381 protein-coding genes, 7 tRNA genes, 2 other RNA genes, 5 pseudogenes and 1 riboswitch (2 of these 396 only partly in view) are annotated in these 461373 nt (G+C 56.6%); of the genes and pseudogenes, 153 read left to right on the forward strand and 242 right to left on the reverse strand.

The genetic code is table 11. The features are described from left to right. The 6 genes from tatB to QWU00_RS05430 form a co-directional block, all read right to left on the reverse strand. Window positions 1-227: the beginning of a Sec-independent protein translocase protein TatB gene (gene tatB / locus QWU00_RS05405; RefSeq protein ID WP_081938998.1), read on the reverse strand. It extends 592 nt beyond the left edge of the window; the window shows 227 of its 819 coding nt (coding positions 1-227); it begins with the start codon at window positions 225-227; its stop codon lies off the left edge, out of view. 138 nt (window positions 228-365) lie between these two features. Beyond that, window positions 366-1916, reverse strand: a complete 1551-nt coding sequence (gene scpB / locus QWU00_RS16900) for an SMC-Scp complex subunit ScpB (RefSeq protein WP_408860584.1) — start codon at window positions 1914-1916, stop codon at window positions 366-368. Continuing rightward, window positions 1913-2983, reverse strand: coding sequence for a segregation and condensation protein A (locus QWU00_RS05415; protein WP_035381250.1), 1071 nt, complete (start codon window positions 2981-2983; stop codon window positions 1913-1915). Before QWU00_RS05415 ends, scpB begins: the two co-directional genes overlap by 4 nt. Before the next feature lie 325 nt (window positions 2984-3308). Then, window positions 3309-4388 (reverse strand): SPOR domain-containing protein, encoded by a 1080-nt coding sequence (locus QWU00_RS05420; protein ID WP_035381254.1) that lies wholly within the window; start codon window positions 4386-4388, stop codon window positions 3309-3311. Further along, window positions 4388-6175 (reverse strand): arginine--tRNA ligase, encoded by a 1788-nt coding sequence (argS, locus tag QWU00_RS05425; protein WP_035381256.1) that lies wholly within the window; start codon window positions 6173-6175, stop codon window positions 4388-4390. Before argS ends, QWU00_RS05420 begins: the two co-directional genes overlap by 1 nt. Before the next feature lie 41 nt (window positions 6176-6216). Continuing rightward, window positions 6217-7410 carry a deoxyguanosinetriphosphate triphosphohydrolase gene (locus QWU00_RS05430; RefSeq protein WP_035381258.1) on the reverse strand — a complete coding sequence of 398 codons (1194 nt, stop codon included), beginning with the start codon at window positions 7408-7410 and terminating at the stop codon, window positions 6217-6219. 190 nt (window positions 7411-7600) lie between these two features. On the opposite strand from QWU00_RS05430, the gene QWU00_RS05435 reads away from it, so the two are divergent. Continuing rightward, complete coding sequence (locus tag QWU00_RS05435; RefSeq protein WP_035381260.1) at window positions 7601-7972, forward strand: HesB/IscA family protein; 372 nt, start codon at window positions 7601-7603, stop codon at window positions 7970-7972. Further along, complete coding sequence (locus QWU00_RS05440; protein ID WP_035381262.1) at window positions 7969-8754, forward strand: exodeoxyribonuclease III; 786 nt, start codon at window positions 7969-7971, stop codon at window positions 8752-8754. Before QWU00_RS05435 ends, QWU00_RS05440 begins: the two co-directional genes overlap by 4 nt. On the opposite strand, the gene QWU00_RS05445 is transcribed toward QWU00_RS05440, so the two are convergent. Next, entirely contained in the window at window positions 8739-10217 is a 1479-nt protein-coding gene (locus QWU00_RS05445; protein WP_035381264.1) for a sugar porter family MFS transporter, read from the reverse strand. The two genes, QWU00_RS05440 and QWU00_RS05445, sit on opposite strands and share 16 nt — an antisense overlap. 140 nt (window positions 10218-10357) lie before the next feature. On the opposite strand from QWU00_RS05445, the gene QWU00_RS05450 reads away from it, so the two are divergent. From QWU00_RS05450 to QWU00_RS05465, 4 genes are all read left to right on the forward strand, one after another. Next, the gene (locus tag QWU00_RS05450; protein WP_035381266.1) at window positions 10358-11728 is read left to right on the forward strand and encodes an amidase; all 1371 of its coding nucleotides are present in this window, start codon (window positions 10358-10360) and stop codon (window positions 11726-11728) included. Between the two features lie 111 nt (window positions 11729-11839). Beyond that, window positions 11840-13222 carry a S41 family peptidase gene (locus QWU00_RS05455; RefSeq protein WP_052051438.1) on the forward strand — a complete coding sequence of 461 codons (1383 nt, stop codon included), beginning with the start codon at window positions 11840-11842 and terminating at the stop codon, window positions 13220-13222. A gap of 262 nt (window positions 13223-13484) precedes the next feature. Next, entirely contained in the window at window positions 13485-14051 is a 567-nt protein-coding gene (locus QWU00_RS05460) for a ferritin-like domain-containing protein (RefSeq protein ID WP_035381268.1), read from the forward strand. Between the two features lie 218 nt (window positions 14052-14269). Next, on the forward strand, window positions 14270-15034 hold the full coding sequence (locus QWU00_RS05465) for an SDR family NAD(P)-dependent oxidoreductase (RefSeq protein WP_035381269.1): 765 nt from the start codon (window positions 14270-14272) through the stop codon (window positions 15032-15034). Window positions 15035-15166: 132 nt separating this feature from the next. On the opposite strand, the gene QWU00_RS05470 is transcribed toward QWU00_RS05465, so the two are convergent. The 11 genes from QWU00_RS05470 to QWU00_RS05520 form a co-directional block, all read right to left on the reverse strand. Further along, window positions 15167-16099 (reverse strand): serine hydrolase, encoded by a 933-nt coding sequence (locus QWU00_RS05470; RefSeq protein ID WP_231551814.1) that lies wholly within the window; start codon window positions 16097-16099, stop codon window positions 15167-15169. 100 nt (window positions 16100-16199) lie between these two features. Then, window positions 16200-18275: a S9 family peptidase gene (locus tag QWU00_RS05475; protein WP_035381272.1), complete on the reverse strand. Its 2076-nt coding sequence runs from the start codon at window positions 18273-18275 to the stop codon at window positions 16200-16202. Continuing rightward, window positions 18272-19537, reverse strand: a complete 1266-nt coding sequence (locus QWU00_RS05480; protein WP_035381274.1) for a serine hydrolase domain-containing protein — start codon at window positions 19535-19537, stop codon at window positions 18272-18274. The genes QWU00_RS05475 and QWU00_RS05480 overlap by 4 nt, the downstream gene beginning before the upstream one ends. Beyond that, window positions 19534-21978: a penicillin acylase family protein gene (locus tag QWU00_RS05485; RefSeq protein ID WP_052051439.1), complete on the reverse strand. Its 2445-nt coding sequence runs from the start codon at window positions 21976-21978 to the stop codon at window positions 19534-19536. Before QWU00_RS05485 ends, QWU00_RS05480 begins: the two co-directional genes overlap by 4 nt. 1 nt (window position 21979) lies before the next feature. Next, complete coding sequence (locus QWU00_RS05490; protein ID WP_231551815.1) at window positions 21980-23245, reverse strand: FAD-dependent oxidoreductase; 1266 nt, start codon at window positions 23243-23245, stop codon at window positions 21980-21982. A gap of 108 nt (window positions 23246-23353) precedes the next feature. After that, entirely contained in the window at window positions 23354-24535 is a 1182-nt protein-coding gene (locus QWU00_RS05495) for a serine hydrolase domain-containing protein (RefSeq protein ID WP_035381276.1), read from the reverse strand. Continuing rightward, window positions 24532-26145 carry a serine hydrolase gene (locus QWU00_RS05500; RefSeq protein ID WP_231551816.1) on the reverse strand — a complete coding sequence of 538 codons (1614 nt, stop codon included), beginning with the start codon at window positions 26143-26145 and terminating at the stop codon, window positions 24532-24534. The genes QWU00_RS05495 and QWU00_RS05500 overlap by 4 nt, the downstream gene beginning before the upstream one ends. A gap of 232 nt (window positions 26146-26377) precedes the next feature. Further along, window positions 26378-29266, reverse strand: coding sequence for a TonB-dependent receptor plug domain-containing protein (locus QWU00_RS05505; RefSeq protein ID WP_035381278.1), 2889 nt, complete (start codon window positions 29264-29266; stop codon window positions 26378-26380). 508 nt (window positions 29267-29774) lie between these two features. Then, a complete protein-coding gene (locus QWU00_RS05510) occupies window positions 29775-30980 on the reverse strand; it encodes an acyltransferase family protein (RefSeq protein WP_316248917.1) in 1206 nt (401 codons plus the stop codon). After that, on the reverse strand, window positions 30973-33831 hold the full coding sequence (locus QWU00_RS05515; protein ID WP_035381283.1) for a TonB-dependent receptor domain-containing protein: 2859 nt from the start codon (window positions 33829-33831) through the stop codon (window positions 30973-30975). Before QWU00_RS05515 ends, QWU00_RS05510 begins: the two co-directional genes overlap by 8 nt. A 152-nt stretch (window positions 33832-33983) precedes the next feature. Beyond that, a complete protein-coding gene (locus tag QWU00_RS05520; protein WP_035381285.1) occupies window positions 33984-34877 on the reverse strand; it encodes a LysR family transcriptional regulator in 894 nt (297 codons plus the stop codon). A gap of 249 nt (window positions 34878-35126) precedes the next feature. Here QWU00_RS05520 and QWU00_RS05525 point away from each other — a divergent pair, with 249 nt between their 5' ends. From QWU00_RS05525 to QWU00_RS05545, 5 genes are read left to right on the forward strand one after another with little or no spacing between them, the layout of a single operon-like run. Then, window positions 35127-36614, forward strand: coding sequence for a sodium:solute symporter (locus QWU00_RS05525; RefSeq protein WP_035381287.1), 1488 nt, complete (start codon window positions 35127-35129; stop codon window positions 36612-36614). Further along, complete coding sequence (locus QWU00_RS05530; protein WP_052051441.1) at window positions 36611-37930, forward strand: exo-beta-N-acetylmuramidase NamZ family protein; 1320 nt, start codon at window positions 36611-36613, stop codon at window positions 37928-37930. Before QWU00_RS05525 ends, QWU00_RS05530 begins: the two co-directional genes overlap by 4 nt. Window positions 37931-37950: 20 nt before the next feature. Then, window positions 37951-38871 carry an N-acetylmuramic acid 6-phosphate etherase gene (locus QWU00_RS05535; RefSeq protein ID WP_035381289.1) on the forward strand — a complete coding sequence of 307 codons (921 nt, stop codon included), beginning with the start codon at window positions 37951-37953 and terminating at the stop codon, window positions 38869-38871. A 58-nt stretch (window positions 38872-38929) separates the two neighbouring features. Continuing rightward, window positions 38930-39730 (forward strand): glucosamine-6-phosphate deaminase, encoded by an 801-nt coding sequence (gene nagB / locus QWU00_RS05540; RefSeq protein WP_035381291.1) that lies wholly within the window; start codon window positions 38930-38932, stop codon window positions 39728-39730. Between the two features lie 22 nt (window positions 39731-39752). Further along, window positions 39753-41975 (forward strand): beta-N-acetylhexosaminidase, encoded by a 2223-nt coding sequence (locus tag QWU00_RS05545; RefSeq protein WP_231551817.1) that lies wholly within the window; start codon window positions 39753-39755, stop codon window positions 41973-41975. A 205-nt stretch (window positions 41976-42180) separates the two neighbouring features. Here the strand turns inward: QWU00_RS05545 and gcvP are convergent, their stop codons facing one another. From gcvP to QWU00_RS05575, 6 genes are all read right to left on the reverse strand, one after another. Beyond that, window positions 42181-45099 (reverse strand): aminomethyl-transferring glycine dehydrogenase, encoded by a 2919-nt coding sequence (gene gcvP, locus QWU00_RS05550; RefSeq protein WP_187668609.1) that lies wholly within the window; start codon window positions 45097-45099, stop codon window positions 42181-42183. 154 nt (window positions 45100-45253) lie between these two features. Next, window positions 45254-45619, reverse strand: coding sequence for a glycine cleavage system protein GcvH (gene gcvH / locus QWU00_RS05555; RefSeq protein ID WP_006557690.1), 366 nt, complete (start codon window positions 45617-45619; stop codon window positions 45254-45256). A gap of 50 nt (window positions 45620-45669) precedes the next feature. Further along, window positions 45670-46803: a glycine cleavage system aminomethyltransferase GcvT gene (gcvT, locus tag QWU00_RS05560; protein ID WP_035381341.1), complete on the reverse strand. Its 1134-nt coding sequence runs from the start codon at window positions 46801-46803 to the stop codon at window positions 45670-45672. Between the two features lie 172 nt (window positions 46804-46975). Continuing rightward, window positions 46976-47065: riboswitch (glycine riboswitch) on the reverse strand. A gap of 70 nt (window positions 47066-47135) precedes the next feature. Further along, complete coding sequence (gene speE, locus QWU00_RS05565; protein WP_035381293.1) at window positions 47136-48008, reverse strand: polyamine aminopropyltransferase; 873 nt, start codon at window positions 48006-48008, stop codon at window positions 47136-47138. A gap of 96 nt (window positions 48009-48104) precedes the next feature. After that, window positions 48105-48569 (reverse strand): adenosylmethionine decarboxylase, encoded by a 465-nt coding sequence (gene speD, locus QWU00_RS05570; RefSeq protein WP_035381295.1) that lies wholly within the window; start codon window positions 48567-48569, stop codon window positions 48105-48107. Between the two features lie 154 nt (window positions 48570-48723). Further along, entirely contained in the window at window positions 48724-51285 is a 2562-nt protein-coding gene (locus tag QWU00_RS05575) for a hypothetical protein (protein ID WP_052051442.1), read from the reverse strand. Between the two features lie 255 nt (window positions 51286-51540). Between QWU00_RS05575 and QWU00_RS05580 the strand changes: the two genes are divergently transcribed. Together QWU00_RS05580 and QWU00_RS05585 are read left to right on the forward strand one after the other, a co-directional pair. After that, window positions 51541-51711, forward strand: coding sequence for a hypothetical protein (locus QWU00_RS05580; protein WP_156105424.1), 171 nt, complete (start codon window positions 51541-51543; stop codon window positions 51709-51711). A 142-nt stretch (window positions 51712-51853) separates the two neighbouring features. Next, window positions 51854-52774, forward strand: a complete 921-nt coding sequence (locus QWU00_RS05585) for a LysR family transcriptional regulator (RefSeq protein WP_035381297.1) — start codon at window positions 51854-51856, stop codon at window positions 52772-52774. A gap of 285 nt (window positions 52775-53059) precedes the next feature. Here QWU00_RS05585 and QWU00_RS05590 read toward each other — a convergent pair. The 4 genes from QWU00_RS05590 to gyrA all read right to left on the reverse strand — a co-directional run bounded on the left by QWU00_RS05590 (window position 53060) and on the right by gyrA (window position 57237). Further along, window positions 53060-53135: transfer RNA gene (locus tag QWU00_RS05590), tRNA-Lys, on the reverse strand. A 252-nt stretch (window positions 53136-53387) separates the two neighbouring features. Then, a complete protein-coding gene (locus tag QWU00_RS05595; protein ID WP_006557681.1) occupies window positions 53388-53882 on the reverse strand; it encodes a peptidylprolyl isomerase in 495 nt (164 codons plus the stop codon). A 47-nt stretch (window positions 53883-53929) separates the two neighbouring features. Then, window positions 53930-54460 carry a pantetheine-phosphate adenylyltransferase gene (gene coaD, locus QWU00_RS05600; RefSeq protein ID WP_006557680.1) on the reverse strand — a complete coding sequence of 177 codons (531 nt, stop codon included), beginning with the start codon at window positions 54458-54460 and terminating at the stop codon, window positions 53930-53932. Further along, entirely contained in the window at window positions 54457-57237 is a 2781-nt protein-coding gene (gene gyrA, locus QWU00_RS05605) for a DNA gyrase subunit A (RefSeq protein ID WP_035381300.1), read from the reverse strand. Before gyrA ends, coaD begins: the two co-directional genes overlap by 4 nt. Before the next feature lie 266 nt (window positions 57238-57503). Between gyrA and QWU00_RS05610 the strand changes: the two genes are divergently transcribed. Further along, window positions 57504-57689: a YqaE/Pmp3 family membrane protein gene (locus QWU00_RS05610; RefSeq protein ID WP_035381345.1), complete on the forward strand. Its 186-nt coding sequence runs from the start codon at window positions 57504-57506 to the stop codon at window positions 57687-57689. A 234-nt stretch (window positions 57690-57923) separates the two neighbouring features. Here the strand turns inward: QWU00_RS05610 and QWU00_RS05615 are convergent, their stop codons facing one another. From QWU00_RS05615 to QWU00_RS05635, 5 genes are all read right to left on the reverse strand, one after another. Then, window positions 57924-59342: an NAD(P)H-dependent flavin oxidoreductase gene (locus tag QWU00_RS05615; protein ID WP_006557677.1), complete on the reverse strand. Its 1419-nt coding sequence runs from the start codon at window positions 59340-59342 to the stop codon at window positions 57924-57926. Window positions 59343-59401: 59 nt separating this feature from the next. Beyond that, the gene (pnp, locus tag QWU00_RS05620) at window positions 59402-61561 is read right to left on the reverse strand and encodes a polyribonucleotide nucleotidyltransferase (RefSeq protein WP_035381302.1); all 2160 of its coding nucleotides are present in this window, start codon (window positions 61559-61561) and stop codon (window positions 59402-59404) included. A 293-nt stretch (window positions 61562-61854) separates the two neighbouring features. Then, window positions 61855-62124, reverse strand: coding sequence for a 30S ribosomal protein S15 (gene rpsO, locus QWU00_RS05625; protein WP_006557675.1), 270 nt, complete (start codon window positions 62122-62124; stop codon window positions 61855-61857). 27 nt (window positions 62125-62151) lie between these two features. Further along, window positions 62152-63066 carry a tRNA pseudouridine(55) synthase TruB gene (gene truB / locus QWU00_RS05630; RefSeq protein WP_035381347.1) on the reverse strand — a complete coding sequence of 305 codons (915 nt, stop codon included), beginning with the start codon at window positions 63064-63066 and terminating at the stop codon, window positions 62152-62154. A gap of 104 nt (window positions 63067-63170) precedes the next feature. Then, on the reverse strand, window positions 63171-63371 hold the full coding sequence (locus QWU00_RS05635; protein WP_150395592.1) for a hypothetical protein: 201 nt from the start codon (window positions 63369-63371) through the stop codon (window positions 63171-63173). Between QWU00_RS05635 and QWU00_RS05640 the strand changes: the two genes are divergently transcribed. Genes QWU00_RS05640 through QWU00_RS05655 form a run of 4 tightly spaced genes read left to right on the forward strand, consistent with a single transcriptional unit; the run spans window position 63360 to window position 66863 of the window. Next, window positions 63360-64529 (forward strand): ABC transporter permease, encoded by a 1170-nt coding sequence (locus tag QWU00_RS05640; protein WP_035381349.1) that lies wholly within the window; start codon window positions 63360-63362, stop codon window positions 64527-64529. The two genes, QWU00_RS05635 and QWU00_RS05640, sit on opposite strands and share 12 nt — an antisense overlap. 1 nt (window position 64530) lies before the next feature. Beyond that, a complete protein-coding gene (locus QWU00_RS05645) occupies window positions 64531-65313 on the forward strand; it encodes an ABC transporter ATP-binding protein (protein ID WP_006557672.1) in 783 nt (260 codons plus the stop codon). 6 nt (window positions 65314-65319) lie between these two features. Further along, window positions 65320-66276 (forward strand): MlaD family protein, encoded by a 957-nt coding sequence (locus tag QWU00_RS05650; RefSeq protein ID WP_035381304.1) that lies wholly within the window; start codon window positions 65320-65322, stop codon window positions 66274-66276. Continuing rightward, on the forward strand, window positions 66273-66863 hold the full coding sequence (locus QWU00_RS05655; protein ID WP_035381306.1) for a PqiC family protein: 591 nt from the start codon (window positions 66273-66275) through the stop codon (window positions 66861-66863). The genes QWU00_RS05650 and QWU00_RS05655 overlap by 4 nt, the downstream gene beginning before the upstream one ends. A 111-nt stretch (window positions 66864-66974) precedes the next feature. Here QWU00_RS05655 and QWU00_RS05660 read toward each other — a convergent pair whose 3' ends face one another. The 7 genes from QWU00_RS05660 to QWU00_RS05690 form a co-directional block, all read right to left on the reverse strand. Then, window positions 66975-68462 carry a glycosyltransferase gene (locus QWU00_RS05660; protein ID WP_035381308.1) on the reverse strand — a complete coding sequence of 496 codons (1488 nt, stop codon included), beginning with the start codon at window positions 68460-68462 and terminating at the stop codon, window positions 66975-66977. Between the two features lie 75 nt (window positions 68463-68537). Continuing rightward, window positions 68538-69860 carry a hypothetical protein gene (locus tag QWU00_RS05665; RefSeq protein WP_035381310.1) on the reverse strand — a complete coding sequence of 441 codons (1323 nt, stop codon included), beginning with the start codon at window positions 69858-69860 and terminating at the stop codon, window positions 68538-68540. 100 nt (window positions 69861-69960) lie between these two features. After that, window positions 69961-73035, reverse strand: a complete 3075-nt coding sequence (locus QWU00_RS05670; RefSeq protein ID WP_150395591.1) for a glycosyltransferase — start codon at window positions 73033-73035, stop codon at window positions 69961-69963. Window positions 73036-73083: 48 nt separating this feature from the next. After that, a complete protein-coding gene (locus QWU00_RS05675; protein ID WP_035381312.1) occupies window positions 73084-74883 on the reverse strand; it encodes a tetratricopeptide repeat protein in 1800 nt (599 codons plus the stop codon). A 46-nt stretch (window positions 74884-74929) separates the two neighbouring features. Then, window positions 74930-76378: an HlyD family type I secretion periplasmic adaptor subunit gene (locus tag QWU00_RS05680; protein WP_035381313.1), complete on the reverse strand. Its 1449-nt coding sequence runs from the start codon at window positions 76376-76378 to the stop codon at window positions 74930-74932. Between the two features lie 3 nt (window positions 76379-76381). After that, a complete protein-coding gene (locus tag QWU00_RS05685; RefSeq protein WP_081939097.1) occupies window positions 76382-78643 on the reverse strand; it encodes a peptidase domain-containing ABC transporter in 2262 nt (753 codons plus the stop codon). A 139-nt stretch (window positions 78644-78782) separates the two neighbouring features. Next, on the reverse strand, window positions 78783-79286 hold the full coding sequence (locus QWU00_RS05690; protein ID WP_150395590.1) for a hypothetical protein: 504 nt from the start codon (window positions 79284-79286) through the stop codon (window positions 78783-78785). A 7-nt stretch (window positions 79287-79293) separates the two neighbouring features. Between QWU00_RS05690 and metH the strand changes: the two genes are divergently transcribed. The 5 genes and pseudogenes from metH (at window position 79294) to purF (ending at window position 87154) form a co-directional block, all read left to right on the forward strand. Continuing rightward, entirely contained in the window at window positions 79294-82800 is a 3507-nt protein-coding gene (metH, locus tag QWU00_RS05695; RefSeq protein WP_035381355.1) for a methionine synthase, read from the forward strand. Between the two features lie 73 nt (window positions 82801-82873). Next, window positions 82874-83782 (forward strand): annotated as a pseudogene (locus QWU00_RS16905) (Na/Pi cotransporter family protein); the annotation flags it as partial. Window positions 83783-84627: 845 nt separating this feature from the next. After that, window positions 84628-85053, forward strand: coding sequence for a phosphoribosyl-ATP pyrophosphatase (locus QWU00_RS05705; RefSeq protein ID WP_231551818.1), 426 nt, complete (start codon window positions 84628-84630; stop codon window positions 85051-85053). 46 nt (window positions 85054-85099) lie between these two features. Further along, entirely contained in the window at window positions 85100-85624 is a 525-nt protein-coding gene (locus QWU00_RS05710) for a CvpA family protein (RefSeq protein ID WP_035381317.1), read from the forward strand. 48 nt (window positions 85625-85672) lie between these two features. Then, on the forward strand, window positions 85673-87154 hold the full coding sequence (gene purF / locus QWU00_RS05715; RefSeq protein WP_035381319.1) for an amidophosphoribosyltransferase: 1482 nt from the start codon (window positions 85673-85675) through the stop codon (window positions 87152-87154). Between the two features lie 165 nt (window positions 87155-87319). Here purF and QWU00_RS05720 read toward each other — a convergent pair whose 3' ends face one another. Genes QWU00_RS05720 through QWU00_RS05730 form a run of 3 tightly spaced genes read right to left on the reverse strand, consistent with a single transcriptional unit; the run spans window position 87320 to window position 91222 of the window. Further along, window positions 87320-88027, reverse strand: a complete 708-nt coding sequence (locus QWU00_RS05720) for a PqiC family protein (RefSeq protein WP_035381321.1) — start codon at window positions 88025-88027, stop codon at window positions 87320-87322. A gap of 4 nt (window positions 88028-88031) precedes the next feature. After that, complete coding sequence (locus QWU00_RS05725) at window positions 88032-89687, reverse strand: PqiB family protein (RefSeq protein ID WP_045542648.1); 1656 nt, start codon at window positions 89685-89687, stop codon at window positions 88032-88034. A gap of 44 nt (window positions 89688-89731) precedes the next feature. Then, window positions 89732-91222 (reverse strand): paraquat-inducible protein A, encoded by a 1491-nt coding sequence (locus QWU00_RS05730; protein WP_035381325.1) that lies wholly within the window; start codon window positions 91220-91222, stop codon window positions 89732-89734. 172 nt (window positions 91223-91394) lie between these two features. Between QWU00_RS05730 and QWU00_RS05735 the strand changes: the two genes are divergently transcribed. After that, a tRNA-Thr gene (locus QWU00_RS05735) sits at window positions 91395-91470 on the forward strand. Window positions 91471-92032: 562 nt separating this feature from the next. On the opposite strand, the gene QWU00_RS05740 is transcribed toward QWU00_RS05735, so the two are convergent. The 11 genes from QWU00_RS05740 to QWU00_RS05790 all read right to left on the reverse strand — a co-directional run bounded on the left by QWU00_RS05740 (window position 92033) and on the right by QWU00_RS05790 (window position 99377). Continuing rightward, a complete protein-coding gene (locus tag QWU00_RS05740) occupies window positions 92033-92230 on the reverse strand; it encodes a hypothetical protein (RefSeq protein ID WP_150395589.1) in 198 nt (65 codons plus the stop codon). A gap of 38 nt (window positions 92231-92268) precedes the next feature. Then, window positions 92269-92838, reverse strand: coding sequence for a recombinase family protein (locus QWU00_RS05745; protein WP_187668611.1), 570 nt, complete (start codon window positions 92836-92838; stop codon window positions 92269-92271). A 225-nt stretch (window positions 92839-93063) separates the two neighbouring features. Further along, window positions 93064-95001 (reverse strand): DUF927 domain-containing protein, encoded by a 1938-nt coding sequence (locus QWU00_RS05750; protein ID WP_035382351.1) that lies wholly within the window; start codon window positions 94999-95001, stop codon window positions 93064-93066. Beyond that, window positions 94964-96022 (reverse strand): DUF7146 domain-containing protein, encoded by a 1059-nt coding sequence (locus tag QWU00_RS05755; protein ID WP_187668612.1) that lies wholly within the window; start codon window positions 96020-96022, stop codon window positions 94964-94966. The genes QWU00_RS05750 and QWU00_RS05755 overlap by 38 nt, the downstream gene beginning before the upstream one ends. Continuing rightward, window positions 96009-96665, reverse strand: a complete 657-nt coding sequence (locus QWU00_RS05760; RefSeq protein ID WP_035382350.1) for a hypothetical protein — start codon at window positions 96663-96665, stop codon at window positions 96009-96011. Before QWU00_RS05760 ends, QWU00_RS05755 begins: the two co-directional genes overlap by 14 nt. Then, the gene (locus QWU00_RS05765) at window positions 96662-97423 is read right to left on the reverse strand and encodes a phage antirepressor (protein WP_035382349.1); all 762 of its coding nucleotides are present in this window, start codon (window positions 97421-97423) and stop codon (window positions 96662-96664) included. Before QWU00_RS05765 ends, QWU00_RS05760 begins: the two co-directional genes overlap by 4 nt. Further along, the gene (locus QWU00_RS05770) at window positions 97420-97671 is read right to left on the reverse strand and encodes a helix-turn-helix transcriptional regulator (RefSeq protein WP_052051559.1); all 252 of its coding nucleotides are present in this window, start codon (window positions 97669-97671) and stop codon (window positions 97420-97422) included. Before QWU00_RS05770 ends, QWU00_RS05765 begins: the two co-directional genes overlap by 4 nt. A 59-nt stretch (window positions 97672-97730) precedes the next feature. Beyond that, the gene (locus QWU00_RS05775) at window positions 97731-98483 is read right to left on the reverse strand and encodes a hypothetical protein (RefSeq protein WP_035382348.1); all 753 of its coding nucleotides are present in this window, start codon (window positions 98481-98483) and stop codon (window positions 97731-97733) included. Between the two features lie 23 nt (window positions 98484-98506). Further along, window positions 98507-98692, reverse strand: coding sequence for a hypothetical protein (locus QWU00_RS05780; protein WP_035382347.1), 186 nt, complete (start codon window positions 98690-98692; stop codon window positions 98507-98509). Next, window positions 98689-99135: a hypothetical protein gene (locus QWU00_RS05785; RefSeq protein WP_052051558.1), complete on the reverse strand. Its 447-nt coding sequence runs from the start codon at window positions 99133-99135 to the stop codon at window positions 98689-98691. The genes QWU00_RS05780 and QWU00_RS05785 overlap by 4 nt, the downstream gene beginning before the upstream one ends. Beyond that, window positions 99132-99377: a hypothetical protein gene (locus QWU00_RS05790; RefSeq protein ID WP_035382346.1), complete on the reverse strand. Its 246-nt coding sequence runs from the start codon at window positions 99375-99377 to the stop codon at window positions 99132-99134. Before QWU00_RS05790 ends, QWU00_RS05785 begins: the two co-directional genes overlap by 4 nt. A 144-nt stretch (window positions 99378-99521) precedes the next feature. Between QWU00_RS05790 and QWU00_RS05795 the strand changes: the two genes are divergently transcribed. The 3 genes from QWU00_RS05795 (at window position 99522) to QWU00_RS05805 (ending at window position 100327) form a co-directional block, all read left to right on the forward strand. Next, complete coding sequence (locus tag QWU00_RS05795) at window positions 99522-99758, forward strand: helix-turn-helix domain-containing protein (protein ID WP_369424470.1); 237 nt, start codon at window positions 99522-99524, stop codon at window positions 99756-99758. Continuing rightward, window positions 99748-99927: a hypothetical protein gene (locus QWU00_RS05800; protein ID WP_035377189.1), complete on the forward strand. Its 180-nt coding sequence runs from the start codon at window positions 99748-99750 to the stop codon at window positions 99925-99927. The genes QWU00_RS05795 and QWU00_RS05800 overlap by 11 nt, the downstream gene beginning before the upstream one ends. 190 nt (window positions 99928-100117) lie before the next feature. Next, a complete protein-coding gene (locus tag QWU00_RS05805; RefSeq protein WP_035377187.1) occupies window positions 100118-100327 on the forward strand; it encodes a hypothetical protein in 210 nt (69 codons plus the stop codon). Between the two features lie 629 nt (window positions 100328-100956). Here QWU00_RS05805 and QWU00_RS05810 read toward each other — a convergent pair. The 15 genes from QWU00_RS05810 to QWU00_RS05875 all read right to left on the reverse strand — a co-directional run bounded on the left by QWU00_RS05810 (window position 100957) and on the right by QWU00_RS05875 (window position 113067). Beyond that, on the reverse strand, window positions 100957-101370 hold the full coding sequence (locus tag QWU00_RS05810) for a DUF5615 family PIN-like protein (RefSeq protein WP_035377185.1): 414 nt from the start codon (window positions 101368-101370) through the stop codon (window positions 100957-100959). Continuing rightward, window positions 101367-102053: a DUF433 domain-containing protein gene (locus QWU00_RS05815; RefSeq protein WP_035377340.1), complete on the reverse strand. Its 687-nt coding sequence runs from the start codon at window positions 102051-102053 to the stop codon at window positions 101367-101369. Before QWU00_RS05815 ends, QWU00_RS05810 begins: the two co-directional genes overlap by 4 nt. A 134-nt stretch (window positions 102054-102187) precedes the next feature. Beyond that, window positions 102188-103201: a tyrosine-type recombinase/integrase gene (locus QWU00_RS05820; RefSeq protein ID WP_316248915.1), complete on the reverse strand. Its 1014-nt coding sequence runs from the start codon at window positions 103199-103201 to the stop codon at window positions 102188-102190. Continuing rightward, a complete protein-coding gene (locus QWU00_RS16840; RefSeq protein WP_316248916.1) occupies window positions 103170-103499 on the reverse strand; it encodes an Arm DNA-binding domain-containing protein in 330 nt (109 codons plus the stop codon). The genes QWU00_RS05820 and QWU00_RS16840 overlap by 32 nt, the downstream gene beginning before the upstream one ends. Window positions 103500-104483: 984 nt before the next feature. Further along, window positions 104484-106166, reverse strand: coding sequence for an ArnT family glycosyltransferase (locus QWU00_RS05825; protein WP_035377337.1), 1683 nt, complete (start codon window positions 106164-106166; stop codon window positions 104484-104486). After that, window positions 106160-106915 carry a glycosyltransferase family 2 protein gene (locus QWU00_RS05830; protein WP_006559158.1) on the reverse strand — a complete coding sequence of 252 codons (756 nt, stop codon included), beginning with the start codon at window positions 106913-106915 and terminating at the stop codon, window positions 106160-106162. The genes QWU00_RS05825 and QWU00_RS05830 overlap by 7 nt, the downstream gene beginning before the upstream one ends. A gap of 27 nt (window positions 106916-106942) precedes the next feature. After that, on the reverse strand, window positions 106943-107437 hold the full coding sequence (atpF, locus tag QWU00_RS05835; protein WP_035377347.1) for a F0F1 ATP synthase subunit B: 495 nt from the start codon (window positions 107435-107437) through the stop codon (window positions 106943-106945). A gap of 33 nt (window positions 107438-107470) precedes the next feature. After that, on the reverse strand, window positions 107471-108061 hold the full coding sequence (locus QWU00_RS05840) for a F0F1 ATP synthase subunit B family protein (RefSeq protein WP_035377335.1): 591 nt from the start codon (window positions 108059-108061) through the stop codon (window positions 107471-107473). 38 nt (window positions 108062-108099) lie between these two features. Next, a complete protein-coding gene (locus QWU00_RS05845; protein WP_003624142.1) occupies window positions 108100-108324 on the reverse strand; it encodes an ATP synthase subunit C family protein in 225 nt (74 codons plus the stop codon). 52 nt (window positions 108325-108376) lie between these two features. Next, window positions 108377-109126, reverse strand: a complete 750-nt coding sequence (locus tag QWU00_RS05850) for a F0F1 ATP synthase subunit A (RefSeq protein WP_035377334.1) — start codon at window positions 109124-109126, stop codon at window positions 108377-108379. Window positions 109127-109181: 55 nt separating this feature from the next. Next, complete coding sequence (locus QWU00_RS05855) at window positions 109182-109481, reverse strand: AtpZ/AtpI family protein (RefSeq protein WP_006559154.1); 300 nt, start codon at window positions 109479-109481, stop codon at window positions 109182-109184. Between the two features lie 129 nt (window positions 109482-109610). Next, window positions 109611-110537: a signal recognition particle-docking protein FtsY gene (ftsY, locus tag QWU00_RS05860; RefSeq protein ID WP_035377333.1), complete on the reverse strand. Its 927-nt coding sequence runs from the start codon at window positions 110535-110537 to the stop codon at window positions 109611-109613. A gap of 1 nt (window position 110538) precedes the next feature. Continuing rightward, the gene (mtaB, locus tag QWU00_RS05865) at window positions 110539-111783 is read right to left on the reverse strand and encodes a tRNA (N(6)-L-threonylcarbamoyladenosine(37)-C(2))-methylthiotransferase MtaB (protein ID WP_035377331.1); all 1245 of its coding nucleotides are present in this window, start codon (window positions 111781-111783) and stop codon (window positions 110539-110541) included. Continuing rightward, a complete protein-coding gene (gene dapF / locus QWU00_RS05870) occupies window positions 111780-112592 on the reverse strand; it encodes a diaminopimelate epimerase (protein ID WP_006559150.1) in 813 nt (270 codons plus the stop codon). Before dapF ends, mtaB begins: the two co-directional genes overlap by 4 nt. Before the next feature lie 73 nt (window positions 112593-112665). Continuing rightward, window positions 112666-113067, reverse strand: coding sequence for a VOC family protein (locus QWU00_RS05875; RefSeq protein WP_035377345.1), 402 nt, complete (start codon window positions 113065-113067; stop codon window positions 112666-112668). A 155-nt stretch (window positions 113068-113222) separates the two neighbouring features. Here QWU00_RS05875 and QWU00_RS05880 point away from each other — a divergent pair, with 155 nt between their 5' ends. Beyond that, the gene (locus QWU00_RS05880) at window positions 113223-115154 is read left to right on the forward strand and encodes a hypothetical protein (RefSeq protein WP_035377328.1); all 1932 of its coding nucleotides are present in this window, start codon (window positions 113223-113225) and stop codon (window positions 115152-115154) included. A gap of 115 nt (window positions 115155-115269) precedes the next feature. Next, window positions 115270-117036: a DEAD/DEAH box helicase gene (locus QWU00_RS05885; RefSeq protein ID WP_035377326.1), complete on the forward strand. Its 1767-nt coding sequence runs from the start codon at window positions 115270-115272 to the stop codon at window positions 117034-117036. A gap of 85 nt (window positions 117037-117121) precedes the next feature. Here QWU00_RS05885 and QWU00_RS05890 read toward each other — a convergent pair whose 3' ends face one another. Further along, window positions 117122-117922: a hypothetical protein gene (locus tag QWU00_RS05890; protein ID WP_052051117.1), complete on the reverse strand. Its 801-nt coding sequence runs from the start codon at window positions 117920-117922 to the stop codon at window positions 117122-117124. Window positions 117923-118074: 152 nt separating this feature from the next. Between QWU00_RS05890 and QWU00_RS05895 the strand changes: the two genes are divergently transcribed. Next, the gene (locus QWU00_RS05895; protein ID WP_231551532.1) at window positions 118075-119649 is read left to right on the forward strand and encodes a S10 family peptidase; all 1575 of its coding nucleotides are present in this window, start codon (window positions 118075-118077) and stop codon (window positions 119647-119649) included. A 477-nt stretch (window positions 119650-120126) separates the two neighbouring features. On the opposite strand, the gene QWU00_RS05900 is transcribed toward QWU00_RS05895, so the two are convergent. Next, on the reverse strand, window positions 120127-121407 hold the full coding sequence (locus QWU00_RS05900) for an SGNH/GDSL hydrolase family protein (RefSeq protein ID WP_052051344.1): 1281 nt from the start codon (window positions 121405-121407) through the stop codon (window positions 120127-120129). A 101-nt stretch (window positions 121408-121508) separates the two neighbouring features. Between QWU00_RS05900 and QWU00_RS05905 the strand changes: the two genes are divergently transcribed. Then, window positions 121509-122006 carry a P-loop NTPase family protein gene (locus tag QWU00_RS05905; protein ID WP_035380104.1) on the forward strand — a complete coding sequence of 166 codons (498 nt, stop codon included), beginning with the start codon at window positions 121509-121511 and terminating at the stop codon, window positions 122004-122006. A 330-nt stretch (window positions 122007-122336) separates the two neighbouring features. Here QWU00_RS05905 and rpsI read toward each other — a convergent pair whose 3' ends face one another. Both rpsI and rplM read right to left on the reverse strand, forming a co-directional pair. Further along, window positions 122337-122822, reverse strand: coding sequence for a 30S ribosomal protein S9 (gene rpsI, locus QWU00_RS05910; protein ID WP_006560058.1), 486 nt, complete (start codon window positions 122820-122822; stop codon window positions 122337-122339). 5 nt (window positions 122823-122827) lie between these two features. Beyond that, window positions 122828-123304, reverse strand: coding sequence for a 50S ribosomal protein L13 (gene rplM, locus QWU00_RS05915; protein WP_006560057.1), 477 nt, complete (start codon window positions 123302-123304; stop codon window positions 122828-122830). Window positions 123305-123523: 219 nt separating this feature from the next. On the opposite strand from rplM, the gene QWU00_RS05920 reads away from it, so the two are divergent. Beyond that, window positions 123524-124873 (forward strand): hypothetical protein, encoded by a 1350-nt coding sequence (locus QWU00_RS05920; RefSeq protein WP_035380106.1) that lies wholly within the window; start codon window positions 123524-123526, stop codon window positions 124871-124873. A gap of 135 nt (window positions 124874-125008) precedes the next feature. Then, the gene (locus QWU00_RS05925) at window positions 125009-125851 is read left to right on the forward strand and encodes an SDR family oxidoreductase (protein ID WP_035380274.1); all 843 of its coding nucleotides are present in this window, start codon (window positions 125009-125011) and stop codon (window positions 125849-125851) included. Between the two features lie 529 nt (window positions 125852-126380). On the opposite strand, the gene QWU00_RS05930 is transcribed toward QWU00_RS05925, so the two are convergent. The 6 genes from QWU00_RS05930 to pstC form a co-directional block, all read right to left on the reverse strand. Then, window positions 126381-129467 (reverse strand): Hint domain-containing protein, encoded by a 3087-nt coding sequence (locus QWU00_RS05930; protein ID WP_081939045.1) that lies wholly within the window; start codon window positions 129465-129467, stop codon window positions 126381-126383. Between the two features lie 495 nt (window positions 129468-129962). Continuing rightward, entirely contained in the window at window positions 129963-130913 is a 951-nt protein-coding gene (locus tag QWU00_RS05935) for an aspartyl protease family protein (protein WP_052051345.1), read from the reverse strand. A gap of 47 nt (window positions 130914-130960) precedes the next feature. Continuing rightward, window positions 130961-131665 carry a phosphate signaling complex protein PhoU gene (gene phoU, locus QWU00_RS05940; RefSeq protein WP_035380108.1) on the reverse strand — a complete coding sequence of 235 codons (705 nt, stop codon included), beginning with the start codon at window positions 131663-131665 and terminating at the stop codon, window positions 130961-130963. A 17-nt stretch (window positions 131666-131682) separates the two neighbouring features. Beyond that, window positions 131683-132486, reverse strand: coding sequence for a phosphate ABC transporter ATP-binding protein PstB (pstB, locus tag QWU00_RS05945; RefSeq protein ID WP_373317175.1), 804 nt, complete (start codon window positions 132484-132486; stop codon window positions 131683-131685). A 23-nt stretch (window positions 132487-132509) separates the two neighbouring features. Continuing rightward, window positions 132510-133388, reverse strand: a complete 879-nt coding sequence (pstA, locus tag QWU00_RS05950) for a phosphate ABC transporter permease PstA (RefSeq protein WP_045542624.1) — start codon at window positions 133386-133388, stop codon at window positions 132510-132512. Beyond that, entirely contained in the window at window positions 133385-134374 is a 990-nt protein-coding gene (pstC, locus tag QWU00_RS05955) for a phosphate ABC transporter permease subunit PstC (RefSeq protein ID WP_035380113.1), read from the reverse strand. The genes pstA and pstC overlap by 4 nt, the downstream gene beginning before the upstream one ends. A gap of 284 nt (window positions 134375-134658) precedes the next feature. Between pstC and ilvD the strand changes: the two genes are divergently transcribed. Further along, window positions 134659-136527: a dihydroxy-acid dehydratase gene (gene ilvD / locus QWU00_RS05960; RefSeq protein ID WP_035380115.1), complete on the forward strand. Its 1869-nt coding sequence runs from the start codon at window positions 134659-134661 to the stop codon at window positions 136525-136527. 329 nt (window positions 136528-136856) lie between these two features. Here the strand turns inward: ilvD and QWU00_RS05965 are convergent, their stop codons facing one another. From QWU00_RS05965 to QWU00_RS06000, 8 genes are all read right to left on the reverse strand, one after another. After that, a complete protein-coding gene (locus QWU00_RS05965) occupies window positions 136857-137102 on the reverse strand; it encodes a hypothetical protein (protein WP_035380282.1) in 246 nt (81 codons plus the stop codon). 157 nt (window positions 137103-137259) lie between these two features. Then, a complete protein-coding gene (locus QWU00_RS05970) occupies window positions 137260-137982 on the reverse strand; it encodes a hypothetical protein (protein WP_035380117.1) in 723 nt (240 codons plus the stop codon). 250 nt (window positions 137983-138232) lie between these two features. Continuing rightward, complete coding sequence (locus QWU00_RS05975; protein WP_150395545.1) at window positions 138233-139480, reverse strand: autotransporter strand-loop-strand O-heptosyltransferase; 1248 nt, start codon at window positions 139478-139480, stop codon at window positions 138233-138235. A 520-nt stretch (window positions 139481-140000) separates the two neighbouring features. Continuing rightward, the gene (locus tag QWU00_RS05980; RefSeq protein ID WP_081939046.1) at window positions 140001-140990 is read right to left on the reverse strand and encodes a quinone oxidoreductase family protein; all 990 of its coding nucleotides are present in this window, start codon (window positions 140988-140990) and stop codon (window positions 140001-140003) included. Window positions 140991-141116: 126 nt separating this feature from the next. Next, window positions 141117-142142: an FUSC family protein gene (locus QWU00_RS05985; protein WP_006559577.1), complete on the reverse strand. Its 1026-nt coding sequence runs from the start codon at window positions 142140-142142 to the stop codon at window positions 141117-141119. A gap of 25 nt (window positions 142143-142167) precedes the next feature. Next, window positions 142168-143745: a DegQ family serine endoprotease gene (locus QWU00_RS05990; protein ID WP_035380119.1), complete on the reverse strand. Its 1578-nt coding sequence runs from the start codon at window positions 143743-143745 to the stop codon at window positions 142168-142170. A gap of 387 nt (window positions 143746-144132) precedes the next feature. Continuing rightward, window positions 144133-144999, reverse strand: coding sequence for an SGNH/GDSL hydrolase family protein (locus QWU00_RS05995; protein WP_081939047.1), 867 nt, complete (start codon window positions 144997-144999; stop codon window positions 144133-144135). 151 nt (window positions 145000-145150) lie between these two features. Then, entirely contained in the window at window positions 145151-146362 is a 1212-nt protein-coding gene (locus tag QWU00_RS06000; RefSeq protein WP_081939048.1) for an OpgC family protein, read from the reverse strand. A 162-nt stretch (window positions 146363-146524) separates the two neighbouring features. Between QWU00_RS06000 and QWU00_RS06005 the strand changes: the two genes are divergently transcribed. After that, entirely contained in the window at window positions 146525-147658 is a 1134-nt protein-coding gene (locus tag QWU00_RS06005; protein ID WP_035380121.1) for an Mrp/NBP35 family ATP-binding protein, read from the forward strand. 300 nt (window positions 147659-147958) lie between these two features. Here QWU00_RS06005 and QWU00_RS06010 read toward each other — a convergent pair whose 3' ends face one another. After that, the gene (locus QWU00_RS06010; RefSeq protein WP_045542618.1) at window positions 147959-148234 is read right to left on the reverse strand and encodes a hypothetical protein; all 276 of its coding nucleotides are present in this window, start codon (window positions 148232-148234) and stop codon (window positions 147959-147961) included. A 291-nt stretch (window positions 148235-148525) separates the two neighbouring features. On the opposite strand from QWU00_RS06010, the gene QWU00_RS06015 reads away from it, so the two are divergent. Genes QWU00_RS06015 through QWU00_RS06025 form a run of 3 tightly spaced genes read left to right on the forward strand, consistent with a single transcriptional unit; the run spans window position 148526 to window position 150976 of the window. Beyond that, window positions 148526-149338, forward strand: coding sequence for a MetQ/NlpA family ABC transporter substrate-binding protein (locus QWU00_RS06015; RefSeq protein ID WP_035380131.1), 813 nt, complete (start codon window positions 148526-148528; stop codon window positions 149336-149338). After that, a complete protein-coding gene (locus QWU00_RS06020; protein ID WP_035380133.1) occupies window positions 149335-150324 on the forward strand; it encodes a methionine ABC transporter ATP-binding protein in 990 nt (329 codons plus the stop codon). The genes QWU00_RS06015 and QWU00_RS06020 overlap by 4 nt, the downstream gene beginning before the upstream one ends. After that, window positions 150305-150976 (forward strand): methionine ABC transporter permease, encoded by a 672-nt coding sequence (locus QWU00_RS06025; RefSeq protein ID WP_035380135.1) that lies wholly within the window; start codon window positions 150305-150307, stop codon window positions 150974-150976. The genes QWU00_RS06020 and QWU00_RS06025 overlap by 20 nt, the downstream gene beginning before the upstream one ends. Before the next feature lie 193 nt (window positions 150977-151169). Here the strand turns inward: QWU00_RS06025 and QWU00_RS06030 are convergent, their stop codons facing one another. From QWU00_RS06030 to thyX, 3 genes are all read right to left on the reverse strand, one after another. Next, window positions 151170-151367, reverse strand: a complete 198-nt coding sequence (locus tag QWU00_RS06030; protein WP_150395541.1) for an AAA family ATPase — start codon at window positions 151365-151367, stop codon at window positions 151170-151172. Between the two features lie 142 nt (window positions 151368-151509). Beyond that, on the reverse strand, window positions 151510-151821 hold the full coding sequence (locus QWU00_RS06035; RefSeq protein ID WP_035380137.1) for a hypothetical protein: 312 nt from the start codon (window positions 151819-151821) through the stop codon (window positions 151510-151512). A 5-nt stretch (window positions 151822-151826) separates the two neighbouring features. Continuing rightward, window positions 151827-152735, reverse strand: coding sequence for an FAD-dependent thymidylate synthase (thyX, locus tag QWU00_RS06040; RefSeq protein WP_035380138.1), 909 nt, complete (start codon window positions 152733-152735; stop codon window positions 151827-151829). Window positions 152736-153002: 267 nt separating this feature from the next. On the opposite strand from thyX, the gene QWU00_RS06045 reads away from it, so the two are divergent. The 5 genes from QWU00_RS06045 to QWU00_RS06065 all read left to right on the forward strand — a co-directional run bounded on the left by QWU00_RS06045 (window position 153003) and on the right by QWU00_RS06065 (window position 157028). Beyond that, window positions 153003-153707 carry an HPP family protein gene (locus QWU00_RS06045; RefSeq protein WP_197056318.1) on the forward strand — a complete coding sequence of 235 codons (705 nt, stop codon included), beginning with the start codon at window positions 153003-153005 and terminating at the stop codon, window positions 153705-153707. Between the two features lie 98 nt (window positions 153708-153805). Next, window positions 153806-154139: a transfer-messenger RNA gene (gene ssrA / locus QWU00_RS06050) on the forward strand. Between the two features lie 184 nt (window positions 154140-154323). Continuing rightward, window positions 154324-154875 (forward strand): SspB family protein, encoded by a 552-nt coding sequence (locus tag QWU00_RS06055; protein WP_035380140.1) that lies wholly within the window; start codon window positions 154324-154326, stop codon window positions 154873-154875. A gap of 43 nt (window positions 154876-154918) precedes the next feature. Further along, entirely contained in the window at window positions 154919-156577 is a 1659-nt protein-coding gene (locus QWU00_RS06060; protein WP_035380293.1) for a fumarate hydratase, read from the forward strand. 58 nt (window positions 156578-156635) lie between these two features. Then, window positions 156636-157028, forward strand: coding sequence for a VOC family protein (locus QWU00_RS06065; RefSeq protein WP_006558909.1), 393 nt, complete (start codon window positions 156636-156638; stop codon window positions 157026-157028). A gap of 132 nt (window positions 157029-157160) precedes the next feature. On the opposite strand, the gene QWU00_RS06070 is transcribed toward QWU00_RS06065, so the two are convergent. From QWU00_RS06070 to alr, 3 genes are all read right to left on the reverse strand, one after another. Continuing rightward, window positions 157161-158861 carry a glucoamylase family protein gene (locus QWU00_RS06070; protein ID WP_222941903.1) on the reverse strand — a complete coding sequence of 567 codons (1701 nt, stop codon included), beginning with the start codon at window positions 158859-158861 and terminating at the stop codon, window positions 157161-157163. A 113-nt stretch (window positions 158862-158974) separates the two neighbouring features. After that, window positions 158975-160231, reverse strand: a complete 1257-nt coding sequence (locus QWU00_RS06075) for a D-amino acid dehydrogenase (RefSeq protein WP_035380144.1) — start codon at window positions 160229-160231, stop codon at window positions 158975-158977. Between the two features lie 41 nt (window positions 160232-160272). Then, window positions 160273-161406: an alanine racemase gene (gene alr / locus QWU00_RS06080; protein WP_035380146.1), complete on the reverse strand. Its 1134-nt coding sequence runs from the start codon at window positions 161404-161406 to the stop codon at window positions 160273-160275. A 138-nt stretch (window positions 161407-161544) separates the two neighbouring features. On the opposite strand from alr, the gene QWU00_RS06085 reads away from it, so the two are divergent. Continuing rightward, on the forward strand, window positions 161545-161997 hold the full coding sequence (locus QWU00_RS06085) for an Lrp/AsnC family transcriptional regulator (protein WP_006558905.1): 453 nt from the start codon (window positions 161545-161547) through the stop codon (window positions 161995-161997). 24 nt (window positions 161998-162021) lie between these two features. Here QWU00_RS06085 and rbfA read toward each other — a convergent pair whose 3' ends face one another. From rbfA to rimP, 5 genes are read right to left on the reverse strand one after another with little or no spacing between them, the layout of a single operon-like run. Beyond that, window positions 162022-162504, reverse strand: coding sequence for a 30S ribosome-binding factor RbfA (gene rbfA, locus QWU00_RS06090; protein ID WP_035380149.1), 483 nt, complete (start codon window positions 162502-162504; stop codon window positions 162022-162024). Then, window positions 162501-165185, reverse strand: a complete 2685-nt coding sequence (gene infB, locus QWU00_RS06095; RefSeq protein ID WP_006558903.1) for a translation initiation factor IF-2 — start codon at window positions 165183-165185, stop codon at window positions 162501-162503. The genes rbfA and infB overlap by 4 nt, the downstream gene beginning before the upstream one ends. Next, entirely contained in the window at window positions 165182-165838 is a 657-nt protein-coding gene (locus QWU00_RS06100) for an RNA-binding protein (RefSeq protein WP_006558902.1), read from the reverse strand. The genes infB and QWU00_RS06100 overlap by 4 nt, the downstream gene beginning before the upstream one ends. Before the next feature lie 34 nt (window positions 165839-165872). Then, window positions 165873-167399: a transcription termination factor NusA gene (gene nusA, locus QWU00_RS06105; protein WP_035380151.1), complete on the reverse strand. Its 1527-nt coding sequence runs from the start codon at window positions 167397-167399 to the stop codon at window positions 165873-165875. 30 nt (window positions 167400-167429) lie between these two features. Then, the gene (gene rimP, locus QWU00_RS06110; RefSeq protein ID WP_006558900.1) at window positions 167430-168017 is read right to left on the reverse strand and encodes a ribosome maturation factor RimP; all 588 of its coding nucleotides are present in this window, start codon (window positions 168015-168017) and stop codon (window positions 167430-167432) included. Between the two features lie 226 nt (window positions 168018-168243). On the opposite strand from rimP, the gene QWU00_RS06115 reads away from it, so the two are divergent. Genes QWU00_RS06115 through QWU00_RS06125 form a run of 3 tightly spaced genes read left to right on the forward strand, consistent with a single transcriptional unit; the run spans window position 168244 to window position 171148 of the window. Continuing rightward, complete coding sequence (locus tag QWU00_RS06115; RefSeq protein WP_052051347.1) at window positions 168244-168840, forward strand: hypothetical protein; 597 nt, start codon at window positions 168244-168246, stop codon at window positions 168838-168840. Beyond that, window positions 168837-170120 (forward strand): AAA family ATPase, encoded by a 1284-nt coding sequence (locus QWU00_RS06120; RefSeq protein WP_035380153.1) that lies wholly within the window; start codon window positions 168837-168839, stop codon window positions 170118-170120. Before QWU00_RS06115 ends, QWU00_RS06120 begins: the two co-directional genes overlap by 4 nt. Before the next feature lie 17 nt (window positions 170121-170137). After that, window positions 170138-171148, forward strand: coding sequence for a hypothetical protein (locus tag QWU00_RS06125; RefSeq protein WP_231551680.1), 1011 nt, complete (start codon window positions 170138-170140; stop codon window positions 171146-171148). Between the two features lie 512 nt (window positions 171149-171660). Here QWU00_RS06125 and QWU00_RS06130 read toward each other — a convergent pair. The 4 genes from QWU00_RS06130 to acnA all read right to left on the reverse strand — a co-directional run bounded on the left by QWU00_RS06130 (window position 171661) and on the right by acnA (window position 178110). Further along, entirely contained in the window at window positions 171661-172566 is a 906-nt protein-coding gene (locus QWU00_RS06130) for a LysR family transcriptional regulator (RefSeq protein ID WP_035380156.1), read from the reverse strand. A gap of 468 nt (window positions 172567-173034) precedes the next feature. Next, complete coding sequence (locus tag QWU00_RS06135) at window positions 173035-174552, reverse strand: ABC transporter substrate-binding protein/permease (RefSeq protein ID WP_052051366.1); 1518 nt, start codon at window positions 174550-174552, stop codon at window positions 173035-173037. Between the two features lie 35 nt (window positions 174553-174587). Continuing rightward, window positions 174588-175316 carry an amino acid ABC transporter ATP-binding protein gene (locus tag QWU00_RS06140; protein WP_269320086.1) on the reverse strand — a complete coding sequence of 243 codons (729 nt, stop codon included), beginning with the start codon at window positions 175314-175316 and terminating at the stop codon, window positions 174588-174590. A gap of 100 nt (window positions 175317-175416) precedes the next feature. Further along, window positions 175417-178110, reverse strand: a complete 2694-nt coding sequence (gene acnA, locus QWU00_RS06145; RefSeq protein ID WP_035380158.1) for an aconitate hydratase AcnA — start codon at window positions 178108-178110, stop codon at window positions 175417-175419. Window positions 178111-178402: 292 nt separating this feature from the next. Between acnA and ccmA the strand changes: the two genes are divergently transcribed. Together ccmA and ccmB are read left to right on the forward strand one after the other, a co-directional pair. Further along, complete coding sequence (gene ccmA, locus QWU00_RS06150; RefSeq protein ID WP_035380160.1) at window positions 178403-179083, forward strand: heme ABC exporter ATP-binding protein CcmA; 681 nt, start codon at window positions 178403-178405, stop codon at window positions 179081-179083. Next, a complete protein-coding gene (gene ccmB, locus QWU00_RS06155; protein ID WP_081939049.1) occupies window positions 179080-179748 on the forward strand; it encodes a heme exporter protein CcmB in 669 nt (222 codons plus the stop codon). Before ccmA ends, ccmB begins: the two co-directional genes overlap by 4 nt. A 323-nt stretch (window positions 179749-180071) precedes the next feature. On the opposite strand, the gene QWU00_RS06160 is transcribed toward ccmB, so the two are convergent. The 3 genes from QWU00_RS06160 to QWU00_RS06170 form a co-directional block, all read right to left on the reverse strand. Continuing rightward, a complete protein-coding gene (locus QWU00_RS06160) occupies window positions 180072-181118 on the reverse strand; it encodes an aldo/keto reductase (protein WP_035380162.1) in 1047 nt (348 codons plus the stop codon). A gap of 481 nt (window positions 181119-181599) precedes the next feature. Further along, entirely contained in the window at window positions 181600-182355 is a 756-nt protein-coding gene (locus tag QWU00_RS06165; RefSeq protein WP_231551681.1) for a YfdX family protein, read from the reverse strand. 181 nt (window positions 182356-182536) lie between these two features. Then, the gene (locus QWU00_RS06170) at window positions 182537-183667 is read right to left on the reverse strand and encodes a type III PLP-dependent enzyme (protein ID WP_006558878.1); all 1131 of its coding nucleotides are present in this window, start codon (window positions 183665-183667) and stop codon (window positions 182537-182539) included. 449 nt (window positions 183668-184116) lie between these two features. Between QWU00_RS06170 and QWU00_RS06175 the strand changes: the two genes are divergently transcribed. Further along, window positions 184117-185103: a YihY/virulence factor BrkB family protein gene (locus QWU00_RS06175; RefSeq protein WP_035380166.1), complete on the forward strand. Its 987-nt coding sequence runs from the start codon at window positions 184117-184119 to the stop codon at window positions 185101-185103. Window positions 185104-185548: 445 nt separating this feature from the next. Here QWU00_RS06175 and QWU00_RS06180 read toward each other — a convergent pair whose 3' ends face one another. Further along, window positions 185549-186148, reverse strand: a complete 600-nt coding sequence (locus QWU00_RS06180; RefSeq protein ID WP_035380300.1) for a septal ring lytic transglycosylase RlpA family protein — start codon at window positions 186146-186148, stop codon at window positions 185549-185551. Between the two features lie 301 nt (window positions 186149-186449). Between QWU00_RS06180 and aroQ the strand changes: the two genes are divergently transcribed. The 4 genes from aroQ (at window position 186450) to QWU00_RS06200 (ending at window position 189642) form a co-directional block, all read left to right on the forward strand. After that, a complete protein-coding gene (gene aroQ, locus QWU00_RS06185; RefSeq protein WP_006558884.1) occupies window positions 186450-186905 on the forward strand; it encodes a type II 3-dehydroquinate dehydratase in 456 nt (151 codons plus the stop codon). Beyond that, window positions 186902-187363, forward strand: coding sequence for an acetyl-CoA carboxylase biotin carboxyl carrier protein (gene accB / locus QWU00_RS06190; protein WP_035380168.1), 462 nt, complete (start codon window positions 186902-186904; stop codon window positions 187361-187363). Before aroQ ends, accB begins: the two co-directional genes overlap by 4 nt. Next, a complete protein-coding gene (accC, locus tag QWU00_RS06195; protein ID WP_006558886.1) occupies window positions 187363-188706 on the forward strand; it encodes an acetyl-CoA carboxylase biotin carboxylase subunit in 1344 nt (447 codons plus the stop codon). Before accB ends, accC begins: the two co-directional genes overlap by 1 nt. Window positions 188707-188862: 156 nt before the next feature. Next, a complete protein-coding gene (locus tag QWU00_RS06200; RefSeq protein WP_035380170.1) occupies window positions 188863-189642 on the forward strand; it encodes an acetoin reductase in 780 nt (259 codons plus the stop codon). A 96-nt stretch (window positions 189643-189738) separates the two neighbouring features. On the opposite strand, the gene QWU00_RS06205 is transcribed toward QWU00_RS06200, so the two are convergent. Continuing rightward, window positions 189739-191226, reverse strand: coding sequence for a sugar porter family MFS transporter (locus QWU00_RS06205; RefSeq protein WP_035380303.1), 1488 nt, complete (start codon window positions 191224-191226; stop codon window positions 189739-189741). Between the two features lie 405 nt (window positions 191227-191631). Here QWU00_RS06205 and thiC point away from each other — a divergent pair, with 405 nt between their 5' ends. Beyond that, complete coding sequence (gene thiC / locus QWU00_RS06210) at window positions 191632-193497, forward strand: phosphomethylpyrimidine synthase ThiC (RefSeq protein WP_052051351.1); 1866 nt, start codon at window positions 191632-191634, stop codon at window positions 193495-193497. A 106-nt stretch (window positions 193498-193603) separates the two neighbouring features. Here thiC and QWU00_RS06215 read toward each other — a convergent pair whose 3' ends face one another. The 6 genes from QWU00_RS06215 to QWU00_RS06240 form a co-directional block, all read right to left on the reverse strand. Then, window positions 193604-195508 carry a toll/interleukin-1 receptor domain-containing protein gene (locus QWU00_RS06215; protein ID WP_035380172.1) on the reverse strand — a complete coding sequence of 635 codons (1905 nt, stop codon included), beginning with the start codon at window positions 195506-195508 and terminating at the stop codon, window positions 193604-193606. Window positions 195509-195555: 47 nt separating this feature from the next. Continuing rightward, the gene (locus QWU00_RS06220; RefSeq protein ID WP_035380174.1) at window positions 195556-197484 is read right to left on the reverse strand and encodes a hypothetical protein; all 1929 of its coding nucleotides are present in this window, start codon (window positions 197482-197484) and stop codon (window positions 195556-195558) included. 373 nt (window positions 197485-197857) lie between these two features. Beyond that, window positions 197858-197948 (reverse strand) — tRNA-Ser (locus QWU00_RS06225). Window positions 197949-198013: 65 nt separating this feature from the next. Then, a complete protein-coding gene (locus tag QWU00_RS06230) occupies window positions 198014-198676 on the reverse strand; it encodes a phosphoribosylanthranilate isomerase (protein WP_052051352.1) in 663 nt (220 codons plus the stop codon). Beyond that, window positions 198676-199380 (reverse strand): orotidine-5'-phosphate decarboxylase, encoded by a 705-nt coding sequence (gene pyrF, locus QWU00_RS06235; RefSeq protein ID WP_006559656.1) that lies wholly within the window; start codon window positions 199378-199380, stop codon window positions 198676-198678. The genes QWU00_RS06230 and pyrF overlap by 1 nt, the downstream gene beginning before the upstream one ends. Continuing rightward, complete coding sequence (locus tag QWU00_RS06240) at window positions 199380-199727, reverse strand: lipopolysaccharide assembly protein LapA domain-containing protein (protein WP_035380176.1); 348 nt, start codon at window positions 199725-199727, stop codon at window positions 199380-199382. Before QWU00_RS06240 ends, pyrF begins: the two co-directional genes overlap by 1 nt. 206 nt (window positions 199728-199933) lie before the next feature. Here QWU00_RS06240 and QWU00_RS06245 point away from each other — a divergent pair, with 206 nt between their 5' ends. The 6 genes from QWU00_RS06245 (at window position 199934) to QWU00_RS06270 (ending at window position 205117) form a co-directional block, all read left to right on the forward strand. Beyond that, the gene (locus QWU00_RS06245; RefSeq protein WP_006559654.1) at window positions 199934-200440 is read left to right on the forward strand and encodes a protein-export chaperone SecB; all 507 of its coding nucleotides are present in this window, start codon (window positions 199934-199936) and stop codon (window positions 200438-200440) included. A 57-nt stretch (window positions 200441-200497) separates the two neighbouring features. Beyond that, a complete protein-coding gene (locus QWU00_RS06250) occupies window positions 200498-201160 on the forward strand; it encodes a hypothetical protein (RefSeq protein ID WP_035380179.1) in 663 nt (220 codons plus the stop codon). Between the two features lie 106 nt (window positions 201161-201266). Further along, on the forward strand, window positions 201267-202664 hold the full coding sequence (locus QWU00_RS06255; protein ID WP_035380181.1) for a dipeptidase: 1398 nt from the start codon (window positions 201267-201269) through the stop codon (window positions 202662-202664). Window positions 202665-202676: 12 nt separating this feature from the next. Further along, window positions 202677-203648, forward strand: coding sequence for a 4-hydroxythreonine-4-phosphate dehydrogenase PdxA (pdxA, locus tag QWU00_RS06260; protein ID WP_035380183.1), 972 nt, complete (start codon window positions 202677-202679; stop codon window positions 203646-203648). Further along, window positions 203645-204385, forward strand: coding sequence for a pyridoxine 5'-phosphate synthase (locus tag QWU00_RS06265; protein ID WP_035380185.1), 741 nt, complete (start codon window positions 203645-203647; stop codon window positions 204383-204385). The genes pdxA and QWU00_RS06265 overlap by 4 nt, the downstream gene beginning before the upstream one ends. A 165-nt stretch (window positions 204386-204550) precedes the next feature. Next, window positions 204551-205117: a cupin domain-containing protein gene (locus tag QWU00_RS06270; RefSeq protein ID WP_052051353.1), complete on the forward strand. Its 567-nt coding sequence runs from the start codon at window positions 204551-204553 to the stop codon at window positions 205115-205117. 72 nt (window positions 205118-205189) lie between these two features. Here QWU00_RS06270 and QWU00_RS06275 read toward each other — a convergent pair whose 3' ends face one another. Next, window positions 205190-205807 carry a DNA-3-methyladenine glycosylase I gene (locus tag QWU00_RS06275; RefSeq protein ID WP_035380312.1) on the reverse strand — a complete coding sequence of 206 codons (618 nt, stop codon included), beginning with the start codon at window positions 205805-205807 and terminating at the stop codon, window positions 205190-205192. Between the two features lie 220 nt (window positions 205808-206027). On the opposite strand from QWU00_RS06275, the gene QWU00_RS06280 reads away from it, so the two are divergent. The 5 genes from QWU00_RS06280 to QWU00_RS06300 all read left to right on the forward strand — a co-directional run bounded on the left by QWU00_RS06280 (window position 206028) and on the right by QWU00_RS06300 (window position 209927). Then, complete coding sequence (locus tag QWU00_RS06280; protein ID WP_231551682.1) at window positions 206028-206369, forward strand: hypothetical protein; 342 nt, start codon at window positions 206028-206030, stop codon at window positions 206367-206369. Then, complete coding sequence (locus QWU00_RS06285) at window positions 206366-207544, forward strand: anhydro-N-acetylmuramic acid kinase (protein ID WP_392388269.1); 1179 nt, start codon at window positions 206366-206368, stop codon at window positions 207542-207544. Before QWU00_RS06280 ends, QWU00_RS06285 begins: the two co-directional genes overlap by 4 nt. Window positions 207545-207612: 68 nt before the next feature. Further along, window positions 207613-208080, forward strand: a complete 468-nt coding sequence (locus QWU00_RS06290) for a hypothetical protein (RefSeq protein WP_035380187.1) — start codon at window positions 207613-207615, stop codon at window positions 208078-208080. Window positions 208081-208260: 180 nt separating this feature from the next. Further along, on the forward strand, window positions 208261-208440 hold the full coding sequence (locus QWU00_RS06295; protein WP_006559508.1) for a DUF3311 domain-containing protein: 180 nt from the start codon (window positions 208261-208263) through the stop codon (window positions 208438-208440). Then, window positions 208437-209927, forward strand: coding sequence for a sodium:solute symporter family protein (locus QWU00_RS06300; protein WP_035380189.1), 1491 nt, complete (start codon window positions 208437-208439; stop codon window positions 209925-209927). The genes QWU00_RS06295 and QWU00_RS06300 overlap by 4 nt, the downstream gene beginning before the upstream one ends. Before the next feature lie 316 nt (window positions 209928-210243). Here the strand turns inward: QWU00_RS06300 and QWU00_RS06305 are convergent, their stop codons facing one another. Continuing rightward, window positions 210244-210645, reverse strand: coding sequence for a hypothetical protein (locus QWU00_RS06305; protein ID WP_052051355.1), 402 nt, complete (start codon window positions 210643-210645; stop codon window positions 210244-210246). A 168-nt stretch (window positions 210646-210813) separates the two neighbouring features. On the opposite strand from QWU00_RS06305, the gene alkB reads away from it, so the two are divergent. Both alkB and QWU00_RS06315 read left to right on the forward strand, forming a co-directional pair. Beyond that, the gene (gene alkB, locus QWU00_RS06310) at window positions 210814-211494 is read left to right on the forward strand and encodes a DNA oxidative demethylase AlkB (RefSeq protein WP_035380191.1); all 681 of its coding nucleotides are present in this window, start codon (window positions 210814-210816) and stop codon (window positions 211492-211494) included. 84 nt (window positions 211495-211578) lie between these two features. After that, a complete protein-coding gene (locus QWU00_RS06315) occupies window positions 211579-212775 on the forward strand; it encodes a serine hydrolase domain-containing protein (RefSeq protein WP_035380193.1) in 1197 nt (398 codons plus the stop codon). Window positions 212776-212796: 21 nt separating this feature from the next. On the opposite strand, the gene QWU00_RS06320 is transcribed toward QWU00_RS06315, so the two are convergent. Continuing rightward, complete coding sequence (locus QWU00_RS06320; RefSeq protein WP_231551683.1) at window positions 212797-213456, reverse strand: YceI family protein; 660 nt, start codon at window positions 213454-213456, stop codon at window positions 212797-212799. 214 nt (window positions 213457-213670) lie between these two features. On the opposite strand from QWU00_RS06320, the gene QWU00_RS06325 reads away from it, so the two are divergent. Next, window positions 213671-215947 carry a TonB-dependent receptor gene (locus QWU00_RS06325; protein WP_081939052.1) on the forward strand — a complete coding sequence of 759 codons (2277 nt, stop codon included), beginning with the start codon at window positions 213671-213673 and terminating at the stop codon, window positions 215945-215947. A gap of 157 nt (window positions 215948-216104) precedes the next feature. On the opposite strand, the gene QWU00_RS06330 is transcribed toward QWU00_RS06325, so the two are convergent. Together QWU00_RS06330 and QWU00_RS06335 are read right to left on the reverse strand one after the other, a co-directional pair. Beyond that, window positions 216105-216569 (reverse strand): helix-turn-helix domain-containing protein, encoded by a 465-nt coding sequence (locus QWU00_RS06330; protein WP_231551684.1) that lies wholly within the window; start codon window positions 216567-216569, stop codon window positions 216105-216107. 314 nt (window positions 216570-216883) lie between these two features. Further along, window positions 216884-219223, reverse strand: a complete 2340-nt coding sequence (locus QWU00_RS06335) for a TonB-dependent receptor (protein ID WP_035380195.1) — start codon at window positions 219221-219223, stop codon at window positions 216884-216886. Between the two features lie 235 nt (window positions 219224-219458). Between QWU00_RS06335 and QWU00_RS06340 the strand changes: the two genes are divergently transcribed. The 3 genes from QWU00_RS06340 to QWU00_RS06350 all read left to right on the forward strand — a co-directional run bounded on the left by QWU00_RS06340 (window position 219459) and on the right by QWU00_RS06350 (window position 220168). Next, window positions 219459-219534, forward strand: a tRNA-Glu gene (locus tag QWU00_RS06340). Between the two features lie 133 nt (window positions 219535-219667). Next, on the forward strand, window positions 219668-219868 hold the full coding sequence (locus QWU00_RS06345) for an LIM domain-containing protein (protein WP_231551685.1): 201 nt from the start codon (window positions 219668-219670) through the stop codon (window positions 219866-219868). A 57-nt stretch (window positions 219869-219925) separates the two neighbouring features. After that, window positions 219926-220168: a hypothetical protein gene (locus QWU00_RS06350; RefSeq protein ID WP_231551686.1), complete on the forward strand. Its 243-nt coding sequence runs from the start codon at window positions 219926-219928 to the stop codon at window positions 220166-220168. Window positions 220169-220307: 139 nt separating this feature from the next. Here QWU00_RS06350 and QWU00_RS06355 read toward each other — a convergent pair. The 8 genes and pseudogenes from QWU00_RS06355 to QWU00_RS06390 form a co-directional block, all read right to left on the reverse strand. Further along, window positions 220308-220491: pseudogene (locus QWU00_RS06355) on the reverse strand (transposase); the annotation flags it as partial. Window positions 220492-220574: 83 nt separating this feature from the next. After that, complete coding sequence (gene hpaI, locus QWU00_RS06360) at window positions 220575-221348, reverse strand: 4-hydroxy-2-oxoheptanedioate aldolase (protein ID WP_035380197.1); 774 nt, start codon at window positions 221346-221348, stop codon at window positions 220575-220577. A gap of 11 nt (window positions 221349-221359) precedes the next feature. Next, entirely contained in the window at window positions 221360-222163 is an 804-nt protein-coding gene (gene hpaH, locus QWU00_RS06365) for a 2-oxo-hept-4-ene-1,7-dioate hydratase (RefSeq protein WP_035380199.1), read from the reverse strand. Beyond that, the gene (locus QWU00_RS06370) at window positions 222163-223032 is read right to left on the reverse strand and encodes a fumarylacetoacetate hydrolase family protein (protein WP_035380201.1); all 870 of its coding nucleotides are present in this window, start codon (window positions 223030-223032) and stop codon (window positions 222163-222165) included. The genes hpaH and QWU00_RS06370 overlap by 1 nt, the downstream gene beginning before the upstream one ends. 20 nt (window positions 223033-223052) lie before the next feature. Beyond that, window positions 223053-224507: an NAD-dependent succinate-semialdehyde dehydrogenase gene (locus QWU00_RS06375; protein WP_035380203.1), complete on the reverse strand. Its 1455-nt coding sequence runs from the start codon at window positions 224505-224507 to the stop codon at window positions 223053-223055. A 16-nt stretch (window positions 224508-224523) separates the two neighbouring features. Continuing rightward, window positions 224524-225504 (reverse strand): 3,4-dihydroxyphenylacetate 2,3-dioxygenase, encoded by a 981-nt coding sequence (hpaD, locus tag QWU00_RS06380; RefSeq protein WP_035380205.1) that lies wholly within the window; start codon window positions 225502-225504, stop codon window positions 224524-224526. Window positions 225505-225581: 77 nt separating this feature from the next. Continuing rightward, window positions 225582-227096: a 5-carboxymethyl-2-hydroxymuconate semialdehyde dehydrogenase gene (gene hpaE, locus QWU00_RS06385; protein ID WP_035380207.1), complete on the reverse strand. Its 1515-nt coding sequence runs from the start codon at window positions 227094-227096 to the stop codon at window positions 225582-225584. Window positions 227097-227148: 52 nt separating this feature from the next. Continuing rightward, complete coding sequence (locus QWU00_RS06390) at window positions 227149-227535, reverse strand: 5-carboxymethyl-2-hydroxymuconate Delta-isomerase (RefSeq protein WP_035380209.1); 387 nt, start codon at window positions 227533-227535, stop codon at window positions 227149-227151. A 151-nt stretch (window positions 227536-227686) separates the two neighbouring features. Here QWU00_RS06390 and hpaR point away from each other — a divergent pair, with 151 nt between their 5' ends. Continuing rightward, a complete protein-coding gene (gene hpaR, locus QWU00_RS06395; protein WP_231551687.1) occupies window positions 227687-228175 on the forward strand; it encodes a homoprotocatechuate degradation operon regulator HpaR in 489 nt (162 codons plus the stop codon). Between the two features lie 7 nt (window positions 228176-228182). Here the strand turns inward: hpaR and QWU00_RS06400 are convergent, their stop codons facing one another. Together QWU00_RS06400 and QWU00_RS06405 are read right to left on the reverse strand one after the other, a co-directional pair. Next, window positions 228183-228722: a flavin reductase gene (locus QWU00_RS06400; RefSeq protein ID WP_052051356.1), complete on the reverse strand. Its 540-nt coding sequence runs from the start codon at window positions 228720-228722 to the stop codon at window positions 228183-228185. 8 nt (window positions 228723-228730) lie between these two features. Next, window positions 228731-230296 carry a 4-hydroxyphenylacetate 3-hydroxylase N-terminal domain-containing protein gene (locus tag QWU00_RS06405; protein ID WP_052051357.1) on the reverse strand — a complete coding sequence of 522 codons (1566 nt, stop codon included), beginning with the start codon at window positions 230294-230296 and terminating at the stop codon, window positions 228731-228733. 97 nt (window positions 230297-230393) lie between these two features. On the opposite strand from QWU00_RS06405, the gene QWU00_RS06410 reads away from it, so the two are divergent. The 3 genes from QWU00_RS06410 to QWU00_RS06420 all read left to right on the forward strand — a co-directional run bounded on the left by QWU00_RS06410 (window position 230394) and on the right by QWU00_RS06420 (window position 233773). Continuing rightward, window positions 230394-231299, forward strand: a complete 906-nt coding sequence (locus QWU00_RS06410) for a helix-turn-helix domain-containing protein (protein ID WP_052051358.1) — start codon at window positions 230394-230396, stop codon at window positions 231297-231299. A gap of 166 nt (window positions 231300-231465) precedes the next feature. Beyond that, window positions 231466-232131, forward strand: a complete 666-nt coding sequence (locus QWU00_RS06415) for a hypothetical protein (RefSeq protein WP_035380211.1) — start codon at window positions 231466-231468, stop codon at window positions 232129-232131. Window positions 232132-232231: 100 nt separating this feature from the next. Further along, complete coding sequence (locus QWU00_RS06420) at window positions 232232-233773, forward strand: carbohydrate porin (RefSeq protein WP_081939054.1); 1542 nt, start codon at window positions 232232-232234, stop codon at window positions 233771-233773. A gap of 304 nt (window positions 233774-234077) precedes the next feature. Here the strand turns inward: QWU00_RS06420 and QWU00_RS06425 are convergent, their stop codons facing one another. From QWU00_RS06425 to pcaF, 3 genes are read right to left on the reverse strand one after another with little or no spacing between them, the layout of a single operon-like run. Beyond that, entirely contained in the window at window positions 234078-234914 is an 837-nt protein-coding gene (locus QWU00_RS06425) for an MBL fold metallo-hydrolase (RefSeq protein WP_035380213.1), read from the reverse strand. Next, window positions 234911-236992 carry a 3-hydroxyacyl-CoA dehydrogenase NAD-binding domain-containing protein gene (locus tag QWU00_RS06430; protein ID WP_052051360.1) on the reverse strand — a complete coding sequence of 694 codons (2082 nt, stop codon included), beginning with the start codon at window positions 236990-236992 and terminating at the stop codon, window positions 234911-234913. Before QWU00_RS06430 ends, QWU00_RS06425 begins: the two co-directional genes overlap by 4 nt. Window positions 236993-236996: 4 nt before the next feature. Further along, window positions 236997-238205, reverse strand: a complete 1209-nt coding sequence (gene pcaF / locus QWU00_RS06435; protein WP_035380215.1) for a 3-oxoadipyl-CoA thiolase — start codon at window positions 238203-238205, stop codon at window positions 236997-236999. Between the two features lie 330 nt (window positions 238206-238535). On the opposite strand from pcaF, the gene paaG reads away from it, so the two are divergent. The 4 genes from paaG to QWU00_RS06455 all read left to right on the forward strand — a co-directional run bounded on the left by paaG (window position 238536) and on the right by QWU00_RS06455 (window position 243679). Next, a complete protein-coding gene (gene paaG, locus QWU00_RS06440; RefSeq protein ID WP_035380216.1) occupies window positions 238536-239324 on the forward strand; it encodes a 2-(1,2-epoxy-1,2-dihydrophenyl)acetyl-CoA isomerase PaaG in 789 nt (262 codons plus the stop codon). A 257-nt stretch (window positions 239325-239581) separates the two neighbouring features. Continuing rightward, a complete protein-coding gene (gene paaK, locus QWU00_RS06445) occupies window positions 239582-240925 on the forward strand; it encodes a phenylacetate--CoA ligase PaaK (protein WP_035380217.1) in 1344 nt (447 codons plus the stop codon). Between the two features lie 19 nt (window positions 240926-240944). Continuing rightward, window positions 240945-242984, forward strand: a complete 2040-nt coding sequence (gene paaZ, locus QWU00_RS06450) for a phenylacetic acid degradation bifunctional protein PaaZ (protein WP_035380219.1) — start codon at window positions 240945-240947, stop codon at window positions 242982-242984. Between the two features lie 104 nt (window positions 242985-243088). Then, window positions 243089-243679, forward strand: a complete 591-nt coding sequence (locus QWU00_RS06455) for a TetR/AcrR family transcriptional regulator (RefSeq protein WP_035380221.1) — start codon at window positions 243089-243091, stop codon at window positions 243677-243679. 42 nt (window positions 243680-243721) lie between these two features. Here QWU00_RS06455 and paaE read toward each other — a convergent pair whose 3' ends face one another. The 6 genes from paaE to QWU00_RS06485 all read right to left on the reverse strand — a co-directional run bounded on the left by paaE (window position 243722) and on the right by QWU00_RS06485 (window position 248572). After that, window positions 243722-244846: a 1,2-phenylacetyl-CoA epoxidase subunit PaaE gene (gene paaE / locus QWU00_RS06460; RefSeq protein WP_052051361.1), complete on the reverse strand. Its 1125-nt coding sequence runs from the start codon at window positions 244844-244846 to the stop codon at window positions 243722-243724. A gap of 40 nt (window positions 244847-244886) precedes the next feature. Beyond that, window positions 244887-245384 carry a 1,2-phenylacetyl-CoA epoxidase subunit PaaD gene (gene paaD / locus QWU00_RS06465; RefSeq protein WP_150395543.1) on the reverse strand — a complete coding sequence of 166 codons (498 nt, stop codon included), beginning with the start codon at window positions 245382-245384 and terminating at the stop codon, window positions 244887-244889. Next, complete coding sequence (gene paaC, locus QWU00_RS06470) at window positions 245381-246172, reverse strand: 1,2-phenylacetyl-CoA epoxidase subunit PaaC (RefSeq protein ID WP_035380225.1); 792 nt, start codon at window positions 246170-246172, stop codon at window positions 245381-245383. The genes paaD and paaC overlap by 4 nt, the downstream gene beginning before the upstream one ends. A 52-nt stretch (window positions 246173-246224) precedes the next feature. Continuing rightward, entirely contained in the window at window positions 246225-246527 is a 303-nt protein-coding gene (gene paaB, locus QWU00_RS06475) for a 1,2-phenylacetyl-CoA epoxidase subunit PaaB (protein ID WP_035380227.1), read from the reverse strand. Window positions 246528-246539: 12 nt separating this feature from the next. Further along, window positions 246540-247520, reverse strand: a complete 981-nt coding sequence (paaA, locus tag QWU00_RS06480) for a 1,2-phenylacetyl-CoA epoxidase subunit PaaA (protein ID WP_035380229.1) — start codon at window positions 247518-247520, stop codon at window positions 246540-246542. 128 nt (window positions 247521-247648) lie between these two features. Continuing rightward, window positions 247649-248572 carry a PaaX family transcriptional regulator gene (locus tag QWU00_RS06485; protein WP_035380232.1) on the reverse strand — a complete coding sequence of 308 codons (924 nt, stop codon included), beginning with the start codon at window positions 248570-248572 and terminating at the stop codon, window positions 247649-247651. Window positions 248573-249370: 798 nt separating this feature from the next. Here QWU00_RS06485 and paaI point away from each other — a divergent pair. The 6 genes and pseudogenes from paaI (at window position 249371) to QWU00_RS06520 (ending at window position 257477) form a co-directional block, all read left to right on the forward strand. Further along, on the forward strand, window positions 249371-249802 hold the full coding sequence (paaI, locus tag QWU00_RS06490) for a hydroxyphenylacetyl-CoA thioesterase PaaI (RefSeq protein WP_035380234.1): 432 nt from the start codon (window positions 249371-249373) through the stop codon (window positions 249800-249802). A 99-nt stretch (window positions 249803-249901) separates the two neighbouring features. After that, window positions 249902-250957, forward strand: coding sequence for a SphA family protein (locus tag QWU00_RS06495; RefSeq protein WP_166443757.1), 1056 nt, complete (start codon window positions 249902-249904; stop codon window positions 250955-250957). A gap of 38 nt (window positions 250958-250995) precedes the next feature. After that, entirely contained in the window at window positions 250996-252489 is a 1494-nt protein-coding gene (locus tag QWU00_RS06500; RefSeq protein ID WP_035380238.1) for an aldehyde dehydrogenase family protein, read from the forward strand. An 88-nt stretch (window positions 252490-252577) separates the two neighbouring features. Next, window positions 252578-254725 carry a PQQ-dependent dehydrogenase, methanol/ethanol family gene (locus tag QWU00_RS06505; RefSeq protein ID WP_045542898.1) on the forward strand — a complete coding sequence of 716 codons (2148 nt, stop codon included), beginning with the start codon at window positions 252578-252580 and terminating at the stop codon, window positions 254723-254725. Between the two features lie 390 nt (window positions 254726-255115). Further along, window positions 255116-255809 (forward strand): annotated as a pseudogene (locus QWU00_RS06515) (hypothetical protein). A gap of 390 nt (window positions 255810-256199) precedes the next feature. After that, complete coding sequence (locus QWU00_RS06520; protein WP_035380240.1) at window positions 256200-257477, forward strand: MFS transporter; 1278 nt, start codon at window positions 256200-256202, stop codon at window positions 257475-257477. A gap of 43 nt (window positions 257478-257520) precedes the next feature. On the opposite strand, the gene QWU00_RS06525 is transcribed toward QWU00_RS06520, so the two are convergent. The 20 genes from QWU00_RS06525 to QWU00_RS06620 form a co-directional block, all read right to left on the reverse strand. Next, complete coding sequence (locus QWU00_RS06525; protein WP_222941913.1) at window positions 257521-257907, reverse strand: hypothetical protein; 387 nt, start codon at window positions 257905-257907, stop codon at window positions 257521-257523. Between the two features lie 38 nt (window positions 257908-257945). Further along, window positions 257946-258512, reverse strand: a complete 567-nt coding sequence (locus QWU00_RS06530; RefSeq protein WP_035380244.1) for a nuclear transport factor 2 family protein — start codon at window positions 258510-258512, stop codon at window positions 257946-257948. A gap of 43 nt (window positions 258513-258555) precedes the next feature. Continuing rightward, the gene (locus QWU00_RS06535; RefSeq protein WP_035380246.1) at window positions 258556-259791 is read right to left on the reverse strand and encodes an amidase; all 1236 of its coding nucleotides are present in this window, start codon (window positions 259789-259791) and stop codon (window positions 258556-258558) included. 29 nt (window positions 259792-259820) lie between these two features. Next, a complete protein-coding gene (locus QWU00_RS06540; RefSeq protein WP_035380248.1) occupies window positions 259821-260303 on the reverse strand; it encodes a flavin reductase family protein in 483 nt (160 codons plus the stop codon). After that, entirely contained in the window at window positions 260300-261058 is a 759-nt protein-coding gene (locus QWU00_RS06545) for a class II aldolase/adducin family protein (RefSeq protein WP_035380250.1), read from the reverse strand. Before QWU00_RS06545 ends, QWU00_RS06540 begins: the two co-directional genes overlap by 4 nt. A gap of 14 nt (window positions 261059-261072) precedes the next feature. After that, entirely contained in the window at window positions 261073-262047 is a 975-nt protein-coding gene (locus tag QWU00_RS06550; protein WP_035380252.1) for a ketopantoate reductase family protein, read from the reverse strand. Further along, a complete protein-coding gene (locus tag QWU00_RS06555; RefSeq protein ID WP_035380254.1) occupies window positions 262047-263003 on the reverse strand; it encodes a PDR/VanB family oxidoreductase in 957 nt (318 codons plus the stop codon). Before QWU00_RS06555 ends, QWU00_RS06550 begins: the two co-directional genes overlap by 1 nt. Beyond that, the gene (locus QWU00_RS06560; protein ID WP_035380256.1) at window positions 263000-263734 is read right to left on the reverse strand and encodes an SDR family NAD(P)-dependent oxidoreductase; all 735 of its coding nucleotides are present in this window, start codon (window positions 263732-263734) and stop codon (window positions 263000-263002) included. Before QWU00_RS06560 ends, QWU00_RS06555 begins: the two co-directional genes overlap by 4 nt. Beyond that, window positions 263731-264210 carry an aromatic-ring-hydroxylating dioxygenase subunit beta gene (locus QWU00_RS06565; RefSeq protein WP_035380258.1) on the reverse strand — a complete coding sequence of 160 codons (480 nt, stop codon included), beginning with the start codon at window positions 264208-264210 and terminating at the stop codon, window positions 263731-263733. The genes QWU00_RS06560 and QWU00_RS06565 overlap by 4 nt, the downstream gene beginning before the upstream one ends. After that, complete coding sequence (locus QWU00_RS06570) at window positions 264207-265487, reverse strand: aromatic ring-hydroxylating oxygenase subunit alpha (RefSeq protein ID WP_035380260.1); 1281 nt, start codon at window positions 265485-265487, stop codon at window positions 264207-264209. Before QWU00_RS06570 ends, QWU00_RS06565 begins: the two co-directional genes overlap by 4 nt. A gap of 58 nt (window positions 265488-265545) precedes the next feature. Then, complete coding sequence (locus tag QWU00_RS06575) at window positions 265546-266706, reverse strand: acyl-CoA dehydrogenase family protein (protein WP_304651031.1); 1161 nt, start codon at window positions 266704-266706, stop codon at window positions 265546-265548. A gap of 181 nt (window positions 266707-266887) precedes the next feature. Then, window positions 266888-269272 carry a TonB-dependent receptor gene (locus QWU00_RS06580; protein ID WP_231873678.1) on the reverse strand — a complete coding sequence of 795 codons (2385 nt, stop codon included), beginning with the start codon at window positions 269270-269272 and terminating at the stop codon, window positions 266888-266890. 193 nt (window positions 269273-269465) lie between these two features. Continuing rightward, the gene (locus tag QWU00_RS06585; RefSeq protein ID WP_035380262.1) at window positions 269466-271577 is read right to left on the reverse strand and encodes a PQQ-dependent dehydrogenase, methanol/ethanol family; all 2112 of its coding nucleotides are present in this window, start codon (window positions 271575-271577) and stop codon (window positions 269466-269468) included. Window positions 271578-271590: 13 nt separating this feature from the next. Then, on the reverse strand, window positions 271591-273084 hold the full coding sequence (locus QWU00_RS06590; protein WP_035380264.1) for an aldehyde dehydrogenase family protein: 1494 nt from the start codon (window positions 273082-273084) through the stop codon (window positions 271591-271593). A 48-nt stretch (window positions 273085-273132) separates the two neighbouring features. After that, window positions 273133-274275: an alpha-hydroxy acid oxidase gene (locus QWU00_RS06595; RefSeq protein ID WP_052051362.1), complete on the reverse strand. Its 1143-nt coding sequence runs from the start codon at window positions 274273-274275 to the stop codon at window positions 273133-273135. Window positions 274276-274380: 105 nt separating this feature from the next. Then, window positions 274381-274737 (reverse strand): MarR family winged helix-turn-helix transcriptional regulator, encoded by a 357-nt coding sequence (locus QWU00_RS06600; protein WP_231551694.1) that lies wholly within the window; start codon window positions 274735-274737, stop codon window positions 274381-274383. Window positions 274738-274988: 251 nt separating this feature from the next. Continuing rightward, entirely contained in the window at window positions 274989-276233 is a 1245-nt protein-coding gene (locus tag QWU00_RS06605) for an MFS transporter (RefSeq protein ID WP_052051363.1), read from the reverse strand. A 753-nt stretch (window positions 276234-276986) separates the two neighbouring features. Next, window positions 276987-279362 (reverse strand): TonB-dependent receptor, encoded by a 2376-nt coding sequence (locus tag QWU00_RS06610; protein WP_081939055.1) that lies wholly within the window; start codon window positions 279360-279362, stop codon window positions 276987-276989. A 602-nt stretch (window positions 279363-279964) separates the two neighbouring features. Next, window positions 279965-282526, reverse strand: a complete 2562-nt coding sequence (locus QWU00_RS06615) for a TonB-dependent receptor plug domain-containing protein (protein WP_238706705.1) — start codon at window positions 282524-282526, stop codon at window positions 279965-279967. Window positions 282527-282749: 223 nt separating this feature from the next. Further along, window positions 282750-284552 (reverse strand): ABC transporter ATP-binding protein, encoded by a 1803-nt coding sequence (locus tag QWU00_RS06620; protein ID WP_035380582.1) that lies wholly within the window; start codon window positions 284550-284552, stop codon window positions 282750-282752. Between the two features lie 156 nt (window positions 284553-284708). Here QWU00_RS06620 and nth point away from each other — a divergent pair, with 156 nt between their 5' ends. Beyond that, entirely contained in the window at window positions 284709-285530 is an 822-nt protein-coding gene (nth, locus tag QWU00_RS06625; RefSeq protein ID WP_052051386.1) for an endonuclease III, read from the forward strand. A gap of 301 nt (window positions 285531-285831) precedes the next feature. Here nth and hemH read toward each other — a convergent pair whose 3' ends face one another. Then, window positions 285832-286869: a ferrochelatase gene (gene hemH, locus QWU00_RS06630; protein ID WP_035380584.1), complete on the reverse strand. Its 1038-nt coding sequence runs from the start codon at window positions 286867-286869 to the stop codon at window positions 285832-285834. Window positions 286870-286953: 84 nt separating this feature from the next. Continuing rightward, window positions 286954-288018 (reverse strand): A/G-specific adenine glycosylase, encoded by a 1065-nt coding sequence (mutY, locus tag QWU00_RS06635; RefSeq protein ID WP_035380699.1) that lies wholly within the window; start codon window positions 288016-288018, stop codon window positions 286954-286956. A 220-nt stretch (window positions 288019-288238) separates the two neighbouring features. Between mutY and QWU00_RS06640 the strand changes: the two genes are divergently transcribed. The 7 genes from QWU00_RS06640 to holA all read left to right on the forward strand — a co-directional run bounded on the left by QWU00_RS06640 (window position 288239) and on the right by holA (window position 295662). Beyond that, a complete protein-coding gene (locus QWU00_RS06640) occupies window positions 288239-288673 on the forward strand; it encodes a DUF721 domain-containing protein (protein WP_035380586.1) in 435 nt (144 codons plus the stop codon). Window positions 288674-288738: 65 nt separating this feature from the next. Further along, a complete protein-coding gene (locus QWU00_RS06645) occupies window positions 288739-289029 on the forward strand; it encodes a hypothetical protein (RefSeq protein ID WP_006558057.1) in 291 nt (96 codons plus the stop codon). A gap of 122 nt (window positions 289030-289151) precedes the next feature. Further along, window positions 289152-290282 (forward strand): lytic transglycosylase domain-containing protein, encoded by a 1131-nt coding sequence (locus tag QWU00_RS06650; RefSeq protein ID WP_035380588.1) that lies wholly within the window; start codon window positions 289152-289154, stop codon window positions 290280-290282. Window positions 290283-290689: 407 nt separating this feature from the next. Then, window positions 290690-291229, forward strand: a complete 540-nt coding sequence (locus QWU00_RS06655; protein ID WP_035380590.1) for a DUF3576 domain-containing protein — start codon at window positions 290690-290692, stop codon at window positions 291227-291229. Window positions 291230-291283: 54 nt separating this feature from the next. Then, window positions 291284-293923 (forward strand): leucine--tRNA ligase, encoded by a 2640-nt coding sequence (gene leuS / locus QWU00_RS06660; protein WP_035380592.1) that lies wholly within the window; start codon window positions 291284-291286, stop codon window positions 293921-293923. Then, entirely contained in the window at window positions 293923-294621 is a 699-nt protein-coding gene (locus QWU00_RS06665) for an LPS assembly lipoprotein LptE (RefSeq protein ID WP_035380594.1), read from the forward strand. The genes leuS and QWU00_RS06665 overlap by 1 nt, the downstream gene beginning before the upstream one ends. Before the next feature lie 27 nt (window positions 294622-294648). Next, the gene (gene holA / locus QWU00_RS06670; RefSeq protein WP_035380598.1) at window positions 294649-295662 is read left to right on the forward strand and encodes a DNA polymerase III subunit delta; all 1014 of its coding nucleotides are present in this window, start codon (window positions 294649-294651) and stop codon (window positions 295660-295662) included. A gap of 1263 nt (window positions 295663-296925) precedes the next feature. On the opposite strand, the gene QWU00_RS06675 is transcribed toward holA, so the two are convergent. After that, on the reverse strand, window positions 296926-299166 hold the full coding sequence (locus tag QWU00_RS06675; protein ID WP_035380599.1) for a hypothetical protein: 2241 nt from the start codon (window positions 299164-299166) through the stop codon (window positions 296926-296928). 1248 nt (window positions 299167-300414) lie between these two features. Here QWU00_RS06675 and QWU00_RS06685 point away from each other — a divergent pair. Further along, the gene (locus QWU00_RS06685; protein WP_140329682.1) at window positions 300415-300645 is read left to right on the forward strand and encodes a hypothetical protein; all 231 of its coding nucleotides are present in this window, start codon (window positions 300415-300417) and stop codon (window positions 300643-300645) included. A gap of 156 nt (window positions 300646-300801) precedes the next feature. On the opposite strand, the gene QWU00_RS06690 is transcribed toward QWU00_RS06685, so the two are convergent. From QWU00_RS06690 to QWU00_RS06700, 3 genes are all read right to left on the reverse strand, one after another. Continuing rightward, window positions 300802-300975 (reverse strand): hypothetical protein, encoded by a 174-nt coding sequence (locus QWU00_RS06690; protein WP_166443758.1) that lies wholly within the window; start codon window positions 300973-300975, stop codon window positions 300802-300804. Window positions 300976-301118: 143 nt separating this feature from the next. Further along, window positions 301119-301535, reverse strand: a complete 417-nt coding sequence (locus QWU00_RS06695; protein WP_035380604.1) for an ArsR/SmtB family transcription factor — start codon at window positions 301533-301535, stop codon at window positions 301119-301121. Further along, entirely contained in the window at window positions 301532-302191 is a 660-nt protein-coding gene (locus QWU00_RS06700; RefSeq protein WP_045541287.1) for a peroxiredoxin, read from the reverse strand. Before QWU00_RS06700 ends, QWU00_RS06695 begins: the two co-directional genes overlap by 4 nt. Before the next feature lie 108 nt (window positions 302192-302299). Between QWU00_RS06700 and QWU00_RS06705 the strand changes: the two genes are divergently transcribed. Both QWU00_RS06705 and QWU00_RS06710 read left to right on the forward strand, forming a co-directional pair. Then, window positions 302300-303226: an MBL fold metallo-hydrolase gene (locus tag QWU00_RS06705; protein WP_035380606.1), complete on the forward strand. Its 927-nt coding sequence runs from the start codon at window positions 302300-302302 to the stop codon at window positions 303224-303226. A 47-nt stretch (window positions 303227-303273) separates the two neighbouring features. After that, window positions 303274-304056 (forward strand): sulfite exporter TauE/SafE family protein, encoded by a 783-nt coding sequence (locus QWU00_RS06710; protein ID WP_035380608.1) that lies wholly within the window; start codon window positions 303274-303276, stop codon window positions 304054-304056. 196 nt (window positions 304057-304252) lie between these two features. Here the strand turns inward: QWU00_RS06710 and QWU00_RS06715 are convergent, their stop codons facing one another. The 4 genes from QWU00_RS06715 to QWU00_RS06730 form a co-directional block, all read right to left on the reverse strand. Then, on the reverse strand, window positions 304253-305947 hold the full coding sequence (locus QWU00_RS06715; protein ID WP_035380610.1) for a SulP family inorganic anion transporter: 1695 nt from the start codon (window positions 305945-305947) through the stop codon (window positions 304253-304255). Between the two features lie 340 nt (window positions 305948-306287). Next, the gene (locus QWU00_RS06720; protein ID WP_045541284.1) at window positions 306288-306671 is read right to left on the reverse strand and encodes a YidB family protein; all 384 of its coding nucleotides are present in this window, start codon (window positions 306669-306671) and stop codon (window positions 306288-306290) included. A 222-nt stretch (window positions 306672-306893) separates the two neighbouring features. Continuing rightward, window positions 306894-307016 (reverse strand): hypothetical protein, encoded by a 123-nt coding sequence (locus QWU00_RS06725; protein WP_262411365.1) that lies wholly within the window; start codon window positions 307014-307016, stop codon window positions 306894-306896. A 4-nt stretch (window positions 307017-307020) separates the two neighbouring features. Then, on the reverse strand, window positions 307021-308490 hold the full coding sequence (locus tag QWU00_RS06730) for an aminotransferase class V-fold PLP-dependent enzyme (RefSeq protein WP_035380705.1): 1470 nt from the start codon (window positions 308488-308490) through the stop codon (window positions 307021-307023). A gap of 117 nt (window positions 308491-308607) precedes the next feature. On the opposite strand from QWU00_RS06730, the gene QWU00_RS06735 reads away from it, so the two are divergent. Then, entirely contained in the window at window positions 308608-309069 is a 462-nt protein-coding gene (locus tag QWU00_RS06735; RefSeq protein ID WP_035380612.1) for an Lrp/AsnC family transcriptional regulator, read from the forward strand. Between the two features lie 47 nt (window positions 309070-309116). Then, a complete protein-coding gene (gene arsC, locus QWU00_RS06740) occupies window positions 309117-309473 on the forward strand; it encodes an arsenate reductase (glutaredoxin) (RefSeq protein WP_035380614.1) in 357 nt (118 codons plus the stop codon). 203 nt (window positions 309474-309676) lie between these two features. Here the strand turns inward: arsC and QWU00_RS06745 are convergent, their stop codons facing one another. Next, complete coding sequence (locus tag QWU00_RS06745) at window positions 309677-310792, reverse strand: S-(hydroxymethyl)glutathione dehydrogenase/class III alcohol dehydrogenase (protein ID WP_035380616.1); 1116 nt, start codon at window positions 310790-310792, stop codon at window positions 309677-309679. Between the two features lie 200 nt (window positions 310793-310992). On the opposite strand from QWU00_RS06745, the gene QWU00_RS06750 reads away from it, so the two are divergent. Together QWU00_RS06750 and QWU00_RS06755 are read left to right on the forward strand one after the other, a co-directional pair. Beyond that, on the forward strand, window positions 310993-311889 hold the full coding sequence (locus QWU00_RS06750) for a delta(1)-pyrroline-2-carboxylate reductase family protein (protein WP_035380617.1): 897 nt from the start codon (window positions 310993-310995) through the stop codon (window positions 311887-311889). A gap of 168 nt (window positions 311890-312057) precedes the next feature. Then, a complete protein-coding gene (locus QWU00_RS06755) occupies window positions 312058-312666 on the forward strand; it encodes a GcrA family cell cycle regulator (RefSeq protein ID WP_035380618.1) in 609 nt (202 codons plus the stop codon). Window positions 312667-312778: 112 nt separating this feature from the next. Here QWU00_RS06755 and QWU00_RS06760 read toward each other — a convergent pair whose 3' ends face one another. Then, window positions 312779-313492 carry a bactofilin family protein gene (locus QWU00_RS06760; RefSeq protein WP_227004943.1) on the reverse strand — a complete coding sequence of 238 codons (714 nt, stop codon included), beginning with the start codon at window positions 313490-313492 and terminating at the stop codon, window positions 312779-312781. Window positions 313493-313691: 199 nt separating this feature from the next. On the opposite strand from QWU00_RS06760, the gene QWU00_RS06765 reads away from it, so the two are divergent. Continuing rightward, window positions 313692-314690 (forward strand): adenosine kinase, encoded by a 999-nt coding sequence (locus tag QWU00_RS06765; protein ID WP_035380620.1) that lies wholly within the window; start codon window positions 313692-313694, stop codon window positions 314688-314690. Window positions 314691-315068: 378 nt separating this feature from the next. Here QWU00_RS06765 and rnd read toward each other — a convergent pair whose 3' ends face one another. After that, window positions 315069-316271, reverse strand: a complete 1203-nt coding sequence (gene rnd / locus QWU00_RS06770; protein ID WP_035380707.1) for a ribonuclease D — start codon at window positions 316269-316271, stop codon at window positions 315069-315071. Window positions 316272-316397: 126 nt separating this feature from the next. Between rnd and queF the strand changes: the two genes are divergently transcribed. Then, complete coding sequence (gene queF / locus QWU00_RS06775) at window positions 316398-316868, forward strand: preQ(1) synthase (RefSeq protein ID WP_006557420.1); 471 nt, start codon at window positions 316398-316400, stop codon at window positions 316866-316868. Between the two features lie 361 nt (window positions 316869-317229). Here the strand turns inward: queF and atpC are convergent, their stop codons facing one another. The 6 genes from atpC to QWU00_RS06805 all read right to left on the reverse strand — a co-directional run bounded on the left by atpC (window position 317230) and on the right by QWU00_RS06805 (window position 322792). Further along, a complete protein-coding gene (gene atpC, locus QWU00_RS06780) occupies window positions 317230-317643 on the reverse strand; it encodes an ATP synthase F1 subunit epsilon (protein ID WP_006557419.1) in 414 nt (137 codons plus the stop codon). Between the two features lie 27 nt (window positions 317644-317670). Continuing rightward, window positions 317671-319143, reverse strand: coding sequence for a F0F1 ATP synthase subunit beta (gene atpD, locus QWU00_RS06785; RefSeq protein WP_006557418.1), 1473 nt, complete (start codon window positions 319141-319143; stop codon window positions 317671-317673). Window positions 319144-319174: 31 nt separating this feature from the next. Beyond that, the gene (locus tag QWU00_RS06790; protein ID WP_035380622.1) at window positions 319175-320071 is read right to left on the reverse strand and encodes a F0F1 ATP synthase subunit gamma; all 897 of its coding nucleotides are present in this window, start codon (window positions 320069-320071) and stop codon (window positions 319175-319177) included. Window positions 320072-320087: 16 nt separating this feature from the next. Then, window positions 320088-321620 (reverse strand): F0F1 ATP synthase subunit alpha, encoded by a 1533-nt coding sequence (gene atpA, locus QWU00_RS06795; RefSeq protein WP_035380624.1) that lies wholly within the window; start codon window positions 321618-321620, stop codon window positions 320088-320090. After that, a complete protein-coding gene (atpH, locus tag QWU00_RS06800; protein ID WP_006557415.1) occupies window positions 321620-322204 on the reverse strand; it encodes an ATP synthase F1 subunit delta in 585 nt (194 codons plus the stop codon). Before atpH ends, atpA begins: the two co-directional genes overlap by 1 nt. Window positions 322205-322718: 514 nt before the next feature. Then, window positions 322719-322792 (reverse strand) — tRNA-Gly (locus tag QWU00_RS06805). A gap of 222 nt (window positions 322793-323014) precedes the next feature. Between QWU00_RS06805 and QWU00_RS06810 the strand changes: the two genes are divergently transcribed. The 4 genes from QWU00_RS06810 (at window position 323015) to QWU00_RS06825 (ending at window position 325877) form a co-directional block, all read left to right on the forward strand. Further along, window positions 323015-323091 (forward strand) — tRNA-Trp (locus tag QWU00_RS06810). 121 nt (window positions 323092-323212) lie between these two features. Next, on the forward strand, window positions 323213-323407 hold the full coding sequence (gene secE, locus QWU00_RS06815; RefSeq protein ID WP_006557412.1) for a preprotein translocase subunit SecE: 195 nt from the start codon (window positions 323213-323215) through the stop codon (window positions 323405-323407). Window positions 323408-323416: 9 nt separating this feature from the next. After that, window positions 323417-323947, forward strand: a complete 531-nt coding sequence (nusG, locus tag QWU00_RS06820; protein ID WP_006557411.1) for a transcription termination/antitermination protein NusG — start codon at window positions 323417-323419, stop codon at window positions 323945-323947. Window positions 323948-324239: 292 nt separating this feature from the next. Then, entirely contained in the window at window positions 324240-325877 is a 1638-nt protein-coding gene (locus tag QWU00_RS06825; protein WP_035380626.1) for an NAD-dependent malic enzyme, read from the forward strand. Between the two features lie 158 nt (window positions 325878-326035). Here QWU00_RS06825 and QWU00_RS06830 read toward each other — a convergent pair whose 3' ends face one another. Further along, entirely contained in the window at window positions 326036-328057 is a 2022-nt protein-coding gene (locus tag QWU00_RS06830; protein WP_222941904.1) for a S9 family peptidase, read from the reverse strand. Between the two features lie 117 nt (window positions 328058-328174). On the opposite strand from QWU00_RS06830, the gene QWU00_RS06835 reads away from it, so the two are divergent. Genes QWU00_RS06835 through QWU00_RS06845 form a run of 3 tightly spaced genes read left to right on the forward strand, consistent with a single transcriptional unit; the run spans window position 328175 to window position 329894 of the window. Continuing rightward, a complete protein-coding gene (locus QWU00_RS06835; RefSeq protein ID WP_140385776.1) occupies window positions 328175-328363 on the forward strand; it encodes a hypothetical protein in 189 nt (62 codons plus the stop codon). Then, complete coding sequence (locus QWU00_RS06840; RefSeq protein WP_081473509.1) at window positions 328363-328947, forward strand: DedA family protein; 585 nt, start codon at window positions 328363-328365, stop codon at window positions 328945-328947. The genes QWU00_RS06835 and QWU00_RS06840 overlap by 1 nt, the downstream gene beginning before the upstream one ends. Continuing rightward, a complete protein-coding gene (locus QWU00_RS06845) occupies window positions 328944-329894 on the forward strand; it encodes an SDR family oxidoreductase (RefSeq protein ID WP_035380630.1) in 951 nt (316 codons plus the stop codon). Before QWU00_RS06840 ends, QWU00_RS06845 begins: the two co-directional genes overlap by 4 nt. Before the next feature lie 48 nt (window positions 329895-329942). Here QWU00_RS06845 and QWU00_RS06850 read toward each other — a convergent pair whose 3' ends face one another. Then, entirely contained in the window at window positions 329943-332303 is a 2361-nt protein-coding gene (locus QWU00_RS06850; RefSeq protein ID WP_035380632.1) for a helicase-related protein, read from the reverse strand. A gap of 499 nt (window positions 332304-332802) precedes the next feature. Here QWU00_RS06850 and QWU00_RS06855 point away from each other — a divergent pair, with 499 nt between their 5' ends. The 5 genes from QWU00_RS06855 to QWU00_RS06875 all read left to right on the forward strand — a co-directional run bounded on the left by QWU00_RS06855 (window position 332803) and on the right by QWU00_RS06875 (window position 339591). Then, on the forward strand, window positions 332803-333660 hold the full coding sequence (locus QWU00_RS06855) for a ferredoxin--NADP reductase (protein ID WP_373317145.1): 858 nt from the start codon (window positions 332803-332805) through the stop codon (window positions 333658-333660). Between the two features lie 50 nt (window positions 333661-333710). Continuing rightward, window positions 333711-335108, forward strand: a complete 1398-nt coding sequence (gorA, locus tag QWU00_RS06860; RefSeq protein ID WP_006557400.1) for a glutathione-disulfide reductase — start codon at window positions 333711-333713, stop codon at window positions 335106-335108. 165 nt (window positions 335109-335273) lie between these two features. Further along, entirely contained in the window at window positions 335274-336650 is a 1377-nt protein-coding gene (locus tag QWU00_RS06865; protein ID WP_052051388.1) for a dihydroorotase, read from the forward strand. 20 nt (window positions 336651-336670) lie between these two features. Then, window positions 336671-338035, forward strand: coding sequence for an Hsp70 family protein (locus tag QWU00_RS06870; RefSeq protein WP_231551723.1), 1365 nt, complete (start codon window positions 336671-336673; stop codon window positions 338033-338035). A gap of 401 nt (window positions 338036-338436) precedes the next feature. After that, a complete protein-coding gene (locus tag QWU00_RS06875; protein ID WP_035380634.1) occupies window positions 338437-339591 on the forward strand; it encodes an alpha-hydroxy acid oxidase in 1155 nt (384 codons plus the stop codon). 220 nt (window positions 339592-339811) lie between these two features. On the opposite strand, the pseudogene QWU00_RS06880 reads toward QWU00_RS06875, so the two are convergent. The 4 genes and pseudogenes from QWU00_RS06880 to QWU00_RS06895 all read right to left on the reverse strand — a co-directional run. Beyond that, window positions 339812-340134: pseudogene (locus QWU00_RS06880) on the reverse strand (TonB-dependent siderophore receptor); the annotation flags it as partial. Between the two features lie 199 nt (window positions 340135-340333). Continuing rightward, window positions 340334-340798, reverse strand: coding sequence for a hypothetical protein (locus QWU00_RS06885; protein ID WP_035380638.1), 465 nt, complete (start codon window positions 340796-340798; stop codon window positions 340334-340336). 13 nt (window positions 340799-340811) lie between these two features. Continuing rightward, window positions 340812-341948 carry a DegT/DnrJ/EryC1/StrS family aminotransferase gene (locus QWU00_RS06890; RefSeq protein ID WP_035380716.1) on the reverse strand — a complete coding sequence of 379 codons (1137 nt, stop codon included), beginning with the start codon at window positions 341946-341948 and terminating at the stop codon, window positions 340812-340814. Continuing rightward, window positions 341948-343957, reverse strand: a complete 2010-nt coding sequence (locus tag QWU00_RS06895; RefSeq protein ID WP_035380640.1) for a polysaccharide biosynthesis protein — start codon at window positions 343955-343957, stop codon at window positions 341948-341950. The genes QWU00_RS06890 and QWU00_RS06895 overlap by 1 nt, the downstream gene beginning before the upstream one ends. 56 nt (window positions 343958-344013) lie before the next feature. Here QWU00_RS06895 and QWU00_RS06900 point away from each other — a divergent pair, with 56 nt between their 5' ends. Next, on the forward strand, window positions 344014-345048 hold the full coding sequence (locus QWU00_RS06900) for an MraY family glycosyltransferase (protein WP_222941905.1): 1035 nt from the start codon (window positions 344014-344016) through the stop codon (window positions 345046-345048). Window positions 345049-345083: 35 nt separating this feature from the next. Here QWU00_RS06900 and QWU00_RS06905 read toward each other — a convergent pair whose 3' ends face one another. The 3 genes from QWU00_RS06905 to QWU00_RS06915 form a co-directional block, all read right to left on the reverse strand. After that, window positions 345084-345530, reverse strand: coding sequence for a hypothetical protein (locus QWU00_RS06905; protein WP_035380642.1), 447 nt, complete (start codon window positions 345528-345530; stop codon window positions 345084-345086). Between the two features lie 166 nt (window positions 345531-345696). Beyond that, entirely contained in the window at window positions 345697-346116 is a 420-nt protein-coding gene (locus QWU00_RS06910; protein ID WP_035380718.1) for a MarR family transcriptional regulator, read from the reverse strand. A 160-nt stretch (window positions 346117-346276) separates the two neighbouring features. After that, window positions 346277-347716: a leucyl aminopeptidase family protein gene (locus QWU00_RS06915; protein ID WP_035380644.1), complete on the reverse strand. Its 1440-nt coding sequence runs from the start codon at window positions 347714-347716 to the stop codon at window positions 346277-346279. 107 nt (window positions 347717-347823) lie between these two features. Between QWU00_RS06915 and QWU00_RS06920 the strand changes: the two genes are divergently transcribed. Together QWU00_RS06920 and fdxA are read left to right on the forward strand one after the other, a co-directional pair. Then, window positions 347824-350412, forward strand: coding sequence for a helicase-related protein (locus QWU00_RS06920; RefSeq protein WP_052051393.1), 2589 nt, complete (start codon window positions 347824-347826; stop codon window positions 350410-350412). A gap of 168 nt (window positions 350413-350580) precedes the next feature. After that, the gene (gene fdxA / locus QWU00_RS06925; protein WP_035380722.1) at window positions 350581-350913 is read left to right on the forward strand and encodes a ferredoxin FdxA; all 333 of its coding nucleotides are present in this window, start codon (window positions 350581-350583) and stop codon (window positions 350911-350913) included. A 543-nt stretch (window positions 350914-351456) separates the two neighbouring features. On the opposite strand, the gene cyoD is transcribed toward fdxA, so the two are convergent. From cyoD to QWU00_RS06950, 5 genes are all read right to left on the reverse strand, one after another. Next, window positions 351457-351789, reverse strand: a complete 333-nt coding sequence (gene cyoD / locus QWU00_RS06930) for a cytochrome o ubiquinol oxidase subunit IV (protein WP_006557382.1) — start codon at window positions 351787-351789, stop codon at window positions 351457-351459. Next, window positions 351789-352394, reverse strand: coding sequence for a cytochrome o ubiquinol oxidase subunit III (gene cyoC / locus QWU00_RS06935; protein ID WP_035380646.1), 606 nt, complete (start codon window positions 352392-352394; stop codon window positions 351789-351791). Before cyoC ends, cyoD begins: the two co-directional genes overlap by 1 nt. Then, window positions 352394-354385, reverse strand: coding sequence for a cytochrome o ubiquinol oxidase subunit I (gene cyoB / locus QWU00_RS06940; protein ID WP_035380648.1), 1992 nt, complete (start codon window positions 354383-354385; stop codon window positions 352394-352396). Before cyoB ends, cyoC begins: the two co-directional genes overlap by 1 nt. Window positions 354386-354390: 5 nt before the next feature. Then, window positions 354391-355314 carry a ubiquinol oxidase subunit II gene (cyoA, locus tag QWU00_RS06945; RefSeq protein WP_006559606.1) on the reverse strand — a complete coding sequence of 308 codons (924 nt, stop codon included), beginning with the start codon at window positions 355312-355314 and terminating at the stop codon, window positions 354391-354393. Between the two features lie 618 nt (window positions 355315-355932). Next, window positions 355933-356709, reverse strand: a complete 777-nt coding sequence (locus QWU00_RS06950) for a Bax inhibitor-1/YccA family protein (RefSeq protein ID WP_006559607.1) — start codon at window positions 356707-356709, stop codon at window positions 355933-355935. 183 nt (window positions 356710-356892) lie between these two features. Between QWU00_RS06950 and QWU00_RS06955 the strand changes: the two genes are divergently transcribed. From QWU00_RS06955 to QWU00_RS06975, 5 genes are all read left to right on the forward strand, one after another. Beyond that, a complete protein-coding gene (locus tag QWU00_RS06955) occupies window positions 356893-357444 on the forward strand; it encodes a 2'-5' RNA ligase family protein (protein WP_035380650.1) in 552 nt (183 codons plus the stop codon). A gap of 226 nt (window positions 357445-357670) precedes the next feature. Further along, a complete protein-coding gene (locus tag QWU00_RS06960; RefSeq protein WP_006559609.1) occupies window positions 357671-359899 on the forward strand; it encodes a PQQ-dependent dehydrogenase, methanol/ethanol family in 2229 nt (742 codons plus the stop codon). Between the two features lie 56 nt (window positions 359900-359955). Beyond that, window positions 359956-361371, forward strand: coding sequence for a c-type cytochrome (locus QWU00_RS06965; protein WP_035380652.1), 1416 nt, complete (start codon window positions 359956-359958; stop codon window positions 361369-361371). Between the two features lie 198 nt (window positions 361372-361569). Beyond that, on the forward strand, window positions 361570-362313 hold the full coding sequence (locus tag QWU00_RS06970; RefSeq protein WP_035380654.1) for an NAD-dependent deacylase: 744 nt from the start codon (window positions 361570-361572) through the stop codon (window positions 362311-362313). A 56-nt stretch (window positions 362314-362369) separates the two neighbouring features. After that, a complete protein-coding gene (locus QWU00_RS06975; RefSeq protein WP_231551750.1) occupies window positions 362370-362936 on the forward strand; it encodes a uracil-DNA glycosylase family protein in 567 nt (188 codons plus the stop codon). Window positions 362937-362945: 9 nt separating this feature from the next. On the opposite strand, the gene QWU00_RS06980 is transcribed toward QWU00_RS06975, so the two are convergent. The 8 genes from QWU00_RS06980 to QWU00_RS07015 all read right to left on the reverse strand — a co-directional run bounded on the left by QWU00_RS06980 (window position 362946) and on the right by QWU00_RS07015 (window position 374255). Then, on the reverse strand, window positions 362946-364196 hold the full coding sequence (locus QWU00_RS06980) for a glycerate kinase type-2 family protein (RefSeq protein WP_150395548.1): 1251 nt from the start codon (window positions 364194-364196) through the stop codon (window positions 362946-362948). Between the two features lie 296 nt (window positions 364197-364492). Continuing rightward, on the reverse strand, window positions 364493-365350 hold the full coding sequence (nadC, locus tag QWU00_RS06985) for a carboxylating nicotinate-nucleotide diphosphorylase (RefSeq protein WP_035380726.1): 858 nt from the start codon (window positions 365348-365350) through the stop codon (window positions 364493-364495). A gap of 32 nt (window positions 365351-365382) precedes the next feature. Next, window positions 365383-366375 carry a quinolinate synthase NadA gene (nadA, locus tag QWU00_RS06990; protein WP_052051389.1) on the reverse strand — a complete coding sequence of 331 codons (993 nt, stop codon included), beginning with the start codon at window positions 366373-366375 and terminating at the stop codon, window positions 365383-365385. A gap of 206 nt (window positions 366376-366581) precedes the next feature. After that, on the reverse strand, window positions 366582-368837 hold the full coding sequence (locus QWU00_RS06995; RefSeq protein WP_035380658.1) for an FUSC family protein: 2256 nt from the start codon (window positions 368835-368837) through the stop codon (window positions 366582-366584). Window positions 368838-368975: 138 nt separating this feature from the next. Then, a complete protein-coding gene (locus QWU00_RS07000) occupies window positions 368976-369509 on the reverse strand; it encodes an adenine phosphoribosyltransferase (RefSeq protein ID WP_035380661.1) in 534 nt (177 codons plus the stop codon). 167 nt (window positions 369510-369676) lie between these two features. Continuing rightward, entirely contained in the window at window positions 369677-371926 is a 2250-nt protein-coding gene (locus QWU00_RS07005; protein ID WP_035380663.1) for an ATP-binding protein, read from the reverse strand. A 111-nt stretch (window positions 371927-372037) separates the two neighbouring features. Then, window positions 372038-373327, reverse strand: a complete 1290-nt coding sequence (locus QWU00_RS07010) for a multidrug effflux MFS transporter (RefSeq protein WP_035380665.1) — start codon at window positions 373325-373327, stop codon at window positions 372038-372040. 133 nt (window positions 373328-373460) lie between these two features. Continuing rightward, window positions 373461-374255 carry a TVP38/TMEM64 family protein gene (locus tag QWU00_RS07015; RefSeq protein WP_231551738.1) on the reverse strand — a complete coding sequence of 265 codons (795 nt, stop codon included), beginning with the start codon at window positions 374253-374255 and terminating at the stop codon, window positions 373461-373463. Between the two features lie 39 nt (window positions 374256-374294). On the opposite strand from QWU00_RS07015, the gene QWU00_RS07020 reads away from it, so the two are divergent. The 11 genes from QWU00_RS07020 (at window position 374295) to QWU00_RS07070 (ending at window position 391204) form a co-directional block, all read left to right on the forward strand. Beyond that, on the forward strand, window positions 374295-375341 hold the full coding sequence (locus QWU00_RS07020; protein ID WP_086641884.1) for a COX15/CtaA family protein: 1047 nt from the start codon (window positions 374295-374297) through the stop codon (window positions 375339-375341). Window positions 375342-375661: 320 nt separating this feature from the next. Continuing rightward, entirely contained in the window at window positions 375662-377248 is a 1587-nt protein-coding gene (locus tag QWU00_RS07025; RefSeq protein WP_035380669.1) for a 2-isopropylmalate synthase, read from the forward strand. A gap of 422 nt (window positions 377249-377670) precedes the next feature. Next, complete coding sequence (locus tag QWU00_RS07030) at window positions 377671-378717, forward strand: rod shape-determining protein (protein WP_006558701.1); 1047 nt, start codon at window positions 377671-377673, stop codon at window positions 378715-378717. 172 nt (window positions 378718-378889) lie between these two features. Beyond that, window positions 378890-379795, forward strand: a complete 906-nt coding sequence (gene mreC / locus QWU00_RS07035; protein ID WP_035380673.1) for a rod shape-determining protein MreC — start codon at window positions 378890-378892, stop codon at window positions 379793-379795. 14 nt (window positions 379796-379809) lie between these two features. Further along, window positions 379810-380376: a rod shape-determining protein MreD gene (locus QWU00_RS07040; protein ID WP_006558699.1), complete on the forward strand. Its 567-nt coding sequence runs from the start codon at window positions 379810-379812 to the stop codon at window positions 380374-380376. Window positions 380377-380395: 19 nt separating this feature from the next. Then, window positions 380396-382315: a penicillin-binding protein 2 gene (gene mrdA / locus QWU00_RS07045; RefSeq protein WP_006558698.1), complete on the forward strand. Its 1920-nt coding sequence runs from the start codon at window positions 380396-380398 to the stop codon at window positions 382313-382315. Window positions 382316-382318: 3 nt separating this feature from the next. Beyond that, window positions 382319-383476 (forward strand): rod shape-determining protein RodA, encoded by a 1158-nt coding sequence (gene rodA, locus QWU00_RS07050; protein ID WP_006558697.1) that lies wholly within the window; start codon window positions 382319-382321, stop codon window positions 383474-383476. Between the two features lie 175 nt (window positions 383477-383651). Then, window positions 383652-385049, forward strand: coding sequence for a sugar porter family MFS transporter (locus QWU00_RS07055; protein WP_035380675.1), 1398 nt, complete (start codon window positions 383652-383654; stop codon window positions 385047-385049). A 263-nt stretch (window positions 385050-385312) separates the two neighbouring features. Then, window positions 385313-386494, forward strand: coding sequence for an efflux RND transporter periplasmic adaptor subunit (locus tag QWU00_RS07060; RefSeq protein WP_052051394.1), 1182 nt, complete (start codon window positions 385313-385315; stop codon window positions 386492-386494). A gap of 5 nt (window positions 386495-386499) precedes the next feature. Then, the gene (locus tag QWU00_RS07065; protein WP_035380677.1) at window positions 386500-389655 is read left to right on the forward strand and encodes an efflux RND transporter permease subunit; all 3156 of its coding nucleotides are present in this window, start codon (window positions 386500-386502) and stop codon (window positions 389653-389655) included. A 4-nt stretch (window positions 389656-389659) separates the two neighbouring features. After that, a complete protein-coding gene (locus QWU00_RS07070) occupies window positions 389660-391204 on the forward strand; it encodes an efflux transporter outer membrane subunit (RefSeq protein ID WP_035380678.1) in 1545 nt (514 codons plus the stop codon). A gap of 274 nt (window positions 391205-391478) precedes the next feature. Here QWU00_RS07070 and QWU00_RS07075 read toward each other — a convergent pair whose 3' ends face one another. From QWU00_RS07075 to hrcA, 9 genes are all read right to left on the reverse strand, one after another. Then, complete coding sequence (locus QWU00_RS07075; RefSeq protein ID WP_035380679.1) at window positions 391479-392006, reverse strand: GNAT family N-acetyltransferase; 528 nt, start codon at window positions 392004-392006, stop codon at window positions 391479-391481. Window positions 392007-392093: 87 nt separating this feature from the next. Beyond that, on the reverse strand, window positions 392094-393329 hold the full coding sequence (locus QWU00_RS07080; RefSeq protein WP_035380681.1) for a tetratricopeptide repeat protein: 1236 nt from the start codon (window positions 393327-393329) through the stop codon (window positions 392094-392096). Between the two features lie 4 nt (window positions 393330-393333). Next, entirely contained in the window at window positions 393334-393774 is a 441-nt protein-coding gene (locus QWU00_RS07085) for an ExbD/TolR family protein (protein ID WP_006560220.1), read from the reverse strand. Between the two features lie 122 nt (window positions 393775-393896). Then, on the reverse strand, window positions 393897-394322 hold the full coding sequence (locus QWU00_RS07090) for an ExbD/TolR family protein (protein ID WP_035380683.1): 426 nt from the start codon (window positions 394320-394322) through the stop codon (window positions 393897-393899). A 2-nt stretch (window positions 394323-394324) separates the two neighbouring features. Continuing rightward, window positions 394325-395389, reverse strand: coding sequence for a MotA/TolQ/ExbB proton channel family protein (locus QWU00_RS07095; RefSeq protein ID WP_081939074.1), 1065 nt, complete (start codon window positions 395387-395389; stop codon window positions 394325-394327). Between the two features lie 90 nt (window positions 395390-395479). Next, entirely contained in the window at window positions 395480-396187 is a 708-nt protein-coding gene (locus tag QWU00_RS07100; RefSeq protein ID WP_035380738.1) for an energy transducer TonB, read from the reverse strand. A 462-nt stretch (window positions 396188-396649) separates the two neighbouring features. Continuing rightward, window positions 396650-397781 (reverse strand): peptide chain release factor 2 gene (gene prfB, locus QWU00_RS07105; protein ID WP_097802352.1). Its coding sequence is split into 2 segments (ribosomal slippage): window positions 396650-397711 and window positions 397713-397781, totalling 1131 coding nucleotides; the frame shifts between segments, so codons are not numbered across the junction. Window positions 397782-397857: 76 nt separating this feature from the next. Then, window positions 397858-400632 carry a penicillin-binding protein 1A gene (locus QWU00_RS07110; protein WP_035380685.1) on the reverse strand — a complete coding sequence of 925 codons (2775 nt, stop codon included), beginning with the start codon at window positions 400630-400632 and terminating at the stop codon, window positions 397858-397860. Between the two features lie 154 nt (window positions 400633-400786). Next, window positions 400787-401860, reverse strand: a complete 1074-nt coding sequence (gene hrcA / locus QWU00_RS07115) for a heat-inducible transcriptional repressor HrcA (RefSeq protein WP_006559767.1) — start codon at window positions 401858-401860, stop codon at window positions 400787-400789. 269 nt (window positions 401861-402129) lie between these two features. On the opposite strand from hrcA, the pseudogene rph reads away from it, so the two are divergent. The 4 genes and pseudogenes from rph (at window position 402130) to acs (ending at window position 407378) form a co-directional block, all read left to right on the forward strand. After that, window positions 402130-402857: pseudogene (gene rph, locus QWU00_RS07120) on the forward strand (ribonuclease PH). 4 nt (window positions 402858-402861) lie between these two features. Beyond that, window positions 402862-403461: an RdgB/HAM1 family non-canonical purine NTP pyrophosphatase gene (rdgB, locus tag QWU00_RS07125; protein ID WP_035380687.1), complete on the forward strand. Its 600-nt coding sequence runs from the start codon at window positions 402862-402864 to the stop codon at window positions 403459-403461. A 96-nt stretch (window positions 403462-403557) separates the two neighbouring features. After that, window positions 403558-404787 (forward strand): S-methyl-5-thioribose kinase, encoded by a 1230-nt coding sequence (gene mtnK, locus QWU00_RS07130; RefSeq protein ID WP_035380689.1) that lies wholly within the window; start codon window positions 403558-403560, stop codon window positions 404785-404787. A 629-nt stretch (window positions 404788-405416) separates the two neighbouring features. After that, window positions 405417-407378, forward strand: coding sequence for an acetate--CoA ligase (gene acs, locus QWU00_RS07135; protein ID WP_035380691.1), 1962 nt, complete (start codon window positions 405417-405419; stop codon window positions 407376-407378). A 133-nt stretch (window positions 407379-407511) separates the two neighbouring features. Here the strand turns inward: acs and QWU00_RS07140 are convergent, their stop codons facing one another. Next, window positions 407512-408720 (reverse strand): L-dopachrome tautomerase-related protein, encoded by a 1209-nt coding sequence (locus QWU00_RS07140; RefSeq protein ID WP_035380693.1) that lies wholly within the window; start codon window positions 408718-408720, stop codon window positions 407512-407514. Between the two features lie 284 nt (window positions 408721-409004). Here QWU00_RS07140 and QWU00_RS07145 point away from each other — a divergent pair, with 284 nt between their 5' ends. After that, on the forward strand, window positions 409005-409307 hold the full coding sequence (locus QWU00_RS07145) for a hypothetical protein (protein ID WP_304651032.1): 303 nt from the start codon (window positions 409005-409007) through the stop codon (window positions 409305-409307). Between the two features lie 4 nt (window positions 409308-409311). Here the strand turns inward: QWU00_RS07145 and rpsA are convergent, their stop codons facing one another. The 3 genes from rpsA to aroA all read right to left on the reverse strand — a co-directional run bounded on the left by rpsA (window position 409312) and on the right by aroA (window position 413297). Then, window positions 409312-411024 (reverse strand): 30S ribosomal protein S1, encoded by a 1713-nt coding sequence (gene rpsA, locus QWU00_RS07150; RefSeq protein WP_035378973.1) that lies wholly within the window; start codon window positions 411022-411024, stop codon window positions 409312-409314. 279 nt (window positions 411025-411303) lie between these two features. Then, window positions 411304-411948, reverse strand: coding sequence for a (d)CMP kinase (locus tag QWU00_RS07155; protein WP_035378872.1), 645 nt, complete (start codon window positions 411946-411948; stop codon window positions 411304-411306). Next, complete coding sequence (gene aroA / locus QWU00_RS07160) at window positions 411945-413297, reverse strand: 3-phosphoshikimate 1-carboxyvinyltransferase (protein ID WP_035378874.1); 1353 nt, start codon at window positions 413295-413297, stop codon at window positions 411945-411947. The genes QWU00_RS07155 and aroA overlap by 4 nt, the downstream gene beginning before the upstream one ends. Window positions 413298-413533: 236 nt before the next feature. On the opposite strand from aroA, the gene QWU00_RS07165 reads away from it, so the two are divergent. Further along, window positions 413534-413866, forward strand: coding sequence for a TIGR02300 family protein (locus QWU00_RS07165; protein WP_035378876.1), 333 nt, complete (start codon window positions 413534-413536; stop codon window positions 413864-413866). Between the two features lie 428 nt (window positions 413867-414294). Here the strand turns inward: QWU00_RS07165 and folB are convergent, their stop codons facing one another. From folB to ffs, 6 genes are all read right to left on the reverse strand, one after another. After that, window positions 414295-414699 carry a dihydroneopterin aldolase gene (folB, locus tag QWU00_RS07170; RefSeq protein ID WP_035378878.1) on the reverse strand — a complete coding sequence of 135 codons (405 nt, stop codon included), beginning with the start codon at window positions 414697-414699 and terminating at the stop codon, window positions 414295-414297. A gap of 7 nt (window positions 414700-414706) precedes the next feature. Beyond that, window positions 414707-415507 (reverse strand): SDR family oxidoreductase, encoded by an 801-nt coding sequence (locus QWU00_RS07175; protein WP_035378880.1) that lies wholly within the window; start codon window positions 415505-415507, stop codon window positions 414707-414709. 36 nt (window positions 415508-415543) lie between these two features. Further along, window positions 415544-416140 carry a recombination mediator RecR gene (gene recR, locus QWU00_RS07180; protein WP_035378882.1) on the reverse strand — a complete coding sequence of 199 codons (597 nt, stop codon included), beginning with the start codon at window positions 416138-416140 and terminating at the stop codon, window positions 415544-415546. 76 nt (window positions 416141-416216) lie between these two features. Continuing rightward, complete coding sequence (locus QWU00_RS07185; RefSeq protein WP_006557590.1) at window positions 416217-416540, reverse strand: YbaB/EbfC family nucleoid-associated protein; 324 nt, start codon at window positions 416538-416540, stop codon at window positions 416217-416219. Between the two features lie 95 nt (window positions 416541-416635). Continuing rightward, on the reverse strand, window positions 416636-418798 hold the full coding sequence (locus QWU00_RS07190; protein WP_035378885.1) for a DNA polymerase III subunit gamma/tau: 2163 nt from the start codon (window positions 418796-418798) through the stop codon (window positions 416636-416638). 55 nt (window positions 418799-418853) lie between these two features. Continuing rightward, an RNA gene (gene ffs / locus QWU00_RS07195) (signal recognition particle sRNA small type) lies at window positions 418854-418951 on the reverse strand. Window positions 418952-419063: 112 nt separating this feature from the next. Here ffs and QWU00_RS07200 point away from each other — a divergent pair. The 5 genes from QWU00_RS07200 to QWU00_RS07220 all read left to right on the forward strand — a co-directional run bounded on the left by QWU00_RS07200 (window position 419064) and on the right by QWU00_RS07220 (window position 424745). Next, window positions 419064-419549, forward strand: coding sequence for a hypothetical protein (locus tag QWU00_RS07200; protein ID WP_035378889.1), 486 nt, complete (start codon window positions 419064-419066; stop codon window positions 419547-419549). 400 nt (window positions 419550-419949) lie between these two features. After that, window positions 419950-421008, forward strand: a complete 1059-nt coding sequence (locus tag QWU00_RS07205; RefSeq protein ID WP_052051240.1) for an N-acetylglucosamine kinase — start codon at window positions 419950-419952, stop codon at window positions 421006-421008. Beyond that, window positions 421008-422312, forward strand: coding sequence for a glucose/galactose MFS transporter (gluP, locus tag QWU00_RS07210; RefSeq protein WP_035378891.1), 1305 nt, complete (start codon window positions 421008-421010; stop codon window positions 422310-422312). Before QWU00_RS07205 ends, gluP begins: the two co-directional genes overlap by 1 nt. A gap of 37 nt (window positions 422313-422349) precedes the next feature. After that, window positions 422350-423453 (forward strand): N-acetylglucosamine-6-phosphate deacetylase, encoded by a 1104-nt coding sequence (gene nagA / locus QWU00_RS07215; protein ID WP_035378893.1) that lies wholly within the window; start codon window positions 422350-422352, stop codon window positions 423451-423453. A gap of 338 nt (window positions 423454-423791) precedes the next feature. Then, complete coding sequence (locus QWU00_RS07220) at window positions 423792-424745, forward strand: aldo/keto reductase (RefSeq protein ID WP_035378977.1); 954 nt, start codon at window positions 423792-423794, stop codon at window positions 424743-424745. Between the two features lie 88 nt (window positions 424746-424833). Here QWU00_RS07220 and ypfJ read toward each other — a convergent pair whose 3' ends face one another. The 4 genes from ypfJ to QWU00_RS07240 form a co-directional block, all read right to left on the reverse strand. Beyond that, window positions 424834-425703: a KPN_02809 family neutral zinc metallopeptidase gene (ypfJ, locus tag QWU00_RS07225; protein ID WP_035378895.1), complete on the reverse strand. Its 870-nt coding sequence runs from the start codon at window positions 425701-425703 to the stop codon at window positions 424834-424836. Between the two features lie 220 nt (window positions 425704-425923). After that, window positions 425924-428089: a glucans biosynthesis glucosyltransferase MdoH gene (gene mdoH / locus QWU00_RS07230; protein WP_052051241.1), complete on the reverse strand. Its 2166-nt coding sequence runs from the start codon at window positions 428087-428089 to the stop codon at window positions 425924-425926. Then, window positions 428065-429609, reverse strand: a complete 1545-nt coding sequence (locus QWU00_RS07235; protein WP_035378981.1) for a glucan biosynthesis protein — start codon at window positions 429607-429609, stop codon at window positions 428065-428067. Before QWU00_RS07235 ends, mdoH begins: the two co-directional genes overlap by 25 nt. Before the next feature lie 78 nt (window positions 429610-429687). Then, window positions 429688-430047, reverse strand: coding sequence for a winged helix-turn-helix domain-containing protein (locus QWU00_RS07240; RefSeq protein ID WP_035378897.1), 360 nt, complete (start codon window positions 430045-430047; stop codon window positions 429688-429690). A 92-nt stretch (window positions 430048-430139) separates the two neighbouring features. On the opposite strand from QWU00_RS07240, the gene QWU00_RS07245 reads away from it, so the two are divergent. After that, entirely contained in the window at window positions 430140-430658 is a 519-nt protein-coding gene (locus tag QWU00_RS07245) for a GNAT family N-acetyltransferase (RefSeq protein WP_035378899.1), read from the forward strand. A gap of 63 nt (window positions 430659-430721) precedes the next feature. Here the strand turns inward: QWU00_RS07245 and recA are convergent, their stop codons facing one another. Both recA and QWU00_RS07255 read right to left on the reverse strand, forming a co-directional pair. After that, window positions 430722-431744 carry a recombinase RecA gene (gene recA, locus QWU00_RS07250; RefSeq protein ID WP_035378901.1) on the reverse strand — a complete coding sequence of 341 codons (1023 nt, stop codon included), beginning with the start codon at window positions 431742-431744 and terminating at the stop codon, window positions 430722-430724. A gap of 269 nt (window positions 431745-432013) precedes the next feature. Further along, the gene (locus QWU00_RS07255; RefSeq protein ID WP_262411368.1) at window positions 432014-433393 is read right to left on the reverse strand and encodes a gamma-glutamyltransferase family protein; all 1380 of its coding nucleotides are present in this window, start codon (window positions 433391-433393) and stop codon (window positions 432014-432016) included. 234 nt (window positions 433394-433627) lie between these two features. Between QWU00_RS07255 and QWU00_RS07260 the strand changes: the two genes are divergently transcribed. Next, a complete protein-coding gene (locus QWU00_RS07260; protein WP_006557572.1) occupies window positions 433628-434404 on the forward strand; it encodes a DsbA family protein in 777 nt (258 codons plus the stop codon). Between the two features lie 136 nt (window positions 434405-434540). On the opposite strand, the gene hemA is transcribed toward QWU00_RS07260, so the two are convergent. Both hemA and QWU00_RS07270 read right to left on the reverse strand, forming a co-directional pair. Further along, on the reverse strand, window positions 434541-435818 hold the full coding sequence (hemA, locus tag QWU00_RS07265) for a 5-aminolevulinate synthase (protein WP_035378905.1): 1278 nt from the start codon (window positions 435816-435818) through the stop codon (window positions 434541-434543). A 108-nt stretch (window positions 435819-435926) separates the two neighbouring features. Further along, window positions 435927-436403: a hypothetical protein gene (locus QWU00_RS07270; protein WP_035378983.1), complete on the reverse strand. Its 477-nt coding sequence runs from the start codon at window positions 436401-436403 to the stop codon at window positions 435927-435929. 269 nt (window positions 436404-436672) lie between these two features. On the opposite strand from QWU00_RS07270, the gene QWU00_RS07275 reads away from it, so the two are divergent. From QWU00_RS07275 to QWU00_RS07285, 3 genes are read left to right on the forward strand one after another with little or no spacing between them, the layout of a single operon-like run. Then, window positions 436673-438643, forward strand: a complete 1971-nt coding sequence (locus QWU00_RS07275) for a transketolase-like TK C-terminal-containing protein (RefSeq protein ID WP_035378907.1) — start codon at window positions 436673-436675, stop codon at window positions 438641-438643. A gap of 24 nt (window positions 438644-438667) precedes the next feature. Continuing rightward, window positions 438668-439690, forward strand: coding sequence for a type I glyceraldehyde-3-phosphate dehydrogenase (gene gap / locus QWU00_RS07280; RefSeq protein WP_035378909.1), 1023 nt, complete (start codon window positions 438668-438670; stop codon window positions 439688-439690). Beyond that, entirely contained in the window at window positions 439690-440913 is a 1224-nt protein-coding gene (locus QWU00_RS07285; protein ID WP_006557567.1) for a phosphoglycerate kinase, read from the forward strand. Before gap ends, QWU00_RS07285 begins: the two co-directional genes overlap by 1 nt. 116 nt (window positions 440914-441029) lie before the next feature. On the opposite strand, the gene QWU00_RS07290 is transcribed toward QWU00_RS07285, so the two are convergent. The 9 genes from QWU00_RS07290 to QWU00_RS07330 all read right to left on the reverse strand — a co-directional run bounded on the left by QWU00_RS07290 (window position 441030) and on the right by QWU00_RS07330 (window position 449868). Continuing rightward, window positions 441030-441944 (reverse strand): DMT family transporter, encoded by a 915-nt coding sequence (locus tag QWU00_RS07290; protein WP_035378911.1) that lies wholly within the window; start codon window positions 441942-441944, stop codon window positions 441030-441032. 30 nt (window positions 441945-441974) lie between these two features. Further along, window positions 441975-442637, reverse strand: a complete 663-nt coding sequence (locus tag QWU00_RS07295; RefSeq protein WP_035378913.1) for a tyrosine-protein phosphatase — start codon at window positions 442635-442637, stop codon at window positions 441975-441977. A gap of 89 nt (window positions 442638-442726) precedes the next feature. Then, complete coding sequence (locus QWU00_RS07300) at window positions 442727-443236, reverse strand: GNAT family N-acetyltransferase (RefSeq protein ID WP_035378915.1); 510 nt, start codon at window positions 443234-443236, stop codon at window positions 442727-442729. A 93-nt stretch (window positions 443237-443329) separates the two neighbouring features. After that, window positions 443330-444853, reverse strand: a complete 1524-nt coding sequence (locus QWU00_RS07305) for a hypothetical protein (protein ID WP_052051242.1) — start codon at window positions 444851-444853, stop codon at window positions 443330-443332. A 236-nt stretch (window positions 444854-445089) separates the two neighbouring features. Beyond that, complete coding sequence (locus QWU00_RS07310; protein WP_006557561.1) at window positions 445090-445872, reverse strand: succinate dehydrogenase iron-sulfur subunit; 783 nt, start codon at window positions 445870-445872, stop codon at window positions 445090-445092. A 36-nt stretch (window positions 445873-445908) separates the two neighbouring features. Continuing rightward, window positions 445909-447720: a succinate dehydrogenase flavoprotein subunit gene (sdhA, locus tag QWU00_RS07315; protein ID WP_006557560.1), complete on the reverse strand. Its 1812-nt coding sequence runs from the start codon at window positions 447718-447720 to the stop codon at window positions 445909-445911. A gap of 95 nt (window positions 447721-447815) precedes the next feature. Beyond that, window positions 447816-448232 (reverse strand): succinate dehydrogenase, hydrophobic membrane anchor protein, encoded by a 417-nt coding sequence (gene sdhD / locus QWU00_RS07320; RefSeq protein ID WP_006557559.1) that lies wholly within the window; start codon window positions 448230-448232, stop codon window positions 447816-447818. A 1-nt stretch (window position 448233) separates the two neighbouring features. After that, entirely contained in the window at window positions 448234-448707 is a 474-nt protein-coding gene (gene sdhC, locus QWU00_RS07325; RefSeq protein ID WP_035378917.1) for a succinate dehydrogenase, cytochrome b556 subunit, read from the reverse strand. A gap of 138 nt (window positions 448708-448845) precedes the next feature. After that, complete coding sequence (locus tag QWU00_RS07330; RefSeq protein ID WP_006557557.1) at window positions 448846-449868, reverse strand: aspartate-semialdehyde dehydrogenase; 1023 nt, start codon at window positions 449866-449868, stop codon at window positions 448846-448848. 162 nt (window positions 449869-450030) lie between these two features. Here QWU00_RS07330 and zwf point away from each other — a divergent pair, with 162 nt between their 5' ends. Next, the gene (gene zwf, locus QWU00_RS07335; RefSeq protein ID WP_035378920.1) at window positions 450031-451578 is read left to right on the forward strand and encodes a glucose-6-phosphate dehydrogenase; all 1548 of its coding nucleotides are present in this window, start codon (window positions 450031-450033) and stop codon (window positions 451576-451578) included. A 16-nt stretch (window positions 451579-451594) separates the two neighbouring features. On the opposite strand, the gene QWU00_RS07340 is transcribed toward zwf, so the two are convergent. Further along, a complete protein-coding gene (locus tag QWU00_RS07340) occupies window positions 451595-453067 on the reverse strand; it encodes a mannitol dehydrogenase family protein (protein ID WP_035378922.1) in 1473 nt (490 codons plus the stop codon). Window positions 453068-453672: 605 nt separating this feature from the next. Between QWU00_RS07340 and adhP the strand changes: the two genes are divergently transcribed. Continuing rightward, complete coding sequence (gene adhP / locus QWU00_RS07345; RefSeq protein ID WP_035378925.1) at window positions 453673-454701, forward strand: alcohol dehydrogenase AdhP; 1029 nt, start codon at window positions 453673-453675, stop codon at window positions 454699-454701. Window positions 454702-454733: 32 nt separating this feature from the next. Further along, window positions 454734-456125: an NAD-dependent succinate-semialdehyde dehydrogenase gene (locus QWU00_RS07350; RefSeq protein WP_035378927.1), complete on the forward strand. Its 1392-nt coding sequence runs from the start codon at window positions 454734-454736 to the stop codon at window positions 456123-456125. A gap of 97 nt (window positions 456126-456222) precedes the next feature. On the opposite strand, the gene QWU00_RS07355 is transcribed toward QWU00_RS07350, so the two are convergent. From QWU00_RS07355 to xseA, 6 genes are all read right to left on the reverse strand, one after another. Further along, window positions 456223-457029 (reverse strand): creatininase family protein, encoded by an 807-nt coding sequence (locus QWU00_RS07355; RefSeq protein ID WP_035378987.1) that lies wholly within the window; start codon window positions 457027-457029, stop codon window positions 456223-456225. A gap of 118 nt (window positions 457030-457147) precedes the next feature. Beyond that, entirely contained in the window at window positions 457148-459094 is a 1947-nt protein-coding gene (locus QWU00_RS07360; RefSeq protein WP_035378989.1) for a CocE/NonD family hydrolase, read from the reverse strand. A 302-nt stretch (window positions 459095-459396) separates the two neighbouring features. Further along, window positions 459397-460572: a phosphoserine transaminase gene (locus tag QWU00_RS07365; protein ID WP_035378929.1), complete on the reverse strand. Its 1176-nt coding sequence runs from the start codon at window positions 460570-460572 to the stop codon at window positions 459397-459399. A gap of 34 nt (window positions 460573-460606) precedes the next feature. Beyond that, window positions 460607-460690 (reverse strand) — tRNA-Leu (locus QWU00_RS07370). A 94-nt stretch (window positions 460691-460784) separates the two neighbouring features. Beyond that, window positions 460785-461132 carry a hypothetical protein gene (locus QWU00_RS07375; protein WP_035378931.1) on the reverse strand — a complete coding sequence of 116 codons (348 nt, stop codon included), beginning with the start codon at window positions 461130-461132 and terminating at the stop codon, window positions 460785-460787. 99 nt (window positions 461133-461231) lie between these two features. Continuing rightward, window positions 461232-461373, reverse strand: the 3' portion of a protein-coding gene (gene xseA, locus QWU00_RS07380) for an exodeoxyribonuclease VII large subunit (protein WP_035378933.1). 1316 nt of this gene lie beyond the right edge of the window; the window shows 142 of its 1458 coding nt (coding positions 1317-1458); its start codon lies beyond the right edge, outside the window; it ends in the stop codon at window positions 461232-461234.

Genomic DNA, 461373 nt, shown 5'->3' on the forward strand with positions numbered 1-461373 from the left:
CCGCGCACGTTCAGGTTGCGCAGGTCCCGCATGTGCTCCCGCACCTCGCCCAGATCGGCCTCGCGCACCATTTCATCAACGTGGGACTGAAATTCTCCCGCCAGATTACGGGCTTTCTTGACCGCCTTCGCCAGTCCGCGAATAGCCACCGGCAGATCCTTCGGGCCGATCACCACAAGAGCAACCGCACCGATCAGGGCAATCTCGGACCAGGCAAAATCAAACATCGGCAGGACCACTCAGCAGCATAACGCCGGAAGAAGGGAGTTTCTTCCCACAGGCAGGGCTCTTGTTTTCACGCATGCAACAGCCCACCCCACCCTGCCGGGTGCTGGTGGGTCTGACACACAGATGCCGTTGGTCTATCACGACCGCTCCGGCGGGAAAACCGTTCCCTCCGCAGGCGTATCCTGCACACTCCCCTCCGGCCCAGCATCGGCGGGACCACTGGTGCCACCATCGGGGGCCTCACGCGGGCTATCCGGCTCTTCAAAGGCGGAGAACGCATCGTCCTCCACCGTGTTTTCGTCGACCGCGCTCAGGTCCGGGTCTGTCTCCACAGGGTCTCCCACCTGCGGCGCGGAGGTATCGGACTGAGAGGCAGAAACGTCATCCTCGTCGCGCGCTTCCGGATGGTCGGTGCCTTCTGCGTCCGGCTCGCCCATGGCTGCTTCCGTTGCCTCTCCGCTGGCAGCACCTGTCGCGCCGGAGGGCTCGGAGGATTCCGCTGATGCCGTCGCTGCTGCGGAGTCTGGGCCACCTGTATCTGAAGTCTGTCCCTCCGCCTCGGGCGCATCCTCCTGCTGGTCGCCTGAGGGTGTCCCATCCTGCTGAGCAGCGGCCTGAGCGTCTTCCTCACCGTCCGGGGCGGAGGCGGGCGCATCAGCGGACGGCAGGCGCGGGTCTGCTTCCAGATTGGGCACATCCACCAGCAATTCTTCACGCCGGGGAAGGTCCGAGAGGGCACGCAGACCAAAATGACGCAGGAAATCGGGCGTGGTGCCCCACAGCACAGGGCGGCCCGGCACTTCCTTACGCCCACGCGGCGCGATCAATGAGGCCTCGATCAGCGTATCCAGCACGTTCTGCCCAAGGCTGACACCACGAATTTCTTCAATTTCCACACGGGTGCAGGGCTGATGATAGGCAATGATAGCCAGTGTCTCCATCACCGCACGCGGCAGGCGGCGTGGGCGTTCCAGCACACGGGTAAGCGCCGGCGCCAGATCTGGCGCGGTGCGGAACTGCCAGCCCCCCGCCACTTCAACGGGTGCAACGCCCCGGCCTTCATACCGGGCCACAAGGGCAGCCAGCACGGCGTTCACAAACGCAGCCAGATTGTCCACCCCATCAGGAATAAGCTGCCGGGCTTCCAGCAACTCCGCCACCCGACGGGTGCTGACAGGCTCCGTTCCGGCAAAGATCAGCGCCTCCGCCAGCCTTACGGCATCATCCGGCACCGTGAAGGATGGCTCCAGCATCGGGTCGGGTAATTTTTCTGCTTCTGCTTCTGCTTCTGCTTCTGCTTCTGCTTCTGCTTCTGCTTCTGCTTCTGCTTCTGCTTCTGCTTCTGCTTCTGCTTCTGCTTCTGCTTCTGCTTCTGCTTCTGCTTCTGCTTCTGCTTCTGCTTCTGCTTCTGCTTCTGCTTCTGCTTCTGCTTCTGCTTCTGCTTCTGCTTCTGCTTCTGCTTCTGCTTCTAAAGCCGTGCTGGTCTGGGGTGAGGCGTCAAGCGAAGATGAGGTGGGTGCCACTCTTTTTTCGGCTTCCCCTGCTGCCGGTTGCGCAGGGTCTGTCAGTGCCGCGTGGGTGGGTGCGGCCTGCGTGTTATCCGCCATATCGGGCTGATCCGGGCTGGAAGGGGTGTTCTGCTGCGGGGTCTGCGGCATGGGGGGAACATCCGGGTTGGTGGTGGTCATGCGTTGTGTCTCCCCCGCTTGCCTTTACGCCGCTTTGACGGCTGCTGGTCTGATGCTGCCTGCACTGCTGCATCGGTGCCCTGCTCTCCCTCCGCCGGACTATCCTCGGCGGCTGCGTCTGGAGCGGGAGGTGTTTCCTCATCCTCCACAGGGTCAATTGGTCCTTCATGGGGGCGAAGCAGGATCTGGCCGAAAGTTTCATCCTGCCGCAGTTCAAGCCTGCCACTTTTGGCCAGTTCCAGCCCCGCAATCAGCGTGCCGGCCATGGCGGCGCGGCGCTGGCGGATGGCATCCTCCCCCACAGCGGCCTCTGGCAAGGCGTCTGGCAGGAAGGCGTCAAGACTGTTCCAGCCCGGCGGCGTTTCTCCCAACAGCCGGGTCAGGCGGGAAAGCGCATCCTGCACGGTCCAGAACCGGATGGTGCGCGGGGCATAGATCCGCTTGCGGGCCGTGCGGCGCATGGCGGCCATATAGGCCCGCATAAGCTGCGGCATATCCAGCGCCAGACCGGAGCGATCAATTTCTATCAGGGTTTCACTCTCGCCGCGCGCCCAGACATCGCGCCCCAGCCGGGGGCGGGCATCCAGCCAGCGGGCCAGTTCCCCCATGCAGGCCAGTTCAATCAGCCGTTCCTGCAACAGTTCGGCGGCTTCCTCGCCCTCCATGGCCAGATCATCTTCGGCGGGCAGCAACAGGCGGGATTTCAGCCACGCCAGCCAAGCGGCCATTACCAGCCAATCCGCCGCCAGTTCCAGCCGCACCTTGCGGGCGGATTCCACCACGGCCAGATACTGTTCCACCAGTTGCAGAATGGAAATGCGGCTTAAATCAACCTTTTGCGCCCGTGCCAGATCCAGCAGCAGATCCAGCGGGCCTTCAAACCCATCCAGATGCAGCACGGGTACGCGGGGCACGGCCTCTTCCGTGCTTGCACTGGCAGCGCCGGGCTGCTCCGCTCCCGCTTCAGGAGACGCTGTTTCCTGCGGTGCCGGAGAAACGCCGGTTGCCAGCGTCTCGTCCGGGGCCGGGGCATCAGGGGGAAGTGCAGGCCGCTGATCGGCGTCCATTTGTCAGGTCTTGCCTTATCTGTGGCTTACAAACATGGGTGGAGGTGCTCTTTACTCAGGCTGCCTGTTTGGCTGGCCACCCGGACTGGGCCCACAGCAACCGCATCACGCACGGGCTGACACCCCCAGAGCCGAAACGCCCAGACCAATACCGGCTGAAAAAAGCGTTGCCCCCAGAAGCGAGCATCCGGGACGGCATAACCCGCTTTTGTGACTGCACCGCATGGTCTTTCATGCAAGCACCCCGGCTTTTACGCCGGGAAGAGCCGAACGCCCCGTGAGAACCTTGGCCTTTAGCACATGCGGGCCAGCTGCCGCGCTGCGGTTACTGGTGCACCTGCGCACAGGCCAGCCCACGTTCCCGCACCGCGTTGCAGAAGGTCCTTGTCTCGGCAGTGGAGGCAAAGCCCGCCACCCGCAGACGATAGAACACTGCGTTATCACGCTGCACTTTTTCCACCATGGGCGTGCGGTCTGCAAACAGAGTGGGATACCGCGTTTTCAGGCGGCTCCATTCCTGCTGCGCCTGCGCTTCAGACTGCAACGCCGCAAGCTGCACGCGATATTTGCCACCGGAAGAGGCCGGGAGCGGCGCAGCGGCAGGAGCCTGTTCCACCTTCCGGGCGGCTGGCGGTGCTGCGGAATCGGAAGCCGCTTTGCGGGCCGGAGTTGCAGGTGCTGCCGGAGTGGTCTGCGGCTGGGCAGCCTTGCCGGTAGCCGCGCCGGAGGCCGCTGCGGCATCACCGGCAGCGGATTCATCCGTTGTGCCGTTGGAAGAATCGGGCAGGCTTGTAGGCTGCTGATCTTCCGCTGTTGGCTGCGCACCGGCAGCCCCCCCTGCCTGAGACTGATCTGTGCCCTGGGCACCAGCATCAGTCCCTTTGGGTCCGGCTTCCTTGATGTCCGGGTCATCCCCCGTGGCGTCTGCCGCTTTTTTCGCGTTGTCCGCGGCCTCCGTGCTGGCGGCCTGCTGCCCGTATTGCTGGGCCAGCGCGGTGGGGTTGGGTTTTTCAGGCGCGGGCACCGGATGAGCCTGCCCGTCATCCGGCGTATCAGGCATGGCCACGCCATCAAGCTGCATCCCACCCGGATCAACTGGCTTGGTGCGCATGGCAACAGGCGGTGGCCCCATGACGGGAATACCGCTCTGATGGTGGCCCAGCAGGGCCCAGCCGCCAATACCCAGCACCAGCAGCCCCCCAAGGCCCGCAGCGCCATAGACCAGCTTGCGGGTTCCGGCATCACTGCTCAGAAACTGGGTGAGAACACTGGACGCAACACCCCCCTTGCCTGCTGGCCCTGCGGGCCGACGGGGAGGCAGGGTGTCATCATAATCCGTGCTCATGCGCTCACGCGCGCGGCTGATCCGGTTATCTGACGAAAAATCCTTGTTATCGTCACTCATCAGCGCATTTCCTCTACGGGTTCCACGCCCATTACAGCCAGACCAGACCGGATAACCGTGGCGGTGGCGGCAACAAGCGCCAGCCGCGCACGGGTTGCCTCTGGCGCATCCGGCTGAAGGAAGCGCAGGGATGCATCATCCCGGCCACGGTTCCACAGGGCATGGAAGTCACTCGCTACGTCTGCCAGATAGAAGGCCACGCGATGGGCCTCCCGCGCAAGGGCTGCGGACTCAATCAGGCGTGGCCATTCCGCCAGACGACGCAGCAGCGCCATTTCCGCATCGGCTTCCAGCGTGGTCAGGGGCACCTGTGCCAGTGCCTCTGCCGTTACGGGGCCGTAGCTGCCATCTTCCTGCGCCATGCGCAGAACGGAGCGGCAGCGGGCGTGAGCATACTGCACATAAAAGACCGGGTTATCCCGCTGCTGCGCCACCACCAGATCGAGATCAAACTCCATCTGGGCATCGCTCTTGCGGGTGAGCATGGTGAAGCGCACGGCATCCTTGCCCACTTCATCAATCAGGTCCCGCAGGGTGACAAAGGTGCCCGCGCGTTTGGACATTTTAACCGGCTGACCATCCCGCAGGATATGCACAATCTGGCACAGCACCACTTCCAGCGGCACGGTATCATCCGTAACGGCACGCACGGCGGCCTTCATGCGTTTGACGTACCCACCATGGTCCGCGCCCCACACGTCAATCAGCACCTGCGCGCCACGGGCCACCTTATCCGCATGGCAACCGATATCATTGGCGAAGTAGGTGTTTGTGCCGTCAGACTTCTTCAGCGGGCGATCAACATCATCCCCGAACTGGGTGGAGCGGAACAGAAGCTGTTCACGTTCTTCCCAATCGTCCGGCAGCTTGCCTTTGGGCGGTTCCAGCACGCCTTCATACAGCAGGCCTTCCTTGTCCAGCCGGGTGATGGCGGCATCCACCACACCATCGCGCAGCACCTGAGCTTCGGACGTGAAGACATCATGATGCACGCCAAGGGCGGCCAGATCTTCCTTGATGGCCGTCAGCATATGCGCCACGGCAAAGCCGCGTACGGTTTCAAGCCATGTTTTTTCAGGGGCCGGGCGTGCGCCGTCTTCGGCCAGTTTGTCCCCATATTCGGCCACCAGTTCAGCCGCTACGGGAATAAGGTATTCACCCTTATATTGCAGCCCGCCGGGTGTGAGGTCTGAAAACGCATCTTCCGTCAGGGTGGTGCCCAGCGCCTGCAAATAACGCCAGTAGGTGGCCCAGGCCAGCGCCTTTACCTGTGCGCCGGCATCATTGATGTAGAATTCCTTGGTGACATCAAACCCGGCCTTGGCCAGCAGGTTGGCCAGCGCATCCCCCACCACGGCGCCACGGCAATGGCCCACATGCATGGGGCCGGTGGGGTTGGCGGACACATATTCCACATTCACCCGCACGCCTTTGCCGGATTGCGAATCGCCATACCGTTCACCCGCCTTGAGCACGGCAGGCAGAACGGAGCGCAGCACATCCGGGGCCAGTGTGATGTTCACAAAGCCGGGGCCAGCAGCGGCCACCTTGGCCACGCCATCCACCTTTTGCAGGGCGGCAACCAGATCAGCCGCAATATCGGCCGGTTTGCGGCGGGCCGCCTTGGCCAGCAGCAGGGCGGCGTTGGTCGCCATATCCCCATGCGCGGGGTCGCGCGTGGGGGTTACTTCAACGCGGGCCAGTGTTTCTTCCGGCACGTCGGGCAGCAGCCCTCGCACGGCGGCCAGGACATGGTGACGATAAAGCTGGAACAAACACTCAGACATGCCGACAAAATTCCCACTACAAAAGCGATCGAGCCGCGTTTTCAGCCCGGTACTGACAGATCAGTCAACCGGCGATGTTCTTCCATGGCGTAGCGATCCGTCATGGAAGCCACGTAATCCGCCACTGTACGGCGTATGGTGGCGTCATTACCCGCCAATGCAGTTTCACGCCAGCGGTCTGGCAACAGCTTGGGCGACTCCACCAGAATGGTGAACAGTTCCGCCGTGACATGCCGGGCCTTGTACGTCATACGGTTGACGCGCCAGTGCCGGTACAATTTGGCGAACAGGAACTTACGGATGCCCTTGTTGGCCTCCGCCATGGCGGGGCTGAATGCCACCACCGGCGCGGATGCGGCGCGGATATCTTCCACACTGCGCGGCGCAAGGTCCTGAAGGTTCTTGCGGGTGCACACCAGCACATCCGTGGCCAGCGCATGAATCACACGGCGCACCATTTCATGCCGGATACGCTGGTTTTTCTGCGGCATGTCTGCTGGCAGATCCGCCGCCAGCGCCTGAGCCTGCGCCAGCGCATCCCCCACCAGCGGCACGTCTTTCAGGTCTTCCAGCGTCAGCAGGCCGGATTTTACACCATCATCCAGATCATGCCCATGATAGGCGATATCATCCGCCAGCGCCGCCACCTGCGCCTCTGCCGAGGCATAGGTGTGCAGGTCCAGCGGCCACTGGGCATCAAACTCACGCAGCCACGGCGCGGGCTTTTTGACCGGCCCATTATGTTTGGCCAGCCCTTCCAGTGTTTCCCATGTCAGGTTCAGGCCATCAAAGGCCAGATAGCGGCGTTCCAGCAGCGTCACCTGCCGGAGCGCCTGGGTGTTGTGGTCAAACCCCTCCCACGGCTGCATCTGGGCGGCCAGCGCATCCTCCCCCGCATGGCCGAAGGGCGTGTGGCCCAGATCATGCGCCAGAGCCACGGCTTCTGTCAGGTCTTCATCCAGTTGCAGAAAGCGGGCCATGGAGCGCGCAACCTGCGCCACTTCCAGCGAATGGGTCAGACGGGTGCGGAAAAAATCACCTTCATGGTTGATGAACACCTGCGTTTTATATTGCAGGCGGCGGAAGCCTGAGGAATGCACAACGCGGTCCCTGTCCCGCTGCCAGGGCGAACGGGTGGGAGATTCATCCTCCGCATGCAGGCGGCGGCCACGGCCTTCGCCCGGCTGCACTGCATAAGGGGCAAGAAACAGATGGGCTGCGGCCTGTGCTGGCATGGGTGTGTAATCCTGCTCCGTCACGGTGTTCCGGGGCGGGCGTAGGCTGCCCCGCTGGTGCGGCAAAACTGCGTTTCAGGCAGGTTCCACCACATAAGATGCGCCGCACCCTAAGCCATTACTTGAAAATTGACCATCTCTGCCCCCATGCCCCTTCAAACTGCCCTCCCCCCGCGCTATCTAGTGGAGTATGACCCAGCCCCAGCCCTTTACCGTGTCTGAGGCCGCCGCCACGCGGATTGCCTCGGTTATTGCCAAACGCAAGGCCACTGCCACCCCGGAGGGCGCACCCCCGCCAGCCGCGCTGCGCGTGGCGGTGGAAGCCGGAGGCTGCAATGGCTTCCAGTATCAGTTCACGCTGATCGGGCCGGAGGCGATTGCCCCGGATGATACGCACATTGAAAAAGGTGGCGCGCTGGTGGTAGTAGACCCTGCCAGCCTTGATCTGCTTACCGGGGCGGAGCTGGATTTTACGGACAAGCTGATGGGAGCGCATTTTGCGGTGAACAACCCCAATGCAGCGTCCTCCTGCGGATGTGGCACGAGCTTTTCCGTCGCATGAAAATAGCGACCTGGAACGTTAATTCCGTTCGCCAGCGCCAGCACCTGATTCTGGACTGGCTGGAGCGCGAACAGCCTGACGTGCTGATGATGCAGGAAATCAAGTGCGAGACCGCGCAGTTTCCTGCCGAAGCCTTTCAGAAAGCCGGGTATGATTGTGCCGTTGTGGGCCAGAAATCCTATAACGGGGTGGCTACGCTGGTTAAAAGCGGGATGGAGATCACCACGGATCATCTGCCGGGGTTTGACCATCCGGTGGCCCGTTATGTGGAAGTGCGCACGCAAGGGCTGACACTGGGCAATTTGTATCTGCCCAACGGCAATTCCGGCGGAGAGGATGGTTACGCAACCAAGCTGGCGTTTTTTGATGCCCTGACAGCCCGCGCCCGCGCATTTTTGCAAACGGATACGGATTTCATTCTGGCTGGCGACTACAATGTCTGCCCGACACCGGAAGACTGCGCCCCCGGTGCCCTCGGCCCCGATGACGCACTGGTGCGCCCGCAAAGCCGTGCGGCCTACCGCCGCCTGTTGTGGCTGGGCCTGACAGACGGCCTGCGCGCGCTGCATCCCTCTGGCCCGGCCTATACGTTCTGGGATTATCAGGCCGGAGCCTGGGCCCGGGATTGCGGGCTGCGGATTGACCACGCCCTGCTCTCCCCCCGTGTGGCGGAACGGCTTGAAACCGCCTGGCCGGACCGGGATGAACGGGCGATGGAACGCCCGTCCGACCATGTGCCACTGATTGTTACCTTGCAGGACAAGGCTCAGGCTACGGCCTGAGTCCCTGCTTCCTGCGGGGTGGCGGGACCGCCAATATCGCGCAGGCGTTCACCGCGCATCAGGTTATCTTCAATATCTTCCAGTGATGTGCCTTTGGTTTCCGGCACAAACAGCAGTGCCACCACCAGAAACAACATGTTGAACCCGGCCAGCATCCAGAACGTGACGGAATCTCCCAGCACGGTCATGCAGGACAGGAAGACGGTGCTGATCAGCCAGTTGGTTATCCAATTGACAAAAGTGGAGCACCCAATGGCGAGGCTACGCCCCTTCAGCGGCTGAATTTCCGAGCACAGGGTCCATGGCAGCGGCCCTTCCCCCAAGGCGTAGCCCAGAATAAACGCGACCAGCGTGCCAATAATCAGCACAGCACCCAACGGTCCATCCACATGAAGCTTCAGCACAAACCCGAACAGAACCAGACTGAGGCTGGCAATAATGCAGCTTGTTACCAGCAGCGGACGACGCCCCCAGCGGTCGATCAGAAACAGGGCGGCAACGGTGGCCGCCAGATTGGCCACGCCCAGCAATGTTGTGGCCCAGATGGCGGCTGCGCTGCCAAAATGCGCGCGTTCCAGCACTTTGGGCGCATAATACATCAGCACGTTAATGCCCGTAAGCTGTTGCAGCGCCTGAAGGGAAAGCCCCAGAAAGAAGCTGCGGCGGAAGGGTGCACTGGTTTTGAACAGTTCAAATCCGCTCACATTTTCCTTGTTCACCTGCTGGCGGATACGCGTGAGTTCACGCTTGGCTTTCTCGCTACTGTCGCGCAGCATGTGCAGCACGCGGGAAGCCTCCTTGTGCCGCCCCTGTGTGACAAGCCAGCGCGGAGAATAAGGCACCACCAGCGTGCTGAGCAGAAAGAACACGGCCGGGATGGCGGGAATGCCCAGCATCCAGCGCCAATGACCGCCGCCAGCCAGCAGACTGTCTGAAAAATAGGCCATCAGCATGCCGATGGTAATGGCCATCTGATACAGGGAAATCATACGCCCGCGGTCTTTTTGGGCGGTAATTTCAGAAATATAGAGGGGTGCGGCAAAAGCAGCCAGACCAACGCCCAGACCCAGCACCACACGGCCTGCCATCAGCACGGGCACGGAATGGGCAAAGCAGCACGCCGCCGTGCCTGCCAGAAACAGCACGGCCGCACAGGAAAGCGTGATACGCCGCCCCCATTCCCGCGCCAGAAAGGAAGCCAGCAACGCACCCCCGGCTGCCCCCAGCATAAGAGTGGAGACAATCCATTCATCCGTAACGGTTGTGGTATGAAATTCCAGCCCAATAAAATGCAGAGCTCCGGCAATAACGCCGGTATCCAGCCCAAACATCAACCCGGCGAGCCCCGCAGCCAGCGCAAAAAGGGACGCCTGCCCCAGCCATGGGCCGGCAGAGTTACTGCTATTATCTTGTGGTTTTTCTTCATGGCTTCTGTTCAGTTCAGAACAGCCGGTTCCCTGCACAATGGACCTCCGCTTTTGTTATTATGTTATCTCAGCATCACAACGTTCTATGCCTGCGGGGGTTGTGATTTTTTTTGCAACCACGCTTTTATAGAAGCCATCATCTGTCCGGCTTGCCCATTCCTTCTGGAGCCCATTCCATGCCTGAGCCCTCAGCCTCTCTTCTGCACACAGCCCGCGCTCTGGCGGCAGGCTCCACCACCAGCCGGAACCTCGTGGAGCAGGCTCTGGCCCGCATAGCCGACCCGGCAGGCGAAGGCACACGCACCTTTACGGAAGTGCATGCAGAACAGGCCCGCGCCACGGCTGATGCCTATGACGCACACCGCAAGGCGGGAAATGCCCTGCCATTTCTGGCGGGTATTCCTGCGTCTGTGAAAGATCTGTTTAATGAGGAAGGGAGTATCACCACCGCAGGGTCCCGCGTGCTGGCTGATGCCGCACCCGCGCAGCAGGATGCGCCCGCCATTGCCAACCTGAAGCAGGCCGGGCTGATCTCCATTGGCCGCACCAGCATGACGGAATTTGCGTTCTCCGGCGTGGGTATCAACCCGCACACCGGCACGCCCGCCAACCCGTGGGACCGCCCAAACCGCCGTATTCCGGGTGGCTCTTCTTCCGGTGCGGCCATTTCCGTCACAGATGGCATGGCCGCCATTGGTATTGGCAGTGACACCGGGGGCTCCTGCCGTATTCCCGCCGCCCTGACGGGCCTTGTGGGTTACAAACCCACCGCAAGCCGCATTTCTACCCAAGGCACGGTGCCGCTATCCTTCACGCTGGATTCCATTGGCAGCCTTGGCCACACCGTGTCCTGCTGCTGGGCGGCAGACCGCGCCCTCTCCGGGCAGGAGGTGACGGCAGCAGACGCCCCTGCGCCGGATGCTCTCTCCGCCCCACGGCTGGGCGTGTTGCAGACCTACGTGCTGGACGGCATGGATGAACCGGTCTCCACCGCCTATCATGCTGCCCTGCGCAGGCTGGAACAGGCCGGGGCTGTGCTGGACGATGTGCATTTTCCAGACCTTGCCACGCTGCCGGAACTGAACCGGCTGGGCGGGTTCCCTGCCCCGGAATCCCTGACATGGCATGCAGACCTGATTGCCCATAAAGCTGATCTGTATGATCCCTTTGTGCTGAAACGGATTTTACGCGGCAAGGAACAGAGTGCTGTTGATTACATCACCCTTATCCGCAACCGGAATGCCCTGATTGCCAAGGCAGCGCAAGTTCTGGGGGGGTATGATGCCATTCTGATGCCGACCGTGCCGATTATTGCCCCCCGCATGGCGGACCTTGCCGAGGATGACATCTACACACGCACAAACCTGCTGCTACTGCGCAACCCGACTGTAACCAATTTTCTGGATGGATGTGCCATCAGCCTGCCATGCCATCCGGCAGGCACGGCCCCCGTTGGTCTGATGGCCATGGCCCTGCACAATCAGGACTCCCATTTATTCCCGCTTGCAGCCTGGATGGAACAGGCTTTGCAAAGCAGCCGCACATAATACCTTACCAGCCGAAGAGAGATGATTTTTTCATGACAACACAGAACAGGTGATGCCAAACAGCATTTCTGGTGCATCATCTTTCTGAATACTGAACAGGAAAGCGCTCTGATGCCTCGCTCGGTCAAAAACATCGCCTGTGTTTCTGCTCTTTTGGCCTGCGCCCTGATGCCGCAGGCAGCAGGGGCACAGCAGACCGGGTGGAAAAAAACCGATACTGCAAACAGCTATGACCTCACCATCACACACCACCCCGAGGGTGACGCATCAGATGATACCATAACGCTGCACAGTGGCACTGCTCCACCGGATGCTTTTGCCGCTGCCAGCCACGCCGCTCCCGCCACGGGGCGACAGGGAAAAGCCGTTCGCCTACAGGGCATTTTAACCACAGATAGTACCGCTACCGGCGCAGCGTTATGGATAGCCGCCTATGCAGGCACAAAACAGGTTGCCTTTTCCAACACACAAGCTGCCCCTGTGCCCGCCAGCAGCCAGAATGTGACACGCACAACATTGGTTCTGATTCCGCGTGACGCGACCAGACTTGTGTTTGGCGTATTGCTGAAGGGAAAAGGGAAAGTAACTGCCAGTTCCCTAACATTATCCGCGCTTGATGATGAAAAACTGCCAGATGGCACCCCCCTGCCGGAAGCTGTCATGCAGAAAGCGCTGTCTGATATTAAAGAAAATGCGGTCAATGCGTCACACATTGACTGGAAAACAGAAACACCGCGCCTGCTTGCCCTCTCCCACACAGCGCTCCTTGCCGATGTTTATGCGAACCTCAGATTACTTATTAAAAATCTTGATGATCACCATAGCGTTGTCATCCCGCCGTGGAAAAAATCGGGCTTTGAACAGATGTGGCGTGCTCCCCCTGAGGCCAAAACCCTTTCCGCTGGCATAAATACAATTGGTCTGACAGGCTTTACCCCACACTCACCGCAAGAGATGTCCGCTTACAGGGACGCCCTTCTCTCCACCATTCGGTCCCTTGCCCCCGCCAAAGGGTGGGTGCTTGATCTGCGGAAAGATCAGGGGGGCAACATGTGGCCTATGCTTGCCGGTCTCAAACCGTTTCTGGGTGATGCGCCCTTGGGATATTTCGTGACCACATCAGGCGAAAAATCGCGCCCATGGAAAGAGACCCTGCCCATAGACCATCAGGACATGGCGCAGCCTGACCTTTCCACAATCCCCGTTGCTGTCCTGATTGGTCCCCATACCGCAAGTTCAGGCGAGGCCGTTGCCATCGCCTTCAAGGGGCGCCCCAACACTCGATTTTTTGGAACCCCTACGGCGGGCCTGACATCCAGCAACCGTACATTCAGGCTACCGGATGGCGGTATCATGCCTATAGCCACCAGTTTTGAAGCAGACCGAACGGGCGTGATTTACAAGCACGGCGTAGAACCTGACGAACATATAGAGGATGAAACAGCTACAATTCAGGCTGCAACTTTATGGTTACACAACCTGACAGTGCCTTAGAAACGGCGGCCAACACCACAGCACGAGCACCGAGCACCGAGCACCGAGCACCGAGCACCGAGCACCGAGCACCGAGCACCGAGCACCGAGCACCGAGCACCGAGCACCGAGCACCGAGCACGCCCCTGCCGTGAGAGTTCCTGAAACGCCAGTCACAAGAGCGTTAAAAAAAACCTGCAACCATTCCGGCTTGAGCCTGTTGTTAAAAGCGAAATGTCCTGCAATGCGGGATTGAAATCTATTTTAGACAGGAGAATGCTCCATGGCGCAAACAACAGAAAATACGTTTCTGACAGACGTACAGACCCTGCGCGAACGGGCCCAGAAATCCATTGAGAAAGGTGCTGTCACCCCCACTTATGAAGGCGATGTGCAGACTGCCATTGATCTTTTGCAAACCGTAGTGGCAACCGAACTTGTGTGCGTGCTGCGCTACACCATGCATTCCATTTCTGTTGAAGGGCTGACCAGCGAGAGCGTTACCGAAGAATTTGCAACGCATGCCAAGGAAGAACGCGCTCACATGCTGGCGGCAGCCAACCGCATTGACCAGCTTGGAGGCACCCCGAATTTTGACCCGGAAGGTCTGGCCACACGCTCCGCCAGTGAATACGGCAAAGGGGGCAATCTGGTAGAAATGGTGCGCCAGAATCTGGTAGCCGAGCGCCTTGTTATTGAGCACTACCGTGAACTGATCCGCTATTTTGGTGACAAGGACCCCACAACCCGTATCATGCTGGAACGGATTCTAGCCGAAGAAGAAGAACATGCGACAGACATGCATGATCTGTTGGTTGCGCATGAGGGCCGCCCTTTCCTGAAAGAATAACAGGACGACATTTTCAAACCCCGGTTTGTAAAATACGCAGTTGAAGACGGCAGTAAATTTTTGAGACCGGAAAGAGGGACTTGACCGTGCAATGATGGATTATTGCAAGACAAGCCCCACGCAACCGGCCTTAAAAAGACACTCCAAAACAAACCTGCCAGATTGTGCAAACTGCGTCTTGCATTCTCCATTTTATTATCAGGAATGAGTTGATTATTATGCCAACAAACGCAACAGAAGGCCGGGTTCAGGGCAAGGTTGCCGTTATTACCGGAGCAGCCCGTGGTATGGGCCGCGCTACTGCGGAACGCTTTGCGCGTGAAGGGGCAAAACTGGTTCTGAACGATCAGGACCAGGGCCCGCTGGATGATCTGGTGCAGCAGCTTGAAAATATCGGCGCACAAGCCATTGGGGTGGCTGGCGATGTCTCCAGTGAAGCCGATATCAAACGGCTTATGGAAGAAGCTGTCAGTACCTTTGGCGGCATTGATATTCTTGTGGCCAATGCAGGGATTATTCCGGAAGCTGATCTTGCCTCCGCCACGGTTGATTTGTGGGACCACACCATGGCGGTTGATGGCCGGGGTATGTTTTTAAGCTGCAAATACGCAGCCGCCGAAATGGTCAAAGCGAGCAAAGGTTCCATTGTCTGCCTGTCTTCCATTTCTGCCTTTGCGGGCCAGAAGGGGCAGGCTGTTTATGGCCCTGCCAAATTTGTAGCGTCTGGCCTTACGAAGCATCTGGCCATTGACCTTGCCAGCCACGGTGTGCGCGTAAATGCCGTAGCCCCCGGCACGATTGATACCCCAGCCGTAGCCGGATTGGGGAAAGATGGTATTGAAAAGGTTGTTAGCATGCACCCGCTGGGTCGTATGGGAAAACCGGAAGAAGTTGCCAACGCCATTCTGTTTTTGGCATCAGATGAAGCCTCCTTCATCACCGGCGCGGTGTTGCCGGTAGATGGCGGGTATCTGGCGCAATAAGCCTGTCGCTACGCCAGCGTTTGCTGGTGCTATCAGCAGTTTGAAGTCTTCGCCGCCTACCCTGCTATCGCTACAGACAATTTCTGCTGCCTCTCTCGCGCTGTTTCTGAAACGCAGGTGAGAGAGGGCACTTCAGGGGGCGGAGGCTGTCTGCTTCAGAAAATACGCGTAGGTCTGGCTGGACAGAGTATTCAGAACCTTGATTCCGGCCTGTTCATCGGGCAGGCCGGATGTCAGCACAACCAGAATATAGTGTCTGCCGTTGGGAAGCGTGACAATGGCGGCATCATTCCGCACGCCATGAACCCACCCCGTTTTGTGGGCCACAGGTGTTCCTGCGGGTAAACCGGGGGGGATGATATCATTGAACTTCTGGCCCAGCATGATCTGCACCATGCTCTGGCTTTGCGCTTTCCCCACAATCTGCCCGTTATCCAGCTTCTGCAAAAACGCGCCCAAGCCTCGTGCCGATACCTGATTGCGGATGCCTTTATCGTTCGCGTCAAAATCTTCAATCATGCGGCCGAAAACAATACCGTCCAGCCCTTGGGCTTTCACAACCGAACGGATAGGCATTACACCCAGTTTTTCTACCATCAGATTAGTGGCCAGATTGCTGCTGTATTGGATCATGACCCGCAACAGTTCTGAAACCGGCACGGGCTTGCCTGCCTGCGCGTAAAGAGGATCATAGGAATCCTCCTTCTGATCTAATGCAAAGGTTCCTGTACCCACCAGAGAATGAAAGCGGTTATGGACCGTAACAGTATCCTGCGGGTGCAGGGTACCCTTTGTAAAGGCATCATACGCTGCATCCAGCACAAACAATTTGATGGTGCTGGCCGCGTTGATCAGATCATCACAGTTCAGGCACACTGCCGGAGAGTAACCACTCAGGGCTGCATAAACAGCAAAATGCCCCGGTTGCGCCTTCACGGTTTTGGAGATGCTCTGCGCCAATGGCCCCTCAGCCGGAGCAGACGCGGCATGGGCGGATACAAACGGGAAAAACGACCCCACAAGAAAAGTGCCAGCCAGAACCGCATATGTTTTCAGGTTCTTCATAAACATAGGTCCGCCTTTCTCCGTTATGCACCCACCCCGTGCGCCTTATGGCTTAGTGGTGCATTCTATTCCGTCTTCACTCTCAACACGCCGGGCGCTCTCAATGCGTGTGCGGACCGAGCGTGCGCGCAAAGAACGTATCCATCCACACATAGGCCGCAAGCCAGTCCTGCATGCGAAGAAAAGCATGGCGTTCATTGGGGAAGGAATGTTCCTCATAGGGAACTCCCTGTTCGGACAACAAGTTTGCCAGCATGGTGGATTCCTTAAAATCCACGTTGTAATCATCATCCCCATGCACCAGCAGAACAGGCGCATGCCAATGGGCGATATCCGCCACGGGGGAGGACTGCCATTCAAGATCATGCGCCGCCTTGTTCTGGGCGGGAGAAAGACCGAACTTATCGGGGCGTGTCATGTCATGTACGCCATGAAAATCCGCCCCGGCCGCAAAGACATCACTATTACGGGCAAGCGCCAGCGCAGTCAGATAACCGCCCCAGCTTCCACCCCATATGCCAATACGGGCAGGATCAACATCTGGCCGGGTTTTGAGATAGGTGGCAGCGGCAAGCACATCCCTGTATTCACTGGCTCCCTGCCGGCCAATGTCCGGTGCAGTGCGAAATGCCTCTCCATACCCGGTGCCACTGCGATAATTGACGGAAAGCACCACATAGCCCTGCGCGGCCAATGTCTGGTTCATGGCATAGGCATTGGAATAATAGCCCATGCTGTTGAACGCAGGCAGCATCTGCCGGTGCGGGCCACCATGCACAAATACCAGCGCTGCACGGGGCGTTTTGGCATCACCCTCTGGCACAAACAACTGCCCATGCACCTCTCGGCCATCCGTGCTCCGGAAAATAACGGTGCGGGGTGTCACAAAATGCGTATTTGCAGGCAGTTCTGGCACAACGGGCGTATGCTCCGTATGCCCCTGCGCCAACAGAACCGGGTGCGCTGTTTGCGTGGCGCTGGCTGCCATCACGCCCACACTGCCGCCTGCAAGGGCGAGGTCTGTCTCCATCGCCTCACCCTGCGTCAGGCGCTGGGGTGCGGCGCCATCCAGCGTTTGCCGCCATGCATGCCAGGCATCAACATTGCCCGCATTACTGGTATAGAAAAGCGTTTTTCCATCAGAAGACAAACGATAGGATGAGACTTCAGCTTTGTCTGGCGTCAGACACTGTGGTGAGGCCGCCGTGGCTGTTTCCACACGACAAACACGCATCCATCCGCTCCCTTCCCACGGGAAGAGCAGATGCGTGTTATCAGACCACAGCAGGCCACTGCCTTCTGGTGCAAAAAACCGTCCGCCATGCCCTGCAGGCGGTGTCCACACCACATGATCTGTATTGGTGGTCAGATCATAAACATGCAGGTTCCAGAAGGCTGCTTTTGGCAGGCTCTGGTATGTAAGCGGCGTGTGCTCGCGCACAAACGCTACAAACCGACCATCTGGAGAGAACGTTGGCAGGCTATCCTGCGCCAGTGCCGGAGCAAGGAACGCCATGGTCGCGGGTTTAAGACGCCACACGCCCACCAGCGCATGTGTGCCACGGTCAAGTGTGAACGCCAGCGCCGTACCATCCGGTGCCCATTGCAAAGAGGTCAGACTGCCGCGCACAGTCATGACTTCCTTTGCCGCACCACCAACAGGCGCTAAAAATAGGGACCCTTTCTGCGTGAAGGCCAGCATCTGTCCATCTGGCGAGAAGGTGGGGTTCCAGCCCTCGCCCATCTGTATTTCGTTGCCGCCGTCCAACACCAGATGCACGGTTTGATGGGTACCAAAAGCGGAAAGATTGGGGTTGGGAGAGGGATCATCTGGATATTCCGGGTCTCCGCCCTCCACATAGGCCAAGGTTTTCCCGTTAGGAGAAAGAGCCAGGCCCCATAAATCTGTTCCATCATCCTGCGTAAAATGGGTCAGCGCCTTGGGTGCGCCAGTGGCATCTGCGGCCAGAATGTTGCGCACACCGTTGCGTTTTTCGACCCATGCAAACCGATCAGCCTTGCTGGCCCCCACCAGATCCGTTGCAAACGGTAGCGCCAGAAGTGCCTTGATCTGCTGGCGGGCTCCGGCTTCATCAAAAGGGCGTGCCTGCGCCGGGTGGGTGCTGCAAAGCGCGCCTGCAAGCAGGGCAACAGCCAGAGGGAAACGACGCATCATGGCTGCACTCCTGCCAATGCTGTGAAAATTTTCTCTTCCACTCTGGAAAAAGACGAATACTGGCCGGGGCGCACCTGATCATAATCCGGAAAGCCATCAGCCGCGAACAGATAGGCATCACCATTTTGCGGGTTATACCAGAAACCAGAATGCAGTCCGTAAGCATCCCCCAGATGCCCACGTAATCCGCCCTTATAACCGGGATATGGGCTATCAGGCTTTCCATTGGTGTCTTTTGCGCCTGTAAGCACAAACAGGCTCAAACCGTAGGCACTTAACGGATATGGGCACTCGCCATTTTTGCCGTCAAACTGCCATGTGGGTGTTTCCATGGCCTCAATGTTCTGCGGGGCAAGCAGCCTGACACCATCCAACGTGCCCCGCTGGATCATGAACTGCGCCAGACGGGTCAAACCCTGCACGGAAATGCGTAAGCCGCCCTGCGGAGAAAATATGCTACCGTTTCTTCCAATTTTGTAAGCCTGCAGGGAGTCTGCATTCCATCCCTTGAGCGGCTGGCTGTCCACTTTGGCCTTATAGCCTGTTGGCAAATGCTGATAAATTGTGGCCAGACGCTCCGGGTGTTCCAGTTCCGCCACGTTGTAGCCGCCATCAATTTTCAGCGGTTCCAGCACATGGTGTTTCTGATACTGGTCAAACCGTTCTCCGCTGACCCGCTCCATAATGGTGCCCACAAGCCCGTAGCAGAGGTTGCAATAGGTAAAATACGTGCCGGGCGCATGCCCGTCATGATAGGAAAAATGATAGTCCTGACTGCCCGGTTTGTGTGTTTTATCAAAAAAACTGCTTGCCGGTTTATCGGGCAGCAGAACATAGACATCTGCATCCCGAATGGATGATGTATGGTTCAGCAGCATCCGCACGGTAATGGGCGTATTGGGAAAATCCGGATTACGTAGCGGAAAACCAAGATACTCCGATGCATCATGATCCAGATTGATCTTGCCCTGCTCCACCAGTTCCATAAGCCCGATGGTGGTCACCACCTTGGAGATGGACGCGATACGGAACAGAGTTTCTTGCCCAACCGGAACAGTCTGTTCACCATCACGTCGCGCAAACCCGCCATAATACTGATAAACAGGCTGACCATTGTGCAATCTGACCGCCGCCAGCCCCGCCAGAGGCCGCGCTTCGGCCTGTGTCAGCACGGCATCCATGGCTTTGTCTGTCGGGCTTTCCGCCAGTGCTGCTGTTGTGGACAGCGCGAGCACCAGAGCGGAACAGACAGCGTATTTCATGGTGTTTTTCCTTTTGGATACAACACGGCATGGTGTCTGGCTGCTGCCTGCACGGCACTTGCAGAAAACACCAGAGGCTGCATGGCCCCCTTCAGCCATGGTTGCAGGAAATCCTCATAATGTCCGCTATCTGGCAAGGCAGACTGGCCCGGAAAATTGAGGAACAGGGAATGGTCCCATGCCCCAACATCACACACCATCAGATAACTGGCCCCGCCTGTTACGGCATACGGATTCTGCCCATGCGCCAGCGCTTTTTGTGAAAGATCAGGATTATACCAGCGGGCCATAACGGTGTAGGGGTCGCCCCCACTATGGGTTATTTCGCCGCCTATGGGCAGAAACGCCTTTGCCACAGCCTCCACAGCATGAAGCGGGTGCCGCAGTTGCAGCGTATGCAACGTTCCCCATTGCCATGCGGCGGCGACTGGCCCCATACGGTCACGCGCTTCTGCCACAGCCTGTTGAAAAGCCTTGACCAGCAGGGCATCCCTTGCTGCTTCCGGTTTATCCCCAACTCTGCCGTCTGGTTTCTGAAGGAAGGCCAGAAGCACGGACGCATTGAGCGGTTGTGGCAGAAGCGCGCGCAGATTTTCCGGTACCAGCGCCTGATAGAACAGGGTGTTCAGCCGTGTCCACCACACTTCATACAAAGCTGCTGCGGCACTCGTGGCCTCTACGCGGCCATCCCACCGCCGCAGCAGGTCCGCTTCTGCACGGATATCAGCAGGCACGTCCGGCAGCAGCTTCACAACGGAAAGCGCAAGGTGGGAAAGCGTGTCATGTTGCAAAGCCACACTCTGCGCCAGCGTGGCATGGGGTGACGCTGCCAGAACCTCTGCAACGCGGTTGTACCGGTAAGGATCTTTCCATTCATAACTGACGCAGCGCTGCTCGTACGGATAATCCGCTGGCAGGTTAAGTTCATTGGATGTTCCAAACCAGCCACGTGCCGGGTTGAAGCTGTTCGGCAGCGCATCCAGCGGCTGAAGGCCTTTCCAGTCATACCGCCCATCACCCGGGGCGGGCATCAGCCCATCATAACCGCCTGAGCGCTCTGGCAGGCCACCGGCGGCCTGCCAGCCAATGTTGCCCGCGGTATCGGCATAGGTGAAATTGGTCGGGCTGGTATGGAGTTTCAAAGCTTCGCGGAAACTGGTCCAGTCCTGCGCCAGATTGATGCCGATATTGGCCAGCATGCCATTGGCCTCCGGATACAGCCATGTGGCGGAGACTGCCACGGCTCTGTTCCGTGCCGCATCTTCTGAAACAACCGGCCCCTGCGCCGCGTAACGAAGTGTGACCGTGCGTGCGGCTTCACCGCGCACGGCAATGGTTGTTTCCATCCGTTCCATCTCCACCCAGCGCCCATTATGGAAATAGCGCTCAGGGTGAGCAGGATGCGTGCGCAGAATGAACAGATCTTCCTGATCAATATGAAAGTTGGTTCGCCCAAAGGCGAAATGTGCCGTATGCCCCTGCATGACACCCGGCATACCCGCAGACCCACCCCCAATAACATCCAGCCCCGGTGCCGTGAGGTGAATAACGTGTCTGGGCCCCGGTGAACCGAAACTGAGATGCGGATCATTTGCCAGAATAGGGCGGCCTGTTGCCGTGCGGGTGGGGGCAATCACCCATGCATTGCTGCCCTCGTTAGCGCGCCGGTGATCGTCCTCACTGGCAGACGGGGGCGCATGCAGGCCCGAAAGCGGCAGGCTGGCCTGCAAAACGCCAAACAGGCCAAGGTCCTGTTCTGTTACGGCATGGACATCCAACCCGTCTGGTACCCGGAGCGTATGGGCCGGGCGCAGTGGCATGATCAATGCATCGTAATCCAGCGCACCCTGCGCCGCCAGACGGGCGCGGCGGATTTCAGCCTTGGTGTTGCCGGTGGCCTCCGCCCGTATCCGCACCAGATCAAGCACATCCCACTGCAACGGCTGGTAGGAAAAAATGGTGAATTCCGGGGGCAGTTTCTCGCCAGTGGCACGGGCCTGTTCAAGATAGGCGTTGATACCCGCCACATAGGCGCGGGCACACGCCTGCACCGTGGGCGGAAGTGCTGCAAATTCCGCCTGCGCATCCCCCCTGAACAGGAAAAGCCTGTTTGCGGTATCAGACGGCACAAAATCAGGCCCGAACACTTCCGCCAGCCTGCCAGTAGACCGCCGATAATCAAAATCAAGCTGCCACAGCCTGTCCCGCGCGATCAGATAGCCGTTGGCAAAAAATGCATCCGACACGGACGCGGCGCGCACATGTGGCACACCCCATTGATCTTCAAACACCTCCACCGGTGCATCCAGCCCCGCCAGCCCAACCCTACGGGAAGGCGTTTCTGTGCGGGCCAGAGCTCGGGCGGCACCCCCTACCAAACTGGCAGCAACACCCCCCAGTAGAAGATGGCGGCGGGAAAGAGCGGTGGGGTGATGTGTCATGTTACGGTTGCATCCCTTCAACAAGATCCCGGATTGTCAGCGCGGAGCCGCCGGAAAGCGTAAACCCCAAAGCACCATGCCCAACATTGAGAAGCAGATTACGCCATTGTGTCTGCCCCACAAGGGGAACACCCGTTGGCGTGGCTGGCCGCATACCTGCCCATGTCGCGGCGGAACTATACGGCCCGGCTGCCGGAAGTGTTTCCTGTGCCAGACGTTTCAGGGAGGCAATACGGCGCGGATCAAGCGTGGCATCCAGTGCGCCAATATCCACCATGGCGGCAATGCGCAGCCGCTGCCCCAGCCGCGCGTACACCACACGGTTATCATAATCTGTCACGCTTACATCAGGCAAAACCGCCGGATCAGCCCCCACGGTCAGGCTGTATCCTTTCAAACCGTAGAGCGGCAGGTTGATACCCAGAGGGTACGCCATGGCACGAGAAGAAAGCCCTGCGGCCAACACAACCACATCTGTCTGCTGGGGGATGCCATCCAGAAGAACGCGGCAACGGTCCGCGCCATTTTCCTCCAGTGTGGCATTACCTTTTACATGATGAAAATCCTTGCTTTTCTGCAAGCCTTTAAGAAGGGACTGACAGAACAGATAGCAATCAGCCACTTCATCATCAGGAGAAAAAATGCCCCCTGCCAGCACAGGGGCAAGGCCCGCAAATGCTGGCTCCACCCGCGCGCATTCTGCCGGGCTCAACACCTGCTCCTGCTGCGGGTTACTGACCGCTTTGGCCGCTTTGGAAAATTTGTGTGCGTTCCGATACACAACCAGTTTTCCGGGCTGCCGCCACAGAAAATCATCCAGCCCTTCCTGGCGCCACTGGTTCAGGGCCTGCTGGCCACGCAAGGCAAGTTTCAGAAGTCTGGCGGTATTGTTCCGGTTTGTTCGTGCATTACAGGCTAGCAGAAAATCTGCCAGCCACCGCCACTGGTGCCAGTCAAGCCGCAGTTTCAGTGAAATGGGGGATTCGGCACGGAACATCCATGAAAGCGCCTCCTGCGGCACCCCGGCATCCGCCAGAGGGCGCACATAACGATAGCTGAGTTGACCACCATTGCCAAAACTGGCCTGTTCGCCAACATGGTCCTCGCGCTCCACCAGCGTTACGCCATGGCCCGCCTGAATGAGGGCGTAAGCGGTTGTGAGGCCAATAACACCGCCCCCTACAACCGTGATTGTCCGCTTTGCAGGCATAAAAACCGCCAACCCCTTTCTAATGGTGAGCACGGGAGAGGCATGCGCAAACAACATGCTCCGAAGTGTTCCTTAGGAAAAATCTAAAAAGAGACACCTCTTCACACCATTTAAAAAATGCCGCCCCTCCATAACTTGAGGTTAACCCTGGCGGCATTCCTGCCTCTACGGCCCAGAAAGTGGCAGCCCCAACGCGTCTCCTACGGCTGTTGCAACATCATGCCGCAAATGCACCACACTGTGCCCACCATTGGGATGAACGCGGTTGGTTAGAATAAAAACATAACAGTCATTATCAGGGTCTATCCATAGGGATGTTCCCGTAAACCCGGTATGCCCGAAGGACGTGCGGGAAAGTCGGTCTCCCCGTGGTGTGGCATAAGGGGAAGCAATATCCCACCCAAAACCGCGCAGGCTTTTCTGGCCTGCAGGCTGCTGCGGGGTTGTCATGCACAGCAGCGTTGCGCGCGTAAGCGGAAAGGGGCTGGGTCGGCCAGCGCGCTTGTCCAGCAGGGCCTGCGCATAACGCGTCACATCATCCGCCGTGGAAAACAGGCCGGCATTCCCTGCCACGCCATCCATACGCCGGGCAGTGGGGTCATGCACAACGCCACGCAGCATGTGGCCATGTTCATCATATTGGGTGGGGGCAATACGCGCCTGTAGGGATGCTGGAGGCAAAAAGCCCGACTGCACCATATCCAAGGGAGCCAGAATATTCTTCTGTGCGTAAACGTTAAGCGTTTGCAGGGTTATTTTCTCAACCAGAAGGCCAAGAGCAATAAAATTGAGGTCACTGTAAATAAAACCGCTGCCTGGCGGCTGTTTGGGCACTGCCTGCATGATGCGATCCGTGGCGGCGGCCTTGCCCCACCAATCCGGATTACGCGGTAGATCCGGTTGCAGGCCGGAAAAATGCGTGAGCAGCAAACGCACCGTAATCTGCTCCTTACCGCCCGCAGCAAACTGCGGAAGATAACGGGCGACGGGGGCATCCACATCCACCAGCCCTTTTTCCACAAGCTGCATCACGGCCAGCGCAGTGATCATGGGTTTGGTGAGGGAGGCCATGTCAAACACGGTGTCCCACGTCATGGCCTCGCGCTGTGGCTCAAGACTGCGCGCGCCGAAGACACCGCGATGAATGAGGTGTCCGTGCTGCCCAACACCCCAGACTGCACCGGGACATTCCCCGTTGGTGATGGCCTGCTGTATCAGCGCATCTGCCTTTGCAAAGCGGTCAGCCTCTTGCGGTGTCTGGCAGGCAGCAAGCCCCCCTTGCGCAAGCAGAAGCGCAGAGCCTTGCAGCAGCCTGCGGCGGGAGAGAGCGGGCAAATGAACCTTCATTGATCGGAAACCTTGAGGGGATGCATGTCCTGCGCATCAAAACTGAAGTCAGACCCAACCACCTGCATGTGGAACCCTGTGACCTTGCCAGAGGTATCGCGCTCAAACTGCACGTAGCTGTCATCACTCGCGTCATTCGCGCGGTCCTGCCACTTGGCCACGAACAGATCATGAGGCAGGGCGGACAATGTGCCGGACAGGCCATTGGCCTTACTAAAACTCATCACAAGGGCGTTGTCTTTCAGAGAAAGACGGATATCCCCCCGCCAGGCATCATGATAAAGGCCGACATAGTCTTTCAGGTCTGACACCGGCAGGGAAATGAAGGGCCGCGCGGGGGAGCCCGGTCCGGTTGTGGATGCCTCTTTCGCGGCTTTCTCCTCCGCCTTTTTGACGTCATCCTGCCAGTAGGAAACCCAATCCTCAGTTTTGCCGGTGGCAATAAGGGAGCTCATGGTCAGGGCGATGGAATAGGTTGCGTGGTGATCATCATGATTGGTGAGCACGACCAGGCCCGTATTCTTTTCCGGCAACATGGAAACATAACTGACCATGCCACTAACAGTACCAGTATGCCAGACACGCTTCAGACCAAAAAAGTCCTCCATGAACCAGCCATATCCATAAGCACGGAAGTGGCTTTGTGTTTTGGTCGCACTATCAGGAAGAGGCAGCAGCGCATGAGGAGCCCATAGCGCATCCCGCTGAGCAAGACTGATGATTTTCCGGCCATCCACTGTCTGACCACCATTCATCAGGGTTTGCACCCAGCGGTTCATGCCGTTCACGCTGCACCACACGCCGCCCGCAGGGGCCATGGCGACCGATTTGCGGGCTGAGCGATCAGGCAGCACGCCATCGCTCCCCTGCCCTGCCGCAACATCTGTCTGGCCTTTAACCGGAAACGTGCTCTGGCATGCAGGAAGAGCAGCGGCATCAATCAGGTGGGTTTGCACATACTGCTCCCACGTCTGGCCGGAGATTTTTTCCACCAGCGCACCGGCCACCACATACAGCAGGTTGTTATAGGCATAATCCGCACGAAAGCGGCCCGTAAACGGCATGTAGGGAAGAGCCGCCAGAACATCCTTGCGCGTGAAGGTGCTGTGAGAGAATAGCATCAGATCTCCGGCACCCAACCCCATGCCGCTGTGGTGGGTTAACAGATCACTCACCCGAAATTCCCGCGTGATCCACGGATCAGCCACGCGAAACTCCGGCATCACATCACTGACGCGGTCGGTCCATTTCAGTTTGCCTTCATCCACAAGGGTGGCAAGGGCGGTTGCGGTAAATTCCTTGCTGTTGGAGCCGATGGCAAACAGGGTGGTGGCATCCACCTTTCCGCTTTTTTCGTCCTCAGCCTTGCGGCCATAGCCTTTTGCAAAAACAATTTTTCCATCATGGATCACGCCGACCGCAACACCGGGCACCTGAAACGCCTGCTGGGTCCGGCTGACAACATCATCAATCTGCTGTTCTGTCAGACCATCTGGCAGGGTAGCGGCATGGCCAACCGCGCCGCATAACGCCAGGAGCACGACAGCCAGGGTACCGTGCCACAGGGCCGTGCCAGCATGGTGTTTTATTCTGTTTCGTGTGCGCGCCATTGTGATGAATGCCTGCTTATGACTCATGAGAAACAAAGAACGTATAAAAATACCAAGAGCCAGAAACAGCTCCTGATATCAATAGCTATTGGAAAGGAATGAGAAAAATGTGTTCTCAAAAAGGTTTCTTGAGAAACGGGCGCATGAGCCAGTCTGCAAGAAATGCTGCGGATAGAGGAGCATATCAGACCGTAACAGGGCTCATGCGCGATAGAAGGGTGTCTCCGGGTTCTTACTGAAGTTCAAACCGGATACCACCCCGGAACGTGCGTCCGAGCAGACTGCTATACGTGCTATCAGCAGCCAAACCGCTTTCTGGCACAAGAACAGGCTTGGAGTTGGCCAAGTTTGTTACGTTCAGGAAAACCTGCATATTTCCAAAGTTCTGATACTTCAGTTTATACGTGAAGTTCATATCGAAATAGAACGTCCCTTTAACACTGTTTCTGTCTATGGTCGGGAAATAGGCATTATAGGCCGGGCATCCTGTTGCGCACTGCACATAGCTGTTGGAATAGTTCCCTGCACTGATACCGCGTGCAATGGCCGTAACACTGAAGCTGGGCAGGCTATAGGTAGCGGAAAAACGGTAGATCCACTTAGGCGGGCCAGACGTGATATCACCCGCAGTATTAATAGCCGGGCTCAAGCCTGAATCTGCTACATACTTAAGATAGTTGCTGGCCTGACCGTGGACTGTCAGAACGCCCGGCACTTTAGCGAAAATACGGCGTACCGGCAGCCTGTAGCTTGCATCAATATCAATGCCGCTTGTGGTGATCTTGCTGAAATTGAACGGACTTGCCTGAACATAGAGATCACGGTTGCCGGAAGAATCTGGGCTGACGGCAGAGCAGAAACTCTGATCACCCTGGTAACACTGATCGAGAATATCCTGCGAGTAGAACTGCTGGATGGCATCTTTCAGCTTGATATGAAACCAGTCAACCGAGATGGACAGGCCGGGCGCGAAACGCGGCGTGATAACTGACCCTACAACGGTGGAGTTTGCTTTTTCAGGTTTCAGTTTGCTATTGCCGGTTGTCATTTCCAGCACGGTATCCGTCCCACCCGTCCATGGGTCCAGAACAGATGTGGTGCGGGATGTGCCGCCTTGGTACAGTTCGTTTATGTTCGGCGCTCTCACGTCACGCGACTGGGTGGCACGGAACAGAACATCCTGAACTGGCTGCCATGTTCCCCCTATTTTCCAAGTTGTCACATAGCCGGATGTGGAATAATCGGTCCCGCGTACGGCACCATTGAAGGCGAGCCCTTTTGCCAGCGGCACTTCCGTTTCAAGGTAAGCTTCTTTGACGTTGTAGCCGCCATTTGTTGGCAGGAAATTGCCGACAGACCAGCCAGAGCGATACTCCGAAGGCACATAGCCGGACGCTCTTTCGTCTCGGTATTCTCCGCCGACGGCAACGTTGACATCCCCGGCCCAGGTTGCAAACGGAGTCATGGACAGGTTGACGCCTGAAACAATTTCCCGAAACTTTTCGTCACGGTACGGATCGCCCAATGCATAATCAATGGCGTCGGACGAGATAACGCCTGTTCCCAACCAATCAATTGGTGAGCACCCATTACCGGGGTCAGTCAGCGTTGAGCGGCAGACAACATTCCCTGAGGGTGAGCGTACGGCATCAGTCGCTTTTTTGATCTTGGCGTTGTTCATCACGTTATAGATCTGCTCATGCGTGCGTGTTGCGCTGTATTGCGCATAGGCACTCCACGAAGCCCGTTTGCCGAACATTTCAAAATTGCCTTCCCCGCCAAACGTATAACGCTGCACGTTGCGCCTGTTATCCGTCTTTCGGTAAGGCATGTCATGAGCGGTGGTGCCCAGAGTTGCGGATGAAACATTTTTCAGTGCATCAGCGCCCAATGCATCCACCAGATAAGCATTGTCGCCCGTCAGGTTGACGGATGTCATATATTGGGGGCCAGCGTTGTAGATGTACTCGCTCTCGTTATACGCGCCTTCAGCGTAGAGGGTCATCCAAGGCGCGACATCATAGCTCAGGCGGCCAAAAAGGTTTTTCCGGTCACTGCCTGGCTGGAGGCCAATATTCCGCCCGTTATCGGCCAGGGCATAATCGCCCCCGATGGATGTTGTCGAGGTGCTGAGAGACCCATAATTGTAGTGATTAACACTCCCGCCCTGTCCAAAATAAATTCCCTTCAGAGAATTTGCTACGGCGCCGGTTGAGGAGTTGATAATGCCACCGGGAAGCGCGTTATTGGTGCCACCCGGTCCACGCACCATATAATAGGGCTGTCCATTTCCTGCGGCGTAGTCAGGATTTCGCAGAATTCGGTTGCCGTTTTCGTTCCACTTGCGCGTTACGCTGTAAATGCCATCTTCATGCGCGTAATCACCGCTCAGCAGAACGTGGCCTTTATCATGAGCAAAGCCAAAGCCGCCTGCAATGGAGGTAGAATAGTTGACCCCATCCCCATAGGTGGAAATACCGGAATCAGCATTAATTTTCAGGCCGGTGTAGGTCTTGTCGAGCACAAAGTTGGTCACGCCTGCGACCGCATCAGACCCATACTGGGCAGAGGCCCCACCTGTGACAACATCCACCCGTTTTACAAGCTGCTGCGGAAGGGTATTGATATCAACAAGGCCCGTAATTGTGGAAGGCGCGGTACGCCGCCCATCCAGCAGAACCAGAGACCGCACAGCCCCCAGGTTTCTCAGGTTAAGCGCATTGATACCCGCCGTTCCGCCGCTAAGGGCCAAACGTGAGTTTTGGGGCGTCTGGCTACCGGCAAACTGTGGAAGCTGATTGACCAGATCCGCCAGATTGTTGGTGGGAGACTGATTGGCAATATCACTCTGCGTCAATGTGCTGACAGGTGTGGGTGACTTTGCGTGCGGGTTGGCAATGCGGCTCCCGGTAACCGTAAGGACCTCATCATTGGTGCTTTTTTTAGCAGAAGATGGTTTTGTTTTTGCAGCTACATGCGAGGCATGCTTGTTTTTTGACTTCGTAGCCTGCAAATCTGCCGCGGACTCAGCATAGGCTGTATCCGTAAAGGGCACCACCGTTCCCGATGAAAGCGCCACGAAGAAGAATAAAAAACTTCGCTTTCTTGCATAAGCCGTCATGATTTTTCTTCCTACGGTCTGGCCTGGGGGCGTTTTCTGTTTCGGTATTGCATCAATATGTCTTATTTAATTTTTTGTGTCGATTTTAAAACTATTTTTACCCATTAACCTTAGGTTATCACTAGAGTATCTTCTGTTTTTCGATCATAACCCCCAGACAGTTATCCGTCTTTTTTACTCTATTTTATTTTAATAAATCATAATATTTATGAATATAAATAGAATATTTTATTTGTATTTTTGTTGTAAAAATATCAGAATACTCGAAACCTAACGTATTAAATATTGGTCACAATGTAACACACCCACTTACACTGCGCGTTCCTCATTCCGCCTTACTCTGCCGTTTTTGCTGGCTCCCGGGCCGGACCGCCCGGCCCTATTTTGCCTCTCTCTTGAGAAGAGTCTGATTATTCTGTGATGTATGAAAAAACCGTAACGCTGACCATTACGGTTTTTTATGATTTATCTCCGGCGAGATAAAGTGTGCCTCTACCCCGCAAAACGGCTACAGCTTGATGAAGATGCGCCTACGGTAGAACGCATAAAGCGGTATAAAAACAATAATCAGGAAAAAGCATGAGAACAGAAAGGACGTGAGCGGCGAAGACAGATGCCCCGCCAGAAGAGCGTGATACAGCGCTCCCTGTAGAGAGGGAGCCCCCGCCAGAGGCGATGGCAGCAAAGGAAGCGTTTTTGCCACGAACCCGGAAAACAGGAAGGCGAACACAGCATTCATGCCGAATATCTGAAAAAATGTGCCCACCGAGCGTATAGCTGCGCTTCTCTCCTGTAACATGAAGATATCAAAAATAGCGTCACACACAGCCAGGCAGCACAATGCCGCGCCGGAAGACACAAGCATGAAAGAACTGGTCCATAAGGATTTGTTGAGCGGAAAAAACGCTCCCCACAACAGCCCCAGCAAAATACTCGCCACGCCAGCCACCACAAAAAGCATGGGCCGGCGCGCGGCGGGTATATCCTTCCTTCTAAAAATCTGCCCCGCCAGAACCCCGGACAAAGTGCTGGCAATAGCCGGAAATGTGCTTAACAGTCCTTCCGGGTCCCATGTTTGTTCATACAGAACGCCGGTGTGCAGCCATGTCTTGCACCACGCAGAAACCTGGCGGTCCAGCCAGGCGGCCATGTTACTGGCAGGGTCAAGGAATGGGAAATCCTGCCCCGGCCACCCAAGACCAGGCACTGGAAGCGCATACAGAATGCCCCAGTAAGCAAGCAGAATAAAACCAATAACAGCTAGAAGAAAACCGGCGTTGCGTGACCAGAGATAAAGGCTGGCGGCGGCCACATAGCACAGGGCAATGCGCGTCAGGACACCAAAAAACCGTAGATGACCAAAATGAAAAAAAGGATACAGACTAAGCAGAAGCTTTAGCCCCACAAGAGCCACCCCTCGCCAGACAATGTGAACCATTAACTGGCGGCGCTGCGCCCCTTCCTTTAACCGTCTGTCAAACGAAAAGGGAATGACGCATCCCATTAGAAACAGAAAGAACGGAAAAACAAGATCTGCAGGCGTGCAACCATTCCATGCTGCATGCTCCAGAGGAGGCCAGACCTTGTTCCAATCCCCCGGATTATTGACAATGATCATGAACGCAACAGTTACGCCACGCAGGATGTCAATGGAGACAATGCGTTTTGGGGACGAAGACCGTACTGCCTCCGCCCGTGTCTGCCCCCTAGAAATGGACCTGAGCTTTCAGATAAACATAGCGCCCAGCGTAATCATACATACCCGGTGAGGTGTTATAGTCTCCGTTGGCGTAGAAGTTTGGATCACGGCCACCAAGGTTTTTCACACCTGCTGTAATGTTATACATGTCTCCACGATAGGTCAGCATCAGATCATGATACCAGGCCTGATTGGTTTTCCACCATTCCGATACGGTAGGCCCATAGGAGGTGTTGGGATAATACGTGAACCCGTCAATAAACCGGATCATGTAGGTCAGGCTCCAGCGGCCATGGGTAAAGGTTGCTGACCCATTTGCCACCCATTTTGGAACGCCCGCATCTGTGCCCAGATAAGAGATGAGAGGCTGCCCATCCTGACTCTGCATTTTGTAGGACATGATGTCCTGAATATCAGCGCCGAATGACAATCCATTGTTGTAGTCAATCGGAACCTGATAGGACGCGTTGATATCCAGACCGTCTTCAATAAACGCCCCCGTGTTTTCATGCAGGCGGGCCACAGGATACAATTGTCCGTTCACATCACGCCCATTCAGAATGGAACAATAGCTGCTGGAGAGATTTGGGCTTTCATAACAGCCGTTCAGCTCGGTTGGCAGAGACGGATAGCCAATGGTTTCCGTAATGTGCGTGTGAAAATAATCCACCGTTGCCGTCAGGCCCGGAATAAACCGGGGCGTGAAGATGGAGCCTATTGTGTAGGTTCGTGAAATTTCGGGTTTGAGATGAATATTTCCACCCGTTTCATATTTCAAAGAACCGTTTGTTTGCTTGAATGTATCAGGATTAATCCCTTGAGAACGGCAGTTGTTGGCTATAACGCCCTGCACGGACGAGGGATAGGTAGAAATATAGGCACAAGGATCACGCGTACCGGTCAAGCTAATAACTTTTGCTCTGTAGAGATCCTGAATGGTGGGGGCGCGAAAGCCGGTGGCAATATTAACGCGAAATTTGATATCATCCGTTGGGGCGTAAATGAGGCCAGCATGCCAGTTATACGCCTGCCCGAAGGTGTTATAGTTTGAAAAACGCCCGGATACTTCAGCATTCAGCGCCTTGACAGCCGGGAGATTGCGCAACAGCGGAATACTTAATTCCCCAAACACTTCCGTGACATTATAGCCGCCACCGGTATCCCCACGGACCTGGTTAGAGTTCAAACCAGCCTGATCCTGCCAGGAAGAATGCCAATAACCATCCAGACCACGATGTTCGACACCCAATGCTATCCCCAGCGGGCCATACGGGAGCTTGGCAAGATGTTTGTTGGCAACTGTGAACTGAACATCCCGCATTTCCTGCGCTGACGGATAGACATCTGTGAAGCCGATATAATTCGCGGCTTCCCGCGTCATGCTGCCAGAAAATGGATTATAAGGCGCGCAGCCGGAAATACTTGCGCACAGATTGGGGTCATAATAACCAGTCGTTGAGCCCGCGCCGCCGGTCTGGTGAAAACCAAGCGCATTTTCCATGTTGCGCCAGTTTACTCTTCCCGTACCTTTATCTTCTGTTGTGGTTTTTCCGTAAGAGAAGAAGAAATCATACGTCCAGCCGCCGGTATGGGGCAATGTGCCGCGTGCACCACCCGTCAACTGATAATAGTCAATGGTTTCATAACCATATTCGCGGCCAATACCAAACATTCGTTGATACAACGCCACATCCTGACCAAACGGATTTCCCGGCATGCCCGCTGGGACAACCATGGCACCCGAATTTCCTGTCAAGGTTGTGGCCGGTGTGGCCACATACATGGGTGTGCCCACGCTTTGCGTGTGCGTATGGCTATAATTTGCCGTCATATAAAGCTGAAGGTTATCATTGACATCAAAGTGCCCTGTTGATGCCAGTGATCCTACTTCCTGCTTGGATATGATCTGGTTATCTTTGGAGTAATCGTAGTTATCGCTCCATTTATACGGTCTGTAGCCCCCGTTTCCGTCAGAAATAACGGAGTTTGCCACACCATCGCTGGCAGCGGTCAGCGGTGCGCCACCGTTCACAGAAGCAAAGACAGGTTGCGCCCCGTATTGGGAGCCGTAATATTGCTCTTGACCCGGCGGGTTGTTGACCTTTGCTTCTTTCATGGCCCATTTGCGTTGGTCAGCCGCCATGGGGGCCTGATAGTTGTAAGATCCCGCAATGGTAAAATTGCCACGGTCATGCATGAAGTTGAACCCATGCGCTGCGGTTAACGCAGTGGTCTGGTCATCTCCATATTCGCTGATGCCGCCGTTGGCGGTAAATGTTGTGCCCGTGAAGTTTTTCTTGAGAATAATGTTGACCACACCTGCAATGGCGTCAGACCCATAAGTGGTGGATGACCCATCTTTCAGGATTTCAATACGGTCGATCATGGCCGGAACAATGCTGTTCACGTCAGGGCAATCAACCGCGCCATTTCCGTTGACCATGCGGTGGCCGTCAACCAGCACCAACGTGCGGGCAGTACCGAGGCTTCGGATATTCAGGCAGGACCCGCCGGAGTTACTATAGGTATTGCCAGAAAAACCCATTGAGGGAATACGCGCGAAAATATCACCCGTTGTCATGGAGGATGATCGCTGGATCTGATCACTGGTGATGACGGTAACAGGCTGAATTTCAGCCGTTTCTTTCGCACCAAGATGTGTCCCGACCACCGTAATGGCCTCATCCTTACCCGTGGTTTTTGAAGAAACCTTGGAGCTTCTGGACGTTTTGTTGGTAATGGCCTTGCCGGTTGTGGTGCCTGGCAGGGAAATGATCTGGGCTTGCGCCTCGGTCGCCCATCCGTAACAGAAGGCTGAAATTCCTAAAAGAAGAATACGCTTCCTACAGGACCCTAAACCTCGCATACCCCGTTTCCTTCCCGGCCGACCGCCATGTAAATACGATATCGCAATGGTCGGGAGAAAATGGATATTTGTCCATGTCAAAAACATCTGTCCCTATTAGCCATTGGTTAAGAGTGGCGAAGGGAGAGGGTAAAGGCGTTGGTTTTGCGCTGCTAAACCGTGGGCAGCGCCGCAAGGTCGCGTTTTATCTCTTCCTTGAGAAGTGCGAGAATATCTTGCGAGATATGGGAAAGTGCGTAATCCGCCCGGAAGAGAACCGTGCAGGCCATACCCAGCGGTGGCTTGAGCGGAAGCGGCGGTGGCAGGCCCGGATGATGCAGGGCTGTCAGCCCATCCACAATGGCGCACCCACCGCCAAGCCGCACCAGTTCAGCCGCCATGTAATGGGTTCGCACCCGCACAACAGGCACGGCAGACAGACCTGCTTCCTCCCACGCCATATCCAGCAGGCGGGCTGTAGGGTCATTCTCGCTCAGGCCGATATAGCGGGCGGGATCAATGTCCTCCAACGCAACGGGGCCTTTAGTGCAGTTCTGGTCAATCAGCACCAGCGGTACTTCGGCAATATGGCTGGCGGTCAGGCCCTGTTTTTCATACGTGCCGAACACAATGCCCAGATCAAGATCATGGTTGAGAATGCGCGAGACAATCTCCGGCCCATGAAGCGTATCAATTGTGAGTTCGTTACCCGGATGGGTGGCGTGATAGCGCTGAATCACCCGTGGCACCACGCTCAACCCCAGGCTTGGCACGCAGCCGATGCTGATGGCGTGACCATCCCGCGCGTAACGGAGGTTTTCGGTCAATCTTTTGAGATCGGACACTTTCTCAAAAATGGTGTTCACATGCGGCAGCATGATCAGGGCCTCACGCGTGGGCACAAGCCTGCCGCCCGTACGCTCGAACAGTGCGAACCCCAAAGACTGCTCCGCATAGCGCAGAACCTTGCTGGCCGCAGGCTGAGAGACATGCAACACTTCAGCAGCACGACGCAGGGAGCCTGTGGACATGATCGCATAGAAAACTTCGATCTGACGTAAACGCATAACGGGCGTTTCATCCTTCCTGTTTTATCGTGTTCCTGAAACACACAGTCTCTGCGCGGGCAGCGTGCAGAACGCGTTCCATAAAGACGCAAGCCTGCCTAGCCTGCTGTCCTGTCATAACAGAATGTTAACATGCCACAACAAAATTGAAAGACACAATGCCCCGTGCCGTGTTGTCCCCCCGCCAGCTTGGCCGCATACTTGCCCCCGCATTGCAGGGAGAGACCAGACTGTGAAGACACGGCTTTTATGACCATACTTGATCTGGCCGTGATGCTCGCCTACCTAGCGGGTATGCCGCTGCTGGCCGTAGCTCTTTCGGGCCGCCAGGCTTCCACCACCGCGTATCTGGAAGGCGGGCATGATCTGCCATGGTGGGCGCTCTGCCTTTCCATGGTGGCAACGGAAACCTCTACCCTTACCGTTATCAGTGTGCCCGGCGTGGCGTTTGGCAGCGGCATGGTGTTTGTGGGGCTGGCCCTTGGCTATCTGCTGGGCCGTGCCATTGTGGCTTGGAAATTTCTGCCGCTTTACAGTTCCGGCCGCATGTTGAGCGCGTATGATTATCTGGGCCAGCGCTTTGGCGGCCGTATGCAGCGTGCGGCCTCCGCCACTTTTCTGGGCACCCGCGTTCTGGCGGAAGCCGTGCGGCTGTTTGCCGGCATGCTACCACTAACAGCCATGCTGGCCGCGGCCCATATGGCCGTGCCCCGTACCCTGCTGCTGGTTTGCATTGTAGGCATTACGCTTTTTTACACCTTATGCGGGGGCCTGCGGGCGGTTGTGTGGTCTGACGCCATTCAGTTCTGCCTGTATCTTGGGGGCTCCGCTTTGTGTGCGGCCCTGTTGCTGCATGGATTGCCCTCCGGCGCCTTCAGCACATTGCAGCATGCTGGGAAATTTGCATTGTTTGCGCAGGCATCCGTCCCTTTCAGCAGTGCCTTCACCCCTGTTGCCGCCATTGGCGGGGGCGCGTTGATGACGCTTGCCTCCCACGGGACGGACCAGTTGATGGTGCAACGTGTGCTGGCCGCCCGCAGCCTGAAGGAAGCCCGCATGGCGCTGATGGGCAGCGCCGTGGGCGTGGCGGCGTTGTTCTTCCTGCTTTCCTGCGTAGGCATTCTGCTGTGGATGTATCATGGGCAGGTGCCACTGGCGCAGACGGGCCTATCCTCACCAGATGCCGTGTTTCCTGACTACATTGTGCATGGGCTGCCACCGGGGCTACGCGGGCTGATGGTTGCGGCCATTCTGGCGGCCACCATGGGGTCGCTCTCCTCCACCCTGTCCGCCATGACAGCCGCCACGGTGGGAGATTTCTCCGCGCTCTGCACCCGTCTAAGCCAGATGATCAGCGTTGGCCCGCTGGCGCTGGCGCGTGGCATTACTGTGGTCTGGGCTGCGGCTCTTGTTGGCTGTTCCTTGCTGTTTGCACAGGGAAGCCAGTCCGCCGTGCTGCTTGGGCTGTCCATTGCCGCCTGTAGCTATGGCCCCATGCTGGGCACTTTCCTGGCAGGCATGCTGCTGCCCGCCGCCCGCTCTGCCGAGCTTTTGCCCGCCTTTTGCGTGACCGTGCCGCTGATGCTGCTGGCCATGGTGGCACTGCACCCCGGCGGCCATGCACTGGCGTTTCCGTGGCTGATTCTGCTGGGCATGGTGCTGCTGTTTCTATTTGCCGCGAGCCTGCATGTGGTGCGCGGCGTGATCTCCCTGCCTGCCAAAAGGCCTAAATCATGACCCGTATCAGCCGCCGCGCTCTGGCCACACGCGCCAGCAAACTTGCTCTTCAGGCTGCTGTGGGGTTAGGGGGAGCCATGGCAACACGCGGGGCTGCCGCTACAGCCCACGCCGCCCCACCCGCACCAACACCCTGCCAGAAGCAGGCCACCGCCCCGGTCAAAACCGGCTTTGAAAAACTGCGAGACGCCAACTACGCGCCCCTCAAGGGCCACAAGGTGGGGGTAATTGCCAACGTGGCGAGCGTGGATGCTGCACTCCGCTCCATTGTGGATTGCCTGCATGACGCGCCCTCCGTGCAGTTGCACGCTGTTTTCGGGCCGGAGCACGGCTTCCGTGGTTCCATGCGCGAAGGATTTTCCGAGCCCGAAACGCAGGACCCGCAAACGGGCTGCACAGTGTATGACATCTACGCCAAAAGCGGAGACGCGCTGAAAAGCATCCTGAAAAAATCTGGCATTACGCTGCTGATGTTTGATGTTCAGGATACGGGATCACGGTTTTACACTTATATCTGGACCCTGTTTGACTGCATGGTGGCCTGTGCGCAGCTTGGCCTGCCGCTGCTGGTGCTGGACCGCCCCAACCCCATTTCCGGCACCGATGCCTCCGGCCCGGTGCTGGATCCGGCTTTGTCCTCCTTTGTGGGACGTACGCCTATTGCCCTGCGCCATGGCATGACGGTTGCGGAACTGGCGCGGCTGTTCAATGCCGCCTTCATGCCCGCACTGGCGGGCAAGGCCGCCACGCTGGACGTTGTGCGCATGGAAGGCTGGCAGCGCGGCATGTTTTTTGAAGACACAGGCCTGACATGGTGCCCACCCAGCCCCAACATGCCGTCCCCACTGACGGCGCTGGTGTATCCCGGCACCTGTCTGTTTGAAGGCACATCCTTTTCCGTAGGGCGTGGCACCACCATGCCGTTCCTGTATCTGGGCAGCGCGGGCGTGGATGGCCGGATCTGGGCGGAACAGGCGGCTGCGGCTGGCTGTGCCGGTGCCGCCTTCAGGGATGTGTGGTTCACACCGCAGGTAGACCCGTTCAAAAACACGTTGCTGCATGGGCTGCACTGCGCCGTTATGGACCGCACCGTGTTTGACCCCGTTGCCACCGGCATGACCCTGCTAAGCACGGGCCGCAGGCTGGCCGGGCCAGCCTTCTGGCGCGGGAATGGCAAGACATTTGACCAGCTTTGCGGTAGCCGAAAGATCCGCCCCCTGCTTGACCATGGAGCAGACGCCACAGCACTGGCCGCGACATGGCAGGCTGATCTGGACCGCTTCCGCGCCCTGCGCCACACGCATCTTTTATACTAGAGAACAGGATTTTCCGCTTCATGACCTCCACGGTTTCGTCCTCCGCCGGTGTGCCCGCCAAAACTGAAATGTATGATTCCCGGTATGAGGCACTTGATCTCTGGCCCACGGGAACCCTGCTGGAAGCGCTGCTGGAAAGCCAGCTTGGTGCGGTTTCCGCTGTCAAAGCCGCCCTGCCGGGCATGGAAGACGCCATAACGGCAGCCCTGCCGCGCCTGCAACGCGGTGGGCGACTGTTTTACGTGGGGGCAGGAACATCAGGCCGCATTGGCTTGCAGGATGGGGTGGAACTGATCCCGACCTATGGCTGGCCGGAAGACCGGCTTGTGCTGCTACTGGCAGGCGGAGACGCAGCACTGTTCCAGCCCGTTGAAGGGGCGGAGGATGAAGAAGACACCGCCCGCGCCGCCATTGCCACCCACAAGGCCGGGCCGGATGATGTGGTGATTGGCGTAGCAGCCAGTGGCGGCACGCCCTATACCTGCGCAGCCCTGACCGCCGCCCGTGCGGCAGGCAGCCTGACCATTGGTTTTTCCTGCAGCCCGGACGCCCGCCTGCTGCGCGATGCCGAGATTGGTATTCTGATTGAAACCGGCCCGGAAGTGGTAGCGGGCTCCACCCGCATGAAAGCCGGAACAGCCCAGAAAGTAGCGCTGAACATGCTCTCCACCGCGCTGATGGTCCGGCTGGGCCACACATGGCGCGGGCAGATGGTGGATATGCGGATAGTCAACGCCAAGCTGGTGCGCCGCGCCCACCGTATGGTGCAGCAACTGACAGGCTGCACCGAGGCCGAAGCCCACGCCGCGCTGGAAAAAGCCGAAGGCAGCATCAAGCTGGCCATTCTGGTGTGTTTTGGCTTCACCCCGGAGGAAGGCCGCACCGTGCTGGCTGAAAACGGTGGCAATCTGCGCACCGTTCTGGCGCAGACGCAGCGCTGAGCACCACCCGCAATGCCCCTGCCCTTCCAGCCGTTTTTGCAAAGGACCTTGTAGGACCATGAAAGTCTTTCTGTGCCCCAACCGCACGGATCTGGCCCGCCTGACGGCCACCCTTCTGGCCGAGCAGATCAGCCGCAAGCCCAATTCTGTTCTGGGGCTGGCCACGGGCCGCACCATGGAGGCGGTGTATGCCCACCTTGTGCAGCGCCACCGGGAGGATGGGCTCGATTTTTCGGGCTGCACCACCTTCAATCTGGATGAATATGTGGGCCTGCCTGCAACGGATGCGCGTTCCTACCATGCCTACATGCACACGCACCTGTTCCAGCATGTCGGCATTGCCCCAAGCCGCACACATCTGCCCAACGGCATGGCGGCAGATCTGGCAGCCGAAGGGCAACAGTACGATGCCGCCATCAAGGCCGCAGGGGGCATAGACCTGCAACTTCTGGGGTTGGGAGAAAACGGGCATATTGGGTTTAACGAGCCCCTTTCCTCCCTTGTCTCCCGCACGCGCCCTGTTGTGCTGGCCCCGGAGACACGCCAGCAGAATGCAGGGCTTTTTGATGGCAACCCGGAATCCGTTCCACCTCTGGCATTGACCATGGGCACTGGCACTATTCTGGAAAGCAGGCGCATTGTGCTGACAGTGGCTGGCAAAGCCAAGGCCGAGATGCTGCGCGCCGTGCTGGAAGGGCCAGTGACAGCGCAGATCAGCGCCTCGGCCTTGCATTTTCATACCAACTGCCTTGTTCTGGCAGATGAAGACGCCGCCAGTGCCCTGACCATACGCCCGGCACTGGACCATGCCTTGAAGCATGACCCGGAATTATGCGCCCTGCACTCGCTGCTGACCTGAGAAGAAGGACAACGGATTTTTCATGATGCGACAGATCACCCGGCCCATGCGCTGTTTTCTGGTTTCCGCAACGGCGCTGGTCTGGTCTGCCGCCCCCGCACTGAGCGCCCCTGTTACAAGCGGGGCGGGACCAGGCGGGGCGGAAAAACCCGTTATCATGCCAGCACCCTCCAGTATCCAGACGGATGGTGCAACGTCTCCGTTGCCCAAAACCATAGTGATCCGATGGGATGGAAAAGCGCTGCCCGTTCTGGTCACGGCGGTTGAACGCTTCCGCACCCGCCTTGAAAAACTGACAGGCCAGCCGATCAGATTTGTCTCATCCTCTGCGGATGCCTCGGCCTTTACCATCACGCTCCATTGCGCCGGGAAAGACGGTGCGTTTCCCTCTCTGGACATGCCGGAACAATATGCGCTGACTGTCTCAGCTTCGGGCGCCACGCTGGATGCTGCCGGGCCGGTGGGTATTCTGCATGGTCTGGCCTCCCTGCTGCAACTTGCCGGGCGGGATGCTACTGGCGCGGTGATAACCCATGCCAGCCTGAATGATACCCCCCGCTTCCGCTGGCGCGGGCTGATGATTGATGTCAGCCGCCATTTCATGTCCATCCCCACGTTGCAGCGCCAGATTGACGCCATGGAAATGGTGAAACTGAACGTGCTGCACCTGCATCTTTCTGATGGGCAGGGTTTCAGGGTTGAAAGCCGCCTGTTCCCGCGCCTGCACACCGTGGCGTCACACGGGGCGTATTATACGCAAAAGCAGATCCGGGCCCTTGTCACCTATGCGGCGGAACGGGGCATCCGCGTGGTGCCCGAATTTGACACGCCGGGCCATACCTTTGCCCTGCTGGAAGCCTATCCGCGTTACGCGGCACAGGCCCCACTGAACATGGAAGACCGAGCCGAGAAAAACCGCGCCGCGCTGGACCCGACCAACCCCGCCACCTACCGCTTTGTCACGGCACTGTATGGAGAAATGGCATCCCTATTCCCGGATGCATATTTTCACATAGGCGGGGATGAGGTTGTGGCCAAGCAATGGACAACGTCCCCACACATTCAGGCCTATATGCAGGCACATAGTTTCAAAACACCTGCGGAAATGCAGGCGGAATTCACCACACGCGTTGCGCAGGCGCTGACCCACCGCCACAAGAAGGTTATTGGCTGGGATGAGATCACCGCCGCTGATATTCCGCGTGATACCGTGGTGGAAATCTGGCGCGGGGCAGCCCGCACAGCCGCCGCCACGGCGGAAGGCCACCCGGTGGTTGTGTCTGATGGTTATTATCTGGACCGGCTGCAACCCGCCGCCATCCCGTATGCGCAGGACCCGTTGGGAAATGTTGCCAACATGGCGGAAGCGGAAGCCGCCGCACAGGCAACCGGGCCGGGTGGCACCATTGCCGACAAAGTCACAACCCAGACCACACCGCTGACAGACGCGCAGAAGGGGCTGGTTCTGGGCGCTGAAGCCGCGCTGTGGACGGAAATTGTCACTGAGGAGATGCTGGATAGCCGCCTGTGGCCCCGCATGGCCGCCCTTGCCGAGCGCTTCTGGTCCTCGGCCTCAGCCTGTGACGGGCAGACCCTTTACCCTCGCCTTGCCGTAACGCAGGACAAGCTGGAAGAACTGGGGCTGGAAAGCAGCGCCCGAGCCAGCCAGAGGCTTGCTCGGCTGGCTCCGGGTGAGACGGCTCCCGCCAGTGTGCTGCTGAGTGTAACCAGCCCTGTGCGGAATTACGCGCATAATCACGAGTTTTTACAGATCCGTCACAAGCAGCGCGCTACGGAGCAGGACCTGAATACGCTGGCCGACATTGCCAGCCCCGACAGCTTTGCAGCGGATACCTTCAACCGGCAGGCCGCAGCCTATGCCGCAGGCCAGAAGGACCTGAAAGCGACCCTGCGGGCGCAACTGGCTTACTGGGTTGCGAATGATGCCGCGTTTCAGGCCGCCGCAGCCCGTAACCCCGCCTTGCAAAATGCCCTGCCTGCTTCTGAAAGCCTGAAAAATCTGGCACAGGCCGGGTTGATGATGCTGGGGTATGATCATTCTTCTGGCTGGAAGCACCGGGTCCGCGCCGCCGTGCGCAAGGCACGTGCGGAAATTGCGGCTTCTGCCACCACCAAAGTGGTCACCAACACGCCGCAACCGCCGGGTGATCTGCTTCAGGATATCCTGCCGGGGATTGAAGCGCTTTCCGCCCGCATCATGCACGGAGAGGGGGTTGCCCACTGAGCAGCCTTAACTCGCAAATCAGCAAACCAGAGGATGAAGGGAAAGCCTGTCTGGTCAGGTTGGCAGGTAAGGGCTTTCAGATAGCCTTTGATTGCACCATATTTTTTTCAAAAGAATTCTACAAAACCTCATAAACAAAAAGGGCGGAACCTGCTGGCTCCGCCCTCTTCTTTTGTAGTGGGTCTGCTGTGGCCGGATGGCTTTCTTATTCCATCCATTCCGAAATATCGGGGCAGGAACAGACAAGTTTCCGATCCCCATGGGCGTTATCAATCCGCCCCACAGGTGGCCAGTATTTGCTGGAACGGCTGACACCGGGCGGGAAGCAGGCGTCCTGACGGGTGTAGGCATGGTCCCACGGCTCTGCCGTGACATCGCTGGCGGTATGGGGCGCGTGGCGCAGGGGGGACTGCTCTGCCGTCAGCTTGCCCGCTTCAATGGCGCGCACTTCCTCACGAATGGCCAGCATGGCCTCACAGAAGCGGTCGAGTTCCGCTTTGCTTTCTGATTCCGTGGGTTCGATCATGAAGGTGCCCGCCACCGGGAAGCTGACCGTAGGCGCATGGAAGCCGTAATCCACCAAACGCTTGGCCATGTCATCCACCGTGACACCGGCTGCATCTTTCAAAGGACGAAGGTCCAGAATGCATTCATGCGCCACGCGGCCCTGCGCGCCCCGATACAGCACCGGGTAGGCCTCTATCAGACGGCTGACAATGTAGTTGGCGTTCAGAATGGCCACCTGCGTGGCGCGTTTCAGCCCTTCATCCCCCATCAGGCGGATATAGGCCCAGGAGATCGGCAGAATGGAGGCCGAACCAAACGGCGCAGCGCTAACGGCCAGAGCCGTGCCTTCCGCCGCAGGGTTGCCGGGCAGGAACGGAGCCAGATGCGCCTTGACGCCAATTGGCCCCATGCCCGGACCACCGCCACCATGCGGAATACAGAACGTTTTGTGCAGGTTGAAATGGCTGACATCGCCACCGTAATCACCGGGGCGGGCAAGGCCCACCTGCGCGTTCATGTTCGCGCCATCCACATACACCTGCCCTCCGGCCTGATGCACCAGATCACAGATTTCACGCATGCTTTCTTCAAACACGCCATGGGTGGAGGGATAGGTGATCATCACTGCGGACAGATCAGCCGCGTGAGCGGTCACTTTCTCCCGCATGTCTTCCAGATCAATATTGCCACCGGCATCACACTTCACCACCACAACCTTCATGCCCGCCATCTGGGCGGAGGCCGGGTTGGTGCCGTGGGCGGAGGCCGGAATCAGACACACTGTGCGGTTGGTTTCCCCCCGCGCGCGATGATAGGCGCTGATGGCCAGAAGCCCGGCATATTCACCCTGCGCGCCGGAATTGGGCTGGAAGGACACGGCATCATACCCGCTGATGGCGCACAGCCAGCGTTCCAGATCAGCAAACAGGGCCTGATACCCCCGCGTCTGATCTGCCGGGGCAAAGGGGTGAATGTCACTGAAACCGGGCCATGTGATGGGGATCATCTCCACGGTGGCGTTCAGCTTCATGGTGCAGGAGCCAAGCGGGATCATGGTGCGGTCAAGCGCCAGATCCTTATCAGCCAGACGGCGCAGATAGCGCAGCATGTCTGTTTCTGAACGGCAGGAACTGAACACCGGCTGCGTCAGGAAAGCAGACTGGCGGCTCAGGCTGGCGGGAATGGTGCTGGTGGCCGGAGCCAGCGCCTGCGCCATTTTATCCACCCGGCCCTGTTCCGCACAGAAAGCGGACCATACGGCCAGAACGGTTTTGGGGGTGGAGGTTTCATCCAGACTGATGCCGATACGCCCCTTGCCAGCATCACGCAGGTTAAGGCCAGCAGAACGGGCGCGCGCCAGAATATCCGTAGCACCATCCCCCACCTGAAGGGTGATGGTATCAAAAAACTGTTCGGTCTGGACTGTAACACCAAGTGCTTTCAGGCCAGCAGCCAGTGTGGTGGTCAGCCCATGCACCCGGCGGCCAATGGCGCGCAGCCCTTCCGGCCCGTGATAGACCGCATACATGCCCGCAATAACGGCCAGCAGCACCTGCGCCGTGCAGATGTTGGAGGTCGCTTTTTCACGCCGGATATGCTGTTCGCGCGTTTGCAGCGCCAGCCGGTAGGCAGAGCGGCCCTGGCTATCAATGGACACCCCGACCAGACGGCCCGGCATGTTGCGCTTCCATGCATCCCGCGTGGCCATATAGGCCGCGTGCGGGCCACCAAAACCCATGGGCACGCCAAAACGCTGCGTGGAGCCAATGGCGATATCCGCCCCCAGTTCACCGGGAGAGGTCAGGACTGTCAGCGCCAACAGGTCTGCCGCCATGACGGCAATACCGCCCGCCGCATGCAGGGCCTCAATGGTTGCGCGAGGGTCTTTGAGAGCACCGGAAGACCCCGGATACTGGAACAACGCACCAAAAACATCTGCTGCAACCAGATCTGTTTCCGGCGCGCCAATGACCAATGCAATGCCCAGCGGTTCCGCACGTGTTTTCAGCACGGCAATGGTCTGTGGGTGGCAGTCTGCATCTACAAAAAAAGCTGTGGCCTTGGATTTGGATACCCGGTTCGCCATGGCCATGGCTTCCGCTGCGGCAGTGGCTTCATCCAGCAGGGACGCGTTGGCAATATCCAGCCCGGTCAGTTCGGAAATCATGGTCTGGAAGTTCAGCAGCGCCTCCAGACGGCCCTGGCTGATTTCCGGCTGATACGGCGTATAAGCCGTGTACCACGCCGGGTTTTCCAGAATGTTGCGCTGAATGACGGCTGGCAGAACGGTGCCGTAATAGCCCTGCCCGATCAGTGATGTCATGACCTGATTCTGGTTGGCCAATGTGCGCAGATGGGCCAGGACCGCCACCTCGCTCCAGCCCTTGCCAATACCCATGGGCTGTGTGGCCCGAATGGCGGCGGGCAGCGTTTCCTGCATCAGCGCATCAAGGGATGCCGCACCGACTGTTTTGAGCATAAGCGCCTGATCGTCCGCCGTGGGGCCGATATGGCGGGGCACAAAGGTATCTGCCTCCGGTTGCAGGCCTGCAAAAGCGGGCAGCGTATCAGCAGAACAGCCGGAGGAACGGTCCGGACCGGAAGCAAGGGTGAACATGCGGGGTATCCTGAAAAAGCGGGAAACAGGAAGAATGTTTCTGGCGGGCGTTGCGCTGTGGCTAACAAAAAACCGGGCAGCGCAACGCCCCTTTGGCAGGGTGCCAGGGCGTGAGGGCGGAAACAGACCGCCCTCCACGCCCCGGCGGGCAGACTCAGGCGATCAATGCGGCGTAGGCGGCGGCATCCAGCAGGCCGGAAAGCTGATCCGGGTTGGTGATGCGGAATTTCAGAATCCAGCCTTCCCCTTCCGGGTCGGAGCTGACGCGGGCGGGGTCATCCGTCAGGGCGGCGTTACCTTCCAGCACTTCGCCATCCACCGGGGCATAAATGTCTGAAGCCGCCTTGACGGATTCCACCACGGCTACGGATTCACCGGCTTTGACCTCGGTTCCGGCATCACGCACTTCAACAAACACCAGTTCGCCCAGTTCCTCGGCAGCGTGTTTGGTAATGCCCACCACGGCGGACTCACCTTCAACGCGCAGCCATTCATGTTCTTTGGTAAAATACAGTGTCATGCCTCAGCACTCCTTGAAAAAAGTCTTTTGAAACCGTTGAGAAAACAGAATTACCGTTTGAAGCGCGCAGGCACGAACGGCAGGGATGCCACAACCGCAGGCACGGCGCGGCCTCGCAGTTCGGCAAAAACGGGGCTTTTGGGGGCGGCGTAGGCGGTGGCCACATAGCCCATGGCCACCGGGGCTTCCACCGTGGGGCCAAAGGCGCCGGAGGTCACCTTGCCTATGCCATCGGCAAAAGCGGGATCAGAATAAAGGGGGGCACCGCCACGCACAGGGGCACGGCCTTCTGCCAGCAGCCCCACACGGCGACGGGCCACACCATTTTCAAGCTGGCCCAGAATGATATCCGCGCCCGGAAAGCCCCCTTCCCGCGCCCCGCCCTTGCGGCGGGACTTTTGAATAGACCATTCAAGGGCGGCTTCAACTGGGGTAGTCGTCTCGTCAATATCTGCGCCATACAGGCACATTCCGGCTTCAAGCCGCAGGCTGTCCCGCGCGCCGAGGCCTATGGGTTTAACGTTGGGCTGGGCCAGCAACTGGCGCGCCACGCGTGAGGCATCCAGCGCGGGCACGGAAATTTCAAACCCGTCCTCCCCAGTGTAGCCGGAGCGGGAAATCACGCAACTTGCGCCATCTACATCCAGAGCGCGCACATCCATGAAGGCCATGGTTTTCACATCCGGCGCCAGCGACGCCAGCGCCTGCTCGGCTTCCGGCCCCTGAAGCGCCAGCAGAGCGCGTTCTTCAAGCGGCTCTACCAGACAATCCACCAGTTCATCCTGCATGAGGGCAATATCGGCGGCCTTGCACGCGGCGTTGACCACCAGCAGCAGAGTATCATCCAGCCGCGCCACCATCAGATCATCCAGAATGCCACCCTGGGCATTGGTGAACTGGGTGTAGCGCTGCCGACCATTCTTGATGGTCACAATATCAGCCGGGACCAGACGTTCCAGCGCTTTGGCGGCGGCCTCCACACTGCCCGAGCGGGCACGCACCTTCACCTGCCCCATGTGCGAGACATCAAACAGGCCCGCATGGGTGCGCACATGGCGGTGCTCGGCCATGATGCCATCTGCATAATTCAGGGGCATGGCATAACCGGCAAACGGCACCATTTTGCCGCCTTGGTCTTCATGCAGGGAAAAAAGAGGGGTGTGGAGGAGAGAATCAGTGCTCATGCACGCAGCCTTCCGCAAAAAGACTGGGGCACCTTGCGTATTCGGAAAACTGTGACCGATAAAAAGACAAAGTTCAGGGCCCCGGACCAGAGAATATCCGTCTGCCCCTTCTGTATCTTTGCCTGAGATCGCTATCCCGTCGGCGGGCGCGAAAGCGCCTCTCTCCAGAAGTTTATCGCGCAAGGTCCTTTTGCCTGAGAGTTTCCGGGGCGGTTGCTCCTTCGGCGCTGGCGCTAGGCCAGTCTCTCCCTCTGCGCGATAAAAACCGTGACATCATTGCGTTTTCAAGTCAATCACGGTTGTAGAGTCTGCGCGGGCCAAATGGCCCGTTTTTATGCGTCTGCCTTGGGCAGATGTTTGGCAATGTAGGGCGGCAGATTGAAAGAGCCCACGTGAATTTCCGGCGTCCAGTACTGGGTGTTGCCCAGAATTCCGGCATCCTGCGCGCGGGTGCGCACGGTGTTCACATCCTGCCCCACGGGGCTTTTGCCCTTGGAGGCAATGCCCAGCGTCATGAACCCGCCCACATAGGTGGGCACAGCCGCCACGTAGGCAGACACATGCGGGAAGAACTTGGCACGGCGCTCGCTGGTTTCACGCAGTTCATCCGCCTGCATGAAGGGCACGCCGCATTGGTTCACAATCAGGCCTTCCGCCGTAAGGATACGGGCGCAATGCTGATAGAAGGAATCCGTAAACAGGACTTCACCCACGCCAATGGGGTCTGTGCTGTCCACAATGATCACATCAAAGGAAGCATCAGCCGCCTTTGCCACGTAATCAATGCCATCACCCACAATCACGTCCGCGCGCGGGTTGGTCCAGGCATCTCCTGCAATGCCGGGCAGGTGTTGTTTTGAAAGTTCAATGACCGCGCCGTCAATTTCCACCATCACGGCTTTTTCCACGCCGGGATGTTCCAGCACGCGGCGCAGCACACCGCCATCACCCGCGCCAATAATCAGCACATTGCGCGCAGCGCCGTGGGTGAACAACGGAACATGGGTGAGCATTTCCTGATAAACGAACTCATCCCGTTCCGTGATCTGCACCACGCCATCCAGCAGAAGCACGCGGCCGTGGGACTCGCTCTCAAAGACCACAATGTCCTGAAACGGGCTTTTGGTACGGGCCAGTTCCTTTGTGACGCGGAAGCGCTGGCCCCAGTTGTCATAAAGGGTTTCTTCAATCCACTGCTCAGTCATGTCTCTTTATCCCAAACAAAGAAAAGGGCCAGAACGCGGCCTGTTACGGCGTTATTCTGGCCCCCTCAAACACACCATCAAAGACGGAAACGGACCTTAGATGGCCACGCGCCCACGGCGTTGCTCATCCACTTCCAGCCGCTTTGCCTGGAACAGGCGCTGCATGACCGGAATGGCAAGGTGCGGATCACATACGCCGCACATGAAGATATCCACGGCCGCAAAATTGCGTTCTGGCCATGTGTGGATGGAAATATGGCTTTCCGCCAGCACAACCACGCCAGACACGCCGCCATTGGGCGTGAAGTGGTGGAAGTGGCTGTGCAGGATGGTTGCTCCCGCAGCCACGGCAGCCTCACACAATGTCCGGTCTATTTTTTCCGGATCATCCAGATTTGTGGCGTCCCACAGATCGACCAGCAGGTGTGTGCCTGCAAATTTCTCGCCGTCTTTTTCGACGAAGTAATCCTTACGATCATCGTCAGACGAGACCGGAACAGAAGATGCCTGGTTATTGCTCGGGAGTTCCGAGACCATCCCCAGTTGAGCAAGTGCGTTCATTGACGTACCCCCAAACCAGTAGACAGCCTGTTGGGCGAAATCGCCCCCTTGGGCCAAGAGCGGGTGTAACTACGGCCTATAGCCCCGCATGACAAGCATTATCTTGCATAAAAAACAGGTTTTTTCACACCGGCCGAAAACGAAGTGAAGGAAATCAATGCGATGCGGGGCTGCGGGGCATCTGCCGTAACAGAAGTGTAAACAACGCATCACGCTCGCGCCCCAGCGTACGGCCCGCCAGCCAGTCTTTCAGCCGGTGCAGGGTTTCCCAGTCCCGCGCGGCGGCGGCATCGGTCGCCAGCCGGAAAGCAAGGGCCCGTTGCGCCTCTGTCAGCGCCCCATCCTGCGGCAGGCCACGGCTGGCCAGACGCCCCACCACCAGCACGGCATCCGCCCAGCGGTGGTCCGCCTCATAAAGCTGTCCGCGCAGATCCAGTCCCGCGTCCGATTCGTCATGTGCCAGCAGGGCCTGTGCCTTTTCCGTCTCTCCGCGTGCCTGCGCCACGCGGGCGGCATCATACGCTTTGCGGGCCGCCAGATCATCCGGCATGAGCGGGGAGACCGCGTGATCCAGAGCCATCTGCGCCAGAGCCAGTTGATGCGCCTGCATGGCGGCCTGAGCCAACAGTTCTTCTCCCTCCGCCCGTGCCTGCGGGTCTGCCTGCATGGCAATGGCCTGACTGAACGCCGTCGCGGCGGTATCTGCATGACCAGCCTCCAGCAGCAGGCGACCATACCCCAGCAGCAGTTTGGCTTTCTCCGCCCCATCGGGCACATGCGGCAGCCCCTGCGCCACCAGCGCGGTACGCTGTGTGACCGAGAGTTCTTCCTCACTGCCGGGCGGCAGGCCGAGGGAAGTAGACGCACCGTTGAACACCAGCCGATACAAAGCGGCCCGATAGGCCTCCGCCAGCACGTCTTCCGGCACGTCCGCGCTAGGTTGAAGTCCTTCCAGCACGCTCAGCGCCACTTTGGGCTCACCATTGCGGATGAGGGCGTGCGCAAGCCCCACGGCAGTAAGCGTGCGGATGTCAGCAGGTGCGGGTGAAGCCCCGTTCTCGCCTTTCAGCAGTTTGCGGTACACGTCCGCCGCCATATCCGGCGCAATCAGATCTGCATCCTGCATCAGCCGCACAATTTCCGTGCGGGCAATGGCGGCGCGTTGGGCATCGTCCGATGCTGTCAGATTTTCCAGTGCAACGCGGGCTGTTTCCGTTTTCCCCTCCCGCGCCTGTAGCAGCGCGCGGGGAAGATCATACGCGGGGCCATCGGGCAATGGCTCCATCGTCCTAACCGTGGCGGGGGTGCCATAGCGAGCGATGTAAAGCGCCATGGCTGGCACAATCCGGTCCCGTAGCGGGGCGGGATAACGCTGCGCCTGTGCAAACCCTGCCGCCAGCAGAATGGCGGTGCGCTGGCTGTTCTGCCCGGCATACAGACCATACAGCCCCTGCCACAGATGGAACTCCGGCAGGCTGATCCACTCCGGCGCAGCCAGTGCCTGTGCGCCTTTCAGGTTGCCCGCAAGCAGAGCCGACGCCGCACGCAGCGCTATTTCCGGCCGCAGGGTGGCAGACCCCGCAGCACTGGCTGATCCCGAATCCGGTGTGGTTTCTGGCATATCGGCCAGCAGCGCGGCGGCTTTCTGAAACGCTCCGGACGCAAAGGCCGCCTGCGCAGCGGCAAAAGTCGCCGCTTTTTTCTGCCCGGGCGACGCCTTGGCCAACGCCGCCAGTTTTTCCTCCCGCTCCGCTGCCAGAGTAGCGGGCGATGCCTCCTGCAAGCCAAACCACTGCCAGTCCTTTTGGCGGGAGGCCTCTACCCCCTGTTCGGGCAAAGGAAGGCCCACAGGCACAGGATGCAGCGAGACAGCGTGCAGAACGGCCCCTTTGGCCGCGCCCTGCATCACGATCTGATCGGCATCGGCTTCCACCACCACACCTTCCAGTGTGGGCCTTACGGAATAGCCAACCGCGTGCTGCGCCTGCGCCACGCCGCCAGAGGCCGTGCGGGATGTTGCAATCAGCAGCCGCGCGCCGGTAGCGGGGTCCGGCAATTCAAACTCATGCCCAGGCTGTTGCAACGGAAACAGCACATAACCGGGCGCAGGCTGCGCCGTAATTGTGTGCAGAGACGCAGCCCCCGTGAACGACAACGTAGCCGTAGAAGAAGAGGACGGAGAGGAGGAGCCTGCGGAAGCGGAAGTTGCAGGCGCAGTGGTAGTGGAAGTGGCAGCCGGAACAGGAGCCGAAGCAGACGTGGAAGCCACACCGCCCCCTGCTGCGGCGGAAGGAGCCAGCGCCGTCTGCCCATCCTTTTTCTGTAAAAACGCAGATTCCGGCGCTTGCAACTGCCAGCCTTCTTTCTGGCGCGAGAGCCGCAAGGCAGGGTGTTGCGGCAGAGGGATGCGCAACAGCGTGGCGTAATCCAGCACCGTGACGGTCAGGCCGGAAAACACACCTGTTCCGCCAGACGCACGCATCATGGCCGGTACAGGCTGGTCTGCCACCACAATAAAATCCGGGCCGGACCAGAACGCCGCAATGCCGGTTTGCGCATCAAAAGGCAGAAACAGTGCTGTCTGGGTGTTTTGGTCGCCTTTCTGGCCCAGAGCATCCTGCGTGACAGCCGCTACCGGAGCCCGTTGCAGCCCATCCACGCCTTCCGCTGTGGCAGGCGCTGCCACCAACGCCTGAAGCAGCAGGCAAGAAACCATGATCCGGTCTGTTCTGTTCCGTCCCGTCACGAGGTTTCTGTTGCTCCCTGTCTGGTTTCGCCCCGCCATGAATGGCGGGCAATAGCGCACACCCAGCGCCCCGGTAAGTGTGCCCTCTCTTTGCACTGATCGCCAAGGCTGACAAAGGAAAAGACAAACCGCGCAGGCTGCGGAACGCCGGGAACGGAGAGAACGTTAAAAAGCCTCATTACCGCTTTAGCCACATCAGATGGCTTTCGTGCTCTGGAGGATTCCATGAAGAAATTATCTGTTCCGGCGCTTCTTCTGCTTTTGCTGCCGCTGGGCCTTTCTGGCTGTTATTCTGGCCCGCACCGCTATCATGATAGGGATGGTTACCGCCACGGGCGGCATGACCATGGGTATTATAATGATTACCGTGGCCGCCCACCCGGCTGGCGCAACTAAAGCTCGGGCTTTTCAGCCCTTCTGGCGGCACACGCCGCCACACTGGCAAAACCACGCACGGCACGAACAAACCATGATAGGGTGACGCTGCCAGCAGTACTCTGGCGCATTTACTGCCCTCTCAACCCCGTGCGTGGATTTTATGCTGGACCGCATTACAAGCATGCAGGTTTTTGTAAAGGTTGTGGCTACTGGCAACTTTACGGCTGCCGGGCGCGCGCTTTCCCTTTCCCAAACCATGGTGACCAAGCACATCACTGCGCTTGAACGCCAGATGGGAGTCACCCTTTTTCATCGCAGCACGCGCAAGCTCTCGCTGACAGAAGCGGGACGGCTGTTTCTGGAAGGCTCCCAGAAAATTCTGGCGGATCTGGAAGAAGTGGAACGCACCGTTACGGCGCAGCGCCGTGAACCACAAGGGCGGTTAAGGCTCAATGCCCCTGTTTCTCTGGCCATACGGTATGTGGCTCCGCTCCTGCCGGAATTTAACCGCCGACACCCTCTGGTTACGGTGGAGCTCGGCCTGAATGACCGCGCAGTGGACCTGATTGAAGAAGGTTGGGATCTTACCCTGCGGATCAAGCACATGGCCCCCAGCAGCCTGCGCACGCGCAAACTTGCGCCCATACGCTGCGTGGTGTGCGCCTCCCCCGCCTATCTGGCGCAGGCCGGCACGCCGCAGCGCATTGAGGAACTGAGCCAGCACAAATGCCTAGGGTACACTTTGGGAGACCCCGGCAACCCGAGCCGCTGGAATTTCGGTGCGAAGGGAGAGCACGGGGTCTCTATTTCCGGCCCGCTCTGCGCCAATAATGGCGATGCCCTACGTGAAGCAGCCGTTGCGGGGGAAGGGCTGATCTATCTTCCCGTTTTTGTGGTGAGCAATGAACTACGTTCCGGCCAGTTGCAGGCCATAACGCTTGATGAGCCCCTGATGGAAGCCCCGCCCCTGCACGCTGTTTACGCCCCCGGCCAGACAACCCCGTTAAAAGTAAGGGCCATGATTGATTATCTGGTGGAATGCTATGGCCCCGTTCCCCCATGGGAGCAGGATCTCCCCTGAGCCGTTCCCTACGGCAGACAGCGCTGGCCATCCGCCACACAGTCACTCTGGTTCTGTGATGAAGGGATGTGGTTTTTTCCACACATTCTGCGCGCGCCGCACCGCTCTCCGGGTACAGGAATAGGGGCAGTGGGTAATTCTGTGGATAACGGGTACAGATTGCGCCAGCCGATTCGGAGACGAATCAGAAAAAGCCAAATAAAAAAAAAAGGTTATCCAAATCAGGAACCGAGCCCCGGTTTCTGTGGAAACTCTGTTTTTCTGCACATATCTTGTGGGGAAGAATGGTGAGCCGGGAGGGACTCGAACCCTCGACCATTCGATTAAAAGTCGAATGCTCTACCAACTGAGCTACCGGCTCACACCATCTTGCAGAATAGCAGCACTCGGTTTGAAACAGGGTGCGCCCTCTGTTGGGACGCTGTCTAGACGGATCATTCCCCCCGTGTCAAGCGATGACATGCTTTTTCAAGCCCATAACGCGCAAAAGGGCTCCTGAAAACACCAATGCCCCTTCTTGATGGCAGGCGCGGTCTCCCGAAATATCGCCCCCAACAAAAAAACGCGGCCCGTTGCGGGGCCGCGCTTTCTGTCTGGATAAATTCTGAAACAATCAGGCAGTTTCAGAAGAAGCCGGACGCATTTTGATAATCCGGTCGGGCTCACGCACCATGCCGGACGCGCCGCCACCGCGCTTGATTTTGTCGATGTTTTCCATGCCTTCAATCACGTCACCCACAATGGTGTACTGACCATCCAGATGCGGAGACGGTTCAAACATGATGAAAAACTGGCTGTTGGCGCTGTTGGGGTCAGACGTACGCGCCATGCCCAGCGTGCCGCGCAGGAACTTGGCGTCCCGCGTGAATTCCGCTTTCAGGTCCGGCAGCGGGCTGCCACCTGTGCCTGTGCCCGTGGGGTCACCAGCCTGCGCCATGAAGCCTTCAATCACACGATGGAAGGGAACGTTATCATAAAACCCTTCAGCAGAAAGGGTACGGATACGCTCGGCAGCCAGCGGTGCGATATCGGGACGCAGGCGGATGACCACGCGGCCTGCGGGGACATCCATGTAGATCAGGTCGTTTTTGTCTGTCTCGGTAGACATAGAGAATTCTCCTTAACTCTTTCCGGCAACCGGCGCCAACGCACCTGTTACCCCGCAGCCCGCGCCTTTAGCCGGGCGAGCAGACGTTCCTGTGTATATGGGGTGACAAACTCGGAAACGGCACCACCATAACCGGCAATTTCCTTCACAAGGCGGGAGGAAATGAACTGCGTGCGCTCGGACGCCATCAGAAACACGGTTTCTATGGTGGCATCCAGCCGCCGGTTTACGCCGGACATCTGGATTTCATAATCAAAATCCGTCAGCACCCGCAGGCCGCGAAAAATAAGTGTGGCATCATGCGCACGCACCGCTTCCACCAGCAGGGAGTTGAAGGGCGTCACCTTCAACTCGCCACCTGTTCGCTCCGCTATGGCGGGAAGCTCATGCTCCACACACTCCACGCGCTCCGCCAGCGGCATGAGCGGATTTTTGGCAGGGTTTTCCGCCACCCCGATCACCAGACGGTCCACCAACCGGGCGGCCCGTTCAATCACGTCCAGATGCCCGGTGGTGACGGGATCAAACGTCCCGGCATAAAAGCCAATGCGCCGGGCAGGGCGCACGCCTGTGATCACGCGTCTTCGCCCGGTGTTTCAGCGGCGTCCTCGCCCCCTTCTTCCTCACCATCATCCATGACGGGGAACACGCTCGTCACGCGCTCATCCTCATTCAGGCGGAACAGGGTTACACCGCTGGCCTGACGCGCCATGACGCGCACCTGATCCACCGGCACACGGATAAGACGGCCAGCGTCCGTCACCAGCATGACATCCGTGCCATCCAGAACCGGCAGCGTGGCCGCAACTTCCTTGCCGCGCTTGTTGGAGGAGAAGGTCATGTTGGTAATACCCTGCCCGCCACGACCGCTGACACGGTAATCATACGCGGAAGACCGGCGGCCAAACCCGCCATCGCTCACCACCAGCAGAATTTCTTCCGCAGCTTCAAGCTCGGCAAAGCGTTCCGGCGTCAGCAGGGTTGTGCCGGAGGAGGCTTCTTCCTCATCCGTATCCACAACCGGCGTTTCGGCATCATCCTCGGCTTCGGCGGCGTTTTCTGCACGGCGTTTGGCATTGGCCATACGCAGATAAGCAGACCGTTCTTCCACCGTGGCTTCAACATGGTTCAGCACGGCAAGGCTGATCACCTTGTCGCCGTCCGCCAGCCTGATGCCGCGCACACCGGAAGAGCCACGGCCTGCAAACACGCGCAATGTTTCATCCGTAATCTGGAAGCGGATGCAGCGTGCGCCACGGGTTGCCAGGAACACATCCTGCCCTTCACGGCAGGTAGCAACGCCAATCAGGCTATCGCCTTCATCCAGCTTCATGGCGATCAGGCCGGAGGAGCGGATGTTGCGGAAATCACTCAAACGGTTACGGCGCACGCCACCGCTGGCGGTTGCAAACACCAGATGCAGGGATTCCCACAGTTCCTCATCCTGCGGCAGCGGCAGAACGGCGGTAATGGTATCCGAACCCAGATCAGGCAGCAGATTGACCAGCGCACGGCCTTTGGCGGTGGGGCTGGCTTCTGGCAGACGCCAAATCTTTTCCCGATACGCCTTGCCGCCGGAGGAGAAGAACATCACCCACTGGTGGGTGTGGGCGTTGAAGGACCGCACCACAATATCATCCCCGCGGGTGCCAGCGCCGGTGCGGCCACGGCCACCACGGTTCTGGGCACGGAAGACATCAAGCGGCGTGCGTTTGATGAAGCCTTCCCGCGTGATGGTAACAACCATCTGGCCGGGTTCGATCAGGCTTTCATCATCCTGATCACCTGCGTAATCAGAAATTTCGGTCGCGCGTGGGGTCGCAATTTCTGCCCGCGCCAGTATCAGTTCATCGCGCAGCACTTCCATGCGGCGGATGTGGCTGCCAATAATTTCAAGAAGCTCGTTGATCCGGGTCGCAACTTCGGAAAGTTCCTGCTGGATCTTTTCGCGTTCAAGGCCGGTCAGGCGTTGCAGGCGCAGTTCCAGAATACCACGGGCCTGTGCTTCAGTAAGACGGACCTTGCCGTCTACAACCTGATTGCCTTCATCGTGGATGAGCGCCAGCAGGGGCTCGACATCTGCGGCATCCCAGCTTGCGGCCATCAGGGATTCACGGGCGGTTGCGGCATCAGGCGCTGCGCGGATCAGGGCGATCACGGCGTCAATATTGGCGACGGCAATCACCAGCCCGACCAGAATATGCCCGCGATCCCGCGCCTTGTTCAGTTCAAACCGCGCCCGGCGCAGAATGACTTCTTCACGGAAGGAAACAAAGGCGGACAGAACATCTTTCAGCCCCATCAGGCGAGGCTTGCCGCCATCCAGCGCCAGCATGTTCACGCCAAAGGACGTCTGCAACTGGGTGTAACGATAGAGGTGGTTCAGCACCACTTCCGGCGTGGCGTCCCGCTTGATTTCAATCACCACCCGCATGCCGGAGCGATCCGATTCATCGCGGATGTCTGATATGCCTTCAATCTGCTTGTTGCGCACCAGTTCGGCAATGCGCTCCTGCAGGGTGGCCTTGTTCACCTGATACGGAATTTCCGTGATCACAATGGCTTTGCGATCCTTGCGGATTTCCTCAACCTCGGCGCGGGCACGAATAATGATCGCGCCGCGGCCGGTGGCAAACGCGCTGCGGATACCTGAGCGCCCCAGAATGATGCCGCCTGTGGGGAAGTCGGGTCCCGGCACATGCTCCATCAACTCTTCAAGCTCCATATCGGGTTTTTCGATAAGAGCGAGGGTTGCATCAATCACTTCCGCCGGGTTGTGGGGCGGAATGTTGGTGGCCATACCCACGGCAATGCCGGTGGCGCCATTGATAAGCAGGTTGGGGAAAGCTGCGGGCAGAACGGTCGGTTCCTGCTCGCTTTCATCATAGTTGGGCTGGAAATCAACCGTATCGCGGTCAATGTCGTTCAGCAGGAAGGTGGCGGCCTTGGCCAGCCGCGCTTCCGTATAACGCATGGCCGCCGGGCTATCCCCATCCACGGAACCAAAGTTCCCCTGCCCGTCAATCAGCTTGACGCGCATGGACCAGGACTGCGCCATACGGACCATGGCATCGTAAATGGAGGAGTCACCGTGCGGGTGATATTTACCCATCACGTCACCCACCGCACGGGCCGATTTGCGGTAGGGTTTATCGTGCGTGAAGCCACTTTCATGCATGGCGTACAGAATACGCCGATGCACCGGCTTCAGGCCGTCTCGCACATCAGGCAGGGCACGGCTGACAATCACCGACATCGCATACGCGAGGTAGGAGGAGCGCATCTCCTCCTCAATGGTGACAGGCAGAAGGTCAGAAGGCTCCGGCGATCCCGGCTGGTCAGAAATCTCGGTCAAGGTCCATCCGTCTTGTCATGCCGCGCGCCTGAAGGAATGAGGCGCGCCTGAAAACTGTTGTGCGCCGGGCCGCTGAACCGGGCAAAACCCGGCCTGTACAGCAGTCTGGCTGTGAGGGTCTTTCTTCTAGCACACAAAGGCGAACGCACATAGGGCTACCCCATCTCTCACGCGCCAAAGCGCGCAATGGGGCTTGTTTTGCGGCAGCACAGCAGCCATCCTCCCCTTCAGGGCGTTCTTCTCGCCCCAAGACAAGGATGACCTCCATGCGCCTTCTTCTGGCCCTGCTTTTACCGTGGCTTCAGTTCTTCACCATCGGGCGTCCCTTCGCGGGCCTGATCTGTCTGGTGTTGCAGGTAACGATCATTGGCTGGATTCCGGCAGCCATCTGGTCCGTTTACGCTCTGAGCCAATATAAGACCGACCAGAAAATTGCCCGGATGGGAAAGTAATAAAGCCACTGTGGTTACATTCCGGATTAGTTTGAGGCCCTCATGACTGCCCGTGCAATTCTTGCTGCCTCATCCAGCCTCCCGTCGCAAAACGAGCTGCCTCTTTGTTAGCTAAGGAAAGCAAAAGCCCCTCGCAGCAGGCACAAAAAAAGGACGCCGAAGCGCCCTTTTCTGCTGTTGTGGCCTCATAACAAAAGCCGCAACAGATGATCACTTTTGAAAAGCCTGCTGGGCTTAGCGCCCGGTGAGGATCTTTTCCACCAACTGACCGACGGTTGGCACAAACCCGTTGGAATAGAACGGGTCAGTTGCAAAGCGCCATGCGTTGGTGCCGCCAAACATCAGGTTGTGATCTATGATGTCTTCCGCATCCGGGCCGTTGGCATGCGCCACGGTCTGAAGCGTCTTCTGAATACAGAAGGAGCGCGGGTCAGCCTTGTGCCCGTTGGTGTAATTGGGGCCGCGCTGGCTCCAGTTGGAGAATTTACATTCAGACAGGCACCCCATGCAGGCTACCTGATCTGCCATGATTTCCCGCGCACGGTCTGGCGTGACAAAAATGAGCGTGGAATCCGGTGTGCGCATGGCTTCAACAAAGCCTTCTGCTTCCCACCCGCGAATACGCTCAAAATCTTCCGCCGCAACAAACACTTCACGCTTACGCGCGCCCACGCCGTAAGGCACCTGATGCGCACCCAGCGGTTCGGGAGAAAACGCAACCTGCCGTTCAGACCGGCCACGCAGTTCCTGAAGGAAGCTGTTATTGACTGCTGAAGAATAGAAACCTGTGGGGGAGAAGCGGTTGAGGTACACGTCTCCCTTTTTCAGGGTCAGCAGCCGATCTTTCCACGCCTGCGGAATGGGGCTTTCCTTGGTCAGCAACGGACGTGTGCCGAACTGAAAGACAATCGGGCCGAGTTCCGGATTATCAATCCAGTCTTCCCATTCTTCCAGCCACCACACGCCGCCCGCCATGATGATGGGCGTGTTATCCAGACCAAAAGAGCGCATGAGCTTGCGCAGCGCCGCAACCCGCGGATAGGGATCTTCCGGATTCAGCGGGTCTTCCGTGTTGGAGAGGCCGTTATGGCCGCCAGCCCGCCACGGATCTTCATACACCACGCCGCCCAGCAGATCAGACGCCTTGCTGTAGGCCCGCTTCCACAACGCGTTGAAGGCACGTGCGGAAGACACGATGGGGTAGTAGTACACCCCATACGTGGCTGCAATTTCCGAGAGGCGATACGGCATACCCGCGCCGCAGGTCAGGCCGTGAATCAGCCCTTTTGCGCCGTCAAGAACGCCGGTAATCACCCGTTCGGCCGAGCCCATTTCCCACAGGATATTGGCGTGGATACGGCCTTTGCCGCCTGCCATCTCGTGCGCGATGCGCGCCTGCGCAATCCCGCCGCGAATGGCGTAGTCTACCAGTTCTTCATGCCGTTCCCGCCGGGTGCGGCCATGATAGATCTGAGGCACGGGGTTTCCGGCCTCATCATAACTGTCCGCATTGACGATCGAGACCGTACCGGCCCCGCCCGCCGCAGCCCATGCTCCGGCTGAAGCACCTGTGGATACGGAAACGCCCTTGCCGCCTTCAACCAGCGGCAGGACATCTGCGCCCCCCATGCGAACTGCGTTGATCGCCTTCATTGCTGTCCTATCGTTCTGCTTAATCAGCGCTGCTGTGCAAAGCACCCCTTGGGGGATGCTTATTCAGCATCCCGACGGGGAGCCCGCGCAGGCTTTGCGCCCACGGTTTCTGTGATATCGGCTCCGGTTTCCTGATCGACAACGCGCATGGACAGCTTAACTTTCCCGCGATCATCAAAGCCGATCACTTTAACCTTCACGGCATCGCCCTGCTTCACAACATCGGTGGTCTTGCCCACACGGCCCTGAGACAGTTCAGAGATGTGAACCAGCCCATCACGCGCGCCCAGGAAGTTCACGAACGCACCGAAATCAGCCGTCTTGACGACCTTGCCGTCATAAATGCGGCCCAGTTCCGGTTCAGCCACAATCCCGTTGATCCGTTCGATGGCCTTATTGGCCTGATCGTCAGACATCGCAGCGATGGTGATCGTGCCATCATCTCCGATATCGACCTTCGCACCCGAATATTCAACGATCTCACGAATAACTTTACCGCCTGAACCAATCACATCACGGATTTTTTCGCGCGGCACGGTCAGGGTGGTGATCTTGGGGGCTGTGGAGGACACATCCGTCCGGCCTTCCGTCAGCGCCTTGCTCATTTCACCCAGAATGTGCAAGCGGCCATCACGGGCCTGACCCAGCGCAATCTTCATGATTTCCGGCGTGATGGACGTGATCTTGATGTCCATCTGCAGGGCGGTCACGCCCTGTTCGGTGCCCGCTACCTTGAAGTCCATGTCACCCAGGTGATCTTCATCACCCAGAATGTCAGACAGAACGGCAAAGTTCTTGCCTTCCTTGATCAGACCCATGGCAATGCCAGCCACCGGGCGCTTCAACGGCACACCGGCATCCATCAGCGCCAGGGAGCTACCGCACACCGTGGCCATGGAGGAAGAGCCGTTGCTTTCCGTGATTTCAGACACAACGCGCAGGGTGTACGGGAAATCCTTGCGGCTGGGCAGCAGCGGGTGAATGGCGCGCCATGCCAGCTTGCCATGCCCGATTTCACGACGGCCAGGAGACCCGATACGGCCACATTCCCCAACGGAGAAGGGAGGGAAGTTGTAGTGCAGCAGGAAGTTGGTGCGGTATTCGCCTTCCAGCGCGTCAATCACCTGTTCATCCTGTGCGGTGCCCAGTGTGGTGACAACCAGCGCCTGCGTTTCCCCACGAGTGAACAGGGAGGAACCGTGCGCACGCGGCAGAATGCCCACTTCAGACACGATGGGACGAACCGTTACCAGATCACGGCCATCAATACGCAGGCCGGTTTTCAGCACGGCGGTGCGAACCACATCGGCTTCAAGGTCTTTCAGCATCGGCTTGGCAGCGTCAACGTCCAGTTCCTCGGCGGCCAGCTTTTCAAGGATGGCTTCCTTGGCAGCGCCAATCTTTTCGTAGCGCGCCTGCTTCACCTTTTCCTTGTAGGCATCAGCAATCAGCTTGCGGCCAACCTTGTCCACACGGGTGCGGAGCTTCTGTTCTTCCTTGGACGCTTCCGGCAGATCCCACGGGGCTTTGGCAGCGTGTTCAGCCAGAGAGATGATGGCTTCAATCACCGGCTGGAAGGCTGTGTGACCAAAGGTAACGGCTTCCAGCATCACGTCTTCAGACAGTTCTGATGCTTCAGATTCCACCATCAGCACGCCTTCTTCCGTGCCAGCCACCACCAGATCAAGGGCTGCGTCCTTCATCTGCTCAAGGGTGGGGTTCAGAATGAACGCGCCATCCTTGTAGCCAACGCGGGCTGCGGCAACCGGGCCAAAGAAGGGAATGCCAGACAGCGTCAGCGCTGCGGAACAGCCGATCAGCGCCGGAATGGAGGGATCATTCTCCATATCGTGCGTCAGCACCGTGGCGATAACCTGCACCTCGTTGCGGAACCCTTCGGGGAACAGCGGACGAATGGGGCGATCGATCAGGCGGGAGACCAGCGTTTCGTTTTCAGACGGACGGCCTTCACGCTTGAAGAAGCCACCGGGAATCTTGCCAGCAGCGTAGGCTTTTTCCTGATAGTTGACGGTCAGCGGGAAGAAGTCCTGACCGGCCTTGACGTTCTTGGCACCAACGGCGGTGCACAGCACAACGGTTTCACCATAGGTGACAACCACGGCGCCATCAGCCTGACGGGCGATCTTGCCGGTTTCCAGCACCAGCGGGCGACCGGCCCATTCAATTTCCTTACGATAATACTTAAAATCAATACTCATACTGTTCCAGCTTTCATTCCAGATCAAAGCCACAGAACAGGCGGGAAAGAACCGAAGGGAGCGGACAGCGCCTCGGACGGCATGGAGACTGGCGGCTATACCACCCAGGCGCCATGTGGTCGGAAACGCCGTGGCCCGCCGGGATCAGACTCCCGCGCTCACAGCCTGTGGCGAACATGTTTAGCATCCAGCCTAACGTGCTGACATGCAAGGGGTTACGGCAAAACCGTGCCCCGAAGAGAACGCAAAGGGTGCCGCCTGACCAGCAGGCAGACACCCTTTGCTTCGCACTCTTAGCGGCGCAGGCCCAGACGGGCGATCAGCGCTTCATAGCGTGCAACGCTCTTGCCGCGCAGGTAGTCCAGCAGGCTACGACGACGGCCAACGAGGATCAGCAGACCACGGCGGGAATGGAAATCCTTCGCGTGGGTTTTCAGATGCTCGGTGAGGTTGTTGATCCGCTCGGTCAGAATCGCAACCTGGACTTCCGGGGAACCGGTATCGGTCGGGGTCGTCTGGTATTCGCTAATCAGCGCCGTGCGGCGTTCAGCAGTAATCGACATCACATGTCTCCATAAAAAAGATCAGGTTCACAGAATCCGCACGGGGCGCAGCAGCCCATCTTCCAGGCGGCAGATCCCCAGTACGCGCCCCCCTTCCATGGCCCGAACAGGCTCACCTTCTTCGGTCTGGGGAATGCGTCCCATCAGATCGACAAGGCTCAGCGCCTGCCCGTGCAGCAGGGAAGCAGCTTCATCAGCGGTCAGGGCCAGCGCCGGGATGTCGGCCAGCGCGGTCGCGACCGGACGCAGCAGCTCCGGTGAGGCATGCGCGTTGTCGTCGTTCGGGGCGATTTTGTCCAGTGTTATTGCGTCTGCCTCAGTAAAAGGCCCCACGCGCAGGCGCCTGAGCGCGATTATATGGCCAAGAGTGCCACAGGCCAGCGCCACATCACGCGCCAGCGCGCGCATGTACACCCCTTTGCCGGATTCGACCTCAAAGATGGCCGTATCCTGATCCACCCGTTCGACCAGTTCAAACCGGTCCACCCGTGCCGGACGCGGCGGCAGTTCCGGCGGTCGGCCATCACGCGCCATGTCATAAGCGCGCTCCCCCGCCACCTTGAGGGCGGAGAACACGGGGGGCACCTGCATGATATCCCCTGTCAGGGCAGGCAGAGCGGCACGCAGTTCGTCATCCGTGGGGCGCACGTCAGAATGGCCGGTCACATTGCCGTCCGCATCATCGCTGTCACGCGATTCACCCAACTTCAGGGTAAAACGATAGATCTTGGTGCCATCCATCACGTAAGGCACGGTTTTGGTGGCTGTGCCAAACGCCAGAGGCAGCAAGCCGGTGGCCAGCGGGTCCAGCGTGCCGCCATGCCCCACTTTCTGGGCATCAAACAGCCGTTTGGCGCGCCCCACCACCTGCGTGGAGGTCATACCTGTAGGTTTATCAACAATCAGCCAGCCGTTTATCGGCCTGCCCCGTCTGCGTCGCATGGGAACTCCCGTTTCAACAGGCGCTCTCCGGCCTTGCGGCTCAGAACAGGCACCATCACACCAAATTGCATCCGGCTTGCACAACCGGCAGAACCGCGCTGCATCTAACCGACAGCCGCGCCCGCGGCAATGGCGCACGGCCTGTTTGCCAGCCGTTCGCAAGACCCGGCCCAGCCACCCAACACCCCATGCAAGGTGGGTGCCTGAAATATCCAGACCATTTTAGCAGGCCAGCCGCGCGCGCGGGCAGGACTGGTCAGCCCTGTCATCGTGCCGTAATGTTGCCACACACCATGACTGATCATTCAAACGCATCATCCTCCTCCGCCAGCCAGACACCCCGGGCCGCACCCCATTGGGATCTGGACATGCACACAGGCACCCCCTGCCTGCATGTGCAGGGTGACTGGACGGTGCAGAATGGCGGAATGGCTCCCTTCCCCACCGATGGGCTGAACCAGACCCATCAGGGCCAGACGCTGCAAATAGACACCACTGGCCTGCAACAGTGGGATTCCGCGTTCATTACCTTTCTGTGGGATGTCAAACAGGCTGCGGGCCATGCCGGGCTAACGTTTGACCCCACACATCTGCCAGAACCTGCCCAACGCCTGCTGGCGCTGCTGCCAGAACAGCCAGCCGCCAAGCCCGCTGGCCCCGGCCCCAAACCACCACTGCTGGAACGGGTGGGGGATATCACCCTCAACACGCTGACAGAAACCGGCACCGTGGCCGAACTGGCGGAAGAAACCACCAAGGGCGCGCTGAAAACCGTAACCGGCAAAAGCGGGATGCGGCTGAAGGATCTGGCCACCGATATCTGGAATGCCGGGCCATCCGCGCTGCTAATTGTGGGTGTGGTGAATTTTCTGGTGGGCGCCATTCTGGCCTTTGTGGGGCTGGTGGAACTTCGCCGCTTTGCAGCCGAGATCTATGTGGCCAATCTGGTAGGCATTGCCTGCGCCCGCGAGATTTCAGCCATCATGACCGCCATCATCATGGCGGGGCGCACCGGCGGCGCGTATGCGGCCCGCATCTCCACCATGCTGGGCAATGAGGAAATTGACGCGCTACAGGTGTTTGGCATTCCGGTGTCCACCTACATTCTGCTGCCGTCCATCCTCTCGCTCGCGCTGATGATGCCGCTTTTGTATCTGTATGGCACGCTGATCGCCATTCTGGGCGGGTTTGTGGTGGCCATGAGCATGATGAGCGTGTCCGCCATTGGTTACTGGACCACCACGTTTGATGGCGTGGCCCTGCATGAATTTGTGTTCGGCTTTGTGAAATCCTTCTTTTTCGCCAGCTTTATTGCGCTGGCGGCCTGCCGTGTGGGCCTGAAGGCCGGGCGGAGTGCGGCGGATGTGGGCATTGCCGCCACCCGCGCGGTGGTGATCGGCATTGTGGGGATTATCGCCATGGATGCGGTTTTCGCGGTTATCGCGAACGCACTGGACATTTGACATGACCGAGCCAGACACCCTGATTTCCGTGCGCGATCTGACCATTGCCTTTGGCCCCAAGGTTATTCAGCAGAACGTTTCCTTTGATCTTAAACGCGGTTCCATTTTTGCCGTGATGGGTGGTTCAGGCTGCGGCAAGAGCACGCTGCTGAAAAGCATGATCGGCCTTTTGCGCCCCACCTCCGGCCAGATTCTGGTGGGTGGGGAAGATTACTGGGCACAGAACGAAAAGCGCCGCACGGAGCTGAACCATCGCTATGGCGTGCTGTTTCAGAGCGCCGCGCTGTGGAGTTCCATGACGGTGGGGGAAAACGTGGCCCTGCCCATGGAAATGTTCACAGACCTGACGCCAGAAGTGATCCGGCGGCTTGTGGAGCTCAAACTGGGCTTTGTGGGCATGGAGCAGGCCATTGACCTGATGCCATCTGAAATTTCCGGCGGCATGCGTAAACGGGCCGGGCTGGCCCGCGCCATTGCGCTGGAGCCGGACATCCTGTTTTTTGATGAACCCTCCGCCGGGCTGGACCCCATTACCTCCGCCCGGCTGGATGATCTGATCCTGACCCTGCGGGATGGGCTTGGCGCGACAATTGTGATTGTCAGCCACGAACTGCCCAGCCTGTTCAAGATTGCGGATGACGGCATCTTTCTGGATGCCCGCACCCACACCCCCATTGCCCGTGGGTCTCCGCGGGATCTGCGCGACCACAACACCATTCCTGAAGTGGTGGCATTCATGAACCGTAAGGCGGACATCGCTCCTGCCTCTGAGACAAAGGGCTGAAGCAGCATGGCTGAAGGCACAAACCGGAAAACCCTGATCGGCGCGTTTGTGATAGGCGGCGGCTTACTGGGGCTGGCCATCATCATGCTGTTCGGGCACATGCGCTTTTTCACCCCCTCGCGGGAGGCCGCAGTGGTGTTTCAGAACTCCATTACGGGTCTGGCCGTGGGCGCACCCGTCAACTTCCGTGGTGTGAAGGTGGGGTCTGTCAAAAGCATCACGCTGCGTTTTGATCCGCTGGACCACAAAGCCTACATTCCCGTTGTGCTGACCCTTGAGCCGGACCAGATCCATGTGGTGCGCGATGTACCGGGGGACACCAAGGTGCGGGTGCAGGACATGATTGCCAACGGTCTGCGCGCAGAACTGAACCTGCAAAGCTTTGTAACCGGGCAATCCAACATCGAACTGGATTTTGACAAGTCCGCCCCTGCTGTTTTGCACCCGCGCATTACGGATCTGCCGGAAATTCCCGCCCGCCTGTCCACCATGGAAAAGCTGAAGGACACGCTAGGCCAGCTTCCCGTGAAGGATATTGCCCACCACGCGGATGATACGCTGCGCTCCATCCAGTCCCTCAGTGACAAGCTGAACGATGATCTGCCGCCGTTGATCGCCAGCATGAAAGTCACGACCGACCGCTCGCATGACACGGTGCAGGCTGCCACGCAGGCGATCCGCGACCTTCAGAGCAAGCTGGATATCACGCTCTCCAAAATGGACACGCTGCTGGAAACCGGCACCACACAGCTAAGCGGGCGTGGGGCAGATATTCACGCCACCATGCTGTCTGCCACCAAAGCGCTGGACAGCCTGCAGGGCATTATCTCTCCACGCTCAGCTGATCGGGCCAATCTGGACGCTGCCCTGCGGGATATTGCTTCCGCCGCCGCCTCCCTGCGTGGCTTTGCCAGTGATGTTGAACGCAACCCGCAACTTCTGCTGATGGGACGCCGTCCATGATGTTTTCCGCCCGCCGTCTGGCCTTTACCGCCCTTACAGCCTGCGCCCTGCTTTCAGCCTGTGCCTCGCCCCCGTTGCGGCTCTACACCCTTGGCATGCCCTCCGATCAGGAAGTGCGGCAGCCGCACCTGTCCTCCCGCGCCACCACCATTCAGATCAGCCGCGTGGTGATTCCGGATTATCTGGATTCTCAGGACATGGTGCTGCGCAATGGGGAAGAAATTGTGCGCAGCCCGAAATCCCGTTGGGCGACACGCCTTTCCCTTGGCATGACGGACCTGATTACCAACGAGATCGCCAACTCCCACCCCAATGAACTGATTACGGATCAGCCGCTGGTGGACGTGGCCACGCTGCGGGTGCAGGTCAACATTTCCCGCTTTGATGTGGATGCCAACGGGCAGGCCGTGCTGGATGCAAACTGGGCTGTTCTGCCGCAGGACCCCAACAAGCCGCTGATTCGTGACCGTGCACATCTGACCGCATCCGGCTCAGTCGCCACGGATGCTGACATTGCCGCACTCATGCGCAATCTCACCATTCAACTGGCAGACCGCGTGAACACCTCCATCCCCCCGCGTATCTGAGCCCTCTCTCTGGTCCGGCGGCCCGGGTATGTTACCCCTGAAAGTGACAGGCTTTCGGCCCGCCACTTGAGACAAGACAGCCTCACCTGCGGACCAAAGCCCGCAGGGACATCAGGAAGCTGAGGGAGGCCGCTTTTTCCGGGTACGTGCTGCGGGCTTGGGTACAGCAGTCTTTGATACGGCAACCTGTGATGGCGTCACCTTTTTCGGGGCAATGCGCGAGCGGGCTGGCGCTTTGGCAGGAGCCACAGGCTCGGCCACGCCATTGGTTTTAACCGGAGCTTTTCTGACCTTACGTGGCTTTGGCGCAGAAACCGGCACGGCTGTAGAGCGCGCTTTACTCTCGGCCTTCTCCGGTGTGGCTTCTGTTGTGGGATGATCCTTGATCAGGCGGGCAATCAGTTTTTCATAATCCGCCAGATAGGATGCCATGCACAGGGAGCGCTCCGCTTCCTGCCGGACTGCAAGCCGCAGACGCTTGGCCAGCGGCTTGTTGGTCAGCAGTTCCAATATGGCGTCGGCAATCCGCTCTGGTTCCGTAAACGGAGCCAGCAGGCCTGTCTCACCGTGCTTGATGAACTCTTCTACCGGAGCAGTGGCGCTGCCTACCAGGGCACACCCCATGGCCATAGCCTCCCGCAAGGACCATGACGCCACAAAAGGATAGGTCAGATACACATGGGCATCGGAACGCTGTAGCAAGGCACGAAATGTTTCATACGAAACCTTACCCACAAAATGAATGCGGGAAAGATCCAGCCTGCCCTTGAGTTCCTCCAGCATGATTTCACGCCAGCACCCGGAAGCCAGACGGGCACCGTAACTGACGCCATCTCCACCCACCACAACCACGTGGGCATCTGGCTGCTCATCCAGCACCCGAGGCAACGCCCGCATAAATTCATGAAACCCGCGATACGGTTCCAGATCACGCGCAACATAGGTGACCAGCTTCTGTTTGGGGGTGATGCGTACATCCCCCACTTTCAGGGTCTTTTTGGCGGCCTTCGGGTCTGGACGGCAGAGCTCAAGGTCCACCCCTTCCCGCAGGACGGTAATCGTGTCCTGTGCCCAGCGCGGGTATGTACTTTTCTGAAATTCTGTCGGGGTCTGCCCGTAACCGGGGTTGGTCAGAGCCAGCAGATTGACGGCATTCTTGGTGCGGACCAAGGGAATGACTTCCGGAGCCATGGGAAATTCCGGGTCAAAATCCACATCAAAACCGGGCTCGGTGTGATAGTAAAACTCAAAATAGCCAAGAACAGGCACGTTGGGGTACACGTCCTGAATATTCAGAAGCTCGCCCCATCCGTGGTGCCCCAGAATAATATCAGGCACAAAACCAAGGTTTTTCAGGGTCTGGGCCGCCTTGGCCACGGCATCTGCCCGCATGAGGCCAATATCCAGATCCCGCACACCAGGATGGGCTGTTTCTGTTGCCGTGCGCGGCACACGGTAACGCACGCGCCTTACACCGGGAATGACATTGGCGTTGTCTTCACTAATGAAAACAATCTCGTTCCCGCCCTGGCGCACAAGATGGCGCACAAGATGCAGATACTGCCCCGGAAAATTCTGGTGAATGAAAAGATATTTCAAAACGCCGCCTGCTTCCTGTCTTTCGGCTTTTGCAAAGAAGAAGGCCCGGCCTGAAAAGACCGGGCCATTCTTGCTTTAACGGCGTGATCCGGGCTTGCGGCCCCGGCCTGCGCCACGCGGCGCAGGAGTACGCGCCGCCTTGGATGGTGCCTGTTTGGCACGCGCACTCTGGCGCGGGCTGGCGGAACGCGCAGCAGGAGCAGCCTTTTCTGGCGCACTGGCTTTACGGCCCCGACCATGTGAAGCTTTTACAGGGGCTACCGCCCTGGCTGGTTCCGCAGCCTTGGTCTTGAGTGGCTTGCGACCACCACGGCGCTTGCGAGGAGCTACGGACTCTTCAGGTGCCGCGTCTTCTTCAATCAAGAGATCAAATTCTTCTGGTTCAGCATCTTCCAGCTCTTCCAGTTCCGCGATCTCTTCAAGCTCTTCCAGAGCCTCTACTTCTTCTTCAAGCAAAGCGGCCAGATCTTCTGCCGCAGCTTTGGCAGAGGCTTTGTCCGTCTTGCCTTTACGGCGGCCCCGGCCTGCACCAGCCCCATCCCGTGGCAGAATTTCCAGCAGGAAAGCTTCAAGCGGTGCAAGGGTTTCAGATTCCACCGGCTCGCCATTTTCCACCGGGCCAACTTTCGTGCCATCAGTAAAGGTGGCTGTTACGCGGCAGATGAACTTCTTGGCAGCATCACCCTTCAGGCGGACGCACAGACCCAGAATGGGCAGCGCCATGCCACGGCTACCGCAATACTGACCTCCATCCACCCACGGAGACAGCCAGCCTTTACCCAGAACAGCCTGATATTCGATATCGGAGGCGTCAATCAGTTCTGCTGGCGCAACACCAAAGCCTTCAATCCAGGCATGGCTGCCCGGCTCACCCATCCATTCCCCCAGACGCACGGCAACATCGCCGCGGCGCTGAATATGGGCACCCACTTCCGGTTTCTGGGCAGCAGGCTCAGAACGGGCCTGAGACGCGGAGGCCGCACCCTGCGCGCGGGGGGCAACAGCGGGGGCGCTCAGTCCGGCGGCTGCGGCCGGAGCGGGAGCATCAGCCTGCGCGCTCAACTGCACCACCTGCAGGCGGGGCGCTTCATGCGGGGAATTAAGTTCCTGATAAATGGTGATCATGACCTGCGCCGGGCCACGCCGCACACGCACCAGAGCCGCACCATTCTGCGCACCCAGCCAGCCATCCCCTTCAAAGGTGACAATTTCCACTGCGCCGGGTGTTTTGAGCGGCGGCTGGGAAATACGCACGCCCGGCAGGCCTGCTGCGGTAGGCGGCTGCTGGCCTGGTGTGTGAAAAACACAGAACAGGCCAGTCTGAAGCGTCATCAGATGGCCTGATACCTTAAGGTCTGAAATACGCTGCTGGGCAGGCGCCTGGCTAGTCTGTGACATAAACCCTCTTTCCACATGACACTGTTGGCACAAGTGTAAATCAAAAAACCATGAACTGGTAAAGAAACACAGGCTCAAAGTCTAATAATTTGCGTCTTCCTCACTCAGTAAAATCCATTTTGATCAAAATGTCATTCAGGGCAGCGCCAGAAAGAGCAGGATTAATCACTTTTCCCCGGCCACTGGCCCGTACCCGTTCAGCAGGCGCACCCAGATCAAACACAATGGCGGGCAGCCCCGCCTTCCATGCAAGACTGAGTGTAAAACACCAGGTTTCCGGCCAGATTGAGGGCAGAAAAGCCGCTTGCGCCTGCACGGACGCAATGAGCGAAACAGCATCTTCTTCCCGGTATTCTCCGGTTATGAAAACACGGCCTGTTTTCATAAGGGTCGCATCATCGGGCGTATGCCCGACGATCACAAACTCCAACGGCAGATCCCGCATGGCGGCATCCAGCGCGGCCTGATGCAGAACCCCATACCCTTTTTCCCACCCGATCCCGCCAATAAGACACAAACGAAGGCGGCGCGCGCCCTGCTGTGCCGGGCTCCCCAACACACCACTGCCTACGGGTGGTAACGCTGGTTGTTTTTTTACTGACCTTGCCACAGCAGAGGAACGCGGTAACAGAGCGTCCGCTTTTTCCAGCGCCTTTACCTGACACCGAACAGTCGGAAAATGGCGCATCATGCGTTTTGCGGTATCACGCGACGGCGCATAGACGGCCCGTGCACTTTTCAGCAACCTTTCAGACCGCGCCAGATAGACGGGAATATCGCACTCTTCCGTTATGTTTCTGCCTGCCAGAGCCACGCAGCGCTGACACCCCGCCACATCAGGTTCCCCGCAATAGGTGCCCTGGGGCCCCAATAGAGAAATCCGCTGGCAGAACCACATATAATCATGCACGTGCACGGTATGCGGGCACCCCAGCGCTGCCGCCAGCCCATACATCTGCGGCGCATGGCCTTCCAGATGGTGGAACGCCACCAGTGAGACACCCTCCGCCCGCAAGAGACGGGTTAGAACAGTCCATTCTTCGGGCAGACGGAACCGCAGGGACGGCCATGCGTACTCAGGAGCAGCGGCATCCTCCAGCACACATCCGTTTTCCGTTGGCCTGAGTACCAGCCCGCGTGCGCCTTTTTTATGAACGGTCGCCGCCTGCTGCTGCACAACCCGTTCCACCCCGCCCCCATGAGCGTGCGTGACGAGAACAACAGCTTTGGGCTTGCTCCCTTTCCCTGCACTCTGAGCCCGAAAACGCACCAGATCCAGACGCCTACGCGCGTCAAAAAGAGGGTTTTGCGCCATCCAGCCAGCAATGAAGGCATGATATCCGGGGTGCAGACGTTCCAGAATGGCTGCATTCCGCTGCATGAGGGCGGCACGCGCCTCTCCAAACGAAGCTGACCCGACATGTGCTACAAACGCGCCGGGCGCCGCCATATGCTTCCAGCCCAAAGCGCGTGCCCGCATGCAGAAATCATTTTCCTCCCCATAGCCTTGGGCAAAAACATCTTCCCGCAACAGGCCTGTTTGAATCAGGCAATCATGCCGCACATACATGCAAAACCCGTTTGCTGTCGGGATTTCCACGGCCTGCCCGGCATTGGCCGCATGTGCCGCCACCATAAGGTTTTGCGTTTCTTCCTCATCCGGCACCACGTTTTTGCGCTCAGGCGAGGGATAGGAGAGAATACTGGCGTCATTCGAAAATGGCGTGACAGTACCCGTATCCGCCGCAGCGTAGGCAATATGGCGGAGTTCCTCCACCCAGCCTTTAGCGACCAGCGTATCACTATTCAGAACAATAACGTCACACCCCGCAGCTTTTTGCAGGCCTGTATTCACCGCAGCAGGAAAGCCTCGGTTTTTTTCATGCCGCACCCATTCAAACCGATGCTGCCGCGCAAAAGCCTCAACCGCCTCAGCCAGATCCGGCTCAGGTGAGGCATCATCCACCACCACAACGCAAATTTTCTTTCCCGCAACAGTGCCCCTCACAGCCTGAAGGCACGCCAGGGTCACTGCATGATTTCGAAAAACAGGAATAATAATCGCCAGAGGTTTGCGACCACTCCCACTCTCTGGCCGTGCGATAACCGTATCTGCAACAGGCAGAGGAATGAACAAGGACGGAGACTGAAGCGTTTTTCGGCTTCTGCTTTTGCAGAAGGAGGGGGGCAGCACACCATTCACCATCTGTGCTGTCTGATGCGCGGAACGCCATTCTAGCCGCGCATCCAGCGGGCTACCTGCAAGATCCTGCCCTGCAGATCCAACCACCCGCACAGGCCCTTCCGGCAACTTTTCCCATGGCACAAAAATACGCCGGTAGCGCGCCAGAGGTTGATCTGAACTGACCGACCGGCTGAACGCCTCTGCGTTCACCTGTAACAGACTCTCATCCGTTTGAGGGTCACGTAGCGTAAGGTCCGGCGCATAATCAGCATTGTAAGGATGCCAACACCACCCTTCCAGCCCTCCGTCCCCGGCGGCGACAGCACCGGCACACTGGAAAAAATCTTTTATAGAAAAAGGACTTCCCAATACATTTGGTGCATCAGCACACTGGACATCCAATACCTGCGCCCGTTGCCATCCTTGCGGAAAAGACCAGCCGCCCTGCGTCTTCCTGGCCTGAACGGAGACGCCATCCAGCCAGAATTCCGGCTGATCTGGCACAGTCTGACCTTCAAGTTTCAGAAGGCCATTTCTATCAAGAAAACCCCATAGCGCCACACCGTTCAGGCGGCAGACAGAGGCTGCCAGTTTCCGGCTTTCAGGCGTAGCAGCAAAGCTGGAAAGAAGTTTCGCCAGCGCCTGCAAAGCCCCCGCCCTGTCCCCATCAGCCTGACGAAAGGTCGTGAGCAGAAGCCAGCCTTCCCGAAAATCAAACTGTTTCAGAAGAGCTTCCAGAAGGAGAATGGCGCCGGGTGCATCTCCAACAGCATGCCGGGCAAGAGCCAAAGCAAACATGACATGAGGATTATCGGCAGCCTGCCGGTTGGCGCGCTCCAGCCAGTCCCACGCTGCCTCTTTCTGTCCGCTTTCCCATGCCGCGTTTCCGCGCCGGAAAGAGTCCTGCGCCTGCGCACTTGCCACTGTAGCACGTTGTTCTCGGGTCAGGGTTTCATCCTGCCAGAACAGCATGTTTTGCAACAGTGTCATGATACGCGCGGTTTTGGCACTGTCACATCATCACGGAATAAGGTGCCCTTATCCCTCTACCGGCATCTGTTCTGCCTTGCGCAAGGCATTAAGGGCCGAAAGTTCCGCACTCGCCTGAATGATATTCTGGGCTTCGGCTTTCCGGTACCACACACTGGCCCCGTCAAGGTCTCTTTCTCCGCCCAGTCCGTTAGCCAGATAACGGCCCATCATCAACTGCGCAGCCGGGTTACCGTGCTCGGCAGCTTTCTGGAACCATTCACGTGCCAGAGCACGATTTTCAGGAATGTCGTGGCCACCGCCATACAGAGCCCCGACCGAGAACATGGCGGGAATCTGCCCAGCCTCGGCTGCTTTTTTGTAAAACTCAAGAGCAGCCGTATGATCCCGTGGGCCACCAATGCCCTGTACCAGCAGATCTGCATAAGCTGCCTCGGCTTCCGCCATGCCTGCTTCGGCAGCTTTTTGAATCCAGACGCGGCCTTCTTCCGGGTTTTGTTCCGCTCCCCGGCCTTTCAGGAGCATATGTCCGTACCAGTACTGCGCGTTGACAACCTTCTCCGCGGCCTTGCGCAGCCATTGCAGCGCTTCTTCTTCATTCTGTTCTGTCCCGACACCCTGCGCCAGACAGACACCAAAATTAAAGGCTGCCAGAAGATCACCTTTTTCCGCACTGGCGCGATAGGCCTTCATGACATCCTGACTGATCTCAGAAGACATTTGACCACGCAAGGAAAGGTTGCCGAGGTCAGCCACAGCTTCCTTGTTGCCTTGCTCCGCCGCAACGCGGAACCAGTGCTCTGCCGCTTCCGGATCTTTAGGGACACCAACACCAGCCTGATACAACGTACCCAAAGTGTGGCTTGCAGCGGCATGTCCATGGTCTGATGCGAACCGATACCAGGAAATGGCTTCCGCATAATTGGGGGGCAGATCTCCACCTCGGCCGTACATATCTCCCAGAATAGCAGCAGCTTCTGCATCCCCGGCCAAAGCCGCACGGCGCAACCATGTTTCCCCACGGGCCGTATTCCGTGCCACACCGCGTCCCGCCATGAGGCCCAGTCCATATTTGGCCTGCGCCCCCCGAATTTTCTTCTCCGCCGCCTGCTCATAATACTGCATGGCAACAGCATCATCTTGCGGAACACCTGTTCCACGCTCGCTCATCACACCCAAAAGATACAGAGCTGTTCCCAACCCCTTATCTGCCGCCTGTTTCAGTTCCTTGGCAGCTTTGGCGTAATCGTCATGCGTTTTGGCACTCCCGAGAGCCGCAAGCCCCAGCCCCAGATGACCCTGCGCACATCCCGCTGCGGCCGCTTTCTGGTACCAACGCAGCCCTTCCGTCGTGTTGCGAATTGTCTCCGGACCAGCACTGAGCACATACCCATAAAGAGCCTGCCCGTCCGCATTACCTTGTTCGGCTGCAATCTTGGCCCAGTGAGCCGCCTTGATAAAATCAGGATCAGGCTTTTGGTCAGGCGGCGGCCGGACATCGTCAAAAACGGAAGGGCCCTGCTCATGCCCCTCTTCCGCTTCAGGCGGCAGGCCATGCAGATACAATGTGGCCAGCACAAAAGCGGCTTTCGTCCAGCCTTTCCGTGCCGCCCGCCGTGTCCACCGCACCCCTTCAACCAGATTGGGTGGAACCCCCATGCCGTTCAGGTAGGCTTGCCCCACCAGGAACTGGGCCTCTGTCACCCCTTCCCGCGCCAGAACGGCAAGATCGGCAAATCCTTTTGCAGCGCTATCCGGGTCCTCCATCAGAGCACGGGCATCAGCCAGACGTGCTTCTGCCGGGGACGGACGCCGCCCAAAGAACCGCCTGATCAGACCACCGAACATGACATCAGCCCTCTTCTATCCTCTGAACAACGACGCAGAACCCTGATCAGGGTTCACGCATGCCATCAGTCATCAATGGTATGAAGCTGTTCAGCAGATACTGCATGATGGTCCGCTTCCCAACCCGGATATCCGCGGTAACCGGCATACCCGGCTGGGGATGGAAGAAGCTGGGCACCCCATGCAGGGTATAACGATCCACGCGGAGACGAATGCGGTAAAACGCCTTGGTGCTGCTGTCGGGCGTCACGCCTGGGTCCTGCTGGCTATTCGGGTCGGAGACGAAAGAATCCGCACTGATGGTCCGTACAGTAGCTTCTGCCCCACCGTATTGCTGGAACGGGAAAGTTGCGAATTTAACTTGCGCCTTGTCGCCCAACCGGACAAACCCGGCATCCTTCCCGGACATCACGGACTCAATTTCAAGCCCTTTGCCAAGGGGCACCAATGTCATGATCTGCTGCCCTTGAGTAAGCACAGACCCGACAGACACTTTGGCAAGGCTAAGTACTACAGCATCTTCGTCCGCTTTCAAGATGACCATGCTATTGTGCAGCACAGCTTTCTGATACGCGCCCTTTGCCTCGGCCAGATGATGCTGGGCCAGAACAAGATCCTTATAGACCTCGGCCTTCCAGTTCTGAACATAGCTCTCTTTTTCAGAAACCTGAGCCGCCAGCTTGTTCCGGGTTGAACCCGCCTGCTGCTGCGCCCCGATCTGCGAGCGCTCAATTTCCATCAAGGAACTCTGTGCCCCCAATGTAGAGAGCTTGCTCCCAACTTGGTCTTTCTGCAACTGCATGCGCATTTTATGCACATCTGCCGCCACTCTTGCCTGTGACGCATACATGGCCGCACTCGCCAGATAGCCTTGCAGATCATTCTGGAGGCTGGCGATCTGCTTGTCATAATTCTGAACTTTGGCGTCGTATTCCGCCTTGCGCCTCAGAAAAGCTTCTCCCTGCTGAGCAGAAGCAGGGTTCTGTGGATCAACATGATATGTCTCACCCTTGGCTTCGGCCAGAAGCCGATCGACCTCGGCCTGATACTGCTCATTCTGAGTGCGCATGTTATCAATATCCGCCCCACTGGAGGTCGGATCAAGATGAGCCAGCACATCGCCCTTATGAACAAAATCCCCTGCCCGCACATCAATGGACCGGACAATAGATGTGTCCAGAGGCTGCACAACCAGCGTCTGTTCCGTAGAGACCATGCGTCCCTGTGTGGACACCACCCGATCAAGCGGGAAGACAGTCATGACCGTAACCGAGGACAGAACGAGCGCCCCAATCACCCACGTAATATACTGGGCAGACGCCGTAGGGGGCAGATTAACCAATGCTGCGGTAGGTGAATGAAATTCCAGCAAAGCGGGCGGCATGTCGCCCTGTGCATAGGGATCATCAGCTTGCCGAAGAAAATCCGGGCTTTTTTCCTCATTGTTGCCCGGGTCAGAAGTCTGGCCCGCGGGAATGATGTCCTTCTCGCTCATGGCTTATTCTCCTTCCGCGATCAGGGATGACGGATCACCCGCAGGCTTCTTACGCCCTTCCGTGTGCCGGTTCTGCTGCATCCAGAGCGTCCGATAGATATCACACCGTTCCAAGAGCACATCATGCGGCGCAATATCCGCAACAGAGCCCTTATCCATCACGCAAATCTGGTCACAATTTACCAGAGACGACAGACGATGGGACACAATCACCATGGTACGCCCCTTACCAATCCGCTCCAGATTGGCATTCACCAACGCCTCACTTTCCGGGTCCAGAGCTGATGTCGCCTCATCCAGAATCATCAGTTTGGGGTCCGTAATCACGGCGCGTGCAATGGCCAGACGCTGCCGTTGACCACCGGAAATATTGGTAGAGCCTTCTTCAATGAACGTGTCATAGCCCGCAGGCATCCGCTCAATAAACTCTTCCGCGCCAGCAAGGCGCGCTGCACGCACCACATCATCAATGGTAAAACCGGGACGACCAGCTGTAATATTGTCATAGATGGTGCCGCGGAACAGGAAGTTATCCTGCAACACCACACCAAAAGAACGTCGCAGATGCGTCAGATTGATCTCACGCAGATCAATCCCATCCAGTTTCAGATAACCAGTGTATGATCTGCTTACCCCCTGAAGCAGGCGGGTAATGGTGGACTTCCCTGACCCGCTTCGCCCCACCAGCCCAAGCATAGTCCCTGCCGGAATTTCAAAATTCACGTTTTTCAACGCCAGCGTAGTGGCACCAGGATAGGAAAAATTAACACCATCAAAAGAGAGGGCTCCTTTGATCCGCGGACGCATTCCGGTTGTGAGCGCTTTGGTTTCCGTCGGTTGATTAAGAACCGATGCGGCCTCTCCTAAAGAGGTGGTAACTTCTGTAAAATCATCCATAAGCTTGGCAAGGCCCACCAACGGAGACGCAACACGCCCCCCCAGCATCATGAACGCTACCAATCCACCCACACCAACAGTAGAGGGGCTAACCAAGACCAAATAAGCCCCAACAAGAATAATGCCACGATTGATAAATAGATCCAACGGCATAACAAGTGTTTGCGGCCAGTTTGACATTCTTCCCATGGCCAGTTTCCATTTAACAACCTGGGCCGTTACTTCATCCCATATCTGCTTACGTGTATTTTCCAGAGCTAGTGTTTTTAAAGTCCGAATACCCGCAACCGTTTCGTACAAAATTGCGCCACGATCACGTTCTGCCTCTACCTGCTTTCCCATAATCTTGGAGAGGGGCGCGATAAAGATCACAACAATCAATCCAATCAAACCGGCGGCAGCAATCGTCATCCAGGCAAGGGTCGAACTGAGAAAAAACAGGAACGGCAGAATGACCACCAACGTAAAAAGGTCCAGGAAGGTCGACATCAGCCGCCCTGTCAGGAAGTCGCGTACCTTATAAATTGCCAGAACACGCCCCAACAGATTACCAGCCTGCTGGCGTTCGAAATATTCCAACGGCAAGGCCACAAGGCGGCTGAATAGATGCAGGGAGAGACGGGAATCAATGCGTGTCGTCAGAATCATCGAGAGCTCACGCCGCCCATACGACAGCAAGATCTCGTAAACAGAAAACATAATGATCATCCCACTGATCGAAATCAGTGTCGACATTGAGCGATAACTCACCACCCGATCCACCACCTGCATGACAATCAAGGGCGGAAAAATTTGCAGGATGCTCAGTGTCATGGAGGCGATGGCGATATCGCGGAGAGACTTTTTCTCCCGCAGCACCATCTTGGCCAGCCAAGCGAAATTGATGGGAGCATCGGCTTCCGACTCATTACGCCGACGCTTGATGAGGAGGATATCCCCTGTCCAGATCTGGCTCAGACGCAGTTCATCTACGGGGACGGGCGCAGCACCCTCACCCTTCAGCGGATCACGCAGCCAGACCACGCCTTTGTCGGGTGACGCATTGACCATGAGGGCGGCGGAGCCATCGCGGAACATCAGGACGATGGGTGGCGAATTGGTCATCTTGACCAGATAGCGCCACTTGATCCGCATCCCTTTGGCGACAGCGCCACATTCTTCCAGCCACCGGACAAGAGTGGCCGGCGATGGGCTTTCTTCTTCCGGGTCTGCTGCAAAATCCCGCACATCAAGCTCAAGGCCATGATAATGGGCGGCTGCCAGAACAGCGCGCAGACGGATCATCGCCGGGCTCAGACGAGAGGCTTTCGCGCCTTCTGAATCTGAAGAGGAGCCGGCAACCTCAGGCACATGGTCAGTCTGATTCACGCACAACCCTTTTAACAATACCTAACTCTGTTACCGAACAAAGCCTGTAATATAGCCGCCGGACAAGCCCTTATGGCAGGGAGTAGGCTTTCCCTCAAAGTGTTTCTGTGTATTTGCTGCCGCTTTAGTTTGAGTTTTTTCAGGAATGGCAGAAAAAACCGCCTGAAATGGGCAGAAGTCCATACAGCCCTGTGAGAAGAGAATCTGCGCAAAGAGCAGAAACGAGCAATCTCTTCTCCGATGCCGGACAAACAATATTTACGCTGCTGAAAAACGGACATTCTCCACGCGCCCGTTCCTGCACAAGGCGAAGCAGCATGCGCCCCATCCCCTGAGCTGGCAGGCAGCAGGAACAGCCAGCCCCGTGAGGGAAAGACGGAATGGCCGTGCCCTCCCACGATCGCGTCACCAACCAGCCTGCCTGCAGATCGTCAGAGGGAGGATGAGCCACAAAAATCGCCAGAGCCTCCGCTCGCGGCACGGCCTTACACTCCTGTGGTGTCAGCACGCGCAGAAGAATGCGGGCATCGCCTTTCCCTTTCCAGAATGCGGGATGAGTGGACATATTGGCCTGTGTCTGGAATAAGGTTGGCCCTTCCCCGTCGCGCTCCGGCAGGGGCTCCTCCCCATTTTTCTGTTTCATGGATGCCATGTCTTCTCGTCTTCCGCTTCTTGATGCTCTGCGTGATCAGGTTCTGCTCTGCGATGGGGGGATGGGCTCACGCATCCAGATGCTTGATCTGGACCTGACGCGTGACTACTGGGGGCAGGAGAACTGCACCGAAATTCTGACCCTATCACGCCCTGAACTGATCCGGGAAATCCACCGTGGCTATTATGAAGCCGGGGCGGATATGGTCGAGACCAATACCTTTGGTGGGTCTCCCATTACTCTGGGTGAATTCGGGCTGACAGACAAGGCCCGTGAAATCAACCGCACCTCCGCCGTTCTGGCTCGGGAGGCCGCGGACAGCTTTGCCGATGGGCGCGCACGCTACGTCATAGGGTCCGTGGGGCCGGGCACCAAACTGCCCTCTCTGGGCAATATTGATTACGATACGCTTGAAGCCGCCCTGACCGAGCAGGGCCGAGGCCTGATTGAAGGCGGCGTGGACGCCATCCTGATCGAAACCTGTCAGGACACGCTACAGATCAAGGCCGCCGTCAATGGCATGAAAATTGCCCGAGCGGAAATGGGCGCCACCACCCCCATTTTTGTGCAGGTGACAGTCGAGACAACCGGCACCCTGTTGGTGGGGCCGGATATTGCGGCAGCCACCACCGTGATCCACAGCCTGGATGTGGACCTGATGGGCCTGAACTGCGCCACCGGCCCGCAGGAGATGGCCGAGCATGTCCGCTGGCTCAGCGAGAACTGGCCACGCCTGATTTCCGTGCAGCCCAATGCCGGCCTGCCTGAACTGGTGGACGGCCAGACCCGTTACCCGCTTTCTCCCGAAGAAATGGCGGTGTGGGTCGAGCGCTTTATTGTGGAAGACGGCCTGAACCTGATTGGCGGCTGTTGCGGAACCTCCACCCCCCATATAGCCGCGCTGGACGCCATGCTGCGGCGCCGGGCCGAAGGCACGGGCAAACACCGCCCTGCCCCGGTTGCACGCACATCAGTCTGGGTGCCCTCCGTGGCCAGCCTGTACACACAGGTGCCCCTGCGGCAGGAGAATGCCTATTTCTCCATTGGCGAGCGCTGCAACGCTAACGGCTCCAAGAAATGGCGCGAACTTCAGGAAGCGCATGACTGGGATGGCTGTGTCGCTCTGGGCCGGGAGCAAGCCAAGGAAGGCTCCAACGCGCTGGATATCTGCACCGCTTTTGTCGGTCGCAATGAACGGGCCGAGATGGATGAAGTGATCAAGCGCTTCACGTCCTCCGTCAACGCGCCACTGGTGATCGATTCAACGGAAACCCCGGTGATTGAGGCCGCCCTCAAGCTGCATGGGGGCAAACCCATCATCAACTCCATCAACTTTGAAGATGGAGAAGGCCCGGCGGCTGACCGCCTGACACTGGCCCGCAAATTTGGCGCGGCCGTGGTGGCGCTGACCATTGATGAAGAAGGCATGGCCCGCCGCCCGGAAGACAAACTGCGCATTGCCACCCGCCTGATAGAATTTGCCTGCGACACATACGGTCTGCCGCAGTCCGATCTGATGATTGACCCGCTGACCTTCACCATTGCCACCGGTGCGGAAGATGACCGCAAACTGGGGCAGTGGACGCTGGAAGGCATCAAGATGATCCGGGACGCCTTCCCGGATGTGCAGATTGTGCTTGGGCTCTCCAACATCTCCTTCGGGCTGAACCCGGCGGCACGCGCCGTGCTGAATTCGGTCTATCTGGACCATGCCGTGCGTGCGGGCATGACAGCCGCCATTGTGCATGTGTCCAAAATCCGGCCGCTGCACATGATTGCACCGGAAGAGGTGAAGGTTGCGGAAGATCTGATCTTTGACCGCCGCACCGCGGATTATGACCCGCTACAGAAGCTGCTGGAGCTGTTTGCAGACCGCAAGGCATCGGAAGCCGTCAAGCGCAAACGGGCTGAAACAGTCGAAGAACGGCTGAAAGACCGCATTGTGGATGGCGACCGCAAGGGACTGGAAACAGACCTTGAAGAAGCCATGGCCAAAATGCCGCCGCTTGAAATAATCAACACGGTTCTGCTGGACGGCATGAAGGTGGTGGGCGAACTGTTTGGCGCAGGCAAGATGCAGCTTCCGTTTGTGCTGCAATCTGCCGAGACCATGAAAGCCGCCGTAGCATGGCTGGAACCGCACATGGAGCGGATAGAAGGTCAGCAGCGCGGCACCATTGTGCTGGCTACCGTAAAAGGCGACGTGCATGATATCGGCAAAAATCTGGTCGATATCATCCTGACCAACAACGGCTACAAGGTTGTCAATCTGGGCATCAAAGTGCCGGTGGCGGACATGATTGAGGCCGCGAAGAAAGAAAAGGCCCATGCCATTGGCATGTCCGGCCTGCTGGTGAAATCCACCGTCATCATGCGCGAGAACCTTGAGGAAATCAGCCGTGAAGGGCTTGAAGTGCCGGTTCTGCTGGGTGGTGCCGCACTGACCCGCAACTATGTGGAAGAAGATTGCGTGGCCGCCTACAGCCCCACTGGGCGCGTGGCCTACGCGCGGGATGCCTTTGATGGCCTGACCCTGATGGATCAGATCACGCAGAACGGTTTTGACGATTATCTGGCCGCCATCAGCAAACGCCGGGAAGGCAAGGCCACACGGAAAAATGCCCGCACGCCAGAGCAGGCCGAAACCCGTGGCTACACCCCCATAGACCCCGCCGTGGCCCGTACCCGCCGCGCGCGCATGACAGCGGATGAACCGCGCCTGAAGCCGCCTTTCTGGGGCAGCAAAGTGATTGAAGCACCCACGGAAGCCGTTATTCCGTTCCTGAATGAGCGCTCCCTGTATCAGTTCCAGTGGGGGTTCCGGAAACAGGGCCGCTCTCTGGATGATTTCATGGTGTGGGCCAAGCAGGAACTGCGCCCCATCCTGCGCCGCATGCTGGATCTGGCCGCCAAGGAGAACATCCTCCGCCCGCAGGCCGCTTACGGCTACTGGAAAGCTGCTGGTGACGGGAACGACCTGATCCTGTTTGAAGAAGACGGCGTGACGGAAGCCGCCCGCTTCACCCTGCCCCGCCAACCGCGTGAAGATGGCGAATGCGTTGCCGACTTTGTGCGCGATGTATCCGACCCCGAGCGTGATGTGGTAGCCCTGCAGGTGGTGACAGTCGGCCAGAAAGCGTCTGACATCGCGCGCGACTGGTTTGAAGAAAACCGGTATCAGGATTACCTTTATCTGCACGGTCTTTCCGTGGAAGTGGCGGAAGCCATGGCGGAATACACCCACAAGCGCATCCGTGCGGAACTGGGTTTCTCGAGCGAAGATTCGCGTGATCTGGATGCCCTGTTGCAGCAGGGCTATCGCGGGTCACGCTATTCCTTCGGGTATCCGGCCTGCCCGCGGCTGGAAGACCAGCACCCCATTCTGGGGCTGCTGGGCGCGGAGCGGGTTGGCGTTTCCCTGACGGATGGGGATCAGCTTCACCCTGAACAATCCACTTCCGCGCTTGTTATCCTGAACAAACACGCGAAATACTTTACCATCTGATTTTCCCCGGCCCGGGGCTTCCACTGTTTTCTCCGGGCCGCGGCCCGCATGAACGACAAAGGAGCCTCACCCGTTGGAACTGCTCACGCTTATTGATCTTGCCGGAAGCGTCGCCCTGCTACTGTGGGGTGTGCATATGGTGCAGACAGGCGTGCAGCGGGCCTGTGGCGCACGGCTGAACAGCCTGATGGCCCGCATGCTGGGCAACCGTTTTCAGGCGTTCCTCACTGGTCTGGGCATAACGGCGCTGCTTCAGTCCTCAACCGCAACCGGGTTGATGATTACGGGCCTTGCTGCGCGCGGGCAGCTTGAACTGGCGCCCTCTCTGGCTGTTATGCTGGGCGCCAATGTGGGCACCACGCTGATTGTTCAACTGCTCTCGTTTGATGTGTCCTCCATCGCGCCCGTGTTTGTGCTGACCGGCGTGATCCTGTTCCGCCGCAGCCAGGGGGCATGGCGCGATTCCGGGCGCGTGTTCATCGGGCTGGGGCTGATCCTGCTTTCTCTGCGGCAGTTCCTGATGCTGCTGAGTCCCTACACGCACAAACCGGAACTGACAGCGGTTCTGGCCTCCATGAACTCGCATGATCTGGCGGCTATTCTGCTAGGGGCCGTGATTACCTGGATCAGCCATTCTTCCGTCGCCACCGTCATGCTGGTGACCACCTTTGCCACCAGTGGCACCATTCCGCTTGAAACTGCGCTGGCGCTGGTGCTGGGAGCCAACATTGGCACCTCCATCAACCCGGTGATGGAAGGCAGCCGCACGGACCCCACGGCGCGCCGCATTTCCATGGGGAACCTGCTGGTGCGCTGCGTTGGGGCACTAGTGCTGGTGCCGGCTCTGCCCTTTATCAGCGCGCTTATGGCACGGCTGGAGCCGGATGCCGCCCGGCAGGTGGCTGATTTCCATACCCTGTTCAATATCGGGCTGGCCGTGGTGATGATGCCCGCCCTCAGCCAGTATGCACGCCTTATGCTGCGGCTGATTCCCACCCCACGGGAGAACCAGCAGCCTTCCCCCGGCACGCCCCGCTATCTGGACCGTCTGCTGCTGGACAAGGCCCCGCAACTGGCCATTGGCAGCGCCACGCGGGAGGCCATGCGGCTGTGTGACCTGATGGGCGCGATGCTGACCGCCATGCAGGATGGCCTGCGCACCACAGACCCGGCCAAAGCGGGAGCCGCCCGTCCGCTGGGCAACGCCATGGAAGATCTGGGCGCTGCCATCCGCTCCTATCTGGCCGGGCTGGACCCGGACACGGCCAGCCAGCCTGAAATGGAGCGTGCCGAGGATATTCTGGCCTTCTGCACCCAGATGCTACACGCGGAAGACATTGTGGAACGCAGCATTGTGCCCATGGTGCAGAAAATGGCCCGGCAGCGAATCGTGCTGCCGCCAGACCTGCTGCGGCCCGTACTGAGCATGACGCAGCAACTGACCCACAACCTGAATATCTGCGCCACAGTGCTGATTGGCCGGCAGACACCAGAGAGCAACCCGCTTTCCGGCCAGAAGGACTTTTTCCGGGACGTGGAGATTGAAGCCACCGCCGCCTACTTTGAACGGCTGAGAAACCAGTCTTCTGAACCCGGTACCGCGCTGGAACAGGGTGATGCCGCACTGGTGGATGAAACCGCCACCTATCAGCTTACCCTGTTGCGTGATCTGCGCCGCGTGAACACGCACATTGTTGCCGCCGCGTCCTATCCGCTGGCCACGGATGAAGAACAGCTTTTTCTGGATAAGGACGCCGAGGGCACCCCCGTAATCACGCCTGCGGAACCCGCCCCTCTTTCCACCATGCCAAAAGCAGACACAGAGAGTTGACCCGCCCCCATTCTCCTGCCCATCATGAGGAAATGCTGCACCCCTCTGCCCAACCTGCGCTGTCACCTGCTTCTTCCGGTTCTTCCTCCACCACCGGGGAGGCACCTCAGGACGCCACGCCCTATGCACCGCAGGACATGATCCGCCTCTGCAATGCCGCAGGCGCACACGCCATTGCCTGCACCGCTGCCTTCATTGCCGAAAACCGGGAGGATATTCTCACGGAAAGCGCGGCCTTTATGGAAGGGCTGGCCGCCATATGGGAGTTGCATGATCTGGAGCCTGCGGAAATCTGGACCGAGATCCTGCGCCGCATTGAAGTGAGTGATCTGTTCCTGCGGCTCAATCAGCCGCCGCACCGCAAAAAGCGGAATGGCAAACTCACACGCCCCTGGCGTGTTTCAACCAGCAAGCTGCCCTGAACTCTGTGCGTGACATTCCGCGCACGCATGGCATAAGGCCCCTGTTATGGCGCCCATAGACATCCTCTCCCTTGTGCTGGTGGGGTTATCCACCCTGCATGGCTTCTGGCGCGGCTTTACCCGGCAGGCTCTTGGGCTGGGGGGCTGGATTGTGGCCATCCTTCTGGCCTGCCGTTATTATGGGGCGGTCATTCCCCTTACGCGCCCCTATATCAGCAATCATCTGGCGGCTGATCTGGCCGCCTTCGGCATCCTGCTGCTGGCGCTGCTGATTGTGGCGGCCCTTCTCTCCAGCACTCTTGTACGCCTGGTGCAGGTCACGGCCCTGAACGGGCTGGACCGCACATTGGGGGCCGGGTTTGGTATTCTGCGCGGGGCGCTTCTGGTGGTTCTGCTGTTTCTGGCCGCCCAATGGCTTTTACTGCCAGAAGACATGCAGACCCTTGAACAGAACGGCAAGCTGACCCCTTACATTCGGCTGGGCGCAGCCTATATCCAGCCCTACCTGCCTGATTTCGGCACGAAGGGGGTTGCGCCAACGCGCTCCACAGGTCATGACGCCACCCTGTAGACCCCATACCGGCCTGTTTTGGCTCTCTTGCGGAGGCCCTGCGCACCCATGCACGCCCACGACGCCCCCTGTGTTTCTTCTCCTGTTGACGCTCCCTGTCCGGATGATGACCATTTTCATGAAGAATGTGCTGTTTTTGGCGTCTGGAACGCCAAGGATGCCGCAGCCCTGACAGCTCTGGGCCTTCATGCCCTCCAGCACCGCGGACAAGAAGCCGCGGGCATTGTGTCTTACGATACGCAGTTTCACTCCCACCGCGGCCTTGGTCTGGTGGGCGATGTGTTCAATGACCCCCGTGTGATGGCCACCCTGAAAGGGGACCGCGCCATTGGTCATAACCGGTATGCCACCACCGGAGCCACGCTGCTGCGCAACGTGCAGCCCCTGTTTGCGGAGTTTGCCTTTGGTGGGCTGGCCGTGGCGCATAACGGCAACCTCACCAATTCGGAAACCCTGCGTAAGGAGCTTATCCGCCGCGGCTGCCTCTTCCAGTCCACCATGGATACGGAAGTGTTTGTGCATCTGATTGCCACCTCGCTTTACGCCACGGTGGAAGACCGGCTGATTGATGCGCTCAAGCGCGTAACGGGTGCCTATTCTCTGGTTGTGCTCCACAAGGATGCCCTGATGGGCGTGCGTGACCCCATGGGTGTGCGTCCTCTGGTGCTGGGCCGTCTGCCGGGTGAAGATGGCTCGGAAGGAAGCTGGGTTCTGGCCTCTGAAACCTGTGGGCTGGATATTATCGGCGCAGAATATGTCCGCGATGTTGAAGCGGGCGAGTTGGTGATTATCGACAAGAAAGGCGTGCGGTCCCTGCGCCCGTTTGGCGAGACCAAGCCGCATTTCTGCGTGTTTGAATATATCTACTTCGCCCGGCCGGACTCCGTGCTGGAAGGGCTGCCGGTTTATGCCGTGCGCAAGCAGATTGGCCGCGAACTGGCTCTGGAAAGCGGTGTGGACGCCGATATTGTGGTGCCGGTGCCAGATTCCGGCGTGCCTTCCGCCATGGGCTACGCAGAAGCCAGCGGCATTCCGTTTGAACTGGGCATTATCCGCAACCATTACGTGGGCCGCACCTTTATTGAACCCACAGACCAGATCCGTAATCTGGGCGTGAAAATGAAGCACTCCACCAACCGGCCTGCGCTGGATGGCAAGCGGGTGATTCTGGTGGACGACTCCATTGTGCGCGGCACGACCTCCCGCAAGATTGTGGACATGGTCCGCGCCGCCGGAGCCAAGGAAGTGCACATGCGCATTTCCTCCCCACCAACCAGACATTCCTGCTTCTATGGCATTGATACGCCTGAACGCAGCCATCTGCTGGCCGCCCAGTATGATCTGACCAAAATGGCGGAACTGATTGGCGTGGACAGTCTGGCCTTCATCTCACTGGACGGGTTGTACCGCGCCATGGGGCATGAAAGCCGGGAAGCCTACCGTGAACGCTATTGCGATGCGTGCTTCACAGGCGACTACCCGATACCGCTGATTGATCATGATCAGGAATTTGGCGCAGGCACGGCCTGAACGCCCCTTTCCCTTCCCATAAGAAAAAACGGCGGCCCACCAAAGGCCGCCGTTTTTTATGGAGAGAACATGATCGCTTGTATTGTCGTTCCAAACATTCTGCCGCACATACGTAGCGTCAGCAGCCCCTGGAACGTCGTTTAAGCCTTTGACACGCAGCCTTACTTAACGCTGGCTTGCCGCAGGGCCAGTATGGCTCCTGCCAGCACCTGAACCGGAAGGTGCAGAAGGTGCGGGAGGCATCATACGGAGTTGGGTTGCTGCAATATCAGCCACCTGCCCCAGAAGCTGGCTAAGCGCCTGCACCAGCGGCATGGTGCCTGTTACGCTGTCTCCCTGCACCTGAATCCGTTGCAGATAAAGCTGCGCATTGCCACTGGGCGCACCCGCCACAGCGGGCTGCACGGACAGAGAGGCTTCAATTTCCGCCTTGCCGGAAGGCCCTTGTGAAAACCGGGTTACGGAGAGGTCCACATAGGCATCAGGCTCCGTGGCGGCGGCATCATTTTCCGCAAACACGGCAGACCCCGGCAGACGTTGCGCAAGATCTCCGGCCAGCGTACGGCTGATCTGGCCCCCAAGAGAATCGCCCCACGCATCGGCAGATGCCACGGTCAGTTTGTAGCCGGTATCCTGCGTGACAATCCTGTCCCGATCGAGCCCGGACGCAATGCTCGGCTGGCGCACCTCAACATAGCGCGGGCCACCCGGCATGGGCTGCCCCGGCACCACAGAGAGGGTGTACAGCGTCGGGTTGCCGCTTGAGCAGGCAGTGAGCGTGGTTGCCATAACCCCGAGCCCCACGGCCCCCAGCAGCACACTGCGGCGGGAGGAGAGAGCCTGCATGGGCTGCACGAGAGATGATTTTGTCATGGCGTTACCGTCCGGAGATCAGGGCAGTAGGATGGTTGGTCAGGAAGTCTGACAGGAAGCGAAGCGAGCGTGCGGCCTGACCAAGCTGAAGGACCATTTTTTGCAGGGAACGATGGAAATCACTGTTCCCGCCATAGCTTGCCAGCAGGCGGTTGGCGTTCTGCAGGGTCTGATCAAGCTGGTTGGTCATTTCTGGCAGACGTTGCATCAGCGGGCCCATGCCACTGCGCATCTGCGCGCTCATGGCCTGAAGGTTCTTCATGGACTCTTTCAGACTGGTGAGAGACTGCTTCACATCCGGGCTGGTCAAGGTCTGATCCGCATGGGCCAGCAGGTTGTTGGCATTCACGCCAATCTGCTCAAACGGCATGGCGGAGAGACGCGACGCCACGGTGGAGAGAGACTCCATGATGCCATCCATCCCGCCGGGCTGACTTGGAATAACCAGAGACGGCCCTTCCATGCTGGTGGTGGCCGGGCTGGGGTTTTTCACAAAATTCAGCGAGATCATGCTCTCGCCGGTCAGCAGACTCACGCTGTCTGTGGAGGCACGCAGGCCATTGGCCACGAGGGTTTTGAACATCTCTGTCAAAGCGCCATGGTGGATATCCTCAGCCGCCAGCACACGCTCCGGCTGAATTTCCATGCCAATGCGCACCCGTGGGTGACCGGCTTTCTCGTCCAGATCAAGTTTCACGCTCGTCACGTTGCCAATCTGGATGCCAAACATGGCCACTTGACTGCCCGGAGCCAGCCCCTTGACGGAGGAGGTGACATAAGTGGCCAGCGGCACGCGTTCATGATAGCCCGCGCTGTCCGCATCTGCCTTGCTGTCATACAGCTTGAATACTGTATCCGCTGGCGCTTCGTTTTTCTGGCCATGGTTTTCATCGTGCGGCAGGCCAAAGGCCACACCACCAGAAAACAGCGCCTGCAAGGACTGCAACTGAACCTTCAGGCCACCAGCGCCAAACCCGACCTGCACGCCAGAAACGTTCCAGAAACGGGTATCCGTATAAAGATAGTGGTCATACGGTTCCCGCACGAAAAGCTGGATCAGGATGGGCCCGCGCCCGCCGGGTGGCATGGTGTAGCCCAGTACTTCCCCCACATCCACATCACGGAAGAAGACCGGAGCCCCCTGCCCGATGGACCCGATGGACGGCGCAATAAGTGTGTAGGTGCGGCCCGGCTGATCTGAACGAACCCCCGGAGGCGCTTCCAACCCCTGAAAGCGGGTCATGTGCCGCGCATTACTGACATCCTGACCTTCAAGACCGGGGTCAAAGGCAATATAGGCACCAGACATCAGCGTTTCCAACCCGGTGACACTGGCCCCGTTGATACGCGGCCGCACCACCCAGAAGCGTGCTTTGTCCGTCAGCATGGTGCTGGTGCCCGCGTTCATGCGGATACGCACCAGCACGTGGCGCAGATCATCCGTCAGGGAAATGCCCTGCACGGTGCCCAGCACCACAGCTTTGTTTTTGACCTGCGTCTGCCCACTGGTCAGGCCATCCGCCGTATCAAACATGACGGTGATTTCCGGCCCGTTATTGGCAAAGCTGCGCCAGACCAGAAAACCGGCAATAAGCACGGAAATGACCGGAATGATCCAGATGATGGAAAACCGGATACGACGCACCACAGCATCTGGCATGATGCCATCGTTATCCTGATGAGACTGATGAGAGTTCTGTCCGTTCACGCCCTGTCCGGCTCCATATTACCCAAATACGCCACCGCCTGGTCCCGTCCCCCGGTCTGATCAGGCAGATCAGATCCGGTGCGGTCCTGCGGGCTGGCAGACTGTACGGTCTTTTTTTTCTCAACCGCGTCCCACATAAGCCTGGGGTCAAATGTGTGAACGGCAAAAATTGTCAGCACCACAACGGCGGCAAAACACACCATGCCGCCATTTGCCGTAATGCTGGCCATGTGGCTGAACCGTACAACCGCCACAAGAATAGACACCATGAACACATCAATCATCGACCAGCGGCCAACGATATCAATAATCCTGTAAAGTTTGGAGCGCAGGACCAAACCCTTGGCCGAATGCCGGTGCGTGGCCACAACCATGACAATCAGCCCGATCACCTTGAGCACCGGCACCGTCACACTGGCGAACAACACCAGAAGCGAAAGTGGGATCATGCCATCGGTCCACAGCTCTATTGCGCCTTCTACAATGGTATGGCCGGTGCCAGCCCCCATCCGTATCACGGTCATGACCGGATAGATATTGGCGGGCAGATAGAACACGATGGCAGAAACCAGCAGCGCCACCGTTCGGGCAAGGCTCTCCGGCTTGCGCTTGCGCACCACATGCCCACAACGGGGGCAGAAACCAACTGGCTGGGTCGCACTTACGGGATGATCAAATTCCAGCACCACCCCGCAAGCCAGGCAGGAAACACGGCTGTCAGACGGTGCAAGCGCCCCTTCCTCGGCCGAGACAGCCTCCAGCCGCAGGCGCTTGCCGTCCATGGTGCGCATGCACGGATCAATCTTGCGCTGTTGCCAGATCAGTTCCGTATCCAGCGTAGCATCCGTTGCGGCCATGGTAACCATAAGAGACGCCACCAGATAGACAGCCGCGCCCACTTCCACAAACGCCAGATCCACCAGCTTGGTGTAAGCCACGAACACGCCCAGAATATACACTTCCACCATGGACCACGGGCGCAGCACCTCATACCACTTCAGCAGATGGGGCACCCAGGATGGCAGAGTGGGGCGCAGGGCCGCCGTCAGGATCATGCCCATCATGGCAATCACCACGCCGGGGGCCAGAATGGTGACAATGGCCACCAGCACACCGACCTCGCCCCATCCTTCATGCAGAAGTTCTATGGGGCCGGTAATGATATCCACCGTACGTTGCCGCCCGTACAGATCCAGCATCATGAGCGTGGAAAACAGCATGGCCAGATACAGGGCGGCTGAACTGATGCAAAACGCCAGCGGCGTGGCTATGGGGGCTGTGCGGTTGCGCCGGTCAAGGGACTGATTGCACCGCAGGCAGCGCGCCTGTGTGCCGGGTTTGAGCGGCGGCAGCTTCTGGAACAGTCCGCAACACGGACATTCCACCACACCATGCACAAGATGAACGTGCCGGGTTTCATCCACAGGGGAGTCCTGCACAGGCGTAACCGCCTCCCGCAGCAGGGCTGTAAAATGTGACACGTTCATAACAGTCACCTTAGAACGAAAAAACGCGCCACGTAATAGCCAGAACACCAGATTGCAGCCATGCGGCCCCTACAGGAACGCAGCGTTCAGGCAATGGTCCTGCCATTTTTCCTGTTTTCCCCGTTGCGTTTCCCCAGACGCTATGATACCCAGCCGTTCGAAAATAAAATATGCCCGCTTAGCTCAGTTGGTAGAGCACGTCATTCGTAATGATGGGGCCGGTGGTTCGAATCCGCCAGCGGGCACCATGTTTTCCCTCGGTTTTTGCCAGTTTTGGCTGCCAGGCAAAGATTAGCCCTTCTGCTTCCGGACTCTCTCCGGACTCATTTGGCAGATCCCGCCAGCCCCTATCACCTGGTAACTTTTCTCCTCAATTTCGCGGGTATGAAAATTTGCCCTTGGCGCGGTCCAGGTGCTCATGGTCGCTAGAGATTTTAGGCCACCCCCACCCTATTCATGTGTTTTTGCCGATTTTCGGTGGTTTTTCGGCCTTTTTGCCTATTCCGCTGCTCAATCCGGCCCGAGTGTTTGAAAAACTTGATTGTTTTCAAAAATCGCCAAGAAAATCTGCGCGTGACCCTGACGCGGTTGGAGTGCCCATGCCAGGCTGAAGATTGAACCCATCCCCCTTGGTTGTCCTCTTCAAGTTATGCATAAAACGCATACCAACCGAAGCTTTACACCCACTCCCACTTCTGCCTCTTGCTGAAAAATAGGTGTAAAGGTGTAATAGGTGTAACTTCAATCATAAGTATTTGTTTTTTAATGGTTTTATAGTTACACCTTTTGTCTCTCACCAGTTACACCACCTCAAAAAGGTGTAACTAGCAAAAGGCTAAAATGGCCGTTTTCTGCCAATTTCTTATTTTGAAGCTCTGATTTCTCTTTTTCTGCACGCCAAAAACAGAGCAAAATGCACCATTTTTGCCATGCAATTAACACATGCATCAAAGTAATTTTATTTCGTTTCTGTCTATAGCAGCCAAAAAAACGCGGGAAAGAAATCACCGCGCTGCCCGCGCTCCTCGGCCACATAGCAAACGGCTTTAGGTTGGCGACGACTCCGATAGACAGCGATAGACAGAAGTGCGGCCCATGCCCAGACGCTTGGCTATCTCAGTGGCGCTCACACCCTCAGCAACCAGAGTCTGCACCTGCTCTGCCTGACTACGTGCTGTAGGCTTACGCCCTTTGTAGCGGCCCTCTGCTTTGGCCTTGGCTATGCCCTCACGTTGGCGCTCTTTCATGATGTCACGCTCAAACTCAGCAACGGCAGCCAGCATGGTCAGCATCATCTTGCTGGTGGGGCTGGTGGTATCCAGCGTCATGCCGTTCATACTGAGCACGATAAGGCCGCACCCTTTTGCCTTGACCTCTTCCACCAACCGCAGCAGGTCAGCCGTTGACCGCGCCAACCGATCGGGCTTGGTCACTACCAGCACATCACCGGCCCGCATGTGATCGAACGCTGCACTCAACTGAGGCCGGTCTGTGCTGCTACCGCTCACCTGTTCACGGAAGATACGTTCACACCCATTGGCTGACAGGTCACGGGCTTGCGCTTCAAGTCCTGCCACCTGATCGGTGGTGCTGGTCCGTGCGTATCCGATTTTCATCTGAAAGGCGTTCCCAAAACTGTTCCAAAAGGTCTAGACCATAGACCTATATCGTCCCAAAATAGGAAAAACAACCCTATTGAAACAGAAAACAGGGGCAAAAGTGTTCCACACTATTTGTTCCAATAGACCTTGCCCTATTGGAACAGGCAGAGCCATGTACCAAACGCATGGCAATGCAAAAAAGAACCCGGAGGGGATTGTGCCTCCCTCCGGACTATTTCTTCATTGGTCCCCGGCATCAGATCCGAGAATGGATCCGCTCACCTCATAAACGCGCACGGCCTTGTATCCTGGTGGATTGAGAACCGTGGCAGCCTTCTTGTTCTCCTGGTATTTGGGAGGCGTGATGATGAAGCCCCGCTCTATCAGAACCTTCTTGGCATCATGGCTATTCAATCCTGCCAGAGCTTCACGCATCGCACTGGCTGTCAAATAGAAACGCCACTCCGGCCGACCATCCGAACCTTTCTCCCACTTTTTCCAACCTGCCCGCATTTGCGTCCGAAACCGCTCCTGTGGCGGTTCCGTTGGCTGTCCGCTTTGGGGCACCTCCTTTTCCTGTGGCTCTTGAATGCGCTCGAAGCGCCCCTCACCATTGGCCGCAATAAAATCCCGCAACTGCTGGACTGCCTGCTCATCTTCCCTCCGGCCGACCGTCCCACGATCCCGGAGCCAATCCAGAAAGCATAGGCGGATCAGTTCCAGGGACGTGTCATGGTCCCACCCGGTAAGATTGAGAGCTGTAGCCATTTCACCTGCCAGAGCCGCCAGAGCAAAGCGCCGCGCCACGCTACGCACCTGACCGCTGACATGAGGCATATTCTGAAGATAGCTGTCTGTTATCTCGGCAAGACGCGCCCGCAGATCCTCAGCAACCTTTTGTTGGCCATCTCTTTTGACCTGTTTTGTCAGAGCATCCAAAAACACCCGAAACGGCGCTCCGTGGATCTTACGCACCTCCGCCTGGATAATGTCTGCCAGTTCGCTAGGTGTCTCAGCCTGGTGCAACGTTTCAAACAAGCCGAGTCCTTGCTCAGCATCGGCAGGCACATCCACAAACCTGACTTCCTGACCAGCCTTGGTTGTTTTGCCTGCTTCACGGTTCATATCCACGATGCCCAGCTCACCCGTGCTCAGAAACAGGATCCGCCATCTGGCTACCGGCCGCGCACCGCCATAACGATTCGCCCGCGCCTTGCCCATCCCGTTCGCCAGGAGATAACTCACATCACCGGCTTCACGTGGATCCAACTGCCCGGCCTCATCCATACACAGCAAGGCATCGCATGAACTGAGTGCTGTGCTTTCCAGGGCGTTGCCTGTGGCCCGCCAGCTCCGAACATATCCAGGAGCACCTGCCTGTAACGTACCGCCACAGACAGAGGCAGCCAGACGGAGGGCTGTACTCTTGCCCAAGCGCGATGCCCCCTTAATGGAGAAGCCACCACCATCCTCACCAGTCAGTGCCAGAAGCGGGGCGGCAAACCCCAAGGCAGCAGAGAGAACCAACCGGCTGTTACCACGACAGAGAACGCCAATCCGGTCCCGCCATGCTTCAGCCGTGCCTCTTACGCCAAACAGGTTTGGTTCTGATCCCTCTGCCTGCAAAACAACAGGTTCACCGGCCTGACCGAAAACCTCATCTTGCAAAACGTAAACTGCGCCATCAGGAAAGAAATGCCATCCGGTCTGATATACGCTCCGGGCACGGTTGCTGGTCTTGATACTGCATATCCATTCGATAAATGCCGCTTTTGCGCCCTGAGCACCTGAAAGCGTCAGCCCTCCGTCCGCTAGGCGTGACCTCAGTTCCTGCCCATCACCTGAAAACAACTGGCGGCTGAAGGCTTTCTCATGAACCACGCCATCACGATCTTTCCAGCGCAGCAGCAAGCCCCAGCCATTGCCCTCCGGTTCACGTGTCTCCGCCAGGATCTCGATTGGATCACTGATGAAAATATCCGGCTTTTCACTGAACGATTTCTTGAACAGGCCATGTGGATCCGTAAAGAACCGCCCGCACGGAGATTCCACTCGTTTGGCTGCTGGCTTTTCCCTGGACGAACGCTTGGCACCGGGATGCGCAATAACTTCAGCGGACTCCATACCAACCCTGACGGCATCATGACCGTTTGAGGTCTTGTCCTGCTTTGAAGACATCTAGCCAGTCCCCTTCATTTTCTGGCAGCGCAAGCCGGACTTCACGGCCCTGATCTGCAAATTTTTGACATGCGGCCTCAAGAGCTTTCCGGGCCGTGTGATTGTTCGGGCCGTCATTGTCAGCCGCGATGATGACTGTGGTTATTTCCGGAGGGAGACCGACTGCCCCCATGTTGCTGAGCGAAACACCAGCCAGAACACGCATTTCCGGACACGACAAAGCAACAGCAAGGCTTGTCTCGATGCCCTCCGCGATAATCACGGAACTGCCCGCATCAGCTATGCCAAGCGCCTTGCCAGACGCGCCCCGCGTAAGGCGGACACACCCACCAGAAAACGAACCCAGCACCTTTTTCGGAGCACGAAGGTCCGCCTTCACCCACGCGCCGGAGGGCGTTTGCTGAATCCATGTCCTGTGCGTTGCGACCAGTTTGCCCACCGGGCTGGCTATGGCGCCAAGCATACAAGGCAAGGGCTTCCTCACCTCTGCACACCATGCGCCGGGGTGGAACCGCAAACTGCCCGGCATATGTGGGAGCATCCGCAGATCAAGGCCACGATTCAGCAGATAAGCATCGGCAGGGCTGCCCTGTATCGGCTGACCTTCCTGCCACAGCCGCCGGGCCTTGGCCCGCATCCGCTGCGCTGCTTTGTCCAGTTCCTGAGAAGTATTCAGTTTTTCTTGAATAGCAGGACGCCGCTGCACTGGGGCATCACTGGTGGCATTGCTTAACCCCAGCCAGTTTTCCGCCCACGCCATTGCATCGCGCCGGTTGCCGTTGAACAGGCAGGCTGCCACCAAGTCCAACGCATCACCCTTCTGCCCACCCGCAAAATCACACCAAACACCTGCACGGGCACCATGAAGATGCACCGCCAAGCTTTGCCCTTTCTCGCCTGCCAGCGAACCACACCTCCATTCATGACCGTCACGCTGGCCGGCAGGCAGTAGCTCCATGACAAGCGCCTGAATACGCACAGCCAACATCTGGCTGAGCTGGCCCGCGCTATGCCGCCGCATGGCACACCTGTGGCTGGTAATCTTTCAGTTCTGGCCTGTGGTCTTTCATTCCACTACGTTGCCAATTCTGCATATCTTCAATGAAACGTGCATCGGCCTTCTGCTTTGCCGTAGTATATTCCGGCTTTTCTTCAATGAAACTGCCGTAGGATACGGCATGTCCTGCCAGAACCCTTTGCATGGCAGTATCTCGCCCTTCTGCCTGCTTCAAGATTTCACCCCAGCCAATAGCAACCAGCCATTTCTTGGCCTCTGCTGCCCGAAGGTCATTTTCCAGCCCCATCCAGAACCATCGGAGGGCAGGAGCCATGGGGATGAACCGTTCTTCTGCTCCCTCCGTCCGACAGCCTTCTGATAACTCCTCAAAACTCTTTTCAGCGACTGTTAGCTTACTGAGATGAAGCCAAGCCTGAGAAAGCCCGGAAACCACACCCTTGGTAAAACCCGGCTTAAAATCCCCGCTGTATTCCTGAACGATATTGGGCATATTGGAATTGAACGGAGTGGCATGTAACTGCCAGTCAATGCGCCAGCAGAGATAGAGAAAGCGGCCAAGCAGATTAGGTTTTCCGTCTGATGTGGTACCGTTCCACAGCTCTATAGGAAGATTGATGGCGCTGGAGGTGATTGTGTTGTCACTCATGCTGCATCTCCTTCCAGCATGATGGTTTCGAGGCGGGAAAGGATAAGCCGAAGTTTGGCAACGCCCCGGTCAGTTACGACAACCTGAGAGCGTTCCTTGAGGTGTCCGTCCACATCACGGGTTTCGTGATATTTGTGCATCAGGAAACCAGCTTTGATCTTGTCAGCTTTGCCCTGCCAACGCCCGGTGCCACCAGAGCGGAATATCCAGCCGACGGCTTCCAATTTACTGAGAAACTGGTTACGGGTTTGGCCGCACAGCTTGGCCGCGTCTGTCAGGGTGTGCAACCCGTCCATGCAAGTCAGACGGTGATATGCCTGTGCTTTAGGCGTGAGAACCTTCACCGCATTCTGGCTGGCAAGAATGGCTGCCTCAGCCATAGCAATGACGCAGCTAAGGTCAGGCCGTTCTCCAACGCCAAAGGAGCCTGTGCGTCGTATAGTTGGCAAGACTTTTGAAACAACCATTTCTTCAAAAGCTTCCGCTGCTGGCAACTTGGATTTCATGACGAGCCGGTATACGTCCCGCTCTGGAATAAGAACTAAGCCGCGAGGCGATTTTGCCACCAACCCCAAACCCGCCAATTCGGCGGGTTTAAGAATCTCCGCTGCCTTGCAATGGCTACGGATAGCTTTATCAGGATCTGCATACCCCAAAATTCGCGCCGTATCGGTGCCAGGGAACCATGCTTCTCCATCACGGGACACAACCCGGATTTCCTGATCATGAAAAACAAACGGAAAAACAGGAGTATTCATGCTGCACCTCCAAAACGGACGGTTGCCTGTGCTGTAGAACGGACTGTGCGGGATTCCAGCCATGCCCGAATGTCCTGTCCCCGATAACCGATCCGGCGAGCAGAGAGCTGAATATAGGCTGGCCCAGTGCCATCTTGCCTATGTTTCTGGGCTGTGCGTGAAGACATACCAGTAAAGCTGCAAAGCTGCTTTTCCGTATAAACGACATGATCATCTAAACTTTTTCGATGATCGATGGACCGTAACATAGTGATCCTCCTGATTATAATTACGACAGATATGTCGTTCTATTGATTAAACGAACGCACTATTGGCGTCCTCTTTTCCGGATTGGTGCTTCTTTCAGTTTTTCAGTGACGATTCTTGCAACATTTGCAAGTTCAAACACCATCTTTTGGGTGTGGTTACCGTCAACACCCAGTTCATCCAGCTCTTCAGTGAGAGCCGTCATTCCTCGGATGATCTTGCTGTTTACGATCAAAGGATGAGGCCCTGCGCCCTTCCAGCCTTTACAAGGACCGGACTTCGGAGGATGAGGCCATAGCTCATGAATATCTGAATACCGAAGAGTCAGATAAACACGAGCATCTTTCCCATTCTCATCATATTTCCAGCCACCTTTACCAACACGTACAGGTGGATTTTGCATTATTTGCTCATATGTTTTCATGAGCATATCTCTTGCATGAGTGACAAAGAAACCGACCGCACCGATGTTGATTCCGGCATCCAAAAGATCGAGAGCAACGGCGCCCACAAAAACATGAGCTGGACTGAGAAGGTTATCTTCTCCTCTCTGCCCAGACCGCTCATTTTCTGGCAGCAGAGCATCCACCACTTGGAGCCGATCAAAATAGTTCTGAAATTTTGCCCTTGGCTGGCCGGCTCTATCGAAAGTAGCAGCATTTCGCTTGGTTTCCCACCATGCCCATACAGCCTGATACTTTTTGATATAACGTTTAAGCATGGTTGGAAGCCGCTCCGAATCGTCAGTAGGAGCATTAAGCAGCATCTCACTTTTAAGTTCAACACTTATGTTGAACTTTTCGGACGTGTCCATTTTTTAACCTGCCACATCACGCGCTAGAGACAACGCCAATCGGATTTCCGGATCGTCACCACAATCGTACCAGCGCAGACCAGCGCATCCAGCAACGCGGCATCCTGCCCTCCGGCCGGGCTGGACGAAGCGACAACAGGCACGGCAGCAGCCGTTGTGGCGAGAGATGCACCCAGAATGTTACGTTGGGGAATGGATGGCTCTCTCATATCTGAGCACCCCCGGTCAGATCACCCAAAAGGCTCATGACCAACTGGATTTCGACACTCTCAAATCTCAAATCGAAAGCGTCAAAGGACGGAGGAAGAATTTCCTGTAAGATCGAAGCCTTTGCCTGCTGACCACGTCGTGACCCGGCTGGCGTATCGACTAACTGCTCTAATATCTCCCACTGCCGATGACATGCTTCTTCCAATGCGGCTTCATGTCGCTTCTGGTGTGGTGTGCCAAAGGTATATGGCGGAGCCTCATCAAGAGTTTTGATATGGTTTTGCAACTGCCAGAACTCCGCACAGAGCGCCAGCATGGTAGCATCCTCACTGGAGGGGGCAGCAGACGCCATGACGGGCAGAGCGGCGGCTGTAACGGCCAGCACGGAGGCGAGAGCACCACGGCGTGACAGGCCGGGGCTGTGTGGTGTGGTCTGGCTCATCGCGCGACCTCCGCACCATGAACCGCAGAAGCTACCAGCACAGCATGAGGAAGGGTGTGGTGGCGTGTGTGACCTGCCATCCCTCCGGAGGGGCTATGCAGGTGTTCAGGGTGCAGGAAGCCAGCCAGAGCCAGCAGAGAAAGGCCAGCCGCAGCAAAGGCGGCCAGAGCATCGCCATGAAGGCGAGCAAGAGTGAGCACTGCCCAGCATGTGCCGGGCATGGTATAGGCGCGTTCAGCCATTACCGTCTCCTAGTGCGAGCGGTTGTGGTTAGGCCAAGTGTGGGAGGGTCCAAGCTCCCCATTTGGCCGCAAATTGCATTGCCCTATTATCCGAACATAGTTACGATAAATCTGCAATGAAAAAATCGTATCAGGGTTCGGATTTTGTTAGCTGTTCAATGTAAAATGGCCCGTGCAGCTATCGGCTGGGGAGTGCGTGATCTAGCAAAAGAGGCTGGCGTTTCACCTGATACTATCGCCCGTCTTGAAAGAGGCGAGGAACTGAAAGCCAGCACGATAGAAGCCATTCGTTCCGCCTTAGAAGCTGCTGGGGTTCAGTTTATTCCTGAAAATGGTGGTGGGGTTGGGGTTAGGTTGAAAGGAGAGAAACATGACAAGTGATTATGAGGTTAAAAAAGATGGTGAAGTGATCGGCTGGTATTCCGTCAAAAAAGGTATGATTACAGTAACCAGTAAGAAAACAGGCCAGTCAGCCACCACGCATGCTTCTGGTGGAGGAGCTAATCAAGGTCTGGCTTACATGATGCTGCAAGAGCCATGGGCAAACTGAGGCAGCCGGTTTTCTGCTTTCAGTTATCAAGGAATGCTTGATAACTGGCAGGGATTCGCGGAAGGCCATATTTGGCGTTTGGCAGCTTTCTTCCATTACTCAGACACGAGGAGAGAGCAGGCGTCCAGTTCATCCCGGAAAACGGCGGAGGGGCTGGGGTCCGGTTGCGGAAGGATAGTGCGTAATAACCATGGTTTATCACTGGTCCATAATGGTCATATTGACCACCATGCTTGCTGGCTGTGCGCAACAGTTTCACCATCGGTCTGCTGATACGCCTGCCTGCATGAACTACCGCTCCATGATGACCGCCCCTATGCCGCCAGAAGCCATGCTGAGACTACAGAAGCAGTGCGAGGTCTCCATGCAGGCAACAACAGCTACACCCCGAAGAGACTGAAGGCGGTCATGGTGTTACGAACTGTCATCCGGCAAGGACGGAAGAAGGAAACTGCCGAATGAGAGTGCTGGCTGTATGTACCTTTGCCCTGTTCGCTATTGCCTTCCTACTGGTCGCTGTAATCATCACACTGGCCCCGGAACCCTCCGGCGGCTGCACACTCGGTATCTGCTTCTGAATTGTCCAGAGCCATAGTCTAGAGTCTTAGCTGTAAAAATAACGGCGCAAACGTGCCAGCCAACTTGTGCAGCCCTAACGCTACGAACGCCGCCCATCCCCAGAGAGCCAGCCAGAAACGGCCATATCCGCTATCTTGACCACAGCCAGGCACACCAGAAAGCCTATGGCCGTCAGGCCCACAATATCCATCATCACGCCGTCCTTCCCTTAATCCCACACCTACAGCGATTGGCGGCTGAGGCGGTTTCAAGCGCATAGCTGACAGGTCATGAGTGCAGAGGAAACACAGGGCTACCGATTTTCCGGTAGTTTCTGGAACTGTGCAATTCTGCATAGTTTCCAATTCCGCACAGGCCCCTCTCAACGGAGGGCTGGTCTCAAAAAGTATTCAGTTTTTCTTGAAATGGACGGAGGGACTAAAGAAACCTATCTGCCCAATATCTGATCCTTCACGCCCGCCACCGTTTCAACACACCAACAGAGCTGGACCAGGGCAATTCCAGGAACGAACCCCGGTCTGCTCCCTCCGCACAGCGCACGATGGTTGGCCACCACCAGACCAGCATACGCGCACGCTCTAGAATATCCGGCTGCTGGTTCCATGCCTTCATGCCGATAACTACCACTGCCCCTGTATCCCGTATGGCAGCCACTTCATGACGCCGCTTGGACATAGCCTTGTCAGCAGTTATCAGGACAACCTTGCTGACAGGATTGGCAAGGATATGGAGCAGATCCACGTCCTTTGTGCCTGCCAGACCAAGGTGCCGCACAGAAACCGCCTCATGCCCATCCATGGCCGCAAGCGGTTCCAATACCCGCGCTAGAACCGGCGGGTGGTTTTCATCCAGGATAAACTTCAAGCCGCCAGTCGCTTGTGCATCCGGAGCTCAAACTCCGCTGCCTGTTCCACCGCTTCCACAGGAACTTCCCACAGCGCAGCCACCCGCTCCACGTTACCGCCCTCAGCTCGGAGGGCATCAGCCAGGATCTCGGTAGGCACGCCAGTCTCATTATCAATCGGCCGACCAAACCGGCGCTGAGGATCCAGAACAATACGCGGCTGGTCAGCACTCGGCCGCCACAGATTCGCAACGCCCTCCGCCCCGTCAAAGGTGACAGATTTACGGAAGCTCCGCTCAAGAACCTGAAGCATGGCTCCATTGCCGTCTGTCAGATCCACAAGCCGCCGGTCCCCGGTTGCTTCAGCCGTCTCCATCCAAATTGCCTTGCCGTCCGTATGGAAACGCCGCACCGCAAAAGGATGATCTGTTTTGAGAACACGGCGAGCTGTATCCTGCATGCTCCGGATGGATTGCAGGCTTACACCCTGGCCCCGCAGCTCTGTCAGGAACAAGACTTCAATCAGGTTAATGAAGCTGAGCGCGTCCTGCCCATCCTCGGCCGCAAGCTCCGGTATGAGCACCGGCTCAGATCCGTTCCCATACACCCAAGAACGCAGACGTGCAGAAGGCACCTTCAGCAACCGCGCTGCTTCAGGGACGGTATAAACGCCTCTGCCTAAAATGTTGCTTCCGTCTGGCATGGTATCCTTTGTGGAGGCAGCCGAAGGGCCGAGAAAGCCCTATCTAACCGCCTTAACCAACAGTGGGTATGGTTTTGTATAGATCACGGACCGATTGGCCCTGGCAAGAAAAACGAATCCAGATTGCGCTCAGTTTACCGCCGTAATGGCACCACGTTACTGGCAGGTGGTTCGATTCCTCCTTCTTTCACCACCTTCAGCACGTAAGCTGCCCAGGCATCCAACGCCGCCGCACGTTCCGCCAGGTAATCATGGCGCTGATAGATGGCCGCCACACCTTTGATGGCACCCTCAACGTGGTTCAACACCTTATCCGCTATATGGTGCCCAACGCCCAGCCGCGCCATGACGGTGGTACCAGTGCGCCGAAGGTCATGAAACCGCCAGTCCTGTTCCGGCAGGGCGGAGGGCTTTTTTCCGGCGCTCTCGGCTGCCTGCGCCGCCATCACCTCACCCACTCGCTTCTTGGCCTTGGAAAAGCCGGAAACCGGGCTTCTGCCATTACTGGTGAAGACATATGGAGACGCCATACCTGTATCAGGATCTGGCACCGGCTGAAGATCCGCAAGGATCTGCTGGGCTGGGGCTGACAGATGAACAATATGCCCCTTACTGTTCTTCACCCTTCCACCAGGGAGAGTCCACGTGCTCCGGTCTGGTGAGATTTCTGCCCACCTCATACCGGCCACCTCGTTCCGCCGCTGAAGTGTGAGCAGTAACAACCGGACGAACGGCCCAAATGGATAAGGCATGGATCCCGCAGCGTTCCAGACTGCTGCTATCTCAGCATCAGTCAGAACGTGCTCTCTTGACGTTTCCCGGCCCTCCATCACCACATCAGAGAAGGGATTGCCAGGAACAAGGTTCCGCTTTTCCGCCCAACCGAACATGGACCGGCCGCAGGCGTGCAACCGCCGCGCCATAACAGGATAACGCAGCGTCACATCATCCAGGTGCGCTTGCATCTCCATGGTAGTGAGCGAACGGGCCGGACGATCCAGCAGCCCGGCGAAACTGGACCGCAGGCTTGCCGGGGCATCCTTACGGTAAGACGCGCTGCTATCCCGGAGGGCACCATCCTGCCATCGAGTAATAAGGACGCCCAACGTGAGGGCATCAGCCGCCGCCTGCGCCGTTTGGCGCTCCATTTCCGCCGCTGCGGCCAGCGCGTGAGCCTTTTTTTTCCCCGGCTGGATCCCGCCCTAACAAATAAAGCCCGCGAGCTTCCTCAGCCATTTTCCGCGCTTGGGCAGGGGTCAGATCTCCATACGGGCCCAGGACCATCCGCCTGACCCGGCCTGCAAACCGATACTGGAACAGGAAAACCTTGGATCCGCGCTCCGTCACCCGCAGGCCGAAGCCTTTCACCTCATCATCCATGAACATGGCGTCCCGCTTACCCGGCGGGCAGGTGAGACGGTCTATTTCCCGCTTTGTCAGCTTCATCTGATGCCCCGATTACACCAGTTACACCTTGAAAAAGGCTAGGTGTAACTGGCCTTAGAGGAAAAAACCCAATGAAATCAATATAATATATATGTGTGTTACACCTATTACACCTTTACACCTCTTATTGTGTAATCCCCGCTCCTTTTCTGGCCCTTCCAGCCATACCTAGAGCACATCATGCCATTCTCCGGACTCTCTCCGGACTCATTTGAAAGAGTAATACAGGCATTTAGATGCATCTCCTTGCGCCATCACCTCCAGCACCAAGCACTCTAGGCCTTTGTTATTGCGTCCCTTTGCGTTTCCTTGCGTCTAAACGACATATCAGACCACATGTTTCGTAATGATGGGGCTGGTGGTTCGAATCCGCCAGCGGGCACCATGTTTTCTTTCCCCACGCTCAAAGTGTAAAACTGTATTCTTCGCCTCACTGGGCATGCTTTTGCATGCGCCTAACGAAGACACCTCTGCCGCACCTCACGCCTCTGGTCATCACTGGTCCAACGCGGCTATCGGGACACCGGGGGACGACCGGCATGAAAATCTCCGCCCCCCGCATGAGGCCGTGCAGCCCAGATGAAGCTTTTACGGAAAAACACCGCAGAGAGAGCCCCGCTCTATTCCGCTTGTGAGACAATCTGGAGGGCACTGAAAAACCCCTATTTCGCATTTTCGAGTTATCGCAATATCAAGGGGTTCCGATTTTCATATGAACACAACAGAAGGTTTTTAGGACCCTCCACCTTGCTCTTTCTCAAACCCAATGCCTTTCATGTTTCAGCAAGAAAGGCCGGTCGGCGGCAGCGCCCCCATGATTCAGTCATGTCACAATCATAAGACATTGATATTGCTCGTGACAGAAACGTGCGGATAGGCTTTCAAACGCTCGACCTCACACCACGCAGCAGTGAAGCGGCATGAGACCACACTAAAACAGACGTATATCAGGCTGAAACGTCGTAGCTTTTGCCACGAGGATTTTTATGGAGCGGACAGGTTGTAGAGACTGATGGTCAGGTGATGACCATTGGAATAGTTCAGACCGGATACCGCCCCATGAGACACAACTGCGCCCTGTGCATCACCCAAAGCTGCCATAAAGGCTGCGCGATCACGTTCATCAACCAGAGCGACCGTGCAGGCCCGATTGGCCAGCATCATGGTGGCAGCCTGTTGGGCCCCCACAAGTTTGACCTTGCCGCCAAGCAGAAACACCAGACTGGGCTCGGAGAAGGAAACAGACGCCACATCCGTTGTGGGGCACGGTTGATATTGATGCACCAGACTGGTCAGCCGCGGTGCCAGCCAGATGCTGTGCAACCGGGGCACAACAACCAGAAACAACCCCGTATAGAGCAGCAACGCGCAGACCGCGCTGGTCAGCAGGGCCTTCCGCAACTCAGACCGCCAGATCAGCACAGCGGAAAGACCCACCAGCGGCAGGCAGCCACCGGCCAGCACCAGAGCAGCCGGGGATAGGGTATGTTCAAGTGTCCAGAGCAGAATTGGCCCGGCGACGGAAAGCGCCACGCCCACCAGCACCCATGCACCACCATAAACCGCCAGCAACACACGGCCCCACAGCACCTTGGGCCAGCCTGTCCAGACTGATGCGCCGCGCGTCAGCATACCCGCTGTCAGAATGGCGATGGCGGGATAGGTTGGCAGCACATAGTGGGGCAGTTTAGTGGCAATAGCTTCAAACACCAGCCAATGCGGCACAATCCAACATAACAGATAACGGACTGTGCTGAGATGGCGGTTCTGCCAGATGGCGGGCAATACCGCCGCCACAAAGAAAGATCCCGGCCAGAAGGCAATAAGGAAAACCAGCAGGTGATACCCCGGCGGCAAGCCGTGGGCCTGCTGACCAGAAGAAACCTTGCCCAGAAAATTGGTGCCCACTGCATTACGGAAAAACTCGCCGTGGCTCACCACACCAATAGCCACACACCACGGCAACAGCAGAGCCAGAGAGATCAGCCACCCCCACGAGGGACGCAGACGCCGCCACAAACTCAGGTTCCGCTCCACCCAAGCCAGAGCAAGCGGCGTGCCCAGCGAGGGAATAAGAATAACCGGGCCTTTGAGCATCAGCCCGCAGCCGATAGCCGCCCAGAACAGAACAGAGGTCTGCCAAGGCGTCGGACGCTGGCTTTCACGATCACAGAAGGCACGCAGCAGGGCTGTCTGGGCCAACAGAACCGTGAGCAGCAGGCAGGAATCAATGGTGCCCATGCGGTTTTCGGCCGTCACCAGCACCGATGTCATGAGCAGGACCGCCGCCCCTACCCCAGCGGGCGCGCCGAACAGTACGGACCCCATCCAAGCGGTCAGCACCACGGAGGCTGTCATGGCCAGAAGTGAGGGGACCCGATACGGCCACACCGCACGATCATGCAGGGTGCCAGAGGCCGCTACCGCCGCAGCCTCCAACCAATAGATGCCTGCGGGCTGGAGGTAGCGCGGCTTGTCCTGAAAACGGACGTCAACAAAGTTGCCGCTTTCCAGCATTTGCGCCGTCGCTTCCATATAGCGCGGCTCATCACGGTCAAACGGGGGAGTAGAGGCACGCCCGGGCAGAAAAATCAGAAACGCGAACAGACCCAGCAGCGCCAGCGCCCGCCCCGAAAGGCGTTGAGCGCCCGAGCGAAATGTCAGCATTCACGAACCGATTTTGGTAATCTGGTACGGTTGCGCAGCCATATCACACCCAGCAGATCACGGATGCCGACAAGGGCGCGGTTGAAATTGGTATATTTGGACTGGCCATGCAGCCGGGGCCGATGCGTGACCGGATGGCACACCAACGGCACACCGTAAGACCCGAACAGCGCCGGAAGAAACCGATGCAAACCTTCAAACTGGGGCAGACGCAGAAAAGCATCACGCTGAAACAGCTTGATAGGAGCCCCGGTATCCGGGCAATCATCCCGCAGAAGACGACGGCGCAGGCCGTTGGCGAAGCGGGTCGCGAACCGGCGGGACCAACCATCCTTCCGGCGGGTTCTCACCCCCACTACCAGAGGCGGCGTGCCGTTGGCGGAACGGGCCAACCGCAACAGGGCTTCCAGTTCACGCGGATCATCCTGCCCATCCCCATCAATGGTGGCGATCCATTCCCCCCGCGCGGCAGTAATGCCTGTGCGCAGGGCAGCGGATTTTCCACACCGATGGTCATGAGACAACACACGCAGATTGGGCAGACAGTCCGCGCGCATGCGTTGAAGAACGGCAACCGTGTCATCACGGCTTCCATCATCAACAAACACAATTTCTGAGGGAGGAAGGCTCTGGCAGGCTTCCGCCAGTTCCTTGCACACAAAAGGCAGGTTATCGCGTTCATCAAGAACAGCGATAACAATGCTCAAAACCGGGGCTGCATCACCCCGGAAAGAAGAAGGCGCGTTCAAACCTGATCAATCAGCACGGGGCTGAACTCAGGCCGCCTGGCGCGCCAGAGCGGCCGGCAGATTTTCAATGGCCTGATCGACCAGTGTTTCAGCCTTCTGTGCATCAAGAGACTGGCTGATAACGCTACGGCTAGCTTCAACCGCAACATCAATAGCAGCCTGACGCACTTCTTTAACAGCTTCCCGCTCAACGGCGGCAATGCGGTCACGTGCCATCTGTTCATGGCGTTTCACAGCTTCTTCAGCTTCAGCACGGGCTTTTTCTGCCGCATCGGCTGCATGCTTACGAGACTGTTCAACAACCGTTCTGGCTTCAACCAGAGCCTGCTCACGCTCACGCGTGGCATCTTCCAGCATCTGCTCGGCTTCACGCCGCAGACGGGCAGCTTCATCCAGTTCTTCACGGATCCGGGCAGCACGGCTGTCAAGAATCGCCGTGATAGGCGCCCACAGCTTACGACCGAAAAAGACAAAGAAGAGAACGAAGGAAACGGCGAACCAGAAACCGGCTTCGTGAAAAATGCCATTCATGATGAATATTCCTCTCGAAGCTGGTCAGAGCGTCCGGTGCGCGGAAGCACCTTCAACCTTCTGTGCCACCAAAGCGGCATCGGCAGCGGAACCGGTCAGGCGGGTTACAAGCGCCTGGGTGGTATCAGCCGCGATATCCTTCAGTGCAGCAAAAGCCCGCACCTTTTCGGCAGCAACACGCTGTTCCGCATCAGAAATTTCTGATGCAAGGCGTGCATTGATTTCTTGCATTTTCTGCTCGGAGGCACGCTGTTCTTCATCCAGCGCCTTCTGCAGATTGGCCTGTGCTTCAGCCAGAGCATCCTTACGGGCCTGCTGAAGTTCGGCAACTGCCTTGTCCGCATCCTGTTTGGCGGCGCGCGCAACTTCGAGATCACTCGAAATACGTGTGCTCCGGTCTTCCAGAACGCGACCCACGCGGGGCAGCATAACCCGGCTGAGCACCAGGTAAAAACCCAGAAAGATCACCGCACCCCAGATTACCTGACCGGTAACCAGGGGATTGTGAAAATCAAGCTGAGGCATCCCTGCGGCGTAGGCACCAGGTGCCGCCATGGCCAGAAGAGACACGCCGGATACCGCAGCGAGCAAACCGGCACGAACAGTCTTCATCATGACACCCACAGGAACTTCTCCCTTTTTCCTGCCGTTTATCAGACGAAGAGGATCAGGAACGCGATCAGCAGAGCAAACAGCGCAATAGCTTCTGTCAGCGCGAAGCCCAGCATGCCCAGACCGAACACGTGCGGGCGAGATGCGGGGTTACGAGCAATGCTGCTCACCAGCGTTGAAAAGATGTTGCCGAGGCCGATACCAACGCCGGCGAGGGCGATCACGGCGATACCTGCACCGATTTCCCGGGCTGCAGCGATGTCCATATCAGTCACTTCCTTGTTTCAAGTACAGTTCAAACGAAACGGGCAAAGCAGCTCAGTGAGCCACGGCCTCCCGCAGGTAGATGCACGTCAGGATGGCAAACACATAGGCCTGCAGCACACCAACAAGCAACTCAAGAGCCACCAGCGCCATGTTAATGGCAATGGGCCCGATCGCAAACACGTCACCCACCACGCCAAAACCGGCGAGCATGATGACAAAGCTTGCGAAAATATCAAACATGACATGCCCGGCGACCATGTTGGCAAACAGTCGGATGGACAGGCTCACGGGGCGAGAGAGAAAGGACAGGATTTCAATCGGGATCAGCAGCGGCGCGAGCGCCATGCTGGCACCAGCCGGCATGAAGTGCGCAAAGAAGCGGAAACCCTGCACCTTGAGGGACACAATCACCGTCAGCACAAAAACCATCAGCGCCAACCCGAGGGTTACGGCAATGTGGCTGGTGAAGGTGAAGGAGAAAGGCAGCAGGCCGATATAGTTCCCGGCCAGAATGAAGAAGAACAGCGTGAAGATGAACGGGAAGAAGGCAGCACCTTCAGGCCCGATTGTATCAACCGCCATGTTCCGGATAAATTCGTAGCAGACTTCCGCTGCGGCCTGAAAACGGCCAGGCACCACGGCAGCCGGACGCATGCCGAAATACAGGAACGCCAGAACCAGGCAAACCGCCAGAAGCATGTAAAGGGGAGACTGACTGAAGCGCAGTGCCTCACCAAGCCCGCCAAGAACGGGACGAAGCTCGAACTGACCAAGTACGTCGATACCGGAACCGCCCGCCAAAACCGTTCTCCTACTCCACTGCGTCCGGACTGCGCCGGACTTTCAGCCTTCTGTTTCAGGCCTGGGGTGGTTTGACCAGCCGCCAGACATTCAGCACTCCTGCGCTCCCGCCCAGCAGCGCGAAGAAAATCAGGAATATGGCACGGGTATGGAACCAACGGTCCAGCCCCCAACCAATAGCAACCCCTACAATCAGGGCGGAGATCATTTCCGTCCCTGCGCGCAGGGCCAACGCGGGAAGGGATTGTTCATCCCGTTCAGCCGCAGTGGCTTTTTCGTCTTTTTCATTCAGCCCGGACCGGCGTTCCGCCGCTTCAAGCCGCTTGGCAAAAGACTCGTCGCTTTCTTCACCCATTCTTCGCACCTCCAGAGGGGTGCAGGCGCTTGCTAACGGGGCAGCTATTGCCTGTCAAGGAAGCATCACCAGCACTCACGGGAAAATCCATCACTTCGTGCAAAAAAGCGGCATTTCTGACACTTTTTTTCAGGCCTCCGGCAGCCCGACCAGTCCTCTTGCATAATCCTGCGCGGAAAACGGGCGCAGATCCTCCGCCTGCTCCCCTACTCCCACGGCATGCACGGGCAGGCCAAAACTATCTGCCAGCGCCACCACAATGCCACCACGGGCCGACCCATCCAGTTTGGTGACAACAAGGCCCGTCACGTTCACCAGTTCACGGAACACGCGCACCTGTTCCATGGCGTTCTGGCCCGTTGTGGCATCCAGAACCAGCAGAACCGTGTGGGGCGCTGTTTCATCAAACTTGCGCATAACGCGGATAACTTTGGCAAGTTCCTCCATCAGCGCGCCTTTGTTGTGCAACCGCCCTGCCGTATCAATAAACAGCAGATCGGCCCCCTCGGCCTTGCCGCGCTTCAGGGCTTCAAACGCCAGCCCCGCCGCATCACAATTTGGTGGCCCTGCAATAACGGGACAGCCCGTGCGCTCCCCCCATACCTGCAACTGCTCAACAGCGGCGGCGCGGAAGGTGTCTCCGGCCACCATCATCACTTTTTTTCCTTCCTGGGTAAAAAAGCGGGCCATTTTGCCAATGGTGGTGGTTTTGCCGGTGCCATTTACGCCTACCACCAGCACAACATGCGGTTTGTGGGCCGGGTCTGGTTCAAAAGGAACAGCTACAGGCTCCAGAATCTGGGCAATTTCCTCAGCAAGGGCAGAGCGAATCTCTTCATCCGTCACTTCTGTGCCAAAGCGTGAACTGCGGAAGGATTCAATAATCCGCTCCGCCACGTTCGGCCCCAGATCAGCCGTAATCAGCAGTTCTTCCAGTTCCTCCAGCGCTTCTTCATCAAGCTTGCGCTTGGTGAAAACCGAGGTAAGCCCCCCGCCCAGCTTCTGCGTAGAGCGGGAAAGCCCCTGCTTGAGGCGTGAAAAAAAACCTAGCGCCATCTCAAACCCTTTCCGCCAGCAGGCCGGTTTCATCCACCGTGGTGGCCCGCAGGCTGATAATCTCGCCAACCTCTGCTTCGCCCTGTGCCAGACGCACCGGGGCAAACTGCTCGCTGTGGCCGGATGTGGGCGTTTCCATCAACACCCGCAATTCCTGCCCGACAAGCCTCTCAAAATACCGCTGAGCCGATTCTGCCCCTACCGCGCGCAGTTGCGCGGCGCGGGCCTTGCGTTCGGGCACGGGCACAGCCCGCATCCGCGCAGCCGGTGTGCCGGGGCGCTCGCTATAGGGGAACACATGCAGATACGGCACGCCCTGCTGCGCCAGAAACGCGCGTGTTTCCTCAAACAGGGCGGCATTTTCCGTCGGGAATCCGGCAATCACGTCCGCGCCTATCCCAATATCCGGGCGCAGGGCGCGAGCGCGGGCAATCACCCTGGCCGCGTCTTCCGCCAGATGCCGCCGCTTCATGCGCTTGAGGATCAGGTCCGAACCCGCCTGCAAGGACAGGTGCAGATACGGCATGAAGCGGGGTTCATGCTCCAGCAGTCGCCAGATATCCTCGTCAATTTCCACCGGGTCCACGGAGGACAGGCGCAGGCGCTCAAGCTGCGGCACGAGCGCCAGCACCCGGCGGCACAACTGCCCCAGGGAAGGTGTACCCGGAAGGTCTCCCCCCCAGCTTGTCATGTCCACGCCCGTCAACACCACTTCGCGGTAGCCCGATTCGACCAGCGCGCGCACCTGCTCCACAACCACACCCACCGGGGCGGAACGGGACGGCCCACGCCCGAAGGGAATGATGCAGAACGTGCACCGATGGTCACACCCCTGCTGCACCTGCACAAAAGCGCGCGTGCGCCCGGAAAATTCCGTAACCAGATGAGCAGCGGTTTCCTTGGCGGCCATGATGTCCGACACCGCGCGGGCCTCGTTCATGGCAGCGGGAGACCAGCTTTCGGCCTTCAGCTTTTCCTCGTTCCCCAGAACGCGGGTCACGCCCGGCAGCCCGGCCCAGCGGTCCGGGTCAATCTGGGCGGCACATCCTGTCACGACGATGCGGGCGTTTGGCTTGTCCCGATGGGCACGCCGAATGGCTTGGCGCGCCTGCCGCTCCGCCTCGCCTGTCACGGCGCAGGTGTTGACAATGATCACATCATCCAGCGCGGCAGCATGCTCACGCATGACCTCGCTTTCCCACGTGTTCAGGCGGCAGCCGAACGTCAGAATTTCAGGTTGGGTCATGAGGGATAGGCGGCGAGGTCCACCGTCCCTTCAAACGCTGTGGTGGCGGAGCCTGTCATGAGCACATGGTTGTTGGCGGCCCATTCAATGCGCAGAAGGCCGCCATCCAGTTCCACTTCACACACGCGCTCCACCAAGCCGCGACGCACGGCGTTCACCACGGCGGCACACGCTCCGGAGCCGCAGGCTTCTGTCACGCCTGCGCCGCGTTCATGCACTTTCAGGCGCATGCGGGACGGCCCCTGAATAACGGCAAACCCGATATTGGCACGGTCTGGAAAGAGCGGGTCATGCTCAAGCGCGGAACCCTGGCTGAGCATCGAAAAATCATCCACAAAAAACGTTGCGTGAGGGTTACCCATAGATAGGGCCGCAGGATGCCCCGCCAAGGGCAGGCTGAGTGTTTCCATCGCTTCGGCCAGCGGCACCTGCTGCCAGTCCGTGCGGGGTTGCCCCATATCCACAGTCACCAGACCATCTTCCGCAATGCTGGCGGGCAGACGCCCGGCACGGGTTTGCAGAACGGGTGTGCGGTTTCCTGTCTCCCGCCAGATCAGATCAGCCACACAGCGGGAGGCATTGCCACACGCTCCAGCCTCTGATCCATCCGGGTTGAAGAAACGCACGAACACATCCGCCCCTTCCGCACAGGCAGGGCGCAGCGTGACCAACTGGTCACACCCGATCCCCCGGCGGCGATGCGCAAGCGCAGCAATCCGAACGGGGGTAAGCGGCAGATGGCCAGCACGTTCATCCAGAATGACAAAGTCATTCCCAAGGCCGTGCATCTTGTGGAAGGAGGTCAACATTCGCCGCCTTATAAGCGAGATTGGCCGCCAATGCCATTCCGTAAGGGAACGGCTGTCTTCTGGCCTGCTGGAATTACAGGAAACGCCCCGGCGCGCCCCGCTGAAGCACTTCTATCTTATAGCCATCCGGGTCTGTCAGGAAGAAAAACGTGCCGATCGTCTGGCCATTATTTTCAAGGGTCTTGATGGGCGTGATGGTAAATCCTGCCTCTTCCATCCGCGCATGTTCGGACGCCAGATCCTCCACGGACACGGCCAGATGGCCATAGCCGTCACCCAGTGCGTAGGCCTCCTTGCGGCCGTGGTTGATGGTCAGTTCCAGTTCAAACGTCTGTTCCGTATTTGCCAGATAGATCAACGTGAAACTGTCAAACACCACGCGGTCGGCAACCTTCAGGCCCAGTGCTTCCTCATAAAACGCAAGCGAGCGCGCTTCATCCAGAACGCGGAGCATGGAATGGATCATTTTTGCCACGATATTCATCCTTTTCAGCAGGAAATTCTGTAGATGTCATAATGCACGATCTGATCTTCCTGAAATTATTTTTTAAATGCTGTGCTCTTTACGGGGCGTTAGAAGAAATAAGGTCTGCTGAATAAATCACCCTTACCCGGATTATCTTGAACATTATGCTTTCACTCCGTTTTCTGTCGCCCACAACTTTGCGGCGCGTGCGTAATTGGCTGTTTGTCGGTACTGTTCTGGCATCCGGCACGGCTGTTGGTCCCTGGACCAGCCTGGCGCACGCAGCGGACGATGAAAGTGCCTCGCTTGATGCTCTGGAACGCCAGATGGCGCGTATTCAGGCCGAGCAGCGGGAATTGCAGAAAACCATGCTGAGCATGCAGAAGCAGATTGCCGCCCACCGCGCAGCGCTGACGCATGGCGGCAAGGCAGGCACCCCCACCACCAGCGGCCACCATGTGCTGACAGCCCGGAATGCAGCCACCGCCCCCGGCACGGAAAACACCCTCCACTCCGGCGAGCCTGAAACCGGCATCAGCTTTGGCGGAGACACCACCACCGCCATGGACACGCATGCAGGCCATGGCGTGCGCCATGCCAGCGATGGATCGATTCAGCCCGTGTTCTCAGGCGCGAACGAAAAGCCGGAAGTGGATGCCGTTATTGGCCACCGCGCGGAAGATATCATCTCCCGCATAGCGGAAAACGGCGTTGGCCCGCATGCGCGTGAAACCGCAGGCGCACAGGCGGCTGGTGCGCTGGGTGACCATGGCGTGTTCCATATGGGGCCTGTCACCCTGATTCTGGGTGGCTTTCTGGATGCCTCCACCGTGCTGGAAAACCGGCACATCGCCTCTGGCACGTTCAACTACTGGCAGGCCATGCCCTACCCGAACGAGTCCCGTTACCACACCAACAATTTTGAAGGCAGCGCCCGCTACAGCCGTATCTCGCTCATGGCGCGCGGGAACGTGGATGCCCACTCCACCATTTCCGGCTTCTATGAAATGGATTTTGGCGCCGGTGCGGACACCACGGATGCGTATGAAAGCAACAGCTACGCCTTCCGTATGCGCCAGCTTTATCTGGCGTATGATAACAGTGACCTCAATTTCCACTTTCTGGCCGGGCAGGCGTGGAGCATGCTCACGCCGGGCCGGATCGGGATTATCCCCCGTCAGGAAAGTCTGCCGGAAACCATCGAATCGTCCATGCTGGCGGGCCAGACATGGGCGCGGCAGCTTCAGTTCCGGTTCGTGAAGGATTTTCTCCAGCATCGCCTGTGGCTGGGGCTGTCCATCGAAAACTCCGCCACGCTGTATGACACAACCGGCTTCACGAACAACGCCGGGGCCGTCACGCTGCCCAATGGCAAGACAGCCACCATCAGCAGCAACGGCACGGGCCTGACCAATGACGCCCCGTTCTCCAACGAAATTGCGCCAGACGTTATTGCCAAGGTGGCGTGGGACCCATCATGGGGCCATTACGAAGCCGAAGGAATTCTGCATTTTCCGCATGATCGGGTGGCTTCTGTTGGCGAGGGCCGCAACCATACTGCCATTGCTGGCGGCGGCGGTGGCTCCATGGTGCTGCCGGTGGTGCCGCATAAGGTGGAAGTGCGTCTGGCAGGGCTGGCTGGCGTTGGTATTGGGCGCTACGGCTCGGTTCTGCTGCCTGACGCCACGCTGAAATCCACCGGGGAACCCGTGCCCATTCCCTCCGTGCAGGCCACAGGCGGCGTGATTGCCCACCCCAACCCGTTGATTGATGTGTATGGCTATTTTGGCTATCAGGCCGCTGGCCGCCGCTATTCCGGCTACGGCGATGGCGCGTATGGCTACGGCAACCCCAACTATTCCAACGCCGGGTGTGAGGTTGAATTGTCCACGCTGGGCTGCACCGCCAACACGCGCAGCGTGATGGAGGCGACCATTGGCGCGTGGTACCGTTTCTTCAAAGGAAAATACGGCACGGTTGAAGCTGGCGCCCAATTAGCCTATTCTCGCCGGGATGCTTGGAAGGGTCAGGGCGCCGCTCCTGATACCAGCATGAGTCAGATATTTCTGGACTTCCGCTACCTGCCGTTCCAGTAACACCACACGCTTGCAAAAAAGCGCTTAGGGCAAAAAGTTCTCCGACCAGGCTCTGGTCTTTCATGCGGGGAACCTTTATCCCCCCATCATTCTTGCTGCCTGGACCTAAAGACGTATGCCTTTTCAGAATGCCCCCGCCTCTCTTGCGAGCGCTCTTGCTGCTCGCGGGTACGATTCCGCAACCCCTGTTCAGGCCGCCGTTCTGGCGCCTGAGGCTGAAGAGCGGGACCTTCTTGTTTCAGCCCGCACCGGCTCCGGCAAAACCGTAGCGTTCGGGCTGGCCATGGCCAACACCCTGCTGGACGACAACGGACGTTGCCCGCCCGCCGGTGCGCCATTGGCCCTTGTGATTGCCCCCACCCGTGAACTTGCCCTGCAGGTGCGCAATGAACTGGAATGGCTGTATGGCCAGACCGGCGCGCGCATTGTGTCCTGCGTGGGCGGCATGGAACCCCGCAAGGAAGCCCGTGCGCTTTCTGCTGGCTGCCACATTGTGGTCGGCACGCCGGGCCGGTTGTGTGACCATCTCTCCCGCGGGCAGCTTGTGCTGTCCAACCTGCGCGTTGTGGTGCTGGATGAAGCGGATGAAATGCTGGATCTGGGCTTCCGTGATGAACTGGAAACCCTGCTGAAAGCCATGCCGGACACGCGGCGCACGCTGCTGTTTTCCGCCACCATCGCCCGTGATATCGCCTCTCTGGCCCGCCGTTATCAGAACGATGCCCTGCGCATTGATACCCAGACTGGCAGTGCCCCGCACACGGACATTTCCTACCGCGCTATCCTGACAGACCAGTCAGACATGGCCGGTGCGATTGTGAACGTGCTGCGCCTGATGGAGTCCCCCTCCGCCATTGTGTTCTGCCACACGCGTGAAGCCGTGCGGCAGTTGCAGGCCATTCTGACAGAACGCGGATTCTCTTCCGTCGCCATCTCGGGTGATCTGGGCCAGAACGAACGGAGCCGCGCCATTGAAAGCCTCCGCCACGGTCAGGCCCGTGTGTGCGTGGCAACAGACGTAGCCGCCCGTGGTATTGATATTCCGGATCTGGGTCTGGTGATCCACGCCAGCCTGCCGTCCAACCCGGCTACTCTGCTGCACCGCTCCGGCCGCACAGGCCGCGCGGGCCGCAAGGGAACCTGTGTGCTGCTGGTGCCGCCCGCCCGCCGCCGTCTGGCCGAACGCCTGCTTGAAGGCGCAAAGGTGGAAGCAGAATGGAGTGGCGCGCCCACACCGGAAGCCATTGCCACGGCAGATACGGAACGCCTGCTGGCTTCCTCCGCCCTCAACACGCCTGTGCCGGAAGCTGGTGACACCCGTGAGCTGATCAACAAGCTGACGGAAAGCCACGCACCAGAGCAGCTTGCCGCCGCTCTGATCTCCCTGTGGCAGAACAGCCTGCCTGCGCCTGTCAGCGTGCGGGTACTCTCCCCCGGTTCTGTCAAAAAGATGCCGCGTGAGAGAAGCCGTGATGGGGAAGAACGCGGTGAACGCAGCCGTGGCCCGCGTGAAGCAGGCTCCTGGTTCCGCCTCTCCGTTGGTCGGGAAGACCGCGCAGACCCCAAATGGCTGGTGCCCATGCTGTGCCGCCTTGGCGGTATCAAGAAGCAGGATATTGGTGCCATCCGTATCCAGCCGGACCACACGCTGGTGGAAATTGCACAGGACAAGGTCGAACGCTTCCAAGCCTGCGCCGCTGCGACAGACCCGGATGAAATCACGGTTGAGCCCGCAGCCGCACCCCGTCAGGGTGGTGGCTACAAAGGCAAACCCGGTGGTGGCGGTGGTGCCGGTGCTGGCAAGCGCCCGCCACGCAAAGGCGGCGGTGGTGCTGGCGGTCCGTTCAAAGGTCCCTCCAGCCGCAAGCGCAAGGAATTCTGACCCTGCGCATGCGCTCCGCCTGAGCAAACGTTATAAAAAAAGGCCCTTCCTTTTCAGGAGGGGCCTTTTTTAGTGAGCAAACCGCTTAGAGCTGCGGCAGGGTGGTGGCGTCTTTCAGGTCCGCGTTCAAACGATCTTTTTGCGCCTGCCACGCCTTACGGGAATTTTCCCCAGCACTATTCCACTTTTTTTCCGTATTGGTCAGCTTGTTCTGCCACTTCTGACGGGTGGCCTCATCTGCATTCTTCCACTTGTCCTGTGCATTCTTCTGTGCGTCCGTCAGCTTGTTCTGCCATTTCTGGCGGGTAGCCTCGTCCGCATTCTTCCACTTGTCCTGTGCATTCTTCTGTGCGTCCGTCAGCTTGTTCTGCCACTTCTGGCGAGTGGCCTCGTCCGCATTCTTCCACTTATCCTGCGCATTCTTCTGTGCGTCCGTCAGTTTGTTCTGCCATTTCTGGCGTGTTTCCTGACCGGCATTGTTCCATTTATCCCGCGCGTTCTGCTCGGTCTGCTTCAGGCTATCACGCTGGGCTTCCCATTTCTTGCGCGTTGCCTCATCAGCATTGTTCCAGCTATCGCGGGCATTTTTCTCCGTGTTTTTCAGGCTGTCACGCTGCGCCTGCAACTTCTGGCGGGTTTCCTCACTGGCGTTGTTCCAGTTGGTACGCGCCTGATTTTTGAGAGATTTGCCGCTGTTGTTCAGATCAGAAGAAAATTGGCGCGTATCATCCTTGACAGAATTCCGGATATTGCCCCACCCCTGTTTAAGCTGTTCCTGCGTACAGGTTCCTACTGTTGCACATGGATCAGCATATGCTGTGGAAACTGAGGCCAGTGCTGTTGCAAGAGGTAATCCCATAACGGCAATTTTTTGAATGAGACGCATTAATAATCCTTTCGTCTTTCCTGATAATCAGCAGGAAAATCTGTGACGGTTTAGACATGCAATTTTGTCAAAAAAGCGCCAGTTCTTTCCCTTAAACACGGCAATGCATCCTCGGCATGGCTGAATTCTTTGTGTCTGGAGATAAACACCATATGTTTTCCCCCGTTTTACGCGCCGTACGGGCCTCTTTTCGCAAAAGCCATGCGCCTGTGGCCTTCGCGGCCCTGCTGTGCCTTTCAACGGCTCCCGTGCTGACCCACGCAGCCCCAACCGCCGCCAAGACGGAAGCCGCACCCGCACCAGAGGGGGCAAAAAATACGCCTCCCGCTTTTCAGGGGGCTGCGGCCCTGCTGCCGGATGATGCCGTAACCCACCACACGGACACATTTGCAGGCCGCAAGATTTCCTACACCGCACGGGCTGGCACGCTGGTTCTGCGTGATGATGCCGGCAAGCCCACGGCCCGCATGTTCTATGTGGCCTATACGCAGGATGGTGCGGACCCCGCCCACCGGCCGGTCTCCTTTTTCTTCAACGGTGGTCCGGGCGCTGGCACGGCGTATTTGCATCTGGGGGCCGCCGGGCCGACCATGCTCTCCTTTCCCTCCGGCAACCCGACTGACGGCGCGAACGCCAAACTGGCTCTCAACCCGGATAGCTGGCTACCGCAGACAGATATGGTGTTTCTGGATGCACCGGGCACCGGCTGGTCTCTCCCCACTGATCCTAAAACAGCGGACAAGACCTTTTACGGCGTGAAACAGGACGCACGCGCCTTTGCCAAAACCATTCAGCTTTGGGCCAGCACCAACAAACGGCTGGCTTCCCCGCGCTATCTGGTCGGAGAAAGCTATGGCGGCATCCGCTCCATAGAAGTGGCCGAGGCGCTGGCCCAGCAGCAGAACCTGCTGGTGAACGGCATTGTCATGATCTCCCCCGCTCTGGACATGACCCTGCTTGATACCGCCGCCAATCCGCTGGCATCTGCCCTCGTGCTGCCGTCCTATGAGGCGTCCCGCCTCGCCTTGCAGCACAAGCTCTCCCCTGAAAGCGCGGCGCACCAGTTGGATGAAGCCTATCACTACGCTTTGGGGGCGTATCTCTCCACGCTGATCAACACGCCCCCCACAGGAGACGCTGCCCGGGATTTTTATGAAGACGTAGCCACCCACACCGGCCTGCCGCAGGACGTGATCGCCAAGGAACGCGGTGCCCCCGACCCCGGCGCGCATGATGTCCGCAGCCGTGAGGGACGCCTGTATTCCCTGTATGATGGCACGCTCTCCATTGCCGATCCGTTCCCTGAGGGCGTGAGCAACAGCGATAGCCCGGACCCGGTTCTGGCCGGTTTTGGTCGTGCCTATGGCAGCGCGTTTGAGCAGTACGCCGCCACGGCGCTGAACTTCCACACTGATCTGTCTTACAACCTGTTGAGCATGAAGGTGAACGGCGCATGGGATTTCCGTGGCGATGGAGAACCCATTGCGCGACAGATTCCCGTATTGCGCCGCCTGCTGGCCCTGAACCCTACGCTGCGCATCTTTATTGCTAACGGCTATTATGATCTGGCCTGCCCCTTTGCCAGTTCCCGCTGGGTGGCAGAGCACATTCCGGTGGGGCGCAACCGCATTGGCCTGCATCTGTATCCCGGTGGGCACATGCTCTACACCCGCCCGGAGACCCGCGCCGCACTGGCACAGGATGTAAAGGCTTTCCTCTCTCCCTGAGCATTTCTGTCTCTCGCAGACGCGGGAAACCGCCCTGTGCCTCCTACATTTCAGGCTCAGGGCTCAGGGCTCAGGGCTCAGGGCTCAGGGCTCAGGGCTCAGGGCTCAGGGCTCAGGGCTCAGGGCTCAGGGCTCAGGGCTCAGGGCTCAGGGCTCAGGGCTCAGGGCTCAGGGCTCAGGGCTCAGGGCTCAGGGCTCAGGGCTCAGGGCTCAGGGCTCAGGGCTCAGGGCTCAGGGCTCAGGGTGTGGCGATACGCCATACTCTGACAAGGGTTTTCTCCTTTTTATTTAACGTTGTTTGAAAACAAGCCTTACAGGCTTGGCAAAAAGAGCTCCGGGCTGGCCAAGGGGAAAAGATGCCCCCTGCCAAGCCCTTGAAGCGCAGAGAAACCGCCGCTCCCGCCTGTGTTCCGCTCACAGGCCCTTCCGAACGTGCTGCCATCCTTCCCAACACGCCCACATCTCCGCAATGAACGGCTAAGGGGCCTGTAGCAGAGAGAGAGGCACGGCATCGGCCATGTGACGGTATCCCTCGGCATTGGGGTGCAAATGGTCCCCGCTGTCATACGCCGGGAGCATATGGTCCGGGTGTGCGGGGTCACGTAAGGCGGCATCCATGTCCACCACGCCATCAAACGCGCGGCCAGTCCGAATCCATTGATTGACGGCCTGCCGTTTGGCTTCCCCGGCTTGTGAGTAATAGCCGGGAAAAATGGTACCCGCGAAAGGCGTCAATGTTGCGCCAATAACGCGCAAACCATGTTGATGGGCCCGCAGAACAAGCTGTTGCAACCCGGCGATGAGATCTTCCGTGCTGACCGCCTGCTCCGCCAACCCCTGTGCGCCGGGATGCCCGATATCATTGATGGATTCCATGATGATCACCGTCCGCACACCGGGTACGGACAGCACATCACGGTCAAACCGGGATACAGCGCTTGGGCCGCTTTCCGCCAAAGGCAGATCATGCTGCACGCGATTACCGCTGATGCCGGCATTCACAACCGATACAGCCATTCCTGCCCGGATCAACCGTTGGCTGAGATCATCTGGCCAGCGCTGGTTGGCATCCACCGGAGAGCGCAGACCATCTGTAATGGAATCCCCAAGGGCGACGACTGCCTGCCCACCACGGCGCACCACACTGACACCCGAAAGAAACAGCCGGGCCTGTGTTGTGGTGGCGTTTGGCAGGGTGGAAGCCGTGCTGGCATCTGGCCCGCGGGACACATAGGTTGTAGCGAGCCCGAGCGGATGCGTGGCCACCGGCCCGGTAGAACGGGACACATAAAAACTGATGACCACATCCTGCCCGGCAGAAGTCGTTACCGACGCAACATCACTGATGGCGACGCCACCCGGAGGAATAACAATGCCCTTGCGGCCACCAAACGTAAGGGCATGATCACTTGCTGGGTCAATACTGCCTTTCTGGGTGCCGGGCAGCGCCACATGCGCGGCCTTAATCACCAGCGGCGCCTGCCCCATCTCATTGCTCAGACGGATGGAAACACCCTCACCACCCAGAGAAAGCCGCACCGTCTGGCGGATCGTGCTGGCTACAACGGCGGGGCCTGTCGGGAAGGCCGGTGCCGCTCCCCACACGCCCACCGTTATGGAAGGTGCGTTCTGAGCCTCCTGAGGCGCTGCGTGCACGGGGCAGGCTGTAGCAACTGCAGCAAAGGCCGCGCCCAGCAGCACCGGAAGAATATCTGCAACGCTTCGCTTTCTGTTTCTTTCAGGCACGGCAGCAACCACGGCATATATCTCCCTGTTCCAGAACGCGCGTTGCGCTATCCTGTTCGCTCAACCATGCACCCACCGAAGGGCTGGCGTATAGCCCCCTAACAAGGTCCCCTATGCCCGTTCCGCATCGTATTTTGATTCTGGGAAATAGTGGTTCTGGAAAGACCTGGCTGGCACAGACACTGGCGCACCGCTTGCTAAGCACCGCGATTGAACTGGACACGCTGCACTGGCTGCCGGGAGGTTTTCAGCAAAGACGACCGCCTGAGGCTGCCAGAAGCGCGGTGCGGGACCATGCTCTAGCTGAAAAATGGGTGATTGAGGGCGTTTTCGGCTGGCTGGCCGCCGAGGCGATACCCAGAACACAGCGGTTGATCTGGCTTGTTGTACCGGAAGAAGAATGCGTGAGAAACCTGGAATCTCACCCCACCAAAAGCGGGGAAGATGATGCCTCCCGCTCAGCCCTGTTCCAATGGTGCCGGGAATATAGAACCCGCCAGAATGCCAACGCCTTTGCAGGCCATCAGGGCCTGTATGACCAGTTCACGGGCGAAAAACACATTCTTGCCAGCAGGCAGGAAATTGCCTGTTTCCTGTCGGAATTTCCCTGACGCGACTGTCAAAAACGGCAGACAAAGCAGGCGAGGAGTATGTGACGCTGCAAAGGGGAAGATTTTATCGCCATGCCCCATGCCGCCCTATCGGGATGAAACAGTCCACATCACGCTCCAGCCAAAACAAAAAAGAGCCGCCAAACTGATCTGGCAGCCTTTTTGAACACTCATTTTGAAAGAACTACTGAGCGCACCATTTCCCGAAGCGGAAACAGCCTCGTAAAACACCAAGCGGCCAGACTGCGCTGCCCCACAGGCACAAAAAAAGGCGGAAGAGGAAACCCTCTCCCGCCCTTTTCGGCGTTGCAAAAGCAGCGTTCCGGTAGATCAGCGCTTGCTGAACTGGAAGGAACGACGGGCTTTGGCGCGACCGTATTTCTTACGTTCAACCTGACGGGAGTCACGGGTCAGGAAGCCAGCAGCCTTCAGGATGCTGCGCAGGCCGGGTTCATAGTGCGTGAGCGCACGGCTGATGCCATGACGGACAGCGCCAGCCTGACCGGACAGACCACCACCAACAACCGTGCAGACAACGTCAAACTGGTTGTAGCGATCAGCCACAAGGAAAGGCTGGGTCAGCAGCATACGCAGCACGGGGCGGGCAAAGTAGGTGCCAACCGGGCGGCCGTTAACCGTGATATCGCCTTTGCCGGGCTTGATCCATACGCGGGCCACGGCATCCTTACGGCGGCCGGTTGCGTAGGAGCGACCCTGCGCATCGCGCTTGGCTTCATAAACAGGGGCTTCTGGAGCTGTGGGAACAACGCCCTTCAGATCAGCCAGCGTGCCTGTACGTTCCTGAGTTTCAGACATGTTGCTCAGCCTTTCTGCGCGTTAACAACGTTTTTGCGGTTCAGCGCCGCAACATCCAGCACCTGCGGCTTCTGGCCATCATGCGGATGGTTCGGGCCAGCATAAACATGCAGGCTGCGCATCTGTTCACGCTGCAGCGGGCCACGGGTGATCATGCGTTCAACAGCCTTCACCACAACGTGGTCAGGGTTCTTGCCACCCAGACGCTGCGCAATGGTGCGGGTCTTGATGCCGCCCGGATAACCGGTGTGGTAGTGGAACAGCTTCTGGCCGGCTTTGTTGCCCGTCAGCGCCACCTTTTCCGCGTTGATGACAACAACGTGGTCGCCACAATCAACATGCGGGGTGAACTGGGGTTTGTGCTTGCCGCGCAGACGGTTTGCGATGATGACGGCCAGACGACCAAGACCGAGGCCTTCGGCATCGATCAGGATCCAGTTCTTCGTCACCTCCGCGGGTTTCAGCGAGAGGGTGGTCTTCATAGAGTATGATTCCGTTAAGACTGTATGCTTAAAGATGCTGCCTTATGAGCATGCGTACCCGCTTCGTCAAGAGAAATTGGCGTTCATGACCGTTATTTCAACGGTTTTTCTTCAGGTAACATATTACCGTATCCTGACTTGCTCTCCGCCCCCGCAGTGCACTAAAGGAGAAGAAGCGTTGAAGAGTTTCTTGTAAAAAACAGGCAGGATTTCCGGCTGGTGAAGAAAAAAGTTCTTGTAACTATAGGCAGTGTTGCCGCCGTTGCCTGCCTTGGCTGGCTGGCGGCCCGTCATGCCGAACATGTCATGCTGGACAAGAGCATTGACAGTTTCCGCCAGACTCTGGGCCCGGATGCCTCCTTCACCTATCAGAAAGCGTGGCCCGGCCTACTGGGCCGCAGCGTGAAGTTCACCGGCCTTGTCTTCCGGCAGGGGCCGGAAACCATTACGGCGGATGATGCGGAAATCTCCAAGATCGCCGCCGCTGGCGAGGATGCACGGCGAATCGGGCGGCTAACGTTCCGCAATTTCCAGTTGGCAGACCCGGCAGGCAGCCTGCATCTGGATACGCTGGCACTGGACGATGTGACCATGCCCACCAAGGCGGACGAGCAGCACGGCATCCCGGCGCAGGCGCTTGAAATTCGCCATGCGGAAGCGGGCAAGCTGCATGGGTTTGTCAGCAGCCTGCAATCTGATCTCTCGGCCCGCTCTCTTATTGTAGATGATTACGGCCCCAACGAGGCCTCCCGGCTGGAAGCGCACGAAGCCGGGCTTTCAACCGATGTTGCGCCCCAACGCCATATCAAGGCGGCCTCCATCATTCTGGATGGGCTTGATCTGGCGGGGCTGTACGCCAGCCTTTCCTCCAGCACGCCCTATACCCAGCATAACGGCACGCGCGATATCCAGATTGAAAAGCTGAGTATCGATGGCACCACCCCGCTACTGCGGGTTGGCGCGCTGCATTCTCACGCTACACGTACGGACGCGGATGAAAAGGAAGTCTCCAGCCTGCAGGGGCTGGAACTGTGGCCGGATGTGCCTAACCTCTCCATGCTGCCTGCGCTGGGATATGACCGCTTTCGGGGGTCGCTGGTCCTGAACGACACGCATGACTTCAAGGCCTCCAAGCTACATGTGGAAGAATTCAGTCTGGATGCGTCGGGCATGGGCCGCCTGCATCTGGATGGAGATTTCAGCCAGACCAGCACCACCACCCTGCTTTCTGCTGGCGCGGCAGACATGCAGGTGCAGAGCCTGAACATCACCTACACAGATCACGGGCTGGTGCCCCGCGCGCTTGGGGCGGCAGCCAAGGCACGCGGCGTAAAGCCGGAAGAGCTGAGTGCCGCACTGCAGGCCCAACTGGCCCCGCAGGGATCAGACCCCAAGGCCGTCATGCCGCAGATTGCCACCTATCTGCGCCAGCCGGGCAAAGGACCGCTGACCATTACCATCCGGCCACCACAGCCCTTGCCGGTGATGGCTATTGCCGCTGCCATGAGCATGCTGACCACCACACCCCAGATGGCCCAGCAGATTGGCCTGAGCATCAAGGCCCCATAAGCGAGGCCCAGGGAGACAAACGCCGTGAGCCAGCCCTCGGACGCAGAAAAGGCCGAAGGGCCAACCTCTTCCCCGCAGCCGCAACCGGCGACTGGGCAAGCGGGAGCACCCGGTCAGACAGGCAGCAGAGAGCCGGTGCATGTCATCGGTGCCTCTGGTCGGTCTGGGCAGGCTGTCTATAAGGCACTCAGGGCACAGGGCACGCCTGTTGTGCCTCTTATCCGTAACCCGGCGTTTGCCTCCGGCCTGCCGGGAGCGCGCCTGATTGATCTGACGGGCCCCACAGGCCAGCTTCGCGCTGCGTTGGCGGATGCCACGGCCATTGTCTGTACGGCCCATGCCCGGAACATTCCCGCCCTGCTGGCCGCAGCGCCCCCAAGTGCCAAGCTGATCTGCTTTGGCAGCACCCGCAAGTTCACCCGCTGGCCAGATGCCCACGGGCAAGGTGTGTTACGGGGAGAAAAGGCGCTGATGGCGTCGGGCCGCACCGGCATTATCCTGCACCCCACCATGATTTATGGCGCACAGGGGGAAAATAATGTGCAGCGGCTGGCAGCCCTGCTGCGCTTTATGCCCGTTGTTCCGCTGCCTGCTGGCGGCAAGGCACTGGTGCAGCCCATCTGGCAGGGGGATGTCACGGCTTCCATTCTCGCCGCACTGGACCGTAACTGGCAGGGGCCAAAATCTCTGGTTATTGCCGGGGCACGCGCTGTTTCCTACCGGCATTTCATTGAACTTGTCTGTCAGGCAGCCGGATTGAAGCCGCGCCCTGTCCTCCCCGTGCCGGCGGCCCTGCTTATGGCGTTAGCGCGGCTAACGCCCTTCCTGCCCGGCATCCCCCGCATTGACCCTGCGGAAATACGCCGCCTGCTGGAAGACAAGAATTTTGACATCACTCCCATGGAAACCTTTCTGGGCATAAAGCCGGTTCCGCTGGAAGAAGGCTTAGCCACCTTATGGCCAACACCAGGCCTCTGATCTGCTCGAACTGCGTTCAAGATAAACGGTTTTCCAAAACACCTCGCTTAAGGATTGTTTGAAAACCCTGCTTGATCGGTCTGGCGGGTCTTTTGTGGTCGAATATGTTGGATACTCGTCCTGATAGCCCCGCATCGCGCTGTCAAATCCGCCGTTCCAGTCTCCGCCCCCTGTTACCTGCTGGCATCTGAGGGCTGAAAAAGCGGTTTCGCCGCAGCGGTATAATGTCATTAAGACGAAAAAATACCGTCTTTAGGCATAAAAAGGGAATATCACACAAATCTGGCCTATTTTTGAAACGTCCTTTTAAAAAATGAAACTCTAAAAAAGAATCTTTTATAGAAGAGCCAGCCAGCATTGCGGTTGACGTAGCATTATCTAACACCACGCCATTTCCTGAAAAAATTCAGGAAACGCATTTCTTTTAAAAGAACTTTCACGGAACACAGCACAAAAAGAAAAGCCGGACATTCCAGAGGAACATCCGGCCTTCTCACAGCATGATGCGGCTTTTAAACAGCCGTCCTGCTTATTTCTGCATAATACGACGGCAGGTTTCCGCAGAGTCCTGCTTTACGTCATACGGTCCTGCGGCGAGGATTTGCAGTGTAAGCATGCTCACACCCTGCGTTGGCGCATCACCCAGCGGAAGAACGGCGTTACCGTTTGTCCAGCGTACGCCACCCTGCTCAAGACCATGCCAGCCGGACAGATCTGCATCGGTCAGATGCGTTGTTACCGGCTGCATCTGGTTGGCATGCAGCACCATCACGCTACCGACCAGCACCCCAAGCGTGCGGCGATCATCCACAAACGGGCCGATCACATCACACGGACGGCTTGCGCGCGAGACAAGGCGCACTGTGCTTACACCCGCAGGCACCATGAAGGACACCATCTGCCCTTTGGTCTGCCGCACCGGACGGATGAGGCTCCCTGCCTCAGTCAGCAAGGACAGTTCAGCGTCCTGCGTCACATGCCGGTCCTGCGCGTCTGGTGCGGTACCTGCCACCACACCTGCGCGCTCTGCCAACGCCCGGAACAGTGGCTCAACAAAATCAGCACGCACTTCCAGCGGGGCAGCGGCATCAGCCGCCCAGGTCTTTCCGCGAGAATGCAGGGACACAACATTGCTGTCAGACACAAAGGAAGAACGGTTTCCTGTATCCAGATAGCTTTCTGTCAAAACGCCATCTGCCACCAGCACGGAATGATCTTCCGTCTCAACGTGATAATACTCATAGGTGGTGAAGGTACGATCGTAAAAAATGCTTGTGCCGTTTACCAGCATCCGCACAGGAACAAACCTGCCATCCATCAACAGGCAATGTTCTGATGTTATCAGCATATCCTGATAGGGCACGCCTTCTGCCAAAGCATCTTTCAGAACGCGTACAGGATAACCCGCTTCGTCATCAGGAAGACCGGCAGAGACAATTTTCCGGTTTTTACCAACCCATACAACAGGCTTTTCACACTCACGCCCATCATGCTGAACCAGAAGCATATCCCCTTTGCGGATATCTTCCACAGATACGTCTCCAGACACAGTGCGCAGCTTCACGCCCGCCAGGAAGCAGGCTGCCGGGGTAGTGTCTTCAATCAGCCAGCCGGTCGTGCCATCCGTCACAATGGTTGTCTGAGCCGGAGGTGCATAACCGGCAGCCATGTTCACGGTTGGATATGTAATGCTGCGCCCATTATCCAGCTTGATAACCAGCGTGTAGGAACCGTTATCATTCTTGGTATAGTTTGCTGAAACCGGCTGGGAGGACGTGCCCAGAATACCAAAATGCGTGTTGCCAGAAACATTGTTGATCACCGCGCCCTGCACGTTGCCATCATTGTTGGCGTATCTGTCATTCACGTAAATGGTATTAACGGTATTGGGGTCCACATTGATGGTTGCACTTTCTCCCCACAGATTGGCAAGAATGGTGCTGCCCTGCTGAAGGTTGACCGTCCCGCCATTCACATTGATGGGGGTGGCGGTGGTGCCCAGCGTGGCGTTGATCAGATTGATCGTACCACTTCCGTTGTTCAACTGCCCGTTATCAAAAACCACGTTGCCATCATTGTTCATGATGGTCAGTGTGCCGGACTGTGAATTGATCCCGCCCAGTTCAACCTTGGCGGACGTATCAACAATAATCGTGCCGTAATTTTCAAAACCGGCAGACGCGAAAACATAGCCGTTACTACTGCCGTTCTGATAATTTCCCGTGATCTTTAATGTGCTGTCCTGCCAGACGCTCAGGCTGCGAAGCTGATTATAGTATGGCGCATTGACCACAACCGTACTTGGCGTTGTACTGCCCGAGTAGCCAACATTCACATCCGCATTCTGCTCAGCCTGTGGAATGGCGGGAGAACCCGTGATGTCCTCGGTAGGGATACGGTTGTTAGAGCTATCATAAAGGGCCCAGTTGTTCGGATCAGACCAGTCTCCACCACTGGTCGGCCCAACCCAACGCCAGGAACCATCATGCTGATGATAGTTGTGCCCATCACTGCTTGCGGCAATACCCGTGCCGGTTGTGTCAGTATCCGTCGCAATCTGAGCAAGGGTCTGGTGTGTGGTGTCATCCGTGTAGGAGGGTGCAGGAACCGTTGATGGATCTTCAATCAGCCAGCCTGTGGTGCCATCCGCGACAATCTCGGCATGGGCAGGCGGCGTGTAACCATTCGCCATGTTGACTGTGGGATAGGTAATGCTACGCCCATCCTCCAGGGAGATAACCAGCGTGTAAGACCCATCTGTATTCTGCGTGTAATCAGCAGCAACGGGTTCGGATGACGTACCCAGAATGCCAAAATGCGTGTTTTCCGAAACACCATTGATGGTTGCACCCTGCACGTTACCATCATTGTTGGCGTATCTGTCATTCACATAAATGGTATTAACGGTGCTGGGGTCCACATTGATGGTTGTGCCCTCACCCCACAGATTAGCCGCCAGAGTGCTGTTCTGCTGAAGATTGACCGTACCGCCTGCGACTGTGATGGGATTGGCAGTGGTGCCCAATGAGGCATTGATCAGATTGATGGTGCCACCATTGTTCACCTGATCATTATCAAAAACAACGTTTCCATCATTGTTTTTAATGGTCAACGTGCCACCCTGCGAATTGATGCCACCCAATTCAACCCTGGCGGACGTATCGACAAGAATGGTGCCGTAGTTTTCAAAACCTGCAGTAGCGAAAACATAGCCGTTGGTATCACCACTCTGATAATTGGCGGTGATTTTCAGCGTGCTGTTCTGCCAGACGCTCAGGCTGCGAATCTGGTTGTAATAAGGCGCGTTGACCACAACCGTCATAGGGGTTGTGTTGCCGTAATACCCGACATTGGCATCCGCGTTCTGCTCACTCTGCGGTACGGCCGGAGACCCGGTAGTGTCTGAAACACTGTTGCCGCGAGGATCTACAAGCTTCCAGTTTGCCGGGTCTGACCAGTCTCCCCCCGTAGCCGGGCCTGCCCACCGCCACGCATTGTCATGCTGATGGAAATTGTGGCCGTTGCTGCTGTACTGAGACGTATCCCCGCCTGCTGCTGCGGCATCCGCCGCTATTTGTGCAAGCTCGTCGGGACTGACGGCGTTGTTATCGGACATCGCGTGTTCTCCTGATTTGTCATCACGAGCTTTTCCAACCCAACCGACGCCCAGCGACTCGAATGTTTTGAAAAAAATATCAGGAGAGTCATAGTGAGAAAAATTCGTTAATCAAATGTTAATTAAAGGTGTACAATTAACGAATATTATATCCTTTGAGTCCACTTGATAAATTTATTCAAATGTTTTTAAGACTGAAATTTTAAGTCATACGATTTTTGAATGCTTTCATTTATAATTTATTATAAATATAAAATATATATACTACAACATCGAATATTATTTGATATTATCTAACTAAATATTCCGTAATATTTTCTTTCATTACGCTTGTATCCGCACAAACACCATTTAGATTTTGAATGACATTTCCCTTAAAAATCTGAGGAAGACGCTTTTCTTATACGAAAATTCTATGAAAAAATTTTCTGCCTTCTGGAAGACCCATCCCCTCTTTTTCCTGCATGCAAGAGGGTAAAATGTCACGACCACCCGTTAGAGTTGTGTCATCACTGGCTCAAAAGTCGGGTCTTTACGGGGTGGTGGGGTCAAACGCTGGATGTAGATTTTCTCATCGCGGTTAGAAATCCATACGCGGTTATGACGCAGGAAATCCGCCCCCAACAAGGCATCGCCTTCCGTCTGCATAGCGGCCACAGCCAGAACAGGATTGATAAAAACATCATCTCCTATCTGAAGTCTTTCGAAACGATGTAGCTTGACCTGAAAAGAGTGCCGGTCAATCCCTCTTGAGGAAAGAGACATATCTGCCTTCAGTTGATCCGCATACACACCGGCACGGTGCGCCTGCCGGGGTAGAATAACCGTCATGCTTGACCCGCTATCAAGCACGGCATCAATCTCATGCCCATTCAGTTCAAGAGGAAGTTCGATGTGAGAGGGCCCTGCCCAGTGAAAAGCAACGCTGGAAACCGGCCCGTCCCACGTGGGCGTAGGTGAATTACACCCGCGTATCTGATACAAATTGATGGTGTGCTCAGGAAGGTTGAACACTACCTCAAACGCTTTCAGAAAATCCGCACCAAACAGCCCCACCACCGGCAGGGTGTTGATAGAACCAAAAACTCTGGGTGTATCAACCAACACAACGTTTTCTGCTTTGGCAGCCCCCAACCCCAGTGTGTCCACCTGAAAAATAGAGGACAGAACAACGCCCCCTACGCCTTGAACTGGCACATCTCCCGGCATAATCCTGAGTTTGTAATCGTGCGCCGCCTTGCGCGAAACCATGGAGACACTGGCCCCAGTATCCACAATCATGCCAGCTTTCTGGCCATTGAGCGTGACTTCCACCACGGGCGAGCCCTGAGTGTTCACAACCGGCAGGGTGCCCAACGTGGCAATCCGACACCCTTGGGGCCTTTGCGCACATCCGGCCACCCCTATCAGAATGGCCAGACATATCCCCCGAAACCGCTGCATCATTCCCGCGTCCCTCCATCCAGAGCGGGAGGGAGGAGAAAAACCTTTCCTCAGCCGCCCTTTTTGGCCGCCCCCCCACGGGGGCGAACGGCCGGAAGCATTTCTCCGGTTACCGCGTAATAGACACGTTCTGCAATATTGGTGGCGTGATCTCCGATCCGCTCCAGATTTTTGGCCACAAACAACAGGTGAATACAGGGGCCGATCTTGCGCGGATCTTCCATCATGTATGTCACCAGTTCCCGGAACATGGCGGTATAGAGTTCATCCACCGCCGTATCCGCATTCCAGACCTCCATGGCGCGGGTGCTGTCATTGTTGGCCATGGCCTCAATAGCCTTGTTCAGGTTTTCCTGCACAAGGCGACTCATGCTGCGCAGCGCACCAAAGGATAGCGCACCATCCAGCGGCTCCACCTTCATGGCCCGGCGGGCAATGCTGGACGCATAATCTCCAATACGTTCCAGATCACCTGTTATTTTCAGCACGGCCACAATCAGCCGCAGGTCCACCGCCATGGGCGCGCGCAGAGCCAGAATACGGATAGCCAGACTCTCGGCATCCCGCTCCAGCGCGTCCACCTCAACATCCAGTTCAGGGGGCTCTACCGCAGCTTCCTCATTCTGATCCACCACGGCGGCAATGGCCTGTGCGGTCTGGCGTTCTACCAGGCCGCCCATCCGGGCCACAATGCCACGCAGGCGGTCCAGTTCCTGATCATAGCGGGTGACGGTATGTGCGGGTTCATTTCCCATCGGTCTGCCCTCCCTGTTCAGCCAAAGCGGCCGGTAATGTAGTCCTGTGTACGGCTCTCACGCGGGTTGGTGAACATGCGGGCCGTGCTGTCCACTTCCACCAACTCGCCCAGATAGAAGAACGCCACCTGATCCGCACAACGCGCTGCCTGCTGCATGTTGTGCGTTACAATCGCAATAGTGAACTCGGTTTTCAGTTCATCCAGCAGTTCTTCAATACGGGCGGTGGAAACCGGATCAAGCGCGGATGTTGGTTCGTCCAGCAGAATCACTTCCGGCCGCGTGGCAATGGTGCGGGCAATACACAGCCGCTGTTGCTGGCCACCAGACATGGCTGTGGCGGACGCCTGAAGGCGATCCTTCACTTCCGCCCATAAAGCCACGCGGCGCAGAGCATCCTCTACCCTGCCATCCATTTCAGACCGGCTGACGCGTTCATGCAGGCGGATGCCAAAAGCAATATTATCATAAATGGACATGGGGAACGGGGTTGGTTTCTGAAACACCATGCCAATGCGAGACCGCAGCAGGTTGAGATCAACCCTTGGGGCCAGAATGTTCTGGCCATCAAACAGCACCTCTCCCGTGGCTTTCTGGCCGGGGTAGAGATCATACATGCGGTTGAGCACCCGCAGCAGGGTAGATTTACCACACCCTGAGGGACCGATCATGCCTGTCACGCTCCGCTCGGGGAAATCGAGCGAGATATCATGCAGCGCACGGGTTTTACCGTAATAGAAATCCAGATTCCGCACCTGAATGGCCAGCGCGTGCGGCGCGTCCGCAAAACCTTGGCCCGCCGTTATACTTTCTGGCTGCATGGTGCTGCTCCTGGTATCTCCGTTCATGTCCGTCCCCCGCGGATGCCCACCCGCACCACAATATTGATAATCAGAACCCCCATTGTCACCAGCAGCGCGCCGGTCCATGCCTGCTGCATCCAGTCCTGATAGGCGGAGCCCGCATACTGGTAGATGGCAACAGGCAGACTGGCCATGGGCCGCCGCATGTCCAGAGACCATTCGGAATTGCCCAGTGAGGTAAACAGCAGGGGGGCCGTTTCACCCGCCACACGGGCAATAGCCAGCAGAACGCCGGTCATGATACCGCCACGCGCGGCCCGCACACAGATAAACAGGATCACCCGCCATTTTGGGGCACCCAGTGCAATACCTGCCTCACGCATGGCAACAGGCACCAGCCGGAGCATATCCTCCGTGGTACGCACCATGATGGGCATGGCCAGAATAGCCAGCGCCACGGCCCCCGCATAGCCCGAAAAGTGCCCCAGAGGGGCCACCAGAACCATGTAAATAAACAGGCCGATCAGAATGGACGGGGCCGACAGCAGCATGTCCGACACAAACCGCACAGTGCGGGCCAACACGCTGCCTGCCCCGTACTCCGCCAGATAAATGCCGGTCAGCAACCCTGCGGGCGCGCCCAGTAGAATGGCCAACCCTGTCTGCAACAGGCTGCCTGCAATGGCATTGGCCAGCCCACCATCTGCCCCCGGTGCACCCATGGAATGCGTAAACAGGTGAAGTGAGAGACCCGGCAAACCGTTTCTGAGCAGCGTCCACAAAATGGAGCCAAGCACCAACACCACAATACAGGTGGCGCACCAACTCAACACCGTAGCCAGATGGTCCATCACCCGCCGCTGCATGGCGCGGGAGCGGAACTTGCCTGAAACCGGACGGCCAAGACTTTGCTGGTTCATGAGCGCTTCCCTGCCTGTGCTTCACCACGCGCCAGCAGAATGCGCGAACACCAGAGGGTGATAAAGGAAATGGCCATCAGGATTGCCCCCAATGCCAGAAGAGACGCCAGCTTGAGGCTACCAGCCGGGCTTTCTGGAAATTCCAACGCAATAAGAGACGCAATGGTGTTGGCAGGCGCAAACAGAGACCACCCAATATGGTTACTGTCACCAATCACAAAGGTCACGGCCATGGTTTCTCCCATGGCGCGGCCCATGCCCAGCACAATGCCACCTACCACCCCCTGACGGGACCATGGCAGTACAACCTGACGCATGACCTCCCATCGGGTAGCACCCAGACCGTACGCGCTTTCACGCAGAACAGTTGGCATGGAGGTAAACACATCCCGCATGACAGCGGTGATGGACGGCATGATCATGATGGCCAGCACCAGCCCCGCCGTCAGCAGCCCCGTGCCAAACGGTGCGCCAGCCACCAGAGCGGAAAGGCCCGGCACATGCCCGAACAGATGTCGGGCCATAGGCTGCACGTAATGCGCCATGGGCGGTACCAGTACAAAAAAACCCCACATGCCGAAAATGATGGAGGGCACAGCCGCCAGAAGCTGCACGGCCATGCCAATAACGGAGGCAAGGACTGGCGGGGCAAGGGCTGTCAGCCAGAAGGCCGTGCCAAAAGCCAGAGGCACCGCAATAAGCAGAGCCAGAGCACTGCTGGCCAGAGTGCCAAAAACCGGGGCCGCCGCCCCAAAATGTTGCGTAACCGGGTTCCAGATTGCCGTGACCAGAAAATGGAGGCCAAACGCCCGGAACGCAGGCAAACCGCCAAGGGTCATGACGGCAATAATTGCCCCCAGCACCAGCAAAACGCCAATGCCTGTCATGACAACCAATGCCTTGAAGAGTGGGTCCCCAGTAAACCGCGCGCCAGCGCGGGGCTTCACGCCATCCACCGGGGCGGGCTGCGTTGCGGATACGTTCATCTGCACTCCGTTCCGATCTGCAATCGGGCGCTGCGAGCAATACTGAACCCCCCGCTCTCCTGCAACCACAGGAGCACGGAAAGCCTGACAAAGTCTCATTTTGTCATAAAACTGTAGTATTTACGGCGCACGCTGCCCACATGCACAGATGCCACCTGACAGAAACGCCTTTGTACCGTATAAGGTGCGCCCCATATGCTGGCCCCCCGCCACGCATTCGCCCTGATATCGTCCTCTCCCTGATATCAGAGTCCTGTGAACCATGACCAGAGAGACCCGCAATAATGGCCGGTTATCGCTCCCGCACCACCACCCACGGCCGCAACATGGCAGGCGCGCGCAGCCTGTGGCGCGCCACAGGCATGAAGGATTCGGATTTCGGTAAACCGATTATTGCCGTCGCCAATTCCTTCACCCAGTTTGTGCCCGGCCATGTTCACCTGAAAGACCTGGGCCAGCTTGTGTGCGAGTCCATTGCGGAAGCTGGCGGTATTGGCCGTGAATTCAACACCATTGCGGTGGATGATGGCATTGCCATGGGTCATGGTGGCATGCTGTACAGCCTGCCCTCCCGCGAGCTGATTGCCGATGCCGTTGAATATATGGTCAACGCCCACTGCGCGGATGCGCTGGTGTGCATCAGCAACTGTGACAAAATTACTCCCGGCATGCTGATGGCCGCCATGCGGCTGAACATTCCCGCCATTTTTGTTTCCGGTGGACCGATGGAAGCCGGGCGCGTCACGCTGAACGATATTGAACAGCGCGCGGACCTTGTGACCTCCATGGTGGCTGCGGCCAACCCGAGCGTGAGTGAAGCGGATTCGGAAATCATTGAACGCTCCGCCTGCCCCACCTGCGGCTCCTGCTCCGGCATGTTCACCGCCAATTCCATGAACTGCCTGACCGAGGCACTAGGCCTGTCCCTGCCCGGCAATGGCAGCCTTGTGGCCACTCACTCCGCCCGGCGTGAGCTGTTTGTGGAAGCAGGCCGCCGCATTGTGGATCTGGCCCGCCGTCATTACGAGCAGGAAGACGCCAGTGTGCTGCCCCGCAGCATTGCCACCATGCAGGCGTTTGAAAACGCAATGTCGGTCGATATTGCCATGGGTGGTTCAACCAACACTGTGCTGCATCTTCTGGCAGCCGCGCATGAAGGCAATGTACCCTTCACCATGAAGGACATTGACCAACTCTCCCGCCGGGTGCCCAACCTGTGCAAGGTCTCCCCTTCCCGCCCGGATGTGCATATGGAAGATGTGCACCGCGCCGGCGGTATTCCCGCCATTATGGGTGAGCTGGACCGGCTGGGCCTGCTGCATAACGATATCCCGATGGTCCACGCCCCCTCCGTTACGGATGCGCTGGCCAAGTGGGATATCCGCGCGGCCGATGGTGCACCAAAGCCGGAAGCAGAAACCTTCTTCCGTTCCGCACCGGGGGGCATCCGCACCACGCAAGCGTTCTCGCAGTCCAGCGTGTACAAGGAACTGGACAAGGACCAGAGCACAGGCGCCATCCGTGACGCAGCCCACGCCTATAGCAAGGATGGCGGGCTGGCCGTGCTTTACGGCAACATTGCCGAAGACGGCGCGATTGTGAAAACCGCCGGGGTGGCTGCCGGGCTTGAAACGTTCTCTGGCCCTGCCCGCATATTTGAAAGCCAGGATGCGGCTGTTTCCGCCATTCTAGGTGACAAAATCAAACCCGGTGATGTGGTGCTGATCCGTTATGAAGGCCCCAAGGGTGGTCCCGGCATGCAGGAAATGCTCTACCCCACCAGCTATCTGAAATCCAAAGGGCTGGCAGAAAAATGCGCCCTGATTACGGACGGCCGCTTCTCTGGCGGAAGCTCTGGCCTTTCCATTGGCCATATCTCGCCTGAAGCAGGGGAAGGTGGCACCATCGGGCTGGTGGAAGAAGGTGATATTATTGAAATTGATATCCCCAACCGCCGTCTGGCCGTCGCTGTTGCGGACAGTGAGCTTTCCGCACGCCGCGAAAAGATGGATGACAAGGGCGATCAGGCTTGGCAGCCGCAGCGTGACCGCGTTGTCTCCAATGCGCTCAAGGCCTATGCGGCCCTGACCACCAGCGCCGCACGGGGCGCTGTGCGCGATGTCAGCCAGTTGACCCGCCGCACACCGCGCTAAAAAGACAGACTACAGTTACAAAAAACCGGGCCTTTCGCCCGGTTTTTTATGCGCCCGCCCCGATATGCAAGAAATCTGAGAAGTCTGATGGAGGGTTCGCAAACCCCCGTTCAGATTTTTCCGCGTGTTGACTTATCACTGCGTTATGCTTGTCACTCTGGCAGGGCCGAAGGGTGTCCGACCCCTTCAGAGTGTCAACACGACCCGAACATTATTGATCACGGAAGACAGACAGGTGTTTCCCGGTTTTGCACATGACAGACTTTATACGGGCCAATCTGACTGCTTTCTGAAACGCTATCGCTTTAGCCGCGACCGGAAACGACCGTTCAGCGACCTTTCCAGAGCCAGAGAATGAACAATGGCAGGAAGAAATAGGCCGCAACAGCCACAATCAGAATACGCAAAACGTAAGTAAGTTCTATGTGCAGACCAAACCGGCAGATGAGGTTGGCCAGACCAAGCGTACACCCCACGCACACAAAACCAAACAGATTGGCCAGAAAAGAGTGGCCATCATTCACCTGTTCCAGCTTTTCCAGAAAAGCAGAGCCTGACCTGTTTTGAGAGTTCATACGCTGTTCTTCCTTCTGGCTGAAAAGAAAGCGCATGGCTGCGGGAGCAGAAAACGCCACCCCGCAGACAACACGCCTTGAAAAACCAGATCAGAAGGCCGCTAGGTTACCCTGCTTCCCCCTCTGATCTTGTCTTTATGCCTGACGGCTGGTGCCTTTATTGCGCCGGAGCGACAGGAGCAGCCGGAACCGTAGCGGGCTGCGGGGCTGTGGCAGGCACCGGAGCACCCGGCGCGGATGCTGCACCAGCGGCGGCGGCATTCGCTGCGTCCTGAGCGGCTTCCGTTTTTTCGTTCAGGATGATGTAGGAGATGGATTCCATACGGGTGATATCAATCACATCACCCACCTTCAGGGTTTTCAGGAAATCCTGCATGGCCTGCGTGCGCAGAACAGCAACGTGGGAGGCATCATCATCCGTGGTGAACGTCACGGTGTGGGTGGGCAGATCAATGGTATTAATCTTGGCGCGTTCGCGGCGGAAGGACGCAATCACACCACGCGGATGGCCATGCACATAGCCGCGTGCGGTAGTAAGCGTGGATTCCGGCAGGGGGCTGCCGGGAGGAGCCAGATCAGCACCGAGGGTTTCCACAAAGGAAATGCTCAGCTTGTCGCCTGCGTTTACATGCGGCAGATCACGCACGGCGGAGCCATATTCAATGGTGATCAGATGCCCGTTGGCTTCACGCAGCAGCAGTTCACGCGCATCATGGTCCACGGTTTCAACCACGGCCTTGGCAGACTGGTGTTTGAGAAGCACAGAAGCCTGCGCATGAGCTTCTGATGGCAGACCGGCAACCACTCCACCCAAGGCGAGGGCGCATACCGCCGCAGAACCGGCAGCCAGAGAAGCAAGACGAGAAACAACAGGATGCAACGCCCTTATCCTTTCTGAAATCAGTCTGAAGAACGCGGGGCTTCAGACAGCAGTTATTCGGGTAATCTGATACAGCGCTTCCACCATAACACAACCCGCCACCTTCGCATTGCTCTGCCTCAAGAAGCAGGTTTCTGCGGGAAAACACGCTCAGGCCCCGCGCGCCCTTCGGAACGCCAGGGCCGCCGTCTGTGCCCGCAGCCTCCGCCGGTAGCGTTTTTTCTAAAAAATCCCGAGGCAAACCGCCTGCTCACGCCCCGACTATTTTCTTCACCTCATTAATCACCTGAGCGCCCGTAATCAGCCGGGAGCATTCAAACTGGCGAGGCGTGTTTTCATGCCGGGGGCACCACAGGAAATTGTGATGATCAAACCGCACCCTCACATCGTTCCAGCAGGAATTGCAGGTGTGCCAGTTTATGACGCGGTAAGGGGTTGAGAACTCATTGTTCGGGTGGGTGAAGCCGGAAATCAGCACAACCTGCGTGCCAGCCGCCCATGCCAACCACGCCAGACCCGAACTGGTGCCAATAAAGGCGGCGGCATGCCGCAACCAACGCGCCCGCTCGCTCAGGGGACGATTACCCGTCTGATCTTCCACCCCATGGGGAATATGGTTCCACATAATACCGGCCCCGTGCACCGGCTTCTGGTCAATGCAGATCACGCGGTATCCTTTCCCTTTCAGGAAAGAAATCACTTCACTCCAGCCGGTGGGGTTGTTCCAGTATTTGCACTGCGTGCTGGCCTGCACGGCAATACAGACATACGGCTCGGGGATCGGCCTGCTCTCATCCTCCAACGTCAGACGCGCGGCTTCCTCATCGGGCGGGACACCCAGAATATAGGCGGCGGTGCGATGCAGGCCCACAAAACGGAAATCCGTTGGCTGCTGGATACATTCTACATCATCAAAAAAAAGACCGATGCAGTAGATGGCATACGCCTTCTCGCACACGCCTTCCTTTCGGGCTTCCTCCGGTGTCATCAACCGCAGATTGGGATAAGCGTCTTTCAGCAAGGGGAGAATCAGGCCTGACAGTAGGCACGTCACGCGCGCGCCGTGTTGCTTGGCAAAACGTGAGACATAGGGAAACCACGCAAGCGTATCCCCCAACGTGCCCACGGGCAACTGAATGACCACATCCCGATCCCGGGCATCATATTCATGCTGGAAAACGAGGGTTTCCTCGCCTGTCGCACTGATATCCACCACTTCCAGACCAAAACGCACGAAGTAGCGCTTGGCAGACGAAATGAAGGCGCCTGTGTTTTCATTCAGGAAAAGAATGTTCGCCGTATCCAGATCCCGCAACGTGATCCGCCATTTACCTTCCTGCCGCTGCGGCAGAAGAATACGCGCGCCACAATTGAAATCGTAGAAAATACCGTTTCCGGCATCCAGAGCCGGTTTTTCGGCAGGTGCTACATAGGCGGGAGGCGCTTTGGCTTTTTCGTCCGGAGCGCTTCCTTGCGTCTGGGAGGCAGAGGAAACGATACCGTTTGGCTGCCCAGGTAAACCCTGTTGAATAGGTTGGGGTGTCGTCACGTCTTTCTCCAGAACATAGACTTGCAAACCACGCTTTTCTTCAGGCGCCAGGCGAACATCCATCAGGAGGGAGGCGGAAAATCCCTTATACAAAAAAAACCGCCCGGTTTCCCGATGCGGGTTTTTTGTAATCCTACCTTATCTTGCAACAAGGTCAGGCCATTTTCAGCCGCAGCACTTCTTCTTGCGGAAGAAATACACCACAGACGCAATCAGCCCAACCAGCAGCAGGCCGCGTACGCAGGGAGATTTGGGGCATTTTGACAAACACTTTGCCATATCAGACTATCCTTGCATTCTTTCTGCCTTCCAGAGGTCTGGAACGCTGGAAGGCAGAGTATCCCATAAACCCCGTGCCGTCATGCCACCAGAAGCATATTCCTGCTCTGTCACATGCCAGAGGCGCGCAACCTGCCCCTCTGGCCACCCCATATGAACCCGACACAGAACGGGAAAACAGGAAGCAGCTTTACACCACCAGAATGGTACTGCCCGTAGTCTTGCGAGATTCCAGCGCAACATGGGCACGAGCGGCATCCGCCAACGCAAATTTCTGGCCAATGCTAGGCTTGAGCACGCCTTTTGCCAGCAGATCAAACAAAACGCTGGCCGAAGCCTGCAGCTCTTCCGGCTTGGCAATATAAGCCCCAAGAGAAGGCCGGGTCAGGTAAAGGCTGCCATGGGCGGCCAATGTACCAACATCCACCCCCGTAACCGGGCCGGACGCATTGCCATAGCTGACCATCAGCCCACGTGGCGCCAGACAGTTCAGGCTGGCTTCAAACGTATCCCGGCCAATGCTGTCATACACCACGGGCACCATGGCCCCTTCTGTCAGATCCCGCACACGGTCGGCCAGGTTATCAGTGCCCACCAGCACGTCCGCCGCCCCGCAGGATTTAGCCAGTTCTGCCTTTTCCGGTGTAGAAGTCACACCAATGACATGCGCCCCAAGGTGCCTGCCCCACTGGCATAGCAACTGCCCCACGCCCCCGGCGGCGGCATACACCAGAATAGACTGGCCTTTTTTGACATCATACACCTGCCGCAACAGCATATGGGCGGAAAGCCCGCGCAACGTAATAGCGGCGGCGGTTTCAAAACTCACAGCCTCTGGCAGAGCCACAAGCCGGTCCGCCGCGATAGTGCGGTAGCGGGCATAACTGCCCAGTACGCCAGCATAAGCCACCCGCATACCGGGGGAAATGCTGTTCACGCCCTCGCCCACGGCTTCTACCACCCCGGCCCCTTCCATACCTGGAACGGCAGGAAAGGAGGGATATTTGTACAGGCCGGAGCGGAAATACGTATCAATGAAGTTCACGCCTATGGCCTCCTGCCGCAGCAGCACCTCCCCCTTTGCAGGTTTGGGCACAGGCAGGGTTTCAACCTGAAGCACTTCCGGGCCACCCGTTTTGTGAACCCGTATCACCGTATTGGTTTCAGTCACCATAACCATCAGACTCCTGTGTTATGCACGCGCGCAATGCGCCATCCTGCCAGAAAAACGCAGAAGGAGCGCAAACGATCACATGAGAAAAAGAAGCCCGGCTCCCCCTACACCGCTTCTGCCTGTGCGGAGGACTCAGGAGCGATCCGCGTCATCTTCTCCCAGAAGGCGGATAAGGGAGATCAGGTCCGTGCGCAGAATATGCACGGCAAAGCGGATGATCTCATCATCAATCCCCTCTTCCGTGGGCAGGGCGGTAATCACCCCGGCGGCCACGCGGTATTCCTCACCAGAGCGGGTCACGGCCTCGCTCTCGCACCGGATGATAATCCACTCAAAGCCGCGCATCATGCCAGCACTCAGGGCTGCCGCGGTCTCACGGGAAACGGTCGTGTTTTGCCCGCCAGCCCGCAGAATGGCGCGGGCCACCACCAGCGTATCCATCTGCAACTGACGCAATGCCTTGGGCAAAGCCGCCAGCATGGGGTCACGCTGTTCAAGGGGCCGCCAGCGCTCGCGCCGGGCTTCCTCAACCGCAGCCTGCACCTTGCGCAAGGCGGCTGCGCCCTCATCATTCAGGTCCTGAATACCCAGCCAGTCAATGTCCCTGTTACGGGCGTGGTCAAGAATATCCACAATCTTGCGCACGGTGGCCGCCGCATTGCGGAAGGCATCCCGCCGGGCCTGCTCATGCAGCACAACGTAAGAAACCAGCATGGAGACGCCCACGCCAATCAGAATGGACAGCACACGCTCCACAGGCCGCAGGTAGGGATCATCCTGCGTGGGGAAGAGTGTTGCGATCATGAGCGTGACCACCGCCATGCGCGTGTTGGGCCGCCAGGAGGCAAGAACCGCCAACGGCACAAACGCAACCGCGAACGATTGCCACAACGGCCAGTGGAACATCAGCAGGGTAATAGGCAGAATGCTGACAGCCGCGCCAATCAGCGTGCCCACCATTTGGTAGCGCCCGCTGGAGAGCGTTTCCGTAATGCTGCTCTGGGTGACAATCACGGATGTGATCAGCGCCCAGCCCGGTTCCTGAAGGTTGGTCAGCCACGCCACCAGCCCGGAAAGCCCGACTGAAACCAGCAGCCGGATGGTCTGCCGCGCCGTGGGATTATTCAGCCACGGCGCGGCAAAAAGAAAAGACGCCATACGCGGAGGACCTAAACCTTACGGCTCAAGGCGTATCATCACCCGTCAGCGGGAAAGGAACCCAGCGCAGGCCATCGGCATCATGCACAAGAAGCAGGATGGATTTCTTCTTGGCTTTCTGCGCTGCCTCTATCCGTTTTTTCAGATCTGCCGGGCTGGTGACTTCCGCCTGCTGCACTTCCGTCACCACATCGCCTTCCTTCAGGCCACGGTCAGACGCAAGACCACCATCCTTGACGGACGTAACCACCACACCTTTCTGGGCGGCGGGCAAATTGTATTTCTGGCGCGCAGCCGCATCCAGCGCGCCCACGGCAAACCCGAGCGTGGACAGGCTGACCTCTGCACTGCTTTTGGTGGCGGGGGCCGGTTTCTTTTCCGGCTCAGCCGCGGGCTCGGGCAATGCGCCAATAGTCACGGGCACATCAATGGTCTTGCCATGACGCCACACACCCAGATACGCCACCGTGCCAACCGGCAACTGGGCGGAAAGCCGGGGCAGCGCTTTGCCTTCAATGGGGTGGCCATCAAGGGATTGAATAACATCACCCGTCTGCAACTTGGCTTTGGCGGCGGGGCCATCCTTTTCCACCCCGGCCACCAGCGCGCCACGGGCGGGGGTCAGGTTCAGGCCATCCGCAATGTCCTGCGTCACGTTCTGGATGCGTACCCCCAGCCAGCCACGGGAGACTTTGCCGGTCTTGCGCAGTTGTTCGATAATGCCCTGTGCCTCACTGGCCGGAATGGAGAACCCGATCCCGACAGAGCCGCCGGAGGGCGAATAGATGGCGGTGTTCACGCCAATCACATTACCATCCATATCAAACAGCGGACCACCGGAGTTACCCTTGTTGATGGGCGCATCCGTCTGAATGAAATCATCATACGGGCCCTGATCAATATTCCGCCCGCGTGAGGAAATGATCCCCGCCGTCACCGTCCCGGAAAGACCGAACGGGTTACCAATCGCCAGCACCCAGTCCCCCACGCGGCGTTTGTCACTATCGCCAAAATGCACGGCGGGCAGCGGCTTCTTGCTATCCACTTTCAGCAGGGCCAGATCGGTCCGGTCATCATGCCCCACGGCACGGGCAGTCAGCACCGTATTGTCCTGCAAAGTGACGGTAATCTTGTCCGCATGGCGGATCACATGGTTGTTGGTCACAATGTAACCGGCGGGATCAATAATAAAGCCGGACCCCAGCGCCTGCATACGGCGCGGCGGCGCATCCGGGCTGTTCTGCCGGTTCATGAAATCATGAAAAAACTTCTCGAACGGGGAGCCCTGCGGAAAATTGGGCATCTGGGGAAGCTGGTCTTCTCCATCGCCGTCCTCATCATCGTCATCATCGCCACTCTTGACCGTCTGGGTTGTGGAAACATTCACAACCGCAGGCAGCAGGCGGGCAGCAAGATCTGCAAAGCTGTCTGGCACCCCGCGCGCCACACCCGCCACGGCGGAAGGTGCTGCGGGAGCAGGTGCCGGCACACTGACTGGCACGGCAGCAGACCCTGCGGCCCATGCGGAGGCCGAGCCGGAAACCCCGGCCAGCAGCAGGCAGGAGAGAGAACCGGCACAAAGGAGATGAACGGGCAGACGCATGGGCGAAGTCACTCTCAATAGTCAGAAAAATAGAGCAGAGTATTGCTCTATCGCACGATCACGGCGGAACGTCAGCCTGTTTCACAAAAGCGGCCAGAGCACGGCAGAGGGCGCCACATTCTCAAGAAAACGCTGGCAAGAGCCTGTTTGAAGGGGCAACAGATAAAGCTGGCGGCGAATGTCTCAGACAGACACGGCATGTTTGCAAGCATACCGAGAAAGCAGGACGTGAAAATCCACCATCTTCTCTTCACACAAAGACTTGCCAAACCGCCCTGGCAGGCTTTTCAAACGGCCTCTCAGGCCAGCACTCTCCTGCCACGCACACCCCTCATCCCGGCGAGAACCTATGGCTCTATGGCTCTATGGCTCTATGGCTCTATGGCTCTATGGCTCTATGGCTCGGGTCTGCGCAATACCGGCGAGCGTCAAGACCCAGTCCGCCACTGCCTGCCCCAGCAGCCGGTATCCAAAATCATACATGTGCACGCCATCAGGCGACAGATCCTCCCGCCCTACACCAAGCTCTTTTCCCCACGCATGCATGCGGGCCAGACGGGGGAACACAGGCAGATGCAACGCCTGCCCCATGGCATGCACCGCCGCCTGAAACGCTGGGGCGGCAGGACATTCATCCAGCAGGCGGCACCATTGCAGGTCCATCAGCGCAACATCCGCGCCCGTGGCACAGATTGCCTGCAAATCCTGCCGGGTCATGTCCTCAAAGCGGGATAAGGGCACGCCGGTCAACGGATCATTCACACCGCCCTGCCAGATCACCAGATCGGGCTGATCCGCCAGAACAGCGGGCAACCGGGCCTGCATTTCCGCCGCTCCCTGTCCGCCAATACCGCGATTGATCACCGTAAGGCCGCCAGATGCGTACGGCCGGATGCAGGTTTCAAACACCCCGGCATAGCTGGTGGCGGGTGAGGAAGCCCCCACGCCTTCTGTTGTGGACGAACCGAAGAGCGTCACCCGCAGCGGCTCCTCCGCCAGCAGCTTTTGACGGACACGAGGCAACCGCACCGCTGCTATGCCTTCCTCGCTAGGGGAAGCACCGCCGGAAAATGCCACCTGATCTCTCTGAGACGCTTCATGCGCTGAGCCTCCGGGTTTTCCCGCGCCCAGACCGGAAACACCACCAGAACGGACTTGCGCATCCCTTTTGGTATCCGGGCTCGTCTGCTCCTTCGTCTGCCCGACCACATCTCCGGCTGGCAGCCCGTCTCTATGGTTCTCATGCTGCGCCATCAGATCTGTCCCTTCTTCTCGCGGCTTACTTCTGCCCCATCCTCAGACGTATCTGCTCCTGCTGCTGCTATTCTGCACAGCCTTCAGATGAGCCCCTTTCTGGTGCGGCATTTCCCGCCCGATGTGTCGGACCGTCTGCGCGCATTGTGCTTCAGGCTTTGGCGGCGGCCAGTTTCTTGGCTTTGCGGTAATTATCCAGCCATGCAGCCAATGCGAACAGAATGCTCAACCCGGTCACGTTCACCACCACCTGCAACAGCCAGCCATCGCCAAAGGTGTTGAAGATCAGCCGCGCATACAGATCAAGCAGCGTGCCCACCACAAAGATTTCCAGAGAATGACGGCCTACGCGGGCCAGCAACTGTCCGGTTGTGGAGTCCGCCGCCCATTTACGGGCCCTGGGGGAAGACTGCACCAGATAGAAAATAGCCATCACATCCAGCAATCGGAACGGAGACAGCCAGCTTTTTTCCGGCATGATCATGCTGCCAAAGGGGCGCAGGTCCGGCAGGTGCCATTGTGCCCACGGAAACGCCTGCAGGGCGGAGAAGACCAGATACAGGATGCAACATCCTGCCAGCAGGTCCAACCGTGGAAAATCCGCGCCACGCCGCTCTGTCTCCGCCGAGGCCGAAACCCCCAGCGCAAACAGGAACTGCCATGCAAACGGATTGAAATACCAGCCGTCCGGGTCCAGCCAGTTGGGAAAGTTCAGGCCGGGGTCCAGATTGACCAGCATCCACAACGCCCCGGAGAGCAGCAACGCCAGAGAACGATGCACCCGCATGAGCAGGTAAAACACCGGAAAGCCCCCAAGCAGCACAATGTAAAGCGGCAGAATGTTCAGGTTGCTGGGCAGCGCATCAAACATCATGACACGCCACACCCAGTTGAGCCCGTGCGCCAGTTCAGGCTCCAGAAAATCCACCGGCACAGGCGTATAATGCCGCCACATGCGGATGCTGAGCACGGACACCACCACCATCAGGGTCTGCCCGATATAAAGCTGCACACACCGGCGGAAAATGCGCTTGAGGCACCCCACGGTGCCATATTTTCGGAACCCGCGCCCGTAGGCCAGCCAGGATGCATATCCTGCCAGCAACACGAACACCTCCGCCGCATCGGCAAAGCCAATATTACGCATGGTGAAGCGGTTGAGCAGGCTTTGAGGAATGTGATCCACAAACATCATCAGCAAAGCCACACCGCGCATGGCGTCAATCCGGTGATCCCGCCCGGCACTTATTCCTGATGCGGGGCGGGCTGGTTTGATGGCCGGTGCTGCTGGTGTCTGCTCTGCGCCCTGAGTGTCCGGCTGTGCAGTCATGGTAAGGAAGCTGGCCCCTTTAATGCGGATCATGATAAAGCCAGTATGGTCAGGTGGCCTTTCTTCCTGCCTTCTTTACGCGTTCTGCCTTGCAGAACAAAGCGCCAAAGCCACTTTATCCCCTTGACGGACCCTGCGCGTTGCTGTTGCCAACACGGCACGCACCGCTTCTTGTTGCAGATCAGGACAAAACCATTGGCACAGACTCCCTCCTCGCCTCATCATGATGACATCGCCCGGGTTCTGGATTCGGTGTGCAGCCCGCAGACTGGCCATTCCCTGCTGGCCGTTGGAAAATTTGAGGGGTTCCGGCTGGAACAGGGCAAGCTGTCCGTGGCACTTGCCGTTGACCGCGAGCAGGCCCAGCACCTTGCCCCTTTGTGTGATGAGGCCGCCACACGCCTGAAAACGCTGCCCGGCGTGCAGGACGCCACGGTTATCCTGACCGCGCATCGCCCCGCTGCACCACCCAAGCCCGCTGCCCCCCGCGGCGCGGCGGCAGGCGGCCACCGGCCCTTTGGCGGTACCCCGCCAGAACCGAACGCGCCCGTGCTGCCCGGTGTCAAAGCCGTTATTGCCGTGGCTTCTGGCAAGGGTGGTGTTGGCAAATCCACCACCGCCACCAATCTGGCCGTAGGGCTGGCGCAGGAAGGGTTGAGCGTGGGGCTGATGGATGCGGATATTCACGGCCCCTCCCTTCACCGCATGCTGGGGGCGGCGGGCAAGCCGGAAGTGATCAATGGTCGCCTTCAACCTATTCCGGTCTGGGGAATCCGCGCGGTGTCCATCGGTATGCTGGTGGAAGAAAAGCAGGCCATGATCTGGCGTGGCCCCATGGTGATGGGGGCCATCACCCAGTTTCTGACAGATGTGGACTGGGGCACACTGGATGTTCTGGTGGTGGACATGCCGCCCGGCACGGGGGATGCCCAGCTTTCCCTGATGCAGAAGGTGCCGCTGGCCGGGGCCGTTATTGTCTCCACCCCGCAGGACATTGCCCTGATTGACGCCCGGCGCGGCGTGAGCATGTTTGAGAAAATGAAGGTGCCCGTTCTGGGGCTGGTTGAGAACATGTCCTATTTCTGCTGCCCCAATTGCGGGCACAATACGGAACTGTTCGGCCATGGCGGGGCCCGGAAGGAAGCCGAAGCCATGGGTGTGCCATTTCTGGGCGAAGTGCCCCTGCTGGCCGCTATCCGCGCCAGTGGCGATGAAGGCGCTCCCATTGTCGCCAGCGCACCGGAGAGCGAAGCCGCTCAGGCCTTCCGCCGCATTGCCCACACCACTGCGCAGGCCCTGCAACACCAGACAGCCTCCACGCCCGCCTGATTATCAGACGACGGAGCAAGGTTGCTTTCCAGCGAGAAGAGGCCTCCTCCCATAGAGCGGGTGGCCTAAAAATCCGTCTGGAGGCAGGCAACTCGCTCCGGCCTCTGCCCCACCTCTTGGTGGCGTTGAAGAGACTATTACAAAAGGTGCCAGCGAGAGCTAGCGCGGCCTTTTGCGGGCGGACAAGGCTAAGGCAAAAGGCACCAGAAGATATTTTCAACTGCCTTTTAAAACCGCCTCATGACCCTGCTGTGCCCCTTAAAGGTTGCCGTTACAGCCCCCCACAAGGAGCACGGCGGCTTATTTCTTGGTCCCGCTCTTTTTCTTGGCAGGGTCCTTGTCAAAAAAGGCGCGGCATTTTGGGCTGAGCTTGTCTTTCTTCTTTTGCATACAGGCCGTAATTTTTTCCTCATTGGGAATAAAGAGGCCACAAAGCTTGATGGCATCCCCCTTGCAGGCGGCGGTCTGTTTTTCCCGCGTGGTTTCCGCATGAGCGGGAGCCATCAGCCCCACGGCAGCCGTGGCGGAGAGAGCCAGACAGAACTTATGAAAAGCCTTACGTTTCAAAATAAACATTCCTCTAATTCCCTGAGTCGGAAATGGTCTGTGCAACATGCCATGATAGAAGCAAACACCATGACATCTCTTCAAATAAGAGAGAAAGTCCAGCACCAGTTGCACCCCCAAGCCCACATGGCAAACATGTGACTGGTGCAGACACGAAAAAGGAGAACGCAAAATCCGTTTTTGTTTCGTATTATAATGTCGCTCCCATTTAAACACACTTGACATAGTGATTACATTCCATTCAATCATCACCTCTTGTTATATCCCTTTTCGTTCTTCAGCTTTCAGGTGCGGCACATTATGTCTTTTTCCGCTCTTTCCCGCCGGTCTGCTCTGGCCCTGTTGGGCAGTGCGCCTTTTCTGGGCCGTGCCGCATATGCCGCCGCACCCCAGACCCTGCGCGTTGGCATCATGTCTGGTGAGGATGAGGATATCTGGCGCATTGTGACGGAAAACGCGGCCAAAGCGGGCCTGCCCCTCAAGATCACCACGTTTTCCGACTATAACGGCCCGAATGAAGCCCTGTTCGAGCACGAACTGGATGCCAATGCCTTCCAGCACGGCCCGTTTCTGGCAGCGCAGAACAGCGCCAGCAACTTCCATATCGTGCCGGTGGGCAATACCTATTTTGCCCCCATCGGGCTGTATGCCACCCGTTGGAAATCCGTGGCCGACCTGCCCAAAAATGCCACCATTGGCGTGCCGAATGACCCCAGTAATGAGGGCCGCGCCCTCAAGCTGCTGCAAACGCTGGGGCTGATCAAGGTGTCAGACAGCGCGGGCCTGACACCCACAGCACTGGATATTACGGAGAACCCGCGCAACATCACCATTCGGGAACTGGATGCTGGTGTGGTGGGCCGCGCCCTGCCTGATCTGGATGCGGCAGTGGTCAACACGGAATGGGCCAGAAAAGCCGGTATTGATGTTGAAAAGCAGCGTATTGGGCAGGAATCCCTGCAAAACAACCCTTACGTGTGCTTCATTGCCGTGAACGAGGCTGACCATGCCGCGCCATGGGTTGCACCGCTGGTTGCGGCCTATCAGCAGCCCAATGTGCGGCAGGCCCTGCTGGATGTGTATCATGGAGCCATTGTTCCGGCGTGGTCATGACACTCCTTCAGGTCGAGCATGTCAGCCGCGCCTTTGGTGCGCAAACAGCGTTGCAGGACATCAGCTTTTCCGTTTCCAAAGGGGATAGTGTCGGCATTATCGGGCGGTCAGGTGCTGGCAAATCCACCCTGCTGCGGTGCCTGAACGGGCTGGAGCGCCCCCAGTCCGGCCGTATCCTGCTTGAGGGAGAAGACCTCGCCACCCTGCCGGAAGGCCGTCTGGTGACACTGCGCCGCCGGATTGGCGTGGTGTTTCAGCACTTCAACCTTCTCAATGCCCGCACGGTGGCCGCCAATGTGGCGTTGCCGCTTGAAATTGCTGGTGTCGCCAAGGAACAGCGTACCCGCCGCGTGGCCGAACTGCTGGAACTGGTTGGGCTGGCTGATCACGCCCGCAAATATCCGGCCCTGCTCTCCGGCGGGCAGAAGCAGCGTGTCGGCATTGCCCGTGCCTTAGCAGCCAACCCCAGCCTGTTGCTGTGTGATGAAGCGACCTCCGCGCTGGACCCGGAGACAACAACCTCCATTCTGGCGCTGCTGGCGGATATCAACCGCACGCTGGGCCTGACCATTGTGTTCATCACGCATGAAATGGATGTGGTGCGGCAACTGGCCCACCATGTGCTGGTGCTGGATAAAGGCCGCATTGTCGCCCGAGGCACACCAGCGGATATTCTGGACACCTCTGAACAGACATCCGAACCTGCCCTGCCAGCAGGTTTTTCCACCATTCACACGCCCAACGCCCAGACGGTGCTGAGGCTTGGCCTGAGCACACAGGATCTGGTGAGCCAGTTGCTTGCCCAACTTGCCCACCAGCACCAGACCAACGCCACGGTTCTGGCCACGCAGATTCGCGCACACCAGAGCGTGCCCGAACTGGACGTGCTTGTGCAGATTGCCAACCCATCTGAAGAAAGCCTGACTTTTCTGAAAAATGCGAGCCAGTCCGTGGAGGTGGTAGGGTATGTCCCGGCTGATTCTTGAGCTTCTGCTACAGGCAACAGGCCAGACGCTGGAAATGGTGCTGGCTTCTGGTCTGATCGCCGTGGCAGGTGGCCTGCCGCTGGCTGTGCTTATGGTGCTGACAGGCCCCTCCGGCCTCTGCCGCATGCCGTTGCTGGCCCGCATTCTTGGATTGATGATTGACGCCGTGCGGGCTGTGCCGTTCATTATTCTGCTGGTGCTGCTTATTCCCGTAACGCGGCTGATTGCGGGCACAGCACTGGGCACCACGGCGGCCATTGTGCCGCTCTCCATTGCGGCCATTCCCTATTTTGCCCGCATTGCCGAAGTCTCGCTGCGCGAAGTGGACCCCGGACTGGTAGACGCCGTGCGCGCCATGGGCGGCACACGCTGGATGGTGGTGCGCTATGTGCTGCTGCCCGAAAGCCTGCCCAGTCTGATCTCCGGTTTTACCGTCACACTGGTCACGCTGGTTGGCGCATCCGCCATGGCGGGTGTTATCGGCGCAGGTGGGTTGGGAGATCTGGCCATCCGCTACGGGTACCAACGCTTCAATACACCCGTCATGCTGGGGGTGGTGGCTGTGCTGATTGTGCTGGTGACGGGGCTACAGGGCGTAGGCAATCTGCTTTCCCGCCGCCTGCGGCATGGGGCTACCACGCACGCGGCGTAACACCACCCGGCAGGGACACTGAAAATCCATATTTACGAAAGATGTTTATAAGAAAACAATTTTTCAGAAAATATTTATCTCTTTTCATTCGTCAAAAATTGTATTCATGAAGCCCTCAGGGGCCTTGTGAAATTCACTGAGAACCTGAAAATGTTCGTCTACTGAAAAGAACGCTCCATTAAGCCGAAAGGCGTCAAATGCAGCAGGATCGCGCCCGGATAGGCCAGACAAAAGGGGAATGGGCCGCGATAACAAACTGCGCGTCACCCCGTTTGTCCGCTTCCCGCACGCTTTGGAGACATTCGATCTGACGCACCGGGGAAAGCGCTGCCTCCGGCTCATCAAACAGATAGACACCCCCGCCAGAAAGCCTGTTGCGAAACAGCGCCATATAGCCTTCACCATGAGAGCGCTGTGATCCAGGCACGCTGCCAAAATAGGATAAAAATCCGGGTTCTTCTTTAAGAAAATTATGCTTTCAAACGTAAATGAAGGAAGCGCAGACTAATCTGCATGCCTTTTGAAGCTGCCCTTTAATGCAGACAGAGGGCTTTGTGGCTTTCCGGCCCTCCGGTCTCACAAATATGCAGATGTTGGGGCTTTGCGTTCTTGGGAGCCGTAAGAAACAGCGCCAGCCAGATGCCAACCAGCACAACAGCCGCCACCACAAACGGCGTAAAACGCGGCAGACGGAAGCTGGAGGGGGGCGCAGGCAGATGCTCGCCCTGCTGCCTTTCCAGCCCCTCCAGAAACACGGCGTCCAGATCAGAGTCCGGCACAGAAGAAGGCACTGGGGCAGGCACTGGGGCAACCGGCTTATTGTTCTGCTGCACACCCTGCCCCATTGTTCTCAGCCTTTCAGGCTGGCCATCATTTCATCCCACTCGCGCTTGCTCAGGCCGGAGCCTTCGCGCTCAACGCTTTCACCAGCCAGCATCCGGCGCACCACCTTCATCATGCTGGCGGAGAATGTCACCGCGCCACGGCGATACTCTTCAAAGGCGGTAGCAGTCTGCGGCACCCACGCATGCAGCACTCTCAGCATCACTTCCGCATAGGCGCGGATTTCGTACTGCGCGTGCGGGTCAAGCCGCAGGGCAAGGAAGTGCATCAGGTTATGCAGATCAATCTTCCAGTACCATTGCGTGTAGGTGTTCAGCGTCAGGTTGATACGGGCCAGTTCACGCGCCAGACCGTAGCCTTCGTCCGTATTCAGCATTTTTTCATAATTGCTGTAGGTGCGCATGGCGTCATTGCGCAAAATATCCAGCACCTCCGCCGCGGCCTCGCCTTCCAGCACGGCCCCACGGCCCTGCCGGTTGATTTCGCTCTGCGCCGCCATGTGTTCAGGCGCGGGCAAATAGAACTCACTGTCCAGAATGGAATAGCGGGCAGAATATTCGTTCACGCTGGCCATACGGTGGCGAATCCACTGCCGGGCAATGAAGATGGGCAGTTTGACGTGAAACTTGATCTCACACATCTCAAACGGTGAGGAATGGCGGTGCCGCATCAGGTAACGGATCAGCCCGGCATCTTCAGAAACCTTGCGGGTGCCCCGGCCGTAGGAAACGCGTGCTGCCTGCACAATGGCGGAATCGTCCCCCATGTAATCAATCACGCGCAGGAATCCGTGGTCCAGAACCTCCTGCGGTTCATACAGCATGGCCTCCAGCGCGGGCACGGTTGGCCGGCGGGTGGGGGTGGTTTCTTTGGCGTGCGCGGCGATTTCCGCCCGCTGGGCATCGGTCAGTGACATGCTGTTCCCCGGAACTGTTTGGAGGCATCGCATACACTACAGAAGCGGGAAACAGAACCCAATCCCTTCATAGGCCCTCCGTCGGGCGCGTCAGCCACCGCGAGGTGAGCGGCCTTTCTCCCGCTACCAGCCCCGTATTTCAGCACTCTTCATTGGACACACCTGAGCAGACGTGTCAGAAAAAATCCTGCCCCCAGAAAGTAATTTTGAAACCGTTACAAAAAAACCCTTCAACTTCTCTCCGCCCTTCCGGCAGATCTCTCCTCCATGAAGAAACATGTCTCTTTCCTGCCCTCCGGCATGACTCTGATCCGGCCAAAGCCCTCACCCGTGTTGATCGGGCTTGGAGGCGTGTGCGGAATCCTGATCAGCATGCTGGTGACAGGATGCGTCACCCCGGCCTCCCTACCCGCTCTTGTTGCGCCCATAGGGGCGTCTTCCGTTCTGGTGTTCGCCTTGCCTGCCAGCCCACTGGCCTCCCCAAGGGCCGTGATCGGCGGCAACATGATCTCCGCCATGGTTGGGGTGCTGGTCAGTCTGGTGGTCAGTAATCCCATGCCAGCGGCAGGGCTGGCCGTGGGGCTTGCTATTCTGGTCATGAGTCTGACCCGCACCCTCCACCCACCCGGCGGCGCGGCGGCGCTTACCTCCGTGCTCATGCATCCCTCTTCTGCCGGGCTTGGGGCCGCCTTCCTGTTTCCCATTGTTCCGGTTGGCCTGAACTCAGTTTTGCTCGTGGGGGTGGGGGTCGCCTTTCACCACCTGACAGGACACACCTATCCTCATCAGGCTCTTGCTGCCCCACCCCAGAAAACAGGCGTGCAGCGGGAGGATATTCTGGCGGCCCTGAGCAAAACAGACGAAACATTTGATATTGAAGTGGACGATCTGGAACGCCTGCTGGTTCTGGCCGAAAGCCACGCACACCAACGGCAGGCACAACCGCCCCGGCCCGCTGCCGCCGCACAATAACCCGCTCCAGCGTCATGCCGCAGTGGCCACCTGCAGGCGCGGCCCGAGTCTTCCACCAGACCCAGCTACACCACTGGCATCACACCACCCGCAGCGTGCCTCTTGCAAAAAGCCCGTGTGCTCCTTATGTTCAGCAGTGCAGGAGGGGCTTGCCCCTTGGCTATGGCGATAAACGGAACGTGGAATAAGCGTAGTGGACCCGGGGGCAGTACCCGGCGTCTCCACCATAAAAATCCGGCCTTTGCGGGCATGGACAGATGGGGACGAAACAGGCTCGACACGCGTGGTAAAGACCTTCCTTTTGCCCGGCATTGTACCACCGTTATCGGGCTAAACTTACAAGTGCCAACGATAACTCAGAGGTGCTCGCTGTTGCTGCATAAGCGATAAGCGCGGTTCGGGAGGGCACCGGGCAACAGAAGCCCTCCCACTTTTTTCTCCTCATCGCTGTTTATTTTTACGCTCTCAGGCGTTTTGCATTTTGCATGGCTGCCTGCCGTGGCAGAGAATCATGCGCCACTGCCTTGCGCTCGCCACACCTTTCCCGCATGGCTGACGGCAGAGTGATCAAAAGGACGCCGGAGCCCCCATACCGGCGCAGAACAGGAGAGCCGCCATGACTGATGACCACGATAACACACCGGAAAACGGCGCTTTTCCCCCTGAAAGCCTGCTGCCTTATGAACGCTGGCTGGAAGACGCCTATCGGGGTGTGATGTTGAGTGCGCTCGAATATGTGAGCCGTGAAGGGCTTGCAGGCGAGCACCATTTCTATCTGACTTTCCGGACTGACTTCCCCGGCGTGGACATTCCGGCCCGTCTCCGCGCCCAGTATCCGCATGAGATGACCATAGTGCTGCAACACCAGTTCTGGGACCTGAAGGTAGATCGCCCGGCAGGCATTGTGTCTGTCGGTCTGTCCTTTGGCGGCATTGGCAGCACGCTGGTCATTCCCGTGCGCGCCTTTACCGGCTTTGCTGATCCTTCCATCCATCTCAGCCTGCATTTCATGGCAGAAGAACCGGATGAAGCCGAAACCACGGACACGCCCGTGGTGGATGCAAACGCCGCGGACCAGCAGGAAGCCAGCGGAACAGCAGAAAGTGATTCATCTCCGCAGGTGGTGAGCCTTGACGCTTTTCGCAAGAAAGGGCCATCACCCGCCTGATGGCCCCGGCAGAGGGGCCAAGGCCACGGAGATCACGCACACCATGAATAGCCAGCCCCCCCGCCCGCCTGTGCCTGCCTTTGCTTACTCCCCCATCTTTCCGTTGGGGGAAGACACCACCACCTATCGCAAGGTGGATATCAAGGGGGGTGTCAGCACCTCTCACTGTGGTGGCAAGACCGTTCTGCACATCACACCCGAAGCGCTGACAGAATTCACGGCGCAGGCGTTCCATGAAGTGGCCCACTACCTGCGGCCCAAACATCTGGAACAGCTCTCCAGCATCCTCAAAGACCCTGAAGCCTCGGACAATGACCGCTTTGTGGCGCTTGATCTGCTGAAGAACGCCTGCATTGCCGCAGGGGGTGTGCTGCCCATGTGTCAGGATACCGGCACCGCCATTGTCTTCGGCAAGAAAGGCCAGCGTGTGTGGGTTGAGGGCGATGAGGAAGTCGCGTTCTCCAAGGGGGTGTATGAAACTTACACCCGCACCAATCTGCGCTATTCACAGATGGCGCCTCTGTCCATGTTCGAAGAAAAGAACACTGGCACCAACCTGCCCGTGCAGTGCGATATCTTCGCCAGCCCCGCCACGCATCATGATGAACAGTTTGATCTGATGTTTGTGGCCAAGGGCGGCGGCTCCGCCAACAAGACCTTCCTGTTTCAGGAAACCCGCGCCCTGCTGGGGTCTGAACAGAAGCTGCTGGACTGGCTGGACACCAAGATCAAAACGCTGGGCACCTCCGCCTGCCCGCCTTACCATCTGGCTATCGTGATTGGCGGCATGTCTGCCGAGCAGACGCTGAAAACCGTCAAGCTGGCTTCCACCCACTGGTATGACAGCCTGCCCACCAGCGGCAGCCCCACCGGCCATGCCTTCCGGGATGTGGAAATGGAACAGAAAATTCTGGGCCTTACCCGCAAGCTGGGCATTGGCGCGCAGTTTGGCGGCAAGTATTTCTGCCACGATGTGCGGGTGATCCGCCTGCCGCGCCATGGAGCCTCCCTGCCAGTTGGCATGGGCGTTTCCTGCTCTGCTGACCGCCAGATCAAGGCCCGCATCACGGCGGATGGCTTTTTTCTGGAACAGCTTGAGCATGACCCTGCCCGCTTCCTGCCTGAAACAACGGACGAGCATCTGGGTGGAGATGCCATCAAGATCAACCTCAACCGCCCCATGGATGAGATCCGCAAGGAACTCTCGCAATATCCTGTCAAAACCCGTCTGGCGCTGACCGGCACCGTGGTTGTGGCGCGCGATATTGCCCACGCCAAGTTCAAGGAACGGCTGGACCGGGGGGAAGGTCTACCGCAATACCTGAAAGACCACCCCGTTTATTACGCAGGCCCTGCCAAAACACCCACCGGCATGGCCACTGGCTCCTTTGGCCCGACAACGGCCGGGCGTATGGATTCGTATGTGGCGGAACTTCAGGCCAATGGCGGCTCCTTTGTCATGCTGGCCAAGGGCAACCGCTCCAAAGCCGTGAAGGACGCCTGCCAGAAATATGGCGGCTTCTATCTGGGCTCCGTTGGCGGCCCCGCAGCCCGGCTGGCGCAGGACTGCATCCGCAAGGTGGAAGTGCTTGAGTATCCCGAACTGGGCATGGAAGCTGTGTGGAAAATTGAGGTCGAGGACTTCCCGGCGTTTATTGTTATCGACGATAAGGGCAATGACTTCTACGCTGAGTTAAGCTGAGCCATTCAGCCGCCCGCCTTACGGGAAGGCGGGCCAGCCAGAGGAGCCCTGCCGTTTCATGCGCTTTACCGTTGACCGGATGGACCATGCTGTCCTGACTGTAAGAGACCTCGAAATTTCAGCATCCTGGTACCAACGGGTATTAGGGATGGAGCGGGAGGAATACGGGCGCAACAACCGCACGGCCCTGCGTTTTGGTGGCCAGAAGCTCAACCTGCGCCCACAGGGCACCGAGGGATGGGAAACCGCCGTCCACGCGCTGCCGGGAGGGAATGACCTATGCTTTGTCACAGCCGTCACCAGTGACGATGTGGTCGAACATCTGGAGAAATGTGGCGTGAGCATTGTGGAAGGCCCCGTGGCGCGCCTAGGGGCACTTGGGCCGATCACATCCGTTTATTGTCATGATCCAGACCAGAACCTGATTGAAATTGCCTCCTATCAGGGCTGATCAAAAAAGCGCCGTTCAGTCTGATCTGAACGGCGCTTTTTATATGAGAGACAGTAAACACATCTGAGGAAGCAACGCAGGGATAGCCCCCTGCCCTGTCTCGTCCCTTGCCTCGCTTAGGCCCGATCTGCCTTACCCGGCCTGATTGGTCCGCACGGCACTTTTCTGCTCGACTGGTGCGGTATCAGACGCAGAAGACGTGCCAAGCCAGCCACCCCGGAATCCGGCACGCAGCAATCCCTGCCGAATAACCGGATTGCTTTTCATCACGTTCCACACAAACCCACTGCGGCGGTTTTCCAGCATCAGCAGAATGGGCCCCTGATCAATGCCCAGATAAGCGGTGTCAGACCAGAAAGGCGTATTGCCTTTGTGGTAGCTGGGGTTGAACGCATCCACAAAGCCGTAGCGGCCATAAATGTGGCTACCATATCGCTTTTTCATTTCCCGCAGGGCAGGCACCGCAATTTCCGGCGCAAAGGCAACAGACCCACCTGCCGCCGTGGGGGCAATGGTGCCGTCATCCTGCGTGTAATCCCGCCCGGCCCCACGCGCGGAATAGGAGAAGAAGTGGCGCGTCTGCCCGTTGACGGTTTCCGTCACTTCACCGGGGCCGTCACTTGCTGTCAGCCCCCATACATCCGGCCCGTAATCCTGCCACTTGCCGGGGTTGGCCATGGCATAGGACCGCTGCGCATAGGCCGCACGACGGCTGTTTTCAAAATAATCTATGCCTTTTTCACGGTTCCAGTCATCCTGAATGCCCCGGAAATCAATCCAGGAATGGGTGTACTGGTGCCCGAAAAGCGGTGCGAAATTCAGCAGCGTCTGCCCGCTATATTCCCCCCAGCGTTTGTCATTGGTGGCCAGCCACGCCTGCCAGGATGCCGGCTGCAACGGGTGCATGACAGACCCCAGCGCCAGCACATAGGCCATCATGCCTTCACTGTAGCCTTCCCAATAATTGGGCAGGAACTGATGCTCCGGCGACCACCCCATGCTCAGGCGCTGATCGGGCCGGCGCATCCACGGCCAATCCACATTCTGGAAAAGCCTATTGGCCAATGTGCGGATTTCACGCTCCTGCGGCGTATCCTGCGTGTAATAGCTTTCTGTAAACAGCACACCCTGCATCAGCAACGCGGTATCAATGCTGGAGAGCTCGATATCCTTGTTGAAGCGCAGGCCGGTTTTATGATCCAGAAAATGATAGAAAAATCCGTGGTAGCCAGAGGCATCGTCCGCACTGGCGTTCTGCGGCAGGCGAGAAAGATAACGCAGGGTATTCAACGTACGCGTAATGGCCTGAGCCCGCGTAATATAGCCACGTTCCGCGCCAATGCCGTAAGCCGTAAGTCCAAACCCGATGGACGCCACGCTGGCCTGTGTCTGATCAGACGGATAACGGTCAGGCACCAGCCCGGTTTGCGGGTCTCCGGACTCCCAGAACCATTGGAAGGTGCGGTGTTCCAGATCTTCCAGCAGCGCCTGATCTGCCGCATTGGGCTTGAACGGAGCCGCTGCCGTTGAAACAGTCTTTTGGGAAACAGCCGGAGAAGAAATACTGGCCTCGGCAGCGTGCGTCACGGTAGGGGCCAGCCCCCCACCGGCAGCCGCAAAAAGCCCGACGCCAAGAGAAAGAACAACCCGAAAACCAACACCCGGACGCGCACCCTGCCGCCTTTTCCGGCGCAGAGAACCCTGCCCTGAAAACCGCTTATCCACCATATCGACTGTAGCCCACCCCTTATTTCCCAATGCCGGAACACCACGCTTTTCCGGCAGACGCAGGTAAGGAACCACCCAAAACAGGCATATCCATGTCACTGCCATGACAGTAACAGGACACAGTTTTGAAAAAACCACGATATGCGAATAAGAGACTTTAAAGTTTTGTTAAAGAAACGATAGAAATGCCGCCCTCCCAAAAGAAGGCGGAGCGAATTTTACTGACCGTAACGGAAGACGTTCAGATCTTCATAAGCTATATCAGGCTTCTTTCCAGACATGATATCGGCCAGAACCCGGCCTGAACCACAGGCCATGGTCCAGCCCAACGTGCCATGCCCCGTGTTCAGGAACAGGTTTTCATATCCTGTGCGGCCAATAATGGGTGTGCCGTCCGGCGTCATGGGTCGCAGGCCGGTCCAGAACGTGGCGCCCGGCACATCACAGCAGTTGGCAAACAGGTCCGTCACGGAATGTTCCAGTGTCTCCCGGCGCGGTGCACGCAGGCGGCGGCTGAACCCAGCCAGTTCCGCCGTGCCCCCCACCCGCACGCGGTCTCCCAGACGGGTAATGCCGATCTTGAACGTTTCATCCATGATGGTGGAAACCGGCGCACGGGCTGCATCCGTAATGGCAGCCGTCAGGGAATATCCCTTCACCGGATAGATGGGCAGATCGAGCCCAAGCGGACGGACCACTCCCGGCGAGAAACTGCCCAGAGACAACACATAGGAATCGGCCGTCAGCACGCCGCCACTGGTTTCCACACCAGTAATGCGCCCACCATCTGCCAGAATCTGCTTGATCTTGGTGTTGTACAGAAAGGTTACGCCCGCTTTTGCAGCCATGCTGGCCAGTGTCTGCGTGAACTTGAACGCATCACCCGTTTCATCACCCGGCAGACGCAGACCACCCACAATTTTATGCGCGGCATCGGCAAGGCCGGGTTCAGCCTTCACACAGGCATCACGGTCCAGCACCTCATAGGGCACCTGGTATTGTTTGAGCACTGCAATATCCAGTGCCGCGCCATCAAGCTGCTTCTGGGTGCGGAACACCTGCAAGGTGCCCTGTTGCCGGTCATCATAGGTAATGCCGGTTTCCTTGCGCAGGTCCCCCAGCACATCACGGCTGTATTCTGCCAGCCGCACCATACGGCCCTTGTTCCGGTCATACGCAGGGGTGGTGCAGTTTTCCAGCATCTGCCACAGCCATTTCCACAAATGCGGGTCCGGCAGAGGCCAGAACACAAACGGACGATGCGCCATCATAAGCCAGCGTATGGATTTAAACGGCACACCCGGCCCGGCCCACGGGGCGGAATAACCGGGCGACACCTGGCCTGCATTGGCAAAGCTGGTTTCCATCCCGGCTTCAGGCTGACGGTCCACAACGGTTACTTCATGCCCGGCCTGCGCCAGATACCATGCGGAGGTCACCCCAACCACGCCACCGCCCAGAACAAGAACTTTCATAATGCGTCGCCCTTAATGTGTTCAGAAAATATCTGATGTTTTCACGCGTGATGCTGGTAAACGCGGTGATACCGCCGCCCCAGAGACGTTAGAACCTCATAGCCGATGGTCCCTTCCGCAGCGGCAACATCATCCACGCCATATTGTGCATTCAGCAGATCCACCAGTGCATCAGCCGCCAGTTCCGCCTCGGGAATGGCAGAGACATCCACCGTCATGGAATCCATGGAAATCCGGCCCAGAATGGGCAATTTCTGCCCCTTGAACCACGCACAGCCCGTGCTGGCGCCCTGACGGGCAAAACCATCCGCATAGCCTGTGGCAAGGGTCGCCACCCGGCATGGCCCCTCGGCCTGCCATGTCAGCCCGTATCCCACCCTGTCTCCTTTTGAGAGCGTGCGGGTTTGCAGCACGCGCGCCTGCAAACGCACCACCTGCTTCAGGGGATTGGGGCCAGAGGCATTGGGGGCCACGCCATAAAGTGCTGCACCGGGGCGCACCAGATCCTGATGATACGCGGCACCCAGAAAAATACCGGATGACGCCGCGAGGCTGAGCGGTGCCGGAGGCAACAGGGCGGCATACTGTTTCAACCGCTCCAACTGCTGGGCATTAGCCGGGTTCTCCAGCGTATCCGCACAGGCCAGATGGCTCATGATCAGGCTGAGAGATATCCCTTTCAACAGAGCAGGGTTTTCAAAAAGCTGCTGAACATCGCTTGCAGAAAGCCCGAAACGGGACATGCCTGTGTCCAACTGCAAGACAGCATCAAGCGCCTTGCCCTTCCGCTCAGCCAGTGCACGTAACTGCGCAATCTGTTCCATGCTGTTGAGCACGGGCCGCAGCCCGCTTTCCACACATTCCGCCAAAGCGTCCGGCCGGGCCCCGTGCAGAACGGTAATCCGCGCGTGTGGCGAAAGGGAGGGCCTCAGAGCCAGCCCTTCATCCACATGCGCAACAAAAAACTCTTTTGCGCCAGCCTTTTGCAAAGTAGGCGCCACATGCGCCGCACCAAGCCCATAGGCATCTGCTTTGACCACCGCAGCACACACTGCACCGGCAGTGCGCTGAACAAGCTGGCGATAATTGTCCACTATGGCTCCCAGATCCACCGTCAACACGGCACCTGCCCGGGTAGCAGCCCAGTCAGCACGCGGAAGAGAACAGGAAGACATGGTGCCAGAACTCCACACTGTTTCGATATGACAATTTTAGCAAAGAGTGTGTGGCATATCTTGCCGTTTTGTCGCATAAAATTCTGACAAAGATGATTTTTATCGCATAACATGCGGCAATAGACAGGAAGTAGATACATGATCTTCGACCGCATGACAGACGCCATTCTGCGCCACCTGCAACATGATGGACGGCTGAGCAATGCGGATCTGGCCCAGCGCGTGGGTCTTTCGCCTTCAGCGTGCCTGCGCCGGGTTAAACTTCTGGAAAAAAACGGAATTATTCAGGGCTATCGCGCCATTATTGATCGCAATGCCACACGCACCATGGCGACGGTGATTGTACAGATCACACTGGAGCGCCAGACAGAAGACTGCCTGCGCCGCTTTGAAAGCCGTGTGCGGGATTGCCCCGATGTAAAGGAATGTTACCTGATGACAGGTGATGCGGACTATCTGCTGCGCGTGGAAGCGCAGGATATGTCAGATTACGAACGCATCCATAAAGAAGAACTATCCCGCATGCCGGGTGTTGTGCGGATTCAAAGCAATTTTGCTATCCGCCCCGTTGTGCAGACATGGAAGAACTAGGAAAGCCCCAAAAGGTGGCCTTTCTCAGTTCTCCGAATCGTCTTTCTTGTCTGCGTCCGGTTCGTCTTCTTCATCCAGATCACGCTTCACATCTGGAGATTTCAGCAGACTATCCATATGCATGGCGTAATCCAGCGTTGTATCTGGCTGGAAATGCAATTCCGGCGCTACACGCAGCCGCAGCTTATGCGACATCTGGGTACGCAACCATGGGGCTACCCGCTTGAGCGCAGGCAGCAGCGCATCAATATCGCTCCGGCCCAGACGCGCCACAAACACGGTGGCATGTTTGAAATCCGGAGAAAGACGCACTTCCGTCACCGTAACCGTGGCGTCTGCCAGATCAGGATCACGAAAAGTGGTCCGCGCAAAAAGTTCAGCCAGCACACGACGAACTTCTTCGCCCACCCGTAACTGGCGTTGAGACGGCCCTAAAGGAGAAAGACCGGCGAGATACCCCGCCGGTCCTTTCATTCCAGGCCTGTCTGATCCGTTCCGACGGCTCATGCAGGCACCAACTCACTTTCAAAACATTCGACCACATCGCCTTCGCGCAGGTCATTGTATCCAGCAAAGGAGAGACCGCACTCATAACCACGGGCCACTTCCTTGACATCGTCCTTGAAGCGCTTGAGCTGGCTGAGGTCACCTTCATGGATAACCACACCATCACGCAGCAGACGCACGCCACAACCGCGTTTGACAACGCCTTCCGTAACGTAACAGCCAGCCACCTTGCCCACTTTGGTAATTTCGAAAACCTTGCGGATTTCGGCATACCCAAGGAACTTTTCGCGATGCTTGGGCGCAATCTTGCCACGCACCAGCTGCTCCACATCATCAGCTACCTGATAGATGATGGAGTAGTAGCGAATTTCCACACCTTCGCGCTGGGCGAGGGTACGGGCCTGCGCTGTGGCACGCACGTTAAAGGCAATGATAACGGCATCAGACGCCTTGGCGAACTGCACATCACTTTCCGTGATCTGCCCCACTGTTGCATTGAGCACACGCACTGCAACTTCTTCATGCGCCAGCTTGAGCACTGTGGTCTGGATAGCCTCGGCAGATCCCTGAACGTCCGCCTTGATGAGAACCGCCACTTCCTTCTGCTCACCCGCCTGAATACGGGCCAGCATCTGGTCCAGCGTGCCGCGAGCAGCAACCTGACCTGCAACCTGATGCTCCTTCAGCTTACGCTGACGGAATTCAGAAATTTCGCGGGCGCGGTTTTCGTTCTCGACCACAACAAACGGAGCACCTGCAGAAGGAACGCCTGTCAGGCCAAGAATTTCAACCGGCATGGACGGCGTTGCATCCGCAACCTGACGGCCACGGTCATCAACCAGCGCACGCACACGGCCCCATTCCGCACCAGCGACAACAATGTCACCCTTATGCAGGGTGCCCTTCTGCACCAGCACGGACGCCACGGACCCACGGCCACGGTCCAGACGGCTTTCGATCACCGCACCTTCTGCCGTCCGGTTCGGATTGGCTTTCAGGTCCAGAATTTCGGCCTGTAGAAGAATGGCTTCTTCCAGCTTGTCCAGTCCTTCACGCTTCAGCGCAGAGACTTCAACGTCCTGCACGTCACCGCTCATGGATTCCACAACAATCTCGTGGCTCAGCAGTTCCTGACGCACGCGGTCAGGGTTGGCACCGGGCTTGTCGATCTTGTTGATGGCCACAATGATCGGCGCATTGGCAGCCTTGGCGTGTTTGATGGCCTCAATGGTCTGAGGCATCACACCATCATCAGCCGCCACAACCAGCACCACCACGTCCGTAATGGAGGCACCACGGGCACGCATGGCGGTAAACGCCTCATGTCCGGGCGTATCCAGGAACGTGATCTTGGCACCGGATGCCAGCGTCACCTGATAGGCACCGATATGCTGGGTAATACCCCCGGCTTCACCTGCCGCAACGTCTGTGGTGCGCAGGGCATCCAGCAGAGAGGTCTTACCATGGTCAACATGGCCCATGATGGTCACAACCGGCGGACGCGGCTGCAGATCTTCCGGTGCGTCCTCAATGCCTTCAATGCCCAGCTCAACGTCACTTTCAGACACACGGCGCACACGGTGGCCGAATTCTTCAACGATCAGTTCAGCTGTATCGGCATCAATGGTCTGGGTCACCGTTGCCATGACGCCGTTTTTCATCAGCGCCTTGATCACTTCACCCTGACGGGCGGCCATACGGTTGGCCAGTTCCTGAACCGTGATGGTTTCAGGCAGCACAACATCACGCACCACCCGGACCTGATCGGCACGGAGACGTTCCAGTTCAGCCTGACGGCGTTCACGTTCACGCTGACGACGCACAGAAGCGAGTGAACGCGTCTTGTCGTCATCCCCTTCAATCGCGGCCTGAATATCAATCCGGCCTGCGCGGCGACCGCTGTCACCCTTACGGGCACCACCGGGGCTCTTGCGCGGAGGCGCACTGCCACCCGGACGACGTGCAGGGCTGCCACGGCGGGGCTGATCATCATCCCCTTCCGCACCACGACCACGCAGACGCAGGGTCTGGGCAGCAGCCGCAGCACCATCAGCCGCAGCGGCGGGCGCTGCCTGCGGACGCGGAGCAGCAGGCTTGAGCGGCTTGGCCGGCATGATAGCCCGCTCAGCCAGAGGCTTCAGGCGCCCAACAGGCGGAGCCAGCGTGACTTCACCCGGAATGGGCACAGCAGAAACCACCGGCCCTTTGGCTTCAATCGGCTTGATGGAGTCGATGCGTGCCTTGCGTTCCGCTTCCTCAGCTTCAGCCTTGGCTACAGCTTCTTCTTCAGCGGCACGCTTTTCATCTTCTTCACGACGGCGGGCTTCTTCAGCGGCGGAAAGAATCTGGATCTTTTCCTGCTCGCGCCGTTCAGCCTCACGCCGTTCGGCTTCTTCAGCCGCTTTCTTCTGTTCCTGCAACACGCGCTGGCGCATTGCCAGCTCGGCAGCCGTCAGGGTACGGCCACCTCCTGCACGACCGCCCGCACCACGGCCACCAGCTCCGCCTGCAGCGCCGGGGCCACGCTTCTTGCGCACCTCAACCTGCACGACCTTGGAGCGGCCATGGCTGAAACTCTGCCGCACGGACCCGGCATCAACCGTCCGTCCGACTTCCGAACGACCCGCCGGCCGAAGGGACAAACGTCCCTTACCCTGATCCTGATCCTTGCCTTCGCTCATTGACCCGCCTGTTCACACCCATCCGCCGGAAAGGTCCGGCGAACCCGGGAGCCACCTTGGGCAACCCCCGAAAAACGCTCATTCTCACAACACAGACGGGAGGCAAGACCTCCGTGCGCCAATGCTGCGTTTACAACCCGCTCACGCCCGAAAACCCTTGCAAGGTCTTCAGCCGAAAGCGCCTCAATCACAGGTAAGTTCCTGGCACCCGACAGGAGCCGATCCAGTTCATCCCTGCTTCCATCAGATGCATGAATGATCACTGCGGCCTCACGCCGCATCACCCACTCCCGCACCTTCATGAAACCACTGGTAGACTGCCCGGCACGCCGGGCCAGCCCCAGAAGTTCCACCATGCGCCGACGCAGACCGGCCTCAACCTGAACAGCCAGATCTTCGGGCACCGTTACCTGCCGCCGTGCCGCCCGCGCAAACACGCCGCGCTTGCGGGCCTGTTCTATCACATCCCGCTGGGCGCTCAACCATATTCCCCGTCCGGGCAGTCGCGCGTCCAGGTCAGGCACAACAACAGATGAGGGTGATACCACAAAACGCAACATCAAGGCTGGTTTTTCCTGCTGCCGTGTTACTGCACAGCGCCGCAGGGGGCCTTTTTCGTCTTCATCCGCTTCGGGCAAAAAATCACCACTCATTGTTTGTCAGGCTTTTCAGCAGCCAGACCCGTTCTTACTCCTGCTCGGCGCTTTTGCCGTCTTCCTCGTCAAACCAGTGAGCACGCGCCGCCATGATGATTTCATTGGCAGCATCTTCCTCAATAGCGTCAGTACCGAGAATTTCGACAAGCTCATCACCAGCCAGATCAGCAAGGTCGTCCAGAGTTTTTACACCCTTTTCACCCAGTGTCACAAGCATCTGGTTGGTAAACACGCCCATATCGGCAATGTCATCAGACACACCGAGCTCGCGCCGCTTGGTATCCAGGTTTTCTTCCTGTTTCACCAGATAGGCTTCGGCGCGCTGCACCAGTTCACTTACCACCGATTCGTCAAAACCTTCAATGCCAATCAGTTCATCCGGGTCGGCATAGGCCAGTTCTTCAATGGTATGGAAGCCTTCCGTCACCAGAAGACCGGCAATCACATCATCAACATCCAGCGCTTCAACAAACAGGTTGGTGCGGCGACGGAATTCTTCCTGGCGGCGTTCGGATTCTTCAGCTTCGGTCAGGATATCAATATCCCAACGCGTCAACTGGCTGGCCAGACGCACGTTCTGCCCACGGCGGCCAATGGCCAGCGAAAGCTGCTCGTCCGGCACCACCACTTCAACGCGGCCCGCTTCTTCATCCATCACCACTTTGGAGACTTCAGCCGGCGCCAGTGCGTTCACCACAAAGGTCGCGGCCTGCGGGCTCCACGGAATGATATCAATCTTTTCGCCCTGCAGTTCGGCCACAACCGCCTGCACGCGAGACCCACGCATACCCACGCAGGCGCCAACCGGATCAATGGACGCATCACGGGAGATCACGGCCATCTTTGCACGGGAACCCGGGTCACGCGCCACAGCCTTGATCTCAATGATACCATCATAGATTTCAGGCACTTCCTGCGCGAACAGCTTGGCCAGGAAGGCCGGATGCGTGCGGGAGAGGAAGATCTGCGGGCCACGGGGTTCATCACGCACATCATAGATGTAGGCGCGCACGCGGTCGGAGTTGCGGAAGGATTCACGCGGAATCAGCTCATCCCGGCGCAGCAGCGCCTCGGCAGAGCCGATTTCCACCATCAGGTTGCCGTATTCGGTCCGTTTGACAGTGCCGTTGACGATCTCGCCTACGCGGTCCTTGAATTCGTTATACTGGCGCTTGCGCTCATATTCCCGCACGCGCTGGACAATCACCTGCTTGGCGGTCTGGGCGGCAATACGGCCAAAATCGATAGGCGGCAGCGGATCAACCAGATATTCGCCAGCCTTGATTTCCGGCTGGAACTTGCGGGCAATGGCCAGCGGAATCTGGGTTTCCTCGTTCTCTACCTGCTCGACAACTTCCGTCCAGCGGGAGAGACGCACTTCACCCGTCCGGCGATCAATGGTCGCGCGGATATCTTTCTCATGCCCGTATTTGGCACGTCCGGCCTTCTGGATAGCCTGCTCCATGGCTTCCAGCACTTCTTCGCGTTCGATTCCCTTCTCGCGCGAAACAGCATCTGCAACCAGCAGCAGTTCAGGACGGGAAACAGAGGTATCCATACTCTCAGCTCTCCAAAGCAGGCGACGTGATCAGTGTAACTTGCGCCCGGCCGGTTTTTCTTCCCCGGCCTTGCTCTTTTCATTCTCGCCCTCATCATCGGCAGGGCGCGCCATCTGCGCACTCGCCTCAATCAGGGCATCCGTCAATACCAGTTTTGCCCGGCGGATTTCCGCCAGCGGCAAACGGGCCTCAGTTCCATCATCCAGCCGGAGTCGGCCGGTTTCTGCATCCGCCCCCAGGACAACACCGGAAAACCGGCGCCGACCATCAACCGGAACCAGAACTTCCACCTTGGCCTGATGGCCGGTGAAGCGGTTCCAGTCCTTGGCGCGCGTCAACGGACGATCAATTCCGGCGGAGGACACCTCAAGCGTCCAGGCACCGGGAATAGGATCTTCCACATCCAGCACAGCGCCCACGGCATGGCTGATGCGCTCACAATCTTCCACATTGATGAGCGAGCCATCCTTGCGGTCCGCCATGATCTGCACTGTCGGGCTTTCACGCCCCAGCACCGCCACGCGAACAATCTCATAGCCAAGATCATCCAGCGTTGGCGCCACAAGGGCGACAAGGCGGGCTTCCAGACCGGAATGGATGGGCAGATCAGCGTCCAATGCAAAAAAGGCGGCCCGTCAAGGCCACCCCCCAAAATTCTGATAAAATGAAAGGATGATGTTTCATGTAGGGGATACCAGACCATGCTGCAAGAGTTGAAACCCCTGTTGCCCTTCTTTTCCCACCCCCCATAAAAAAGAAATTAGTCGTGCGGGGCTCTTTTCGGGGCTTTCCTGCGTTTTCAGAACTTGCACACTCCCACCCGGATATGTCTGATTACATTTCATGAACGATCTGCCTGACCCCGTGTATAAAGCGCAGCCGGAGAAAGAGGAGAAACCCTCCCATTTCCGCACCGTGCTTGTCGCTCTGGCAACCTGCACCCTGCTGGCCGGTGCCGGGGTCCATTTCATGGGCTCGGGCAACAACACCTCCACCACTCCGGCAGCAGCAGGAAGCGGAGATAACCAGAGTGCGGATGCATCACAGCAGCGCACAGGCATTCAGCTTTCCCTGATTGCCCCCGACAAGGCAGCCGAAGCCCTTGCCTCCTCCGGCTATTCTGAAAAAGAACAGGCTGACATTCTGGCAGGTGTGAAGCGGCGCGATCTGCGTCTGGTTGCCATGCCCATTTTTGATGCCACAGGCACGGGGGGCACTGTGTCTGTCATATCAGGCACCACGCACCGTACCGTTGCCCTGCAAACAAACCCCACCGTATTGATTCTCCCCATTACGGTTGCCGGAAATGTTGATATCCTTCCCGTGTCTGATCCGGGCATAGTAGGAATAGGAAGCGGCGTGATAACCATGTTCGGCCCACAGGTTCTACCTGTTATGCATCAGGGTGACTCTCTTGGCCTGACGGTGATTGCCCAATGAAAGGCCTGCTACCAGCCCTTAACCGGCTGATGCCGCTGATGATGGTGATTTTTCTGGTGCTGGCCAGCATCCAGATGGCCATCAGCCTGCACCTTTCACTGGCCTCGCTCACCCATTTCATGGAATGGTGTGCACCGGCATGGCCCATAATTGCCGCAGTCAGCGGCTTGTTGACCATAGGCGGGCTGCTGTTCGAAACACGCGCCGAGCGGCTTGCACGCAAAGGCTTATTACGCCGACGGGGGTGGATGATGGACGTTCTTGCCAGACTGACCAACCGCAACGCGCTTGAAGAAATGCTGGCGCGGGAACAGCGGGAAACAACAATTGATGCCGAGGAACTGGCCGCCAACCTGCGCGCCCGCGTGATTGGCCAGGATCAGGTATGTGAAGATATTGCCGTGCAGTTGCGCCGCAGGCTGGCCCTGCAGGTTCGCGGCAAGCCGGTTGGTATCTTCCTGCTGGCGGGCCCACCCGGCACCGGTAAAACCTATCTTGCCAAACAGATGGCCCGCCAGCTTGAACGCCCTCTGCTGCATTTTGATATGACGCAGATGAGCAGCCCGCACGCGGCCACCCAGCTTTTTGGCTCCCCCAAAGGGTATGTGGGTTCTGATACCTACGGCAAGCTGACCGGCGGCCTGAAGGAAAAGCCCGATGCCGTGGTGCTGCTGGATGAAATTGAAAAAGCCCACCCGGACGTATTCAAGAAATTCCTGACCGCGTGGAATGATGGTCATATTACCGAGGCCTCCACCGGGCAGCAGATTTCCACCGTTCGCGCCATTTTTGTGCTGACATCCAACATCGCAACCGATGCACTGACGGAAATTGCGGATCGCCTGCATGATGATCCGGACCGGATGCGCGCCGAGTCGGTTGAAGCACTGCGTCAGGCTGGTTTTGCCCCGGAAGTGCTCAACCGTCTGGACCGTATCTTTGTATTCCGTGCGCTGAAGGGGCTGGATATTGCCCGCGTTTCCGCGCTGGAAATCGAAACCATGATCGAAAGCTACGGGCTGAAGGTGGAAACCGGCGGTATCGATGCGTCCCTGCTGATGGATGTGATGCGCCGCCAGAGCCGTATGGGCGATGCCGCATCGGCCCGCGATCTTGTGCGTTCCATTGAAGACATGATCAGCGAATCGCTGATTGTGGCGCGCCAGCAGGGTGCCTCCATGATTCGCATCTCCCGCGATGAGGACGGCACCGTGACAGCCAAAATAGCCGACAATAACGGTGACAACAGTGAGAGCATGCACGCTCGCCTGACCCCATAAGCGTACGGGGCCTGCCAGTGGGTAGGCCCAAGTTTTTCACACCTGATACCGTCTGGACCGAGCATTACGGCATGTCCGCTTTTACCCGCCTTTGGCAACGTGCCCCCCTGTGGCGCACGGTTCTGATTTCCACCGGTGCATGCGGCATTTTTTCTGTGCTGTTTCCCGCCCCTTGGCTGACGACCCGCCTGCCCTACTACCAGACGGTAACGGACAAGGTTGGCCACATGCTTGGCCGAAGCTCCGCCGCGCAGACCAACAATGCCGAAGGGGAAGGACGCCGCATGGTTTCCCAACCTCCGCTGGATGCGCAGTTTGAAGGCGTGATCCCTTTTGCCGGGCGTCAATTACCCCTCCCGGCTGGCAAATGGCACCCTGTTCTAAACTATCAGGATGATGTTTCGCATGGGGAGATTCTGACCTCCATTTTCGTACGGTCAGAACGCGGCGTGGTCACGGGCTTCATCATCGCGCAGGCCACCACACAATCCCTCCCCTCCTCTGATACCCAGATGTTGCAGGATATGTGCCATAGCGGCTTCAACTTTACGGTTGGAGACCTGCCGCAAGATGGCACCCACACGGAATGCTGGCTGACATCACCCATACGGGTGGTGAACAACCTGTTCCTCACTTCCAATCAGGCCTTGCAGGGCCTGCTGAGCAGCCCGCTGTTCATTCCGCCCGCGTTGCAGCGGCTTGGCATGATGGGCTTTGACCTTCCCCCCATTCTGGTGGATGCGGGATGGACCCATATTGAGAAAAGCAAATCTGGCACCGGGGTCGATTTTGCGACCATCCACACGCTGCTCAGCCCGGCGGAAGCAGGGCAACGTGCCGTGCCGGGTGCTCCGGAAGACTGGTCCCGCGCAGGCATGAACAATTCCCCCATGGTGGCGGACTTTGTGAAACGCAGCGATACGTGGCTGAAAAACTGGCTGCCTTACCTGCGCAAAGGGTACAACAGCACCCTGGAAGGCGGCCCACTCCCCGCTGCCGCAGCCACAGACCCCGGTTTCCACGGTTAAAACCTGCGTTCTTACCGTGTAACCTGACGCAGAGGCAGGTTGCAGGGAAGAACGTTTCTCTCCGCGAAATCGAAGCCTCGGTCATGAAGAGGAGAGGCCCTGAGGTGGGAGGAGCGGCCTCCTAGCGTCTGCTCTCCTCTGCGTCACGGAAGAAATTCCGCAACGGGAGAGGGCATCTCCCGCCCCTCCGACGCCCCCGCACCAAAAACGCATTACTGTCGTTGGGCGCAAAATGCCCCACTCTTACGCAAGCAGACAGTCAGAAGACACTTTTGGTACCTTCACGACCTCGCGCCAAAAAGCTGGCGAGGATTTTGTGAGACAGAGACGCTGCTTGAAGAGGAGTCCGAAGGTCTGAGCCGCGAGGAATTAGTGACGCAGGAAAGCAGGGATATGAAGGCTACAGGCGAGATGCCCCACTGATGGAAGAGCGCAGGACAAAACCCCACGCTTTTCGGCACCAACAAAAGGTGCGGCAAATTACCCCACCAGATTTTTCAAGCCCTCTCTCTTCAGGGTTTAGGCGTTTCCCTCAGGACATCGGAGGAAACCTCAATCAGGAAATCGAGCACCGTACGCGTCCGCAGTGGCAGGGTACGCGGGCCCGTATGCACTGCATAGAATGGCAGAGAGGGAATGTTCCAATCTGCAAACAGGCGTACCAATTTACCCTCTTCTACGGCTTCCCGCACCAGGAACTCTGGCAGCAGGCCAATGCCGATGCTGGCGGAAACAGCGTAGAAAACGGCCTCACTACTGTTGGCCCGGAACACCGTTGAGGGCGCAATAACGCTTTCTTCTTCTTCCCGGTAAAAATGCCAGTCATTCCGGCCACCGCCATAGTTGTAAACAATGGCAGGATATTCTGGCAGGTCACGCGGATGTTCTGGGGTGCCGCACCGTTTCAGGCAGTCTGGAGAAACAACCAGCCATTTGCGCACCACGCCCAGCTTGCGGGCAATCAGGGAGCCTTCGGCAATTTCCCCTACGCGCACGGCCAGATCCAGCCCTTCTTCCACCAGATCTCCAAACGAGTCGCGCATCACGATCTCGACTGAAAGATCAGGATGACGCTCCAGCAACTCCCCCAGTCGTCTGGTCAGATAGAGGCCAAACGCCGTGGTCACCCCCAACCGCACCAAACCGGAGACAGATGCACGCCGTCGCCCCAGAACGGTTTCAGCCGTTTCCAGAATTTCCAGAACTTCATAGGCATGGGGCAGAAGGCTGCGGCCGTCTTCTGTCATCATCAGGCTGCGCGTGGTGCGGGCAAACAGCGTGGTGCCGTAATGCGCTTCCAGCAAGGCGATATGCCGTGAAATAGTGGGCTGACTGACACCTGTCTCACGCGAGACAGCCGAAAAAGAGCCTGTGGCCGCCACGCGGACAAAGCTGTGAAGAGCAGAAAGAAGGTCCATCAGGTTCCGGAACACATGTGCTGAGACGCTGAAACGCCCTGCCCTGCCTTTTCAGCAGACCGCTTGGTACGGTTCCGGGCACCGCACCGCACAGACCACCGTCAGACCCGGCTAGAGTATAGCTGTAATCATACGACTATCGTATTTATATCTGACTCATACTTATTTTATACACAATTGACGGGAGCACTCTTCCGCCATGCCTCAGGCGCATTTGATGTGCCAACGCCTTGCTGCTTCCGGCCCCACAAGAGGGCCGTTGCCAAGTCTGGTAGGCCGGGCGGGCGGGATTTTTGACAGCAACATGCACCGTTTTTTGCCGCCCGCAGGCCCCAGCACCGTGCCCTTGGTCTTGGTCTTGGTCTTGGTCTTGGTCTTGGTCTTGGTAGCTGGAAGCCCTGCTGTTCAATCTCACAACTGCCTTGCCAGCCTCACGCGCTGATCTTTCACACCTTCTTGGCGGTAGCCTTAGCGGCGGCGTGTGTGAGGCTGCGCCAGTTTCTTTTCCGCCATCCGGGCCAAACGCACGAACGGCAGCCCCAGCAGCAGATAAGCCCCCCCCACCATCAGACCCGTGCCAAAATAGTCAAAATAGGTGGAAGACAGGCGAATATAGGTCTGGGTGAGTTCTGTGAGCGTAATCACGCTGACCAGCGATGAGTCTTTCAGCAGAGAAATGAAATCATTGGTCATGACGGGCATCACCAGCCGGAACGCCTGTGGCACAACCACAAACCGCAACGCCTGAATATGCGTCATGTTCAGGGCCAGCGCGGCTTCCATCTGGCCACGCGCCACGGATTGCAGTCCCGCGCGATAGTTCTCGGCCTCATAGGCTGCGTAGTTAAGCCCCAGCCCCATCACCCCGGCCAGAAACGGTCCAAGATTGATACCAAACTGCGGCAGGCCATAGAAAATGAACAGAATCTGGATCAGCAGCGGCGTGCCACGGACTATTTCCACATACAGCCCGGCGAGAGACGCCATCCACGGTGCGCCATACAAACGCAGCAGAGCCAGTGACAACCCAAGAGCCACTGCCAACACCATGGCACACAAGGAAACGGCAAGGGTAAGAACAGCCCCTTTGGCCAGCAGAGGCAGAAACCCGACATAACGCCGCAACCGTTCCGTCCAGCCAGCGCCGCCCTGTTGCGCCGCAACATAGGACTGCCACTCGGTAGGGGCGATATCAGGTGTGGAAAAATCCTGCGTGAACTGCGCCATTTCAGGCGTCCACAAATTCCAGCGTGCCAGAATGGTGTGCAGGCTGCCATCCTTGAGCATGGCGGCCAGAGCCGTGTTGACCTGTTCCCGCAGCGCCGCGTTCTGGCCTTTGGCAAAAGCAATGCCGTAAGCCACGCGCCCAATGGGTTCGCCCGTTATCTGCAAGGCGGGATTGGTTGCGCCGTAATACTGGGCAATGGGGCCATCAATCAGGATGGCCTCTGTGCGGCCATTCACAAGATCCATGAACACATTGGTTTCTTCATCATAGGTGCGCACCTGCACTTTGGGATGCCCGGCCAGAATCCGCTCTGCCTGCGTGGCCTTGATGGTACCCACCACGTGCCCATCCAGATCCTCCAGCCGGGAGAATTGCGGGCCATTCCTGCGCACCACAATCCGCTCAGATGTCACGTAATAGGGGGTGCTGAAATCTATGCCTTCCGCATGCTCCGGTGTGATCTCGATCCCGCAGATCACCATGGCGTACAGGCCGCGTTGCAGGCCGGGAATCAGGCCATCCCAGTCATTCTGAACGAACGCCAGATCCCGGCCCATATGGCGGCCCAGTTCCTGCATCAGTTCATATTCATACCCCGTAAGGCGTGACTGATCTTTCAGGTCATGAAAAGTGTAGGGCACATCCGCCGAGGCATCAGCCGCCCACCGCAAAGGTTCGGCCGCAAACCCCGCCTTTGGCGCGGACAGACCAAAAGCCGCTACCAACGCCAACACTGCAAGAAGCCCAGACCGAACCATGACAAACCGTGACAGAAAATGCCGCAGGCCTTGCTTCACAAAACTGTCCTTAAAAAACGTCGGGTGCGCTCATCCACAGGATTCACGCACAGGGTTTCCGGTGGTCCGGCCTCTATAATGTGTCCACCATCCATGTAAACAATGATATCAGACGCCACCTGGGCAAAACGCATGTCATGCGTCACCACAATCTGGGTCATGCCTTCATTGTCCAGCGTGCGCATCACGCCCAGCACTTCCTCCGCCACCAGCGGGTCCAGTGCGGATGTGGGTTCATCATACAGCATGATCTCCGGCCGCATGGCCAAGGCGCGGGCAATGGCCGCGCGCTGCTGCTGCCCGCCGGAGAGAGAAAGAGGATAGCGCTGCGCCACCTTGCCTAGCCCCACCTTTTCCAGCAGGGCCATGGCCTCATCCCGTTCTTCCACGCCGCCTTCGCCCTTCACCACGCGCGGGGCCAGCAGAACGTTATCCAGAACCGTAAGGTGCGGGAAAAGATTAAAGCTCTGAAACACCATGCCCACATGGGTGCGCAGCTTATGGGCCATATGCTCGTCAGCACGCCGCCAGGGGCCACCTTGGCGTTCTATCGTAACGCCCATGGCGGTTACGGTCCCGCTATCCGGTATTTCCAGAAAATTCAGACACCGCAGAAATGTTGATTTCCCGCAGCCGGATGGGCCAATCACGGAGATCAGCTCTCCCTTGCGCACTTCAAGGGAGACACCGCTCAGAATTGCCCCTTCTCCAAAGCTTTTGTGCACATTCAGCGCACTCAGAACAATGGGGTCTTCTTCAACGCAAAAAGCCGACCCGGAGTGATCCGGGTCGGCAATGTCGTGTCCGCTAGGAACAAAACGGTTATCAGGCAGCTTTGGTCATCCCACGCAACACATACTGAAGGATGCCACCATGCCGGTAATACTCAACTTCGTCCAGTGTATCGACACGGCAAAGAAGCGGAACATCCTGCTTGGAACCATCAGCACGCGTAATGGTCATGGTCACATCCATGCGCGGCGTGATTTTTTCCAGCCCCGTGATGGTGATGGTTTCATCACCCTTCAGGTTCAGGGTCTTGCGGGTTGTGCCTTCCTTGAACAGCAGCGGCAGAACGCCCATGCCCACAAGGTTAGAGCGGTGAATACGTTCAAAGCTTTCAGCAATGACTGCCTTGATCCCCAGCAGCAGGGTGCCTTTGGCTGCCCAGTCACGGGAGGACCCCATGCCGTATTCCTTGCCACCAAAGACCACAAGCGGAACGCCTTCCTTCTTGTATTCCATGGCGACATCGTAAATGAAGCCTTCCTTGCCATCAGGATAGTGCTTGGAAAGCCCCCCTTCCGTGCCCGGCAGCATTTCATTCTTGATGCGGATGTTGGCAAAGGTGCCACGCACCATCACGCGGTCATTCCCGCGGCGAGAGCCGTAGGAGTTGAAGTCACGCGGTTCCACACCATGCTCGATCAGATAACGCCCGGCAGGGGAGTCCTTCTTGATCGCACCGGCAGGTGAGATGTGGTCAGTCGTGATGTTGTCACCCAGCAGGGCCAGGATACGGGCGTTTTCAATGCCACCACGCGGCTTGGGTTCCGGTGTGATGTCCTTGAAGTACGGCGGATCCTGAACATAGGTGGATTTTGCATCCCACGCGTAGGTTTCAGACCCGGTGGCAACCTTCAGGTCCTGCCATTCCTTCGTGCCCTTGGACACGTGCTTGTAGCGCTTGATGAACTCTTCACGGTTGATGGAAGAACCGATCAGGTCAGCAATTTCCTTGTTGGAAGGCCAGACATCTTTCAGATAGACCGGCTTGCCATCCTTGGAGGTGCCCAGAGGTTCGGTCGTGATATCCTTCCGCATGGTGCCCAGAATGGAGTAGGCAACCACCAGCGGCGGGCTGGCAAGATAGTTTGCCCGCACGTTCGGAGAGATACGGCCTTCAAAGTTACGGTTGCCGGACAGCACGGAAACAGCAACCAGGTTGTTGTTTTCAATGGCATCCACAATGTGCGACGGCAGCGGACCGGAGTTACCGATACAGGTTGTGCAGCCATACCCGACCGTGTTGAAGCCCAGTGCATCCAGATCTTCAGACAGCTTGGAGCGGTCCAGATAATCGGTCACAACCTGAGAACCGGGAGCCAGTGAGGTCTTGACCCAGGGTTTGGGTTTCAGGCCCAGAGCACGCGCCTTGCGGGCCACCAGACCAGCCGCAATCAGCACCGCCGGGTTGGAGGTGTTGGTGCAGGAGGTAATGGCGGCGATCACAATATCGCCCTGACCGATTTCATAGTTGGTGCCAGCAACCGGAACCCTCTTGTTGGCATCGTTCGCGGGAACGCCAAGGGAAGAGGTCAGTTCTTTTTCAAACGCGGTCTTGGCTTCCGTCAGAACAACGCGGTCCTGCGGGCGCTTCGGGCCGGAGATGGACGGCACAACCGTGCTCAGATCCAGTTCCAGAACATCTGTAAACACAGGTTCCGGCGTTTCAGCGGTGCGGAACATTTCCTGCGCCCGCAGATATTCTTCGGTCAGCTTGATGCGGTGTTCATCACGGCCGGTTTCACGCAGGAAGTCCAGCGTCAGGGCATCAACCGGGAAGAAGCCGCAGGTTGCGCCATATTCCGGAGCCATGTTGGCAATGGTTGCGCGGTCAGCCACCGGCAGGTGATCAAGAGCAGGACCAAAGAATTCAACAAACTTGCCCACAACGCCCTTTTTACGGAGCATCTGGGTCACGGTCAGCACCAGATCGGTCGCCGTGGCGCCTTCAGGCAGCTTGCCGGTCAGTTTGAAGCCGATCACATCAGGGATCAGCATGGCAATGGGCTGGCCCAGCATTGCGGCTTCAGCCTCAATCCCGCCAACACCCCAGCCCAGAACGCCCAGACCATTGATCATGGTGGTGTGGCTGTCCGTGCCGTAAAGCGAATCGGGGTAGACGTAATCCTTGCCACCCACGTTGGCTGTCCAGGCAACCTGAGCAATGTATTCCAGGTTCACCTGATGGCAGATGCCGGTATCAGGCGGCACAACGGAGAAGTTTTCAAACGCTTCCTGGCCCCAGCGCAGGAAGGCGTAGCGTTCGCCATTGCGTTCAAATTCCAGCGTGATGTTTTTCTGCAGCGCATCCTGCGAGCCGTAAACATCCACCATCACGGAATGGTCGATCACCAGATTGACGGGAACCAGCGGGTTCACCTTCTGGGGGTCACCTTTCAGCTTCACAATGCCGTCGCGCATGGCGGCAAGGTCAACCACCGCCGGAACGCCCGTGAAGTCCTGCATCAGAATGCGAGAAGGCTTGAACGGCACTTCCTTGGTGCTGCTCCCCTTCGGCAACCAGCCTGCAATCGCCTTGGCGTCGTCCACATTATAGGAACGACCGTCTTCAAAGCGCAGGATGTTTTCCAGCAGAACTTTCAGTGAAACAGGCAGACGGCTAACATCGCCGATTGTTTTTGCTGCTTCAGGAATGGAAAAATAATGATAGGCCTTACCGTCTACAGTGAGTGTACGGCCTGTTTTCAGTGAGTCGTGCCCAACCGTCTTCATATAACCCTATCTCCCCTATCACAGCCCATGGCCGGTGATACGTTCCGGAAGTCGGCTTACCGCCTCTGACACGGTGCAGGTGCTCACCCGCTCTTCCGGGTGGCCGACTTGATATCCCGTTGGCAGTAGAACATACCGGCAGACTTACATGGCACAAGCCGGGGTGCGACCACGAGCGCGCGAGCACACAGGCTTTGGCGGGTTTTGACAGGTAACATTAAGGAGAAGTCCGATCTCCGAGACGTCTTTTGCAGAAGAGGAGCCACATTTTGCTGCCCCTCCCCCCTCCGGCATACCACGGCTTGTAGCAGAGTCTCTCTCGGTTTTCCGGGGGGACCGGCTGGTGCTGGATGATGTCAGCCTGAGTTTGCATGCTGGCGAGGCCATGCTGCTTACCGGCCCCAACGGGGCAGGCAAATCCACCCTGCTGCGTGTGCTGGCGGGCCTGCGTCGCCCGGATGGTGGCGCCCTGCTGTGGGACGGTGTGCCCATTGCGGAAGACCGCACGGCCCACGCCACCCGCGTGGCCTATCTTGGCCATCAGGACGCCCTGAAACCCAGCCTGAGTGTTGTGGAGAATCTGCATCTGTTTGCCCGTGCAGGCGGCGGCGACATGACGGCAGCACTGAAAGCTGTGGACCTTCTGCCGCTGGCGGATTTACCGGCCCGCCTGCTTTCCGCCGGGCAGAAGCGGCGTGCGGCCCTTGCCCGCGTGCTGCTGGCTCAGGCTCCCCTGTGGCTATTGGATGAACCCAGCCTGGGGCTGGATGCCAACGCCATTGTGCTGTTGGGCGAAGCCATTGCCCGGCACCGCGCTGCTGGCGGCGTGGTCATAGCCACAACCCATGTGCCGCTGCCCCTTGAAGACGTGCGCCATCTTGCCCTGCCCGGTGCGCCGGACCCAGCGGACAGATGGTGGGATGAGGAGTCGTCCGCCTTCTCTCCCTCTGATCACGAAGGAGCCAACGCATGATGAGCCTGTTCTGGGCCGTGGTCTTCCGGGACCTCCGGCTGGCACTGCGTCATGGGGCGGATACGTTGGGGGCAGTGCTGTTCTTTATTCTGACAGGCACCCTCTTTCCGCTTGCGCTTGGACCATCGCCTGATCTGCTGCGCCATATGGCCCCCGGCATTATCTGGGTCTGCGCACTGCTGGCCGCCCTTCTGCCGCTGGACCGTCTGTTCGGCGCGGAACTGGAAGATGGCTCGCTTGACCAACTTCTGCTGCTGGGGCTGCCGCCCGCGCTGGTGGCGCTGGCCAAGATAACCGCCCACTGGCTGACAACCGGCCTCCCCCTGCTGATTGCCGCTGTTCCACTGGCCATCATGCTGGGTCTCCCCACGGCCACGCTGCCTATTCTGCTGGCAGGCTTGCTGCTGGGCTCCATGGTCTTGTCTCTGGTTGGCGGCATGGGCGCATCCATTGTGCTGGGCGCGCGCCGCGGGGGCGTTCTGCTGCCGCTTCTGGTGCTGCCCCTCATAACCCCGGCCCTGATTTTTGGAGCCGCCGCTATTGACGCTGCGCGCACTGGCCTGCCTTGGGGGCCTGATCTGGAACTGCTCGGCGCTTTTCTGGCTGGCACTTTGCCTCTCTGCCCGCTGGCAGCCGGAGCCGGATTACGCGCTGCGGTGGAATAACCGACAAAAAACAGAGCCTGCCACATCACGCTGGCAGGCTCCGCTCAAAGACTGTTTAGAAAACCGACTGTGGCGGACTGGCAAAACAGTTTTTGAAAATACCGCCGCAAATCTGACCGTTTCCGAGGTCAACGAAGTGAAAAACTACTGGCCCAGAGGCAGATCGTTCGGCATTCGCTTCCTGATCTGACACGCGTACAGCCATTGTTTCCATGCTCCCTCCGTCGAGAGAGGAAGCATTCTTCCTTCTTTCCCCGCTTCACCAACTAGAGCGGAAGCACAATCCTGCTCCCTCCCCACGGAAACAACCGTCCACCCCCGTGTTAGGGCGCGGGGTTAGAATGCACCTGATGGATTGCGTTGATCTTGGCTTCCAGTTCTGGGGTGATGGTCACCTCCACAGAGCCAAGGATCGTTGCAAGCTGCTGCGTGCTGGTGGCCCCGATAATGTTGGATGTCACAAACGGGCGGGACGTAACAAACGCAACGGCAAGTTGCACAGGGTCCAACCCTTCTTCCCGCGCAAGGGCCAGATAGGCTTCAATCGCCACATCCACGCCGGGCTTCTGGTAGCGTTGCCCACGGTCAAACAAGGTCGTGCGTGCACCCGCAGGCCGCGCGCCATTCAGATATTTTCCGGTCAGATAGCCTTGCGCCAGCGGAGAATAGGCCAGCAGGCTGACCCGTTCCCTCAAAGCCATTTCTGCCAGCCCGATTTCAAATGTACGATTGATCAGGTTGTAAGCGTTCTGAATTGAAGCAATACGCGGCGCACCTGTTCTGGAACACGCGAGATATTCAGACACGCCCCATGCTGTCTCGTTCGAGACCCCTACGTGACGGATTTTCCCTTCCGTCACCAGATCGCCCAGAACGCCCAATGTTTCTTCAATCGGCACCTCATCCGCATCCGCCAGAGATGTAAACGTGGTACCCCCTTCTCCAAACAACCCGATCTTCCGATCTGGCCAGTGCAGTTGATACAGATCCAGATAGTCCGTGTTCAAACGCCGCAAAGACCGTTCCAGCGCGTACCGGATCTGCCGTGGTGTCAGGCGCGTTTCTTCCCCACCGGGCCGAAACCACGGTTGGGTGCCCCGTCCCACCGCCTTGCTGGCAAGGATAATCTTGTCCCGATTACCGCGTGCTTTCAGCCAGCTGCCGATAATGGTTTCCGTAGAGCCCTGCGTTTCAGCGCGGGGCGGAATGGAATAAAGTTCTGCCGTATCAATAAAATTGATGTCATGCGCCAGCGCCATATCAAGCTGGGCATGCCCTTCGGCTTCGGTGTTCTGCTGGCCGAAGGTCATGGTGCCAAGGCACAGTTCACTCACCATAATGCCAGTACGGCCCAGTTCTCGTTGCTTCATGCGGACATCACCTGAGAGAAAAACAGACTAAGGACGGGAACCACCATCAGCCCCGCCGCTTCCCTGTTGTTGCGACTAATCACGCAAAGAGCAAGGCTTTGACCTATTTTACGTTTTTATACAGTTATTGATTACCCCCAAAACGCTCTGCAACAGGGCGTAAGCATGGGAGGTCCGATCCAGAAAAAAGGGGATACCTCTTTAACAGGCATCCCCTTGCTTTCCCGATAATATCGCCCGGCACGATCGTGCCAGATGACGCGGGTGTCTGTTTGACAAGCCTGTCAGATGGGCCACATCAGGCCTTTCGAGACTGAAAGCGTTGGATTTTTGTCTCGGCGGTCTGACGTCTCGCCGCCCGATCCATCTTTTCTGCCTCAAAAACCCTTCACAGCCCGCAATCACGGACTTTCAACCAGCGGCCTACCAAAACGGCGCTCATGCCTTCAGAGGCGCAAGCACCACGCTGGAGTCCCGTCCCTTATTTGGAAGGAGCGGTCGGCGCACCTGCGGACTGCTGGCCTGCCCCTTGAATATCAACCGACGCATAGCGTACGGCGTTTTCGGCATCGCGCAGAGCTTCACTGGCCTTGTACGGGTTGCTTTTAATGAACTTTGCAGCCTGCGCCACATCTTTCCGGGTCTGCTCCAGCGGAACAGCGGCAATGATATAATCCGCATCCACGCTGGAGACACGCAACACTTCAGAAGCCCGAGCCGTGTTGCCCGCCTTCAGATGCCGGTTAGCCGCTGCCAGCGCGGCGGATTTTTCCGGGGTGGGTTCAACCGTTTCATCCAGCACCAGTTCGCCATCAATCGGCAACCATGCCACCTGCTTGCCGGTAGAAGCCAAAGGACGGGGCGGTTGCTGACGCGTTTTGGTGGGCATCAGTTCGTCTTCCGCTTTCTGGAAGGCCGTATTATCCGCCTTGGCCGTTTCCAGAGCGATCTGAGCACTGGCGATCAGTTTCTTGGCTGTGTCCAGATCACCATCATAAATGGCCTGCCGTGCCAGACTCAGTTCTTCAAATGCGGTGTTACCGTCCACGGACAACCGGCCAAAATCCTGCGCTGCCAGATTGGCAAGCTGGGCGTTGGCTGGTGAAGGCGCTGCCGGCGCACCAGAAGAGGCTGCCGCCGCCGCAACGGTTGTGGCCTGTGCGGCTGTCTGCGCCATGGCGGGCATAGCCACACCTGATGCCAACAGAGTGGCCAACACTATGCTTGATGATTTCACGATCCGTCTCCCTTGAACATTCCCACGCATCAAATGCGGGTAATGTTGTGCAGGAGGCGCTCAGCGCAAAGACAGGCGCGCACAAGGCAGGGCTGACCATGGGGCAGGCCCGTGCCAGATAAAGAAAAAAACAAACTGGCACAGGAGGTTAAGCCCTCCTGTGCCTGCTAAACATACCAGATCAGATATAATGCTCGGTCAGCGGCTTGAAGCCATTGAACCGGGTGGAGCAATAAGTGGACACATAGGCGCCGGTAGAAAGCAGGTCCACCTGCTCACCAGCCGTCAGCCCCAAAGGCAGTTCGTAAGCTGTCTTTTCATACATGATATCCGCACCATCACAGGTTGGGCCTGCAATTGCTACGGGGCCGGTCGGGGTACCATCGCGTTCCGTGCGAATGGCATAGCGAATGGATTCGCCTTCCGTTTCAGCCAATCCACCAAAGCGGCCAATGTCCAGATACACCCAGCGCGGCCCATCTTCCCGCCCGCGACGGCTGACCAGCACAACTTCGGACCGGACAACCCCGGCTTCACCCACAATAAAGCGACCCGGTTCCACCAGCATTTCCGGCAGCGCGTTGCCGAAGTGCTCGGTCATGGCGTGGCTGATGGCCATGGCAAAGTGATCAATGCTCGGCACATCATCCCGATACCGGACGGGGAACCCCCCACCCAGATTGACCATGCGCAGGTCAAGCCCGGCGGCACTCAGATCAGTGAACAGAGCGGCCACACGAGAAATGGCAACCTCGTAGGCGTCAGCAGAAAGCTGCTGGCTGCCCACATGGAAGGAAAGACCATACGGGTCCAACCCCATATCCCGCGCTTTGAGCATCAGATCACGCGCGGAGTCCAGCGTGGTGCCGAACTTGCGGGAAAGCGGCCATTCCGCGCCATCATTATCCACCAGCAGACGGCAATAGACGCGGGCACCCGGTGCATGTTCGGCCAGCTTTTCAAGCTCTTCCTGGCAGTCGAACACAAACATCCGCACACCGGCTGCATAAGCGGCGCGAATGGCGGAGACTTTCTTCACCGTGTTGCCAAAAGAAATGGCGTCCGGTTCCGCTCCGGCTTCCAGGCACAGAGAAACTTCTTCCCAGGATGCGGCGTCAAAGCAGGAGCCCAGGCCAACCAACCGGTTAAGGATGGGCATGGCAGGATTCGCCTTGACCGCATAATAAATGCGCGCCTGTGGCAGGGCGGTGTTCAGGGCATGGTAACGCGCTTCAACCTGATCGACATCGACCACGAGGCAAGGCGTTGCCGGCTTTTGTTCGGCGATAAAACGGGCAATTTTGGGAGTCATCCCACCCATTCCCCCAATATAAGGCTCTTGCTGCGTGTTCCATGCAGGAAGAGGAGTTGCGAAACGGTCTAACGGACCAGCGACCAAAGGCGAACCGTCCAGAAATGAGGCGGTCCCGATTGCCAGAACGCTTGACGTCGTTGCGTAACCTCAGAGGGCCAGTGGCACGTGCGTTGCTGCGTAGGGGCGTGCATATGAGGCCAAACCGCCACAAGTGCAAGACAAAAATGGAAGGTTTTCAAAAAAACATGGCATGACAGAAATACCCTCGGTAAAACCACCACTCACTTCGGTTTCTTCACGTTGTTTTTCCTGCTTGTTCGGGAACACCGCCGCTGCCGTGAAGGGAACCGCCCGTAACTTTTGGCCTTGTTCGTTCGCGCTCCTGGTCACTCGCGGTTCAACCTCTGGCCCCAAGCCACACGACAAAGAAGGATGTTTGACGCACGATGCAGGTTCTCTGTGATTCCGCCGCACCGTCGCCTGCTGAGCACCAGCCTCAGGAAAACCAGAATCCGGGTGTGGAGAAAACTGGCCGGACATTCCGCAGCCCATCAGACCTCGGCCGTGCAGACTGGAAGACCATTTTCATCCAGACTGCCAAGAGCCTCATTTCCGGCCCCACAACGTTGGTGGCCGCAGGCTGCGCCTTCTATACCACCCTCTCCCTGTTTCCGGCCATCAGTTCCCTGATTTCCATCTACGGGCTGGCGTTTGATGTGCAGACCGTCACGCCACAGCTTGAAGTGCTGCGCAGCCTGCTGCCGCCCAGCGCCTACAGCCTGATCTATGACCGTATCCAGACTCTGGTGGCCGAGCCGCACAGCTCTCTTACCTTCAATCTTGTCATCTCGCTGAGCGTGGCACTCTGGTCCGCTTCTGCGGCCACACGGTCCATTCTGGCGGCGCTGAACATTGCCTATAACACCAAGGAAAGCCGCAGCTTCATCGTGTTCCAGATCACGGCACTGAGCATGACGCTCTCCGCAGTGCTGGGCGCGGCTCTTACTCTGGCTCTTATGGTGGCGCTGCCTCTGTTCCTGAACCTGCCAGCGTGGCTGCACATCCCCACTCCGCCCGGCTCCCTTGAGTTTGCGGCCAGATGGAGCGGGCCGCTTATCATGTTCACCTTCCAGATTCTGGCAACATCGGTGCTCTACCGCTTTGGCCCGGACCGTCACCACCCTGCTTTGTGGCGGTGGGTTCTGCCGGGGGCACTGTTCGCCACGCTTACATGGATCATCAGCGCCTCAGGCTTTTCCTATTATGTCGCCCACATTGCCAGCTACAACGCCACTTACGGACCTCTGGGGGCAGTGATTGCCATCATGATGTGGTTCTTTGTCAGCGCCTGGGTGATTCTGATGGGTGCGGAACTGAACGCGGAAATGGAAAGCTACGCACGCGGTGAACGCCGCAAACCCGTTCACCTCTGATACACACAATCAGGGGCTGAACGAACATCAGCCGGACAGTACAGGCACACGGCGAGAAAAGACGGAAAGAAGAGCGCGCGGCAGGAGGCCAACCGCACTGAGCGCCTCAAGAGCAAACAGCCGCCCCCCTTGCATGACTTGATAGAGGCCACACTCAATAAAGCCACACTTCCGTCTGCTGAGCATCTAGCGAGGCTGAAAAACCAGCCGAAAAATCTGATTGAAGCCATGACAGACGCACGTCCAACAGGCAGGACGGGCCAATATCTACATATGGCCAACCTTCTCGGATTTTCGGTCTAAGGGCCTCGCCAAGGGCTTTCAGCGTGCCTTTGCAGGCTCATAAAAGACCCCACAGAAGCCTTTAACGGACGACTTCATGCGCCGCCCTTAACGTCTACAAGTCTGCCAGAACATGCTGACAGACTTTATTAAGGCGGAAATTCTATGAGCGTTTTGCGCGCCGGATCGGACGCACGGTATGCCCCTGCGCGGCCTCAAACTGCATGACGGAAGAGGATTCGATGGATTCGGCCCCATCCTGTGGCGCAGACGCAACTTCAATCGGTGCAGGCTCGATCTTCACGTGCGCAACGCCAGACCCAAGCATGCCAATTTTGGCTGCCGCGGCCTGCGAGAGATCAATGATACGGCCCCGACTATACGGCCCACGATCATTGACCGTAACCACAACCGAACGGCCTGTGTCTTCTGACGTCACCAGCAGCTTGCTGCCCAGTGGCGCGGTAGGATGGGCCGCAGTCAGGCTCGCTTTATTGAAAAGACTGCCAGAGGATGTACGCCGATGGCTGAAACGACCACCGTACCAGCTCGCCATGCCCTTCTGCAAAGCGTGATGACCCTTGCCCATGGCGGGGTTGGAAAACGTGGGGTCTTTCTGCTCGCGCGCGGCAAGAGCACGCTGCACAGAATCGGCCCACGCTGTGCCACTTTGCCCGCTATCCTCTGCTCGTGCAGAAGAAGCAGACCCCATGGAGGCCATAACAAACACACTTCCAAGAAGTGCCCGGCGTAGGGCTGACATCCGCTTGTTCACTCCATCACCCATTAAAACTGGTTGAATAAAGCCGTTGCATGCCTGAAAAAGCAACCAGTTTCTGCCCCGGCCCCTTTTACAGGCTCCCCTTTCATGGCGGAGGCTCATGGCGAAAAAGAGGCAGATACAGCGCGTTTTTGTGTTGCCCCCGCATTCCGGCCGCTGGCCTCACACCCCGCGGCAAATGGCTGGAACAGGCAACCCGGAACAGGTTTTTCCTGAATTTTCCGCCGCATACCAATCTCTTCTCTTGGATGCAGCGTGGCATCGTGCTACGGCCCGATGCACTATGGAAAGACCTCTTATTGCTGTGCTGAACGGCCCCAATCTCAACATGCTCGGCCAGCGTCAGCCCGAAATTTACGGCAGCGCCACCCTTGATGATGTGGAGCAGATCTGTATCCAGGCCGCCGACAAGCTGGATCTGGCCATTGATTTCCGCCAGACCAACATAGAAGGTGAGCTGATCTCCTGGGTGCAGGATTGCCGTAAACGGGCGCGTGGCATCATCATCAACCCCGCAGGTTACAGCCATACGTCGGTTGCCCTGCTGGATGCGCTTCTGGCTACGGACCTGCCGGTAATTGAGGTCCATATCTCCAATATTCACCGCCGCGAGCCATTCCGCCACATGTCCTATGTCTCCCGCGCCGCCGTTGGCGTTATCTGCGGGCTAGGCGTGACAGGGTATTCTCTGGCATTGCAGGCAATGACCGATCTTATTCTACATGAGGATGACCAATGAGCGGATTGCTCGTGGATGCAGATGCCATTCGGGCATTGGCTGAAATTCTGACCGACACCGGCCTGACGGAAATCGAAATTGCGGAGAAAGACAGCCGCATTCGTGTAGCCCGTGCCCCTGCTTCCGTGCAGGCCGTGGCTCCGGCCCCTGTTGCTGCTCCGGCTCCGGTAGCGGCCCCTGCGGTGGCTCCGGTTCCCGCTGCCCCGGCAGACCTCTCCCGCCATCCGGGTGCGGTTAACAGCCCCATGGTTGGCGTGGCGTATCTCACGCCTGATCCGTCCTCCCCTCCGTTTGTGAGCGAAGGCCAGATTGTCAGCGCCGGGCAGACCCTGATGCTGATTGAAGCCATGAAAACCTTCAACCAGATCAAGGCTCACAAGGCTGGCACGGTTAAGACGCTGCTGGTGGCCTCGGGCGATCCGGTAGAATTCGGCCAGCCGCTTGCCATCATCGAGTGATGTTTTCAAAAATCCTCATCGCCAACCGCGGCGAGATTGCCCTTCGTATCCTGCGCGCCTGCCGGGAACTTGGCATCAAGACCGTAGCGGTTCACTCCACTGCGGATGAAGACGCCATGCATGTGCGCCTGGCGGATGAAGCCGTGTGTATCGGGCCTGCTGCGTCACGCGACTCCTATCTGAACGTGGCGGCCATTCTGGCTGCCGCCACCATAACCGGGGCAGAAGCCATTCATCCCGGTTACGGCTTTCTGTCCGAAAACGCGGATTTTGCCGAAACGGTGGAAGCCCACGGCCTGACCTTTATCGGGCCAACGGCTGACCATATCCGCATGATGGGCGACAAGATCACCGCCAAAACCACCATGGAAGCCCTTGGCGTTCCGCTGGTACCGGGTTCTGACGGTGAACTGAAAAGCCTTGAAGAAGCACGCGCGGTTGCAGAAAAAGTTGGCTACCCCGTTCTGATCAAGGCGACGGCTGGCGGTGGCGGACGCGGCATGAAAGTGGCGCAGAGCGCAAGCGAACTGGAAGAAGCCTGGAGCGTAGCCCGCACGGAAGCCCGCACGGCTTTTGGCAATGATGCCGTTTATCTGGAAAAATATCTGGATAAGCCGCGCCATATCGAACTCCAGATTTTGGCCGACAACCACGGAAACGTGGTGCATTTTGGTGAGCGTGACTGCTCCCTGCAACGCCGCCACCAGAAACTGCTGGAAGAAGCAGGCTCCCCCGTTCTGTCTGCTGAACAGCGTGACGCCATTGGCCGCACCGCTACGGATGCTCTGGCCAAGATGGGCTACCGGAACGCAGGCACGCTGGAGTTCCTGTATCAGGACGGCCAGTTCTGCTTTATCGAGATGAACACCCGCCTGCAGGTTGAGCATCCGGTTACGGAAATGGTGTGTGATGTTGATCTGGTGCGCGAACAGATCCGCATCGCAGCAGGGGAAGAGCTGGGTTATACCCAGTCTGACATCTCCTTCTCCGGCCATGCCATTGAATGCCGCATCAACGCGGAAGACCCGGATACCTTTGCCCCCTGCCCCGGCACGGTGGCGGTGTATCATCCCCCCGGCGGCCTTGGTGTGCGCGTGGATAGTGCCCTGTACACCGGATACCGGGTGCCGCCTTACTATGACAGCATGATCGCCAAGGTGATTGTGCATGCCCCGACTCGGGCGCAGGCCATTGCCCGCATGCACCGGGCGCTGGACGAATTTGTGGTGGAAGGCATCAAGACCGTCATTCCGCTGCACCGCCGTATTCTGGCGGACCCTGAATTCCAGAAGGGTGAGTACACCATTCACTGGCTGGAACAGTTCACCAGCCGCCCGCACTGACCTCTACGTGCGACCAGAAAAACCCGGCTTTCGGAAGGAAGTCGGGTTTTTTGTGGTCACTCTTCCGTGATGCCCGGTTGACGCTTTCTCTGGTGCAGGTTTGCCTTCTGCCGCGTGCGGCATCTGGCTGCACAGTGCATCAGAGAAAGCAAACACATGTCTCTTTCAGGTAAAATCGCCATTGTGACAGGTGCCGCGCAGGGTATCGGGCGTGGCATTGCCCTGCGCCTTGCCAAGGATGGCGCGGATATTGTTCTGACCGACCTCAAAAAAGACAAGCTGGCCACCGTAGCCGCAGAAATTGAGGCATTGGGCCGCAAGGCGCTACCTCTGACTGCGGATGTCAGTGACCGCGCGCAGGTTTTCTCTGTGCTGGAACAGACCTCTCAGGCTATGGGGCACGTGGATATCATGGTGAACAATGCCGGTATTGCGCAGGTGCGCTCCCTACTGGAGGTGACGCCGGAAGAAGTGGACACCATTTTCCGCATCAATGTGCAGGGCACGTTGTGGGGTATTCAGGCTGCCGCAAAAACCTTCAAAGCCCAGGGCACCCCCGGCAAGATTATCAATGCCTGCTCCATTGCTGGGCACGAAAGTTTTGCGTTCCTGGGCGTTTATTCCGCCACCAAATTTGCCGTACGCGCGCTGACACAGGCTGCCGCCAAGGAACTGGCCTCCTCCGGCATTACCGTGAATGCCTACTGCCCCGGTGTGGTGGGCACGGATATGTGGACGGAAATTGACCGCCGCATGGCGGAGGAAACAGGTGCCCCGGTAGGCGAGACCTACAAAAAATACGTAGAAGGCATTGCACTGGGCCGCGTGGAAACGCCGGAAGACGTTGCCGCCTTTGTGGCTTACCTGGCCAGTGCGGATTCCAATTACATGACAGGCCAATCCGTCATGATTGATGGTGGCCTAGTGTACCGCTGACGCGACCACTCAAGCCGGAAAGCCACCTGCGCCCCATAAAAAAGGCTCTCCGAAGAGAGCCTTTTCTGCACATAACACGTCCTGAACCAGGCTGCGTCAGGCTGCGGAAGACACACCCGCCTCTTCCTCTTCTTCCTCATCATAGGAGCGGATACGCGGGTCTTCACCACGGCGGGGGGTGAATTCTCCACGCCGCAGGGCTGTCTCAATATCTTCCAGTGTGGCTCCGGCCGTTTCTGGCACAAAGAAATACACAAAGATCACAGATGCCAGATTGACCCCCGCATAGACCCACATGGTGCCCCCCAGTGTCACCAGATGCACCAGGGTCAGTGCGGTGGCAGTTACCAAAAGGTCAGCCCCCCACAGCACGGCGGCATGCACACTGGTTGCCGCAGCCCGCATGGGGAGCGGGAACAGTTCGGCCCCCAGCAACCAGCCAACCACCTGAATGCCGCCTGCATTGAACATCATGAACAGCAGCATGAAGACAATGGTCACCCAGCTTCCAACGCTGCCTTTATCCGGATGGATGGCGAACATGATACCCAGCCCGATCAGGCTGATAACAGAGCCCGGTCCCATGATCAGCACCAGACGGCGGCGCCCAATTTTATCCACAAACAGGCAGCCCAGCAGGGTCATGACCAGATAGACAATGGAAATGCCAAGGCTGGCCAGCAGGGCGGCTGAATTGCCGAACCCGGCATCAGACAGAAAGGTTGGGGCGTAATAGATCATCATTTCCAACCCCCCTGCCTGTGTGAAGAAGGCAATACCCAACGCGGCAATCAGCGCAGGGCGGGCAAATGGTAGGAAAAGACCTTTCCAGCCCCTTTCATCCTCATCCATGCTGGCCGTGTTTTCATGAATTTCACGGATCTCACGCCGAATGGCCTTGCGGGAAGTCCGCACACGGCTCAACTGCTCAACTGCGGAAACAAGACCCTCATTTTCCGCCGTCCAGCGCGGGCTTTTGGGCAGAAAGAACATGCAGACAAACACAAAGGCCGCAGGTAGAGCCGCCACAGAGATCATGGGCCGCCATCCCCAGGCATCACGCATGGCAAAACCCACAAGGTTAGCCAGAAAAATGCCAACCCCAATGGCAACGTTAAACAACGTCACCAGATTACCACGTTTGCTAGCAGGGGCCAGTTCCGAAATATAGGTGGGCACCACCTGCGTAGCTCCCCCCACCGCCAGGCCCAGAAAAACGCGGGCAATAATCAGGCTGTTCATGTCTGGCGCATAGGAGCATGCAAGCGCCCCCACCACAAAAACCGCGGTCACCACCATAACGGTGGCCCGGCGGCCAAAACGCTCGGACAGATAGGAGATGCTCAGCGCACCCAGCACCGCACCCACAAGAATGGCAGATGTCACCATTTCTTCCTGACCAGAAGTCAAATGAAAGTCTTTGGTGATAAGAAGAAGAGCACCGGAAATAATACCAGTGTCATAACCGTATAACCCACCGCATATGGCAGCAACAAAAGCCGCTATCCACAAGACACGATGGGCGTTTGGCGAAATCTCAACATTCGCAATTGCTTCTTGAGCACGTTTCTTTTCTGCTTTCATGGCACCATAATGCCACAATGTGGCAACGGTTGCATAGAAATTACATTTTTTTATTAAATATGTTACAGTGGCGTGTTTGAATCTCTTCTACTCCCTGTTCCGCACACACGGAGAATTATGAGGGCAGCGTGCCCTGTAGTCCCGAATTTCCTTGACAGGAAAACGCGAAAAGCTATCTCATTCCTCATACCAAGGGGGGTTCCGGCAAGGAACTGAGAGGCCACTGTGTTCTGGCAACAGAGCAACGGCGTGGCGACCCTGCCGCCAGCATGCATGATGCCGCTGGCGGGGAACCTGATCCGGCTAATACCGGCGGAGGGACTGGTGCAAAAGAAGAGCGCGCGAACTCCCTACATCCGTGGAAGCCTCTTCTGCCCCCGTCCTCCTCTGGCTGAGGAGAGAGTTATGACCCAGGCCACAACTTCAGAACGTACCCATACCGGCAACCCACGCCCGGCCAACACAACGGCACCCGCACCGGGCCATGTGACCACCGGCCCCATTCGGGGGTCGCGCAAAGTGTATTCCAGCCCGGAAGGCCACGCGGACATTCGCGTGCCATTCCGTGAAATAGCACTTGATCCTTCCGCTAATGAACCGCCACTGCGCGTGTACGATACCTCCGGCCCCTACACAGACCCGGAAGAGCAGATTGACGTGCGGCAGGGCCTACCCAAAGTGCGCACCCCTTGGCTGGCCCGTCGTGGCTTCAGCCCCATTGCCCCGCGTGAAGTGCGCCCCGAAGACAACGGCAACGCTTCTGGCGATCATCTCGTCGCCCCCTGTCCTGCTCCGCACCGTGTGCTGAAGGGGGCTGATGGCCAGATGGTCACGCAATATGAATTCGCAAAGGCCGGGATCATCACGGAAGAGATGATCTATGTGGCGCACCGTGAAAATCTGGGCCGCCTGAAAGCAGCGGAAGGTGCAACAGAACGCCTTCAGGATGGCAATTCCTTTGGCGCAGCACTGCCCGAATTTGTCACCCCGGAATTTGTGCGTGAAGAAATTGCCCGCGGTCGCGCCATTATTCCCGCCAACATCAACCACCCGGAACTTGAACCCGTTATTATTGGCCGCAACTTTCTGGTGAAAATAAACGCCAATATCGGCAACTCCGCCGTCACGTCCTCCGCAGCGGACGAAGTGGAAAAGCTGGTGTGGTCCATCCGCTGGGGTGCGGATACGGTGATGGATCTTTCAACGGGCCGCAACATCCACAACATTCGTGACTGGATTCTGCGCAACGCCCCCACCCCCATTGGCACCGTGCCGCTGTATCAGGCACTTGAAAAAGTGGGCGGGGATGTTGCGAAACTGAACTGGGACGTGTTCCGTGATACGCTGATTGAACAGGCGGAACAGGGCGTGGACTACTTTACCATCCATGCCGGTGTACGCCTGCAACACGTGCCGCTTACCGCCAACCGCGTAACGGGCATTGTCTCCCGTGGTGGGTCCATCATGGCAAGCTGGTGCCTGAACGGCCACCGTGAGAGCTTCCTGTATGAGCATTTTGAAGAAATCTGCGATATCATGCGGGCCTATGATGTTTCGTTCTCGCTTGGCGATGGCCTGCGCCCCGGCAGCATTGCCGATGCAAACGACGCCGCACAGTTTGCCGAACTGGAAACACTGGGCGAACTGACACAGATCGCCTGGGCAAAAGGCTGTCAGGTAATGATCGAAGGGCCGGGCCATGTGCCCATGCACAAGATCAAGGAAAACATGGACAAGCAGTTGCGGGAATGTGGAGAAGCCCCGTTCTACACGCTTGGCCCGTTAACCACGGACATTGCACCGGGGTATGACCACATTACCTCCGCCATTGGGGCAGCCATGATCGGCTGGTTTGGCACCGCCATGCTGTGTTACGTCACCCCGAAGGAGCATCTGGGCCTACCAAACCGGGATGATGTGAAAACTGGTGTCATCACCTACCGTCTTGCAGCCCACGCGGCGGATCTGGCCAAAGGCCACCCGGCCGCCAAACTGCGGGATGACGCCCTTAGCCGCGCACGCTTTACCTTCCGGTGGGAAGACCAGTTCAACCTCTCGCTCGATCCGGATACCGCCTGCGCCTATCACGATGAAACCATGCCGCGCGAAGCGCATAAAACAGCGCATTTCTGCTCCATGTGCGGGCCGAAATTCTGTTCCATGCGGATCAGCCAGGACCTGAAGGAAGACGCAATCAGGCTGGCCGGCATGGAAGAAAAAACCAAGGAATTCCGTGAAGCTGGCGGAAAAGTTTACGTCCCAGCAGAATAACCAGCTCTTTCTCACCCGGTCCGCCGGGTGAGGAGTTTTTGCGCTGCAGTGCGATATGATAAAGCCTTCAATGCTCTATCATATCGCCTGAGGCATAGTGGTTAGATCAACGAATATCGCGTAGCCTCTTCATCATCTGTCCACTCTGGAATGATGCACTAATGGGCGCAACCAGTTGCGCGATTTCTTCCGAACTCGGCGGTCGCATATTTGGAATCAGCAATTCCAGAGCTTGCTCATAAAAACCGTCTGTCTGCTGCAGAAGGGCCTGCACATCGACAGCGGACATCTGGTTCGGCAAAAAAGCACGTAGATCCCTTAGGATTTCAAATCTCTGCCCTTGTGACGTATTACCCAATAGCGCCAACAAAGATGCCTGAGATTGTGGCTTCCCCAGATTGGGCCGTATGGTGGAAACTGCATTTTCCCAGAACCCTTCCATACCTTCCAGAACAGGCACCATCTCCGTGCCTTGCAATCCCTTTTTCATATGGGAAGCAACAGCTTTCAAGGCGTTAATTCTATTTCCCTGCTCCGTGCCGTCAAGCAGACTGGCCATATCCGTAGGGGATACATCACGCTCCAGCCGCCGGGCCATAAACTCGATTGCGGAGCTTCTAAAACCCTCCATGCCATCAAGAAGTTTATTAACATCCGTTACGGTCATTGTTTCAGGCATTGCTACAGACAGAGCCTTCAACCCCTGAAAACGGTTTCCCTGCTGGGTTTCTCCAAGCAGACGCGCAAGATCCGCCGGAGCCACAGGTTTTGCGAGCTTGGACGATATCTTCTCAAGACCCTGGGTCCAGAAGCCTTCAGTACCACGCAGAATCCGCAAAGTCTGTTCTGTAGTCAGCGGTGTCTGGATATGGTCATTCAGCTTGCTGATAGCCTGATAACGATTTCCCTGTTCCAGCCCTCCCAACAAAGCGATCACCTCATCTCCACCAATGGAATCGGGTAGATACTGATCCAGCACCTCAATGCTGTTTTCGCGGAAATTATCAGTGGATTGCAGAAAAGACAAAGCAACTGTTACCGGTATAGGGGCCTGCACGGACGGCACCAGCATGCGGATAATCTGTGAGCGACTTCCTTCACGCGTGCCATGCAAAAGCTGCGTGACCTGATCATAAGAAAGCTTGCCGTCACTATCCGTCAGCCCCCGTTCAATAGCAGAAGCTCGCATATTCGGATCAATACTCGCCAACTGCTTCACCAACGGTGCAAGATCTGCGTTATCTTTCTGGCTCACGGAAGAAGGCATTTCAGCTGGCTGTGCAGGCGCGGGAAGTGGCGTAGGTGCGGCAGCCTGAACGGGCGGTGAGGGTACCTCTTCTCTCTTCACAGTAGGAATCTGTGGAGCTGGCGTGGCTTTTTCAGAGCCAGAAATAGACTTCGTTTCTTCCTGATGCGAGGAGAAAGACGCTATTTTAGGGGCATCAGACACCACCGGCACAGCAGAAGATGACATTGCAGCAGGTGCGCCGGACGGTTTATGCAAAAAGACCGAAGCGCCAATCCCTGCGGCAATAACAACAGCGGCCCCGCCTCCCAGAAGGAGAGTCCGCGTATTCCGTTTAGAAGGAGAACCTTCTGCCTCTACTACCGGCAAGCCTGCCTGTCTGCGTAACGCATCACACAGCCGATCCAGGGCATCCCCATAATTACGGAACAGATCAATAAACTGGGCATTGGTCATCTGGTACTCAAATGCCCCTGTCGGTAAAATATCTTCAATACGTGCCGGGATAACGGGTTTATTCCGTAAACTGGCAAGAGCCAGCTCCTTGGCTATTTCCTTTGAACGATTGGCGTTTCCGCTAAACAGAAGGAGCATAGCCACAGAACGCTCCATCGCATTGACAATGGCACTTTGGTAATCTTCTCCCGGTAAAATATCCCGGCAGCTCATCCAACATTTCAAACCACGTTTTTCAATGTCATTTACAAGCTTTTTTGCAAAATCTTCATCTTTTGAAGAATAGCTGAGAAAAACAAGACCATTCATAATTTTCTGCCTATCTATCATCTGTAATGATACGTTCAAAAGGGAGTTCAGCCCATCTTGGCCGTGATGGGACGGCTGCGATGCGCCTGAACCCACGTTGCATTCTCTGCCAGAGATTCTTTTCCCAGTGTGATCATGAGTGCATTCCACTCATCATCCAAAACCTTTCGGTCCTCTTCATGGGCCTGTGCCAGCGCGTGCCTGATTCCGCGCGCCTGATGCTCCGCGTGCTCAAACACGCCTGCCGCCTGATCATAAGCGTGAATATGTTCCTCCAGCAGACGCATTTCCTGAAAGGTCAGAAAAAAAACGAGGATAGCAGGCAGAACACCAATCAATACGGAAGGAAGTTCACGCAGGGATTCCGGCACGCTTTCCGGCAATGCCCCACCACATAAAAGCTGAGCAAGCGCCAGCGCAGCGATACAGATACACAGTACCCCTATGGTCGTGTGAATCATCATCTTCAGACGACTAGCCATTTTCTCATACGATTTGAGACGATTCTGGAAATAGTTCCTCTGGCCATCCATCCATATGTGCGTAATGGCCTTGCGTGGTGTTTGTTTGTGCATCAATGCAGCAGCCATCGCCCATAGGGACGGCCCTCGCAAGGCCAGACGAATCCAACCCAGTTCACCTTCATGCTGCCGTAGATAATTATCTGATACAGAGAGAGGAAGCTGTGAAGCAGACCAGTAAAACTGCACACGCAAGGCTTCGGCAAGAGCACGATGATCCTGATAAAGCTCCTGCCATTTTCCAGGTTTTACGCGAATATTGTAATACAGAAACGCCAAGCCAAGCACAGCAGCATAAGCAAGCAGCAGGCCTACGGGTTTTCCATATTCACAATAGGTTTCAAAAAGTGAAACACCTGTCGGAATAGCAAGTGCGAACCAGAACAATGCGCCCAATTGCCTCCTGCCTTCCGTACGGGCGCGCGGCCGCATGCCTGGCACCCAGTCCCCCAACAGCTTTTGCTGTGAAATAAAAGACAGCGTATCTGCTTGACCAAAGAGTGTCCTTACTCTCTCAAGGTCAGGTTGGGTTTCCTCTTCAAGCCCAAGATAGACCCCACTGGTCATGCATAATCTGGCGTGCGTCTGGCCGGTGTGCTGCAAGGCATTGCTGGCCAGCACAACCGCATCAAAATCCTTGGGGGCCAGAAGCTTTAAAGTCTTTTCCCACTCGGCGGGTGTTAGTCCGGACGGAAGGGATTGCCAGCAATACCTCACATCATGTTTTTTGTATTTACGGGTCAGATCGTCCGCGGGCATATCACTCCACCACCGCGCCATTCCCGCTGTTTCAGGCTCCGGGTTGGAATCTGTCGCCCGGGGCGTATGCAGGTGGAGAACCGGACCGCAGCGCGCCAGTTCCAGACGTGGAAGACGCTCCGCGAACAGACGGCTACCTGTTACACTGGCAGCAGCAACTTCAACATATTCACCATGCGTCCGGATAGCTACGGTATGAGCGGTTCCACCACGCCCTGCTCGCCGAGGGCGGCCGGGTCGTTGCTCAGCAGAATCATTATCCTCTCCATTCCATAGCGCCAGCAGGATATGGCTTTGCCGACTCAGGAGAATGGCAAGTTGCTCATATTGCAGAACATCTTCTGCCGCCGGATCACCATTAGCGGCCTGAACGGGCGGTAGAGTAAACCGCAAACTCACGTTATCACCGGCATATAAACGGTCAAAACGCTCACGAGCCTCAGGTACCATGGTAAAACGGTAAGCCTCTATGGGCATAGGCAGAATACAAACCACCGGAATACCAAGCTGGGCAGCAATATCTGCCACTTCCTGATCCGCGCCTTCAGCTAATGCAGTCATCACTTGTAAATGAGTAGGATAAAGTGCCTGCAAGGCTCTCAGCACGCAAGAAATATGCTCCCGCAACGGTGCAAGCGCCTGAGGATGAATGTTCCGATGGCCTGAAACACCAACAAGAATAGGGAGAGCAGGCATGTGTTCTATTCTTTCCTTAAATATATCCGAACATGCAAATGACACGCGCCGTAATAGAGAATAATGCGCTTTGCATCCTTATCAAAACACAGCATCGGATGTTAGTGGTTCTCGCGCTTTTTCGAGGAACATCCGGCCTGTACAGACAAAGGCTGCCCCAGAACAGAAACAAAATCTGCACATAAAAGCTAAGAAAAATGAAATTTTTGTCTGAAAATAACAGAATGGACGACACAAACTATTCTGATTACTGTTGCCCCACCCCCACAGGTGACTGCAGCTGTAACGGAACAAGGTCCAGCGAGACATCCGTATAGAAGCTTCGAGCGTGTTTACGCTTGCTTAAAAGAGTTACTTTTTGGGAATCGCATCGTGGCGGAGAGAGAGGGATTCGAACCCTCGGTACGCTATTAACGTACACACGCTTTCCAAGCGTGCGCCTTAAGCCGCTCGGCCATCTCTCCGGCGCGGGTGTGGTAATAGCAAGATCAGCGAAACTGGCAAGAGGAAATTCTCCCCCTCGCACGTTTTAAACGGAAAAATGTGGTTTCCGGGCGTTCTGGATGAAGCGTTTTATGGCCTCGGGGCTTTTAACGCCCGGTGCGCTTTCCACACCGGACGAAACATCCACGGCTGGCGCACCCGTGAGAGTCACGGCCTCTTCCACGTTTTCCGGGTTCAGCCCTCCCGCCAGCATCCACGGAAAAGGCGGATGCCAGCCGTGCAGCATGGACCAGTCCAGCTTTTGAGCGTTGCCACCCGGCCGGGTAGCCTGTGCGGGCGGCTTTGGCTCGATCAACAGTCGGTCAACCAGGCAACCTGTCGGGAGTTCCGCGCGGCTGGACACAGGTTGGGAAAGCCAGACCGGCACGCCCAACCGTTGGCTGAGTGCCAACGCCCGCTCCGGTGAGGCATAAAGTTGCAGGATATCCAGCTTCACACCATCCAGCACACGGGCCAGCGTGTCATCGTCTGGATGCACAAACAGCCCCACCCTTTTGGGACCACCTGCATGCCGACGGGAAAGGCGGTCCGACTGCTGGGGCGTGATATTGCGGGGGGAACGCTCAAAGAAGACAAAGCCGATCCAGTCGGCTCCGTGCTCTACGCAGGCATCAAAACCCGCTTCCTCTGTCAGACCACAGATTTTCACGCCCCGATGCGGCATCGTGTCTCCCGGCGGTTGCGCCATTACCCAGCCAGTTCTGCCGCGATTGCCGCTGCCGCTGCGGCCGGGTCAGCCGCCTGCGTGATAGGACGCCCGACCACAATCCAGTCTGCCCCGGCCTGACGCGCTTCACCAGGCGTCATGACGCGTTTCTGGTCCCCTGCCTGACTCCCCGCTGGGCGGATACCCGGCGTTACCAGCAAAGGAGCATCTCCCAACGCATCACGGAGGGGCGCAATCTCATGGGCTGAGCAGACAAGCCCGTCTATCCCGGCCTGCATGGCCAGTTTCCCAAGACGCAGAACCTGTGCCCGCGCGCCATCCGTCACACCCGTTTCTGCCAGAGCGTGGTCATCAAGGCTGGTCAGCACTGTTACAGCCAGAAGGGCTGGCCGAGCATCGGCCGGGAACGCTTCATCACACGCCTGCCGCGCCGCTTCCATCATGGCCCTGCCGCCTGATGCATGCAGGGTCAGCATTCTGGGCCGCAGGTAAGACAATGCCCGAACAGCGGCACCCACCGTATTGGGGATGTCATGCAGTTTCAGGTCCAGGAACAAAGGCGTGCTGCCCGCAACATCCGCGACAGCCTGAAAGCCCGCCGCATAGGCAAACTCCAACCCCAGTTTGACAGCCCCGGCAGAAGGACCAACCGCCTGCGCCCATGCTTTGGCTGTGGCGGGGTCCTGTGTGTCCAATGCGGCAATAAGCCCGGTTTGACGTGCCATTAAATAGAATCTTCAGAAGGAGGAGGAATAACGGCGGCAGTCGGTATGCCCTGCGGATGCTCCACCACGTGGGTCGCGGCAGAGGCCGCCTGCACCTGGGCAAGCTGGGCTTCAAGCTCACGCACCCGTTGTTCAGCCTTGCGCGCCCGGCGGCGCTGCACAAGTTCAGCCGCCCAGAGGCAGAAAGCCCCCATGATAAAGGCGACGGCAGCGACAATCAGCGCCAGAACACCTGCAGAACATTTCCAGCTATATGTGAGCAACCACATATCCAGCGGGTCCTGATTACTGGCGCTGAAGACAACAAGCGCCAGCAAAAACGGGATAACAACAGTCAGTCTGATCATGGTTTTGTGGTACCCTCACGTTGCTGGAAGAGCAAGGACTATCAAGGCTCCGCCATGACCCGCCCGCCTGCGCACAGGACAAAACACCAAGGTGGGGTCTCGCACATCCAGAGCTAATCTGTTACTGCTGCCAGACATATCAGTCACTGAAATTTTCTTTCGCATTCAGCTTTAAGCCAAACAATCATAAGGAGTTCCTGCCCCACATGTCCGATCATAACGAACACACGATAGACTCCGTTGATGGCGGCATGAATACGGGCCGGGGCAATCCCACCATTCTGATGGGCATACAATACAGCAAGACCGTCACCTTCCAGACGGTCAACGCGCCGGCTGTTTACATGCGCGCCCAGGAACGCCCGCACATTGCCATCGCGGTTGATGTCCGCGCCCACCAGTTGGGGGAAAACCAGCCGAACTTTGAGGTGGAGCTTGTTCTGCAATGCCGTGGCCAGACTGCGGCCGGTAATAACGGCGAACAACCCACACCCTTGTTTGAAGCCAGCCTGACCTACGCTGGTCTCTTTACGCTGCAGAATTCCACCGCAGAAACCTTTGAGCCGCTTCTTCTGATAGAAGCCCCGCGCCTGCTGTTTCCGGGTGCGCGCCATGTGCTGGCGACCCTCAGCCGTGAAGCTGGCTTCCTGCCCGTTGTGATTCAGCAGATTGATTTTGCGCAACTGTGGCGTAACCGCCGCGCAGAAGTCTGAGCCTTTTCCTTCCTTAATGCCCCGGCGGTTTTTGTTCAGTATCCGGAAAACAGTGTGATGACAGTAGCCCAGTTCCCCCCTCTGTGGCAGGCGTTTGACCCTGTCTGGTACCGGCAGGAATACAAGGACGTGCTGGGCGATGCCGCCACACTCTCGGATGAGGATCTGGCCATATGGTATCAAAGCCAGGGCGCGTTTTCCGGCCATTCCCCCAACCGCTATTTTGATGAGGAATGGTACAGGCGGAACTGCCGGGAAGCACAGGAAGCCCTTGCCTCTGGCCAGTATCGCTCCGGTTTTGAACATTACTGTCAGATAGGGTTCAAAACACAGTCTCCACACTATCTGTTCTCTGAACGCTACTATACCACCCGCTTTGCAGACGCGAACGCGCAGGCGCTGGCCAGCCAAGGTTTTGCCAACGGGTATGATCATTATCTGCGCGTAGGAGATCAGGAAAAACGATCAGGCCATTTATTCTTCAATCCTGATGTCTATCTTCAAAACTGCCCTGCGGAAGCTTCAGATGAGCCTCTGCCCCCTTTCCGGCAGTTCCTGCACACAGACAGAACCCTGCCGAACCATGTTGTTCTTTCCGAGCATTTCAACCCCGAATGGTATGCACGGATGAACCCCAACGCGGTGATGATGGTTGAGTATGGCTACATGCCCAACGTGCTTTATCAGTTTCTGGCAGACTTCACGCCAAACGGGTTCTGACCTTTTCTCTCCGCCCTATTCGTGGGATTGCACTCTGTAACAGGATGTAAAGTGGCGGAGATGCTTTTCTCCACGCACCAGGATTGAGAAACAGAGGGTTACGCACATGACCGTACAGGCCGCACTGACGCAGGCAGACACAGGGTTGGACGCCAGCCTGAGCCGTCTTTTTGATCTGCTGCGCATCCCCAGCATTTCCACCCAGCCCGAACACGCGCCAGACTGCCGCAAAGCCGCAGAATGGCTGGTGGACACCCTGAAAGAAATCGGGTTTGAGGCCAGCGTGCGTGAAACCCCCGGCCACCCGATGGTTGTGGGCCACGCCAAAGGCCCCGAGGGCGCACCCCATGTTCTGTTTTACGGGCATTATGACGTTCAGCCGGTAGACCCGCTGGATCTGTGGCATTCCGCACCGTTTGAGCCCGTGATGGTCAAAGGCCCCACGGGCGACATGGAAATCACGGCCCGAGGTGCTGCGGATGACAAGGGACAGGTGATGACCTTCCTTGAAGCCTGCCGCGCCCTGAAGGCTGCTGATGGCACGTTGCCGCTTTCCGTGACTGTACTGATTGAAGGCGAGGAAGAATCTGGCGGCGTGAACCTGCTGCCGTTTCTGGAAGCCAACCGTGACGAACTGAAAGCCGATGTCGCGTTGATCTGTGACACCGGGATGCTCGCACGCGGCATGCCCGCCATTACCACCATGCTGCGTGGCATGGTGGGGGAAGAAGTGACCATAACCTGCGCCAACCGGGATCTGCACTCCGGCATGTATGGCAACGCCGCGCGCAACCCGATCCAACTCCTGTGCGATATCCTGTCCGATCTGCGTGACGGCGCCACCGGCCGCGTGACTCTGCCGGGCTTTTATGAGGGCGTTCCGGTTATTCCGGAAGAAACCCGCGCCCTGTGGCGCAAGATTGGCCCTACGGATCAGGAAGGTCTGGCCCCGGTTGGCCTGAGCCTGCCCGCTGGCGAAATTGGCTACACCGCACTGGAACAGACATGGTGCCGCCCGAGCTGCGAGATCAACGGGATCAGCGGTGGGTATGAGGAAAAGGGGTTCAAGACCGTTCTCCCCTCCAAGGCCATGGCCAAGGTTTCCTTCCGCCTTGTCGGTGATCAGGACCCTGAGAAAATTCGCGCAGCCTTCCGCGCCCATGTGCAGGCCCGCCTGCCTGCTGACTGTTCAGCCGAGTTTGTGCCGCATGGTGGCTCACGCGCCAGCATTGTTTCCGCCAATATGCCCTTCCTGCCCCCGGCCCTGACCGCACTGGAAGCAGAATGGCAGCACCCTGCCGCCGTTATTGGCTGTGGTGGCTCCATTCCCGTAGTGACAGAAGTGCAGCAGGCACTGGGTATGGACTCTCTGCTGATCGGTTTTGGTCTGGAAGACGATCGGGTCCATTCCCCCAACGAGAAATATGATCTCACCTGTTTTCACAAAGGTATCCGCTCCTGGATCCGCGTTCTTTATGCGCTGACCGGCAACGCCCCACAGTAAGGAAAAAACGCCATGCTGGTTCTGACACAGGGAGACCCGGCAGGCATCGGGCCGGAAATTACCGTCAAAGCCTGGCAGGCAGTGCGCCACAGCGGGCCTGCGTTTGTGTTTCTGGGCGCACCAGAATTGCTGGAAGGTGCCGCCCCCGTGCAGGTGGTCTCCTCCATTGCGGAGGCGGAAGCGGTTTTTCCCTCCGCCATTCCGGTTCTGCCACTTGGTCTGGCAGCGCCAGCCATACCCGGCACACCGGACAGCCGCAATGCGCCCAGCGTGATAGACAGCATTGCCAAAGCCGTAGCCCTTGTTCTGGATGGTGCGGCAAGTGCGGTCGTCACCAACCCCATCAGCAAGGAAGTGGTGCAGAAAACCGGCTTTGCGCATCCCGGCCATACATCTTATCTGGCGGAACTGTGCGGGGTGCCGGGGCAGGATGTGATGATGCTTGCTGGCCCATCCCTGCGGGTGGTGCCGGTTACGGTGCATGTAGCGCTCCGCAAAGCCATTGATCAGCTCTCGACAAACCTGATCATGCAGACAGCCCGCACGGTGGCAAAAGGGTTGCAACGTGATTTTGCACTTTCGGCCCCACGTCTGGCCGTTGCAGGGCTGAACCCCCATGCCGGAGAAAACGGACTGATGGGGTCTGAGGAACAGGACATCATCCTGCCCGCCATCACCGCCCTGCAGGCTGAAGGTATGGACATTACCGGCCCCTACCCGCCGGATACACTTTTCACTCCACAGGCGCGGGCAAAATATGATGTTGCCTTGTGCATGTATCATGATCAGGGGCTCATTCCGTTAAAAACACTGGATATGGCAGAAGGCGTGAATGTAACGCTTGGCCTACCCATTATCCGCACATCTCCTGACCATGGCACGGCTTTTGATATTGCCGGGCAGGGGCTGGCTGATCCCTCCAGCCTGTTGGCCGCCCTGCGGCTGGCGGCGCAGTTGAGCGAAAACAGAAAGAAGACCGCATGACCACAGCAACCCGCCCCCCTATCCGGCTTGGTGTGAACATTGACCACGTTGCCACCGTGCGCAACGCCCGCGGCGGCACCCACCCTGACCCGGTAGCCGCCGCCCTGCTGGCCGTGCAGGCCGGGGCCGATGGCATTACCGCCCATCTGCGCGAAGACCGCCGCCATATCCGGGATGCGGACCTCAAACGCCTGCGCACGGAGCTTTCTGCCCCGCTGAACATGGAAATGGCCGCAACGGATGAAATGGTTGCACTGGCCTGCGCGCTTGTGCCCCACGCCTGCTGCATTGTGCCTGAACGGCGCGAGGAAGTGACAACCGAAGGCGGGCTGGATGTTGCAGGCCAATTGGAAAGCCTGACACCCCGCGTACGCGCTTTGGCCAGCAAAGGAATTCGGGTTTCCCTGTTCATTGACCCAGACCCTGCGCAGGTGGAAGCCTCCGTCACGGCTGGCGCTCAGGTGGTGGAACTGCACACCGGCGCGTATGCGGAAGGCCGCGTGGGTGAACTGGACCGCCTGCGCGCTGCCGCCACGCAGGCCCATGCTGCCGGTCTGGAAGTGCATGCCGGGCACGGGCTGACATTTGAAAACGTTGGCCCGGTTGCAGCTCTTCCTGAAATCCGTGAACTGAATATCGGACACTTCCTGATCGGGCAGGCCATTTTTGACGGCCTACCATCCGTTATCGAGGAAATGAAGCTGCGTATTCAGGAAGGATCGGCCCGCTCAATCTAAAAAAGCGTCCAGCTAAAACACGCCCACCTTGGCCAAGCTGGGCTTGCATAACGCACGCTCAGAGCCACGGTGCCCACATGGCTGCCTTATGCCCAGAAAAGCAACTGCCACCTGTTTTTCGCCGTTATAAGAAAACACACGCCTCACAGAACGGGAAAAACAGAGATGGCCCTCCGCCGCAAACACACTCTTGCCGTCACCCTTCTGTCGGCCATTCTGGTGTGGGGAGCAGCATCCCTTCCCATAGCGGCAGAAGCAACCTCTTCTGCCGCCGCCACCCAAAGCGGGAAAAAGCCAGAGGCCTCCTATTGGCACAACTGGACAGACGCCCGCGGTGTCAGCCACATGACAAAATGCACGTTTCACACCTACGCGCTGAAATCCATGTCTCCCCCGGCTGGACCGCAATGGCAGGATCTGCTTTCCAGCGGCAAAGCCAAGATCATTTCAACCATTCAGCCTGCTCACTGGAATGGAGCATGGCACCCGGACCCCAAAGTGCAGTGGATCATCCCGCTCAAGGGCACATGGTTTGTGCAGGCTATGGACGGCACACGTGTAGAAATGGGGCCGGGAGACATTTCTCTGGGCGAAGACCAACTCTCCCGCCCGGATGGTGCCGGCCATAAAGGGCATCTGGCCGGAAATGTAGGAGATGGCCCCGTGACGTTGCTGGTCGTGCAGCTTGAAAATGAAGCCCCCACTGCGGGCCAGCCCTGCCGCTTTCAGTAAACACCCGACCCAGACAGTATTTTTCACATACCGAAAGCGGGAGAAAGAGGGGATATCCTGTGCAGCCTCCCTCTAGACGTTGAGGAGTGCCGCCTGTTTCTCGCAAACTGGCCGACAGAAACAGGATGCGTGATGATCATTGATCAATCCTGTCGCCTGCGCCCACGCATGCACAATAACCGGCCCAACAAAACGAAAGCCTCTTTCTTTCAAGGCGGCGGAAAGCGTATCTCCCAATGTGGACCGTGTGGACGTGCCACTGCCATCCCCGGCTACGCTCCGCCCTCCCGCCAGACCCCAGACAAAATCTGAAAACTCTTCCCCTTTATCCTGCATGGCCAGATAGGCGCGGGCATTCCCTATCACGGCTTCAATCTTGGCGCGGGAGCGGATAATCCGCGCATCTGTCACCAGCCGCTCCACATCCTGCTGCGTATAGGCAGCCACACGTTCCGGTACAAAGCCGGAAAAAGCGGCCCGAAATGCATCCCGCCGGGCAAGAATAAGCCGCCATGACAGACCGGCCTGAAACCCGTCCAGCATCAGTTTTTCCCACAAGGCGCGGCTATTGCGTTCAGGCACGCCCCATTCCGTATCATGATACTGTTGCAATAACGGATCTGAACACGCCCACAGGCACCGGGCATAGCCGTCATCACATCTCATTTTGCCCGCCATCAGATCAGACATTACGCCCCCGCCAAACAATTCTGCCTCCCCCACCATAATCAGTGGCAGGAGCCGCTTCCAGCACGCCTGACATCTGCCCCCAAGCTGGAGGCTGCGGAAAAGGCATACAAGTCCCGCCTCCCCCTTGCACCCGGATTACGGAAAAGGCACTCATAATCCCCTGCCACACCCTGATTCTGGCATGACGGGGCGGCAGAAAAGAGAAAAGACAGGAGAGATTGTGGAAGAAACACCAGGCACGCCCAAGGCTCTGCTGGCTGCGGTTATCGGCATGGGTATTCTGATTATTGCTGGTACCATTACCCTTGTATGGGTCATTCTCCACCGCATGAATGCCGGCCCCACGCATCCTTCCCTGCCTGCCAGCGTTCCCTTGCAGGAGGACGCACAAGGGCCAGTCACGCTGCCGCCCGGCACACGCCTGTTGAGCATGGCCCGTGTGCAGGATGATCTTCTGGCCCTGCATGTGTCGGAAAACGGACAGGATAAGGTGTTGCTGTGGCAGGTAAGCACGCACCGCCTGCGGTCCGGCCTGATCCTCCCCACTCCCTCCGCCCCATGACAGACGCCAGCGCTCCGGCCAACCCCACCACGCCAGACGCGTCAGCTCCCCGGCTGATAACTGTGGGGCTGATGAGCGGAACATCCCTGGATGGTGTGGATGCCGCCATACTGACCACAGACGGCACGCAGATTTTCAGCCACGGTCCAGCTCTCACTCTCCCTTATTCGCCCGCCCTCCGCACCCGGTTGCGGTCCCTGCTGGATGAGGCGACGCGCTGCAACGCGCAGGATGCGCAGGTGCTGGCTGCCGAACAGGCTTTGACAAACGTGCATGTTCAGGCCGTTCTTACCTTGTGTGACAAGGCTGGCGGCATAACGCCTGACCTGATCGGCTTCCACGGACAGACCATTCTGCATGAGCCGGGCCGCACATGGCAGATTGGAGATGCCGCCCAGCTTTCCACCGCCACAAACACGCCTGTCATTCATGATTTTCGCAGCGCGGACGTGCAGGCGGGTGGAGAAGGAGCACCTCTCGCCCCCCTCTATCACGCCGCCCTGCTACACGGGCAGCCCGCGCCCGTAGCTGTGCTGAATATTGGCGGCGTCGCCAACATGACACTCCTGACCCAAAGCGGAGACGTGCTGGCCTGTGATACAGGCCCCGGCAACGCCCTGCTGGATGACTGGACCTTCCAGCACACGGGCCAGCGATACGATCAAGACGGCGCTCTCTCGCTGCGTGGCACGGTCAATCCCGCCGTACTGGAACGGTTACTGGACCATCCATTTTTCAGCCGTCCTGCGCCCAAATCTCTGGACAGACTCTCCTTCCATAAAGGGCTGGACTATCTGGCGGGCCTCAGCCCTGAGGATGGTGCCGCAACATTGGTGGCATTTACCGCCGAGACTGTAGCCCGCACGCCGTTACCCGCAGCCCCCCAAGCGTGGTTTGTCTGTGGCGGAGGGCGGCACAACCCGGCACTGATGGCCGCCTTGCGCCAAAGGCTGGCGGGCACCGTACAGCCGGTTGAAGCGTTGGGATGGGATGGAGATGCGCTGGAAGCCGAATGTTTTGGCTTTCTGGCCGCGCGTAGCCTGCTGGGGCGTCCCCTCTCCCTGCCCACCACTACGGGCGTGCCGCGCCCCCTGACGGGCGGACGACTCACCTGTGGCGGCCTTGCCCCATCCCGTTTTGAAGCCTGTGCCAGACTGATGCCACACAGAACCTGAGGGGTGGGTGGTTGATCTCTACCGCCCCAGACCCCACCATACCCCTTGCAAGTGAGAAGGACCCCACCATGAAGCACGCTTTACTGCTCTGCCTCAGCCTGCTGGCGCCTGCCGTCCCGGCCTGTGCACAAACGGTCATTGACGGCAGTGACAAAGCGGCAAGCCCGTTTGTCAAAAACACGCTCAAAAGCGTTGCCACCCAGTTTCCGGATGCCCACCCACACTTTCGCAACCTGGCAACCCACAAAACGGGCGAAAAGCAGATTGTCTGCGGGGAAGTCAGCCTGCAGGACACCAAAACCCCTGCTGCAGAGTCCTTCATGCCGTTTGGCGCAACAGAGGGAGAAGACCGCGCAGTTGTTTTTGAACCCCACGCCATTCCCGCCGCGCTGGATTTCAGAGAGGTCAATAGCTGGATCAACCATGGGGCGGATCTGGAAGATCTGGAAGAAATGGGGTGCGTGCCCGAAGGCAGTTACCGCAAATACAGCGATCGCCTGAACGCCGTGCTGCAAAACCGCAAGACCTCTTCCTGAGGCCGCACAGGCAGGAAAAGCCCCCTTATCCTGCCAATCGTGTTGTAACGGCTGCGTTCAAAACAACACAACCGGGTCATGCACGGAGCGGTTGGACAAATGGTGATTGACACCATCACACCCGCTCTGCATGACTAAAGTGGTCCAACAAAAAACAATAACATCTGGCCGCCGCTTATCATGAAAAAACTGAATCTGCTGCTCCTACTGCCCTTTCTGGGGCTGCTGTGGACACCGCTCTATGACCGGTATGATCCGGTTCTGCTCGGGTTTCCGTTCTTCTACTGGTACCAGTTCGCCTGGGTGCCGGTAACGTCCGTTATCATCTGGATTGTCTGGAAAAAGGGGCATGACGCATGAACGGCGTGAACCCATGGGCGCTGGGCGTCTTTGTTTTCTTTTTTGCCGCCACCATTGTGATCGGCAGCTCCATCCAGTGGATCCGCAAAACGCTCAGCCGCGGCAAAAGCGCGCATTCCAGTGAAGACTGGTCCCTCGGTGGGCGGCAGTTCGGGCCATGGGTTACATGGTTTCTGGTGGGGGGCGATTTCTATACGGCCTATACCGTCATTGCCGTGCCTGCCCTTGTTTACGCGGCCGGGGGCTATGGGTTCTTCGCCCTGCCCTACACCATTATTGTGTATCCGTTCATTTTTCTGGTGATGCCACGGTTGTGGAAAATCGCGCAGGAAGGGGGCTATGCCACGGCAGCCGATATTGTGCGCGCCCGCTTCAACAGCCGTGCCCTTGAAATTGTGGTCGCACTCACCGGGCTTGTGGCGGTTATGCCCTACATTGCCCTGCAGTTGATCGGCATCCGCACGGTTGTGCAGGCGCTGGGTCTGCCGGGTGATATTCCCTTGGTGATCGCCTTTCTCTCGCTGGCTGCATACACGTGGCTTGGCGGCCTGCATGCACCTGCGCTGACGGCCTTCATCAAAGACATCATGATCTATATTGCGGTGCTGGTGGCGGTTACGGTCATCCCGCTGCATATGGGTGGCTATGCCGCGCTGTTCACGGCAGCAGATCACAGCCAGCCGATCCTCAAATCCGGCATGGGCATGCCCTATGCCACGCTGGCGCTTTCCTCCGCGTTGGCCGCGTTCCTGTATCCGCATACGCTCACCGGCATTCTGGCCGCACGGTCTGCTGACACCATCCGGCAGAATGCGGTGTTCCTGCCTATCTACACCATTGTGCTGGGGCTTATCGCCATGCTGGGGCTGATGGCGCATGTGGCAGGCGTGACCACCACCAACAACTCGCTGGTGGTACCCCTGCTGTTCCAGACCATCTTTCCCGCATGGTTCAGTGGTTTCTGTTTTGCCGCCATTGCCGTGGGTGCCCTTGTGCCAGCCGCCGTCATGGCCATTGGGGCCGCCAATCTGGTCACGCACAACCTGCTGCCAGCCCGGCATAAAAGTGTACGCAACAGTCGCCTGACCGCCTTTGCCGTCAAGGTTGGGGCACTGCTGTGCGTCATGTTCCTGAACGCTCAGTTCGCCATTGATTTCCAGCTTCTGGGCGGGGTGATCATTCTACAGACCTTCCCGGCCCTTATTCTGGGGTTGATGCGCATCCGCTTCTCTGCCGCCGCCATGCTGGCGGGCTGGGTTGTGGGCACGGTATTCGGGGTGGGCCTGTGCTTGATGGACAGCCTGAAACCCATCCACTTCCTGTATATGGGCCCGTTCTCCGGCAATGTTTCAACCGGCCTGATGTCTCTGGTGGTCAATATTGTGGTGGTCGGGCTGATCACGTTGGTCAAACCGGCGGCGTCTGCTGATTACGCCAAGCCGGAAGATAGACCCTATGCGGCGGGTAATCGCCCCACACTGCATTGATACGGACGGCCCAAGACTAAGAGAATTAAAGGCGGCGCAAGCCGCCTTTATCCGTTCATGCAGGCCGTTGGATAGTCCGCAGCGGCACGACTCACACGGCCTGAGACATAACCACCCAATACCACACCGGAGCCCGTAGCAGGCCTTTGCATCCCGTCTGGTAAACTGGCGGCTCCTTTTCAAGCATGGATGTGGAGAGCTCTAAGCCCCTCTCTCCGGGCTTTTCTGCCGGTAACCCTATTCAAGGGACTATAATTCTCATATAACCGCGAAAGGAGGGTTTTCAGAGCCCTCCATGCGACTGCTATGCTCCTTGTTAGCAGAAGTAATGGCGGTCCATTTCTTCCTGATGTGCTATCAGTTTTTCAAACTCGGAGGGCTCCCGTTTCGGGACAAACGGTTGACGCTGCTCCTCCACAAAACTTTCCAGAGACTGCCCTCGCTGTGCCGCTATGGCTTTAAATTCGGCATAGATGTCTTCAAGCACATAGCCGGGCGGCAGCCCCTTGCGGCGCTGCAACGGGTGCCGGTTACGGGCCTGGCAGGCGGCAAGAAACAGCTTGAGCGCCTCGGTCCCTTTCTCCGGCAGTTCTGATGCGCGGGTGGCGTAAAAATCCACTTCTCCATCCAGCCCCACAAACACACCCCGGAAGACAAATGTTGCAGGATCAAGGGTCACAACAGCAGGTAAACCGCCCACGATCAGAATGTCACGCATGGTTTTCCACCCCAATCACATAAGGAAGCACGCAGGGATTCTCCCTCTGCCAACGTCACAATTTCTCTGCCAGACACGCAGGAAGACGTAAATATTTTTCACAGGACCGTTGTGCCTCCTGTCACACAGGCACACCTCTTAACAGAACGATGTGTCAGGAAGGTGCCCATGCCCCATTCACCGTTGCCTCTTGCACAAATGGATCTTACGCTGGTGGACACACGGCCCAAGCGGGTCACCCTCAGTCCGGGCGCGATGCTCTTGCGCGGCTTTGCCCTGTCTGAGGCTTCAGAACTGATCAGCGCACTTCACGATATCGCCGAAAACGCGCCTTTCCGCACCATGATGACGCCGGGCGGCGGCAAAATGTCTGTGGGCATGACAAATTGCGGCGCGCTGGGATGGGTCACAGACCGTAGCGGTTACCGTTACACCCCCACGGACCCACTGAACAATCAGGCCTGGCCCCCGCTCCCTCCGACATGGCAGAAACTGGCAACCCGCAGCGCAGAGGCGGCAGGCTTTAAGGGCTTTCACCCCAATGCCTGCCTGATCAACCGCTACGAACCCGGCACCCGCATGGCGCTGCATCAGGACAAGGATGAAGGAGATTTCAGTCAGCCTATTGTCTCTGTCTCGCTTGGTCTGCCCATTTCCTTTCTATGGGGTGGCCTGAAACGGTCCACAGCGCCGCATGCCATCCTGCTTGAACATGGTGATGTTCTGGTATGGGGCGGTAAAGCGCGCCTGCATTACCATGGCGTGAAACCACTGGCCGATGGTCTCCACCCCGTAACAGGACGGGTGCGGTTCAACCTGACCTTCAGGTTTGTTGCACCAACGGACTGATAGCCTCTCCACGCACGGATAAAAACCGCTTACAGTCCTCTCTTTCGTGCCGCCTTGGCACGGCCTGTAGCAGGATATGCGCCCATGCCTTTCTCCTCCGCCTGTTCCCGCCGCAAGGCCCTGAAAACCGCTGCTCTTGCCACGGGCAGCATGATGTTGCGGCATCTTCCCTCTGCACGGGCAGAGACGACTCCCTCACGCTTCCTGCCGGTGGAAGATCTGTTCCGCGCCGCCATTGCCAAAGGCCAGACACCCGGCGCAGTAGCGGCCGTAGGTACCGAAGGGCAAACCGTATGGAAAGGCGTGTTTGGCAACCGGGCCCTGGTCCCCCACCCTGAGCCCATGACATGGCAGACCCTGTTTGACATGGCCTCCCTGACTAAAGTGCTGATTACCGCCCCTGCCATTATGCAGCTTTATGAACAGGGGCAGCTGAAACTGGATGACCCCGTCTGCCGCTATCTGCCCGCGTTTGCCGCCAACGGAAAACAGGCTGTTACCATCCGCCAGTTACTGACCCATTATTCCGGCCTGCCGCCAGACGTGGATCTTTCCACCCCCTGGAGCGGAAAAGAAACTGCGGTGTCTCTGGCGTTGAACGCACCCTTGCAGCATCCCCCCGGCGAGCAGTTTGTTTATAGCGATATCAATTTCATCACACTGGGGCTGATTGTGGAAAAGCTCTCCGGCCTGCCGCTGGATGAGTATGCCGCGCGTGCCATCCTCTCTCCCCTAGGGCTGAAACGGACTTTCTTTCAGCCTGATCCCGTTCTGGGCAGCGCCATTGCTCCCACCCAGTTTGATGACACACACACCATGTTACGCGGCGTAGTGCATGATCCTACCACCCGCCGCATGGGAGGCGTGGCGGGCCATGCCGGGCTGTTCTCCTGTGCGGATGACATGATAACCTACGCCAAGGCCCTGCTGGCAAAACGGGCTGGAAAACCATCACCTTTCCCGTTGAAACAGGAAACACTGGTTCTGATGTCCACCCCGCAGCAACCCAAGGGCAAGCAGGATCTGCGCGGGCTTGGGTGGGATATTGCCACCCACTATTCCACACCACGAGGCACGGTTTTTCCAGCAACATCCTTTGGCCATACAGGTTTTACCGGAACCTCGTTGTGGCTGGTTCCGGAAACGGAAAGCTTTGTGCTGATCCTGACCAACAGGGTGCATCCGGATGGCAAAGGCAACGTCATCGCCTTACGGCGCGATGTTGCAACCGCTGCGGCGCTCGCCCTGCAACATGTTTCTGATCAGCCACCAGCCGGATAAAACGGCCTGCCAACCGTGCCGTCAGTGTTCCTTTTCAAACACCCCACTGACGGTAAGGGTGACATCATCCCCCACGGCAGGGAGTGCATTCGTCAGGCCAAACGCGCTCCGCTGAATAATGCCCTGCGCCTCAAACCCGACATCATAAGAATGATTGATCGGGTTCTCTCCCGCCCCCACAAAATGCGCCCGCAGAGTGACCGGATGCGTCACCCCATGCAGGGTCAGTTTGCCGGAGATGGTCGCAACGGATGGTCCGTTTGATGTCACCTCCGTAGAGATAAATTCCGCAACCGGGTACGTCCGCGCTTCAAACCAGTCTTTTTCCATCAACATGCGGGAAACATCGCCGGTGGTGGTGGTAATGGAAGACACAGGCGCCTTCAGGCTTACATGAGATTTTTCAGGATGCTGCGGGTCCAGCCACAACTGGCCAGATACCCCGGACAAAAAACCCCGGTACCAGCTCATGCCCAGACAGGAGACAGAAAAGACAATCTGGGTGCGCAGCCCATCAACGTGATACGGCCCTTCCTCCACGTGTTGAGAGCGAATCACCACAGGCTGGAACCCTGCTGCATAGGCCGGTTGGGTTTCCAGCCCGCCCGCACACATGCTTGCCACAACCAATAGAGCGTAATGGCCCTTCCACATTGCGATCCCTGCTTTCTCCACACTCATTCTCCGTAGGGATATGACAGTTCAGAGCGCGGGAGGTTCCACATGCCCCTTTTTTTGACCATCCGGAGACTTTCGCTCTCTTGTCGGGCCCGTGAGATTTCTCTTCCCATACGGCCCTCATATTTATATACGGATGAATATAGACAAACTCTGCCCATCGCGGCAGAAAATGCTCACTCTCCTGCCTCCATCCGCACAAGGCTGCCATTGTCAGATGAAATATCGCCTTTCCGTCCTGCTTGCATTAAGTGCCCTTGGCACAACCAGTTACACTCCTCTCGCACTGGCAGCTTCCGGTTCCACGACCGATACCCACACTGCTCCAAAAACCGAAACCGGAAGTGTAGCACAGGAAAAACGGAATAGTCAGGCACACAAAATCCTGCTGGCCACTCCTGTCAAAGGGAAGCAGGAAGATACGGTTGTTACCGGCCATACGGCCTCTGGCGCGCTGGCGGATTACAACAAAACCACCGCCACGCTGGGGCCGTTAGGCACACGCAAAACGCTGAACACTCCGTTCTCCATCATGACCGTGCCGCATGATGTGATTGTCAATCAGCAGTCTCGCAACATCAATGATCTGATGGCCTACATGCCCTCCGTCCAGTTGGAAATCCGCGGAGATCCCCACACAAGCCGCCCCCAGTCTCGCGGGTTTGAGGCCGATGTTGTAGCCAACACCCGGATTGACGGGCTGAACGCCGTTTCCACCACCCCCTACGCCGCAGAGCAGTTTGACAACCTTCAGGTGCTCAATGGTCTGGCCGGTGCGCTCTATGGAGCCCAGAACCCGGCTGGCACTTTTGCCTACAACCTCAAACGCCCGACCGAAGACCGCCTGAACCGCCTGGTTGTCGGGGTGGATTCCATTGGGTCCTTGATGGAAAACGCCGATCTTTCCGGCCGGTTAGGCCGTAACAAATGGTTTGGCTACCGTTTGAACCTGCTGCATGGTGATGGCACGACCTACGTGCAGGATAGCTGGATGCGCCGCAATCTGGTCAGCGCTGATTTTGACTTCCGGATTGATGACAAAACCACCATTGAGGTGGATGCCAGCCACTATACCTACGCACAACGAGGTCAGGCTTCAGGTTTTGCCTATTCTGGCACCATTGATCTGCCCAAAGCCCCAGACCTGAGCAATCCTGGCCTTGGCGAGAAATATTCCGGCTACAACATGGAAACCAATACATTTCTGGCCAAGGTCAAACATAGTTTCAATGAAAACTGGAGCGTTACACTAGGTGGTTTGTATCAGGATGCCATCCGTCAGGCTTTTGGCACAACCAACACCATCCTGAACAATGCGGGCGATTATTCACAGACCATTGCCGCAGCAACAACCGCCAATGATTTCCGTGTGGGCAGCAATCTGGCCTATATCAATGGCCGAGTAAGGACTGGCTTCATCACCCATGATCTGGTGATCGGCACCAATGGCTACATGATGGGCAATTACAATCCCACCAGAGGAGAAAGCTTCCGGCTGGGTACATCCAACATGTATAATCCGCGCCAACTTTCCGGCTCCCAGCCCTATTACCATGGGCGTTACAGATCTGCTTACATCAACAACCAGACCTTCATTGTGGGAGATACGCTTCAGTTCAACAAACACTGGTCCATTATGGGCACCCTGTCCTGGAGTTGGCTGCGCTCGGAAAGCTGGAGCAACCCCACTGCAGCCACCCGCACCCACACGTCTTACAATAAGAGTGCGGCCTTCAGCCCCATGACCAGCCTGATCTACAAACCCACTGAAAATCAAACGGCGTATTTTACCTATGGCCGCGCCTTTCAGGCCGGAGGAATTGCGCCCGCAGGCTCCGCCAACGAAAACGAGATCACAGCCCCTCTGCGGAGTGAGGAATACGAGGTGGGCTACAAAGTCATGATCCGCAAACTCCAGATCAATATTGCGGGCTTCCGTATGACACGCCCTTACTCTTTTCTCGACCCAACCACCCGCATCTATGGCAATTTTGGCACCCAGCGAAACTATGGGGTTGAAGCTCAGGTGGCGGGCTACATTCTGCCCAACCTTTCCGTATTGGCGGGCATGACATGGCTGGACGCCCAGATGGGCGATACAGGCGTTACTTCCACTAGCCATAAGGAAGTTGTAGGGGCTCCCCCCGTGCAAGCCAACCTGCTGCTGGATTATCGCCTGCCCCGTACGTTGGGAGATTTTGCCTCCCGTCTGGCATTCAACGCCAACGTGCATTACACGGGCCGCCGCGCCGCCAATGTGCAGAATACAACCTTTGCCGCATCTTACGTAACGCTCGATCTGGGCACCCGCTTTGCTTTTCGGGCAGCCCATCACCCATGGATGGCCCGTTTTGGCGTTTCAAACGCCACCAATGAACGCTACTGGGCGTCTGTTTACCCCACATCTCTAAACGGTGCGAACGCGAACGCCAACAATAGCGCCTATGCTGGCCTCCCCCGCACCTTCCATTTCACCATTGAAGCCGACTTCTAACGCCTGAACGCACGGGATTGCAGAGAGTATTTCCTCTGTAATTGAGTGACTGATGCCTCCATACCGACTGCCTCTCTTGGGGCAGTCGAAAGCATGGTCTTTGACACAAGGTCACACGCGCTGGCCTTAGGTACCAGAAACCGACCAGCCACTTTTCTTAATCTGCGCCGTTACCACTTTTTTGCAGCATTCTGACCTGTCTCTCAATCCACTTCTGGGCTGAGACCTTACGGGAAGGGTCAAGCATACGATAAAGCTTGATGATATCATGCTCATCAGGAGAGACTGTCAGGGCGATATCGGCCTGAACATATCCTGTCAGAAAAATTTCCGGGTCCACACCAAACAGGCGTGCCAAATTAGGAATATGCTTGCGCGCACTTCCTTCCCGCCCGGTTTCCCAGAATGCAATTGCAGGACGAGACACCCCAAGCGCATCCGCCACCTGTTGCTGTGTCATGCCAGAGGCCTTGCGCAGAATTTTCATTCTTTGCCCAAGATCTGAACCGGGAGAAATCATTTCCTCTTTTTCCGTTTCAACCTCATGATCGTCTTTTCCAGAAGGAGACGCCGCACGTTGAAGAGGCGTCTGCTCCTTGATAGTCCGTCTAGATTGCACCATTCCGCTTCTCCACAAGAAAACATCGGACACAGTCCGCACGTCTCAAACCGCGGCTTTTACCGCCATGCGTCCGCTTTCCACAAGAAAGAACAGAACTGAAAACGCAAACTCCCTTCCAATCCCACACATGGGAGCGTAAATTCTGCTTCGCAAGGCGTATATTTCCTTACCATTCCCCCAAATGCGAACGGCCCCACACATATGATATGTGTGGGGCAAAATGAAAAGAGGTTCACGATAAATAAAAATTATCTATTCACGCAAAAAATCGTGTATGCGCATTCCCATTTGTAAGGTTTTATTTCACATCTGTTTTAGAAGCTTTGTGAAATACCCGTAAGAATAGTCCTGCGCAGGCCATATTGAGGTGCCCCCACACCAATTCCGCTCCCGTCTCGCAGCATATAGGTGCGATCAAACAGGTTCATAACGTCCAGCCGCACCTGCGTATTGCCCAGGAACGAATGCCCGAACAAATTCTTGAAGCTTTGCACCGCGGAGAAGTTGAAGGTGGCATACTGGGGCAAGGAAACCCCATTGGGCACATCCCCATCCGCCCGTAGGCCGCTGCCATAAACCATGGTGGCAGACACCCGCAGCGGATGCCATCCCTGATGGAAGAAGGTGTAAGCCGCTCCAGCAGAGGCCGTCCAGCGCTGATCATGGTCCAGATGCACCCAGCGGTGCTTGATATAAGCTAGATCATCGTTTTCAAAGTTGAACTGAGCGCTGGTGATATCCTTGCCGATCGCACGGGACCACCCGAAATTTCCGTAAACGGAAAGCGGCCCCTTGTCATACGACGTGCTGACTTCATACCCATTCACCTGACCTCGGCGATAGTTAAAGCCGCTCAGGATAATGGGGGCTCCAAACTGCCCTTCATCAATCAGGTTATGTGCCAGCTTGTAATAGGCATCAAAGGACACCCGCCATCCCGGGAGGATCTGTTGCTGGAACCCGGCATCAAAATAATGGTCGCGCTCAGCCCGGACGGTACTGTTCTGGTAATTTGCCGCCGCAGCGCTGGTATTGGCAAATTTGTACAGGGATGTGCTGCTGACCACCTCAAACGGCGGTGGCGTAAAATAACGTGAATAACCTGCATGGAGGGTACCTCCGTGCCACGGTGTCCATACAATGTTCAAACGGGGACTGACCTGTTTTTCGCTGGTGTACTGGCTCACACCATCAAACCGCAGGCCGTAATTGATTGTCAGGTTTTTCAGTGGTTTCCATTCGTCCTGCGCATACAGGCCGTAAACCGTTCCCGTCTTGCCGCTGCCATCATACACAGCAACAGGCGTATCATTGAACACAGCCTCTCCGTCTTCATCCTCACCCGTCTGGGCAAACACGCGGGAGTCCGTTTTTGAAACAGAGCGTTCAACAAAAACCTGAAACCCAAAGCGCACGGTATGGTCACGCGCTGCCCGCCATGTCACGTCATGCTGCGTGCCCATGGAAAAGACAGAACGCGCCGCCCTCTGCGCAATACCATTATACACCAGATCCCCCAGCGGATCAGGCGAATAGCGCAGGCTGCTGTAGCGAGAGAACACGGAACTTTGCAGGCTGAATTTACCAATTTCTTTCTGGAGAGCCAGAATTGCAAAATCCGTAATCTGCTTTTGGTGTTCATCAAGGCTTGCGCTGTCCACGCTGCCATCCAGATGCTGCGCCAGATCACTGCCGCTATAAGACGGCTGAGAAAACTGGGTTTGCTGGCCCGGGTTATTGGGCAACTGATATTCCGCGTTGGAGACACCTGCAATAAAGCTGATACGGGTGTTCTCATCCGCCGTGTAACGTAAGTGCCCAAGGAAATGGTACTGATTGGTCAAATCATGCAGGGCGTTAAATGATCCGGTTGTGTTTTCAATCCCCACACGGTCATGCACAAAATCAGCCGTGGCAAAATAGTCCCATTTCCCATGGTGACCGCCATATTGCAGGGAGGGGAAAAAGTAGTCGCGCGCGCCACCATAAATGGAGGCGTTTCCGCCTGCATTGGTTGTGCCATTTTTGGTGGTAATATCTACAACAGCAGCCTGCAGGAAGCCAAACTCACTGGGCAGAGCCCCCGTTGTCAAAGACATGCTGTCGGCAAAGCGTGTCATAAGCGCTTGGCCAAACACGCTCAGGCCCTCGGGCAACTGCACGCCGTCCAGACGAAACTGCACCTCATTATGGTCGCCACGCACATGAATCTGACCATAACTGTCCTGAGCTACACCGGGCGCTTGCAACAGCACCTGATTCAGCGGAGCGTTATCACCCCCTGGAATGGTTTCAATGGTCTTACGGCTGAATCTGTAAACAGTCGCGCCCGTGTCAGGCTGCAAATCCGAACGGGCCTGATCCAGATGAGCCGTTACCGTTACCCGTTCCGGATGGTTGGCAAGCCCTGGCTCGATCTTTACCGTTTCACGCCCCGTTGATCTGCCGTTCGCCAATGTGCCCACCTGACTCTGTGCCACAGGTTTGGCTGACGAGTGAGCAGAAGACACCGCCACGGAAGATGCTGGCTGCGGCACCACAGCCTGATCCGTTTTGACCGTCTGGGCGCGAGCCTGCTCCACAGGAGCCAGAAATCCGGTTGTGGCACATAAAGCTGAACTCGCCAGTACAAAAGAGAAACGAGACACGCGCATCAAAAGAACACCCTTACCACCAGAATCGAAACAGTCGTCGCTTCATATTTGTTATGATATAACGTTTCAACATCATTTCGAGGAAACTGGCCTCTTAAGCGGGAAGTGTTTCTTTTCTGCCGCACTTTCGCGCTCTAACAGCCTTCCGCCCCTGCCTGAGACTATTCTGCTCAAACAATACAATTTCTCTCTTGTGCAAACTCCAAAATTCCCGTAGATCGTCCGCACGCCTCCAGTCCCGTTCGTCTAGAGGCCTAGGACACCGCCCTTTCACGGCGGCAACACGGGTTCGAATCCCGTACGGGACGCCAATCTTTCCAATGCCTTAGAGTTTTGGTCACGGAATGATTGACTGCTTTTGGGCCCATCGCCAAAAAAAGACGATAAGCACATGGTCCCAATCGGCCCATGAAAAGGCTATGCTGGGCTCAAGCGAGGCTCACCATGAAAGATCGAATCACTTCTGCCAAAATCGATCCTGTGACAGGCCGCGCTCCCCCTGCAGAAGTGGAATATCGCGGCAAGGGCCAGTATGGGGCCCGCAAGCGCATTGCAGGCGGCGAGAGAATTCATCAGACCTTTTCGTCAACCAAACTGGCCCGACGCTGGCTGGATACGACCTCCGCCAAACTAGAGCTTGGGTAGTTTCAGGATACGCGTCTACTGGAACGTCAAACCGTTCACGAACTGGTCGACCGCTATATGCGTGAGGAGATACAGGCCTGGGATAATGATCGCACAGGTCACATCCCCTCCGTTCTTCAGGACGAGATCGCACAGCTTGCGCTGGTCGATCTGATTTCCAGCGTCTTGTGCTGGTTCCGCAATGTTCCTTTGGCAAGACCACTATACTCCGCAGCAGCCGGGAAACGTAACAGGTCACGAGAGTCTATCACTACAGCTCCGCTTCTAGCCGCCGACATGATGCACGCCCTCCAGCTTTGAACGCATGGTCGCGCAGGTGTGCTGGCAGGTCGCATCTGCCGCATTCCGTTTATTCGTCCTTGTGCTGGACATCGTCTCCACCTCCATGAGGGGAAGCTGGCTTCAATTGATGGCGAGAGCCTGAACATCAAGTCAGTCACCAGTTTCCATAGCGTTCAGGCAGATCGCACCAGTGCGCACCAGATCGCATGACCCATAAACATCCTTTTACGAACAGACGGTTATCCGAACCCGTCCCCCCAGACTCACTCACTTTCCCGGGCACAGAACCCTGATCCGCTCCCATTGCCTGCGCTCAGTTCGTATCGCTTGACCCGCTCCACACATCAACACGGAGACCTATCAATCAACAATCAGGCTATTTGGAAATTATGAATGTTGATTGGCCGTAGAAATCCCAAAAAGGTTAGGAAACCTTCTTAAAATCCTCAAGAAGACGCCTACTCCCCGTGGCCAAAAGACCGACATCGGTTCCGATAGCGACAAAAGCAGCTCCTGCAGACACGTAGCTTTTTGCCAGAGCAGAATCAGCGGTCAAAATGCCCGCAGCCTTTCCATGGGAAATAATTTTCCGTAGAGCCGCTTCGATGTGACGCTGAACTTCCGGCTCACCTGGTCGCCCAATATAACCGAGATCTGCGGCAAGATCTGCTGGCCCGACAAACACTCCATCAACACCCTCAACAGCACAGATTTCATCCAGAGCCGCAAGGCCGAGGCGACTTTCCACCTGTAGCAAAAGACAAATTTCGTTTCCTGCTGTCTGGAGATAATCAGACACACGGTTGAAACGAGAGGCTCGCGCAAGGGCGGCACCCACACCGCGCACACCCTGCGGCGCATACTGAACAGCACGCACAAGCTCACGCGCCTGAGCAGCGCTCTCGACCATTGGAACAAGGATGGTCTGTGCCCCGATATCAAGAACCTGTTTGATCATCCAGGTCTCACCAACAGGCGGCCTGACAATGGCGTGACTGCTACTTCCTTCAATGGCTTGCAACTGCGACATGATACTACGGATGTCGTTTGGCGCATGCTCGCCGTCAATCAGCAGCCAGTCATACCCTGCTCCAGCGCATATTTCGGCTGTATAAGCATTGGCAAGAGCCACCCACAACCCAAACTGGCACTCCCCAGAACGCAGAGCCTTTTTGAATTCATTCACTGGTGCCGGCATGAAGACACTCCTTATCTAAAAAAGCAGCTTACTGTTCCGAGAGGACCATAATCAGCCGTTATCGTATCACCGTGCCGGGCTTCGACCGGGCGGATGAAAGACCCTGCGAGAACAATCTGCCCTGCATTGATGCCGCCGCCATATTGCGCCAGCCGGTTTGCCAACCATGCCACACCGCGTGCGGGATGATTGAGTACGCCTGCCCCTAGCCCGGTTTCCTCAACAACCGCGTTACGGGAAACGATCGCGCCCACCCATCGGATATCGATTTTATCGAGGGCCGCCGGAACGGAACCAAGGACAATACCGGCATTGGCAGCGTTATCCGAAATGGTGTCGATAATTGTCCGTGCATGACCCGTTTCCCGATCCACACGTACAATCCTCGTATCGAGAATTTCGAGTGCTGGAACGATATAATCCGTCGCAGCAATGACATCGAACATGCTGACTCCGGGTCCACGGAGTGATTTTTTCATCACGAAAGCAAGTTCGGCCTCAATCCGTGGCTGAATGAATCGGTCAGCGGGTATTTCGGCACCATCGTCAAAGTGCATGTTATCCAGAAGAACGCCTGAATCAGGTGTATCGATATTCAGCGCGTATTGCATGGCTTTTGATGTCAGGCCAATCTTCCATCCTATGATTTTTCGTCCTGACGCAGTCTTACGGCTGACCCAGGCATCTTGAATGGCGTAGGCATCATCAAGACAAGAATCGGGATAGCGTTGGGAAATCAGCCCCGTCTGTATTCGTGTTTTTTCCGCCTCATCCAGTTTATCTGCTTCTGCTCTAATCTGTTCGGGAGACAGCATTACGTCAGATCCTCGTCAACAACGGAATTACGAAGAACACCCAGCCCGTCGGCAGCAACTTCAATGACATCACCTGGCGTCAGCCACACTGGCGGATCGAAGCGGGCTCCCGCTCCTGTTGGTGTTCCGGTGACAATGACATCGCCAGGAACAAGTGTTGTAAAGGTTGATATGTAGGAAATAATTTTCTTGAAAGAAAAGATCATCCTCGAGGTACGGTCCTGTTGACGGACCTCTCCATTGACACGGGTGCTCAACGCGATATCGCGGATCTGATCTTCTGAGGTAAAAGGAATCAACCAAGGACCGATTGAACCAGTGCGATCAAAATTTTTCCCCTGTGTCACATTGAATTTCGCATGCCTGACCCAGTCACGGATCGTGCCCTCGTTACAGAGGGTCAGAGCGGCGACGTGATCAAGAGCATTTTCCTGAGAGATTCGCCGTCCAGCCTTCCCTATTACGAGGACAATTTCCCCTTCATAGTCGAGCTGTAAAGATTCTGGCGGCCTTATCAGAGCCTCTTTGTGGCCTACGAAGCTGCGCGGAAAGCGAATAAACAGGGACGGATTGGACGGCGCAGCCTGACCATCCTTGTATTCTTCGTTACGATCAGGAAAATTAACACCGACGCATATGATTTTTTCTGGATTAGTAACAGGAATTTCGTAGCGAATATCCTCTTCACGGAAATCGACCAACCGTGGCGCGGATGTTGCCAGTTCGTTCAGCGCGCCTGCTTCGATAACCTCTCGTAGGCCGGGCCACCGATCACCATAGAGGCGCGATAGATCCGTGATTCCCCGATCATGAAGTAATCCGTAGCGGGTTACATTCTCATAGGAAAAAGTAAGAAATTTTGCAGTCATGGAAAAATTTCGCTTTCTGATCAGGCAATGCCGCCAAGGCAGATATATTTGAGCTCTGTAAAGTCATCGAGACCGTAGCGCGAGCCTTCCCGTCCAAGGCCGGACATCTTGATTCCGCCGAAAGGCGCTTCTGCGGTTGAGATAGCTCCTGTGTTAACACCCACCATTCCGTATTCAAGTGCTTCGCTCACGCGAAAGACCCGAGCGACATCACGTGTGAATACATAGGATGCCAGTCCAAATTCCGTATCGTTTGCGGCAGCTATCACTTCCTCCTCTGTCTCAAAACGGATCAGGGGAGCTAAAGGCCCGAAAGTTTCTTCGTGGGCCACACGCATCTGATTGGTCACATCGGTTAGCACGGTTGGCTCGAAAAACAGTCCGCCCAGCGCATGTGATTTTCCACCTGCAAGAACACGTGCGCCATGTTCAATCGCATCTGTGATATGCTCTCTGACCTTCTCCACAGCAGCATTGTCGATAAGCGGGCCGAATGTAACGTCTTCCGCGAAACCGTTTCCTGTCTTTAGGGACGTGATTTTTTTAGTCAGAGCTTCTGCGAAGTGGTCATAAACACCTGACTGGATATAAAGCCGGTTTGCACACACGCAGGTCTGACCATTATTTCTGAATTTTGCAATCAGTGCGCCGTCCACGGCGGCATCAACATCTGCATCGTCGAACACGATCAGAGGGGCGTTTCCGCCCAGTTCAAGACCAAGTTTTTTGATTGTCGGCGCACATTGAGCGTATAAAAGCGCACCAACCTCGGTTGATCCGGTAAACGTCAGTTTACGCACAGCAGGATTCGATGTCATCTCCGCGCCAATTTCTCTGGCGCCTCCGGTAATGACACTGAAAAGTCCTGCGGGAAGACCCGCTCTTTCCGCCAGAATCGCTAAGGCAATGGCTGAGAACGGTGTCTGTATTGCCGGTTTGAGCACGATGGCACAGCCTGCGGCCAAAGCCGGGGCGACTTTGCGCGTAATCATCGCATTGGGGAAATTCCAGGGCGTGATTGCTGCAACAACGCCAACGGGTTGGCGGGCTACCAGAATACGCTTATCGGGCTGATGCCCCGGAATGAGGTCACCATACAGGCGGCGAACCTCCTCGGCAAACCAGAGGATAAAGCTGGCTCCATACTCAATTTCGCCTTCTGCTTCCTTCAGGGGTTTTCCCTGTTCGAACGTCATGATTCTGGCAAGATCGGCCTTACTGGCCATGACGAGATCATACCACCGACGCAGAAAGGCAGCGCGTTCGGCTGCTGTGCGGGCTGCCCAAGCCCGCTGGGCACGCACAGCAGCCGATATTGACTCTGCTGTTTCTGCCTCACCAAGATCAGGGACGGAACCAATAAGCTGTCCCGTCGCAGGATCGGTTACAGGGATGGAAGATGACGATGAGGCAGCAATCCAGCGATCACCCACCAGCGCAGCTTCCCGAAACAGGGATAGATCCTGAAGCTTCATGGCCCGATCTCTTTTCTTACGGCGCGATGATCGGGCTGGCCGTCGCCACAGGCAGCCTCGTTTCAAGACCACGGAATTCGCTACCATGTTCGAACCATGATCTAGGCGCCGGTGCTCCCCACAATGTCTGGCGCTGAGGGTCTGTTAATTGCCATTTGATTGGTTCGAGATCAGGATCAACCGTCTGGTAGTCCGAGCAGTAGATTTCTGTGCGGTGTCCATCCGGATCAAGCAGATACAGGAAGAACGCGTTGGAAATTCCATGACGGCCAGGGCCACGTTCGATATTGGCAAGATAACCGGTGGTGGACATCAGATCGAGGAGATCAATGATATTCAGCGGGGTCGGCACCCAGAAAGCTGTGTGGTGCAGGCGCGGTCCGACGCCACTTGTGAACGCCATGTCGTGCACGCCGCCCTTGCGGTGCATCCAGGCCGCCCATAAGCGGCCTGTGCTTTCGTCTTCCGTATATTCTGTTACGCGGAAGCCTAAATTATTGTAAAACTCGACCGACGCATCAACATCGGGTGAAAAGCAGTTGAAATGGTCAATGCGTAGCGGTTTTACCCCGTGATAGAGCGCATATTTCTGGTGAATCGGCTCCAGACGGTCCATTTTGAAGTAGAATTCGAGCGGGATGCCGAAATTATCGTGCGTCCGCAGAGTACGCCCCTGATAGGGACGCTCGACCCACTCGACCTTATGATCCAGGTTGCGGAAGTACCGCTCCGCCTTGTCCAGATCTTCCTCTGAAAAAACTTTAAGACCCAGATAACCGACTTCTCCTTTCTCACCGCGGCGTAACACCATGCAGTGATGTCCCCGCTCCTCAAGCGCACGCATATAGACATGATCTGCGTCTTCGTCTGTGACCTGCAAACCGAGCAGATCCGCGTAATAGGCGCGGCTGCGGGCCAGATCGGTCACCACCAATTCAACATGGCTGAGACGCAGGATATTGAAATCTGGGTAAAGGTTGAACGGGCTGATCGGCATTCTTATTCTCCACTCGTTTGTCTGACGGCCCTGTCAGGTACGATTTTTATTTTTATGAAGTCCGAGAACCCGGCCTGTCAGGCCAGTTTCGGAATAGTGTGGACGCCTGTTGCAAAGGAAACATTCTTGGTTTCCATATAAAAATCGAATGACCAGTCTCCGCCATCGCGGCCTATGCCGGAGGCTTTGACACCGCCAAACGGTGTATCGAGGTGCCGCACATTCTCTGAATTCACCCAGATCATGCCGGCTTCAAGCTTGTCCGAAACACGGAAGGATCTGGTAACATCTGAAGTCCAAAGATAAGCGGCAAGTCCGTACTGGGTATCATTCGCCAGAAGAACAGCCTCCTCTTCCGATGTGAAGGGAATTGCGGTCAGAACTGGGCCAAAGATTTCTTCCTGCGCAATGCGCATATTATTGGTCGCATGTGTGAAAAGTGTAGGGGCAACATAACATCCACCACCAGGACCATCGGCCTTTCCACCACCAGCAGCTATCGTGGCACCTTCTTCCTTACCGATATCGATATATTCAAGAACTTTCTTTTCATGAACGGGATGAATAAGCGGACCGACAACCGTGTCTGGATCTAACGGATGCCCTACTTTTATGGTCTTTACACGCTCGGCAAGAGCAGCGGTAAACTTGTCATAGATGCTTGCCTCCACCAGGAGGCGTGAAGATGAAGTGCACCGCTCCCCATTGAGAGAGTAAATCATGAACGAAGCCGCATCAGCTGCACGTTCCAAGTCCGCATCAGCAAAGACAATAATTGGATTTTTCCCGCCGAGTTCAAAATGAAAACGCTTCAGAGTATCTGCGGCCTGCTTCATGATCAGCGAACCAGTTCCACTTTCCCCAACAAAGGCGATCGCCTTGATATCCGGGTGTCGTGTCAGTTCCGCGCCAGCGTCTTCTCCAAAGCCATTCACTAGATTCCACACGCCGGGGGGCAATCCGGCTTTCTCAGCAATCTCCACCAGAACCGATGCCGTGATGGGTGAAAACTCGGCAGGTTTGTGAACAACCGTGCACCCCGCGGCCAAAGCGGGTGCGATCTTCCATGTTGAGAGCATAAAAGGCGTGTTCCACGGAGTGATAACACCCACCGGCCCTACAGGATTACGTGTGGTTATATTGGCCTGCCCGCCTGTGGGCAGGGAAAGTCCGTTACGGGCAGAAGGTGCCTTGTCTGCAAAATACCGGAAATTTTCAGCACCGCGAAGCGCCGCCTTTGACATGAACCGCAGCGACTGACCTGTATCCAGGCACTCCAGAAATGCAATTTCTTCGGCACGCGCTTCAATGGCGTCAGCGATAGTGTGCAAAATCTCCCGACGTTTCGCTCCGCTCAATGCAGCCCACGCAGGTTGAGCCGCTTTCGCAGCTTTTGCTGCCTGATCAATGTCTCGCGCATCACCTTTCGCAACGGACGCCAGCGGCTTGAGATCAATTGGCGATAGTGTTTCAAAAACCTCGCCACTGATCGCGGGGCATTCTTTCCCACCAATACGGTTGAGCACACCTTTTTCGCGGATACGTGTAATGTATTCGTTCGCCTTTCTTGCATTTTCTTCTAAAGTTGACATCCATCTTATCCTTTCCAAGCTTTCGGCTTTTGTTTTTGTTTTTGTTCTGTTTTTACTGTTTTCTTAGCCGATCATGCATGGCGTTTTTCTTCCAGCTCAGCGTTGATTCTATTTCTCGTATCTCTAGTGAAAGAGCGAAATTTTGCGTTTCCAGTAAACCGGACATCGCATTCGTAGCAGTGAAAAAAATAGCTTCTCCTGCCTGCTTTTTTTCTTCTTGAGACCGGCCCCTCCCAATTCGGAAAGACATATCGACAAACCCATTCTCCGGAAGAGCGTCCGCAACCGCCCATGCCGATGCTTCAAAAGCCCTGACGCGGATGGCACCTATTTCAAAAAGCCCGGTTCCCAGGACTGCATCCCGAAGTTTGATACATAATTCTGTAAAATCGACCTTTCCTCGTAGATTTGCAGAATATTCGAGAGATAAGTGCGGCACGGGAATCCTCCCACCTCAGTCAGCACATTTACTTAACTTGTTAATGTTATAGCGGCATGTCAGTTAATTTGAGGTCTCACATTCACGTTACGCTTCCTCGTTCCATATTTCGTGATATCCTCTCGATAACCTTTTCAACCCAAGGTGAAATATGACTATCCCAAAGCGGCCACCACCAACGCAGGACTCGCACTCCGCCTCACGCGCCAATCCGTCCGAATTACCGCACGAAGCCACAAAGGCTTTGCCTATTGCTCTGCTGAGGGCGAGAGAAGCGCTTATGTCCCGCTTTCGTCCCATGCTTGCTGAACACGATTTCACATCCCAGCAGTGGCGCGTTATCAGACTTCTGAACGAGCACTCCACACTCGATGCAGCGCAACTTGCAGAAAAAGCCTTCATCCTGCCCCCCAGCCTGACACGTATCCTTGCCAATCTGGAAGCACGTGATCTGGTGACGCGAGTGCAATGTGCGTCAGACCGGCGGCGCTATCTCTTCAGGCTGACATCCCTCGGCGAGACCTCTTTCCAAAAAATCTACCCTGACAGAGTAAAGATTTACAAAGAAATAGAAACATATTTTGGAAAAAGAAAAATAGCGCTTCTTCTTGAACTCCTGGATGATCTTGCTCAATTTTGAGAAACGTTCAGTTCGATACAATCCCGGCAGTCGCGCCAACAAAGGCTCGGTCAAGATACAAAAGCGGATGCCCTACTGTTGAACGCCGAATACTCTGGACTTCCCCAAAGAGCACATAATGTGTTCCAACAACGTGATGCGCCGTAATCTTGCAATCGAACGAGGCAATCGCATCCGCCAGAGCATGATTTCCGGACGGCAGGCACTCCCACATACCGGACGCATAGCGCTCGTTCATATCAGTGACCTTCCCGGAAAAATATTCCGCCAGATCAACATGATCATGGCTGAGAACATTCACACAGAAAACACCATTCCGAAGAAAAAGATCACATTGGCTGGACCGCCTGTTCATGCAGACAAGCAGGGTTGGCGGAGTGTCCGTCACCGAGCACATGGCCGTTGCGGTAAATCCGCCCCGCCCCCCTTCCCCAGCAGAGGAAATGACGTTTACAGATGCCCCGACCCTCGCCATCGCCGCACGAAACTCAAGCTGAACAGCTCCAAGATCGGGCAACGCTACCTGTTGCTTAAGTGTAGTGGTCATATCACACCTCACTCCGCAGCTTTCGCCGGAGACAGCCATGTGTCACCAGTCCAACCATTTTCATCATAATCGTTCAAACAGCTATCAACGAGTTCTTCCATTTGACGCAGCACCGTACCTCGTTCTGCTCCTTTGAGAATTTGCAAGCGCACATCCTCCGGACTACCTGCATAATTCAGCTCATAAAGTGCGTGCCGCCCGCCGAACTCTGTGCCCGTTGCATCCCACAACAGTTTCATGATTTTGATCCGGTCCTTGTGGCTGATGCCGTTTGAACCACGAACATACTGCGCAAGATAACCGTCTATCTCCGGGTTAGCGAAATCCTTGACCGAAGACGGCAAATAAATAAGCCCCGAAGCCACACAGCGACGCACAAGGTCTATCACCCGCGGGTAGGCATCTGACATAAAGGCGCGATAGGTCAACGCAGCTTCAAGGTTGGGAAGCACCGCACCATTGTGCCACTGCTGCGGTGCGCGCGCCATGGCATTGGAAAGCGACCAGAAAAGATGACGCAACCCAATCACCTCACCCAATGCCGCCTGATTGCCGCGAAAGGCATCTCCACCCGTGCAGCGAAGCGCTTTGGCAAGGACACCAGCCAGAAAGTCCAGCTTGACCGCAAAACGCGTGCACCCTTGGAAGCAATACCCCTGCATAAAGCCCGAGCCTATGGGGAAAGACAGGATTTTCTTTGCATCCCGCAGAATGAGAACGTCCTCCCACGGCACAAAAACATTATCCAGCACCAGGATGGCGTCATTTTCATCAAACCGCGAGGAAAGCGGGTAATCGAACGGGGAGGAGACCGTGTTCGCTGTCTCTTCATAAGACGTGCGGCAGATCATTTTAATGCCGGGGGCATTCATCGGGGCGATGAATGTGACAGACATTGATGGATCTTCTGTTACTGTTGCGGAGCTTTGAGCCAGAAGATTGTAGTGGGTCAGGGCAGACGACGTTGCGACAACCTTTGCGCCGGACACATAAATGCCTGCGTCCGTCTCTTTTGTAATATGGACAAAAACATCCTTGACCTCTTCGGCTGGTTTGTGCCGGTCAATAGGCGGATTTACAATTGCGTGATTAAGGAACAATACCTGTTCCTGTGTCTTTTTATACCATGCCCGTGCGTTGTCAGCGAAAGGACCATACCACTCTGCATTCGCTCCCAACGTATTTGTCAGCGCAGCCTTGTAATCTGCCGTTCGGCCCATCCAGCCATACGTCATTCTCGCCCACCCGGCGATAGCTTGCTGTTGGCCCACAAGATCTTCAATAGACTTAGGCGATACAAAGCTTTTATGGGTAAAGCCGCCATTGCCTGTGTCTGTTTGAGTTGTCAGGATTTTGCTGTGTTCTGGCTGGTGGAGAGCATCATACAGGCGCGCTATTGAGCGCGCTGAATTTCGCATGGCCGGATGCGTGGTGACGTCGTCTATGCGTTCTCCATTGATATAGACGTTTCGACCATCACGAAGTGACTCGAGGTATTCTGCGCCCGTGAAAGGACGCTTGATGATGGTAGACGGCTTAGCGCCTGCACCACATAGCCCTGAGGAATCATCCATTTCCGATCATCCTTTATTATTCTTCTTGAAACCGATGGTATATTTTCTGAAATTAAGAGAGAATGCAGAAAACAAAGAAAAACTTGGACTTTTTTAAATGCCCCAAAAACCCGATATTCCGAGCTTTCTGACATATGGCATCAACACAAAAACTGATGACATAGGCTTTGTGCATGTCGAAAACGTTATGGATCGCAAATCCCTCCATAACGGCCACGTTCCGGCCCACAGGCACGAGCAGATTTTTCAGTTGTGTTTTTGGACAGACGGATCAGGCACGTATGTCATTGAAGATCGGTTAATTGAATTCCAAGCGCCGATGTTTGTCTTTATTCCTGCTCGGGTCGTGCATGGGTTTTCTGTATCATCGGGCTCTGATGCAATCGTGTTTTCTCTTGCCAGCAGTTATACTGATACCGACCCCCTCTTTAAAAGCATTGCCGCCCGCACACCGCTGGTTCTGGCCGGCCCGGAGCAGCCAAAACCTACCCCGCTGATGCTAACACTTATGCAGGCGGGTTATGAACGTTACAGAACCGCTCCCGAGACCTCACAGAGCGTTATTCGTGGTCTTGCTATAGCAATTTTAGGTGAAGCACTTTCCCTGACCCGTTCTGCACGAATTCCCGATGAAAGTGCCGCAGCAGTCAGAATCCGGTCTCTCATAGAGGAGCATTTTCGCTATGCGTGGTCGATTACCGATTACGCACGCGCGCTTGGTCAAACGCCCTATCAAATCAACACGACGACACAGGCCGCCTTTGGCCAAAACCTGAAACGGCTGATTATTGAGCGCAGACTACTAGAAAGCAAACGGCTTCTTGCATTTACCATCCGCCCTATCGAGGCGATTGCTGCTGAAGTCGGAATTCCTGACCCCGCTTATTTCTCCCGATTTTTCCACACTTTTTCTGGCCTCTCGCCTCGAGAATGGAGACGGAAATGGGCAGAAAACACCAAAGACAGCTTGCTGACAGCCATACCAGACAACACGCCTGCGTGAGGTGGCACGGTATACGTTGTTTTAATTAACATGATAATTAAATTGGTTTACAGACAGGAGGTAGTCTTCTGTTTCCAGAGATGACTCCACAAGGCTCACCAACTCCCTTTTCCGGGTTCAATCTTACAAAGTCACGCTAAATATAAAAAGAAAAAGGCGGACCAAAATGTCTCATAATGAAAATACATTCAACACTAGACAGCGAAACATTGGATTCAGAGCGTCCGATATCGCAGCCATTTTTTACCTGATTTTAGTTACCTGTGGAATCATATACCTCGTCTTGAATGTCCATGGGCATCCGCTCCTTTTGGCTTATATAAAATTTTTCTTCCTGGCCACATTTGGCGAATGCCTGAGGCACCGAATTACGCAAGATAACTGGATCCCAGATCATTTGATTTCGCGGGCTCTCATTTGGGGCTGCTTTGGCGTCTGGATTGCAATGTCATTCATGATTATGGATTCAGGTGTTAGAGAGTTTTTTGGTACCAGTTCTCTATCCAGACCACTCACTGCATTCGCTATTAGTGCGTGGATGAACATCTTTTCCGGGTACGGTTTCTTTATGATGCTAACCCATTTTATCACGGACCGAATGCTGGATGAGGGCATAAAGGCTCCGACCGATTACCTACGTTCCAACGGGTTCGCCCGCTGGGCAAAAATTGTTGGCTTATGTCTTATTTTTTTCTGGACCCCAGCACATACCATCACGTTTCTACTACCCAATATATGGCGGGTTGTTTTTGCCGCTTATCTCAGTGTGGCGCTAGGAGCGATCCTTTCTTTTGCATCGGAGGCCGGTTCTCGCACAGCACGCACCGCTTGAAACAGTTTTTCCCCTGCTACGCACGCTCTTTTATCCAGGCCAAAGATCCATACGCTTCTGTCTGAATAATAATAAAAATTCAGTCAGAGAGGAGTGTTTCATGAAATTCAGCTATATACCATCCGTAAGTACATGGCACCGTCTCTCATGGTTTCGGGCAAATCTCGTATGCGTCAGTCTCGCACTATCAACCCTGTTTCACGTTGCACTGGCAGAGCAGGCTACAATAACATCGCCTCCTCCACCCAACAGTCATTTTTGGGATTCGGTGCGCCTCACCAAAGAATTGCGGGATCGCTACGTCAATGTACAGGGACCGATTACATTCGTACCTTCGGAATTACCTCCTCAAGTATTGGCTGGCGCGCCCCTTCTGGTGTCACCTGGCACATCGGCACCAAAAGGACCTTTAACATTTCTGGGCCGGTTTCTAACGCACCTTGGCTTAACCCCCCACGCAATTTTCAACCAGCTCTATATGACAAATCCTGACATTGGACCGCGTCCTGGCCGTTTTTCTCTTGGAACCGGCATTGTGTTGGGACTGGATGCCAATCTTCAGAAAATTATGGGAATCAAGGGAGGGGAAATTCATTTTGAAGAAATTCTCTCTCGGCCCACTGTAAATGGTGGCTACCCCACAGGCCCTGCATGGGCTGGTGCCGTTGGAAGCTATTTTGCAGGCATTGATCAGCACAATGATATTGCGGGAGGGTGGCTCGCACTGCTGACGTATCAGCAAAAACTCTTTTATAATCGCGTCAACTTTTCTGTGGGTAGAACTCATCCTCGGCGGTATTTTTTCTTTAATAACTGCGATAACTTCCTTAACTGCACGGACCCGATCATGCAGGCATCCGCCGGCATACTGCCGCCTCCGTATGCAACATGGGGCAGTTACATCACTGCACGTATGTTTAATGACATAAGTTTTGAGATGGGTGCTTTCGAAGCCAATCTGAATCAGTATTTCCAACACGGAAACGGGTGGCGTTGGGACACCCGCACGGCCTCAGGTTATATTCTTCTGGGCGGCTTCAATTATAGAAGGCTTCAAATTTCACACCTTTACGGCGGCCGGTATCAGTTATCCGGCTTCTTTAACAGTTCCCAATATAAAGACCCTTACACCAATACAACACATTATGGACGAGCCGGTGCCGAATTTCGCGGCCAACAGCTCATCTGGCGCCGGGACCATAAGCACCCAGTCCCTTCCCCATTACCTGAAGGTCTTAATGCGTTCGGGGCACTCGGCTTTGCCGCAGACCCTGCAGCTCCCTTCAAAGCACTTGCAGAAGGAGGTTTTAGTTATCATGGGCTCTTTAAACGCACTTTAGACCGGGAACAGATTAAATTCAGCTACGTACGGGCTTCAAAGCACCAAATGCTCTATCAGCAGCGAACACGTATTCAAAATGGAGGAGACCCTCGGCTAGGTGCCCAGGATATCATGCGCCTGGAGGTGAGTGGGCATATCTCCATCGTTCCCGGAATTGCATTCGAGCCAAGTGTTCAATACATTTTTAATCCTGACAATTACTATAATCCGGCAGCAAAAAAGATTAGCTCAAATGGTATCGTTCTTGCGGGTCAGTTGATGATCGACATGGGCTTCCTCTCGGGCCTTTCAGCACATTGAGAGAAGCCTGCATTTATCCTTTACAATAAAAAAATTTAATTAATATTTATGTTATGTTTTTCAGGAAAAATTTTTACTATGCCAATCTAACGTTAGGATTGACACCGACAACCATCCAACGATTATTCTGGTCAGCACTACAGACTGTTTCTTCCCTGTCACTTATTTTCAGTTATGAAAGAGCAGGCTACTTCGAGAAAAAGAATAATATTCAGGGAACCTAATTCTAGAAAAAAGAAAGTATAGATTCCGATTATTACTTCTAGATCTTTTAGAAAAAATACAATATTAGGATATCGAAAAATCAGTATCCTGCTCGTTTCCAACCTGTTGGTTCTTGTATTGCTTTCCCGCGTTTTTTTAGCTCTAGCAAGTAAGTTTCAAGCATCATTTCTGCCGCAAATCGTAATTTTTTGTTCAATTTTGGATATGCACGATTACAAATATTGGAAAACTCCTGAACCTCATGCGTCAGAATATTTTCAATTTGATGCAGTTTTTCATATCTTTTTTCCAAAAGTTGTTCAATAAACGAATATGGTTTCAGAATCTCTGGCCCGTGCCCGGGCAGAAAAATTCGAGCGTTAAGAGCCTGCACGCGTTCCAGGCTTTCAATATAATCACCCAGATCACCATCCGGCGGCGGAGGAACCAAGGTGGTTGACCATCCCATCACATGATCACCGCTCAGCAAAACTCCATCAGGCCGTTCAAGACAAATATGATCTTCTGCATGGCCTGGCGTATGGATAACCTGCATACCTGCAATTTCAGTCCCGTGAAGAAGGTCTTTATCCCCTTTTAACGGGCCCGACGGAAACTTGAAAACAGGAACGTTAGCACGCAATGCAAGGGCACGGGCTCCGTCAAAATGATCATGATGCCAGTGCGTGACAATAACATGGCTGATTGTACCGGAAACTCCGCAGATAGCATCCAGATGCGCAGGATCATCCGTTCCTGGATCAACGACGGCGGTACCGGCTGCATGGGTTATAAGCCACGTATTTGTTCCATGATACGTCATAGAGTGGGGATTAGGTGCTACAATGCGCCTGATCCCATCCACAACATCCATGGGCTTTCCATAGATTGGGGTTTCTTCTCGTAACCGCCAATCTGTCTGCAACGCTGCTTTCATGTTATTCCTGCGGTAAAAGAGCCACCCGATTGCACCAGCTGGATCAATAAAGCCGAAGGTTCTGACCCTGCTCCCCCTACAGTGGCAGCAGCTTCCACTTCCCTCAAAACATTAGGCAAACCCATTTTATCAGCCGCAAACATCGGGCCGCCCTGAATACGGGGAAAGCCATACCCATTTACAAACACAATATCGATATCCGACGCAGAGGACGCAACTCCGCTTTCCAGCACCTTGGCCCCTTCATTTGCAAGAACAGCAAGAAGACGACGTTGAATGGCTTCAGCACTCAATTTAACGTGACGACTCCCCGCCTGTTTTCTTCCTGCTTCAATCAGAGCACACGCTTCATCATCCAGTTCGGGTGAAGCTGCGACATAAGAATACCAGCCCTTACCGGTTTTTCTGCCAAGACGCCCGGCCTCGCAAAACATATCAGGTATTTTCACATACCGCTCGTTCGGATTGCGTGTTGCACTCTGCCGCTTTCTCATGGCCCATGCAATATCCAGCCCGGAAAGGTCCGCTACAGCAAATGGTCCCATAGCAAAGCCATAAGATTGCATGGCCTGGTCAATGTCCTGCGGGGACACCCCATCTTCCATTAAATATTCTGCGTGCTTACGATAATGTGAAAATATTCTATTCCCAATAAATCCTTCGCCCACGGCGGCAACGACGGGGAGTTTCTGTATTTTCCGTCCCAGAGCAATTGCTGTTGCCAAAGCATCCGGTGCTGTTTTGGCACCACGAATAACTTCAACCAAACGCATAATATGAGCAGGAGAGAAGAAATGCAGCCCCAGCACATTCTCTGGCCTTTCGGCACATCCGGCAATTGCGTCCAGATCCAGATAAGATGTATTTGTTGCGACAACCGTATGGGCCTGCACGACTTTATTAAGGCTACGGAAAATATCTTCTTTCACCTCCATGGATTCGAATGCTGCTTCGATCACAAAATCCACATTCTTTAACACGTCCCACTCATGGGAAATCTGTATTTTTTTAAATCGTCTTTCTGCCTCTTCTTCGGTAATTCTTTTTGTTTCAATCTGTTTGGCATAAAGACTTGCAATGCGTTTCTGGCATGCAGCTACCGCAGCAGCATCACGCTCTATAATCACAACGTTTAATGCTGCATCCGCTGTGGTAACAGCAATTCCCGCTCCCATCGTTCCGCCACCAATAATCCCGATACGGGAAAAATGGCGCGGTTGGGCTTTTTCACTTGCCGGCAAACGTCCTGTAGCGCGTTCCGCAAGGAAAAGATAACGCAGCGCTTTTGCCTCATCACTTTCGCGCAACCGCAGGAAAGCCTCTCGTTCAAGGAAGAGGCCTTGTGCAAAAGGCTCTGTCTCGGCTGCCTTAACCACCCGCACGGCTTCCAGCACAGCCGTAGCCCCCTTGGCCCGCTTAAGGGTGCTCTTCTCTGCGTCCTGAACATCAGTTTTCGAAGCACATGGCACATCATGCTCGGACAGCCTGCGCTTGGAAGTATTTTCCGCCAAAGCGATAACGTCCGTTAACATTCTGTCCTCTGGCATGAGCGCATCTAAAATACCAAGATGCAAAGCCTCTTTTCCAGAAATGATTTTTGCGCTTCCAATCAACTCAAGTGCTGTTGCCACCCCTGTCAATCGAGGCAAGCGTTGCGTACCGCCAGCACCGGGAATAACCCCCAGTTTTGTTTCTGGCAGCCCCACACGACTACGCTCAGTGCCAACACGAAGATCACATGCGAGGGCGAGCTCCAGCCCTCCCCCTAAAGCAGCACCATCAATGGCCGCAAGAATTGGTTTTTTCATTGCATCAATCGCAGCCACAACCTCTGGCAAAAATGGTTGAGCCGGTGGTCTGGACATCTCGCGAATATCTGCCCCTGCAACAAACTGTCCGTTCTGGCCTGTCAACACCACAGCCGCTACGGTGGGGTCTTCCGCCAGCTCGGGAAGCACCTGCACCAGTGATGCTCTTACTGTATCAGACAGAGCATTTACGGGTGGATTATCAATTGTCACGACAGCAATTTTTCCATGACGCGACACACGAACGACAGGTTGAGATATGGTCTGCATTGTCTCAAACCTTTTCAATCAAAGCGGCAATACCCTGCCCAACGCCGATACACATGGTTGCCACAGCACGTTTCCCCGCTCCCTGCTCCATGGCATTTACCGCTGTCATAGCCAGCCGCGCACCCGACATTCCCAACGGATGCCCCAGCGCTATGGCACCCCCATGGGGGTTCACATGATCAGCATCATCAGGCAACCCAAGCTGACGTAAAACAGCCAATGCCTGTGCGGCAAAGGCTTCATTCAGTTCAAGAACGTCGATATCTTTCACTGAAAGAGCATTTCGCTGGAGCAATTTCTCCGTGGCAGGCGCCGGAGCAATCCCCATGATGCGGGGGGCCACGCCCACAGTTGCCACTGAAACCAGGCGTGCTTTGGGCTGCAAGCCATGGCGGCGTATTCCGTCTTCACTTGCTAGAACAAGAATAGCTGCACCATCATTCACACCAGAAGCATTGCCAGCAGTCACACTTCCACCATCACGAAATGGTGTTCTTAGCTTGGACAATGTTTCGGGGGTTGTTGAGGGGCGGATATGCTCATCATCCGTTACCCAGCTTTTTTCGCCTTTTGCAGGGCCAGAGATCTGCAGGGGTGAAATTTCACGTGCAAAAAAGCCGCTTGCCTGAGCCGCGGCTGCACGTTTGTGTGAGCGAGCAGCAAAAATATCCTGATCCTGGCGAGAAATTCCAAACTGTTCCGCCACGTTTTCGGCCGTTTCAGGCATGGAATCCACACCGAACCGCGCCTGAAAAACGGGATTGATAAAACGCCAGCCAATGGTCGTATCATACATCTCGCAATGACGGCCAAATGCATGCGTTGCCTTGCCTGTTACAAATGGAGCGCGTGTCATGCTCTCCACCCCGCCAGCCAGAACCAGATCTGCATCTCCGGCAATAATGCGGTAGGCCGCCATGCCCACAGCATCCAGGCCGGAACCACATAACCTGTTGATTGTGGTGCCCGATACGCTTTCTGGAAGTCCAGCCAGCAAAAGTGCCATACGGGCTATGTTACGGTTATCTTCCCCTGCCTGATTGGCGCATCCTAGAATCACATCATCAATGCATTCCCAATCCAGCGCTGTGTGCCGCTCACGCATGACACGCAGCGGATGTGCTGCAAGGTCATCCGTCCGAATATCGCGCAAAATACCTGCATAGCGACCTATGGGTGTGCGCGTATAATCACAGATATAAGCATGCCTCATGAAATATCTCCTGCCCGCCCGGGTATTACGAGAATATTCCAAAACGACGCTGTGCTTAGACGGCTAACAGATCGTGAAAGACTGTCTCTATCATCAGGGAACTCACCCCGGCAGTGATTCGTAAAGCGTGGGACAAATGCACCAAAGAAAAACGCTTTCTGACATATTGAGCTATCATACATCGGCTGCCTCCGTTTTTTTTGATTTATTGACAGATGTAGACTTCTGTCAGAATATATAAACCGTCTGGTTGGTCAATATATTAATACGTGATATCCTCCGCCTTAAACGAAAACAAGATCGGCTCCACCGACCCACAAGGAATATCCCATGACTACAGTGCTCGTTGAACGGCATCCTGGCTGGCTTTCCATCACTCTCAACAGGCCAGAACGCCTCAATTCGCTTAACGATGAAATGCATACAGCGTTACGGGCAGCCCTGACAGAAGCGCGAGAAGACCCATCATGCAGGGCCGTTCTGCTTACAGGCTCAGGAAGAGGGTTTTGTGCCGGCCAGGATCTTTCCGAGCGGCTTCGTGCACCAGATGCCGCGGCTCCTGATCTTGGACACACTGTAGAGACATTTTATAATCCTCTCATCCGGCAACTTCGGTCCCTGCCAAAGCCCATTGTATGCGCCGTCAACGGTGTGGCGGCAGGTGCGGGCGTGAATATTGCCCTGGCTTGCGACATTGTGATTGCAGGCAAGGAAGCACGATTTGTACTTTCCTTTGCCAAGCTTGGCCTTATTCCCGATTCTGGAGGCACCTACCACCTCCCCCGCCTTGTTGGTGAGGCTCGTGCCCGAGGACTTGCTTTACTGGGTGAGCCCCTCTCAGCAGAAACCGCTGCGGACTGGGGACTCATCTGGAAGGCTGTTGAAGATGAAAACCTTCATGAAGAGGCGCACGCTCTTGCAAAACACCTTTCTGAGCAACCCACTTTTGGCCTGGGACAGATAAAGTCTGCCCTCAATGCATCATCCCATAACACGTTGGACCAGCAGTTGGACCTTGAGCGTGACCTGATGCGCCGTGCTGGGCAGACAGATGATTATGCTGAAGGGGTAGCCGCTTTCATCGAAAAGCGAAAGCCGCATTTCAGCGGTTTGGGATAATTGCCATGCCTTACGAGTGCACAGCCTGTTTTACAGTCTCCCTTGCGCAAGAAGGCGCAAAACCTCGAACTACGCCTTTCGTGAAAAAGGCGGAGCACAAGAAAACTTCAACATTTTCAGAAAAAGTGCTCGTTTCATCAATAGTTTCTCTACCCTGAAAAACAACGTTTAACCGATACTGTTTCTACAGGACGCACGTTTTACAAACCGAACCTTCCCAAAACAACAGCCCCGCAAAGAGGCGATATGAGGTTACGATGAACGCCACCGTCTACACCCCGGCTTACCCCCATCCAGAAGCCATACATGACATTGCTACACTATCTCGCGATGAACTGATGTTCATTCAGCTTGAGCGTATGAAATGGTCTCTTCGCCATGCCTATGAGAATGTCGCTTTATACCGTAACCGATGCATAGCGGCGGGCGTCCATCCGGACGATCTCTGTTCATTATCAGATCTGGCCCGGTTCCCGACAACAACCAAAGCAGACCTACGCGATACCTACCCTTTTGGAATGTTTGCCGTTCCACAGGAAAGGCTTGCACGCATTCATGGTTCTTCCGGCACCACAGGAAAACCCATAGTTGTCGGATACACCCATGCGGATCTGGATATGTGGGCGGCCATTGTCGGGCGCTCAATCCGCGCGGCAGGCGGACGGCCCGGCATGAAACTGCATAATGCATATGGCTATGGATTGTTTACAGGCGGCCTCGGCATGCATTGGGGAGCTGAACGTATGGGCTGCACCGTTATCCCCATGTCTGGCGGCATGACGGAACGGCAGGTGCAACTGATTGAGGACTTCAAGCCGCAAATCATTACGGTCACCCCCTCCTACATGTTGGCCCTGCTGGATGAATTCCGGCGACAGGGTTTGGACCCTCGGGCTTCTTCCATAAAGTATGGCATCTTTGGTGCAGAGCCGTGGACAAACAGCATGCGTGAAGAGATAGAGCAGGCATTCGATATGCACGCTGTTGATATTTACGGACTTTCAGAAGTTGTTGGCCCCGGTGTTGCTCAGGAGTTTATAGAAACAAAAGATGGCCTCCATTTCTGGGAGGATCATTTCTACCCTGAGATCATTAATCCGGAAACGGGTGTTCCCGTCGCGGATGGAGAGCCGGGAGAGTTGGTCATTACATCACTTTCCAAGGAAGCTTTCCCTATCGTGCGCTATCGCACGCGTGACTTAACCCGCCTTTTACCGGGCACCATGGTGCCTGCGGTAAGACGAATAGAAAAAATAATGGCACGTTCAGATGATATGATCATTCTGCGTGGCGTGAACATTTTCCCGACACAGGTTGAAGCGGCCCTTCTGCACTGTAAATGGTGCAGCGCACATTTTCAGATTGAACTGACCCATCATGGCCGCATGGATAACATGACCATTCATGTAGAACCCCGGCCAGAAGCATGGAACCCGGCAGAAACGTCTCATCGTTCCCGCGAAATCATAAAAACCATCAAAAATACAATCGGTGTTTCTGTGCAGGTTTCCGTGAAAGAACCAGGCATGATCCCCCGCTCAAACGGCAAGGTAACCCGCGTGATTGATAACCGCGCCAAGGCAAGCAGTATTCTGGCCTGAACCTAAAAGGATAATCGTCATGACACCCATACTTGCCTCTTACGCGCAGGACAGATGGCATAAAGCTGTTTCCGGTTTTGAAGATATACAGAGCGCGGTCAACGGGCAGATCATCGCACAGGCATCCAGTTCAGGTTTGGATTTTGGAGGACTTGTGCAACATGCGCGCAACAAAGGCGGGCCTGCACTCCGCAAGCTGAATTTTCATCAGCGTGCAGATATGATAAAAAAACTGGCTCTCTATTTAACAGAACGGAAACAGACGCTTTACGATCTCTCTTTTAATACCGGCGCGACCAGCCGCGATAATCTGTTTGACATTGACGGCGGGATAGGAACACTTTTTGCCTATGCATCAATGGCCAAGAAAAACCTTCCAGACAAGTATATACTTGCCGAAGAAGTTGAAACACTTTCTCGTAATGGCACATTCATGGGAACGCATATCCTTTCATCCTTGCAAGGAGTAGCCGTTCACATCAATGCCTATAATTTTCCCTGCTGGGGCATGCTTGAAAAACTTGCGCCTGCAATTATTGCTGGCGTTCCCGTTATTACAAAACCCGCCACAGTAACCAGTTATGTTGCGCATGCTGTTGCCCAAATGATTGTTGACTCCGGCATCTTTCCCGCTGGTGCTTTTCAATTTATTTGTGGACGCACAGGCGACCTTCTGGATCATCTCGAAGGGCAGGACGTTCTGTCTTTTACCGGTTCCATTACAACATCCGAAAAATTACGTAATCACCCAATCATTTCTGCAAATGCTGTACGCTTTATTGCCGAACGTGATAGCCTCAATGCAGCCGTACTTGGCCCTGATGTTTCTCCCGATATGCCGGAGTTTGATCTGTTTATTCGGGCGGTTACGCAGGAAATGACCGTCAAGGCAGGTCAGAAATGTACAGCGATCAGAAGAATTATGGTCCCGGAGACCATCATCGCAGAAGTCACAGCAGCACTAAAAGCTCGGCTAGACAGGGTTGTTGTGGGCGACCCACAGCATGAAGGTGTGACAATGGGCCCCCTCGCTGGCTTCGCCCAGCGTGAAGATGTTCGACGCCACGTCGCAACTCTTGCACAGGAAAGCGAAATTGTTTTCGGGGACCCCCAGCACTGCAATCCACTCGATGCATCTGATCAGAGCGGAGCTTTTATGAGCCCGGTCCTGCTCCAGAATCTCAATCCTCATAATGCCACCAGTGTACACCATACTGAAGCTTTTGGCCCTGTTGCGACCATCATGCCTTACACATCTCTGGCCGACGCAGCCAGCCTGGTAAAACGGGGTGAAGGAAGCTTGGTCGCGACCCTCTGCACATACGATGACAATGTGGCAGCAGAGCTTGTGGCAAGTCTGGCTTCATTCCACGGGAGGCTGCACATACTGGACCGGGAGTGTGCCAAAGAAAGCACGGGCCATGGCTCACCCCTTCCCGCCCTGGTGCATGGCGGCCCCGGTCGTGCAGGCGGCGGAGAGGAACTGGGCGGCATACGGGGTATTCGCCATTATATGCAGCGCACTGCCTTGCAGGCCTCTCCAACACGTCTCACGCGGCTCACAGGGCGCTGGACCATTGGCGCGCAGGAAGCGTTGCGTAAGGAACATCCCTTCCGATACAATTTTGCCCAGCTAACTGTAGGGGACACCATCCATACTCAGCCGCGCACCATTACAGTGCAGGATATAGAGCATTTTGCTGAATTTACGGGGGATACTTTCTACGCTCATACGGATGAAAAAGCAGCAGCAGCCAACCCCTTTTTCCCCGGTCGCGTTGCACACGGCTATTTGCTGCTCTCTTTTGCTGCGGGTCTGTTTGTGGACCCATCACCCGGCCCACTTCTGGCCAATTATGGGCTGGAATCCCTTCGCTTCCTTAAGCCTGTATCACCTGGAGATGCCATTCAGGTACGGTTGACTGTAAAGTCAAAAAATGCCGCTCGTGAACCTCACTATGGGGAGGTTCGCTGGGATGTAGAACTGTTCAACCAGAACAAGGAGACAGTGGCGCGCTACGATCTTCTGACCATGAGCGCACAACCTGCCGCAGCCTGAGGCTACCTGCTTTCTTTTATCAAGGGGCCAACATACCCCTTGATTTTATTGGCATTTCTATAAAAAACTAGCATCTACTGACTATACAGCAAAGGAAATCAATCATGGCGCGACCGCGCGCAAGCGACTACGAAGAAAAACGCCTCATGATTCTCGAGCGGTCAGCTCATTTATTTGCAAGCCTTGGATTTGATCGTGCTTCGATCAACATGATTGCCAAAGCCTGTGGAACATCCAAGGCTCTTTTTTATCATTATTATACAGATAAACAGCAACTGCTGTTTGACCTGATCGAAACCCATCTGCAGGAACTTCTGATCGCAACGGATCCAACACAATGGTCAGGCCTGACTGCGCAAGAAACACTTTACGGTATGACAGAAGCGCTCCTTAACGCCTATCGGGATGCGAATGCAAAACACAAGGTTCAGCTCAACCACATGGATCTGCTGGACCCTGAACAGCAAGACACCATCCGTACGATGGAGCGCGCTCTGGTGAGTCGATTTTCGGACGCCATCAATGCAGCGCTCCCCTCCCCCGGCTCCTCTCCCATGTTACTGAAACCGTTGACAATGTCCTTATTTGCCATGCTGAACTGGGCCTATACATGGTTCAAAGAAGATGGTCCCATGAGCCGTGCAGACTATGCCAGGCTCGCGGCTGGGCGTATTATTGGCGCACCACTCCCCTGAAAGAAGAGTGGTGACAAACTGAGGTAAGAAAACAATGACGCCTTACATGGCGTCATAATCTACCGTAACGTGCTCTGTTATCGGGTGTGCCTGACAGGTAAGCACAAAACCTGCGTCTACCTCCCATTTTTCAAGTGAGAAATTAAGAGTCATCTCGGCCTTCCCCTCGGTCACTTTGGCGCGGCAGGTGCTACACATACCGCCCTTACACGCATAGGGAAGATCCAACCCGGAGCGTAATGCAGCATCCAGAAGCGTCTCTTCTTCAGCAACATTCACGTCTGCGCGCTTGCCATCCACAATTAAGGTGGCCACCACGCCGGTTTGCGTCGCTTGCTCTGACGTCACTTTTGGATGCAAGCGCGGTTTTCCAGAAAACGTAGATATGAATCTTTCTATATGTATCTTGTCTTCCGCCACCCCTGCATCCTGAAGCACTGAAAGCGCATCATCGGTCATACCTGAGGGACCACACACAAAAACATGGTCCAATGTTTCGGTGGGTAGAACATGCAGAAGAATTGTTCTTATTTTTTCTGCATCCAGCCGACCATTCAAAGCTGGAACATCCTGTTGTTCCTTTGAAAAAACATGAAAGATCGAAAACCGCTCCATAAACTGGTCTTTCAGATCTTCCAGCATTTCACGAAACAGCATATCCCCGACTGATCTGTTCCCATAAAACAGGAAGAAAGAGCTATCCGGTTCGGTCGCAAGCAATCCTCTGGCAAGGGATAAAACAGGCGTAATACCAGAACCCGCTGCAAACCCCGCATAAACACGTTGCGCAGTGCTATCGGGCTGAATGCCAAAACGCCCCGTAGGAGTCATCACATCCAGAGTGTCACCTGCTGCCAGGCTTGTATTGGCCCATGTGGAAAATACACCATCTTCCACACGCTTAAGGGCCACGCGTAATTCGCCATCAGACGGTGCGGAGCAGATGGAATAAGAACGACGCACGTCTTCCCCATCCAGCGTGGTTCGCAAAGTAAGATACTGCCCAGGCACAAAACTGTAAGCCTCAGCAAGATCGTCCGGCACTGTGAAAGCAAGAGAAACCGCATCCGGAGTCTCACGCCTCACATCAGCAATCTGCAATTTATGGAAGCGCGCCGTGCGTGCAACCTGAGCACTTGATGCGGTAAGAATATCTGTTTGAGACATTTCCTATTCTTTCTTTTTTATGAAGTCTCATGCTTTGGGCTCAATGGCACCTAAAATAATCAAAAGGTTCGCGGCATGTATTGCAACGCCACAAAGCCTTGCAGGAGGTAGACCCAAATTCCGCCAACCTGCTGGTGTCTGTTGAGCCGCATTGGGGGCACGCCACCTCCACTGTTCCAAAAAGACTGCCACGCCCACTTCCTTCCTGTGGAGGCGCAATACCATATGCAAGAAGCTTCTGGCGGCCAGATTCACTCAACCACGCGGTTGTCCAAGCGGGCGAAAGTGTTGTTTTTACATGAAAATTTTCAATACCGGCGCGCGCAAGGGCCGTCTCAATATCCAGAGTAATCATGTTCATGGCTGGGCAGCCTGAATAGGTAGGCGTAATGATCACATCCACCACGCCATTATGCACTTGGACATCCCGTAAAATTCCCAAATCTGCTATTGTCAGAACAGGAATTTCCGGGTCAGTTACATCATCGAGAGCATGCAGTACCCTTGTGCGCAACAGGGCGTCTGTCTGGGGTGTCACCACACAGCTCCCGGTTCAGAACGAGGGAGTTGCTGCATTTCAGCAAGCAAAAATCCAAGATGTTCTGAATGACGGCCGCTACGCCCACCTTTCTGCATCCATGCACTTTGAGGAAGGGTGAGAGTTGCACGATCAAGGATAGTTTGCACCGTGGTTCGCCAGCCATCATGAATAGCCGAGGCATCAATAATCATTCCCTCAGCCTGCAGCATGGCCTCGGCTTCGTCCGTATCGAACATTTCTCCGGTATAAGACCAAAGAAATTCCAGAGCAGCTTGCATCCGATCATGGCTTTTCGGCGTGCCATCCCCAAGCCTGATAACCCATTCAGAGGTATAGCGCAGATGGTATGCTGTTTCCTTCTCTGCTTTTTCTGCAATAGCGGCTAATTGTACATCAGATGATTTCATCATCGCACGCCAATAGGGATCGATGAAAGCAGAATAAAGAAACTGACGCATGATGATGCGTCCGAAATCACCATTTGGTAATTCGCACAACAGAAGATTACGATACTGCCCAACATCACGCAAATAGGCATAGGTATCTTCTGTATTCGCACGACCACCTTCTAAAGAGGGCTCACGAAGCGCGGCTAGCGCATATAACGCGCGCGCCTGACCAATAAGATCCAGCCCGATATTGGCCAGAGCCATATCCTCTTCCAAGGTAGGAGCGTGGCCACAGCATTCTGAAAGCCTGTGCCCCAATATGAGCGCATCATCGGCTCGACGCAGTGCATAGAGCACCTGTGGGGTTTCTGAAACAGATATGGTATTTGTGACCATAATATTTTTTCCTGCTCTTGCAGGCTTCGTGCCATGGCACGATAGCCAAAGGCTACATATGCCCGACTTCTTCAGGCACATTGTAAAAAGTCGGGTGCCTGTAAGCTTTAGAAAATGCAGGCTCAAACAGCATGCCTTTCTCCGAAGGGTCTGAAGCAATAATCAGGTGCGAGGGTACAACCCAGATTGAAAGCCCTTCGCCTCTGCGCGTAAAAAGATTACGGGCAGCCTGAAGCGCCAGCTCGGCATCTTCAGCATGCAAAGATCCCACATGCTTGTGCGCAAGCCCGCTGCGGCTACGAATGAATACTTCCCACAATTGCACGGGCGGCGTTGCCTTAAGCGTTTTATTCATAGTCCTATTTCCTTAAGCGGCATGGCGGGAGGCCTGCCGTGCAGCATAAGCTGCTGCAGCTTCTCTTACCCATGCACCTTCTTCATGAGCTTTCCTGCGGCTGGCGAGCCTGTCCTGATTACAGGGGCCGTTTCCGGCGATAACCTGCTTGAATTCTTCCCAGTCTATCTCGCCATACATCCAATTTCCGGTGACCTCATCCTGACGCAAATCCGGATCTGGAAGTGTCAAACCCAAGAATTGGGCCTGAGGTACGGTCGCATCCACAAACTTCTGACGCAGTTCATCGTTACTGAAACGCTTGATTTTCCAACGAGTAGACTGGTCTGAATGCTGGCTGTCAGTATCCGGTGGTCCAAACATCATCAGGCTGGGCCACCACCAGCGGTTCAGGGCATCCTGCGCCATTGCTTTCTGACGTGCGGAACCTTTTGCCAGCGTCATCATAATTTCAAATCCCTGCCGCTGGTGAAAGCTCTCCTCCTTGCAGACACGAATCATCGCACGCGCATAAGGGCCATAAGAGCAGCGACAGAGCGGAATCTGGTTCATGATTGCCGCCCCGTCCACCAGCCACCCGATTGCACCAATATCGGCCCATGTCATGGTGGGATAATTGAAAATGGAGGAGTATTTGGCCTTTCCTTCCATGAGCTGGTCCATAAGAGCTTCACGGGATGCATTGAGTGTTTCTGCGGCAGCGTAGAGATACAGGCCGTGCCCGCATTCATCCTGTACTTTTGCCAAAAGGGCGGCCTTGCGGCGCAAGGATGGTGCTCTGGTTATCCATGCCCCTTCTGGTAACTGTCCGATAATTTCAGAATGGGCATGTTGGCTGATCTGGCGTACCAAAGTACGCCGATAAGCTTCTGGCATCCAGTCATTTGCTTCAATCCGGTCTTCCGAATCAATACGGGTCTGAAAATTTGCCATTTTTTCGGCATCTTCCAGATTATGCGGAGTCGGCAGATCGTTAAGTGCCTGCGTGTACATAAGCGTTCTCCTGCAAACTTACAGTCGAAAGCATTACATAATTTCCAAAATAATAGCGAATCTTGTAACATAAAATGCGCGTGATATCAGAACTGACTTTCCCTATTTTTCTTTTTCTGGAGCAAGGACTATACAAAGTCCCCTGACTGCGCCTCTCTTACCTCTTGAAATCGCATATAAAATGCTGGCGTTGGTGCTGGTAGCCGCCCAGCATCACCGCCACGACCATTTTCCGTCAACCATGCTTCTGATGCTGGCAATAAAGCCCGATAGATTGTGGCGCATAGAGTCTGAGCTCTATATCCGACCCAGTCAGATGGCATGAGCGCTTCTGGAAGATGCGGATCACGCAAGGCAATACGCCGATATTCATGAATGAGCAGAGTGCGCGCAACAACTGCACTCAGTCCATCCTGATGGAACACCCCTTTTTGCTCCGCAGGATCTGTGCACATTTTGGCAAGAGGAGAAAATATCTTTTCAAACCGCAGATAGGATCGAGCGAGATCATCAAGTGAAAAATATGCAGCAAGACATTGCATGGCTACCTGAGAGCCGTCCACGTCAAGACCGAAGATGCCATCTGGCAAAGTACCGTCATCCACCCCAAGCCATGCCCCAGGGGCAAATGCTGTATATCCAGCTTCCCTCATCCGTGTAGCCACAAGAGCGGCTTCATCGCCCACCAAAGACCTTACGGAAGCCGATGCAACGGCCAAGCGCAGCTTACGCTGGGTTTTAAACGAAAAGGTTCCATAGATTCTTGGCTCTGCATCACGCGAGAGCGCCATGCCGCGGGACGACAAACAATAATAAGCGTTGCGCCCAATACGTGTACGCTCAACCCATCCATCCGCAGAAAGCCGTGATAACGCTGTTCTGACTGTGCCAGAGCCCACATCCATGGCTTGAAAAAGACTTAGAAGCGTCGGCAGTCCAATCGAACCACCACGAGGAAGAACCATATCCCCAAAGAAGGTCATGACAATGGACCATGTTCGGCTTGGCTCTGCCTGAAACAGCCGCAATATATCTTTGAGCGGTTTGTCCATGATCCTGATATTCCTCGGCCAATGCTTTTTCTGAGTGCTGAAATGCAAGGAGAATAATGGTCCTGTCTACACTTTCCTTCCCAATAAGCCCCACTGAGGAAGAAAAAGCTGCCACAAACAATCATCGCAAAGGCCAGCAACCTCGACTTAAAATAAATTCATCAAAACATCATCATATATGACAAAAGTTTTATTTCTCTTCAAAAAACAGTTTATATATTGCCTATACTGCAATAAGCATAGTTCTATTCAGGCGGTGATTACAAACGCTGCTTATCTACCTCATCAAACTGCTTGTATGACCACTCAATCGGATCTCTGAGCCATCCACGTTTTTTGTCATAATCTTGTTCCCATTACGATAAATTATGTATTTAAAATAGTTTTTACCAATAATTACAGATACATAGAAATATTTTCTCTTCTTCCTGCCGTCTGAAAAAGTGTATCCGAATAACGGCCTAACGCTAGCAGAACACCCAGTTCCCCCTCCTCAAAACTGGTCCGCGCTTCAAAAGGAAAGTGGCAATTTAAGATCCTCCCTCAGAAGTGATGGCGACAGAGACAGAAACTCTGTAATGTCAGAATCGTTATTGATCGTCCAGACGGTTAATTAAAGACCAAGTCGGTCTGAGGCGGGAGTGCTTACGTGAAGCCAACCCTTTTTATAGTGCACAACAGCGCTACGCTTGCCTTCAACAGAGGCAAGCTAAGCAGGACCTGTTTTCGCCAAGTATTTAGAGGAAGCTTCTTGGTTTTCGTAAAACAGCGCGTAACTCGGACCAATGGTAAAGCGACATGACCCCAGAAGAACGTGCCCACGCAGCAGCCAGAGCCTTATGGACCAATGACAGGGCAAGCAAAAGCCTGGGCATGGAAATCCTGGAAGTAGGACCCGGCTTTTCGATAGTTGCCATGAATGCAACCATTGAAATGACCAACGGCATCGGCACAATCCATGGTGGCTTTATCTTTGCCTTGGCCGACAGCGCATTTGCTGTTGCGTGCAATAGCTACAATGAGCGTACAGTGGCCGCGCATTGCTCTATCACTTATCTGGCCCCGGGCGTGGCAGGCAAGCGCCTCCTCGCAAGCGCACGGGAAATCAGTCGCGCAGGGCGTTCCGGCCTGTACGACATTGAAATCAGTCAGGAAGAAACCATCATAGCGCAATTTCGCGGGCATTCCCGATCCATAGGCGGCACCCTGTTCTCCGAGCCGCCTTCATAACGGTCTTAATCAATAAACACGAAAAGCGTTTTGATAATAAGAAACACGGCAAACGTGTTCACAACAAAAGCACGGTCAACGTGCTACATGGAGGAACTTATGGCACTGCCTTATTCTGCTGTGTCGAAGGGTAAAGGTTTCGTTCAGTCTTGTCATGCCGCACAAGGCACCTCGCGGGACGACATCATGGCGCTTCAGCGCAAGAAACTGAGAAAAACTCATGACTCTCTTTTCAAAAAAGCGCTGCCCTTTGTTTTGATCACATTGGCAGCGTGGAGCTTACATGCTGCTCCACGCGCAGCTTATGCCACTGAGGGAGGTGGCAGTACCTACCCCATGGGGGTCAATACCGTTTTGCCGGCCATCATGCCGGGTCTCGGAAAAACTGAACTTCTGAATTATCTTGCTGATATTCCGCTGACATCCCTCAACGACAGCCACGGTCGTCATTCCCCCGAAGCATTTGGAGGAAATCTGTTCGCGTTTGCGCCGCGCCTTTTGCATACATGGAATTTTGCACTAGGGGACTTTCACTTTTCCACCGGACTTTCGCCAGTTTTCCAGCGCAAATATGTAAGTGTTGGTGGCCAGAATAGCTATACTTTCAACATGTCATCATTCGACCTGCAGGCCCTCTATGTCACCTGGTCGAAAGGAGACCTGCATTTGCTGTTCGGACAGGATTTCTGGTTTCCGGGCTCCTCCTACAACCACTCTGATTTCTCGAATGTTACTGCCACGCGCGTGACTTTCATGGAGGAAGGCGCCGTGACATGGACCCCTGGCAACTGGGAGTTTTCTCTTGAAAATACAGTCCAGATGTCAACCCGTAACCGTGATACAGGCTACCATGATGGTACACTGTTCAACATGGATTATGGTATTTCCTACCGTCCGTTCCCTAAATTGCGCAAACTGCAGTTTGGCGTCAACGGCAACTGGGCCTATCAGACAAGTAACGACACCCTGAACGGGCAACGTTATATGGACGGCTACAAGCTGCGCAACTTCACCATAGGACCGCAGATTGTTTATGATTTTTCCCCCGGTACAGCCGTAGTCCTTAAATGGCAACATGCCCTGGATGCCCGCAATACAATTGGCGGCGACCGTTACTGGGTGGAATTTGCCTTACCGATCCACCTGTTCGACTGATCAAGAATATCTTCCGTTCAGAACAGGACGTTTAAAATATGGTTGAAGTTTTCATACTACCCCAAGTTCGCGATTTCATGAATCGGTTGAACGGTCAATTCATAAACGGCAAAACTGTTGTTTCTCAGCAGGACGAAGTGATCACCACCACCAATCCCGCTACGGATGAGGTGATTGCACATGTTGCCACGGCCACGAGCGGAGATATCGACTATGCGGTAGACTCCGCTTACCGTGCCTTTCACGGTGGCTGGGCGGACGTTTCTCCAGCCCAGCGCGGCCTGCTGCTGAACCGGCTTGCCGATCTCATGATCGCCCATCGTGAAGAACTGGCACAGATTGAAACCCTGACTTCGGGAAAGCTGATTACTTTATCACGCGCTTTCGAGGTCGATTATGCCGTATCGTTCCTGCGCTATTATGCAGGCTGGACAACACGAATTGAGGGCAAGACTGTTGCACTCTCTCTCCCTTCCGCCAATGGCGAGAAATATACCGGGCTGACACTGCGTGAGCCACTGGGTGTGGTGGCAGGCATTGTGCCCTGGAATTTCTCGATCATGATTGCGGTCTGGAAATTCGGGGCAGCGCTGGCGTGCGGCTGCACAGCCGTCATCAAGCCCAGCGAGGTGACGCCCCTCACCATGCTACGTGTTGCAGAACTGGCGATTGAAGCAGGAATCCCCCCTGGTGTTCTAAACGTGATCAACGGCCCTGGGCAGCAGGTGGGTCACGCCCTCACAACACATCCAAAAATTGCCAAAGTCACGTTTACCGGCGGCATGGAAACAGGAGCAATTATCGGCACAGCCGCCCTTCAATCTGGCTTCAAACGGGTCACTCTCGAACTCGGTGGCAAGAATGCCGCTGGTTTCTTGCCTGATGTTTCGCCAGAGAAGACGGTAGAGGGCATTATTGAGGCCGGTTTTCTCAATTCGGGTCAAGTCTGTGCTTCTGCAGAACGCTATTATGTCCATCGCTCCCTGATCAATGATGTAGCAGAGCAACTCGGCAAGCGTCTGGCGACTCTCACGCCAGGTAATCCGATGGATGATGAAAGCCGTTTCGGCCCGCTGGCAAATCGGTCCCACTTTAACAAAGTGATCGGGTATTTCACGCGAGCGCGTGACCAGAATCTGACATTCATCCATGGTGGCGGCGCATTTGACCTGCCAGGTTGCTACATACAGCCAACGGCAGTACTGGCGCGATCAGAGAATGACGAACTGATGCGTCAGGAAGTATTCGGTCCAGTCGCGTCTCTTCTGGCGTATGACAGCGTGGACGAACTGCTGACACTCATGAACGACTCACCATACGGTCTGGCTGCCAGCCTCTGGACCAACAATCTATCGCAGGCCCTGCGTCTCATTCCTCGTGTTGAAGCGGGTACAGTCTGGGTCAACATGCACAATTATATCGATCCCGCCATGCCATTTGGCGGCACAAAAGGATCTGGAATCGGTCGTGAATTCGGAAGTGCGTTCATCGATCATTTCACGGAAATCAAATCCGTGATCATGCGATATTAAAAACAATAACCGGAGCACTCTTCGCAAATCAGCACCGGTCGAGAGCAACATCATGAAGCACTTTTTCCTGTTTAGGGCGACCTTATATATGGTCGGCATCCTTACCTTGTCTGTTACTTATTTATCGCAAAGCCAGGCTGCAACGGATGATCCTGTCGTCACACAAGCGGAGGAATCACCACAGAACTGGCCGACCCATGGACGCACCTATAACGAACACCGTTATAGCCCGCTAAACCAGATCAACACGGAAACAATTGGCCGGCTCAAACTGGCGTGGTCAAGCAACTTTGACACCAATCGCGGTCAGGAAGGCACGCCGCTGGTGATCAATGGCATCCTCTACGCCACGACAAACTGGAGCAAGGTCCGCGCCTATGATGGAGCGAGCGGAAAGTTGCTTTGGAGTTATGATCCTCAAGTGCCGGGACCATCCGCCGTACGCGGCTGTTGTGATACCGTTAATCGTGGCGCAGCATACTGGAACGGTAAGATTTTTGTAGGAACATTCGATAACCGTCTGATCGCTCTGGATGCTAAAACCGGCCACAAAATATGGGAGGTGGACACAATTCCCAAAGACGCGTGGCTGGGTGATATCAGATCCTACATTACCGATGGTGCGCCACGCGTAGCCAAGGGCGTGGTGATGATCGGCAATGGCGGCGCGGAGTTCGGCGTACGCGGCTTCGTCTCGGGCTTCGATGCTGAAACCGGGGCGCTGAAATGGCGCTTCTACACCACGCCCAACCGTTCAAATCAACCCGACCACGCAGCATCTGACGCCCCCCTGATGACCATGGCCTATCGTACCTGGGGGCCGCATGGTGCATGGATCCATTCCGGCGGTGGCGGAACAGTATGGGATTCCATCGTTTATGATCCGCAGACCGATCTTGTCTATCTTGGCGTCGGCAACGGCTCACCGTGGAACTATAAACAACGTTCTGACGGAATTGGGGACAATCTCTTCCTTGGGTCAATTGTGGCCATTCGACCAGAAACCGGGGAATATGTCTGGCATTTCCAGGAAACGCCTCAGGATCAGTGGGATTATACCTCGACCCAGCACATTATGACCGCCGATCTCGAAATCAACGGTAAAAAGCGTCATGTCCTGCTTCACGCACCAAAAAACGGTTTCTTCTATATTATAGACGCGCAAACAGGTGAATTCATCTCGGCAAGGAACTATGTGCCCGTCAACTGGGCCAAAGAGATTGATCCCGTAACGGGCCGCCCCAATATCGTTCCTGACGCACTGTATTCCCTTACGGGCAAACCTTGGGCAGGCCTTCCGGGGGATCTGGGCGGACATAATTTTGCAGCCATGAGCTATAGCGCCCAGACTGGCCTTGTCTATATTCCTGCCCAACAGATCCCGATGGTGTTTACCCCCGACGCCCAACCTTTGAAGCAGAAAGGCTTGAACCTCGGAATCAGCATGCAGGGCCTTCCCGATGATCCCGCTATCCGCGACGGTTTTCTCAAGACGCTCACAGGGTGGCTGATTGCGTGGGACCCCAAACAACAGAAGGAAATCTTTCGGGTCGATCACAAGGGGCCATGGAACGGAGGCCTCCTTTCCACGGGTGGCAACCTGATCTTCCAGGGGCTAGCGAACGGCGAGTTCCATGCCTATAACGCAAGGAATGGGGCTGATCTTTTCAATTTCAATGCACAGAGCGGGATTATCGCACCGCCGATCTCCTATGAAGTGAATGGCAAGCAATATATTGCTGTAGAAACCGGTTGGGGCGGCATCTATCCATTGCTGATGGGACGAACGGCGCTATCATCGGGCTGGACGGTCAATCATTCCCGTCTGCTCGTTTTCGCGTTGGATGGTACAGCAGAACTCCCACCACAAAATGACAGGGGGATGATACCGGTCAAGCCGCCAGCACAATTCGATGCACAGCAGGCTGCCGCAGGGTACCAGCTTTACGAAACGTTCTGTCAGGTCTGCCACGGTGACAACGCGCTCTCTGGTGGTGTCCTGCCGGACCTGCGCTGGTCAGGTGCCATTCATCACATGGCGGGATTCCAGAATGTCGTCGGCCGGGGAGCCCTGACCGCGTACGGCATGGCACGCTTTGATGACATCCTTTCACGCCAGGACATTGAAAAAATCCGCCAGTTCCTGATCAAACGGGCCAATGAGACCTACGCGCGAGAAGTAGCAGCCCGCGCTAACCCTCAAAATATTCCAGAAGGCCATGCGGTTACACAATAAGGCACGGTATCATCTTGGGCTGGCAAGTATCCGGAGAGAGCCGCGGGCGTAATCATGCTTCGATGATATTATTGCTCTGGTGAAGTGTTTTCCAGTGCCATGGAAGCGTGAATTTCGCCTATCATTGATACGGGCGAGGACGTCTGCGCACCATGTTTTGGGATCGGCATCGTTCAGAGAGGCAGCAACGATCTGGGAATGCATGGCGGCAGCACGTTTTCCGCCCCGATCGAGTCCGGTGAACAATCAGGCTTTTCTGCCAAAGGCTATCCCACGAAGCACATGATTTGCGGTGTTATGTGTGAGACAAATGGAGGGTTCTAAAAACCCCGTGGTTTTGCGTTCATATCTATGATTCCATGCCTCCTATGATGATTGGGGAGATGAGTCATGAAGCAGCCGGGATGCTTTGATATTGAAGAGCGCCTTGCCCGGTTCAGCGGGCCGGGAATCAGCTTGAAGCATTTTCCCGGACTGTGGATTTTGAGGCGTTCCGTCCTGATCTGGAGAAAGCTCTGGCCTGGAAGGACAAACTGCAAAGCTGCCCCACAAGAACCGCCATACGCGCTGGACGCTGAAATTTACCAAGGCAAAACGGCAGGATGACGGAACGATCTCATCAACAGATATCACCATCCCGTTCTTTGTTTATAAATCCCATGTTTCCATCAACCGGAAGTTCAGGTTGATCCAAAAATGGAAAACGACAGCTGCAGCAGCCAGCGACGGAGCAAGAGTGAAAGAAGGGCGGCTCGACCGCAGCCATATAGCATCGGATGTCTGGGCCGACACGGCGTATCGGTCAAAAGCCAATGAAGCCTCCATGGAAAAGCACGGCTTTGTCCCCAAGCTTCATAGGGAAAAGTCGCATCTCAAGCCCATGCCCCATCATATCCAACGGAATGCAGGTAAGTCCGTTATCCGGTCTCACGTTGAACATGTCTTTGCCGATCAGAAATCACAGATGGGACTGTTCATACGCACCGTCGGTATCACACAAGCCACCATAAAAATTGGGCTAGCCAATATCGCCTACGATATGCGTGGCTTCCTCTTCCTGAAACGGCTGGGCACCTCCGCCTAACAATCCAGAGCATGCTTCACTCTGCCGAAAAGGCAACGCGAAAGTCAGACACCAGAACCATCATTACGCAGCACGTTGAATCCAAAATTGGCCTGCATACAATTCAATCAATGGTTCTTTGATCCCTCCTTTTTACGGATATTCCTCCTGACACACTATCACAATGACCCCGGTTATGAGTGAACTCCTGCGCAAGATGTCAGCTTATTTTGCAGAAGGAGGACTTTACCAGCGGATCGGGCCATGACACGCTGCGCAGATGCACGTCGCCATATCTATCGTCCATTCAAACGTCTGAGTGCTGGACCATAGCCCATCGGTTTCTTTTTATTGTAGAATTTTCATTTGAATAGTATATTGTTTCGAATTCGATACTAACAAGGCTTCCTCATGAAACAGGCTTCTGTGCGGTGGACTACCGGGTTGTTCGCATTCGCCTATGTCCTGTCTTTTGTGGACAGGCAAATACTGGCACTCCTGATTGGTCCGGTTAAAGCCGATCTCGGTTTGTCAGATTTCCAGTTCGCTCTCCTGAACGGGCTGGCGTTCGCGCTGCTCTATTCCATTCTTGGACTTCCCATCGCCTCGCTGAGCGACCGCGTCCGGCGTCCTCCCATCATTGTAGCAGGCATCATCATTTGGAGTATGGCAACAATAGGCTGTGGTTTTTCTCAGAATTTCTGGCAGCTTTTCCTTTCCCGTATGTTCGTGGGCATTGGAGAGGCCGCGCTGGTTCCTGCCGTCTATTCTTTTCTTGCCGATATTGTACCCTCCGAACGTCTTGGTCGCACACTAGCTTTATTTTCTCTGGGGTCATTCATTGGTTCGGGGCTTGCTTTCCTTTGTGGAGGCATGTTGATCGCCCTTCTTCACGAAAACGGAGCATGGCATGGCGTCACCACATGGAAGCTCTGCTTCATGATAGTCGGTCTGCCCGGCCTGCCGCTCGCGTTGCTCATTAGCTGCTGCATAAAGGAACCCGGTCCCCGGCCCGTCACAACAACCCGGAGCGGAGTAGCCGCAAGTTGCCAGTATTTCCTGTCTCGCTGGCGATTTTTCACACTGCATTTTCTGGGCTACTCCGCCACCGCCATCATCCTGTTCTCTCTCATGAGTTGGACACCCGCCCTTCTGATGCGTGACCGGCATTTTTCTCGGGAAACCGTTGGCGTTGTCATGGGCATCATCGCAATTCTCTGCGGATGTGGAGGCGCCTACACCAGCGGACGCCTCATCGACGCGCTTTTTATGCGGGGAAATACAGACGCGGCTGCTCGGGTAGGGATTTGCGGTGCTCTTGCCGTGCCTCTTTTCTTTCTTCCGTCTTTATATGTGGGTAACACCGTTATTTGCTTAATATTGCTGGCTTTTGCGTTTTTCTTCGCATCGTTTCCCATGCCACCGTCGGCTCTTGTGGTGCAACAAACCGTGCCCAAAACCATGCGCGCCCAGTTTTCAGCCGTGTTGCTGTTTTGCAATGCCCTGATCGGTCTATCGGGAGGCTCAATGCTGATCGGATATCTCGACGATCATGTCTTTACCGTTGCCAACGGTATCACCTCCTCGCTGGCAGTGGTCACCACGGGAGCTGCCCTTGTCGGCGCTGCCTTCATTGCCACAACACGGAAAGAATTGGCTCGGGCCGCATATAAGGCGGGATATGGCTGACAGAGCGGTCTCTTTCCCTGCCAGCAAGTATGACCTGTCATAATCAGGACAGGAATGTTTCCTGCAGATGCTTCCAAAGAAGCTGTGTCCTGGCAGCATTCTCGACAAATAGCACTGTTGACCAGCGTTCCGTCCGCGCCTCGCCCTGCGTCTGCACTTCGCGATAGAACGCCAGAATCCCTCCATCAAAAGTCTGACAGATTTTCACATCAAAAATTTCCATGATCAAACCGGGACGTGATCCTTTGAGGGAAGGAAGTACCTTTTCAAAACCTTCCAGCGTTATCACACGTCCAGCGGCGCCTACCATCATGTAGCCTGGTGCAAAATGCGCAAGCAGGCCTGAGAGCGATTCTTCATTCTCGCCACGAAACCACGCCTGTAACAACCGATGTAGCTCAATAATCTCGTGCGTGACGGTATTTATCATATTGTCCACGTCATCTTTTCCTTTTTTTTACCCTAAACTCAGGGCTCCATAAGCACCGAACGTGTCGGCACGCTTTCAGCCCAACCCGCAGTCAATGGTGCGATAAACACATTTTCTGTGCGCGTGCGCGAAATTTTCCACACACCGTCTTCCTTACGGAAAAGATTGTTAAGGCGGCTAGACCGCAACAGTGAAGAGCCATCCTTGAATATCCAGGGCTGACAATGCACCCACTGTCCGTCCGCCGTGTCGCCCTTCACATGAATCTGCTCGGACGTAAGGTAATGGACATTCAACAGCAGAGCCGGGTCCCGTTTCTGGCTCCAGAATCCCTCGAAATGGGCCCGGATCGCGGCCTTACCGATGCAACGCCCGAACTGGTTGGTATAGTATTCGCCAACACCTTCCCAGATTGCATCTTCAGTATAGAGATCCATAATACAATCGATACGTTCCGCATCATTCGTCACCCCTGCTTCCGGGCAAGGCGTATCACACAGGAACATGTAACGTGCCTGGATACGGCGAATATCCGCTTCCGCCTCCAGTTGCTCGACACGTTGGCTCAACGCATCAATGCGACGGGCAATAATCTCGTCTGTCATGATGTCCCAATCTCCGCATATCCTGGCGCACGCTGGCCTATTATCATATACACATCGAAGGAAGAGGACGCGGCGGAAGGATCGTCTCTGCCCAACCGGCCCAATTCAGCAAATCTTCATCCGTCCCATATGCGGACAGAAGCTGCACACCGACCGGAAGGCCGCTTGAACTGGTTAATCCCGGTAGCGTTACGGTCGGCAGGCGCAAGAGCGTCCACAACCGGCTAAAAAGCGGGCTACCTGTACCACTTTCCGCCAAAGGCGCTTCGCCCGGTGCTGCCGGTGCAACAAGTACATCATAATTGGCGAAAATATCCGCCATAAGACAACGAAGTTCCTCGGCCCTGGCAAGAGCGGCACGATATGTTGCGTAGTCAATCTGCTTTCCGGCTTCAAGCAAGCCGACTATCTGGGAGCTTAGCAGTGGCCGACGGTCCGCATATTCCCAACCGAGCGCTTGCGCCGCTTCATAACTCATGATCGTGATATGCAAATCTGCTGCTTCGGCAAAATCCTCCAGATCAATATAGGTGACCTGAACTTCTTCGCTAAAAAGTACGCCAGCCTTTTCAATAGCTTTTTGTGTGGCCTCTTCGGCCGCATCCCAATGTGGGGTTCGGCATATCCCAATACTGGAAGGCCGTCGGGGCTTGAAGGTGCTTGGTACAGCCGTCGGCCCCTTAAGAACACCATCTGCCAGAGCCGCCGTAGCAACATCGCGCGTCATCGTGCCGAGCGTATCGAAGGATGGGGCGAGGCTCTTGATGCCCGCGGCAGCATACCGGCCATAGCTGGGCTTGAAGCCCACAATGCCACAGTAGGAAGCTGGCCGTGTGAGCGAGGCTGCCGTCTGCGATGCCAGGCCGATGTCAACCATACCAACCGCCACTGCCGCCGCAGACCCGCTGGAGGACCCTCCGGGCGTACGTGCCACATCGTAAGGATTAACCGTTGGTCCCGGCGAAAAGAAGGCAAACTCCGTCGTCACGGTCTTGCCAACACAGACTGCACCCGCCGTCTTGAGTTGCGTGACACACGCCGCATCAGACAGCGAGTGATAGCCTGCATAGATCGGCGATCCATGACTGGTGGGATAGTGAACGGTGTCGATGATATCCTTGACCCCGACACTCATTCCAAGAAGAGGCCCCGGAGAGGCCATATCAGCATCCTGCCGTATGCGTACGGGATCATAACTTGTAAAAGCTTTTACCTGTGGTTCATATTTTTCGATACCATTCAGGATTTTCGAGGCCATGGCGGCCCGTGTCTCGCTCATTGTTTTACCTTTCGGCTATGCAGCGCACTTCAGGATGCTAGATCAAAGGCACCCCGGTAATACAGCAAGGGGCCTACTTCGCTGTCAGAATTCATTGCCACATGTACAGGACGTGCGAGAAAGATCTCATGTGTGCCACCACGCAGGGTTTCGACCACCTCGACACCGATCTGCACGAGCGCATCACACACGAAGAACAATCCGTCCTCTTGGCGTATGCAATAATCATCAAACTGCTTGTCCTTGGCAGGACCCGCAAAATGCATGGCAACGGCTTCCTGTGATTGCCGGAGAATACTCACACCAAAGCGCCCACTATGCTCAATAGCCCGGCAGGTGGAACTTCTACGATTCAGGCAGATGAGAAGCATAAGCGGGTCAAGAGAGACAGAACTCAGCGCACTGATCGTCGCGCCCTGCTCGCCTTCCTCTCCCCGCGCCGTCACGACGGCCACACCGGTAGCGAAATGAGACATTGCGCGTCGAAACTGATCGGACGTCAAGGATGTCATGCATTGTCTCCATGCCATAAGGGTCCCACGTCCTTGCGCATCTTCCGCACGGCTGCATCGAACATCTTGTCGGCAGCAGACGTGCTGGACAGAACCCAGGCGGCATCTTTGGCACAGGATGCGCGGATGGTGTCGGAAAGCGGGACGTCAGGCCCGGGAAGCATGCCGGCATGACACTGTATTTCTGCTGCACGCTGCACGGTCCAGAGGAGAAAGAAAGCACGAGCAACATCGCTTTCTCCAACCGCCACACCATGGTTGCGCAAAACCAGTACATGCTTGTCGCCAAGGCTTTCCAGCATGCGTGGACGCTCTTCTTCATACAGGGTGATACCTTCAAACGCGTGGTACCCGACCCTGCCAAACAACTGTGCACCGTAAAAATTGTCGTAACTGAAGCCTGTCTGCTTCATGGCTACCGCGCTGACTTCGCTGGTGTGCGTGTGGATGATGCAATGAATGTCATCCCGCGCGGAATGAATAGCACCGTGAAGTGCGAAGCCCGCGGGGTTGGGCTTGCCTTCCGTGTCGCCCACGAGCTTGCCATCTGCATTCACAACCAGCAGGTTCTCTGGTGAGATCTCGTCGTAATTCAGGCCGAACGCATTAACGAGATACCGACGCGGCTCCCCCGACAGGCGGAGAGAAATATGGTTGAAAATCATCTCGGTCCAGCCGAAATAACTAATAAGGTGATAGCACTCGGCCAGCCGGACCCGAAGCTGCCACTCTTCTTTCTGTGTATCCGTTGTCATGTACGAATGTCTCCCTATCGGCATTGCGCGCCCTTAAACCGCGTTAGCCTGACAAGCGTGTTGATTGTCGGTGTGGGCACCCCATACGCCCCAGCAAGGCTTGTTACCGCCTCCCCCATCGCATCCAGTTCCAGCAGACGGCCAGCACGAAAATCCTGCAACATGGACGTCTCGTGTGGGCCAGCACTTGCAATGACATCCAAAAGCGCAGAGGTGGGCGGCAAACCAGTAAGGCCGCAAGCTGCGCCAACGGCACGTACTTCCGCGAGCACATCAGAGATAACGGCGCGACTGTCTTCCGCCGTTCCCATTTTTTCCAGCGTAGCCTCACACAGGACGGATAGTGGATTGGTCGCCAGATTGAAGGCCAGTTTCGTCCATATGGGCTGCCGGATATCCGCACTCAGTTCCACGGCAATACCCGCTGTGGACAGTATGTTTTCAATTTGTGCCAAACCAGCATCCACGCAACCTTGCTGCGCAGCGCGCCCCAGCACAAGCTTCGGCTGACGGTCTGACCTGACAACAGCAGGCAAGGGCATTGAGGCGAAAGCATAGGCTACACACCCAATCACCTGCGCGGTGGGAAAAGCAGCCGTCAGCACACTTCCTGGATCGACCGTTTCATGAGCGGACTCAAAGGGACCATCCACTGTCATCCACCATGGAATGCCATTAACAATGGGAAGAACAGGTGTGCCTGCGTCCACAGTTGCCTTTACAAGGGGCACCAGTGTTGCAAGCTGATGCGCCTTGACTGCCAGCACCAGCAGATCCTGCCGGGTGTCCGGTGCCCGCTCTGCCGCCGCAACAGGAGTGCAAAACGTGCTTGCAGGCCCCTGCAACTCCAGCCCTCGCGCCCGAATAGCCTGCAATGTAGCACCGCGCGCCACAACAGATACGTTGGCACCGCTATGAGCCAACATGGCTGTAAATGTGCCACCAAGCGCCCCAATCCCTGCAACACAGATTTTCGGGGCATCCACCATCAGATATCAACCACCAGCAAAGGGGAATGGGACCGTGAACAGCAGAGGGCAATCTGGTCTGTCTGTTCGTCTTCAGTCAGATACTCGTCACGATGGTCCGGCTCGCCTTCCAGCACATTAACCACGCAGGTGCCGCAAATACCCTGCTCGCAGCTCAATGTGACTTTCACACCCGCTTTCCCCAGCACCCCGGCAATAGTGTCATCTGGCCCTACTTGAACCCGCACGCCAGATTTCGCTGCCAGAACTTCAAACGCGCTTCCACCAGCAACAGGCTGGGCCGAAAAAGCCTCCCGATGAAGCTGATTTTCCGTATAGCCAACAGCAAGACCGGCTTCAAAAACAGCCTCCATCAACCCGAGGGGACCGCAGGTATAAACACGCGTCGTCGGCTTCAAACACCCCGCCAGCACACTGGCCGGATCGAAACGTGGCGCGTCTGGGCACCCGCGATCATGCACCTTCACGGCCTGCGCAAAAGGAGCCTGTTGCAGGAGCGTCGTAAAGACCGGGTCACGCGCCACGTAGTGCAGCGTAAAAGACTGTCCCTTGTCATACAGTTCGTAGGCCATGGCAATCAGCGGGGTAACGCCAATGCCGCCGCCAATCAGAACCGAATGTTCTGCTTTCTTATCCAGCGGAAAAAGATTGCGCGGTGCGCCAATTTTCATGACCTCACCCACCCGGACAAGATCATGTACCGCCTGAGACCCCCCACGGGATGCCGGATCACGGAGAACGGCCAGACGATAGCAGGAGCAGTCGCCGGGATCACCGCACAGTGAATACTGCCGGATCAAGCCATCACCCAGAAACAGGTCCACGTGCGCGCCCGCTTCCCATGACGGCAAAACACCCTGCAGTGGCACAAGATCAAAGGACAGAACCTCCCCAAGACGCTCCGCAGCAGCCACTCTGACGTCAATCGTATCTGCAGTTTCGGCGTTTGCATTCATCGCATGTACAGCCCACTGTTAATGTCGATGATGGAACCGGTAATGGAGCCCGCATCGGCACGCGCCAGTTCTGCAACCATGCGGGCCACCGTCAGCGGATTTCCCGCCTGCCCGGTAGGCAGATTGGCCATCACGCGCGCCGCATTTTCTGCACCAATCGTCTCGGCGACCGATGGCAGATCAAGCGGCCCTGGTGCCACGGCATTGACCGTAATGTCATGTGGCGCCAGATCCCGCGCGAAAACCTTGGTCAACGTATGCACGCCGCCCTTGGAGGCCGCATAATGCGCTCCTGTCGCCGTGCCCCCGTTTTCACCTGCCAAGGACCCGATATTGACAATACGCCCCCCGGCTTCCTTCGCCCTAAGACGTCGCGCAAAACGCTGGCACCCAAGAAAAGTCCCACGCAGATTCACTGCCAGCACAGTGTCGAACGTCTCAATCTCGATATCGAGAACCTTCTCTGCCTTCATTACGGCAGCATTGTTGACGAGCAGCCAGGGCAGCCCAAATACCTGTTCCGCAGCATCCAGCATGCCCTCAACAGAGACTTCGCTAGACACATCTACCTGCACGGCAAAAGCTGCCTCTCCAAGTGTCTCTGCTGTCGCCTCGGCTGCTACAAGATCAATGTCACCGACCACAACGCGATAGCCTTCCGTGACGAGATGTCCAGCAATGGCAGCCCCTAGCCCTTTGCCACCACCTGTAACGAGTGCAACCGGTTTCACAGGATATAACTCACAGCAGTCAGAGCTTCAGTCGACGTTAGCAACCGTACAATTTTCTGGTTAATCCGGAGCCCATCTTCCGTTCTTTTTAAACGAAACGTGACATCCGCTGCATAATAGCGCTCTCTACCCTGCCGCAATTCTGTCAGAAGCTGGGCACAGCGCAATGTGCAGCTTTCCGTTCCGGTTTCCAGCATGCGATAACGGGACAACAGCCGGACTGTTCGGGCAGGTGGCGCAGCAGAAATGGACCGGCCACCAAGAAGACGTTCAACGCGCTTCTCACGCATTTCTGCATTATCATAGGCATAATTGAGTATTTTCCCGAGGTCTTCCACTTTCGCGTCGGGATCTATTGGCACCGCGTAGAGGCTATCTGCCGTGTACAGTTTTAACCACTCACGGAATTCACTGTGATCGAGCATATCAGCTTCAAGCGTAATCAGTTCGATCGCTTCGTTCAGCGTGATTGTCATACGCCTGTCTCCGCCGCAGCCATCTCATCCGTCATTGCCGCAAGCCATTGCCGGTAAGCAGCCCGCATGCCGGTCTCCGCACTCACGTCGCTGAACAGATTGCCATCCTCACGTTTCGCTTCATGCCCCAGACCACGATTGAGAAGGATGGCAATGTCACGCCCGGCCAGAGAGCCACGCTGCACACGGTCCCACGCCTCTGCATCGTCAGGCGTTCCAAAACCCATCGGCCCCTGAAAATGCTCGTGCAAACGCAAACGGGCTTCGTTCGCACTTTCCGGACCGCCATCCATACCAATCGCAATATGACGGATTTCCGTCTCGTTCACACTCAACGGGCGCAGCACACGGAAAAAAGCCATGGAGCACGCCAGGTTTGGAAACAGGTTGAGGTTAAAGCCTGTACCACCAACAGCCCGAACAATCTGACGCACTTTCTCTGGCGGGTAATCCTTTGACAACTCTTCCGCCAGTTCAAGGAACCTTTCGGGAATAGCGGCATCAAGATTTTCGTCAAGATCCACAAGTTCCGGGATCATCACCATCACAGAATGACCATGACCGAGATCTTCCACAAACCCCTTACCACCGACAAAATCGAACGTATTCTGTGTTTCCTCGTCCACGGAATCCAGGAATGATTTATGAACTATCGGGAAGTGATAAGCATCTGTCGTATTTTCAAGCTGAATCTTCCAGTTCCCCGGAAAGGTGAACTTGTGTTCACCCATCGTCTTGACGGGCCAACCAGCACCCTGCTTCATAAACAGATCGATCCACGGCTTGGCGCGTCCCAGCCACGCATCCAAAGACATGATGCTTTTATCAAATGCCGCGAAGATCAGCCCGTTATATTCTTCGACACGCAATGATACGAGCGGATATTTCTTCTTATCCAGTTGTCCGGAATATCCTTCCTGGTAAGGCACACCCCGCAACGCACCATCAAGACCGTACGCCCACCCATGATAAGGGCAGACAAAGCTTGCACCAGTGCCACTTTTGCGTTCGCACACTGTTGCACCCCGGTGGCGGCAGCGGTTGAGCATCACATGCACATCCCCTTTGCGGTCCCGCGAAACAATAACGGGATGCGGCCCGACAAAGGTCGTGATGAAGTTCCCCGGCTCAGGCAAGTCACTACGATGTGCAACCCAGATCCAGTTATGCATGAAAATACGGTCCATTTCCATGTCATACAGCTCAGGGTTGCTGTAAATTGACCCGTCAGCATAGTCCGTATTCACGAGACTTCTAGGGTCTGGAAGATCCTGCATATGTCGTCTCCTCAATCCAGTATTCAATTCAGAGCGTAAGCCTCAAGAATGTGCGCTCTCACGGGTAACCGGGGCGCCCCCCACGGCCGAGGGATACACGGCCTGCAGCTTCATAATTTCCACGCGCCATAAAGGCGTGCTGTGCCACCACGGCACAATCCTGAAAACAGCGCCCAAGAATGTGGTCCGTCTGCACCGCAGCAATACCGCCAAGGGTGAAGCACATACGGGCAACCTCAAAGGCTTCCTGCGCAACATGCGTCGCAGCCAAACGAACCCGATTGGCATCTTCCTCAGAAACGACATCTCCTTGAGTCAGAAGAGACCATGTACGCACTGTTGTGTCGTAAAAAAATGCGCGAGCAGAGGCCAGTTTTGCTTCGACCTCACCCACCACAGCCTGCACATAGGGCCTATCAGCCATGGTCGGGGCTCCCGTAATGGAGCGTCTTCGCTCCGCCATTTCCCGCACTTCATCCAAAGCGCGCGAGGCGCAACCCAACCCCACCACAGTGAGAACCTGAGCTGCTAACCCAAGTGAAGGATAATCATAAATCGGTGCCTCGATATTCGGCTTGCCACCCCGGATGAATGTCCAGTCTTCCGGCACGAATACATCTTCCACAACAACATCATGGCTGCCGGTACCAGCAAGACCAATTGTATTCCAGGTTGGATCAATATGCACTGCTGAAGCCGGCATTACTGCGGTACGAGGCAGTCCACCGCTCTCGCCGTCCACAGCGATACCGACACCGATAAGAGACGCTCCGGGGCATCCGCTAGCATAGGGCCAACGACCACTTACCAGAAAACCATCGGCACTTACCTTGGCTTTTTGCGGTGGAAAGATCGCACCTGCGAATACGACGTCGGGTCCGTCCCGATAGATTTTTTCCAGCGTAGGTATAGGGAGCGCCGCAAGGTAAGTGGCGGATACACCGAAACTGGCCACCCATCCGGCAGAAGCATCGGCATGAGCGATTTTTTCAATCAACTCCAGAAACATCATGGGGGACACTTCCATTCCCCCAAACTGCCGACACACCAGAGCTCTGTAGACTCCAGCCTTTTGAAAACCGACAATAATATCATCGGGAATACGCCGTAACGATCTGAATTCCAAGGCACGATTCCGAATCGTGACAAGAAGTTCCTCCAGAAACCCTTCCGAAGAAAACAGATCTGCGGTAGAAGGGTTTTCTTTCAGCATGTTCATTTTACCCGCCGATTTGCGAGGGCACGCATGTGTCCCCGTCGTTTCGATCAACACCCTCACCCAACCAACTCCGAAGCCTGTTCAAGGCGGACTCCCCAGCTGGCTCGACAAGATCAAAACTACCCCATATTGGTTTCCTTTTCAACTATTATGGGGTGGTTTTTTATTTCAGATAAAGTCCTCAGAAAGACACCCCACCCTGAAAGTACCACTGCCGGCCACGATCAAACGATTTCTGGTAGTTGCCGAAGCTACCTGAATAGCTACCCCACGCCATAAATTTCTCGTTTGTCGCGTTATCCAATCCAACCATAAAGTTATACCGCTCATTAGCGCTCATCCACCGGGCGCTTAAGGCTACGGTGATGTATTTTGGCTGGATAAGCGTCGGATACATGATTGCATTGAGATTTGCGTTGTATTTCGAGCGGTACGTTGCATCAACGCGCGGTGTCAATGAACCGTATTCACCCAGGTCTATTCTCTTCGCCATACCCAGATTGGCGGTCCATTTTGACACAAGCACAAAGCGACTATCCAAAGACAATCCCTGCACAGATGCCCTGAGCTTGGTATAGTGTGCGTCTGTCATGCCCAGAGAGCCATAGATGCTCCATCCATTACCGATCGCGTACTGGGCTTCCAGTTCAAAGCCGGGAATATGAGCCGTGCCAGCATTGGTGTAATAGGGACCGATGTTAGTCTCATCCGCCACAAGCAACTGCACGTCATCATAGAAAGTATAGAACCCTGATGCACTGACACGCAATTTGTGGTTTAGCCCATAGAATTTCAGTCCCCCTTCAAAAGACGTCACTGTTTCAGGACGAAATGAGGGAGGGGCATTCGTGATATTAGTCAAACGTTGCGTAAAGCCACCACCTTTAAAGCCCTGAGAGAAAGTAGCGTAAGCCATCAGTTCTTCATTGATCTGATAGGACACGTTCACCATTGGTGTCCAACGGGCATTATTATTGTGGTAGTTTTTATATGGAACAATCCGCGTGCCGGGAGGAATGGAAATAATAGGGGCACCGATCGTCCAGGTATAATACTGATCAGGCGAGAACGTCTTATTGTCTTCGGTATAACGAACGCCTGCCGTCACATGAAGTTTTTTAGTGACTGCATAGGTCGCCTGAGCATAACCAGCGTAGTTGATATCTTTGAAAAAGCCACCACTATTCAAGTGAAGAATATAGAACTGTGTCGGGTTAACGTCTGCGCCAGACTGGTTGAAATAATAAAACCCAGCAGAATAATGCAACCGATTTTTCAGCGCTTTCCCATTGACCTGGAATTCTTCAGAAAACTGCTTACCAACATAGTCATCATAAACATAGTTGATACCAATTGGCGAAGCATCTCGATCTTGAGCAAACTTACCAAGGCTCTTGCGATAAGCCGTAATTGACTTGAAATCGAGATAATCTGAAAGCTTGTAATCAATGGTAGCAGAGGTCGACCAACTTGTCAGATTAGAAAAAGTATTTCCAGTTCCGTAATTGGTGTTCTTGCTGTAATATCGAGAATTATAACAGGATGCGGCTGTACAGTTTGTCAATGTACCTCCTGCAAGACTGTTATTCAACGCGATCATACTGCCGGTGGAGCTGGGATTGACACCCGTTGTCACAAAAGGAGCACCGTTACTGCGGTCGCGCGTCCAGTCACCCCGAAGAACAATGTCAAGTTTTTCCACCGGATGCCAGCGGAGCGCCCCCTTGAACACGCGCGTATCCTGATTCCCTAACTCCCGCTGATTTTTCTGATAGGGAGCATGCACATACCCATCCTGCATGAAACTGCCGACCGAAAAATTTGCATACAGGTTTTTGGCGATTGGCGTATTGATAAAGGCTCGGGCGTTAATACGGTTTGCAGTCCCATATTTCACATCTGCCATACCAGACAGACGTTCATTCGGTGTCAGAGAAGAAACCGATACAGCGCCACCAATGGTATTCCGACCAAACAAGGTGCCCTGGGGGCCACGCAACACAGAAACATTGGAAATATCGACCATGTTCAGCACTGCACCCACCGGGCTGCCGACATATACACCGTCAACATACATGCCAACGCCAGGATCGACACCAAACGAGAAATCTGTCTGACCGATCCCGCGGATAAAGACGGCGGCGGCATTCGCAACGCCAGAGTTGGAAGCAACATTACCAAACGAGATATTAGGCGCAAAATTCTGAATTTTATCGACCGAAGTGATACCACGTTCCGTAAATTGCTTACCTGACATTGTTGTCATCGAGATTGGTGTGCGCTCAATACGCTCGGAACGACGACGCGCATTGACTGTCACCTCTTCCAATCCCGTACTATGAGACAGTTTGCGCGACCGCCCTTTTGATTTTGAGGGAGCCTGCTTGGTGACAGATCGTGCCTCATTGGTTTTTTTTGCCTGCTCCGTAGACGTAGCGGCAAAAGCTGTACTGTCCATAACCAACGATAGCGCTAGTGCTGAGCAGCCTGACCACAGAGTGAGATTGCCAAAAGCCATAATTCGGCTCTGCACTCCTCTCTTGGCCTGCATGCGTACCTGATTCATCCGCATATCTATCTTCCCTGATTTCCCGGACTCATTGCGCATTTCCAGTCAGGTTTTTAGTTCGGTATAGCAACGTTATAGTGCGGCACGTTCTGAGCTGCATCTATCTGACGCTGCTGGCCACCTCCCCCTGAACAAAAATATTATGTGAATATGAAAGTGATATGTCCAGTATAATCGTTTCGATTCGGAATTATTTATCTTTAGTAGTACCTGCTTCATGACTGGAAGAGGAAACTGAACGTGAGATCAGGAACTGTCTTATTTGCTCTATGCCTTTGTGAGATATCTCTTTTCCGAACCCGACCATGCCGTAGTTTGTCAAAGCACCGTTACCAACCACGCTGTAAAAAGCCGTACTATCTTCCAGTGCTCCAGACCAACGTAGATCGGGCAGAACGCCGCCCCCAACAGCATTATCACCGTGACATGCAAGACAGTAGCGCTGATAAACAGCATAGCCTTTCTGGGCCTTATCAGGATCAAAAGACTGTCGAGATTTCAAAGGTATCTGCTGGTCCCGAATTTCTGCAGGTAAAGCAGCTTTACCGTCCAACGCAAATACGAGCATCCGAGAATGATTTGTGGTTGTATTGTGCAATCGTGCCAGAGCGCCCCCCATAAGAGGAAACACCCCGCCCCACCCGACTTCCACCGCCACATATTGTCGACCGTTCACCTCGTAAGTAACAGGGGGTGCAACAATACCTGTATGGGCGTCAAAATTGTAAAGCGCCTGTCCGTTCCGAGCATCGTAGGCTTCAAAACCACCCGTTGCGAGCCCCTGGAAAACAAGCGAACCACCAGTTGCCAGCACACCACCGTTCCAGGGAGTGGTATGTGGCACCCGAAATGCCACTTTCCCCGCCACAGGGTCCCATGCTTCCAGCCAGCCTTTAACCCCTTTACCGACTTCTTCAAGCACCTTCGGATCATCAGGCAGACCGGCCATGTCTATACCGAGATTAACCCCCATCCGCCCCATTCTAAACCCTTTTTCGGATTTGAATGGCTCGGGCAATTGCTGTGCAGGAATATAAACATATCCCGTTTGAGGGCTGTAAGCCATAGGGGCCCAGTTGTGACCGCCCAGAGAACCGGGTACGCCAAGCCACGTCTCACCTGTCAGAGACCATAAGGCCTCGGGCACCATCTGCGGACGACCCGTTTTGGGGTCCAATCCATAGCACCAGTTCACATCTGTATAGGGATGGCCCGAAATAAATTCACCTGTTTGGGCATCCAGAAGATAGAAAAAACCATTTTTTGGGGCCTGAGCCAAAACATGCCGCTTACGACCATTTAACATCAGGTCCAGCACCATGATCGGTTGTGACGCCGTGAAATCCCATTGGTCCATTGGGGTTTCTTGAAAGTGCCATACATATTCACCTGTTTCAGGCCTGATAGCGACAATGCTTCCGAGAAACAGGTTGCTACCTATCCCCTTTGAGCGAACCTGATAGTTCCATGGAGATCCATTTCCTACCCCCAGAAACAAAAGGTCCGTTTCAGGATCATAGACTATGGAATCCCATACTGTTCCGCCTCCCCCTGATTCCGTCCACCCCCCCGTAGGGCTCCAGGTTCGATACGCCTTCTTCTGCAAAACCTCATCCGATGCGGCCCCGTCTGGACGATTATCAGGCGCTGGCACGGTAAAAAAACGCCATTTCAGTTTTCCTGTCTCGGCATCAAAACCCGAGACAAAACCACGAGCGCCAAATTCGGCGCCTCCATTACCGATAATGACCGTTCCTTTTGCTACGCGGGGCGCACCATCTACCGTATAGGAACGAATTTTTCCCAATGACGCGTCATGTGGAATTGTGTCCACACTCCATTCAAGATGACCACTTTTCGCATTCAGGGCGATAAGACGACCATCAAACGTGCCGACAAAAACCTTGCCTTTCCAGTAAGCCGCCCCACGATTGACGGTATCGCAGCACCCCCGGACAGCAACGTTGCCCGGCACGCGGGGATCATAACGCCACAACAGTTCGCCGGTAGCCGCGTTCAATGCCTCGACCTTGCTCCAGTTGGTCGTTAGATACATAACGCCATCAATAATGAGCGGCGTTCCCTCCTGCCCTCGCAAAGTGTCAAAATCTTCATACCAGGCAAGGCCCAACCGCTTTACGTTCTCTGTATTGATTTGCGAGAGCGGACTATAGCGTTGTTCTGCCGCCGTACGTCCATGCTGCGGCCAGTCGGCTGGGGAAATATCATCGGCATTCCCCTTGCCCACTGTAGCGATAAAGCACGCCGCACATAAAAGGAGGGAACGAAATTGAAGATTCATTACCCTGTCCTTTTCAATACCGGATGCAAATAGATTTGGTTTCTGTAAAGGCATCAAGCCAGTCAGTGCCAAAATCACGACCAAGACCAGAATCCTTTAGTCCTCCAAAAGGAAGATTAGGATCAATCATGACATGGCTGTTGACCCAGACAGTTCCAGCCTGAAGACGAGCAGGCAGATCAATGGCCGCTTGCAGGCCGGTCGTCCAGACGCTTGCGGCAAGACCAAAACGGCTGTCATTCGCATAGGCCAAGCCTTCTTCTGCATTACGGACACGCGTCAATGTCATTACCGGTCCGAAGACCTCCTCACGCGCCAACGGCAGAGCATCATTCGGGTTAAGGACAAGCGCTGGACGCACATAATACCCCCCGTTCTCCGGCACATCTTGGCCCCATACAATTTCAGCTCCCTTTTCAAGGGCCGTCTGCTGGTAGGCGTTTATTTTTGCTTGATGGGCGGCTGAAACAACAGGATTAATCTGTGTTGTCTCATCCAGCCCTGGTCCAATGCGCATGCTACCAATTGCTGCAGCAAGTCCGGCTGCTACTTTATCGAACAGCGGGGCCTCGATATACACACGCGAACACGCCGCGCAAACCTGCCCCTGATTCAGAAATCCCGCTAACGCAAGCCCAGAAACAACCTGATCGACATCAGCATCTGCCAAGACCAACGCCGGATTTTTTCCACCCAGCTCCAAAGACACACGCGCCAGACGTGCACCGCAGATTTCGGCAATTCGTTTACCGACAGGTGTGGAACCGGTAAAACTGACTTTTGCAATATCGGGATGACGCACTAACGCTTCACCAGCACCCGTTCCTCTCCCCGTCACAACATTAAAAACACCATCCGGCACACCGGCTTCCGTCGCAAGCTGAGCAAGATAAAGCAGCGTCAGGGGTGTTGTTTCAGACGGTTTGGCGACAACCGAACAGCCTGCTGCAAGTGCTGGCAATATTTTCCATACAGAGATGAGGAGCGGAAAATTCCATGGCACAATCCCAGCCACAACACCAACAGGCTCTTTACGTGTAAAGGATGTATAACGGGCACCAGGTGGCAACGGTATGGAAACATCCATGCTTTTACCGGCAAGTTTTGTACTCAATCCAGCAACATACCGTATCCAGTTCTGTGCACCTCCTGCTTCAAGAATACGAGAAAGGGTAATGGACTTACCCTGTTCAAGTGTTTCAAGCTGCGCAAGAATCTCTGCGTCCCGCTCTACCAGATCAGCTAATCGCAGCAGCACCCGCTCACGCGCACATGGTGTCAGGCCACGCCAAATCCCATTATCAAAGCTTTGCTTTGCAGATTGGACAGCTTGATTGACATCCAACAATGAAGCATCGGGCACGGAACTGACTGAATTACCTGTTGCAGGATCAAAAACCGTTAGTCGGTCCGAACCAGATGATTCCTTCCACTGCCCTTGAATATAAAGACCATGCTGCTTTTCAAGAAATGCCAGAACCTTTGGCAAGATGACAGTAAGAGCCATGTAAACTCCTTTTCTGATCAAAGAACATGGAGAACGCAATCCAGAAAACTAAACCGGAACCTGATAATTTTCCTCTTGCAGGTTCTGAATTCTGTCTGCGCCCAGAAGAGACATTCCTGATTGAAGGCCCTCGTGAAAATACGTGAGCAGATCGCGCACTCCCTTTTCACCGCCCGCCGCAAGCGCATACGCCCAGGGACGACCAACCATAACGGCCCGCGCACCCAACGTGAGCGCCCTCATAATGTCGTTACCGTAACGAAATCCGCCATCGACAAGAATTTCAAGGCGCCCGGCCGCTGTGGCCACGTTCGCTTCGAGCGTTTCCAGAGCGGCAACAGCTCCGTCCAATTGCCGACCGCCATGATTAGACAGAATGACCGCATCCGCACCGATACCGGCAGCCCGCTCCGTATCTTCTGGATGTAATATCCCTTTCAATACGAATTGCCCCTTCCAAAGCTGACGGAGCCACGCCACATCCGCCCACCCGATAGCCGGATCAAGACTGCGGGAAATGGTCGCAGCCTGCTCAAATAGCGTCCGCCCCATGGAATAGGGGACAAGATTACCAATCACTCGCTCAGACCTCTGCGCGACACCGAGCGTCCAACGTGGCCTGAACGCCATTTGACAGATCTGCCGACCAGAAAGACGCGACAGTCGCCGAAACCCATTACGGGCGTCTCGCTCCCGCAAAGGCGTCACAGGTGTATCAACAGTCAGAACAAGCGTCCTTACCCCTGCGTCCCATGCGCGTCGCACCATGTCTGCCGTAATTGCACGATCACGGAAGATGTAGAGTTGAAACATCAGGCGCGCCGGATCTACGGTTCGGGCTAGATTTTCAATAGAGGCAATGGAAAAATGCGACACACACATTGAGAGAGTAGCATCTGCCGCAGCACGGGCAGCAGCGCCCTCCCCAGCCGCACTCAGCATCCCTCCCATCCCTACGGGGGAAAGAATGAGAGGGAAGGCGTGCTTTACCCCCAGCACTGTGGTGGTTGTATCTGGCTGCGCAATCTGACGCAGGACACGAGGCAGAAATGGATGCTCGTTGAAACAGGAGCGGTTGCGAAGCAACGTCGCTTCTGCATATGAGCCACCGTCAACGTAATCAAATAACCAGCGCGGAACCCTCCGCCGCGCTGCCGTCCGGAAGTCGTCAACCGAAACGATCACGTCCACCCCCGCGCTATCCTCTCGGGTTCGCAGGTTATCTGAGAACCGATTCGATGCTATAACGCAATAGTGGATATTTCAACTTATTTTTCTTACGCCACGTGGGGTCGTTCAGTAGATATTATCATAAACTTTCTTCATGATCTTCATGAACGCCTCAATCTCACCGTCCTCAATGTCATGAAACGCACGTTCAAAAATCAGTCCAGCCTTGACCCGAACCTGATCCACGCCTGCGTGCCCCTTCTCGGTAAGACTGACTTCTGTAACACGCCCATCCTTGGCTGACACACGTGTCGAAACCAGCCCCTCACCTTCCATGCGGTAAATCAGCTTGGTCATTGTGGGCATCCGGATCACAGCAAAATCAGCGATGGTGCTTATCGGGGCGCATTCATGCTCATATAAAATATTCAGCACGCGCCACCGCGGCACATCCATCCCAATCGGCTTCAGATGCGCGTCCATGCGGAGATGATACAAGCCGGTAAGACGTGAAAGGTGAAAAAAAGGAGATGTCTCAGGCGTGAAAGCCGGATTTGTCGGGTTTGCCTGACGCCAGATCTTGCCTCGTCTCAAAATACATCCTCAGCTCTCTTGAACGGACCCTAGCTCGAAATCACGCGACTATAGTGAAAGTGCGTCATTGCAAGCACCTGACAGCGCTCCTCATATTCTCAGGTACCAGCCGGCTCCCCTCGGGTTTCATGCCAGAAGAACTAGCCCATCTCGCTAGCAGCGGAAAGAGACTTTTGACTGAGTGAACAAGGGAAGAACAGCGCAGCGGCAGAACAGATTACCAGTCCGAAAGCGTACACTGTAACCGCCTGCACGCTCCCCACCGCGTGATACAGGAAAACTGCAACAAGCGGGGAAAGACCGCCTGCCAAGATAGCCCCCACCTCATGAGCAAGGGCTACACCGCTGTATTGCACCTCACGCGGGAACAATCTTTCCAGAAGAAAGGGTTCAACCGCAATTGTCGGGGCATGGCCGAGCGCAAGCAGCAGCACAAACGCACTTATAACAGCGATCGCACTCCCTGCCTCAATGAGTTTAAAAAACGGTCCTATCAAAAGGGCTAAAGCCAGAATGCCTGAGAGATATGTCCTGCCAGCCCCCCACCGGGCAGCCAGCCATGCAGCAGCAGGCATGGAGACCCCGTCTGCCAGCAAGCCTATCATTAAAGCCAGAAGTAATAATGTATCAGGCACATGCTTCTCATGACCGTAGGCCAAGCCAAATACAGTAATGAGATAAACGCCTCCGTTCTCCGCTAATCGCAGGCCAATTCCTCGAACCAGCGGTATTGGATAATCCCGCATGATCGCCCAGACAGGAAAGCGAGACGTGCGCTTAGCGGAAGATGTTGTCTTGAGATCGGTCATTGCACTACGCAACCATACACCCAGGATGACAGTCGGTAACGTTGCCAGAAACGGCACACGCCAGCCCCACACCAAAAAATCTTCTGGCGAAAGATGAGAGACCAGCCAGAGCGCCGCCGTCCCCAGGACCATACCGATCGCGACCCCTGATTGGCTCAGGGCAAGGGCCACCATTTTACGAGGACCATCAGGCAGCATTCCACCGACAACCAGAATGCTACCCGCCCATTCACCGCCTGCCGCGGCCCCCTGCACCAGCCTGAGCAAAAGCAGCAGCATCGGTGCCAGACTTCCCACCATGGCATAGGTTGGCAGGAGGCCAATTAAAGTCGTAGCACCCCCGATGAGAAAGAGAGTCCAGCGAAGGGCCACCATGTGCCCGTGCCGATCTCCCAACGCCCCAAAAAAAATTCCTCCCAAGGGCCGCGCGATGAAACCTGAGGCAAACAGACCTATGGCCTCGATCTGGTTCTGAAATGCGGAAATGTTTGAGGAGAAGAAGAGCGACGCAAACACCAGTGGCGTCGCTGCGGTGTAAAGGGCAAAGTCATACCATTCCACGATATTACCGATCATGGCACTCAGTAGACCTATCCGCGCATGTCGCATGGAACACCCCATATTTTACAGGTCAATACTAAATGATATTTCACATGAATATGCAAATATAATTCGATAGAATCGAAATAAATATTTGGTTGGATGACTAAGTCAGCCGATACAGAAGAAGCAAATAAAATTGCAATCCCTTACGACAGATGCCCGACCGGCCTCTTCTCTGCCATTCCTCTCGCTGCAACCGTCTTGTTCGGGTTAGCGCCATAAAGAACGTCCACCGACTGTTGCGTGATTGGTACGAAAGCCGCATTATTGAACGGATTTGCCGGCATGTGGCTGCCGATCGCGACAATGCATACATGATGACCGACAGCATGATTATCTGTGCACCTCAGCACAGCGCTGGAGGCCTCAAAAAGGGGAGAGGGATCAGGCCATTGGGCGATCCCGTGGCGGGCTGACCACGACGATCTACGCCATTGTCAATGCTGCGGGAAAGATTGAGGCACTTTCCCTGACGCCCGAACAAAGGGCCGACATCACTGAAACAGGACTACTGCTCAATGAAGTCGGTCCCAAGGTTTTCATCTCCGACAAATCTTATGACGCCGGTTTGCTTATTGAAAAGCTTGAGGAATGGCAGATTCCCCGTTTCCTCCTTCAAGAAGAAACAGACGCAATCCCCGTAGAGTCCTGTTCTCTCTTTATAAACAACGAAACATCATTGAACGGTTCTTCGCCACAATGCTCGCGCTTAACTGACGACACGCCCTAGTACGTGAAGCTAACTTCACCAAGGAACATTCTTCCTGCTGAAGGTGTAGAGCGGTTAGAAAACAGGCTTTGATAATTCAGGCGATTTGCCAGATTGTATCCGTTCATGGAGATTTTCCAGTGCTTGTCAAAGCGGTGAGAAATAACTGCACTGAAATCAAGGTTGGCAGGTGCCCGGAAGGTATTGGCAGCATTTAGCCAGACATGCTGCCGCCATGTCACCCCCCCACCAAACGCGATGTTATAAGGCGTATTTGCAAACGCATTATAGACTGACCACAACGTTGCCTGATTGTGCGGAACGTACTGAACGTTTTTACCACGATTGGCCTTTGTGGCGGAGTAAGTCGTATCACTATCATACAGCGCGTACGTTGCCGTTACATTCCAGCCCGGCAGGATGATGCCGCCTACAGACAATTCCAACCCCTGGTTACGCTGGCGGTCTGATGACCCCTGAACCTCGCCCGTTACAGGATCTGCGTTAATGGCATTCCCTTTATCAAGGCGGAACAAGGATGCCGTTGCGCCTATACGATCATGAAACAGGCTGTATTTTGCACCTAATTCATAGAGCTGTGCTTTTTCCGGGCTCGCAAAAGAATTTGTTCCCGGACGGATGGGCACAGACCCGTTGGTAACATACATCCCCATCGGGGTTGTTGAGCTTGCCCACGTGAAATAATAAGTCTGATGCTCATCTGGTGTCGCTACAAGACTGACATTCGGATTGAAAACGCCACTTACATCATGAAAATGCTTATCCGGATTGGTGGCAATATTTCCGCCTGTCAGATTGTAACTGGTCTGCCACCGATCCCAACGGAAACCGCCTTTGACGGAAAGCCATTTTGTCAACCAGATCTGATCAAACAGGAACAGGCCTGTATCAAACCCATACCCACTGCTATGCGGTTTAGCCCCCAGGGAACCCAGTGTCACCAAACCAGCTGGGTTGGAATCCCCCGGCACAAGGTCAAGATTACCAACATACGGGTTTGGGTTAACAAGACTGGCGTAAGGTTTTGCTTTTAAATACGTTGACTGAGACCGCACGTCATTCACACGTTCGATATCGAAACCCGCCACCAATTGATGCCGGAGAAAGCCGGTATTGAAATTGGCAACCATTGACGCAACATTCTGCACGGACCAGCTTCTCTGCTCATACGGTAGAGGGGCCATATACGTGCCTGCTCCAGTGCCATTTCCGGCACCCTTGGGGCCAGACCGCGCGACGAGAGCAGCCGCAGGATCGCCGTTAAAATAATTATTGACGCATGTTGTGTCACATGTGGCTTTGGATGCTGCAAAATTACGGTAGTACTGTCCGCCCCGCAGATCATCATACACCGTAATATGGTCGTTCACCTTATAGGTGAAGCGTGCCGTTTCCATATTATCATTGGTTGAATTCTGATCGTTATTTGTTCCGTACCAGTTTGTGCGGCGAATGCCATATTCTGTAATGGGTTGGCCATAAGAGGCTCCCGGCTTTGTAACAACCGGCACCCCGAAATCCGGAACAGAATTTTCCTGTTGGTGCATATATTGCAACACCAGCGTTGCCCGTTTTCCAAGCCCGAAAGCAATGGAGGGCGCAATACCCCAGCGATGGGAATAGATGTAATCACGGCCGACAACGTTATGCTCATCGCCCATGCCGGTAAGACGGAAGGCTGTTGCGTTATCAAGTTTCTGGTTGATATCCAGCGTCCCGCGATAATAGCTGCCTGATCCACCCGTAAAATCTGCGGAGTAGTGATTCTGCAAGCCGGGTGTTTTTGTCACCATATTAATGGCGCCACCCGTTGTGCCATTTCCAAAAACTTCTGATGAAGGCCCTTTAATGACGGACACAGAATCAAAATTGAAAGAATCACGGGAATAAACCCCGAAGTCTCTCAAACCATCTTCATAAATATCATTCTGCGCCTGAAAGCCACGAATAAGGAACTGATCCCCGTTCATGCCCCCCGCGCCTTCACCAATGGAGGCTGTAACACCCGGCACGTTACGCAGGGCTTCATCCAATGATTTGACGTTCTGCTGACGCATCAACGCTTGTGGAACAACGTTGATGTTTTGCGGCGTATGCATCACGTCCTGCGGCATACGCGAAAGCCCGACAGACTGGTGCATGGTGTTAAAGCCATGACCCGTTACCGTCAGGCGCTCTTCGTCTTCTGAATTGACGCTCGCAACATTGGTTACGCCCTGTGCATCCGTCCGCAGCCGTTTGCTCTCACGCTTTGGGTGTTTTTTTTCATCATGAGATTCTTGCGGTGTCGATGCTAATGCCTGAGCTGAAAGAAACAGAGCACTGGCAACGGACATCGGCGTAAGATACGTCCGATACACTTTTTTGGTCATTCACCAAACTTTCAGCAGAACTTAGGAAGTCGTGCCTATACACTGGAAATGACAATCATTCGCAATAATTGTAATAAACATATCTGATATGCTGCTATTGATTAACTCTTAATTCCTCCTGATTGCATCTAACATCTACCCGTTTTTTGATAATTTATAAATATTTATTTAATTTTCCCAACAAAGGAAGGTCCGTGCGCGTTGCTGATTTTGAGATCGCTGGGGAGCGATAACTCATTCTGAGGCTTTATGCCGGATGCGTCTTGATGGAAGTAAGAAAACAGCTTTTATAGTCAAAGTTCTCACGATTTAGCCCTTAAACCGCGATAGGGCGTGCAGACATTAGATGCGGATCACGAACTGCCTGTCTTTATGCGGTTTTTCGGCTGTGAGAGGCTGACTTTATTCTTCACACGGCAAGGGTGAGGGTTCGAAAAACCCAAGTTCTCGCTGTTTTGGGAACAACCAGAAATGCCCTGAACATATTCTCGTATCATTATCAGTGCGAAAATACAGATATGCGAGGAAACCCTCTTTCCCCAAAGATACTGTTCTTCATATCTTTTTGAGAAAGAGGTTGGTTGATCGGGTATATATGCGGCTTAGAAGGAAATATCTCCGCGCAGATAGTAAAACCCGCCGTTCATACCAAGCTGAGAGGTGCTCATGTAATATTGGGGCGCGCCCAGATAACGGTTGTTATCCGGCACACGGCTGGGCCGTGCATCAAACAGATTGTTGCCCCCCAGCGTTACCGCCAGATGTGGATTGACCCGATAGGTTACTTCCAGATTTGTTATGAATTTTGGCGTGTTATGGAACTCTCTGTAGTTGGTGCTTGACAGGGAGCTCGTGTTTCCGGCCCCGCCATAATAGGACAACTGGGAGGTAACCTGCCCGTACCGGATTTCATGCACGGCAACGGCCCATTTACCACTGGTAAAGCGGCCACCGAAAATCATTTTGCTACGTGGGTAAGCCGTGGTGATATAGGCAATACTCTGCGCGTTCAGCAACGGGTTGCCATTGGTGTCCGTAGCCTGATGGGAAAGGCGCGTACGGTTGAGATTGATGGCAACATCCCAGTCAATCCGGCCAATGTCACCCAACCTGGTAGGATAAGTTGCTGTCAGGTCAAGTCCCTGTGTGCGCGTACTGGCCACGTTGGCGAACCAGTGTGTGGACAGAGATGAAGCAGACCATGTTGGATAGCTATCCGGCAATGTAAAGCCGTTCATGACCAGAGCAGAGGCTGCCTGTGCCCCGTACACCTGCCCACCGGGCATGATCTGGTCACGCAAATTGATCTGATACACATCAACGGTAACATGCAGTTTCTTGAACGGCTCCATGACAATACCGCCACTAACGTTTGTGGAGCGTTCAGACTTCAGGGCAGACGCCCCGTTTGCCAGCGCACCAGCGGAATTCACTGCAATCAGCCCACGTGCTGCTGTAGGGGAAATAGCCAGAGCGCTATAATGTTCCTGCGCCAGGGTGGGAGCGTGGAACCCGTTGGATATGGTCGCCCGGAACGCCAGACGCGGAGAGACATCATACCGGGTGGAAACCTTGCCCGTTTCTGTATCTCCTACATCTGTGTAGTGTTCATAGCGCCCTGCCAGATCAAGCTGCCAGTGGCGGGTAAGATGTGTGGAAACATCCACATACCCCGCCACAACATCACGATTGAAGTTGCCAGCATTGCCGGGGTTGGTGCCTGCCAGAGCATCAGACCCGCTGCCATAAAGAGAGTCAGGTGAGCCCGTGCCAATGGAATAGCTTTCGTACCGATAGGAGGCACCACCGGCTACGTTAATTTCATGCGGCCAACCCGAAAACCGGAACTTGCGTGAAAGATCAAACGTGTTGCTCCACTGCGAATTATCGAAGCCCTGCACATCAAAGCGGGTGGGCGTGCGGCCCGTATCACGTTCAATGGCCGTATTGGCAGAGTTCTTCAGCCCGATATCATTGTAATCACGCCCGTAAACGGTTGAAAGATCCCAGTTCCATCCTTTGAAAACACCTTTGATACCTGCCGTGAGTTCATAATCGTTCTCCTCCATGGTTTGCAGGGGAGAATAACCGTAAGGATAAAGGGCGGCATAACCGGGATAATTGGCCAAAGAGGACGGCAGGCGATAGTTCTGGTACGATTCCGCATGACGGTGCGCATAAGTTGCCGTGCCGTAAAGCTGGATATTGTCGGTAATATCGTATCCGGCCTTGATGGCCACGCTTTCACGCGTCTGTTCCGGCTGCCCCAGCACATTGTTGATTTTGGTGCCAGTGCGGGCATCAGGCGCGCTGCGATAAGTATGATCGGTATGAAAGAAATCACCGCTAACGTGAATAAAGCCACGCTGCCCCAGTTTGGCTCCCCCATCCAGATAAACGCCCTGCTGGAAACCATCTTTAGCCGCCGTGATGCCAGAGATAGATTGGGCATGAAAACCATGATCCTGCTTTTTCAGGATGATGTTCACCACGCCAGCCACGGCATCTGACCCATACTGGGCGGATGCGCCATCACGCAGCACTTCCACATGGTCAATGGCCGCCATGGGGATCATGTCGATATCAACGGGGGTAGAGCCCTGCTGCGGGCCGGGATCTGCATACATGTTGGCTGTTGTATGGCGGCGCTTGCCATCTACCAGCACCAGCGTTTCGTTAGGATTCAGGCCACGCAGACTGATGGAATCTGTAAGGGCTCCTGTATCAAACCCACCAGTCGGCATGGTGAGAGACGGCAAAAGCTGAGCCAAAGCTTCACGCAGGTTGGGCTGCCCCGTCTGGCTCAACTGCTTGGCGGAGACTACATCAATAGGGGAAAGACTTTGCCGGGCCTTGCGCCCTGTCTCGCGCGTGCCAGTTACAATAACGCTTTCCTCGGCACCGCTTTCAACAGGAATACGTGCGGCTGTTTTGCTGACAGAGCGTACTGTGCTGGCCGCATTTTGCTGTGGCGCGGCAACAGGAGCACCTCTTGAAGTATGTGGCACGACAGTGCCCGCAGACACAGCGCCAGAGTCTTTGCCCCCAGAAGACAGAGCTGTTTGCGCATAAGCGGCAACCGGCCCGGAAAAAAGAGTTGCAGCCAACAGCGCGGAGGTAAAACTGCCCCGCTGGCGCAGAACTGCACCCCTGCCAGCCCACATGCCGCTTTTACCCTCTGACAAAAAACGCTGATGCACGAGGCATGCTCCTGACACACAAAAATACAGACAATAACGTGTTATTATCTATACAACTTTTCTTGTGGTATCATCTGGAAAGTCTGGAAACAGGCTGTATTGGCAACACTGTGTGACGGTTTCGCAACAGTTTGCACCACTGAGGAAAGCGCCGCCTCATCTGCCTGCCTTCCTCAACGCAGGAAGGTCACTCCTGTTCCAAAGACTGCAATTCATACAGTTTATGGTAAAGGCCGTCGGGTTTCTGAACCAGTTTTGCGTGCGGGCCATCTTCCACCACACGGCCGCGCTCAAACACCAGAATACGGTCCAGATCCACTACTGTCGCAAGGCGATGCGCAATAACGATTACGGTACGCCCTTCCATCAGCCGTTGCATGGCTTCCTGCACCAGCACTTCTGACTGAGAATCCAAACTCGCCGTGGCCTCATCCATCACCAGAATAGAGGTATTGGCCAGAAACGCGCGGGCAATGGCCACACGCTGACGTTCCCCGCCAGAAAGTTTGACGCCCCTCTCACCCACCAGCGTGTCATAGCCGTCAGGCAGACGGTCAATGAAATCAGCCGCATTGGCCAGCCGGGCGGCTTCTTCAATATCTGCCTGTGTCGCATCCGGGCTGCCATAGGCAATATTGTCCGCCAGACTACGATGAAACAGGATGGGTTCCTGCTGCACAATGGCAATTTCCGCGCGCAACGCAGATTGGCTGACAGTGGAAATATCCACACCGTCAATGGTGATACGCCCACCATCCAGTTCATAAAGCCGTTGCAACAGCTTGGTGAATGTCGATTTACCGGAACCCGACGGCCCAACCAGTCCCACGCGACTGCCTGCCGTGATGGTGATATTCAGATCAGAAAAAATCTGCTTTTTTTGTCCCGGATACTGAAAACTGACATGCTCGAACCGGATTTCGCCCTCGCGTGCCTTGAAAGGCAAAGCATTGAGCGCGTCCTTCACCGTGGGTTCCGTACGCCACAGCTCAAGCAGCTCTTCCATCTCATTAACGGAACGCTGCACAACAGACACCTGCTGGCCGATATCCCGCAGATAGCCCTGCACCAGAAAGGTCATGGTCAGCACGTAAGCGACATCGCCCGGCCCGGCGAGCCCTTTCAGCCACAACCATACTGCCGCCCCCGCAAGAGCCAGCCGCATGAAGGTGACCATCAGATTCTGAATGCCCGCGCTGTTGGTGCCGCGTGTCCATGTCAGGCAGGTGTGTTTGCGCCACTGGCCAATAACATCCTCCAGCCGCTGCTCTTCACGCTTCTCCGCGCCAAAGGCTTTGACCACCGCATTGCAGGTAATGGCATCCGCCAACGCGGCCCCCATGCGGCTGTCCCACCGGTTGGATTCCCGTGCCGTGGGCGCAACATAACGCAAGGTCAGCAGGCAGGAGGTGGTGATGAACACCGCGGACAGAACGCCCAGCAGCACCCCCATGAAAAGCCAGTGCCATGCCAGAACCAATGTGGTCAGCACCAGCAGGCAGACTTCAGGAATGAGCATAAGCAGCAGGGTATCATCCAGCATGTCCACCGCCCACATGCCGCGTGTCAGCCTTCTTACGGTAGAACCTGCAAATGTATTGGCATGCCAGTCTGTGGAGAGACGCTGTACCCGCGCAAAAGCCTGCGCGCCAATCTTGTGCATGACCTGCGTGGTCAGATGTGTGATGCCCAGATAGGCGGCCCGCTTGCCCAGCACATTCCCCACGCCGCACGCCGCCATGCCCCCTAGCATCCAGAGAGCATCCTGCACCATATTGGACTGAGTTGCAGGCTGGGCAACATCCGACACCAGCCGCCCAGCCAGAACCGGCATAAGCACATCCAGTATGGTAGCCACCGTTACACCGGCCACGGTCACCCACAACGGAACTGGAAAATCCAGCCAGCGGCGCATGACAAATTTCAGGACATCGACAAACAGATTTTGCCTCCGTGCGGCGGAATGCGCAGCGGAAGAGGGGGTATTCATAGGGAAATTCCGAAAAATAGCTCAGGAAAACTGAGAAAACAGGCCATATCTGGTCCGCTTATGTATCGTGCCCCATTCTTTTTAGCAAACCAGAACCGTGCTCAGGCCACACTCTGCCAATGGACGCACCAGCCCGGAGCGGGATAAACTGCCCCCATGGTCAAACAGCCCCCGCCCTCATCCCGCCGTACCACGCAGCCCGCAACCTCCAAACGGAAGGTTGCTGCCAGCCCGAAAAAACCGAAGGCTGCGGCAAAAGACAAAGCAGCACCTGTTGAGGACGCAAAGACTGTCACGCAGGCCCCACGTGACATGACCAAAGAGGAAATTCGTCTTTTCCTGACCGATCTTTCCCACGCGTGGCCCAATGCAGTGACAGAACTGCATTACACCACGCCTTTCACGCTGCTAGTGGCGGTAGTGCTCTCTGCACAGGCGACGGATGCATCCGTCAATCGTGTTACGCCGGGCCTGTTTGCGGATGCCCCTACGCCAGCCGCCATGGTGCAGTTGGGGGAAGAAGGCGTGGGCGAACACATTCGCACTATCGGGCTATGGCGCAACAAGGCCAAAAATGTGGTGGAACTGTCCCGCCAGTTGCTGGAACGGCATGATGGACAGGTTCCCGGCACGCGGGACCAACTGGAAGCGTTGGCAGGGGTCGGCCGCAAAACAGCCAATGTGGTCCTGAATGTTGCGTTCAATCAGCCCACGGTGCCGGTGGATACACATGTGTTCCGGTTGGCCAACCGCACCGGGCTGGGGCGGGGCAAAACGGTGGAGGCGGTGGAAACCGCACTGGAGAAGCGTATTCCACCGGAAATGATCCGTGATTCCCACCATTGGATGATTTTGCAGGGCCGTTACGTGTGTAAGGCGCGTAAGCCGGAATGCTGGCGCTGCGCTGCCAGTGCGCCGTGCCTGTTCCCTGCCAAGACGGACAGACCCGTCAGCAAACCGCCGCGTCAGAGCACATAGTCCCGGGCTCAGTGTGGTGGAGTTTCTTCCTTGCCTTGCTCTCCGGGCGATAGACGAAGCTTGGGCAAGCAAGCCGAAAGCAGGTCAGATTTTTACCCGGCACACCATAAAACTACTCCCCAGCCTTTCTACTGGTACAGCCTCTTGGAAGTGCGTCAAAAGCACGCAATTGAAGCCATCCAAGGTTTTTCGAACCTGCAAGACGGATATGAAGGCGCAAGGCAAACCCATGCGCCAGAAAACCCCACGCCCCATGGGCAATACCGCAGACCCGCACCTGACAGCGCTTTGAAACAGCCCCTTATAGCCAGCCGGAAAGGTCCTGCCGGGCGAGCTGTTCCAGCATATCCACACAGGCGGGGCTATCATTCAGGCACGGCAAAAGCGTGAAGGTTTCTCCGCCTTTGGCCATGAACTCATCACGCACTTCGTTACCAATTTCATCCAGCGTTTCAATGCAGTCCGCCATGAAACCGGGCGTAATGACCGCAATATTCTTCACCCCTTTTTCGGGAAGGGCTTCAATAAAGGGCGCGGTATAGGGCTCCAGCCATTTGGTGGGCCCAAAGCGGGACTGGAACGTAAGCGGCAGTGTTTCCGCAGTCATCCCCAAGGCGGCGCGGAGGGCTTCCACCGTGCGGATGCAGTCCGCCAGATAGGAATCTCCCTTGTCCACATACTCCTGCGGCAAGCCATGAAAGGACGCCACCACCATCTGCGGCGGGGAAGCAAGGGGTGCCAGCCCGTCCCGCACGGAATCAGCCAGTGCCTTGATATAGGCCGGGTGATCAGGAAACGGAGGCAACGTGCGCACAGCAGGTTGATTCCGCAGACGCATCAGCGCACGAAAAAGCTGATCATTCGCCGTAGCAGTCGTGGTGGCGCTGTATTGTGGATAGAGCGGCATAGCCAGAATGCGGTCACATCCATGTTCCAGCAGTTCCCGCACACCCGCCGCAACGGATGGCTTGCCATAGCGCATGCCCCACGCCACGGGCACGTCATCCTGAATAAAGCGCTGGGCCAGGCTTTCCGCCTGTGCACGGGTATAGCCGCGCAGGGGGCTTTCATTACGGGTTTTGTCCCAGATACGCTCGTACGCCTTGCCGCTTTTACCGGGGCGTACCGTCAGGACAACACCCTGCAGAATGGGCTGCCAGAGCACAGGAGAGCCTTCTATCACCCGCCGGTCAGACAGAAATTCGGACAGGTAGCGCCGCACGGAGCGGTATCCGGTATCATCAGGCGTGCCGAGATTCAGGAGCAGAATACCGGGGCGGCCTTCAAACGCGGCTGTGCCATCTGGGCGTTTACGTGGGGGAATATGGTGAAAAACCATGATCTCTTTCCTGAACCCGAACAGCCCTTGGCCGAACGTCTTTTAAAACAAACGGCCTTTTGCCAGCCTGCCATGCCAACGGATTTACGTGGCCAGAGTTTTCAAGCCCCGTTTTATGCACTTGAGCATAAGGGAGGGCAACGAGAGCGCATCCACCCCGGTTGCGGGAGCCAGAAACCCCTCCTGCACGGCCTGATTGGAAAAACGGCTTATACGTGCAGCATAGACCGTGACCTGCAGCGTGAAGTGCGTAAACACATGCTTGACCATGCCGCAGTCCTGCCATTCGGTCTGCACAGGGGCGTGGATCAGGGCTTCCTCCGTGCTCCACGGCTCGGTGCGCCATGGGGTGCCGGGCAATTCTGTCATGGCGGCAAGTAGCCCTTTTTCTGGCCGCTTGCGTAAAAGCACCTGCCCGGCCGCATCAATCACCAGAAAATGCGCACCGTATCGCACCGGTTTGACCGCCTTGGGGGCGCGGCGCGGCAAGGTTGCGGCTATGCCCGCCTTGTGCGCCGCGCAGACCGTAACCCACGGGCACAGCCCGCAAGCCGGGGAGCGCGGCGAACACAGGGACGCGCCCAGATCAAACAGCGCCTGCGCAAAATCGGACGGACGTTTCCGCGCTTCTTTATCCGCGTTCAGGCCAGAAGCGAGAACCGCAAGCTTTTTGCGCGATGCCGGAAGAGGCTCTTCTATTGCGAACAGGCGCGAGGTAATGCGCTCCACATTGCCATCCACCGGCACCACGGGCACGCCGAAGGCAATGGCGGCCACAGCGGCAGCGGTATAGGCCCCTACTCCCGGCAGGGTGAGCAAGCCTTCTACCGTGTTGGGAAAGCCGCCAAGCTCCACCACCTTCTGCGCACAGGCATGCAGGTTTCGGGCGCGGGAATAATAACCCAGGCCCGCCCACGCGGAGAGGACATCATCCCGATCCGCCGCGGCCAAAGCCTGCACGGTTGGAAATTTTTCCAGAAAACGATGATAATAAGGCCCAACCGCCTTGACGGTGGTCTGCTGAAGCATGATCTCGCTCAACCAGACCGCGTAAGGATCTGCCGTCTGGCCGGGGCCAGAACGCCACGGCAGCACACGGCGATGACGATCATACCAGTCAAGCAGGGAACGGGCGGGCGGGGTTTTCACGGAGGACGTTATGACGAAGGAGAGTCTCTCCGGCAAGACGGGAGAGAAGAAAACACGGGCAACCACCCGCTCCGCACCTTCGGCCAGAAGCAGTGCGAAAACAGGCACGGCACCCCAGAGAGAGAGGAAGCCGTCCGTTGAGCAATCAGCCCAGACTGCGGGCAAGACGACCGACCATGCCGCAAGCAAAACCGGACCAGCCGAGCCACCGCGCCGCGCCATGACGGCGCGGAGTCTGGCTGCCCTTCTGCCTGCCGTGACCGCTCCGGCCTTTCGCCGCCGCAACCCGGCCAGCGTGCAGCTTTTTACGGACTGGAGCGATATTGTCGGCCCGGCTCATGCCGCCGTGACAACCCCCAGCAAGCTGGCGGCAGGCACCCTGACCATTGCATGCGCCGGCCCGGTTGCCATGGAACTGCAACATCTGAGCGATGCACTGATTGCCCGTATCAATACCTGGTGCGGGCAGGCACTGGTGGCACGCCTGCGCTTTGTGCAGGACCCCAAGGCTGGCATGCGCCCTGCCGTAGCCAGACGGGCGCCCTCCCTCCGCCCCGCCCCCAAATGCAGCGTGCCCGACATGCAGGAGAGCCCGTTAAAGGAGGCTCTGGAGGCGTTAGGCGCACAGATTCTGCGGGAAAAGCAGAAGCGATAACATCCGCGCGACGGCGTATGTCTTTCACAGATCTGTCCTGATCCCCTCTTGAAATTGACACATTCATGGCGCGTTACGTCGGCCAGAAAATCTACGCTTGCGAAAGTCGCAAACTTCTGAAGAAGACCATGACACCTAAACCCGCCTTTCTGACTGCCGCCGCCCGCCGCGCCCTGCGCCGACATGGCCGCACTAGCCTGTCTGACCTGCATTTTCTGGAACAATGGGCCACCAGCCCGGACAACAACGCCGCCAGCATTCTGCGCGCCGGGCAGATCAGACGCACCAACCCGGACCTGATGCAGGACATCACGACTGCCATGCCCGGAAAAACACGCAGAACGACGCTTCGGTAAGAAACAGGATCACCCGACGCCATACTCGGATCACGCATCGCCCGTATTCCGTATAGCGGCCTCTCCTTTCTGGCCCTCCGTTATGGATTGCATCCACAGAGCAACAAAGGCACCATGCGGGCATGAACAGGGCATACGGCATTCAGAAAGCAGACATTTCCCCCAAACGGGCGCTTTCTACCCTGTTTCTTGGCGGTCTGGCGGTTCTTTCTGCCTGTGCGGGGCCATCATCACGCCCCACGTCCTACCGCGCGCCGGGACCTGCAGTTGATCAGTGGGGACCATATATTCAGGAAGCCTCCACCCGTTTTTCCATTCCCCAATCCTGGATCCGTGCGGTCATGCAGCAGGAATCCGGAGGGCACCAGTATATCCGGGGGCATCTGGTGCGGTCTGTGCATGGGGCAGTGGGCCTGATGCAGCTTAAACCGGGCACCTATATGGAACTGGCCCACCGGTATCATCTTGGTTCTGATCCCTATAATCCGCATGACAATATCATGGCGGGCAGTGGCTATATTCGTGAACTGTATGATCGTTTCGGGTCACCGGATTTTCTGGCCGCCTATAATTGTGGCCCCCAATGCGCGGAGAATCATCGCTCCCGTGGCACGGCGCTGCCCGGTTATGCCAAAACCTACATGGCCGCCATCAAGCCGCATCTGAACGACCCCATCCCCGCCATGTTGCAACCCACCCAGATTGCTTACGCCCCGGCCCCTACGCCGCCCGTTACCGTCACGGCAGTTACCGCTCCGGCTTCTGCGCCCCTCAGCCAGCAGACTGTGGGAACGGCACCACCCTTGCAGGATGATCTTGCGCCCCCGGCCCCCATGGGTGCCTCAGCAGAGTCTGGGGGTGGCGCAGATGACGGTATTCCTGTCTCCAGCACCACGGTAGCCCAAACCACGCCTGCAACGGCTGGTCCCGTTTCTTATACAGCCGCCCCAACCTCCCCGGCGGCAGTGCGGGCAGCGTGGGGGCAGAACGCCGCCTACAGCACGGGGAACGCCATCATCCAGATTGGTGCGTTCTCCACGCAGGAACGGGCACAGCGCGCTGCGGCACTGGCCAGACAATCCTCCACCGCGCTGGCAAATGCCGTCAGCCGGATTGAACCTGTCAACACAGGCAGCTCGGGCCGTCCCATATGGCGCACCCGGCTTGCAGGCCTGCCCGCCGATCAGACAGACAATATCTGCACCAGCCTGCGCCAGCAGGGGATGTCCTGCGTGCTGGTGATCACCCAATAAGACGTAATTTGAAACGTCCGTGTTGGGGGCTATGAGCCGTTTTTTGAGGCTATCATGAAGGATCTGACAGCCTCATGCAGAGCCATTGAGCCGGAAATCCCGCGCATTCCGGCGCAAAAAGCCCTGCCGAACCGACAGGGCTGAGTGCTCCAACCGCCTCCACACTGAAGCAACGGGCGGTATCCTCGTGCAGTAGAGAGATACCGTGCCCATCGCTGCGGCTGTCCTAAGGTCGGAAAGACTCCCACACACCATGCCGCCATTGCACGCAGACGCTTGGCGGGATTGCCCCGACAGGATATGAAGGCACAATAGACCTGATTGACCATGAACCGGACCTGATCTGCCGCAAGCAGACAGGACTGGGAACATCGACGCCCGCGCGCCGAAGGAGCCGTATCGACATTATGCCACGTCGTCTCATGCCCTGCCGTCCCACTCCCGGTTCTTCCGCACGCCGCATACCGGGCGTTTCCTGCCTTTCCGTTGCAGCCCTGCTGGGGGTGGTGCTTCTGCCTGCCTGCTCCAGTGGTCCACGCTCCTCCACGGATCTGACAGCCCCGCGCAACCATCTGCTGGCTGAAGATCGCGGTGCATCTGGCGGAGAGGACAAGCTGAAAGGCGGCGTAAACGCCTATCTGTGGCGCGCCACGCTGGATACCATTTCCTTCATGCCCGTTGCCACGGCAGATGCTGAAGGCGGCATTATCCTGACGGACTGGTACACACCACCCGCCGCGCATAATGAACGCTTCAAGATTACCGCGTTCATTCTTGACCGCCGCCTGCGTTCCGACGCGCTACGCCTGTCCGTGTTCCGGCAGGTTAAGGAAGGCGATGAATGGGTGGATTCTCCGCCCGCCGCCAACACTGCATCTGACATTGCCGCCCGTATTCTCTCCCGCGCCCGCAAGCTGCGCGCGGACAACGGCAACCGGGACGACTGACGTCCCGGCTTTTCCTGCCGTTTCCTTCTCTCCCCAGTGACCCGCACGAGTTCCATGACACAGCCCGCCAACACGCCTGCCGCACCGGCTCCTGCCGCCGTTTCCTACGATTTCCAGTCTGTTGAACCGCGCTGGCAGAAAGCATGGGATGAAGCGAGCATCTTCACGGTACCGGATGTGCCCCCGGCAGACCGCCCGAAATATTACGTGCTGGAGATGTTCCCCTACCCATCTGGCCAGTTGCACATGGGCCACGTGCGCAACTACGCGCTGGGTGACGTGATTGCCCGCTACAAACGGGCACGGGGCTACGCGGTGCTGCACCCCATGGGCTGGGACGCCTTTGGCCTGCCAGCAGAAAACGCAGCGCGTGAACGCGGTGTGCACCCGCAAGAATGGACGCTGAACAATATTGCCGCCATGCGTACCACGTTGCAGCGGCTTGGCTTCTCCCTGAACTGGGACCGTGAAATTGCCACCTGTCTGCCTGATTATTACGGCAAGCAGCAGAAACTGTTTCTGGACTTTTTGCAGGCCGGACTGGTGGAACGGCGGGAAAGCTGGGTGAACTGGGACCCGGTGGACCAGACCGTTCTGGCCAACGAGCAGGTGGTAGACGGCCGGGGATGGCGTTCCGGCGCGCCTATCGAGAAAAAGCAGCTTTCGCAGTGGTTCCTCAAGATCACCGATTTTGCGGAAGACCTGCTGGATGGCCTGAAAACGCTGGATCGCTGGCCGGACCGCGTGCGCACCATGCAGGAGCGCTGGATTGGCCGCTCGGAAGGGGCTCGCGTCCGTTTCTCCCTACACGCACCGCCGCATGGGCTGGACACCAACCTGAACGCTGTTGAAGTGTTCACCACCCGGCCGGATACGCTGTTTGGCATGTCCTTTCTGGCCATTGCCCCGGATCATCCGCTGGCGGAATGGGCAGGCAAGCAGAACCCTGAAGCTGCCGCGTTCATTGCCGAATGTCGTCGTCTTGGCACATCCGTGGAAGCAGTGGAAACGGCAGAAAAGCGTGGGTTTGATACGGGCCTGCGCGTCAATCACCCGTTCCTTGACCAGAGCTTCCCGGTCTGGATCGCCAATTTTGTGCTGATGGATTACGGGACCGGCGCGCTGTTCGGCTGCCCGTCCGGTGACCAGCGCGACCTTGATTTCGCGCATAAATACAACCTGCCGGTAACGCCTGTTGTTCTGCCACCGGGCAAGGATCAGGCGGACTTTGCCATCACCAAAACCGCCTTCACCGGTGATGGCACCATGATCAACTCCGGCTTTCTGGACGGTCTTTCAACGGAAGAAGCCCGGCGTGAAGCCATTGCGCGGCTGGAAGACATGGGCGTGGGCAATGGCGTGGTCAACTGGCGCCTGCGTGACTGGGGCGTTTCGCGCCAGCGGTACTGGGGCTGCCCCATTCCGGTCATTCACTGTGAAAGCTGCGGGGCCGTGCCGGTTCCCGATGACCAGCTTCCGGTTAAGCTGCCGGAAGATGTCACCTTCGACAAACCGGGCAACCCGTTGGATCACCACCCCACATGGAAGCACGTGGCCTGCCCCAAATGCGGCAAGCCCGCCACCCGTGAAACAGACACGTTTGATACGTTTGTTGATAGCTCGTGGTATTTTGCCCGCTTTACAGCACCCCATGCTGATACCCCTACCGTGCGCGCCGCGGCGGATGGTTGGCTGGCGGTTGACCAGTATATTGGCGGCATTGAACACGCCATTCTGCATCTGCTCTATGCCCGCTTCTTCACCCGCGCGATGAAGAAAACCGGCCATCTGGACGTAAGCGAACCCTTTGCCGGGCTGTTTACACAGGGCATGGTCAGCCATGAAAGCTACAAGGATTCCGCTGGCAACTGGCTGTATCCGGAAGAAGTGGAGCGCAAGGGCGATGGCGCGGTCAAACGCGGAACGGAAGAACCCGTAACCGTTGGCCGTGTGGAGAAAATGTCCAAATCCAAGCGCAACACAGTGGCCCCGGTGGCCATTATCGAGCGCTTTGGGGCTGACACCGCCCGCTGGTTCGTTCTGTCTGACAGCCCGCCCGAACGCGATATGGAATGGACGGAAGCCGGGGTTTCCGGCGCTGCCCGTTTTGCACAACGTCTGTTCCGCGTTGTCCGCACAGTTGCCCAGACAGTGCCCGCGCAGGAAAGCTGCCCAGCCGAGATCGCCCCGCAGGCCGATGCGCTCCGCCGTGCCAACCACCGCACCATTGCGGCGGTAACCGAAGCGCTGGAAGGCTTTACCATCAACGTGGCGGTAGCACGTATTCATGAACTGACATCTGCTCTGGCCGAAGCCGAAAAAACGGCAGACCTGCCCGGCATGGCGTTTGCCCGGCGTGAAGCGGCCCGCACCCTTTGCCTGCTGTGCGCCCCCATGATGCCGCATCTGGCCGAGGAAATGTACTCCCAGCTTGAGCCCGGCACATCCATGGTGGTGGAACAGCCGTGGCCGGAAGCAGACCCCAGTCTGCTGGCTGCAACGCAGGTGACCATTGCAGTGCAGATCATGGGCAAGCTGCGCGGCACCATTGAAGCGGCTCCGGATGAAGACAAGGATGCCGTGGTGGCCCGTGCAGAAGCCGAACCCAATGTGGCCCGGCTGCTTGAAGGCAAGCGTATTGTCAAACGCGTGCATGTGCCCAACCGCATTGTAAACTTTGTAACGGCAGGCTGATGCAAAAAACCCGCTCCCTCCGGAAGGCACTCGCTCTTCCCCTGACGGCTCTCCCCCTGCTGGTGTTGCCCGCAGCCCTCAGCGGCTGCGGATTCCAACCCCTGTATGGCGAGCAGAAGGGTGAGACCACGCCGGAAGTGGAATTGAAGCGGGTTTATGTTGCCAATATTCCTGAACGCTCCGGCCAGCAGTTACGGCTGGCATTGCAGCAGAACATGGCGGGCGACGGCCCCGAAGACCCGGATGGCTATACGCTGATTGTGCAGCCCTCCTTCGGGCAGGAATCCATTGATATCCACTCGGACAACACATCCGGCCGGGTGCGCATGAACGCCCATGCCCACTGGCAGCTTCTGACTGTTGAACAATACCCCAAACTGCTTGCGCAGGGTGATGCCTCCACAATGGATGGATACACCAGCACGTACGAACAGTATTTTGCCCAGACCCTGAACAGTGAAACGGCAACCGGGCGCGTGGCACAGACTCTGGCCGAGCAGGTGACTCAGCAGGTAGCCACATGGTTCCGGACCCACGCCGCACCATCCCGCAGGCGTGATCAAGGCCCCGCGGCCTACTACCCCACACCCAACGCCATTCCGGATTCCGAAAAACAGGCCCCCATGGAACAGGAAGGGGCTGACGCCATTCCCGATATGGCAACAGGCCGCAACGCCCCCAACGCGGGTTCTTTGTAATTTCTGGCGCGGCAGGAAAGCCGAACCATGAAGATTGATGCCCGTTCCCTGCCCCGCGTTACCCAGAACCCTGGCGCATGGCGTGTTATCCTGTTGCACGGAGAAGATACCGGGCTGATCCGTGAGCGCGCGCAGGATGCCACACGCAAGATTGCGGGCTCGACCGATGATCCGTTTCGGGTTTCCGTGCTGGACAAGGAAACCCATGACCGGCTTGAAGAAGAAGCCACTGCCCTTTCCCTGATGGGCGGCCGCCGCGTGGTGCGGGTGCGTGATGCCTCTGACTCACTGCTGAAAGCTGTGAGCCACGTGCTGGAACAGCCCACCGATACAGTGGTTATTCTGGAATCACCCAGCCTGCCCTCGCGCTCCAAACTGCGTGCCTTGCTGGAAAAACGACCGGACTGCGCCAGCGTTGGCTGCTATCCGGAGGAAGGCCGCACGCTGGAAGCCACCATTACCCAGATGCTGGCAGCCCACACGGTGCGCATTGAACCGGACGCCCTGCACTGGCTGATGGGCCGGCTGGGTGCAGACCGGGGGGCCGCCCGCAGCGAAGTGGAAAAACTGGCCCTGTATGCGGGCGACACCGGCACACTCACGCTGGATGACGCCCGTGCCTGCATTGGAGATGCTGGCAGCGTTTCCATTGAGGACGCCGCTTTTGCCGCCACGGAAGGTCGCCGCGCGGATGCTGATCTGGCTATTGAGCGGGCTCTGGCGGAGGGCACCAGCCCCATTACCATAGCCCGTGCGTTTCTAAGCCACCTGAACCGCCTGCGGCGGGTGCGCGCGGCCATGGCCGCGGGGGAAAGTCGGTCAGACGCCATGAAAGCCCTCAGGCCGCCAGTGTTTTTCAAACGGACAAATGGATTCGGTCGGTCTCTTGATCTTTGGCCTTTGGCGGCCCTGACACAGGCACTGGAAGACACACAGGCGCTGGAACTGGCCTGCAAACAGACCGGCGCACCCGACCTGCTTTTATGTAAACGCTATGTGGCTACGCTGGCCGCCAAAGCAGCACGCGCCGCACGCCGTTGAACCGCAGGGCAGTATCCGGCACCGCCGCCTCTTGCCCCCGTTCCGGCTTTCAGTATAGATGAAAGAGTGTGTCCGCGTAGCTCAGTAGGATAGAGCACAGGATTCCTAATGCAATTGGGCGCCATGACAGGAAACATCATGGTGTATCCGCTCAAAGTCGGGGAACGCTCTGGTCCACTCGGACCGTGCCGATCCCGAGCCAAGCCAGCTCTGCCACGCAGGGCCGGAAGGTGTAGAGACTGGACGGGCGGTGCCTACTGGCCATTTCGGTGGCCTAAGGCAAAGGGACAGTCCAGACCACGAACATCTGCCAACGGCATCTGCCCGGTGGATGGCGGTGAAAACCGAAGTGGGAAGAATCCTGGGGCCGTGGGTTCGAATCCCGCCGCGGACACCATTCACCAGCTTTTTTGCTTAAACATGAATCGGATGCTTTTTGCAGACTTCTTGCAACAAAGTTGAGTTCATAATCTCCAAGCTATGTATGCAGCCACCCTGACCCGTTCTAAGAAATAGAAATTGGCGCAACTACGTAGCACTCCAACGTGCAGAAACTCCCCACTCGGCAGCAAAAGCAAACCAAAAAGCATCGTCCAGAACCACCAATCAGCGTCTGTCCAACCTGCCGCTAAACATCTAGACATAGGACCTATTAATTCATCAAATTGAACGATGTTCCATGATTCACACGCCTTCGGGAAGGAAAGACCTGTGAGCGATATGTTTTTGTTGTCTGAAAGCCAGATAAAGAGAATTACGCCGTATTTTCCGCTGGCGTTCTGAGTGCCGCATGTGAATGACCGGCGGGTTCTGAGAAGGATCGTTTATGTGATCCTCAACGGCTTCAGTGGAAAGATGCCGCGACAGGGTATGGCCACATACAAACCTTATACAACTGGTTCATCCGATGGAGCGGCCTAGGTGTCTTTGACCGAATCTTCGTCGCGCTGACAGAACAGGCTAGCCATTCGTGCCGCGTTCTCTTTTCTTGAAAAAAGCAGTCCAATATAGCCGCATGGTTCCTACGCAACCTAAAATCACTGAGTAGTAAATTTTCAGATAGTACTATCAATCACCCCTCTCAAGAATGAAATTAAAACCAGATACTCTTAGATAGACGGCTCTTCAATGCTTCCGAGCATGCGACGGTTAAGACAGGGAATATTTTCCTCCGTGCCCGTCTTCCAACCACGTAGATGGCAGAGCAGATTCCCTTACTTCTAAAAATACACTATATTTTATGAAGAAAATTACAGATAATAGTCACCACGCCGCACCATTACTCACCCGGTGCCATGAGTTGGTGGCGACGCACGTGTAAGTATAGTGAGAATCCATCTCTATTTGGCCTCGTACACAGCTCGCAGAGCTACTGTCTGGAGTGCCGAATGGCAGTATGACAGGTCCCTTAAATATGGTTTTCCCGGTTACTTTCAGGCCTCCCGAGAGTGTCTCAGTACCATCCGGGTCCAGTCTCCGTATTTGTCTTGATCCAACGTGAATATCCTCAACGGTATTTCCAAATGACGCTCCCAAAAAGATGCCATATGCTGTTGAGACGTTTGAGGGAACTGGCCCGATAGCAATGGCTGCCGAACCACCACCTCCACCATTAAAACCGGATGGGTCAACATTTAATCCAACATTGGATCTCGTCTGATTGGGCATAATTCTAACCTGACCTCCTGAAGCTACAGAAAGACAAGAATTTTCGGTGTTTACATACCCATTAAGTGCACCACAGAGGGAAACGCCTTCTTTATCCCATGCAGGATTGTAAATAGTCTCCCCACGAAAAATTCCATAATTTCCCAAAGCGTTATTTTTTACACCAAACTGATTTCCTCCTATCCATGCCCCAACATGAATGGAGTTGTCGTCCGGATAATGGATGCCTGCTATTCCTCCGTAACCTAATGTATCGACACGTTGTGTAATACGAATACCGAACATATTACTGCGTACATCCGTTGGTGCGTCACTGCCTTGCATAACCTCCGCCATTTCAGTTGTTGCACCCACTGTTGCAGATGGTCCACGCCTGCTACCAACATCCAGAACACCACCCTGAAAATCATAACCATCCGTACCAAGGCCAGTTTGATACGCGACGGGCCAATTTCCCTGCGCATCAAAAGCCATGCTGTTTGGTGAGAGTAATGGTGTTGGGTTTTCAACTACCGCAGTAAATCCCTGCGCGTGCATAAAGCCGTCTGGCTTGGTTCCAGGCACATAAACATCGAGTTCATTGCCTTGACATGAGCTTACGGGGGCATCATTCCGCAATATTTTAGTTTTATAATCATTGGTGAAAGGAAACGTAAGCCCACATTTAGTATTTTGTACAAATGCTTGATTATATGTACCAATAACTAAAAGAGGTTTCGAATAGGCGCTATAAAATATATGGTCAAAACCAATAGATGAATTTGGTATGCTACCCTTGTTTTTACCAGATACACCCACCCATGCGTCGGAACTATGCCAACCCGCAGGCATATCAAGATGTGTTGCCCCTTGTATGTTAGTAACACCGGTTACATATCCAGACCACAAATTCGGGATCTTGCCTTGCGGGAATCCCGGTCGTGCTGAAATAATACTCGGTTGAGCCGCCATAAGATTGGTAAATACCAGCATACCGGCGGAAGACGTTGAACCAAACCTCTCCCACATATCCAACCAAGACTGTGGCAGCTCAGGCTTTACAGTGACACCTCTTGCATCAAATAAAAGTGTATGTGTTGCTCCTGTATCGTCTATAAACTCCTCACCTATCTTATAATAAGGCGTCGTGTTTCCAGCGTTTATAAACTGGGCAATTGCATCAAAAGCGCCTGATCCTCCACGATTCCACGCCCAGATAGAATTGGTCATTTCTATATCAACAAGCGACCCAACGTTACCATATGTATATGGTGCTCCATAAATAGCTAGAGAGCTATTTTGAAATGGCTGTTTTCCTCCAAGCATAAAGGTATTCGGATTTTCCCACCCATCCCCATTCCACTGGTATGCATGTGAAACAAGCGGGACTTTTGATGTTTTTGTTGCTTCTTGTGATCCCGTGTCATTCGGGAGGACATGGATAGAGGGGCTCACTCCAAACTGCTGAGAACTCCGAGAAAGTAATTGCCCTTCTGTGTTGATTGGATTGGTTACATAACCGTTCTCATCCAACCCAGCGACACCTTGGGCTGCGTTCCTGTCGGATTTCGGGATAGCGTTTGCTGCAGACGCAGCAATATCAGAGACTTTTTGCCCTGTACTATTAGCTTTAGCTTCTGAAACATCTCCCACTACAGGAGCATCAATTCTCCCTTGCGCGTCCAAGCGAGCAGCAAAACCAGGCTTCCCAAGACTCTGCAAGTTAAGTTTTTCGGCGTCAAACCGTTGCATCATGGGAGCGGTCAACACACGCCCATTCTGCCAAAGGATGCCGCTAGGCTGTGCGAAAGCAGATGATGAGAACAGAACACCAAAAACAATGGCAATTTTTCTCACAGATCGTCTCCTCATTCATTCCAGCCAAACACAAAGCGACCCAAAACACCATCTCGATCTGCTACGGGGCCATAAATCATTCACCTACATCCCTGCCGGTTATACTGTCAGGCCTCTCCCTTACCAGGTCGAATTCCAGATTTTGCAGATGTATCCATAAGGGAGAGGAGCGTTGAGCGTCTTGAGCTTTCGCTTCAACTTCATAGGCAGCTATCAAATCCTTGAGGTGCACCTTCAAATAATCATGGCTATCATAATGAAGGCGCATAACGGTTATCCATGCAGTTATCCGCCCAGTGTGATCCTTGATCTACAGGAGGAAGAGCTTTGTCAGGCCACGCGATCCGCTTGACCTCGCAGATCATGTCGAAAAGCATAGAACGTGACCACCATGTTTCTCTGTTACAGCTTTGCTGAAGGGAATCAGCCCATTGTCGATCAAGAAGAGATAGGAAACCCAGGAGGGTTAGAAGAACCGCTGATTTTAGTTCTCTTGACCTAATTTGAAGTTGTATGAACGCTGGTTAGTAATTCTGATCTGTGCCTTTCGGCCTATTTTGCAGCCGAGAAGGAAATTATTGCATGCCATATTGATACACAGTTACGCAAGTCGGGTTTAGAAACAGGAAGCGGTGTATAATATTACAGACGACGTTGGCCAACCCGCCCCTCATGGTAGTCAGCATGATTCCGATAAGGCGGATGAAGGATTTTCCCGCAATGGCCCTTTAAATGTGCCGATGCATAAGCTTGCGATGGATTTTTGAAACAAAGCGCTGCTTTTCTATAAACGCCTCATTGGCTTTGGGCCCTATAGACGGGGTCTATCCAGACATCAACCCTCTTCTATTACCGACCTGCCAAAACTTCCAATCGATAGAAAATATGGAATCTGTAACAGACACACAGCCCTCCGCCTATGCTTTTGCTTTCGTAAATTTCCGTGTCAAGCGGACGCGTCGCTCCTTTATGTAATAGCTTTTCCGGTGTGTCTTTCCACCGTTCGGGAATATGGCTCCTCCACAGGTCCGCTTTCTCAGCGTTAATCTCGTGTTGCTTTGGCCCTTTCCTCACGACAGCATCTAAAATTTCATCCGATATCAGCAAGCCGCAAATTGAAAGAACAACCAGTTTCATTCACGTTCTAAATTTTAACGTTGCTGTTAAATGTATTGTAACTATAAGAAAGATAAGTCACCCTGCTTTTTAAAAGGTTTGATAGATCAATATATTTTTGGGACAGATACCATGGTGCAAAAAATTACCCGAGAAATTGAGATTGCTCTGATCCAGGCAGCCTCAGCCTTTACGGTGGAATTCATGCGCAGCTTCCATTGTCTTTACCCAGAAAATGACTCACCAAATCAGAAAAACAGGAAAATCCCTAAAGAATTTGATGAACGTTTTATCGCAATGTATTTCAATAATACGCTGTTTGCTCTCAAAGATAGCTATGAGGCGGATAGGCCTGATTTCTAGCCAGGCCTGTTCTAACAGCCATCCGGCAGTGCCGGATGGCTGCATGACTGGCGAAGTCTCTTAGTGATTCAATACGCAGCAATATTCTAACGGATGCAGCAGGCCAGTGGTAAGCCTCAGCTTTGCACGACCACTTTTTCAAGCTGTACCAATCAACTATTTGCTGTCTGTGGCCCGATCAAGGGTGCGACCAGCTTTTTCGGCAGGTCCTTTAGGAGGATCAAATGTATCCTGCACTTTTTCTCCAAATGTCCGCTTCTGCGGTTTGCAGGCCGTGGCAGATAGGCCAACAACAGACAACGCAAGAACCATAACCAGTAATCGACGCATCCAGCATCTCCTTCAAAAAAGAGTTACAGGTCAAACATCTGAACGGGATAAAGGTTTCTGGGGCCTTTTATCAGTCGGGCATCCATACTGTTTGCTGGGACCACTTTATAAAGGTGGAAACGTGCCCAATACCATGCATCGTTTTAACTGGCGTTTGAAGAAGCCGGACGAACAAACGCAAAGCGGGCCACCCCTTCGACATACCCTCTTTTTTTGGGCGCAGCTTTCTTGCCAGCGGCAATATTCTGTAACAGCGGCAGCGTGGACTGATCTCCACGTAACAAGCCAATCAGAGCGCGCGCTCTCAGCACTTCATCTTCATTGGCAAGACTATAATAAATGGTGCGTGATTCCCGACGCGGGACAATAATATCCGCCCGGCGCAATGTCCCCAGTTGCTGGCTCAAGGTCGGCTGGCCAATGCCTGTTTGAATCTCCAGTTCGCTCACACCCAAAGGGCCAGCCAGCAACGCATCCAGAATAAGCAGCCGCTGCGGCTGAGCAAAGAGTTTCAGCCGCTCAACCAGCAGTTTTGCCTCCTCCAGAGAAAGAGCGGTCATCCCCTTCCCTCCTGCTTGAGAGACATGAACCACGCGGGGCCCGCTGCCGCCACGGCATCCTGTGTCTGCACTGCCGGGCACATGACTGGCTCACCCGGCTGCCAGCCTTCCGGTGTCAGCACATCATCTTCCGCTACCTGCTGAAGCGCCTTAAGCAGCCGGAGCAATTCTTTTACAGAGCGGCCTACCGTTGGCGGATACCACGTTATGGCCTGCACAATGCCTTCCGGATCAATCACGTAAACAGCGCGCACCGTCACACTACTCTGGGCCGTTGTGTCCAGCATGCCATAGGCACGAGCAATAGCCATGGAAGGATCTTCCACAATGGGGAAAGGAATACTCACCCCAAAACGCTCCCGTATCGCCTCAACCCATGCCAGATGAGAGGGAAGACTATCAACAGAGAGCCCGACAAGCGCACAGTTCAATGCCTGAAACTGCGGCGCAGCACGCGCAAGGGCAATAAATTCGCTCGTGCAAACCGGCGTGAAATCAGCCGGATGCGCAAACAGCATGACCCAGTGCCCCCGCAAGGAACTGAAGGTCAATTCGCCCTGCGTGGTGCGCGCCACAAAGTCTGGCACGGCATCACCAATCTGAAGAATGGCCCGAGAAAGGGAGCTCGGGCAGGGGTCCAACGTTTGGTCACTCATAATGTGTTTCTAAGCGGATTGTTCTGCTTGACGCAAGATGGTTTCGCATTTAATGAAAATGAATATTCATGTTTATATAAACTTATAAACAATCCAAGGACGCTACCGATGACGGACGCACCCCTCGCCGCTGCAACACACCAGATCCTGATGACCGAGCGTGGTGTTAGCCCCAAACCGGTTATCAGAACCTTTTTTGATGAAGCCACCTTTACTGCCAGCCACGTGGTGCATGACCCCAATACCAAGGCAGCGGCTATTATTGATAGTGTGCTGGATTATGAAGCCTCTTCCGGCCGCACATCCTATGCATCTGCCGAAAAGATTGTGGCCTATATCCATGCAGAAGGCCTGCACGCAGAATGGCAGCTTGAAACGCACGCCCACGCGGATCACCTTTCTGCTGCGCCGTGGCTACAGGAACAGGTAGGCGGCAAACTAGGTATTGGGGCTGATATTGTCACGGTGCAGAAAGTCTTTGGCAAAATTTTCAATGCCGGAAGTCAGTTCGCCCGCGATGGCTCCCAGTTTGACAGGCTGTTTCATGACGGCGAGCTCTTCAAGATTGGTACGCTGGACGCCATAGCGCTGCACGTACCCGGTCACACCCCGGCCGACATGGCTTTCATTATCGGGGATGCCGCCTTTATTGGGGATACCCTGTTCATGCCGGATTACGGCACAGCCCGCGCAGACTTTCCCGGCGGGGATGCCCGCATGCTGTTCCACTCCATTCATCGCCTTCTCAAGCTCCCCGAACAGACACGCCTTTTCCTGTGCCATGATTACAAAGCACCAGGCCGTGATACCTTTGCATGGGAAACTACGGTGGGAGCTGAACGCGCCCATAACGTGCATGTGCATGATGGCGTAACAGAAGACGATTTTGTGCAGATGCGCACCACCCGTGATGCCAAACTCTCTCTTCCCAACCTCATCATGCCTTCCGTGCAGGTGAACATACGGGGCGGCCACATGCCTGAGCCAGAAGATAACGGCGTGAGCTATATCAAGATCCCTATCAATAAAATGTAAAAATACTCAGTTTTTTACACGGTTTTTTCAGGTAAGAATTTTACAGTATGTCAGACCCGCTTCTCCACACCGGACTGGAAATTTTCTCTGGCATGCTTGTCGGGTTTACATTAGGCCTGATTGGCGGGGGCGGGTCCATTCTGGCTGTGCCGCTCATGGTGTATCTGGTTGGTGTTTCCAACCCGCATGTTGCCATAGGCACCAGTGCATTGGCTGTTGCTATCAATGCACTGGTGGGGCTAGCCCAACACGCCCGCGCCCATACCGTGAAATGGAGATGCGCCGCCATTTTTGCCTCCTGCGGCGTAGCAGGCGCATTTGTAGGGGCAGCCGTTGGCAAAGCGGTGGATGGCAAACGCCTGTTGCTATGCTTTGCCATTCTCATGATTGGGGTAGGTATTCTCATGCTCCGCGGACGGCGCAATCAGGGTTGCCCGGGCGCAAGCTGTAATCGTGATAATGCCGCAAAAGTAGCGGGCTTTGGTTTAGGCACAGGTGTGCTTTCCGGATTTTTTGGTATTGGCGGCGGATTTTTGATTGTGCCGGGCCTAATCGCCTCAACAGGTATGCCTATTCTCAATGCCGTTGGCACATCTCTTGTTGCAGTAGCTGCGTTTGGCCTGAGTACAGCCGCCAGCTACATGATGTCCGGTTATATAGACTGGCAACTTGCAGCCCTGTTTATTGTGGGTGGAGCCGTGGGTAGCGTGGCAGGTACCCGCACCGCCCGCTCCATGGCCCGCTCTACCGGCAGCCTGACAACTTTTTTTGCAGGCGTTATTTTCTGTGTCGCCATTTACATGATCTGGCAGAGCCTTCGCTCTCTTTAGTTATAAAGTCTTATAGTTTATAAGTATCGTTCCTGACAAAAAGGACCATTGGCACTACACCGGACCTGTGACGCAGATTTTTCTGCTCCTTTTTTGTTTACTGATTATGCAGTGCTCCATAGGTGCTAGGTCCTATGAAGTAACTCTGATGAGGTGTGCTTCTGAGCACTCCGCTCCAAACAGCAAAGCACCTCTTCTAGGATTTACTCTGCTTCTGGGCGTACAGGCGGGCCTCTGCCAACGCTGTATGCAGTTGGGGGAAAATGTTTTCTGCTCCCAGAACATCTGAAAGGGCATGCCGGTTCATGTCAGATCTGAGATACGACGAAACCCGACCGAATATCACCCGTATGTGCTGCTGTTGCAGCAGGCTCAAAACATTTCGTACAGCAACAGCCGCTGAATAATCAACATCCGTTATGGCGCTGGCATCAATCACGATACAATGGACGGGTGGATGAGATGTTTCTGCAATAAGCCGTAAATCTTCAACAAAGCGATGACAGTTTGCATAAAACAGATCTGCGCAGAAGCGATAGACCACAATTCCGCTCTCCGGCTGAAGTCCAGCTTTAACAGACTGGGCCTCCATAGCGCCTGTTTGCGTATCTTCTTTCAGAATCATGGTATGAGGCTGATAACTGTGCCGAACATGCCGGAAAAGGGATAGCGCTATAGCGATGAAAATCCCCTGCTCCACCCCCAACCCGACCACCGTTAAAGCCGTGATCATGGCAAGACCGAACTCTCCGGGGCTTTCCCGGCGGATATGCCATAACGTACGCACCTGTATCATGCTTATGGCAACATTGAAGACAATTGCACCCAGAACACAGCGCGGCAGAAATTGCAAAGGTTTTGTAAGAAACAGCAAGACACACACTGTTATGGCGGCAAACACAAGCTGCGCCTTCTGGCTCCGTGCACCAACCCTGACAGCCATGGCGGTTTGTGTCGGGCTACCATTAACGGCAAAAGCACCACTGAGGGCAGCAACGGCGTTGGCAGCACTCAGGCCGAGAATATCTGCGTTCTCATCAACAGTTTCATTAAACTGATCAGCCATGGCACGTGAGGTTGCAGCACTTTGCGCAATCATCACAAACACGCAGGATGTAGCCACGGGCAGGAGGGCCAGCATGTCATCCCACCCCACCCAAGGGATATTCAAAACAGGCAGCCCCCCCTCAACCGGGCCCACGACAGAAAGCCCATGTACCTGAAAACGGTAAAACCAGCTTGCACAAATACTGCTGCCTACCACCAGCAAAGCCCAAGGCTTATGAGGGAGAAAACGGTTACCCAGAAACAGGCTCATACTAACCAGGGCAGAGAGCAGGAAAGCCTGTGGCACTGCATGAGGAAGCGCCTGCAAAAATTCCCATACCTGATAGAGTGGTTGATGCGTATGTGCGCTCAGGCCCAGCATATCAAAAAGCATGACAAGCCCTACCTGAATACCAACCCCAGCCATGAACCCCACCAGCACAGTGCGGGACAGAAAATCAGCCAGAAACCCAAGCCGGAATAAGCGCGCCACTAACAAAAAGCCTGCGCATAGCAACGCAACCATACTGACAAGCGCCCTGTAATGCACAGAACCTGGCTCAGCCATTTGAGAAAGTGCGCTTGAAAGAATAGCCGCCGTTGCGGAATCTGCCGCCACGACCAGATGGCGGGATGAACCAAATGCCGCAAAGGCCACAAGTGGCAGCAGCAGCGTATAAAGCCCCGTAACAGCCGGCATACCCGCAATACGAGCATATCCCAGTACTTGCGGAATGTTCATGGAAGCCAGAGAAAGACCCGCAACCCCATCACGCACCCACCCACGCAGGCCATCTGCTGTTTTAAACCGACTGCGCCATTGCTTTAGTGCGGGCCACCACATCTCACAGCATCCTCATGCTTTTCTGTTACATGAAAGGCTGTTTGAAAAATCTGTCACTTTTTCCAGAGATCGCTTTCATGCTTCTCTTCGTAACTGACTTTCCAAATAGCCTTCAGAATGCTTGTGCCTTTATTCCGCGCGTTCGTCACCTTCCATGAGGTTCATCATGCTCTTTGTGTTAGGCAGCCTTGTTTGGTCTCAGGCCTTATTCCCGTGGACACTCACAAAAAAACGGAGCCCAACGGAAAGCACCTCTAAAATAGAATGCGTCCCCTCAGAACTCCGTTTCCGACCAGAAGGGAGAAAGAAAACCCTTTCTCCTTTCTCTAAAATCAGCGACTTAACGGGTTTGGGTGGTGTATTTGTCCGAGCGTTCCTTATGGCAGGCGGCAGGTAGCACGCCAGTGAGGGCTCTGACTGCGGCCTCACGCGATAGGCCACTTTGCTCTGCCAGCTTTTCAATAACGTGAACTGGCAGAAGCTTTGTTACCACGTCTTCCGTAGTTGCATCCGGGCGGCGTTCCTGATCCCACTGGGCAAGCTGCTCATTCAGACCATGAATTTGCGCATTCTGGCGCAGTTCGTGCTCGCCACTATTTCCGTTATGCTCCAGATACTGCACCAGTGCCGAAAACAGGCCCGATGTATCCGTGGTTGCCGCAGTAAGGGTATCTGCGGCTTTGGTGAAAACTGAGTTCAATTGTTCCGTTGCTGAGGCGGTCATATCGTTCCTCCTTGAAAGGTGGACGGACAGTCTGCCAACAGACACTCTGATAGGAGCTTGGGCAGAACCCGGCATGTCCGCCGGGTGGTCCGTTTCATAGCGGTTCAGTGTTTCCAACGACCGGCATCCACATCTGTTGCATCGTTTTTTATCAATCCAGCTCAAAAAATTTCCGTAACATACGGAAGATAGTGTCATTATCTGAATAATTCTGAAAATCTCTTACATGAAAATAACCTGTCCCCGCCGCTGCAAGGCTGAGTGCCGTAGCAAAACTAATTCCCCTGTGGAGCCGGTAACAATGGCCTTCAGGCCAGACAGATCAAACTGCATGGCAGCCACCACAAGCCTATTCCGCAGCCGCTGCGCCCTGATACCGAAAACGAGCCGTTGCAGCCTCACAGCCATATGCGCTTGCCAACGCCCCAGCCTGCACGGAAAGTTCATTTACGGCTTTGATAATATAATCCACCTTGGCATCATCCATCAGCACACTGAAGTTCAGGCGCACCCAGCCGGGTTTTTCAAGTTCCTGCCCAGCCTGAATGGCCTGCTGCAAAAGGCGGGACTGTTCCTGATCAATTCCCAAAACCCTGTGGGCGTATGGGCCGGCACACGCACACCCACCACGCGCCTGAATACCGTACACATCAGACAACATGCGGGTGAACAACTGGTGGTGCACGCGTCGTCCTGCATCATCTTTCACACAAAATGAGAAAATAGGCAGATGTTCTCTTGCGTGCAGGTTCCCCAATAGTTGCAAATGCGGGTTGGCCTGCCAGCTTTCATAGGCGTGCTGATACAAAGCCGCATTACGGTGCGTCATATATTCGCCGCCAATGGCCTCTTTTACCAAAAAGCAGAGTGCGGCCCGAATATCCCCCACACTATCTGGTGTGCCCGCCTCTTCCCGCGCAACAATGCTCCCTGAATACGCGTGCCCCCAAGGAGAGACAAACCGCACAGTTCCCCCACCGGGCAATGAGGGGCATGATGCCTCCACTACAGCCTCGCGCACGATCAGCACGCCGGACGCACCCGGCCCGCCAATAAATTTGTGGCACGAGACCACAACGGCGTCTTTCTCGCACGGCGTGCCTGCCTTCATTTCTATGGGCATATAGGGGCCGGCCCCGGCATAATCCCATACGGCTCTGGCACCGTAACGTTTCAGAATTTCCGTAACAGCGTCAACATCTGTTACAATACCCGTCACATTGGATGCCGCTGAAAACGCGCCTATTGTCAGGCGTTGTGGGTCTGCCTTGGCCAGACAGGCCTCAAGCTGTTGTAAATCTGGTCCGCCCTCGGGCGCTTCCTGAATTTCCACCAGTTCGGCACCGCTTTCCCGCCATGGCAGAATATTGGAATGGTGTTCATATGGGCCCAGAAGAACCAGCGGCTTCTCTCCTGCCTTTACCGCCTGTGTCACCCCCAGCAGATGCACAAGACGGTTCAACCCGGCCGTAGCACCATTCCCCGCAAAGATGGTGGCATATCCGTGCTCGGCCCCACACAACCGCGCAATGGTCTGGCGGGCCGCCAGACGCAGACGGTTCATCACCTGCCCGCAGAAAGAGGCCTCTGTATGGCTGTTAGCGTAGTAGGGCAAAACATCTGTCGCGATGGTTTTTTCAATGCACCCCAGTGCCCGACCTGATGCCACATAATCGGCATAGACCAGAGACTTGACGCCAAACGGGCCGGCGATCGGCAGGCCATCCCCAATCACATCCTCTTCCAAACGGGCCATCACATCTCGCCCACGCAGGTTTTCGGCAAAACGGGTAAAAAGAGATTCTGGGCCAGCCATCATAATGCTTTCTCTGCTTTTTGCTCGGGGATACAGCAGCATCAGAATAGAATGTGCTGGATCAGAAAAATTCACCTTTCTCATGCTTGATGCCGCGCAGAACCGATCATATGATCGCATATGGACCAGAAACTAGATCATCTTGATCGCGCCCTGTTGCGCCTGCTCCAGCAGGATGCCTCGCTTTCCCAACGGGATCTGGCGGAGCGGGTGGGAATGTCTCAAAACGCCTGCTGGCGGCGGTTGCAGCACCTACGCGTAACGGGCGTTCTGCAAGGCGAGACTGCGCGCATCAACCGGGCCGCTACGGAACTGGGGCTGACTGTGTTTGTGCTGATCAAAACGCGCCACCACGCCCAAAGCTGGCTGGAAGATTTTAAGAAAATTGTTCTCTCCATTCCCAATATTATCGATTTTTACAGAATTGCCGGGGAATATGATTACATGCTGAAAATTGCAGCCCGGGACATGAATGCGTTTGACGCCATTTACCGCAAGATCATTGAAAAAATAGATATTGATACCGTGACATCCTACATGGCTATGGAAGCTATTGCCGATAACCGCCCCCTCCCCCTGTAAGTGTTTCTCTCTTTTTAAACTTACCTTGATAGAACAGGATATATCTTATGACAGTGACCCTCTACCATAACCCGGCCTGTAGCACCTCCCGCACTGTATTGGGCATGATACAGGACGCCGGGATAACACCGGAGATTGTGCTTTATCTGAAAACGCCCCCCAGCCGGGACAAGCTGAAAGAATTGGTCAAGCAGACGGGTCTGACGCCACGCGGTCTGCTCCGCCAGAAAGGCGCTTTGTATGAAGACCTTGGGCTGGCGCGTGAGGATGTATCAGATGACGCCATTCTGGATGCCATGACAGCCCACCCTGAACTGATCAACCGGCCGATTGTTGTCACCCCACTTGGGGCGCGTCTGTGCCGCCCGAAAGAACTGGTATTTGAAGTCCTACCCACAGCCTGAACGAGTCTTCTAGAAACGGTTATCCAGAAAATGTTCAGAGCAGCTTTCTGGTTGTCAGGTCTGGTTCAAAGGAGGTGCGAGCGTATAATCGGCCCGCACATAAGCTCCCCTTCCGCTTGGCTTTAAAAAATGCGGCACAAAAAAGGGCAGAATCCCCACCCGGATTCTGCCCTTTCCTGAAAAACCCTTTTCTTAAAGACGACTCAGTATTCCACCACGGTACGAATACTTTCGCCCTTCGCCATCATATCGAAGCCCTCGTTAATCCGTTCCAGAGGCAATTTGTGGGTGATTAGATCATCAATATTGATCTTGTGCTCCATGTACCAATCTACAATTTTGGGCACATCCGTGCGGCCACGCGCTCCACCAAAGGCAGACCCGATCCACCGCCGACCAGTAACAAGCTGGAAAGGCCGCGTGCTGATTTCCTGTCCGGCCGCCGCTACCCCAATAATGGTGGAAACACCCCAGCCGCGATGGGCGCATTCCAACGCCTGACGCATCAGCGTGGGGTTGCCAACGCATTCAAACGTGTAGTCCGCGCCGCCGTCCGTCAGTTCAATCAGGTGACCCACAACATCACCATTCGGGCCAAGATCTTTCGGGTTTACAAAGTCTGTCATGCCGAACTTGCGGGCAATGGCTTCGCGGTCCGGGTTGATGTCTACACCAATGATGCGGTCCGCCCCCACCATTTTGGCTCCCTGAATCACATTCAGCCCAATACCGCCAAGCCCGAAGACCACCACGGTTGAACCCGGTTCCACCTTGGCGGTAAACAACACCGCCCCAATGCCAGTGGTGACACCACAGCCGATATAGCAGACCTTATCAAACGGAGCGTCTGGCCGGATCCTGGCCAGCGCGATTTCCGGCAGAACGGTGTAATGCGCAAAGGTGGAACAGCCCATGTAATGATGGATCGGCTGTCCCTTGAAGGAAAAGCGGGATGTGCCGTCCGGCATCAGGCCCTTCCCCTGTGTGGACCGAATGGCCGTGCACAGGTTGGTTTTACGGGACAGACAGGATTTACATTCCCGGCATTCGGGCGTGTAGAGCGGAATAACATGATCACCCGGCTTGAGGTGCCTTACCCCGGCCCCAACCTCGCGCACAATACCAGCGCCTTCATGGCCCAGAATGGCGGGAAACAGACCTTCCGGGTCTGCGCCGGATAGGGTGTATTTATCCGTATGGCACAGGCCTGTTGCCTTGATTTCCACCAGAACTTCACCCGCCTGCGGGCCTTCCAGTTGAACCGTCTCAATTTCCAGAGGCTTACCCGCCTCAAACGCAACCGCCGCTCTTACATCCATGCTGCATCCTCCCTTTGATCTCCCCCCCTTTACCAAAGACAGGGCAAAGCGTCATATCGCGCTGCCGTTATCAGCGCTCCATACGGTGGCAGAACCAGAAGCGAGTAGTTTACAAACGAACAGAATACCAGAGAATGCCACAGGAAGCTGGCTACCATGCTGTGTCCCTTGCCACATGGTTCTGACAGAAAGATTTCCGCATGAAGCATTATTCCGCTGCCCAAACGCGCGCCCTCCTGCCTTACTCCGCCTTGGTGGACGCTCTGGCCCGCACGGTTCAGGACTATGCCGAAGGGGCAATTCGCTGCCCTGAACGGCTGAGTGTTCCCGCTCCCGAAGGCTCGGCGTTGTTAATGACCATGCCTACCGCCAGCAAGGATCTTCTGGTTACCAAAATACTCACCATCTGCCCGAACAACACTGGCACGGACCGCCCCACCATTCAGGGAGTTGTCAACTGTGCAGATGCCGCAACCGGCACGTTTCTGTTTGCACTGGACGGCCCTACGGTCACCATGCGGCGGACGTCTGCCATCAGTCTGTTGGGCATCAAGCTGCTGGCACGTGGGCCGGTCAAACGGGTGTTGATGATTGGTACGGGCGCTCAGGCCATTGCCCATGTTGAGGCATTGGCGGCGCTCTACCCCCATGCCTGCGTAACCGTGCGGGGCCGTTCCGTAGAACGGGCTGAAAAATTCTGCCAGCAGCACAGCACGCCCTCTTTCAGGCTTGCCCCGGAACAGGCTGATGAGGAACCGTTTGATGTTGTCCTGACGCTGACATCCAGCACCACTGTTCTCTATGACGCCCCAGCCGCGCCGCACTGTCTGGTCATAGGTGTGGGTGCTTACAAACCGGAGATGATTGAGGTTGGCCCCCAGATTGTACACAACAGCCTGCTCTATGTAGATGACCCTGTAGGTGCCCCAACCGAGGCTGGGGATCTGATTCAGGCTGGCATCAACTGGCAGAATGTCCGCCCTCTGGCTGCGGCGCTTACAGGCGAGGTTCCTGCAGGCCAACCGATCTTTTTCAAATCAGTCGGGTGTGCCGCATGGGATCTGGCAGCATGCCGCGTTGTGGCAACCCAGCAGTAAAAGGAGGCTCAGGCAGGAGAAAACCTTCTTTTTCAAGCGGATTCCGGCAGGCAAGCGCAAGATTATACGGCTTTGTCCTTGAGATACCCCTGCGCTCGCCCTAATATGCGCCGAATTGGAAGCAGGCTGCTTCCTTGTACGATGACAATGTAAAAAAGGTGCCTGTGAATGGAGTGGACCGAGGAAACAATCTCCCGGCTCAAAGAGCTCTGGGCGGAAGGTCTTTCAACGGCAGAAATAGGCCGTCGGCTCTCCATCACTAAAAACGCGGTGGTGGGCAAAGCACACCGGCTGGGGCTGCCCCCCCGCCCGTCACCCATCCGGCGTGGTGTCAAGAAGCCGGAAGCTGAAAGCGTTGCCAAACCTGACGGAGCAACTGCTGCGGCCCCGGCTACGTCTCCCGCACCCACAACCAAGGTGGAGGCACCGGACACGGTTACGGAATCTACACAGGTTGTACCCAAACCCGCACCTGCAGCAACACCGGCTCCCACACCTGTGGCGGCAGCCCCTGCGGCGGCTGTTCAGCCCAAAGTTGCCAAGGTTGAAAAACCGGCTCCGCGTGCGCCAGCAAAACCCAAGCCGGTTCCGCAGCGTATTTCAGACCCTGATCCACAAAAGCGGCGTGGACCGTCCTGCTGTTGGCCTATTGGTGATCCGGGAACACCGGGTTTCCATTTTTGTGGGGCTGTGCCGCTTCCGGGCAAACCTTACTGTGCTGAACACGCACAGATTGCATACGTTAAACTACGCGACCGGCGCGATAACGTCGCCTGATCTTTCGAGAGCCTCATGCTCCCTGGCGCTTCCCGCATGACACATGGGATAGCGCCCCCTCACCTACCGGATCAGCAATCAGGCAGGTGAGGGCGTGGTCTTTTCAGACCTCTCAGCTTTCTGCGCTGGCGCTCTTTTCTGGCGCGGAGACAGAAGGCTTGGATGCTGCATCATCGCTCAGCATTTCAAGCTGACCAGTAATCTGACCACCATCTTCCACTTTCAGGCGGCGGCAGGCGGCTTTGCCCAGCAGGCGGCCAGTTGCGCGCAGCGTCAGGCTGCCGCGGGCTGTCAGAGACCCATCAACCGTACCGGCGATCTCTGCGTTTTCCACTTCCACACCACCGCGGAACAGGCCACCAGGCATGACGCTCAGTTCCTTGGCGGTGATCATGCTGGATTCAACGGTGCCTTCAACCACCAGACGTTCAGCATCCTGCACAGTGCCCTGAACGCTGATGCCGCGACCAACCACAAGGGTTCTCTGTTCGGGCACGTCTTTTTTAGGCTGTACCTGCTGCGGCAGACCGCGGGCGGCAGCACCCGGAATGGGAGGCACGGAAGAACCGGGGGAAAGCGGGGAACCGGGAGGAAGTGGCGCACGACCCATAGGGGTCTCCTTTGCTGTATCAGGACGGGAAGCCGGAGCCGCACCGCTGCCGGAAGCAGGTGTGGGTGAACCGGCTGGAGAAGTGGGAGGAAAAATGGTACCAAACGCACTGGTCGGACGTGCCTTGTCAGACGAACTGGCATTCTGACCCGCGCCGGGTGCTGCTGGTTTGGTTTCTTCAGGTTTGCGTCTTCTGAACAAGAACACCCCCGCCATGCTGGCTGCCATTTTATGACAGCGGTTTTACTGATCGTGTAACTGCCCGCATCGATCCGTCTAGCTGGCATTCCAAATTGTTATACAGCCGACAGGCCGAGCGGCAAGCATCCCTTAAGGCTTCCTGTTGCCCTTTTTATGGCAGCGGGCTACCGAAAAAGCCGACTCATTCATTTTTTTCAGGAAAACACACACGCTCATGACCGTTTCTGAAACGAAATACGACATTCTGGGCATTGGCAATGCCATTACGGACATCCTTGCCAATGTTGAACCTTCCTTTCTGCAACAGCAAGGTCTGACACCGGGCAGCATGACGCTGATTGACGTGGACCGTGCAAATGCTCTGACAGCCACGCTGAAAACGGAACGTGTTATGGGCGGAGGCTCGGCTGCCAATACCTGTGTGGTCGCCGCCCAGTTTGGCGCACGCGTTGCCTATCTGGGTAAAGTGGCGCGGGACCAGGCGGGAGATACGTTTGCGCAGGATCTGCGTGAAAACGGCATTACATTTCCTTCCGCGCCGCTGGATGGCCATACTTACGAAAACCTGCCGACGGCACGCTGCATTGTGATGGTAACGCCTGATGGGCAGCGCACCATGGCAACCTACCTTGGCGCCTGCACTTACTTCACACCCGATGACGTCATTCAGGAAGCCATTGCAGCCTCCAGCATTGTGTATCTTGAAGGGTATCTATTTGATCCGCCCCATGCGCAGGAAGCCTTCCGCCGCGCCGCAACCCTCGCCCACCAGAATGGCCGTCAGGTTGCGCTCACTCTTTCTGATCCGTTCTGCGTTGGCCGCCACCGTCAAGCTTTTCTGGATCTGCTGCGCGGGCACATTGATATTCTCTTCGCCAACGAAGATGAAATCTGCGCTCTGTATGAAACGGAAGATTTTGATACAGCCGCCCGCCACACCGAGCAGGACACAACCTTCGCCGCCCTGACACGCTCCGGCCTTGGCAGCGTGATCATTCATGACGGCCAGCGCACCAAAGTTGATCCTGTCCCTACCCAGGTGGTCGATACAACTGGCGCTGGTGATGCCTATGCAGCAGGCTTTCTGGCCGGGCTGACATCTGGGCGGACACTGCCCGAATGTGGCCGATTGGCATCCGTGGCCGCGTCTGAAATCATTTCACACGTCGGCGCGCGCCCGCTCTCCAACATCTGGCAGGAAATGGGTTTCTAAAACCCTTTCCCTTTGGTTCTCAGGGGCTGCTTTTGTGGACAGTCTCTGAGAACAGAGAACGGTTTCACGTCACCAGAACCAGCACCCCAAGAGACTTTTTGAAAAAATCAGAGAGCCTGTTCAACGTATCGACAGGTGACGGCTACTGAAAAATTTCAGACGCTGACAAGCAGGGGGGCTCACAGCGCGCTGCGTTGCCCTGAGAAACGAAAATCCAATACATTCAGTGACAAACGGGGGCACTAGTCCGACTGCTTACACACCATTTGTCGTGTGGCACGTAAGCTGGCCAGCCGCCCACGGACGCCAACTGTAAAACCAATTTTGGGTCTTCACCAAGCTGGCCTGACAGCACGGAAAGACCGTTTAAGGCGTTCTTTACTTCGCTGAAGACTCGCACGGAATAAGGTCCACTTTTCCCTTTTTCACGGCCAGAGCAATATCTCCATTGCGCAGGGCCAAAGCAGCATCACCAAACACGCGCTTCCGCCAGCCTGACAGCAAAGGGTTGGGCACGGACGGATCAAGTGCCAGCGCTTCAAGATCATCCATGGATGCCACGAGTTTAGGCGCAACATCATGATCTTCACAGCAGGTGGTCAACAGCACTTTCAGCAAAGCCATAAGAGCAGCGGACGGACGCGGCGCATCCTTGCTTCGGCCTTTTGGCAGGCGGGGCAGTTCTGAATCAGGCAATGCCTGCGCTGCCTTTACCGCTTCCAATAGCCCCTGACCGGTTCGGCCTTCAGCCAACCCACGCGAAATACCCCTGACACGCGCCAGAGCGTCCACCGTAGCAGGTGCGGTTGCCGCAATTTCCAGTAGGCTTTCATCTTTCAGCAAACGCTGACGTGGTACGTTTACGCGTTGGGCTTCCCGCTCACGAAGCGCCGCCACGGCCCGGAGAATACCAAGCATCCGCCGGTTACCAGTACGGGCACGCAGCCGTTCCCACTGTTTTTCAGGGTCAGCGCGAAATGTCGCAGGGTCAGCCAGTTCTGCCATTTCGGCAGAAACCCATTCCAGCCGCTTTTCCTGCTCCAGCTTTTTCACCAGCCGCTCGTAAACAAGCCGCAGCCACGTGACATCACCGGCTGCGTACGTCAGTTGCGCGGGCGTTAGGGGCCTGACGGACCAGTCCGTAAACCGGTGACTTTTATCAATGGCGTGGCCTGTCAGGGAGCCTACAAGGCTGTCATACCCCACCTGATCTCCATAACCTGCCACCATGGCAGCCACCTGTGTATCAAACACAGGCGTTGGCAAGGCATCAAACAGATACAGGAAAATCTCCAGATCCTGCCGTGCAGCGTGGAAAACCTTCAGCACACTTTCATCTGCCAGCAGATCAGCCAGCGGCGCGAGATCAAGCCCTTCCGCCAACGTATCAATCAGGACAACATCATTGGCGCCGCCAATCTGAACCAGACATAATTCCGGCCAATATGTGCGTTCCCGCATGAACTCGGTATCAATGGTCAGAAACCGCTCTTCCCGTAAACGGATGAGTGAGTCTGCCAGATCCTGTGTTGTGGAAACAAGGCGGGGCTGTGGGAAGGAAGGAGCTGAAGATTTGGCCATAAGACCTTCATACACAACCTGAGAAGAAAAAGAAGCAGACCCACGGCTGCCATGCCTGAAAAGCTTGACGAAACGGCTTACAGCTTCGACATCCAGAGCTATCTGAGACACAAGGAAGAGTTCATCATGACCCGCCCAGACGACGGCAGCGCCGCCCTCACCCAGTTGGGACGCCACACCCCCGCCCCCACCAGCCCGGAAGAGGCTGTATTAGAACGTGTGCCTGCCCCTTACCCTGACAAACGCTACCTGGTGCGCTTTACCGCACCGGAATTCACGTCCCTCTGCCCCGTGACGGGCCAGCCTGATTTTGCGCATCTGGTCATTGATTATGTGCCAGATCAGTGGATTGTGGAGAGCAAATCCCTCAAGCTGTTCCTGACCAGCTTCCGAAACCACGGCGCGTTTCACGAAGCCTGCTCTGTGCAGATTGCAACAACACTGGTTGATCTGCTCTCGCCCGTCTGGCTGCGCATCGGGGCCTATTGGTACCCCCGTGGTGGTATTCCCATTGATGTCTTCTGGCAGACAGGCGCACCCCCGGCAGATGTCTGGATTCCCTCGCAGGATGTTCCCACATATCGCGGCCGCGGCTAAATCTGCCCACAGAAGACAATCTGAAATATCCGCAGAGGAAGGACCTGAAAGAAGGAAGGCAGTGGAGAAATTTTATCGCTGAAAGGCACATTTGTGTGCTCGATACCGGTAGTATCTCAGCGATATGTAACACCTTCAGGTGCAGGCCCAGCAGGCCTGCCTGCTTTTGAACCTCTGTCCACCCCTTCTAAAAGAGGCTCACAAAAGGATATCGCGGAAGATCTTTTTGTGAGGCAGCGCGGAGCAGCAGGCACTACTCCCTCATTTTGCTCTCTGGCAAAAAAGTCTGCCCATAAAAAAAAGCCACCTGATAACAAGTGGCTTTTTGTTTGGACTTCAACAGACCCTATTGACCAACATATCAGGCAGAGTGGGAAGAACCTGCTTCAATTTCAGCACGGACCGCCAGGATTTTATCCTGAAGCACGTCCAGCCGGGACATATCACTCTTGTCCGCTTTGTCCCATGCTTCCGTCAGAGCTTCCAACTGGGCAGTTGCGTTATCAATAGAGATTGCGCTTACCGGCTCAGCTTTGTCTGCCAGAATGGTGCAGCGGGTTGCTGTCATGTCAGCAAAGCCACCGCCTACAAAAAAGCGGTCTGTCACCGTATCATTTTCATACAGTGACACAACACCACCACGGAGCAGAAGCATCATAGGGGCATGATCGGGCATGGCGGCAATATCGCCTTCCGCACCCGGCATTACCACCATATCTACTTCACGCGACACCAGAACCTTTTCAGGGCTGATAATCTCGACCTGGATCGGCATGGATGTGCTCCTTCCCGAAATCGGCTATCAGGCCGATTCTCTCAGTTTTTCTGCCTTGGCAACGGCTTCTTCAATGGTGCCAACCATGTAGAAAGCAGCTTCCGGCAGGTCATCATATTCACCGGCACAGATGGCTTTGAAGGAACGAACCGTGTCAGCCACAGAAACCAGCTTGCCCGGTGCGCCTGTGAACACTTCAGCCACGTGGAACGGCTGAGACAGGAAGCGCTGGATGCGGCGAGCACGCGCCACGATCAGCTTATCGTCTTCAGACAGTTCATCCATACCAAGGATGGCGATGATATCCTGCAAGGACTTGTAGGTCTGCAGAATACGCTGCACTTCACGCGCCACGTTATAGTGCTCTTCACCCACAATGGCGGGGTCCAGAGAACGGGACGTGGAATCCAGCGGATCAACAGCCGGGTAGATGCCCATTTCAGCGATGGAACGGTTCAGCACCGTTGTTGCATCCAAGTGGGCAAAGGTTGCTGCGGGAGCCGGATCGGTCAAGTCATCGGCAGGGACATACACGGCCTGAACGGACGTAATGGAGCCCTTTTTGGTGGACGTAATACGTTCCTGCAGCGCACCCATTTCCGTTGCCAGCGTGGGCTGATAACCCACAGCAGACGGAATACGGCCCAGCAGAGCGGACACTTCAGAACCAGCCTGCGTAAAGCGGAAGATGTTATCCACGAAGAAGAGAACGTCCTGGTTTTCTTCGTCACGGAAATATTCAGCCAGCGTCAGACCAGTCAGCGCCACGCGAGCACGTGCACCCGGCGGTTCGTTCATCTGACCGAACACCAGCGCCACTTTGGAGCCATCGGTTGCGTTGTCTTCGCCCAGCTTGATAACGCCAGCGTCCTGCATTTCGTAATACAGGTCGTTCCCTTCACGGGTACGTTCACCAACACCAGCAAACACGGACACACCACCGTGCGCCTTGGCGATATTGTTGATCAGTTCCTGAATGATAACGGTCTTGCCTACACCGGCACCGCCGAACAGACCAACCTTACCACCCTTCAGATACGGGCAGAGCAGATCAACCACCTTGATCCCGGTCATCAGGATTTCAGAGGCAGCAGCCTGTTCTTCAAAAGACGGGGCGTCACGATGGATGGGCGCGCGCCGAGCCGTTTTGATCGGGCCCTTTTCATCAATCGGGTCACCGGTAACGTTCAGGATACGACCAAGCGTTTCCGGGCCAACCGGCACGGAGATCTGAGAGCCGGTGTCCAGCACTTCGGCACCACGCACCAAGCCATCGGTGGTGTCCATGGCAATGCAGCGCACTTCGTGCTCGCCAATTTCCTGGGCCACTTCAAGCACCAGTGTCTGATCACCCAGCTTTACGTGAAGGGCGTTGAGGATTTTCGGCAGTTCACCTTCGAACTGCACATCAACAACCGGCCCTTTGATCTCGGTAATGCGGCCAACAGCATTGGTCTTCGTGGCCGCAGGGGCCTGGGTCTGGGTTGTGGTATCCGACATGGGTCAGCTCCTGCGGGGCAAACGAGCGGGCTCAGACAGCCTGTGCGCCCGAGATGATTTCGATCAGTTCGTTAGTAATGTTTGTCTGGCGGGTCCGGTTATAGACTTTGCTCAGACTGTCAATGGACCGGCCTGCATTCCGCGTGGCGTTGTCCATGGCCGTCATACGGGCTCCGTTCTCGCCTGCCGCTGTTTCCAGCAGCGATGCGTAGATCTGAACCTGCAGATTTTTCGGAAGCAGCATTGCCAGAAGCGTTGCTTCATCCGGTTCAAATTCGTACTGGGCCACGTCACCTGCAGCTTCCGGAGCAGTTGCTGCGGTTGCGGCATCGTCCATCACCAGCGGCACAAGCTGCTGGCAGGCTGGAACCTGCGTCATGGCATTGCGGAACTTGTTATAAACAAGCGTGCAGACATCAATCTCGCCTGCTTCCAGCAGCGCATTAATCTTGTTCCCAAGATCGGTTGCGGCTGAGAACGGCACGTCCTTCCCACTGACGCCACTGACCTTATCAATGATGAGATCACTGTATTCACGCGAGAAATAGTTCAGAGCGCGACGGCCAACAGGCAGCAGCTTGACAGTTTTGCCTTCGGACTGGAGCCGACGGATGGTCTGCTGTGTCAGGCGGTGCACGTTGGCGTTGAAGCCACCGCACAGCCCGCGATCACTGGTGATCGGAATAAGCAGATGGATCTGATCACGCCCTGTTCCGGCCAGAAGGCGTGGACCGCCTTCTTCCCCCTTCGCAGCGCCTGCCAGTTCGGCCAGCATACGGCGCATAGCCGCTGCGTACGGACGGGCAGCTTCAGCACTAGCCTGAGCGCGGCGCAGTTTTGCGGCCGCGACCATTTTCATCGCGCTGGTGATCTTCCGTGTCGACTTGATACTTCCGATCCGGGCGCGGAGTTCCTTGAGGGAAGCCATGAATGCTCCTGCTCCCTCAGCCGAAATTACGGTTGAAGGTGGTCAGATATTCCGTCAGACGCGCTTCGGTATCCTTGGTCAACTGGCGGTCCTTGCCAATGGCTTCAAGAACATCCTTGCCAGCATTCTGCAGGTCACCCAGCAGAGCGCGTTCCCACGCCACAACCTTATCAACGGCGATACCATCAATAAAGCCACGGGTTCCGGCATACAGCACCACAACCTGCTCTTCCACCGTAAGGGGAGAAGACTGCGGCTGCTTCAGCAGTTCCACCAGACGGGCACCACGTGCCAGCTGCTTCTGGGTAGCCGGATCAAGATCTGACGCGAACTGAGAGAACGCTGCCATTTCACGATACTGGGCCAGTTCCAGTTTGATCTTGCCTGCAACCTGCTTCATGGCCTTGATCTGCGCAGCGGAACCAACGCGGGACACAGAGCCACCAACGTTTACGGCCGGGCGGATACCACGGTAGAACAGATCGGTTTCCAGGAAGATCTGACCATCGGTGATGGAAATCACGTTGGTCGGGATGTAAGCGGAAACGTCACCGGCCTGAGTTTCAATCACCGGCAGAGCGGTAAGAGAACCGCCGCCGTGGGCGTCGGACATCTTCGCAGCGCGTTCCAGCAGACGGGAGTGCAGGTAGAACACGTCACCCGGATAGGCTTCACGGCCCGGCGGACGACGCAGCAGCAGAGACATCTGACGGTAAGCCACAGCCTGCTTGGACAGATCATCGTAGCAGATCAGGGCGTGCATGCCGTTGTCACGGAAATATTCGCCCATGGCGCAGGCAGAATACGGTGCCAGATACTGAAGCGGAGCCGGATCAGACGCCGTGGCAGCCACAACGATGGAGTACTGCAGCGCACCCTTTTCTTCCAGCAGACGCACAAGTTGCGCCACTGTAGAACGCTTCTGACCAACCGCTACGTAAATGCAGTAAAGGGACTTCTTGTCGTCGCCTTCATCATTGACGGTCTTCTGCGCCAGAATGGTATCAGTCAGAATGGTTGTTTTACCAGTCTGACGGTCACCAATCACCAGTTCACGCTGACCACGGCCAACGGGCACCAGTGCGTCAATGGCCTTAATGCCGGTCTGCATCGGTTCGCTAACAGACTGACGCGGCATAATGCCGGGAGCCTTGACTTCAGCGCGACGCATTTCAACGTTGGACAGCGGACCCTTGCCGTCGATCGGATTACCCAGACCGTCCACAACGCGGCCCAGCAGGCCTTTGCCGGTGGGCACTTCGACCACCACACCGGAACGGCTGACGGTGTCGCCTTCACGGATGTTGGTGTCATCCCCGAAAATCACGATACCAACGTTATCGCTTTCGAGGTTCAGCGCCATGCCTTTCTGGCCAGCGGACGGGAACTCAACGAGCTCACCCGCCATGACATTCTGCAGGCCGAACACACGGGCAATACCATCCCCTACGGACAGGACAGTGCCGGTTTCGACAACATCGGATTCCTTGTCGAACGAAGCAATCTGCTGCTTGAGGATATCCGAAATCTCTGCGGGACGGATTTCCATCACGCGGCTCCCTTCATGGCGTAATGCAAACGAAACAGGCGGGTCTGAAGACTGGCGTCATAAAGTTTAGCCCCCACACGCACGACGAGACCGCCGAGGAGGGAAGCGTCGACACGCTCACGGATTGTAACGCGGGAATAACCAGCCTCTGCCAGGCGAACCTGAAGCTGGGCGCGCTGCGGTGTGGAAAGGGGCTGGGCGCTTACCACCTCGGCCACCACTTCACCACGGCGCGACGCCGCCAGCGCATCTAGCGAAGCCAGAATGCGCCGCAGCACAGGCAGGCGGCGGTTATCAGCCACAACGCCAACAAAATTTCTGATGATCTGGCTGAATCCCTGCGCTTCAAGAGCTGCCAGAACAGCTTTGCGCGATACGAGGATATCCAGCCGTGTGTCAGCCAGAACAGTGCGCAGCGGCGCGCTTTCATCAATCAGGCGGGCAAGAGCCGCCCCTTCATCAAGCACTGCGTCAAGCTGCTGCTGATCTGCTGCGAGTTCATAAAGCGCAGTTGCATAACGGCCTTCAAGACCGTTGGCAGCAAAAGCAACCGGTTGTGCTGTCGTTACGCCCGAGGCCACCACTTTTTAGGCTCTTTCCTTCTGTGCGCGCCGGCATTCCACGTCATGACTCCGCCTCTGGTCCGTCAGGAACCACAAGCATGCGTCGGCGCGGCCTCTAGCATGCTGAAACACACCACGCAACTGGCAGCTTAACTCTAATTTTAAGATCGGGGCCGTTTTCTGGCTCCCAAGGGATGAAAAACGAATCCTCTCATCTCAAAGCCCGAGAAAAAAGCGGACTGAGCGATGAAGAAATATGGCTCACGTTTTGAGGCACGGAGACCCTATCCGTAATACCGCACACACCTGGCGTCAGAGCCGGCCCACTCTTTCTAGAAAATAAACGACGCGCCCCGAATCCAAAAAACGGCACACCGGAAGGAGCACAAAAACAGCGTGACGTTAGAATTTCATATTTTTGAAAAAAATTTCTGCCCCATATCGCCCACTGGTGAGACGCAAGAAAACTGTTCCATTCTCATGCCGCTTTTAAGAGGGCTGAAATGGCAGTTTTTATAACATGTAGGGGAAAGCTTGGAGCGGACAGAGGGAATCGAACCCTCCTCGGTAGCTTGGAAGGCTACTGCATTACCACTATGCTATGCCCGCACTCCGTGGCGATGCTTTTACGCTAAAATCCGTCTGTCCTGCAAGCCCCCGTTCATGCGGTTTTTTGTGCCTGATCTGCACCATCTTGCAGGTTATCGTCTTCTGCCTCTTGACTTTATCCTCACAACATATTTTGTTCCGCCTCCTGCAAGGGCCGCGCACGGCTGGTCAGGCTGACGGGTTTCCGTTATGCTCGGCCTGTAGTGACGGCAGTCGCATTGCAGGGGTGTAGCTCAATTGGCTAGAGCGCCGGTCTCCAAAACCGGAGGTTGTGGGTTCGAGACCCTCCACCCCTGCCAGTTTATGCTGGCTGGAAAAGTTTGCTGCGCATGCGGCGTTTCCTGACAGAATTGAAGAGTTTTTCAGGCTGCACTGTCTGCCCGCATTGCGTCGGGCCAGTCAGCGGAGAGAGGATGGTTCGTGTCGGTCAGTCCCGGTAAGTTTCTGCGTGATGTGCGTGCCGAGGCCGAACGGGTTACATGGCCCACACGCCGCGCCACTCTCATTACAACAGGTGCCGTTCTTGCCATGGCAGGCATGGCATCGGTGTTCTTTTTCGTCGTTGACCAGTTGATTGGTCTTGGCGTGCGTCAATTGTTCGGACTGGGAGGCTGAGGAAACGACATGGCCAAACGTTGGTACGTGGTCCACGTCTATTCGGGCTTCGAAAAGAAAATTGCGCAGCATATTCGCGAACAGGCTGAGCAGAAGGGTCTGGCAGACCACATTGACGAGATTCTGGTTCCTTCAGAAGAAGTCATTGAAGTGCGCCGCGGCCAGAAAGTTAACGCTGAACGCAAGTTTTTCCCCGGCTATGTGCTGGTGAAAATGGAAATGACGGACGAATCCTGGCATCTGGTCAAGGATACGCCCAAGGTTACGGGGTTTCTGGGCACCAGAAACCGGCCGACTCCCATTTCCGCAGCAGAAGCTGAACGGATTATCAAGCAGACGCAGGAAGGCATTCAGCATCCGCGTTCGGCTGTTACGTTTGAAGTTGGTGAACAGATTCGCGTGGCGGATGGTCCGTTTACCTCCTTCAATGGCGTGATTGAAGAAATTGACGAAGAAAAGGGTCGCCTGAAAGTCAGCGTCTCCATCTTCGGGCGGTCTACGCCGGTGGATCTGGAATATAATCAGGTTGAAAAGCTCTGATTTGGTATTGTTCCAGTTTCTGGATTTCCTGAAAAAGTGGCCCTTGTGGCCACTTTTTTTGTTTTCGGTTCTCCCTTTCTGCCAGCAGGCCATCTGAGCCGCCAAGACTTTACTGCCGGTGCCCGTTTTGAAAACCGATTTTACTGTTCCTGTAAAAGCATAGCTCTATCTTGAAAAACTCAACCGGCAGCTTTCAGATATTTGATACGTTTCCTGAGACAAAGCCGCTGCCCGTCACGCGCTTTTGAGCGCTATAAAGCGGGCCTTGTGTTCCATTTTTCAAAGGTCTTCCATGCCCAGCACCACACCGCCTCCTGCCCGGGGAATGTCCCTTCTCAATGACGCACGCCTTAACAAAGGCACGGCGTTTACAACGGAAGAACGCCGCCTTTATGGTCTGGAAGGTCTCCTGCCAACGCATGTGGAAAGTCTGGACAGGCAGGTGGAGCGGGTGCAGCGGCATCTGGATGCCAAGCCCAATGATCTGGAACGCTATATTTATCTGAGCGGCCTGCGTGACCAGAACGAAACCCTGTTCTTCCGCGTGTTGATGTCCAACCCGGCCAAGTTTGTGCCGATTGTGTACGCCCCCACGCTGGCAACAGTGTGCAAGCAGTTCAGCCACATCTATCGGCGCCCACGTGGCATGTATATCAGCCTGGAAATGAAGGGCCGGATTGAAGAGGTGCTGCGTAACTGGCCGGTCACGGATGTACGCGCCATCTGCGTGACCACCGGCGGCCGCATTCTGGGGTTGGGCGATATCGGCGTAAACGGCATGGGTATCCCCATTGGCAAGCTGCATCTGTACACCGCCTGCGGTGCCGTGCCGCCTGATGTGCTGCTGCCCATTCAGCTTGATATTGGCACGACCAACACGGCGCTTCGCGCTGATCCGCTTTATCTGGGCCTGCGGCGTGAGCCGCCGTCTGAAGAGGTTCTGGATGAATTTGTGGAAGAATTCATTCAGGCGGTGCGCGCCGTGTTCCCGCGCTGCGTGATCCATTTTGAAGACTGGAAAGGCACGGACGCCATCCGGTATCTGGAAAAATATCAGGATCGGATTCGCTGCTATAATGATGACATTCAGGGCACGGCAGCCGTTACGCTGGCCGGGCTGATCACGGCCCTCAAGATCAAGGGCGAATCGCTGACTGGCCAACGCATCCTGTTCCTTGGTGCTGGCTCTTCAGGGCTGGGCACGGCAGACATGCTCGTCTCCGCCATGAAGCTGGAAGGTGTCTCGGAAGAAGATGCCATTTCCCGCATTACGCTGATGGACGTGAACGGACTGCTGGAAACGTCCCGCACGGATCTTTCCCCGCAGCAGGCCCGCTACGCCAAGACCATGCCTGCATCGAAAGATCTGCTGGCGATGGTAAAAACCGTGAAGCCAACGGTTCTGGTTGGGGTTTCAACCGCAGGCGGCGCATTTACGCAGGACGTGGTGGAAGCCATGTCTGCCCTGAATGAACGCCCCGTGATCTTTGCCCTTTCCCTGCCGGGCACCAACGCGGAATGCACGGCCGAGCAGGCTTATACATGGTCCAACGGACGGGCGCTTTTTGCGGCTGGCATCCAGTTCCCGGAAGTCACGCTGAACGACAAGACGTTCTACCCCGGTCAGGCCAACAATTTTTATATTTTCCCCGCGCTGGCGCTGGCAGTCTACGCAACCTGCCCGGACGTGATTACCAACGAAATGGTCATTGAAGCTGCCCGCGCTCTGGCGGATCAGGTCAGCCCCATTTCTCAGGAACGTGGACGGTTGTTCCCACCGCAGAGCGATATTCTGGAAGTGTCCATCACCTCCGCAGCCCGTATTGCGGAGTTCATTTTTGAAAAAGGGGCCGCCACGGTGGACCGCCCAACAGATATCCGGGCATGGATTGAAAGCCTGACCTATTCTCCGCGTTACGCGGAATTCTAAGGGCTTTCAGGCGTCACACCTCCATTGCCTGAGACACAAGAAAGGCCGATTCCCTGAAAGGGGAACCGGCCTTTTTCTTGCTTCAACGGGTACCACGCCCTCCGGCTCCAGATGAAGAGACAGCCGGTGATCACATTTAAGACAGGTCACCCCGCCGCTTAGCCCTGAGGCTGAAAACCAAACACCTGGCCATAAAATGCCAGCTCTTCCTCCCACGCCTTGCGAATGGTGCTTTCCTGCCGAAAGCCGTGCCCCTCGCAGGGAAATTCGTGCAAAATGCAGGGTGTGCCTGCTGCCTTCAGGGCATCGGCCATGGCGTATGCCTGAGCAGGGGGAACCACCTGATCTTCCGCACCCTGCAACAGCAGAACGGGGGCCCGGATGCGCGCCGCCACGGAAAGAGGAGAGCGCGCCAGATAGACCGATTCGGCCTCTGGCCACGGCCCAATCAGTCCATCCAGATAGCGTGCTTCAAATTTATGGGTCTCCTGCGCCAGTGCCCGCAGGTCTGTCACGCCATACAGGCTGACCCCGGCGGCAAAGAGAGACGAGGATGCCAGCGCCACCAACACCGTCATGCCACCAGCACTGGAACCCCGGATCGCGATTCGGGCCGGATCAATCCGTCCGGTTTTGACCATATGCTGGCAGGCGGCAATGCAGTCCGCCACATCCACCACGCCCCAGGCCCCTTTCAGGCGCTCGCGCCACTGCCTGCCGAACCCTGTGGAGCCACCATAGTTCACATCCAGCACGGCAAAGCCACGGGATGTCCACCACTGCACCTTGAAAGACAGTCCTTCCTGCGCGCGGGCGGTAGGACCACCATGCACCAGCACAATCATGGGGGGGCGCTCCCCTTCTGGTACACGGGCAGCACTGTTGGCTGGTGGATAGAAAAAGGCATGGCCCAGTGGTTCGCCTCCTTCCTCAACCGGGAAACGAATTGTTTCGGGCCGGGAAATATCATCCGAAGAAAGGGTGAGAGCCGCAGAATGCTGAAGAACCTGCTGCACGCCGTTCTGCCCCGTGCCCACAACGACCGTTGGCAAGGCGTCTGATGGTGCTTCAAGCCATGCAAAGTGGCCATTGGTCAAAGGCACAGGGCATTGTTCAGGATGCGCGGCAAAGGGTGTCACTGTGCCCTCGCGGCTCACGCACAAACAATGTGTAACCCCTTCCCGCACAGCCAGAACCAGGGTGCTCCCCTGCGGCAGAGGCTGATAGCTGCGCTGGCCGAATACCCATGCCGGCTGACCGATTTCGCCCTCCGGCATGGGGAGCAGCGTCAATCCAGAAAGGGGTGCATCCACCTGTTGCGCCGAATTGTGCAATGACTGAGCCGACGGCTCTACCTGCCAGACGGTCCAACTGCCTGACCGATCAGAAATAACCAGCAACCGTCCATCGTCTGCCCAGCGTGGTTCGAGAATCGATTCGGCCTGTGTTTCTCCGGCTAGAACACGCCGATCCTCAAGCGCCCGAATCTGTCCCTGCGCATCGCGCACAACACGGGCAAGACAGAGGCGCGTGGCATCCCACGGCATATTGGGGTGATCCCACTCGATCCACGCCAGAAACGCGCCATCAGGAGAAAGTGCCGGAGAAGAAAGAAAATCTGGCCCCGTATAAAGCACGGCCCCTTTCCCCACAGGATCGGAACCAACGGGAACAGCAACAAGAGCCGCCTTTGGCTCCCCTTGTATGCGATGATCTTCCCGCACGGCCAGCACCGTATGGCCTGCCTGATCAAATCGGAGGTCCGCATAACGTAGCCCCTCCCCCGGTGCCAGACAGACAGGAGTGGCATCTTCGGCAAGCAGGCCCCATAAGCCACCTGTTCGCTTATCAGAGAAGACAACCTGCCCGTTCCGGACGGCATATGCCCCGCCCCCATATTCATGCACCCGTGTTGCGACATCACACTCAGGCGGCAGAACCTCCTGACTTCCGGAGACCTCACACCACCGCATAAGGACTGTGCGCCCCTTTTCCGAGGGCCGCCGCTCCAGCCAGTACACCACGGTCCCATCAACACTGACTTCAGAAAGCGTGCGTGTTTTCCCTGCCACCAGATCTACCGTGACACGGGAGGGCCAGGTGCCACAGGGCAATGGCTGCTTGCTGCTCTCCTTTTTAGCAACGCTGGAAACTTCGGCAGAGATAGGCGCATCAGGCATCAGGGACTCCTTGACCAGAAAACAATAACGCACGCGCCCAACGCAACCCGGCGCATGCAGATGCTCTTTTCACCATGATAGGGTTTTTCCCTCATATCTCCAGCGGTGCAGCCCAGCATGATTGCCCACCCTCCGCCCGCAGACAGACTTGACACCCCGCACCCAACACTGTTCCTGCCTGTGACACCCGATCTGCCAGAAATGGATAACCCGTCCTGCTACACACTCTTGAATCCTACTTTTCGCTCCAGCATCTGGATGGCCTGTTCTCCCAATACGGTTATGCCGTGGTTGGCGTGGTGGTGATGCTGGAAAGCATGGGCCTGCCCCTGCCAGCGGAAAGCCTGATCATCACCGCTGCTTTATTCTGCGCCACAACCCACAAGCTGCACATTACGGGCGTTATTATCGCCGCCGTGACTGGTGCCATCATGGGTGACAATTTCGGGTATCTGCTGGGCCGTGCGCTGGGGCTGAAACTGTTGCAGAAATACGGCCCCAAGATCGGGCTTACACCTGAGCGTTTGTTGCTGGGCCGCTATGTGTTTTTGAAGCATGGCGGATCAGTGGTGTTTTTTGGCCGGTTTATTGCGGTTCTGCGCATGTTTGTAGCGCTGCTGGCCGGGGCGAACCATATGCCGTGGCACACGTTTTTATGGCACAATGCGTTAGGTGGCATATGCTGGGCAGGAGGATACGCCTTTTGCACCTATATGCTGGGGAATGAGGTGCTCAAACTGTCTGGCCCGGTCGGCATCGGGTTCGGCGTTTGCGCCATCATCATTATTACCGCGTCATTCCTTTTCCTGAAACGCAACGAGAAACGCCTGACGGAGGAAGCCTTGAAAGCCGCGGAAAATGACGAACGGTTACGGATTATCCCTTCATGATTGGACGACACGAGTGGGCCGTAACGGCCAAGCAGCCCAGCTTGCAGGGAAAAGTTGCACTGGTAACGGGCGCCAACAGCGGGCTGGGGTTTGAAACGGCTTGCGGGCTGGCCATGCGGGGGGCACGCCTGCTGCTGCCGGTGCGTAATAATGCACGCGGGCTTGTGGCAGTGGAAAACCTGAAGACCCGTTGCCCCACCGCAGAGGTAGACCTGCTGACGCTGGATCTTACGTCCCTTGAATCTGTGGCCGCCTGCGCCGCAGTTGTTGCGCACCATACCAACCGGCTGGATTTCCTTATCAATAATGCCGGTGTCATGGCGCCTGCCCGCCGGAAGGAAACCCAGGACGGGTTTGAACTCCAGTTCGGCACCAATCATCTTGGCCATTTTGCGTTGACCTATCATCTGCGCCCCTTGCTGGAAGCAGCGGCAGGCGGTGGTGTTGTGGTGACTGTGGCCAGTCTGGCAGCCTGCAAAGGCTCCATCCATTTTGATGATCTCCAGTTCCGCCACCGCTACAGCCCGTTTGGAGCCTACCAGCAGAGCAAACTGGCTAATCTGCTTTTTGCGCGTGAACTGGCCCGCCGTGCAGGAAACGCTGGATGGAAACTCCACTCCCGCGCTGCACATCCGGGATGGTCTTCCACGTCCATTGTTGCCAATGGTCCTGCCTCCGGCCTGCCGGGCCCCATTGGCAAGGTAGAAGAAACATTGGGCGGAGTCGTATTGCGGATAATGGGCCAGTCCGCTGCGCGAGGGGCTGAACCCCTGCTCTACGCCGCACTCTCCCCTGCTGCCCGGGATGGAGACTATTACGGCCCTCAGGGACGTGCAGAACGCCGGGGACTACCCGGCCCGGCCCATGTGCCACCTGAAGCCCTGAAAGCCAGCACAGCGGAACGGCTGTGGGATGTGTCTGAACGGCTGACCGGGCTGGGCTGGTAAAGCCCTCCCCCGGAAGCAGCTCAACAGGCCCGGTCAGAAAAAGCCCTGTTATCCGTGCCCACGGCGAGAGCCCGCCGTGGTGCGGGTGCGGCTCTGCTGGCGGAGCACGCTTTCAATCCAGTCATTCAGTTTACGAGTCGTGTCTTCGGCTTCTTCCCGGTCCGGATAAAACTCCGGAAAGCGCAGCGCCAGCCAACGCCATGCCACCAGCCGCTTATGCCGTTTTTCCGCACGTTCCAGTTCTTCGCGGCTGGCCCGTTCACTCGGTGGAAGGCGGCCCGTGCCCGGCGGCAGCACACGTCGGCCCGCCGCATGGTCGGCTGCCCAGCCCACCAGACGACGAATCCCGTTGTCCCGATCATCCACCGGGCACATGGCGTAAGACCAGCGGGTTGTCAGATCCAGCCCGTCCACCCCTTCCAGCGCCGAAGCGATAGCAAAGGCCTGTTCCATATCCGCCAGCCGGTAATTGGGATCATCCTTGCGCAGCACGGCCCTATGAATACGGGACAGCACGCCATACAGGCTTTCTGACCCGATTTCGGTCGCAACCGCCCGCACAATATCGGCGTCCGGCTGCACAAAGGGACGTAAATCTTCCGGCAGTTCCGCATCCGCTTCCAATTGGCGGCGAATAAAGGACGGGCTGCCCGCACCAGCCAAGACCGCCACAGTGCCAACTTCATGCTTGCCATACCGGCCCGCACGCCCGCCAATCTGCTTGACTTCCTGCACCGTAAGATCACGCGTCTGCTTACCATCAAATTTTTTCAGGGCGGCAAACACCACCCGCTTGATGGACAGATTCAACCCCATGCCAATGGCATCTGTAGCTATCAGGATATCGGCCGCGCCGGAATTGAACCGCTGGGCCTCTGCACGGCGCACTTCCGGGCTGAGCGCCCCATACACCACTGCCACACGCCGCCCGTGCTGCATCAGGGCGGCCCGCAGATCCAGCACTTCCCGGCGAGAAAACGCAATCAGCGCGTCACCTGTTGTAAGATCGGTCAGTTTGACAGGCTGCGCTGCTGCCCGGAGCGGACTTTTCCGTTCCAGCGAGATTTCATCCAGCGGGTCTCCACATAGTTCGGCAATGCGCCGCACCATGGGGATACAGTCTGGCGCGCCCAGCACATAAAGATGGCGGGCAGGAGCCCCCATGATAGCGGCAGTCCATGCCGCACCCCGATCTGTATCAAACAGCATCTGGGCTTCATCAATCACCGCCACATCAACGGGATTGTAGAACGGACACATTTCCACCGTGGCCGCCAGATGACGGCTTTCCGGCACAATAATGCGTTCCTCACCGGTGGCGAGAGAAGCTTCTACGCCGCGTGAAGCCAATGCCTCCCGGAACTCATGCGCCAGCAACCGGAGGGGCGCGAGCGCCAGACCACTTTCAGCCTGCGCCAGCGCATTCAACGCGGTGTAGGATTTGCCGCTGTTGGTTGGGCCGGTGACCAACGTAATGCGACGGTTGAGCGCGCGGGCCGTGCGAAAATGCGCGGCATACCGATCAAGGGCCGCCACCCGTGCAATGACCGAGTTGGCCACCTTCCGCCCCATATCGGCCTGCACACGGGGGCTGCCGGGCGCGGGCGTACCGGTGCCAATACGCCATTCGACCAGCTTGTCCCGCAGGGCCACAAGTTCAGCCGGATCAAACTCCCACCGTTCCCACCCGCCCGATTCGCGCACCTTTCGGGCCACGGGCAGCCGGTTCTCGGCAATCCAGCGAAGTGCTTCCTTGTGCGAGCAGCGGAGAATCCGCGGAACGTCCTTGAAGGGAACAAGGCTTTCTTCCCACGCCTGAAGGCGTTGCTCTTCCTTTTGTCGTTTTTCCTGTGCCGTGCGTTCAATGGTATGCGCCACTTTCTGGCGCTGGGCTTCCTCCTGCCGGGCTGTATCCAGAAAAGGATCGCCCTCCGGCAGGCCGAAGGCCACGGCAATGGCCATAAGCAGAAGGTCTGTCTGGCCGGGAGAGAGCACGCGCCCCGTATCCAGCAGGTCTGCCTGCACGGCCTCAAACACAGCCTTGGGTGTTTTGGCGTAGGACCGCAGTCGTTCTTCCGCTACCGGAGCCAGAGCACGCTCCAGCTCCGTATCTCCGGCTTCGGGCTCGGTTATGGTAGCAACAGCCTGTTCGATCTCGTCCCGCGTGACCCAGATGCGCCCGCTGCGGCGGGTAAGGTCCACCAGCCGGGAAATACGCTTCTTGCGCCGCACCGTGCACAGAATGGTGCGGAATGTCTCATCCGGAATATCCCGTGCACCGGGTTCAAGTGCGCGCGCAACACGGCGCAGAACCTCCTGCTCTTCCTTGGGCTCAACGTCCAGCCCGGTTCGGGCTGCAACATGGACAAACGCCTCACGCGCGGGGGAGGCAAAAGGTTCTGACGTCATGCCTCTACTCATGCCCCGTCCTGCGCACCGGAACAATGCCCCACGGCGCAAAGACCGCCCTATTTCATCCCTCCGTCACATCCCGCGGCTCCACAAACACCACGGCTTGGGCGCACAATGAAAGATTCACGCTACCCCTTGTCATGATGCTGATGAAACCCGGAGTCTCGCCCATGGCATCTCACGTATGGTCTGAGTGCATTGTTTTCATGCTAACTCTTTGTTTCAAAACAAAATAGATCGTACAAGCATGCCCCCAACACAAGACCGGAAATGAATTTACGCTGGCATCTGGCCTTCTGTGCCCTTAGAAACGCCGCCACGACCAGAAAACACGCCCCGAAAATACGCCTTTGTGCCGTTCAGGAGTGAGACCAGAACCCAAGGGCCAATGAGGGGGCATTATCTCTCGATCTGCTGCAAGCGGAGTATAAAGCGGCCCATGTCTGAAACCATGCCAGAAAAGCTGACCGGAACCTTTTCCGATATCCTGCCCAAAATGTCCGCCTCGGAAGTGCCCACCGGCCTTCTGCCCGTGGATGGACAGGACGGTATGTGGCATCTTGCGCCGCCCACCAAGGAATACGGGCACCTGTATCCCGCCAAGGTGCTGACAGTCCATCACTGGACAGACCGTCTGTTCAGCTTCACGACCACCCGTGACCCCGGCCTGCGGTTTGAAAACGGCCAGTTCGCCATGATCGGCATTGAACTGAACGAAAAACCGCTGCTGCGCGCCTATTCCCTGGCTTCTCCTAACTATGAAGATGAACTGGAGTTCCTCTCCATTGCCGTGCCGGATGGTCCGCTGACCTCCCGCCTGCGCCATGTGAAGGTAGGCGATACGGTTCTGATTGGCCGCAAGCCGACCGGCACCCTGATTCTGGATAATCTGCGTCCGGGCCGGAACCTGTATTTCCTGTCCACCGGCACGGGGCTGGCACCGTTCATGAGCCTGATCAAGGATCCGGCCTGCTATGAACGCTATGATCACGTCATCCTCAGCCACACGGTGCGTATTTCAGGCGAGCTGGCCTATGCCAACCACATTCGCCATGAACTGCCGGAACACGAATTCCTGGGTGAGGATATCTCTGGCAAGCTGCTGTATTACCCGGCCGTGACGCGTGAAGAATTTGCCGTGACCGACCGCATCACCAAGCTGATTGAAACCGGCAAGATCTTCAGTGATCTGAACATTCCAGAACTGGACCCCGAGCATGACCGCGTGATGATCTGCGGTTCTCCGGAAATGCTGGCAGATACGGAAGCCCTGTTGCAGGCCCGCGGGTTTGATGAAGGCAATATGTCCAATCCTGGCTCCTACGTGGTGGAAAAAGCCTTCGCAGGACGCTAAGGGGTCTCTGCAATCCCGTTTTCCATTCCCGGCACAAGGAGCCTGCGCCAATGACGCATGAGTTTGATCTTCTAGTCATAGGCGCAGGCTCCGGCGGCGTACGCTGTGCGCGAATCGCGGCTGGGCATGGTGCCCGTGTGGCGGTGGTGGAAAGCCGCCACTGGGGCGGTACATGCGTCAATCTGGGCTGCGTGCCCAAAAAGCTGATGGTTCAAGCCAGCGAATATGGGGACATGGTGGAAGACAGCCATGCCTTTGGCTGGAACAGCACCCGCGGAACGCATGACTGGGCAAAACTGATTGCCGCCAAAGATCAGGAAATTACGCGCCTGAACGGCATTTACGTGTCCATGCTGGAAAAAGCAGGCATCACGCTGCTGACTGGCCATGCCCGTTTTGAAAACGCCCATACCGTGCGCATTGAGCCCTCACCGCTCGCCCCGACTGAAGCGCCACGCACGGTTACAGCCAAACACATTGTCATCGCCACGGGCTCCACGCCCATGAAGCCGGATATTCCGGGGGCCGAACACGCCATTACGTCTGATGAAGCCTTCCATCTGCCCGCCCGCCCGGAACGGGTGGTGATTGTGGGTAGCGGCTATATCGGGATCGAATTTGCGGGTATTTTTGCAGGGCTGGGCTCAAAGGTAGATCTGGTTTACCGCCATGAACTACCCCTGCGCGGCTTTGATGAAGACATGCGCGCCGCCATGAAGGAGGCCATTCATGTTCGCGGTATCACCCAGCATGCTCCGGCCAGCCCCACCCAGATCAGCAAAAATGGCAGCACCTATACTGTCACGCTGAATAACGGCCACACCATTGAAACAGACTGCGTGTTTCTTGCCACCGGCCGTCGCCCCAAGATCGATTCGCTGGGGCTGGAAACAACGGGCGTGAAAACGGCGGAAAACGGACGCATCAAGGTCGATAGCAAGCGTGAGACCAGTCAGCCCGGCATTTACGCCATTGGCGATGTGACAGACCACCTGAACCTGACCCCGGTTGCCATTGCGGAAGGCCACAATCTGGCCGACCGGCTGTTTGGCAAGGAGCGCCCCCGTTCCTGGTCCTTGCGCACCACACCCAAGGCGGTGTTCTTTTCGCCACCGCTGGCATCCGTGGGGCTGAGCGAGGCTGAAGCCGCGCAGCATGGCACTGTGGATATCTATTTCACCCGCTTTACGCCCATGCGCCACACGCTCAGCGGCCGCAAGGACCGCAAGACAGTCATGAAGCTGGTGGTGGATCAGGACAGTCAGAAAGTGGTGGGCGCCCACATTCTGGGCGATGATGCCGCCGAGATGATGCAGGGCGTAGCCGTGGCTGTGACCGCCGAACTGCGGAAGGTGGATTTTGACCGCACTGTTGGCATCCACCCTACCTCTGCCGAAGAACTGGTGACCATGCGCACCCGCACGCGAGAAACCCCAGCTACCCGCTGATCTCCACCAGCACGGCATTTCGTGGCAGCACGCATCATCGGCCGTATTTTGCGTTGACGCTCCGGGCTCCGACCGCCAGAAAAAACGGAAGCCCGGAGCCCATCACGCCTCCGGTTTGACGAATTCCCCCGCTTTTTCAGGTCCAGCATACAGGATTAAAGCTTCATGCCCATCTCCAGCAGCACGCCCGGCAGCGCCGCCGCAACGGCGCACGGTTCATTTGATCTGGTTCTGAAAGGCGGCTCCGTTGTGCTGCCAGACGCAACCGTGGTGACAGATGTTTATGTGCGCGATGGGCTGATTGCCGCCATTGGTGGCCAAGGCAAAGCCGCACGGGAACTGGACTGCACGGGCCTGACCATTCTGCCGGGCGTGATCGACACACAGGTGCATTTTCGGGAACCCGGCGCCACGGAAAATGAAGATCTGGAATCCGGCAGCCGCGCCGCAGTGCTGGGGGGTGTGACGGGCGTATTTGAAATGCCCAACACCAAGCCCACCACCTCCACGCCGGAAGCCGTAGCGGACAAGCTGGCCCGCGCCAGAAACCGCATGTGGTGTGATCACGCCTTTTACGTCGGCGCGACAGTCGATAATGCTGACCAGTGCGGAGAACTTGAAAAACTGCCCGGCACGGCAGGGATCAAGGTGTTCATGGGATCCTCCACCGGCAATCTGCTGGTATCCGAGGACGATATGCTGGAACGGGTGCTGCGCTCCGGCCTGCGCCGCGTTGCCATTCATGCGGAAGATGAAGCCCGCCTGAAAGAACGCATGGACGAACGTGTGGAAGGAGATCCTTCCTCTCACCCTGTCTGGCGGGATGATGAAACCGCCTTACGCGCCACCACCCGTGCCCTGCGGCTGGCCCGCAAAACCGGGCGGCGCGTGCATATCCTGCACATTACAACACCGCAGGAACTGGCGCTAATTTCCCAGCATAGGGACATTGCCAGCAGTGAACTCACCCCCCAACACCTGACACTGGCCGGGGAAGACGCCTATGCCCGCCTTGGCACGCTGGCGCAGATGAACCCGCCCATCCGCTCCGGCGCACACCGGGATGGCCTTTGGCACTGGATGAGCCAAGGGATGCCGGATGTGATCGGCTCTGACCACGCCCCCCACTCGCTGGAAGCCAAAGGCAAACCCTATCCGGCGTCTCCCTCCGGCATGCCGGGGGTGCAGACCCTGTTGCCGCTGATGCTGAACCATGTGGCCAACAATCGGCTCACCCTGCGCCGTCTGGTGGACCTTACCTCTGCCGGGCCGCAGCGGCTGTTCGGGCTGGTGCGCAAAGGCCGCATTGCCGTAGGGTATGATGCTGATTTCTCGATTGTGGACCTCAAGGCCCGCTGGACAATCGAACAAAGCTGGCTGGCCTCAAAATGTGGCTGGTCTCCTTTTACGGGAGAAACCCTGATGGGCCGCCCCGTGGGCACCATCATTCGGGGTAACCAGGTGATGTGGGAGGGCACACTGGCCGACAAAGCCATAGGTGCTCCCCTGAAATTTGATATGACCGACCGCCCCTCAGCCTGAAACACGCCGCACACCACACCATGACCGCTCCTTCCGCCCCTCCTCATCCGGGCAACACGATCCCGGATGCACCTTACGATGCCCGCCCTGCCAGTGCCGCCACCAACAGGCTGAAACTGGGCATTGATTTTGGCACCACCAACAGCGTGGTGGTGCTGGCACATCCTGACGGAAAGACTGAAACCCTGCGTTTTCGCTTTCCGGAACATGCAGAATCTGACACCTGCCGCACCCTGCTGTGTTTCTGGCAGGATGAAGTCGGGTCCCGCATCATTCAGCAGGAAGCCATAGGGGCGGCGGCGATTGACGCCTATCTGGAAGATCCGGCGGAATCCCGCATGATCATGTCCATGAAGTCCTATCTGGCGCAAAAATCCTTCCGGGAAACGCAGGTGTTCAGCCGCCGCCTGACGCTGGAAATGCTGATTGCGCGCTTCCTGTCCAACCTGATGCAGGCCGTGACCATTGACCCTGCCAGCGTGGATGTAACGGTGGGCCGCCCCGTAGAGTTTGCCGGAGATTTTCCGGATGACGCACTGGGTGCCCAACGCCTGCGCGACAGTTTTACTGCAGCCGGCTTCCCCTCGGTTGAACTGGCGTGGGAGCCAGAAGCCGCTGGCTGGCGTTTTGCCCAACGGCTGGAGAACCCGACCACCATTCTGGTTGGCGACTTTGGCGGCGGCACCAGTGACTTCTCGGTGCTGAGCTTTGACCCAGCCCGTCCCGGCCATGCCGAGCCTCTGGGCCATTCCGGCGTTGGTATTGCCGGAGATCAGTTTGACTACCGTATTCTGAACACGGTTATCGCCCCACTGCTTGGGCGGGACTGCACATACCGTGTGATGGGCGGAGAACCTTTGCCGGTTCCTATAGAATGGTATGCAAGCCTTGGCCGGTGGCACCGTCTGGCGCTGATGCGTACGCCCCAGACCCTCCGCGCCATGGAAGACGTGGCCCGCACAGTCTCGGAGCCGCAAAAATTGCGGGCCCTGATTGATCTTGTGCAGGACCAGCAGGGGCAGGCTCTCTACCGTGCCGTGGGGGCCGCCAAAAACGCGCTTTCCTCAGCAGACAGCACAATCTTGCGGTTTCAACACCGCTCCTTCAAGGTGGAACAGACCATCACCCGTGCGGAATTTGAAAGCTGGATTGCGCCCGACCTCGCCCAGTTTGATAGCGCGGTCGATCAGGCTTTGACACATGCGGGGCTTACCGCTGCGGATGTTGACCGCGTGTTTCTAACGGGAGGCACATCCTTTGTTCCTGCCGTGCGGAACCTCTTCATTCGCCGCTTTGGCACGGAGCGCGTGGACACAGGCGGCGAGTTTGTTTCCGTTGCGGAAGGCTTGGCCCTGATGAGTGGCAAGGCCGCCTGCGCGGCTTGACCGCGGCAGGGGGCTTTTGCAATCCCGGAAAATCCGGCCCCCACGACGTGAACACTGAAACACGTTCCAGAGATTATCAGATAGTTTTTGTTACCCACCTGAGGCGTGGCACGGAGAGGAGAGGAGAGGAGAGGAGAGGAGAGGAGAGGAGAGGAGAAGCGAACCGTATCATACACACGCTGCCCCCCACAGATAGGGAAGGTTCTAAAAACCCTCCTTCTTGCTTACCTCAGAATCATAACCTCTTGATCTTGTTACAGGCAGAAAAGCATGGATACGGGTTCTTCGCACCGTCCATCTGTCCGACGCTGATTAGCCCCTTACACACACTCGTCAATGGATGGGAAAATAAAGAGTGATAAGCTCCTGCTTTCCGCAGGTCTTATGTCAGAAAGCCCTCCATGAAACTCTCCTCCTTTCTCGCCCTGAAAGATTTTGAGGCGGCGGCACGCAGAAAACTCCCTCGTCCTGTTTTCGGGTATGTTTCCGGGGCGGCGGAAGACAATATTTCTCTCACAGCAAATGTGGACTCGTTTTCTGACCTTGATCTGGTCCCGCAGGTTCTGCGCGATGTTTCACACAGAACCCAACAGACCACACTTCTGGGCCGCACTTATACCGCGCCTTTTGGTATTGCCCCCATGGGACTTTCTGCCCTTTCAGCCTATCGTGGAGACATTGCCCAGGCCGTTGCCGCCAAAGAAGCGGGAATTCCGATGGTGCTCAGTGGCTCCTCCCTCATTCCCATGGAAGAGGTAGGTGCTGCGGCACCGGGCACATGGTTTCAGGCCTACCTTCCGGGAGAGACCGTGCGGATTGACGCATTACTTGACCGCGTCCACAAGGCCGGGTTTCACGAACTTGTTGTGACAGTTGATATTCCCGTAGGCGCCAACAGGGAAAATAACATCCGCACCGGATTTTCCACTCCTCTCCGGCCATCACTCCGACTGGCAATGGATGGCCTGACGCACCCCCGCTGGCTTGTCGGCACTTTTGGCCGCACCCTCCTGCATCACGGGATGCCGCATTTTGAAAATTCATTTGCAGAACGGGGGGCTCCCATTCTTTCGGCAAATGTTCTACGTGATTTTACCGCGCGCGATCATTTCAACTGGCAGCATATCCGCCATATCCGCCAGCGCTGGAAAGGTCCGTTGATCATCAAGGGTATTCTCCACCCTGATGATGCCCGCACAGCAGAAGAAAGTGGTGTGGATGCGATTATCGTCTCTAACCATGGTGGCCGCCAGTTGGACGGCGCCATCACCCCTTTACGTATTCTGCCCGAAATTGTTGCCGCCACAACCTTGCCGGTCATGATAGATAGTGGCTTCCGGCGTGGAAGCCATATTCTGAAAGCCCTCGCTCTTGGAGCGGCTTTTGTGTTTGTTGGTCGGCCGTTCAACTACGCTGCCGCTCTGGGAGCAGAAGTTGGTGTAACCCACGCCATAGGGCTTCTAATGGCGGAAATTGACCGTGATATGGCCATGCTGGGTGCCAGAACATGCGGCGAAATAAACCATACACATGTCCGCTTCCGCCACAAACGCTAACCTCGATTTATTTGCTTGGACGTAAAGACATCCTTCAATAAAGGACGTGTCGCTTTTTCAGTCGGGATAGGGTGTGCAACCTGGGCTGGAAACAGACACTCCAGCCCCAATCACAGCAAGAACCTGCAAAATATTTTTGAGAAAATTCTTTCTACAGGAACGAAATTTACCAGATAAAGCCGATAGTGCCCTGCGCGTTTCGGCGTACCCTCAAGTAGCATCATTCCTGACCATAGAAGGCATAACTCAGGTAATTGCCAATGTAATTTTTGTTAAAGAGGTTGCGCACACTGGCCGCGCCTGTCCACCCGCATAATGAGGGAAAAAATTGGAAAGATCACACTGCAAAGAGCCATTAAAAACGGCGCATTGTGGCACGTTCACACTCCCATAACTGACTTCACCACCATAGACTTTTCCAGAATGCCGCATTCCACCACCCAACACGCATTCCTTGAGGGGGCCAGAAGGCAACGTATAGAACGCAAACAGGGACGCATTGTCTTTGCCGGACTGAATCAACAGTTTTCCCATGGATGGATCAGTCTGACGGAACGTTCTCCCCCATCACTCGACACATGTCCTGATTGTGGCAGGAAGGATATGGAATAGCTGATATAGGGCGAAAGCCCGAAATCAAACGGAAGGCTGATTTCACACCTAATCCGTAAACAGGATGCCACTAAAAAGGCCATCAGGGTTGAACCCGATGGCCTTTTTTGATCACGCCCGAAACAACACTTTACGGAAAAGCTGAGCGTTTGAACTGGAACCGGTCAACCAGTGCACGCAAAGGCGCGAAATCCTTGTCCGAGAAGGTTTCCATATACACTTTGGAACCATCCGGGGTTTCAAGAAACACGGTGTCATTCCAGTCTGCAGCACTGATACCGGTCCAGAGTGTCATGGCCAGCGCTTCCTTGCCGTTTTCATCCTTCAGCATCACACGGGAATCACCAGATGAAGGCGGCGTGCGGCTGAGAGGCCCCCACCCGCCTTTATGGTCCTGCAACCAGGCGTTGACGGTCTTGGCTTCCTCTGATGATAGCTCTCGCTTGTGCCGCATGGGACCAACCTCAATATTGCCGCTGGCCACCTGCGGCATCACGATCGGCTTGAAATTGGGCAGCGCGAACATCCAGATCAACGACGCCGTGCCAATAGTCAGCACCAGAAACCCGATAACAAACGCCGTTTCTTTCCTCATTCGCCTCTTCTCCTTACCCGCGCACCGCTGCGATAATACGGGAAACCTCTTCATCCGTCAGTTCCGGATGAATGGGCAATGCCAGAATCCGGGTGGCCAGATCTTCTGATACCGGCAGACTGCTTCCATCATGATGATCCCGATACGCGGGCTGTTTGTGCAGCGGCAACGGATAATAAATGGCGGATGGAACACCATGCTCCTTCAAGCGAGCCTGCAGGGGCTCACGCTCCGCCGGATCTTTGACCAGAATGGCATAGATGGCCCAGGCGCTCGCGCTGTTGGGTACCCGCGCTGGCACCTGCACCACATCTGCCAATCCGGTGTCATAGGCGCGGGCAATCTCGTCCCGACGGGCCAGTTCCTGCTTGAAGCCATCCAGCTTGGCCAACAGCACGGCGGCCTGAATGGTATCCAGCCGCCCGTTCATGCCCGTGCGCAGAACTTCATAACGGGTTTTGCCCTCGCCATGCGTCCTCAGGGAACGGTACAGGTCCGCGCGTTCCGGGGCATCCGTCAGGATGGCCCCGCCATCACCGTAGCCCCCCAGAGGTTTGGACGGGAAAAAAGAGAGTGTGGTCGCTGTGGCTTCCCGCCCCAGAGGTTTCCCGTTCAGATCGGCTCCAAATGCCTGCGCACAATCGGCCAGCAGAAACAGGTCTTCCTCCTGCGCGATCTGGCGCAGTTGCTCCCACGGCGCAGGCTGACCGAACAGATCCACCCCGACAATGGCGCGGGGGGTCAGCTTTCCGGCTTCCCGCACCGCGCGGATGCGGGCGCGCAGATGATCGGGGTCAATCTGGAACGTGTTGGGGTCCACATCCACAAAAACCGGCGTAGCCCCGAGCACCAAAGGCACTTCAGCCGTTGCGGTATAGGTGAACGCGGGCAGAAACACGGCATCACCCCGGCCGATATTTTCCGCCATCATGACAATCTGCAACGCATCCGTGCCGGAGGAGACGCCCACACAGTCCTTGGCACCGCACCAGTCAGCCAGGCGCTGCTCAAGCTCCGTGACTTCCGGCCCCATCACAAAGCGGCAATGGGCAAACACGGCATCCACCCGCTCACGCAGGGCTGGGCCAAGGCGCTTCTGCTGCGCCGCCAGATCAAGGAAAGCGATCGGGCGTTCTGTCTTTTCGTTCATCATGCCACCTGTTCTGTACCGTCCGTATGGGGGGAAGGCAAAGGCGCGCCATTCTCCACACCTTCTGGCGTGGAAGATCGCACCTCTCCTTTGGGGTTATGATTGAATTCCGGCACCAGCAACGCCAGAATACGCAGGGCAGCCTTCACATCTGCGGCACGGGCATAGCGGGTAATCTGGTCCACAGCTTCCGTTACGTCAGCCATATCCACCACTCGCGGGGTGGCCATCAGCAGGCCGGGATTGTCTGTCGGCACCGGGGCTTCGCGCCCGTGGAAGAGTTCTTCATACAGCTTCTCCCCCGGCCGCAGGCCGGTAAAGCGAATGCTGACATCCTCATCAGGCCGTAGTCCCGCAAGGCGGATCATCTGCCTGGCGAGGTCTACAATTTTCACGGGTTCGCCCATATCCAGCACAAAAATGCCGCCATCCCGCAGCAGCGCATCCGTGCCGGACCCTTCGCCCCCACAGGTGCCACGCACACTGGCCTGCAACACCAACCCCACGGCTTCCGAGACAGTCATGAAATAGCGGCGCATTTCGGGGTGCGTAACTGTCAGCGGCCCTCCGCGTTCAAGCTGCCGCCGGAACAGAGGCACCACGGACCCAGTTGAGCCCAGAACATTGCCAAACCGCACGGTGATGCACCGCATAGCCTCCGGGTTGCCGGATGTCCGCGCCCTGATATCCAGCGCCTGACAATACATTTCCGCCGCCCGTTTGGCGGCCCCCATCAGGCTGGAAGGGTTAACCGCCTTGTCGGTTGAAATCACAATCATGGCGCGCGCACCGTGCCGGGCCGCGGCATCTGCCACAACGCGGGTGCCGTGCACATTGGTCAGCAGCCCCTCGGCCGGGTTGGCTTCCACAATCGGTACATGCTTCAGGGCGGCGGCATGAAACACCAGATCAGGCCGGAAGCGACCCATGACCTCTTCTATCCGCGCTTCATCGCGCACATCGGCAACGATCGCTTCACGTGAAACATTTGGCGCGCTGTCCGCCAGTTCCATATCAATCTGCCACAGCTCAAATTCACCGTGATCCAGCAAAATCAGCTTGTCCGGCTTCAGCATGGCAATCTGACGCACCAGTTCTGAACCGATGCTGCCCCCAGCGCCAGTAACAAGCACGGTGCGCTGCCCGATCAGTCGCTCCATTCCGGCACGATCCAGCGGCACCTGGGGGCGATTAAGCAGATCTTCCAACGGCACAGGGCGCAGTTCCACCCGATCTGCCGGCGTCAACGCAGTGAGAGCCGGGGTGCGGAGCACGGCAATGCCATGCGCGGCGGCGGCATCCAGCACCTGTGTCAGGCCCTTGCCCCGAAAAGACGGCTCCGTCACCACCAGAGACTCCGGAAGGGTCTGGGTGCGGGCCAGTCTGTCCAGAATGGTGCCAATATGGTCCACATGCCCCAGTATGGGCACGTTATGCATGCGGCGTCCTGCCTGATGGGTACCCAGGGCCACCAACCCCACCACCCGGATACCGGCCTGAGGGTTACGTTCAATAGCGCGTAGGTAGAGGTCTGCTACCGTATCCACCCCCACCAGAACCACCCGGCGCTGGTCTGCCTTGCGTACGGCCATGCGATGCGCCAGCCGATAACCAATCCGCAGCCCGCCCAGCATGATCAGCAGAACAAGCGCATAAATGATGGGAAACGTGATACTGGGCAGGTGGTACCCCATAAGCACCAGACCAGCCGAAAACAGCAGCGCACTGGCAACGGAAGCCCCGGCAATACCCAGAAGATCTGAAACGCCGGAAAACCGCCAGTATTGCTGGGGCATACGGAAGGGCAACCCACTGACAACCAGCGTAATGGCGCCCCCGGCCAGAAACCATAGCGGGTGCAGAAGGCCATCCTGCGGGGCGGCAAGCCACCGGGCAATAGGCGCGGCAACAGCCGCCAGTATCCCGTCCAACAGGATATTGACGAGAATTCTATTGAGCGGACGCAGCCTGGGGCTGCGATGAAGAGACTCAGAGCGTTGCGGTGCCATCACCTTGCACCTATAGCGTAGCACCTGCCATCCTAGAAGCAGCACAACCCCACGATATGATGCCCATGTTTCTTTCTGACCCTGTTCTGGCGGTTTTCTGCCTGCTTTGCGCGGCTTTTTTTGCAGCCGGGCTTGTGCGGGTCATGATCAATCTGGCCATTTTAGACCATCCCGGTCACCGGAGCGCCCACCAGCGACCTATCCCTAAAGGGGGCGGCGTGGGGGTTATGGCTTCTTTTTTTCTTTTTTTTCCACTCGTTCAGGACATAACTGGCCGCAGCGTGTTGCGGGCTGATGTCATCCTCACAGCGCTAGCCACCCTTCTGCTGGCCACTATCTCCTGGCTGGATGACATGTATCAGTGGCGGCCCTCCATCAAATTCTGTGCCCAGAGCGCCGCAGCCATCATGGTGGTGGCAGGAGGTACCATTCTGGGGTGGCCCACCCCACTGCCCGGCGCCTTTCTGGCCGTGCTGTGGCTGATCTTTATCACCAACGCCATCAACTTCATGGACGGACTCAACGGTCTGATTTCCGGCTGTCTGATTGTCGGCAATCTGATTGTAGCGGCCACGGGTGTCTTTTTTGGGGTGCCAGACCTGATCTGGCCTGCGTTGCTGCTGGCAGGGTGTCTGTGTGGCTTTCTACCCTTCAACTTTCCCAAAGCGCGTATTTTTCTGGGAGATGTCGGGAGCCAGGGCTGTGGGCTTCTAGCGGGAACAGCAGCACTCTACATGACCCAGCATTCCATCAAGCCATCTGGCTGGCTATTAGGCCCCGCGCTGCTGTTCCCCCTGATTTTTGATGTGCTGTTTACGCTGGTGCGCCGCAAACTGGCCGGACACTCTCTGGTACAAGCACACAGGGGCCACATTTATCAGGTGTTGCACCGCACAGGCATGAGCGCCGTGCTGATTGCGGTATGTGAATGGGGGTTTGTGTGTTGGGGAGGCATTGTGGCGTTACTGGTTGCCTCATTCCCCCCTCTGAAAGGAGCCTGCGTGGCCCTTCCTCTCCTGGTAGCGCCTCAGCTTGGCTGGGTGGCTCTGGCTGTTATCAGAACGCGCAGCCACCCCGTAGGGCCATGGTAAGGCTGCGCGTTCTGAACAGCTCAACGCCGTAGAGTTTATTTCAGCACAAAGGTAAGACCCTGTGCCGAACCGGCAAGACGGGCACCTTTGGAGATGGTTTCAATCTTGATCCGCACGCCGTTCTTGTTCTCAAGCACGGCCCCACCCAGACCGCTGCCAAGGGTGGCTTCACCATGCGCAGCGCCGTAGGTTCCAGCAAAGTCCTGAACACGGTGCAGGTTATAAACCGTCCCCGTGCCCTCAATCTGTGAGTAGCCAACGGCCGCGATCGTGCCGCCAGTTACAGAGAATTTGTAGGATTTCCCGCCAACCGTCAGGGTGCCATCACCCCACGTATAGCCTACGCCCACATCGGCCGATTTGGCAGAGAGCGTGATTTTACCTGTGGGAGTGCCCAGAGCATCAGCCGCATGCGCGGTGGGAGCAAAAGAGGCTGTCGCAAAAGTCAGTGCCGCTGCCGCGGCAACAGAAGCAAACCGCATGGAAACATTCCTTTTTTCTTAAATCTTTGCGGGAGCAAAGAACTGCCTCACCGGGTCAGCCCTGCTCTCGAAAGTCTTTAAGAAGAACGTTCTATGCGGGAAAAAGTTTCTCTTTCCGCCATCAAGCCGTTCACGACTGGTATGGCGGAAAGAGAGGTTATCTCACTCAGGCTGCAGCAACACGGCGCAGGGTGCGACGTACCGGCTGTTCCTTTTTTTCTTCACTCCGGCCCTTACGGGCTTCTTCCGTAGCGGCTTCACCCATAATGGAGCGAATCTCCTTCAGGTAGGCCGCGCCTTTGGGCGTACGCTGCACCAGCACGGAACGACGGTCCAGCGGGTCCACCTTACGGCGTGCCAGATCCAGCTCACCCAGACGGTCCAGCGCACGCGTAATGGCGGGTTTGGACACATTCAGGCTGGAAGCCAGACCGCGCACGGTGTGGCCACTTTCATCCAGATAGCAGGTCAGGAAAACAGCAAGCTGACGTGCAGACAGGTCTGGCCCGTCGCTCCGCACCAGCGAGACAATGGTGTCCCGAAGGGTTTTGACCAGTTCTTCTGCTTTGGCGGCATTCTGTGCCATCAGACTCTTATCCTTTTTATCACGCCGATGGTCAGCCTCTCGGCGCGGCATCGGACTCAACGTTTGTTACCCGTCGTCTTCTCGTGGGGCCTTATATAGGGACCGCTACAGATATTTAAATCATGTAATGACAAAATAGTTCCATTACGATTTTATTTCTTTACGCTCCCGCTCCGTCCGGCGCATCAAAAACAAGTCTGATAGCGGCAAAAAGAGCCCGAACCCCAGGAGAATCCCCGCCTTCAGGCCGTCCGGCACGGCTGCTGTCATTCCAGGCATAGGTGTCGATATGCGCCCACCGCTGGCCTGCTTTTACAAAACGTTCAAGAAACAGTCCGGCCGTTATTGAGCCCGCCATAGGTTTAGAGGAAATATTGTTGAGGTCCGCAACAGGACTCCGCAACCATCCGGCATAGCCCTGCCATAGTGGTAACCGCCATAGCGGGTCTGCTTCACGCTCACTTACTTCAAGAAGCATCTCTGCCAGGCTGTCATCATTACAGAACAGCGCGGGCAGATCCGGCCCCAGCGCCACACGGGCCGCGCCGGTCAGGGTGGCCATGTCCAGCAGCAGATCCGGGCTGGCCTCTCCGGCTTCGGTCAGCAGATCACACAGCACCAGCCGTCCTTCAGCATCGGTGTTGCCAATTTCGACTGTCAGGCCAGCCCGGCTTTTCACCACATCCAGAGGACGCATGGCATGGCCGGAAACACTGTTTTCCACACATCCCAGCCGCACTTCCAAACGGACGGGCAAATCCTGCGTCATGATCAGGCGGGCCAGCGCCAGAACGGATGCCGCGCCCCCCATATCCTTTTTCATGCGCAACATGCCGGAGGACGGTTTGATATCGTAGCCACCGGAATCAAAACACACGCCCTTCCCAACCAGAGACAGAAGCGGCGCGTTCTTGCCTGCCTTGCTGCCGCGCCAGCGTGCCACCGCCACGCGCGGGCCGCGTTCCGAGCCATTGCCCACATGCGCCAGCAGGGGATAGGCTTTGTCCAGCGTCTTGCCCTTGATGATCTCCACATCTGCGCCAAACGGGCTCAGGGCCTCACGCGCCGCATGTGCCAGATCAGACGGCCCCAGCAGATTGGCGGGGGTATTGATCAGATCACGCGCAAGCCAGATGGACCGCGCCATCTCAACCGCCAGCCCTTTCCGCTCAGCCTCTGTCACAACCAGCCGAACACTCTTGCCGGATGGAACCTCTCCCTTGAGAGAAAACTGATATGCCCCAAGGCAGAACCCCAGCAGCACATCCGCGCGCAAAACTCCGTCTGGCACTCGTACCTGCCAGTCTCCTTCCGGCAGGTTTCGCGCCAGCGCACCAAACACATACGGGTCCCTACGGCCTTTTTCAGGCACACCAAACAGCCCCACGGGGTGACCCTGGCTATCGGGCACCAATACCAACTGGCCGGGCCGGGCGGTAAAACCGCAGGCCAACGCAAAGGTAGCAGCTTCTGCCCCCAGCAGGGTTTTCAGCGTGCTTTCCAGCGTCGCATCATCCGCGGCGCGCACACCGTGCACCGTGGGCCCATCCTTCTGGCGACGCCGCAAAACAGTGAGACAATCAGCTTCTCGAACAGACATGGGCATTCCTCCTGTTTCAAAACTGCGCCTGCCATTGGCCCGATGCAATGGCTCCCACACACGAACGGGTTGCTTTTCCGTGCATACCGACGGACCATGGCGGCATGATGGATATCCCCCGCCGCCGTCCGGCTGCCCGTGCGCACTTATCCGCCACTACCGAGGATGCCCCCGTGCGGGCCATACTGGGGCCGACCAATACCGGCAAAACCCATCTGGCGCTGGAACGCATGCTGGCGCACACCTCTGGCGTTATGGGGTTTCCGCTCCGCCTTCTGGCGCGAGAAAATTACGAGCGCATGGTCAAGCTGAAAGGCGTGCGCTCCGTGGCGCTCATCACCGGGGAAGAAAAAATTATTCCACCGGGAGCACGCTGGTTCTCCTGCACGGTTGAAGCCATGCCCATGGACCGGCGTGTGGATTTTGTGGCGGTTGATGAAATCCAGCTCTGTGCTGATCCAGAACGTGGCCATGTTTTCACTGATCGTCTGCTGAACGCCCGAGGAGAAGCGGAAACACTGTTTTTGGGCGCAGAAACCATAGCCCCTGTGCTGCGCACCCTTATTCGCGGCATAGAGATTGAAACACGCCCCCGTTTGTCCAACCTGGTGCATACCGGCTTCACGCGGCTCAGCCGTCTGCCGCCCCGCACCGCCATTGTGGCGTTTTCCGCCGGGGATGTTTACGCCATTGCCGAACTGATTCGCCGCCGCCGGGGCGGATGCGCGGTGGTGATGGGCCAGCTTTCCCCCCGCACCCGCAACGCGCAAGTGGCGCTCTATCAGAACCGGGAAGTAGATTATCTGGTCGCGACCGATGCCATAGGCATGGGCCTGAACATGGATATCCATCATGTAGCCTTTGCGGGGCTTTCAAAGTTTGATGGCTCCCGCAGACGCATGCTGGCCGCAGCAGAAATTGCGCAGATTGCAGGCCGCGCCGGACGTGGCACCCAGGATGGAACCTTTGGCACCACTGGCGATTGCCCGCCATTGCCAGAAAATGTGGTGGAAGCGGTAGAAACTCACCAGTTTGAACCCCTGCACCATTTATACTGGCGTAACAGCGCGCTGGACTACACCTCCCCCACCGCGCTGCATGCCAGCCTGTGCCAACGGGTTCCCGCCCCCGGCCTGTGGGGAGCCGAACCAGCCTCTGACCTTCTGGTGCTGAACGCGCTGATGCGTGACCCAACCATTCAGAGCCTGAGCAAAGGGGCGGACCGCACCCGGCTGTTATGGGAAGTGTGCCAGATTCCAGATTTCCGCAAACTGGGAGAAGACAGCCATATCCGCCAATGCGCCCAGATTTTTGTCATACTGGCGCAGCAAGGCAGATTGCCTTCCTCCTGGCTGGAGCCACGACTGCTGAACCTTGAGCGCACGGAAGGGGATATCGAGTCCCTGATGCACCGGCTTATGGGGATTCGGATCTGGGCCTACGTGGCCAACCGGGCAGATTGGGTGGAAGACCCGGACCTATGGCGTGTACGGACCCGGACCATAGAAGACACGCTTTCCGACATTCTGCATGAAAGACTGGCTGCCCGCTTTGTGGATAAACGCGCCACCAGCCTGGCCCGCAGGCTGGAAGAAGCAGACAGCAAACCCCTGCTTTCCGCCATTACGCGCACTGGCGAGGTCAGTGTGGAAGGGCACGCAGTCGGCCATATGCGGGGCTTTGCCTTTATTCCTGACCCGGAAGCAGCACGCTCTGACCAACCCTTGCTCCTGCGCGCCGCCCGTCGGGCCGCCCGCAGCGAAATCCCGCGCCGGGTCACCCACTTTCTGCAAGCTTCAGACAGCGACCTGAGGCTGGATTGGGAAACCGGCACAATATTCTGGCAGGAAGATCCGATTGGTCGGCTCATCAAAAGCGATGATCTTCTGCGTCCCGCCGTGCATGTGACGGACGCTGAATTTCTGGACGCCACCCATAGAGAGCGTATCCGCCTGCGGCTGACCACATTTATCACCCACACCATTCAGCAGACCCTCGCCCCGCTTTTCCGTGCAGCGGAAGCCGTGGCCACCAAGCCCGTGCTACGCGGCGTCTTACACGGCCTACTGGAACAGGGAGGCGTGATGCCTGCTCCGGCACGCGAATACCTCTCCCCTCAGAATGTAGCGTCTCTTCGCAAAGCGGGCATAACAACCGGGCCGACCGCTCTTTTCTGCCCCGCACTGTTGCGCCCCGCCCCCATGCGCCTGCGCAATCTACTGCTAGCGGTGCGAGAAGGTCGCCCCCCGCTTCTTCTCCCTCGGGCAGGCGCCGTTTCTTTCAAGACCGACCATCTACCAACATTTGCGGCGCAGGATAGGCTCTTTTTATCCCGTCTGGGCTGGGTTGAAGCAGGCCCGCTCTGGGTCCGACTCGATATTGCCGAAGATGTCAGGACAAATCTGGGACTGCTGGCCAGAGGAACAGCTTATCCTCTACCAGCAGGCATGGCCTCACGCCTTGGGGCATCCACCGCTGATCTGCCCGCTGTTCTGAAAGGGCTCGGCATTCGCCTCAAACCCGCCATGCCCTTGGAAAAACAGCAGTTTGGTCCTCCGGTGCCAGTCATGCTTCAGCCCGTTCGGGCTGTACTGTCCAACCCCAGGAGTGCGCGCCAGAAAAAGAAGCGCGCCATCACCACCCCGCCCCCGTCTGGTCCCTTTGCAGTACTGGCAGTGTTGCAAAAACGTCGTTAAACTCAGTCCCGCTTTGGTGGAAATGGCGATACCGCACGCAAGCGGGTTGCCATAGGGGAAAAAGCCCCTCATATCATGCGCCATCGTTGGTGGTATGGGCCGATATGGTACGTGCCATCTTACCTTGGCCCGACTTGATCCGGCCCCCAGATAATTTCGGAGATGGCAATGACCTACGTGGTCACTGAAAACTGCATCCGCTGCAAATTCATGGACTGTGTGGAAGTCTGCCCTGTTGACTGCTTCTACGCCGGTGAAAACTTTCTGGTAATCAACCCAGACGAATGCATTGACTGCGGCGTGTGCGAGCCTGAATGCCCCGCCGAAGCAATTTTCCCCGATAGCGATGATCGTGCGACAGCATGGGCGGAACTCAACGCAAAATACGCCACCCAATGGCCGAACATCACCCGCAAGGGTACTCCCCCTGCTGATGCGGAAGAGTGGAAAGACAAACCCGGTAAAGCCGACCTGCTCTCTCCGGAACCGCAGAAAGGCTGATCTTCAAGCCTTTTCATTTTCTACAGTCTAAAACGGCGTGGCGCGCTGCCTTTCCCGGCAGTCCCCGCCGTTTTTTTATGCCCACTGGCCTTCTGTCCCACAAACAGCACCCATAGATGTTCGACGCGGGAGAAACAAAGCTGCCCGTTGCAAGCTAAGCTCCCCCTCTCCTTTTCTGCATGAGCCATCAGCGGGCAAAAGTATTAGCGGACGCACCCCCGTCTTATAGAAAAGAAGAGAGGTCGCTGGGGAGTAAACAATACCAATAATTATGAGATTTGAGCGATACGACTTCCACCCTGGATTGCACCAACTATGAGAGCATGGTCGCGGCTTCAGGTAGCTTCATAGGCCAAACACTGTAACCGTTGATATAAATACGCCCGCCTGACCGGCTAGTGCCCGGCACGAAAACCGTTCCTTATAAGACATCACTTCAAGCCCCAAGCCCCATTCCCCAACACACAAAAAAGGCCGCGGAATTGCTCCCGCGGCCTTTTTCACATGAGCTCCAACCAGAAACCGGCCGGAGCAAACCCCGTATTAGCGGGACATCATGTGCAGAGCTGTGTTGTTCATGATGAACAGGGTGCCAATGATGAAGATGGCAACAAATCCAACCGTGAACACAAAGCAGATGTTGTTCCAGCGCTGCTCGGACCCACCACCCATGTGGAGGAAGTAGTGCAGGTGAACCAGCACCTGAACCAGAGCCAGAGCAGAAATTGCCAGCACAGTACCAGACGGGGACAGGCTATGCGTTGCAACAACTGCAAAAGCCAGAACCGTCAGGATAACGGCAAGAACAAACCCGATAATGTAAGACGATACGCTACCGTGGCTCTCACCAGAGGAGGTTGTGTGAAGATCGCTCATCAGATCATGCTCGCCAGATAGACATAGGTGAAGACGCAGATCCAGACGATATCCAGAAAGTGCCAGAACAGGCTCAGACAGGTGAGCTTGTTCATCATGCGTTCCGGGATCTCGGTTGTACCCATCAGCTGAACGATCAGGGTAACAATCCAGATCAGACCACAGGTCACATGCAGACCGTGGGTCGACACCAGCGTGAAGAAGGCAGACAGGAACGCACTGCGATCCGGCCCTGCACCTTCATGAATCATGTGAGCGAATTCGTTCACTTCCAGCCCGACAAAGCCAAGGCCCAGCAGAAAGGTCACACCCAGCCACATGATGACTTTGCTGATCTCATTCTTATGGGCGGCAATCATGCCAAACCCATAAGTGATGGAAGAGACCAGCAGAAGGGCTGTTTCCAGCCCAAGTCCGCTCAGTTCGAAAAGTTCATGGCCGCTAGGACCGCCATTGAACTGGTTACGCAGGACTGCAAACGCGGCAAACAGAGAGCCGAAGATAATGCAGTCCGTCATCAGGTAGACCCAGAACCCGAACACCACCGGAGATTCGTGGTGATGCTCGTCGTGGCCCGAGGTCGGAACAGTTGTATCGTGCGCCATTACTCAGCTGCCTGTGCCATCAGTTTACGGGAATGCTCGTTCTCGATCCGGGCAACTTCTTCAGCAGGGATATAGAAATCGATATCCTTGTTGGCACTACGGGCAATAACCGTCCCGATCACACCAATCAGACCAATAGCAGCCAGCCACCAGATGTACCAGACAGCGGCAAAACCAAGGACCAGGCTGAAAGCACCCACGAGGAAACCAGCTGCCGTGTTTTTCGGCATATGGATTGCTTCATAAGGGCCACCTGCACGACGGGTATCAATGCCGTTTTCCTTGTCATGCATGAAAGCGTCGAGCTCATGCACGTGGGGAACCAGAGCAAAGTTGTACACCGGCGGCGGAGAAGACGTGGACCATTCGAGAGAACGTGCGTTCCACGGATCACCCGTTACGTCACGGTTCTGCGGCAGGTTGCGGTCACGGATGGAAACATAAAGCTGCGTCAGCTGACAGACGATACCGAACAGGATCAGCACCGCACCCACTTCAGCAACCAGCAGCCAGGGGTGCCAGGCCGGGTTGTCGTAGTGGTTCAGACGACGGGTCATGCCCTGGAAACCAACAACATACAGCGGAACGAACGCGAAGTAGAAGCCAACGAACCAGAACCAGAAAGCACGGATGCCCCAGCTTTCGTTCAGCTTGAAGCCCATAACCTTCGGGAACCAGAAGTTCATGCCACAGATGTAACCGAAATACACACCACCGATAATCACGTTATGGAAGTGAGCAATCAGGAACAGGGAGTTATGCAGAACGAAGTCAGCGCCCGGAATGGCCATCATCACACCGGTCATACCACCGATGGTGAAGGTCACCATGAAGCCAACGGCCCAGTACATGCAGGCATGGAACTGGATGCGGCCCTTATACATGGTGAACATCCAGTTAAACAGCTTCACACCCGTGGGGATGGAAATCACCATGGTTGCAATGCCGAAGAAGGCGTTCACGTCCGGACCAGCGCCCATTGTGAAGAAGTGATGCACCCACACCAAGAAGGACAGGATCATGATCGCGCAGGTTGCGTAGACCATGGTGCCATAGCCGAACAGCGGCTTCTGGGAGAATGCAGGAACAACTTCAGAGAACACGCCGAAGGCGGGAATAACAAGAATATAAACTTCCGGATGACCCCATGCCCAGATCAGGTTGAGGTACATCATCTGATTACCACCACCATCATTGGTGAAGAAGTGCATGCCGAAGTAACGGTCCAGACCCAGCAGCGCAACGGCAACCGTCAGCACAGGGAAGGAAACCATGATCAGGATGGAAGCACAGAAAGCGGTCCAGGTGAAAACCGGCATTTTCATCCAGGTCATGCCAGGAGCGCGCATCTTCACGATCGTCACGAAGAAGTTCACACCTGTCAGCAGGGTGCCAACACCCGAAAGCTGAATGGCCCAGATATAATAGTCTACACCGACGCCAGGGCTGAACTGAGTTTCAGACAGCGGCGGGTAGGCTAGCCAGCCACACTGCGAGAATTCACCGATGAACAGGGAAACGTTCACCAGAATAAACGCAATGGCCGTCATCCAGAAGCTCAGGTTGTTCAGGAACGGAAAGGCAACGTCGCGAGCGCCGATCTGAAGCGGCACAACGAAGTTGAACAGACCGGTCATGAACGCCATCGCCAGGAAGAAGATCATGATCGTTCCGTGAGCGGAGAAGATCTGATCGTAATGGTGTGGCGGCAAGTAGCCTGGGTTACCAGCATAGGCCAGGGCCAGCTGGGTACGCATCATGATAGCGTCCGCAAAACCGCGGAACAGAGCAACGAGCGCCAGGATGATGTACATCACCGCCAGACGCTTGTGATCAACAGAAGTAAACCACTCTTTCCAGAGATAGCCCCACTTCCCGTAATAGGTGATCAGCCCCAGAACCGCGAGACCGACAATGGCAACGCCCAAGAACGTGCCTACAAGGATCGGAACATCCAACGGGATGGCCGATAACGATAGTCTCCCTAGCATAGATCCTATTCCTTCATATTCATGTCGGACATCGCGGACTGCACCTGGATCATCTGTCCGGTGTTTTTGTCCATGACCATGCCGTTATTGTACTTGGCTACGATCGTGTTGAACATTCCGGGTTCAACGTGCGCGAAATATTCGACAGGATTAGCTTCGCTCGGCGCAGCCAGCTTCGGATAGGTCTGGCTATCAAGCTGCTCGGACGAAGATTTAACTTTATCAACCCATGCGTTGAATTCATCACCGCTTACAGCCAGCGTACGGAATTTCATGTCAGAAAAACCACGGCCACTGTAGTTGGCGGATTCACCCAGGTAATCACCCGGTTCGCTGGCCAGCAGGTGAAGCTGGGTCTGCATGCCCGCCATGGCGTAAATCATGGAACCAAGACGCGGGATGAAGAAAGAGTTCATCACGGAATCAGAGGTAATCACGAAATCGATGGGCGTGTTAACCGGAATGGCCAGCTGGTTAACGGTGGCAATACCCTGTTCGGGGTAGATGAACAGCCATTTCCAGTCCAGAGCCACAACCTCAACGTGCAGCGGCTTGGTGGTCGCTTCAGCTTCCAGCGGCTTGTACGGATCAAGGGAATGACAGGTCTGGTAGGTGATCACGGCAAGAAAGATAATGATCAGCGTGGGAACGCCCCAGATAACCAGTTCGATCTTGTTGGAGTGACACCATTTGGGAAGATATTCCGCGCTGGTGTTGGACTGGCGATACTGCCAGGCAAAGACCAGAGACAGAATGATGGTCGGGACCACCACAATCAGCATCGCGACTGTTGAGGTAAGGATGAGTGATTTCACACCCTCACCAACCGGGCCTTTCGGGTCTAGAACATCCAATTCACACCCGGCAAGCAGCAACGCTGACGATAGGCCGCCTAATCGCGCCATTCTCGCCAGTAACTTGTTTTTCATCGCACGCCTCTTGGTTCTGACATCAACTTAGCCTCACAAAGACTCTCTGCTCCTGCTGCCATAGAAGCCGGACAACAGCAAGAAACTACGTTCCGGCCCCGCAGAACTCACACACCACAAGGCCGACATGCAGGCAGTTTCACCAACCGGTTGAAACAGCCTTCATGCCGGGCAGCGCAGAACTCCCACAGGCAGCAGAAACGCCCTGAGCGCTACTTTATTCCTAAAGGCCAGATTCTCAATGTCTGAAAAGTTCCATCAGCCCTTCATCACACTGAGGCCATTGCCCAAGGAATGTTTCCTCACCGTGTTATTTCGCTGATTTTAAAGAGTCACAAGATATCACAATTTATTTCAAATTGTTTCAGTATTTTTGCGGACTCTAAATTTATTTATGTTTTTCAATAGTATAATTGCGCTTCTGAATTATCACGCGCGCGTTACTCACTTCATCGTGCTTAGTATAAGTCTTATTTTGAACTTATTTCGGACTATTATGGTCCTTTTCGTTCATCGCATAGCTGACTCAGCAAAAAAGCCCGGCCTTATTAGGCCGGGCTCTTCTGGAAGACACAGACTCCTCTCTTCTGGGATGAACAGAAGAGAGGTAGCGACTTCTTAGTCGTTGGTGTTTCTGACACCCATGAACTGCAACAGAAACTGAAACAGGTTGATGAAGTTCAGGTAAAGGCTCAGGGCATCATAGACACTGCGCTTGGCAGCTTCATCCGGCCCTTCGTAAGCAGCATACTGCGGATAAGTAACCCGGATACGCTGTGCATCAAACGCACTGAACGCGGTGAAGATGAATACGCCAACAATACTGTACACAAAGTACACTGCCGGGCTTTTAAGGAAGATATTTACCAGACCAGCGATAATCAGTCCAAACAGCCCCATCATCAAGAAAGAGCCGAATTTGGCCAGATTTGCCTTGGTGGTGTAGCCCCATAGGGATGTTGCGCCAAACATGCAGGCTGTCACCAGAAACACACGGACAACGGAAACGCCCGTGTAAACCAGGAAGATGCTGGAAAGACTGGCCCCCATGGTGGCGCAAAATGCCCAGAACAGTCCCTGCGCGCCCTGGCGTGACAGACGGTTCACACCAAAAGACATCACGAGTACAAAGCCCAACGGAGCGATCATTGCCGCGCCACCCAACAGAGTGGGGTGCAGCGCCATACCGCCGGGGGTTGGGGTTAACTGGAAAAACAGCCCACGCAGGCCCGTAAAGGCAACTGCATAAGCGACGATTGCCGTCAGCAGCAGCCCGGATGCCATCCAGTTATAGACCCGCAGCATATAAGCCCGCAGGCCTGCATCCAGTGCGCCAGCCTGAGCATTCCACCCAGATGCTGCGGCAGGTGAACGAAAGTCGTGACCGAACGACATTGTTTTCCTCTCCTTGTCCGGACAAGCCGGCTTTGCTTTATACTTGTGGCTGCCCTGCCACTGCGTCAAGGGTCAGGCCCTTATATTCTCTCAGGATGCATCCACCTGAATGGACGCTCCACAAGCGAGTTTTCCAGCCTTCCCTTTCCGCCTGTTTTACCAGGCAGACCTCAAGGTTTTTCCATGTATCTGACCATCGGCATCACCCTTCCCGACGATCTGCGTGACGCATTACTGGCTTTGCAAAACCATTTTCAGGACAAGAGCTGGGAGCCCGCATCTTTCCTGTTCCTTCCCCTGTGCACGCTTGGAGAGGTGACCCAGCCTCTCACGCTGGAAGAACTCGACCACGCCCTGCATGGGCTGCGCCTGAAGGAACCCGCCAGCTTCGTGCCCGACGGCTTTGATGTTTTTACGCGGCGAGACCGAATCACGCTTGAACTCAGAGTTCGTTCGCCGTCTCTTGATCACCTTTCCGTGAAAAGCCTGTCCGCCGCCAAACGGGCGGGAGTGAGAAATGCGCGCATTTGTGCCCCTCTCAGCATTCCTCTGGCCACCATCTCCGCCGTCCCTCCAGAAGATGTCAGCGCATGGATACAACTGCATCATCAGACAGTTTTCACCACGTCTTCCATTTCGGAAATTACCCTTTTCCGGTCATGGAAAAACAGAGAAACAACACTGTTCACCCCAGAGGCAAATTATCTCTTCGCGCCACCAGGATCATTTGTATAATGTTTGTTATAACATTGTGCGGATCACGATGATTACCTTCTTCCGTGAGAAGATGTACCGCCTCTACCCCTCTGTAACGCCAGCAAATTATTGCATGGACTGGCATCAGCTATTCCTCTGGCGTGATTGACAGCGCGGAGCCTCATTGGCTGAGTGTAGGAAACCGGTCTTCCGGCTTTTAATTGTCTTTTTTCCTCACCTTAATACCAGTCGAGGACACTAACGCATGACCCGCCCCGCCTCCGCCAAGAGACGTTCGCTGCTAGGAATTCTCGCGGCCGGAACGATCTGCGCCGCACCGCTGCCTCTGGCAGCTCTCCCCGCCCATGCTGACAGCCTGGGCAACACCGGGGAAGCGATCATCCACGCGGATGATCATCCTGAAAACTGGCTGAGCTATGGTCGGACCTATACCGAGCAGCGCTACAGCCCGCTGGACGAAATCAACAAGTCCAACGTGGGTAACCTGAAACTGGCCTGGTATTTTGATCTTGATACCAACCGCGGCCAGGAAGGTACTCCTCTGGTTGTGGATGGGGTCATGTACGCCACCACCAACTGGTCCAAAATGAAAGCGCTGGACGCAGCCACCGGCAAGCTGCTGTGGCAGTATGATCCGCGCGTTCCCGGCAACATTGCTGACAAAGGCTGCTGTGACACGGTTAACCGTGGTGCAGGCTACTGGAACGGCAAGGTGTTCTTCGGCACGTTCGATGGTCGCCTGGTCGCTCTGGACGCCAAGACCGGCAAGAAGGTCTGGGAAGTCAACACCATTCCCAAGGAAGCCTCCCTCGGGCAGCAGCGCTCCTACACCGTTGACGGTGCCGTGCGCGTTGCCAAAGGCCTGGTGCTGATCGGCAATGGTGGCTCTGAATTCGGTGCCCGTGGCTTTGTGTCTGCCTTTGATGCAGAAACCGGCAAGCTGAAATGGCGCTTCTATACCGTTCCCAACAACAAAAACGAAGCTGACCACGCTGCATCAGACAACGTGCTGATGAACAAAGCCTACAAGACCTGGAGCCCCACCGGCGCCTGGACGAAGCAGGGCGGCGGCGGCACGGTTTGGGACTCCATCGTGTATGATCCGGTGGCTGATCTGGTTTACCTGGCTGTTGGTAACGGTTCTCCGTGGAACTACAAATACCGCACGGATGGAATTGGTGATAACCTGTTCCTGGGCAGCATTGTGGCGGTCAAGCCTGAAACCGGCGAATATGTCTGGCACTTCCAGGAAACGCCGATGGACCAGTGGGATTACACCTCTGTCCAGCAGATCATGACACTTGATATGCCGATCAACGGTGAAAACCGCCACGTGATCGTGCATGCGCCCAAGAACGGCTTCTTCTACATTCTGGACGCCAAGACGGGTGAATTCCTGTCCGGCAAGAACTACGTTTACGTTAACTGGGCACAGGGTCTGGACCCCAAGACGGGCCGTCCGATCTATAACCCGGATGCGCTGTACACGCTCAACGGCAAGGAATGGTATGGCATTCCGGGTGACCTTGGTGGCCATAACTTTGCTGCCATGGCTTACAGCCCCAAGACAGGCCTGGTTTACATCCCGGCCCAGCAGGTTCCCTTCCTGTATAAAAACCAGGTTGGCGGCTTCAAAGCGCATCCTGATTCCTGGAACCTCGGTCTGGACATGAACAAGGCCGGTCTGCCGGATACCCCGGAAGCCCGCACCGCATTCATGAAGGATCTGAAAGGCTGGATTGTAGCCTGGGACCCCAAGAAGCAGGAAGCTGCCTGGGTTGTTGACCACAAAGGTCCGTGGAACGGCGGTATCCTTGCTACCGGTGGTGATCTGCTGTTCCAGGGTCTGGCAAACGGCGAATTCCACGCTTATGACGCCACCAACGGCGCAGACCTGTTCCACTTTGATGCACAGAGCGGCATTATTGCTCCGCCCATCACCTACAAGGCGCAGGGCAAGCAGTATGTGGCTGTAGAAGTGGGCTGGGGCGGTATCTATCCGTTCTTCCTCGGCGGTCTGGCCCGTACGTCTGGCTGGACAGTCAACCACTCCCGCGTTGTTGCTTTCTCCCTGGATGGAAAAGCTGAACTGCCTCCGCAGAATGACAAAGGCTTTCTGCCCGTCAAACCGCCCGCGCAGTATGACACCAAGGTGACCGATAACGGTTACTTCCAGTTCCAGACCTATTGCGCCGCCTGCCATGGCGATAACGCAGAAGGTGCCGGTGTGCTGCCGGATCTGCGCTGGTCTGGTTCCATCCGCCACCAGGATGCGTTCTACAACGTAGTGGGTCGCGGTGCCCTGACGGCTTACGGGATGGATCGGTTCGACACCAGCATGAAGCCTGATGAAATTGAAGACATTCGTCAGTTCATCATCAAGCGTGCGAACGATACCTATCAGCGTGAAGTGGATGCTCGCAAGAATGACAAGGGCATTCCCGAAAACCCGACTCTCGGCATTACGCCGTAATGGTCCGGCACAGTCATGACGTCATTCGGCACACAAGCGACACAGTGGTAAAAACGATGATCAAAGGACTAAAAGCCGCTCTGGGAGCGGTCGCTGTCGGGCTTCTGGCAGGCACTTCTCTGGCGCATGCACAAAGCGCTGACGATGAACTGGTGAAAAAAGGCGCGTATGTTGCGCGCCTGGGGGACTGTGTAGCCTGTCATACGGCGCTGCACGGTCAGGTGTATGCTGGCGGTCTGTCCATCCAGACCCCCATTGGCACCATCTACTCCACCAACATCACCCCTGACCCCACCCACGGGATCGGGACCTATACGTTCAAGGAATTTGACGAAGCCGTACGCCATGGCGTGCGCAAGGACGGCAGCACGCTGTATCCGGCCATGCCGTATCCGTCCTTCGCCCGCATGACGCAGGATGACATGAAGGCGCTGTATGCCTACTTCATGCACGGCGTGAAGCCGGTGGCCCAGCCCAACAAACCGGCTGGCATTTCCTGGCCGCTGTCCATGCGCTGGCCGCTGTCCATCTGGCGGTCCGTGTTTGCACCGGCACCCAAGGACTTCACACCGGCTCCGGGCACGGATGCGGATATCGCTCGCGGCGAATATCTGGTGACAGGCCCCGGTCACTGCGGCGCCTGCCATACCCCGCGCGGCTTTGGCATGCAGGAAAAAGCGCTTGATGCGTCCGGCGGTGCTGACTTCCTGAGCGGTGGTGCCCCGATTGATAACTGGATCGCCCCAAGCCTGCGCAATGATCCCGTTCTGGGTCTGGGCCGCTGGTCTGAGGATGATATCTACCAGTTCCTGAAATCTGGCCGTATTGACCATTCCGCAGTGTTTGGTGGCATGGCCGACGTGGTGGGCTGGAGCACGCAGTACTTTACGGACAGTGATCTGCGCGCCATGGCAAAATATCTGAAAGCCCTGCCGCCGGTACCGCCGGCCCGTGGTGATTACAAATATGATGCCTCCACCGCTCAGGCTCTGGATTCCCACAACACCTCCGGCATGCCGGGTGCCAAGGAATATGTTGAACAGTGCGCCATCTGTCACCGTAACGATGGTGGTGGTGTAGCCCGTATGTTCCCGCCGCTGGCTGGCAACCCGGTTGTGGTGTCTGAAAACCCGACATCCGTTGCCCACATCATTGTGGCCGGTGCGGTTCTGCCGCCCACAAACTGGGCCCCTTCTGCCGTGGCCATGCCTGGCTACAAGAATGTTCTGTCTGACCAGCAGATTGCGGACGTGGTCAACTTCATCCGCACCTCCTGGGGTAACAAGGCTCCGGCCAACGTTACGGCAGCAGACATTCAGAAGCTGCGCGTTGATCATGCACCGATCTCCACCTACTCATGGGGCTTCGGTGGAAATGACACGGCTACATGGGGTGTCTTCCATCCGCAGCCTTACGGCGCAGGCTGGACCTTTGCTCCGCAGACCCACACGGGTGAAGACGAAGCTCAGTAAGAGCGACTTTTTCTTCCTCGCTCCTTTAAAAGAGCGAGGACCTGCTAAAAACACCGCGTTGGGCAACCAGCGCGGTGTTTTTTATGCTTACCCCTCAGCACGCCACAAAGCTGCTTCACATCTCCCTTCTGGCACCACAAGCAAGCACATACTTTTCGCTCCTTGTGCAAAGCAGCACGGCATCACATATGCTGAAATATGGCCGCTCCATTCCCCTCCTCCCTGCTTTCTGAACGGATTGTTATTCTGACTGGCGCTGGCATCAGTCAGGAATCCGGCCTTGCCACCTTTCGGGATGAAGGCGGGTTATGGGCGTCACACAGCATTGAAGATGTCTGCACGCCTGAAGGATTTTCCAGAAACCCTGCCCTTGTGGACGATTTTTACAATCATCGACGCAAGGAGGCGCAGACTGTTAAACCCAACGCAGCCCATAAGGCTCTGGCGATGTTGGAAGCTGCGTTACGGAACCAAATCCCGCATGAGGCAGATGACCGCTTTCTGCTGATCACGCAAAATATTGACCCTTTGCATGAGCGCGCAGGCAGTCGCAGCCTTGTGCATATGCATGGTGAGCTGGAACGGGTGCGCTGTACAGCATGCCACCAGAGTTTTCAGTGGATAACAGACTGTTTTCCAACCACGCCTTGCCCCCATTGTAGCGCAGCAGCCTTACGACCGGATGTGGTCTGGTTTGGCGAGATGCCTTACCACATGGAACGTATTGAAAAAGCGCTTGCTCGCTGCACCCTTTTTATCGCCATCGGCACGTCTGCAACGGTATGGCCCGCCGCTGGTTTTGTGCAGGCGGCCGGCGCGCACGCCCATACTGTTGAACTGAATCTGGCGCCATCTGCCGCATCTGGCCAGTTTGATGAAGTCTTGTACGGTCCGGCCACCAAGGTTGTTCCGCGCTACGTGAGTGGATTGCTCACACCATGAAAACCCTCTTTACTACGCCCCCCTGTTCCTCTTCTGCCATCAGTGATGAAGACCTCATGGGTTTTCTCAAAACCGTGCGGAGTTGTACGGCCTGTGCTGGCAAACTCCCCTTTGCGCCCAGACCTGTTATCAATTTTTCCCCAAAAGCCCGTTTGCTGATTGCCGGACAAGCCCCCGGCACCCGCGTGCATGAAACGGGCATTCCGTTCAATGATGCCTCAGGCGAGCGGTTGCGGTCCTGGCTGGACATGGACCGCGATCTTTTTTACGATAAAGACCAGATTGCCATTGTCCCTATGGGATTATGCTATCCGGGCGTTCTGCCCAAAGGAGGAGACCGACCGCCTCCGCCTGAATGTGCGGCGCTCTGGCGAGAACGTATTCTTTCCTTCCTGCCCAATATCCAGATGACCCTTCTGGTAGGCTCCTATTCACAAAACTATACACTGGGAAAAGGAAAGGTTTACGAACGCACCCTGAATTTTGAGAATTATCTGCCTGACTATTTTCCGCTTCCTCATCCCTCATGGCGCACGGGGGCATGGGAACGCGCAACACCGGAGTTTCAGGATCGGGTTATCCCTGCCCTCCGGCGCCGCGTTGATAAGATACTGGGCCGATAAAGCCGTGTTTTATTCCGTTGGCAGCACCAACAGAATACGAATGTCATTCACGTTTGTCAGCGTTGGCCCGGTTATGACGAGATCTCCCATTTCCTTGAAATAGATGTAGCTGTCATGGTTTTTAAGGAAATCCTGCGCATCAAGATCTCGTTTTTTCCCGCGTGAGAGCGTATCGGGTGTCACAATGGCACCTGCGGCATCTTCTGTGCCATCAATGCCGTCACTATCCCCTGCCAGAGCCCATATACCCTGCTCGCCATCCAGTGCCTGCGCGCAGGCCAGCAGAAACTCCGTATTGCGCCCACCACGGCCCGGTTTTTCGCCTTTTCTGATGGTGACCGTCATCTCTCCCCCGCTCAACAGAACAGCAGGAGCCGCCACAGGCACACCATGCATTTTGACGGAGCGCGCAATGCCTGCCAACACCACACCGGCCGCACTGCTTTCCCCTTCCAAGGCATCCCCCAGAACAAGCGGGGTGACGCCTGCCTGACGGGCACGCTCCGCCGCAGCCTGAAGCGCCAGAAAAGGTGTTGCGATCATCGTCACGCTGTTGCCTTCCGCCACATCAGGCGTGTGCCCGTGTGTGCGGTCGGCCTCATGTTTGAGATGCGCAAGTGCGGCTTCCGGTAAGGCCAGATCGTATTTGCGCACAATCCGCAAGGCATCCAGCGCTGTTGTGTTGTCTGGCACCGTGGGGCCGCTGGCAATAACGGCAGGATCATCACCCGGCACATCGCTGATCACAAAAGTCGCCACCCGTGCGGGAAAAGCCGCCTGTGCCAAGCGCCCCCCCTTAATGCCGGAAAGGTGGCGGCGCACCGTGTTCATTTCCGTAATGGTCGCACCTGAATGAAGCAGATCTTTCCCGATCTTCTTTTTTTCATCCAGACTTAGTCCTTCCGCTGGCAAGGCAAGCAGCGAAGAACCTCCGCCTGAAATCAGGGCGATCACCAGATCATCCGCGCTCAGCCCTTCCACTGCTTTCAGGATAGCGCGGGCAGCCGCTTCACTTCGCTCATCCGGCACCGGATGAGAGGCTTCCAGAATGGTAATATGCTGCGTGGGCACAGCATGTTCATCACGCGTGACTACTACGCCGCCCAGCGGAACATCCGGCCATGCCTCTTCCAGCGCGGCTGCCATTGCGGCAGAAGCCTTGCCCGCCCCGACCACAACGCACCGCCCCTTTGGCTTTTCCGGCAGAGCCTGCGCCAATACCCGAGACGGACTGGCACTCGCGACAGCCGCATCAAACATCTCTCTCAAAAAAGCCCGGATCTGCGCCGCAGACCATGATGAATCGGGCTTTGCCGAAACAGATGAAGTGGGTTGAGGACACATCAGGAACACTCCTTTTCCGGCATTTGTTGTTTTTCTTCTCTGACCAACCCAGGTCAGCCGAACGCCGTGTTTTTCATGGTGTCTTGTGAACGCAGGAAACAACAGGATTGCGTCAGGCGCTACAGAGTGCCCTCATCACATCCCGGTGAGGCGCTGTGTGACCACTGGAGAGAGGGCCTTACTCTTCTGCAATAGAAAGGGCGCTGAGACTCTTAAAGAATTTTTTCAAAATCCAGACCGAAATCAAGGGCTTTGACGGAGTGAGTCAACCACCCGACAGACAGCAGATCTACCCCCGTTTGGGCAATGGCTGGTGCTGTCTGGGGCGTGATCCCGCCAGACGCTTCCACCAGCAGACGGCCATCTATCATGTCAACACAGGTGCGCAGATCGGCCAGAGACATATTATCCAGCAGAACGGCATCCACCTTCTCGCCTGCCAGCAGGGCACGCAACTGCTCTGGCGTATCCACCTCAACCTCAATTTTCACCATATGGCCTGCCGCCGCACGTGCACGGGCGACTGCCTCCTGCACACTGCCCACCAGTGCAATGTGGTTGTCCTTGATCAGAATGGCATCATCCAGCCCCATACGGTGGCTGACACCACCGCCGGCCCGCACAGCATATTTCTGAATGGCCCGCAGGCCGGGCATCGTTTTACGCGTGCAGCATAGACGCGCTTTGGTGCCAGCCATACTGCGCACAATAGTGGCCGTCGCGGTGGCAATCCCGCTCAGGTGAGACAGAAAATTCAGCCCCACACGCTCGCCTGTCAGGATGGCGCGGGCGCTGCCTTCCACCACCGCCACAACATCTCCGGCGGCCAAGGCTTCCCCTTCCTTCTTCAGGCGCTGGAAGTTCAGGGAAGGATCAATGAGATGAAAGGAAAGCCGCGCCAGATCCAGTCCGGCCAGCACACCGTCTTCCCGGCTACGCATTACCACGCGCAGCCTGTCCTCCGGGCCGATTACGGCATTGGTGGTCAGATCACCCCCGCGCCCCAGATCTTCCAGAAGGCCCGCCCGCACCAGCGGTTCAAGCATGATATCGGGCAGGGAAGGCAGCATATGGCAGTCATCCATCGTGTAAAAAAGGTCTCTTATACCGCCAGCATCCGTTCAATCGCCAGTCGGGCGCGGTCGGCCACATCAGCCTCCACTTCCACCTTTACTTCCATATTTTTAAGCGCCTTACGAATGGAGCCAAGCGTAATACGCTTCATGTGCGGGCAGAGATTACAGGGGCGGATCAGTTCCACATCCGGATGCAGAGCGGCCAGATTGTCGCTCATGGAGCACTCGGTCACCAGCAGCACGCGCGCGGCTTTGCCGGACGCCACAAAGTCTGACATGCCCGCCGTGGAGCCCGCAAAATCAGCCTCCGCCACCACTTCTGGCGGACATTCCGGGTGGGCCAGCACCACCAGATCCGGATAGGCTTTGCGCCAGTCCCGAATTTCCTGGGGTGTGAAGCGCTCATGCACCTCACAATGGCCTTTCCAAGTGATTACCTTCACGCCGGTTTCGTTCGCCACATTCTGGGCCAGAAACTCATCCGGGATCATGATCACTTCGTCCACGCCCAGGCTTTCAATCACCTGTCGGGCGTTGCCGGACGTGCAGCAGATATCACTCTCCGCCTTCACGGCAGCGGACGTGTTCACATAGGTCACAACCGGCACGCCGGGGTAACGCTGCCGCATCAGGCGCACATCTGCCGCCGTGATGGATTCCGCCAGTGAACATCCTGCCTCTGCCGAGGGAAGAAGAACGGTCTTGGACGGGTTCAGCAGTTTGGAGGTTTCCGCCATGAATGCCACACCGGCCATGACCATGATATCCGCCTCAACCTCCTGCGCCTTACGCGCCAGAGCGAGGGAATCGCCCGTGATATCCGCCACACAGTGGAAGATTTCCGGGGTCTGGTAATTATGGGCCAGAATAACGGCGTTATGTTTTTGCTTGAGTTCCAGAATGGCCGCAATATCATCTGCAAACGCAGGCCATTCCATTGCCGGAACCACGTGGCGCACGCGGTCATACAGGGCATCCGCCCGTTCTTGCCAAAGCGTGGAGTCAGGGAACCTGATCATATGGTCTTTTCCAACCGTAGGGATGAAGGCCGAAGCACGTCTTTACGGGAACAAATCATTCAGAGCCAGCCCTGCCAGCTTCCATAAGGAAAACAGCCGCAGGCTGAAAGGCCGGACCCTACCCCCTCTCCACCAAGACCTGTAGGGGGCAAGCCCACATGGGGGCGACACATATGTGTGAAGCCCAAGCCCATTGCGCCAGAGCATCAGGCAGAAGCAGGCACTGTTTTTTCCGGAAAGGCAGGGTCCAGATAAGGGGAGGAAGCATCGAAGAATGCCCGGTTCTGGGCCAGTTCCGTTTCAATCACGCGCAGGCTGGCGAGTGCCCGTAGCATTTCCACCCGCACTGACAGATTGGTTTCCACCTGTTCACGCTGCACCAGATAGAGCACCGCCAGATGGGTAGCGCGGGAGGTGCGACCATACTGGCCACCATAACGGCCTGTAAAACGCTGCATGCGGTTCATCATGGCCTGCGTCGCCCGCTGCGGGCCGGGGGGAAGCACACCACGCGCCAGAATACTGCGCAGGCGCAGCACATTCAGCCCGATGGTCATGCTGGACAGCACACCGCTGAGGTAGCTTTCCAGAACGTAGGAACGTTTGCCGCCCGTCATGGATGACAGGCGCACAAAATTATCCACGCCGCGTCCCACAACCTCTGATGGCAAAGGCGGATACCGCCATGCGGCAAGCCTGCGCAGCCAGCGTAGAATATCCAGCCGCATATCCCACCGCAGACCATCAGGATCAAACGGCAGGAAGACACGATACATCCACATGGCGAACATCATGGCCAGCAACAGCGGCAGAGCCGTGTTGAAATACATGACCTCGTCCATGCGGCCCTGATTGAGTGGACCAACCAGAATAGGCAGAAACAGATTGTATGCCACAGCCGCCAGCACCAGTGGCGCATAGGCAAACGCCAACCCGCCCACCAACATGGGAATAGCCAGACACATGGCCAGCATCTCGTATGTGGTGGGTTGGGCCATGACCCAAAGGTCCAGCAGCCCGCACATGCCAATCACGCACACAGTGCCGTGCAGAAACGCCTGCGTGGCCAAGGCTGGTTGCTCCAGCGTGGAGAACAGGGCGCACACAATGGAGACAAACATCATGAAGGTCAGACCATCCGGCCACGCGGTTGTCATCCAGATCAAACCCGAGCAGAAAATGGTGACTGAGGCCCGCAGGCTGTTGGTGAACGCCACACGCCAGTCACGATACGTCCGCATACCGTAGCGGAAATGATCATGCGGCTGCGGGTGGCGGCTCATTTCAAACTGCTCCAGCGAGAGACGCAGTTCATCCAGCAGTTCATCCAGCTTGTGTAAAAGTTGCCCTTCCCGCGAGAGGCGGCGTTCCTGCGGCAGATCAACCGGGGGATGCGTGGCAGCCACCATTTCTTCTTGCAGACTGGTGGCCGCCAGCTCCCGGCAGGTGGCATCCAGCAGGGTCAGTTCATCCAGCACCGGTTTTATGGGCTGATCGTCCCCCAGCCTGCCGGGGAGCCCTTGCAGAAAGAGGCTGACCTGCTCGGCTGTCTGTTTGTAATGCACGCCCTGACTATCCGGCACGGCCAGCAGAGCGGAAAGCTCCATGCCACGAGACATCAGCACCGTAATGGCCGCCAGTGCAGCGCGGGCATGGTCCCCCTCATGCTGATGTTTGCCCATTTCAATCTCAGCAAATTCCACCTGATCACTCAGCGTCAGAATGGTGGTCAGCACATCGGGGGAGCGGGTAATGGCGCTATGATCCCCGCGCAACATGTTCACCAGGGCACGCGAAGCTCCGCCCATGGCCTGAACAAAATTGGTCGCCAGCCGATTACGGGCACGCGTGCCCAACTGATACTGGAACAGGGAGGAGATGGTGGTTTCCACCACAATGCCAAGCGTGATGTACGTGGCACGCGCCATGGCAATTTCAAAAATATGGTCCGGTGCCAGAACCCCATCCAACGCGATAATGGCGTAGGTAAAACCGGACGCCCGCATGCCATGAATACGGTAATTGGTCATGGCGGCGGGGCCGGGCAGCAGGGTTCCGATAAAACAGAAAATGCCGATTCCACCGGCCAGACACAGAATATACAGCAGGGGCGCCTGCGGCATGCAGGCCACCAGCACCACGGCGCAGATGGTGCCCACCACCATGCCAAACATGTGCCAGCGGGCCTTGGCAATGGATTTGCCCCGTGTGCCCTGGGCCACCATCCAGACTGTCAGCGCCGCCCATTGGGGGCTGCCCAGTTCCCACCACAGGGCAATGCCCAACGCTATAAGTGCGGAAATGGTGGTACGCAGGGCGTATCCAAAGGAGAGAAGATCAGGCGCAATCAACCAGCGCAGATGATCCAGCTTACGGGGCGGCCCTCCGCCCAGAAGCGTCTGCCGGACCATTGCCGCAAGAGCCTGATAAAACTGGCTGAGTGAAAACGCCGCACTTCTCATGCAGCCAGTCGCCAGCCATCAGAGGTCTGTAATCCTGCCATGAGTTTCACATACATCATGGCAAGGAAAAACAGTACTCAAACCTCGTATGTTCTTTCTGCTTGCATGATCAGAAAGAACAAACCGAAGCAGGCAGTATTACTCTTCGTACGTAACCAGACTTTTAACCGGCACGTCCAGCTTGTCGCGGCCACCAAGACCTGTCAGTTCCACCAGCAGGGAAGCCCCGACCACATTCGCACCAGCCTTGCGCAGCAGCGTGATGGAGGCTGCCAGTGTGCCGCCGGTTGCCAGCAGATCATCCATCACCACAACGCGCTGGCCGGGTTTGATGGCATCATCCTGAATCTGGAGCGTATCGCTGCCATATTCCAGATCATAGGTATGAGAAATGGTGCCACCCGGCAGCTTGCCCGGTTTGCGCAGCATCAGAAGCCCGCAACCAAGCCGATCCGCCAGCGGAGCGGCTGTCAGAAACCCGCGCGATTCCACAGCAGCCAGCATATCCGGCTCCCACGGAGCAACCTGACGCGCCAGACGCCCCATGGCGATCTGCCATGCATCCGGTTCCCGCATCAGGGTGGAAATATCGTAAAACAGGATACCGGGTTTGGGAAAATCCGGAATATTCCGAATATAACGCTTAAGATCAATCTCCTCGCGCTTCGTCATGTTCCGTACTCTTCCTTCCTGCTTGTACAGCACGCCGGGGCTACTTGCTCAGCCCGCCAGACGGCCCGTTTCATCCTGCCTCTCACACCTTTGATCAAGGCTTGTATGGCAACCGGCACACGCTCTAGCCCGCACCCCCGCCTTCCGCAAGAGAGAACCGTGACGAATCAGACCCCGGCCCGCGCACTCAGGGCGGAGGTCACAGCCCGCATCAGCCCGTCCCGCCGGAAGGGTTTGGCCAGAAGGTGCGCGCCCTCCACGGCCCCGGCAGGGCTTGGGCTGTCTGGCGTCAGGTCGCCCGACATATAAACCACGGCCAGATCCTCATACCGGCCAGCCAGCACGCGGGAGAGCGTCAATCCATCCAGTGGGCCGGGCAGTTGCAGGTCTGTCACCAGCAGGTCCAGCTTACCTTCGGCCGAGGCGGCAACATCGAATGCCTGTTCTCCATCCGCCGCCTCCAGCACGCGGTGGCCCGCCATGCCCAGAATGGTGACAACAATATCCCGAATCGCGGCATCATCTTCCACCACAAGCACCTGAATGGGCCGCACCTGTGGTTTGACCGCAGGTGGCGTGGCGCGCGGCAGAAGCGTTTGCTGCACCCCGGTCACCTCATCAACCGCTACGGCACGCGGCAACCACAGAGACACCTCCGTGCCGCGGCGCTCACCTGTTGCCACAACCACCCGGCCTTTAACCTGCTGGGAAAAGGCCAGAACCATGGCCATCCCCAGGCCGGTGCCAGCACCTTCCTCCTTGGTAGTGAAGAACGGCTCAAACAGATGGTGCAGCACCTCGTCCGTCATGCCGCATCCACTATCAATCACGTCCAGCCGCACCCAATCTCCGGCAGGCAGAGGGGTGGGGTCTGACACAACACGACGATTCCGTCCGTCTTCCACGGGCAGGCTCATCAGATCGGCATTGACAGAGAACGTCACATTGCGGGCCACAATCCGCAGCCGCCCACCTGTAGGCATGGCATCCCGCGCATTGATGGCCAGATTGAGCACTGCGCTCTCAAGCTGGGCGGGATCTGCCCTGACAGGCCAGATATCAGACCCATTGCCGCATTCCACCACAATACGCGGCCCGATGATGCGGCCAAGCAACCCACCAAGAAAGGAGAAGAGATCAGACAGAGAGAGCGAATCGGGCGTGCTGCTCTGCCGCCGCATGAAGGACAGCAACTGGCCCGTCAGGGCCTCTGACCGTCTTCCGGCATGCGTTGCGGCAGAAAGATATTCCTGCCTTTGCTCCACATGGTCTGGTTGGTCATGATCTGCCGCCAGTTCAAGATTGCCCAGAATAACCGTCAGCAGATTTTTGAAGTCATGTGCGATGCCTGCCGTAAGCTGCCCCAGCGCGCGCAATTTCTGGGCTTCCCCCAAGGCGCGCTCACTGCGCAGGCGCATGCTGATATCCGCCGCTGTCAGCACAAACCCACGGCGGGCTGCCGCACCATCCGGCGCAAAAAACAGGGTGCGGCACAATTCCAGATCCGCCCCGTTTATCCCCTTACATTCCACCATCACAGGTGGAACCGGCTGACCCACGGATAAACTGGCTTCAATGTGATCAAACGGTTCCAGAAGGGGCGCACCGCCCACAACCAGCGCAGCGCTCAGCGTATCGTACGGCAGGCCGAATTTCAGGAGGTCCGGCTCCAGCCCCAGCACCGTGCCAAGCTGTTCATTCCAATGCCACAAGCGACCATCCGCGCCGAAAACAGCCACCCCCAGACTAAGGCTATCCAGCGTGGCTCTTAACCGAAGCGCCAGATCACGTGAGGACGCTTCCGCTCTGGCCGCCGCAAGGGATGAGCGGTCCAGCACCCAGCCTGCGGAAATCAGGCTGAGCACCCCTGTCAGAATACCCAGCAGACCGAGCCTGCGCTGCCAGCTTGTATTCCGCAGCATATTCGCCACGCGGTCAGCCTGATCCATGGTGCTGACATGGCTGAGAACAGAGAGGTTATTATCCAGAGTGGTGAGAACATGCTCGCCCTCGGGCGGCATGGCTGCCGCATCGGGCTTCCAGCCTGAAATCTGTTGCAGTTCCTGCGCCACTGCATTCAACGGGTCTGCCCGGCCGGCACCCTCCCTCAACTGCACAGCCTTGAAGTCTTCATACCCGTTACGGGCGGCTGCAAGCTGGGTAATAGCGCGAGCGTAACAGGACGCATCCTGCTCCTGCTTGCGGGCCAGCCAGCTATAATAACAGATCCGCGCCTCACTGGTGGTATGGTGTAAATTACGCAGATAACTGCCTGCGGCGGTGCTCTGCCGGTCCAGATCACCATGGCGGGCCATTTCATTGCCCAGTTCAATACCCATTGTACCAAACGTTACAATAAGCAGACCAGCACCGATAAGTGCCAGAATATGGGCCCGTCTTGCTGGATGCCGTGCCATGGAACCGACAAGCTCCCCTTCCGCTGCGGAAAATCAGGACTGTGCAAGCCTGACGCCATCCGTCAAGCGCCTAAGCCGCATAACGCCTGTCCACAAAGCGAAAAAAGTGCGTCAGCCTGCCCCGCTTTGCTGTGATTGCGGCTCTGAAGCCTTGGGCCGCAGCGCACAGACAAACAACATCATGACCGTGCCAAAGAACATGCACCCCGCCATGGGAAGAGCGGATGTGGTTGGAAACATACCCAGCAGCGCCCCGGCCAACGCGCCCATAACATACTGCATGGTGCCCGCCAGCGCCGCAGCCGCACCAGCAAGACTGGGATGGTCCGCCAACGCGCCCATCATGGCGTTAGGGAAAATAATGCCCGTAGGGGCCAGTGTCAGCAGCATGGCCCCAATCATCAGCCACACCTGATCATGCCGCCATGCAGGGCCTGCATACCATTTCCCCCACGCCACAACCGCCACCAGCAGGGCTCCCCCCAGCAGGGAAACAATAACGGCCCCTTGCAGCAGACGTGCCGAATCGATCCGCCCCACCAGAATACCGTTCACCTGGGACGCGCCGATCATGAACACGGAAAACACGCCAAACAGCATGGAAAAATGCAGCGGCGAGAACCCGAAAATCTTGATGAACACGAAAGACGCCGCCGTCAGGTAGCTGAACTGCATGAACGTGGAAAAACCCGTCACCATGGCATGGGAGGTAAATCCCCGATCCCGCAACAGCGTGAGGTACCGTGTGACCAGCGTGACGGGAGAGAGCGCAACCCGTTTCTGGAACGGCAGCGTTTCCGGCAGCAGGAACAGAACGCACAGCACGCAGATGGCCCCATAGGCAGCAGAGGCCCAGAAAATCACCCGCCAGGACGCCACGGCAACCACCAGCCCCCCAAGCATGGGGGCAAGAATGGGCACCACACCCATCACCATCACCAGCCGGGAGAGCATTTTGGCGCCTGCATTCCGGTCTGGCACCATATCCCGCACGCACGCCGTGGGGATAACCAGACTGGCAGACGCACCAAGAGAGGCCACAAACCGCGCGATGGAGAATGTCAGGATATCCGGCGCGAAGGCACACACAGCAGATGCGACCGTATAGATCAGATTGCCAATCAGCATGGGCATACGGCGGCCGTAGCGGTCAGACAAAGGTCCCACACTCAACTGCCCGATGGCCAGCCCCACAAACCAGATGGACAATGTCATCTGCACATTGCCGGCATCGGTATGGAAGGTATCCTCCATCGCCGGGAAAGCGGGCAGATAGATATCTGTGGAGATCGGGCCGACGGCTGTCAGAAACCCCAGCAGCAATGGCACCCAGCCAGGCACCCCCTGCGGAAAGACAGCCGATTGGGAAACAGATTCTCGCGAGACGGAGGCAGAAGCCATCTGCGGCGCTCCAGAAAACAAACAAAAAGGATGGAAAGAAAGAAAAGGAACCAGCCCAAAAGAAACAGGCAGAAAAACGAAACACAGAACTGCGTCACGCTGGATGACGCCTTACCGGACAGGAAAAACGCCCTCAGGCGTTCCCTTCCGAAGGGTCCTGCTTATCAGGCATCAGCCGTGCAATACGGGCCTTGCGCCATAACCACATGCCAAACAGGGCGGAAACGCCAAACAGCCCACCGCCAAGCACACCTTGCCACACAGCGTCAACCCGGATGCCAGACCCCAGCAGCACTGCCACAAGGTTCTGCGGCAGCCCCCCCAGCACCGTAGCGGCCACAAAAGGCAGAAGCTTCATGCCCGAAACACCCCCCAGAAGGTTCAGCAGTAACGCAGACCCAACCGGAAGCAGCCGTAAGGTAAGAATGCTCAAAAATGGCTGCTGGCTGAGCATGGCGTCCATCCGCGCAAACCGCGCCCCCAGTCTGGCGCGCGCCCAGGCCTGACCGCCCCAGCGCGCCCAGAGGAATCCGGCCACACATCCAAGGGTGGAAGCAAGTGTTATCATCACCGTGCCTTCTCCCACGCCGTAGGCAAGCCCGGCGGCAAAGCCCGCAACCTGCCGGGGCAGGCCAAAGGCACACCACAGGGACGCTCCGCCCACAAACACCATACGCCCCCACACGCCGTCCTGCAGTAAGGCAGTGCTATCCAGCATATGCCGCAGGGCAGGTATGTTGCGAAGAAGCAACGCTCCCGCCACCAACAGCCCCAACATCAGCAAGGGTCGCAGAAACCGCGCGGCAGAGCTGGAGGCCGAAGAGGAAGTGGAGCGATCAGGCTGGTCCATCCGTGCGGCGGTACCATCTTCTTGCCCATGGCCGCAAGCACAGTCTAAATCCTTGGCATCTGATGCAACAGCGCGCAAAAGGCCGCCATGTCCTCTTCCCTTCCGCGTCATGCCGACATGGCGCCCCATCACCGTCGTCTGATTTCCAACTGGCTGTTTGTCCTGTGCTTCATGCTGCTGGGCATGATCGCCATTGGCGGTGTCACGCGCCTGACAGGCTCTGGTCTGTCCATCATGGACTGGCAGCCTGTCAGCGGCATTATCCCCCCTCTCTCCCACGCTGAATGGGAGCGGCTGTTCGCGCTGTATAAAACCATTCCGCAATATCATCTTCAACATGAAGGATTCGGGCTGGAAGGGTTCCAGAAAATTTTCTGGGCTGAGTGGATTCACCGCTTCTGGGGCCGCCTGATGGGCCTGGTGCTCTTTGTGCCGCTGGTATGGTTCACCATTCGCGGCATGATTACCCGCAAACTGGCGCTGCGGCTGTTCCTTTTCTTTATTCTCGGTGCGCTGCAGGGGGCCATTGGCTGGTTCATGGTCGCTTCCGGCTTCCGGCCAGACAGCACAGCCGTGGAACCTGTCCGGCTGGTGCTCCACCTAAGCGCGGCTTTGGCCCTTTATCTGGCTGTTCTATGGACCGCGTTTTCCATCCGCTGGCCCCAGCCGCAGACCGTGCCCGCCACGCCGGCTGCACACCGCACCAAAAGGCTGGTCTGGGCGGCTCTGTGCCTGATCTGCATCACCATTATAGCGGGGGGCTTTACGGCAGGCACTCATGCGGGGTTCGTGTTCAACACCTTCCCCCTGATGGACGGCCACCTTATTCCACAGGATTATGCGCGTCTGACTCCCTTCTGGCTGAACTGGGTGGACAACAAGGCCGCCATTCAGTTTGACCACCGCCTGCTGGCAACCCTGACAGCCCTGACCATTGGATGTGTGCTGCTGGTTGGCCTGCGCACCCGCGGCCTTGGCGCCAAGGCCCACAATGCACTGATGCTGCTGGGCTGGGCCGTGCTTATTCAGTACGCGCTGGGGGTTACCACCCTGCTGCTGGTTGTGCCGGTCTGGGCCGGGGCAGTGCACCAGACCTTTGCTGCCGTTCTGCTGGGTGTGATGCTGTATGTGCTGCACAACCTGCGGGGTGTCAGCACCCGCTGAGGCCGGAGGGAAAACCGGATGCTCTCTCCCATTTTCCCGGCACAGAATGGTTGCTTTTAGGCTCTGAAACTGTATGGTGCGCGCCATGAATTCCGTCTGGTTCACGTCCGAGTCTCTGCGGCGCGCCGAAATGGCGCGAGCGGGCGGCGTGGCCCTGCGTCTGGACCTTCTCCTTCGACTAATCAGCCCCTGAGCGATCCCGGCGGCTTCGTGCCGTCACGCTTAGGGGGCGAGTGAACGAGTTTCCGCATAAGTGCGGCACAAGCGGCGCTGACCCGCGCCAGAAACCAGACCAGACTGATATCTTAAGGACATTCTCCATGTCAGCCAGCCACACCATTACCCATCCCTCCTTTGGCCAGATGAGCGCCGACCGGGTTATCATTTTTGATACCACCCTGCGCGATGGCGAGCAGTCCCCAGGTTTTTCCATGAACTTGACGGAAAAACTGCGGATGGCCGAGGCTCTGGCCACTCTGGGCGTGGACGTGATTGAAGCGGGCTTTCCCGTTGCGTCCAAAGGGGATTTTGAATCCGTTCACCAGATTGCAAAAAACACCAACGGCCCGGTAATCTGTGCTCTGGCCCGCACAGGCGGCGCCAAGGACATTGCCGCGGCAGGTGAGGCGCTGGCCCCTGCGAAACGCAAGCGTATCCATAACTTCATTTCCACGTCTCCGCTGCACATGAAATACAAGCTGCGGATGGAACCTGAAACAGTTCTGGACCTGATCACCACCGGTAACACGGCTGCCCGCAACCTGACGGATGATGTGGAATGGTCAGCCGAAGATGGCTCCCGCACCGAGCCAGACTTCCTGTGCCGCTGCGTGGAATCCGCCATCAAGGCCGGTGCCACCACCATCAACATTCCAGACACCGTAGGCTATGCCACGCCGGAAGACATGGAACGCATTTTCTCCATGCTGCGGGAGCGGGTGCCGGGTGCTGAGCGCGTGATTTTCTCCGCCCATAACCATAACGATCTGGGGTTGGCCGTCGCCAACACGCTGGCTTCTGTCCGGGGTGGAGCACGCCAGATTGAATGCACCATCAACGGTATTGGCGAACGTGCCGGTAACGCTGCGCTGGAAGAAATTGTCATGGCCATGCGCACCCGGCATGACCAGTACCCCTTCACCACCGGCATTAACACGCCCGGTCTGCTGAAGGTCTCTCGCATGCTGGCCACCATCACCAGCTTTGACGTGCAGCCCAACAAGGCCATTGTCGGCCGCAACGCCTTTGCGCATGAAAGTGGTATCCATCAGGATGGCGTGCTGAAAAACGCCGCCACCTATGAAATCATGACGCCCGAAAGCGTGGGCTGGAGTCGGTCTTCTCTGGTCATGGGCAAACACTCCGGCCGCGCCGCGTTCCGCGACAAGCTGAAAGCACTGGGTTATGGCGATCTGGAAGACAGCAAGCTGAACGATGCTTTCTCCCGCTTCAAGGATCTGGCTGACCGCAAGAAGGTTGTGTACGACGAAGACATCGTTGCGCTGGTGGATGATGAAGTGCGCGATCACGACCACATCCGCTTTGGCGCGCTGAGCCTGGCTTCCCAGTCTGGCAAGCCTTCTGAAGCGGAACTGACCCTGCATGTGGATGGCAAGACAGTGGCCGCGCAGGCTTCTGGCAACGGGCCGGTGGATGCCGCCTTCAACGCCCTGCGCACCGCTTTCCCGCATGAAGCCCGACTGGCCCTGTTCTCCGTCGGTGCAGTAACGGAAGGCACGGACGCACAGGCCCGCACGACCGTACGGCTGGAAGAAGATGGCAAGATGGTGGATGGTCAGGGCGCGGATGCCGATACGGTTGTTTCTGCCGTGCGCGCCTATGTGCATGCGCTGAACAAGCTGCTGGTCAAGCGCACACGCGCTGAACCCGAAGCGCTGACGGCCTGATATTCGCCTCCCTCTTTTCCGCGCCCGGATTCAGGAAACGGAAAAGAGGGGATGCTTTATCCGCATTGCTTTTCACGGAGAGAAGCTTTGCAAGGCCAGCCAGAAGGGATCAACTGGAATGGACTGGCCGTTTTTCTTGGAACTGAAACGATTGATACGGAGATCCGGTGCTGTCAATCGGAACCAGAAACAAACGTATTCAGCGACCAAGAGGTCTATCAGCCTGACGTGAAAGAGTTTTCAAACGGCATCTCAGACCAGCAGAAGACTCTTTCCTCATAGTTTCTCGCGCAAAGGTCTTGTCTCGCTGGTTGCGCATGGGTAATCCCTGCCCCACATATCAACGCGATCTTTCCGGGTAATTTGTAACGGCTCACACTCAGAGAGATCGCTCGGCGCCGCCTTCAAGCCAGGAGTCCTGGATGTTTTCTCGTCTGCTCGGTCTCATGTCTGCTGACATGGCAATTGACCTGGGTACTGCCAACACCCTTGTCTATGTCAAAGGACGCGGGATTGTTCTCAATGAGCCATCTGTTGTGGCCATTGCCGAGGTACGAGGCAAAAAACAGCTTCTGGCGGTAGGGGAGGAAGCCAAACTGATGGTTGGCCGAACCCCCGGCAACATTACGGCCATCCGCCCCATGCGGGACGGGGTCATTGCAGATTTTGATGTTGCGGAAGAAATGATCAAGCATTTCATTCGCAAGGTTCATAACCGCCGCGCCTTTACCAGCCCGCAGATTATTGTGTGCGTGCCCTCCGGCTCCACCGCCGTTGAACGCCGCGCCATTCAGGAAAGCGCTGAAAGTGCCGGTGCTCGCCGGGTCTTCCTGATTGAGGAGCCCATGGCCGCCGCCATTGGCGCGGGTCTGCCGGTAACCGAGCCTTCTGGCAGCATGATTGTGGATATTGGCGGTGGCACGACCGAGGTAGCCGTGATCTCTCTGGGTGGCATTGTCTATGCCCGCTCCGTGCGTGTTGGCGGGGACAAGATGGATGAAGCCATCATCTCCTACATTCGTCGCGCCCATAATCTGCTGATTGGGGAAAGCTCGGCAGAACGTATCAAGATCAAGCTGGGCTCCGCCATGATGCCGGATGATCCGGAAGACCCCGGCCCGTGGCTGGATGTGAAAGGCCGGGATCTGATCAATGGGGTGCCGCGTGAAGTGCAGGTTTCCCAGGCCCAGATTGCCGAAAGCCTGATTGAACCTGTCAGCCAGATTGTGGACGCTGTCACCACAGCGCTGGAAAACACACCGCCCGAACTGGCGGCTGATATTGTAGACAAGGGCATTGTGCTGACAGGCGGCGGTGCGCTGCTTTACCGCCTGAGCGATGTGCTGCGTCTTTCCACCGGCCTGCCGGTCACGGTTGGGGAAGATCCTCTTTCCTGCGTGGCGCTGGGCACGGGCCGGGCGCTGGAGGAAATGAAACGCCTGCGCAATGTGCTGACCACCATGTATTGATGGTATCCGGTTTCATCACGCAGACCACCACGCCATCCTCGCGGAAAAGGAATGGCGATCACCCGTCAGCCTGACTGACAGAAGAGGATGCATCACGGTTCATGTGGGGTCAGTTCACACACGCCCTGAACGGACAAGGCGGGGCGAAACCCCTGCGTGAGGCCGTACACGCATGATCCCGGTTTCCATTCAGGTTCGGCAGGCTCTTGGCAAGCTGGTGCTGCCGCTGCTGCTGCTGCTATCCATTGGCGTGATTATTGGCGCACAGGCAGACAAACCCCTGGCGGACAGGGCACGCATGTATGTGGCTGATGCGCTGGCCCCCCTGTGGTCCCTGATGAGCGGCACACAGGAGTATGTGCTGACCATGACGGAAAACCTGCGCGAAGCCGGACGCCTTGCCAGAGAAAACGCCCGCCTGAAAACAGAAAATGAAAATCTGCGCCGGTGGTATGATGTGGCCGTCTCCCTCACGCGGGAAAATGACTCCCTCAAGACCGCCCTGCACTGGATTCCCGAACCTGCTCCCGCTTTTGTGACCGGCCGGGTGGTGGCGGATAGCGGAGGAATTTATGCCCGCGCCGTGCTGCTGGTGGCGGGTACCGAAAGTGGCGTGCAGGTTGGCAATGTGGCGCTGGCCGCCAACGGGCTTGCGGGCCGCGTAACGGAAACAGGGGCGCATTCCGCCCGAATTCTGTTGATTACAGATATTGCCAGCCGCCTGCCGGTTATGCTGGAAGCCAGCCATGCTCCTGCTATAATGGTAGGTGATAACTCACCTATGCCGAGATTGATGTATTACGCGCAGGACACCCGACCCATTGAAGGCGAACGTGTTGTCACCAGCGATCAGGCCGGGGCCTTTCCTGCGGGGTTGCCCATTGGCACGGTACATTACGTCAGCCCCGGCAGGCCTGTTGTTGCTCCCTTTGCCCAACTGGATCATCTCACGCTGCTGCGGGTCTTCAACTTCGGGCGTGCGCAGATTGAACCCCCGGAAGCACCGGGCCACGTTCCCCTGACCCCACAGAAAAAATCACTGGAACTGCCGCTCAAAAGCCTGCTGGGTCAGGGTTAAGGACAGCGCACGCCATGATGCCTGATCCTTCCATGTCTTCATGGGAACCGGAAATCCAGCCCCGGCAGACCCTGTGGCAGCGGCTTGATAGCGGCTTGCGGCACCTGCTGCCCTCCCTGTTCATTGCGCTGGCCATTATTGTTTTCTCGGCCCCCATCCCCTTGCCGGGATCGGCTGAACTGCTGCCCGCCATCGTGATCGCCACCGTATTTTTCTGGTCCTTCTGGCGGCCCTCCGGCATGCCGAGTCTGGCGGTGTTTGTGCTGGGCCTGTTCATGGATCTGGTGGGGTTTGCGCCGTTAGGGGTCAGCGCCTTTATTCTGCTGCTGGTGCACGGAGTCGCGTTCTATGCGCGCTTTGGTCTCATGCGGCTGCATTTTCTGCTGGTGTGGGCTGTGTTCAGCCTTCTGGCCACGGCCGCCTGCATGCTGCAATGGGGGCTGGCCTGCCTGTTCAGGCTTCATATGCTGGACATGGCCCCCGCTTTGTTTGAATCTTTCCTGTGCATAGGGGTTTATCCCCCGCTTTCCGCCCTGTTCTCCTGGGTTTTCCGTATGCTTGATGATGAGGAAGACGCCTGATGCCAGCAGGAGAACCATCATGCGGTTGAGGCGTCGCAGGCGGGAAAACCAGCGCCTGATGCCCATCAAGAACCAGAAGGACCCGGCACGCGGCGTTTTTACACGCCGTGCGCTGCTGTTCATGGCTGTGCAGACAGGCACGCTGGGGGTTCTGGCTCACAAACTCTACCAGCTTCAGGTCAAGGATGGAGACCGCTACGCCCGCATGGCCGCCAGCAACCGGGTCAGCAAGCGGTATCTGGCACCGCCGCGTGGCCGTATTGTGGACCGTTATGGCATTGCGCTGGCCAACAACAAGGAAAACTGGCGCGCCCTGATCCTGCCGGAAGAAACCACGGATGTGGCCGGCACCATAGAACGGTTTTCCACCATCATTCCGCTGGATGAACGGGACCGCGCCCGCATAGCCCGTGAAATGCGCCATCAGCGGCGGTTTGTGCCCGTCATGCTGCGGGACTTCCTCTCCTGGGATGAAATGGCGCGGATTGAGCTGAATGCGCCCTCTCTGCCCGGCGTTCTGATTGATGTGGGCACCCGCCGCGTTTATCCGGAAGGGGAACTGCTGGCCCACATCATCGGTTATGTGGCGCCCCCCAATGAGCGCGATGTGGCTCACTCTGCCCTGCTGGCCCTTCCCGGTATGCGGGTTGGTCGCTCTGGCATTGAGCAAAGTCAGGACGAAAAGCTGCGTGGCACGGCAGGGTCCGTAGAAATGGAGGTCAACTCCGTTGGCCGCGTCATGTCCGAACTCAACCGGATAGAAGGCGCACCCGGCACGGAGATTGGGCTGACCATTGACCGTGGCCTGCAACAGAAAGTGCTGGGCCGCATTGGAGAACAGACGGCCTCTGCCGTGGTGATGGACTGCCGCAATGGCGAGGTTCTGGCCATGGTCAGCACACCCTCCTTTGATCCTTCCCTGTTTGATAGCGGCGTCAGCCATGCGCAGTGGATTGAATGGACCAATAACGAACGCACACCCCTGATCAACAAGACCGTGGCGGGCGTGTATCCTCCCGGCTCCACCTTCAAGCCCGCCGTCGCCATGGCTGGTTTGCAGTCCGGCCTGTTTTCTCCATCCGACCGGATATTCTGCCCCGGTCATCTGGATGTTGGCGGAACCCGCTTTCACTGCTGGTCGCGCTGGGGGCATGGGTCCATAGACCTGCATCAGGCCCTGAAATATTCCTGTGACGTCTATTTCTATGAAATGGCCCGCCGCATAGGCATGGACCGGATTGCTGATACAGCCCACCAGTTCGGGCTGGGCACAACGCTGGACATTGAACTGCCCCACACCCGCACCGGCCTTATTCCCACCCCAACGTGGCGGCAGGCACACCACCACCACTGGAATGGCGGGGATACCATTGTCAGTGGCATCGGGCAGGGGTTTGTGCAGGTTACACCGCTGCAACTGGCCACCTACACCTCCCGACTGGCAACGGGGCGCAGTGTGCAGCCCCATCTGGTGCGCGCCCTGAACAGTGAAGTCGGGCCGCAAGCCACGGCAGACCACTGGCCAGAGCTGAACATGCCGGAGAAATACCTCACGGCACTGCGCAGTGGCATGTTTGCTGTTGTGAATGAACAGCACGGCACGGCCCCCAAGGCGCGGCTTTCCCTGCCCGGCGTGACCATGGCGGGCAAGACGGGTTCCGCGCAGGTTCGGCGGGTGTCTCGCGCCCTGCGCGAAAGCGGTCACTTCAATTCCGCCAACCTGCCGTGGGAATATCGGCCGCACGCGCTGTTCATCTGCTTCGCGCCGTACGATAACCCTCAATATGCAGTTTCTGTGGTGATCGAGCACGGAAACGCCGGGGCTGATGCGGCAGCACCTCTGGCGCGAGACATCATGACCGACACCCTGATGCGTGACCCGGTCAACCATGTCACCCCTCCGCCCGAAAGCGTGGCAGATGCGGGCGATATCGAATAAGCCATGAAGTTCCACAAACGCCTTTTGCGGGCAGAACCGAGCTTTCGGCTCCTCTCCAAGCTATGGCGCATCAGTTGGCTATATGTGCTGCTGATCTGCACTCTGGCCGGTGTGGGTTATATTACTTTGTATTCGGCAGGCGGTGGCACACCCTACCCCTTCGCCGCCCCGCAGGCTGCCCGCTTTGCCGTTGGGCTTGTGCTCATGATTACGGTTGCCATGCTGCCGCCCAAAATACTGGTGCGCATATCCTGGCCGCTTTACCTGCTCTCCATCACGCTGCTGGTGGCCGTGTTGCATATGGGCCATGTGGGCAAAGGGGCCGAGCGCTGGCTGATGATCGGCGGTTTGCAGGTGCAGCCTTCTGAATACGCCAAAGTGGCGTTGGTGCTGGCTTTGGCCTCGTGGTTTTACCGCATCAGTTACGCCCGCATGGGCAACCCCCTGTGGCTGTTACCGCCTGCCTTCATGGTGTTGTTGCCAGTTGTGCTGGTTCTGAAAGAGCCCAATCTGGGCACAGCCACCATTATTGGCGGCATTGGCGCGGCCATGTTTTTTGCCGCCGGAATGCGCCTGTGGCTGATTGTGCTGCTACTGCTGCCCGTGCCCTACATGGCCAAATTTGCCTACGCGCACCTACATGATTATCAGCGCGCCCGCATAACCACCTTCCTGAACCCGGAAAGCGACCCTCTGGGTGCCGGATACAACATCATCCAATCCAAGATTGCGCTTGGTTCAGGTGGTATGTGGGGCCAGGGCTATCTGCATGGATCACAGGGGCAGCTCAACTTCCTGCCCGAAAAACAGACCGACTTCATTTTCACCATGATTGCCGAAGAATGGGGGTATGTGGGGGCCATTACGGTCATTGGTCTGCTGCTGGTGCTCATTCTGGGGGGCATGCTGATGGCCATCCGCAGCCGCAACCGTTTCGGGCGGCTGGTTGCGCTGGGTATCAGCATGAACTTCTTCCTCTACTGCCTTGTAAACCTTTCCATGGTGATGGGGGCCATTCCGGTTGGGGGCGTACCTCTGCCACTGGTGTCTTATGGTGGGTCCGCCATGCTGAACGTGATGTTGGGGTTTGGCCTGCTGCTTTCCACCTGGGTACACCGCGATTCCCGCTTTGGCGAAAGCGAAGACGAGGAAACGACCTGAATAGCGGATTTTTTCTGCTGCTGTCGGTTCAGGAAGTAATATATTTCCTGTGGATGATGTGACATAAAAGCGGAAATGAAGCAGAAAACCGCCATTTCCCAATCGCCTTCGGGCCTCTTTTTCCGTAGCCTCTTCAAATAAAAATCAGAAATACCAAAGGGCTTTTCCATACATCATGCCACAGATCAGTAACCCTTCAGACAATACTGATACATCCTCCCAATTCCGCACCATTATCATAGGAATACTTGCCGCTACGGCCGGCCTTATGTCCGGGCTTGATATTGGTGTGATTTCCGGCGCTCTGGATTTTGTATCCGAGGCCTTTCATGCCTCCACCTTTGCGCAGGAATGGATTGTCAGCGCCATGATGGCTGGTGCCGCCGTTGGGGCTGTGCTTGCCGGATGGCTGGCCAAGATTACAGGCCGCAAATGGGCGCTGGTTCTGGGGGGTGTGATTTTCATTATCGGCTCGCTGGGCTGCGCTTTGGCATGGTCTGTGGCCAGCATGATCTGGGGACGAGCCATGATGGGGCTGGCCATTGGCATTGCGGCCTTTACCTCCCCTCTCTACCTGTCTGAAATTGCCAGTGAGAACACCCGTGGAGCCATGATCTCCACCTACCAGCTCATGATTACCGTTGGCATTTTCATGGCGTTCATCAGCGATACGCTTCTCAGCTACCACGCCCAGTGGCGCTGGATGTTCGGGATGATTGCCATCCCCGGTGTGTTGTTTGTGGTGGGTGTGCTGTTCCTGCCCTACAGCCCCCGCTGGCTGATGATGCAGGGCCGCCGGGAAGAAGCGCTGGCTGTTCTGAAAGACCTGCGCCCCACAGCGCATGAAGCCCATGCCGAAATCCGCGCCATTGATGAACAACTCAAACAGCGGCAAAGCGGGTTTAGCCTGTTATGGGAGAACGCCAATTTCCGGCGCTCCATTCTGCTTGGCGTCATGCTTCAGGCCATGCAGCAGTTCGCCGGTATTAACGTGGTGATGTATTACGCCCCCAAAATCTTTGCCATGGCAGGGTTTGTGGGCACCGCCCAGATGTGGTGCACAGCCATGATCGGCTTTGTAAACGTGCTGGCCACTCTCGCCGCTATCGGGCTGGTGGACCGCTGGGGACGTAAACCCATTCTGTACTGCGGGTTCTCCATCATGACTGTCTCCATGGCGGCGCTGGCCGTACTCAACCATGTGGGCATGGAAAGCGATGGGGCAAAAATTCTGTGTGTTTTCCTCATCATGATCTTTATTGTGGCGCATGCCATGTCCGCAGGGCCGCTGATGTGGGTTCTGTGTTCAGAAATTCAGCCCATCAAGGGAAGGGATCTGGGTATTACCCTCTCCACCCTGACCAACTGGATTTCCAACATGATTGTAGGGGCGTCTTTCCTTAGCCTGCTGGGCTGGTTGGGCGGGGCAAAAACCTTTGGCCTGATCGCTCTTCTAAACGCCCTGTTCCTGCTTCTGACCAAACTGTTCGTGCCCGAAACCAAAGGCGTTTCTCTGGAAGTGATTGAACAGAATCTGATGGCTGGAAAAAAACTGAGGGAAATCGGGCAGTAAGCGCATTTTGCCGCCCCACCTCCCTCATGAGACGCACATGCTCTCTTGACTAGATCTGGGGTGGCTTTTAGCCTACGCGAGAAAAGGTAACAAATAGTACTGTTTTCCTCTCTTCTCTTCCCTTACCCGGTTCCGCGCGCTGACACTCTCCCGATTCTTCCCCACAGGCGGACAATCCCTCCCGCCTGCGCTGGTGCTTAAAGATGGGTGTTGGCGTGCTTCTTCTGTTGGTTTTTTCAAAGGCAGGATACGCCAGCGTGACAATGCACCCCATTCCCTTACGCCGTTTTCTGGTATCGGCTGTCGCTCTGCTGGCACTGGCAGGCTGTAATCGCAAACAGGCCACCCCGCAGCTCCCACCCCAGACTGTTGGCGTTATAACCCTTCACCCTCAGGCCGTGACCATCCATACCAGCCTGCCGGGCCGCACAGATGCATTTGAAATTGCTCAGGTACGCCCCCAGGTCACAGGCGTTATCCAGAAACGTCTGTTTACGGAAGGCGCGGATGTTACGGTGGGGCAACAGCTCTACCAGATTGATCCCTCTCGTTATCAGGCTGCGTATGACACCGCCCGCGGCCAGTTGGCCGAAGCACAAGCAGCCGAAGTCACGGCCCGGGCCAAGCTGGAACGCTACCGTTCTCTGGTGAAAGCCCACGCGGTCAGCAGCCAGGAATATGATGATGCTCTTGCGGCGGAAAAGCAGGCGCAGGGTCAGATTCTCAGCGCCAAAGGGCAGGTGGAAAGCGCCGAGGTCAATCTTGGCTACACCAAGATGTATGCCCCTATTTCCGGACGAATCAGCCGTACACTGGTTACGGTGGGTGCGCTTGTCACGGCCAACCAGACTGACAACACAGCCATTGTCACCCGGCTGGACCCCATTTACGTGGACGTCAATCTACCCGCCATCACGCTGTTGCGCCTGAAGCGGGAACTGGCGCAAGGCCGCATCACGCGCCAGCCCAATGGCGAAGTACCAGTGACCCTCACGCTGGAAGATGGCTCGACCTACGAACATGTGGGCCGTATGGCGCTTTCGGAAGTCAACGTGGACACCTCTACGGCCTCCGTCGTGGTCCGCGCTATCATGCCTAACCCGGACAAATTGCTCCTGCCGGGCATGTATGTACATGCACAACTTGAGGAAGGCTCTGACCCCAACAGTCTTCTGGTGCCCCAGCAGGCCGTCAGCCACAACACTCATGGGGATGCACAGGTCTGGGTTATCAAACCAGATAACACGGCAGAACTGCGCCAGATTCAGATTGGACAGGCCTATGGAGAAAACTGGCTGGTAACCGGTGGCCTGAAAGACGGCGAGCGTGTGGTGACCGTTGGCGTGCAGAAAGTGAAGCCCGGTGCCAAGGTCAAGCCTGAAGAAGCCACCACGCCTCCGGCAGCGTCCTCCCCTGATGCCGCCAGCCAGAACAAGGGCCAGTAAGACTCATGTCCCTGTCGCGCTTTTTTATTGATAGGCCCATCTTTGCGTGGGTCATCAGTCTCATCATCATGCTGGTTGGCGGGCTGTCCATCTTCCGGTTGCCCATTGCCCAGTATCCCAGCATCGCGCCACCCCAGATCGCCATTTCCGTCACCTATCCAGGGGCGTCAGCGAATACGGTGAACGATACGGTTGTACGCCCCATCCTTCAGCAGATGTTCGGGCTGGACCATCTGGAATATATTTCCGCGCAGTCTTACGCCTCTGGCCAGATGGAAATTGACCTCACCTTCGCACAGGGTACCAACCCGGACATTGCGCAGGTGCAGGTGCAGAACAAGCTTCAGCTTGCCCAACCCAAACTGCCAACGGAAGTCACGGCTCAGGGCCTCAGCATCACCAAAGCCGTCAAGAACTTCATGATGGTGCTGGCCTTCATTTCCACTGATGGCAGCATGAGCGGCGCGGATATTGCCGATTATGTGGCCTCCAACATCTCTGACCCCCTCAGCCGTGTAACGGGCGTGGGTGATCACACGCTGTTCGGGTCCGAATACGCCATGCGCATCTGGATGGACCCCGGCAAACTGTTTAGCTACGGGCTGACGGTGAAGGATGTTCAGGCAGCCATTCAGAACCAGAACATCCAGATTTCTTCCGGTGAACTGGGCGGTCTTCCGGCCAGCAAGGGTATCCGGCTGGATGCCACCATTATCGGCCCGACGCGACTGACCTCACCAGAAGAGTTTCGCAAGATCATCCTGAAAGTCCAGCCTGACGGTTCTCAGGTGCGTATCAGTGATATTGCGAAGGTTGAACTGGGCCCACAGACCTACAACACCAACTCCTTCTACAACAACATGCCGGCCTCCGGCATGGCGCTGAAACTCGCCCCCGGCGCAAACCAGATTTCAACCGAAGCCGCAGTGCGCGCGCAGATCACCCAGTTGGAAAAATTTTTCCCGCCGGGTCTGAAAACTGTTTACCCGCTGGATACGCAGCCCTTTATTACGCTTTCTATTGAAGAAGTGGTCATCACGCTGCTGGAAGCCATTGGGCTTGTGTTCCTGGTGATGCTGATTTTCCTGCAGAATTTCCGGGCCACGCTTATTCCCACAATTGCGGTGCCTGTTGTGCTGCTGGGTACGTTCGGTCTGCTGGAACTGTTTGGGTATTCCATAAACACCCTGACCATGCTGGCCATGGTGCTGGCCGTGGGCCTGCTAGTGGATGACGCCATTGTGGTGGTGGAAAATGTGGAACGCGTAATGACGGAGAAAAAACTCTCTCCGGTTGAAGCCTCCCGCGTTTCCATGGATGAAATCTCCGGTGCTCTGGTGGGCATTGTGCTGGTACTCAGCGCCGTGTTCCTGCCTATGGCAGCATTCTCCGGCTCCGTGGGTGTGATCTACCGGCAGTTCTCTGTCACCATTGTTGCAGCCATGTGGCTCTCCGTGCTGGTGGCCATGGTGCTGACTCCTGCCCTGTGCGCCACCATGCTCAAACCCGGCACGCACGAAAAAACCACCGGGCCGGCTGGCTGGTTCAACCGCACTTTCCATAAGCTGACCAATGGTTACCTGCACGGGGTGCAGTTCCTGATCAGCCGGATGGCGCTCTCGCTCATCGGGTTTGCGCTCATCACCGGTCTGGCTGTTTTCCTGTTCATGAAACTGCCATCAGGCTTCCTGCCGGATGAAGATCAGGGGCTCATTTTTGGTCAGGTCACCATGCCGCCCAATACGCCCATGGAACAGACCGAGGCCATGAACCGTGAAATTGCTGATTACATTCTCAAGACAGAAGGTAGTCTGGTAGAATCCGTCTATTCCATGAACGGCTTCAACTTTGCCGGGCAGGGCCAGAACTCTGGTGCGTTCTTCATCCGGTTGAAAGACTGGAAGCTGCGCACGGGTGCCGGGCAGACATCTTCCGCCATTGCCAACCGCATCATGATGCACTTCTGGTTCAACCCGAAGGCGCAGATCTTTGCCATCAACCCGCCTGCCGTGCTGGAACTGGGCAACGCCACCGGCTTTGACCTTGAACTGGAAGATCGCGGGCATCTGGGGCACCAGAAACTGCTGGACGCCCGGAACATGGTGCTGGGTCTGGCAGCTCAGGACAAGCGCCTGATGGCCGTGCGCCCCAACGGCATGGAAGATGCCTCGCAGTATCATCTTGATATCGACCGGGAAAAAGCCAATGCACTTGGCATTACCATTGATGATATCAACAGCACCATTGAAGGGGCTCTAGGCTCCATCTACGTCAACCAGTTCACGCGGGATGACCGTGTTAAACAGGTCTATATTCAGGGTGTGCCAGAAGCCCGAATGCTGCCCGCCGACCTGAATAAATGGTACATCCGCAACGCGCTGAACACGCTTACGCCTCTGAACGCCTTTATCAGCGGACACTGGATTGTCGGTCCGCAGAAAGTTGAGAACTACAACGGCCTGAACGCCTTTGAAATTCTCGGACAGCCAGCAGCCGGTTACAGTTCAGGCGATTCCATTACCGCCATTCAGGATATTCTGAAAAAACTACCCTCTGGCATTGGTTATGAATGGACCGGCCTTTCTTTTGAACAGATTGCCTCCGGTTCCTCCACCGGCCCGCTTTATGCGCTGGCGGCGGTTGTCATTCTGCTGTGCCTTGCGGCCCTGTATGAAAGCTGGGCCATTCCGCTGGCGGTTATTCTGGTGGTGCCGCTGGGCGTTCTGGGAGCCATTGCAGCGACCCTCCTGCGCGGCATGGATAATGATGTGTATTTTCAGGTTGGACTGCTGACCACCGTTGGGCTGGCGGTGAAAAACGCCATCCTGATTGTGGAGTTCGCAAAAGCGGGCTTTGAACAAGGGCAATCTCTTGAAGATGCCGTGCAGACCGCCGCACGCGAACGCCTGCGTCCTATTCTGATGACCTCCATCGCCTTTGTGGTGGGTGTGTTCCCGCTGGCCATTGCCTCTGGCGCTGGCTCAGCCTCCCGTATTGCCATCGGCACGGCCGTAGTAGGCGGTATGGCCACGGCAACGCTGCTGGCTGTCTATTTTGTGCCGGTCTTTTTTGTCGGGGTTCTGCGCCTCTTCCGTGTCAGACGCATCAGCGAACGGCAGGAACAGCCCTCACCCGCCTCCAACGCTATCGGAAGCGAATAAACGCATGTCCGCATTTTCTTCCTCTCCGCGTCCGCTCCGCTTCCGCGCCCTGTCCCTCGCTTTGGCGACAGGCGTGCTTTCGGGGTGCACCATGATCCCCAAATACAAACGGCCAGCCCCCCCGCTGGCCACCACCTGGCCTGCCTACCAGAATACGGGCAATCCCAAGCTGCAACAGGCCGCGTACGATATCGGTTGGAATGATTTCTTCACCGACCCACGCCTGAAGGCGCTCATTGCAATCGCCATTCGTGAAAACCGCGATCTGCGTGTCGCTGCGGCCAATATTGCCGAAGCACAGGGCCAGTACGACGTTCAGCACGCTGGCCTGTTCCCCACCATCAGCGCATCCGGCGGGCCAATGTATCAGGCTCCATCCGATGCCGCAGGGCTGAGCTTTGCGCCGGGGCTGGGGTCAGAAAGCTCTGAAAAATCCGGCATGAGCCTGGCGCGTGATCCGTTCCGTTATTATCAGGGAGGAATCGGGTTTTCTTCCTACGAGATTGACCTGTTTGGCCGTATCCGCAGCCTGACGCGGGAATCTGCTGAAAAAGCATTGTCCGAACAGGCCAACCTGCGGGGCATGCTGATCAGCATCGTCTCGCAGGTGGCAACAGCCTATGTCACCTGGCTGGGGGACAAGGAAACGCTGGCCGTGGCGGATAATACGCTGACCACGCAGCAGGAAACGCTCAACCTGACGCGCGAAAAATACAACCATGGTGAAGCCAACCTGCTGACCGTGCGGCAAGCGGAAACACAGGTGCAGCAGAGCGCTGCCCTGCGCGCTGATTCCCGCCGCAAGGTGGCGCAGGATGAAAACCTGATCACGCTGCTGATTGGCGCCCCTATTCCCGCTAACCTGCCACCTCCACAACCTTTGGGGCAGCAAACCATTCTGGCCGATCTGCCCGCAGGTGTGCCATCTGATCTGCTGACTCGCCGGCCGGATATTGTGGGAGCAGAGCACGATCTGCTGGCGGCGCAGGCGGATATTGGCGCGGCACGGGCTGCCTTCTTCCCGCGCCTGACGCTTACCGCCAATGATGGCATTTCCAGCCTTCAGTTCCATCAGCTTTTCACATCCGCCGCCACAACATGGGGCCTTAATCCGCAACTTCAGATCCCGCTCTGGACATGGGGCATGAACAGCGGAAACCTGAAAGCGTCCAAGGCACGGCGGGATGGGAAAATCGCCTCCTATGAGAAAACCGTGCAGTCTGCCTTCAGGGAAGTGGCAGATGCGCTCGCTGCCCGAGAAGCCTATCTGGATGAGAAAAAACAGGTGGATGATCTGGTCACATCCTCTGCTGATGCCTTCCGGCTGGCCAAGATGCGGTATGATGCCGGAACGGACTCCTACCTCACCACACTGGACTCTCAGCGTTCCTACCTGCAGGCCCAGCAGATCCAGATCATGGTTGCCGTTTCCAACTACCAGAATCTGATTACCATCTACCGGGCGTTGGGTGGAGGATGGAAGGAGCACACCCTTCCTCCAAAATCCCCCGTTCCCGTTGCGCGCCAGCCTGTCTCTCAGACAGGCTGATACACGCCTTACACCAAAACCGTTCCTCATATCCGCATTCCTGATCAAGGCTGCGGTGAGGAACGGCTACGGCGCTATGTGAGCGGCTAAGTGCCGTCAGATACACAGCCTGCACCTGACCAAAAACATCCCAGATCAATCAGGTCGGTGTGTCAGAACATCTTTCCTGACAGGTGGAGGGTTCAAAAAACTCTCTCCGCCCCTTTCTGCCACAAGCAGTATCACTGGATTATGGGTCTGACGTGACGGAGGATGTTTTCCAACCCTTCCGGGTTTAAACCATTTTGACCATGGCGCACCGAGAACCAGGGGGCAGTCCAGAGATTTCCTCCTGCCGCACATTCTCTGTCAAACGGGTTTCATTCTTAGCCGACGACACGACGCAAAACCCAAGGCGCTCATAAAAAGGCCGGTTCCATGGTGCGGAGCGGAAGGTTGTCAAGGTAACCCGCGCCATACCGCGTGCTTTGGCTTCTGCACAAGCGTGCTGAATGAGAGCTCGTCCAAGCCCGGCTCCCTGGGCCCTTATTTCTACCGAGACTTCGAGAATATGCAGGTCAGACCCCTGCTGTTCCGCGCTTAAAAAACCACAGGGCTTTCCTGCACTCTCCACGCCCACCCAGCACAGTCCTTGAACAATGCAGGCCGTGTGCTGGGCCTCTGAAAGGCTTGCCCCGTCTTCCGCCAGAAAAGCCAAAGCTGGAATCTGACGGAAGAGTTGCGCGGCAGACCGTTCAATAACAGGCAATTTCGGCACGTCTTCCTGCCGAGCCAACCGAACGGAGAAAGAAGCACTACCCATGGTTTCTCTAAATTCAGATAGAATACTGATACAAAAAAAGGCCGTCTGAGACGACCTTTTCCTGCGGCATGTTCGCCAGAACGCCTTTTATTTTTTGGCAGCAACCGGAGCCGGAGAGAGCTTCAGCACCCAAAGCTGGGCAATATCATGAGCGCCCGTATCCCCGTCCACTGTCTTCAGTGTGGCGATAGCAGCGCCTTTCTTCCCTGCCTGCATCTGCGCCAGACCAAGGTGCAGGCGGGCGATATTTACATCCGACACACCTTTGGTAATAGCCTGCTGCATCAAATCAAGGCCTTTATCAGCCTGCCCGAATGTGACGTAGTTATAGCCAACCTTCAGCAGATCATCGCCTGTTTTGGCCTTAAGGGCCGCAGCTTCATCCGCTGCAACGGAGGCTTTCTTGTCCGCTACCGTTTTTTCAACCAGCGCTTTCAGACGCGCCTGACGCGGGGCTTCTGCTCCCTGCCCCAGCACATTGGCTTTGTAACCATCGTTCATCAGGTCCAGTGCCAACTGCGGCATGCCATTCTGCATGGCAATTTCCGTCATTTCCATGAAATCACGGGACTGGGTCACATTCCCTGCGGCCAAACGGATGCGATACACATCAAGCTGAAGAGCCGGTGGAATCTTTGCATTCACAATCAGTTCGTGCAGCAGAAGATCCCAGTATTCCTTTTTGGGGTAATACGTGGCCAGCAGAACATAAGCATGCGTGCTGGTGGTAGAATCCTTCATGGCAGAGGCACTGGCCGCAAGCATCTGCAACTGGGATTCAGCCGGGGCCTTCTTGGCTTTGACTTCCGCGTCAATCTGCTCCTTCAGCACCCTTACGGTATTCGGGTAATCTTTCTGAAGGTAATAGGACTGTGCCAGAAGCGTACCCATGGTTGCGTTGGGGCCGACTTCCTTCTGGTAGCGTTCAATAGCCTTGACCGCACGGGGGTAGTCCTTGGCTGTATAAGCCATGGTGGCTTCAGACATCAGCATCTGGTGCTTGGTGTCCTTGGGCGTGCGGGGGGAGGCTATCAGCTTGTCATACGCTGCCGTAGCGGCATCCAAATTCCCAGCCTGCGTGGCCACTGCGGCACGCATCTGGGTAATGGTGTAGGACTCGTAATCACTCTTGCTTTTTACAGCATCCGCCGCATCTACCGCCGCCATGGCTTTGGGGTAGTTATGGGCTGCAAGCGCACTTTGCGCCTGCGTGAGCGCCTTGCCTACATCCGCTCCCAGAGTATCGGCTGCATGAGCCAAGGGCTGGGCAAACGCGAATGCCACGCTGGCAAACAGCGAGATGCGTAAAAGATGGGAAGACATTAAGTTACTGTCCTTCTGCAAACTGCTCTTGCCCGACAATACCAAGCTTGGTCACACCAAGCCGCTGGGCATCAGCCATAACATGCACCACCGTTTTGTAATCCGCCAGACGGTTTGGCTGCAGATGGACTTCTGGCTGCTGATCAGCCGGACCACTCGCGGCTTCGCGCAGGTGAGCCTGAAGATCATCTTCCCCGGAAAGGGGCTGGCCATTCCATGTAATCGTGTTGTCGAAATCAACGGCAAGCGTCACCACCGGCGTTTCCTGCGTTGAAGGCGGCGGGTTACCTTGCGGCAGATCAATGGAAACGGCCTGGGTCTGCAACGGAATTGTGATGATAAGCATGATCAGCAGAACCAGCATCACGTCGATCAACGGCGTGGTGTTGATATCGACAATGCCTTCGTCTTCCGTCGTGCTTTCCGATCCGACATTCATGCCCATGGGCTGTCACTCTCTTACAAACTCTGGTTCCGCGACACGGTCCGAACCCAGACGGACGCAGAATAAAAGGGCAGATGCTCCGTTACCCCTCCTAAAAGAAGTAACGGATTTTTCTGATGTGATCAGCCGTCTTTCGGCTTCTCGGTAATAAAGTCGATATGCGCAATACCGGCTTCCTGACAGGCGGCTACCAGCTTGCCGACAGATTCGTAACGGGACTTTGTATCCCCACGAATCTGGATCTGCGGCTGGGGCTGCATGACGGCAATCTTTTCCAGACGGGCCATAAGATCGGCCCGTCCTTTAAGTGGCGTTTCGTCCCAGTATGCCTGTCCGTTCTCCGTCACTGCAAGCACGACATTCCCGTTTTTGGTCTGTGTCGGCTGGTTAAGATCCTTCGGCAAATTGACTTTTACCGTGTGGGTTGCAACCGGAATTGTGATCAGAAAGATGATCAGCAACACCAGCATGACATCAACGAGGGGCGTCGTGTTGATCGCAGATACGACGTCGTCTTCGCCCCCGCTGTCTCCGACAGACATACCCATGATTAGCCTACCCGGTTAGAGACGGTGGAAGTCGTGGGGGAGTTATCAGCGCGGACAACAATGCTTTCTGGTCCCGCACCATGACGCACACCACCGATCAGGATGGACTGAAGGTCAGCAGCAAAGTCGCGCACGCTGTCCATGGCACCCTTGTTACGGCGAACCAGCAGGTTGTACCCCAGAACGGCCGGAACAGCAGTTGCCAGACCAATAGCCGTCATGATCAGGGATTCACCAACAGGGCCAGCAACCTTGTCAATAGAAGCCTGACCGGCGATGCCGATAGCTGTCAGAGCGTGATAAATACCCCAAACCGTACCAAACAGACCCACGAACGGAGAGGTGGAACCAACAGTCCCCAGGAAGGCGAGACCTTTCTGCAGGCTGTTCTGGATGTTGTTCACGGAACGCTGGATGGAAAGAGACGTCCAGCTGTTCAGGTCGATGGATTCCTGCATCGTGCCTTCGTGGTGTTCAGCAGCAACAATGCCGGTGTCAGCAATGTAGCGGAACGGAGATGTCGTGCTCAGGGCCGCGGCACCTTCCTGAATGGAAGATTTGGTCCAGAAGTTTTTGGTGGCTTCTTTCGCAGCAGCAAACAGACGGGCCTGTTCAATGAACTTGGTGATCATGATGAACCAGGTGCCCAGAGACATGCACAGCATGATCAGCAGAACGCCACGGGCAATGATGTCACCGTTGGACCACAGAGCGCCCAGACCGTAAGGATTTGCTTCTTCCTTGCTGGCGGGAGCAGGTGGTGCAGCGGGAGTATCAGCTGCGGGGGCTGCAGGTGCATCAGCAGCCGGTGCGGCCGGGCCAGCAGCCGGCGCAGAGGCGTCCGGCGTGGGCGCTGCAGGTGCTGCGCTATCGGTAGGAGCAGCCGGAGAAGCGGCTTCGGGAGCCGGAGCTGCCGGGGTTGTGGAGGAATCTGTGGCGGAAGGAGCAGAGGCCGCAGGAGCTGAAGCATCCTGAGCCAGCGCCAGAACCGGTGTCGCCGTGCCCAGCATGACCGCAAGAGCCGGAACCGCGAGACCCGACACTGGAAGACGAGACAGTCTGATCATGTACCTTAAAATCCTTATCTTATGCGGCCTGGCGTCGGCACCCTTCCGGCGCCAGGCAGTTATCTCCAGTAATTCGGCTAAATGCCGGGATCAGTCATCCAGTCTGAACCTGATCACATACACCTTGTGAAGCTCCTTGACGGGCTGCCCGTTCTTTGTAGCCGGGCGATAACGCGCCTTGTGCACGTAATCGAGAGCGGCCTGAGCAAAGGACTGACCTCCCTGCACGGACTGAACGGAACAGTTGCTTGTCATCCCCGTGGTTTCCACGTCACACGCAACGGTCACACGACCTTCAATGTTCTCTTCTTCCATATCCGGCGGATAGACCGGACGGGCGTTGTTCAGCGGAGACGTGCCTGCCGTCGTGTCCGGTGAGTCAGACGGAGCCGCCTTTGAGGCAGGTTCAGTCACAGGCGGTGCCGGCGACGTAGTGGTCTGCGGCGGCGAAGGATGCTTGGGCGGCGTACGCGAAACATGCTTGATCGGCGGGTTTGGCGGCGGCGGCAGCTGAATCTTCGGCGGCGGAATGTACGGCGGCGGCGGGACCGTCATGGTCGGCGGCGGCGGCGGCGGCGGCGGTGGGGGGGGCGGTGGTGGTGGTGGTGGTAGAATTCTGGTCTTGATTGGGGGCTTTGGCACCGGAACGCTCGTGGATGTTCCCATCCCCAGCACCAGTCCGAAAACCGCCAATACATGCAGCAGAATGACTACCAGCAGAGCAACAACACCGACAACAGCTCCTGTCCCGACGACGTAATGCATCGGTCTCCGTTGCTGTTGCGTGCGGTCCTTCATATTTCTACATCCTCCTTCTTCCACGCCAGCCATAAAACGCTGGCCTGCATCCGCCCCCGATATTCGGGCCCTGAGAGCGGCGGTTACAAACCAACATTTCGTGCCTCAGCACTGGATAGACTGACAGAGCTGCATAGCTGCCATCTTCCTGATCCTGATTGGGCAATTTGAGAACAGTTCTGTCAAGAATGTTCTTGATCGAAAATAATGCTGCCCCACACAAGTCGTTTTGATTAAAATTTAGGCACCACCCTGCAAACCGCAGAAAAAAGCCATATTTCATCCAAAAACCCTTAATCCTTTGGAAATAATGCCCCTTTTCATTTCATTATCATTTTGAAAAAAATAGCGTCTAAACGCGCAGCATGAAGAAAGAGTTTCCCTCTGGCGTGAAATATAAAAAAAGCGGGCCAGCCTGAGGCCACCCGCTTTTCACAAAACCTTCTTATTTAAACGCGCAGTTTATTGCGCAGACGCACTGGCCTCAGACCGAGTTGCGCCAACCCGCGCGGCCAGAGCGGCCGCCATAAAGTCATCCAGCGCGCCATCCAGCACCGCATCCGGATTCCCGGTTTCCACGCCTGTACGCAGATCCTTGACCATCTGATAAGGTGCTAGAACGTAGGACCGAATCTGATGCCCCCAGCCAATATCGGTCTTGGCAGCTTCCGTGGCAGCCGCAGCGGCTTCACGCTTCTGAAGTTCGGCTTCATACAGGCGCGCACGCAGCATCTGCATGGCCGTGGCACGGTTCCGATGCTGTGAACGGTCTGTCTGACAGGCCACCACAATCCCGGTGGGAATATGGGTGATACGGATGGCAGAATCCGTTTTGTTAACGTGCTGCCCGCCCGCACCGGATGCCCGGAACGTATCCACCTTCAGGTCAGAATCATTGACTTCAATCTCGATCGAATCATCAATAACCGGATAGACCCAGACAGAGGCAAAGGACGTCTGCCGTCGGGCTGCCGCATCAAACGGAGAAATCCGCACAAGCCGATGCACGCCGGCTTCGGTTTTCAGCCAACCATAGGCATTGGGGCCAGAGACCAGAATGGTGGCCGATTTCAGCCCCGCCTGTTCCCCTTCCGAGCTTTCCATCAGCGTGACCTTGTAGCCATGGGCTTCTGCCCAGCGGGTGTACATGCGCAGCATCATTTCCGCCCAGTCCTGCGCCTCGGTGCCGCCAGCACCAGCATTGACTTCCAGATAGCAGTCATTGCTGTCGGCCTCGCCAGAAAGCAGGCTTTCCGTCTCACGCCGCTTGGCTTCTTCCGCCAGTTGCTTCAGGGTTGAAATGGCTTCCTGAACCACTTCGGCGTCCCCTTCGGCCTCGGCCAGCTCAACAAGCTCACAAGTGTCCTGCACGCTGTTTTCAAGCGCCAGAACCCCTTCCACCTGTCCAGCCAGCAGCGTGCGTTCACGCATCAGCTTCTGGGCGGCTTCCGGGTCATTCCATAAATCAGGATCTTCTGCCTGGTTGTTCAGCTCGGCCAGTCTGGCCTGTGCGACATCCCAGTTAAAGATGCCTCCTCAGCAGCGCCACTGACTGCTTGATCTGGTCATTAAGGGCTTCCGTCTCGGCAGACATCAGGCCGTTTCTCCATCACTTCTAGGACTTGCTTGAATTGCAGAGAGACTGTTCAGACAGCCTCTTGTAAGCGGCCTCAATAAAGGCCGCCCATGCCAATGTCACCCCCGGAAGGCTCCTGCGCAGGGCGTGGTGTACCGGGTGCTGGCGTAGCGCTATTGCCCGCAGCAGTCCCACCCGCGCCGGGCTGCCCGCCACCGGCGGCCATATCACTTTCCGAATCGGGCATGTTTTCAGCGCCAGTATCGGCTGCCGTCAGTTCCTGAGACGCGCCATTATCAGCCAGACTGACGCTTACACCCGGAATCTGATCAGGCTTGAACGCATCAATCGCAACGCCACGGCCCGTATCATACCGTACCAGCGTAACACCCTCCGGCACGGGGAAATCAAGCTTGGGGTACCCCTCAAAGGCGGTCTTCATGATCTTGTTCCAGATAGGACCAGCAATGGCCCCCCCGGTCTCATTCTTGCCCAGAGATTGAGGCGAATCGAACCCGATCCAAACGACCGTCACCAGATCGGGAGAGTAACCGGCAAACCACGCATCATTGAAATTCTGGCTGGTGCCGGTTTTGCCCGCTACAGGCCGATCAATCCCTTTGCCAGCCTGCACCCCGGTGCCGCGACGGATGACATCCTGCAACATGGTGGTGATCTGGAACGTGCTTTGTTCTGACGCCACTCTCGGCCGATCATCCTTGACGGCAGGCTGATCATCCACACCGGGCAGATCTGCGCTGTTCTGCACGCTGGCAGACGGTGCCGGAGTGGTTACTGGCGCGGGTGCTGGCGGCTGCGGCTGCGCGGCATCCGGCTTGCCATCAGGGAAGATGGCGTCTGGTTCATTCTCATGACCCGCAGCCTGTTGCTCTGCGGCAGTCTGAGCAGCGACAGAAACCAGAGAAAGCCCTTCCGGCCGCCAGATCACCTTACCCTGCCGGTCCTGCACATCATCTATCAGGGTCGGGGTTACTTTCCGGCCCCCGGCAGCCAACGTGGCGTAGGCTCCCGCTTCTTTCAGCACCGTGGTTTCCACGGCCCCCAGAGCCGCGGGCAGCACGTGCGGCATGGAGTCCACAAGCCCGATTCGCGTTGCCAGATCAGCCACATTCTTGATGCCGATATGCGCAGCCAACCGGATGGTCACGAGGTTGCGGGATTCCCGCAACGCGTCATGCAGGGACGTTGGCCCCCAGAAATCCTTTTCATAATTGTTGGGGTGCCACGCCCCGTAAGAAACCGGAGAATCGTCAAAGGCCTGAGAGGGAGAAATGCCCTGCTCCATGGCCTGTAGATACACAAACGGCTTGAAGGATGAGCCCGGCTGACGCAGCGCCTGCGTTGCGCGGTCAAACTGTGATGTCTGGAAAGACCAGCCCCCCACCAGCGCCATCACGCGCCCGGTATGCACATTGAGGGTCACCACAGCGCCTTCAACATGCGGCACCTGCATCAGCGCCACTCGCTCCCCTTGGGCCTGAGGTTCAATCATCACCACATCGCCCGCTCTCAACAGGCGGAACCGGCGCGTCCATGCCAGATCACGTTCCAGCACCTGCGCGGTTTGTGGTGTTCCGCCCTGCGTGGCAGCACCCCGCCGCATGATGCCCCCTTCAAGCCAGCCCACCCGGCCGCGAGAAGGGTCAAGCACCACAGCCAACCGCCATTGATCCAGCATTCCCAGCGGCACCGGCACGGCCTGAAGAGCCGCCACCCAGTCCTCCTGAGAAGAAGAGGACGTGACCTCTGCCAGATGTTTGATAGGGCCACGCCAGCCACCATGTGCCCGGTCATACGCCATCAGGCCCTGCCGCAGAGTGGTCTGTGCCGTAAGCTGCAATGCGGGGTCCAGACTGGTGTGTACTTCCAGCCCGCCTTGGAGCGTCGTGTCCTGTCCGTACCGTTCCAGCAGTTCGCGCCGCACTTCCTCAGCAAACCATTCAGATCCCGGAGCCGGACCGGGGCGCACAAAGGCGTGCGGGATCAGAGGTTCTGCTTCTGCTGACCGGGCAGCCTCATGCGTAATGGCGCCTGTTTCGGCCATCCGCTCCAGCACCCAGTTCCGTCGCCCACGCGCGGCATCCGGAAACCGGATCGGGTTGTAATTGGTCGGAGATTTGGGCAGCGCACCAAGGAAAGCCGCCTCGGCATCATCAAGCTGATCAAGCGGCTTGTTGAAATATGTCTGCGCGGCGGCGGCAATGCCATATGCGCCGCTGCCCATGTAAATTTCGTTCAGATAGATTTCGAGAATCTTCTCCTTGGGCAGCACCTGCTCAATACGCATGGCCAGAAACGCTTCCTTGGCCTTGCGCTTCATGGAAACAGCATTACTGCCCAGCAGCATGACGCGCGCCACCTGCTGCGTGATGGTGGACGCACCAATAGGCCTGCGTCCCTTGCCGCGAGTAAGATCGGTCAGACCTGCGCGTATAATGGCGACCGGGTCCACCCCTTTATGGGTCCAGAATTTCTGGTCTTCCGCTGCAATAAAGGCGTTTTTCACCCGGTCTGGAATAGCGCTGTACGGCACAAACACCCGGCGTTCATCTGCCAGTTCGGCAATCACCTTGTCATCTGATGCATAAAGGCGGCTCATTACAGGCGGCTGGTAGGTCCGTAGCCCTTCCACCGTCGGCAGATCCGCCACAATACCTTCATACTGGTGCCAGACCAGCAGGGACGCCCCCGTTACGCCGACAAGCCCCACGGCAGCCACTGTGCCCAGAAGCCCCCGCCATTGGCGGAAACGTGGCCTGCGCAGCGTTACACCCTGCCGGGAAGAAGCGTTTTCTTCTTTCTTGTCAGAAGAAGACCCAGAGTCACCAGAAGACGGAGTTCGTGTCATGCAGGTCCTTTATCATTCCCATGCGCTGCCGTCTTCCTTCTCATGCGCCATATTGACCACATGATGGCAAAAAGACACCTCTCCCCGCCGGACCAGCCTTTTCCAACGGAGTTTGCCTTTAATGTAACTGTTACGTTTTACCGGAACATCCCATCTAGCCCAGCATTTCACCCAGAAAACGGGCCGTATAATCCACTACCGGAATAATGCGACCGTAATTGATGCGCGTGGGGCCAATCACGCCAATGGCCCCTACAATCCGGTTGGCCTCGTTCCGGGCTGGGGCCACGACCATGGACATGCCGGAGGCCCCGAACAATCCACTTTCCGCCCCGATAAAAATCCTCACCCCTGCCGAGTTTTCGGCCAGTTCCAGCAGGCGCATCATGGTTTCCTGCGTTTCCAGCCGATCAAACAGGGTCTGAATGGCCAACAGGCGTTCCTGCCCATCCACATCCGCCAGCAGCTTGCCTTGACCGCGAATAATCAGGGTGCCGCCGCGTTCATCCGCGCCACCGCCCCACACAGCCAGACCACTTTCCACCACCTCGGCCGTCAACTGGTCCAGCGCGTTCTGGTTCTCCGTCATTTCAGCGCCAACCCTGTCACGCAGATCATGCAGGGTTGTGCCTAAAACACGGGCATTCAGGTAATTGGCCGCTTCCACCAGAGCCGAGGGAGGCATGCCAACCGGGGTTTCCATGACCCGATTCTCCACATGGCCATCAGTGCCGACAAGGACAACCAGTGCCCGATTGCCGCCAAGTGCGACAAACTCAATATGCTTGATGCCCCCCTCCCCCTTGGGAGCCACCACCAACCCGGCCGCATCGGACATGCCTGAGAGCAGAGCCGAAGCCTCCGTCAACGTCTCCTGCAAGGAGCGCCCACGCGCTTCCAGAGACCGACCAATACCGGCCTGCTCCTCTTCTGAAAGGCTGCCAAATTGCAGCAGGCCATCCACAAACAGCCGCAGCCCTTTTTCCGTAGGCAGACGCCCGGCGGAGGTGTGGGGAGAAAACAGCAACCCCGCTTCCGTCAATGAGGCCATGACATTCCGAATGGTCGCCGGAGAAAGTGGCAACCCCAACCGGCGTGAGAGCGTACGGGAACCTACGGGTTCACCGCTTGCCACGTACTCTTCCACAATTTCGCGCAAAATCGCGGCGGATCTGCCATCCAGTTCCGGCGGCAGGGGCGATTTTACGGGCAGCAGACCACGCTTCATGATGACAGGCCTCCTCCTTCAAAATGATCCAGCCGGTAAATCAGGCTAAACAGACATATCCTGATCTTCTGCGCATCTGGCGTGCGTCTGACAAGAGAGCAAGTCCCTTCAACGCAAGAGTGAGCAGTTCCTGACCCTTTCAGGCAGACATAACGCACATCTCGCGGCACCGACGCACCTGTGTAACCGGAGACCGTCACGCGGTTCCGCTCTGGCGCAAATCCCTTTATGTGCAGGGACCCCTCGTTTTTTGTCAGGAGCCCTTCCTCATGCGCCCTTCCGGCCGTCAGCCAGACCAGATGCGCCCCGTTACAATTGAAACCGGCTTTGCCCACCATGCGGAAGGCTCCGCCCTTATCCGCGTGGGCGGCACGGAAGTGCTCTGTACGGCCAGTGTGGAAAACCGCGTTCCGGCCTTTCTGCGCGGAAAGGGTTCAGGATGGGTGACAGCCGAATATGGCATGCTGCCCCGTGCCACCATTCGCGCGGCCCGCGAGAGGCCGCCAAGGGCAAACAATCCGGCCGGACACAGGAAATCCAGCGGTTGATTGGCCGCTCCCTGCGTTCTGTGGTGGACCTGCCCGCGCTGGGTGAGATCAGCATCACGCTGGATTGCGACGTCCTGAATGCAGATGGTGGCACCCGTTGCGCCTCCATTACCGGTGCATGGGTGGCGCTACGGTTGGCTCTGGGCAAATTGGTGGCCGCGCATGTGCTGCGCCAGTTGCCCCTGCGCGGACAGGTTGCGGCTGTCTCCTGCGGGTTGACGGAAGCCGGCCCTGTGCTGGATCTGGACTATGCGGAAGACAGCGCCGCCGCAGCCGACACCAATTTTGTACTGACCGCAGACCGGCGCATTGTGGAAATTCAGGCCACAGCCGAAGACGCTCCCTTTATGGAAGACTCTTTCACCGCCATGTTCGACCTCGCCCGGCAGGGTGTTTCCGTGCTGTTTGATGCTCAGACAGCCGCAGTGAACGCAGCAGAAGGCCACTGACCCCATGACAAACCCCATTTTGAAATCTGGCGACAAACTGGTTCTGGCCAGCCACAACAAAGGCAAACTGGCTGAATTTTCCTCTCTCCTCGCTGATTTCGGCATTACCGTGCTTTCTGCCGGAGATCTTGACCTTCCTGAACCGGACGAGACGGAAACCACATTTGCAGGCAACGCCGCCCTCAAGGCTGTCGCCGCAGCCAAAGCCACGGGCCTGCCCGCGCTGGCCGATGATTCCGGCCTGTGTGTTTCCGCCCTTGGGGGAGCACCCGGCATTTATTCCGCACGCTGGGCCGGGCCGGATAAAGACTTTCCCGCAGCCATGGCCCGCATTCAGGAAGGAATTAGCGAAGACGAACGCGATGCGTGGTTTATCTGCGTGCTGTGCCTTGCTTTTCCGGATAGCACCACCCGCAGTTTTGAAGGGCGTATCAATGGGCAGATCACGTGGCCCCCACGGGGAGACAAAGGCCACGGATATGACCCCATTTTCACGCCGGAAGGGGAAACCCGCACCTTTGCGGAAATGGCGGACGCCGAGAAAAATGCCATCAGCCACCGTGCTCGCGCCTTTAAATCCTTCCGTGAATCGTGCCTTGATTGATACCACTATTGGAAAACAGAGTTTTTGTCTGATACGGTGCGCCAGCCGGGGAATTCCCCGGCTGTTTTTCTATCAGATGTTCAGGACAAGGACTCCATGACCACACAGAACACCGCTTACCGCACACTGGATGCTGAGGGTGTAAGATCCTATGTGGCCTCTCTTCCCACCATTGCAGCGCGCCTTGGCAGCGCGCCGGAAACATGGACCATCCGGGAAGTGAGTGATGGCAACCTGAATATGGTGTTTCTGGCTGAAGGCTCGAACGGAGGGGTTTGCCTGAAACAGGCGCTTCCGCACGTTCGGGTTGATCCATCCTGGAAAATGCCGCTGGACCGCACTTTTTTTGAAGCCGCCTATCTGCGCAACGTGTTTCCCCACGTGCCAGACCTTACAACAGAATGCCTGCATTTTGACCCGGAACAATTTATCCTGATTGTCAAAAGCCTTTCTGGCCATACCGTTTTACGCACAGCGCTTATGAACAGGCCGGTTAACCCGGAAATAGCTGCTCGGATTGGGCGCTTTGTGGCCCACAGCACGTTTGCCACGTCCCTGCTGGCAGCCCCTTTTGAACCCGTCATGGACCGCCGCATCTGTTTTGCCCGCAACCAGACACTCACCCGTATTACGGTTGATCTGGTGCTGACAGACCCGTACCATAATCACCCCCGTAACCACTGGGCAGAACCGGGCCTGACACCTGTGGTGGACGCCATTCGTGCTGACGAGAATGTGCTGGCCCGGATCGATTCACTGCGTCTGCGCTTTCTTTCCTGCCCACAGGCCCTTCTGCATGGAGACCTCCACACGGGCTCCATCATGACCACGGAAGACGATACACGTGTCATAGACGGCGAATTTGCGATCTACGGTCCCATCGGTTTTGATGCCGGACTGTTTGTCGCAAATCTGGTGCTCAGTTTATTTGCCACGCCGGATACTGCGGCCACACACCTTCATAAACAGATGATCACTTTGTTCTGGGGCAGCTTTACAGAGCACTTCCTTCATTTGTGGAACACACAGCCTACCCCTTCCGACCCGGCCGCCCTGTATTACGCCCCCACCCAAGGCGGCATTTCAGAACGAGAAAAAACTCTTTTTCTGGAAAGTATTTTTCAGGACATGGTTGGATACTGTGGTGCGGAAATCATCCGCCGCATTATCGGCTATGCACACGTTGCCGATTTCTCTGTTCTGCTCAATACGGAAACCCAGGAAGCCCGTAAAAAACAGGCTCTTCTGTTCGCAAAAAAATGTCTTGATCAGAAACATCTTTTTAAAAACATTTCTGATTTTCTTACTTCGCTTTCCGCAGACTGATCTCTGTGCTCTGAACTGCCCAGCACTTTGATAGGCTGGGCAGCCCTTAGCCTCCTGCTCCGGGCTGGATGTGGACCTTTCCCCTAATGCCCTCTCTTCCGGCCTCTTAGGATGACACTGTTCCCTCTGCGTGCCCCCACGATCCCAAGTGGCACCTGCATCGTGTTGTAACAGCTCTTTTACCTGAAGATGCAAGACGCCTCTTGCTTTTAGCGTCATTTTTCTGTCTGCTAGCGTCACCGCAGGAAAGTGCGCTGCTGCGATGCCGCAATTTTCCCTTTCCCTGCCCCAGCTTTGCAAACTTTGCAAAACCCGAAAAAATCTTCGCTTCTTTTCACTTTTATTCGGGTAGCGCTCGGCAGACCTCCTCAGGCACACTTCGGCTTATGGACATACACAGAGGCCAAAGCCATGTCGTCTCACGATCTTAAATAGTGCAGCCCTTAATCAGGGCAACGCACTGAACCGTTTGCCTGTTCTGTCAGAAGCGCTTTCCACCAGAAGCGTTTCTATAGGGCTTTTGGCCCACGGCATCTGATTACTGAACTTGCAGCAGATGCCTTGCAGAACATGACACCGTATTTCTTCTGAGACACCGACAAAAACAAAAAGACCGGGGGACAAAGAAGATGTCTGAACATACCATTATTCCCGTGCATCCTCAGTCAGCAGAATACTCCTTGCTGACACCGTCACAACTGCAGGCGATGACACGCCGTGCCGAGCGTGATCCGGATGGGTTCTGGCTGGATCAGGCGGAGCGTATCCACTGGCACAGCAACCCGACCCGTGCCTTTTGTGGCTCCTTTCAGGATGATGTTGAAATCAACTGGTATCATGATGGCACGCTGAACGCCTCCGTCTCCTGCATAGACAGCCATCTGGGGGACAGGGCAGACCAGGTTGCCCTGATCAGCCACCGTGACGGCACGGATGAAGCAGAAAAGCTGACATACCGTATGCTGCACGAGCGCGTCTGCCGTCTGGCAAATGCGTTGCAGTATCTGGGTGTTTCGCGGGGGGATCGTGTTGCCATCTCCTTGCCCATGGTATCCGAAGCCCCTATTGCCATGCTGGCATGTGCCCGTATTGGGGCTGTGCATGTGGTGCTGTTTGGCGGTCTTTCAGCAGAAGCCATTGCCGAGCGTCTGGTAGATAGTGGCGCACGCGTTGTGATTACCGCCAACGAGATTGCACGCGGTGCAAAGCGTATCCCACTCAAGCACATTATGGATGAGGCGTTGAAAAAAGCGGGGGCAGAGAGTGCGGTTGAAACCGTTCTGGTGCTCCGCACAACAGATGCGCCCATTGCCATGCTTCCCGAACGTGACCTTGATTTTCACGATTTTGTGGACTGGTTTGAACCAGACTGCATCCCGGAGATCATGAATGCGGAAGATCCCCTTTTCCTGCTCTACACCTCTGGCAGTACTGGCAAGCCCAAGGCCGTGGTGCACACCACGGGCGGCTACATGGTATGGGCGGCCTACACCATGGGCATGGTCTACACCCACCGCCCGAATGATGTTCTGTGGTGCACAGCGGATGTGGCATGGATTACCGGCCATACCTCGGTTGTCTATGGGCCGCTGGCCAATGGCAGCACCACCATGATGTTTGATGGCCTGCCTTCCTACCCGCAACCGGGCCGCTGGTGGGAGCTGATAGAACGCCACAAGGTGACCATGCTGTTTACAGCCCCCACCGCCATCCGCTCCCTGATGCGCGAAGGCGATGATCTGGTAAACCGGTACGACCTGAGCAGCCTGCGGCTTCTGGGCACTGCCGGAGAACCCATCAGCCCGGATGCGTGGATGTGGTACCATGATGTTGTCGGCAAAGGCCGCTGCCCGGTTGTGGATACATGGTGGCAGACGGAAACCGCAGGCATCATGCTTGGCCCAATTCCCGGCGCACAAAAACTGAAGCCAGGATCAGCCACCATGCCGCTTCCGGGTGTTTCCATGGTTCTGACCGACACCAAGGGAGACGTGATTGAAGGCGCAGGCGAAGGATGCCTGTGTGTCACCCGCTCCTGGCCCGGACAGGCACGCACCCTGTGGAAAGACCACGCCCGTTTCCAGCAGACCTACTTCTCGTTCAGCCCCGGTCTGTATTTCACGGGGGATGGCGCACGCCGCGATGCAGACGGGTATTACTGGATTACGGGCCGTATGGATGATGTCATCAACATTTCTGGCCATCGGATTGGCACCGCCGAAATTGAGGAAGCTGTTGGTGCAGACAGACGCATTACAGAATGTGCAGCCGTTGGCGTGCCACATTCCGTTAAGGGACAGGCGTTGGTTGTGTTCGCCATTGCGCGGGATGAACAGACCAGCATAACGCCCGAAGATATCACCCGGCAGGTCAGTCTGGCCATCGGGCGCTACGCTGCGCCAGATGAGGTTTTCATTGTGCCAGATCTGCCCCGTACGCGCTCTGGCAAGATTGTGCGGCGTCTGCTGCGCAAGATTGCATCCGGAGAGCTGGATACGCTGGGGGATCTGTCCATGCTGAGCGATGCAGACAGCGTGGACATGTTGATCAACACCGTGTGGAAGGAGGAACAAACCTTGAATGTTGCCTGAGTTTTCGCAAAACACATTTTAGAATCATATTTTGCCGTTCAAATTTAAATGTCGTTCCGCTTTTTTGGTCTCTCAGCCCTGCCAGATGCTCCTGGCAGGGCTTCCTGTTTTCAAAAGGGTTTCTTTTAGCTTCTTATGTGGGCTCCGCGCTGTAGGTCGGCACAGGCTCAATGGGAAAACGGATAAGATGATAAGGCGGACGCCGCTTATCCTGTCCATTATTGAAGCTGGCCAGCCGGTTCCACTGCCCCAGTGTGCAATAGACATGCGTGCGCGTGCAGAAAATGCCATCAGGCGAAAGAATGCGCGGATCATGCACCATCAGATCAAATGATCCATCCGTATTGCGCCGCAGAATACAATCGTGCTCGAAATTGGTTGTGTAGATACGGCCTTGAGCATCTGTCGCCAGCCCGTCTGCTGTTCCTTTTTCTCCTTCATCCCGCACCGCTTTTGCAAGATCCGCATCGGAAACAGAAAAATCGGACAGCAGCGCCGTTGGCAGACTGTACAACCTGCGGCTGGTCAGAGGCGCGTAATAGAGCCGATCACTTGATGCACTCAGGGTAACACCATCTACGCCGCCCACCACAAAACGGGGCTTCTGGGCGGGGTCATACACCAGTGGCACCCCCTCCACCACGGCCATGAAGCCTGCCTCCGCCTGCGTGGAAGGATGGGTTGCCAGAACGCGGCGCTGCTTCCCGCTGGCAACGTCCACAACGACCAGCGCCGGACTGTGCCCAAACGAACTATCGCTGACATACACAGTGCCTGCCTGCCCGTGTGTCAGATCCACGCGCAGATCATTCATATGGCTGTCAGGCAGCAGCGTTGGGCTTTTGAGGATAATGCTGTGCAGCAGCCTGTTGGCCGCAATATCAAAACACACAATTTTAGTGGCACCGGGTTGAAGCGGCAGCCCCGCCAGCTTGCCGTCATCAATAGCCCACAGCCTGCCCTGAGTATCCATCGTCATACCATGGATAGACATCAGCCTGTCCGCAGGTGCGGCAGAAGACGGCAGACTAAGCGCTGCACTGGGCCAAGGCACCACACGCCCGTTCACCAGTTCCCCTAGTGTCGCGCCTTTATGGTTGATGGCGTGCCGGGGAAAACCGACAAAAATCCGTCCGTTCTCCGCCACAACAATACCGGAAGGACCGGGCCCATAAAACTCAGCGACAATATCGAATGACCCGGCAGGTTCATAACCCTGATCGCCATTTACGCCAGTTGTGGGTGTGCCCTGCGCCCGCGCGGGCAACGCCCCGCCGAGAGCCACCATGCCCCCCGCCAGAGGGGCCACAGCCGCCCCGGCAACAAGCCGCCTGCGTGACATGCACGCCTGAACATGTCGCCAGCAAGAAGACCCCTTAAGCAAATCTGGTAAATGGCGATCCGTCATCCTCATCTCCCTCTTCCCTGCTCCACTTTAGGCATCAGGGAAGAAACCCCGATGCCTCAAAGCGCGGTGCCAGTCTGACTTGCAGGCCGTTCTGGCCGGGTATTGCCCGGACCACGCCCTGTCATTCCTGTTGGTTATCGTCTCAAGGGTTTCACGCGGGCCGTGATCTCACAACCCCCGAACCGTCTATACGGCCATCACACGTTGGTAGGGTGCGCATGCTCCCCACCCCTACAGACATTCTATGCGCCACAGACCGCGGGAAGCGGGAAGCGGGAAGCGGGAAGCGGGAAGCGGGAAGCGGGAAGCGGGAAGCGGGAAGCGGGAAGCGGGAAGCGGGAAGCGGGAAGCGGGAAGCGGGAAGCGGGAGCAATGCCCTTTTATGCCCACACACAAGCCAGTATGAGCGGGATATGAGACATAAAAAAAGCGGCGCTGTTTCCAGCACCGCTTTTTCCGGCATCACTACCGAGGCGTTCCGGGGGTGTGAGGCGAACCCCACACATCCGGTATTCCAGTAACTGATCAGGCGTCGGTGTTACGACGACGGATGGCAGCACCCAGAATATCACCGAGAGACGCACCGCTGTCGGATGAGCCGTATTCGTTGATAGCCTGCTTGTCTTCTTCCACTTCACGGCCCTTGATGGTCAGAGCCAGCTTGCGGGCGGCGCGATCAACGGAGACCACTTTCGCATCCACACGTTCGCCAACAGCGAAGCGTTCCGGACGCTGTTCCGCCTTGTCACGAGCCAGTTCCGCACGACGGATGAAGCCGGTCAGAACATCGTCAACCTTCACTTCAATCCCGTTGGACTGAACTGCGGTCACGGTGCAGGTTACAATGGCGCCCTTCTGAACGCTGGTCAGCACATCAGCTGCCGGATCTTCCTGAAGCTGCTTGATGCCCAGAGAGATGCGTTCTTTTTCCACATCCACGTCCAGAACCTTGGCTTTGACAACCTGGCCCTTTTCGTAGTGCTTCATGGCTTCTTCGCCAGTTTCGTCCCAGGACAGGTCGGACATGTGAACCATGCCGTCGATGTCTGCGGAGAGACCAACAAACAGACCGAATTCGGTGATGTTGCGGATTTCGCCTTCCACGGTGGAGCCGATCTTGTGCTCTTCCGCGAACTGTTCCCAAGGATTGCGCTGAACCTGCTTCAGGCCCAGGGAGATGCGGCGCTTCGCGCTGTCCACATCCAGAACCATCACATCGACTTCCTGAGAAGTAGCGACGATCTTGCCCGGATGGACGTTCTTCTTCGTCCAGGACATTTCAGAAACGTGCACCAGACCTTCAACGCCCGGTTCCAGCTCAACAAATGCGCCGTAATCGGTGATGTTGGTCACGCGGCCCGTGTAACGCGCACCCGGCGGGTACTTCAGGGCAACATTTTCCCACGGATCAGCTTCAAGCTGCTTCATACCCAGGGAGATACGCTGCGTATCGGAGTTGAAGCGGATAACCTGCACGCGCACCGGCTGGCCGATCTGCAGAGCTTCAGACGGGTGGTTGATACGCTTCCACGCAATGTCGGTCACGTGCAGCAGGCCGTCAACGCCGCCCAGATCAACGAACGCACCGTAATCGGTGATGTTCTTCACAACGCCGTCCAGGATCATGCCTTCGGTCAGGCCCTGGATCAGTTCGCTACGCTGTTCTGCACGGGTTTCTTCCAGAACGGCACGACGGGAGACAACAATGTTGCCACGCGCACGGTCCATCTTCAGAATCTGGAACGGCTGAGGAACACCCATCAGCGGGCTAACGTCACGCACGGGGCGGATATCAACCTGGCTGCCGGGCAGGAACGCCATGGCGCCACCCAGATCAACCGTGAAGCCACCCTTGACGCGGCCATAGATGGTGCCATTGACGCGCTGGTTTGCTTCGAACGCCTTTTCAAGGTTCGTCCAGGCTTCTTCACGGCGTGCTTTTTCGCGGGAGAGAACAATGCTGCCGTCACGGTCTTCGTACCGTTCAACATACAGTTCCACCACGTCGCCCGGCTTGATATCCGGTGTCACGCCCGGAGGAGCAAATTCACGCAGGGACACGCGACCTTCGCTCTTCAGGCCAACATCAACAATGGCAAATTCGTCAGTCAGGCGAACAATACGCCCGCGCACAACGGACCCGTCAAAGCCGGTATCACGGCCAAGGGTCTCGTCGAGAAGGGTAGCAAAATCTTCACCACGGAAGTGATCCGCGGTCGGGGTTGCGGCTGAAGCCATGTGTAACTGTAAATCCTGCGCCGACTTGCCAATGAAGAAGCCGGCCATTCCTGCGCACCACATCGTGCGGCACGACTTGCTGGCGGAGATATCAGGAAAACCTGATCTATGTTCCGGCAGCCCAGAGAAAAGAAAATTGAAAACCCGCTGCAAACAACAGGCATCTGTATCGCAGAGACACCTTCCACCCGCGCTTTGTCAACACAAAGGAGTGGAAAATAACGTGAGATATAATGAAAATAAGCAGTTGCGTGCCATCCATGACACGCAAACCTGCCTTTACTGGCCGAGTCGCCTGCGCGCGAACGCGAGAGCCTGCGCCAGAACGTCTTCCGCGCTCAGGGTATCCGTTTCAATAACCTGAGCATCTGCCGCCACCTGCAAGGGGGCTGTTTTGCGGCCAGAATCCGCAGCATCCCTCACCTTCAGCGCCTCTTCCATTTCAGCCACCTGCGCCTGCGCGTTGGGAGCACTCTGGTCCCCTCCCAGTTGCAGGAAACGCCGCAGGGCTCGCGTGGCGGGAGAAGCTGTGATGAACAGTTTGACGTCCGCATCGGGAAAAATCACGGTGCCGATATCACGCCCGTCCAGCACAGCCCCGCGCTCACCCGCAAAACGGCGCTGGGTTTCGACAAGAGCCTGCCGCACGGCTGGCTGGGCAGCCACCTTACTGGCGGCCTGCGCTACCTCTGGCGCACGCAGGTCCCTGCGGGCCAGATCTTCCGGGCTTAATTTCTGGGCAAACGCCTCTGCCGGAGCAGCAGGGTCCTGCCCGGCATCCAGCGCCAGCCGCCCTACGGCCCGATAGAGCAACCCCGTATCCAGATAAGGAAGCGAGAGCGCCTGCGCCAACCGTTTGGCCAGAGTCCCTTTTCCCGCAGCAGCAGGACCATCAACCGCTATAACCGGACCGCCACGCTTCATGCCGCAAACCCTGCGCCAAGGCTGTTCAGAAGCGGGAAGTAACCCGGGAAACTTGTGTCAATAAACGCGGTATCATCAATTTCCACCGGGTTCTCTGCCACCAGCCCCAGAATGGAAGCGCTCATGGCCAGACGATGATCCATATGGGTTTCCACGGTGCCACCGCCCGGAATAGCGCCCTGGGTGCCATAAATAATCAGATCATCACCATCCACTTTGGTGCGCACGCCGTTCTTTTCCAGCAACGCCACGGTAGACGCCAGACGATCACTCTCCTTGACGCGCAATTCCTCCACTCCGCGAAAACGCGAAATGCCCGTAGCAAACGCCGCCGCCACAGCCAGAATGGGGTATTCATCAATCATAGAGGGCGCACGCTCCGCAGGCACATCCACGGCCTGAAGTGAGGAAGCCTGTACGTGCAGATCCCCTACCGGTTCGCCACCTTCCGTCCGCTCGTTGGTAATATCCAGCCGGGCACCCATTTCACGCAGGGTGGTGAACAATCCCGTGCGCAGCGGGTTAAGGCCCACATTGGAAATCACAACATCAGACCCCGCCACCAGCAAAGCCGCCACCAGCACAAAGGCTGCAGATGACGGGTCCCCCGGCACAGTCACATCCCGCGCGATCAGGTGCGGTTTGCCTTGCAGGCGGATAATCCGACCGCCTTCCGGCGTTTCTTCCACTGCCACCTGCGCCCCAAAGTGACGCAGCATGTTTTCCGTATGATCCCGTGTGGGCACAGGTTCTTCCACCCGTGTTTCGCCAGCGGCATTCAGGCCCGCCAGCAGAACGGCGGATTTGACCTGAGCAGACGCCACAGGCAGGCGGTAATCAAGCGGAGCAGGCGTTGCATTGCCCTGAATGGCCAGTGGCAGACGCCCGCCTTCCCGCGCAAGGAAGGTAGCCCCCGTGCCCGCCAGCGGGTCTGTCACCCGTTTCATGGGGCGGCGGCGCAGGCTGGCATCACCGGTCATGACGGACATCATGCCGTGGCTGGCCAGAATGCCGGAAAGCAGACGGGCCGCCGTGCCGGAATTACCCATATCCAGCACATCAGAGGGCTCTGTCAGCGCCCCAAGGCCACGGCCCCGCACATGCCAGCGGCCATTTTCATCACGGGTGATATGCGCACCCAGCGCCCGCATGGCGTCTGCCGTACGCAGCACGTCCTCCCCTTCCAGCAGACCGATAATGCGGGTCTCGCCTTCAGCAAGCGCAGAAAACATCAGCGCCCTGTGGCTGATGGATTTATCTCCCGGCACGACCACCGTACCGGCAAGAGGGGCAGGCGCGCGGGTAACGCGCAAAGGACGGGAAGAAGAGGGTGCCTGTGTCATGCCCATTTCATTCCGGCTTGTCCCGCCGTAAGTCAATCCGCCAGAGGCTGGAATCTGTCTCTTCTGCATGGAAAATTATTACCTCTTTTTCCACGCAGGGTTTGACAGGCGTGCTGTGCAATGGCATTTGGCCTCGCCTTAATAGTGTGGTCGATTCCCGCCTCAGGCCATCTGAGCAGGGAATCGCCCGTTTCCGGGGCGATCCCTCGTCCCATGTCTGCTCAGGATCGACAGGTAGCAAGATGTCCCAGCCCGATCTCGGCACCAAACGCGTCTGCGTGTCCTGTGGTGCCCGCTTCTATGATTTGAACCGTAACCCGGCCGTATGCCCCAAATGCGGGACAGAACAGCCCGAACTGGTTCCCCGTCTGCGCCGCAGCACGGACAGCCTGACCCCCACCCCGGCTGATACCCCGGCGGCCAAGCCCAAAGACGATGATGATCTGGATCTCGACACCGACGCCGACACCGATGCCGATGATGTGATGGAAGATACATCCGATCTGGATGACGACGACGATGACATCAGTTCCGACATTGATGTCAGCACGGATTCGGATGAACACGATTCCTGATCTGGCACACTGCACCGGGTTTTTCCCGGTGTGCTGATCACATTAAAGCCCGCTCTCGCAGCGGGCTTTTTTTATGGTTCCCGCACAGCCAGAAAATACACTGCTCCCTTCTATCTTTACAGAAGCATGGTAACCATTAGCGGACCGTGGAAACACACTGCAAAGCCGGACATAGACCAGCCCTCCGGATAGGACTTTCAAAACGGAAGGCTTCGATCTACCGCTGCCAGACGGATCTCAAGCCTTATCTCGAAAAATCAAATCATATTTTGCAGATTTGAAAAGCTGTCGCGTTCCCTGGCGCCCGATGCATGTGTCACCATAAAATCAATGTGTCCGTATAACACAGCATAGAGACACCTTATTTTTCTGAAGTATTGCGTTTATTTTCAACATACCGACGCTGGAAAATAAACGCTCTTTTGTCCTCAGTCCTGCGGGATAGCACGGCGTTCTATTTCTACGCCTACGGATTCAATTTCTTCAAAAACATCCAGTTTTTCAATTTTTATGCGCACAACACGCACGCGGGCATCTGCCAGAACACCGGCGGCAATGCGTTCCGCCAATGTTTCCACCAACCTTACATGCCCTTCACTTACAATACGGCGCACCAGAAGCACCACATGCTCGTAAGAGACCGTGCGACTCAGATCATCTGCGCCCACTTCCAGATCATCCCGATCCAGCACACCAAACGCCACGGAAACGCGGATACGCTGGGTGACACCCTGCTCATGCGGGAAAACGCCAATATGCGCATCCAGCACCATGTTGTTGAGGAACAGGCAGCGCAAAGGCGGTTCATCCGCCCACGGAGCAAAAACTGTCATACGAGGGTTATTCTTCCAAAACAGAACCGGCTGCCGCAGCCGGAGACCACTGCAAATGTTGCCCGCCATCCAGCGCCAGCATCTGCCCCGTAACTGAGGGTAACGCCAGAAGAGCCAGGGCAGCCCGCGCCACTTCTTCTGGCGATGTGCCATGACCCAGCGGTACGGAAGCGCATTGCCGGGCAAATTGTTCCTCACTCTGCCGCACACTGGCCAGAGCAGGGCCGGGGCCTATGGCGTTCACCCGAATGTCATGAGGTGCAAGCGCAAGCGCCATGGTCTGTGTCAGGGTCCACAAAGCACTTTTGGACACCGTGTAACTGATAAAATGAGGGGTAAGGGACCACACGCGCTGATCCAGCATGTTCAGCACCATCCCCTCCGCATCCTTGGGAAGCGCCTTGGCAAAAGCCTGCATCAGCACAAATGGCGCACGCAGGTTGGGCTTCATATGCCCGACCCAACTGTCCTTTGTCGCGTCATCCCATTCATCACGCTCAAAGGTTGAGGCATTGTTGACCAGCACCCCAAGCGGGCCGCCCAACGCTGCACTTGCCTGTTCCACCAATGGCGAAACAAATTCTTCCCGTGCAAGATCCGCCTTGAGCAGACACGCCTTACGGCCCAGCGCCACAACTTCTTTCCGCGTTTCTTCCGCCGCGTCCGTGTCTCCACGGTAATGAATGGCCACATCAAACCCGGCTTCAGCCAACGCCAGAACAATAGCCTTGCCCAGCCGCGCCTTGCCCCCCGTTACCAATGCCCGACGCGGAATGCGTGAAGAAATTGGAAAAGCATTTATCGCCACGTTATTCTCCGTCTCCGGGTTAGTATACGCTGCTCTTCAGGCAGGCCGTCTGGCGCCCAGAGCCGCCGCCAATGTGCCATCATCCAGCACATCCAGTGCGCCGCCCACAGGCACGCCCTGCGCAACCCGGCTGACAGCTACGCCCTCATAAATCGCCAACCTGTCCATCAGCCAGTGCATGGTGGTGGCCCCTTCAACAGTGGCCCCCAGTGCCAGAATGACTTCACGCACACTGCCACATTCCAGTCTGTCCAGCATGGGGGCTATATTCAGGTCTTCCGGCCCTATTCCCGCCAGCGGAGAAAGCGTTCCGCCCAGCACCAGATAGACCCCTCTATGCACGCCAGCACGCTCCAGCGCCCACAGATCACCCACCGTTTCCACCACACACACCACGCTGCGGTCCCTTACCGGGTCCGTGCAGATGTGGCAGGGGTCAACCGTGTCCAGATTGCCGCAAGTGGAACAGGTTTTGACAGCATTACCGGCATGTTCCAGCGCGCGGGCCAGCGGCACCAGGCGCGCCTGAGGATCACGCAGCAGAAACAGGGCAATGCGCCGGGCCGAACGCGGGCCGAAACCCGGCAACCGCCCCAGAAGCTTGATAAGCTGCTCTATTTCCTGCCCGCGCATCCTGCACTCCGCCTGTCTTCTCCATCCGCTCTGCATCGCGCCCGCCATGTCATGCGGGCACGCATTGCGTGATGGATCAGAACGGCAGCTTCATACCTGCGGGCAGGTTCAGCCCACCGGTGACTTTCTGCATTTCTTCCGCTGCCTTGGCATCCAGCTTGGTGCGGGCATCGGCACAGGCCGCCACGATCAGGTCCTGCAACATTTCCATTTCTGCTGGGTCTGCCAGTTTGGGATCAATGGTGATGGAGCGCATGTCACCCTTGCCGCTCAGCACGACCTTGACCATGCCAGCACCAGCAGCGCCTTCTATGTTCATCGCTTCCAGCGTGGCCTGCATGGCTTCCATCTTCGCCTGCATCTGGGTCGCCTGCTTCATCAGTCCGGCAAGATTTTTCATGGTTTACTCTCCCTGTCTGACCGCAGTGCTGCGGTCTGGTCTGGGGTGGTCTTCCACCCTGTCGTTAAAGCCGGAGGTTCCGGCCGATATCCGGCTCAATCCATGGATGAACCGGGATCGAATGGTCGTTCATCCTCGTCCAGCAGTTCGGCGTCAAGCGGTGCAAAGACAAGGTCTGGCACCTCCTCAGGGGGCAGGCCGTAATCATCCAGCCCGTGGTCACGCACTTCACCCAGCTCCGCATCCGGAAAAGTGGCCAGAATGGCTTTGACCAGCGGATGTGCCTTGGCAGTGCGGCGTTGGAACTGGATGATCTCCGCACCCTGTTCATCCAAAGTGGGCTCCCCGGCCTCATCCGAGATCTTGACCCGCCATTGCTGATGAGTGGCGTGCTCAAGCACACGCTGAAGCTGCCGCCCCAGATCAGACGGAATGCCAACCTCCGGCCGCACCACAATGTCACCCGGCGCGAAGGAAACCAGATGAACTGCATTCCGCAAATGCCCATGCAGCAGGGCTTCCCTCCGATCCTTGACCAAGGCCACGGCCTCACGCCACGTACGGGGCATGGGAGCAATGCTTGGCTGTGCAGGTTCGGAAGGTTCTACCGCTGGCTCAGCCGCAACCTGAGGCGCCGGATCTCCACCCTGAGCAGGCTCTCGGGCAATATCGGGCTGCACAGCCATGACAGAGGTGCCACCGACCATTCTCAAAGCAGGCGGAGGTTCTTCCGGTTGATGAGCGGAGGTGTCCGGCCGCGCTGAAGACGCTGATGAGGCAGAGGGGCTGCCATCGCCACCCAACCCGGTTCCTGTCTGTGGCGCTGGACGAGGCGCATCCTCCCATGGGGGATGAACGTCTGACGTCTGGGTGCGCGCAGAAGGAAGTGACCCATTCTGCCCACTCATCCCAGAAGGAGAAGAAGTCTGTGCACCGCCCGCCGAAGGTGGGGCTGGAGTATTTTCTTGCCCGGACAGACGTTTGATCAGATCAGCCGGGGAGGGAAGGTCGGCAACGTAACAGAGGCGGATCAGCACCATATCTGCAGCGGCGCGTCTATCCGGTGCGGACTCAACTTCCTGCACGCCTTTCACCAGCATCTGCCAGGCACGCATCAGCACCGGCACGGGCAGTTTTTCTGCCATTTCCGTGCCGCGTACCCGCTCAGCCTCTGGCAGATCGGCCGAATCCCGCAGGGAAGGAACAGCCCGCAGGCGGGAAATGGTGTGCACCAGTTCCAGCATGTCCCCCAGCATCAGGCCGGGGTCTGCACCCCGCGCATGGGCTGCATCAGCCAGCGCCAGCGCCTTGTCCGGTTTGCCGGTAAACGTGGCTTCCAGCAGATCAAAAACCACCTGCCGATCCGCCAGCCCCAGCATGTCACTGACAAGAGCAGCACCAATTTCCTCTGATGCCCCATCCGGCCCTGTGCCTTGGGCAATGGCCTGATCAAGCAGGGAAAGACCATCACGCACCGAGCCATCCGCCGCGCGGGCAATCAGTGATAGAGCCTCGGGGGAGAGGCGCACCTGTTCTTTTTCCGCAATGCGGGCAAACAGGGCGGCCAGATCTGCCTGCGGCACACGACGCAGGTCAAACCGCTGGCAGCGGGACAGCACCGTTACCGGCACCTTGCGCAGTTCCGTCGTGGCAAAAATGAACGTGACCTGTGCAGGCGGCTCTTCCAGCGTTTTCAGCAACGCATTGAACGCGTTGCGGGAGAGCATGTGCACTTCGTCAATAATGAAGACCTTCATCCGCCCCTGCATGGGCCGGAAGCGCGTGGCTTCTATAATCTCACGCACATCATCCACCCCCGTGCGGGAGGCAGCATCCATTTCCAGCACATCGGGGTGGCGGTCATTCAGAATGGCGACGCAATTGGCGCACACACCACACGGATCTGGCGTGGGACCACCCTTGCCATCCGGCCCGATACAGTTGAGCGCTCGGGCGATAATGCGGGCCGTGGTGGTTTTACCCACACCGCGCACACCGGTCAGCATGAAAGCATGAGCCACACGCCCCAGCGCAAACGCATTACGCAGCGTGCGCACCATGGCTTCCTGACCAATCAGGTCATCAAACGTGGTGGGGCGATATTTGCGGGCCAGAACACGATAGGGTGAGCCAGAAGGCGCGACCGGGGCAGGAACGGGGGCTGGAGAAGGAGCATCTCCAAACAGACCGGGGCCTTCCATAACAGGATCGGGAAGCCCCTCATCCTGAGAAAGCTGCGCATCGGTCTTATCGGTCATGACAGTTCCGAAGAGTAAGAGTCACGCCCGCAAGAACTGGCCAAGGGCGGAAAACGGTGGAAAGCCGGACAATGACCCGGGCGAAACTTACTGTGGCTGCTTCCTTCCGGATCTGACCTGGTCAACAAGGTGCCCGTCCACCGCCGACTTTCCACCTCGGTAGATAGCACCAAACGCTGGCACATGCCAACCCTGCACATCTCGGAACCACTTTGGGGCGTTTCCCTCTTGGCCTTGAGGCAATGAGCACGCTAGGACAGAAATCATGGGAGCATCCAGCCCCGTTTCCTCAAGTGCAGAGAGTGTGAGCGTGCCCAGATTCAGCCAGCCCTTTCTTGTTGCAGCCCTGCTTTTTGCTGCGTTTTCAGCCCCGCTGACGGGCCACGCTGAAGAAAGCGAGCCAAACGGGGAGAACAGCGAAGTCCGCAGCAAAGTGCCCAACATGCAGTTGCAGAAGGAATTGGCCGTGCTTCAGTTCAAGCCGGAAGCTGCCAGTGAAGCCTGCATCGGCTCCCTGAAAGAGCTGCACAAAACCCAGGCTCAGCTTGAAGAAGAACAGACGCGCACGCATGATCAGGATCTGGCCATTGCGCAGGACGTGCTGGAATCAGATTTTGAGAACTCCATAGAACTCTGCTCTCCGGATGTGCGCAAGCTCTGTGAAACACAGAATCCGGATGTACGGCTGGCGCGGGCCTGTGAGCAGTTGGGAAGCCTGCCAGATGGAGACAGCGCCGGGCAGGAAGACTGAGCCAAGAGCCGCTCTTTAAGTTTCTGCAACAGCGCTCCTCAATGGCTGCTTCCACCCACAGAAAGAGAAATACGACCATGTGAGCCCGCTGAAACAGCGAAAACGAGTTTCAAGAGCATGCACAATGTCTTGAAAAATACGTTCCAGAGCGGCTTGTAGAACATATCAGAGAACGGGAAAACGGCGCTTAAAGTCCGCCACCAGAACGTGACACCCCAAACCTCTGTTTTCCGCGTTATGAAGACTATCCTCAGGCTTCCCTGGCGCAGCCTCTTACCCTTGGGTTAAGGGCTCTTATTCATACGGCAACTGGTGGCTGGCCGGAAAAGGTTATAGGCTTTCCGAAACGAAGCTGCGCCATCCGGCAAAAGTTTTTCCAAGGCAACCGAAGTTCCGGCCCATGCATGATCCTGCGTTTTCTGCTCCGTTTTCCTCTGTTCCGGCCATTCTGGCCGTTGATGGTGGCGGCACCAAAACCGCCGCAGTGCGTATCGGGCAGGACGCGCGTGTGCAGGCCTACCAGACTACAGGGGGCAGCAACCCTTTTGACCAATCCGGATGGCAAGAGGTGCTGACGGATCTGGTAACGCCCATGAGCGAAGGCGTACTGGCGTTTGCCTTCGGACTGGCAGGGTATGGAGAAAACCGTGCTTTTGGTGAAACCATCCGCACCCATCTGCACAGCTTGTGCCCCAATGGTGTCTTTACCCTGAGCAATGATGTGGACATGGCCTGCAATGGCGCTTTCGCGGAGGGAGCCGGTGTCCTGCTGCTTTCCGGCACAGGGGCCATTGCATGGGCACGCAATGCTCTTGGCCAGACCACCCGCGTTGGCGGCTGGGGCAGCACCTTTGGGGACGAAGGAAGCGCCTACTGGATTGGTCGCAAAGCCCTGCAATTACTCTGTCAGGCGTTTGATGGACGTGCGCCTGACGCCGTGCCTTTTGCGCGCCGCCTGTGTGCCCACATGGGTTGGGCGGACACGAACCCCGCCGCCGTGGATGCCCTGCTAGGGTGGCACGCCGCACAGGCTCGCCCCCGTTCAGCCGTGGCACAATGCGCACGCCTTGTGGACACGCTGGCAGAAGAAGGCTGCCCACAGGCACTTGCCCTCCTGAAGGCTGCGGCAGTCGAACTGGCACGCTGCGTACAAACGGCACGTGCCCATTTTGAGCCCGACACCGTTGGCATGGCTCCTCTGCCGTGGAGCTATGCTGGTAGTGTTTTCAACAGCAGGCTGATCCGCACGGAGCTTGCCACGTTGTGCGGCACGCCCCAGCCCCCACGCCTGCCGCCACTGGGTGGAGGCATTCTGCGTGCGGCCCGGCAGGCCGGGTGGCGCATTGATTCAGACTGGATTTCTACTCTGGCAGAAAATCTCCAGACCCTTCCTGCCACCAGCACCTCGCCAACCACCCATCTTCTTCCGGCACGTCAAGCAGAAAAGGCCGGTTCCTGATGTCCATGGCCAACTCTCCTCCGGCCCACCCCTCCCCGGGAAACAGATTATGCCCCGCAGGTGCGTATGGCTGGACACCTTTGTGTCTGACAGCAATGCTCTTTTTCCTGATCGGGTTTGTCACGTGGCTGAACGGACCGTTGATCTCTTTTGTAAGAGTATCTTTCTCTCTTGATGATATTAGCGCTTTTCTTATCCCTCTCATTTTTTATTTTTCGTATTTCTTTTTTGCCATTCCGGCCTCATGGATTATTGCTCGCACAGGCCTGAAACGTGGCCTGTCCCTTGCGCTGACAATCATGGCCATGGGCATGGCCTGTACGGGCCAGTTTATTGCGGCGGGAATATATGAAGCTGCTTTGACAGGACTGCTGATTCTGGGAGGAGGTCTCGCACTGTTGCAGGTAGCTGTAAATCCTTATGTCAGTTTTCTTGGGCCTACCCAAAAAGCGGCCCAGCGCATTGCCATTATGGGAATATGCAACAAATTTGCCGGTATTCTGGCCCCTATTGTGCTGGCAACGTTGGTTATGGGCGATATTGAAGGTGTGTCTCAACGCGCTGCTGGCATGACAGATCCCGCAGCGCGCGCCGCTCTTCTCAGCCAGTTTGTACAGGCTATTTACTGGCCATATCTCGGCATGGCGCTACTGATGCTGCTTGCCGCGGGCGGGGTTGCGCTTTCAAGCCTGCCAGATCTTCAGCCTCCTAAAAAAACCCTTCCCTTGAGCACTGTTTCCCATTTTTCAGAAACAAGCCGTATTCTGCTTTCTTCTCATGTTCTGTGCGGTATTGCCGCCATGCTTCTCTATGTGGGTGTAGAGGTCATGGCCGGAGACGCCATTGGAACATATGCGCAGGGGTTTGGTCTTCCCCTTAACCAGACACGATTTTTTACCGCACTTACTCTAACGGGCATGTTAGTGGGGTATTGTCTGGGCATGGTTTGCACACCCCGTTTCTGTTCGCAGGAACGTTATACCCTGTATTCCTGCATAGCGGGCAGCATACTCAGCCTGCTGGCGTTTCTGGGGCATGGGTATGGCTCCGTTCTCTGTATCGCGCTTCTGGGTGTGGCAAATGCCATGATTTTTCCAGGACTATTCCCAACTGTTCTTAAAAATACGGGAAAGGCTGCTCCTCTTGTTTCGGCTTTTCTGGTGATGGCCTATTGTGGGGGCGGTATTCTGCCGCAGCTTTTTGTGTGGCTGAAAACCCTGTTTGGCTTTCAGGGTGTTTTTACCAGCCTGACGGTAGGCGGCTATGCGCTGATTGCACTTTATATGCGCCGTTCCGCCACCTGATTTTTCACATTTATCTTGCCAGCCAAAGAGTTCTGCCATGCACACCCTTAGCGGACACCTTGTTCTTCCCGATCAGATCCTGCCTGGAACCATCACATTTTCAGAAAACATACTGGATATTTCAGACAATACGTCCGTACCAGACCGCTATATTCTGCCAGGGTTTATTGATGGCCACGTTCATGGCGGGAATGGCGCAGATACCATGGACGGCGTGGAGGCCATTCATACTCTTGCACGTTTTCATGCCGCCCATGGCACCACCACTATTCTGCCCACCACCATCACCCGGCCATGGGGAGATGTGATGGATACCCTGCGGGCTGTAGCAGATGTTGTACGCACTCAATGCCCCGGTGGCCCCATGGTGTATGGCGCGCATCTGGAAGGGCCATTTGTCAGCCCCCACAAACTGGGCGCGCAACCGCCTTACGCCATTCCTCCAACACCAGACCGGGTACAGGAAGCCCTTGCCACCGGCTGCGTAAAAGTGGTTACACTGGCACCAGAACTTCCCTATGCGGAAGAGGCCATGCTGCAATTTGTGGCCGCAGATGTGCGCGTTAGCATGGGCCATACGGTGGCCTCCTATGAACAGACCGCAAAAGCGATCTGCCATGTCTGTACCGCCGGAGGCGTTGTGGGAGCCACGCATCTGTTCAACGCCATGGCTCCCATTACCAGCCGCAAACCTGGCCCCGTAACAGCCCTGATGTGTAGTGACGCCTATGCTGAAATGATTTTTGACACGCATCACGTTCATCCCGCCACGTTCCAACTGGCACATAAGATAATGGAAGACCGGCTGCTTTTTGTAACAGATGCCATGCGGGCAACAGGTTTACCGGAAGGACCCAGCCAGTTGGGGGGGCAGGATGTGATTGTCAAAGACGGCGCGGTACGTCTGCCTGATGGAAGTCTGGCGGGGAGTGTGCTGACACTGGATGTTGCCTTGCGCAATGCCTTGCAGACAGGCACGCCACTGGTTAAAGCCGCTGCCCTCCTCAGCAGTAATCCGGCACGCTATCTCGGCCTTACGGATCGAGGTACACTGGAGGCCGGGAAACGCGCAGACTATGTGGTGACAGATAGCAGTTTCATGGTGCAGGAAGTGTGGGTTGGTGGCCAGCGTATCCACTGAGCTAAATGAAAAACATCCCTCAGGCGTGTCGCACACCAACATCACCCCGTTCTGGCACGTAAAAACCGAGTGGACAGATTTTTCAAATAGCTCCCCTTTTTGCCATGTCTGCGTGTTAACTGGCATAATATGCAGACCTGATTTCTCAAGGGAACAAGCCAGAACGCCGTGCGTTTTGGTGCCATGTTTGTGGCTGGTTTCTTCAGCGAGAACCTCTCTCCTGAACACTGAGCGTTAAGGAGAGGCTCCGCCGTGCGCAGACGGATGCCAAAGGCATTTTATTCCGTCCTGTCATGCCTTAACGGATGGAAAAACCGGCTAGAAAAAAGGAATATATCATGGAATTTCGCCCTCTTGGCAAAACGGATCTGAACATTGCGCCCATCGTGTTTGGGGGAAATGTATTTGACTGGACCATTGATGAGAGAACCAGTTTTTCCATTCTGGATGCCTTTGTCGATTATGGCTTCAACGCCATTGATACGGCAGATGTCTATTCCCGATGGAGCCCCGGCAATGAAGGTGGAGAATCTGAAACTGTTATCGGCAACTGGCTGAAGGCCAATCCCGGCAAGCGGGATCAGGTGCTGATTTTCACCAAGGTTGGGTCAGACCTTGGCAAGCCCGAAGAAAAAGGGCTTTCAGAACGTTGGATCATGCAAGCAGTAGAGAGATCTCTCAAACGATTGGGAATTGAGCGGATTGACCTCTATTTCTCTCATTGGCCAGATCCGGAAACACCTTACGAAGAAACACTTGGCGCGTATGACAAACTGCTGAAGGCCGGAAAAATCCGTGCTATAGGTGCCTCCAACCTGAACGCCGAGCAATTACAGGCCTCTCTGGATGCAGCCAGAACCCACGCTCTCCCCCGCTACGATGTGCTGCAGCCGGAATACAATCTGTATGATCGCTCCTCTTACGATGGCGCATTGCGTGATCTGTGCATCAAGGAAGAGCTTGGCGTGGTGACGTACTACAGCCTTGCTTCCGGCTTCCTGAGTGGCAAATACCGCAGCAAGGCTGACCTTGCCCAAAGCACACGGGGAGAAGGCATTGAGAAATATCTCACGCCGCGCGGCACCGCCATTCTACAGGCACTTGATACCGTGGCAGCCCGCCATAATGCCAAGCAGGCAGAAATTGCGCTGGCATGGCTGATTGCCCGTAAGGGGGTGACTGCCCCCATTGCCAGCGCCACCCGCCGCGAACACGTGGCCAGTTTTGCAAAAGCCGCGCAACTGGAACTCAGCGCGGACGACATCAAGGAGCTTGATACCGCCAGCGCCTGAAAACGGCTTTTCAGCCTTTGAAAGCTGTTTGAAAAGACACCGGCAGCAAAAGAGCATGGCCCGAAAGGACTTTTAAAAGGCATCTCCGTTATAGAGAGGGGCTGCCAAAAGTATTACACTGGCGGATATCACCCGAATTAAGCCCCCGGCGGAACCACTGCACCCGCTGCGCGGACGTTCCATGAGTAAAGCTATCCGGCACGGCGTAACCCCGCGCCATTTTCTGCAACCGGTCATCACCCACGGCGGCGGCGGCGTTCATACCCTGTTCAACATCGCCCGTCTGCAAGATTTGTTTCGCATCATTCGCGCGCTTGGCCCACACGCCAGCAAAGCAATCCGCCTGCAATTCCATCCTGACAGACACACCGCCTTCACCCGTTTCAGACAAACTGCTTCTCTGGGTCTGTGCCTGCTGCATGATGCCAAGTTCATTCTGAACATGATGCCCGATTTCATGAGCAACGACATAGGCTTTGGCAAAATCTCCGCCAGCCCCAAGCCGGCCCTGCAATTCCTGAAAAAAGGCGAGGTCGAGATATACTTTATGATCCGCCGGGCAATAAAACGGCCCGACTGAGGTCTGCGCATATCCACACCCTGATGGCTCTCCGCCGCTAAACAGCACCAGATGCGGTTCGTGATATGTGCGGCCCATCTGCTGAAAATAGGTGGTCCAGACATCTTCCGTGGAGGCCAGAACGCTGGAGATGAACCGCTTTTGTGCATCATTCCCGGGAGCAGGCCCCTGCTGTGCCACCATTGACCCAGACCCCGCAGACGGCGCGCCGCCCTCCAGCAGATTAAGCACCAATCGGGGATCGACTCCAAAATAGAGCGCGCCCAGAACCAGAACAAGGCCGCCTATGCTGCCGATACGGATGGGCGCACGCCCTCCGCCGCCTGAACCGCGCCTGTCCTCGATATTGCTGCTTTGGCGTTCATCATCCAGACGCATGGTTTTTCTGTCCTGTTCTGTCGCAGCCTGACCTGCGCGGTCTACTTCTCAGTCTACTGTGTCTGCAATGTGTGTGCGGTATAAAAAATTTGCCAAGCCAATATGGCAGGCGGGATAAGCGGCTCTCGGCATTGGCTGTTATGCCAATGCTTCCGCCTTGATCCGCTCATCCCGCCTTTTCAACGTCACGTAACCTGTTTTGTTACGCTGCTCTGGCCTCTTACTCTGGCAAACGCAAAATAGCGTCCACGCCCTCACTACACCCAAGAACAGCCGCCTTTTCCTTGGGAGAGAGTGCCCGCTCTGCCGCGGCCAACGTGGAAGCCTCTTCCACCTTCACCAATCCCACCAGCCTTTCCGCATTGATGGGATCACCCGCCTTGCGGGCTGGGGGCAACATGGCACGGTGCGCAGCCAGCAGACTCGTATCTGCACGCAGGGCACGCAGGGCATCATCCGGCAGTTGGGGCGCTTCATCGCTTTCCTGCGCATGTTCCAGTTTTTTCAGCACATCCGGCGGATATGTTTCTTCCGGCACCAGCAGCAGCCCGGCCTTACGGAAGTTCTGCCCCACTGCACGGCTGCTGGTCAGCGCCACCAGCGGGATGGAAAAGACCAGACCCAACAGAACAGGCGTCATCCAGAAAAACAGGGAGGGAGAAACCACCCACGCGCCAATACCCAGAACCAGCCCGAACAGGGTGAATTTGGCATATTGCTGCACCACCACCATCAGCGGAAAACCGCCATCATCGCGGCGCTGCGTATTCCAGCCGGAATCATGCCCGGAAAGAATGGACATCACCCCGGATGTCTGGATCAGCATGGCGATGGGTGCGATCAGACCACCAATCAGCGTTTCCACCAGAACTGACCCCGCGGCTCTGATAGCGCCGCCACACCCTTTGCAGGTCACCCGGTCAAACAGCAGGGCAACATACGCCAGCAGTTTAGGGGCCAGCAAAATGGCCATGGTGCCGATAAACACATATTTCGCCTGCACTGGGTCAACATGTGGCCAATGAGGGTAAAGGGTTTTTGTATCCCCAAAATATTCAGGCCGCTCAAAGTGTGCCTGCAAGGAAATCAGGATACCTGTCAGCAAAAACACCAGCCATAGGGGGGAGGTAACATAAGCCCCGATCCCCACAATCATGTGCATACGGCTGATCCAGTGCAGGCCTTTGGTGGGCAGAACCTTCACATGCTGCAAGTTCCCCTGACACCAACGACGGTCACGAATGGCCACATCTGTCAGAGAAGGCGGGCTTTCCTCGTAAGATCCATCGAGAGCAGGCACCATATGAATGGCCCAGCCCCCACGCCGCATCAACGCAGCTTCGACAAAATCATGACTGAGAATATGCCCGCCAAAAGGCGGCCGCCCCGGCACATGCGGCAGACCGGCCTGCCCCGCAAAAGCGCGAGTACGAATAATGGCATTATGGCCCCAGTAATTCCCTTCCGAGCCATGCCACCACGCAATACCATGCGCAATAATCGGTCCATACACGCGGCCAGCAAACTGCTGCATGCGCGCAAATAAGGTGGTGCCCCCTACAATAACCGGCAAAGTCTGAATCAGGCCGACCGTAGGGTGCCGCTCCATGGCGCCAGCCATACGCACCAGCGTTTCTCCGGACATGACGGAATCCGCATCAAGCGTGACCATCTGCTCATAGGCTCCGCCAAAGCGGCGCACCCATTCGCCCACATTCCCAGCCTTGCGTTCCGCATTGTTATGGCGGCGACGGTAGAAAATGTTCTCATGCCCGCCTGTCTGCTCCCGCAGGGCCAGAAAGGCGGCTTCCTCTTCAACCCATACATCCGGGTTTGTGGTGTCGGACAGGATGAAGAGATCAAACGCCTCCATCTGCCCGGTTTCCCGCAGGCTCTGATAAATCGCTTTCAGGCCGGCCATGACGCGATGAGGCGGTTCGTTATAGGTTGGCAACAACAGAGCCGTACGGCTGCGCAGTTCCGGCAACGGGCCGGAGCGCGTAATGCCAAGACCCAGACCACCGCGGGTAATGAGAGACACAAACCCTGCCAGCGCAGAGGTAAACGCCAGCGCAATCCACATGAACAGCGCCACAAACAGCACCAACATGATCAACCCAAGGGTAGAGACACCGTTGGCGTCCAGAACCTTGTGTGTACGCCATGCGCCGTATGCCGTCAGGGCAAAAGCCGACCCCAGCACCGCCAACCGCCGGAACACAACAGTGCGCGGCGATGTTACGGGTATGCGGGGCCGCCCCTCACAATCCGGTGCTGCGTGCAGATCCTGCACGGGCATGGTGAGAGGGGCTTCTGGCGGCAAAGCCTGAAACGGTGTGGTTCCCTGCGTTGCCTGCATGCTCAGGGCGTCCACCGGTAGAGCCATTCTTCTGAAACCGGCCCTGTATCAGAGGCCAGAACACAACGCAGCTCCGCCAGTTTTTCATCCCCCGGCACAAACTCGAAGGTGGTGCGCCAGCCATTGATGTTGGGATTGGGTTCCACCACCACATTGCGGATGGTGCCAACCGATGCCTGCGGCACCAGATGGAAGTGCGCATCCTTGGGCAGATGGTCAAACGGAGAGCCCATGAAATCAATGGCAAAGAAGCGGGCGTTCTTGTCATCGGTTACAGACCCAACCCGCGTTGCCCCAATCCGAGCCAGAGAGGTGGGGAAGGGGTTATCCCACCCCCAGTACATGCGATACGTGAAACTGTATTCCTTGCCCGCCGCCAACGGCACCTTGGGCCGCCAGAAGGAAACAATATTGTCATTCACTTCGTTGGGCGTCGGAATTTCCACCAGATCTACCCAGCCTTCTCCCCAATCTCCAATGGGTTCAATCCACAGAGACGGGCGTTTTTCGTAATTCAGAGCCAGATCTTCAAAATCATGGAAGTTCCGGCGCCGCTGCATCAGCCCAAAACCACGGGGCGAGACATCATTGAAAGCAGAGAACTGGAGGTCCAGCGGGTTGCGCAGGGGCCGGAAAAGCTGCTGGCCGCTGCCCGTCCACATTTGCAGGGCTTCACTGTCATGCGCAGCCGGCCGCCAGTCATCCACATGGTTGTGGTCATTGGCGTCAAAATAGAACATGCCGGTCAACGGCGCGATGCCGGACTGGCTGATCTTGGTGCGCGGGAACAGAGTGGACTGGACATCAAAAACCGTGGTGTCACCCGGCCGGATGGTAAAGCGGAATGCCCCTGCAACGGATGGACTATCCAACAACGCATGAATGACAATGGACTGAACATTGGGCTGCGGCTTTTCCAGCCAGAAGGCACGGAACAGCGCAAATTCCTCGCCTTTTGGGTCACCCGTGCCATCTGCAAAACCGCGGGCGGAAAGACCGTAATTCTGCCCCTTGCCGACAGCCCGAAAGTAGGATGCCCCCAGAAATACGCAGAATTCTTCCATCACGCCCGGCGTATTGATGGCCGTGCGCAGGCGCAGGCCAGCAAATCCCAGATCATCCGTGACCTCCAGCGAGGGATCTCCGTAGGAGAACAGGTCTGGTGTGTAGGGAACAGCGGCGGATTGGCCGTCTTTCACTTCGTAGATTTCAATGCGGGGCCGATAGAGAAAGCCGCGAGGGAAAAACTCGGCGTCAAAAGCAAGATTCTCGCCATGCCACAGTGCCTTTTCTTCCCGATAGGCAATGCTGCGGAACTGATCAAAGTTCAGATTATCAATGGCTTTGGGCAAAGACTGATCCGGAGCCTTGTAAGGTGCACTGGCAAGCTGCTTGGCAATCTGACGTACCGTGCCATCATCAAACGCGCCGATTGCGCCGTTCAGCCCTTCCGCTCTGGCCTTGCTCACCACACCACTGGCCAGAGAAGCAAGGGTGGCCCCGGCCCCAACCTTTATTAAGTCACGTCGCTGAATGGATGATGACACACCAATCTCCCGCATTCCGTTAATGGACGGCATAATCGTTTTACTTTTTTGACAGGTTTGTTGCTTCGTTACGGCTTTTTAAGGGCATTCCGCCCTCTCCGGCGCAAGAAGCTGCGCTAATCTGTCCAGATTCTGGGCTGAGGCCTGAGACGCCTCCTGCTCTATCGCCCGATAAAACCGGATAACGGCCTCACCCTCTTCTGTCAGAAAAGCACCGCCCCCGCCTCCGGGGCGCGTAGCGACAAGAGGCGCTTTGAACAACTGGTTGAGGCTATCCACCAGCAACCACGTCCGACGATAAGACATCCCCATGGCACGACCTGCCGCAGAAATGGACCCGGTTTCCGCCAGCATCTCAAGCAGGCGGATTTTACCGTGCCCCAAAGCAGCCTTGCCATCTGCATCCACACGCAGAGTTAGTCTTATCCGCTCTGGCATCAGGCTGCCTGCTTTGGCTGGAAGGCTTTTTGCATGATAATGTGAGGACTCATGTTCTCTCTTACTCAGGCCGGAGCTGTGGCAAACCTGTCATGACACTGTTTTCCGCAAATACCATCTGGTGCCCCATGATGCCAGCCGATCTTGCGGCTACAGTCGCCCTGGCGGCTACCGTGCATACGGATTACCCGGAAGATAACGAAATTTTCACAGAGCGACTGGCACTTGCACCCCAGGGATGTTGGGTGCTTTCCGGTTCTGAGGGAGTAATGGGCTATATGCTCAGCCATCCGTGGCGGGGCAGCATAAGCCCACCGCTCAACACGCTGCTGGGAAGCCTGCCTGTTCCGGCAGACCGCTGGTATATTCATGATCTGGTTCTGGCAGAACGCGCCAGAGGGCAGGGAGCCGCCCAAAAGGCCATTGCGCTGGCAGAAGACGCGGCCCGTAGGCTCGGTGTACCGCTGCTAAGCCTGACATCTACTCGGCATGCCCAGACATTCTGGCGCAAACAGGGTTTTGCGCCAGAAGCAATTTCAGAAGCAGAACGGGCAGTACTGGCCTCTTATGATGCAGAAGCCAGCCTTCTCAGCCGCCCGGTTTCCCCCTGAGAGGCTGGCTTACCAGCCTCCAAAAACCTCTCACACGTTTCGGGTTGAGGTTTCAGGCGGGTTTTACTCTTCTTCCTGTTCCGGCGCGGTCATCATGGCTTCTGCCACAACGCCAGCGTGCTCACGCACCTTGCGTTCAATATCCGCCGCCATTTCAGGGTGATCACGCAGGAACTGCTTGGAGTTCTCACGCCCCTGCCCAATGCGCTGGCTGTCATAAGAGAACCATGCGCCGGATTTTTCCACCACACCGGCCTTGACCCCAAGATCGATCAGTTCCCCGACCTTGCTGATGCCTTCACCGTACATGATGTCAAATTCCACCTGCCGGAACGGCGGAGCCATCTTGTTCTTGACCACTTTCACACGCGTCTGATTACCCACAACCTCGTCCTTGTCCTTGATGGACCCGACCCGGCGGATATCAAGGCGCACAGAAGCGTAGAATTTCAGCGCGTTACCGCCCGTTGTGGTTTCCGGATTACCAAACATGACCCCGATTTTCAGACGGATCTGATTGAGGAAGATCATCATGGTGTTGGAGCGGGCAACCGAGCCTGTCAGCTTGCGCAGCGCCTGGCTCATCAGGCGGGCATGCAGGCCCACGTGGCTGTCGCCCATATCGCCTTCAAGTTCCGCACGCGGGACCAGAGCCGCCACACTGTCCACGACCAGAACATCAATGGCACCGGAGCGTACCAGCGTATCGGCAATTTCCAGCGCCTGTTCACCAGCATCTGGCTGGCTGATCAGCAGGTTATCAACATCCACACCCAGCTTTTTTGCGTAACCGGGGTCCAGCGCGTGTTCGGCGTCAATAAAGGCGCAGGTGCCGCCGCGCTTCTGCGCTTCTGCAATGGCATGCAGCGCCAGCGTGGTTTTACCGGAACTTTCCGGCCCATAGATTTCAATCACGCGGCCACGCGGCAGGCCACCAATACCCAGAGCAATATCCAGCCCCAGAGAACCGGTAGGAATTACATCCGCCTGTTCACGCGGGCGCTGGCCCAAACGCATAACGGAGCCTTTGCCAAAAGCGCGTTCAATCTGCCCCAGTGCACCTTCAAGGGCTTTTGCCTTATCCATGCTTCACCTTTTCCCTGTTGCCTCCGGCTCCGGCCAAAGGCGCATCTCACGCTGGGGACAAGAAGCCTCAGACTGAAGCTTTTATTCCAACGCGCTTTTCTCAAGACCTGCCATAAAAACGCCGCCCCCCGCAATGACGAGCATCACGCGAGAAAGACTCCACAGTGTCAGACCTCTGGTTCTGTTCCATTTTATTTAGAACAAAATAAGAACAATTCAAGCCAAAAACAGGCGGCCGAAGCCGCCTGTTTCGCCATAACCAGAAAATATTATTTCTGCCGGTCAGACGATATGGCCAGACCAGAACCGCGCGGGTCTGTCCAGCCAAAGCATTTGCCGGAATCCCCCGGCAAACCAGCAGGGCAAGATACAAAATTGGCCCGCCCAGGCCCTGATGTCACTTCCGGCCGCCCTCCGGCCAATGCGGCTTGCAAGGCAACCGCAGCGGTATCAGCGGCCACATTCTGCCCAGATGCCGTTGCAGCAGCGCGGAATTGCACCGATCCACGATGAGCAATAGCAGCCGTCAACAAAGGTTGCGGCCGCCGCTGCGGCGAGGCCCCCAGCACAATACCCGTGGAGCCTGCCACACGTCCGGTACCGAACAGGTTATTCATGCTCAGAGCACAGCTTACCGTTTCTCCCTGTCGGTCCGTCACCACAAAGGAGGTTGAGGCAGGCAGAGGAGGCAGAGCGGACCCACTGGGCAAGCTGCCGGAAGTAAGCAGAGCCTGCGCATCCGCAACACTCGCGCTGCCGCCCTTACCGGCCTGCCGTGCACGCCAGCCGGATACAACAGTTTCGCCCCGTACCGTGGCATGACCCTGACCACCGGCAAAGGCTGCGGCTGTTCCTAACCCACCATCTGCCGGCGGCGGCAGGAAGCTGATCTGAACGCCATCGGCGCTCAGCATGAGCGGCTGTTCAGCCGTTGCCAGACTGTCGCGCAGATCAGACGAGGTCAAACCGCCACCCGCAGCCTGTGCGGCCTGCACAAATGTCTGTCCCAGTGAGCCTCCATACAGATCGCCCACACCCGCAATCCGCATCCGCTCAAGCGCCCCGGCAAGGCGCGGCTGCACCATCAGGTCACTCACCTTCAGCACACTGCCGTTGCCATTACTGAAAATGGCGCGGGCCTTTTCATCCGCCAGCAAGGGAGACTGCACAGCCGCAAGATCAGACGCCAGAAGCCCACTGACAGGCACACCATCCGTGGCCAGATTGCGCGCCGGCACCAGAATATCGGCAAAATCCGCACTGCCGTACCGCAGTTGCATCAGATACAGGCCACGCGCCAGCATGGGCACTGCGGCCGGGCGATCAGCCTTGGCATCAGCCTGTCCGGCTTTTGGCAGAAATACAAAAGCCTGCCCCTGTTCCTGCCCCGGCTTCCAGGCCAGACATGCCCCGCCAGCACCCAGAGACGCACGGGAGGGCAGGGTGACAGACAACGCCATGCCAAGGGCGGCCGCAGCATCTGCCGCCTTGCCCCCTTTGGCTAACACATCACGGGCAACAAGGGCGGCCTGGGGTTCATCCGCCGCCACTTCTCCCACAAAGCCTGTGACCACAGGGGCGCCTGGATCCTTGTGCCCCCCAATAAGGCCACAAGCCGATAGGGAACAGGTCATCATAAGCGCCGCCATGCGGGCCTGACCTGAAAATAACGGCGCAAGCCGGGCTGAACGGGTCTTTCTGAAACGCTCGGGCACGCCTTGATGTCTCCACTTCATCTGGTCTGCCCGCAAAGGGGCGCACGGTTCTCTTCCGATAACCCTGTTCCGCACAGGCAGCAACACGTCCGTGTCATTTCCTGCCTTCTGTTAGCATGCCCACACTGCATTCCCATCCCACCAGTTCTGCTTTACAGGTGAAAAACCATGAAAAAGCTGATCTCCTCCTCTTTCAGGCCACTCGCCCTTGCCGGGGCCGCCTGTTTTCTTCTGCTTGGCAGCACCGCAGCCCCAGCGCGCGCGGCTGACAGTGGCTTCACTCCCACGCAACGCGCTGAAATTGTTGAGATCATGCGCAATGCGTTGAAGACGGACCCTTCTATCCTGTCAGATGCTATCACGGCATTACAGGCCAAAGCTTCTGCGCAGAAAGCTACGTCAGCCCTTGAAGCCGTGCACAAGAATCCTGCCCAGTTTGGAGACAGCACGACGGACGTTGTGCTGGGCAACCCACACGGCAAACTGAAGGTGGTGGAATTTTATGACCCCCGCTGCCCTTACTGCCGCAAGGTTCTGGCCGATCTGGACAAGCTGGTGGCCGCCGAGCCTGACCTGAAGCTGGTTGAAAAGGTCATCCCTGTGCTGGGCCCCAACAGCGTGATGGATACGCAGGCCATTCTGGCTGCCGGATTACAGAACGCCTATGTGCCGTTCCAGAAAGCTCTGATGGCAGACCCCGCCAGCGCCTCCACAGACCGGATTCGCCGCATTGCGCTCCATGTCGGGCTAGACCCGGATCGCCTGCTTTCTGACATGAAAAACCCCAAGGTCATTGCCGCAGCCAGCCATAATCTGGAACTCGCCCGCTCCATAGATCTTGAAGGCACCCCCACCTTCATTATCGGAGACAAGGAAATCATTCCCGGCGCTGTCTCCTATGATGAACTGAGAGCAGCTCTTGGACGCCTGCGTAAAGCTGGCTGATAGCAAAAAAGGCCTCGTCCCGTGTGGGATGAGGCCTTTTTTATGAGCTGATTGAAAAGTCCGCTTCAGCGGAGCCGGGGGTGTTTCCTCCACCCGGCTTTTGCCACCAACTTTCCGGCTTTTTCTTACGTAAAACTCAGGCTGCTTTTTCTGTCTGACGTTCCGCTGCTGAACGGCCGGGAATAACCCCTTCTTCCCGCAGCAGGACAGAAAGCGCCCGCACCATCTCGTCCATCATCTCATCAGTGTGGAATGGCCCCGGCGTAAGCCGCAGACGTTCCGTGCCTTTGGCAACCGTGGGATAATTGATGGGGGTGGCATACTGACCATATTCCGTCAGCAAGCGGCGGCTGATGCGCTTGCAGGTTTCTGCATCCCCGATCGGCACCGGCACAATGTGGCTGGGCGTCATGGTGAAGGGAATACCCGCCGCACGCAGACGCTGGCGGAAGGTATTCACCCGCTCAAACATCTTCTCACGCCGCCAGCCTTCAGCACGGACCTTGCGCACGCTGGTCAGTGCAGCACCCACAACAGCCGGAGGGAGTGCTGTTGTGAAAATGAAGCCAGATGCCGTGGAGCGCAGGAAATCGACAATCTCGGCTGAAGCCGTGATGTACCCGCCATGCACGCCAAATCCCTTGGCCAGCGTGCCTTCAATAATATCAACCTGATCCGCCACGCCATCACGCTGGGAAACACCACCGCCTTCTTCGCCATACAGGCCGACGGCGTGTACTTCATCCAGATAGGTGATGGCATTGTATTTGCGCGCCAGCGCACAGATACCGGCAATATCCGCCATATCCCCATCCATTGAATACACGCTTTCAAACGCGATCAACTTGGGGGCTTCCGCTGGGGCTTCCGCCAGCTTGGCTTCCAGATCAGCCAGATCATTATGTTCAAAAATAACGGTCTGAGAACCGCGGGCCCCTTTGATACCGGCGATCATGGACGCATGGTTCATGCGGTCTGAAAAGCAGATCCAGCCCGGCATGGAGGTCAGGATGGTTTGCAGGCTGGCCTGGTTGGACACATAACCGGAAACAAACAGCAGGCCCGCTTCCTTGCCATGCAGCGATGCCAGTTCCGCCTCAAGCTGCGTGTGCAGCGGGCTGGTTCCGGCTATGTTGCGGGTGCCACCTGCGCCAGCGCCGTGCTCACGGATAGCCGCAATGGCCGCTTCCTGCACTTCCGGCACCACGCCCATGCCCAGATAGTCATTGGTTGACCACACCACCACTTCACGCCCTTCCGGCACGGCGGCAACTTCTTCCTCATACAGGGGAAAACGCTCAGCCAGTCGCGCCAGCGGTGTAAATGTGCGGTACCGTCCTTGCTGCCTGATCTCGTTCAACGCCGAATGGCAATGTTCATAAAACGGATGCCGGGCGTTCTTGATCAATCCCACGCTACTACTCTCCTCGCGTCGTCAGAAACGGTCGGGGCACGGCGCATGGCCCGTCGGCCGTCTGGCCGGTGTCTTTTTACAGTATGACTTCACATAATGGTGTAAGCTTTACTGCACATACACCCTGATGACCGGCTTCGTCACGGTCGAATCTGGCATAGCGGTTATTTCCACTTGTTCAGGAGCCGCTCCTGCCTTGACAATTTCTTTTGTCACGGCCTGCCCATCACCCTGCACCAGTTGCACCAGTGTCAGTTGATCAAGTTCGCTTTTTCCAGACGCCGGCACCAGACATTTTACCACAAACAGAATGTTTGGCTTCCGTGCCAGTGCCTCATGCACCATCCGGTCAACTGGGGCTGCCCATTCTTCAGAAGGTGTGCCCCCCACCAGTTCCACCAGCGGCGGCACAGGGGGCGGGCCGGGCGGCGGCGGCGGAATATAGGGTTTGGGCGGTATGCCTGCCTGCGGATTAAAGGTTTTCTGGTCCACCAGTTTGCACCCGTTCAGGCACAGCGCAACGCCTGCCAGCAGCATGATCCGCACAACAGGCCGCCTTTCTGCAAAACAGGAAACAGAGGGCATGAGGGGCAGATCTCCGAGCAGGCTGAAAAAGTAGAGTGGTCTTTCTCTCTCTTTCGCGCTCCTTTGCGCCCAACGCAAGGCAACACCCTCATAAAGACAGGCCAAAATCACGCCCGTCTGCCGTTTTGTTGTCGTTTTTCTGGCCTTTGCTTGTGTACATTCGGTTATGTGGATGAGCCCTTGCTCAAATCTCCACACCCCTTTATTGACCAAAATGCAGTGATGAGAAGACCGGTCGTCATGACAGGCCCGTCACCTGAGGCAGGCGAATGGCAACAGCCCTTTCGACAGACCATCTCCTTTCCAATGAGGAAGGAGGCCTCTCCGCTCAACAGATCAGCGTTGTGCGGATGAGCCACGCTGCGCGCCAGTTACTCCGCACGGAAACCCTGCCAGCCCATATCCGCGCGGTGCTGGAACTGATGTGCCTGCCCGTAACAGCCCTGTGGTGCCGGGTGCTCCGGTTTGATCCCGCAGCACCAGACTGGCCGGACCGGGACCGTTTTGTGGTGCCCTCCACCACCATGCAGCCCTTGCTCCGCGCCATGTTGCGCCTGACAGGCGAGAAAAAACACGCTGCTGTTCCCCTTGAATATGGTCGTCATCCTGCGGTGGAAGTGGCTCCCGGCCCGGCAGGGCAGGGGGTAGCTGCCGCCGCAGGCATGGCTCTGGCTGAACAGGCTCTTTGCCGCCGGTTTGGCCGCTCTCTGGTCAATCATCGCACGTGGGTTCTGGCGCAGGATACGGACCTTGCCACAGGTGTTGCGATGGAAGCCGCCCAACTGGCGGGCCGCTTCGGGCTGGACCGTCTGGCCGTGCTGGTCGCACCGCCTTCAGAACCGGATACTGCTGATTTTGTCGATTCGCTCACACGGTTCAGTGCCTCTGGCTGGACGGTGCGCAAGGTGGAGGCCGACAATCTTCCCGCCATCACCTCCGCTCTGGCCGCAACATTACGGGCCCGCAAACCAACGCTGATTGCCTGCCTGCCCTCCGCCGCTCCACTCTCTCCCCTTGGCCCAGATCTTCCGCCAGAAGAAGAACTGACTGGCCCGTGGAGCCCCACGGCAAGGCGCGGCGCTTCCACCCGTCGCTCCTGGTTGCGCCGCTTTGCCCGGCACCGCCAGCGCACCGCCTTTGAACGCGAACAGACAGCCCGCCCGCCCACGCTGTTCCATGAAGACTGGCAGCGCGCATGGGAATGGCGGATGCGCACCGCCTTGGAAACCTCCACTCAGGAATCCGGGCTGGCTGGGCTGGATGCTCTATCGGATATCCTGCCGGAACTGACCTGCCTTACCGCAGCCTCCGCCAAGAACGCGCCTCCCTCTGACCAGAATACTGCCGGATGGCAAAGGCCCGTGGCATTGGCCAAAGGGCGGGAGTGCGGCATTCAAGAACACGGCATGGCTGGTATGCTCAACGGTCTTGCCTTGCATGGTGGTATGCTGGCTTGCGCCGCCGCCAGCATGATGACCGTGGACCGCATGCGTTCCGCGCTGCGCATGGCGGCCTTCATGCGCCAGAAAGTGCTGTATCTTCTTACCGGAGACGGTCTGGCCCTTGGGGATGGCGGCGGCGCGTGGCAGCCGGTTGAACAGTTGGCCAGCCTGCGCGCCACCCCTAATCTGGCCGTTTTCCGCCCCGGCAGCGCAGAGGAAACCTTCAAATGCTGGGAGGCCGCTCTCCACTGGCAGGGTGGCCCGGCTGTTCTGGTGCTGTGTCCCCACCAGAACACACCCCTCCGTTTTCCGGCCGCAGTCTTGGGGGGCGCAACCCGTGGCGGTTACGTTATCCGCAGTCCGGAAAAACGGCAGGTCACGCTGATTGCCTCCGGCCCAGAGGTTGCCATTGCGCTTGAAGCATCGCACCATCTGGCGCAGCGGAACATCCGCGCTGCGGTGGTATCCATCCCATGTTGGGAACTGTTTGCCGCCCAGCCCGGCACGTACCGCCGTGCAGTTCTGGGAGGAGCGGGATTACGGATAGGGATTGAGGCCGCATCCGGCTTTGGCTGGGAACGCTGGCTTGGCCCGGAAGGAATTTTTGTTGGCATGGATGATTTCGGCACGTCTGCCCCGGCCAACGCATTGTATGAGCGTTTCGGCATTACTGCTGAAGCGATCTGTGAAAAGGTGGAGCATCACCTTTTTGCCTCGGGCGCTGCACGGGGAGCTTCCTCGTTCGCGCCGGACCAGCCTCGGGCACGCGCTCGGGGACCGTTACTGACAAGACCATAAAAGATAAAAACGGAGAACAGACAAATGGCAGTCAAAATCGCTATCAACGGCTTCGGTCGCATTGGCCGACTCGTCCTGCGCGGGCTGATTGAAAGCGGACGGACCGATGTTGTCCCTGTAGCGATTAACGATCTTGGGAGTGTGGAAGACAACGCGCATCTGCTCAGCTATGACAGTGTGCATGGACGCCTGCCCGCGGATGTGCGCGTTGAAGGCAACAAGCTGATCATCACGACACAGGGCCGCACCTGGGACCCGATCACGGTTTCCGCAGAGCGTGACCCATCCAAGGTACCGTTTGAAGGTGTGGATGTGGCCATGGAATGCACAGGCCTGTTCACCTCCAAGGAAAAAGCACAGCCGCTGCTGAAGGCTGGCGCCCGCAAGGTGCTGATCTCCGCCCCCGCAACAGATGTGGACGCCACAATCGTGTTTGGCGTGAACCAGGACGTGTTGACGCCGGATATGACGGTGATCTCCAACGCCTCCTGCACCACCAACTGTCTGGCCCCCGTTGCCAAGGTTCTGGAAGATACGTTCGGCATTGAACGCGGTTACATGGTGACCATTCACTCCTACACGGGTGACCAGCGCACTGTGGATACCCTGCACAAGGATCTGCGCCGCGCCCGCGCTGCTGGCCTGAACATGATCCCCACCTCCACCGGCGCGGCCCGTGCTGTGGGGCTGGTTCTGCCACACCTGAAGGGCAAGCTGGATGGCACCGCCATTCGTGTACCAACGGCCAATGTGTCTCTGGTCTCCCTTGATTTCGTGCCGAAAAACATCCCGGGCTCTGTTGAAGACGTCAACAACGCCATCAAGGCGGCGGCCTCATCTGGTCCGCTGAAGGGCATTCTGGCGTATTCCGATGCGCCACTGGTCAGCTCCGACTTCAACCATGCTCTGGCATCCTCCACGTTTGATGCAACCCAGACTTCTCTGGTGGATGGCGGCAAGCTGGTTCGTATCTGCTCCTGGTATGATAACGAATGGGGCTTCTCCAACCGCATGGCTGATACAGCCGCTCTGTTTGGAACTCTCTAATGGCCATGATCCCTTTCAACACGCTGGATAAGCTTGACCCTCGCGGCAAGCGTATCCTGCTGCGTGTCGATCTGAATGTTCCCATGAAAGATGGGGTTATTTCTGATTTCACCCGTATCGAGCGCATTGTTCCCACCATTCGGGAACTGGCAGACAAGGGAGGCCGGGTGATTGTGCTCAGCCACTTTGACCGCCCCAAAGGCAAAGTGGTGCCGGACATGTCGCTCCAGCCCATCGCCACGGCGCTTGCCACGGCTCTGGGCAAGCCTGTCAGCTTTGCGCATGACTGCATCGGCCCGGATGCGGAAGCTGCTGCTGCATCCTTGAAAGATGGCGAAGTTCTTCTGCTTGAAAACACCCGGTTCCAGCCGGGTGAAGAAACCAACGCACCCGATCTTTCCGCAGCCCTCGCTAATCTGGGCGATGTGTATGTGAACGATGCGTTTTCTGCCGCGCACCGGGCCCATGCCTCCACCGCTGGCGTGGCCGAGCATCTGCCTGCCTATGCAGGCCGCCTGATGGAAGCGGAAATTGCAGCGCTGGATGCTGCGCTGGAAAATCCGGAACGTCCGGTTGGTGCGATTGTTGGGGGGGCCAAGGTCTCCACCAAACTGGCACTTTTGGAAAACATGCTAGAAAAAGTGGATGTTCTGGCTGTTGGCGGTGCCATGGCCAACACATTCCTCGCAGCAAAAGGCTACAAGGTTGGCAAGTCTTTGAAGGAAGAAGACATGCTGGACACGGCCCGCCAGATCATGGCGCAGGCTGAAGCCAAGAAGTGCGAGCTGATTCTGCCTGTTGATGTTGTGCTTTCAGAAGACTTCATGGCCGGAGCCCCCACTGCTGTTGCCCCGGTTACGGATATTCCCGATGGCTGGATGGCGCTGGACGTAGGGCCTGAAACCGTCAAACTGCTGAAAGAAAAACTGGCGGGCCTGAAAACGCTGGTCTGGAACGGTCCGCTGGGCGTGTTTGAAATGCCTCCGTTTGATGAAGGCACAAACGCTGTTGCGCAGGAAGCGGCACGCCTGACCAAAGCCGGTGCCCTGAAAACCATTGCCGGTGGGGGAGATACCGTTTCCGCCCTGCGCCATGCTGGAGTTCTGGAAGACATGACCTATGTTTCCACCGCTGGCGGTGCGTTTCTGGAATGGCTGGAAGGCAAGGTTCTACCGGGTCTGACCGCCATCAGCACCACGCTGGAACGCACCATTCCCATCTAAAAACCTTAAGAAAAGCGCTTCCTGTTTCTCATTTTGATCAAAAACAGGAAGGGTTCTTCAAAAAACGCCGGAGCATGTCTGCTTCCGGCGTTTTTTCTTTCGTGCCTCTCTTTTGCCTATTCCGCGCTTTTTGGTTTCCGGCCTTTAGCATTCATTAAGGCCACCCCGCTCAAGATGATGGCGCCGCCAAGCAGAATTCTGAATGTGGGCACTTCTCCGGCCAAAAGAAACGCCAACACCAACGTGGTGGGAGAAAGCAGATAGAGCAGCCCCGAAGACCGCGCCACGCCCAGATGCCCCACCACATAGGCCCACGCCCCATAGCCCAACACTGCGGGAAACAGACCTAACTGGAGCACTAGTCCCCATGTGCCTAGTCCCGCAATACTCAGGCTGTGCCACGCCTCGGCCCACCAAGGTGCCAGCAATACAGCACCTACTATCAGGATATATGCCGTGGTGGCCAAAGCACCATAAGATGCCACCAGTTTTTTCTGGAGCGTGTTGTAGAGGGCCGCAGAAAACGCTGCCCCCACAATATCCGCAGCGCCGGAACCAAACGCAAGGCCACCCGGTTGGCTGCGTGCAATCAACACCACACCGGCAAAGCTGACCAGAGACCCCACCCAGCCCCATAAAGAGAGGCGTTCCCCCAGAAACGCAACCGCAATAAAGGCTGATATAAGGGGTGAAAAACTGATCAGCAGGCTTGCTGCACCAGAAGAGACCGTCTGCTCACCTACATTGAACAGAATGTTATAAAGCGTAATGCCGACTGCGCCACACAGCACAAAACGCGGCAGATCCTGCATGCGGGGCAACTGAGGCCGGGTCCAGACCACCCATGCCAGCGCCACAACAGCCGCCACCGCATAGCGTGCAGCAGCCAGCGGAATGGGGGCCATGCTATGTAAGGCCATACGCACAACAGGATACGCACTCCCCCAGGAAACAAGCGCCAGCGCCGCAGCAAGGGCTGTTCCATGCCGGAAAGGATTCTTCTTTCGGGTGACTGCAGGATTATGCTCCATACATCCAGCCTTGATGGGGCCTGCTTTCGGTTATTCCCGACGCAGCACCTGATCCGTCATGAAAGAGGCAAGTTTGCCGGCGACAAAATCCCGCTTGAGCGCCACTTCATCATATTCATCCCGCACCCAGTCCAGAAACGGCAGGCGTCCTTCCGCTTCGGCCTGATAGCGCATGAAAAAGGCGTCCAGAATGCCGGTGCGCGACCCACGAAAATGCCCATACCGCCAGGAAAGTTCCTTGAGCGCACGCGCTGCACTTCCGCCCTCAAACAACACCACCAGTCCTGACGCGAGGCCTGCCCGGTCCGCCCCGGATTTGCAATGCATCAGCATGGGGAAAGCAATGTTCTGATAAAGCGCCGCGAACCGCAAAATACGGTCTCGATGTGGTGCGCCACGGCTTTCAAAAGCCATGTCCACATGGGCAAGACCAAGCTTATGCGCCGTTGAACGGGACAAAGCATCCGAGCCACATTTCCGGTGCCCCCGCAAATTGACAAGCGTACGTAGATGATAGCGCTTCATGGCCTGTTTCAGGCGGGCAGGGGTCGGATGATTACACCGATACACCTTGCCCGGCACAACGGTATGAAAGTTGGTCCACACCAGCCGGAACACGGCATGGTCTACAAACAGGCTATCAGTCCAGGCCCGTGTACGGCCCGCCAGAGAAGTCAGTTGGCCGTCAAACACGACTGCACGAAGCTCCTGATCATAAAAGAGGTGATGATGTGTCCCACCCTCAAGGGCATGCCGTCAATCTATTCCGCACGACACGCCTTTCAGGGACAGGCACGGTCATCCAGCCGCAAGCACAGAAACGCAAGGTCAAGCCAGCGACCAAACTTGACCCCCACCTGCGTCATCACGCCGGTTTCTTCAAACCCCAAAACCTTGTGCAACGCTATGGAACCAGTATTGCCAGCCTCTATCCCGGCAACCATCACATGCAGCCCATCTGTTCTGGCACGCGAGATCAGGGCTTCCAGAAGCAGACGACCAATTCCTTTGCGCTGATGGTTCGGGTGAACATACACGGAATGCTCAACCGTGTGCCGGTATCCATCAAATGGCCGCCATGGGCCGAAACTGGCATACCCCACCACCTCCTGCGCCTCACCTTGCGCAACCAGCACTGGATAGCCTGCGGCCTGCCGGTCTCTGATCCATTTCACGCGGTCAGAAACATCCACCACTCTCTCGTTCCAGATCGCCGTACTGAACTGAACATTGTGATTATAGATGCGCGCTATGGCTACTGCGTCCTGTTCCGTTGCATTCCTGACCAACATAATCTGCCTTTTCAACTTTCCAGAAAACGAAAAGGACTGTTTGCAATATCTTCTGACTGCATCATGAACACCCCTGCTGCCTTTCTAAGAAAATCAGTCTTGTTTCAGTAATGGTGCGGCCCCCTTCAAGTAACCGCTCCTCTCAGATAACACCAGCTTATAGAGATCAAGCGAAAAACGCTGGGCTTTTTCAGTGTGAACCCCCCGTGTGTTCAGAGAATATATCCGTTTGTAATGTGTTGTCAGCCACCTGCACACAACTGGTTCAACCTGATTGCGGGCACACCCATCATACGGCGTGAGCACATACGCTGGCCCGCGAACAAGATCCTGCATGTAGTGTTTCCACGCATTTTCTTTTCCGAACACAATATCGATGTGTGTTGGAAACAGATACACATCAAACGGTCGCAAATCCGCCGAATAGAATGCGGTATGATCTGCCCGGATATTCAGAACTTTTTGCGTTCCTATTTCTTTTGAGAGAAACGCGTAGTCCACCCGATTGTAATACAGTCTTTCATTCAGGATTTTCCGGGTGTCCTGAACCATATAGCCTATGGAAAACAATGCGAAGGGTAACAAGCTATACTTTGGGAAGGCGTAGCTTTTCTCGAACAGAATCGCCGCCATGATGGCAGCCGGCGCAAAGCACAGAATAAAATAGTGCTCAAACGGATGCCCCGACAGGATAACCGCAGGCACAGAAGACAAAAACCACAACGGCAGCAGAAGTGTTTTTCTCGCTGTCCCATGTAGACTAAGCGGAAAACGTTTGAACCAGCCTTGAAGCACCGGAAAGAGCAACGCCGTATAAATGCCGCACCACAGCACACTCCGCATACGGGCTTTTAAAGACGCGCCATAGTGATGCAGAAATGCGCTTTGCATGGAAAAATACGTTTGTAATGCCCCATGTCCTTCCACCAGATAAGGAGAAAACAGAACGAGCAGCCCCACTACCAGCCCCATGGCTGCCAGCATGATATGCTTGAGACGAAACCATCCAGGTGCCAGAAAGAGCAATAAGGACGGCAGGAAAAGACAGACGGCAGAAAGGTAATTGACGTTCACAACACCGGAAAAAACCAGGCCTGCTACAAAGAAAAGGAAGGGGTCTCCCTGAGTATTGCCTTTATAAAGCAGCCTGAGAAATAGGGCTTCCCCTACCACCAAAACCGTTTCGGTATTCCCATCCAGAACACCAAAAACAGAACCACCCACTGTTAATATCAGCCAGGCCAACCAGTTGTTGAACGACCCAAAAATGCGGCAGAGCAGCACAAAGGCCGCCATGAGCACACAGGCTAACAGTTCGAATTTTCCGTAAGGAAGGGGAACAATATAGTCCCACACCGCATAAACCAGATAGACGCCCAAAGGTTTATGATCAAAAGCATAGGTGTAAGGTAGAAGATGGTCGCGCAGCATACCGCGCCCTACCACCACATAATATGCGATATCTCCATTTGAAAAAGGCAGAATGCTGTCGCTGACAAAATAGCAGACCGTCAGGATCATGAGGACCCAGAACAGGAACGAAGGCATTCGTGCCAGCTCTGGCACGCAGGCCAAAGTCTCCAGTCCTTTCTGCTTCATTTTGGCAAAAGAAGCCATTCTGCTTGAATACTCCCTCATGATGATAAGTGCCGCTCAGCGACCTGACTGCGCCTGCCATATCACGCAAGAGTCTGTGTCCCACCCATCCTTATGCATTTCAGAAGACGCAAAAAAACAAACCCCCACGCTGTACCTAAACAGCGTGGGGGCTTTACGTTTCAAAATAGAGGCCTTCTCTCCCTAAAGCAGACCCTCATTCTGACAGACTGCAACGAAAACCATTCTGACTGATGTCAGAGCTTCCGCTCAATCTGAAGTTCCTTGATACGCCCAATTGCCTTGGCCGGATTCAGGCCTTTGGGGCAGGTCTGGGTGCAGTTCATGATGGTACGGCAGGCATACAGCTTGAACGTATCTTCCAGAGAATCCAAGCGGTCGCCCGTATGTTCATCACGGCTGTCCGCAATCCAGCGATACGCTGCCAGAAGCACGGCCGGACCAAGATAACGGTCACCGTTCCACCAATAGGACGGGCAGGAGGTTGTGCAGCAGAAGCACAGAATGCACTCCCACATCCCATCCAGCTTTTCCCGTTCTTCAATGCTCTGGCGGCGTTCTGAATCCGGCGGCGGCGCGCTGTCAGACTTCATCCACGGTTCAATGGAACGCAACTGAGCATAAGCACCATCAAGGTTGGACACCAGATCCTTGACAATCGGCATATGCGGCAGCGGATAGATGCGCACATCGCCCTTGATGTCCTTGATAGGCTTCAGACACGCCAGCGTGTTTTCACCATCAATGTTCATGGCGCAGGACCCGCAGATTCCTTCACGGCAGGAACGCCGGAATGTCAGCGTAGGGTCCACTTCGTTCTTGATATGGATAATGGCGTCCAGCACCATCGGTCCGATTGTATCAAGATCCAGTTCGTAGGAATCAACAACCGGATTTTTGTCATCATCCGGTGTCCAACGGTACACCTTGAATGTTCTAACGTTTTTGGCCCCGGCTGGCGCGGGAAAGGTTTTGCCTTTCCCGATCTCGCTGTTGCGCGGCAGTCTGAGTTCGACCATCTTTACCTCCCTTATTCGCCCGTTCGTGCCGACAGATCAGTAAACGCGCTTTTTGGGTGGGAAGACCTCAACATCATTGGTGAGTGTCTTCATATGAACCGGACGGTAAGTCAGCGATACGCTGCCTTTGTCATCCAGCCAGGAAACGGAATGCTTCAGCCATTCCTTGTCATCACGGTCGGGGAAGTCATCCCGCGCGTGGGCGCCACGGCTTTCATGTCGGGCCAGACCGCTTTCAAGGGTTACTGTCGCGTTAGCCAGAAGGTTTTCAAACTCCAGAGCTTCCATCAGATCACTGTTCCAGATCAGTGATGAGTCAGAAACGGAGATATCACCCAAACCGCCCCAGATTTCGTGAATCTTGTCCACGCCTTCCTGCAGGCTTTCCTGCGTACGGAACACGGCAGCATGGGTCTGCATGTCACGCTGGAGACGATCACGCATGGCGGAGACTTTGGTTCCACCCTTGGCATAACGCAGCTTGTCCAGACGATCGAGTGCGGCTTCACCTGCCCCTGCTGGCAAAGGTTTTACAAAGTCCGTGGGCTTCACAACTTCTGCTGCACGCTTGGACGCCGCACGCCCGAACACGATCAGATCGAGCAGGGAGTTCGTGCCCAGACGGTTAGCCCCATGCACGGACACACAGGCAGCTTCACCCACCGCCATCAGGCCCGGCACAACGGCATCAGGATTATCAGCCGTTGGACGGACAACTTCACCATGAATATTGGTAGGAATACCGCCCATGTTGTAATGCACGGTCGGCAGAACCGGCACAGGCTCCTTGGTCACGTCCACACCAGCAAAGATACGGGCGGTTTCAATAATGCCCGGCAGACGCTGGTGCAGCAGATCAGACCCCAGATGCTCCAGATGCATCATGATATGGTCTTTCTTCGGACCAACACCACGGCCTTCCTTGATCTCGATGGTCATGGCGCGAGAAACAACGTCACGCGATGCCAGATCCTTGGCCGTTGGCGCATAACGCTCCATGAAGCGCTCGCCTTCCGAGTTTGTCAGATACCCACCTTCACCACGGCAACCTTCCGTCAGCAGACAGCCGGCAGGATAGATACCAGTCGGGTGGAACTGCACAAATTCCATATCCTGCGTAGGCAGGCCAGCACGCATGGCCATGCCGCCGCCATCACCCGTGCAGGTGTGGGCTGAGGTGCAGGACTGATAGGCGCGACCATATCCACCGGTTGCCAGAACAACCATCTTGGCATTGAAACGATGGATCGTGCCATCATCCTGACACCACGCCACAACGCCACGGCAGGCGCCTTCATCATCCATAATAAGATCAATGGCGAAGTATTCGACAAAGAACTCAACGTTATGTTTCAGGCATTGCTGGTACAGCGTATGCAGAATGGCATGGCCGGTTCGGTCGGCAGCAGCGCAGGCACGTGGCACAGGGGCCTTGCCGTAATCGCTCATATGGCCGCCAAACGGGCGCTGGTAAATCTTGCCTTCTTCCGTGCGGGAGAACGGCACACCGAAATGTTCCAGTTCCTGCACGGCGGGCACGGCCTCACGGCACATGAATTCAATGGCGTCCTGATCACCCAGCCAGTCAGACCCCTTTACGGTGTCATACATGTGCCAGCGCCAGTTATCTTCCGCCATATTTCCCAAAGAGGCCCCGATACCCCCCTGGGCGGCAACGGTATGGCTCCGTGTGGGAAAAACTTTGGTCACGCAGGCAGTTTTGAGGCCAGCAGCCCCCATGCCCAGCGTAGCACGCAGGCCGGATCCACCTGCACCCACAACCACAACATCATAAGCGTGGTCAATAATCCGGTAGGCTCCCCGTGACGGAGAGGTATTGGCATTCATCGTGACGGCGCTCCCATGTGCGTTCGGCCTGTCATGTCTTCAGGTTCGTGCCGCGCAGATCCTGTCAGGCAGGCGGCACAAGGCTCAGAGTTTTTTCAGGATTTCTGGCTGTTGCCCGCCGCCACCAGCTTGATGACCGCAAACACGCCCAGAAGTCCGATCAGAGACGTTCCGATTTTCACCAGAATTCGCGTGGGCAGGTGCGCCTTGCCATGCACGTAATCATCCACAATCACCTGCAGGCCCATCTGGGCATGGTAGAATGTGGTGATGATCAGTGCGGTAAGCATTGTGGCGTTCACCGGCTTGCCGCCCCATTTCACCACTTCCGCGTGATCAGCCCCGCCAAGACGGAACATCTGAACAACAAACCACGTTGAAAGAGGAAGAAGAGCCGCTGCGGAAACACGCTCCGCCCACCAGTGCCCTACGCCTGATCCACCTGCGCCCAGCCCACGTGCTCGGCCAAGCTGGGAGCGCATGACCTCGATATGAGAAACAGAAGCGTTCATGTCAGCCTGCCTTCCTTGCCTTGGCGCGGGAACGTGCCCGGCCACCCGCCACACACAGAAGGGCACCGGCCAGAACCGTGCTCACCCCAGCGGTAACACCAACAGCAACCGGCCCATCCTTGTTGATTTCCGTCTTGTCATAGCGGTAACCGCTATCCCAGATCAGATGGCGGATGCCGCCCACCGTGTGGTACACAACAGAAGCCAGCCATCCCACCAGCAGAAGCTGGCCAACCGGATTACCTGTAACCTTGCGTGCCGTTTCAAAAGATTTCGGCCCCTTGGCGGCTGCGGCAAGCCAGAACACGCCCAAGGCCGCTCCCGCTGTTGCTGCAACACCGGTCAATCGGTTCGAAATGGAAAGAACCATAGAGAGCCGATAGCGGTAAATTTGCAGATGCGGCGACATAGGCCGCTGAATGAGTCTGCCGTCACTTCGGCTCCCTACGTAGAGGGCCTTCCGGATATCCTGCATTGTCAGCCTCGTATCCCGTCCGTCTATCCCTACACTGGCTTAGTGCCAGCGTTTCTGCATTGATTTCGTCCTACGCCCCACCCGCAGAGTGGTCAATTCAACCAGGCAACACGACACCGAGAGGCGGGGCCGCCTCACTCAGCCGTGTTTGGGAAGGAGGTCCAGAGCGATCATGGTTTCGGCAATCTGAACCGCGTTCAAAGCCGCACCTTTCCGCAGATTATCGGACACACACCAGAAAGCGAGACCGTTGGGAACAGTGGGATCGACACGAAGGCGTGAAACATAGGTTGCGTCTTCCCCAACGCATTCAATTGGAGTCACATATCCGCCGTCTTCACGCTCATCGCGCAGAATCACGCCATCTGCCTCACGCAGCACTTCACGCGCACGCTTGATATCCACAGGTTCTTCAAATTCGGCCACCACCGCTTCAGAATGACCGATAAACACCGGAACCCGCACACAGGTTGCAATCACGGAAATATCGGGATCAAGAATCTTCTTGGTTTCCACGGCCATTTTCCACTCTTCCTTGGTGGCGCCGTCATCCATGAAGCGATCAATCTGTGGAATGCAGTTAAAGGCGATCTGTTTCTGGAACTGTTCGATCTTGGGCGGATCGTTCACAAAACTGCCCCGAGTCTGGGCAAACAGTTCATCCATGCCGTCCTTGCCCGCGCCCGCAACGGCCTGATACGTGGCCACAACCACACGCTTGAGCGTAAACAGATCATGCAGGGGCTTAAGCGCCACCACCATCTGAATGGTTGAACAGTTCGGGTTGGCAATAATATTGCGCTTCATGCGCTTCAGGGCATCCGGGTTCACTTCCGGCACCACCAACGGCACGTCCGGCTCCATACGGAAGTGGGAGGTGTTATCAATCACCACGCACCCTGCCTTGGCGGCAACCGGCGCATATTTGGCGGAAACAGCCCCACCTGGGGAGAACAGGGCAACGTCCCACCCCGTAAAGTCAAAGGTTTCAAGGTTCTGTACTTTCAGAACCTTATCGCCAAAAGAAACCTCACGCCCGGTAGAGCGGGGAGATGCCAGGGCCACAATCTTGTCAACCGGGAACTCCCGCTCCGCCAGTGTCTTTAAGATTTCACGCCCAACCGCACCTGTGGCTCCGACAACTGCAACCCGATACCCCATAACGTTCCCTATCTTCTATTCTTGTTGAATGCCTGACCGGGCCGCGAACCTAGACCAAACTGGACATAAATGGAATTGTTCCTCTCCCGGCAGGACCATAAAAAGCCCTGTTTTTCAAAAGGCGCCCCTTGTGGAGTCGCCCACGCATAAAGGAGAGCGGTCTTGGTTCAGCTTTCACCCACATGCATCCCGGCGGGGGCTCCTGTTGCTCCGGCCGCCACGCAACCGGCACCGGCGGGCACGCTGGTCATTCTCGGCGCGGGGGGAGATCTGACCCACAGGCTGCTGGTTCCGGCCCTGTATGACCTCACCTGTAACAAATTCCTGCCTGATGACTTCCGGATTATTGGCGTCAGTGCGGAAGACCTGACATCCGCCTCATGGAAAGCCTCCCTGCGCGCCAAGATGGAGACGTTCACTCAGGACAGCCATGCGGAATTCTATACACCCAAAATAGATGAAACCGCCTGGTCCTGGCTTACCGAGCGCATGACCTATCAGGCACTGGATTTTACGTCAGTTGACGCTGTTAGCACCCTTGCTCGGGATATTGGCGATCGGAATGCTGTTTTCTATCTGGCCACGCCACCGCGTTTTTTTGAACCTGCGGCAGAAACGCTCGCCAAGGCCGGTCTTTTAAAGGAAACAGACAATCGATTCCGCAGGCTGGTTATCGAAAAACCGTTTGGAACGGATCTCCAGTCCGCTCAGGCGCTGAACGCGCACCTGCTCTCCTTCCTTCAGGAATCACAGATCTACCGGGTTGATCATTTTCTGGGGAAAGAAACCGTTCAGAATCTGCTTGCCCTCCGCTTCAGCAACCTTCTGTTCGATCCGCTTTGGCGGTGCGAGTATATTGATCATATCCAGATTACCGCCGCAGAAATACTGGGGGTAGAAGGCCGCGGCGTGTTCTATGACGCCACGGGAGCCCTGCGGGATATGGTGCCCAACCATCTGTTCCAGATTCTGGCGCTGGTAGCCATGGAACCTCCGGCATCGCTTGAACCAGAAGCCATTCGAAACGCCAAACAGCAGGTTTTTGAGGCTATCCGGCCCATTTCTCCCCAAAATGCCGTGAGAGGCCAATATGAAGCGGGTCTGATAAAGGGGCGCATCCTTCCCGCGTATCGGGACAGCAAGGGCGTTTCCCCCGACAGCCGGACCGAGACCTATACTGCGCTGAAGATCGAAATTGACAGTAAGCGTTGGAAAGGGGTGCCGTTTTACCTGCGCACGGGCAAAGCGCTGGACTCCAGCGTGACGGAAATTGTGGTGCAGTTCAAACAGACAGCTCATCCGCTTTTTCATACGGCAGAGGGCGCAGCCCAGACTCCTAACCGCTTTGTCTATAATATTCGTCCAGAAAAAGGAGCAGATCTGCACTTCAATACCAAGCAGCCAGGCCCGGAAACCATAGTGAAGGAAGTTGTTTCCCAGTTCCGGTATGAACAAGCCTTCGGCAGCATACCCAATGTCGGGTATGAGACTTTGCTGTATGACTGCCTGCAAGGCAACGCCACCCTGTTTCAGCGTGCCGATAATATAGAAGCCGCCTGGCGGGCAGTGGACCCGGTTTTAAAGGCATGGGCCAAAGACCCTACGCCGCCCGAACCTTACAAGGCGGGCACGGACGGCCCAGCCTCAGCATCCGCCCTGCTGGCACGGGATGGCCGCTGCTGGGCACCGTTCTCTCAATTAAAAGAATAGGGCCCAAAAGAAACCCTCAGGCCAGAACGCCGGTTTCGAGGGTTTTCCGAACACCCTGTGCTTTAAGGGCCTGCCGCATTTCTACAAACTGTGTGACAAACGCATCTGATTTTTCCAGATCCCAGCCAGAGAAAACACTCATCTCCAATGCCCTGGCTGGGTCAGCATCAAATGCCAGCTTTTTATCTTCATCTGTCAGGTGCGGTTCCAGCACATCATACGCAGCACCCTTTTCATCCCGTCCTGCCAGATAGGCGCAAAAGCAGGCCAGCAAAAAGGCTATCCGGCGCGCGTCACGCCCCTGCGCAACAACACCTGACGCGGTAGGCCTTATAAAAACCGGAAGCTTGGAGGCGCTATCAGACGCAATGCGCACAAGCTGGTCACTTATGGCCTTGTTGCGAAAACGGGAGAGCAACAGTGCCCCGTATTCCTGTAACGCCATACCGGGAGGAGCCTGCAAAAGAGGCTCCGCATCAAACCCCAGAAACTGTTGCAGCAGAGCGTAGAGGCTGGCGTCCTGCATGGCATCACTCACAACCCGGTATCCCATCAACACACCGGGCAACGCCATCATGGAATGGGTGGCGTTGAGCATACGCAGTTTCACCTGCTCATAGGGCGCAACATCCTGTGTAAACAGAACACCCACTTTCTCCCAGTCAGGGCGGCCTGAGGGAAACGTATCTTCCACCACCCACTGAATAAAATCTTCACAATAAACCGGAGCGCGGTCTTCTATGCCGCTTGCGGCATCCAGACGCAGAATATCAGCTTCCCGCACAGCCGGCGTGATACGATCAACCATGCAGGAAGGAAACGCCACGTTCTGGCTGATCCAGCCAGCCAGATCTTTATCCCGCTGTTCGGCCCAGCCTACCAGAGCCTTGCGCGCCACATGCCCGTTATGGGGCACATTATCGCACGACAATACGGTAAACGGCACAACGCCAGCTTCTCGCCGCAACCGCAGGGCTTCCGCCATGACACCAAAAGCAGAGTGGGGAACCTGCCGTGCCAGATCCTCCACCATATCGGGATGGCTGGGCATGAACTGTCCAGCTTCATCCATATAATAGCCGCCTTCCGTAATGGTCATGGTGACCACCCGGATAGCCGGATCAGCCAGACGACGGATGGCCGCAGCCCGATCCGCCGGGCCGTGAACATACTCCACCAGGGACTTGATCACCCGCACCACATCCGGTTTATCCGCCGGGCATTCCGTAAGAGTGTAAAGACCGTCCTGCGCCTGCAATGCAGCAGCTTTCGCTGCTTCTGCGGGTGTATCCAGCAGACCGACACCAACAATTCCCCAGCCCCCCTGTTCGGGCAAAGCGAGAACACGATCCACATACACAGCCTGATGAGCACGATGAAAATTGCCGACGCTCAGATGCGCAATGCCCGGCCGCACCGTGCTACGGTCATAATCAGACATCACGACCGTTGCGGGCAGATTACCCAAGGTCTTTACACTCAGTTCCATCAAGCTGTCCTCTGCTCTTCCTGCCGTTTCATGGCAACCATGAAACCTTTGTTTCAAGGGCAGGAAATCCCTTTTCAAAACAAGGCTTTCTATAAGTCATGTCTGCCCTAGAAAGGAAACGTGGCTTTTTTTGACACAGGTCAATGCAGCTTTTTGCATGGGCCGGCGTAATTTAGAAAGAGATAGAGTTGAATAGGAGCCATGGTCTCCAAAAACAGCGTAAAAACACCAGAAGCCGCAGAAGCATCTGTATCGCTCACAGTGAATGACTGCGAAAAAACGCTGCCGGGATAAGAGATGTATGGTGGTTTCTTGGGGGTAAAAAACCAGTTGGAAGCCTGACGTTGAAGCATCCACCCGACCACAGAGAACCTTCACGCGCCAGAAGCCCGGAACCGACCACGCCAACTGACTTTCCACACCGTTCCTGGCAGTTGGCGGGCCAACACGATCTTTCAACCACAAGGGCTGTAGAATTCATGCTTTTCAATCTCTTAGCCCGAAAGCCCCCTCTTGTTCTTCCAGCCAAAAACCGGCAGGGAGAGCCTCTGCCTGCCCCGCAGGTGGCCTGTAAGAATAAGATAAAGAATGAAAGTTAAGGAAACATGTCAGGAAAAATGAAAGCCGCTGTTGTTCATGAATTCGGCAAACCGCTGACTATTGAAGAACTGGACATTCCCGACATCCGGCCAGACCAGATTCTGGTAAAAATGACGGCCTGCGGCGTTTGCCATACAGACCTGCATGCCGCGAGCGGCGACTGGCCCAAGAAGCCTACCGTTCCCTTTATTCCGGGCCATGAAGGTGTAGGCGTTGTCACCAAGGTTGGCAGCAACGTAACCTGGGTGAAGGAGGGGGATGAAGTTGGCGTGCCGTGGCTTTACTCCGCCTGCGGCCATTGCGAACATTGTCTGGGCGGATGGGAAACCCTGTGCGCCAAACAGCAGGAAACCGGCTATTCCGTAAACGGCTGCTTTGCCGAATATGTGGTGGCAGACCCCAACTATGTTGCCCGCCTGCCCAAGGGAATAGACCCCGTGAAAGTCGCACCAGTGCTGTGCGCTGGGCTGACGGTGTATAAAGGTCTGAAAATGACAGACACCAAAGCTGGCAACTGGGTTGCCATTTCTGGTGTGGGCGGCCTAGGCCAGATGGCCGTGCAATATGGCGTGGCCATGGGCCTGAATGTGATTGCAGTTGATATTGATGATCAAAAACTGGCTACCGCCCGGAAACTTGGCGCAGCTCTGACCGTTAATGCCAGGACGACAGATCCCGCCGCCTTCATCCAGAAAGAGGTTGGGGGTGTGCATGGCGGCCTGATTACCGCTGTTTCCACAAAAGCCTTTTCACAGGCAATGGGTTATGTGCGGGCAGGGGGCACGCTGGTTCTGAACGGACTGCCGCCGGGAGATTTCCCAATTTCGATCTTCGATATGGTGATGAAAGGCACCACCATTCGCGGATCCATTGTGGGAACCCGGCTTGATATGATTGAAGCTCTCTCCTTCTTTGCAGAGGGCAAAGTGACTTCCGTGACCCAGACCGACAGGCTGGAGAACATAAACAATATTTTCACACACCTTGAGGAGGGAAAGGTCGAAGGCCGTATCGTGATCGACTTTCGCGCCTGATCTCCGTCAAGGGGAACCGAAAGGCTCTGGAAATGGCTTACAAGACTGTTAATCCATACACCAATGAGACGATCGCTACCTTTCCTGATCTGAAAGACGGAGAACTTCAGACCCTTCTGGATCAGGCGGAGACCACTTACAAAAGCTGGGCTCAGACCTCCTTTGCAGACCGGGCCAAAATTATTGCCCGGGCTGCGTCCCTGCTGCGTGAGCAGAAGGAGGATTATGCAAAACTCCTTACGCTTGAAATGGGAAAACTCAAGCGTGAGGCCGAAGCAGAAGTGGACCTTTCTGCCGATATTCTTGATTACTACGCCCAGAATTCAGAAAAATTCCTGGCCCCGCAAAAAGTGCTCGGCGGTGCAGAACGCGGTGATGACGCCATGGTGGTCAGCCAGCCCTTAGGCATTATTCTGGCCATTGAACCGTGGAACTTCCCTTACTATCAGCTTGCCCGCGTAGCGGGGCCGCATCTGATGGCCGGGAATGTTGTGGTGGTCAAACACGCCTCCATTGTTCCTCAGGCAGCGGCCGCATTTGAAAAACTGTTCCATGATGCCGGTGCTCCGGCAGGGCTTTACACCAACCTGTTTGCCACACGCGAGCAGCTTGAAGCCCTGATTGATGACCCACGCGTGCAGGGCATTGCCCTGACGGGTAGTGAAGGTGCAGGAGCCAAAGTTGCGGCGCAGGCCGGCAAGAACCTGAAAAAAACCACCATGGAACTCGGCGGCAGCGATGCCTTTATTGTGCTGGAAGATGCTGACCTTGAAAAATCGGTCAAGTGGGCGGTGTGGGGCCGTATGAATAATGGCGGCCAATGCTGTGTGGCTGCAAAACGCATTATTGTGGTTGATAAGATTGCTGATACGTTCTTCAAACGCTTTAGCGAAGAACTGGCCAAGCTTTCCCCTGGTGATCCGTCTGATGATGCCACAGGCGTGCCTCCCATGTCCTCTCAGAGTGCGGCGGACCAGTTGAACGAGCAGGTGGAAGACGCTGTTAAACACGGTGCGACTGCCCACAGGGTTGGCCCTGCTCCGCCAAACAAGGGCGCGTTTGTTCAGACCACCATCCTGACAGACATCACAAAAGATAATCCTGCATTTTATCAGGAATTTTTTGGTCCCGTTGCCCTGTTCTTCCGGGTGAAGGATGAAGACGAAGCCATTGCCCTAGCAAATGACAACCCATACGGATTGGGTGGTTCTGTCTTCACGCAAAATACGGAACGCGGAGTGGATGTTGCCAAACGCATCAGCACTGGCATGGTGTATGTCAATCACCCCACATGGACCCGACCGGACCTGCCGTTTGGGGGTATAAAACGCTCAGGCTATGGGCGGGAACTGGCCATGATGGGCATTGAAGAATTTGTAAACAAAAAGCTGATCAACGTCGTGCCAATTGATGCACCCGCCTGATTGGCTGTAACTGGCCATCAACGCAAAGGCGGCAGGTTATCTGCCGCCTTTTGACATTCTTCAAATATTGAAAATATCGTTCTTGAAATCGTTTTTTTCAGGAAGCTTTCTTAATGACATGCTCCACAAGCTGTACACCGTATTCTACCAATTTTGCGGTCAACCTTTCACCATCTTCAGCCGAGCACAAATGAGGATTCCCTTTCCCGACACCGTGCGTTGCTGTGCTGTCCCCTTCCAAGGGAATGGAAACCGGAACCCCGTTCAGATCAACCGTTCCAAAATCAACAACTTTTAAACCCCACGCTGTTTTTCCTGAAGCCGGCGTAATCAGGCGTTCTGGTTTGATGCACTCTGGTAGCAGATGCATACCGATACTGGTCAAAGGGTTGGCGCCATGGCCGCCAGATAAGGCCGCTTTTTCCTTCCCCATGATATGCGGCATTATTGTTGCAGCCACACGCCAGAGGTAAAAGCTGGGAATAATCACGCCACTTTTCCTCATAATGCTATGCGTCACATCATGAATCATGGTGCAATTTCCACCATGCCCGTTCAGAATAACAAGACGCGTCAAGCCATGGCGTAGCAGACTTTCAAGCATATCTGACAGGACAGCCTGAAGTGTGGTTTGAGAAAGAGCAATGCCACCGGGCATGTATCCAAAAAAATCTTCACCACCAAAGGGGAGAACCGGAGCAACATAAGTTTCATGCCCTGCCTGTGTCGCTTCCAGGGCAATACGTTCGGCTACCGCGTCCGCCAGAAGATAGTCGCCCATGGGCATATGCGGGCCCTGATCTTCAAAACTGCCGAGCGGCAAAAGAATAACAGGGTTCCGGACAACGGCTTCCCGCATTTCTGCCCCTGTCAGCCGGGCCATATGAACTGTCGCTTTGGTCATTTTTCGTCTCCGTGCAGAACCGTCTCTCAGATACAACACAAGGCGCACCAGAGCCTGATGCGCCTTGTCCCCGAAAAACTGGTTCTTGAAAATCACATGATTTTATTTAGCACTCTTTTTACGGGTTCTGATCAGCCTTCACAACAGGCAGCAGAATGGCCGTTGAGGCATTTCCTCCATGGTGAATGCTCTGAGTAGCAACCGTATAATCCTCGGCTTTGGCATCAAAAATGTTTGGCACAAACTTTTGAGGGTTACGGTCATACAACGGGAACCAGGAAGACTGGATCTGCACCATAATACGGTGGCCCTTGGCAAACACATGGTTTACTGCTGGCAACGTGAAATGATAATGCTGCGTGGTATTGGGCTGTATGGCTTCCGGTTTTTCAAAACTGGCACGATACCGGCCACGGAAAATATCCATCGAAACAGGCAGTTCATACCCACCCATTTTAGGATTATCCGGCGTAGCGGCTGGTTGAACATCTATCAACTTGACCACCCAATCTGAATCCGTGCCCGTTGTTGCCGCAAAAAGGTCTGCTACCGGCACGCCACTGACACGCACAGGCGCATCAAGTTCTTCTGTTTCATAAGTCAGCACATCAGGGCGGGATTCCGCTTCCCGCTGATCCTGCACCAGCCAGCTTTTCCAGCGCGGCCCCATGGAAAATGCAAATGGCCGAGCCAGAAAGGGAACAGGGTGTGCGGGGTCAGAGACATAGCTGTCTGCGTCATCCTTGTCTGGATGCGTAAAGCTCAGGCTATGCCCACTGGCCAGAAAAAGAGGGGTCAGTTTATTCGTGCATTCAGTTTCACAAACTGATGGCCAGGAACGATAATAATCCCATTTCTGGTCACCTGTATTGTAAATGATGGCATCGGGCAAATGCACGGATGCGCTGCCCGGCTTAAGATATTCATCAAAGAACGGACGGAACACATCTTTCCGATACTGGTGTGCGGTATCCCCCTCAAAAGACAGCGGGCCGAGTTCTGAACCATTGTAATTGACGCCACTATGCCGCCACGGCCCCATGACCAGCGTATTGGGGGCTTTGACATCTGCATCCTTCAAAGCCTGCCATGTATGAATGGCTCCCCACATATCTTCCTGATCCCACAGCCCTTGCTCCCACAACATGGGCACGGTGGTTTTTTTCTGGGCCAGAAGTTTATCCAGCGCCTGCCCCTGCCAGAAGGCATCATAAGCCGGGTGAGCATGCATCCGCTGCCAGAACGGATACTGGTCCAGCCCCGCCTGTGTTGCAAAGCTTCCGGCAGAGCCTGCCTTCAGAAAATTGGTATAATCGTCAGCATCTTTACGCGGAATGGAATCCCCGCTTCCTCTGACGGTCATCTGCGAGGTGAAGTAATCAAACGTGCCCTGCCGGAAAGCACCGTAATGGAACCAGTCATCCCCCATCCAGCCGTCCACCATCGGGCTTTCAGGTGCCGCGACTTTCAGCGCGGGATGTGGGGCCAGCAACGCCATAACAACCGTAAACCCTTCGTAGGATGATCCGGTCATCCCCACACGGCTATTGCTTTCCGAAACGTTATGCACCAGCCAGTCTATGGTGTCCCACGCATCCGTGGTTTCATCCGTTTTTGTGGGGTTCAGCGGGCCACGTGGCGGGCGGGTCATTACATAATCGCCCTCCGAACCATATTTCCCGCGAATATCCTGAAACACGCGGATATAGCCGCCTTCTACAAAGACATCATCCCCTTGCGGCAGCAGTTCCCGCATGGTCAGTGCATCTGGCGTACGGTTTGCCCGCTCTTTGGCGTTATAAGGCGTACGGGTCAGCAGAATGGGGGCATTCCGCACATTCTTGGGAATAACAATAACCGTATAAAGCTTCACGCCATCTCGCATTGGCACCATGGCAACACGCTTGATGTAATCGCGCTGCTGTTCGGCAACAGGGAAGGCAACTTTTGCTGGAATATCCGTGCCTGTCTGCACCGTGAGCGGATCAGATGGCGGTACAGAAGCTGGCGCCGGTGCTGCAAACGCTGTGCCGGAGAGAAGCCCGGCCAGAAGGCCCGATGCCACAAGACGTCCGCACCACGATGTGCGCTGTTCAGTTTTTCCAGATTTCAGGGGCAAGGAACACGATACCATGAGTCTGCACTTTGTTTTTGGGTCTATGCTTTTTCAAGCTGGTTCCCAAACGATGCGTCGATTTTCTTCGCACGTCCACCCTGTTTCAGGGGCAAAACCAAAAACGCATATGTGTTCCGGCTTACAGAGCCTCTAGGATGCCATCCATTATCGGAGTTCTGCGGTATGCCATAAAAAAAACCGGCCACAATGACCGGTTTTTCAAGAGTGTATGTCTTTCTCTCAGGCGTTTTTCAGGCCGGAGACACCTCTGCAAATGCCCAATCAAGCCAAGGCAGGAGAGCGCGCACATCACTGGCTTCCACCGTTGCGCCACCCCAGATCCGTAAGCCGGGCGGTGCATCGCGATAGCTGGCAATGTCAAACGCCACGCCTTCTTTTTCCAGCACTGCGGTCATTTTCTTGACCACCTTCATCTGATCGGCCCGTTCCAGCGCCAGAAACCACGGGGCCACAATGCGCAGACAGATGGAGGTTGAAGAACGCTCGGCCGGATTTTCTGCCAGAAAGGAAACCCAGTCTGTTCTGGCTTCCCATGCTGCCACTTCCGCCAGATTAGCCCGGCTGCGCGCTTTCAGTCCCTCAAGCCCGCCAACAGAAGCTGCCCATTTCAGGCTATCCAGCGCATCTTCCACACACAGCATGGAAGGTGTGTTGATGGTATCTCCCTTGAAGATCCCTTCAATCAGCGCGCCCTTGGCCATAAGGCGGAAAATCTTGGGCAGAGGCCGTGATGTCTGAAACTGCTCCAGCCGTTCCACAGCACGGGGTGAGAGGGCGAGCATCCCATGGGCTGCCTCACCGCCAAGCGCTTTCTGCCAGGACCACGTCACCACATCCAGCCTGTCCCACGGCAAATCCATGGCGAAGGCGGCAGATGTGGCATCACAGATCACAAGCCCGTCATGTTCCGCCGGAATCACATCAGGAGACGGCAAGCAGACACCTGACGTTGTGCCATTCCAGGCCAGGACAACATCATGCGCCCAATTGACGTCCGACAGCGCAGGCAGCGCGCCATAGTCCGCCTTGAGCACACGCGCATTCTCCAGCTTCAACTGGGAGACAATATCCTGCGCCCAAAGGGAAGAGAAACTCTCAAATGCCAGGACATCAACCGGACGCGGCCCCAGCAGAGACCACAGCGCCATTTCTACAGCGCCCGTATCAGAAGCAGGAACAATACCGATCCGCCAGCCTTCTGGTACGCCCAGTATGGTGCGGGAGCGTTCTATCACATCCCCCAGCCGCGCACGGCCTTCTGCCGAGCGATGAGAACGGCCTGTCAGCGCGCCAGAAAGAGCAGATACGCTCCACCCCGGCCGCTTTGCACATGGGCCGGAGGAAAAGCACGGATTAGCGGGGCGCGTAGCCGGACGAGAGGAAACTACGGAATCTAAAACGGTCATCGCCCTGTCCGGTCTTGGGAAGTGAGACAAGCTCTGGTGCGAGAGAGGGGACTCGAACCCCTATGCCTTGCGGCGGTCGATTTTGAGCCGACTACGTCTACCGTTCCGTCACTCTCGCGGCTGGGTCTTTCCTATCAGCAAAACGCTGCGTCGAAAAGTCTGCTTCACGCAATTAAAGCGCTCACAGCGCAGCCCGAACTCCTACGGCTGCATCAGCGGCAGACGCGGGGTGTGCCATCTGCGGCAATATAAGTGCCGGTTTGTGGATTGAAGCACGCATTCTGCACGCAACTGTTTCCGGACCCGAGCGGCTGCGGGTAATTCTGCGTTGCCGCGGCAATGGCCTCCCGCGCAGCCACGCCACACAAGGGCGTATTGGCCGGAGCGGAGGGATCATTCGTCAGTTTGCTTTCATCCGGGTGGGGGGCATCTGACACCATACCCGGCGCAAAACTCTGTGACGGTATGCGGGAAGCAGTATGCTGCGGCTGGGCCGCACACCCTGCCAGCAAAGCCAGAACCAGACAGCCCGTGGCACGGGTCATAAAACGGATGGACATGCGCTCTTCCCTTACACTCAGGTCGGGCCTTGCAGCCCCGTTTCTCTTTGTGCCGTGATACTCTTAAACCGCCTCAAACTCCAAGGCCCGCACGTGGCCTTACAGGTCAAGAAGCCCCTGCGCGCGTTCACCGCCTTTCCTGCGGCCAATCACGGCATCCTGGCTTCCATCCCCAAAAGTAAGTGTCACCTGCTCGCCTGTTTTCAGGGCCCGAGCCGATGTAACGGGCTGCCCCTCCGCC

It is taken from the genome of Acetobacter tropicalis, assembly GCF_030644465.1.
Classification (GTDB): Bacteria; Pseudomonadota; Alphaproteobacteria; order Acetobacterales; family Acetobacteraceae; genus Acetobacter; species Acetobacter tropicalis.

Coding starts and splice junctions, on each gene's coding strand:
- aroQ (WP_006558884.1), top strand. CDS start 186,450: ATGGAAAGACCTCTTATTGCTGTGCTGAACGGCCCCAATCTCAACATG.
- hpaE (WP_035380207.1), bottom strand. CDS start 227,096: ATGTCAACTTTAGAAGAAAATGCAAGAAAGGCGAACGAATACATTACA.
- QWU00_RS05675 (WP_035381312.1), bottom strand. CDS start 74,883: ATGTTCGGTGGTCTGATCAGGCGGTTCTTTGGGCGGCGTCCGTCCCCG.
- QWU00_RS06240 (WP_035380176.1), bottom strand. CDS start 199,727: ATGATCAGACTGACTGTTGTTATCCCGTTTTTGCTGGCGCTTGTTGTC.
- QWU00_RS06320 (WP_231551683.1), bottom strand. CDS start 213,456: ATGAGTGTGGAGAAAGCAGGGATCGCAATGTGGAAGGGCCATTACGCT.
- QWU00_RS06695 (WP_035380604.1), bottom strand. CDS start 301,535: ATGACCGCTCTTTCTCTGGAGGAGGCAAAACTGCTGGTTGAGCGGCTG.
- QWU00_RS06060 (WP_035380293.1), top strand. CDS start 154,919: ATGAATAGCCAGCCCCCCCGCCCGCCTGTGCCTGCCTTTGCTTACTCC.
- QWU00_RS06485 (WP_035380232.1), bottom strand. CDS start 248,572: ATGGACAAACCGCTCAAAGATATATTGCGGCTGTTTCAGGCAGAGCCA.
- acs (WP_035380691.1), top strand. CDS start 405,417: ATGTCTGAACATACCATTATTCCCGTGCATCCTCAGTCAGCAGAATAC.
- QWU00_RS06535 (WP_035380246.1), bottom strand. CDS start 259,791: ATGAGCGAGACACGGGCCGCCATGGCCTCGAAAATCCTGAATGGTATC.
- QWU00_RS06905 (WP_035380642.1), bottom strand. CDS start 345,530: ATGCGGTTTGCTTCTGTTGCCGCGGCAGCGGCACTGACTTTTGCGACA.
- QWU00_RS05440 (WP_035381262.1), top strand. CDS start 7,969: ATGAAAATAGCGACCTGGAACGTTAATTCCGTTCGCCAGCGCCAGCAC.
- QWU00_RS07155 (WP_035378872.1), bottom strand. CDS start 411,948: ATGAAGCGTGGCGGTCCGGTTATAGCGGTTGATGGTCCTGCTGCTGCG.
- cyoA (WP_006559606.1), bottom strand. CDS start 355,314: ATGAAAAACAAGTTACTGGCGAGAATGGCGCGATTAGGCGGCCTATCG.
- QWU00_RS06295 (WP_006559508.1), top strand. CDS start 208,261: ATGAAAAAACTGAATCTGCTGCTCCTACTGCCCTTTCTGGGGCTGCTG.
- accC (WP_006558886.1), top strand. CDS start 187,363: ATGTTTTCAAAAATCCTCATCGCCAACCGCGGCGAGATTGCCCTTCGT.
- recR (WP_035378882.1), bottom strand. CDS start 416,140: ATGCGCGGGCAGGAAATAGAGCAGCTTATCAAGCTTCTGGGGCGGTTG.
- QWU00_RS06350 (WP_231551686.1), top strand. CDS start 219,926: ATGCGTGAGGAGATACAGGCCTGGGATAATGATCGCACAGGTCACATC.
- atpC (WP_006557419.1), bottom strand. CDS start 317,643: ATGCCGATCCAGGTCGAGATTATCAGCCCTGAAAAGGTTCTGGTGTCG.
- QWU00_RS05785 (WP_052051558.1), bottom strand. CDS start 99,135: ATGAGCCAGACCACACCACACAGCCCCGGCCTGTCACGCCGTGGTGCT.
- QWU00_RS05745 (WP_187668611.1), bottom strand. CDS start 92,838: ATGAAAATCGGATACGCACGGACCAGCACCACCGATCAGGTGGCAGGA.
- rdgB (WP_035380687.1), top strand. CDS start 402,862: ATGACAAACCCCATTTTGAAATCTGGCGACAAACTGGTTCTGGCCAGC.
- paaZ (WP_035380219.1), top strand. CDS start 240,945: ATGACACCCATACTTGCCTCTTACGCGCAGGACAGATGGCATAAAGCT.
- QWU00_RS07290 (WP_035378911.1), bottom strand. CDS start 441,944: ATGGAGCATAATCCTGCAGTCACCCGAAAGAAGAATCCTTTCCGGCAT.
- QWU00_RS06885 (WP_035380638.1), bottom strand. CDS start 340,798: ATGAGGAAAGAAACGGCGTTTGTTATCGGGTTTCTGGTGCTGACTATT.
- hpaI (WP_035380197.1), bottom strand. CDS start 221,348: ATGCCGGCACCAGTGAATGAATTCAAAAAGGCTCTGCGTTCTGGGGAG.
- QWU00_RS06730 (WP_035380705.1), bottom strand. CDS start 308,490: ATGATGGCTGGCCCAGAATCTCTTTTTACCCGTTTTGCCGAAAACCTG.
- QWU00_RS07240 (WP_035378897.1), bottom strand. CDS start 430,047: ATGCCAGAGCGGATAAGACTAACTCTGCGTGTGGATGCAGATGGCAAG.
- hrcA (WP_006559767.1), bottom strand. CDS start 401,860: ATGAAGCGTGGTCTGCTGCCCGTAAAATCGCCCCTGCCGCCGGAACTG.
- QWU00_RS06705 (WP_035380606.1), top strand. CDS start 302,300: ATGACGGACGCACCCCTCGCCGCTGCAACACACCAGATCCTGATGACC.
- nadA (WP_052051389.1), bottom strand. CDS start 366,375: ATGATCAGGTTCCCTGACTCCACGCTTTGGCAAGAACGGGCGGATGCC.
- QWU00_RS07200 (WP_035378889.1), top strand. CDS start 419,064: ATGGGAGCATCCAGCCCCGTTTCCTCAAGTGCAGAGAGTGTGAGCGTG.
- QWU00_RS06020 (WP_035380133.1), top strand. CDS start 149,335: ATGACACTCCTTCAGGTCGAGCATGTCAGCCGCGCCTTTGGTGCGCAA.
- QWU00_RS05525 (WP_035381287.1), top strand. CDS start 35,127: ATGACCATACTTGATCTGGCCGTGATGCTCGCCTACCTAGCGGGTATG.
- QWU00_RS06130 (WP_035380156.1), bottom strand. CDS start 172,566: ATGGACCTTCTTTCTGCTCTTCACAGCTTTGTCCGCGTGGCGGCCACA.
- QWU00_RS07145 (WP_304651032.1), top strand. CDS start 409,005: ATGCTCCCCACCCCTACAGACATTCTATGCGCCACAGACCGCGGGAAG.
- paaK (WP_035380217.1), top strand. CDS start 239,582: ATGAACGCCACCGTCTACACCCCGGCTTACCCCCATCCAGAAGCCATA.
- accB (WP_035380168.1), top strand. CDS start 186,902: ATGAGCGGATTGCTCGTGGATGCAGATGCCATTCGGGCATTGGCTGAA.
- QWU00_RS05990 (WP_035380119.1), bottom strand. CDS start 143,745: ATGCGTCTGCCCGTTCATCTCCTTTGTGCCGGTTCTCTCTCCTGCCTG.
- alkB (WP_035380191.1), top strand. CDS start 210,814: ATGCCCCATTCACCGTTGCCTCTTGCACAAATGGATCTTACGCTGGTG.
- QWU00_RS06540 (WP_035380248.1), bottom strand. CDS start 260,303: ATGACATCCTTGACGTCCGATCAGTTTCGACGCGCAATGTCTCATTTC.
- QWU00_RS05490 (WP_231551815.1), bottom strand. CDS start 23,245: ATGTTGTTTGCGCATGCCTCTCCCGTGCTCACCATTAGAAAGGGGTTG.
- mtnK (WP_035380689.1), top strand. CDS start 403,558: ATGACCACACAGAACACCGCTTACCGCACACTGGATGCTGAGGGTGTA.
- QWU00_RS06215 (WP_035380172.1), bottom strand. CDS start 195,508: ATGAATGGTCTTGTTTTTCTCAGCTATTCTTCAAAAGATGAAGATTTT.
- QWU00_RS05535 (WP_035381289.1), top strand. CDS start 37,951: ATGACCTCCACGGTTTCGTCCTCCGCCGGTGTGCCCGCCAAAACTGAA.
- QWU00_RS06975 (WP_231551750.1), top strand. CDS start 362,370: ATGGGTTTTCTCAAAACCGTGCGGAGTTGTACGGCCTGTGCTGGCAAA.
- QWU00_RS05780 (WP_035382347.1), bottom strand. CDS start 98,692: ATGAGAGAGCCATCCATTCCCCAACGTAACATTCTGGGTGCATCTCTC.
- QWU00_RS06245 (WP_006559654.1), top strand. CDS start 199,934: ATGTCCGATCATAACGAACACACGATAGACTCCGTTGATGGCGGCATG.
- QWU00_RS05680 (WP_035381313.1), bottom strand. CDS start 76,378: ATGAGCGAGAAGGACATCATTCCCGCGGGCCAGACTTCTGACCCGGGC.
- QWU00_RS07055 (WP_035380675.1), top strand. CDS start 383,652: ATGCCACAGATCAGTAACCCTTCAGACAATACTGATACATCCTCCCAA.
- QWU00_RS06645 (WP_006558057.1), top strand. CDS start 288,739: ATGGCGCGTTACGTCGGCCAGAAAATCTACGCTTGCGAAAGTCGCAAA.
- ccmB (WP_081939049.1), top strand. CDS start 179,080: ATGATGAGCCTGTTCTGGGCCGTGGTCTTCCGGGACCTCCGGCTGGCA.
- pnp (WP_035381302.1), bottom strand. CDS start 61,561: ATGAGTATTGATTTTAAGTATTATCGTAAGGAAATTGAATGGGCCGGT.
- mtaB (WP_035377331.1), bottom strand. CDS start 111,783: ATGACCCAACCTGAAATTCTGACGTTCGGCTGCCGCCTGAACACGTGG.
- sdhC (WP_035378917.1), bottom strand. CDS start 448,707: ATGCAGGATATCCGGAAGGCCCTCTACGTAGGGAGCCGAAGTGACGGC.
- QWU00_RS06530 (WP_035380244.1), bottom strand. CDS start 258,512: ATGACAGACGAGATTATTGCCCGTCGCATTGATGCGTTGAGCCAACGT.
- QWU00_RS06710 (WP_035380608.1), top strand. CDS start 303,274: ATGTCAGACCCGCTTCTCCACACCGGACTGGAAATTTTCTCTGGCATG.
- QWU00_RS07000 (WP_035380661.1), bottom strand. CDS start 369,509: ATGACGAAGCGCGAGGAGATTGATCTTAAGCGTTATATTCGGAATATT.
- QWU00_RS06265 (WP_035380185.1), top strand. CDS start 203,645: ATGACCACAGCAACCCGCCCCCCTATCCGGCTTGGTGTGAACATTGAC.
- QWU00_RS06715 (WP_035380610.1), bottom strand. CDS start 305,947: ATGTGGTGGCCCGCACTAAAGCAATGGCGCAGTCGGTTTAAAACAGCA.
- QWU00_RS06640 (WP_035380586.1), top strand. CDS start 288,239: ATGACGGCGCGGAGTCTGGCTGCCCTTCTGCCTGCCGTGACCGCTCCG.
- QWU00_RS06910 (WP_035380718.1), bottom strand. CDS start 346,116: ATGGCACAGAATGCCGCCAAAGCAGAAGAACTGGTCAAAACCCTTCGG.
- QWU00_RS05820 (WP_316248915.1), bottom strand. CDS start 103,201: ATGGAGCGCCAAACGGCGCAGGCGGCGGCTGATGCCCTCACGTTGGGC.
- QWU00_RS06495 (WP_166443757.1), top strand. CDS start 249,902: ATGGCACTGCCTTATTCTGCTGTGTCGAAGGGTAAAGGTTTCGTTCAG.
- QWU00_RS05595 (WP_006557681.1), bottom strand. CDS start 53,882: ATGTCTACCGAGACAGACAAAAACGACCTGATCTACATGGATGTCCCC.
- QWU00_RS06010 (WP_045542618.1), bottom strand. CDS start 148,234: ATGTTTATTTTGAAACGTAAGGCTTTTCATAAGTTCTGTCTGGCTCTC.
- QWU00_RS06950 (WP_006559607.1), bottom strand. CDS start 356,709: ATGTCGTTCGGTCACGACTTTCGTTCACCTGCCGCAGCATCTGGGTGG.
- pyrF (WP_006559656.1), bottom strand. CDS start 199,380: ATGGCACGTCAAACCGGGCTTATTGCCGCATTGGACACACAGGACCCC.
- QWU00_RS06330 (WP_231551684.1), bottom strand. CDS start 216,569: ATGGTGCAATCTAGACGGACTATCAAGGAGCAGACGCCTCTTCAACGT.
- thyX (WP_035380138.1), bottom strand. CDS start 152,735: ATGTCACTGACCGATGCCCAGCGGGCGGAAATCGCCGCGCACGCCAAA.
- atpD (WP_006557418.1), bottom strand. CDS start 319,143: ATGTCGGATACCACAACCCAGACCCAGGCCCCTGCGGCCACGAAGACC.
- QWU00_RS06830 (WP_222941904.1), bottom strand. CDS start 328,057: ATGCCTGATGCGCCTATCTCTGCCGAAGTTTCCAGCGTTGCTAAAAAG.
- gap (WP_035378909.1), top strand. CDS start 438,668: ATGGCAGTCAAAATCGCTATCAACGGCTTCGGTCGCATTGGCCGACTC.
- QWU00_RS06220 (WP_035380174.1), bottom strand. CDS start 197,484: ATGCCTGCTCTCCCTATTCTTGTTGGTGTTTCAGGCCATCGGAACATT.
- QWU00_RS07275 (WP_035378907.1), top strand. CDS start 436,673: ATGGCAACAGCCCTTTCGACAGACCATCTCCTTTCCAATGAGGAAGGA.
- pstB (WP_373317175.1), bottom strand. CDS start 132,486: ATGCAGCCAGAAAGTATAACGGCGGGCCAAGGTTTTGCGGACGCGCCG.
- QWU00_RS05615 (WP_006557677.1), bottom strand. CDS start 59,342: ATGAAGGCGATCAACGCAGTTCGCATGGGGGGCGCAGATGTCCTGCCG.
- QWU00_RS05730 (WP_035381325.1), bottom strand. CDS start 91,222: ATGAACGTGTCACATTTTACAGCCCTGCTGCGGGAGGCGGTTACGCCT.
- QWU00_RS06970 (WP_035380654.1), top strand. CDS start 361,570: ATGGCCGCTCCATTCCCCTCCTCCCTGCTTTCTGAACGGATTGTTATT.
- QWU00_RS05585 (WP_035381297.1), top strand. CDS start 51,854: ATGCTGGACCGCATTACAAGCATGCAGGTTTTTGTAAAGGTTGTGGCT.
- gcvP (WP_187668609.1), bottom strand. CDS start 45,099: ATGTTCACCCTTGCTTCCGGTCCGGACCGTTCCTCCGGCTGTTCTGCT.
- hemH (WP_035380584.1), bottom strand. CDS start 286,869: ATGGTTTTTCACCATATTCCCCCACGTAAACGCCCAGATGGCACAGCC.
- QWU00_RS05930 (WP_081939045.1), bottom strand. CDS start 129,467: ATGTCCGATAACAACGCCGTCAGTCCCGACGAGCTTGCACAAATAGCG.
- rbfA (WP_035380149.1), bottom strand. CDS start 162,504: ATGAGCCGTCGGAACGGATCAGACAGGCCTGGAATGAAAGGACCGGCG.
- pcaF (WP_035380215.1), bottom strand. CDS start 238,205: ATGAGGCATGCTTATATCTGTGATTATACGCGCACACCCATAGGTCGC.
- QWU00_RS05720 (WP_035381321.1), bottom strand. CDS start 88,027: ATGACAAAATCATCTCTCGTGCAGCCCATGCAGGCTCTCTCCTCCCGC.
- QWU00_RS06325 (WP_081939052.1), top strand. CDS start 213,671: ATGAAATATCGCCTTTCCGTCCTGCTTGCATTAAGTGCCCTTGGCACA.
- QWU00_RS07085 (WP_006560220.1), bottom strand. CDS start 393,774: ATGGGCATGAATGTCGGATCGGAAAGCACGACGGAAGACGAAGGCATT.
- QWU00_RS06620 (WP_035380582.1), bottom strand. CDS start 284,552: ATGAATACCCCCTCTTCCGCTGCGCATTCCGCCGCACGGAGGCAAAAT.
- QWU00_RS07025 (WP_035380669.1), top strand. CDS start 375,662: ATGTCAGCCAGCCACACCATTACCCATCCCTCCTTTGGCCAGATGAGC.
- QWU00_RS05515 (WP_035381283.1), bottom strand. CDS start 33,831: ATGCGAGGTTTAGGGTCCTGTAGGAAGCGTATTCTTCTTTTAGGAATT.
- QWU00_RS05755 (WP_187668612.1), bottom strand. CDS start 96,022: ATGCGGCGGCATAGCGCGGGCCAGCTCAGCCAGATGTTGGCTGTGCGT.
- QWU00_RS05965 (WP_035380282.1), bottom strand. CDS start 137,102: ATGAACTCTCAAAACAGGTCAGGCTCTGCTTTTCTGGAAAAGCTGGAA.
- QWU00_RS06570 (WP_035380260.1), bottom strand. CDS start 265,487: ATGCAGGATCTTCCAGACCCTAGAAGTCTCGTGAATACGGACTATGCT.
- QWU00_RS05545 (WP_231551817.1), top strand. CDS start 39,753: ATGATGCGACAGATCACCCGGCCCATGCGCTGTTTTCTGGTTTCCGCA.
- QWU00_RS06045 (WP_197056318.1), top strand. CDS start 153,003: ATGAAGAAACATGTCTCTTTCCTGCCCTCCGGCATGACTCTGATCCGG.
- QWU00_RS06030 (WP_150395541.1), bottom strand. CDS start 151,367: ATGGCGCTGTTTCGCAACAGGCTTTCTGGCGGGGGTGTCTATCTGTTT.
- QWU00_RS06065 (WP_006558909.1), top strand. CDS start 156,636: ATGCGCTTTACCGTTGACCGGATGGACCATGCTGTCCTGACTGTAAGA.
- speE (WP_035381293.1), bottom strand. CDS start 48,008: ATGACTGAGCAGTGGATTGAAGAAACCCTTTATGACAACTGGGGCCAG.
- recA (WP_035378901.1), bottom strand. CDS start 431,744: ATGGATAAGGCAAAAGCCCTTGAAGGTGCACTGGGGCAGATTGAACGC.
- dapF (WP_006559150.1), bottom strand. CDS start 112,592: ATGTTGACCTCCTTCCACAAGATGCACGGCCTTGGGAATGACTTTGTC.
- paaB (WP_035380227.1), bottom strand. CDS start 246,527: ATGAATAAAACGCTTAAGGCAACGCCGCCCGTGCAATTGTGGGAAGTA.
- QWU00_RS07060 (WP_052051394.1), top strand. CDS start 385,313: ATGCACCCCATTCCCTTACGCCGTTTTCTGGTATCGGCTGTCGCTCTG.
- QWU00_RS05485 (WP_052051439.1), bottom strand. CDS start 21,978: ATGACACATCACCCCACCGCTCTTTCCCGCCGCCATCTTCTACTGGGG.
- QWU00_RS05455 (WP_052051438.1), top strand. CDS start 11,840: ATGCCTCGCTCGGTCAAAAACATCGCCTGTGTTTCTGCTCTTTTGGCC.
- QWU00_RS06305 (WP_052051355.1), bottom strand. CDS start 210,645: ATGCGTGACATTCTGATCGTGGGCGGTTTACCTGCTGTTGTGACCCTT.
- QWU00_RS06590 (WP_035380264.1), bottom strand. CDS start 273,084: ATGGCTCTTACTGTCATCTTGCCAAAGGTTCTGGCATTTCTTGAAAAG.
- QWU00_RS06900 (WP_222941905.1), top strand. CDS start 344,014: ATGATGCCCATGTTTCTTTCTGACCCTGTTCTGGCGGTTTTCTGCCTG.
- nagB (WP_035381291.1), top strand. CDS start 38,930: ATGAAAGTCTTTCTGTGCCCCAACCGCACGGATCTGGCCCGCCTGACG.
- QWU00_RS07100 (WP_035380738.1), bottom strand. CDS start 396,187: ATGAAGGACCGCACGCAACAGCAACGGAGACCGATGCATTACGTCGTC.
- QWU00_RS06015 (WP_035380131.1), top strand. CDS start 148,526: ATGTCTTTTTCCGCTCTTTCCCGCCGGTCTGCTCTGGCCCTGTTGGGC.
- hpaR (WP_231551687.1), top strand. CDS start 227,687: ATGACTATCCCAAAGCGGCCACCACCAACGCAGGACTCGCACTCCGCC.
- QWU00_RS06430 (WP_052051360.1), bottom strand. CDS start 236,992: ATGCAGACCATATCTCAACCTGTCGTTCGTGTGTCGCGTCATGGAAAA.
- QWU00_RS06160 (WP_035380162.1), bottom strand. CDS start 181,118: ATGAAGCAACGAGAACTGGGCCGTACTGGCATTATGGTGAGTGAACTG.
- QWU00_RS07005 (WP_035380663.1), bottom strand. CDS start 371,926: ATGGCACGGCATCCAGCAAGACGGGCCCATATTCTGGCACTTATCGGT.
- QWU00_RS05935 (WP_052051345.1), bottom strand. CDS start 130,913: ATGATGCAGCGGTTTCGGGGGATATGTCTGGCCATTCTGATAGGGGTG.
- QWU00_RS06760 (WP_227004943.1), bottom strand. CDS start 313,492: ATGGCGGGGGTGTTCTTGTTCAGAAGACGCAAACCTGAAGAAACCAAA.
- QWU00_RS06825 (WP_035380626.1), top strand. CDS start 324,240: ATGCCCAGCACCACACCGCCTCCTGCCCGGGGAATGTCCCTTCTCAAT.
- QWU00_RS06790 (WP_035380622.1), bottom strand. CDS start 320,071: ATGGCTTCCCTCAAGGAACTCCGCGCCCGGATCGGAAGTATCAAGTCG.
- sdhA (WP_006557560.1), bottom strand. CDS start 447,720: ATGAATGCCAATACCTCTCCGTCACGGGGAGCCTACCGGATTATTGAC.
- QWU00_RS06555 (WP_035380254.1), bottom strand. CDS start 263,003: ATGAATGCAAACGCCGAAACTGCAGATACGATTGACGTCAGAGTGGCT.
- QWU00_RS07190 (WP_035378885.1), bottom strand. CDS start 418,798: ATGACCGATAAGACCGATGCGCAGCTTTCTCAGGATGAGGGGCTTCCC.
- QWU00_RS07095 (WP_081939074.1), bottom strand. CDS start 395,389: ATGATCAGACTGTCTCGTCTTCCAGTGTCGGGTCTCGCGGTTCCGGCT.
- paaE (WP_052051361.1), bottom strand. CDS start 244,846: ATGTCTCAAACAGATATTCTTACCGCATCAAGTGCTCAGGTTGCACGC.
- QWU00_RS07165 (WP_035378876.1), top strand. CDS start 413,534: ATGTCCCAGCCCGATCTCGGCACCAAACGCGTCTGCGTGTCCTGTGGT.
- QWU00_RS06250 (WP_035380179.1), top strand. CDS start 200,498: ATGACAGTAGCCCAGTTCCCCCCTCTGTGGCAGGCGTTTGACCCTGTC.
- QWU00_RS05840 (WP_035377335.1), bottom strand. CDS start 108,061: ATGATGAAGACTGTTCGTGCCGGTTTGCTCGCTGCGGTATCCGGCGTG.
- QWU00_RS06315 (WP_035380193.1), top strand. CDS start 211,579: ATGCCTTTCTCCTCCGCCTGTTCCCGCCGCAAGGCCCTGAAAACCGCT.
- QWU00_RS05635 (WP_150395592.1), bottom strand. CDS start 63,371: ATGATCAGTCATGGTGTGTGGCAACATTACGGCACGATGACAGGGCTG.
- QWU00_RS06845 (WP_035380630.1), top strand. CDS start 328,944: ATGATTGGACGACACGAGTGGGCCGTAACGGCCAAGCAGCCCAGCTTG.
- QWU00_RS05470 (WP_231551814.1), bottom strand. CDS start 16,099: ATGAAGAACCTGAAAACATATGCGGTTCTGGCTGGCACTTTTCTTGTG.
- hpaH (WP_035380199.1), bottom strand. CDS start 222,163: ATGCTGTCTCCCGAACAGATTAGAGCAGAAGCAGATAAACTGGATGAG.
- QWU00_RS05610 (WP_035381345.1), top strand. CDS start 57,504: ATGCGCCTTCTTCTGGCCCTGCTTTTACCGTGGCTTCAGTTCTTCACC.
- QWU00_RS05420 (WP_035381254.1), bottom strand. CDS start 4,388: ATGAGTGACGATAACAAGGATTTTTCGTCAGATAACCGGATCAGCCGC.
- cyoD (WP_006557382.1), bottom strand. CDS start 351,789: ATGAGCGATCTTCACACAACCTCCTCTGGTGAGAGCCACGGTAGCGTA.
- QWU00_RS06255 (WP_035380181.1), top strand. CDS start 201,267: ATGACCGTACAGGCCGCACTGACGCAGGCAGACACAGGGTTGGACGCC.
- QWU00_RS06605 (WP_052051363.1), bottom strand. CDS start 276,233: ATGATCGGTAATATCGTGGAATGGTATGACTTTGCCCTTTACACCGCA.
- QWU00_RS06520 (WP_035380240.1), top strand. CDS start 256,200: ATGAAACAGGCTTCTGTGCGGTGGACTACCGGGTTGTTCGCATTCGCC.
- QWU00_RS06550 (WP_035380252.1), bottom strand. CDS start 262,047: ATGGTGGATGCCCCGAAAATCTGTGTTGCAGGGATTGGGGCGCTTGGT.
- QWU00_RS06980 (WP_150395548.1), bottom strand. CDS start 364,196: ATGTTTGATGCGGCTGTCGCGAGTGCCAGTCCGTCTCGGGTATTGGCG.
- rplM (WP_006560057.1), bottom strand. CDS start 123,304: ATGAAGACCACCCTCTCGCTGAAACCCGCGGAGGTGACGAAGAACTGG.
- QWU00_RS06870 (WP_231551723.1), top strand. CDS start 336,671: ATGACCGCTCCTTCCGCCCCTCCTCATCCGGGCAACACGATCCCGGAT.
- QWU00_RS06180 (WP_035380300.1), bottom strand. CDS start 186,148: ATGTCAGCCCTACGCCGGGCACTTCTTGGAAGTGTGTTTGTTATGGCC.
- QWU00_RS05800 (WP_035377189.1), top strand. CDS start 99,748: ATGACAAGTGATTATGAGGTTAAAAAAGATGGTGAAGTGATCGGCTGG.
- QWU00_RS05885 (WP_035377326.1), top strand. CDS start 115,270: ATGCCTTTTCAGAATGCCCCCGCCTCTCTTGCGAGCGCTCTTGCTGCT.
- QWU00_RS06575 (WP_304651031.1), bottom strand. CDS start 266,706: ATGAACATGCTGAAAGAAAACCCTTCTACCGCAGATCTGTTTTCTTCG.
- QWU00_RS07350 (WP_035378927.1), top strand. CDS start 454,734: ATGGCTTACAAGACTGTTAATCCATACACCAATGAGACGATCGCTACC.
- QWU00_RS05520 (WP_035381285.1), bottom strand. CDS start 34,877: ATGCGTTTACGTCAGATCGAAGTTTTCTATGCGATCATGTCCACAGGC.
- QWU00_RS06120 (WP_035380153.1), top strand. CDS start 168,837: ATGAAAGGCCTGCTACCAGCCCTTAACCGGCTGATGCCGCTGATGATG.
- QWU00_RS06875 (WP_035380634.1), top strand. CDS start 338,437: ATGAAACTCTCCTCCTTTCTCGCCCTGAAAGATTTTGAGGCGGCGGCA.
- nusA (WP_035380151.1), bottom strand. CDS start 167,399: ATGGATACCTCTGTTTCCCGTCCTGAACTGCTGCTGGTTGCAGATGCT.
- QWU00_RS05640 (WP_035381349.1), top strand. CDS start 63,360: ATGACTGATCATTCAAACGCATCATCCTCCTCCGCCAGCCAGACACCC.
- holA (WP_035380598.1), top strand. CDS start 294,649: ATGAAGATTGATGCCCGTTCCCTGCCCCGCGTTACCCAGAACCCTGGC.
- QWU00_RS05435 (WP_035381260.1), top strand. CDS start 7,601: ATGACCCAGCCCCAGCCCTTTACCGTGTCTGAGGCCGCCGCCACGCGG.
- QWU00_RS06200 (WP_035380170.1), top strand. CDS start 188,863: ATGTCTCTTTCAGGTAAAATCGCCATTGTGACAGGTGCCGCGCAGGGT.
- QWU00_RS06610 (WP_081939055.1), bottom strand. CDS start 279,362: ATGACCAAAAAAGTGTATCGGACGTATCTTACGCCGATGTCCGTTGCC.
- QWU00_RS06035 (WP_035380137.1), bottom strand. CDS start 151,821: ATGGGGCAGGGTGTGCAGCAGAACAATAAGCCGGTTGCCCCAGTGCCT.
- fdxA (WP_035380722.1), top strand. CDS start 350,581: ATGACCTACGTGGTCACTGAAAACTGCATCCGCTGCAAATTCATGGAC.
- QWU00_RS16840 (WP_316248916.1), bottom strand. CDS start 103,499: ATGAAGCTGACAAAGCGGGAAATAGACCGTCTCACCTGCCCGCCGGGT.
- speD (WP_035381295.1), bottom strand. CDS start 48,569: ATGAACGCACTTGCTCAACTGGGGATGGTCTCGGAACTCCCGAGCAAT.
- QWU00_RS05465 (WP_035381269.1), top strand. CDS start 14,270: ATGCCAACAAACGCAACAGAAGGCCGGGTTCAGGGCAAGGTTGCCGTT.
- QWU00_RS07070 (WP_035380678.1), top strand. CDS start 389,660: ATGTCCGCATTTTCTTCCTCTCCGCGTCCGCTCCGCTTCCGCGCCCTG.
- rnd (WP_035380707.1), bottom strand. CDS start 316,271: ATGGCCAAATCTTCAGCTCCTTCCTTCCCACAGCCCCGCCTTGTTTCC.
- QWU00_RS05645 (WP_006557672.1), top strand. CDS start 64,531: ATGACCGAGCCAGACACCCTGATTTCCGTGCGCGATCTGACCATTGCC.
- QWU00_RS06420 (WP_081939054.1), top strand. CDS start 232,232: ATGAAATTCAGCTATATACCATCCGTAAGTACATGGCACCGTCTCTCA.
- QWU00_RS06275 (WP_035380312.1), bottom strand. CDS start 205,807: ATGTCTGATCTGATGGCGGGCAAAATGAGATGTGATGACGGCTATGCC.
- queF (WP_006557420.1), top strand. CDS start 316,398: ATGACCCGCCCAGACGACGGCAGCGCCGCCCTCACCCAGTTGGGACGC.
- QWU00_RS06375 (WP_035380203.1), bottom strand. CDS start 224,507: ATGAAGCTTCAGGATCTATCCCTGTTTCGGGAAGCTGCGCTGGTGGGT.
- QWU00_RS06115 (WP_052051347.1), top strand. CDS start 168,244: ATGAACGATCTGCCTGACCCCGTGTATAAAGCGCAGCCGGAGAAAGAG.
- cyoC (WP_035380646.1), bottom strand. CDS start 352,394: ATGGCGCACGATACAACTGTTCCGACCTCGGGCCACGACGAGCATCAC.
- QWU00_RS06070 (WP_222941903.1), bottom strand. CDS start 158,861: ATGGCAGTGACATGGATATGCCTGTTTTGGGTGGTTCCTTACCTGCGT.
- QWU00_RS05500 (WP_231551816.1), bottom strand. CDS start 26,145: ATGGCGCGCACACGAAACAGAATAAAACACCATGCTGGCACGGCCCTG.
- QWU00_RS06230 (WP_052051352.1), bottom strand. CDS start 198,676: ATGGCGCAACCGCCGGGAGACACGATGCCGCATCGGGGCGTGAAAATC.
- QWU00_RS05985 (WP_006559577.1), bottom strand. CDS start 142,142: ATGGCGTCTTTTCTTTTTGCCGCGCCGTGGCTGAATAATCCCACGGCG.
- QWU00_RS06600 (WP_231551694.1), bottom strand. CDS start 274,737: ATGGACGCGCATCTGAAGCCGATTGGGATGGATGTGCCGCGGTGGCGC.
- QWU00_RS06585 (WP_035380262.1), bottom strand. CDS start 271,577: ATGAATCTTCAATTTCGTTCCCTCCTTTTATGTGCGGCGTGCTTTATC.
- ftsY (WP_035377333.1), bottom strand. CDS start 110,537: ATGGCGCTAGGTTTTTTTTCACGCCTCAAGCAGGGGCTTTCCCGCTCT.
- rpsO (WP_006557675.1), bottom strand. CDS start 62,124: ATGTCGATTACTGCTGAACGCCGCACGGCGCTGATTAGCGAATACCAG.
- ilvD (WP_035380115.1), top strand. CDS start 134,659: ATGGCCGGTTATCGCTCCCGCACCACCACCCACGGCCGCAACATGGCA.
- QWU00_RS06400 (WP_052051356.1), bottom strand. CDS start 228,722: ATGACCACTACACTTAAGCAACAGGTAGCGTTGCCCGATCTTGGAGCT.
- hpaD (WP_035380205.1), bottom strand. CDS start 225,504: ATGCCGATCAGCCCGTTCAACCTTTACCCAGATTTCAATATCCTGCGT.
- QWU00_RS07330 (WP_006557557.1), bottom strand. CDS start 449,868: ATGGGGTATCGGGTTGCAGTTGTCGGAGCCACAGGTGCGGTTGGGCGT.
- nadC (WP_035380726.1), bottom strand. CDS start 365,350: ATGCTGCCTTCCCTGCCCGATATCATGCTTGAACCGCTGGTGCGGGCG.
- QWU00_RS05690 (WP_150395590.1), bottom strand. CDS start 79,286: ATGAAACAGAAAAATGGGGAGGAGCCCCTGCCGGAGCGCGACGGGGAA.
- QWU00_RS06525 (WP_222941913.1), bottom strand. CDS start 257,907: ATGATAAATACCGTCACGCACGAGATTATTGAGCTACATCGGTTGTTA.
- QWU00_RS05670 (WP_150395591.1), bottom strand. CDS start 73,035: ATGACACTGTTGCAAAACATGCTGTTCTGGCAGGATGAAACCCTGACC.
- QWU00_RS06425 (WP_035380213.1), bottom strand. CDS start 234,914: ATGAAAGCAGCGTTGCAGACAGATTGGCGGTTACGAGAAGAAACCCCA.
- nusG (WP_006557411.1), top strand. CDS start 323,417: ATGGCCAAACGTTGGTACGTGGTCCACGTCTATTCGGGCTTCGAAAAG.
- QWU00_RS06135 (WP_052051366.1), bottom strand. CDS start 174,552: ATGGTTCGGTCTGGGCTTCTTGCAGTGTTGGCGTTGGTAGCGGCTTTT.
- QWU00_RS07205 (WP_052051240.1), top strand. CDS start 419,950: ATGCATGATCCTGCGTTTTCTGCTCCGTTTTCCTCTGTTCCGGCCATT.
- QWU00_RS06895 (WP_035380640.1), bottom strand. CDS start 343,957: ATGGCACCGCAACGCTCTGAGTCTCTTCATCGCAGCCCCAGGCTGCGT.
- QWU00_RS06545 (WP_035380250.1), bottom strand. CDS start 261,058: ATGACAACGGATACACAGAAAGAAGAGTGGCAGCTTCGGGTCCGGCTG.
- QWU00_RS06840 (WP_081473509.1), top strand. CDS start 328,363: ATGCTGGAAAGCATGGGCCTGCCCCTGCCAGCGGAAAGCCTGATCATC.
- QWU00_RS05495 (WP_035381276.1), bottom strand. CDS start 24,535: ATGAAGGTTCATTTGCCCGCTCTCTCCCGCCGCAGGCTGCTGCAAGGC.
- QWU00_RS06100 (WP_006558902.1), bottom strand. CDS start 165,838: ATGAGTGGTGATTTTTTGCCCGAAGCGGATGAAGACGAAAAAGGCCCC.
- QWU00_RS06685 (WP_140329682.1), top strand. CDS start 300,415: ATGGTGCAAAAAATTACCCGAGAAATTGAGATTGCTCTGATCCAGGCA.
- QWU00_RS06415 (WP_035380211.1), top strand. CDS start 231,466: ATGTCTCATAATGAAAATACATTCAACACTAGACAGCGAAACATTGGA.
- QWU00_RS05770 (WP_052051559.1), bottom strand. CDS start 97,671: ATGTTACGGTCCATCGATCATCGAAAAAGTTTAGATGATCATGTCGTT.
- paaI (WP_035380234.1), top strand. CDS start 249,371: ATGACCCCAGAAGAACGTGCCCACGCAGCAGCCAGAGCCTTATGGACC.
- phoU (WP_035380108.1), bottom strand. CDS start 131,665: ATGGGAAATGAACCCGCACATACCGTCACCCGCTATGATCAGGAACTG.
- QWU00_RS06955 (WP_035380650.1), top strand. CDS start 356,893: ATGTATCTGACCATCGGCATCACCCTTCCCGACGATCTGCGTGACGCA.
- QWU00_RS06175 (WP_035380166.1), top strand. CDS start 184,117: ATGCAGGTTCTCTGTGATTCCGCCGCACCGTCGCCTGCTGAGCACCAG.
- QWU00_RS05760 (WP_035382350.1), bottom strand. CDS start 96,665: ATGAGTGACAACACAATCACCTCCAGCGCCATCAATCTTCCTATAGAG.
- nagA (WP_035378893.1), top strand. CDS start 422,350: ATGCACACCCTTAGCGGACACCTTGTTCTTCCCGATCAGATCCTGCCT.
- QWU00_RS06500 (WP_035380238.1), top strand. CDS start 250,996: ATGGTTGAAGTTTTCATACTACCCCAAGTTCGCGATTTCATGAATCGG.
- QWU00_RS05905 (WP_035380104.1), top strand. CDS start 121,509: ATGCCCGTTCCGCATCGTATTTTGATTCTGGGAAATAGTGGTTCTGGA.
- QWU00_RS06205 (WP_035380303.1), bottom strand. CDS start 191,226: ATGAAAGCAGAAAAGAAACGTGCTCAAGAAGCAATTGCGAATGTTGAG.
- QWU00_RS06410 (WP_052051358.1), top strand. CDS start 230,394: ATGCCCCAAAAACCCGATATTCCGAGCTTTCTGACATATGGCATCAAC.
- QWU00_RS05805 (WP_035377187.1), top strand. CDS start 100,118: ATGGTTTATCACTGGTCCATAATGGTCATATTGACCACCATGCTTGCT.
- QWU00_RS06995 (WP_035380658.1), bottom strand. CDS start 368,837: ATGAGAAGTGCGGCGTTTTCACTCAGCCAGTTTTATCAGGCTCTTGCG.
- QWU00_RS05790 (WP_035382346.1), bottom strand. CDS start 99,377: ATGGCTGAACGCGCCTATACCATGCCCGGCACATGCTGGGCAGTGCTC.
- gluP (WP_035378891.1), top strand. CDS start 421,008: ATGTCCATGGCCAACTCTCCTCCGGCCCACCCCTCCCCGGGAAACAGA.
- QWU00_RS06745 (WP_035380616.1), bottom strand. CDS start 310,792: ATGGATGTAAGAGCGGCGGTTGCGTTTGAGGCGGGTAAGCCTCTGGAA.
- QWU00_RS05710 (WP_035381317.1), top strand. CDS start 85,100: ATGGCGCCCATAGACATCCTCTCCCTTGTGCTGGTGGGGTTATCCACC.
- ypfJ (WP_035378895.1), bottom strand. CDS start 425,703: ATGCGTCTGGATGATGAACGCCAAAGCAGCAATATCGAGGACAGGCGC.
- QWU00_RS05995 (WP_081939047.1), bottom strand. CDS start 144,999: ATGGCGCAGCATGAGAACCATAGAGACGGGCTGCCAGCCGGAGATGTG.
- QWU00_RS07185 (WP_006557590.1), bottom strand. CDS start 416,540: ATGAAAAATCTTGCCGGACTGATGAAGCAGGCGACCCAGATGCAGGCG.
- argS (WP_035381256.1), bottom strand. CDS start 6,175: ATGTCTGAGTGTTTGTTCCAGCTTTATCGTCACCATGTCCTGGCCGCC.
- QWU00_RS06000 (WP_081939048.1), bottom strand. CDS start 146,362: ATGATCCGCATTAAAGGGGCCAGCTTCCTTACCATGACTGCACAGCCG.
- QWU00_RS05750 (WP_035382351.1), bottom strand. CDS start 95,001: ATGTCTTCAAAGCAGGACAAGACCTCAAACGGTCATGATGCCGTCAGG.
- QWU00_RS06850 (WP_035380632.1), bottom strand. CDS start 332,303: ATGACGTCAGAACCTTTTGCCTCCCCCGCGCGTGAGGCGTTTGTCCAT.
- QWU00_RS05530 (WP_052051441.1), top strand. CDS start 36,611: ATGACCCGTATCAGCCGCCGCGCTCTGGCCACACGCGCCAGCAAACTT.
- QWU00_RS05480 (WP_035381274.1), bottom strand. CDS start 19,537: ATGAAATACGCTGTCTGTTCCGCTCTGGTGCTCGCGCTGTCCACAACA.
- mdoH (WP_052051241.1), bottom strand. CDS start 428,089: ATGGCTCTACCGGTGGACGCCCTGAGCATGCAGGCAACGCAGGGAACC.
- QWU00_RS05725 (WP_045542648.1), bottom strand. CDS start 89,687: ATGCCAGATGCTGTGGTGCGTCGTATCCGGTTTTCCATCATCTGGATC.
- QWU00_RS05825 (WP_035377337.1), bottom strand. CDS start 106,166: ATGCTGACATTTCGCTCGGGCGCTCAACGCCTTTCGGGGCGGGCGCTG.
- QWU00_RS07030 (WP_006558701.1), top strand. CDS start 377,671: ATGTTTTCTCGTCTGCTCGGTCTCATGTCTGCTGACATGGCAATTGAC.
- QWU00_RS06270 (WP_052051353.1), top strand. CDS start 204,551: ATGGCCCTCCGCCGCAAACACACTCTTGCCGTCACCCTTCTGTCGGCC.
- QWU00_RS05655 (WP_035381306.1), top strand. CDS start 66,273: ATGATGTTTTCCGCCCGCCGTCTGGCCTTTACCGCCCTTACAGCCTGC.
- QWU00_RS07300 (WP_035378915.1), bottom strand. CDS start 443,236: ATGTTGGTCAGGAATGCAACGGAACAGGACGCAGTAGCCATAGCGCGC.
- QWU00_RS06755 (WP_035380618.1), top strand. CDS start 312,058: ATGGAGTGGACCGAGGAAACAATCTCCCGGCTCAAAGAGCTCTGGGCG.
- QWU00_RS05855 (WP_006559154.1), bottom strand. CDS start 109,481: ATGGGTGAAGAAAGCGACGAGTCTTTTGCCAAGCGGCTTGAAGCGGCG.
- QWU00_RS06915 (WP_035380644.1), bottom strand. CDS start 347,716: ATGTCTGTTCGAGAAGCTGATTGTCTCACTGTTTTGCGGCGTCGCCAG.
- QWU00_RS07340 (WP_035378922.1), bottom strand. CDS start 453,067: ATGGAACTGAGTGTAAAGACCTTGGGTAATCTGCCCGCAACGGTCGTG.
- QWU00_RS07355 (WP_035378987.1), bottom strand. CDS start 457,029: ATGACCAAAGCGACAGTTCATATGGCCCGGCTGACAGGGGCAGAAATG.
- QWU00_RS06720 (WP_045541284.1), bottom strand. CDS start 306,671: ATGACCGCCTCAGCAACGGAACAATTGAACTCAGTTTTCACCAAAGCC.
- QWU00_RS07260 (WP_006557572.1), top strand. CDS start 433,628: ATGAAAAAGCTGATCTCCTCCTCTTTCAGGCCACTCGCCCTTGCCGGG.
- QWU00_RS07220 (WP_035378977.1), top strand. CDS start 423,792: ATGGAATTTCGCCCTCTTGGCAAAACGGATCTGAACATTGCGCCCATC.
- infB (WP_006558903.1), bottom strand. CDS start 165,185: ATGAGCGAAGGCAAGGATCAGGATCAGGGTAAGGGACGTTTGTCCCTT.
- folB (WP_035378878.1), bottom strand. CDS start 414,699: ATGACAGTTTTTGCTCCGTGGGCGGATGAACCGCCTTTGCGCTGCCTG.
- QWU00_RS07090 (WP_035380683.1), bottom strand. CDS start 394,322: ATGGGTATGTCTGTCGGAGACAGCGGGGGCGAAGACGACGTCGTATCT.
- QWU00_RS06055 (WP_035380140.1), top strand. CDS start 154,324: ATGACTGATGACCACGATAACACACCGGAAAACGGCGCTTTTCCCCCT.
- QWU00_RS05765 (WP_035382349.1), bottom strand. CDS start 97,423: ATGAATACTCCTGTTTTTCCGTTTGTTTTTCATGATCAGGAAATCCGG.
- QWU00_RS07365 (WP_035378929.1), bottom strand. CDS start 460,572: ATGACCGTTTTAGATTCCGTAGTTTCCTCTCGTCCGGCTACGCGCCCC.
- QWU00_RS06835 (WP_140385776.1), top strand. CDS start 328,175: ATGATTGCCCACCCTCCGCCCGCAGACAGACTTGACACCCCGCACCCA.
- atpA (WP_035380624.1), bottom strand. CDS start 321,620: ATGGAAATCCGTCCCGCAGAGATTTCGGATATCCTCAAGCAGCAGATT.
- QWU00_RS07110 (WP_035380685.1), bottom strand. CDS start 400,632: ATGACACGAACTCCGTCTTCTGGTGACTCTGGGTCTTCTTCTGACAAG.
- QWU00_RS06690 (WP_166443758.1), bottom strand. CDS start 300,975: ATGCGTCGATTACTGGTTATGGTTCTTGCGTTGTCTGTTGTTGGCCTA.
- paaA (WP_035380229.1), bottom strand. CDS start 247,520: ATGTACACGCAGGCACTTAACGATCTGCCGACTCCGCATAATCTGGAA.
- QWU00_RS06565 (WP_035380258.1), bottom strand. CDS start 264,210: ATGACAATCACGCTGAACGAAGCGATCGAACTGATTACGCTTGAAGCT.
- QWU00_RS06335 (WP_035380195.1), bottom strand. CDS start 219,223: ATGCGCGTGTCTCGTTTCTCTTTTGTACTGGCGAGTTCAGCTTTATGT.
- alr (WP_035380146.1), bottom strand. CDS start 161,406: ATGTCTTCCTGTTCTCTTCCGCGTGCTGACTGGGCTGCTACCCGGGCA.
- mrdA (WP_006558698.1), top strand. CDS start 380,396: ATGCGGTTGAGGCGTCGCAGGCGGGAAAACCAGCGCCTGATGCCCATC.
- QWU00_RS06655 (WP_035380590.1), top strand. CDS start 290,690: ATGCCACGTCGTCTCATGCCCTGCCGTCCCACTCCCGGTTCTTCCGCA.
- QWU00_RS06405 (WP_052051357.1), bottom strand. CDS start 230,296: ATGGATGATTCCTCAGGGCTATGTGGTGCAGGCGCTAAGCCGTCTACC.
- QWU00_RS06890 (WP_035380716.1), bottom strand. CDS start 341,948: ATGAACGAAAAGACAGAACGCCCGATCGCTTTCCTTGATCTGGCGGCG.
- QWU00_RS06855 (WP_373317145.1), top strand. CDS start 332,803: ATGTCCGCCTCGGAAGTGCCCACCGGCCTTCTGCCCGTGGATGGACAG.
- QWU00_RS05575 (WP_052051442.1), bottom strand. CDS start 51,285: ATGGTTTCTTGCCTGCTGCTTCAGGCGTTGGTGGCAGCGCCTGCCACA.
- QWU00_RS07305 (WP_052051242.1), bottom strand. CDS start 444,853: ATGGCTTCTTTTGCCAAAATGAAGCAGAAAGGACTGGAGACTTTGGCC.
- truB (WP_035381347.1), bottom strand. CDS start 63,066: ATGCGACGCAGACGGGGCAGGCCGATAAACGGCTGGCTGATTGTTGAT.
- QWU00_RS05450 (WP_035381266.1), top strand. CDS start 10,358: ATGCCTGAGCCCTCAGCCTCTCTTCTGCACACAGCCCGCGCTCTGGCG.
- QWU00_RS07065 (WP_035380677.1), top strand. CDS start 386,500: ATGTCCCTGTCGCGCTTTTTTATTGATAGGCCCATCTTTGCGTGGGTC.
- QWU00_RS06960 (WP_006559609.1), top strand. CDS start 357,671: ATGACCCGCCCCGCCTCCGCCAAGAGACGTTCGCTGCTAGGAATTCTC.
- QWU00_RS05775 (WP_035382348.1), bottom strand. CDS start 98,483: ATGGACACGTCCGAAAAGTTCAACATAAGTGTTGAACTTAAAAGTGAG.
- QWU00_RS06075 (WP_035380144.1), bottom strand. CDS start 160,231: ATGAAAGTTCTTGTTCTGGGCGGTGGCGTGGTTGGGGTGACCTCCGCA.
- cyoB (WP_035380648.1), bottom strand. CDS start 354,385: ATGCTAGGGAGACTATCGTTATCGGCCATCCCGTTGGATGTTCCGATC.
- QWU00_RS06025 (WP_035380135.1), top strand. CDS start 150,305: ATGTCCCGGCTGATTCTTGAGCTTCTGCTACAGGCAACAGGCCAGACG.
- QWU00_RS06965 (WP_035380652.1), top strand. CDS start 359,956: ATGATCAAAGGACTAAAAGCCGCTCTGGGAGCGGTCGCTGTCGGGCTT.
- QWU00_RS07020 (WP_086641884.1), top strand. CDS start 374,295: ATGGCGCCCCATCACCGTCGTCTGATTTCCAACTGGCTGTTTGTCCTG.
- QWU00_RS05580 (WP_156105424.1), top strand. CDS start 51,541: ATGAAGAAATTATCTGTTCCGGCGCTTCTTCTGCTTTTGCTGCCGCTG.
- QWU00_RS06505 (WP_045542898.1), top strand. CDS start 252,578: ATGGTCGGCATCCTTACCTTGTCTGTTACTTATTTATCGCAAAGCCAG.
- pstC (WP_035380113.1), bottom strand. CDS start 134,374: ATGAACGTATCCGCAACGCAGCCCGCCCCGGTGGATGGCGTGAAGCCC.
- rpsI (WP_006560058.1), bottom strand. CDS start 122,822: ATGTCTGAAACTCAGGAACGTACAGGCACGCTGGCTGATCTGAAGGGC.
- QWU00_RS05430 (WP_035381258.1), bottom strand. CDS start 7,410: ATGCCAGCACAGGCCGCAGCCCATCTGTTTCTTGCCCCTTATGCAGTG.
- paaC (WP_035380225.1), bottom strand. CDS start 246,172: ATGGTCACAAATACCATATCTGTTTCAGAAACCCCACAGGTGCTCTAT.
- nth (WP_052051386.1), top strand. CDS start 284,709: ATGGTCAAACAGCCCCCGCCCTCATCCCGCCGTACCACGCAGCCCGCA.
- QWU00_RS06735 (WP_035380612.1), top strand. CDS start 308,608: ATGGACCAGAAACTAGATCATCTTGATCGCGCCCTGTTGCGCCTGCTC.
- QWU00_RS05890 (WP_052051117.1), bottom strand. CDS start 117,922: ATGCGTCTCATTCAAAAAATTGCCGTTATGGGATTACCTCTTGCAACA.
- QWU00_RS07255 (WP_262411368.1), bottom strand. CDS start 433,393: ATGGCGGCGCTTATGATGACCTGTTCCCTATCGGCTTGTGGCCTTATT.
- QWU00_RS06170 (WP_006558878.1), bottom strand. CDS start 183,667: ATGACTCCCAAAATTGCCCGTTTTATCGCCGAACAAAAGCCGGCAACG.
- QWU00_RS05650 (WP_035381304.1), top strand. CDS start 65,320: ATGGCTGAAGGCACAAACCGGAAAACCCTGATCGGCGCGTTTGTGATA.
- QWU00_RS07310 (WP_006557561.1), bottom strand. CDS start 445,872: ATGGTCGAACTCAGACTGCCGCGCAACAGCGAGATCGGGAAAGGCAAA.
- gcvT (WP_035381341.1), bottom strand. CDS start 46,803: ATGAGCACTGATTCTCTCCTCCACACCCCTCTTTTTTCCCTGCATGAA.
- QWU00_RS06300 (WP_035380189.1), top strand. CDS start 208,437: ATGAACGGCGTGAACCCATGGGCGCTGGGCGTCTTTGTTTTCTTTTTT.
- QWU00_RS06750 (WP_035380617.1), top strand. CDS start 310,993: ATGAAGCATTATTCCGCTGCCCAAACGCGCGCCCTCCTGCCTTACTCC.
- scpB (WP_408860584.1), bottom strand. CDS start 1,916: ATGACCACCACCAACCCGGATGTTCCCCCCATGCCGCAGACCCCGCAG.
- gcvH (WP_006557690.1), bottom strand. CDS start 45,619: ATGACACTGTATTTTACCAAAGAACATGAATGGCTGCGCGTTGAAGGT.
- paaG (WP_035380216.1), top strand. CDS start 238,536: ATGACTACAGTGCTCGTTGAACGGCATCCTGGCTGGCTTTCCATCACT.
- gorA (WP_006557400.1), top strand. CDS start 333,711: ATGACGCATGAGTTTGATCTTCTAGTCATAGGCGCAGGCTCCGGCGGC.
- QWU00_RS05895 (WP_231551532.1), top strand. CDS start 118,075: ATGTTTTCCCCCGTTTTACGCGCCGTACGGGCCTCTTTTCGCAAAAGC.
- pstA (WP_045542624.1), bottom strand. CDS start 133,388: ATGAACCAGCAAAGTCTTGGCCGTCCGGTTTCAGGCAAGTTCCGCTCC.
- QWU00_RS07140 (WP_035380693.1), bottom strand. CDS start 408,720: ATGTCACGCAGGCGGCTTGTTGCCGGGGCGGCTGTGGCCCCTCTGGCG.
- leuS (WP_035380592.1), top strand. CDS start 291,284: ATGACACAGCCCGCCAACACGCCTGCCGCACCGGCTCCTGCCGCCGTT.
- QWU00_RS05475 (WP_035381272.1), bottom strand. CDS start 18,275: ATGATGCGTCGTTTCCCTCTGGCTGTTGCCCTGCTTGCAGGCGCGCTT.
- adhP (WP_035378925.1), top strand. CDS start 453,673: ATGTCAGGAAAAATGAAAGCCGCTGTTGTTCATGAATTCGGCAAACCG.
- rodA (WP_006558697.1), top strand. CDS start 382,319: ATGAAGTTCCACAAACGCCTTTTGCGGGCAGAACCGAGCTTTCGGCTC.
- QWU00_RS07040 (WP_006558699.1), top strand. CDS start 379,810: ATGATGCCTGATCCTTCCATGTCTTCATGGGAACCGGAAATCCAGCCC.
- QWU00_RS06865 (WP_052051388.1), top strand. CDS start 335,274: ATGCCCATCTCCAGCAGCACGCCCGGCAGCGCCGCCGCAACGGCGCAC.
- QWU00_RS05845 (WP_003624142.1), bottom strand. CDS start 108,324: ATGGACATCGCTGCAGCCCGGGAAATCGGTGCAGGTATCGCCGTGATC.
- QWU00_RS06920 (WP_052051393.1), top strand. CDS start 347,824: ATGGATATCCCCCGCCGCCGTCCGGCTGCCCGTGCGCACTTATCCGCC.
- QWU00_RS07245 (WP_035378899.1), top strand. CDS start 430,140: ATGACACTGTTTTCCGCAAATACCATCTGGTGCCCCATGATGCCAGCC.
- QWU00_RS05415 (WP_035381250.1), bottom strand. CDS start 2,983: ATGGACGCCGATCAGCGGCCTGCACTTCCCCCTGATGCCCCGGCCCCG.
- QWU00_RS05505 (WP_035381278.1), bottom strand. CDS start 29,266: ATGACGGCTTATGCAAGAAAGCGAAGTTTTTTATTCTTCTTCGTGGCG.
- QWU00_RS06580 (WP_231873678.1), bottom strand. CDS start 269,272: ATGAATCAGGTACGCATGCAGGCCAAGAGAGGAGTGCAGAGCCGAATT.
- purF (WP_035381319.1), top strand. CDS start 85,673: ATGCACGCCCACGACGCCCCCTGTGTTTCTTCTCCTGTTGACGCTCCC.
- pdxA (WP_035380183.1), top strand. CDS start 202,677: ATGCTGGTTCTGACACAGGGAGACCCGGCAGGCATCGGGCCGGAAATT.
- mreC (WP_035380673.1), top strand. CDS start 378,890: ATGATCCCGGTTTCCATTCAGGTTCGGCAGGCTCTTGGCAAGCTGGTG.
- QWU00_RS06085 (WP_006558905.1), top strand. CDS start 161,545: ATGATCTTCGACCGCATGACAGACGCCATTCTGCGCCACCTGCAACAT.
- QWU00_RS06665 (WP_035380594.1), top strand. CDS start 293,923: ATGCAAAAAACCCGCTCCCTCCGGAAGGCACTCGCTCTTCCCCTGACG.
- thiC (WP_052051351.1), top strand. CDS start 191,632: ATGACCCAGGCCACAACTTCAGAACGTACCCATACCGGCAACCCACGC.
- QWU00_RS07270 (WP_035378983.1), bottom strand. CDS start 436,403: ATGCCCTCTGTTTCCTGTTTTGCAGAAAGGCGGCCTGTTGTGCGGATC.
- QWU00_RS05460 (WP_035381268.1), top strand. CDS start 13,485: ATGGCGCAAACAACAGAAAATACGTTTCTGACAGACGTACAGACCCTG.
- arsC (WP_035380614.1), top strand. CDS start 309,117: ATGACAGTGACCCTCTACCATAACCCGGCCTGTAGCACCTCCCGCACT.
- QWU00_RS06345 (WP_231551685.1), top strand. CDS start 219,668: ATGAAAGATCGAATCACTTCTGCCAAAATCGATCCTGTGACAGGCCGC.
- QWU00_RS06370 (WP_035380201.1), bottom strand. CDS start 223,032: ATGACTGCAAAATTTCTTACTTTTTCCTATGAGAATGTAACCCGCTAC.
- QWU00_RS06650 (WP_035380588.1), top strand. CDS start 289,152: ATGAACAGGGCATACGGCATTCAGAAAGCAGACATTTCCCCCAAACGG.
- QWU00_RS05980 (WP_081939046.1), bottom strand. CDS start 140,990: ATGGTTATGGTGACTGAAACCAATACGGTGATACGGGTTCACAAAACG.
- rpsA (WP_035378973.1), bottom strand. CDS start 411,024: ATGGCTTCAGCCGCAACCCCGACCGCGGATCACTTCCGTGGTGAAGAT.
- QWU00_RS06285 (WP_392388269.1), top strand. CDS start 206,366: ATGACAGACGCCAGCGCTCCGGCCAACCCCACCACGCCAGACGCGTCA.
- QWU00_RS07080 (WP_035380681.1), bottom strand. CDS start 393,329: ATGTCTTCCCATCTTTTACGCATCTCGCTGTTTGCCAGCGTGGCATTC.
- QWU00_RS06455 (WP_035380221.1), top strand. CDS start 243,089: ATGGCGCGACCGCGCGCAAGCGACTACGAAGAAAAACGCCTCATGATT.
- QWU00_RS06615 (WP_238706705.1), bottom strand. CDS start 282,526: ATGTGGGCTGGCAGGGGTGCAGTTCTGCGCCAGCGGGGCAGTTTTACC.
- acnA (WP_035380158.1), bottom strand. CDS start 178,110: ATGAAGACGGTTGGGCACGACTCACTGAAAACAGGCCGTACACTCACT.
- metH (WP_035381355.1), top strand. CDS start 79,294: ATGTCTTCTCGTCTTCCGCTTCTTGATGCTCTGCGTGATCAGGTTCTG.
- QWU00_RS07075 (WP_035380679.1), bottom strand. CDS start 392,006: ATGGGTAGTGCTTCTTTCTCCGTTCGGTTGGCTCGGCAGGAAGACGTG.
- QWU00_RS06765 (WP_035380620.1), top strand. CDS start 313,692: ATGACCGTTTCTGAAACGAAATACGACATTCTGGGCATTGGCAATGCC.
- aroA (WP_035378874.1), bottom strand. CDS start 413,297: ATGGGCATGACACAGGCACCCTCTTCTTCCCGTCCTTTGCGCGTTACC.
- sdhD (WP_006557559.1), bottom strand. CDS start 448,232: ATGAACGCTTCTGTTTCTCATATCGAGGTCATGCGCTCCCAGCTTGGC.
- QWU00_RS07375 (WP_035378931.1), bottom strand. CDS start 461,132: ATGTCCATCCGTTTTATGACCCGTGCCACGGGCTGTCTGGTTCTGGCT.
- QWU00_RS05665 (WP_035381310.1), bottom strand. CDS start 69,860: ATGTCACAGACTAGCCAGGCGCCTGCCCAGCAGCGTATTTCAGACCTT.
- QWU00_RS06700 (WP_045541287.1), bottom strand. CDS start 302,191: ATGAGTGACCAAACGTTGGACCCCTGCCCGAGCTCCCTTTCTCGGGCC.
- QWU00_RS07010 (WP_035380665.1), bottom strand. CDS start 373,327: ATGGCTTCTGCCTCCGTCTCGCGAGAATCTGTTTCCCAATCGGCTGTC.
- QWU00_RS06290 (WP_035380187.1), top strand. CDS start 207,613: ATGAAGCACGCTTTACTGCTCTGCCTCAGCCTGCTGGCGCCTGCCGTC.
- QWU00_RS05815 (WP_035377340.1), bottom strand. CDS start 102,053: ATGCCAGACGGAAGCAACATTTTAGGCAGAGGCGTTTATACCGTCCCT.
- QWU00_RS05880 (WP_035377328.1), top strand. CDS start 113,223: ATGCTTTCACTCCGTTTTCTGTCGCCCACAACTTTGCGGCGCGTGCGT.
- QWU00_RS07285 (WP_006557567.1), top strand. CDS start 439,690: ATGGCCATGATCCCTTTCAACACGCTGGATAAGCTTGACCCTCGCGGC.